This window comes from Variovorax palleresanus, assembly GCF_051144945.1.
In the GTDB taxonomy this organism is placed as follows: domain Bacteria; phylum Pseudomonadota; class Gammaproteobacteria; order Burkholderiales; family Burkholderiaceae_C; genus Variovorax; species Variovorax paradoxus_S.
This window is the reverse complement of the sequence record NZ_JBJNVP010000002.1, coordinates 1666070-2012500: the sequence shown is the minus strand read 5'-3', so window position 1 is coordinate 2012500 and position 346431 is coordinate 1666070. Positions and strand designations below refer to the sequence as shown.

Below are 346431 nucleotides of genomic sequence, written 5' to 3'. Positions count from 1 at the left end.
CTCGCCGTAAGCGCAAGGTTTTCTACGCAACGTTCATCGGCGTAGAGTGAGTCGGCCCCTAAGGCGAGGCAGAGATGCGTAGCTGATGGGAAACAGGTCAATATTCCTGTACCGATATATAGTGCGATGTGGGGACGGATCTTAATAGGTCATCCAGTTATTGGATTATTCTGGTTTAGTTGGATGTAGGCGTGCATTAGGCAAATCCGGTGCACATATACCGAGGCCAACGATCGAGCGGACTTGTCCGTGAAGTGACTGAACGAGGTTCCAGGAAAAGCCACTAAGCTTCAGCTATATACGACCGTACCGCAAACCGACACTGGTGCGCGAGATGAGTATTCTAAGGCGCTTGAGAGAACTCAGGAGAAGGAACTCGGCAAATTGACACCGTAACTTCGGAAGAAGGTGTGCCCTATTAGTGTGTAGTGAACAACGAAGCATGAATGGGTTGCAAAAAATCGGTGGCTGCGACTGTTTATTAAAAACACAGCACTCTGCAAACACGAAAGTGGACGTATAGGGTGTGACGCCTGCCCGGTGCTGGAAGATTAAATGATGGGGTGCAAGCTCTTGATTGAAGTCCCAGTAAACGGCGGCCGTAACTATAACGGTCCTAAGGTAGCGAAATTCCTTGTCGGGTAAGTTCCGACCTGCACGAATGGCGTAACGATGGCCACACTGTCTCCTCCTGAGACTCAGCGAAGTTGAAATGTTTGTGATGATGCAATCTCCCCGCGGAAAGACGGAAAGACCCCATGAACCTTTACTGTAGCTTTGTATTGGACTTTGAACAGATCTGTGTAGGATAGGTGGGAGGCTTTGAAGCAGGGTCGCTAGATCTTGTGGAGCCAACGTTGAAATACCACCCTGGTGTGTTTGAGGTTCTAACCTAGGTCCATTATCTGGATCGGGGACAGTGCATGGTAGGCAGTTTGACTGGGGCGGTCTCCTCCCAAAGCGTAACGGAGGAGTTCGAAGGTACGCTAGTTACGGTCGGACATCGTGACGATAGTGCAATGGCATAAGCGTGCTTAACTGCGAGACTGACAAGTCGAGCAGATGCGAAAGCAGGACATAGTGATCCGGTGGTTCTGTATGGAAGGGCCATCGCTCAACGGATAAAAGGTACTCTGGGGATAACAGGCTGATACCGCCCAAGAGTTCATATCGACGGCGGTGTTTGGCACCTCGATGTCGGCTCATCTCATCCTGGGGCTGTAGCCGGTCCCAAGGGTATGGCTGTTCGCCATTTAAAGAGGTACGTGAGCTGGGTTTAAAACGTCGTGAGACAGTTTGGTCCCTATCTTCCGTGGGCGCTGCAGATTTGAGGAAGCCTGCTCCTAGTACGAGAGGACCGGAGTGGACACACCTCTGGTGTATCGGTTGTCACGCCAGTGGCATTGCCGAGTAGCTAAGTGTGGAAGAGATAACCGCTGAAAGCATCTAAGCGGGAAACTCGTTTCAAGATGAGATCTGCCGGGGCCTTGAGCCCCCTAAAGAGTCGTTCAAGACCAGGACGTTGATAGGTCAGGTGTGGAAGCGCAGTAATGCGTTAAGCTAACTGATACTAATTGCTCGTGCGGCTTGACCCTATAACTTTGATCAATCCGATCAAGGTGTTATGCCAAGTTGACGCATTCAAAATACATTCAAACAGCGCAGATACTGCGTGCTGATTCCAAACTCTATGAATTCGTTTGATTGATCACGTGATCAGTCAGACAACAAGTTATGCCTGATGACCATAGCGACGTGGTACCACTCCTTCCCATCCCGAACAGGACAGTGAAACGCGTCAGCGCCGATGATAGTGCGGGTTCCCGTGTGAAAGTAGGTCATCGTCAGGCTCTTACAGCCTGGAAAAGCCCAACACAGCGTGTTGGGCTTTTTCTTTTGGTGCTTCAAAAAAGCGCGTCATCATCAGGTGACGCGCTTTTTTTATTGCCGCAGCAGAGCTAGATATTACGAACGCAAGACGCGTCCATTTCGGCGGCGCCCGCGTAGACCAATTCGACCAGAATGTCGTCGGTCAATTGACGCAACTCCATATCGGCAAAGAAGCGCGAGCGAATCACACCCAGATACGTTGCGCCGCGAAGCCAGGCTTCCCAATCGTCCAGAGCAATGGACTGCACTTCCAGCAGCTTGAACTTCATCAGCACCTTGATGGCATGCCGCGCATGCTTCACAGGGTCGCGCTGAAGGCCTTCGAGCCGGCGGCGAGCTGTGGCCAGGGCGTTGCCGACGTCGTCGAAGACGCGGCCGTGCCCAGGGATCACCTGTAGCGGCGCCAGCGTCTCGATCCGATCCAGCGTGGCCGCCACGTCGTCGAATGACGGTTCGCCAGCAAGCTCCGGAAAGGCAATGCCAAACCCGTTTTCCCACAAGGCGTCCGCCGAGATCAGCGTCTGCGAGACCGGATCGAACAGGATGATCGAATGAGGATCGTGGCCGGGCGCGCTATGCACCTGCCACGGCCTGTCGCCCAGGATGCATTCCTTTCCCGGCTGCAGCAAGCCGGAGAACTGAAACCGCGGGCAGATCTGCCCTGTCGCACGGAAGCTCAAGCGCTCTTCGTCCCACCGCTCCACCAATGTCGCCTCGCCTGGTGGAATGTCCGTTCGAAGCGACGGGTAGCGTTGCTGCAAGGCGGCATTGCCGCCGCAGTGGTCGCTGTGCAGGTGCGTATTCAGAATCCGGTCGAGCAGCCGTGTTCCCAAGGTCGATTCGACCAGCGCCAGCGTCTGCTCGGCATGCGTGGCATAGCCGGTGTCGACCAGCGCGGTCTCCTCGGCCCCGATGAACAGGATGTTGTTCGACGAAAGCCAGCCGCGCTCGAAGACGACAATGTTCGCCGGCAGCCCGGCCGCAGCCTGGTGGCTCATTCAGGCGCCCGCGCTGGGGCGCAACTCCCGCCGCAGGATCTTCCCGACATTGGTCTTCGGCAACGAATCCCGGAACTCGATGTGCTTGGGCCGCTTGTAACCGGTGAGTTGTCCATTGCAGTATTGCAGCACGGCGTCTTCGGTAAGTGTCGGGTCCCTGCGCACCACAAAAACCTTGATCGCCTCGCCCTGCTTTTCGTCCGGCACCCCGACGGCGGCGCATTCGACCACACCGGGGCACAGCGAGATCACGTTCTCCAGCTCGTTCGGAAAAACATTGAAGCCGCTGACCAGGATCATGTCTTTCTTGCGGTCGACGATCCGGCTGTAGCCGTCCTCTTGCATGACGGCGATGTCGCCGGTGCGCATGAATCCGTCGGCCGTGAAGGCGGCAGCCGTTTCGGCCGGCTGGTTGTAGTAGCCCCTCATCACATTGGGGCCCTTGATGCAGAGCTCGCCTGGCGATCCGACCGGCAGGGAGTTGCCTTCGTCGTCCTTGATGGCGATCTCGATGCTCGGCAGCGGCAAGCCGATGGTGCCCGTGAACTCGGTATTCGACACGGGATTGTTGGTGCCGATGGCGCAGGTCTCGCTCATGCCCCAGCCTTCGATCATCGGGCAGCCCGTGGCCTCGAACCACCGCCTGGCCGTGCCCTCGGAAGCGGCCATTCCGCCCGCCTGCGACACGAACAGCGTCGAGAAATCGATCGACTTGAATTCGGGATGCATCAACAGCGCATTGAACAGCGTGTTCACCGCGGGCAGCATGTGGAACGGGCGCTTCTTGAGCACCGCGATGAACTTGTTGAAATCGCGCGGATTCGGGATCAGCGTCATGTGCGATCCCTGGCGGATGACCAGGAGGCAGAGCGTGAGCGCGAAGATGTGATACAGCGGCAGCGCGGCAATGCTGTTGACCTTCGCCAGGTCACCCGCCTTCGAAAGCGCGGGCGTGAACCACGCCTCCGCCTGCAAGGTGGCCGCGACGATGTTGCGATGGGTCAGCACCGCGCCCTTGGACAAACCCGTGGTGCCGCCGGTGTATTGCAGGAAGGCGATCGAATCGAGCGTGCTCTGGTCCGCCGCCAGCGTGCGTCCGCGCCCCTCTTCGATGACCTTCGGAAACGGCGTCACGGTGCGGCCGTTGCCCAGGGGCAGCTTGTAGGGTGGAACCATCTTCGCCAGGTGGCGAACCGCGACCGTGATCCAGGCGCCATAAAGGCCGCCCAGCAGATCGCCCATCGCGGTGACGACCACGTGCTTGACCGGGGTGCGCTCGATCACCTGTTCGAGCGTCGCCGCGAAGTTCTCCAGGATGACGATGGCCGTGGCGCCCGAGTCCTTGAGCTGATGCTCGAGTTCGCGCGCCGTATAGAGCGGGTTGACGTTGACGCAGGTATAGCCGGCCCGGAGCACACCGCACATCGTGACGGCGAATTGCGGCACGTTGGGTAGCATGATGGCCACCCGCGCGCCCGGCTCGAGGCCGAGCGACTGGAGCCATGCGCCCAGCGCCTTCGACAACGTGTCGAGCTCGCCGTACGACATCCAACGTTCCATGCAGACCGAGAACGGCCGTTCGGCGTAGCGCCCGAAGGCTTCGTCGAACATGTGAGGCAGGGACCGGTACTGTTCCGGATGGATCTCGTGCGGCACGTCGGCCGGATAGTTTTGTCGCGCGGATGTCTGCATGCAAGCTCCTTTTGCGCGGATTGTGGGAGCCAGAGGCAGCCAGCCGCCAGCGGGCTTGTCCTAGGAGCGGGGCGGGCGCTGTCGCGCAGGCGATAGCTGCGCGGCACCGCACAGTGCGCGAGAGTGCCGCAATCGAACCGAGAAGCGCGTCTTCTTCAGGCCTTGCCGGTCTCGCCCGGCAGCAGCACCCCGGCGGGAATGTCGGACTCGACCTCGAGCGCGCGGTAGAGCGGCGTGAAGTCGGGCGCCGTGAGCTCGAACAGCTGCGCGAAGCTGTCGATCACGAAATAGTTGGCCTGGTACGTGTCGATCTTGTAGAGCGTGCGCATGGCGCGCAGCAGATCGAGCGGCAGCCGGTGCGGTTCGTCGCTGCGCACCGCATGCTGCAACTCGCCCACCGAACTCAGAATGCCGGCGCCGTATGCGCGCAGGCCGGCGGGCTGGCGGATGAGGCCGAACTCCACCGTGTACCAGTACAGCCGCGCCAGCTTCTCGCCGGCACCCAGTTCGTGCGCCTTGATGCCGCCCTCGCCATAGCGCTGCACGTAGTCGGCAAAGGTCGGGTCGAACAGCATCGGTACATGGCCGAACAGGTCGTGGAATACATCGGGCTCGACGATGTAGTTGAACTCCTCCGGCTTGCGGATCCAGTCGGTCACCGGAAACTTGCGGTTCGCCAGCAGGGTGAAAAACGGCAACTCGGGAATCAACCCCGGCACCGCGACGATCTCCCAGCCGGTGGCGCGATGCAGCCGCTCGTTGATTTCCTCGAAGCGGGGAATGCGGTCCTTCACGCCCAGCAATGGCAGCGCGTTGATGAACGCATCGCAGGCCAGGCCCGGCAGCTGCGCCGCCTGCCGTTCGTAGAGCCGCTTGTAGGTGTCGTGATCGGCCGGCGTATAGCTGGCCCAGTCCTGCGGACAGGTGTAGTCGGCCTGCACCACGCCGCCGCGCGAATAGTCGCCGCGCGGCGGGCGATCGGAAGCGCCGTAAACGACGGGCGTGACGGCGGCAGGGGCAGCGGCGGCGGGAGTGTCCATGGGAAAGCGTTGTTTGGTTGTTACTTGAGCCAGCGGTCCATCACGCGCTGGAAGTCGCCGCCGGCTTGCTGCAGGTGCAGCCATTGGTCGACATAGGCCTTGAACGCCACGTCGTCGCGCGGCAGCATCCACGCCATCTCGCCGTACTGCAGCGGCTTGTCGGGGTTGATGGCGCAGAGCCCGGGCTTGAGCTTCTGCTGCGTGATGGCTTCGGCGGATTCGGTCACGAACACGTCGGCGCGGTTCGCAAGGATTTCGTCGAAGATCGTCACGTTCTCGCCATGCATCGTGAGCTTGGCCTGCTTGAAGTTGGCGCGCGCAAAGCGCTCGTTGCTGCCGCCCGGATTGAAGATGACCCGCGTCGAAGGCTTGTCGATGTCGGCCACGGTCCGGTACTTGGCAACGTCGGCGCAGCGCGCGATCGGCGCCTTGCCGTTCACCATGTAGGGCGCGCTGAAGAAGGCGCGCTTCTGCCGGTCGGTCGTCACGGACACGCCGCCAACAGCCATGTCGCACTTGCCGGCGGTGAGGTCGGGCAGCAGGTTGGCCCAGGTGGTCTTCACCCACTCCGGCTTGGCGCCGAGGCTGGTGCTGAAGCCCGCCATCAGGTCCACGTCGATGCCTTCGAACGAACCGTCGGCCTTCTGGAAGCTGAACGGCTTGTAGTCGCCAGGCGTGCAGACGCGCAGCGCCGCGGCCTTCTGCACCACGTCCAGCCGCGAGGAGCCGGCCGCCGGCGTGGCCGGCGCCATGGCGCAACCCGAAAGAACGGCCGCGGCCGCGATGAGAGTCAAGCCGATCGAAAACGTGCTGCGCATGGAGGCTCCTGGCCAGTGAAAGAAATGATTATTTTGCGGCCGACAGCACGCCGCGGCGCATCTGGTCGAGCTCGATGCTCTCGAACAGCGCCTTGAAGTTGCCGTTGCCGAAGCCGTCGTCGCCCTTGCGCTGGATGAACTCGAAGAAGATCGGCCCGAGCTGGTTCTCGCTGAAGATCTGCAGCAGCAGTGCGTCTTTCTTGCCGTCGATCAGGATCTTGCGCTTCTGGAGCTCGGCGACGTTTTCGCCATGGCCTGGAATGCGGCTGTCGACCAGTTCGTAGTACGTGTCGATGGTGTCGAGCAGGGTGACGCCGTTGGCGCGCAGCGCGTCGACGGTTTCATACAGGTTGTCCGAGCCCATCGCAATGTGCTGGATGCCTTCGCCGCGGTACGTGTCCAGGTACTCCTGGATCTGGCCGGCCTGCTCCTTGCCTTCTTCGTTGATCGGGATGCGGATCTTGCCGCAGGGGCTGGTCATGGCCTTGCTCTTCACGCCCGTGAGCTGGCCTTCGATATCGAAGTACTTGATCTCGCGGAAGTTGAAGAGCTTCTCGTAGAAGGCGGCCCAGACGTTCATGCGGCCGCGGTACACGTTGTGCGTCAGGTGGTCGATGTAGGTCAGGCCGTTGCCCTTGGGCGCCAGCGCATCTTGCGAGGCCACGCCCGGCAGCGGTTCGAAGTCCACGTCGTAGAAGCCGATGTTGCCGATGTCTCCCGGCTTGGCGCCGTTCTTGCCGGGCCAGCGGTCGACCAGGTAGATCAGGCTGTCGCCGACGCCCTTGATGGCAGGGATGTTCAGCTCGCCGGGGCCTGCCTTGTCGGCAAAACCCCAGGCGCCCAGCGAGATGGCGCGCTCGTAAGCCTGCTTGGCGTCCTGCACCCGGAATGCGATGGCGCAGACGCTCGGGCCGTGTTCGCGCGCAAAGCGCTGGGCGAACGAGTCGGGCTCGGCATTCACGATGAAATTGATCGTGCCCTGGCGGTACAGCAGCACGTTCTTGTGGCGATGCTTGGCCACCGCCGTGAAGCCCATGCGCTCGAACACCTTGCCCATGGCCACCGGATCCGGCGCCGCGTACTCGATGAATTCGAAGCCATCGGTCCCCATCGGGTTCTCCCAGGGCGTGAAAGGGGGGGCGTCGGCGTGGCTCATGTGGGGTCTCCAGAAGTGGGTTCGAAGGAATGAAAACAGTCAGCGAAAGGGCGAGAACGACCAGTGATGCACTGTAGAGCGGATCCCCCTCACGTTTTCAGCGTTAATGGGCGTTGAAAATGGCCATGACGCAATAAAACTGCGAAAATGCGGATATGGAAGCACTAGACAAGATTGATAGGTTGATTCTGCGCACGCTGCAAGCAGACGGGCGGGCCACCTACGACCAGATCGCCGAACAGGTGAGCCTGTCGCCCAGCGCCGTGCTCCGGCGGGTCAAGCGGCTGGAAGAAAGCGGCGTCATCGACCGCTATGTTGCGCTCGTCCGCCCCGAGGTCATCGGCCTCGGCCTCACCGCCTATCTGAACGTCCGGCTCGAAAAGCACACCGAAAGCCACAAGCGCAACCCGATGGACCTGTTCCGGGCGAGCGTGCAGACCTGGCCCGAAGTCGTCGAGTGCGCGGCCCTCACGGGCGACATGGACTACCTGCTGCGCGTGGTGGTCGCCGACATGGGGCACTACAGCCGCTTCATCATGGACACCCTGCTCAAGCACCCCAGCGTCGAGGACTGCAAGACCAGCTTCGTGCTCGACCGTGTCAAGGCCACAACAGCTGTGCCGGTTTAGCCACGAAACGGTTGCGGGAACGACACGCGCTTTGGTACCTCGTCACCTATGAAGCTCGAAAGTACCCATGCAGGCTTGTTGATTAAGGGAAAACCCTTATATTTGAGCCATGCTTACCGCCAAGACCCTTCTGAAGGCGTCTCTCGGCCTCGGCTCTTTCCTGAAAGCGCCCATGGTTGAGGCGCAACCACGCGCGAGCTCCGCGCCCTCACCCGTCATGGTGCCGATCCGTTCGATCGGCCCGCGCGAACGCGAGCGCATCGCGCAACACCTGCTGGCGTTGAGCCCGCACGACCGCTACCTGCGCTTCGGCTATGCCGCGGCCGACGAGCAAGTGCAGCGCTACGTCGACGGGCTCGACTTCGACCGCGACGAGCTGTTTGGCATCTACAACCGCCGGCTCGACCTCATTGCCATGGCCCACCTGGCGTTCGCGCCGGACGACCAGCACAGCGACTGCGCCGAATTCGGCGTCTCGGTGTCCGCCCACGCGCGCGGCCGCGGCTACGGCGCCCGGCTGTTCGAGCGTGCTGTGGTCGTGGCGCGCAACGAAGGCGTGGGCATGCTCTTCATCCATGCGCTGAGCGAAAACGCCGCCATGCTGAAGATCGCCCGCAACGCCGGTGCCACCGTGGTGCGCAGCGGTTCCGAGTCCGAGGCGCATCTGCAGCTGCCGAGCGCCACCTTCGACAGCCGCATGAGCGAGATCGCGCTCGAGCACTACGCGGCGGTCGATTACCAGCTCAAGACCCGCGCCAAGCAGTTCTGGGCCTTTCTTGCCAGCCTGCAGGAAGTGCGCAGCGGCATGAGAGACGCGCGAAGCAAATCTGCCCCCTGAGCGTCCTCGAGAAAGGGCCATGAGGGCCGTGCGGTAGAGCCTGTCACGCGCATCCGGTATCCTTGCAGCTCTTCAACTACGCCTCCCGCAGTGGCCGAACCTCACTCTGAACGCGCTCCCGTCGAACGGGAAGACAAGCGCGGCTTTCTCCAGAAGCTGGCCGAATTCATCCACCCCGGTCCCGACTCGCGCGACGAGCTGATCGAAACCCTCGCCGACGCCGAGGACAACGAGGTGATCGGCGCGGAGTCGCGCGTGATGCTCGAGGGCGTACTGCGCATGGCCGACATGACGGCCGGCGACGTCATGGTTGCCGCCCCGCGCATGGACCTGGTGAACATCGACGCGCCGTTCGACGCGCTGCTGCATCTGATCATCGACACCGCGCACTCGCGTTTCCCGGTGTACGAAGGCGAAAAAGAAAACATCATCGGCATCCTGCTGGCGAAAGACCTGCTCAAGCTGCAGCGCGCGCCAGGGCTCAACATCCGGGCTCTGCTGCGCCCCGCCACCTTCGTTCCCGAGAGCAAGGGCCTGAACGACCTGCTGCGCGAGTTCCGTGGCAACCGAAACCACCTGGCCATCGTGATCGACGAGTTCGGCCGCGTGGCCGGCCTCATCACCATCGAGGACGTGCTCGAGCAGATCGTCGGCGAGATCGAAGACGAATTCGACATTGCCGAAGACGAAGGCGACATCTTCGGCTTGGCCGACCACACCTACCGCGTCTCGGGCGACACGCCCATCGACCGCGTGGCCGAAGCCTTCGGCATCACCTTCGACGAAGAACAGCTGAGCGAAGACTTCGACACCATCGGCGGCCTCATCGCGCACGAGATGGGCCACGTTCCCAAGCGCGGCGAGCATCACGCCATCGGCGGCTTCGACTTCGTGGTGCTGCACACCAAGGGCGGGGCCGTGCGCTGGTTCAAGGTGTCCCCGGCCCGCGGCAGCGACGCGGCCGACTGATGCCGCTGCCCGCAGCGGCAACGCTCCGCACCCAGCAGACCTTTTCCGCCGTGGGCCTGCTGCGCCTTCTCGGCTTCGCGCTGGCCGGGCTCGCGCAGGCCGCCGCCATCGCCTGGCCCGCGAACGGCCGCCCGCTGTGGTGGCTGCAGCTCGTTTCGCTGGCGGCCCTCGTCGGCCTGCTCGACTGGCTGCGCGCCGAAGGCGCGGGCTGGCGCCGCGCCGGCTTGCACGGCTGGCTTTTCTCGACCGCCTGGCTCACCGGCAGCTTCTGGTGGCTTTTCATCTCGATGCACACCTACGGCGGCCTTCCGGCGCCGCTCGCGGCCATTGCGGTGCTCTCGCTCGCGGCGGCGCTCGGGCTCTATTACGCCGCCGCCTGTGCCTGGTTCGTCGCCCGAGGCCCGCAGGGGCCGGTGAGCGGCGCGCTGGTCTTCGCAGCGCTCTGGACGCTGGCCGAGCTCGTGCGCGGCAGCTGGTTCACCGGCTTCCCCTGGGGTGCCGGCGGCTATGCGCACGTCGAGGGGCCTCTGGCCGCCTGGGCACCCTGGATCGGCGTGTACGGCATCGGCGCGGTCGCCGCGCTCGTGGCGGCACTCGTTGCACTGACACGGCCCGCCCGCACACTGGGGCTGGCACAGGCCGTGGTCCTCGTCATTGCTGCGTTTGCGGCGCCGCACCTGGTCAACCCGTTGCCCGCCAGCGCGCAGGGTGACAAGGGCTCGAGCGGCCACCTGCAGATGGCACTGCTGCAGGGCAACATCCCCCAAGACGAAAAATTCATTCCCGGCGGCGGCATCGACCTTGCGCTGCGCTGGTACGGCGAACAGCTGCGCGATGCCAAGGCCTCGCTGGTCGTCACGCCGGAAACCGCGCTGCCGCTGCTGCCGCAGCAACTGCCCGCCGGCTATCTGGAAGCCATCCAGGCGCGCTACAGCCATGGCACGCAGGCCGCCATCGTCGGCCTGCCGATGGGCGGCCAGGGGACCTACAGCAACGCGGTGCTCGGCTTCCAGCCCGGCGCCGCGCGGCCCTACAGCTATAGCAAGCACCACCTCGTTCCGTTCGGCGAATTCATTCCGCCGGGCTTTCGCTGGTTCATCCGGATGATGAACATTCCGCTCGGCGACTTCGCCCGCGGCGGCCTGGCGCAGGCGCCTTTCGCCTGGCAGGGCCAGCGCGTTGCGCCCAACATCTGCTACGAAGACCTGTTCGGCGACGAGATCGGCGCCAACTTCAAGAACGAGGCCACGGCCCCGACCATCCTGCTCAACGTGAGCAACATCGCCTGGTTCGGCAACTCCGTGGCCATCGACCAGCACCTCGCCATCTCGCGCATGCGCTCGCTCGAATTCGCGCGGCCGATGGTGCGGGCCACCAACACCGGCGCAACCGTGGTCATCGATGCCGCAGGCCGTGTCACGCACGAGCTGCCGCGGCTCACGCGCGGCGTGCTCGAGGCATCGGTCGAAGGCCGCACGGGGCTCACGCCCTTTGCGCGCTGGGTGGCGCCGTTCGGCCTGTGGCCGCTCTGGATCACGGCGTTCGCGATCGTGGCGGCCGCCTTCGGGCTGCGCCGTCGGCGGGCCTGAGCGCCCGCGCCCTGGTCAGCCGGCGGCCGGCGCCGTTTTCACCGGCCAGTCGCGCAGCTTGCCCGGATTCAGCAGGCCCATCGGATCGAAGCGCTTCTTCGTCTCGATGACCTCCGGCGGCAGCGGCCCGCCTGCCTTGCCGTCTTCCACGATGTTCACGTGTGGGTTGTTGATGTGCACGCCGTGCGCACGGTGAATGTCGATGATCTCCGCGAGCCGCTCCTCGGTGCTGAAACGCACCAGCTGCAATCCGCTGCAGGTCATGAGCCCCGCCACGTTGCGCAGGAACTCGACATGCATCAGCACCTCGCCACCGAGCAGTTGTTCCATCTCGATGATCTGCTCGACATGCCGGCCCGGCACGAAGCCGCTCTGCAGGTACGTGAGCGTCGGGTCCACCTTGAGCGCATGCAGCGTCGTGTGGTTCCAGGTGAACTCCATCAGCGTGCGGTTGCTCTTCTGCACCTCGGCTGCCGTCTTGCGGTAGCCCACCGTGCCGCCATGCGCTTCGGCCAGCTGCAGCAATGCGGCCTCGCATGATTCGGCCATCAGCGACAGCACCGTGTGGCAGCCCTTGGGCAGGTGCGCGGCAAGCTGCGCGAGGTGGTCCGCAATCGGCGCGCCGAAGAATGCGATCTCCCGCTTCACGATGCCCGGCGCGTTCGCCAGCTTGTCGGCGAAGTGCAGCGCGTCTGCAAAACCGTCGAAGGTCACCAGCGTCTCGAGCCAGGGGTGCGCCGGCGCCAATGCAATCTCGAGTTCCAGCACCAGTCCGTTGGTGCCCCAGAGGTGATGCATGCGCATGGCCTCCGGCCCGCGCAGCTCGATCATCTGCGGCTCCGCCTCGATGGTCATCGCGCGGATGCCGAGCACATTGCCCGGTGCGCCGAGCGGCCCATAGTTGATGGAGCCCACGCCGCCGAAGCCGCCGCCGAACAGTCCGCCCAGCGTGGCGCTGCGGTAAGTCGAGGGCAGGCAGCGCATCTCCTGTCCCGAAGGTTTGGTTTGCTTCTCGAGCTCACCCAGGCGAATGCCGGCCTGCGCGCGCGCCACGCCGGGCTTCACCCACAGAAAGGCGTTGTAGCCTGTCATGTCGAGCACCACGCCGCCCGCCAGCGGCGTGGTCTGGCCATAGTTGCCGGTGCCGCTGCCGCGAATGGTGATCGGCACGTTGTGCCGCGCGCAGGCGCCGACCACGGCGCGAATCTCTTCCTCGGTGCGCGGACGCACGACCACGTCGGCGCGCTTGTCTTTCAACTGGCGGTTCAGCACCGGGCTGAACCACGAGAAGTCTTGCGACAGCCGCGCGACACGGCTTTCGTCGGTGATCCAGTCGAGGTCGGGCAGGTCGAACAGCAGCTGTTCGATGATGGAAATGGAAGCGTTCATGGTCAAGGTTTTCAATCCTGGGAAAGTTCGCTCGCGTGCCATGAGCCCAGCGCCAGCTTGGTGAGCCAGGCCATCAGCACGAACAGCGCGACGCCGGTCAGCGAAATTAGCAGCAGCGCGGCGAACATGCGCGGAATGTTCAGTTGAAAGCCGGCCTGGAGAATCTGGTAGGCCAGCCCCGCGCCCGAGCCGCCGGTGCCGGCCACGAACTCGGCCACCACCGCGCCGATCAGCGCCAGGCCGCTCGAGATGCGCAGCCCGCCGAAGAAGTACGGCAGCGCGCTGGGAATGCGCAGCCGCACCAGTTGCTGCCAGCGCGTGGCGCGGTTGAGCTTGAAGTAGCTCTGCAGGTCGGGGTCGATGCTGCGCAGCCCGAGCGTGGTGTTGCTGATGATCGGAAACAGCGCCACCAGCGCGGCGCACACCGTCATCGCCGCCACCGGGTTCTTCACCCAGATGATGATGAGCGGCGCCACCGCGACGATGGGCGTGACCTGCAGCAGTACCGCATACGGAAAGAGCGCGGTCTCGATGCGCTTGCTCTGCACGAACAGGAACGAGATCAACACCCCCGCGACCGTGGCCAGCGCGAACGACAGCAGCGTGATCTTGAGCGTGACCAGGAGCGCATTGCCGAGCGGCACCCAGTCGGTGACGAGCGTCTGCACCATGAGGAAGGGCGAAGGCACCAGGTACGGCGGCAGCTCCATGGCAACCACCATCCACTGCCACAGCGCCACCAGCACCACGCCGATGAGCACGGGGTAGAGCACGCGCTGCACACGCGGTTGGCTCAGAAGGGGCGGGCTCTTCTTCATCGCGCGTGCTCCTCGTCGCCTTGGCTCGCGCGCAGCAGGCTGTCCTGCAGGCGCTTGGCATGGCGCGCGAATTCCGGCGTCACCATGAAGTCGGGTGTGCGCAGGTAGGGCTCGTCGATGTGGAATTGTTCCACCACGCGGCCCGGCCGCGCTGCCATCATCACCACGCGGGTCGAGAGGAACACCGCCTCATGGATCGAGTGCGTGACGAAGATCACCGTGAGCTTCTTCTTGCGCCACAGGTCGAGCAGGTCGGCATCGAGCTTGTGGCGCGTGATCTCGTCGAGGGCGCCAAAGGGCTCGTCCATCAGCAGCAGGTCGGGCTGGGTGACCAGCCCGCGCGCGATCGACACGCGCATCTGCATGCCCCCCGAGAGCGCGCGCGGCAGGGCGTCGGCAAACTTCTCCAGGCCGACCAGTGCAAGCGATTCCGTCACGCGCGCGTCGGCCTCCTTGCGCGGCACGCCGGCCAGGTCGAGCGGAAGCCGCACGTTGGTGCGCACGCTCGCCCACGGCATCAGCGTGGCCGACTGGAACACGAAGGACAGCTTGTGCGGGCAGCTGTGAATCTCGGCGACCGGCTTGCGCCACACCAGGAGCCGCCCGTCGCTGGGCTCGAGCATGCCCGCCACCATCTTCAGCAGCGTGCTCTTGCCGCAGCCCGAGGGCCCGAGCAGGGTGACGAACTCGCCCTCGGCGATCGACAGGTCCACCGGCAGCAGCGCCTGCGTGCCGTTGGGATAGGTCTTCTCGGCCGAGAGAACTTCCACCGCGGGCACGGCTGGCACCGCGGGCGGCGCGAGGGTGTGGGGCTCGATGCGATTCATGGCACAGGGCTCAAGGCAGAACCTTGGCGTCCTTCACGAACTCGGTGGTGTAGGTCTTGGCGAGTTCCACCTTCGCCGGGTCGAGCAGCTTGGCGGCGACGAGGAAGTCGTAGCTCGCCTTGGAGCGTGCATCGGTGATCACGCCGATGCCGAGCTTGGCCGCGTCGCCGCCGGTGATCATGCCCATTTCCTTCAGCTTGGCGACGCTGTAGGCCAGCTGGTCGTCGGTCATGTTGGGGTTGTCCTTCTTGATCAGCGCATTGGCGGGCGCCGGATCGGCGAGGTAGCTCTTCCAGCCCTCGGCCGAAGCCTTGACGAAGGCTTCCACCTGCTTGCTGCGCTCCTTCACCGTCTTTTCCATGCACGACACCGTGGTGGCATACGCCGGGAAGCCGTGGTCGCTGAACATCAGCACGGTGCTCTTTACGCCGGCCTTCTGGATGGCGTAGGGCTCCGAGGTCAGGTAGCCTTGCTGCGCCGTGTTCTTGTCGGCCACGAAGGGCTGGATGTTGAAGGTGTAGGGCCGCGTCTGTTCATCGGTAAGGCCGAACTTGGCCTTGAGCCACGGCCAGTAGCCGCGCTGCGCCTGCGCGCCGATCAGGAGCGTCTTGCCCTTCAGGTCTTCGAACTTCTTCACGTCGTCGTGCGCGATCAGAACCTGCGGATCCTTCTGGAAGAAGGCCGCCACGTTGACCACTGGCACGCCGCCTTCGCGCACCTGCATCATCTGAATGTCGCTCGAACCCATGATGCAGTCGGCCTGGCCCGCGGCCATCATCTGCGTGATGTTGACCTGGGGACCGCCCATCTTGATGGTCACGTCGAGCCCGTACTTCTTGTAGATGCCTTGCGCCACCGCCTGGTAGAAGCCGCCGTGCTCGGCCTGCGCATACCAGTTGGTCATGTAGGTGAACTTGTCCTGTGCCTGGGCCGGTGCGGCGGCGGTCAGCAGTGCGAGCGCGGCGGCGCCGGCCATGGAAAGAGCGAAAGAACGCATGGTGGGAACCTCTCGGGTCTGGTGGAAGAACAGTTGAAAAAACCGGTGGACCGATGCAAGTAGCGCGCCTCAGGCGGGCTCGAACGACTGCTGGATGAAGCCTTGCTGGTGGCCGCGCTCCCAGGTGGCTTCCTCGCGCACAACCCAGCGCAGCGCATGCAGCTCGGTCAGCGCCTGCACCCAGCTGTCGGAAAGCGTGTCCAGGATTTCTTCGCCCTGCTCGCGCGTGGCGCTGGTCGGGTCGCCGATCACGCCGCTGGGGCCGAAGTCGCGCGCGGTCCATGCGCAGGCCGGGCGGCCGTCGGCCGACAGCAGCTTGATCGGGAAGGGCGGCGGAAAGTTGGCGGCCGCGCGCTCCATGTGCACCGTGTCGGGCGCGAGCGCCAGCATCAACGCGGTCTCGGAATGGCCGGCGTGCATCGAGAGGCGCTTTTCCTGCTCGCTGATCTGCTTGCTCGATGCGTTCGGCAGGCGCGACACGCCATGCGGCACCACCACGAAGTCACCATGCCTGAGGCGCAGTTCGCGTGCCGCCATCTCCAGCACCTGCGGCTGGCCGCCGTGGCCATTGGCAAAGAGCAGCTTGCGAAAGCCCGCGCGGTAGACCGATTCGCCGATCTCTGTCACGGTCGACAAGAGCGTGGTGCCGGTCAGCGTCATGGTGCCGGGAAAGTGCAGGTGCTCTTCCGACTTGCCATAGGTGATGGTCGGCAGCGCGAAGGCGCGCACTTCGGCCGGCAGCTTCTCGAGCGCCTTGCCCATCACGCCCGATGAAATCACGCTGTCGACCGAGCAGGGCAGGTGCGGGCCGTGCTGCTCGATGGCGCCGCAGGGCAGCACGATGACGGTGTTCTCGCGGTCGGGCAGGGCGGCGATTTCGGTCCAGCTCAGGTAGGGCAGGAAGCGATGGGGCGGAATGTAGCCGTGGAGCATGGGGTGTCCTTGTGCGTTAGCGGGGAAGAAAGGGCGTCGCATCGCCGTGCGTGACGCGGCCTTCGCGCAGCACCGCGCGAGTGGCCGAGCGCGAGGGCCAGCCGTGGCGGTCGGCCTGCGTGAACAGCACCAGATCGGCCTTGGCACCGACCAGCGTGGGCGCCGTCGTGGCGGGCCCACGCTGCAGCCAGTCGCCGCGGCACAGCGCCTGCGACCAGTTGTCGAAGGGCTCCTCGAGCTGCGCCACCAGCGCGGCGGTACTCAGCGCCTCGACGGGATCGAAGCTGCCGAGCCGGCAGAACGGGTCTTGCACGTTGTCGCTCGCAAACAGCAGCGGAATGCCGCGCTCGCGCGCTTCCTTCACCAGCGTGATGCCGCGCAGGCGCGGGGTGCGGCCCGTCACCGCGTCCTGCAGCAGCAGGTTGGTGGCCGGCAGCGACACCACAGTGATCGGTGCGCGCGCCACCGCATCGAGCGTGGCAAAGGCCTGGGCCTCGGGCTGCGCGGCCAGCGCGCAGATGTGGCCACAGACCACGCGGCCTTCGAAGCCGATCTCGCGCAGGATGCGGGCGGTGGTCTGCAAGCCGACCGCCGCTGAATTCAGTTCTTCGTCCACGTGCAGGTCGACGTCCAGATCGCAGGCCTGCGCCGACACCAGCAGGTTGCGCAGCGCGTTCTCGCTCCAGTTGGTGGAGTGCACGAAGCCGCCGAGCAGCGCATGCGGCCCTGTGGCCTTCACCTGCCTTGCGAGCCGCATGGCCCGCGCCGCGTCTTCGAACAACGGCAGCTTGATGAGGCTGACCTGCTCCAGCCGCACCCGGCCCGCCCATTCCTCCGCCAACTCGGCCATCACGGGCCAGGCCAGCGGCACCGCATCGGGCTCCCACCAGTCGACGTGGGTGCGCACGTGCGTGGTGCCGCACTCCCAGGCCCACTGCAGCCCGCGCGAGGCGCGCTCGTGCACGTCGCCGGCGCTCCAGTGCACGCGGTCGTTCAGCATCGCGTCGATGGCGCCGAGCAGGCCCGGCTGCACCGCTTTCATGCGCGGCAGCGTGAAGGCCTTGTCGAGGTGCGTGTGGGCGTCGACGAAGCCCGGCAGCGCGAGCGTACCCGCGAGGTCCCAGCTTTCGGCGGAGCGCGCGGCGTCGTCAGTGGACGCGGGCCGCACCGACTGCACGCGGCCGGCTTCCAGCGCAAGGCGTGCCAGTACCGGCACGCCATCGCGCTGGGGCCAGTCCGAAGGCAGCAGCCAACGCGGGAGGCGCGCGTTGTCGAGCAGCGAAGGCGCGGCGTTCATGCGAAGCGCGCCATCGCGGTGCCCACCCGTGCCATGAAGCGCTTGAGTTGGGGCTCGGTCGCCACGTTCATGTGATAGTGGGCGTGGTAGTCCACCTTGGCGCGCCGGCCCGTGAGCCGCAGCATGTAGCGCGTGACGATCTTGCGCGGCGGGTCGCCCATGTACCAGGCCATCCAGCGCGGCCGGCCATAGGTGACCACGGCGCTGATGCGCTTGATGTGCGTGAGCATCGGCTTCACGTCGGCCGGGTCGCTGATGTCGAAGGCCACGCCCGGCATGAAGAGCCGGTCGAAGTACCCCTTCAGCATCGCGGGCAGGCCGAAGCACCAGGTCGGAAAACAGAACACGATGCCCTCGGCCCACTGCAGCCGTTCCACGTAAGGCTTGAGCGGCAACTGGTTGCCCGGCACGTCGTGGTATCCGAGACGCTCCTCGCGCGAGAGCACCGGATCGAAGCCCTCGGCGTACAGATCGCAATCGTCCACCTCGTGGCCGGCCGCGCGCAGGTTCTTCAGCACCTCCTGGTGGAGGGCCGCGTGGAAGCTGGTTTCGACCGGATGACAGTAGACGACGAGCACGCGCATGGTGTTTGACCGATTAATCAGAGCAAGTGGTCAGGTTATGCAAGCGACGTGCCAGTCCGGATGCACCGGACTGGGGATCGGCCAATGCGGAGCGGTTCCACGCGCCTTCCTGCTTAGAAGATTCGCGCATGTCGAAACGCAGACTCGTTCGTTGGGCGCAGCCACATGCACGCAGAGAATCGGCGGCCTCCGGCCTTGCCGGGTTTCCAGCTGCATGAACAGGAGATTCCCCAGATGAGCGATCACGCCCTCACTACGCCCTTCGATACGAGCTTCGGCGAGCTGCGCATCCGCCGCGTCGCGGGCCACATCGGCGGCGAGGTGCAGAACCTGAAGCTGTCCGCCGACCTGCCGCGGGAAGCGATCGAGCAGCTCGACGCAGCGCTGGTGAAGCACAAGGTGTTGTTCTTCCGCGGGCAGGATCATCTCGACGACGCCGCGCACCAGGCGTTCGGCGCGCGCTTTGGCCGCACGGTGGCGCATCCCACGGTGCCGTCGCCCACGGGCACCAAGCTGTTCGAGCTCGACGCCTCCAAGGGCGGCGGGCGCGCAGATTCGTGGCATACCGACGTGACCTTCGTCGATGCCTTTCCCAAGATATCCATCCTGCGCGGCGTCAAGATTCCTGCCTATGGCGGCGACACGGTGTGGGCCAACACCGCCCTGGCCTACGAGCGCCTTCCCGCGCAACTGAAGCAACTGGCCGATCAGCTCTGGGCCGTGCACAGCAACGACTACGACTACGGCGCCGACCGCGTGCAGGTGGAAGAAGAACGCCTGCGCCACCACCGCAACGTGTTCGTCTCGGCGGTGTACGAAGCCGAGCATCCGGTGGTGCACGTGCACCCGGTCTCGGGCGAGCGCGCGCTGCTGCTCGGGCATTTCGTGAAGAAGCTGGTGGGGTTGTCGAGCGGCGAGTCGGCGCGCATCTTCGAGCTGTTGCAGAACCGCGTGACCCGCCTGGAGAACACGGTGCGCTGGAGCTGGCAGCAGGACGACGTGGCGATCTGGGACAACCGCGCCACGCAGCACTTTGCGATCAACGACTACGGCAACCAGCCGCGCCTGGTGCGGCGCGTGACGGTGCATGGCGAAGCCGCCGTGGCCATCGACGGGCAGCGCAGCAGGACGCGCAGCCGGCCCGAAGCCACGAACGATGCGCGCATCGACGAAGTCATTTCCGCGACCGCCTGAAGCCGCACCGCCCCACGCCGTGCGGCGTTTTCAGCAGGCCCGCCGGGCCGCATGCGCGACCTCGGCAAACCACGACAGGAAGTGCAGTAGCCAGCTCATCGTTTCATCAAGGAAGCGAGGCGTGAGCCGCACCTGCGCGCGCCCCGCATCGTGAGCAAGATGGCCCGCCTCTATCGCCTCCTTCAACATGCCGCGCACGTGCGAGTGCGACAGTCCCAGCCCGTCGGCGAGTTCGTGGGCGCGCAGCGGAAACGCCAGCAAGGGCGACCGAGCCTCGGGGTTGGCCTTGAAATGATCGCGTAACAGCAGCATCGCGACGCGCCCGCCGCCGTCGCGGTCGTCGAACCAGCTCCAGCCGCCGAAGCGGCCGCGGTGCGACACGACCCGGTCCAGGATGCTGCCGGCCCGGCAGACAAAGGCATCGAAGAAGGCGGCATCGTCCGTGAGCCTCGCCGCGTGGCCGGCATCGAGCAGGCCCAGCGCCTCGCAGCAGCGCAGATGGTGGGCAATCCATGCGCGCAGCCCGCCGATGAGCCGCTCCTGTGGCACCAGGTACCGCACGCGACGGTCACGGGGGTCGGCCTCCGCCGCCACCATGCCCGTGAGCCGCAGGACGGTGACGAAGCTGGCCAGCGTGCGCGTACCGTGGCTCGCGTTTCGCTGCAGCAGCGCCAGCGTGGGGCGTTCGGCGCCTTCTTCTTTCCAGCGGTAGTGCTGCACGACCAGCCGCCCGGCGGCGTGCGACTGCATGACGCGGCCGAAGATCTTGTTGATGAGCCTCTCGCCCCAGTGCATGCGCACGATCGCGTCGCAATAGAGCGCGACCGCCTTGCAGCGGGCCTCATGAGAGATGGAAAGCGCCAGATCCGGCGGCGGCATCGAATCCATGCAATTTTTGGACTTTGTTATTTGCGATACAGAGCGTAACAATTCGCACGCCGGTGCGAAAGCCCCCCGGCCTTCCCTGCCGGGCAACCGGCGAGCTCACTATTCACCAAGAACGGAGTTCCTCATGTGTGATTGCCTTCCTTCCGCCACATTGCCGGCAACGTCGCGCCGCCGGTTGCTGAGTGGTGCCGCCGCTTTCGCTGCCTTGGCCTCCGGCGCCAATGCGTTCGCGGCAGATACGCCGCTGCCCGACAACCGCATCGGCGGCGAGGCCGCGCTCCGGCGACTGGTGCAAGGCAACTTGCGCTACGCACAGGGCAAGCCGACGCAGCGCGACTTCAGCGTCGGCCGCGTGGCGCGCACCACGGGCCAGAAGCCGTTCGCGGCGATTCTCAGTTGCGCGGATTCGCGCGTGGCGCCGGAACTGGCCTTCGACCAAGGCCCGGGCGATCTCTTCGTGGTGCGGCTGGCCGGCAACTTCGTCAATGACGACGCCATCGCCAGCATGGAATACGCGGCCAAGTTCCTCGACGTGCCTCTCATCATGGTGCTCGGCCACAGCAACTGCGGCGCCATTGCCGCGACCATCAAGGTGCTGCAGGAAAACGCCGTGCTGCCGGGGCACCTGCCCGGATTGGTCGCCTCGATCCGGCCGGCCGTGGAGGCCGCGACGCGGCGCAACCCGGCGTCCTTGCTGGAAGCCGCCACCGAGCAGAACGTGCGCCAGAGCGTGGCACGCCTGGCCACCTCGGCCCCCATCCTCGGCGGTATGGCCGAGAGCGGCGCGGTCCGGGTCGTCGGCGGCATCTACGATCTGGCAACCGGCCGCGTGAACCTCGTCTGACCTGCCTCGCGGCGGTCGGCTACGGCCTGTCGATCCCGCAGCCGCCCAGCACGAAAGCCACCAGCTCGCGTGCAATCGGCTCGCGGTCGATGGGTGCGTCGGGCGGCAGGCCGAGCATCACGCGCGTCTGTATCGCGTAGTCGGCGTAGCTCTGGGTCATGGCCCAGATGTGCATCAGGAGCAGGCGCGCGTCGAGCGGGCGCATTTGCCCGCGCGCGATCCAGCCGTTGATGACGTCGACCTTTTTCTGCGTCCAGGCCCTGGCATTGGGCCAGTAGCGGTCGAGATTGCGGCCGCCGTCGAGCACCTCGCGCGTGAAGATGCGCGAGATCTCCGGGTTGTCGAAGGCGTGGTCGAGCTTCTTGCGGATGTAGTCGCCCAGCACCGTGGCCGGGTCGCTGGCGTCCTCGAACGAGAACACCACCTTCCAGGCATGCAGCACCTGCATCAGCAGCTCCTCGTAGAGCTCTTCCTTGCCGGCGATGTAGTAGTGCAGCTGGGGCTTGGTGAGACCGGCGCGGGCGGCAATGGCCTGTGTCGAGGTGCCCTTCAGGCCGTGCAGGCTGAACTCGGTGACCGCCGCCGAGCGGATGGCCGCCATGATGCGCTCGCGCCCGGGGCGGGCGCGCGACAGCGGTCCGTCCGGGGCGGGCATTTCCTGGGCGGCGGTCGGGGGAAGGGCGGTGGGATCGGCGTTCATTGGCATGGATTTGCGGCGGTGCGCCCGGCGATGGTAATCCGCATGGCCGCATGCCATGCCGGCATGGAAGCGCGGGGCATGCGGGCATGGTTCATGTATCTTCTCGCCGCTTCCAGAAATTCGTTCAAGACAAAGGAGTTCCTTCATGTACCTTTCTCCCCGTTTCAGGGCCTTCGCGGCCGGCGCCGCACTGCTTGCGGCCAGCGCCCTGGCGCAAGCCCAGCAGGCGTTGCCCAATGTGGTGATCCTGGCCACCGGCGGCACCATTGCGGGCGCAGGCGCCTCGGCCGTCAACAGCGCCACCTACGTGGCCGCCAAGGTCGGCGTGGACAAGCTGATTGCCGGCCTGCCTGAACTCTCCAAGATCGCCAACGTGCGCGGCGAGCAGGTGTTCCAGGTCGCTTCCGAAAGCCTCACCAACGACAACCTGCTGACGCTGGCCAAGCGCGTTTCCGCGCTGTCCAAGCAGGCCGACGTGGACGGCATCGTCATCACCCACGGCACCGACACGCTGGAAGAAACAGCTTACTTCCTGACGCTCACCGTGCGCACCAGCAAGCCGATCGTCGTGGTCGGTTCGATGCGCCCGGGCACGGCCCTTTCGGCCGACGGCGCGCTCAACCTGTACGACGCGGTCAGCGTGGCCGGCAGCAAGGATGCGGCGGGCAAGGGCGTGCTCGTGACGATGAACGACAACATCGACAGCGGCCGCGACGTGAGCAAGAACGTCAATGTCAAGACCAGCGCCTTCTCGAGCCAGTGGGGCCCGCTCGGCATGGTGGTCGAAGGCAAGAACTACTGGTTCCGCGCGCCGGTCAAGCGCCACACCATGGCTTCGGAATTCGACATCGACGCCATCAACGCGCTGCCGCCGGTCGAGATCGCCATGGGCTACGAGGGCGTTTCGTCCATCGCCATCGACGCGTTCGCCAAGAGCGGCGTGAAAGCGATCATCCATGGCGGCACGGGCAACGGCTCGGTGGCCAACCGCATCGTGCCGAACCTGCAGAAGGCGCGCACCGACGGCGCGATCATCATCCGCAGCTCGCGCGTGGCCGACGGCTTCGTGATCCGCAATGCCGAGCAGCCCGACGACAAGTACGACTGGGTGGTGGCGCACGACCTGCGCCCGCAGAAGGCGCGCATCCTCGCGATGGTGGCCCTCACCAAGACCAGCGACACGAAAGAACTCCAGCGCATCTTCTGGGAGTATTGATCCCGCTCAGCGCGCGGCACGCCGCTTGCGGTGCCGCGCGTATTCGAGGCTGCTCACGCACACGAGCAGCCAGGCGAGGCCGGTCAGCAGGCCGGCCGCCACGTCGCTTGCGAAATGCACCTGCAGGAAGACGCGGCTGCACGCGATGGTGACGATGGCAGCCGCGGCCGCCATGGCCGCCGGCACATGCCAGCGCGCCGGCAACAGGCGCAGCGCCAAGTACGTCAGCATCCCGTAGCTCACGATGGCGCCCGCGCTGTGGCCGCTCGGAAAGCTGAAGCTCGTTTCCAGTGCCAGCCCATGGTCGTGCAGCGGCCGCGCCCGCGCGAAGATGCGCTTGAGGGCGGGGTTCAGCAGCACGATGCCCCCGAGCGCCATCACCCAGCCCAGCGCCAGGCCATGATGTGCCTTGCGCCACAGCAGCCAGGCCACTGCCAGGCACACCGGCGCGAGCAGTTCGGCGTCGCCCAGGTGCGTGAGCCAGCTGAAAGCGACGAGGGCGGCCCAGGGCACATGGTCGCCGATGGCATCGGCCAGCGCCTGGTCGGCCAGGCCGAGCAGGCGTCCGTCGCCGAGCTTCGACGCGATGTACGCCACCAGGCTCGCTGCCCCGAGGATCACCAGGAAGCCCGTCGCCAGCGCGGCCGCGAGCCGCGGTTCTTCCGGTTCCCCGGTCGGCAGGGTCCGGGCCCGGCGCTGCCGCCATGCCCGGCAGGCCACGGCGGCGCCGAACACCGAAAGGGCGAGAACGCATGCGAACCATGCAAGGGAATGCTCGCCGAGCTGGCGCGCAAGCAGAACGAGGGCAGGGGCTTCCGTCAACATGCCGCGCACCCTAAGCGGGTGCCGCGGCGCTGGCAAGCGGGAGCTGCAATACTTTGGCGCACACGAAGGCCTTGTCCGCGGCCGAATGGTCCCAGCGCTCCGCTTGGCAGGCGCGGCCGTCTTCCGCGTCGCCCAGCCGCAGCACGTTCACCGAATTGGGGTGCCCCGCACGCATGCGCGACGACACCGCCGTGCCGGCCTGCACCGCCCACGTCGTGCGCGGACAGCCGGCATAGGCGTCGTGCAGCGAACGCACGAACGGCAGGTGGATGTGCCCGCCGAGGATCAGGTCGGCGCCGGCCGCGCACCAGCGCGCCACGGCGGCTTCGCGCCCGTGCAGTCGGTTCCGCATGTCTTCCTGCCGCGTCACCATCACCGGCTGGTGCGTGACCACCACGCGCAGCTGCTCGGGCGAAGCGCCCGCCAGCCGGGCCGCCACCCGCTCGATCTGCGCGGATGAAACCTCGCCGTCCGCGTGCCGGTACCAGCGCGTGGTGTTGACCGAGACCACCAGCCATTCGGCGGATTCGAACACCGGCTCCAGGTCGGTGCCGAATGCGCCGGCGTACCTTTCATAAGGCGCGAACAGCCGTGCCCCCAACTGAAAAAGCGGAATGTCGTGGTTGCCCGGAATGGCAATCACGGCCGGCGCGGCCAGCCTGTCGACGAAGGCGCGCGCCGTCGCGAACTGGGCGCGCGTGGCACGCTGCGTGATGTCGCCCGAGAGCACCACCACCTGCGGCGACAAGGCATGCGCAAGCCGTTCGAGCGCTTCCATCACCTCGGGCCGTTCGGTGCCGAAATGCGTGTCGGAGATCTGAAGCAGGCAGCTCATTCCTTGGCGGCTTCCAGTTCGGGCGCGATGTCGGGCCGCAGCAGCCACAGCGGCTCGGGGGAGACGCGGAACAGCAGCGGCATCTCGGCCCATGCGACCTCGCCGTCGGTTGCCACCTTCACGCGGCGCGCGCCGTGCGAGCGGCCTGCTTTCACTGTCATCGATTCGAACGGAAAGCTCAATACCTCGTCGGCGCCGCCGAGCCGGCCCAGGGCGCCGCGCACCAGGAGGCCCGGCATCGCAAGAACCCCCATGGGTTTCAGCGCCACGGCAGCCAGCTGGCCGTTTTCAGGCGCATCGGCGTGTTCGATGCCGACCTGCAGCAACTGCAACGGGTTGTTGCCCACGAACAGCGTCGGCGTGCGCAGGTCGCGCTCCTGGCCGCGCCAGGCCATGCGCAGGTTCCAGTGCCGGTGGCCGCGCATCACGGTCAGGAGGCCGGCGAAGAACGCGATCCAGCGGCTGCGGCCGTAGCGCGCCTTGTAGCTTTCGCGGTCTTCCAGCAGCTCGGCGTACAGGCCCATGCTGGCATTCACCAGAAAGACGCGGTCGTTGACCAGCCCCACCTGCGCCGGTCGGGGCTGCCCGGTCAGCAGCACCTGCAGCGCCTCTGCCGTGTCGCGCGGAATGCCGTGGGTGCGGCTGAAGTAGTTGAAGGTGCCCTGCGGCAGCACGCCAAAGGCCAGCCCGCTGCCGAGCGTGGCCTGCGCCACCGCGTTGACGGTGCCGTCGCCGCCCGCGGCCACCACCACCCCACCCACGGCGCGGGCGCGTTCGACGGCCTCGCGCGCCAGCGCCTGCACCGTCGCGCGTTCGCCGACGACGAAGATGCGGTGCCGGCGGCCCGCCGCGGCGCAGCCCTCCTCGACGATCCGGCGGATTTGGGCGGCGTCCGCGCTGCCGGAGCCGGCATTGAGGACGATGAATAACGGGGAACTCGGACCGATGCAGGGCGCTGGCATGTCTGGATGAAACGGAAAAGGAGCGGGTCCCGCGGGCTCGTGCAAGACTGCGGGGCGAGGGCGGGAGACCGGGGTAGGGGCTCGGAGAAGCTCGGAAAGACTTGAAAAAGGCAATTGCGAGGCGATCGAGAGGAGATCGCGCGCAACCGGCTCGGAGTTATCGCACGGCCCGCGGCGCCGCGCCGGCGGCCGGCATCCCGGCCGGCTGTGGGAGAGTTGCCCTCCGACCGTAAAATCGTCTGCTTTCGCGGTGAACCGCCGCGCTACCGTCCAACGCCCGGTCACGCCGGCCCGCTTCATGTTGACCTTCCAGCAAATCATTCTCAAACTGCAGTCGTACTGGGCCGACAAGGGCTGTGCGCTGCTGCAACCGTACGACATGGAAGTGGGCGCGGGCACCTCGCACACCGCCACCTTCCTGCGCGCGCTCGGCCCCGAGCCCTGGAAGGCCGCCTACGTGCAGCCCAGCCGCCGCCCCAAGGACGGCCGCTATGGCGAGAACCCCAACCGCCTGCAGCACTACTACCAGTACCAGGTGGTGCTCAAGCCGGCGCCCAGCAACATCCTGGAGCTGTACCTCGGCAGCCTGGAGGCGCTGGGCTTCGACCTGAAGAAGAACGACATCCGCTTCGTCGAGGACGACTGGGAAAATCCGACGCTCGGCGCCTGGGGCCTGGGCTGGGAGGTCTGGCTCAACGGCATGGAGGTGACGCAGTTCACCTACTTCCAGCAGGTGGGCGGCATCGACTGCAAGCCCATCACCGGCGAGATCACCTACGGCCTCGAGCGCCTGGCGATGTACCTGCAGGGCGTGGACAACGTCTACAACCTCACGTGGACCGAAGGCCTGAGCTACGGCGACGTCTACAAGCAGAACGAGGTCGAGCAGTCGACCTACAACTTCGAGCACAGCGACGCCGAGTTCCTGTTCACCGCCTTTGCCGCGCACGAGAAGCAGGCCAAGCACCTCATGACCGAGCAGCTCGCGCTGCCGGCCTACGAGCAGGTGCTCAAGGCCGCACACAGCTTCAATTTGCTGGACGCGCGCGGCGCCATCAGCGTGACCGAGCGCGCGGCCTACATCGGCCGCATCCGCAACCTCGCGCGCAGCGTGGCGCAGAGCTACTACGAGAGCCGTGAGCGGCTGGGCTTCCCGATGGCGCCGCGCGAATGGGTCGCGCAGATGCCGCCGAAGAAGGCAGCCTGACCGGTCAGGCCATTGCCGAAACTGCCCCATGCCCACCGTCTTCACCCACGTCGCCGTTCCCGTCTGCGCAGCCATCGGGCTGGGCACGCGGCGCGTGCCGGTCGCGGCGCTGCTTGCGGGCATGCTCGCGTCCATCGTGCCCGACTTCGACGGCCTGGCCTTCAAGCTCGGCATCGCCTATGGCGGCATGGGCGGCCACCGCGGCTTCACGCACACCTTGCTGTTCGCGCTGGTGCTCGGCCTTGCCGGCTGGTGGCTCGCGCCGCGCTGGGGCATGCGCCGGGCGATCGGCTGGGCCTGGATTTCGCTGTGCACCGTGTCGCATCCGCTGTTGGACATGCTGACCAACGGCGGCATCGGCATCGCCTTCTTCTGGCCGTTCAGCGACGTGCGCTACTTCAGCCCGTGGCGGCCCATCGAGGTGTCGCCGATCGCGCTCAAGCGCTTCTTCTCGCCACGCGGCGCGCAGGTGCTGATCAACGAGGTGTTCACTGTCTGGGCACCGCTGCTGGTGGCCGCGGTGCTCGCGCTGATGGCGCGCCGCACGATGGAGCGCCGCCACAATGGTGCCGTTGCCGCATGAGCCGCGCCTGCTTCTTTTCCTTCCCTTCCACGGTGCCGCATCGCTGCGTGCCCGTGACCGGCGCCGCCCGCGGCGCAGTTTTCGTCCTATCCCTCTGAGCCATGTCGTCTGCCAGCCTTCTTGTCGAACTGTTTGTCGAGGAATTGCCACCCAAGGCTTTGAAGAAGCTCGGTGACGCCTTTGCCGGCGTGCTGCGCGACCAGCTCGTGGCGCAGGGGCTCGCCGAGGCGGGGGCCGTGCTCACTGCCTACGCATCGCCGCGCCGCCTGGCCGCGCACCTCACGCACGTGGCCGAGCGCGCCGCCGACAAGGCCGTGTCGCAAAAGCTCATGCCCGTGGCCGTGGGGCTCGATGCCTCGGGCCAGCCCACGCCCGCGCTGCTCAAGCGCCTGGCCGCGCTGGGCGCTGACGCCTCGGCCGTGCCAGGCCTCAAGCGCGCGCCGGACGGCAAGGCCGAAGCCCTGTTCCACGAAAGCACCGCCAAGGGCGCGACCCTGGCCGAAGGCCTCCAAAAGGCGCTGGCCGAAGCGATCGCCAAGCTGCCGATTCCCAAGGTGATGAGCTACCAGCTCGAAACCGGCTGCGAACTGCCGGGCTGGAGCAGCGTGAGCTTCGTGCGCCCCGCGCACGGCCTGGTCGCGCTGCACGGCGATGCCGTGGTGCCGGTCGAGGCGCTGGGTCTTCATGCGGGCCGCGAAACCCACGGCCACCGTTTTGAAGCGGCCGTCGACCCGGTGGTGCTGCGCGACGCCAACAGCTATGCGCTGCAGATGCAGGACGACGGTGCGGTCATCGCGAGCTTCCAGGCCCGCCGCACCGAGATCGCGCGCCAGCTCGCAGCCGCGGCCGTGCGGGTCGGCGGCGGCACCGTGCCGATTGACGACGACGCGCTGCTCGACGAAGTGACGGCGCTGGTCGAGCGGCCCAACGTGCTGGTCTGCAGCTTCGAGCGCGAGTTTCTCGAAGTGCCGCAGGAGTGCCTCATCCTCACGATGAAGGCCAACCAGAAATACTTTCCGCTGCTCGACGCATCGAACAAGCTCACCAACAAGTTCCTGGTCGTCAGCAACATCAGCCCCGAGGATGCGAGCGCGGTGGTCGGCGGCAACGAGCGCGTGGTGCGCCCGCGCCTGGCCGATGCCAAGTTCTTCTTCGACCAGGACCGCAAGAAGTCGCTGGCCTCGCGTGTCGAATCGCTGGGCAAGGTGGTCTATCACAACAAGCTCGGCACCCAGGGCGAGCGCGTCGAGCGCGTGATGCGCATTGCGCGCGCCATTGCGGCGCCGCTGGGGAACGCCACGCTCACCGCGCATGCGGTGCAGGCGGCGCAGCTGGCCAAGGCCGATCTGGTGACCGACATGGTCGGCGAGTTTCCGGAGCTGCAGGGCACCATGGGCCGCTACTACGCGCTGCACGACGGCTTGTCCGCCGAAGTGGCCGACGCGATCGAAGACCACTACAAACCGCGCTTTGCCGGCGATGAACTGCCGCGCAACAACGTGGGCCTGGTGGTCGCGCTGGCCGACAAGCTCGAAACCCTGGTCGGCATGTTCGGCATCGGCAACCTGCCGACCGGCGACCGCGACCCGTTCGCGCTGCGCCGCCACGCACTCGGCGTGATCCGCATGCTGATCGAGAAAAACCTGCCGCTGAAGCTCGATGCGCTGCTGCAGGACGCCGCCGCGCAGTTCAAGGACATCGACGGCTTCGACGCCGGCAAGGCCACGGCCCTGCTGCAGGACTTCATTCTCGACCGGCTGGCCGGCAGCCTGCGCGAGCAGGGCGCCAGCGCGCAAGAAGTCGACGCCGTGCTCGCGCCGCGACCGCAGCGCCTGGGCGAAGTGCCCAAGCTGCTGGCAGCCGTGCGGGCCTTTGCCGCGCTGCCCGCCGCGGCCGCGCTGGCCGCCGCCAACAAGCGCATCGGCAACATCCTCAAGAAAGCGCCCGAAGCCGATGCGCACGTGAGCGAACTGCTGCTGCACGAGCCAGCCGAGAAGGCGCTGCACGCCGCCATGGCCGAGGTCGTGCCCGCCGCCAATGCGCAGTTCGATGCCGGCGACTACACCGCTTCGCTGCAGACATTGGCTGCGCTGCGCGAACCGGTCGATGCCTTCTTCGACGGCGTGATGGTCAATGCCGAACAGGCCGACCTGCGCCTCAACCGGCTGGGGCTGCTGATGTCGCTGCACGTGGCGATGAACCGCGTGGCGCAGCTCGAGCGGCTGGCGGCCTGAGCTTTGAAACGAGGGCTTATTGCCAGCGCCATGAAACTCGTCATCCTCGACCGCAACGGCACGATCAACGTGCACCGTGAAGATTTCGTCAAGAGCGACATCGAGTGGACGCCCTTGCCCGGCGCGCTCGAGGCCGTGGCCAAGCTCAACCATGCGGGCTGGCACGTGGTGGTCGCGTCCAACCAGTCGGGCCTGGGACGCGGCCTGTTCGACATGGCGTCGCTCAACGCCATGCACGCCAAGATGCACAAGATGCTCGCAGCCGTGGGCGGGCGGGTCGATGCGGTCTTCTATTGCCCGCACAGCCCCGACGAAGGCTGCGATTGCCGCAAGCCCGCGCCGGGCCTGTTCCGCCAGATCGGCGACCGCTACGGCATCGACCTGAAAGACGTGCCCACCGCGGGCGACAGCCTGCGCGATCTGCAGGCCGGGGCGGCGGCCGGCTGCGAGCCGCACCTGCTGCTCACCGGCATGGGCGCGGTCTGCCGCGGCGTCAATCCGCTGCCCCCCGAATACCCGGCGAACACCATGGTTCACGAGAACCTGGCCGCCTTTGTCGATTTTTTGCTTGCGCGCGAAGCGCAGGCCGCACTGCAGGTGGCTGTCTGATGGCGTTTATCCGTTCCGTGCTCCATGCCCTTTGGATGCTCGTCACCGTGGTGCCCTGGGGCATCATCATGTGCGTCAGTTCGCTCTGGAAGCGCGGCATTCCGCTCTACTGGATGGCGGTGCAATGGCTCAGCTGGGCCATCGGCGGCGCGCGCGTGCTGCTGGGCATCCGCACCCGCGTGACCGGCATGGAAAACCTGCCCGCCGACAAGCTCGCCGGCGCGGTCCTGCTGGTCAAGCACCAGTCAACCTTCGAGACTTTCCTGATGCCCACGTTGATGCCGCATCCGCTGGCTTTCGTGTTCAAGAAGGAACTGATCTACGTGCCCTTCTTCGGCTGGGCCATGGCCCGGCTCGACATGATCCACATCGACCGCAGCCAGCGCGCGCAGGCCTTCAACAAGGTCGTGAACCAGGGCCGCAAGCTGCTTGCGCAGGGCATCTGGATCATCATGTTTCCCGAAGGCACCCGCATTCCGCGCGGCCAGAAGGGCACCTACAAGAGCGGCGGCACGCGGCTCGCGTGCGAAACCGGCGTGCCGGTGATTCCCGTTGCCGTCACGTCCGCCAAGGTCTGGCCGCGCAAGGCCTTCATCAAGCGTCCCGGCGTGGTCGACGTGTCGATCGGCCCGGCCATTCCCAGCATCGGCCGCAAGCCCGACGAGCTGATGCGCGAAGTCGAGGCCTGGATCGAATCCGAGATGCGCCGGCTCGACCCCGAGGCCTACCGCGACAGCCCGCCGCTGCAGGTGCCGCAAGAAGCGGGCTGAAGAGGAAAGAAAAGAGCCCGACATGCGGGGACTGCTTCAGTTCACGATGGACCTGTTCGAAGGGCTGGGCAACGAGATTGCGCCGGCCAAGCCGCCTCTGCCGCGGACCCGAAAGGTCAAGAAGAAGGCCGCGCCGCCCGTGGCGCCGCCTTCGGTCGACGACGCCGGCCCCGCGCTGCCCGCCATTCCGCTTCGCGACACGCTGGCGCTCGCGAGCTTCGTGCACCCGCAGGCCACGCGCGAAGCGGTGCTGGGCTCGGCGCGCGTGGCCTACGAGTTCAAGCGCGGCAAGCGCAAGACCATCGGATTCGTGGTCGGTGCCGAAGGGCTGTCGGTGCGCGCGCCGCGCTGGGTCACGCTGCGCGACGTGGATGCCGCCATCAAGGAAAAGTCCGACTGGATCCTGCGCAAGCTGCTCGAAACCCAGCAGCGCCACGCGCGCGTCGAGGCCACGCGCATCGATTGGAAAGACGGCGCGCAATTTCCGTTCATGGGCGAAACGGTCGTGATCCGCCTCGATCCGAAGCACGGCTTCGCAAGCGTCGGCGGCACGCTCGACGCGGGCGATGACGACGGCAAAGGTCCGCGCGTTCTGCGGCTGGCCGTGGCGCAGAACGCCGAGGCTTCGCAGATCCGCGACGCGGCCCAGGCCTGGCTCATGCGCCAGGCGCGGCGTCTTTTCATCGAACGGCTCGACCACTTCGCGCCACGGCTCGGCGTGCGCTGGCAGAAGCTGTCGCTGTCGAATGCCGCCACGCGGTGGGGCAGTGCGAGCGCCGATGGATCGATCCGGCTGAACTGGCGCCTGATCCACTTTCGCCTGCCGGTGATCGACTATGTGGTCGCGCACGAGCTCGCCCATCTGCGCGTGATGGACCACTCGCACCGGTTCTGGGAGACGGTGGAGAGCGTGGTGCCGGACTACGACCTGCTCCGGCAGCAGCTCAAGGACGAGGCTGTGCCTCGATGGTCTTGAGGTCCGAGGCCGGGGCGAGGCCCGGCCCCGGAATCAAACCCTAGGACACCGCCCGGATCGGGATATACATCTCCCCGCCAGCCGCCGCGAACTCCTGCGACTTCTCGGCCATGCCGGCCGCCATGGCCTCCGCCTCCGCCACGCCCTTCTTCGCCGCGTACTCCCGCACTTCCTGCGTGATCTTCATCGAGCAGAACTTGGGTCCGCACATCGAACAGAAGTGCGCCACCTTGCTCGAATCCTTCGGCAAGGTCTCGTCATGGAATTCGCGTGCGGTGTCCGGGTCGAGCCCGAGGTTGAACTGGTCCTGCCAGCGGAACTCGAAGCGCGCCTTGCTCAGCGCGTCGTCGCGCGAACGGGCCCCGGGGTGGCCCTTCGCCACGTCCGCCGCGTGCGCGGCGATCTTGTAGGCAATGATCCCCTGCTTCACGTCGTCGCGGTCGGGCAGGCCCAGGTGCTCCTTGGGCGTCACGTAGCAGAGCATGGCGGTGCCGGCCCAGCCGATCATCGCGGCGCCGATGGCGCTGGAGATGTGGTCGTAGCCCGGCGCGATGTCGATGGTCAGCGGCCCGAGCGTGTAGAACGGCGCCTCGTGGCAGTGCTTGAGCTGCTCGTCCATGTTGGCCTGGATCATGTGCATCGGCACGTGGCCGGGGCCTTCGATCATGGTCTGCACGTCGTGCTTCCACGCGATCTGCGTGAGTTCGCCAAGCGTGCGCAGTTCGGCAAACTGGGCTTCGTCGTTGGCATCGGCGCCCGAGCCCGGACGCAGGCCGTCGCCGAGCGAAAAGCTCACGTCGTACGCCTTCATGATGTCGCAGATGTCCTCGAAGCGCTCGTAGAGAAAGCTCTCCTTGTGGTGCGCGATGCACCACTTGGCCATGATCGAACCGCCGCGCGAGACGATGCCCGTCATGCGGTCCGCGGTCAGGTGGATGAACGGCAGGCGCACGCCCGCGTGGATGGTGAAGTAGTCGATGCCCTGCTCGGCCTGCTCGATCAGCGTGTCGCGGAAGATCTCCCAGGTGAGGTCTTCGGCCACGCCGCCCACCTTCTCCAGCGCCTGGTAGATCGGCACCGTGCCAATGGGCACCGGCGAGTTGCGCACGATCCAGTCGCGCGTGGTGTGGATGTTCTTGCCGGTCGACAGGTCCATCACGTTGTCGGCGCCCCATCGGATCGCCCACACCAGCTTTTCAACCTCTTCCTCGATGCTCGAGGTGACGGCCGAGTTGCCGATGTTGGCGTTGATCTTTACCTTGAAGTTGCGGCCGATGGCCATCGGCTCGACTTCGGGGTGGTTGATGTTGGCCGGAATGATCGCGCGGCCGCGCGCCACCTCGTCGCGCACGAACTCGGGCGTGATGATGCGCGGAATGCTTGCGCCCATCGGGTTGCCGGCCACGCGCTTCGCGCGCTCCTCGTTGGCGAGGTATTCGGCCATCCATTCGCGTTTGCCGTTCTCGCGCAGCGCCACGTATTCCATCTCGGGGGTGACGATGCCGCGGCGTGCGTAGTGCATCTGCGTGACGTTGGCGCCCGACTTCGCGCGGCGCGGCGTGCGCTGCAGCGCAGAGGCGCCCGCACGCAGTTCGGCCAGGCGCTGCGCGTCGTGGTCGTGGGCGTGCTTGAGGCCCTCGTCGAGCGCCTGGTGCGAGCGGCCTTCGTAGCTTTCGGTGTCGTTGCGCTCGACGATCCAGGCGCCGCGCACGTCGGGCAGGCCGCGGCGCACGTCGATGTCGATCTTGGCATCGGTGTAAGGCCCGGAAGTGTCGTAGAGCGACACGGTCTCGCCGTTGGTCAGCAGCACGTCGCGCACCGGCACGTTCAGGTCGGGCCGGCTGCCCGGAATCAGGCACTTGTGCGAAGCGGGAAACGGCTCGCGCGTGAGCGAAAGCAGGGAGGTGAACTTGTCGGGGGCATTCATGCGGGGCACTCCTTGTTGAGGGAAAGGGTGCTCCGCAATCGCTCGGTGGACTTTGGGCCGCCACGCGGGGTGGGTGGCGGGACCGGAGTCAGGGAGTGCAGCTCTTCTTACGCCGGTATGACCCGGATCAAGTTCGCGGGTCGGCACTTTGCCATCTCAGCACGCCACATGCGTGCACCCCGGAGCGGGGCCTATTGTGCGGGCCGAGGCCCGGCGCGTCAACCGGGGGTCTGCAGGTCGCCTTCGAGGTAGAACCAGCGGTCCCCCTCGCGCACGAAGCGGCTGCGCTCGTGCAGGCGCGTGGCGGTGCCGGTGCTGCTGCGCTGGCGGGCGACGAACTCGACCTCGGCATGGTCGGCGTCCAGCACCGAGCGCGAGCGGATGTCGAGTCCGAGCCATTTCACGCCGGGTTCGAACTCGATCGAGGCCGGGCGCTTCGACGGGTGCCAGGTGGCGAGCAGGTAGGGGCCGCGCTCCAGCACGAAGGCCGTATAGCGGGAACGCATCAGCGATTCGGCGTCGGGCGCGGGCGTGCCCTCGAAATCGTCGAGGTAGCGGCCGCAGCACAGGGCGAAGCCGATGGGCTTGTCTCGGCGGTCCGTGCGGCCGCAGGGGCAGGGTCCGGTGGTGGGATCGGTGGCACTCATGAAGCCCCTATTGGAACACCTCAAGGCCCTCCCTCCGATGGGGCAAGCCCTGCGGCCGCCTCCGGAGATACTCCCTTGGCGCAGTGCTTGCTAAACGCTAGCCTTCTTCGGGCATACCCACAGAGCGAGGCGGCGATGTACCTGACAGGCTCCGAACAGCAGGCGCTGCGCGGCGTTTTCACGCTGCTCGCGCAAGACCGAGGCGAAAGCGACATCCGCGAGCGCATGGGCTGGGCGCTGCTCGACCTGCTGCATGCGGACCAGTTCGCCTCCTTCGTGTGGCATGCTGAAACCGGCCGCTTCGAGGGCCGCGTGGCGCTGAACATGGACCCCGCCAACCTCGACCGCTACGGCGAATGGCACCAGCATCACGACCCGATCACCTTCGTGCTGCAGTCGCACCGCCACGCCACGCGGGTGACCGACGTGATGCCGCAGCGTGAACTGATGCGCACGGAGTTCTTCACCGACTTTCTCTCGCGCGACGGGCTGCACTGGGGCATGAACCTGCATGCGTTCGAAGGCAACCGGGCGCTGGGCGATCTGCGCATCTGGCGGCGCAAGGGCCGCGGTGATTTTGGCGATCACGAGAAGGCGCTGCTCGACCTGATCGAGCCGGCGTTCATCGGTGCGCTGCAGCGTGCGCAGCGCACGCCGGCTGCCATGCCGCTGCCTGCCGAAACCGCCTGGCGCGAATTGAGCGCGCGCGAACGGGAGGTCGCGCGGGCCGTGTGCGAAGGCCTCACCGACAAGGAGATCGCGCGCCGCATGGCCGTGAGCGTGCCGACGGTGCGCACCTACCTGCGTCGCACCTTCGACAAGCTCGGCATCGAACGCCGGTCGGCGCTGGCCGGCCTGGCGAAGCGCTGATCGGTCAAGAAGGCGCTATTTCGCCTTGGGCGCCGGCAGGCGGCCCAGCACGCCTTCCACCGCGAGCCCCACGGCCAGCAGCCTGCGGTCGCTACCGGCCGGTCCGTCGAGTTCAAGCCCCACCGGCAAGCCGCTGGCCGCACCCAGGCCCGAGGGCAGCTGCACGCCCGGAATGCCGGCGTTGCTGCCGGGGTCGGTGTTCTGGATCAGCGCGCCGAAGTTCTCGGGGCTGCTGGCCTCGGGCCCGGCCGCCAGGGCCACGCGCGGCACCGTGGGGAACACGAGCGCATCGAGCTTGTTCTTCGCGAAGGTGTCGCGGTAGAGCTTCTGCAACGCGGGGCGCGCGACGCGCATCGCGTTGTCGTAGGCCGGCTTCGCATCGACCGTGCCGTTCGGCGCGGGGAGCTTGCGCGGGATCACGAAAGCCTCGAAGGTGCCCTTGACGTCGGGGCTCGCGATACCGGCGGTGAGCTGCGCGATGTCGATGCCGGTGCGGTACTTCGCAAGGTAGGCCACCATGTCGTCGTGCGCCTCGTAGAGTGCGAGCGGAAAGCCGATGGCACCGTTGAGTTCCATGAGCCTGGGCATCTCCACGTCCACCAGCGTGACGCCGGCCGCACGCAACTTGGCAAGAGCGGCATCGGTGGCGGCGCGCGTGTCCGCGTCGAGGTTCGTGTAGAAGGCCGGCACCACGCCGAGCCGCACCCGCTTCAAGTCGGCCGGCCTGAGCGGCGTGCCGCCCGCGATCACACGGTCGAGCAGCGCGACGTCGGCCATCGACTGCGCCATCGGGCCCGCGGTGTCGCGCGTGTGCGAGATCGGCGCGATGCCTTGCTGCGAATAGCGCCCCATGGTCGGACGCAGCGATGCGCAGCCATTGAACGCGCACGGAATGCGCACCGAGCCGCCGGTGTCGGTGCCCAGCGCGGCCGGCGCCATGCGCGCGCCGAGCGCCGCGCCATTGCCCGACGACGACCCGCCCGCAATGCGGCTCGGGTCGTAGGCGTTGCGCACACCGACCTCGGGGCCGCTCTGGAATGCGGGGTTGTAGCCCGTGACGCCGAAGGCCAGCTCGTGCATGTTCGTCTTGCCGAGGATGACCGCGCCCGCCGCCCGAAGCCTGGCGACCACGGGGGCGTCCGCCTTGGGAACGAAGCCCTTCAGCGCAGGCGAGCCGGCCGTGGCAGGCAGGCCCCGCACCTGGATGTTGTCCTTGACGGTCACCGGCAGGCCGGCCAGCGGCTTGCAGGCGCCGCCGCGCTTGCGCTGTGCATCGGCGGCGCGCGCGGCCTTCAGCGCGCCGGCTTCGTCGAGCGTGACGAAGGCATTGAGGTTCGTTCTTGCATTGGCCTGCGCAACGTAGGCCGACACCAGCTGCTCGCTGCTCACCGTGCCTGCGCAGAGCTGCCGCACCGCGTCGCTAGCGGTCAGCGTGGCGAGGTCCGGGGCGGCAGGTTGGGCTTGCGCGGACGAGCCCATGGCACCGAGGCACAGAAGGGCCAGGGCGAGGGGAACGGGTTTGAAATTGGACATGGCAAAGACCTCCGACGAAGAGGCCGCCATGCTGCGCCGCCGGCGCGTTGCTGTCTGTCATCCAAACCGATGACACCGAAGCGCCCGCGGCGCATGCTCACGCCAGCGCGCGCTGGATCAGCAGTTTCTGGATGTCCGAAGTGCCTTCGTAGATCTGGCACACCCGCACGTCGCGGTAGATGCGCTCCAGCGGAAAGTCGTTCACGTAGCCGTAGCCGCCCAGCGTCTGGATGGCCGCGCTGCAGACGCGCTCGGCCATCTCGCTCGCGAACAGCTTGGCCATGGCGGCCTCCTTGAGGCACGGCCGGCCCGCATCGCGCAGACTCGCGGCATGCCAGATCAGCTGGCGCGCGGCCTCGAGCTGCGTGGCGCATTCGGCCAGGCGGAACCCGACGGCCTGCTGCTCGAAGATCGAACCGCCGAAGGCCTGGCGCTCCTTGGCGTAGGCCAGTGCCACGTCGAAGGCGCTGCGTGCCATGCCGACGCTCTGCGCGGCGATGCCAATGCGGCCGCCTTCGAGCGCGCCGAGCGCGATCTTGTAGCCCTCGCCTTCGGCGCCGATGAGGTTCTCCGCCGGGATGCGGCAACCGTCGAAATTGATCTGCGCGGTGTCGCTGCTGTGCTGGCCCAGCTTGTCCTCCAGCCGCGCCACGCTGTAGCCGGTCGCATCGGTGGGCACGATGAAGGCGCTCATGCCGCGCTTGCCCGCGCCCTTGTCGGTGACGGCGATGACGATGGCCACCTGCCCGTTTTTGCCGCTGGTGATGAACTGCTTCACGCCATCGATCACGTAGGCATCGCCGTCCTTGCGCGCCGTGGTGCGCAGGCTCGATGCATCGCTGCCGGCCTGCGGTTCGGTCAGGCAGAAGGCGCCGAGCATCTGCCCCTGCGCGAGGGGTTCGAGCCACTGCTTCTTCTGCTGCGCGTTGCCATAGCGCATGAGGATCGCGTTGACGGGGCAGTTGGTCACACTGATGGCCGTACTGGTGCCGCCGTCGCCGGCGGCGATTTCTTCCAGCACCAGCGCAAGCGTGAGGTAGTCCAGGCCCGCGCCGCCGTGTTCCTCGGGCACGCAGATGCCGTAGGCGCCGAGCGCCGCCAGGCCCTGGTGCGCTTCCTTCGGAAAGCTGTGCTCGCGGTCCCATCGGGGGGCGTTGGGCCAGAGTTCGGCCTGCGAGAAATCGCGTACCGCGTCGCGGATGGCTTCCTGGTCGGCACTGAGCAGCATGGGGTGTCTCCTGTCTTTCTTCTTTTGTTTGCGGCTTACTTGCCCGAGCCCAGATCCATGATCATGCGTGCGGCCATGTACAGCCGGCGCGGAATGGCGCTGATGTCGACGTACTCGGCCTTGTCGCTGTGATAACCGAAGCCCGGAAGGCCCAGGCTCTCGATCACCGGTTTGCCGGAAAGCGCCGCGTAGGCGGCGTCGGTGCCGCCGCCGGTGCGCTCTTCTACGCCCAGCGTGCCGCCGGCTTCCTTGTAGTAGGCCACGGCCTTTTCGACCAGCTTCTTGCCGCCTTCGCCGGCATTGAACGCCGGTCGGCCGCGCGTGACCACCACCTTCACGTCGGATTCGGGCAGCTTCTTCTGCTGCGCTTTTTCTTCGAGAGTCTTCATGGCGGCGTCGAAGTCTTCGTTGCGCGCGTAGCGCACGTCGGCGTTCAACGTCGCACTGGCGGGAATGATGTTCGACACGTTGCCCGCCTTGGCAATGGTCCAGTTGAAGCGCAGGTGCTTCGCCTTGTCGTCGATGCTCATGGTGCGCAGCACCAGGTCGGAAGCTTCGACCAGCGCGTTCACGCCCAGCTCGGGCGCCGCGCCCGCATGCGAAGCCTTGCCGGTGATGTTGACTTGCACATAGGCAATGCCCGAAGTGCCAAGCGAAAGCTTCTCGTCGCCCGCGCTCGTGGGTTCGAAAGACAGCACGTAATCGGCCTGCTTGGCTTCTTCCTGGATCAGGTCGCGCGAGCCGAAGGAGCCTTTTTCCTCATCGGTGTTGAAGAGCACGGTGATGGTGCCGTAGTCGCGCACGCCGTAGTCCTTGAGCAGCTTCAGCGTGTGCAGGATGACGGCGTTGCCACCCTTGTCATCGGCAATGCCCGGGCCGTAGGCCTTGGTGCCCTCGATGCGGAACGGCGCCTTCGCGAGTGTGCCTTTCGGGTACACGGTGTCCATGTGCGACATCAGCAGCAGGTTCTTGCCGCCGCGCCCCTTGAGCTTGCCGACGATGTTGTCGCCCACGACGAGACTGGTGGACTTGCTGCGCGTGACGGTGAAGCCCAGGTTCTTGAGCTCGCCTTCCAGGAAGTTGCCGGCGGCTGCAATGCCTTCGGCGTCTTCTGTGCCGGTTTCGATGTTGACCAGCTGCTCCAACGTCTTGAGCACCGCAGGCTGCGCGTCGGTGGCTGCCTGGAACAGCACGTTGTCGCGCTTTTGCGCCCAGCTGGGGGCGGGCGCCAGGAAAACCAAGGCAGCCAAAGCGGCGACGGTGTTGCGGAGATTGGCCGAATACATGAACGAGGTCCCCAGATGTGCACGAAGCTGGCATTCTAGGCATCGTCCTGGCCGCCAGGGATGACCTCAGACTCCGCTCAAGTCAACACATGCCTGCAAGGAAAACCGCGAGTTCTCGAGCTGGTTTGCGAGATGCACCAGCCCCTCGGAATCGATGCGTCGCGCCTCGGCACGCAGGAGTCTCAGCATGTTCTGTGGCCCATCAGTCACGCGTGACTGGGCATGGATCGACAGCCAGCAGTACAGTCTTGTGAGATCGGCAGAATCGGTTGACCATCGCTGTTGAAAATACGATACGAGCCCGTCGACGTCGTGAGCGTATCCATCTCGGCGAGCCGCAAGTTCCAGGGCCAGTCCGCGCTTCGCATCCTTGGTCATCCCGTCGATACCTAGGATCAGACGACGTCCTAGCTGCAACTGGCACTCCGCGTGCCCGCGTTCGGCACCCTGAATCAACCATTTCCTTGCCATTTCGGAGTGTTCGGCCGACAAACGTGAGCGCTTGACTTGGCTGACAAGCCCGGTCATCAGACACATTGCACCGGAGTCGCCTCGCTCTGCGAGGGCTAGCAACCGATTCATCGGCTTCTCGAGCGGGTAGACGAAGCCGCCGTCGGGCTGAAGCACCTGCAAGGCGAGGTGCGCCAGCTCGAGCCCTTCGCCAGCCAGCTGTCTCCATCGCTTTTCGCGTTGACCGATACCAGCCTCGCTCGGGTAGCGACGGCTGGGGCGATTCCATTGGGACAACTCGCTGAACAGTTCCCGCTCGTAAGCGGCCCGCCGTTCGGCGCTTAATAGTTCAGCATGTTGAGTGTCGAACGCGTGCAAATCTCTGCGAGGAAAGTATTCGCGCGTCGATTCGTACAGCAGCATGGCGCTCGCGGCAAAAAAAACGATTCCCGCAAGCAGCGCGGGCCACGGCAGCGAGCGACGCTCACGCGCTGCCATTCAACGGATTGCCACAGCGATTTCAACGTCGGCAGGACACGCCCGACTAGGTCCCCGCCATCCGATAACCGATCTCTCCGTGGAATCGCGCGCCAGCTCGTACCCATGATCGTAGAAGTCGGCTCCACCCGGCACGGCCAGTCGAGTTTGAACACGGCGGCCGATCAAGCGTTGTGTGCGCGCGGAATCCGTGTCACAGAATCGACGACCTGCGACTTGCAATTGGAGTCTGCACACAGTGCCCGTACTCGCTTGAAGTTTCCAATAACTTCCGAAAACGGATTGACTTGGTGTATTCACGGCAACAGGGGAGCTGTCGCCTTCCTTTTTATTTGGATTTTCTTTATCAATGCGAACGGCGAGGTATTTTTCGATGCCTTCAGGATTGCATAAGACGGCTGCACCTTCGCGGCCTAGCGCTGCCAGCCTCAAGAGCAACTCATCGGCGTCGGCGACTGCAAGATCAACGCGAGATCTCGGTAGCGCAGCAAGCAATATCAGAATTGCTGCCACAACCAAGGGAAGTATTTTCAAGACGCCGGGCAATCGACGCAAGAATTTTCCCGAAGCCGCCCAATAGGTCGACGCACGCTCCGCCCCTCTCTTCTTGTTCATTCTTTTCCCTGAATTCACGCTGCGCGCAGCCTCTGTCATTCTGTGGCAAAGGCTGCGCGCAGATGGTATCAGGGAATCAGGAGTAAAGAAATAACTTCGCGCTTCCGATAATTAACAATTGTCATTAATTAATCAAACGACAATGAATGTGAAAAATCAACAATAAATGTCAATTTAAATTAATTCGAGCGCCACGGCCGTGCCTTCGCCGCCGCCAATGCACAGCGTGGCCACGCCGCGCTTCTTGCCGCGTGCCTTCAGCGCATGGATCAGCGTGACCATGATGCGCGCGCCGCTGGCGCCGATCGGGTGGCCCAGCGCACAGGCGCCGCCGTTCACATTGACGATGTCGTGCGACACGTCGAGCTCGTGCATCAGCGCCATCGGCACCACCGCGAAAGCCTCGTTCACTTCCCAGAGATCGACGTCCTTGACGGTCCAGCCCGTCTTCTTGAACAGCTTGGCCACGGCGCCGACCGGGGCGGTGGAGAACCACTCGGGCTGCTGCGCATGCGTGGCATGGCCGACCAGGCGCGCGATGGGCTTGGCGCCGATCTTCTTCGCATGCGACTCGGTCATCATCACCAGCGCGGCGGCGCCGTCGTTGATCGACGAGCTCGATGCGGCGGTGATGGTGCCGTTCTCTTTCTTGAACGCGGGCTTGAGCGTGGCGATCTTGTCGAGCTTGACCTTGCCCGGGCCTTCGTCGATGGAAATGACTGTGTCGCCGCCGCGGCCCTTCACGGTGACGGGCGTGATCTCTTCCTTGAACGCGCCGGACTCGGTGGCCGCCTTGGCGCGCTGCACGCTGGCAATGGCGAAGGCGTCCTGCTGCTCGCGCGTGAACTTGTACTTGGCGGCGCAGTCTTCGCCGAAGGTGCCCATCGAGCGGCCCGGCTGGTAGGCGTCTTCCAGGCCGTCGAGCATCATGTGGTCGAAGATGCGGTCGTGGCCCATGCGGTAGCCGCCGCGGCCCTTGAGCATGAGGTAGGGCGCGTTGGTCATGCTTTCCATGCCGCCCGCGACGATCACGTCGTGCGTGCCGGCCAGCAGCAGGTCGTGCGCGAGCATGGCGGCCTTCATGGCCGAGCCGCACATCTTGCTGAGCGTGACCGCGCCCGCGCTGTCGGGCAGGCCGCCCTTGTAGGCCGCCTGGCGCGCCGGCGCCTGGCCCTGGCCGGCCATCAGGCAGTTGCCGAACAGCACTTCGCCCACGCTGTCGGGCGCAATGCCCGCGCGCTCGACGGCGGCCTTGATGGCGGCGCCGCCGAGGTCGTGCGCCGAGAGGGAAGAAAAGTCGCCCTGGAAGCCCCCCATGGGGGTGCGGGCGGCGCCGACGATGACGATGGATTCAGGCATGGTGGTCTCCTTCGGAAAGTTGAAAGTGGTCGTCGTGGACCGGGGACTCAATCAGAAATGGGTCGCATGGCCTTCATGCTGGAAGCGCTGCGATTCTTCGTACGGGAACACGTCGAGCATCTGGCCGGCCTCGATGCGTTCCTTGTGGTGCTGCCAGAAGGCAGCGTCGAGCAGGTCGGCATGGTGCGCCATGAAGGCCGCGCGCACGTCGCTGTTGCCGAGCAGGAAGGGTTCGAAGGTTTCTGGAAACACGTCTTTCGGACCGACCGAATACCAGACCTCGCCGCTCATCTCGTCTTCCTCGTTGCGCGGCGTAGGCACCTTGCGGAACTTGCAGTCGGTAACGTATTCGATCTCGTCGTAGTCGTAGAACACGACCTTGCCGCCGCGCGTGACGCCGAAGTTCTTCCACAGCATGTCGCCCGGGAAGATGTTGGCGGCGACCATGTCCTTGATCGCGTTGCCGTATTCGATCACCGCATGCTCCAGCTGCTCCTTCGCTCGCTTGGCATGGGCCGGGCTTTCGGGGTGGGCCAGCGTGTCGAAGGCTTCCTGCAGGAAGATGTTGAGCGGGATCATGCGGCGCTCGATGTAGACGTGCTTGAGCACCAGCTCCATCTCCCCGTTGCCGTCGCGGTCGCCGATCTCTAGCTGGCTGGGCGCGAACTTCCGGATCTCCTCGATCAGCTCGGGCTCGAAGCGGTCGAGCGGAAAACCCACGTCGCTGTACTCCAGCGTGTCGGCCATGCGGCCCACGCGGTCGTGCTGCTTCACGAGCATGTACTTGCTCTTGATCTGCTCGCGCGTGGTGTCCTTCTGCGGCGGATAGAAGTCCTTGATGACCTTGAACACGAACGGGAACGACGGCAGGTCGAACACGAGCATGACCATGCCCTTGATGCCGGGCGCGATGCGGAAGCGGTCGCTCGAGTAGTTCAGGTGCGAAAGAAAGTCGCGATAGAACAGCGTCTTGCCCTGCTTGGCCAGGCCCAGCGCGTTGTAGATTTCCGCGCGCGGCTTGCGCGGCATGAGCGAGCGCAGGAACTGCACGCAGGCCGACGGCACTTCCATGTCGACCATGAAATAGGCGCGTGCAAAACTGAAGAGCATCTGCAGGTCGTCTTCGCCGAAGAGCGCCGCATCCACGTAGAACTTGCCATGGCTGTCATGCAGGATGGGCAGCGAGAACGGGAGCTCGACAAAGCCGTTCATGATCTTGCCGACCACGTAGGCGCCCTTGTTGCGATAGAACAGGCCTGAGAGCACCTGCAGCTGGAAATTGGCGCGCAGCTTCACCTGGTGAAAGCGCCCCATGATGGCGTGCGCCACGCGCTCGGCATCGCGCCGCTTGTTGGCAAAGCCGCCCTGCAGGGCGTAGTCGTCGAGCATCTGCTCGATGGTGTCGGCCAGCGTGTCGTGCGAGGGGTAGTAGGGCCGGTAGGTGGGCGCGCCGCGCGGCTCGATGTACTCGGTGCTGATGGCCGGGCGAACGAAGATGAAGTCGTTCTGGAAGTAGGCGCGGTGCAGGATCTTCGTGGTCACCGAGTTGAAGAAGCTCTCGGCCAGTTCGGGCTGGTGGTGGTCCACCAGCAAGCCGATGAAGTGCAGCTTGACCTGGTGCCACACCTCCATCGGCTGGTCGCCAGCCTTGAACTCTTTTTCGAGGCGGGCCACGGCCTCGTTCACGCGCAGGTCATAGAACTCGATGCGTTCCCGCTGCGCGCGCTGCTGGCCGTGCCAGTCCGCCGTTTCGAATCGGTGCTTGGCGCGTGCCGATTCAGCGCGGAACAGGCTGTAATGGCGATTGAATCCATCGATCATCGCCTTGGCGATGTCGTAGGCCAGCGGTGAATCGAGACGCTGCGGGAACATGGCTTCAGCCGGGTTTCGCTTCGGTGCCTTCGCCGACGGGGGTGTTGGCCTCGCCAGCCGGAATGACTTCGATGACCTCGGTGCCGTCGGACCCGGCCTGCGCGGACGGCGAGATACCCAGCGGCTTGCTCCACTTGTAGCGGATGCGCTGCACCGCGGCCTTGTACACCGCGTCGAGCGGCTTGGCGCCGTCGACATTCAGCCCCAGGTCTTGCAGCAGCCCATCGTGCACGCCAAAGGTCCAGCCGTGGATCTTGACCTTCTGGCCGCGGCCCCAGGCATCGACCATGACGGTGCTGACGGCCACGTTGACCACCTGCTCGGCCACGTTGAGTTCGCACAGCGCGTCGACGCGCACGTCTTCGGGCAGGGTTTCGAGCATCACGGCGTGGCGGTCGCGCACGTCCTGGATGTGGCGGATCCAGTTGTCGGCCAGGCCGATGCGCTTGCCGCTGAGCGCCGCCTTGACGCCGGCGCAGCCATAGTGGCCCACCACCATGATGTGTTCGACCTTCAGGTGCTCGACCGCGAATTGAATGGCCGAGAGCGCGTTGAGGTCGGAGTGCACCACGATGTTGGCGACGTTGCGGTGCACGAACACCTCGCCCGGCTCCAGGCCGGTGATCTGGTTGGCGGGCACGCGGCTGTCGGAGCAGCCGATCCACATGTAGCGCGGCGTCTGCTGCTTCACCAGGCTGGTGAAGAAGCCAGGCCGGTCGCGTTCCATCTGTGCGGACCAGGCACGGTTGTGGGCAAACAGGTCATCAAGAGTGTCGGACATGGGCGTGATTGTCGATGAGTCGTGATTGGGTGCGGTATATCAGGCCGTCCTGGCCGCCTTCTGCGCCTTGGCCAGGGTCGCGCGGCCCTTCTTCTCGTGCTCGCGCACTTCCGCCAGGTTGGCCTGCAGCTCGGCCAGTTGGGCTTCGAGCTGGGCGCGGTGCGCGCCGAGCACGCCGAGAAACTTCTCGAGCTGCGGCACGGTGTCGCGCGGGCTGTCGTACATGTCGAGGATTTCCCTGGCCTCGGTCAGGCTCAGGCCCAGGCGCTTGGCACGCAGCGTGAGCGTGAGCCGCGCCCGGTCGCGCGCGCTGTAGATGCGCTGCATGCCGGAGCGCTCCGGCGTCAGCAGCCCCATGTCTTCATAGAAGCGGATGGCGCGCGTCGTGAGGTCGAACTCCTTCGCGAGCTGGCTGATGGTGAAAGTCTGCGCGGACATATGGCTGCGGTCTGTCTGGAAGCCGTCTGTGGGGGCGTTGCGGGCGCGACAGCAGGTTTGCCCCGCGCTCCCTACAATGGTGCCCTTAACACATGACGTTTACGTAAACGTCAATCTTACATGAACCTCCTCGAACGCGAACTCCACTACCCCCTGGGCGACACCCTGCCCGCCCCCGGCGAAGCACTGGAAGTCGCGCCGGGCGTGCGATGGATCCGCATGCGGCTGCCGTTTGCGCTCGACCACATCAACCTCTGGCTGCTGCGCGACAGCATCGACGGCGTCGAGGGCTGGACGGTGGTCGACTGCTGCATCGCGCATGACGAAGCCCGCGCGCAGTGGGAGCAGATCTTCGAGACCCAGCTGCAGGGCCTGCCGATCCTGCGCGTGATCGTCACCCACATGCACCCCGACCACATCGGCCTGGCCGAGTGGCTGTGCACGCGCTGGAATGCGCCGCTGTGGATCAGCTCGACCGACTACCACGTGGCCCGCGTGCTGAGCACCAACGGCGACACGCTGGCGGGCGGCGATGCCGCGGCGAGCTTCTTTGCCTCGCACGGCCTGACGGATCCCGCGGCCGTCGCCAAGATCCGCGCGCGCACCAACTACTACGCCAACATGGTGCCCTCGGTGCCCGACCGCTTCACGCGCATGCTGGACGGCGACACCGTGGCCATCAACGGCCACGCCTGGCGCTGCATCAGCGGCTATGGCCACGCGCCCGAGCACATCGCGTTGTACTGCGACGAGCTGAAGCTGCTGCTGGGCGGCGACATGATGCTGCCGCGCATCTCGACCAACGTGAGCGTGCACGCGGGCGAGCCCGAAGCCAACTCGCTGCGGCTCTTCCTGGACAGCATCGACAAGTTCAAGGCGCTGCCGGCCGATACGCTGGGCCTGCCATCGCACGGCAAGCCGTTCACGGGCATTCACCGCCGCGTCGACCAGCTGCAGGAGCACCACCGCGACCGCCTGGCCGAACTGCTCGAAGCCTGCACCGCACGTCCGCTGACCGCGGCCGAGGGCCTGCCCATCCTCTTCAAGCGCGAACTCGACCTGCACCAGATGACCTTTGCGATGGGCGAGACGGTGGCGCACCTGCACCTGCTGTGGTTCGCGGGGCAGGTCAGGCGCGAGCTGGGCGCCGACGGCATCTACCGCTTCGGTGCCGGAGCCGCCGCGGCGCAGGCACTTTAGACTCGGTGGATGGACACGCTTGCTGAGCTGCGCGCGGGCCGGCTGGCAGGCGCAAAACGAATCGATCTCTCGTGCGGACTCACCGAGTTTCCGCGCGAGATCTTCGACCTGGCCGATTCGCTCGAAATCCTGAACCTCTCGGGCAATGCGCTCGATTCGCTGCCCGATGATCTGCACCGGCTGCATCGCCTGCGCGTGCTGTTCTGCTCCGACAACCGCTTCACCCGGTTGCCCGACTCGATCGGCCAGTGCCAGACGCTGGAAATGGTCGGGTTCAAGGCCAACCACATCGGTGCCGTGCCCGCCGCGGCGCTGCGGCTGCCGTTGCTGCGCTGGCTGATCCTCACGGACAACTTGATCGAGAGCTTGCCCGAGGCGCTGGGTCAATGCGGCGCGATGCAGAAGCTCATGCTCGCCGGCAACCAACTGCGTGCGCTGCCGGATTCGCTGGCGGGCTGCAGCCAACTCGAACTGCTGCGCATTTCCGCCAACCGTTTCGAGGCGCTGCCTCCATGGCTGCTCTCGCTGCCGCGCCTCTCGTGGCTCGCGGGTGCGGGCAATCCTTTCGATGCACAAGCCGAAGATGCGGCCATCGCCGCGCTGTCGGTGCCGCACGTCGACTGGCGCGAACTGGCGCTGGGCCCGAAGCTCGGCGAGGGGGCTTCGGGGGTTATCCACCAGGCAACGCTGGGCTCGGCGATGCGGCCGGTGGCTGTCAAGCTCTTCAAGGGTGCGGTGACGAGCGACGGCTGGCCGCACAGTGAAATGGCCGCCAGCATCGCAGCCGGTGCACACCCGACCCTCGTTGCCGCGCAGAGCAGGATCGACGGGCATCCGGACGGTGCCGAAGGCCTGGTCATGGCACTGGTGGACCCATCGTTCCGCACGCTCGCCGGGCCGCCGAGCCTTGCCTCTTGCACGCGCGACGTCTATCCGGCCGACGCGCAATGGACCTCCGGCGTGGCGCTGCGCATCGCGCGCGACATCGCCTCCGCCATGCGGCACCTGCATGCGCGAGGCATCCTGCACGGCGACCTCTACGCGCACAACATCCTCTGGAGCGCGCAGGGCGGCGGGTTGCTCGGCGACTTTGGAGCGGCCTGGATGACCGGCGCGCTCGACCCGGCACAAGCCGAGGCGCTGCAACGGCTGGAGATGCGCGCCTTCGGCTGCCTGCTCGAAGAACTCCTCGCGCATTGCAGCGATGCGCCGCCGGAAGCCATGGCTGCCCTCAAAGACCGCTGCATGCAAGCCGACGTGGCGGCGCGGCCCTTGTTCAGCGAGGCGCTGTCGCTGCTGCAGAACGAGCTCTCGCAATGACGAGCCCTCGCTTGCCGCTGCCCACGCGCGACGGCGTCGGTCCGAGCTGCGTCGGCCTGCCGCAAGGCTCGTGGCCCACCATTGCCGAGTTCTTGATGGCGCGCTTTCCCGCGATCACGCGCGAAGCGTGGATGGCGCGCATCGAGGCCAACGACGTGATCGACGAACACGGCGTGCCCGTGACCGCGCAGCGCCGCTACCAGGCGCCGCTGCGCGTGTACTACTACCGCACGCTCGATGCCGAGGTGCGCATTCCCTTCGACGAGCAGGTGCTGTTCCAGGACGACCAACTGGTGGTGGTCGACAAGCCGCCGTTCCTGCCCGTGACGCCGACCGGCAAGTACTTGCAGGAAAGCCTGCTGGTGCGGCTCAAACGCAAGCTGAAGCTCGACGACCTGGTGCCGCTGCACCGCATCGACCGCAGCACGGCGGGGCTGGTGCTGTTCTCGGTGCGGCCCGAAACGCGCAGCGCCTACCAGGCCATGTTCCCGGAGCGCCGCATCGCCAAGCACTACGAAGCCGTGGTGCCATGGCCGCCGGGCGTGTCGTCGGTGCCTGGCACCTACCGCAGCCGGCTGGTGGACGACGAACATTTCATGCGCGTGAAGGAAGAGGAGGGCGAGCCCAACTCCGAAACGCGCATCGTGGTGAAACGGGCCGAGGGCGGCCATGCCCTGCTCGATCTTTCGCCGGTCACCGGCCGCAAGCACCAGCTGCGGGTGCACTGCATGGCGCTGGGCATGCCGATCGTGAACGATCCGATCTACCCGACGCTGCTGCCGCAGGGCAGCGACGACTTCGACAAGCCGCTGGAGCTGCTGGCCAAGTCGGTGGCGTTCCAGGACCCGGTGAGCGGCGAGCTGCGCAGCTTCACCAGCCCGCGAAGCCTGTCGCTGCCGCCAAGGTGACGCTGCGCCGGCGTGCGGCGCACTAAGCTCGTTTCCTGGAATTTTTCGTCAATTCATTCAGGAGACACCGGCACCATGGACACCACCCAACTCTTCTCGCTGAAGGGCCGCAGCGCCCTGATCACCGGCGGCTCGCGCGGCATCGGCCGCATGATCGCCGAAGGCTTCCTGGCGCAGGGCGCGCGCGTGTACATCTCGGCCCGCAAGGCCGCGGCCTGCGACCAGACCGCCAAGGAGCTTTCGGCCTTCGGCCACTGCGTGTCGCTGCCGGCCGATGTGTCCACGCTGGAAGGCGCGCAGGCGCTGGTCGACGCCTATGCGAAGCATGAAGACTCGCTCGACATCCTGGTCAACAACGCCGGCGCGGCCTGGGGCGCGCCGTACGACGAGTTTCCTGAGAGCGGCTGGGACAAGGTGGTGGACCTGAACCTGAAGACACCGTTCTTCTTGACCCAGGCGCTGACGCCGATGCTCAAGAAGGCGGCGACCGACCATCTGTCGAAGGTGATCAACATCGCATCGATCGACGGCATCTCGGTGAACCCGCAGGAGACCTACTCCTACGCCGCGAGCAAGGCCGGTTTGATCCAGCTCACGCGGCGCATGGCGCTGCGGCTTGCGCAAGACCGCATCGTGGTGAGCGCGATTGCGCCGGGTGCGTTTGCATCGGACATGAACAAGCTGGCGCGTGATCATGGCGATGAGGTGAAGGAACGGATTCCTGCGGGGCGCATCGGGACGCCTGAGGATATGGCTGGGGCGGCCATCTATCTGGCTTCGCGGGCGGGGGACTATGTGATGGGGTCTACGTTGGTGGTGGATGGAGGGGTGACGCACGCGCGTTGATCGGTGTTTTCTTTTGAGTTCCGAGGCCGGGACTCGCCCCGGCGGGCGACCTACTTTTCTTTGCTTCGCCAAAGAAACGTAGGCAAAAGAAAGGCGACCCCACTGTCTGCGACCCTTCGCTTCGCTGCGGGCAACCTGCGGTGCTCGGGTTTCGCGGGGTCTCGCAGAACTCGCTTCGCTCAAACAGCTGCGAGCCCTGATCCGCGAAACCCTGCGCTCCTCGGCGCATACAGAGGGGCTTGGAGACCGAACGGGCCTTTGCTTCGCTCGGCCACCAACCACCGCAGGCGCTGCGCGCCTGCGGTGGTTGGTATTGGCTGTTTGGTATTGGAGGTTGCTCCCGGCCGAGCGAAGCGAAGGCCTGTCTCGTCCCCACCCCTTCTGTATGCGCCGAGGAGCGCAGATGGAGGCGGGATCAGGGCCGCAGCTGTTTGAGCGAAGCGAGTTCTGCGGACCCCGCCGGAGTCGAGCACCGCAGGTTGCCCGCAGCGCAGCGGAGGGACGCAGACAGTAGGGGTCGCCTTTCTTTGCTTACTTTCTTTTGGCGAAGCAAAAGAAAGTGAGTCCGCCGCCGGGCGGATATCCCGGCCTCGGGAAGCAAACAAGCCCAATTGCTACCATCGTCCCCAAATCCGAACAAAGCCAAACAAAGATGCCCTCATTCCCCTTCGCCGCAGTCCTCTTCGACTGCGACGGCGTCCTAGTAGATTCCGAACCCATCACCAACCGCATCCTCGCCGAAATGCTAGGCGAACTCGGCTGGCACCTCACCACCGAAGAGTCGATGAACACCTTCACCGGCAAGGCCGTGAAGGACGAAACCGCGCTCATCGAATCCAAGACGGGCGTCCGGATCACCGAAGAGTGGCTTAAAGCATTCAGGGCCCGCCGCAACGATGCGCTCGAACGCGACCTGACGGCGATTCCCCATGCTCCCGCGGCCATCCGCGAAATACACGCGAAGCTCGATGGCCGCATTGCCTGCGCCTCGGGCGCCGATCGCCACAAGGTCGAGCTGCAACTGGCGAAGGTCGGCCTGCTCGATTGCTTCGAAGGCCGTATCTTCAGCGGGCACGAAATGCCGCGCTCCAAACCTCACCCCGATGTGTACCTGGCCGCGGCCGCCGCCCTTGGCGTCGATCCGAAACGCTGCGCGGTGGTCGAGGACACGGTCACCGGCGCGATGGCCGGTGTCGCCGCCGGCGCCACGGTGTTCGGCTACAGCACGGGCGAATCGGGCCACAGCGGCCCCGAGGCGCTGCGCAGCGTCGGCGCGCTGCAGGTGTTCAGCGACATGAAGGAACTGCCCGCGCTGTTGGCCGCGCACGGCTTGCAACCGGTCTGAAAATTACAGGCCGAAGAACCAAGCCCCTGTCGCAGGCAAGCCCGCCGGGTTTCTGCTGCAATGGCGGCAAAGTAAGTCCACAAGGAGCCAGATCGCATGACTTCCGAGTACAAGACCGAGCAGCCCGACCGCGCCGAGATCGATGCGCTCGCGGGCCCCGCCGTGGTCGAGTTCGGCACCAACTGGTGCGGCATCTGCAAGGCCGCGCAGCCGAACATCGCCGAGGCCTTTGCCAAGTACCCCCACATCAAGCGCATCAAGGTCGAGGACGGCAGCGGGCGTCCGCTGGGCCGTTCGTTCAACGTGCGGCTTTGGCCTACGCTGGTGTTCATGCGCGACGGACGGCAGGTCGCCAAGCTGGTGCGGCCGGAAGACAGCCAATCCATCGCCGACGCGCTCGCACTCATCGACGCGCCGGCGGCCTGAGCGCTACTTTCCCTGCTGCCGGAAATCGCGCGGCGCGTGTCCGGTCCATTGCAGGAAGGCGCGCGAAAAACTCTTTTCGTTCCTGAAGCCGACCGACAGCGCCACCTGCTTGATGGGGCGCGTGGTCCGGCGCAACAAGTCCACCGCCATCTCGTGGCGCACCTCGTTCTTCAGCATCTGCATCGACGTGCCTTCCTCATGCAGCTGGCGGTGCAGCGTGCGGCTCGACACGTTGAGCAGCGTGGCCAAGGCCTCCGCGGTGGTGGCCTCGCTCGCGCGTGAACGCAGCAGCTCGCGCACGCGCTGCCCCAGCAGCCGGTCGCGCCGGTACTGGAGCACCGTGAGCGGCAGCGCCCGCTTGAGCATGGTGCGCAGCGCGCGTTCGTCGCGCTGCAGCGGCAGCGCGAGGTACCGCTCGTCGAAGCTGAAGCTGGCCTCGGGCGCATCGAAGCGCACGTCGGCCGTGAACATCAGCGGGTAGGCGTCGCGGTGCTGCGGCGCCGCGAACGGAAACGCGGCGTCGCGCAGCGAAATGCGCGAGTCGATGGCCCAGCAGACGTATCCGTGCAGGAAGCGCAGGGTGGTCACCAGGCAGAACTCGCGAAACGCCTCGTCCAGGGGGCGGTTCTCGGTGATGCGCAGCGTAGCGATGCCGCCGGACACTTCCAGCGCCAGCGCGATGTCGTCGGTCAGCAGGCGGTGGTGGCGGCACCAGCGCTTGATGGCCACGCCCAGGTCGGGCGAGGTCAGCGAGGCGCGGCACAGCATGCCGTAGCTGCCCCAGGGCAGCCGCCGGGAGAACCAGCCCAGGGCCTCGTCGTCGAGTTCCTGCATCGCGTGGCCCGACAGCGCCTCGAACTGCGCGGCCGTCACCCGCGCATCCGGTCGGGCCAGTTCACGCGGCGTGATCTGTGCCGCCTGCAGGGCTCCCGCCGGATCGGCGCCGTAGTGCTCGTAGCCCTGGACGATGGCTCTCACGAAGGCCATCGGCGTGGCGGCGCGGGCAGATCGGAGGAAAGCGGGCGAAGTCATGGATCGGTGGATCAGGCGTGGCGCAATTTGCAACCATTGTGGCGCCAATTGCGGCGCGGCGAGGCGTAAGCTGCGTTTCTTCCAAGCGCCAATCCGCGTGGGACAGCCTGCGCGCCGACCCCCTCAGAGGAGACAAGACACATGCACGATCCCGGCCTGAACTTCGACCTGGGCGACACCATCGACTCGCTGCGCAGCGCCATCCAGGACTTTGCCGCGAACGAAATCGCTCCGCGCGCCGCGGACATCGACCGCGACAACCTGTTTCCGCACGACCTGTGGCAGAAGCTCGGCGAGCTCGGCCTGCACGGCATGACGGTGAAGGAAGAATTTGGCGGCACCGAGCTGGGCTATCTGGCGCACATCGTGGCCATGGAAGAAGTCTCGCGCGCTTCGGCGTCGGTGGGTCTCTCGTACGGCGCGCACTCCAACCTGTGCGTGAACCAGATCCATCGCAACGGCAGCGAGGCGCAAAGGAAAAAGTACCTGCCCAAGCTGGTGAGCGGCGAGCATGTGGGCGCGCTGGCGATGAGCGAGCCCAACGCCGGCTCTGACGTGGTGAGCATGAAACTCAAGGCCGAGAAGAAGAACGGCTACTACGTGCTCAACGGCGGCAAGATGTGGATCACCAACGGCGGCGATGCCGACACGCTGGTGATCTACGCCAAGACCGAACCCGAAATGGGCGCACGCGGCATGACGGCCTTCATCGTCGAGAAGAGCTTCAAGGGCTTCTCGGCCGGCACCAAGCTCGACAAGCTCGGCATGCGCGGCTCCAACACCTACCCACTGTTCTTCGACAACTGCGAAGTGCCCGAAGAAAACGTGCTTGGCGGCGAGGGCATGGGCGCCAAGGTGCTGATGAGCGGCCTCGACTACGAGCGCGCGGTGCTCTCGGGTGGCCCGCTGGGCATCATGGCCGCCTGCATGGACGCGGTGCTGCCCTTCATCCACGAGCGCAAGCAGTTCGGCCAGAGCATTGGCGAATTCCAGCTCATGCAGGGCAAGCTGGCGGACATGTATTCGACCTGGCAGGCCACGCGCGCCTACGTGTACGCCGTGGGCAAGGCCTGCGACCGCAACGACCATGCGCGCACCTTCCGCAAGGACGCGGCGGGCGCGATTCTCTATTCGGCCGAGAAGGCGACGTGGATGGCCGGCGAGGCGATCCAGGCGCTGGGCGGTGTGGGCTACACCAAGGACTTTCCGGTGGAGCGGCTGTGGCGTGATGCGAAGCTGTATGAGATTGGTGCGGGGACGAGCGAGATCCGGCGGATGCTGATCGGTCGCGAGCTGTTCTCGGAAACTGCCTAGGATGAATCGCGCTGTCCCCTCTTGCTCCCTCTCCCTCTGGGAGAGGGCTGGGGTGAGGGCAGCAGCGATCGAGTCGAGCGCCGCGCTTCATCGAGGGCCGGCGCCCTCACCCCAACCCTCTCCCCCAGGGGAGAGGGAGCAAGACCAGGAGACAAGACGATGCCACTGACACAGAGCATGGCCCGAGGCGCCACCAACGTCCCCCTCATCGAGCAAACCATCGGCGACTTCTTCGACGACATGGTCGAAAAGCACCCCGATCGTGAGGCCCTCATCAGCCGCCATGAAGGCAAGCGCTACACCTACCGCGAGCTGCAGGCCGAGTCCAACAAGCTCGCCAGCGCATTGCTGAACCTGGGCCTCGAGCCGGGTGACCGCGTGGGCATCTGGTCGCACAACAACGCACCCTGGGTGCTGATGCAGATCGCCACAGCCAAGGCCGGCCTGGTCCTCGTCAACATCAACCCGGCCTACCGCACCTCCGAGCTCGAATACGCGCTCAACAAGGTCGGCTGCAAGGTGCTGGTGACGATGGCGCAATTCAAGACCAGCGACTACCTCGGCATGCTGCGCGAACTGGGCCCGAAGCGCCTGCCGCAGCTGCAGCACACCTTCTGGATCGACGGCAAGGCCGCGGCAGATGTCGAAGAGCCCGGCATGCGCCGCTTCAGCCAATTGCTTGCGAGCGGGGATGCGGCCGACCCGCGCGTGGCGCAGGTGCAGAAGACGCTCAAGGCCACCGACCCGATCAACATCCAGTTCACCAGCGGCACCACGGGCTTTCCGAAGGGCGCAACGCTCACGCACCGCAACATCCTGAACAACGGCTTCTTCATCGGCGAGTGCATGAAGCTCTCGCCGGCCGACAAGCTGTGCATTCCGGTGCCGCTGTATCACTGCTTCGGCATGGTGCTCGGCAACCTGGCCTGCCTCACGCACGGCGCGGCCATCGTGTACCCGAACGATGGGTTCGACCCGCTCACCGTGCTGGAGACCGTGCAGGCCGAGAAGTGCACCGGGCTGCATGGCGTGCCCACGATGTTCATCGCCGAGCTCGACCATCCGCGCTTCAAGGAGTTCGACCTCTCCACGCTGCGCACCGGCATCATGGCCGGCTCGCCGTGCCCCATCGAGGTGATGAAGCGCGTGGTGAACGAGATGCACCTGAGCGAAATCACCATTGCGTACGGCATGACCGAGACCAGCCCTGTCAGCTGCCAGAGCAGCACCGACACGCCGCTGGACAAGCGCGTGTCCACGGTGGGCACGGTGCAGCCGCACCTCGAGGTGAAGATCATCGATCCCGAAACCGGCGCCATCGTGCCGCGCGGAACCTCCGGCGAGTTCTGCACGCGCGGCTACTCGGTGATGCACGGCTACTGGCAAGACGAAGAAAAAACCCGCGAAGCCATCGACGCCGAGCACTGGATGCACACCGGCGACCTCGCCACCATGGACGCCGAGGGCTACGTCAACATCGTCGGCCGCATCAAGGACCTGGTGATCCGCGGCGGCGAGAACATCTACCCGCGTGAGATCGAAGAGTTCCTGTATCGCCATCCCAAGGTGCAGGACGTGCAGGTGGTCGGCCTGCCCGACAAGAAGTACGGCGAAGAGCTGTGCGCCTGGATCATCGTGAAGCCGGGCCAGGCCGCGACCGAAGACGAGATCCGCGATTTCTGCAAGGGCCAGATCGCGCACTACAAGGTGCCGAAGTACATCCAGTTCGTCACCGCGTTTCCGATGACGGTGACCGGCAAGATCCAGAAATTCAAGATCCGCGAAGCGATGGCGGAACAACTCGGCCTCGAACAAGAAAAGACAGCATGAGCAAACTCGAAACCAAACTCAACGCGCGATCGGCGGACTTCCAGGCCAACGCCGCCGCAATGCGCGCGCTGGTCGACGACCTTTACCAGCAGTTCGCGAAAGTGGAGCAGGGCGGTGGCGAAGCCGCGCGTGCCAAGCACACGGCACGCGGCAAGCTGCTGCCGCGCGACCGCGTGGCCGAGCTGCTCGACCCCGGCACGCCGTTCCTGGAGATCGCGCCGCTGGCCGCGCATGCGATGTACCTCGACGCGAAGGGGGCTGAATCGGCACCTGGTGCAGGCCTCATCGCCGGCATCGGCCGCGTGAACGGCGTCGACTGCATGATCGTCTGCAACGACGCGACGGTGAAGGGCGGCACCTACTACCCGATGACCGTCAAGAAGCACCTGCGCGCGCAGGAGATCGCCGAGCAGAACCGCCTGCCCTGCATCTACCTGGTCGACTCGGGCGGCGCCAATCTGCCGAACCAGGACGAGGTGTTTCCCGACCGCGACCACTTCGGCCGCATCTTCTACAACCAGGCCAACATGAGCGCCCAGGGCATTCCGCAGATCGCGGTGGTCATGGGCTCGTGCACGGCAGGCGGCGCCTACGTGCCGGCGATGAGCGACGAGTCGATCATCGTGAAGAACCAGGGCACCATCTTCCTGGGCGGCCCGCCGCTCGTGAAGGCGGCCACCGGCGAGGTGGTCACGGCCGAAGACCTGGGCGGCGGAGACGTGCACACGCGGCTTTCGGGCGTGGTGGACCACCTGGCGCAGAACGACCTGCATGCGCTGGCGCTCGCGCGTTCGGCGGTGGCCAATCTCAATGCAGTGGCAGCCGCGCAAGCCACTGCGAAGACCGAGATGCGCGAGCCTGCATTCCCTCGCGAAGAACTCTACGGCGTGATCCCGACCGACACCCGCAAGCCCTTCGACGTGCGCGAGATCATCGCGCGCATCGTCGACGGCAGCGAGTTCCACGAGTTCAAGCAGCGCTTCGGCGCCACGCTGGTCTGCGGCTTTGCCGAGATCGAAGGCATGCCCGTGGGCATCATCGCCAACAACGGCATCCTGTTCAGCGAGTCGGCGCAGAAGGGCGCGCACTTCATCGAGCTGTGCTGCCAGCGCAAGATTCCGCTGGTGTTCCTGCAGAACATCACCGGCTTCATGGTGGGCCGCAAGTACGAGAACGAAGGCATCGCGCGCCACGGCGCCAAGATGGTGACGGCGGTGGCCACCGCCAACGTGCCCAAGTTCACCATCATCATCGGCGGCAGCTTCGGCGCCGGCAACTACGGCATGTGCGGTCGCGCCTACAGTCCGCGCTTTCTCTGGATGTGGCCCAACGCGCGCATCAGCGTGATGGGCGGCGAGCAGGCCGCGAGCGTGCTGGCCACGGTGAAGCGCGACGGCATCGAGCTCAAGGGCGGTAGCTGGAGCAAGGAAGAGGAAGAAGCCTTCAAGGCGCCGATCCGCCAGCAGTACGAAGACCAGGGCCATCCGTACTACGCGACGGCGCGGCTGTGGGACGACGGCATCATCGATCCGGCGGATACACGGCGTGTTCTGGCGCTGGGCCTGGCGGCTGCGCGCAACGCACCCATTCCAGAGCCGAAGTTCGGCATCTTCCGCATGTGACAGAAGGGACGCGGCATGAGCACTTTCACCAAGCTGAACCTCACGATCGAAGGCGCCATCGCACGCATCTGGCTCGACCAGCCCGATGCGCGCAATGCCTTCGACGACGTCGTGATCGCCGAGCTGACGCAGGCCTTCACCGAAGCCGGCGCCGCGCCGCAGGTGAAGGCCATCGTGCTCGGCGCCAACGGACCGGCCTTCTGCGCAGGAGCAAACCTCAACTGGATGCGCCGCATGGCCGACTACACGCGCGACGAGAACGTCGCCGACGCGGGCAAGCTGGCCGAGATGCTGCGCGCCATTGCCGAGTGCCCCAAGCCCACCATCGCGCGCGTGCAGGGCGATGTGTACGCGGGCGGCATGGGGCTGGTCGCGGCCTGCGACATGGCGGTGAGCGTGGACACGGCATGGTATTGCCTCAGCGAAGTCAAGATCGGCCTCGTGCCCGCGACCATCAGCCCGTATGTGCTGCGCGCCATGGGCACCCGCGCTTCGCAGCGCTACTTTCTCACGGCCGAGCGCTTCACCGCCGCCGAGGCGCACCGCATCGGATTCGTGCATGAAGTCGTCGCTGCCGACGCGCTCGACGCCAAGCTCGACGAGCTGGTGAAGGCGCTCACCGGTGCCAGTCCGGCCGCCGTGCGTGCCTGCAAGCAACTGATCGCCGACGTGGACGGCCGCGAGATCGATGACGCGCTGATCGCCAGGACCGTGGAGGGCATCGCGGACATACGCGTCAGCGATGAAGGCCGCGAAGGCGTCCAGGCTTTCCTGCAGAAACGCAAGCCGTCCTGGCTGGGCCACTGAGCGCATGCCATGAATGCGCTCGACATGACCCAACTGCTCGCCCTGGCCGCGGCCATCGGCTGGGCCAGCGGCGTGCGGTTGTACCTCGTCGTGCTGCTGACGGGGCTCGCCGGCTACTTCGGCTGGGTGCCGTTGCCGAGCGGCCTGCAGCTGCTCGCGCATCCGGTGGTCATCGCGGCCAGTGGGTTCATGGTGTTCATCGAGTTTTTCGCCGACAAGATCCCCGGCCTCGATTCGCTGTGGGACGTGGTGCACACCGCCATCCGCATTCCCGCCGGTGCGGCGCTCGCGGCCAGCGTGTTCGGCGCCGACCATGGCGTGATGGCCGTCGTGGCCGCACTGCTGGGCGGCGGCTTCGCGGCCACCGCGCATGCGGCCAAGGCCACGACGCGCGCAGCCATCAACACCTCGCCCGAGCCGTTTTCCAACGTGGGCGCATCGCTGGTCGAAGACAGCATGGTGCCCGCGGGCTTGTGGCTCGCGGTGGCGCATCCGCTGGTCTTCCTCGCGCTGTTCGTCCTCGTGCTGGCGCTCAGCGTGTGGCTCATCCGCAAGAGCTGGCGCTTTCTCAAGGCGCTGTTCACCCGCGTGGCACGCATCTTCAGCGGCCGACCCGATCCGGGCGTCACGCCTGCGTTTCAACTGAAAAAGAATCCTCCGGGAGACACTCCGAATGTTTAAAAAGATCCTGATTGCGAATCGCGGTGAAATCGCTTGCCGTGTTGCCGCAACCGCGAGACGCATGGCGATCCGCACCGTGGCTGTCTATTCCGATGCCGACGCGCATGCCAACCACGTGCGCGCCTGCGACGAGTCGGTGCACCTGGGCGGCAGCGCGCCGAAGGACAGCTACCTGCGCTGGGAAAAGATCCTCGAAGCCGCCAAGGCCACGGGCGCCGAGGCCGTGCATCCGGGCTACGGCTTCCTGAGCGAGAACGAAGAGTTCGCGCAGGCCTGCGCCGACGCGGGGCTGGTCTTCATCGGCCCGCCGCCGTCGGCCATCAAGGCCATGGGCCTCAAGGCCGAATCGAAGCAGCTGATGGAAAAAGCCGGCGTGCCGCTGGTGCCCGGCTACCACGGCCATGACCAGAACCCGGCGCTGCTGCAGCGCGAGGCCGACCGCATCGGCTACCCGGTGCTCATCAAGGCCAGCGCGGGCGGCGGCGGCAAGGGCATGCGCGCGGTCGACCGGGCGGAAGACTTCGCGGCCGCGCTGGCCTCATGCCAGCGCGAAGCGATCAACAGCTTCGGCGACGACGCCGTGCTGATCGAGAAGTACGTGCAGCGCCCGCGCCACATCGAGATCCAGGTGTTCGGCGACACGCACGGCAACTACGTCTACCTGTTCGAGCGCGACTGCTCGGTGCAGAGGCGCCACCAGAAGGTGCTGGAAGAAGCGCCCGCGCCCGGCATGACCGAGGCGATGCGCAAGCAGATGGGCGAAGCCGCCGTGGCTGCGGCGCGCGCCGTGAACTACGTGGGTGCGGGCACTGTCGAGTTCATCGTCGAGCAGCGCGAGCCGAGCGCCGCGCCGGGCCGCCCCAAGCAAGCGAGCGCCCCCCGGGGGGCAGCGAGGACACGTCAGTGCCGAGCGTGGGGGCAGGCCAACCCGAGATGAACTTCTTCTTCATGGAGATGAACACTCGGTTGCAGGTGGAGCACCCGGTGACTGAAGCCATCACTGGACTCGATCTCGTCGAATGGCAGCTGCGTGTGGCCTCGGGCGAGACGCTGCCCGCGAAGCAGCAGGAGCTGCAGATCCACGGCCACGCGATCGAGGCGCGCATCTGCGCCGAGAACCCCGACAACAACTTCTTGCCCGCCACCGGCACGCTGCGCGTGTACCGCAAGCCGCAAGCCACGGCCTTCCAGCGCAGCCGCGTGCGCATTGACGACGGCGTGCGCGAGGGTGGCGAGATCTCGCCGTTCTACGACTCCATGATCGCCAAGCTGATCGTGCATGGCACCACGCGCGCCGAGGCGCTGGCGCGGCTCGATGCGGCGCTGGCGCAGGTGCAGATCGTGGGCGTGTCGACCAATGTGCAGTTCCTGCGCGGCATTCTCGCGACCGAGTCGTTCTCCAAGGCCAACCTCGATACGGCGCTGATCGAGCGTGAGCGCGCCGTGCTGTTCGACCGCGAGGCGCTGGGCCTGCCGCTGGCCGCCGCCGCCGCCATCACGCGCACCCTGATCACCGAACGGCCGACCGGCGTGCCCGACCCGTTCGAGCGGCGCGACGGCTGGCGCTCCCATGGCGAATACCGGCGCCACTTCGACTTCGAGTTTCGTGGCGCCGAGCAGACGGCCTTGCTGACTTACAAGCGCGACGGCAGCCTGCGGCTCGAAGCCGGCGGCGTGGAAGGCCCGCTGGTCGTGGGCCAATTTCCGTCGGGCGAGTTCGAGGTCGAGTTTGCCGGCACGCGGCAGACCGTGGACGTGCATCTGGACGGCGCCACCGCGCATGTCTTCGCATCGAAAGGCGCCACCAAGATCACCGCCATCGACCGCCTGGCCCACGCGGGCGACACCCATGCCGAAGGCGGCCGGCTCACGGCGCCAATGCCCGGCAAGGTCGTGTCCTTTGCGGTCAAGGCCGGCGACAAGGTCAGCCGTGGCCAGCCGCTTGCCGTGATGGAGGCCATGAAGATGGAGCACACCATTGCCGCGCCGGCCGACGGCACGGTGGACGAGCTGATGTTCTCGCCCGGCGAGCAGGTGGCCGAAGGCGATGAATTGCTGCGGATGGCCGCGGCGGCCTGACCTCCGCCCTGGGTCAGCCCACCACCACTTCGCTGATCTGCATCACGGGTGCGATGTCGGTGTAGTTCTTGATGTCGCCCAGAATCTCCTTGGCATGCGGGCCGAACGCGCTTTGAAACGCCTCGGCCGAGTCGCAGAACACGTGGCACATGCCGACATAGGTCGGCGGGGTTCCGGGTGCGCCGCCGGCCAGCCCCTTGTCGATGGTGTACGACCTGCAGGCATCGCCCATGCGCGCCTTCAAAAGCGGCATGTGCTTGTCGCGGTAGTAGGCGTGGTCGAACCTTGCGCCGTCGGTGTAGGGGTACATCACGCTGACTTTGATCATGCTTCGGTCTCCTGGTGTGCCTGGTCTTGGATGCTGGCGCACGAGCATAGAAGAAGGAACACAGGGCGACAAGCCGCGGCCCTAATAAGATTCGATTCATGAAAATCATCGTCTCTCTCACCGACAACCGCCCCGAACCCTGGATCGAAGGCCTCAAGGCCGAGTTGCCCGGCGCGCAGATCGAGCCCTGGCAACCGGGGGCGGCCCAGGCCGACCACGCGGTCGTGTGGGTGCCGCCCCAGCAGTTGCTCGATGAGCAACCCGGACTGCGCGGGCTGTTCAACATCGGCGCGGGCGTCGATGCGCTGCTCAAGCTGCGCGTGCCGGCGCACACGCGCATCGTGCGGCTCGACGATGCGGGCATGTCGGTGCAGATGGCGGAGTACGTATGCCATGCGCTGATCCGCCACTTCCGCGAGTTCGATGCCTACGAGGCCGACGCGCGCGAAGGCCGCTGGAGCTACCGCAAGCCGAAGCTGCGGCGCGACTTCCCGGTCGGCATCATGGGGCTGGGCGTGCTCGGGGAGCGGGTCGCGAAAGCCGTGGCGCAGTTCGAGTTTCCGGTACTGGGCTGGAGCCGCTCGCCCAAAACCATCGACGGCGCGAAGGTATTCAGCGGCGAGGCGCAGTTCGACGAGTTCCTGTCGTCCACCCGCGTGCTGGTCAACCTGCTGCCGCTGACCGAGGCCACGCGCGGCATCCTCAACCGCAAGACGCTCGGCAAGCTGCTGCCGGGCGGCTATCTCATCAACATCGCGCGCGGCGCGCACCTGGTCGAAGACGACCTGATTCCGATGCTCGACGCCGGCCAGCTTGCCGGCGCCACGCTCGACGTGTTCCAGGTCGAGCCGCTGCCCGCCGACCACGCCTTCTGGCGCCACCCGAAGATCACCGTCACGCCGCACGGCTCGGCGCGCACGCTGCGCGAGGAATCCATCGCCCAGATTGCTGGAAAAATCCGCGCGATGGAAAAGGGCCTGCCGGTCAGCGGCGTGGTCGATCCCACGCGGGGCTACTGACGGCGCGCCCGGACTGCCCAGGTCGTACTGATGTTGCCAACGCCATGAATCCACCCGCCGTCACCCGCCATCTCGTCGTCCGCGGCCTCGTGCAGGGGGTGGGCTATCGCTGGTCGATGGTGCAGGCCGCACGGCGCCTGGGCGTGCGCGGCTGGGTGCGCAACCGACGCGACGGCAGCGTGGAGGCGCTGGCCTTCGGTCCGGCCGTGGCGGTCGAGGCGCTGATTGCGTGGGCCCGCAGCGGGCCGGACGGCGCGCAGGTGAGTGCACTGGAGGTGACTGAGGTCCCCGCGCCCGCCGAGCCGCCATCGGATTTCGTGCAGCGTGAAACGGCGTGAACCGCGCCGCCGAGCACGCCGCACGCAGACGGCCGACAATGGACGGACGGATTTTTTCTTTTCCCTGCGAACCCAGAGACATCCCATGAAGCTCCCCACCAAAGTCAAGATCGTCGACGTCGGCCCGCGCGACGGACTGCAGAATGAAAAGCAGCCGGTCTCGGCTGAAGTCAAGATCGGCCTCGTGCACCGCCTGCAGGACGCCGGCCTGAAGGAGATCGAGGTCACCAGCTTCGTGTCGCCCAAGTGGGTGCCGCAGATGGCCGACAACGCCGAGGTGATGCACGGCATCCGACGCAAGGCCGGCGTGCGCTACTCGGTGCTCACGCCCAACATGAAGGGCTTCGAGGCCGCCATTGCCGCGCCGCGCGAAGAATGGCCCGACGAGATCGTGGTGTTCGGCGCCGCGAGCGAGGCCTTCAGCCAGAAGAACATCAACTGCTCGATTACCGAGAGCATCGAGCGCTTCGCACCCGTGGTGGCCGCGGCGCGCGACAAGGGCATCGCGGTGCGCGGCGCCATGTCGTGCACGGTGGGGTGCCCGTATGAAGGCGAGATCGCACCCGAACGTGTGGGCATGCTGGCGAAGCTGATGAAGGACATCGGCGTGCAGCGCGTTGACGTGGCCGACACCATCGGCGTGGGCACGCCACGCAAGGTTCAGGCCGCCATCGAGGCAGCGCTGGCGCATTTCGACGTGGACCACATCTCGGGCCACTTCCACGACACCTACGGCCAGGCGCTGGTCAACACGCTGGCCTCGCTGGAGCTGGGGGTCTGGAACTTCCAGTCGTCCTCCGCCGGCCTTGGCGGCTGCCCGTATGCCAAGGGCGCGACGGGCAACGTGGCGACCGAGGACGTGGTCTACATGCTGCACGGCATGGGCATCGAGACCGGCATCGACCTGGACAAGCTGATCGACGCGGGCGTGTACATCAGCGAGGCGCTGGGGCGCGAGCCGAATTCGCGGGCGTCGAAGGCGATCCGCACGAAGAGGGCCGGCTGATGAGCACGCCGAAAACCGTGGGAGCCCTGTGATGTGCGGCGCTGAACTTCATTCGCTGCCCGAAGGCGTGCAACGTGTTTCTCGCGTGCTGCAGGACGCGGGCCATCCGCATTTGCCGCGCATGCTCGACGACGCCTGCCGCACCGCGCAGCAGGCGGCCGACGCGCTCGGCATCCTGGTCGGGCAGATCGCCAAGAGCATCATCTTCCGGCGCAAGAGCGACGAGGTGGCGGTGCTGGTCATCACCTCGGGCGACAAGCGGGTCGACGAGAAGAAAGTCGATGCGCTGGTCGGCAAGACCGGCCGCGCCGATGCCGAATTCGTGAAGGCGCGCACCGGCTTCACCATCGGCGGCGTGTCGCCGGTTGGACATGTGACGAAGCCCGTGGTGCTGATCGACCGCGAGCTGTTCCGCTTCGAGGAGATCTGGGCGGCCGCGGGCCATCCGCACGCGGTGTTCCAGCTGCGCCCGCAAGACCTCGAGAAACTCACCGGTGCGCCCGTGGCGGACGTGGTGTGAATTTCGATGCTGCGGAAACCCTGGCCGAACGGGCCGTTGCCGTGCAGCGCGCGGCCGACGACGCGCCATCGCCCTGTACCTCGGTCTGCCGCATGGACCGCCTGAGCGGCTTCTGCGAAGGGTGCCTGCGCACCATCCCCGAGATCGCGGGCTGGAGCAAGATGGAAGACGAGGCGCGGCGCGGCGTGTGGCGCGCGATAGAGTTGCGGGCACGCGCCGGCATCTGGCGCATCCCGGAAGAATCAGGAGACAAGCACGCATGAAGCACATCGACTTCTACCTGGACTTCATCTCGCCCTACGCGCACCTGGCGTTCGAGCATCTGCCGGAGGCCCTCGAAGGCCTGAGCTACAGCGTCGCCTACAAGCCGGTGCTGCTTGGCGCGATCCTCAAGCACCACGGGCAGCTCGGCCCGGCCGAGATCCCCGCCAAGCGCAGCTGGACCTACCGCCATGTGCTCTGGCTCGGCCGTGCGAACGGCATCCAAATCGAGATGCCGGCCTCGCACCCCTACAACCCGCTTCCGCACCTTCGGCTTGCGCTCTCGACCTCCGACGACGGCAGCATCAGCCGCCTTGCGGCCGAAACCATCTTCCGCAGCGTGTGGCACGGCGGCGAGGAGGCGGGCGATGCCACGCGCCTGGCTGCGCTGGCGGCGCAGCTGAAGCCGAAGCGCGACATGAACAGCGACGAGAACAAGGCGCTGCTCAAGCGCAACACCGACGAGGCGCTGCAGCTTGGCGTGTTCGGCACGCCGGCCTATGTGGTCGACGGCCGCCTGTTCTGGGGTTTCGACGGCCTTGCGATGCTGCGCGCCTACCTGGCCGACGATGCGTGGTTCGACGGCCCGGAATGGGCCGGCGCCGACCAGCGGCCGTCCTTGCTGCGCGGCAGCAAAAGCTGAGTAACCAGCCGATTTCTTACAGGCTGAAACGAGGCCCGCGGGTTTCACCTTAATTCGTAAGCGTCGGTTCAGTTTCGCGAAAGGCTCGGGTCAGTCGCGCCTCCAAGAATGCATCACGGTTCCGAATGCCGGGACCGAACGAACGCATACACAGGAGACGACGCAAATGGCAGCAACACTGGATTCGAGGGGGATGCCGCACCCGGCCCCCCGGCCCATGTCCGCGGAGGAGAAGAAGGTCATCTTCGCTTCCTCCCTTGGCACGGTGTTCGAGTGGTACGACTTCTACCTCTACGGTTCGCTGGCCGCGATCATCGCGAAGCAGTTCTTCAGCGGCCTGGATGCGGGCGCGGCCTTCATCTTTGCGCTGCTGGCGTTTGCCGCCGGTTTCCTGGTGCGGCCGTTCGGCGCCATCGTGTTCGGCCGGCTCGGCGACATGATCGGGCGCAAGTACACCTTCCTGGTCACGATCCTGATCATGGGCTTGTCGACCTTCATCGTCGGCCTGTTGCCCAGCTACGCGACCATCGGAGTTGCGGCGCCGGTGATCCTGATCGCGCTGCGCATGCTGCAGGGCCTCGCGCTCGGCGGCGAGTACGGCGGTGCCGCCACGTATGTGGCCGAGCACTCGCCGCACGGCAAGCGCGGTGCCTACACCTCGTGGATCCAGACCACCGCCACGCTCGGGCTGTTCCTGAGCCTGCTGGTGATCCTGGGCGTGCGCACCTGGCTCGGCGAACAGGCGTTCGGCGAGTGGGGCTGGCGCGTTCCGTTCCTGGTCTCCATCGCGCTGCTCGGCATCTCGGTGTGGATCCGCCTCTCGCTGAGCGAATCGCCCGCCTTCCAGAAGATGAAGGCCGAGGGCAAGACCTCGAAGGCACCGCTGTCCGAATCGTTCGGCCAGTGGAAGAACCTCAAGATCGTGATCCTGGCCCTGATCGGCCTGACCGCCGGCCAGGCCGTGGTCTGGTACACGGGCCAGTTCTACGCGCTGTTCTTCCTGACGCAGCAATTGAAGGTCGACGGCACCACCGCCAACCTGATGATCGCCGCCTCGCTGCTGCTGGGCACGCCGTTCTTCGTGGTGTTCGGCACGCTGTCGGACAAGATCGGCCGCAAGCCGATCATCATGGCCGGCTGCCTGCTGGCCGTGGTGACCTACTTCCCGGTCTTCAAGATGATCACGGAATATGCCAACCCCGACCTGGCGAAGGCGCAAGCCACCGCCGGCGTCACGGTGACGGCGGATCCCAAGTCGTGTTCGTTCCAGGGCAACCCGGTTGCGCGTGAAATCGACTTCCGGAGTTCGTGCGACATTGCCAAGCGCTACCTGGTGCAGAACTCGGTGAGCTACGACAACGTCGAAGGTGCGCCCGGCTCCAAAGCCATCATCAAGATCGGCAGCAAGACCATCGAGGCCCCGGTGGGCAACGTGGTCAACCTGAAGTTCGACGAAACCTCCGCCAAAGAGATCGCCGCCTTCAAGAAGGGCGTGACCGAGGAACTGAAGGTGGCGGGCTATCCGGCCAAGGCCGATCCCGCGAAGATGAACAAGGTGATGGTCGTCGCGCTGCTGTTCTGGCTGGTGCTGCTGGTCACGATGGTCTACGGCCCCATTGCCGCGATGCTGGTTGAACTGTTCCCGACGCGCATTCGCTATACCTCGATGAGCCTGCCGTACCACATCGGCAACGGCTGGTTCGGCGGCCTGCTGCCGACCACCGCCTTCGCGATCGTGGCGACCACCGGCAACATGTACAACGGCCTCTGGTATCCGATCATCATCGCGGCAATGACGCTGGTCATCGGCACGCTGTTCATCCGGGAAACCAAGGACGTCGACATCTACGCGAACGACTGAACGCAGGTTCAGAAGGAGGGCGGCGCAAGCCGGCCCTCCGTTCAACAAAGGGGCTTCATGCCGTCGGCATGAGGCCTTTTTCTTGAACCCTCACATCATCATCATCATCAGGAGACAAGATCCATGTGGAAACTCGTTGTCGGCTTCATCATCTTTGCCGCCATTGCTCTCTATGTCATCTCGAAGGGCGGCGACAAGATCGACATGTCGGGCGAGAAGCACGGCGGCGACGCAACGCACGAACCCGCGCCTGCTGCCGCCCCCAAGTAGAGAGAAAGTCGTTTCCAGGGCCGCGCCACCCCGCGCGGGCGGGGGGCCAGCGCTGCTGGCCTAGCGCTTGAACCGACCGTCGCTGATGATCGCCAGGTCGGCGAAATCGATGCCCGAATGGTCCTGCGGCGAATAGCTCACCTCCAGGCCGCCGAGGTCGTAGGCGCGAAGGCTTTCGAGCGCCGCAAGCACCTTGGCGCGCGTGGGCTTGGGGCCGGCGCGGCGCAGCGCCTCGACCAGCACCTTGGCCGCGGCAAAGCCCTCGAGGGCGGCCGGGGAGAGTTCGGCCTGGCCCTTGGCCTGCGACAGCACGAGCGCTTCCTTGACCATGGGGTAGCTGATGGACCGCTCGTTCGGGAAGACCTGGGTCACGATGACGCCCTTGCTCGCATCGCCCAGTTGCTTGATGAACCCCGACGAGGCGTTGTTCGACAAGGTGACCACCTGCGCGGCCGAACCGGAGGCGCGCAACGCCTTGATGCCCTCGACCACGGCGGTGCCGGAGCCGATCCACAGCACGGCCTGCGCGTTGGCATCCTTGATGGTCGGCACGATGGTCTTGTAGTCGGGCTTTTCGCGGTCGGCGGGCACGGTGACCACCGGTTTGGCCTGGGCTTTGGAGAAACCCGTCATGGCGCCCTCGAGCGCGTCCTGTCCGAAGGAGTCGGTCACGTGCACTACCGCGATGCGCGCGATGCCGGTGGTGAGCAGGTGCTGGATTGCCTTCTCGGCTTCGCGCTGGTAGGTGGCGCGCACGTTGAACACGTGCTTTTGAACCGGCTTGTGCAGCGCCATGGCCCCGGTGGAAGGGCCGACCAGCGCCACGTCGTGCTTGTCGAGCCAGGGGATGATGGCTTGCGAGTGCGGCGTGCCGCGGCTCATGAAGAGCGCTACGACCTTCTTCTCTTCGATCAGCACGCGCGCGTTCTCGCTCGCGCGCTTGACGTCGAAGCCGTCGTCCATGCGCAGGACTTCGATCTTTTCGCCGTGGAGGCCGCCTTGCGCGTTCACGGCATCGATCACCAGCTGGGAGCCGGTGATGGTTTCATTCACGCCCGCGGCCACCGAACCGGTCAGGCCCGCGGTCTGGCCGATCAGGATCTGGGCGGGCGCGGCCGTCGCGGCCAGTGCCAATACGGCGGCGCAAAGCACATGCAGCTTGTTCATGGATAACTTCCCAATGCAGATGGAAACGTAAACAAAGGTGCTATTTGTTACATAAAGTGTCTAAAACTGAATCGGTACAAACCCCTGCACGGGCGTGGATCATGTGACGGAGTGCACGAATCCGTCACTTACCACTCCCTAGAATGTTTGCCCCACCCCCCAAGGCACTCATGACACAGGGCTCCATCCGGATTCGCGGCGCGCGCCAGCACAACCTCCAGAACCTCGACCTCGACATCCGCACCGGCGAGATGACCGTGGTCACCGGGCCGAGCGGCTCGGGCAAATCGAGCCTCGTATTCGACACCCTTTACGCCGAAGGCCAGCGGCGCTATGTGGAGACCTTCTCCGCCTATGCGCGCCAGTTCCTGGACCGCATGGACAAGCCCGCGGTGGACAAGGTGGAGGGCGTGCCGCCCGCCATCGCCATCGACCAGACCAACCCGGTGCGCTCATCGCGCTCCACGGTCGGCACGATGACGGAGCTGAACGACCACCTGAAGCTGCTCTATGCGCGCGCGGCCCAGTTGTTCGACCGCGAGACCGCACTGCCGGTGCGCCACGATTCGCCGGACAGCATCTATGCGGAGATTGCAGAGCGGGCGGTTGCGGCGGGCGATCCGCGATTGGTGGTCACCTTTCCGGTGGAACTGCCAGCCGGCACGTCGGCCGAAGAAGTGACGCAATGGCTGTCGGCCAGCGGCTTCACGCGCGTGCAGGCGGAGCGCGAAGTGGCCACGCCGACGGGGCCGCGCAAGATGCTCGACGTGGTGGCCGACCGCTTCCGTATCTCGAGTGCCGAGCGTTCACGCGTGGTGGAGGCGATTGAAGTCGCGCTCAAGCGCGGCAGCGGGCGTGTCACCGTGCACGCCACGGGCGCTGAAGAGAATGCCCCCACCGACGTGTGGAAGTTCTCCACCGGCCTGCACTGCCCCGAAAGCGACATCCGCTACACCGACCCGATCCCGTCGATGTTCTCGTTCAACTCGGCCGTCGGCGCCTGCGACACCTGCCGCGGCTTCGGCCGCGTGATCGGGGTCGACCTGGGCCTCGTGATCCCGAACGACAAGCTCACCTTGCGCGCCGGCGCGATCAAGACCATCCAGACCCCCGCCTGGAAGGAGGCGCAGGACGACCTCATGCGCCATGCCGAGGCAGCGGGCATTCCGCGCGACACGCCCTGGAACAAGCTCACCGACGAGCAGAAGCACTGGGTGATCGAGGGCACGCCCAACTACAAGGAAGGCAACTGGAACAAGCAGTGGTATGGCGTGCGGCGCTTCTTCGGCTACCTGGAGAGCAAGGCCTACAAGATGCACATCCGCGTGCTCTTGTCCAAATACCGAAGCTACACGCCATGCCCCGTATGCAGCGGCGCGCGGCTCAAGCTGGACAGCCTGCTCTGGCGCATCGGCAGCAAGGAAGATGCGGATGCGGTGCTGGAGCCCGCCAAGCGATTCATGCCGACCGGTGCCAAGTGGACGCGGGCACAGCTCGAGGCGTTGCCGGGGCTTTGCCTGCATGATTTGATGCTGTTGCCGATCGAGCGGCTGCGGCGCTTCTTCGACAGGCAGCAGCCCTCACCCCAGCCCTCTCCCGCAGGCGGGAGAGGGGGCAAGACCGTTCAGCTGGCGGAGGGTTCCGATTCACTCCCTCTCCCGCTTGCGGGAGAGGGCCGGGGTGAGGGCGAAATCCAGGCCCTCAAGCTGCTCTTCGAAGAAATCACCACCCGCCTGCGCTACCTGCACGACGTCGGCATCGGCTACCTCACGCTCGACCGCCAGAGCCGCACGCTCTCGGGCGGCGAGGTGCAGCGCATCAATCTCACGACGGCGCTGGGCACCTCGCTGGTCAACACGCTGTTCGTGCTCGACGAGCCCAGCATCGGCCTGCATCCACGCGACATGAACCGCATCACCGAGGCCATGCTGCGCCTGCGCGACGCGGGCAATACGCTGGTGGTGGTCGAACACGACCCGGCCGTGATGCTCGCGGCCGATCGCGTGATCGACATGGGTCCCGGCCCCGGCATCCGCGGCGGGCAGATCGTGTTCGATGGCACCACCGACCAACTGCGCGATGCCGACACGCTCACCGGGCAGTACCTTGGCGGGCGCAAGAAGATCGGCATGGGCTTCAAGCGGCTCGTGAGCGAGAACACGCACCGGCTCATCCTGGAGGGCGTGCGCGAGCACAACCTCAAGAGCATCACGGTCGACTTTCCGCTCGCGCGCCTGGTGTGCGTGACGGGCGTCAGCGGCTCGGGCAAGTCGACGCTGATCCAGGACGTGCTGGCGCCCGCGCTCATGCGGCACTTCGGCAAAGCCACCGAAACGCCGGGCGCGCACGACCGCATGCTGGGCGCCGATCACCTCGGCGACGTGGTCTTCGTCGACCAGTCGCCCATCGGCAAGACGGCGCGCTCCAATCCCGCAAGCTACGTGGGTGCGTGGGACGCGATCCGCGAGATCTTTGCCACCGCGGCGCTGTCGCGCCAGCGCGGCTATACCGCGAGCAAGTTCAGCTTCAACTCCGGCGACGGCCGCTGCCCGACCTGCGGCGGCTCGGGCTTCGAGCACGTGGAGATGCAGTTTCTGTCGGACGTGTACCTGCGCTGCCCCGATTGCGACGGCAAGCGCTACCGCCCCGAGATTCTCGAAGTGAAGGTCGAGCGCAAGGGGCGCGCCTACAACGTGGCCGACGTGCTCGACCTCACCGTGGCGGAGGCGGCGGCGGTGTTCGAAGCCGATCGCGACGTGCTGCGCGTGCTGCAGCCGATCTCCGACGTGGGGCTCGACTACGTGAAGCTCGGCCAGCCGGTGCCCACGCTGAGCGGCGGCGAGGCGCAGCGCCTCAAGCTCGCGGGCTTTCTGGCGGAGGCCGCGAAGAGCGCGACGGCGAGCAAGCAGTCGGTGGCGCGCAGGGGCACGCTGTTCCTGTTCGACGAGCCGACCACCGGGCTGCATTTCGACGACATCGCGCGGCTGATGCGCGCGCTGCGCAAGCTGCTCGACGCGGGCCATTCGCTGATCGTCATCGAGCACAACCTCGACGTGATCCGGGCGAGCGACTGGTGCATCGACCTCGGCCCCGAAGGCGGCGAGGGCGGCGGCATGGTGGTGGCCGAGGGCACGCCCGAGCAGCTGCGCGAGAACCGCGCCTCGCTCACCGGCGCAGCCCTGGCCGACTACGAGCTGGCCATCGGCCCCGAGGCCTACAAGGTGGCCGAGCGCGCGGCGCGGCGCTACATTGCCAACGCCAAGACGGCGCCCGGCAGCAACGCCATCGAGATCGTCAATGCGCGCGAGCACAACCTGAAGAATCTCAGCGTGAACATTCCGCGCGGCAAGTTCAGCGTGGTGACGGGTGTCAGCGGTTCGGGCAAATCGACGCTGGCCTTCGACATCCTGTTCAACGAGGGCCAGCGGCGGTACCTCGAATCTCTGAATGCTTACGCCCGCAGCATCGTGCAGCCCGCGGGCCGGCCCGAGGTCGATGCGGTGTACGGCATTCCGCCCACGGTGGCTATCGAGCAGCGCTTGTCGCGCGGCGGCCGCAAGAGCACGGTCGGCACGACCACCGAGGTCTGGCACTTCCTGCGGCTCCTGTACGTGAAGCTGGGCATCCAGCATTGCACGCACGACGGCGCGGCCGTGCAGCCACAGACCCCCGACAGTATCGCGGCGCAGCTGATGCGCAACTTCAAGGGCCAGCACATCGGCCTGCTCGCGCCGCTGGTGAGCAACCGCAAGGGTGTGTACACCGAGCTGGCCGACTGGGCACGGCCACGCGGCTTCACGCATCTGCGCGTGGACGGCGACTTTCTTCCGACCACGGGCTTCCCGCGCATCGACCGCTTCAAGGAACACAGCATCGAGCTGCCGGTGGCCAGCCTCGACGTGCTGCCTTCGAAGGAAAACGAACTGCGCGAGGCGCTGACCAAAGCGCTCGAACACGGCAAGGGCGTGGTGCACGTGCTGAGCCAGCTCGATGGCCTCAAGGCCGCGATGATGGCCGGCGTGTCGGCTCACGGCATCGGCCGCGTCAACGTGTTCTCCACGCTGCGCGCCTGCCCGGTCTGCAGCACCAGCTACGCCGAACTCGATCCGCGCCTGTTCAGCTACAACAGCAAGCACGGCTGGTGCCCCGACTGCGTGGGCACCGGCGTCAAGCTCAGCAAGGACCAGCGCAAGGTCTTCGACGATTCCATCCGCGACGACGACAGCAAGGGCCGGGAGCAGACCTTTGCCGAGCCGGAGGTGGAAGACCTGGCCGACGTGGCATGCCCGACCTGCGAAGGCACGCGGCTCAATGCCACGGCGCGCGCGGTGAGCTTCGGCGCCTCGCCGGCCGACGGGATGAGCGGCATCGGCATTACCGAGCTCGCGCGCATGAGCGTGACCGAGGTAAGGCAGTGGTTCGAAGGCCTGGCGCTCACGGGACGCGAGGCCGAGATCGCGCGCGACCTGGTGCCCGAGATCAGGAGCCGGCTCGAGTTTCTCGAAGAGGTGGGCCTGGGCTACCTCACGCTCGACCGCGGGGCGCCCACGCTGAGCGGCGGCGAGGCCCAGCGCATCCGGCTCGCGGCGCAGCTCGGCAGCAACCTGCAGGGCGTTTGCTACGTGCTCGACGAGCCGACCATCGGCCTGCACGCGCGCGACAACCAGATCCTGCTCGACGCGCTGCACAAGCTGGGCGACAAGGGCAACACGCTGGTGGTGGTGGAGCATGACGAGGACACCATCCGCCGCGCCGACCACATCATCGACATCGGCCCCAGCGCCGGAAAGCGGGGCGGTCGCCTCGTGGCCGAAGGCTCGGTGGCCGACATCCAGGCGGCGGGCGACTCGCAGACCGGCCGATACCTGCGCGATGCCATCAAGCATCCGCTGCACGCACGGCGGCTTGTTCCCTCACCCGACCCGAAGGCGGAAGACGGTGGCCAATGGCTCACCGTGCATGGCGCCGACCTGCACAACCTGCAGGACGTGACCGCCACGCTGCCGCTGCACCGCCTGGTGGTGGTCACCGGCGTGAGCGGCTCGGGCAAGTCCACCCTCGCGCGCGACGTGCTGCTGGCCAGCGTGCATGCCATCGTCGTCCAGCGCATGACCAAGGCCGGCCGCGACGCGGACGCTGCGGGCAAGCGCCCGGCCTGGTCCGGCTGCGATCGCGTGGAGGGCTACGAGACCATCGACCGCGTGCTCGAGGTCGACCAGACGCCCATCGGCAAGACGCCGCGCAGCTGCCCGGCCACCTACATCGGCTTCTGGGACACCATCCGCAAGCTGTTTGCCGACACGCTGGAAGCCAAGGCGCGCGGCTACGGACCGGCGCGCTTCAGCTTCAACACCGGCGAAGGCCGTTGTCCCGGCTGCGACGGTGCCGGTGTGCGCACCATCGAGATGAGCTTTTTGCCCGACGTGAAGGTGCCCTGCGAGGTGTGCCACGGCGCGCGTTTCAACCCCGAGACGCTGGCCGTGAGCTGGCGCGGCAAGAGCATCGGCGAGGTGCTGCAGATGGAAGTGGACGAGGCGGTGGAGTTCTTTTCCGCCATGCCCAACATCAGCCATCCGCTGCAATTGCTGAAGGACGTGGGCCTGGGCTACCTCACGCTGGGCCAGCCGTCGCCCACGCTCTCGGGCGGCGAGGCGCAGCGCATCAAGCTGGTGACCGAACTCAGCAAGGTGCGCGACGACATCACGCGCCGCGGCCAGAAGGCGCCGCACACGCTCTACGTGCTCGACGAGCCGACCGTGGGCCTGCACATGGCCGACGTCGAAAAGCTGATCCACGTGCTGCACCGGCTGGTGAACGGCGGCCACAGCGTGGTGGTGATCGAGCACGACCTCGACCTGATCGCCGAAGCCGACTGGATCATCGACCTGGGCCCTGAAGGCGGCAACGCCGGCGGGCGCATCGTTGCGGCGGCGCCGCCGGAAGAGGTGGTGCGTTTGGCTACCCACACCGGCGTCGCTTTGGCGCCGGTACTGGCGCGGTGATGCAGGCAGGCGCAGAATGGCTTGAACCCTTGGCGCAGGCGCATCCTGAATCAGCCATGGTGGAGTAAACATGTGAGGGGATGAAGCGCCGTGCCCGGGCTACGCAAGGAGCCATGCCATGACCCGCTTCATCGATGTTCACAGCCTGGTTCGCCTGGTGGACGAAACCGGCGTTCCGGAATTCCTCAAGGCCCTGGCCGATGCGCTGCGCGACGACTTCATGCGCTGGCGCGAGTTCGACAAGAAGGCGCGCGTGGCCAGCCACTCGCACCTTGGCGTGATCGAGCTGATGCCGGTGGCCGACGATGGCGCCTACGCCTTCAAATACGTGAACGGGCACCCGCACAACACGGCGGTCGGGCTGCCCACGGTGATGGCCTTTGGCGTGCTGGCCGAGGTCGATACCGGCTATCCGGTGTTGTTGTCGGAGCTCACGCTCACCACCGCGCTGCGCACCGCGGCCACCTCGGCCATGGCGGCGCAGGCCCTTGCGCGGCCCGGCTCGCGCAGCCTGGCGTTGATCGGCAACGGTTCGCAAAGCGAGTTCCAGGCCCTGGCTTTCCATGCGCTGCTGGGCATCGAGGAAGTGCGCGTGTTCGACATCGACCCGCACGCCACCGAAAAACTGGTGCGCCATCTTTCCGCCTGCACGCCGCTCGAGGTGGTGCGCGCCCATTCGGTTGCCGAGGCCGTGCGCGGCGCGGACATCGTCACCACGGTCACGGCGCACCAGGGCCACGCGGTCGTGCTTGCGCCCGAGATGATCGAGCCGGGCATGCACATCAACGCGGTCGGCGGCGATTCGCCCGGCAAGACCGAACTGCACCCCGACGTGCTGCGCCTGGCGCGCGTGTTCGTCGAGTACGAACCGCAGACCCGCGTCGAGGGCGAAATCCAGCAGCTGCCGGCCGACTTTCCGGTGCACGAACTGTGGGAGGTGCTGCTCGGCAAGGTGCCGGGACGCGAGAACGCGGACCAGGTCACGGTGTTCGATTCGGTCGGCTTCGCGCTGGAGGACTACACCGCGCTGCGCTACATCCATCAGCTGGCCATCGAGCGCGGCATCGGCCAGCAGATTGCGCTGGTGCCCGAGCTCGACGACCCGAAGGATCTGTTCGGGCTGACGGCCTCCGGCCGGCGCCGTGCGGTGCTGCGGCGTGCGGCATGATGGCGGCATGCTCACCATCTACAACGACCAGCACGCACTGCATCAAGGCAAAGTCGAAATGTTCCGCGGCGAGCTGGTGCCGTGCTTCGAGGTGCCCGCCCGCGTCGACCATGTGAAGCATGAGCTGGAGCGCCGCGCCCTGGGCCCGCTGCAGCTGCCCGACGCCTTCGACGAGGCCCTGCTGGCCCGGGTGCATGCGCCGCGCTACCTGGACTTCATCGCCCATGCGTGGGACGAGTGGGTGGCGCTCGATCCGTCCAACGCGTCGCGCGATGCGCTGCCTTCGTACTGGCCCACGCGCGGCATGCGCACCGATGTGCTGCCCAAGAGCTTTCCTGCGCGCATGGGGCTGTTTGCGTTCGATGCGGGCACGCCGCTGATGGCCGGCAGCTGGGCTGCCGCGCGCCACGGTGCCGCCTGCGCCTGGACCGCGGCGCAGCGCGTCATCGGCGGCCAGCGCGCCGCCTTTGCGCTCACGCGGCCGCCGGGCCACCATGCGGGCGCCGATTTCTTCGGCGGCTACTGCTTCATCAACAACGCCGCGGTGGCTGCAGAGGCGCTGCGCGATGCGGGGGTGGAACGGGTTGCGGTGCTCGACGTGGACTACCACCATGGCAACGGCACGCAGGCCATCTTCTACGAGCGCAGCGACGTTCATTTTGCGAGCCTGCATGGCGACCCGATGACCGACTACCCGTACTACCTGGGCCACGCCGACGAGCGCGGCGCGGGCGCCGGGCTCGGCTTCAACCACAACCTGCCGCTGGCGCGCGGCACCGACTTTGCCACTTGGCGCGCGGCGCTGAAGACGGCGCTCGACGGCATTGCCGCGGTGCGCGCGGGTGCGCTGGTCGTGTCGCTCGGCGTCGACACGTTCGAGGGCGACCCGGTCGCGGGCTTTCGCCTCAAGAGCGACGACTACCTGCGCATGGGCGAAGACCTCGCCCGCGCCGGCTTGCCCACGGTGTTCGTTTTCGAAGGCGGCTATGCGGTGGCGGAAGTGGGTGTCAACGCCGTCAACGTGCTGGAGGGTTTCGAGCAGGCGGCGGGCTGAGCCGCCTACGTGACAGCAGTCGGGTGAGCACCGATTGCCGCGGCGGGAAGGGCAGGGCCCAATGCGCCCTTTTCCCCTGCTTCAGGAGCCAGCCATGTCCCGCCGATCCCTTCTCTGTGCCGCAACGCTTGCCGCGTGCGGGCTCCTTTCGCCGCTGGCGGCGTTCGCGCAGGCCTTTCCCGCCAAGCCCATCAAGCTGATCATTGCCTTCCCGGCGGGCGGCCCGACCGACATCACCATGCGCCAGCTTGCGGACAACGCAAGCAAGATCATCGGCCAGCCCGTCATCATCGAGAACAAGCCCGGCGCCGGCGGCACCTTGCCCGCCCAGGCGCTTCAGACCTCGCAGCCCGACGGCTACACCCTGGCGCAGATTCCGCTCGGCGTGTTCCGCCTCGGCTACACCACCAAGATCAACTGGGATCCGCTCAAGGACATCAGCTACGTGCTCAACGTCACGGGCTATGCCTTCGGCATCGTGGTGCCGGCCGACAGCCCGTTCAAGACCTGGGCCGACTTCGTCGCCTACGCCAAGGCCAACCCCGGCAAGCTCACCTACGGCTCGACCGGCAACCTGACCAGTCCGCACCTCACGACGGAAATCATTGCGCAGAAGGCCGGCATCGAGTTGCAGCACGTGCCCTACAAGGGCAGCGCCGACCTGATGCTCGCGGTGGTCAGCGGCCAGCTGATGGCCGCCGCCGACAGCACCGGCTTCGCGCCGCAGGTCGAGGCCGGCAAGCTGCGCGTGCTCAACACCTGGGGCGAGAAGCGCCTGGCCAAGTTCCCCGATGCGCCGACGCTGAAAGAGCTGGGCTACGACATCGTGCAGAACTCGCCCTTCGGCATCGGCGCGCCCAAAGGCACGCCGCCCGAGGTGGTGAAGAAGCTGCACGACGCGTTCAAGCAGGCGATGGAAGAGCCGAGCTATGTGGCTTCGCTGGGGCGCTACGACATGCTGCCGAACTACATGAGTTCGGCGACGTACACCAAGTTTGCGCAGGACACGGTGGTGAAAGAGAAGGTGGTTATCGAGAAGCTGGGGTTGGCGAAGGAACAACCGAAGACGAACTGATCGCAAACAACTCCCCCACCAGCCGCTCCGCCAACTCCGGCTTCACGGGATCGGCGCCGAACACGAGACGAAACACGATCGGCGCGATCAGGTGATCGATCACCTGCTGCGCTTCGGGCGCATGCTCGCCGCGGGCGTGCGCCTGTTCGACCAGCGTCAGCGCTTCCCTGCGGCGGTTGCGGAGGCAATCCGTCTCCGCGTCGCCGGTGGCCAGCGCGGCCGCGGCTTTCAACAAGGACTTGCTGCAGGGCTGCGCCAGGTGCGTGATGAGTTCCTGCGCCCACGCGGTCAGGTCTGCGCGCAGCGCGCCGGTGTTCGGCAGCGGCCGGTTCGGGTCGAGCCGGTGCGTGGCCGTCTCGGCCAGAAGACCCGACAGATCGCCCCATCGGCGGTAGATGCTGGAGGCGCTGACTCCCGCGCGCTCGGCCACGGCCGGCACGGTGACGCGCTCGCGCCCCTGTTCGGCCACCAGTTGTTCGAGGGCAGTGCGCACCAGCGCCTGCACCTGGGCGCTGCGGCCGCCGGGACGCTTGTTGGGAAGGACAACATGGTTCATGTGAGGACTTTAACGCAAAGATGTTTGCTTTAGTGAATCTACAGGTCTAGAATCGCAAAAGCTAAAAAAGTTGCGTTAAGGATCTCCAATGCCTTCCTCCTGCCCTGAACTCGCCGTCGCCACCGCCGACATCGCCGCCCGTCCCAAGCCCTGGCGCCTGCCGGCAGCGGTCGGTTTCCCGCTGCTGGCCGCCGTGCTCTTCGCCTTCTTCTTCGCGGCCGCCGCGCCCACACCGCTGTTCGTCGTGTTCCAGCACGCCTGGGGCTTCTCGGCGTCGATGCTCACGGTGGCGTTTGCGATCTACGCGATTGCGCTGTTGATCTCGCTGCTCGTGGCGGGCTCGCTGTCGGACCACATCGGCCGGCGGCCGGTGGTGCTGGCGGCGCTAGTGCTGCAGGCGGTGGCAATGGTGCTCTTCGTGGTGGCGCACGACATCGCCGGGCTGATCGTCGCGCGCGTCGTCCAGGGCGTGGCAACGGGCGTCGCGAGCGGCGCGCTGAGCGCGGCGGTGGTCGAGGCGGCGCCGGCATCGCGCAAGCGCCTGGGCGCGATGATCACCAGCGTGTCGCCGCTCGCGGGCCTTGCGGTGGGGGCGCTGCTGACCGGCATGGCTGTCAGGTTCACCGTCCAGCCGGTGATGCTGGTGTTCGGTGTGCTGGCCGTGGTGTTCGCGGTCGGCGCGGTCGTGGTGCTGTGGATGCCCGAGACCGTCACGCCGCGCGCCGGCGCGCTGGCCTCGCTGGTGCCGCGCGTGTCGATTCCCGTGCGGGCGCGGGCTGACTTCGTGCGCGGCCTGCCGGTGTTCATCGCGGTGTGGGCGCTGGGCGGGCTGTACCTGTCGCTCGCGCCGTCGCTGATGCTGCACGTGTTCCACATCGACAACGGCGTGGTCAACGGCCTCACGGTGGCGGTGCTCTCGGGCTTCGGCGCGCTCGCCCCCACGCTGCTCGGCCGTTTCCCCGCACCGCGGACCGTCGTCTTCGGCGCGGCCAGCATCGCGGTCGGTCTGGTCTTGCTGCTGGCGTCGCTCGCGACGAAGTCGCTCGCGCTGTTCTTCGTCGGCACCGCGATCGCGGGCCTGGGCTTCGGCGGCGCGTTCTCGGCGCTGGTGCAGACGCTGGCGCCGCTCGCCGATTCGCACGAGCGCGGCGAACTCTTCGCCGCCATCTTCGTGGTCTGCTACCTCGCGTTCAGCCTGCCCGCGATGCTGGCGGGCTTCCTGGTGAAGCCGCTCGGCCTGCTGAACACGGTGGAAGGTTATGCGGCGGTGCTGCTGCTGATCGCGGCCTTCGGCATCTGGCGCCAATGGGCAGTGCTGCGCCGCAACGCGCGCAGCCTGCCGGTCAGCGAGTAGCGCGGGCCGAGAGAATGGCGCGCGCCGCTTCGGCGAACCCCGCGCCGCGCTCGCCCTCGGTCACGTAGCGTGGCAGATGCTCCAGCTGCGGCACGAAGCGCGCCACGTTCGCCACGCCGATGCTGTGAGCGAAGGTGCGAAACATCAACTGGTCGTTGGTGGAGTCGCCCACATAGGCCCAGCGCCCGATCTCGTCGTCGAGCGTGCGGCCCCAGAGTTCGCGCACGATCCAGCGCGCGCCTTCGAGCTTGTCGTTGTCGCCGTACCAGCCGTTGATGTGGATGCTGCTGACCGTGGCGTGCATGCCTTCGCTGCGCATCAGGGCCACGACTTGGGCGATGGTCTCTTCGCTCAGCTGCACGAACTCGCTGTGGTCGATGGCGATGTCGGTCTCGCGGCCCGGCGAGTCGGTGGCGCGGCCGGCGCCAGGGATCTCGCGCTCGATGCGCGCCAGCACGGCCTGCATGCGATCGAAGTTGGCGGCGCGGGTTGCCGCGTCCTGCTGGTAGCGCTTTTGCAGCTTGCCGCCTGGCACGGGCAGCAGGGCGACGGCGCCGTTCTCCGCCACGATGGAGTCGACGGGCCATGCGGAAACGAAGGGCACGCTCCAGCCCACGGGGCGGCCGGTGATGGCCACGACGTGAAGGCCGGCCGCTTTCAGATCGCCCAGCGCCTTCAGCGCATCGGGCGTGATGGCGCCTTCGGTGGTGAGGGTGTCGTCGATGTCGGTGAACACGCCGATCAGATTGCTGCGCGCAGCTGCCGCCCACTGCGCCAGCGGCAGCAGATGATGGGGCGAGTGGGGCAGCGAGGTCGGCTGGCGCATGCCTGGCTCAGCCGGCACTCTGCAGCGCCAACCCCGCATGCTCCCGCAGCGGATGGAAGTGAATCTTCGGAAAGCGCTCCTGCGCCAATCGCACGTCATACGGCGAGGTGCACAGGAAAGCCAGCGTGTCGGCTGCGTCCTTCGCCATGCGCTGCGGATAGGCGTTGACGAACTCGCGCAGCTCGGCCGGCGTGTCGGCCGTGATCCAGCGCGCGCCGGTGTACTGGCAGCCTTCGAGCCGCACGTCGGCGTCGTACTCGGCCTTCAGGCGGTGCTGCACCACTTCGAACTGCAGCTGCCCGACGGCGCCCAGCAGCATCGGTCCGCCGATCTCGGGACGGAACACCTGGATGGCGCCTTCTTCGCCGAGCTGGGCCAGCCCCTGCTGCAGCTGCTTGGTGCGCAGCGGATTCTTCAGAATCACGGTCATGAACAGCTCTGGCGCGAAGAAGGGCAGGCCGGTGAACTGCAGGCTCGCGCCGTCGGTGATGGTGTCGCCCAGCTGCACGCCGCCGTGGGTGGTGAAGCCCACGATGTCGCCCGCATAAGCCTCTTCGACCGCTTCGCGGCGCTGGCTCATGAACGTGACCACGCTGGTGGGCCGCAGCTCCTTCGAGGTGCGCTGCACCTTGAGCTTCATGCCCGGCGTGTACTTGCCCGAGGCCATGCGCACGAAGGCGATGCGGTCGCGATGGTTGGCGTCCATGTTGGCCTGCACCTTGAACACCACGCCCGCGAAGTCCCTGTCCTCGGGCTGGATCTCCTTCACCACCGGTTGGCGGTTGACCATCGTGGTGCTGGTGCGCGACTGCGGCGAGGGCGCGAGGTCGACCAGCGCATCGAGCACTTCCATCACGCCGAAGTTGTTCACGCCGGAGCCGAAGAACACGGGCGTTTGCTTGCCGGCCAGGAAGGCCTCGCGGTCCCAGGTGGGCGAGGCGCCGGTGGCCAGCTCCATGCTGTCCATGGCGGATTCGAAATCGGCGCCGAAGCGCTTGGTCAGCGTGTCGCGCTCCGAGAGCGGAATGGTCTCGAAGTCGTGCGGCAGCCGCTCGCTGCCCGACTCGAACACCGTCATCGCCTGCGTGCGCAGGTTCATGATGCCGCGGAACGACTTGCCCTGGCCCACGGGCCAGGTCATGGGCACGCAGGGCATGCCGAGTTCGCGCTCCACCTCGTCCAGGATGTCGAGCGGCTCTCGCACCTCACGGTCCATCTTGTTGACGAAGGTGATGATGGGCGTGTCGCGCTGGCGGCAAACCTCGATCAGCCGGCGCGTCTGCGATTCCACGCCGTTGGCGGCGTCGATCACCATCAGCGCCGAGTCGACGGCCGTGAGCACGCGGTAGGTGTCTTCCGAAAAGTCCTTGTGGCCGGGCGTGTCGAGCAGGTTGATCACGTGGTCGCGGTACAGCATCTGCATGACCGACGAGGCCACCGAGATGCCGCGCTGCTTCTCGATTTCCATCCAGTCGGAGGTGGCATGGCGCGAGGCCTTGCGCGCCTTCACCGAGCCGGCGATCTGGATCGCGCCGGAGAAAAGCAGCAGCTTTTCGGTCAGCGTGGTCTTGCCGGCGTCAGGGTGGGAAATGATCGCAAAGGTGCGGCGGCGGCGGGTTTCGGCAAGAAAAGACAAGGTGGGCAATCTGCAGGGGAATGCCCGATTTTAGAAGGGCGGTCCCGGGCCGCCCGCCCGAGCCGCCGAAAACGCCTTACTTGCGCTTCAGCATCTTGGTCACTTCGTCCACATTGGCCTGGATGCGCTGGCGCACCAGTTCGAAGGCATCGGCCTGCGACTTGGCGGCGAGGTTGGCGAGTTCCTTGATGTCGTCGATGGCGCGCTGGAACGACTGGCGGCCGAGCTCGTCGAGCTTGGCGAGGTTGGCCTTGGGGTCCTTGCCGGGCATCTCCTTGGCGGCCGTCTGCCACTCGGCGATGGCGCTCTTGATCATCTCGGTCTGCCGCTGCACCACGGTCTGCAGGCCCTGGTAGGACTTTTCGTTGGCCTGCATCAGTGCCTGAAGGTCCTTCTGGCCGCTCTCGAGCAGCTTGCTCGCGCCGCCGGTCAGGTTGAGCTCCTGCAGCCGGTCGGTCATGGCCTTGAGATTCTTCATTGGATTGAGCATGTCGGCGGCACCAGGGGCCTCCGTCTTGGTGCTGCTGTTGTTGCTGCTGTCAGTGGTTTTCTTCGCGGCGGCTTTCTTGGCAGTGGCCATGGTGCGGTATCTCCTGGTGTCGTGTGAACGGTGAGGGATGCAAGGACCGGCCGGACGGCAAAGTCCGCTGCCACGATACGCCGGGCGGGCATTGCGGAGGTGCCCGGCCTGAAAATTTGCCTGCGGGATTTCCCTTGGTTGGCGAAACGCGCTTTCCGGGATATGGGATATCCCGGCGATTGGCTCGCCTTGCCCGCCCGTCTACAATCCGCGGTTCCGAGGAGCGTTGCAGCGCCGTCAGGCGTGAGGCTCGGACCACATCGCAACCACGCTCACCCGCTGTTCTCGCGGTGAGTCTTTTCCCCCGAACGCAGTGGCACCTTTCAAACTAGCTTTGTTGGAGTTCTCATGAGCGCTGTTCTCAAGCCCACCCCCGTTTCCACCGCCGACCAGGCGATTGCCGACCTGTCGCTGGCCGCCTGGGGCCGCAAGGAAATCCGCATTGCGGAAACCGAGATGCCCGGCCTGATGGCCATCCGCGAAGAGTTCTCGAAGGCGCAGCCGCTGAAGGGCGCGCGCATCACGGGCTCGCTGCACATGACGATCCAGACCGCCGTGCTGATCGAGACGCTGCAGGCGCTCGGCGCCACCGTGCGCTGGGCTTCGTGCAATATTTTCTCCACGCAGGACCATGCCGCCGCCGCCATCGCCGCCGCCGGCACGCCGGTGTTCGCGATCAAGGGCGAGTCGCTGAAGGACTACTGGGACTACACCCACGCCATCTTCGACTTCGGCCCCAAGGGTTCGACGGGCGAAGGCCCGAACATGATCCTGGACGACGGCGGCGACGCGACGCTGCTGATGCACCTGGGCCAGCGCGCCGAAAAAGACCTGGGCGTGCTCGCCAACCCGACCAGCGAGGAAGAACGCATCCTCTACGCGGCCATCAAGGCCAAGCTGGCGGTCGATGCGACCTGGTACACCCGCAAGTCGGCCGAGATCATCGGCGTGACCGAAGAAACGACGACCGGCGTGCACCGCCTGAACGAGATGAGCGCCAAGGGCACGCTGCTGTTCCGCGCCATCAACGTGAACGACTCGGTCACCAAGAGCAAGTTCGACAACCTGTACGGTTGCCGCGAATCGCTGGTGGACGGCATCAAGCGCGCCACCGACGTGATGATTGCCGGCAAGGTGGCCTGCGTGGCCGGCTACGGCGACGTGGGCAAGGGCTCGGCCCAGGCCCTGCGCGCACTGTCGGCACAAGTCTGGGTCACCGAAATCGACCCGATCAACGCCCTGCAGGCCGCGATGGAAGGCTACAAGGTCGTGACGATGGAATACGCTGCCGACAAGGCCGACATCTTCGTGACCACCACCGGCAACAAGGACGTCATCACGCATGACACCATGGTCAAGATGAAGGACCAGGCCATCGTCTGCAACATCGGCCACTTCGACAACGAGATCGACGTGGCGTCGATCGAAAAGTACGAGTGGGAAGAGATCAAGCCGCAGGTCGACCACATCAAGTTCCCCGACGGCAAGAAGATCATCCTGCTGGCCAAGGGCCGCCTCGTGAACCTGGGCTGCGGCACGGGCCACCCGAGCTTCGTGATGTCTTCGTCCTTCGCGAACCAGACCATCGCGCAGATCGAGCTCTTCACCAAGCCCGACGCCTACCAGGCCGGCAAGGTCTACGTGCTGCCCAAGCACCTCGACGAGAAGGTTGCGCGCCTGCACCTGAAGAAGGTCGGCGCCATGCTCACCGAGCTGACCGACGAGCAGGCCGCCTACATCGGCGTCGACAAAGCGGGTCCGTACAAGGCGGACACGTACCGGTACTGATGCGCGCCGATCAATTGCTGGTCGAACGCGGCCTTGCCGCGTCGCGCTCGCAGGCCGTGCGGCTGATTGCCGGCGGCATGCGGTGGCGCGATGCGGGCACCGCAGACGCGTGGCGCTCGGTCGTGAAGAATCGCGACGAGGTGCCCGAGTCCGCCGAGCTCGAGCTCGACGACGCGGCCGAGGCGCGGTACGTCTCGCGCGGCGGACTCAAGCTCGAAGGCGCGCTGGCGGCCAGCGGTGTGGATGCAGCGGGCAAGCTGTGCCTGGACGTCGGCCAGTCGACCGGCGGCTTCACCGACTGCCTGCTGCAAAGCGGCGCAGCGAAGGTGGTGGGCGTGGACGTGGGCCACGGGCAGCTGCATGCGCGGCTGCGCGAGGACGAACGCGTGGTTGCCATCGAGGGCGTCAATGCGCGAGCTTTGTCGCCGGACGACCTTCAGGAAGAAGGCGAAGAGCCTTCCGAGCTGCGCTTCGACCTCATCGTCGGCGATCTGTCGTTCATCTCGCAAACGTTGGTGCTGCCGGCCGTGGTGCCATTCCTGGCCGACGACGGCCACCTGCTGATGCTGGTCAAGCCGCAGTTCGAACTGCAGCCGGGGCAGGTCGGCAAGGGCGGCATCGTGCGCGACGCGTCGATGTATGCGGTGGTCGAAAAGCGCTTGCGCGATGCCTGCGAGGCGCTCGATCTGCGTGTGCTGCAATGGTTCGACAGCCCCATTGCCGGTGGCGACGGCAACCGTGAGTTTTTCATTCACGCCGTGCGCGCTGTTGGCGCGGATGGCTCTTGAGGAGACGCAGGTGCGCCTTCCACTCAGTTTCGAATTCTTTCCGACCAAGACGCCCGAAGGCGCGGTCAAGCTGCGCGCGGTGCGCCAGCAGCTGTATGCGCGCAAGCCCGAGTTCTGCTCGGTCACCTACGGCGCGGGCGGCTCCACGCACCAGGGCACTTTCGGTGCGGTGCGCGAGATCCTGTCCGAAGGCGTGGATGCCGCGAGCCACTTCTCGTGCATCGGCGCCACGCGGGCCACGGTGCGCGAGCAGCTGGCCGAGCTCAAGGCCATGGGCGTGAAGCGCCTTGTGGCGTTGCGCGGCGACCTGCCGAGCGGCTACGGCATCGGCGGCGAGTTCCTGTATGCGAGCGACCTCGTGGCCTTCATCCGCGAAGAGACCGGCCGCGATTTCCACATCGAGGTGGCGTGCTATCCCGAGGTGCATCCGCAAGCGCGCTCGCCCGAAGCCGACCTGCAAGCCTTTGCCGCCAAGATGAAGGCCGGCGCCGATTCGGCGATCACGCAGTACTTCTTCAGCCCTGAAGCCTACTTTCGCTTTGTCGACGAGGCCCGCAAGCTCGGCCTCGACACGCCCATCGTGCCTGGCATCATGCCGATCACCAGCTCGACGCAGCTCATGCGCTTCTCGGATGCCTGCGGCGCCGAGATCCCGCGCTGGATCCGCCTGCGGCTGCAGGGCTTTGGCGACGACACGGCATCCATCAAGGCCTTCGGCCTCGACGTGGTGACCGACCTTTGCGCGCGCCTCTGCGACGGCGGCGCACCGGCGCTGCACTTCTACACGATGAACCAGTCGACGGCGACGCTGGCGGTATTGGAGCGCCTCGGTTGAAGGGGGTGCGTGCAGGAGCAGGGTGTTCGCTGCGCGCGGCGTTTCGCGTCGCGCTCGTGGCGGCAGCTTGCGCGCTGGCCGGCTGTGCCATGCCTCCCGCCACCGAGGGCGGGCAGGCAGACAAGGACGCCAAGCTCCTGCCCCTGCCGCGCCAGTTGGCTGTTCCCCCGGGTGCGCCGGCCCGATCGAACGTGCCTTCGGTGCGCTACGACCTGACCGTGTCGGGTACCGGCGAGTTGGGGCCCGACGACGGCGTGCCGGGCGATGGCCCCCGCGAGATCTTCGAGCGCGGCGGGGCGTCCTGGTATGGCATTCCGTTCCACCAGCGCAAGACCGCGAGCGGCGAGCGTTTCGACATGACGGCCCTGACGGCGGCCCACAAGACCTTGCCGTTCAATACCCGTGTCTGCGTGCGCAGCCTGGTCAACGGCAGCGAGGTGCTGGTGCGCATCACGGACCGTGGGCCTTATGCGCAGGGCCGCATCATCGACCTGAGCCGCGCCGCGGCCGAGCGCATCGGGCTGATCGGGCTCGGCATCAAGCAAGTCGCGCTGACCATCATCGACCGCGAAGGCATGCGTTGCGGTGGCTCCGGGGTCGAAGCGGCCGATGCCCAAACGCCAGCGGCTGCTCCTGCACCGCGCAAGGCCAACGTGCCGCCGCGCCGCCGCCGATAAGCCGCGCAGGGAAGAAGGCGAAGAAGCCTAGCCGCCCGAATCGAGCGAAAAGGCGGCGTGCCTGTCTTGGGCCAACCGCTCCACCAGCTGGGGCAGGGCGGTGGCCAGCAGCGGCTTCAGCGTATAGGGTGGATTGATCAGGAACATGCCGCTGGCCGGCAGCCCCGGGCGCTGGGTTTCGCCCGTCTCCTTGGTGATCAGCTTGCTCGACTTGACCGTGAGCGTGGCGTGCAGCCAGGGCTTGCCGGCCTTGGTGGCCAGGGTCTTGAGCCGCCGTGGCAGGTCGTGTGCCTCGGGCCGCGGAATGATGGGGTACCAGATGGCGTAGGTACCGGTTGCAAAGCGCTTGAGCGCCTCGGCCGCGAAGTCGAGCACGCGGCCGTAGTCGCTCTTGATCTCGTAGCTCGGATCCATCAGCACCAGCGCGCGGCGCGAGGGCGGCGGCAGGAACTTGGTGGCGCTGCCGAAACCGTCTTCGCGCAGCACCGCGATCTGCCGGCCCGCCTCGAGCTGGGCGATGTTGGCGTCCAGCGTGCGGGCATCGGTCGGGTGCAGTTCGAACAGCTTGAGCTTGTCGTGGTCTCGCAGCAGGTGCTGCACGATGAAAGGCGAGCCGGGATAGATGCGGGCGCCGCCCTTGGGGTTGAAGTCGTGGATCACGCTGAGGTAGCGTGCAATCGCAGCGGCCAAGGGGGTTTCGGCTTCTGGCGCTGCTTTTTTGGCGGCTGACTTCGCGGCAGGGGCAGGGGCCGCAGGGGCTTTTTTCTCCGACAGCAGGCGCAGCACGCCTTCGGCCGCTTCGCCGCTTGTGCCGGCGTAGTCGCCGTCGAGCCGGTACAGGCCGGCGCCGGCGTGGGTGTCGACAACGGTCAGGGCGGCTTCTTTTTCAAGCAGGTGGTCGAGCGTGGCAATCAACACCGTGTGCTTGAGCACGTCGGCGTGGTTGCCGGCATGGAACGCGTGGCGGTAACTGAACATGGAATGAGGCCTGAAAGAGTGGAAAGGGGAGCGCTAGACTCGCGCGGCGCTACATTGATTTACAAACAAGCAACGAGGGGCAGCAATGCGAGGAGCCGGATGGCGATTTTGGGGCCTGTGCGTCGGCGCGGGCGTTTTGTCTATTTTGACGGGCTGCGCCTCCGTAACGCACGGGACCACGCAGAACGTGAAGATCGAGACCCTGTCGCCCGCCGGCAAGGTCGTCGACGGGGCCCGGTGCCGGGTCTCGAACGACCGCAATGATGTGGAGGTGCGCTCCGGCCTGACCCTGCCGGTGCGGCGCTCGGGCGAGAACCTGAGCATCGAATGCACCCAGGCTGGCCAGCCGCCCGCCCGCGGCCAGGCGATTTCGCGCGCCAATGTCGGCATGGTTGGCAACGTGATGATCGGCGGCGTGCTCGGCGCGGTGATCGACGCCAGCACCGGAGCGGGATTCAACTATCCGAGCTGGATCCAGCTGATCTTCGGCGAGGTGCGCAGCTTCGACCGCAGCGCACAGACCGGGGACCAGGCGACGGCCGGTATGAAGATCGGGACGACCGAGATGGCGACCGCGCCGGCGCCGAAGACCGCCGTCGCGGTTGTGCCGTTGCCCGCGCCTGCGCCGGCAGCGGTGCCTCCTCCCGTGGCGGTCGCGCCAGCGGCCCCGGCCATTCCGGCGCGACCGGCGCCTGCTGCGCCATCGCCGTCCGCTGCGCCCGACGCCCGGGTCTCGATGGACGACCTGCGCGGCTTGCTGCCTGCCAAGCCGTGAAGCCGACGTTGATGAACCCCGCGCGGTGGCTGCGCGCCGCGGTCGCCTTCCTGGCGATCGCCTCGGCCGCCGGCAGCGCCGCCGCGCTGGAGCCCGACGTCCTGTTCGCCAAGGTGTCGGACAGCGTCTGGGCGGTGCGCACCTTCGACGCGCAGGAGCGTCCGTTGCGCGCCGGCAGCGCCGTGGTGATTGCGCCCGGTCGCCTCGTCACCAACTGCCACGTGCTGGCCAAGGCCAGTAATTTCGTGGTCAAGCGAGACAACGTCACCTACGGTGCCACGCTCGAATACCCGGACCCGGGGCGCGATCTGTGCCAGATCAAGGTCGCCAACTTCACGGCGCCGCCGGTGACGCTGGCGCCCGCCGGCGGTGCGCGCGTCGGTCAGCGCGTGTACGCCATTGGCAATCCGCGCGGGCTGGAAAACACCCTGAGCGAAGGCCTCCTGTCCGGCCTTCGCGGCGGCGACGGCGAGGCGCGGCTGCTGCAGACCACGGCCGCCGTCGCCCCGGGGTCGAGCGGCGGCGGGCTGTTCGACAGCGACGGCCGCCTGCTGGGCATCACCACCTTCGCCGCCCGCGATGGCGGCAGCCTGAATTTCGCGATTCCGGCCGAGTTTCTGGCGGAGTTGCCGGCCCGCGCCCAGGCGCAGCTGGCGGCGCGTGCCCGTGAACCCGAAGGCGGCGCCCGCCGCAGCGCCGGCGCGGCGGGCATTCCGCTGACCGAGCCGCTGCGCGTCGGCGACGCGCTCGAATACGTGCGCACCGACCGGCTGACCGGCAACCGGTCGCCGGTGATCTATAGGGTGGACCGGGTCAACGGCGACGAGCTGTCGTTCAACGCCGGCAGCCGGATCGAGAAGGCCAACGGGCAGCTGGTGTCCATCACGTCGCCGGTCGGCGGCCTGTTCGACAGCGCGTCGCCGCCGGGCGGCTGGGCAGCGAAGGACGAGATCCGGCCTGGCATGCGCTGGCACCTCGACTATGTGACGACCACCGACGATCGGCTGCGGCATGAACTCAACGCCTCGGTGGGCGCTGAACACGCGACGCGCGTGGACGGCGTGGAGCTCAACGTGCTGCGCATCAGCTACGAAGGCTGGATCTACGCCTCCCATGGCACGGGCGCCTCGCCCGTTGGCACGCCGTTCAACGTTGCCGTTCTGTACAGCCCCGAACTGAGGCGGATCGTCAAGTTCGAGGCCACACACCGGCGCGCCAGTGCCAGCGTGACGAACGAGAGCCTGGAACTGGTCCGCATCCAGCGCTGAGGGCTCCCGAAGCCCGGAAATTGGCTGTTTGGCCATTTCTTCATATAATCGCGGGCTTCGCAGCGTTTTTGTAGCCCCGCGGCGGAGACTTTGAACCCACCTAAGAGATTCCCGTCAGAGGAACGCCGACCGTGGAAAAGGGCTCGCCAAACCCTCTTTTCAAGAGAAAACTCATGACCAAAACGTTCAGCGCCAAACCCGCTGACGTGACGCACGAGTGGTTTGTGATTGACGCGACCGACAAGGTCCTCGGACGAGTAGCCAGCGAAGTTGCTCTCCGTTTGCGCGGCAAACACAAGGCCATTTATACGCCTCACGTCGATACCGGTGACTTCATCGTCATCATCAACGCCGCGCAACTGCGCGTCACCGGCGCCAAGTCGATCGACAAGGTGTACTACCGTCACTCGGGCTATCCCGGCGGTATCACGGCGACCAACTTCCGCGACATGCAATCCAAGCACCCAGGCCGCGCCCTGGAAAAGGCTGTCAAGGGCATGCTGCCCAAGGGCCCGCTCGGCTACGCGATGATCAAGAAACTCAAGGTGTACGGTGGCGCTGAGCACCCGCATACCGCCCAACAGCCCAAAGTGCTGGAACTGTAAGGAGCCTTGAGAATGATTGGTGAATGGAACAATGGCACCGGCCGTCGCAAATCGAGCGTCGCCCGTGTGTTTCTGAAAAAGGGCTCGGGCAAGATCACGGTCAACGGCAAGGACATTCAAGAGTTCTTCGGCCGCGAAACCTCGATCATGATCGCGAAGCAACCCCTGGTGCTGACCAATAACACCGAAACCTTCGACGTCATGGTCAACGTGGCCGGCGGCGGTGAATCGGGCCAGGCCGGCGCAACGCGCCACGGCATCACCCGTGCGCTGATCGACTACGACGCAAGCCTCAAGCCGGTGCTGAGCCAGGCCGGCTACGTCACGCGCGATGCACGTGAAGTCGAACGTAAGAAGGTCGGTCTGCACTCTGCACGCCGCCGCAAGCAGTTCAGCAAGCGCTGATACTGTTCGCTACGGACAAAAGCCGCCTTCGGGCGGCTTTTTCATTGCCGCACCTTGGGGGGCGTATGTTCGACCCCACTTGCATTGGGTGCACGCTACGCTGGCCAGCCGAGAATGCGGCATTGCAGTAGCATTGGTTCATTGGCCGCATGTCCGGCCCTCAAGGAGTTACCCCACATGAGCGCTGTTGCCGAAAACGTCCAGACCCAGATGCCCGAACCGATTGTCTTCACCGACAGCGCAGCCGCCAAGGTGGCCGACCTGATCGCGGAAGAAGGCAATCCCGACCTCAAGCTGCGCGTGTTCGTGCAGGGCGGCGGGTGCTCGGGCTTCCAGTACGGATTCACCTTCGACGAAATCACGAACGAAGACGACACCACCATGACCAAGAACGGTGTCTCGCTGCTGATCGACGCCATGAGCTACCAGTACCTGGTCGGCGCCGAGATCGACTACAAGGAAGACCTGCAGGGCGCCCAGTTCGTGATCAAGAACCCGAACGCCACCAGCACCTGCGGCTGCGGATCCAGCTTCTCGGCTTGAGTCGCTCTTCGTCGCGTTTTTTGAAAGAGCCGCCTTCGGGCGGCTTTTTGTTTGGGGCATCGCCCCCCGCTCCGGTCACGCCGGATAGACCGCTCCGAGCACGCGAGCGCCGCGCGCTCCCGTGACGCTGGCAAGGTTGCCGGCCTCGCGCCGGACCGTGCTGCGCGCCAGCCAGGCAAAGGCCGCAGCCTCGACCTGCTGCGGCGGCAGGCCGTGCTTGGTGGAGGCGGCCACTTCAACGCCCGGCAGCAGCGCGCGCAGGCGGGCGAGCAGGTGGCCGTTCAAGGCGCCGCCGCCGCAAACAATCAGCAGCTTGCTATCGTTTCCGTAGCGCAAAAAATCGGCCGCACAGACGCTGGCAGTGAATTCGGCCAGGGTGGCCTGCACATCGGCGGGCGCGGCGGCCGTGGCCGTGCCTAGGCATGCGGAAAGCCAGGCGGGGTTGAACAGGTCGCGCCCCGTACTTTTGGGCGGCGGCTTCGCAAAATAGGCCTCGGCCCGCAGGCGCGCGAGCAGCTCGGGCAGCACCTGTCCGCTGGCCGCCCATTGGCCGGCGCGGTCGAAGGGCTGGCCGGTATGAAGCTGGCACCAGTGATCCATGAGGGCATTGCCGGGCCCGCAATCGAAGCCAAGCACCGTCGGATCTCCCGCCGCATCTGCCGCGGGCAGCAGGCTCAGGTTGGAAATACCGCCGATGTTCAGTACCGCCACGGATTCGCCGGCCCGCGCGAAGAGTGCGCGGTGAAAAGCCGGCACCAGCGGGGCGCCCTGGCCGCCAGCCGCCAGGTCGCGACTGCGGAAGTCCGCGACCACGTCGATGCCGGTCAGCTCGGCCAGCAGCGAGGGATTGTTGATCTGGAGCGTATAGCCGACCCCGTCGAACTCGATGGGCCGGTGCCGCACCGTCTGGCCGTGGGCGCCGAGAGCTGTTACATCGCCGGCGGGGGTGTTGCTGTCCGCCAGGAGCTGGCCGACCACGCCGGCATAGACCCGGGCCAGGCCGTTGCCAGCCAGGGCGGCACGATGCAGCTCGTTGTCGTCGGGCGTGTTCAGCGCCAGCAGTTCGGCGCGCAGTGCATCGGGGAACGGGGCCGTGGAATAGGCCCGCACAGCGATGCGGCCGTCCGAAAAGTCGGCCAGTACGCCGTCGACCCCGTCGAGCGACGTGCCGGACATCAGGCCGATGAAGAGTTCGGCGGCGGCCATCGCTGGATGGGAGAGCGAGCGGGCCGCGCTGTGCTGGCTGTTGCCGCTGCGCCGCCGGAACTCAGTCCGCGCTGGCCTGGATGACCGAGAACGCCGCAGCCAGTTCGGTGCGGGCACCCACGGCGATGCGTTCGAAAGCCGGTCGCATGGCCGCGGTGATCGGAGCGCCGCCCTCCTGGGCGATCGAGGCCGGATCCTGGTATTCGCCGTTCACGCGGAACTCGAAATGCAGGTGGGGGCCCGTGGCCCAGCCGGTGGAACCGACCGCGCCGATCGTCTGGCCTTGGCTGATGCTTTCGCCAGCCTTGACGTCGACCCGGCTCAGGTGGGCGTAAGCCGTCTGCTGGTTATTGCGGTGCTTGACGATGACGATGTTGCCGTAGCCGTTCTGCGTGCCGGCGAAATCGACCGTGCCGTCGCCGACGCTGCGCACTGCGGTGCCCGTGGGCGCCGCAAAGTCGATGCCGTTGTGCTGGCGCCAGCTGTTGAGAATCGGGTGCATGCGCATCGCGAAGCCGCTCGACACGCGCGAGAACTCGACCGGCGAGCTCAGGTAGGCCTTGCGCAGGCTGTCGCCGTTCGGCCGGTAGTAGCTGCCCTTCTGGCCGGCGGCGGGCTGGAACCACACGGCCTGGTGCACCTTGCCGCCGCTCTCGAACTCGGCGGAGAGCACGCGGCCGCTGCGCAGCGCCTGGCCGTCGGCTTCGAAAGTTTCGTACACCACGGCGAAGCGGTCGCCCTTGCGCAGCGAACGCACGTCGACGTCGCCCGCGAAGATGTCGGCCAGCTGGCTGGCGACGGCGTCGGGAATGCGTGCGTCGTCGGTGGCCGCGAACAGCGAAGTGCGGATGGTGCCGCTGGCCAGGCGCGAGCCCGGCGTCAGGGTGTCGCGCTCGGTAAGGGCGACAAAGCCGCCCGGCGTGCGTTCGACAACAAAGCGCTTGAAGCCGCCGTCACCGTCGGGAATCCAGCGGGCGCTCAGCTTCTTGAGCTGGTTTTCCTGCGTGGCTTCGGCCGTGATGGTGCGTCCGGCGCGCGCAAACAGCGCGTTGCGGGCTTCGCTGCTTCCGCGCACGAATGCGGTGGCGGCAGGGTCGGAAATGCCCAGGCGCTTCAGCAGGGCCTCGGCCGTGTCGCTGGAGCGCGTGATGTCGGTGCGAAACAGCGTGAAGCTGAAGTTCTCGAGCGATTGGCTCTGTTCTGCGAAAGACAGTGGAGCGGTCGCTTCCAGGACCTGTTGGACCGGGAGGTCGGATGCATCGGGGCCGAGAGAGGCCACTGCCAGGGTGCCGGCGCTCAGCAGTGCCGCCGCGATGACGGCGGTGATCTGCTTGGGATAGGTCCGGAATGTATAGGCCACGCGAGAAGCCAGTAGCTCCTCGGCGGCGAGAATGCCGTTGATCAAACTTTGAATTCCAGCTCAGGTTCTGCAAATCCGCGCTGCAAAGCCCGGGGCGGATGGGCGGCAGGACGGTGCGGAAAAAAGCGCCGCTTAGAATCCGGCGCTTGAAAGGTCGGGCTGAGTATAACTTCGGCAACCTGAAAATCAGCCAAAAAGCCTATGAACGCCGAATCTGTTACATCCGCTACTCTGTCAAATGGTGTAAGACGAGCGCTCGAAATATCCCTCCGGGGCACCGACGAACTGCTTCCCCAGGACGAGTGGGTGCGCAAGCTTCAGCGCTCGGAAGCCACCGGAACGCCGCTGCGCATCAAATTGGGGCTCGATCCGACGGCCCCGGATATCCACATCGGTCATACGGTTGTCCTCAACAAGATGCGGCAGCTGCAGGATCTCGGGCACCGGGTCATTTTCCTGATCGGCGACTTCACGACCACCATCGGCGACCCTTCGGGCCGCAACAGCACCCGCCCGCCGCTGAGCCGGGAGCAGATCGAAGCCAACGCCCAGACCTACTACCGGCAGGCCAGCCTGGTGCTGGACCCCGAAAAGACCGAAATTCGCTACAACTCCGAGTGGAGCGACCCGCTGGGCGCCCGCGGCATGATCCAGCTCGCCGCCAAGTACACGGTGGCCCGGATGATGGAGCGCGACGACTTCAACAAGCGCTTCAAGGCCGGCCAGTCGATCTCGGTGCACGAATTCCTCTACCCGCTGATGCAGGGCTACGACTCCGTGGCCTTGAAGAGCGACCTGGAACTGGGCGGAACCGACCAGAAGTTCAACCTGCTCGTCGGCCGCCATCTCCAGCAGGAATACGGCCAAGAGCCGCAGTGCATACTCACTATGCCTCTGCTGGAAGGGCTCGACGGCGTCGAGAAGATGTCCAAGAGCAAGAACAACTACATCGGCATCAGCGAAGACGCCAACACCATGTTCGCCAAGGTGCTGTCGATCTCCGACGAGCTGATGTGGCGCTGGTACACGCTGCTGAGCTTCCAGTCGATGGAACGGATCGAGGCGTTGAAGGCGGAGATCGCTGCCGGCCGCAATCCCAAGGACGCGAAGGTGGCGCTGGCCAAGGAAATCACCGCGCGCTTCCACAGTGCGGCGGCTGCCGAGACGGCCGAGCAGGATTTCATCAACCGCAGCAAGGGCGGTGTGCCCGACGATATTCCCGAGGTGTCGCTGCAGGGCGCGCCGCTGGGCATTGCGCAACTGCTCAAGCAAGCCGGCCTGGCACCCTCGACTTCCGAGGGCAACCGGCTGATCGACGGTGGCGGCGTGCGCGTCGACTCCGTGGTGATCGGCGACAAGGCGCTCAAGCTGCCCGCAGGCCGCTATGTGGTGCAGGTCGGCAAGCGCAAGTTTGCGCGCGTGACTCTCAGCTGACGGAAGGAGGCGCGGCAGGAGCCGCGAACCTCACCGGACTTCGATGGTGACGCGCCGGTTGCGCGGTTCGTCCACCTCGTCCGCGGTGGGAACGGCGAGTTCGCGTTCGCCGCGGCCGACGGCCTCGATGCGCTTGGAAGGAAACTGCCGCTCCACGAAGAGCTGCGCCACTTCTTGCGCACGGCGCTGCGAGAGCATGTCGTTCTGCTCGAGAGCGCCTTTGGTGTCGGTGTGCCCGGTCACCACGATGTCGCTGCCGCTGCGGGTCTGCGCCGCAACCAGCGCTTCGTTCATGACCTGCTGCGACGCCGGCGTGAGCCGGGTGCCGCCCACGTCGAAATACACCGTGTAGCGCTGCGGCGGAGGCGGCTGCATGTCGAACAGGAACTTGTGCTCGGCTTGTACCTTGGCCGGATCGGCCTGGTCGACCACCGGAGCGCCGGAAGCGCCGACCGAGGCCGTGGCACGCTGGTAGGGCTTGGAGAGAATTTCTTCGCCATCCTTCATGCGAACCGTCACGGCAGAAGGCTTGCCATCCGCCTGCGGCAGCAGCACCACGCGGGTGCCCGGCGTCGAGCAGGCGGCAAGTAGCGCCGTGATCGGCACGGCAAGGAAGGAGAGGGCGCGGGATTTCAACCGACTCATGGCTGGCCGTCGGCCTGCACGATGAAATCGGTGCCGCGGATGCCGATGGTGGCGGTTTGTGTTTCCACGCGAATCGCGTCGGGGTTCGTCTTGCCGATCAGGCCGGTGATCATGCGCATCGAGCCGCGCAACAACGAGACGAGCACGCCACCTTCATGCGTGGTGGAATTGAAATGGAATTCCTTCAAGTCCAGCCGCGAAGACGGCCCGACCACCAGGGTCGTGTCATCGCGAAGGACCACGGAGGCGGATGAATCGGGACCTGTCACGATGCGGTCGACGGCGGCCAGCGCGTCACCGGCAATGGCCGTTCGGCTCGTGCCGGCGGCGCTGAGCAATTGCACGTTGCCGCGCACCGATTTGACGAAGCCCGCCTGAGGCTCGGCGATTGGCTTGGTGGCAGTTGGCGCGCTCGCAGAGCTCTGTGCTTGGGCGAGCGTCGCTGCGCCACACAAGGCGAGCCCTCCCAGGACGCTCAAGAACTTTCTCATCACATCACCTCTCTGCGAATGTCTCGCGGTGAGACAAATATTAAAACGCGCCGGTACGCATAGAGCGTACCCCAGATAATCCAATGGCCAGATGCGGCCTTTTGCCTCACTTTGGCTGTCTTTATCGCTTGACGATTCTCGCCGCGCATGACCCTTACGCCCAAGACACTGCTTCGCGTTTCCGTTGCCGTTGCCCTCGTCACGATTCTGCTCAAGGGATTGGCGGGCTACGTGACCAATTCGATGGGATTGATCTCGGACGCCATGGAGTCGTTCGTCAATCTTGCCAGCGCCATGTTCGCGCTGGCCATGGTGACCATTGCCGCGCGGCCGGCCGACGAGGACCACCCCTACGGCCACCACAAGGCCGAATACTTCTCCTCGGGCTTCGAAGGCATCCTGATCGTAGGTGCCGCGGCGGCCATTCTCTGGGTGTCCGTGCAGCGGCTGCTTGCCCCCGAACCGCTCGAGCAACTGGGCTGGGGGCTGGGGCTTTCGGTGGTCAGTTCGGGCTTCAATGCGGCACTTGCCTTCGCGCTGTTCCGCGCGGCGCGAACGCATCGGTCGATTGCACTGGAAGCCGATGCGCGGCATCTCATGACCGACGTATGGACTTCGGCGGGGGTCGTGGTCGGCATCGTGGCCGTGTACTTCAGCGGATGGCTGTGGCTCGATCCGCTGCTGGCCATCGGTGTGGCGCTCAACATCGTGCGCGAAGGCATCAGGCTGGTATGGCGCTCCTCGCAAGGGCTGATGGACGAAGCCCTCGACCCCGAGACCATCGCCACGCTGCGCACCACGCTCGACCAGTTTGCCGCGCGCCTGCCCGAAGGCGCGCGCGTGCGCTTCGACGACATGGTGACGCGGCGCGCGGGCCAGCGTCGCTTTGCCGACCTGCACATGCATGTGCCCGGCGACTGGACGCTGCAGCACGCCGCGGCCCTGCGCGACGAACTCGAGCAGACGTTGATGGATGCCGTGCCCGGATTACGCGTGACCATCCAGTTGCTGCCGCTGGGCATGGAAGCCCGCGCTACCCAGATGGAGGAACAGGCATGAAGGCCGTGGTCCAGCGCGTGGCCAGCGCGCGTGTCGACATTGCCGGCCAGACCGTCGGAGCCATCGACGCCGGCCTGCTGGTCCTGCTCTGCGCCGAGCGCGGCGATGTGGATGCGCTGGCCGACCGCATGCTCGCAAAGCTGTTGAAGCTGCGCATCTTTTCAGACGATGCCGGCAAGATGAACCGCAGCGTGCAGGACATCGGCGGTGGGCTGCTCGTAGTGAGCCAGTTCACGCTGGCGGCGGACGTGAGCGGCGGCAACCGACCCAGCTTCACGCAGGCAGCGGCGCCCGACGAAGGGCGGCGGCTCTACGAGTACTTCGTGGCGCAGGCCCGTGGCGTGCACCCCGTGGTGGCCACGGGCGAGTTCGGTGCCGACATGCAGGTGCACCTGGTCAACGACGGACCCGTGACCATTCCGCTGCAGATGCTGGCGTAGCGCCGCCTTCAGCTGCGCTCGAGCACGGCTTCCCAGAGCACCTTCGGCTGCTCGTAGCGGTGCACCGTGAGTTCCTCCAGATGCAGCATGCGCCAGCCGTCGGCAAAGAGCCGTTCCACCGCGGCACGGTCGAAAAATCGCTTGGGCACGCCGTCCACCAGATAGAAGGAATCCTTTCCTTCCGGCGGCGGGCCGCTGGCGCCATGGTGGATGTCGTTCACCGAATTCAACCGGCACAGCAGCACGCCGCCCGGGCGCAGCACGCCGTGGATCCGCCGGGCCAGGGCAAGCGTTTCGTCCCACGCAAAGTAGTGCAGCGACAGGCTCGCGAGCACCACCCCCACGCTGCCCTCCGCGTCCCCCGCGGGCAGCGGAAAGGGCGCATCACGGAAATCGCCGCAGTGAAACTCCGCGCCATGCGGCACCCGCGCCCGCGCGGCCGCCACGGATTCGCTCGACAGCTCGATGCCGACCACGCGCAAACCCGCGCCGACCAGCACGGCACTGTCGGGGCCGGTGCCGCAGCCCAGTTCGAGCACCGGGTCCGGTCCCGCGCGCTCGGTGACCAGCGCAAGCCAGCGCTCCAGCCACGGATCGGTGCTCGTGCCGGGCGCCGCGGCCGAAGTCATTTACCGGCCGTACGGATTGCGGATGCCGAGCCCCGCCAGGATTTCGATCTCGCGCGCTTCCATTTCCTCGGCGTCGGCTTCGCCGGTCTCGTGGTCCCAGCCCTGCGCGTGCAGCGTGCCGTGAACCAGCAGGTGCGCGTAGTGCGCGGCCAGGGTCTTGCGCTGTTCCCTGGCCTCGCTCGCGACCACCGGCGCGCAGAGCACCAGGTCGGCCATCACCATCGGGCTTTGCGCATAGTCGAAGGTCAGCACGTTGGTGGCGTAGTCCTTGCCACGGAATTCACGATTCAGGCGCTGGCCTTCTTCGGCATCGACGATGCGCACCGTGATCTCGCCGTCCAATTCGAGCGCATGGCGGATCCAGCGCGCCACGCTGTGGCGCGGCAGCGCGGCGCGGTGCCGTTCGATGCCCTTGAAGCGCGGCGCGAACTGCAGCGAGAGCGAAAGCTGGGCCAGTGCCATGTCAGTGCGCCCCCGCACGTTTGCGCTGGCCGTCGTAGGCATCGACGATCTTGGCGACCAGCGGATGCCGCACCACGTCGGCGCTGGTGAAATGCGTGATCGCGATGCCGTTCACGCGCCGCAGCACGCGCTCGGCATCGATCAGCCCGCTCAACTGCTGCTTGGGCAGGTCGATCTGGCTCACGTCGCCCGTTACCACCGCCTTGGCGCCGAAGCCGATGCGGGTGAGAAACATCTTCATCTGCTCCACCGTGGTGTTCTGCGCCTCGTCCAGGATGACGAAGGCATTGTTCAGCGTGCGCCCGCGCATGAAGGCCAGCGGCGCAATTTCAAGCGCGTTGCGCTCGAAGGCCTTCTGCACTTTCTCGTAGCCCATCAGGTCGTAGAGCGCGTCGTACAGCGGGCGCAGGTAAGGGTCCACCTTCTGCGTCAGGTCGCCCGGCAGGAAGCCGAGCCGCTCGCCCGCTTCCACCGCCGGCCGCGTGAGCACGATGCGCTGCACCGAGGCGCGCTCCAGTGCGTCGACCGCGCAGGCCACGGCCAGATAGGTCTTGCCGGTGCCGGCCGGGCCGATGCCGAAAGTGATGTCGTGCTTGGCGATGTTGTCGAGATACAGCGCCTGCGTCGGCGTGCGCGCGCGCAGGTCGGCGCGGCGCGTGACGAGCATCGCCGCATCCTCGTCGCCGTCGATCATCGTGCCGTCGCCTGCGAGGGTGAGCTGCACCACGGCGGGGTCGATGGAGCGCTGGGCAATTTCGTACAGTGCCTGCAGCACGTCCATCGCGCGCTGCGCGGGGGCCTTGGGACCCTCGACCTTGAACTGCTCGTGGCGGTGCGCAATCTTCACGCCCAGCGCTTCCTCGATGCGGCGCAGGTGCGCGTCCAGAGGTCCGCACAGGTGGCCGAGGCGCGAATTGTTCAGTGGGGTAAAGGTGTGTCGCAGAATCACGCGGTATCCATTTCCATTTTTTTGGCAGCCCTATGCAAGACCAGCCATGCTCGAAAAAACGCAATCCAAAGCGGGGAACACCGCGGAACCGGCTTTGCCGGGCCGCCGGTGTTGCCCCCTTGAGGGGGGAGGCGGCTACACGAAGTGAGCAAGCAACGGGGGTGGGCCAATGATAGGCAAACTCACCGGCGTATTGGCCGAACGCAACCCGCCGCAGGTGGTGGTGGACTGCAACGGCGTCGGCTACGAGGTCGATGTGCCGATGAGCACGTTCTACAACCTGCCCGGCACCGGAGAGCGCGTTTCGCTGCTCACGCACTTCGTGGTGCGCGAGGACGCGCAGATTCTCTACGGTTTCGGCACCGCCGAGGAGCGTGCGGCTTTTCGCCAGCTCATCAAGATCACCGGCGTGGGCCCGCGCACCGCGCTCGGCCTGCTCTCGGGCATGAGCGTGGGCGAGCTGTCGCAGGCGATCACGACGCAGGAGCTCGGCCGGCTGGTGAAGATCCCGGGCATCGGCAAGAAGACCGCCGAGCGGCTGCTGCTCGAACTCAAGGGCAAGCTGGGCGCCGACATCGGCATGCCCGCCCATGCGGCTTCGGACGCGCAGGCCGACATCCTCCAGGCGCTGATCGCGCTGGGGTACAGCGACAAGGAAGCCGCGCTGGCGCTCAAGGCGCTGCCGAAGGATGCGACCGTGAGCGAAGGCATCAAGCTGGCGCTGAAGGCGCTGGCGAAGTAGGCCGTAACAGGCAAGGGACCGAGGGCATGCCCAACTGCGACTTCTACGCCACGAAGGAAGACCACGACAGCCTGCTCTCTTGGCTGTTCGCCGAAGAAAGCTGCGACGTCTACGAACTCGCGTCCGACTTCGGGCAACCGCTGAGATGTTTCCGCTCGGCGGCCGAAGTGCTGGCGCAGTTCGATCGCAGCTATCCCAACGGCAGGAGGTGGCATGCCGTGCATCTGCAGCTGTATGTGCGCGGCGCGGGCCCCGCCTTCGTACCGCGCCGCGTGACGCTGAACCCGCAGGCTTGCGGTGGTGCCACATTCCGCTACAACGCCGATGGCTGGGGCCTGGTGCAGCTGTACCTGGGCTCGGCCTCCGCGGGCGATGCGCGACTGGAAAACTCGCACACCAACCACAACTCGATGAAGCGCGCACAGGCGTGGTCGGACACTGTGGACGTTCTCGGCGGGGTCGAGGCCTGGGACTTCGGCAGGATCACGTCCTTCTCGTCCCGCCTCAACCGCGAAATCCGAAAACGCGGTGTTGCCAAGATTGGCAGCCAGGCCGTCTTGCCGGGCGCGCTGAAGCTGTGGGACGTCGGCGTGGCCATGGGGCCGTACAAGCCCGGCGAGTACACGCTCCAGAGAACGGATACGTAGCGCCTGCGGCGGTACTCAGGGATAGAGCTTCTCGCCCTTGGCGAGCATTTCCACGAACCGTGCGATGCGGAGCGCGCGCGTCTCGGGCTTCTTTGCGCCCTGCGTGCGGAAGAGCACCGCATAGCGGTTGCGCGAATCGAGCTTGGCGAAGAAGTCCTTCGCCTTGCGATTCGCATCGAGCGCGGCCTGCAGGTCGGGCGGCACGATGGCGGTGCTCTGGGCGTCGTAAGCGGCCTCCCAGCGGCCGTCGGCGCGTGCGCGTTCGACTTCGGCCAGGCCGGCGGGCTGCATGCGGCCTTCGTCGATCAGCTTCAGCGCCTTGTCGCGGTTGATCTTCGACCAGATGCTGCGTGCGGTGCGCGGAGTGAAGCGCCGCAGAAAGTGCTTGTCGTCCTCCGCCTTGAGCTGGCCGTCGATCCAGCCGTAGCACAGTGCGACTTCGAGCGCCTCCGCGTGGGTGACCGACGCAATGCCGCTGTCTTTCTTCGCGATGCGAATCCATACGCCGGCCGCGCTCGCATGCTGGTGCCTGAGCCAATGCTCCCATACGGCGGCAGTGCTGCATTCAATGGGCATCTGGTAGGCCACGCGCTGGGCAGCCTTGTCAGCCTTGGCGCGCGTGCTCATGGCACCCACCAGTAGCGCAGCGCATGAAAGTAGATCGGCGCTGCAAAGATCACCGAATCGAGCCGGTCGAGCATGCCGCCGTGGCCCTCGATCATCGAGCCCCAGTCTTTCACGCCGCGGTCGCGCTTGATCGCCGACATCACGAGCCCGCCGAAGAAACCCATGAGGCAGATGGTGAGTGCCATCAGCGCGGCCTGCCAGGGGTTGAACGGCGTCGCCCAATAGAGCGCCGCCCCCAGCGCGGTGGCGCTGGCCACGCCGCCGACCAGGCCTTCCCAGGTCTTGGAGGGCGAGAGTTCGGGCGCCACCTTGCGCTTGCCGAAAAGCTTGCCCCACACGTACTGCAGCACGTCGCTGCCCTGCACCACGATCACGAGGAAGGCGATCAGGAGCAGGTTGCGGCCCTCGAAGCCGGGAATCTGCAGCGTGAGAAGCGCGGGCACGTGGCTGATGCAGAACACGCAGATCATCAGGCCCCACTGGATCTTCGAGGTGCGTTCCAGAAAGCGCTGCGTGTCGCCGCCCACGGCGGCAAGAATCGGCAGCACGAGAAAGGCGTAGACCGGAATGAAGATCGAATAGAGCCCGTACCAGTCGATCCACACCAGGAAGTACTGCACCGGCAGCCCGATGTAGAACGCCGCCGCAATCGCATGATGGTCGCCGCGCCGCGTGTAGGCCAGGCTGATGAACTCGCGCAGCGCATAGAACGAGATCAGATAGAACAGCACGATCACGCCGCCCTTGCCGAACGCGAAGGCAATGCCGATCACCGCCACCATCACCCACCATGCATTCACGCGCGCGTTGAGGTTGTCGATCACCGAATTGGGCTGGCCTTGGGCCACGCGCCACTTGAGCAGCGCGCCAATGGTGGAGGCAAGAATCAGCACGCCGGCAACGCCGCCGAACAATTGCAGCGTGGTCTGGGTGGAGGGCGAGATGTTCATGGCGTCGTTGCTGCTTTTTCTTGTTCTGGCACGCGGTCGTATTCGGGGCGCAGGTCGAGCATGGCGGCGCGTGCGCGGGCAATGAAACCGGTCTTGTCCTCGCCTTCGGCCAGCTGGATGGGCGCGCCGAAGCGGACCGTGCAGGCGAGCGGAATCGGCACCAGCGTGCCCTTGGGCAGCACGCGCTTCAGGTTCTCGATCCACACCGGCACCAGCCGCACGTTGGGGCAGGCACGCGCCAGGTGATAGAGGCCGCTCTTGAGCGGCAGCAGGATCTCGTCGCCGGTGTTGCGCGTGCCCTCGGGAAACATGATGAGCGAGTCGCCGCCTTCCAGCGCCTCTTTCATCTGATCGACCGGGTTGCCGCCTTGGCCCGAGCCGTCGCGCCGGATCATGAGCGCGTTGAACACGTCGGCGCCGATGAACTGGCGCACCTTGGAGGCCATCCAGTAGTCCTGCCCGGCCACCGGCCGCGTCAACGCGCGCAGGTCGGGCGGCAGCGTCGCCCACAGCAGCACGAAGTCGCCGTGGCTCGTGTGGTTGGCAAAGTACAGCGTCTGCTCGGCCTTGGGCGTGGTGCCGCTCCAGATGGCGCGCACGCCCGTCAGCAAACCGGCCGCACCGATGATCAGCTTGCCCGCGACCACGGCAAACGCGCGGCGCAGCACGGTGCTTTCGGGCTTGTCGCCGTTCTTGTTGTTGTCTTCTTCGGTCAAGAGAGGTCCTGTGTCATCAAGGCGAGGAGAAACATGGCGCTCTGGCAGGCGACCACGATGGCATGGCGCTGCATGAGCTGGCGGGTGCCCTGCACGCGTTCGTCGAGGGGGCGGGTGGTTTTTTGCTCTGGCGGCGTCTCGCGCAGTCCAAGGGATGAAAGCGCGTGGTCGAGCGTGTCGAGCGATGCGATGGCGCGGCGCCCGAGATCGGCGAACAACGCCTCGTCCAGCCGCAGCCGGAAGGCGAAATAGCGTTCGAGCAGGCCGAGGACCACGACCGCGCCGAAGCCCATGGCGGCCGTGACCGAGAGCGAGCGCAGCGTCAGCGCGAGCACCAGTGCCGAGATGCACGTGAGCGCAAAGCCCCAGATGGCAAGCACCATGAAGGCACGCAGCAGTCCGGCCAGCGCCGCGCAGGTGGCGCGTTCGTTGTCAGTCATGGGGCGGTAGCTCCGGCACGGCGTTCAGGGGTTCCAGCGACGTCATCCATTCGCGTCGCAGCACGATCTGCGGACGCGCGAGGCGCACCGCGCTTTCGGCCTGCACCAGGCTGCCCGCCGAACCATAGCGGCCCAGCCAGGCGATCGTTGCAGCCGCACTGCGCGAAAAACCCAGCGCGCAGCACACCCATACCGGCGCGCCGTCGGCCTTGAGTCGCTGGCCTTCGATGACCGCCGCTGCGCGTTGCAGCCGCACGGTCGGCGGCACCGTCAGGTCGAGTATTGGCACGCAGTGCGCATGCGGCACACCGGCGGGCGTCTGCAACTCGGCGCACAGGCTCACGAGCCGCGGCCGGCCGGCGGCAACCCATTCGGCCTCCGTCGGCAAGCGTCCCAGACGCAGGCCCGGCACCACTTCGACCGAAGCCGGCAGCTTGCGCGTCCAGAGCCATGCGTTGACTGCCGCGCCGAGCCGATAGGGCGCAAGGAGCCAGCGCGCCGCCCAGCCCATGCGGCCGCGGCCATCCATCTGGAAGCCGCGGGCGCCGTAGCCGATGTAGTTGAGCGCCACCAGAGCCAACGAGGCCGCCGGCCACGCAAGCCACAGCAGCACGCCGCCACCGTAGAGCGCGACGGCAAGGAACAGGGCCGCACCGGTCGAATAGAAGCCCGCGAGCTTCCAGCGCTGCGCATCGCGCGTGCATTGCCAGGCGCTCGGCATCGACACCGTACGCGCGAGCGGCCACAGCCAGATACAGAACAGGCCGAGCAGTGCGCCAGTTGGAATGTCGATGAAGTGGTGCTGCCAGGTCGTGAGCACCGATGCGCAGATGGCAAAGGCCCACACGTGCAGTACCACCCTTGCCCATGTGGCGCGCAGGAACTGCCGGTACCAGTCCCACAGGATCACGGCCAGTGCAATGTGCAGCGAAGGCGCCTGGTTGTAAGGCTGGTCGAAGCCGCGCAAGGCATTGAAGAGGAACGCCGGCGCGCCTTCTACCGCCGGCTGCCCGAAGCTGAAATGCAGCGGCCAGAGGACGAAGCAGGTGCAGGCGATGAGCGTTGCGCTCACGAGGCGCAGCGCATGCCGGTCGAGCGTGTGCTTGCTGCGCGCAAGGAAGAGCGAGAGCGCGTAGAAGACGTTGATCGTCCAGTACGGAAAAATGGTCCAGGCCCAGAAGGGCAGCTGCCGCTCCCATTCGAAGGCCATCGATGGCACGTGCGCGCGCGTGGTGGCCCACCAATTGGCAAGGCCGTATGTTGCATAGAAGAGCGGCCCCAGGAACACCAGCCACGCGGCGGCCCGCTTCCAGGGGCGCTGCGCCAGCCACCGCCTCATTTCGCGCCCAGCCCCGAGGTCATGCCACCCGCACCGCGAGCGAGACGGTGAAGATGCCCCACTCGTCGACGCGCTGGTCGATCTTGCGGAAGCCCGCTTCCTCCACCAGCTGGTCCATCTCGGCCTGCGTGCGGCGGCGCATCACCCAGGCTTCGCCCTGGCGGTGGCTGGTGAGCGCGCGCGCAATCATCTCGAGCTGCGGGTGCCAGGGCTGCCCGGTGTAGACCAGATAGCCGCGGTCTTCCACCGCGTCGCCCACGCCCGCGAGCGAACGCCGCACCATCTCGTTGTCGGGGAACAGCTCGTAGAGGCCCGACACCACCGCCAGCGTGGGGCGCGGCGTCACGGTGGCCAGGCTGATGCGGTCGAAGGCGTCGGCCTGCACGAACTGCGCCACGTCTTCCAGGCCCTTTTCGGCAATCAGCGCGCGGCCGTCGCGCACGTTGATGTCGCTGTAGTCGCGCAGCAGGATCGAGCTGGCCTTGACGGGGCTCGCGAGCACCGCGTCGAGCACGTAGCGGCCATGGCCGGCCGCGATGTCCATCACGCGCACCTCGCGGTGCATCTCGGCCAGCCGTTCCATCGCGATGCGGATCAGCTCCTCGACGTGGATCTTGCGCTGCCGGATGCCGCGCCAGCCGATCGAGTTCAGGTAGGTGTTGTCGACGGAGCGGCCCAGCGGGCCCTTGCCTTTCGGGTGGTTGCGGTAGACATAGTCGAGCGTGCTGCCCGAATCGAAGCCGGTGGCATGGCCGAGCGCGATGCCGCTCGACAGCTTGCCGCCGATGCGCAGGCCGGCGCGCGTCATGGCCCAATAGGCGCCGCGCGCCGAGAGGGGCGCCAGCGGCTCCGCCAGCGCGCGGGATTCGTCGGCGGTGTTGCCGCCGAGGTGCGCCGCGCGCAGGTCGACCGGCGCCGGAGGCTGGTCGAACAGCTGAAGAATGAATTCGCGGATCGCTTGCACCGCCGGCGCGCGATCTTTCTCGCCCAGTGTGTCGTGGAAGAAGCCCGGCAGTTCCATCTTGGTCTTGACGGCGCTGCCCAGCCGCTCGAAGAACTGGTGTTGCGGCTTGTGGTGCACCACCCAGTCCGCGCCCGAGATCAGCAGCTGCACCGGCAAGGTGATGGCATTGGCATCGGCCACCACGCGGTCGGCCGCTTCGTAGAGGCCGAGCAGGATGTTGACGGCAATCGGGCGCGAGATCAGCGGGTCGCTCTCGTAGCTTGCGATGCGCTCCGGGTCGTGCGTGAGGAACTTCGCCTTCACATAGCTGTTGACGAAGAACAGGCCGCGCAGCTTGTGCATCAGGCCCAGCCCGGCGCGCGCAAAAGGCACGTAGAGCTTGACCTTGAAGGCCGGCGATGCCAGCGTGAGCCCGCGCACCTTGGGCGCGTAGTCGTGCGCCCAGGTGGAGACCAGCACGGCCCCCACGCTCTGCGCAATCACATGGATGTCGTGCTCCGCCACGCCGTGCGCGCTGCCGATGTGCTGGACGAAGGTCTGCACGTCGCGCACCGAGGTGGCAAAGCTCGGGCTGTAGCCGCGCTGGCCCGGCGAGCGGCCGTGGCCGCGCGCGTCCCAAGCGAAGAAGTCGAAGTCGGGCAGGTCGAGTTCGTCGACCAGGTGCGCCATGCGCGCGCCGTGCTCGTGGCCGCGGTGGAACAGCACGATGGCGCCGCGGCGCGCTTCGCCGGTGGCCGGCCAGTGCCGGTAGAAGAGCGATTCGCCGTCGTGCGTGCGGAACTGGCGCTCTTGCGGAATGCGTGGGTTGGTGTGTGTGTTGGTGTCGGTCATCGGATCCCTGTCGCTATTGTTTTGTTCGTTGTGTTCACGTCTATGCAGCTTCAGCCAGCGCGCGCCGGATGCGGTTGACCACTGTCCAGGCCACGAGCACGGCAAGAAGGGGCATCAGCCACGCAGCCCAGCCCGGCAGCGGCCAGCCCAGCGCCACATAGAGGCCGAGCGCGCCGAAAACGAAGGCGCGATCGCTCTTGCCGAGCGGCCCGTCGTAGCGGCGCGAGGCCCCCACCGTCGGGCCCAGCGCGCCCGCGAATTCGCTCAGGCCCGCGAGCACGATCACCGTGCCGACCCAGAACGGGCTGAACGGCTGCACCAGCGCAAACGGCAGGTACAGCGCGGCGTCGGAGACCACGTCGGTCAGTTCGTTGAGGAAGGCGCCGAGCTTGCTTTGCTGCCCATGCTCGCGTGCCAGCATGCCGTCGATGGCGTTGAAAGCCATGCGCACGAACATCCAGGCCGGGATGAGGCCGAAAGCGGCCAGCGAGGGGGCGGCGAAGAAGAGCCAGAGCCCGAGTGCGACCGACACCGCGCAAGCGGCCAAGGTGACCTGGTTGGCGGTGATGCCCATGGCATGCAGGCGGCCGACCAGCGGCCGCAGCAGCGCCTGGAACCGGGGCTTCAGTTCGTAGATCGACACCCTTGGCTTCCCCTCGTTTGTTATATGGCCGAAGCATTCTGCCAGTGAGCAGGCACTAAACTCACAAACGCAAAACCCTCTCCCATGACCATTCAGACTGACGACTTCGCGCCCGCGCCCCCACGCGTGGTGTCCGCCGCCCCCGCTTCGCCCCAGGAAGAAGCGATAGAGCGGGCGCTGCGCCCCAAGTTGCTCGACGAATACGTCGGGCAGGCCAAGGTGCGCGAGCAGCTCGAGATCTTCATTGGCGCGGCGCGCAAGCGCAAGGAAGCGCTCGACCACGTGCTGCTCTTCGGCCCGCCCGGCCTCGGCAAGACCACGCTGTCGCACATCATCGCGGCCGAGCTGGGCGTGAACCTGCGCCAGACCTCCGGGCCGGTGCTCGAGAAGCCCAAGGACCTGGCGGCGCTCTTGACCAACCTCGAGCCGAACGACGTGCTCTTCATCGACGAGATCCACCGCCTGAGCCCGGTGGTCGAGGAAATCCTCTATCCCGCGCTGGAGGATTACCAGATCGACATCATGATCGGCGAGGGCCCGGCGGCGCGCAGCATCAAGCTCGACCTGCAGCCCTTCACGCTGGTGGGCGCCACCACCCGCGCCGGCATGCTCACCAACCCGCTGCGCGACCGCTTCGGCATCGTGGCGCGGCTGGAGTTCTACACGCCGGAAGAACTGGCGCTCATCGTGCGGCGCAGCGCCGGCCTGCTCAAGGTGGAAACCGATACGGCCGGCGGCTTCGAGATTGCGCGCCGTTCGCGCGGCACGCCCCGCATCGCCAACCGCCTGCTGCGCCGTGTGCGCGACTATGCCGATGTGAAAGGCAACGGCCGCATCAACGAAGAGATCGCGCACAAGGCGCTCGCCATGCTCGACGTCGATCCGCAGGGCTTCGACCTGATGGACCGCAAGCTGCTCGAGGCCGTGATCCATCGCTTCGACGGCGGCCCCGTGGGGCTGGACAACGTGGCGGCCAGCATCGGCGAGGAGCCGGGCACCATCGAAGACGTGATCGAGCCCTACCTGATCCAGCAGGGCTACCTGCAGCGCACCCCGCGCGGACGCATCGCGACCCTGGCGGCCTACCGCCACCTCGGCGTGGCACCGCCCTCGAGCCGCTCGGACGGTCAAGACCTCTTTGGAGCCTGAAACCATGCACACCCATGACCTCCGTGCCTGGCAGCACGACCACCACTTTGGCGCAGGCAACGAATCGGCCGAGCGCAGCACCCGCCTCGTGATGTGGATCACCATCGCCGCGATGGTGGTCGAGATCGGCGCCGGCTGGTGGTTCAACTCGATGGCGCTCTTGGCCGACGGCTGGCACATGAGTTCGCACGCGCTGGCCATCGGCCTGAGCGCTTTCGCCTATGCGGCCGCGAGGCGCTACGCACGCGATCCGCGGTTCGCGTTCGGCACCTGGAAGATCGAGGTGCTGGGCGGCTTCGCGAGCGCGCTGATGCTGCTCGGCGTGGCGGCGCTGATGGTGGTGGGCTCCATCGAACGGCTTCTCTCGCCCTCGGCCATCCACTACCGCGAAGCCGTGGCGGTGGCCGTCCTTGGGCTGGTGGTCAACCTGGTCTGTGCGCGGCTGCTGGGGTCGGCGCACCATCACGGGCATGGGCACGACCATGGCCACGGCCATGCGCACCACGGCCACGATCATGCTCACGGCCACGACCTGAACCTGCGTTCCGCCTACCTGCACGTGGTGGCCGATGCCGCCACCTCGGTGCTCGCGATCGCGGCGCTTCTCGGCGGCTGGTTCTTCGGCTGGGCCTGGCTCGACCCGGCCATGGGCATCGTCGGCGCGGTGCTGGTGGCCGTGTGGGCCAAGGGCCTGCTCAAGGAAACCGGCCGCGTGCTGCTCGACCGCGAGATGGACCACCCCGTCACGGTCGAAATCCGCGAAGGCGTGGAGACCACGCTGGCCGATTCGGAAACCCGCGTGGCCGACCTGCACGTGTGGCGCGTGGGCCGCGAGGCCTATGCCTGCGCCCTCACGGTGGTGACGCATTCCCCCACGCTGTCGGCCGACGAGGTGCGCGCCTGTTTCTCCATGCACGAGGAAATTCGCCACTCGACCGTGGAAATCCAGCGCTGCGCCTCTTGAGTCAGTTGCAGCGCGTTGCCTCCGGGCCACGCGTCACCGGAATGTCACTGGAACGCCATCGCGCCGTCACGCATAGGTGGGAGCCTACCCGTCCATGCAACGCGACGATGCTTTCCTCCGCGCATGGCGCGACACCGCGACCCGGGCTCCCGAGCCGGAGGACGACGATCTTGCGCGCCCGCCGCTGCGCTATCGCACCCTCTGGATCTCCGACCTGCACCTGGGCACGCCCGGCTGCCAGGCCCGCGCGCTGCTCGATTTCCTGAAGCACACCGAGTGCGAGACGCTGTTCCTGGTCGGCGACATCATCGACGGCTGGCAGCTCAAGCGCCACTGGTACTGGCCGCAGGCGCACAACGACGTGATCCAGAAGCTGTTGCGCAAGGCGCGCAAGGGCACCCGCGTGATCTTCATCCCGGGCAACCACGATGAGTTCGCGCGCAAGTACCTGCATCACAATTTCGGCGGCATCGACGTGGCCGAGGAGTGGATCCACGAGACCGCCGACGGCCGCAAGCTCTGGATCATTCACGGCGACCTGTTCGACGGCGTGATCCAGTGCGCCAAGTGGCTCGCGCACGTGGGCGACTCGCTCTATGAATTCACGCTCAAGCTCAACCGCCATCTCAACTCGCTGCGCGCGCGCATGGGGCTGCCGTACTGGTCGCTCTCCAAGTACCTCAAGGGCAAGGTCAAGCGTGCCGTGAGCTACGTGGGCGATTTCGAGAACGCCGTGGCTCGCGAGGCCCGCAAGCGCGGCGTGCAGGGCGTGGTCTGCGGCCACATCCACCACGCCGAAATGCGCGACATCGACGGCATCCTCTATTGCAACGACGGCGACTGGGTCGAGAGCCTCACGGCGCTGGCCGAGCATGCCGACGGCACGCTGGAGATCATCGACTGGGCGCAGCACATGCCGGTGCCCGCGAAGGCCGGCGCGCAGCGCGAGCCCGTCGCAGCCTGAGCAGGCTGCGGGCGGCCTTCCCCGAGCCCCGTCGCACGACGGACCGGGGCACTTCCGCTAGGAGAGCCGCCGGATTTCCGCCCGTGCAATCTCGCGGTGGTGGTACGACGGCGAGATGCCGATGAAACGGGTGTACCGCTCCACGGCGGCGGCGGTATTGCCCACGTCTTCCAGTTCGAGCGCTTCGTGCATGAATTGGGAGAAAAGCTGGTTGGCGGCGGCTTCGCGGGACGAAGCGGCGAGCGACCTCGGTTCGAGTTCGGGCTGCAGCGCGAAGATCTTGTGCTGCACCCGAATCACTTCGAACAGCGCGCGGCCGATTCTCTCGATGTTCTCGGCGGCCGGATCCGGGCCGTTTTCGCGCACTTCGATGGCGGCCTGGTCCAGCAGGTGCGAGGCCACCCGCAGCATTTGATAAAGAGGCTTGAGAGATGGCCTGGCGATAGGCTCGGTGGCGTCCGGGCTGGCGGTACTTTGGGGCATTCTCGACGGGCTGGTTCGATCGGCACTGCTGCTGTGCGGCTCTCCGACGGGGGTCTGTACCACTCTGATGCTAGGGGCTGCCAGCGGACTGCGATATCACCGGAATCCGTAGTAGTCGCCGATCACCGCCGCATCGTATCGAGCAGCGCCACGGGTGGGCTGTCGTTGCCCCATGAGCCGCGAACGAAAGTGAGCACCGCGGCAACGTCGGCCGCGTCGAGCACCTGTCCGAAGGGAGGCATGCCGTAGGGGCGCGGGTTGCCCGAGGTGGACGGCAGGTAGCCGCCATGTGCAATCACCTGTGTCAGGTTCGCCGTCTGCGCCATGTTCACGGAGCGGTTGCCCGCCAGGGGTGGAAAGGCGCCCGGCACGCCCTGCCCCTGGTCGCCGTGGCAATAGGCGCAGCGCTGGTCGTAGATCTTCTGGCCGCGCACCATGGTGCCGGCATCGCGGCGGTTGGGCGCGGTGCCGGTGCGTGCCGCCGGTTGCGCCGCTGCGCCAGGCAGGTCTTTCAGGTAGCTGGCCATCGCGGCCAGGTCGGCGTCGTTCAAATGCTGCGTGCTGCGAAACACGACCTCGGCCATCGGCCCCATGACCGAGCCGCGCGGCGCGATGCCGGTCTTGAGCAGTGCAACCACCTCCGCGGAGGGCCAGTCGGCCACGCCGGCCTCGTGCGGATCGGTGAGCGATGGCGCGTACCAGTTCTGCACCGCGATCAAGCCGCCCGAGAGGCCCAGGTTCGCCTGCGTCGCGCCCAGCGAATCGCGGCTGCCGTGGCAGGCGATGCAGTGGCCCAGCCCGCCGACCAGGTAGGCGCCGCGGTTCCATTCGGCCGGCTTGCCCGCATTGGCCACGAAAGGCTCGGGCCTGAAAGAGAGGGCCCGCCACACCGCCAGCGCGGCCTGCGTGTCGTAGGGAAACCGCAGCCGGTGCGTCAGGTTGGGCGCTGGCGCGGGCGGCACGCTGCGCAGATAGGCGTAGATGGCATCCGAGTCTTCGCGCGTCACCTGCGTGAAGTTCGGATAGGGGAACGCGGGGTACAGCAGGCGGCCGTCCTTGCTGCGGCCGTTGTGCATTGCGCGCCAGAAATGCGCACTGCTCCAGCTGCCGATGCCGGCCTTCGCATCGGGCGTGAGGTTGCTCGAATAGACGGTGCCGAAAGGCGTTTCGATCGGCAGTCCACCCGCATAGGGCTGGCCGCCGCGCGTGGTGTGGCAACCGGCGCAGTTGCCGGCCAGCGCGAGGTAGCGCCCGCGCTCGACCTGCTGGGGCGTGGCGTTGAAGGCTTCGGCCTGCTCGGGCAGCGGGTCTTCGCCGCGCAGATTGAGCGCGACGATGCCGGCCGCCGCCGCGCCCAGCAGAAGTACCAGCGCAGGCAGCGTCCAGCCGAGGTATCGCATCTTCCTCATGGGCGCCTCATTTCGGCATGCCGCCGCAGGCCATCGGCAGCGGGGCGGGCAGGGAGGCGGCGGGCTTCGGATCGGCCGGCATCGGTTGCACCGCGAGCCAGCTGGCCACGGCGTTGATGTCGGCGGTGTTCATGCGGCGTCCGATGTCGGCCATGCAGTCGGGAGCGAGCGCATGCCGCTCGTTGGTGAGCCAGGCGCCGAGTTGCGAAGACACGTAGAGCCGGGGCAGGCCGAGCAGGCCCGGAATGGCCGGCCGCACGCCGGTGAGCGCGGCGCCGTGGCACTGCACGCAGGCCGGAATGCGTCGCGCGGCATCGCCTTCGAGCGCCAGCTGGCGGCCGCGTGCCAGCTGCGCGGGTGGCGCGTCGCTCGCGGGCGAGACAGGCGGGTAGGGCAGGTCCAGGCCCGCGAAGTACTCGGCCATTTCCATCAGGTAGGCATCGGAGAGGTGCTGCACCATGTAGGTCATGTCGGCGTTGAAACGCCGGCCATCGCGAAAGCTCCGCAGCTGGTTGAACAGGTAGCCCGCGGGCTTGCCGGACAGGCGCGGAAAGTAGCCGGCGTTGGTGGTGGCGCCTTCGCGGCCGTGGCAGGCGATGCAGGCGGCCACGCGCCGCTCGATGTCGTTGCCGGAGGGCGTGGCGGGCGTCGCCGCCAAGGCCGCGATGCCGTGGCCGAGCAGCAGTAGCATCAGCGCGATTCCGGCGAGCCGGTGGGCCGCCTTCCTCATGCGCCGGCCGCGAAATGCGCGAGTGCCAGCAGCCCCGCAATGAGCAGCAGCACCGTGGCCAGCGCGATGCCGATCAGCGGCAACAGGCCGACTTGCTCGGTGCGCCGGTCGGCGTCCGCGCGGCGGCCGCCAAGCCCGATGAAACTCCAGAGAACCGCGCGTACCGCGCGCATGAAATTGGACATGCACCGACTGTGCCGCAACCGGCCCCGAAAAAACAGATGCAGATCCGAACCAAAACACCGGAGCAGATAAAGTCGCCTCGAATGACCGCCGTCCTGACATGAAGCGCTACGAAGCCCTTGCCGCCGACATCGAGGCGTCGATCCGCCACGGCACGCTGAAGCCCGGCGACCGCCTGCCTTCGGTGCGGCATACCGGCGAGAGCCGCGGCGTGAGCCCGTCCACGGTGTTCCAGGCCTACTACCTGCTGGAAGCCCGCGGCCTGGTGCGCGCGCGGGACCGCTCGGGCTACTACGTCACCGGCGGTGCGCTGCGCGATGCGCCGCCCGAAGCCAACCTCACCTCGCGTCCGGCGGACGGGCCGAAGTCTCTCGACGTGAGCGACCACGTGTTCGACATCCTCGAGGCCAGCATGTCGCGCAAGGTGGTGCCCTTCGGCTCGGCGTTTCCGAGCCCGCTGCTGTTTCCGCTCGCGCGGCTGGGCCAGTTCATGGCCGCGAGCGCCAAGTCGCTCGACCCGTGGAGCACCGTGGACGACCTCACGCCCGGCAGCGCGGCACTGCGCCGGCAGATCGCGCTGCGCTACCTGGGCGACGGCATGCAGGTGCCGGCCGACGAAATTGTCATCACCAACGGCGCGATGGAGGCGCTCAACCTGTGCCTCGCGGCGGTCACGCGCCCGGGCGATTCGGTGATCGTCGAGTCGCCCACCTTCTACGCGGCCCTGCAGGCACTGGAGCGCATGGGCCTGCGCGCGATCGAAGTACCGACGCATCCCGGCGAAGGCATTGACCTGGCTGCGCTGGAGTTCGCCATCGCGGCCCATCGGCCCAAGGCCTGCTGGCTGATGACCACCTTCCAGAACCCGCTCGGCAGCCTCATGCCCGATGCGAAGAAGAAGGCCCTGGTGGAACTGCTCGCGCGGCATGCGCTGCCGCTGATCGAGGACGACGTGTATGCCGAGCTCTACTTCAGCGACCGGCGGCCGCCGCCGGCCAAGGCCTTCGACACGCAGGGGCTCGTGCTGCACTGTTCTTCATTTTCCAAGTGCCTGGCGCCGGGCTACCGTATCGGATGGGCATCGCCTGGGCGCTTCACGCGCGCCGTGGCGCGGCTGAAGCTGACGACCACGCTCAGCACCTCGGTGCCCGCGCAACTCGCGCTGGCAGGCTACCTGGAGAAGGGCGGGCTCGACAAGCACCTGCGCAAGCTGCGCCAGGCGCTGGCGGTGCAGCAGGCGAGCTTTGCGCAGGCGGTGGGGCACTACTTTCCGGCGGGCACGCGCGCCACGCGGCCGCTGGGCGGGTACTTCTTGTGGGTCGAGTTGCCGGCGCATGTGAATGCGCTCGACATCCACGCCCAAGCACTGGAGCTCGGCATCAGCGTGGCGCCGGGACCGATCTTTTCGGCCACGCGCGGTTTCTCCCATTGCCTGCGCCTGAACTATGGCCATGCTTGGGACGGGCACGCCGAAAAGGCGATGCAGACGTTGGGGCGTTTGGTGGCCGCGGCGGCCGCCGATGGCCCGGCGCGCGAGAAAATCGTTGCGTGACGCTCGATCTTTTTTCCGATGCCGAACTGCCGCGCGGTAACGAGGCGATCGGCCCTGGTGCCTTCGTGCTGCGCGGTTTCGCGCTGCCCTTCGTGAACGATCTTCTGCCCGCGTTGCATGAGGTCGAACAGCGCGCCGCTTTCCGGCACCTCGTGACCCCGGGCGGCCTCACCATGTCGGTGGCGATGACCAACTGCGGCCGCCTGGGTTGGATCTCGGACCGGCGCGGCTATCGCTACGCCGAGTTCGATCCCGAAACCGGCCGGCCGTGGCCCCCGATGCCCGCGGTGTTCGAGCGCCTGGCACAAGCATCAGCCGCCGAAGCGGGGTTCGAAGGCTTCGAGCCCGATGCCTGCCTTGTCAACCGCTACGAGCCCGGCACCCGCCTGTCGCTGCACCAGGACAAGGACGAGCGCGGCTACCACGCCCCTATCGTTTCGGTTTCGCTGGGCATGCCGGCCACTTTTCTGTTCGGCGGGCTCGCGCGCAGCGACAAGGCCGTTCGCATTCCGCTGGTGCACGGCGATGTCGTGGTGTGGGGCGGTCCGGACAGGTTGCGCTATCACGGCGTGCTGCCGCTCGAGGACAGGCCGCATGCGCTGCTGGGCCGGCGGCGCATCAACCTCACCTTCCGCAAGGCAGGTTGAGTCGGGCGGCCTACATTTCGCTCAAGTCAGGCGGATGACTTGTCCTGCTTTTCTGTGCACAACTCTGTGGGTTGTCTGAGGACGCGGGTCGCCAAAGCCAGCATCGGCGGGGGTTCGCACTACATTGCCTGCTGAACGGGCACCGTGTCCTTCGGCGGAAAAAAGCGGGTGGAAGGGACCCGAAAACGGCACGCCGGAAAAACAAAAAAGCCTTGCAAGTCGTTGACTTGCAAGGCTTTTTGATGATGTTGGTGGCTCTTCACGGACTCGAACCGCGGACCTGTGGATTATGATTCCATCGCTCTAACCGACTGAGCTAAAGAGCCGTTCGGGCAGTTTTGCACCGAGCCCAAGATTATAGCGCAGGCCGCGGGCACCGAATCAAGCCCGGCGTGTCGGATGCGGTGTCTTTTTTGCGACGCCCAACCCCGAAGCGGCCCGCCGACCGTACAAGCACGGGTGAAAATCCGCCGATGTCTGCGCTGCCCCGCGCCCCTTCCGCCAAAGCTGCCACCGAGCGCGACGCCATGCCCGACGAGCAGCTGATGCTGGCGTACGCGCAGGGCGACGGCGCGGCGTTCGACGTGCTTTACGCGCGCCACGAGGGCGGGCTGTTCCGCTTCGTCAAGCGGCTGCTGGGGGCCAGGCTGGCCGCACAGGCCGACGAGGTGTTCCAGGACACCTGGGTGCGCATCATCTCCGCGCGCGACAGCTTCTCGCCGCAGGGCGCCGCCTGGCGCACCTGGGCCTTCACCATTGCGCACAACCTGGCCATGGACCGATTGCGTGTGAGCGGGCGCGAAGTGGCGCTCGACGCGCATTCCGACGAGGGCGACGACGCGGTGGTCCCCACGCTCGACCGCGGCGTGCGCGGCGCGACCCTCGACGCCGCTGCGCATCCTTCGGCCGAAGAGCTTGCGTTCTGGCGCGCCGCCGGCCGGCGCCTGCTGGCCTGCCTCGACGAATTGCCGGCCGAGCAGCGCGCCGCCTTCCTGCTGCACCATGAAGACGGGTTGACCGTCGAGGCGCTTGCGGCCAGCCTGGGGATCGGCTTCGAGACCGTGCGCAGCCGCTTGCGCTACGGGCTGCAGAAATTGCGCGGCTGCATGGAACGTTATCTGTCGGTGCTGGAGCAGCGCGCATGAGCAACGGCGGCGGCAAAAACAACACCCCGGAGTTCGACGGCGACGGCGACGACGGCACGCTGCGCGACCCGATGTTGCGCCGCGCGCTGGATCATGCGCCGGACCACGATGCGCTGCCCGACCCGCGTACCCGTGACGCGATCCGGAAGATGGCGCACAACCTCGCGACCGTGCCTGCGACCCCGCCCGCGGTGGCTGCGCCGTGGTGGCGCCGGCTGTTCGGTGGCGGCGGCGAAACGCATGCCCGCATGCCGTGGAATGCTGCCTTTGCGACCGTGCTGGTGGCCACTTTCATCACCGTGCTCTGGCATCGTGAGCCGGTGCCCGATGCGCGGCTCGACGGAGAGGCCGGGGTCGCCTCCGCGCCTACTGCCGCGTCTGCTCCGGCGCCGGCCCCTGTTCCTCCTGCGCCAGCACCGGCGCCGGCGCCGGCGCAGCCTGCGACCGAAGCGGCGCGAGACGCGGTCAGCGGAGGGTCGCCCCAGCGAAGAGAAGACCCGGTGCGCCGAACGGCGCCGGCACCAGCGCCCTCCGACAAGCCGGCCGCACCTGCACCGGTCATTGCGGCTGCACCGCCACCTACGCCTCCGTCGGCTCCCGCGGTAGCGCCGCCATCGCCAGCACCGATGGCAGAGCAATCCGCACCCGCGCCACGGGCCTTCCCGCGCGCCGAGGAGCGACGCGAAGAAAACGAGCCGGAAAACCGTCAGCGAAGCCCCGTTGCCGCAGGCGCGCCGCCGGCTGCGGCCATGGCACCGGCCGCTCCGCCGTCGCCTCGCGAGTCGGCCGACAGCAGCGCTTCTCCGGCCCTGTCAGCCGCTCAGCGCAGCGCCAGCGCCAACTCCGGTACCGAGGCTTCCGGCGCCTTGCGCCAGGCTCCCGCTGCCCGCGCGCCCGCGTCCGCCGCGGCCAAGGCCAGCGCGGAAGACACATCGGCGTTTTCTGCGCTGGACCGGTGGACCTCCTTGAACCTGATGCGCGCAGGGCAGGGCGTGCGCCAGGCACGGGGCGATACGGAAGGGCTGGCCGCGCTGGTAAATGCGGCGGCACGTTCAGCCACCGCACCGGGCGCCGAACTGGCCGCGCCCGTCGAAGCGCGGCTGGAGCTGTACCGCGGCGCCACGCTGCTCGCGGTGCTCGAGGTCGCCGGCGACCAGGTGCGTTGGACACCACAGGCGGCGGGGACGGGTGGCGGCGCAACGGTCGGCACGCCGCCGGCATCGACCCTCGCAGCGTTGCGGGCGGTGCTCGCGCGCCAGTAGCGCCCGACGAGCCGGCGCGCTGCGCCGGCTCTCAGGCGATGCGGCTCAGGCGTTCTTGAAATCCGGCTGGCGCTTGTTGAGGAAGGCGTCCATGCCTTCCTTCTGGTCGGCCGTGGCAAACAGCGCATGGAACAGCCGGCGCTCGAACATCACGCCGTCGGAGAGGCCGCTCTCGAAGGCGCGGTTCACCGACTCCTTGGCCGCCATCACCGCAATCTGCGAGTAGCCCGCAATGACCAGCGCCGCGCCGAGCGCTTCGTCGGCCAGCTTTTCGAAGGGCACCACGCGGCTCACGAGGCCCGCGCGCTCGGCCTCGGCCGCATCCATCATGCGGGCGGTGAGCGCCATGTCCATGGCCTTGCTCTTGCCCACCGCGCGCGGCAGGCGCTGCGTGCCGCCGGCGCCGGGGATCACGCCGATCTTGATTTCGGGCTGGCCGAACTTGGCGTTGTCGGCCGCGATGATGAAGTCGCACATCATCGCGAGCTCGCAGCCGCCGCCCAGGGCGAAGCCGCTCACGGCCGCGATCACGGGCTTGCGGATCGAGCGGATGGTTTCCCAGTTGCGCGTGATGTAGTCGCCCTTGTAGGTGTCGATGAAGCTGTACTTGGCCATCGCGGCAATGTCGGCGCCGGCCGCAAAGGCGCGCTCGCTGCCCGTGACGATGATGCAGCCGATGGCGTCGTCGGCATCGAAGGCCTTGAGCGCGGTGCCCAGCTCGGTCATGAGCGCATCGTTCAGCGCATTGAGCGCCTTGGGGCGGTTGAGGGTGACGATGCCGACCTTGCCTGCTTCGGTCCGCACTTCGATGTTTTCGTAGCTCATGGGTGTCTCCGGGGGAAGGAAAAAAACGCGGTTCACTATACCCAGCCACGGCAAGCCGCGCTGCCGGAAGCGCGATCAGCGCCGCGCGCCGGGCATGAGCCAGCCCGCAACTTTCGCAGCGTCGTGCAGGAACAGCCGCCACGTGGTGGCGCCCTCCGGCCGCACCAGCGGCAGCCGGAGCAGCTTGCGGTCGCGCGCCACCAGCGCGGTGCAGCGCGTGGCGTCGCCGAGATACAGCGCCAGGTCGTCGAGCTTGGCGATGCGCCAGGCCTGCGCGGGCCGCTGCTGGCCTTTCTTGCCGACCGCCGGCAGCTCCACGCCGATCCATTCGTCGTGTGCCGAGAAGCCCGCCTTTTCGGCCGCTCCGCCGCGCAGCACCACCTTGACCTGGACGCTGCCGTTGGCCTCGGCCACGCGCAGCCCCAAAGCCTGCGCCGGTTGCGAAGGGTCTTCGAGCGCCGCAACGCCGTGGGCGCGCAGCAGTTCCGCCAGGGGCAACTCGTCGGTGGAATGCACCCACTGCGCCAGCTCTTCCGCATACGAGCGGCCGCCCACGGCTTCGAGTGCGGCTGCCACGTCGGCTTCGCTGATCGGGCCAGCGCCGCCCTGCGTCCAGAGGTGGCGCATCACGTCGTCGAGCGTGCCCTTGCCTTCGCGGCGCAGGGTGAGGTCGAAGCACAGCGCCACCAGCGCGCCCTTGGTGTAGTAGCTGACGGTGCTGTTGGGCGTTTGCTCGTCCTGCCGGTAGTACTTGACCCACGCGTCGAAGCTCGCGTCGGCCACCGACTGGACCAGCCGGCCCGGCGTCTGCAGCACCTGGTTGATGGTCTTGTTGAGCAGGCGGAGGTACGCCGCGTCGTCGATGCGTCCGGCACGGCGCAGCAGCAGGTCGTCGTAGTAGCTGGTGAAGCCCTCGAAGAACCACAGCATGTGCGTGTAGTTCTCGCGGCTGTAGTCGTAGTGCGCAAACTCCGAGGGCCGCATGCGCTTGACGTTCCAGGTGTGGAAGTACTCGTGGCTGATGAGGCCCATCAGCGTGGTGTAGCCCTCGGGCTGCTTCTTGGTGCCGTGCTGCGGCAGGTCGCGCCGGTTGCAGATGAGCGCGGTCGAGTGCCGGTGCTCGAGCCCGCCGTAGCCGTCGTCCACCGCGTTGAGCATGAATACGTAGCGGTCGATCGGCAGCTTGGGTCCGCCGCGCTTGCCCGCCTTGTCGCCGTGCCAGAAGCGGATCTCGGCTTCGCAGATGGCCTGCGTGTCGGCGATCAGGCGCTCGCCGTCGAACGAGGCCGCGGCCCCTGCGATGACGAAGCGGTGCGGCACGCCGCAGGCTTCGAATTCGGCGCTCCAGAAGGCGCCCATCTCGACCGGGCTGTCGGCCAGCTCGTCGTAGCCGGCGGCCAGGTAGCGGCCGAAGCCGTGCTTGTCGGTCTTCGAGGGGACGAGGGCGGTGGCGCACGACCAGCGCGTGCCATCGGCGGAAGGCGAAGGCGCGACGATCTCCAGCGCGTGCGGCGCTTCCGTCTGGCCTTCAACCCGGAGGCAAAGGCTCGTGCCGTTGAAGAAGCCGCGCTCGGCGTCGAGCCAGGCGGTGCGCACCGAGTTGTCGTAGGCGCAGACCTGGTAATGGAGCACCAGCGGCTGGCCCGGCACGCAATCGATCTGCCAGCTGCATTTGTCGAGTTGCGTCAGCACGGGCTTGCGGCGCCCCTGCGTGGCGCGCAGGCCCTGCAGGTTCTTGGCGAACTCGCGCACCAGGTAGCTGCCCGGAATCCACACCGGCAGCGCCACGCGCTGCTGCGCCGAAGGCGACTCGATGGTCAGGGTGACGGCGAACAGGTGCGCGTGCAGGTCCGCGCATTCGACGCGATAGCGCACTGCGGCGGCCGGCGCAGGCAGTGCGCGCCGCGAGACGGCTGGCGCAGCCATCAGTTCTTGGAAGCGGTGAGTTGCTTCTCGACCTGCTCCGCGGGAATGGCGCCCGGGGCGCGGGTGCCGTCGCTGAAGATCAGCGTAGGCGTGCCGGTGATGTTGTACTTGCGCCCGAACTCCACGTTGCGCTGCAGCGCGGCCACGTCGCAGCTGGCGGCCGCGGTGGCGGGCTTGGCGTTGGCCTCCATCCAGTCGCCCCAGGCCTTGCCCTTGTCCTTGCTGCACCAGATGTCGCGCGACTTCGCGGCCGAATCGGGCCCGAGCACGGGGTACAGGAACAGGTACACGGTCACGTTGTCGACCGTCTTCATGTCTTTTTCGAAGCGCTTGCAGTAGCCGCAGTTCGGGTCTTCGAACACCGCGAGCTTGCGCTTGCCGTTGCCGCGCACGATCTTGATGGCGTCGTTCACGGGCAGCTTGTCGAAGGAGACTTCACTGAGTTTTTCGACGCGTTCTTCGGTGAGGTTCTTGCGTGCCTTCACGTCGATGAGATTGCCCTGCAGCAGGTAGTTGCCCTGCTCGTCGGTGTAGTAGATCTGGAAGCCGTTCACGCGCACTTCATAGATGCCCGGCAGCGGCGACTTGGTGACCTCGTCGATGGCCGGGAACTGCGGAATGCGCGCGGGAAGGTTCTTGCGGATCTCGGCTTCGCCGGCAAGGGCCGCGACGGCCGCACCCAGCGTGCAGGCGGCGAGAAGAAGGTTGCGTACGAGTTTCATGGAAAGTCCGGTCGATGGATTCATGCCTTCAAGCCCATCGCCTGGTTGGCGATCCAATGCTTGAGGAGGCGCGTGCGGTCGAAGCCGCGCATGCCCCAGTTGCGCAGCACGGGCAGCGGACCCATGCTGTGCGAAAAAAGTTGCTGCAGGCCGTCGGTCGCAAGGCTCATCTGCAGCACGTCGGCGCGGCGGGCGCGCTCGTAGCGGCGCAGCAGTCGCGGGTCGCCCACGCTGCGCCAGTATTCGCGCTGCTTGATCACGTCGGCCAGCATGGCCGCATCGGCCAGACCGAGATTGAGGCCCTGGCCCGCGAGCGGGTGCACCGTGTGCGCGGCATCGCCGGCCAGCGCCCAGGTTTGCGCTTGAGCCTGTGATGCGCCGGTGGCCTGCGGCATGGTGCCCGTCCAGCGGTCGGCAATGGCGCGCGAAAGCGGCCAGGCCGCCCGCTCGCTCGTGAGCTGAAGCGGGCCCAGCACGCCGTGGCTGGCCTCGCTCACGGCGGCGTTGAATTCATCGGCACTCTGCGCCAGCAGCGCGGGCGCGCGAAGCTGGTCGACCGACCACACCAGCGCGACCGAATGGCTCTGCAGGCCGCCCATCGGCAGCAGCGCGAGCACCTCGCCGTGGTCGTTGAACCACTGGTGCGCAACGCCGTCGTGCGACTGGGCCGCTTCGAGCCGCGCCGCAATCGCGTGCTGGGGATAGCGGGTGACGGCGTAGCTCACGCCGAGTGCGTCGCGCGTGGCGCTGGCCTTGCCCTCGCACACCACCGTGAGCGGCGCGGCAACGGGTTCGGACACCACCTCGACCTGGGGCTGGAAGCGGACGGCATCGGCCAACTGCTGCTCGAGCGCCGGCACGTCGACGATCCAGGCCAGTGCATCGACCTTCTGGCGCACGGCGCTGAAATGCACGCGCCCGCCTTCGTCGCCGTTCACGAGCATTTCGCGCACGGGCGTGGCGTGGGCCGCATCGGGCCAGGCGCGCAGCGATTCCAGCAAGGTGCGGGAGGCGGTGTTGAGCGCATAGGCCCGGATGTCTTCCTTGGCGGCCGCGGCGGGCGGAACCACCAGCGCGACGCGCACGCGCTCGCGCGCCAGCAGCAGGGCCAGCGTGCGGCCGACGATGCCGGCGCCGCGTATGCAAACTTCAGGGGAAAGGGCCATCGGGCCATTGTAAGAACTATGCCCACCGCCAGGACGATGCGGGACAATCGCTGCCGAATTCCAAGGAACCCCACGTGTCACAGCCAGTTTTCGACCTCCAAGCGACCATTGCGCGCCTGTTCGTCTACCCCGTCAAATCGTGCGCGGGGGTGGAGCTTCCCGAGGCGCTGCTGACCGAAACCGGCCTCGAGTTCGACCGCGCCTGGATGGTGGTCGACGCGAAGGGCGAGTTCGTCACCCAGCGGCAGCTGCCGCGCATGGCGCTCATCCAGCCGCAGATGAAGCACACGGAAGTGGTGCTGCGCGCGCCGGGCATGCTGGCCCTGCACCTGGCCTTCGATCGCGTCGAAAAGCCGGTGCGCGTGCGCGTCTGGAAAGACGACGTGGCAGCCTACGACATGGGCGACATCGCCGCCCAGTGGTTCAGCGACTTCCTGTCCGAACCGGGCCAGCCGCAGGCGCTGCGCCTGGTGCGCTTCGATCCCGAGCACAAGCGCCTGTCGAGCCTGCAATGGACTGGCGGCGTGGAGGCGGAGAACCAGTTCTCCGACGGCTATCCCCTGCTGGTGGCCAGCGAGGGCTCGCTGGCCGAACTCAACGAGCGGCTGGCGGCCGCGGGCCACGACGCGGTCGACATCGAGCGCTTCCGGCCGAACATCGTGCTGGCCGGCATCGAGTCGCACGATGAAGACCGGGTCGACGCGCTGCACATCGCGACGAACGAAGGCGAGGCCGAGCTCAAGCCGGTCAAGCCCTGCACCCGCTGTCCGGTTCCGGACATCGATCCGGCCACCGCCATCAGCAGCCCAGAGGTCGGCGACATGCTGCGCACCTACCGCGCCGATGCGCGCGTCGACGGGCGCATCACCTTCGGCATGAACTGCATCGTGCTGCAGGGCGTGGAGCACATGCTCAAGGTGGGGCAGGCCGTGGGCGCGAACTACCGGTTCGAATAGGCGGGAAAGGCGCGGCGCCTCAGAAGCTCACACCGGCAATCAGCATGATGTTGGCGTAGGGGGTGCATTCGCCCGTGCGCACGATGGCGCGCGCCGTCGCGCTGCGCCGCTTGAACTCCTCGTGCGAGACAGTCTGTGGCGCGATGCCGAGCGACTGCGGGTACCAGGCGGGCAGAACCTTGGCGCCATTCAGCGCCTCGTCGGCCACCACCACGCCCTCTACCTGCATCTCGGACAGCACGGCCTGCAAGACGTCGGTGAGCAGCGGCACGCCGCGCGTCACGGCCAGGTCGATGCGCCGCGGGCCATCGGGAATCGGCAGGCCGGCATCGCCGATCACCAGCATGTCGCCATGGCCCATGGAGGCGATGACCTGGGAAAGTTCGGCGTTGAGCAGGGCGGTACGTTTCACAGCGCGATCCAGTCGGGAGGCATGGGGCTTTGCAGCACGGCATCGCGCTGCGGAATGGAGGGTTGGGCGCCGGGCTGCTGGATGCACAGCGCAGCCGCGCGGATGCCCAGACGCACCGCTTCGTCGAAAGGCTGGCCTTCGCCGAGTGCAACCGCCAGCGCGCCCAGGAAGGTGTCGCCGGCCGCAGTGGTATCGACCGCCTGCACCTTCGGCGCGGGATGGTGGCGAGCCCCATCGGCGTCGATGGCCACGGCGCCGCGCGCGCCCAGCGTGACGACCACGCGCGCAATGCCCTTGGCGCGCAGGGCCTGGCCTGCGAGCGCGGCCTCCTGCGGGCTGTCGGCCGCCTGGCCGCACAGCGCGTGGGCCTCGATCTCGTTGACGACCAGCGTGTCGATGCGCGGCCACAGGGGCTCGGCGATGGGCTGCACCGGCGACGGGTTGAGCAGCACCTTGCAGCCTGCGTCATGTGCCACCGAGATGGCGCGCGCCACCTGGTCCATCGGCGTCTCGAACTGCGTCACCAGGAAGGCCGCGGCCTGCAGCTGCTGCCGCAGCGCGGCCTCGTCGATCTCGACCTGCGCGTTGGCGCCGGGGACTATCACGATGCGGTTCTGGCCGCTGTCTTCCACCAGGATCAGCGCCGTGCCCGTGGGCTCGGCGCTGGCGGTGCGCAGCGCGGCGGTGTCGATGCCGTCCTGCGTGAGCGCTTCGCGCAGCGCCTGCCCATGCGCGTCGTTGCCGACGCAGCCGATCATGGCCACGCGGCCGCCTTCGCGTGCGCAGCTCACGGCCTGGTTGGCGCCCTTGCCGCCCGGAATGTGGCTGATCGAATGGCCCAGCAGGGTTTCGCCCGCGGCCGGCGCATGCGGCACGCGCAGCACGATGTCCATGTTCAGGCTGCCGAGCACCACGATGCGCGGCGGCTCGGCGGCGCTGGAAGAAGAAGGAGGAGGCGTTGAGCTCACGGGGCGCGGGACTTTCGGTTTTCCGGGGACGAAGACGCGGACGAAGAAGAGGGCGAAGAAGAGGGCGCAGAAGGGGCGGCGGCTTCGCGAAAGCTCGCATGCCGCGCGGTCGAGGCGCGCACGCGCAACTCGGGCTGCAGCACCACCTTGCGCGCGTCGCGCCGCTTGCCGCCCACGCGCTCCAGCAGCATGTCGACCGCCAGCGCGCCGATGCGTTCCTTGGGCTGCGCCACGGTGGTGAGCGGCGGGCTGGTGTAGGCCGAAAGTTCGATGTCGTCGAAGCCGACGATCGAAAGGTCGTCGGGCACGTGCACGCCGCTTTCATGCGCGGCGCGCAAGGCGCCGATGGCCATCAGGTCGTTGCAGACGAACACGGCCGAGGGCGCCTGCTCGGTGCGCAAGATGGCGTGCATCGCCTCGTAGCCGCCCTGGCTCGTGAAGCCGCCGCGCCACAGCAGCGCGTCGGCATTCGGTGCCGCGCCGCCTTCGGCCAGCGCCATGCGCCAGCCCTCGATGCGCTGCTCGCTCGGCATCACGCCCACCGGTCCGCCGATGCAGGCAATACGCTTGTGGCCGAGCGACAGCAGGTGCCGCACCGCGAGCAGGCCGCCCTGCATGTGGGCCGTTTCCACCAGGTCGCAGGCCGGGTCGGCAATCTCGCGGTCGACCAGCACGGTCGGAATGCGCAGGCCGTGCAGTTGCGTGACCAGCGAGTCGTCATCGCCGGCCCCGGTCGACACCACGATCAATCCGTCGATGCGGCGCTCGGCCAGCACCTGCAGGTACACGCTCTGGCGGTGGGGCTCGTCGTCGGTGTTGCACAGCACCAGCGTGTAGCCGGCGCCGAAGCAGCGGTCTTCCACGATGCGCACGATCTCGGCGAAGTAGGGGTTCGAGCTGTTCGGAATCAGCATGCCGAGCGTCGACGTGGTGTTGCTCTTGAGGCTGCGCGCCATCGCGTTGGGCACGTAGCCCAGTTCGCGGATGGCCTCTTCCACGCGCTCGCGGCCCTTGGCGCTCACGTGGCGCGTGTCGTTGACCACATGTGAGACGGTGGTAACCGAAACCCCCGCGCGCAGCGCGACGTCCTTGATGGTGGCCATGGCGTGTTCCCCTTGTTGGCAGCTTCAGGCCAGGCGGCGGTCGGCACGGCGCTGGCGCAAGGTGTCGATGATCACCGCAACCACGATGACCGCGCCGGTGATGATGCGTTTGCTCGGCTCGCTGGCACCCACCTGCGCGAGCCCGGCCTCGAGCACCGCGATGATCAGCACGCCGAAGAAGGTGTTGATCACCGAGCCGCGCCCGCCCATGAGGCTGGTGCCGCCGATGACCACGGCCGCGATCACCTGCAGCTCGATGCCGACGCCGGCATTGGGGTCGGCCGCTTCGAGCCGCGCCGACTGCATCAGCCCCGCCAGCCCGGCCAGGAGGCCCGTGGCCGCAAACACGATGATGCGGATCGGCCGCGGGTCGATGCCCGCGAGCCGCATGGCTTCCTCATTGGTGCCGATGCCCACCACGTGGCGGCCGAAGACCGTGCGCGTGAGTACCAGCTGGCCGATGGCCACCAGCACCACCGCGAGCACGAAGGCTGCGGAGATGCCGCCGACCCATGGAGCCGCCAGGCCCGAGATGGCGTCGCCCACGTACTGCGTGCGCGAATCGGTCACCAGGTAGGCGCCGCCGCGCACCGCTTCGAGCATGCCCAGCGAGACGATGAAGCTCGGCAGCCGCCACGCGACCGACACGGCACCCGTCACGGTGCCGCACACCAGCCCCGTGGCAAGGCCCAGCGCGGCAGCCATCGGCACCGAGAGCTTCCACTGAAGGATGGCGGCGGCCGTCACTGCTGCGCTGAGTGCCAACACCGAGCCCACCGAGAGATCGATGCCCGCGATGATCAGCACGAAGGTCATTCCGACAGCCATCACCGCGAGCGCGGGAATTTCGTTGGCAATGGAGATGAAGGTTTCGCGCGTGAAGAAGTATTCGCTCAGCGCGCCGAAGAGCGCGATCATGCCGACGAGCACCACTGTCAAGCCGAGATAGGTGCCCAGCTGGCCCTTGAGAGCGGAGGGCGGAGCGGATGTCGTGGCGGGTGTAGCAGCGGCTGCGTTCATGGTGTCTCGGCGGTGGCCGCTTGGGCCGGATTCGAATCGGAAATGGCGGATCCCGCCGTCGGGGTCGTCGCGGCGGCGTTGCGTCCTGCCGCGTCGGTGAATGCGGCGGCGAGCAGCGATTGCTCGCTCCATTGGCCGCGCTCGAACACCGCGACCAGCCGGCCGGCGCTCATCACGCCGATGCGGTCGCACATGGCCATCAGCTCACGCAGGTCGCTCGACACCATCAAGAGCGCCTTGCCGGCGTCGGTCATGCGGTCGAGTTCGGCATAAAGATCGGCACGCGCGCCCACGTCCACGCCGCGCGTGGGCTCGTCGAGCAGCAGCACCTTGCATTCGCGGTGCAGCCAGCGCGCGAACACCACCTTCTGCTGGTTGCCGCCGCTCAACGTGGCCACCGGTTGCTCGATGCTGCGTGAGCGGATGCGCAGCAGTTCCACCAGGCGCCGCGCAATGCCGCGCTCCCTGGCACGCTGCAGCCAGCCCGCGCGAGAGATCGCGCCCAGGTCGCTCAGCGTGGCGTTGACGCGGATCGATTGCGTGAGCAGCAGCCCTTGCGATTTGCGGTCTTCGGTCACCAGGCCGATGCCCGCGCGGATGGCCTGCATCGGCGAGCGCCAGCCCTTGCGGGCGCTCTGCACCGGCTGCGGGTTGGATGTGCCGTCGTAGAGAAGAATTTCACCGCGGTCGGCGCGGTCGGCACCGAACAGCAGCCGCACCAGTTCGGTCCGGCCGGAGCCGACCAGGCCCGCGAGGCCCATGACTTCGCCCGCGCGCAGGTCGATGTCGACATCGCGCACGACCTGTGCGCGGCCGATGCCGCGCGCGCTCAGCAGCACCGGTCCGGCCACGCGGCGGTCGCGCCCTTCGTGTTCGTGCACCGCGCGGCCCACCATGCGCTGCACCAGCTCGGATTCGCGCACGCCGGCCATGGCGCGCACGTCCACAAGGCGCCCATCGCGCAGCACCGCCACGCGGTCCGCGATGCGCTGCAGCTCTTCGAGACGATGCGACACGTAGACGATGGCCACGCCGCGCGCCTTCAGCAGTTCGATCTGCTCGAAGAGATGCGAGGTCTCGCGCGGCGTGAGCATGGCGGTGGGTTCGTCCAGCACCAGCACGCGCGTGTCGTCCTGCAAGTTGCGCGCAATCTCGACCATCTGCTGCTGGCCGATGCCCAGCCGCGCCACGGGCGTGGCCGGGTCGATGTTCTGCATGCCGATCTTGGCGAGCTGGCGCGCGGCCAGCTCATGCAACCTGCCGCGGCGGATCCAGCCGGTCTGGTTGGGCAGCCGGTCGAGCAGCAGGTTCTCGGCCACCGACAGCGTGGTGACCAGCCCTAGTTCCTGCATGACCATGCGCACGCCCAGGCGTTCGGCATCGCGGCGCGATGCGGGCTGGAACGGCACGCCGTCGAGCAGCATCTGGCCGCGTGTCGGTTGCACGAGGCCGCAGACGATTTTCGACAGCGTGCTCTTGCCGGCCCCGTTCTCGCCCGTGAGCGCGAGCACCTCGCCGGCATTCAGCACAAGAGAAACGTCGTCGAGCACCGGCGCCGCATAGTCCTTGCCGAGCGCGCCCAGCGAGAGCACCGGCGTACTGCGATGGGCGTCAGTCACGGTGACCACCTCATTCCAGAAACACCGAGGAACCGGCTTCGCCGGGCCTCAGGTGTTGCCCCCGGTAGGGGGTTGGCGAAGCGACACGAAGTGCGCGAAGACTGGGGGCGAGCAACATTTACTTCGACGACGACTTGGTGACCAGCACCACGTCGGTCTTCACTTCGGCGGGCATGCTCGACTGGGGCTTCTTTTCGGCCAGCGCCTTGAGCGCGGTCTCGATGCCGAACACCGCCTGCTTGGCTGCGAACTGGTCGGCCGTGGCAAGAACGCGGCCGTCATTCAGCATCGGCTTGATGGCGCCGATGTTGTCGTAGCCCACCACCAGCACCTTGCCGGTCTTGCCCGCGGCCTTGACCGCAGCGACTGCGCCGAGCGCCATGCTGTCGTTGCCCGCGAGCAGCGCCTTCAGGTCGGGATGCTCGCGCATCATGCCGGCGGCCACGGTGTTGCCCTTGTCGATTTCCCACTGGCCCGACTGCACGCCCACCACCGTCACGCCAGCGGCCTTCATTGCGTCCTGGTAGCCGAGGGTGCGCTGCTGCGCATTGAAGGTGGTCGAGACGCCTTCGATGATGCCGACCTTGTCGCCGGCCTTCAGGCTCTTGGCCAGCTCGTCGCCGACCAGCTTGGCGCCGGCACGGTTGTCGGGGCCGACGAAAGGCACCTGGATGGCCTTTTCCTTCAGCGCGGCGGTGTCGAACTGGTTGTCGATGTTGACCACCAGGATGCCGCGGTCGATGGCGGCCTTGACCACCGGCACCAGCGCCTTCGAATCGGCCGGCGCGATGACCAGCGCGTTGATCTTCTGCGCCATCATCTGCTCGACCATCTTGATCTGGGCCGCCGTGTCGGTCTCGTCCTTGATGCCGTTGGCCACCAGGGTGTACTGCGAGGCGTGCGCTTTCTGGTGCGCCTTGGCGCCGTCTTCCATGGTGCGGAAGAACTCGTTGGCCAGCGACTTCATGACCAGCGCGACCTTGGGCTTGTCCTGCGCGAGGGCGGGCGAGGCGGCAAGGGCGCCCAGCAGCGTCAGGGCGGCTGCGCTTTGCAGCGTACGGCGGGTGAACTTCATGGGTGTTGTCTCCTGAGGGGGGTTGAGCGGTGCGCCGGTCTCTTGCCGGGGACGCCGATATTAACCAACGAAAACGTTTGCGCAAACGTTTGCTAATCCGGTTTTACCCTGATGGTGTTCCTACTTCGAATGCCCCGCGGAACCAGGCGACCCGCGTCCCAGAACCGCGTCCCTTAAAATCGCCGGTTACCCAAGAGGACCCCCCATGAGTTTGCAATGCGGCATCGTCGGCCTGCCCAACGTCGGTAAATCCACCCTTTTCAATGCGTTGACCAAGGCCGGCATCGCGGCGGAGAACTATCCGTTCTGCACCATCGAGCCCAATGTGGGCGTGGTGGAAGTGCCCGATCCGCGGCTCGCGCAGCTGAGCGAGATCGTGAAGCCCGAGCGCGTGGTGCCCGCCATCGTCGAGTTCGTCGACATTGCCGGCCTGGTGGCCGGCGCCAGCACGGGCGAGGGCCTGGGCAACAAGTTTCTCGCGCACATCCGCGAAACCGACGCCACGGTGAACGTCGTGCGCTGCTTCGACGACGACAACGTGATCCACGTGGCCGGCAAGGTCGACCCGATCTCCGACATCGAAGTGATCCAGACCGAACTCTGCCTGGCCGACCTGGCCACGGTCGAGAAGGCATTGCATCGCCACACCAAGGTGGCGCGCTCGGGCGACAAGGACGCTCAGAAGCTCGTCGGCCTGCTCGAACGCTGCCAGGCCGCGCTGAACGAGAACACGCCGGTGCGCGCGCTCGAGTTCACGAAGGAAGAGCTGCCGCTGGTCAAGTCGTTCACGCTCATCACCGCCAAGCCCGCGATGTTCGTCGGCAACGTGGCGGAAGACGGCTTCGAGAACAACCCCTACCTGGACCGCCTGCGCGAATACGCCGCCAAGCAAGGCGCGCCCGTGGTCGCCATCTGCGCCAAGATCGAAGCCGACCTGGCCGAGATGGACGACGAGGACAAGAAGATGTTCCTCGCCGAAATCGGCCAGGACGAGCCGGGCCTCAACCGCCTGATCCGTGCGGCCTTCAAGCTCTTGGGCCTGCAGACCTACTTCACCGCCGGCGTGAAGGAAGTGCGCGCCTGGACCATCCACATCGGCGACACCGGCCCCCAGGCCGCCGGCGTGATCCACGGCGACTTCGAAAAAGGCTACATCCGCGCCCAGACCATCGCTTTCGAGGACTACATCGCCTACAAGGGCGAGCAGGGCGCGAAGGACGCGGGCAAGATGCGTTCGGAAGGCAAGGAATACGTCGTCAAGGATGGCGACGTGATGAACTTCCTCTTCAGTTCGTAACTGGCTCACCCCCAGTCTTCGCGCACTTCGTGTCGCTACGCCAACCCCCTCACCGGGGGCAACACCAGCGGCCCGGCGAAGCCGGTTCCGCGGTGTTTCGCGAAAAGGCACGCCCCTTCTTTCAAGCACCTGTCGCCGTATGCTCACCGTCCATCACCTCAACAACTCGCGCTCGCAGCGCGTGCTTTGGCTTCTCGAAGAACTCGGGCTGCCCTACGAAATCGTTCACTACCAGCGCGATCCGCAGACCATGTTGGCGCCCGCTTCGCTGCGGGCCGTTCATCCGCTTGGCAAGTCGCCGGTGGTGACGACGGACGACGGTCTTGTGCTGGCGGAATCGGGCGCCGTGATCGAGACGCTGATCGAGCGCCATGGCAATGGCCGGCTGGCGCCCGTGCCGGGCACGCCGGAGGCCGTGCGCTACCGCTACTGGCTGCATTTCGCTGAAGGCTCGGCCATGTCGCCGCTGCTGCTCAAGCTGGTGTTCGACAAGATCGAGAACGGCAAGATGCCTTTCTTCGCGAAGCCGATTGCCAAGATGATTGCGGGCAAGGCCAAGGCGGCCATCGTCACGCCGAATATCGAGAGCCACCTGAACTTCATGGAAGCCGAGCTCGGCAAGAGCGAGTGGTTTGCCGGCAACGAATTCACGGGTGCCGACATCCAGATGAGCTTCCCGGTCGAAGCCGCAGAGGCGCGCGGCGGCCTCGATGCGAAGCGGCCCAGGCTGATGGCATACCTGCAGCGCATCCATGCGCGCCCCGCCTACCAGCGGGCACTGGAACGCGGCGGCCCCTACGGCCTCCTGAGCTGAAGCCGCAGCGGCGGCATCACGACGGAAACACGTAGAGCAGCGCGACCGTCATGGTGACGTAGCGCAGGAATTTTCCAATCGCCATGTAGCCCAGGCACGGCCAGAAGGGCAGCTTGAGCCAGCCCGCCACCGCGCACAGCGGATCGCCCACGATCGGCAGCCAGCTCAAAAGGCACGCCTTCGGGCCGAGCCGTTCCAGCCAGCCCAATACGCGCACATGATGTTTCGAGTGCGAGTATTTGTCGGCCACCTTGTGCGCGCCATAGCCTATTCCCCAGTCGACCGCACCGCCCAGCGTGTTGCCCACCGTTGCCACCGCAACGGCGGACCAGAACATGTCGGGATTGAGCTTGAGCAGGCCGAAAAGAATCGGCTCCGAGCCCACCGGCAACAGCGTTGCCGAGACGAAAGCCGCAATGAACAGCGTGGAGAGTCCGTACTGCGGAAGCGCGAGTAGCGCGAGAAGAGCGTCGAGCCAGGCTTGCATAGGGTGAAATGAGTCGACGCAGTATAGGCAGTGCGTTTTCAGATCGCAGTCGGAAAAAGCGCCGTGCACAAGGGTGTTTGCGCCGGTACCCCGGGCGCAAATCGTTTCAGTCGACGAAACGGCGCGTGGCTACAATCGTGCCTCATTTTTCAGCAGCCGAACGCGCGACACTTTCCCTCTCATGACCTTGCAGATCGGCACCCACACGCTGGAAAACCGGCTGTTCGTCGCGCCCATGGCCGGCGTGACGGACCGGCCCTTCCGCATGCTGTGCCGCGCGCTCGGTGCGGGCTACGCGGTCAGTGAGATGGTCACCTCGCGCAAGGAACTCTGGAACACGCTCAAGACATCGCGCCGCGCCAACCACGACGGCGAGCCGGGCCCCATCGCGGTGCAGATCGCCGGCACCGATGCGGCCATGATGGCCGAGGCCACGGTCTACAACATCGAGCGCGGTGCGCAGATCATCGACATCAACATGGGTTGCCCGGCCAAGAAGGTCTGCAACAAGTGGGCCGGATCCGCGCTGATGCGCGACGAGCCCCTGGCACTCGAGATCGTGCGCGCCGTGGTCGATGCGGCCCGACCTTTCAACGTGCCGGTCACGCTCAAGATGCGCACCGGCTGGAGCGAAGAGCACCGCAACGCGGTGAAGCTCGCGCGCGATTTCGAATCGGCCGGCGTGCAGATGCTCACCGTGCACGGCCGCACGCGTGAGCAGGGCTACAAGGGCGACGCCGAGTACGACACCATTGCCGCCGTGAAGGCCGCGGTGCGCGTGCCGGTGGTGGCCAACGGCGACATCCGCTCGCCCGAGAAGGCGCGCGACGTGCTCGCCGCCACCGGTGCCGACGCGGTGATGATCGGCCGCGCGGCGCAAGGCCGGCCCTGGATCTTTCGCGAGATCTCTCATTTCCTGGAGACCGGCACGCACCTTGCACCGCCCTTGGTTGCCGAGGTTCGCCGCCTGCTGCTCGACCACCTGGTGGAGCACTACGCGCTGTACGGCGAGTTCAGCGGCGTGCGCACGGCGCGCAAGCACATCGGCTGGTATGTGCGTACGCTGCCGGACGGCGAAGCCTTTCGCGCACGGATGAACACCATCGAAGACTCGACGGCGCAACTGCGCGCGGTCGGCGATTATTTCGACGGGTTGGCGGACCGCATGGACCGCATGCCCGTGCACCAGGCGGCCGAAGAGCTGTCAGGTGAAGAGGAGGCGGCCTGCGCCGCTGATTGAGAGAGAAGAAGAGAAGAAAAAGCATGAGCAAGAAACACATCGAGGACTGCGTGCGCACCAGTCTGGACAGCTACTTTCGCGATTTGCGCGGCACCGAACCCGACGGCATGTACGAAATGCTCGTGCGGGTGGTCGAGAAGCCCCTGCTCGACGTCGTGATGACGCGCGCCGAGGGCAACCAGTCGAAGGCCGCGCAATGGTTGGGCCTGAATCGCAACACGCTTCGCAAGAAGCTGGTTGAACACAAACTTTTGAAATAACTCCACGGCATATTCCATGGCCCAGACCGCACTCATCTCCGTCTCCGACAAAACCGGCATCCTCGAATTCGCGCAAGCACTGCACGGCCTTGGCATCAAGCTGCTGTCCACCGGCGGCACCGCCAAGCTGCTGGCCGATGCCGGCCTGCCCGTGACCGAAGTGGCCGACCACACCGGTTTTCCTGAAATGCTCGACGGCCGCGTGAAGACGCTGCATCCCAAGATCCACGGCGGCCTGCTCGCGCGGCGCGATCTGCCGGCGCACGTGGCGGCCATCAAGGAACATGGCATCGACACCATCGACCTGCTCGTGGTCAATCTCTATCCGTTCGAAGCCACGGTGGCCAAGGCCGGCTGCACGCTGGAAGACGCCATCGAGAACATCGACATCGGCGGCCCGGCCATGGTGCGCAGCGCGGCCAAGAACTGGAAGGACGTGGGCGTGCTGACCGACGCCTCGCAATACCCCGTGGCGCTGGCCGAGCTCCAGGCCGCCGGCAAGCTCAGCGACAAGACCAAGTTCGCTTTCTCGGTGGCCGCGTTCAACCGCATCGCCGACTACGACGGCGCCATCAGCGACTACCTCTCGGCCATCGACTTCGACGCCAGCATCGGACAGCCCGCGCCCACGCGCTCGCTGTTCCCGGCGCAAAGCAACGGCCGCTTCGTGAAGGTGCAAGACCTTCGCTATGGCGAGAACCCGCACCAGCAGGCCGCGTTCTACCGCGACCTGTATCCGGCGCCCGGCTCGCTCGTCTCCGCCAGGCAGCTGCAGGGCAAGGAACTGAGCTACAACAACATCGCCGACGCCGACGCCGCATGGGAATGCGTGAAGAGCTTCGACGTGCCGGCCTGCGTGATCGTGAAGCATGCCAACCCCTGCGGCGTGGCCGTGGGCAAGGATGCGGCCGAAGCCTACGGCAAGGCCTTCAAGACCGACCCGACCTCGGCCTTCGGCGGCATCATCGCCTTCAATCGTCCGGTCGACGGCGAAACCGCGCAGGCCATTGCCAAGCAGTTCGTCGAAGTGCTGATGGCGCCGGGCTACACGCCCGAGGCGCTGGAAGTGTTCCAGGCGACCAAGGCCAAGCTCAACGTGCGCGTGCTCGAGATTGCCCTGCCCAAGGGTGGCGCCACCGATTGGGACAACGGCCGCAATGCGATCGACGTCAAGCGCGTCGGCTCGGGCCTCTTGATGCAGACTGCCGACAACCATGAGCTTTCGGCGAGCGACCTCAAGGTGGTATCGAAGAAGCAACCCACGCCCGAGCAGCTGCAAGACCTGCTGTTCGCATGGAAGGTCGCCAAGTACGTCAAGAGCAACGCCATCGTGTTCTGCGCCGGCGGCATGACCATGGGCGTGGGCGCGGGCCAGATGAGCCGCCTGGATTCGGCGCGCATCGCGAGCATCAAGGCCGAGCATGCGGGCCTGTCGCTCAAGGGCACCGCGGTGGCGAGCGATGCCTTCTTCCCGTTCCGCGACGGGCTCGACGTGGTGGTCGATGCCGGCGCGAGCTGCGTCATTCAGCCGGGTGGCTCGATGCGCGACCAGGAAGTGATCGATGCCGCCGACGAGCGCGGCGTGGTCATGGTGATCTCGGGCGTGCGCCACTTCCGCCACTGACCTCGCGCCCGCAGGCGATCACGATCAACGGGGCTGCGAGGCCTTGAAGATCTGCCGTGCGGCCTCGACGGTGGCAGCGATGTCTTCGTCGCTGTGCGCGGCGCTCACGAAGCCTGCTTCGTAGAGCGCCGGCGCGATGTACACGCCGCGGTCCAGGAGGCCGTGGAACAGCGCGTTGAACTTCGCGTTGTCGGTGGTCATTACCTTGGCGTAGTTCTGCGGCAACTCGTTCATCAGGAAGAAGCCGAACATGCCGCCCTCGCTGTCGGCGTTGAAGGGCTGCCCTTCAGCCGCGGCGGCGGCCTTCAGGCCGTCGACCAGCGAGCGCGTCTTCTTCGACAGCGCTTCGTAGAAACCGGGGCGCGCAATTTCCTTCAGCGTTGCAAGGCCGCAGGCCGTGGCCACCGGGTTGCCCGACAGCGTGCCGGCCTGGTAGACCGGCCCGAGCGGCGCGAGCTGTTCCATGATGGCGCGCGGGCCGCCGAAGGCCGCGAGCGGCATGCCGCCGCCGATGACCTTGCCGAGCACGGTGAGGTCGGGCGTGATGCCCAGCACGCCCTGTGCGCCGTGCAGGCCCACGCGAAAGCCGGTCATCACTTCATCGAACACCAAGAGCGCGCCATGCTGCGTGCAAAGCGCGCGGCAGCGGGCGGCGAATTCGGGCGTGGCGCGCACGAAGTTCATGTTGCCGGCAATCGCCTCGATCATGAGGCAGGCGATGTCGTTGCCGTGCAGCGCAAAGGCTTCCTCGAGCTGCGCGATGTTGTTGTACTCGAGCACCAGCGTGTGCTGAGTGACCTCGGGCGGCACGCCGGCCGAGGTGGGGTGGCCGAAGGTGGCGAGGCCGGAGCCGGCCTTTACCAGCAGCGCGTCGGCATGGCCGTGGTAGCAGCCCTCGAACTTGATGATGTGCTTGCGGCCGGTGGCGCCGCGCGCGAGGCGCAGCGCGCTCATGGCGGCCTCGGTGCCCGAACTCACGAGCCGCACCATCTCCATCGACGGGACCAGGGCGAGGATGGCCTCGGCCAGCTCGATCTCGCGCTCGGTGGGCGCACCGTAGGAGAAGCCCTCGAGCACGGCCTTCTGCACCGCCTCGACCACGGCCGGGTGGCCATGGCCCAGGATCATCGGACCCCAGGAGCCGATGTAATCGATGTAGCGCTTGTCGTTGGCGTCCCAGAAATAGGCGCCCTCGGCACGGCGGATGAAGCGCGGCGTGCCGCCCACGGCCTTGAAGGCGCGCACCGGCGAATTGACGCCGCCGGGAATGACGGCGCGGGCGCGCTCGAAAAGAATGTCGTTTTGGTCAGCGTTTGGCATCAATGTCTGGTGTCGTGAGGGGGCAGGGCGAAATCGGGGGCTGCGTCGGGGTCTTCGTCGTCATCGTCTTCATCTTCCGGCTCGGCCCAGAAGAGGCGGTCGGGAAGCACGTGGCCCATGCCGGGCCGGAATCCGGCGTCCAGGCAGCGGTCCATGTAGGCCAGGGCCTCGGTGGTGGCGGCCACCAGGTCGGTGCCGCTTGCGAGCAAGGCGGCCAACGCGGCCGACAGGGTGTCGCCGGCGCCGGCAAAGACGGCCTCCAGCCGCTCGTATTTTTCGTTGGCAAGCACTGACTGCGGCGAGGCCAGCACGTTGTCGATGAACTGGTCGGGCAGCACCATGCCGGTCACCAGCGTGTAGGGCACGCCGAACTCGCCGGCGGCCTTGGCAATGTCCCGCGCACCGGGCGGACGCTCGCCGCTCCAGTCGGGAAGCAGCCATCGCCAGAGGGTGCTGTGGTTTCCCACCAACACTGTGGTCTGCGGAAGAAGTAACTCTCGAAAAGCATCCAGATAGGGCTCGATCAGGTTCTCGTCCCACCACGAAAGGTTGGGCATGTAGGCCACCAGCGGCACCTCGGGATAGTCGGATGCGGTCTCGGCGATGGTGCTCAGCGCGTCGGGGCTGCCGACAAAGCCCACCTTGATGAGCTGGACTTCCACGTCCTCCAGGATGGCGCGCGCCTGCTCGGCAATGGCCTCTTCCTCGAAGGCGAAATGGTCGAATATCTCGGCCGTGTCGCGGGCGTAGGCGCCAGTGACCACCGGAAGCATGTGCGCACCCACCGAGGCCATGGCCAGGGCGTCGGCCCCCAGCCCGCCGGCGCCGCTCGGATCGCTGGCATTGAAGACCAGAACGCAGGGCGGATTCAGGTCCCGTTCGGCCGCTTCTTCAGCGTCCGGCGGAGGGTCGTTAAGATTGCCCGGTTTGCGGGTGTTGTCTGCGGAATGTAAGTAAATGGTCATACGCCGGCCGAAATCGCCTCAATGGTGGCATAGGCGCGACGTTTACCGCCCGCCAGTGAGATACGCATAGATACACTCGTTGCATTTAATGAACAAGGACTTTAAGCTCCGATGAATACGAAAACTTGGATGTGCCTGATTTGTGGGTGGATCTATGACGAAGCGGTGGGTGTACCGGAAGATGGGATCGCAGCAGGCACGGCCTGGGCTGATGTCCCGATGAACTGGACCTGTCCTGAGTGCGGTGCACGCAAGGAAGACTTCGAAATGGTTGAAATCTGAAGCATGGCATAGGGCTACGCGATCTGCGCCGATGTACGGTGCGGCGGGCATCCAAGTCTCATCTCAGCAGGAGTGTGTGCAATGGGGCCGAATGGATCAGGTTACAAGGTGCTGGTCATCGATGACAGCAATACGATCCGGCGCAGTGCCGAAATATTTCTGAAGCAGGGCGGACATGAAGTTCTCCTTGCGGAGGACGGCTTTGACGCGCTCTCGAAAGTCAACGACCACAAGCCGCATCTGATTTTCTGCGACATCCTCATGCCGCGCCTCGACGGCTACCAGACCTGCGCCATCATCAAGCGCAACGCTCAGTTCTCCAATGTTCCGGTGGTGATGCTTTCCTCGAAAGACGGCGTCTTCGACAAGGCCCGCGGCCGCATGGTCGGATCGCAAGACTACCTGACCAAACCTTTCACCAAAGACCAATTGCTGCAGGCCGTGCAGCAGTTTGGCATCGTTCAACAGGAAGCGCAGTAATGCCCATTCGAAAAATCCTCGTCGTCGACGACTCCAAGACGGAACTGCTGTTCCTGTCCGACCTGCTCCAGAAGAACGGCTTTGCCGTCAAGACCGCCGAAAACGCAGAAGACGCCATGCGCCGTCTCGAAGAGGACCAGCCCGACCTGATCCTCATGGACGTCGTCATGCCCGGCCAGAACGGCTTCCAGCTCACGCGCGCCATCGTCCGCGACCCGCAGTACGCCGCCATTCCGATCATCCTGTGCACCAGCAAGAACCAGGAAACCGACCGCGTCTGGGGCATGCGCCAGGGCGCCCGCGACTACATCGTGAAGCCGGTCAACGCGGCCGAGCTGATGTCCAAGATCAGCGCGCTGGCCTGAACGGAAGACTGCCGAGTCCATGGCAAATCGCGACGCTCTTCGAGCCTTCCAGTCCCGGCTTGCGAGCCGCCTGCAGGCTGCTCGCACCACCGGCGTGGCCGCCACGTGGCTCGCGGTCGAGGCCGGTGAGGGCAAGTACCTCTTTCCACTGGGCCACGCGGGTGAGATCTTCCCCTGGACGCCGCCCCAGCCCGTGCCCTACACGGAACCCTGGTTCCTCGGCGTTGCCAACCTGCGCGGCGGCCTCTATGGCGTGGTGCAGCTGTCGGCATTCGCCTCCGGCACGTCCGATGGCCTTGCGGCCACCGAGGCGGCCCGCATGCAATCGCGGCTCGTTGCCCTCAACGAGCTGCTCGAAGTCAACTGCGCTTTGCTGGTCGATCGACTGGCGGGGTTGCGGGGGGCCGAGGCCTTCACGGGCGCGGAACCCCCAGGCGCAGATGCACCCGCCTGGCTCGGGCATCTTTTCACCGATGCGGCGGGTGAGCGCTGGCAGGAAATCAACCTGCAGGCGCTCTCGCAGCAACCCCAGTTTTTGAGTATTGGCGCCTAGTGCATCCGCACAGCCAGAAGACAACCACCTGAAGGACCGACCGTGAGCTCGATCGCCGACAAGTTCAAGAAATTACTGCCCGCTCAAAGCGGCAACGACAAGGCCCGCGTCGACGGCTCCGGTTCCACCATATCGCTCGACGACGTCGACACGGTTCAGGTGCCGGACGAAAAGACCGTCCGCCTCGCCAGAAAACAAGGCCGCACCTCCAGCGAGCCGGTGCCCACCGGCTTTGCCGACGGTGCCACGCTGGTCGGCGAGGCCGCCAACGAGGCCGATGCCGCATCTGCCGAAGCCGCGCAGGCTGCCGCGGGACGAACGGGCTCCAACCCGGCGCGCCAGCAGCGGATCCTGGCGATCATGCTGGCGGTCGTGGTGCTGCTGCTGTTGCTGGTGGCCGGCTCCGCCATTCTTCGCGCCGAGCGCCTTGCGCAGCAGGTGGCCGCCACCGGCCAGTCGCTGATGCAGTCGCAGCGGCTTGCAAAGTCGATCTCGCAGGCACTCGTCGGCAGCGCGCCCGCTTTCGTCGAAGTGAAGGACAGCGCCGACGACCTCACGCGCCGCGTGCAGGGCCTGACCAACGGCGACGATGCCCTGCGCCTCGAACGCGTGGGCAACCAGTACGACGAGGACATGGGCAAGATCAACCCGCTGGTCGCCCGTGCCGACGCCAGCGCCAAGGCCGTGCTGGCCCAGCGCCAGATCCTGACGCAGGTGGGTGCCGCCTTGCGCGACATCAACCAGCAGTCGTCCGCGCTGCTCGAAATGACGGAAACCGTGGCATCGCTCAAGATGCAGCAGAACGCCACGTTGCCTGAAATCTCGGCCGCCGGCCAGCTCGTGATGCTGACCCAGCGCATCGGCAAGTCGACCAACGAATTCTTCACGGTCGAAGGCGTGAACCCCGACGCCGTGTTCCTGCTCGGCAAGGACTTGAACACCTTCCAGGAAACCACGCGCGGCCTGCTCGACGGCAATGCGCAGCAGCGTTTCCCCGGCTCGAAGGACCCGCAGACCCGCCAGCAGCTCGAAGCCATTCTCAAGACCTATGAGCAGATGCGCACGCAGGCGTCCGCCATTCTGGGCAACCTGCAGGGTCTGGTGGCCGCACGCGAAGCGCAGGCTTCCATCCTGACCGACAGCGAACCGCTGCGTAAATCGCTCGGCGAACTGCAGGACAAGCTCTCCGCCCGCACCGGCCTGGGCGCCGGAACGATCGTGATGCTGTTCGTGCTCTCGCTGGCCGCCCTGGCTCTGGCCGGCGCCATCGGTTTCGTGCAGGTGCGCGAAGGCCGCGAACGTGCCGCCGTCGCCGAACGCGAACGTCTTGCTGCCGAACAGGCCAGCGACGAGGCCGGCCGCATCAACAACGCCAACCAGGCTGCCATTCTTCGGCTGATGAACGAACTGCAGACAGTGGCCGAAGGCGACCTGACGCAGGAAGCCACCGTGACCGAGGACATCACCGGCGCCATTGCCGACTCGGTGAACTACACGGTGGAAGAACTGCGTTTGCTGGTGGGCAACGTGCAGAACACGGCCACCCGCGTGGCGCAAACCACGTCGCAGGTGGAAAGCACCTCGACCGAACTGCTGGCCGCTTCGACCGAACAGCTGCGCGAAATTCGCGAAACCGGCCAGTCGGTGCTGACCATGGCCGAGCGAATCAACGGCGTGTCCTCGCAAGCGCAAGAGTCCGCCACGGTGGCGCGCCAGTCGCTGCAAGCCGCATCGTCGGGTCTGCAGGCCGTGCAGAACGCCATCGGCGGTATGAACTCCATCCGCGACCAGATCCAGGAAACCTCCAAGCGGATCAAGCGCCTGGGCGAATCCTCGCAGGAGATCGGTGAAATCACCGAGCTGATCTCGGACATTACCGAACAGACGAACGTGCTGGCACTGAACGCCGCCATCCAGGCCGCATCGGCCGGTGAAGCCGGTCGCGGCTTCTCGGTGGTGGCGGAAGAAGTGCAGCGGCTGGCTGAACGCTCCGCAGACGCCACGCGCCAGATCTCGGCGCTGGTGAAGGCCATTCAGACCGACACGCAGGATGCCGTGGGCGCCATGGAGCGCTCCACGCAGGGTGTGGTCGAAGGGGCCAAGCTGTCCGACAATGCAGGTACCGCACTGACCGAGATCGACCGCGTGTCGCGCCGCCTTGCAGACCTCATCGAGCAGATTTCGCAATCCGCGTCCCGCGAAGCCGATTCCGCCAACGTGGTGGCTGCCAACATCCAGCACATTTTTGCGGTGACCGAGCAGACCGGAGAAGGTACCCGTACCACGGCCCAGCAGGTGCGCGAGCTTTCGCAGATGGCGGAAGAACTGCGCCGCTCGGTCGCCCGATTCAAGATTGCCTGACAAAAGATAAGAACGGCGAGCATCCAACGTGTCGATTCAAACCCCTGCCACGGCCCCCATTGCCGGCAACGTGCCGGCCACCGAAGACCTCGGGCCGCTGGCCTGGGTGCTGGGAGAAATTCAGAAATCCCTCGATGGTGTGGGCAAGTCGCTGCGGCGCTTCGTGCGCGACGTGGGCAGTGCCTCGGATCTCGAGAGCGGCCCGCTGCAAATGGCTCGCCAGCAACTGCACCAGTCCGTCGGTGCGCTTCAGATGGTGGGCAACAACGCCCCCGCGCTGGTGCTCGGCTCCATCGAATTCGCGGTGCAGGGCTTCATTGCCGAACCGCAGCGCTGCACCGACAGCGCGGTCCTGAAGATCGAGCGCGCCGGCTTTGCCGTCGTCGATTTTCTCCACGCGCTGCTGGCCGGCAAGGCCGTGTCGTCGGTCGCGCTGTTTCCGCAATACCGCGACGTGCTCGAACTGGTCGGCAACGAGCGCGTCCATCCGGCCGATCTCTGGAGCGTTGCGTGGCGCTGGGTCGAAGTGCGACCCGCGCTGACCCAGGCCGCGCTGGCCTATGACCCGGCCGTGCGCTCGCGGCTCGACCGCGAAGTGCTGCAGCTGGTCAAGACCGGCGACCCGCAGGCCGCGCGCCGGCTGCAGGCGCTGTGCCTGGGGCTCGGGCGCGGTGCGCTGCTGCCCCGCGTCGCAAGTTTCTGGACCCTCGCCGCGGGCTTTTTCGAAGCCCTGGCGCTGGAGCTGATCCCCGCCGATTCTTACGTCAAGCGCGCCGCCTCGCGCGTGCTGCTGCAATACGCCACGCTGGCGCGCGGCGACAGCGCGGTTTCCGACCGCCTCGGCCAGGACCTGCTGTTCTTCTGCGCGCAGGCCGTACCCGCCGCCGACTCCGACGAAGCCGCCACGCTGCGCACCGTGCGCGCCGCCTGGGGCGTCGCGGGCGAGCCGCGTGTCGACTACAGCGTCGAACAGTTCGGCCGCTTCGATCCGCTGGTGCTCGCCCAGGCCCGCAAGCGCATCGAAACTGCCAAGGAAATGTGGTCGGCGCTTTCGGGCGGCGACATCACCCGCACGCGCCAGGTGGCCGACACCTTCGCACAGCTCGGCGAGTCGCTGCAGAGGCTGCATCCGCCGATCCTGCCGATGGTGGACGCACTCACGCATGCGGTCGAAGCCTCCGTGCGTTCCGGCCAGCCGCCGGATACCGAGCTTGCGATGGAAGTCGCCACCTCGGTGCTCTACCTGGAAGCCGCGCTCGAAGACCTCGACCCGAGCGATCCGCAACTCACCTCCCGCACCCTTCAACTGGCGGGCCGCATCGAGCGCGTGCGCGAAGGCGGCCATTCGGAGCCGCTCGAGCCCTGGATGGAGGACCTGTATCGCCGCGTGAGCGATCGCCAGACCATGGGTACCGTGGTCGACGAACTCCGCAGCCACCTGAGCGAACTCGAAAAGTCGCTCGACCAGTATTTCCGCCGGCCGGCCGAGAAGGGCCTGCTGCGCACCGTTCCGACCCAGCTGCTGCAGATGCGCGGCGTGTTCTCGGTGCTCGGGCTCGAGCAGGCCGCCCACACCGTCCAGCGCATGCGCGACGATGTCGAGCAGATGCTGGTGGGCAATGCGTCGCCAGTGGAAGAGATGCAGAGCTTCGACGCGCTCGGCAACAACCTGGGCGCGCTGGGTTTCCTGATCGACATGCTGGGCTACCAGCCCACGCTCGCCAAGCGCCTGTTCGTGTTCGACCAGGAAGCCGGCGAACTCAAGCCGCTGATGGGCCGCCAGGCCACCGACAGCGCCACGGCGGATGCCGCGGCACCGGGTGCCGCCACCGGTGGCGATGCCGTGCTCAGCATCGAGGAAGTCGACGCCCAGATTGCGTCGAAGCTCGCCGCGCTCGCCACGCCCAACCGCAAGGCGAAGGTGTCGCCCATCGAGGAATTCAGCCGCAAGGCCGACAGCTGGACGAACAAGATCACCGGTCCTGCCGCGCTGCCTGACACCGAAGTCACCGAACTCGAAGAAGACGACCTGCAGAACATCTTCCTCGACGAGGCCCGCGAGGTGGTGCAAAACGGCCTGGCCGCCATCGACGAGCTCGGCAGTCACCCCGACGACACCGAGGAACTCACCATCCTGCGGCGTGCGTTCCACACGCTGAAGGGCAGTTCGCGCATGGTCGGCCTGACCGACTTCGGCGACGCCGCCTGGTCTTTCGAGCAGGTGCTCAACACCTGGCTGGCCGACCAGCGCGACGCCACGCCCGATCTGCTCGTCGGCACCCGCAAGGCGCTCGAAGAGTTCAGCCAATGGGTCGAAGCCATCGCTTCGGGCTCGCAGCATGGCTGGCAGTCGTCGCACTTCAGCCGCGTGGCGAATGCCCTGCTGGCGGGCGAGCCCGTGCCCACCATGCCGGCGCGTGTCGCCGATGCGGAGGCTCTGGCCGTGGCCGCGCGCCACATTGCCGCCGAGCCGCCGGCGGTTGCCCCGCTTCCGATGCCGGAACTCCCGGAACTGCCCGACCTGTCGTTCCCCACGGCGGCACCGCTCGAGCCGGCACCCGTTGCCGCGTTCGAACTGCCCGCAGAGGCACCGCAGGAGGCCGCAAAGCCCGAACCCGAAGACGACTTCACGTCGACCGACTTCCTCGACTTCGAATCCAAGCCGACCCCGGCCGACGAGCCTGTCTGGGCCGCCGGCGAGAAGTTCGACTTCCTGGAGCCGGCCAAGGCGGAACCGGAAACCGCCGCTTCGTTCCTGGCCGAAGCCGCTGCCGAACCGTCGCCTGAGCCCGTGCCCGAGCTGCCGGCGCTGGACGGCCTGCCTGACCTTGATTGGGCGCCCGAGCCGGCACCGGTCATCGCTCAAGAGCCCGTGCCCCTTGCCGTCGAAGTAACGCCGGCCGAAGAGATCGTGGAAGCGCCAGCTTTGCAGCTGGAGCCCGAAGAGCCTGCCGTGGTCGCGGCGGGCGAAGCACCGGCCTTGGCCGACGAGCCGGCTGTTGCCACGGCGGCCGAAGAAGTCCCGCAGCCCGAGGTCCCGGAAACCGCCGACACCACGGAAGCCACCGAAGTGGCCGCTGCCGTGTCGGGTGCCGAAGACCAGGTCAAGGTCATCGGGCCGCTGCGCATCGGCATCGCGCTCTACAACGTCTACCTCAACGAAGCCGACGAATGGTCCAGGCAACTGGCCACCGAAGTCGGCGAGTGGGCGCTCGAATCCCATGAGCGGCTGTCCGATTCGACCGTCGCGCTGGCCCATTCGCTGGCCGGCAGTTCGGCCACGGTCGGGTTCCACAGCCTCTCGGGCATGGCCCGCCTGCTCGAAGCCGCGCTGCAGCATCTGCAAATGCAGGGCAGCGGTTCGCGCGAACAGGGCGTGGTGCTGGTTGCCGCGGCCGACGAGCTGCGCCGCCTGCTGCACCAGTTTGCCGTGGGCTTCCTGCGCGAGCCTTCCGAAGGCACGCTCCAGGCGCTGCGCGACATCGCTGCCGCGCCCATGCCGGCCGAAGCTGCTGCGCGCATCGAGACCCGGCCGCACCAGCATATGGCGGCCTCCGACGGCATGGCCGACGTGGCGCTGGACGATTCCGAAGACGCCATCGACATGGCGGACGCGGTCGACGTCGACCTGTTCCCGATCTTCGAGGAAGAAGCGCAGGAACTGCTGCCCCAGCTGGGCCACGCGCTGCGCCAGTGGGCGCACCACCCCGACGACAACGCGCCGCGCGCCTCCGTGCTGCGCACGCTGCACACGCTCAAGGGCAGCGCCCGGCTGGCCGGCGCCATGCGCCTTGGCGAGCGCGCGCACCGCATGGAATCCGAGATCGAAGCCCTGGGCACCCAGGGCGGCGCCGACCGGGTCGAAATCGAAAAGCTGCTCACGCGCCTCGATGCGCTGCAGGCGACCTTCGACGCGCTGCGTGCCGCGGACGATGCCACCCAGGCCGAAGTGGCCCAGCTGGTGGCAACGGCAGCGGCCACCTCGCCGGGTGTCCAGCTGGTGCAGGTTCCCGCCGAATCCGGCGTCTCCGCCAATGACGAAAAAGCGGCCTCCGCCGACGACAGCGAAGACGCCGCCTCCGCAGCGGGAGCGGCCGCCCTGCCATCGCTCCTGCCGCGCCCCGCGCCCGCGCTGCTTGCGCCCCTGCGCGCGGTGTCGACCCAGGCCGTGCGCATCCGCACCCAACTGCTCGACCGCCTGGTGGCGCAGACCGGCGAGGTCATCATCACGCGCTCGCGCCTCGAAGCCGAACTCGGCCAGCTGCGCGGTTCGCTCTCCGACCTGACGGGCAACCTCGACCGCCTGCGCCAGCAATTGCGCGACATCGAGGTGCAGGCCGAAAGCCAGATGCAGTCCCGCCTCGCGCAGGCCAAGGATTCGCAGCAGAGCTTCGACCCGCTCGAGTTCGACCGCTTCACCCGCGTGCAGGAACTCACGCGCATGATGGCCGAGTCGGTGAACGACGTGGCCACCGTGCAGCGCACGCTGCAAAAGACGGTGCAGGCGACGGAAGACGACCTCAGCGTTCAGGCCCGCCAGACGCGCGAACTGCAGCGCGGCCTCCTGCGTACGCGCATGGTGGAGTTCGAGGGCATTTCCGATCGCCTCTACCGCGTGGTGCGCCAGGCGTCGAAAGACACCGGCAAGCAGGTGCGCCTGGACATCGTCGGCGGCTCCATCGAAATGGACCGCGGCGTGCTCGACCGGATGACGCCTGCCTTCGAACACCTGCTGCGCAATTGCGTGGCGCACGGCATCGAAGAGCCGGCCGCACGCGAAAAGGTCGGCAAGGACGCCAACGGCCTGATCGTGATCGACCTGCACCACGAAGGCAACGACGTCTCGGTGAGCTTCCGCGACGACGGCGCCGGCCTGGACCACAAGCGCATTGCCGAACGTGCCCGCACGCTCGGCCTGCTGGAAGCGGACCAGGAACTGTCGCCCGAGCAAGCCACCGAGCTGATCTTCAAGCCCGGCTTCTCCACCGCCGGGCAAGTGTCCGAGCTGGCAGGCCGCGGTATCGGCATGGACGTGGTGCGTGCGCAGATCGCGGCGCTCGGCGGCCGCATCGAAACGCACAGCACGGCCGGCCAGGGCACCACCTTCAAGCTGGTGCTGCCGCTCACCACCGCGGTGACGCACGTGGTGATGCTGCGCGCCGGCGAGGTGTCGATCGGCGTGCCGTCCAACCTGGTCGAGCTGGTGCAGCGCGTGAGCAGCACCGAGCTCGAAGCCGCCTACCTGCACAACAGCCATCCGTTCGGCAGCGAACAGGTGCCGTTCTACTGGGCCGGTGCACTGCTGCAGGCCTCTGCACGCAGCGAACACTCCACGAGCAAGAACAACACCGTCGTGATCGTGCGAAGCGCAGCGCAGCGTGTGGGCCTGCACGTGGACGAAGTGCTGGGCAACCAGGAAGTCGTGGTCAAGAACCTCGGGCCGCAGCTTGCGCGCCTGCCGGGCCTGGCTGGCATCTCGGTGCTGGCTTCGGGCGCGGTGGCGCTCATCTACAACCCGGTGGCGCTGGCCGCGGTGCATGGCGAACAGGCTCGCCTGCGCCAGGCTGCCGCGCTGGTGGCACCCGCGCATGGCGGCTCGGCCGAAGAGGGTGCTGCGCCGCACGAACCGTTGCCGGTGCTGGCTCCGCCGGTGCCGCAGGTTCCGCTGGTGCTGGTGGTGGACGACTCCATCACGGTGCGCCGCGTGACGCAGCGCCTGCTGCAGCGCGAAGGCTATCGCGTGTCGCTCGCGGCCGATGGCCTGCAGGCGCTCGAACGGCTCCAGCAGGAGCGCCCGGCCGTGGTGCTGTCCGACATCGAAATGCCGCGCATGGACGGCTTCGACCTGGCACGCAACATCCGCGCGGACGACGCCATGGCGGGCCTGCCGATCATCATGATCACCTCGCGCATCGCCGAAAAGCACCGCGACTACGCCCGCACGCTGGGTGTGAACCACTACCTTGGCAAGCCCTACTCGGAAGAGGAACTGCTGCGCCTGGTGCGTGCGTACACGAGCGAACCGGCGCTGGCCGCGGCTGCATGACGCCCTCCGGCGTTCATCAAGAAAGCAAAGGGGCCCTCGGGCCCCTTTGTTATTTCTGCAGCGCCTTGGCCCGCGCCACGCCGTAGCGCTGCAGCGTTTTTTCGCGCGCCTCGGCATGGTCCACCACGGGGTGGGGATAGGTCTCGCCGAGCTTGATGCCTGCCGCCTCCAATTCCACCGGCGAGGCTGTCCAGGGCGCGTGGATGGCCGCGTTCGACAGCCCCGCAAGCTGCGGCAGGTAGCGCCGGATGAACTTGCCTTCGGGGTCGAAGCGCTCGCTCTGCGTCACCGGGTTGAAGATGCGGAAGTACGGCTGCGCGTCGCAGCCGCTGGAGCTGGCCCACTGCCAGCCGCCGTTGTTCGACGCCAGCTCGAAATCGTTCAGGTGCAGCGCAAAGTAGCGCTCGCCGCGCCGCCAGTCCAGCCCCAGGTCCTTGCAGAGAAAGCTCGCCACCACCATGCGCAGGCGATTGTGCATGTAGCCGCTCTGGTTGATCTGCAGCATGGCGGCGTCCACCAGGGGGTAGCCGGTGCGGCCCTGGCACCAGGCCTCGAACAGCTGGTCGGCATGCTTGCCGTGGTGCCACTGGATCTTGTCGTACTCGGGCCGGAAGCTCTTCGATTCGCCGCCCGAATGCACGTGCGGAAAGTGCGCCAGGATCTGGAAGTAGAACTCCCGCCAGACCAGCTCGCTGAGCCAGGTCGCAGCGCCCGCGTCGCCCTGCAGCGCGAGCTGGTGCGCCACTCCCGCCAGTTGCCGGATCGACACCGTGCCGAAGCGCAGGTGCACGCCCAGGTAGCTCGGTCCCCGCACCGCCGGAAAGTTGCGCGCCGCGTCGTAGCGGTCGATGCGCTGGAAGAAGTCTTCGAACAGCGCCGCCGCGCCGCTGGTGCCGGTCGGAATCTCCAGCTCGGAAAGATTGCTCTTCCGGAAACCGATCTCCTCCAGCGACGGCACCGGCGCCCGGTAGGCCTCGGGCGGCGGCGCCAGCGCCTCGGCGTGGGTGCGAACCGGGTAGGACTTCAGGAAGAAGGAGTCCACCTTGGCCAGCCAGGCCCGCTTGTAGGGCGTGAACACCGTGTAGGGCTGGCCCGTCTTGGTCAGCAGCTCGTCGCGGTCGAAAACGGTGGAATCCTTGTAGGTGTGAAAGGCCACCCCCGCATTGGCCAGGGCGCCGAGCACCTGGGCATCGCGCGACAGGGCGTCGGGCTCGTCGTCGCGGTTGGCAAAGACGGCCTGCACGTCCAGTTCGTGCGCCAGCGCCGGAATTTCGTCGACCGCTGCGGCGTGGCGCACGATCAGGCCGCCGCTGAGCGCCTGCAGCTCGGCGTCGAGCTCCGCCAGCGATTCCCGGATGAATTCCACCCGTCGGTCGACGCGGGGGAGGGGGTCCAGAATTGCCCGGTCGAGCACGAAAACGCACACCACCTGCCGGCAGGCCCGCAGGGCCTGGTAGAGCGCCGCGTTGTCGTCCACGCGAAGGTCGCGGCGAAACCACATGAGTCCTTTGGGATAGGTCTTGTCGACGGCCAGTAAAATCGGCGGCATATGGCTGCCGATTCTGCCCCGATGAACCTCACGCATCACTTTCTGATCGCGATGCCGGGGATGGAAGATAAAACTTTCAACCGCAGCGTCGTCTACCTCTGCGAGCACAGCGAGCGCGGCGCGCTGGGCCTCGTCATCAACAAGCCCAGCGACATCAACCTCAAGGAGCTGTTCGAGAAGATCGAACTTCACCTCGTGCGGCCCGAGCTCGGCGATTCGCCCGTCTTCCAGGGCGGACCGGTGCAGACCGAACGCGGCTTCGTCCTGCACGAGCCGGTGTTCTCCCATGCCGAAAAGCCCGAGGAATCGGTCTATGCCTCGACCATGACCATTCCCGGCGGGCTCGAAATGACCACCTCCAAGGACGTGCTGGAGGCGCTGGCCACCGGCGCCGGACCGCGCAAGGTGCTGGTTTCGCTGGGTTATTCGGCCTGGGGCGAGGGCCAGCTCGAGTCCGAACTGGCTGAAAACAGCTGGCTCACCGTGAGTGCCGACCCGGCCGTCATCTTCGACACCCCGGTCGAGCAGCGCTACGACAGGGCGCTGCTGCTGCTGGGCCTGGAAGCGTGGACGCTGTCGCCGGAAGCGGGACACGCGTGATGGCCGCTGCCATGCCTGACGCGCCCCAACCCTCCGCTTCTTCTACCGTTCCCGTTCCTGTTGCCGTTCCCTCGCACTTCCAGAGCTTCCTGGCCTTCGACTTCGGCCTGAAGCGCACCGGCGTCGCGAGCGGCAACCGCCTGCTGGGCACCGCCACCCCCCAGGCCACCATCAAGGCCGAGGGCGATGCCCGCTTCGCGCTGGTCGAGGCCCGCATCAAGGAATGGCAGCCCGACGCGCTGGTGGTCGGCGTGCCCTACCACCCCGACGGCGCCCCGCACGAGAACACCCGCCGCGCACTGAAGTTCGCGCGCCAGCTGCGCGGGCGCTTCAATCTGCAGGTGTTCGAGGTCGACGAGCGCTACAGCACCACCGAGGCGCTGGCCTCGGGTGCCCGAGATGCCGATGCCGCCTCCGCCTGCATCATCCTGGAACAATTTTTGAGGAGCCTCCAACAATGAAGCTCTCCCCCAGGCTTCGCGCACTTCGTGTCGCTTCTCCCTCCCCCTCACCGGGGGCAACACCAGTGGCCCGGCAAAGCCGGTTCCACGGTGTTCCCCGCATCTGCCTTCCCCCTTGCCTTGTCCTGGAGCCATCATCGTGAGCCCTGTCGTTCCTGACGCCGAATTGCTATATCTCGATCTGTTGGCAGGCGTGAAAGCGCTGATGCGCCCCCAAACCAGACTGGTCGGCATCACCTCCGGCGGCGCCTGGCTGGTCGAGCGCCTGCAGAAAGACCTGGGCCTGAGTGGCGCCCCCGGCGTCATTTCATCGGCTATGCACCGCGACGACTTCGCGCGCCGCGGCCTCTCGGCCAGTGCGCAGACCGCGCTGCCCTTCGACGTGAACGGCGCCGACGTGCTGCTGCTCGACGACGTGCTCTACACCGGCCGCACCATCCGCGCGGTGCTCAACGAGCTGTTCGACTTCGGCCGCCCAGCCTGCGTGCGCCTCGCGGTGCTGGTGGACCGCGGTGGCCGCGAACTGCCCGTGGCGGCCGATTTCGCCGCCACCACGCTCACGCTGCCGGCCACGCAACTGCTTGCCCTTGCACGCGCCAACGACGGTGCCTTCAGCCTCAAGGTCGAGGAGAACCGCTGATGCTCTACAAGCGAAATCCGCAGCTCAACAAGAACGGCGAACTGATCCATCTGCTGTCGATCGAGGGCCTGCCCAAGGACATCGTCACGCACATTCTCGACACCGCCGCCAACTTCACCAGCGTGAGCGACCGCGAGGTCAAGAAGGTGCCGCTGCTGCGCGGCAAGAGCGTGTTCAACCTGTTCTTCGAGAACAGCACGCGCACCCGCACCACCTTCGAGATCGCGGCCAAGCGCCTGTCGGCCGACGTCATCAATCTGGACATCGCGCGCTCCTCGGCCACCAAGGGCGAGTCGCTGCTCGACACCATCGCCAACCTGAGCGCGATGGCAGCCGACCTGTTCGTGGTGCGCCACAGCGAGTCGGGCGCGCCCTACCTCATCGCGCAGCACGTCGCGCCGCACGTGCACGTGGTGAACGCCGGGGACGGCCGCCATGCGCACCCGACGCAGGGGCTGCTCGACATGTACACGATCCGCCACTACAAGAAGGATTTTTCGAACCTCACGGTGGCAATCGTCGGCGACGTTCTGCACTCGCGCGTGGCGCGCTCCGACATTCACGCGCTCACCACGCTCGGCTGCGCCGAAGTGCGCGTGGTCGGCCCGAAGACTCTCGTGCCCAGCGACATGGCCGGCATGGGCGTGCGCGTGTGCCACACGCTCGAAGAAGGCATCAAGGACTGCGACGTCATCATCATGCTGCGCCTGCAGAACGAACGCATGAGCGGCGCGCTGCTGCCTTCGTCGCAAGAGTTCTTCAAGACCTACGGCCTCACGCCGGAGAAGCTGCAGCTGGCCAAGAGCGACGCCATCGTCATGCACCCGGGCCCCATCAATCGCGGCGTGGAAATCGACTCCGCCGTGGTGGACGGCAAGCAGAGCGTGATCCTCCCGCAGGTCACCTTCGGCATCGCGGTCCGCATGGCCGTGATGAGCATCGTCGCAGGTAACGAAGCATGAACACACTGATCACCAACGGCCGCGTCATCGACCCCGCCTCGGGCACCGACAAGAAAGCCGACATCGCCATTGCCGACGGCAAGATCGCCGGTATCGGCAACGTGCCTGCCGGCTTCAAGGCCGACCGCACCATCGACGCCGCAGGCTGCATCGTCGCGCCTGGCCTCGTGGATCTGGCGGCGCGCCTGCGCGAGCCGGGCTACGAACACGAAGGCATGCTCGAAAGCGAAATGGCCGCGGCCATTGCGGGCGGCGTGACCAGCCTCGTGTGCCCGCCCGACACCGACCCCGTGCTCGACGAGCCCGGCCTGGTCGAGATGCTCAAGTTCCGCGCCGAGAAGCTGCAATGCGCGCGCCTCTTTCCGCTCGGCGCGCTCACGCGCAGCCTTGCCGGCGGCGTGCTCACCGAGATGGCTGAGCTCACCGAGGCCGGCTGCATCGGCTTCAGCCAGGCCGACGTGCCGCTCGCCGACACCCAGGTGCTGCAGCGCGCGCTGCTCTACGCGAGCACCTTCGGCTACACCGTGTGGCTGCGCCCGCAAGACCGCGACCTTGGCAAGGGCGTGGCCGCCAGCGGCCCGCTGGCCACGCGCCTCGGCCTCTCGGGCGTGCCCGTGTCGGCGGAAACCATCGCCATCTTCACCATCGTCGAGCTCATGAAGAGCACCGGCGCGCGCGTGCACCTGTGCCGCATCTCCAGCGCCGCGGGCGTGGCGCTGGTGCGCGCGGCCAAGGCCCAGGGCCTGCCGCTCACCTGCGACGTCAGCATCAACTCGCTGCATCTGGTCGACACCGACATCGGCTTTTTCGACAGCCGCGCGCGCCTCAATCCGCCGCTGCGCCAGCAGGGTGACCGCGACGCGCTCTCGGTCGCGCTGGCCGACGGCACCATCGACGCGCTGGTGTCCGACCACACCCCGGTCGAGGCCGATGCCAAGACGCTGCCCTTTGCCGAAGCCGAACCCGGCGCCACCGGGCTCGAATTGCTGCTGCCGCTCGCGCTGCAATGGGGCGAGCGCAGCGGTGCCGGCATGTCGCGCGCGCTGGAGGTCATCAGCTCCGCACCCGCGCGATTGCTCACCGCCGCCGACGCGGCCACCGGCATCGGCCGGCTCGCCGTGGGCGGCGTGGCCGACCTGTGCGTCTTCGACCCGGCCATCGAGTGGCAGGTGCAGCCCGAGGCGCTCAAGAGCCAGGGCAAGCACACGCCGTTCGCGGGCTACCCGCTGCAGGGGCGGGCGCGCCACACCCTCGTCGCAGGCCGCGTGGTCCATGGTTGAATAATAAAAAGAGGGCTCACATCTCGATGGTTCATTCGCTGAAGGCCTGCTGGCGCCTGCTGCATGCGGTGGGACACGCGCTTGGCGGCTGGTGGACCATCCGCTTCACCTTTCCGGGCCTGTCGCAGCAAGAGCGCAACCTGCGCGTGCAGCAGTGGTCGCTGCGCCTGCTCGAGATCATGGGCGTCGCGCTCAAAGTGCAGGGCACGCCGCCCGCGGAGGGACCGGTGCTGCTCATCTGCAATCACCTCTCGTGGCTCGACATCACTGCCATCCACGCCGCGTGCCACGTGCGCTTTGTCTCCAAGTCGGGCGTGAAGCACTGGCCGCTGATCGGCACGCTCTCCACCGGCGCGGGCTCGCTCTACATCGAGCGCGAGCGCCGGCGCGACGCAATGCGCGTGGTGCACCACATGACCGAGGCGCTGCAGAGCGGCGACCGCATCGGCGTGTTCCCCGAAGGCACCACCAGCGACGGTCACGGGCTGCTGCCCTTTCATGCCAACCTCTTGCAGGCCGCCATTTCTTCCGGCGCACCGGTGCTGCCCGCCGCGCTGCGCTTTGCCGATGCGGCCACAGGAGAAACCAGCCAGGCGCCACGCTACATCGACGACGACAACCTGCTGACATCGCTCTGGAACACGCTGCGCGCACCGGCGCTCCTGGCCATCGTGCGCTTTGGAGAGCCGCAGCAATCGCTCGGCCGCGAACGTCGCGAGTGGGCCCGGTCTCTGCATGAAGACGTGCAGCAACTGCGCCGCGAAACCCACTGACCCCGCCCACCGCGTGAGCGAGGCTGCAAAAAAAAGCGCTCACTAGGGAGCGCTTAACGACGCAGTATTGCGCCGTGAGGAGGAACCGGGATTCGTCGTTCTTTACTTACTTCTTCATTCAGAGAATGCCGAAGACCTTCAGGCCGATGATCACGACCAGCGGCACTCCGCACAGCCAGAGGATGATGCTTTTCATGATCGGCGTCTCCGTTTAGTAGATAGGGCTCTACATTGGCGGCGCTCGCGGCCCACGCTTGCGGGAGAAACCAGCCCGTGCGCGTGGGCGGGTGCCTACAGCTTCGGCTGAAGGGTCTGGCCGGTACACGCCTGGCCTGGAACGCCAGGGCGAGCGTAGCGAACAGTAGTAAAAAGTAAGTAAATTACGAGAAGAGCACCTATCGGTAAGCCCTAAGCGTTCCAGCAACACTACTTGCCAAGGGGCTGTGCCACCGCATCGAAATCCGACGCCCATAATCCGCCTGCGGCACGCCAGAGCCGCGTCAAACCCAAGGCTCCGGGTCTACTGGAAGCGAGCCAGCCATCTTGCATTTCTGGCATTTACGGGACGACACCATGAGCGTGATGCACATGTTTCTACCGGCATCCGAACCCGCGCGCAGTGAAGCTCTGGCGCAGTTTCTGAGAACACACCACATACCGCGCCGCCTCGTGAGAGGCCTTGGGCGCAAAGACCTGGGCGAGCAGACCGGACCCGCCGCACTGGTCGGTCCACCGCAACGCCAGCAACAGGCGTCGCAGGACGTGCAGACGCCGTTTGGGCCGAAGAGTTAACGGCCTCGCGGGGCTTCGACAGGAATCGCAAACAGGGGCCTGGCCCCAGAGGAGAGGGCGCTATCGTTGGTGCCTGGCGAGGCGAGGCATGCAGCGCAACCTGACTTTCGTCACTTACCTTTCCGCCCAGAACCGCCTAGATTCAGTTGCTTGAGTACCGTCGAGTCGAATCAATCTCCCCCGCATGGCGTTCCCGCGCCTGCGCGGCGGCCGCGCGCCATTCTGGTGGTGGACGATCACGATCTCGTACGCCTGGGGGTGCGCGCACTGCTGCAGGCACAGTCCTCTCCATCCGGCGAAACGGTTGAAGTCCTGGAGGCCGGCAACCTCGCCGAGGCCTTGGCGTTGTATGAAAGAGCCCAGGATGGCATCGCCCTGGTGCTACTGGATCTTGCCTTGCCCGATACACAGGGCCTGAGCGGCCTGGCGGATTTTCACGCCCGCTATCCTGCCGCTCGCATCGTTGCCATTTCGGGGTCCGGCACCACCTCCATTGCGCAGTCCACGATCGCCCAGGGCGCGCTGGCTCTGGGCGCCAGCGCTTTCATTTCCAAGTCGGCGAACCTCAAGGAGGTGGTGAGTTTCATCCGGGCCTGTGGGCTGCTCGGGAGCGACGCGGTAGACGGCTTGCCTTGCCCTTCGTCGACCGCAATCCGGCCCGCGAAACCCTCCCATGGCCGCGCCTGGCAGGCGCTTGCGCCACGGCAAATACAGGTGCTTCAGTGGGTGCTGGAAGGCAAGACCAACAAGGAGATCGCCGAGGCAGCGAGTCTTACCGAAGGCACCGTGAAGAACTACGTGTCGACCATCTTCTTGCTGTTTGGTGTGCGCTCGCGCGCGCAGTTGATCAGTAGCTTGCGGTAAGCCCAGCCCGCGCGGGCAACATACAAATACATGCGGGAGACAACTCCTGCGGGGAGGCAATTCGATGAGCGCCATCGTGTCGAAGCATCTGGCCGTCGATGCCAAGCTGAGGCTGCGCATATTGCGCGAGCACGTGGCTTCGGTCTACGCCGGTCACAGCACAGCGGTTCTGGCCCATTTCGGTTTTGCGGCCGCGCTGGCCATCTTCAGCTACTCGCGTCTCGCCCATCCATGGTTGTTGTACTGGCTGCTCGTTCTTGCCGCCGTGGACCTGTACGCGTTGCTGGCACCGCGCTGGACCCCTGCCACGCCGATGTCCGACAGCCCCTATTGGGCGCGCAAGTACGCCCGCCTGGTCACCATGGTCAGCATCGCGACGGCTCCAGCGCCCTTGTTCCTTGTGTCGACGACGGATCTGGTCATGACCACCGTGTTCACGGTCGTCATCATCGGCAGTTGGACACGGGCCGTGCAGGCACGATGGCCTCTGAAGCCGGCCATGTTCGGGTATGGCATTCCCATGATGACGGGTCTTATCGCGGCCCTGGTCTGGCATGGCAGCGCCCTGAACTGGTTCCTCGCCGGATTCGGAATTGTCAACCTGATACTCACCCTTCGCGCCGGCTTGCAGGAGAACAGGCGGTTGACCGAATCGCTGATCCTGCGCTTCGAGAACGAGGCCCTGGCCGCTCGCTTGAGCGAGCAAATCGCTGCAACCGAACGAGCCAGCGCCGAAAAGACCCGCTTCCTGGCCACCGCCAGCCACGATCTGCGTCAGCCAATGCACGCCATCGCATTGTTCGGCGCCGCCCTGGAAAACGCCCTGCACGACCGCCCCGAAGGGGAAAACGCCGAGCGCCTGATGCGGGCAGTCGATACCCTGGGTGCGTCGCTGAACACCATGCTCGACGTTTCCCGTCTCGATGCGGGAGTGGTGGTGCCCGAGCCATGTGCTCTGGAACTCGACGCGCTGTTTCGCCCGCTCAATCACACCTTCTCGGCGCAAGCAGACCATAAGAATTTGCAGTTGCGCATTCGCGCCAGCGGGCTGTGGGTGCGCAGCGACCCGCAACTTCTGTATCGCATGCTTTCGAACCTTGTCGACAACGCGTTGAAGTACACACGACACGGCGGCGTGACCGTAACGGCACTTGTGCGTGGTGATTCGGTGTGGATCGAAGTGCGAGACACCGGCATCGGTGTTGCACCCGGACAGCTGGAACGCATCTTCGAGGAGTTCTATCAAATCGGCAACCCGGGACGTGACCGCTCCCGAGGTCTGGGCATCGGGTTGTCGATCGTGCAGCGCCTGTCCCAGTTGCTTGCTCATCCGGTGCAAGTGCGTTCGCGCCCAGGCCGCGGTACACGCTTTCGCCTGCTGGTGCCGAGGGCCGAGGCAACATCGGAATCGCCCACGGATCTCTTGCTCCAGGATCTCGAATCGCCCGTGCGCCATCGCTTCGCCGTACCGGATCTGCGCGGACGCATCCTGTTGATCGACGACGAGTTGGAAATCAGGCAAGCCATGACGGCGCTGCTGGGCGCCTACTCCCTCGATGTGGTGGCCGTGGCCGACGAAGCCGCGGCAGCCGAGGTGCTGACGCATTCTGATGCACAGGCGAAGCCGTTCGCACTGCTGCTGTGCGACTTCCGGCTGGCTGACGGAGCGGACGGACTCGATGTCGGCCTGCGCCTGCGGGAACGCTTTCGGCTCGATGCACCGCTGCTTCTGATCACGGGCGAAACTGCGCCCGAGCGGCTGCAGCGTGTGCGCGCCTCGGGCGTACCTGTGCTGTTCAAGCCCGTGAGCGCCGCGACGCTCCTGCAAGCCATGGCTGAACTCGCGCCCGCAGGCCGTCGGCGTTTGCCCTGAGCGCAACAAGTGACTTTAGACACTGCAGGTTGATCTCTGCCTTCTCCTAGATTTGCATCGGGCCGGATGTCGGCCTTTTTTGACAAGCAACAGGGAGATCGTATGAACAGAAATCCATGGGCAATTGGAGCGGGGATCGCGTCCATCGCGGCGGTAATGGCGGCATGCGGAGGCGGAGGAGGAGGAGGCAATGGTGGCGGCGGTTTTCCAATCCTGCCCGCCGCGCCTGCTCCGGAGCCCGCACCCTCCTCTTCACCACCCCCGCCGCCACCGGCGCCAGCCCCTGCACCGGCATCGGCAACGAGCTCGGCCCCTTGTACGAACGAAGCGGATTTCCATGCCGGAACTGCGCGGGACTACGAAGAACGAACGACGATTTCCGGGCAATCCCCCACGGTGGGCCGCACCGTCGAAACAGTTGGCGAACGCAAGTCGTTTGCCGGTGTCACGCCTGTGACCGTCAAGGTCCAACCCCACGATACCGCCGGCAATCCATCGCCTGCCGCCGAGAACTACCACGACCTGGTCAATGGCAACGTGGTCTCCTACGGGTCGATTGCGCAAGTCGCGACCCAAGTCATCACAGTGACGTTCGATCCACCAGTGGGCGGCCCGGTGGACATGCAGCCCGGACAAGTGGCAAGTGGCAGCACCAAGATCAAGACTGTTGCCGTCAGTACGGCGGATGGGTCAAAGATCGAGACCGAGTACCCCGTGTCGCGAGACCTGACCTATGTGGGCCGCGAAACTTTGCAAACGGAGATGGGCGCCTTCAACGCTTGCAAGTTCACGAACAGGCAAACCACAGGTACGGGTGACACGTCCTCCGTCACGACCTTCACCACATGGGTCGCTGCCGAAGGAGCATATCGGGGTCAGTTGCTCAAGATCCATACGCGTCCAGAAGGAGGCCCCCGGCCCGAGATCACAACAGAGCGGATCAAGATGACCTACACGCCGAAGTAGCGTTCGCCCGCGCCCGGCAGGCCATGGCGGGGACGACCTTGCATCACGCAGCAAGTGACTTTAGCCACTTACAGGGCGTCTTGCTTTCCGCCTAAATTCGCACGGGGCCGGATCTCGGCCCTTTGCCAACCAACAGGGAGGAACGCATGAAAAAATCAACGGGTGCGGCATACCAGCGCCCACTTTCAAACTCGGCCATGGAACGGTCATACATGAGATTTCCGACAGTCGCGGCGGTGACCGGGCTCTTGGCTCTTGCGGGTTGTCAGAACATGCCCGCTCTCGACATGCAAATGGGCAGCCAGTCGTCCAAGACCATGGCCACGGGCAGCGCGGCAGGTTCGGCCACCGCCGGCGAAAGCAGCCAGCTGGAGCGCTGCGAGTCGCCGCTCGGCACCGTCTCGCTGATCGAGAACGTGAACTCCGGCTGGTACACCATCCTCACCGGCGAATACCGCCTGCCGCCCACGGCCAACCTGCTGCGCCTCCTGGTGCAGCAGTCGAACTGCTTCGTGGTGGTCGAGCGTGGCGCGGCCGGCATGAACGCCATGACGCGCGAGCGCGCGCTGCAGCAGTCGGGTGAAATGCGCGGCGGTAGCAACTTCGGCCGCGGCCAGATGGTGGCCTCCGACTACGGCCTCTCGCCCGAGATCGTGTTCAGCAACAGCGATGCCGGCGGCATCGGCGGTGCGCTGGGTGGCCTGGTGGGCGGGGGACGGGGCCTCGCGATTGCCAAGCTGGGCGCAAGCATGCAGACCAAGGAAGCCAGTGCGCTGCTCACGCTCATCGACAACCGCTCGGGCGTGCAGGTCGCGGCTTCGGAAGGCAGCGCCTCCAAGACCGACTTCGGCGCCTTCGGCTCGGTGTTCGGCGCCCGCGCCGGCGGCAATCTCGGCGGCTATACCAACACGGCGCAAGGCAAGGTGATTGCCGCGGCGTTCATGGACGGCTTCAACCAGATGGTTCGCTCGCTGCGCAACTACAAGGCGCAGACCGTGCGCGGCCAGGGCCTCGGCGGCGGTGGCCGGCTGGGCGTGGACGGCGGAATGGCGCCTTCGCCGACTTCGGCGCCGTCCGCATCCAATCGCAGCAGGAAGTAGTCTCGACGGACCGTCGGCCGCTCACGTTCAGATGACGAACCACAAAGCGAGCAACACAAGCAAATACGAAGACACCAAGAGCTGAGCGAACTGTTTGGCCATGTGCGTTCTCCAGTGAGATGGACAACTGGCGCCGCATTGTTTGCCTGGTTGGAACAAAGCGTTCGCCGTGAAGTCACTGTAGAAATTGCGCCGCACGCGCGCATGAGCGGTACGCACCTTTTTCCGGGGAGACAAATGCCCTCTCCGCTGCTGCCCACGACAAAGAGCCTGCCAGAGGCCGGAATGAACGGAGCTGGAAGATCGGCCTTTCCACCAAACAAAAAAGCCGTTGAAATTCAACGGCTTGCTGGTGCTTCGACAGGAATCGAAAACTCGGCTGCAACCCGCATGAATGCTCAGTAATTGCAAAAGTCAAAAGCAAAGAACCAACGCAAGTACCATCAAATCATGATGCTAGGTGATATGTTGCCAATGCAACACACGGCGACCCGAATCCTGCCCTAGCTGCATGTGGACAACACCACGCTACGCCGTCCTCGCCTTCTTGTCCCACGTTTCCATGACGAAGGCTCCAACGGTGTGCGCGGCGTTGACCGCAAGGCGGGCATGTCGGGGCTCCAGCTTGTAGCCCTTTCGACCTTCACTATGGGCGCTGCTGGCGTGTGTGCGTAGGGCGCCGATGCCGTCCACCACGGAGAACAAGCCGCTGATGATTGTCCGGAGGTCATTGTCCTCAATACTGCCCGGGTCAAGTCCGAGGTCTGCCCGAACCACCTTGAAGACCGGTTGCAAATCCTGCTTGTCGGGCATCGTGAGACCGTTGTCCTCGATGTAGGTTTTGAAGACTGATTCGAGGATGTTGGCAGCAGCAGAAACCGCATCACGCGGCTTCGACTCGACAGACTCCATGGCACGCTCGAACTCACGATGGATGGCGGGTAAGTCTCGGCCGCGAATGATTTCCCCTAGAGCCTTGCTTGGTGCGAGTCCTCCGGTCGTGATAACTCCGCCGGAGTGGTAATTGAGCCCGCACCGCCCGAGCACCGCTTCAACCTTTCGGACCAGCGCCCGCTTTTTAACTACAAACTCGGGTTCGTCGCCAAATCCTGCATACGAGTATTCGGCGTCCATGTCCGGGTCTTCCATGTAACCGCAGATGATTCCGCCCGCTACAGCTAGAGGCTCCGGATGTCGCTTGTTCGTATTCCGGAGCCAGTCTTGAGCTTTGGCGAGCTTGTTGCCGTCAGGCGCGTCGCCGGAGGCTTCCGCATGCATAAACAAGCCGTGAAGCGTCGCATGGGTCTCTGCGTGCGCGACGAGTTCAGCGATTACGGCGACGAGTGGCTGGGGGATCAGCTGAGCCATGGCCTAACCCTTCAGCGCGTAAAAGATGTGCCACCACCAACCGGTGCGCGTCTCGGCTTTCTTGAGGCAATCGAACAGCGCCAGTGGATCAGTTGGGTTGAAGGTGCACAGGCCAACCTGAAGGGCGTACCGCTCGTTCTCCACTGTGGCCAATGCGGCGGCGAACCACACAAGGAGCACGAGCAGGACCACGATCAAGACGGAGGGGGCTGAGGGCTTCATAGCTAGGATTTTGCCTCGCGCGAGGCCTATGGTGCAGCCCATGGATCGTTGCTGTGCAGTGCCACACGGGCAACACTTTCGCCCGTCGAATTTTGCCTGCGGTAGCAAGCATTTCCTTTGCGCCCTATAAGCAGTCTCGCTAAACCCCCGGAAAAAACTTCACGAGGGGCTTCGAGGCCATGAGCTGCCCCGCAGGGGTGTCAAGGTCTGCGGGCTGCGGCAGACGGTCGCGCCGGTCGCTGCTGCCCGAGAGCCCCGAGCCCCGAGAAAAGCGCGATGTTTTTTCGATGGGGATGGGGTCGGTATGGTGCGGTTTGCTTATAGGTAGGAGCGGCGCTTACACGCCGCTGCTGGCCTTGCTGGCGCACGAATCTAGCGGGATAAGGGGTTGCGCTGAAGCCGGCGAGCGCAACCCCTTGAGATGAAGCCGAGCGCAACCCCTAAACGTGGCGTCAGTGCTAGCGATTCAGTGGTTGCGTGCATACCCCCCATTTCGTAGAAATGGGGAGGCACATAGGAACAGTCGAAAATGATCAACTATGCTCACTTACGACGATGTCGGTGATTGTCTCAATCAGTTTGGAGACGGCCTGCCGGGACAGCTGACCCCCAGTAAGTAGTCGCCAGTTCTCAGCGGTGGCAGTCGGGCTACGGTGAGACAGCACGAACGTTCGCAGAAGCGCTGCACGCCTAGCAGCGACGTTCTCAGGGGTGTGGCGCCCGGAGCGGTCACGATGTCTCATTGCATGGCTCAGCAAGCGCTCTGATGCAATCGTCCACTGCTGGGGAGCAAGTCGTCTGCGCTCGGCTCGCATCCCGCTTGTCGGCAATGTCATCAGGTCTCGCCTCTGTGAGTCGGATAGCCCGAGCCCCGTCGTGCACCAGTGCGCCACGCTATAGCGAGCACTGACAAATGCAAACTGCCGGGCTGCTGTCGCGTGCCACTTAGCAGAGCACGGGGGGGTGTCGAATAGCCCTTTCCAGCCCCGGAATCGGGGCGTGTGCCTCGGGTTGCGCTTGGTGAACCAGAGCATGTCTGCAAGCCATGTGACGAACTCGTGCTGCGGGGTGCTGTCGTTCGTCGGCCAGCGCAGGCACGGTGGCACGTTTCTGCGGTCAAGCTCTAGATGGATTGCCCACATGAGCAGCGTATCCGTGCCCATAGAAAGCCGCAGGATGAGCGTTTGAGTGCTGGCGCTGGTCAGCCCCCGGACGGCCTCGCAGAAGCGCTCCGAGCCTTCGTGCTGGCGCTTCTCGGCCGCCAGCATCGTTATGGACTTGAACAGCGCCGCGTGCGGCTCTGGCCGCAGCAATGCTGCGGGAACGCTATCGAGGGAGGCTAGTGCACGTTCGCTCTCAACCTTCGCGCTGGGAGCGAGCGTGGTCATGGATCGATCCGCCGCTTTCAGCGTCGAAGCTGCTGCACGGGTAGATGACCGTCGCGCCGCCGTTGAGGGTGTCCACGGCTAGGATGTCCTGCCCGGTGTACTCCAGCACATAGGTGCGCTGGCCCTCGTGTTCGATGGTGTCCAAGACGACGGCCTCGGTGAGGAGATCTGCCAGTTGCTCCGCGTTTATGTGGTTAGTCTGCATCTGGCGCTCCTTCAATCACGATGTAGTTGCCGTTCTTGTCCCGCGCAATATGTGCCTCTTTGCGAAAAACAGCTCGCATTTGCTCGTCGGAAACTTCCCCGGAAAAGAAGAACCATCCATTCAATTGATCCTGCTCTTCGGCCCAGCGCTGACGGTCTTCGCGAGCTTGACGGGAAACCGGCCACTTGCCCCAGCCTTGCGCGGCGGCTATCTGTGCCAGGCTCAGCATGCTTGCCCCTTCCCTTCAACGGCGTTGCGCCGACGTTGCTCGATCCATGCATCAACTTCTGACTTGAGGAAGCCGACAGAATGGGCGGACAACTCGATGGAATTGGGGAAGCCGCTGCTAGGACTGGCGATCAACCGATAGATGGTTGAGCGGCTCAGGCGGAGCTGAGTTACGAGATCCTTGAAACGGAGAATGGTGTGTTGCTGCATGGCGCTCCAGGTTGGTTTAGGTCAATGCACAAGGTGTGCGATCTATTTATAGGGAGGAGCGAGCGGCCGTAATCGACGCAGCACATGCTTCAGCTGCAGGGTTCCTGTAAAAATCTAATGAAATCAACAGCTTAGGTCGAGAGAAAATATTTTCTCTCGGCCCAATTGGATGCTTAAATTTTGAGCAGTAGCTTGCCTCAGGCGGCTTGAGCAAGCACGATGACCTCAGCACCAATTCGCAACTTGTCCAAGTAGTTGGCCCATCGTTGCATCATTTCCCGGCGCGCTGGAAGATGGGCCGTACGGTTGTAGGCGCGGCCGTTGGTATCGTTCACCGTGTGTGCGAGCTGATGTTCGATGAAGTCAACTCGCTCGCCCAATACTTCATCTAGGATCGTCCGCGCGGTTGCCCGGAAGCCGTGGGCCGTATGGATGTCGCTGCTGTATCCCAGCGCTCGGAGCGCAGCATTCACCGTGTTCTCGCTCATGGGCCGCTCACCGGTGCGGATGCTGGGGAACACATAGCGGCCGTGGCCCGTGATGGGACGTAGCGAGCGCAGGATCTCCAAGGCTTGGGTGGACAGTGGAACGATGTGGTCAATGCCCATCTTCATCTTCGAGCCGGGGATGCGCCATTCGGCGGCCTCTAAGTTGAATTCCGACCATTCAGCGGTCCGCAGCTCACCCGGGCGAACAAACACCAGCGGGGACAACTTGAGCGCTGCCACGGTGGTCGCATGCCCGGTGTAAGTATGAATGGCGCGCATCAATCCCCCCACGGCCGCCGGCTCAGTGATGGCAGCATGATGCTTAATGACCTTCGTGGCCAGCGCTTCCCTCAGGTCTGCAGTCACGTCCCGTTCTGCCAGCCCAGATACAACGGCAAACCGGAATACCTGCCCGCAGAGTTGTTTGACGCGATGGGCGGTGTCGACAGCACCTCGCGCTTCCAACTTGCGGATGACCTTGTCCAAAACATCGCGGGGCCCGATAGCTGAAATAGGCATGCGGCCAATGAAGGGGAACACATCCTTTTCCAACCATGTCCGCACTTTTTGTTGGGTGTCTGGCTGGCGTTTAGCCGTGGTCTTCTCCAACCAGTCCCGCCCGACCGCCTCAAATGTGTTTGCGACTGCATCGCGCAGAGCATTCTTTTGCTCCCTTTTTGCGGTGCTGGGATCGATGCCGTCTGCTAGCTGTTCGCGAGCTTCGTCCCGGCGCTTGCGAGCCTTGGCGAGCGAAACGTCGGCGTAGACGCCGAGCGCTAACGTCTTTTGCTTGCCGGCGAACCGGTAGTTCATGCGCCAGTATTTGCCTGTCGCCGTGACGTGCAGGTACATCCCGCCACCATCGCCGTACTTCTCGCCGTTGTCGGCGCCCTTGTGTTTAACCTGCCGGACGAAAGTATCGGTGAGCGCCATGATGCGTTGTTGGTATCGAGTTTGTCGGTGCCGGTGTCTACCAGCAAAAATGATGGTATTCCGCTGCGATGGAATGCTACCGGCTGAGACAGGCCGAGGCAAAGAAAAACCCGCTACGCCTTGGAGCGTGCGGGTTTCTGATGTGGGATGAGACGCCGTGAAACGGGTCCTTGGTGCCTTCGACAGGAATCGAACCTGTATCTGAGTCTTAGGAGGACCCCGTTCTATCCATTGAACTACGAAGACGGAGGGCGGCCCGGACTTTACCAGTTCGGGGCGGCTCCGGCGCGTCGGCTGCCTGAGCCGCCGCGTGGCCTGTTGCTGCTGCTCAGCGCAGGCCGATGCGCGAGGCGTGCCAGCGCAGCACGTCGGCGCGCAATGGGTCGGAGGCCTCGATGCGGTTGGCGCGCACGTGCAGCGCGCGCATCTGCTCGACTTCCTCGATGACCTTGCCGGGGCTCAGCAAGGCCTGAACGAGCACGCAGGCCTCTTCGGCAAATGCCTTGAGCGCGCCAGCCAAGCCACCAAATGCGCTCGCGCCGGACGTTCGGTCAAGGGTAGGCATAAAGGAACTCCTGGAATTCGTGGATGGGTTGAATTGCCCTCCATTGTAGGGTTTACCCGGATTCCCCTCGGCACGGCGAAAAAAGGCCGCGCAATGCGTGCCGCTCCGCGTGGCGCCGCCCCGCTGCGCAGGCTCATCGGGTCGCCTTGGCCCGCTTGCTCGCGTATCACGCGGCGCGGGCTAACCCCAAGACAAAATCTCGCAAAAGTTGACCATGGTCAAGCAAGCGAAGTTCTATCAGCGCGCACCATCTGCCCTGTTCGCATCTCGGCTCAGATCCACCAAAAAAGAGCGCACCTTACACAGGAGACAACATGATGAAGAACTTCTTTTCGCGCACTCGCGCTTGTCGGGCCAAAGTCTTCACCGCGGCCATGTTGGCACTCGCGGTGGCCACGCCAGCCTTCGCATGGGAGCCCACCAAGCCGGTGGAGTTCGTGATCCCCGCGGGCACCGGCGGAGGCGCCGACCAGATGGGCCGGCTGCTGCAGGGCATCGTCATCAAGTACAAGCTCATGAAGGAGCCGCTGATCGTCGTCAACAAGTCCGGCGGCGCGGGCGCCGAGGGCTTCCTGGCGGTGAAGGAAGCCAAGGGCGATCCGCACAAGATCGTCATCTCGCTGTCCAACCTGTTCACCACGCCCATGGCCACCGGCGTGCCCTTCAACTGGAAGGACATGACACCGGTCGCGATGTTGGCGCTCGACCAGTTCGTGCTGTGGACCAATGCCGAGCAGCCGTACAAGAATGCCTCGGAGTACATCGCGGCGGCCAAGGCGGCGGGCCCGAGCAAGTTCAAGATGGCCGGCACCGGCTCCAAGCAGGAAGACCAGATCATCACGGTGGCGCTCGAGAAAGCCACCGGCACCAAGTTCATCTACGTGCCGTTCAAGGGCGGCGGCGAGGTGGCGGTGCAGCTGGTGGGCGGCCACGTGCAGTCCACCGTCAACAACCCGATCGAGGCCGTGGCCCAGTGGCGCGCGGGCAAGCTGCGCGCCCTGTGCGTGTTCGACGACGAGCGCATGCCGTTCAAGGCCAAGGTGACCGACACGCAGTCGTGGAACGACATTCCCACCTGCAAGGAAGCCGGCGTTCCGACCAAGTACACGATGCTGCGCGGCATCTTCATGCCCCCCGGCGTGACGCCCGAACAGCGCGCGTTCTACGTCGACCTGCTGACCAAGATCGCCGCCACGCCGGACTGGAAGGAATACATGGAGAAGGGTGCCTTCAACCCGACCTTCATGACGGGCGACGCGTTCACCAAGTGGCTCACCGAAGCGGAGGCCACGCACCGCACGTTGATGACCGAAGCCGGCTTCCTGGCCAGCAACAAGTAGCAGCAGCAGCAATCGAGCGCCCTGCAGCACTCGCTTCCTGCCTGAAGAGACTGCCGCCGGCCGGGCGGCGGGCGGGGCGCTGCACTCTCGTTTTTTTCACGGCACATACATACGAACGATGGGGACTCCATGGAACACGACGAGATTTCCGATGGCACGCCGCGCAGGGGCGTGGCGACCAACCTGGTAGAGGCGGTGGTTGCGCTGGTCCTGGTGGCGATAGGCCTGGTGGTGATCTACGAGAGCCAGAGGCTGGGCTCGGGCTGGACCAGCGATGGCCCCGGCGCGGGGTACTTCCCGTTCTACATCGGCGTGATCATCACCATCTCGGGTGCCGGCATCCTGTACCAGGCGCTGCTCGGCAAGAACAAGAAGACCGAGGTCTTCGTCGACACGGTACAGCTCAAGCGCGTGCTCTCGGTGCTGGTGCCGGCCACGGTCTATGTGGCGGCCATTTCACTGCTCGGCCTGTACGTGGCTTCGGCGATCTACATCGCGCTGTTCATGGTGTTCCTGGGCAAGTACTCGTGGGTGAAGAGCGTCATTGCGGCCTTGGTGGTCAACACGGTGTTCTTCTTCATGTTCGAGGTGTGGTTCAAGGTGCCGCTGTTCAAGGGCGCACTCGATCCCCTCCGTTTTCTCGGCTACTGAATCTCACGGAGCAAATGCGAAATGGATGAAATCAGTGCCCTGATGCAGGGCTTCTCGGTGATCCTCACACCCATGAACATCGGCCTGATGTTCGTCGGCATCATCCTGGGGGTGCTGATCGGCGTGCTCCCCGGGCTGGGTGGCGCCAACGGGGTGGCGATTCTGCTGCCGCTCACGTTCACGATGTCGCCCACCTCGGCGATCATCATGCTGTCGTGCATCTACTGGGGCGCGTTGTTCGGTGGAGCCATCACCTCCATCCTGTTCAACATTCCGGGCGAACCATGGTCGGTGGCCACCACCTTCGACGGCTATCCGATGGCGCAGCAGGGCAACGCCGGCGCCGCGCTGACCACGGCGTTCACGTCGTCCTTCGTCGGTGCGCTGCTGGCGGTGATCATGATCACCTTCCTGGCGCCGCTGGTGGCCAAGTTCGCGCTCAAATTCGGGTCACCCGAATTCTTTGCGGTGTACCTCCTGACCTTCTGCAGCTTCGTAGGCATGGGCAAGGGGTCGCCGTTCAAGATCCTGGCGTCGATGGCGCTGGGCTTTGCGCTGGCCAGCGTGGGCATGGACACGGTCACGGGCCAGCTGCGGCTCACGTTCGGCCAGTCGGAGCTGATGCGCGGCTTCGACTTCCTGATCGCGGTCATCGGCCTGTTCGGCATCGGCGAAATCCTGCTGTCGATGGAAGAGGGCCTCAAGTTCTCGGGCAAGACCGCGAAGATCGATCCGAAGGTGGTGCTGCAAACGTGGAAGCAGCTGCCGCAATACTGGGTGACGTCGCTGCGCAGCTCGCTCATCGGCATCTGGATGGGCATCACGCCGGGCGGCGCCACGCCGGCTTCGTTCATGGCCTACGGCCTGGCCAAGAAGATGTCGAAGCGCGGTTCCAAGTTCGGCACCGGCCAGATGGAAGGCGTCGTGGCGCCCGAGACCGCGGCCCACGCCGCCGGCACCAGTGCGCTGCTGCCGATGCTGGCGCTTGGCATTCCGGGTTCGCCCACCGCCGCGGTGCTGCTGGGTGGCCTGTTGATCTGGGGCCTGCAGCCCGGACCGCTGCTGTTCGTCGAGCAGAAGGACTTCGTCTGGGGGCTGATCGCCAGCATGTACCTGGGCAACATCGTCGGCCTCATCGTGGTGCTGAGCACGGTGCCGCTGTTCGCTTCGATCCTGCGCATTCCGTTCTCGATCATTGCGCCGGTGATCATCGTGATCTGCGCCATTGGTGCCTACACCGTGCACAACGCGATGCTCGACATCTGGTTCATGCTCGGCTTCGGCGTGGTGGGGTATTTGTTCAAGAAGCTCGACTTTCCTCTGGCGCCGCTGGTCCTGGCGCTGGTGCTCGGCGACAAGGCGGAAGACTCGTTCCGCCAGGCCATGCTGGTCTCGCAGGGCGACGTGATGATCATGTTCTCGAACCCGCTGGTCGGCGGCATCACCACGCTGGCGCTCGTGCTGCTGCTCTGGCCACTGATCTCCAAGGCGCTGGCGCTGGTCAAGCCCAAGAAGCACGACGAATTTGCCGTCGAACGGCCCGTGGACTGAGCGGAGAACAACAACATGCCAGTGATTGCACTCACTCAGGAGATGGGTTCCCTCGCCAAGGACGTGTCGCAGCGCCTCGCCGAGCAGCTCGGCCTCGAGATCATGCGCCACGAGACGATCGAGCGCGTGGCCGACCGCATGCAGGTGCCGACCAGCTTCATTGGCCGCTTGCGCGACGGCAAGGCAGGTTTTGTCGAACGGCTCACCGCCGACAAGCGCAGCCTTGCGCTCTATACGGCCGAAGAACTCTTTGCACTGGCAGACCGCGGCAACGTGGTGTTGCGCGGCTGGGGCGCAACCTGCCTGCTGCGGCCGGTGCCGCACGTGGTGTGCGTGCGCATCACGCGCTCGATGAAGAAGCGGGTCGAATGGCTAATGGCGCACCTGGAGACCGACGATGCCGAGTTTGCCGAGGCCGAGATCCGGCGCAGCGACGACGCGCATGCGGCCCGCATGCATGCGCAGTTCGGCGTGACATGGGGCGACCCGGTGCTCTACGACCTGGTGCTCAACACGGACCGACTCTCGGTGGACAGCTGCGTGGCGCAGATCCGCGCGCTGGTGGAACGGCCGGAGTTTGCCGAGACGCCGGCCTCGCGCGCGCTTTTGGCCAACATGGCGCTCGCGGCGCGGGTGAAGTCGGCGCTGAAGGGCAACGAGGCGACCGGCGACATCCGCGTGACCGTCGAGGCCGACCAGGGCAAGGTCACGCTGAGCGGCATCGTGCTCAATGCACAGGAGCGCGCGCTCACGCAGGACGTGGCTTCCAAGGTCGACGGCGTGAGCGGCGTCGACAACGCGCTGCGCCTGATGACCGTTCCGCGCCGCTTCGCGTCGGCGAAGCAGACCTGAGTAACGCGCCTGCCTAGATTTTTCCGCGTTTGCGGAGGCGGCTCAGGGTTTCTGCTGAGAGATTGAGATACGACGCAAGCTCCTTGCTCGGAATGCGGTCTTCGAGCTCCGGGTGCTTGCGCATGAACCGGTGCACGCGGCCGGGCGCGTCGAGCAGATGAAGCGTGATGGTGTGCGCCATGATTTCGCTCATGCCGCGCATCACGCAGTATTCGAACAGCTCCTTGGTCTCGGGGTGGCGGTCGAGGAACGCGATCCACTCCTTCAGCGGCAGGCTGGCCACGCGCGCCTTGGTGACGCACACGATGCCGTAGGGCGTGGGCGTGCCCAGGCGGAGCGCCGCATAGCTGGTTTCCATGTCGTGCGCATCGGCAAAGCGCAGGATCATTTCCTTGCCCTCGGGGTTGCTCACCACCCGCTTGAGGATGCCGTCGAGGATGAAGTACTGCTCCATCTCGCGCACGCCCTGGTGCAGCAGAAAGTCGCCCTTGTTGCCGTCCACGATGACGAGATGGGTTTCCAGTTCGGCGCGCTCGCTCTCGCTCAGGTCCTTGAGAAGGATGTTCTGCCGGAGCTGCGCGCGAATGATGTTTTTCTCCGGGTGGTTTTCCAACAGCGTCATGGGTCCCGTCTTGCTCGAATTCGCAACAACAACATCTGGTTCATCTGGCCGGTGCCGTTTTCCGGAAAGTTGACCGAGGTCAACGCCCGAAAGCATGCCTCCGAATCATAGTCCCGGCTCGGGCCTCGGCCATTCACCCAAGCAAGAAGGAGAGACATGTCTTCAGTAAGAACGGACAAAGAGGCATCCACGACCCTGGACGACGCCCTCAAGCCCAAGAACCGGGCCGCAGAAGGCGACGCGGTCGTGGTCGCCCTCAAACACCCCACAGAGGAGGCATCGCCGGCGCACGACGCGACGATCGACGGCTTCCACCTGGTCATCGATGCGCTGAAGCTGAACGACATCGACACCATCTTCGGCCTGCCGGGGATCCCGATCACCGACCTCACGCGCATGGCACAGGCCGAAGGCCTGCGGGTCATCTCGTTCCGCCACGAGCAGCATGCGGGCAACGCCGCCGCGGCGGCCGGCTTTCTCACGCAGAAGCCCGGCATCTGCCTGACGGTGTCGGCGCCCGGTTTCCTGAACGGGCTCACGGCGCTGGCCAATGCCACCACCAATTGCTTCCCGATGATTCTCATCAGCGGATCGAGCGAGCGCGAAATCGTCGACCTGCAGCAGGGCGACTACGAAGAGATGGACCAGCTCGCCATCGCCAAGCCGCTGTGCAAGGCCGCTTTCCGCGTGCTGCACGCCGAGGACATCGGCGTGGGCATTGCACGGGCGATCCGCTCGGCGCTGTCGGGCCGTCCGGGCGGCGTGTACCTCGACCTGCCGGCCAAGCTGTTCGCGCAGACCATGGATGCCGAAGCCGGCCGCCGGTCGCTCATCAAGGTGATCGACCCGGCACCGCGTCAGATTCCGGCGCCCGATGCCGTGAATCGCGCACTCGACCTCCTCAAGGGCGCGAAGAAGCCGCTCATCCTGCTGGGCAAGGGCGCCGCCTACGCACAGGCCGACGCCGACATCCGCGCGCTGATCGAGAAGACCGGCATTCCCTACCTGCCGATGTCGATGGCCAAGGGCCTCTTGCCCGACACGCATGCGCAGTCGGCCGCGGCCGCGCGCTCCTACGTGCTGCAGGAAGCCGACGTGGTGATGCTGGTCGGCGCGCGCCTCAACTGGCTGCTGTCGCACGGCAAGGGCAAGACCTGGGGCCAGGAGAAGGGCGCCAAGCAGTTCATCCAGATCGACATTGCACCCACCGAGATCGACAGCAACGTGGCCATTGCCGCGCCGGTGATCGGCGACATCGGCTCCTGCGTGGCGGCGTTGCTCGCGGGCGTCGATGCCAAGTGGGCCAAGCCTCCGGCCGAATGGACCGGTGCCATTGCCGAGCGCAAGGACAAGAACCTGTCGAAGATGGCCGTGACGCTGGCCGCGCGGCCTTCGCCGATGAATTTCCACAGCGCGCTGAGCGTGATCCGCGACCAGGTGAAGGCACGGCCCGACGCCATCGTGGTGAACGAAGGCGCCAACACGCTCGACTTTGCGCGCAGCATCGTCGATATGTACGAGCCGCGCAAGCGCCTCGACGTGGGCACCTGGGGAATCATGGGCATCGGCATGGGCTTTGCCGTGGCGGCCGCGGTGGTGACCGACAAGCCGGTGATCGCCATCGAGGGCGACAGCGCCTTCGGCTTCAGCGGCATGGAGGTGGAGACTATCTGCCGCTACAACCTGCCGATCTGCATCGTCGTGTTCAACAACAACGGCGTCTACCGCGGCACCGACGTGAACGCGAGCGGCACGCCCGACGTGGCGCCCACCGTGTTCGTGAAGAACGCACGCTACGACAAGCTGATGGAAGCGTTCGGCGGCGTGGGCGTCAACGCCACCACCGCGGATGAATTGCAGAAGGCGCTGGCCGAAGCCGTCGCCTCGCGCCGTCCGACGCTGATCAACGCCGTCATCGACGAGACGGCCGGAACGGAAAGCGGCCGGATCACCAGCCTGAATCCGAGCACGGCAAAGAAAAAGCAGCAGCAGTAATCCAAGGCAACCCAGGAGTTAATTTCCATGAGCAACAAACCCCTCAACGGCATCAAGATCATCGACTTCACGCACGTGCAAGCCGGTCCGGCGTGCACCCAGATGCTGGCCTGGTTCGGCGCCGACGTGATCAAGGTCGAGCGCCCGGGCGCCGGCGACGTCACCCGCAGCCAGCTGCGCGACATCCCCAACGTCGACGCGCTGTACTTCACCATGCTGAACAGCAACAAGCGCTCGATCACGCTGGACACGAAGAAGCCCGAAGGCAAGGCCGTGCTGGAAAAGATGATCCGCGAATCCGACGTGCTGGTCGAAAACTTCGGCCCCGGTGCGCTGGACCGCATGGGCTTTACCTGGGAACGCATCCAGGAGCTGAACCCCAAGATGATCGTCGCGTCGGTCAAGGGCTTCAGCGACGGCCACCACTATGAAGACCTGAAGGTATACGAGAACGTTGCGCAATGCGCCGGCGGCGCCGCCTCCACCACCGGCTGGTGGAAGGGCGAAAACTCGGCCCCGACGATCTCGGCGGCCGCCCTGGGCGACTCGAACACCGGCATGCACCTGGCCATCGGCATCCTGACGGCCATCATCGGCCGCCAGCAGACCGGCAAGGGCCAGAAGGTGGCCTGCTCGATGCAGGACGCCGTGCTGAACCTGTGCCGCGTGAAGATGCGCGACCAGCAGCGCCTGGACAGCGTGGGCTACCTAGAGGAGTACCCACAGTACCCGCACGAGATGGACGCGTTCAAGGACAAGGTGGTGCCGCGCGGCGGCAACGCCGGCGGCGGTGGCCAGCCGGGCTGGATTCTCAAGTGCAAGGGCTGGCAGACCGACCCCAATGCGTACATCTACTTCACCGTGCAGGGCCACGCCTGGGACCCGATCTGCGACGCACTCGGCAAGCCCGAGTGGAAGACCGATCCGGACTACATGACCCCCAGGGCCCGCCAGCCGCACATCGACCAGATCTTCGCGACCATCGAGGACTTCATCAAGGACAAGACCAAGTTCGAGGCGGTCGACATCTTCCGCAAGCACGACATCCCTTGCGCCCCGGTGCTGTCGATGAAAGAACTGCTGCACGACGAGTCGCTGCGCAAGAGCGGCTCCATCGTCGAAGTGCCGCACAAGGAGCGCGGCAGCTACTGGACCATCGGCAGCCCGATCAAGTTCTCTGACCTCAAGCCCGAGGTCACGGCCTCGCCGCTCTTGGGCGAGCACACCGAAGAGGTGCTGGCCGAACTGGGCTACACGAAGGCGCAGATCGACAACCTGAAAGAATCGAAGGCCGTCTAGCGGACCCACCCCAGCTCGCCCGCTCGACGACAGGCGGGCGAGCTGCGAAACGACATGAAGCGCCAGAGGTAAACATGCAAGCGAACGTTGATTTCAAGCAGATCGTCGAAGGCGCCGGCGACGCGATCATGGTGTGCAATGCGGAAGGAGCGATCACGCTCTGGAATCGCGCGGCCGAGCGCATCTTCGGTTTCACCGAGGCGGAGGCCCTGGGCCAGTCGCTCGACATGATCATTCCCCAGCGGCAGCGCCAGCGGCACTGGGACGGCTATCACAAGACGATGGACACCGGCATCACCAAGTACGGTGCCGATCTGCTGCGCGTGCCGGCGCTGCACAAGGACGGCCACACGCTGTCGATCGCCTTCACGGTGTCGATGCTGTTCTCGGAAAATCGTGAAGTCACGGGCATCGTTGCCTTCGTGCGAGACGAAACAGCCCGCTTTGCGGAGGAGCGTAAATTGCGCGCTCGTCTGCAAGAAGCAGAGACCACGATCAAAGGAGACAGCTGATGAGCAAGGCACTTGAGGGCGTTCGCATCCTCGATTTCACCCATGTCCAGTCCGGTCCCACGTGCACGCAATTGCTGGCGTGGTTCGGTGCCGACGTGATCAAGGTGGAGCGCGCCGGTGAGGGCGACGCCACGCGCGGCCAGCTGCGCGACATTCCCGGCGTGGACAGCCTCTACTTCACGATGCTGAACCACAACAAGCGCTCGATCACGCTCGACACCAAGAAGCCCAAGGGCAAGAAGGTGCTCGACACGCTGATCAAGACCTGCGACGTGCTGGTCGAGAACTTCGCGCCCGGCGCGCTCGACCGCATGGGCATCACCTGGGCCCACATCCAGGAGCTCAACCCACGCATGATCGTGGCCTCGGTCAAGGGCTTCGGCCCTGGCAAGTACGAGCATTGCAAGGTGTACGAGAACGTGGCCCAGTGCGCGGGCGGCGCGGCCTCGACCACAGGCTTCGACGACGGCCCACCGGTCGTCACGGGCGCGCAGATCGGCGACAGCGGCACCGGCCTGCACCTGGCGCTGGGCATCGTGGCGGCGCTCTACCAGCGCAACAGCACGGGCCGCGGCCAGCAGGTGCTCGCGCCCATGCAGGACGCAGTGCTCAACCTCTGCCGCGTGAAGATGCGCGACCAGCAGCGGCTGGAGCGCACCGGCACCATGCACGAGTACCCGCAGTACCCGGACGGCAAGTTCGGCGACGCGGTGCCGCGCGCCGGCAACGCCTCGGGCGGCGGCCAGCCGGGCTCGATTCTCAAGTGCAAGGGCTGGGAGACCGATCCCAACGCCTACATCTACTTCATCACGCAAGGGGCCGTGTGGCCCGCGGTGTGCAAGGTCATCGGCGAAGAAGGCTGGATCACCGATGAGGCCTACGCCACGCCCGCGGCGCGCCTGTTGCACCTGAAGCCGATCTTCGCGCGCATCGAGCAATGGACCATGACCAAGGACAAGTTCGAGGCCATGGACATCCTCAACCAGTACGACATTCCCTGCGGGCCGATTCTTTCGATGAAGGAAATCGCCGCCGACCCGTCCCTGCGCGAGACCGGCACCATCGTCGAGGTGGACCACCCGACGCGGGGCAAATACCTGACGGTGGGCAACCCCATCAAGATGTCCGACAGCCCGACCGAGGTCACGCGCTCGCCGCTGCTGGGCGAGCACACCGAAGAAGTGCTGATGCAGCTGGGCTACACCGCGGGCGATGTGCAGGCGCTGCGCGCCGAGGGCGTGATCTGAGCCGCGGCGCGGCTTTTTTAATAGCGCAATAAAGACGCGGGCGGCGGATGCGCTGGCGATGGAAATTATTCGCCTCGAATGTATAACTTATTGCGAATACATTCAATAAAATAGTTTAACTATTATTTATCGATCATCGAACCTACATTTTGATCATGCCGATCCACGAATCATTTGTCGCCCGGCGTTCAATTTCTAGGAGAAATTTCATGATCGATGAATTGCCAATTCAATACTGGAGCAGCGAAACCGAGCGCAACGCCTACAACGCCGCGTTCTACGAGCTGGGGTTCCGCTGGCACTGGGACCGCGAAACCTATTGCCAACTGCTGCGCCAGAGCCAGGACGGCATCGAGCGGGTCAGCCACTACCTGAATGCCTATCAGCCGCATCTGCTGCGCGCCTATGACGCCAAATTCCTGGCCGAAGTGATCGAGCAGAAGAAGCAAGAGCATCAAAAGCGCGAGCCGGATACGGGCGCCATGAAAAAGCGCTATTTCAACTGGGCCGAAAGCCGCGGCGCAGAACTCGGGGCCTGAATTGCCATGAAGATCCACGAATACCAGGGCAAGGACGTATTGCGCAAATACGGCGTGCCCACGCCGCGTGGATATGCGTGCTTTTCGCCCGACGAAGCGGCCGATGCCGCCACGCGGATCGGCGGCAGGGCCTGGGTGGTGAAGGCGCAGATCCATGCCGGCGGCCGCGGCAAGGGCGGCGGTGTCCGGCTTGCCTGGTCGGCGGCCGAAGTGCGGCGCCACGCCGACGAGCTGCTGGGCATGACGCTTCGAACGCACCAGACGGGCCCCGAAGGCCGGCTGGTAAAGCGGCTGCTGGTCGAAGAGAGCGTCGAGATCGAAAAAGAGTTCTACCTCGGCATGACGGTCGACCGCGATTCGCGGCGCGTGGCCTTGATGGCTTCGAGCGAAGGCGGAATGGACATCGAGGACGTTGCGGCCCGCACGCCGGAAAGAATCCGCAAGCTGTTCATCGACCCGGCCACCGGCGTGAAGGCGGCCGAGGCCGATGGCATTGCGCGCGACATCGGCTTTTCGGGCAAGGCGCTGCTGCAGGTGCGCACGCTGGTGCAGAACCTCTATCAGGCCTTCGACGCCTGCGATGCCTCGCTGGCCGAGATCAACCCGCTGGCGCTGACGCGCGACGGCCGCGTCATCGCGTTGGACGCGAAGTTCAACTTCGATCCGAACGCGCTGTTCCGCCAGCCCGAGATCGCGGCGATGCGCGACCTCGACGAGGAAGACCCGGCGGAGGTCCAGGCCTCGAAGTTCGATCTTTCGTACATCCCGCTCGACGGCAACATCGGCTGCCTGGTGAACGGCGCGGGCCTGGCCATGGCGACGATGGACGCGATCAAGCTCTATGGCGGATCGCCGGCCAACTTTCTCGACGTGGGCGGCGGTGCCACGGCCGAGAAGGTGACCGAAGCCTTCAAGCTGATGCTGCGCAACCCGAATCTGCGCGCCATCCTGGTCAACATCTTCGGCGGCATCATGAAATGCGACGTGATCGCGCGCGGCATCGTCGCGGCGGCGCGCGAGGTCGAACTGTCGGTTCCGTTGGTGGTGCGCATGAAGGGCACCAACGAGAGCCTGGGAAAAACCATCCTCGGACAGTCGGGCCTTCCGATCATCTCCGCCAACGACATGGCCGATGCGGCCCAGACGGTCGTGGCTGCGGCTCGGCGGGGGGGCTAGGACTATGAAGTCTTGCGTTTCTTTGCGTCGTGTTGTCCGTCATTCAGGGCGCGCTCCCGCCGACGGGGTACCTTGCTCCGCGAATGTCCCCCGCCCTTCGGGTTCCTCCTTTATTTCGCTGCGCAAGGCACCCCATCGACGGGATCGTTATTCAGAGCGGTTGTTGATCGAGCCGAACAACGACAGCGCCCTGTGTGCGCAGGGCGCCGGGTGCTCCCCGCAGCGAAATAAAGGAGGAGCCGAAGGCGGGGGACATTCGCGGAGGGGAGTACCCGGTGGCCTGTGCACGCGCCCTGAACAAGAGCGCTCACAACACAACCGCTCTGAACACAAGCGCCCCGAACAAGAGGTGGAGAGCTGACATGTCGATCCTCATCAACAAGCACACCCGCGTCATCACCCAGGGCATCACCGGCAAGACCGGCCAGTTCCACACCGCCATGTGCCGCGACTACGGCAATGGCCAGAAGTGCTTCGTCGCTGGCGTGAACCCGAAGAAGGCAGGCAAGTCGTTCGACGGCATTCCCGTGTTCGGCAGCGTCAAGGACGCCAAGGCAGAAACAGGCGCCACCGTCTCGGTCATCTACGTGCCGCCACCCTTCGCGGCCGCGGCCATCGACGAAGCCGTGGATGCCGGGCTCGATCTTGTCGTGTGCATCACCGAAGGCATTCCGGTGCGCGACATGATCCGCACCCGCCATCGCATGGAAGGCAGCAAGACTTTGCTGCTCGGTCCCAATTGCCCCGGCCTCATCACGCCCGACGAAATCAAGATCGGGATCATGCCGGGCCACATCCACCAGAAGGGCCGCATCGGCGTGGTGTCGCGCTCGGGCACGTTGACCTACGAGGCCGCGAGCCAGCTTGCCAACTATGGCATCGGGCAATCGACCGTCGTCGGCATTGGCGGCGACCCAGTGGGCGGGTTGCGGCACGTCGACGTGCTGAAGATGTTCAACGACGACCCGCGCACCGACGCCGTGATCATGGTCGGCGAAATCGGCGGCAACGACGAAGAAATTTGCGCGCGCTGGATTCGCGACCACATGCAAAAACCCGTGGTCGGCTTCATTGCCGGCGCCAGCGCGCCGCCCGGCAAGCGCATGGGCCACGCAGGCGCCATCGTCTCCGGCGGCAAGGGAACGGCGCGCGAAAAGCTGGCGGTCATGAGGGAGTGCGGCATCCACGTGACCGACAACCCCGCCGAGATGGGAAAGCTTCTCGCGTCGCTGGTCATCCCCGACTACCTGCCCTTCGACTGAGCCCTGAGAAAAAACCACTCCAACAGAACCAAGGAAGGCGAGACATGCAACAGCAGCAATCACAGCAATGGGTCCGTTTCGAACACGGCGGCGAAACCGGATTCGGCACGCTCGAAGGCGATGCCGTGCACGAGCACCGCGGCAACATGTTCGACCGCCCCGAGCCGACCGGCCGCGTGTTCGTGCTGGCCGGCGTGCGGCTGCTAACGCCCACCGAGCCCACCAAGGTCATTGCGCTGTGGAACAACTTCCATGCGCTCGGCGAGAAGCTGAAACTGGCAGTGCCGGCAGAACCGCTGTACCTGCTGAAGGCGCCCAACTCCTACCTCGCGCCCGGCGCGGACATCCGCAAGCCCTTGTGCGAGGGCAAGGTGGTGTTCGAAGGCGAGCTCGGCATCGTCATCGGCAAGACCTGCACCGCCGTGCCCGAGGCCGAGGCGCTGGCCCACGTGTTCGGCTACACCTGCGCCAACGACGTGACCGTGGCCGACATACTGAACCGCGACGCGTCGTTCACCCAGTGGGTGCGGGCCAAGGGCTTCGACACCTTCTGCCCGATGGGCCCGGTGGTGGCCACCGGCCTCGACCCCGCAACGCTGACCGTGACCACGCTGCTCAACGGCGAGGTGCGGCAGAACTATCCGATCAGCGACATGCGCTTTTCGGTCCAGCAACTCGTGAGCCTGATTTCCCTCGACATGACGCTGAACCCCGGCGACGTGATCCTGTGCGGCACTTCCATCGGCGTCGGTTCGATGAAGCCCGGCAGCCTTGTCGAGGTCGAGATCGGCGGCATCGGCAGGCTCGGCAACCGTTTCGGCTGAGCCCTGCCCGCGCGAAAAGAATCTACAACCTTGGGGATCGACATGAAGATAGCAGTCATCGGCGCGGGCGCGATCGGCGGACTGGTGGGCGCAAAGCTCGCCCTGGCCGGCGAGGACGTGACGTTCATCGTGCGTGGAAAGAATCTCGACGCCATTGCCACCAACGGCTTCAAGCTCATCGGGGCCGACGGCGTGGAGCAGGTGGCGCGTAACGTCAAGGCCACCGACCGCTACGACCAGGCGGGGCCGCAGGACATCGTCATCCTTGCGATGAAGGCGCACCAGGTCGAAGCCGTGGCGAACGACGTTCCCAAGCTGTTCGGGCCCGAGACCGTGGTGGTCACGATGCAGAACGGCATCCCGTTCTGGTACTTCCACGACCACGGCGGCGCGCTGGCGGGCACGCCGGTGCGCAGCGTCGATCCCACCGGACTGGTGGCCGCGAAGATTCCCGCCGAGCGGGTCATCGGCTGCGTGGTGTACCCCGCATCGGAGCTGACAGCGCCGGGCGTGGTGAAGCACATCGAGGGCGATCGCTTCCCGGTCGGCGAGCTCGACGGTTCGTCGAGCGAGCGCGTGAACCGAGTGTCGGCCTGCCTGGGCGCTGCCGGCTTCAAGGCGCCAGTGCTCGACAACATCCGCGCCGAGATCTGGCTCAAGCTCTGGGGCAACCTGACCTTCAACCCGATCAGCAGCCTCTCGCACTCGACGCTGGTCGACATCTGCCAGTACCCGCCTTCGCGCGAGCTGGCCGCGGCGATGATGCGCGAGGCGCAGGCGGTGGCGCACAAGCTGGGCATCGAGTTTCGCGTGACGCTCGACAAACGGATTGCCGGCGCCGAGAAGGTCGGCAAGCACAAGACATCGATGCTGCAGGACGTCGAAGCCGGCCGCGCGCCGGAGATCGATGCATTGGTGGGCGCCGTGGTCGAGTTGGCCCGGCTCACCGAAACCCCGACGCCGCACATCGACACCGTGTATTCGCTCGTCAAGCTGCTGGCGCGTACGATGGAAGAACAGCGCGGCCGGGTCTGCCTGCACGAGATGGCGAGCTAGCCTTGTTCAGGCTGCGCATACTGCGCCGTGTGCGCGTTGTGATCGATCGATGAAATGGAACGGATGATGCGACGTACACGCAGCGCGAAGATCGTGGCCACCCTCGGCCCCGCCACCACCGACGAGCCGGCCATTCGCGCCCTGTTCGAGCGCGGGGTGGACGTGTTCCGGCTCAACTTCAGCCACGGCACGCAGCACGACCATGCACGCCGCCTCGACACGATCCGGCGGCTCGAGACAGAGTTCGGCCGGCCCATCGGCGTGCTGCTCGACCTGCAGGGACCGAAGCTGCGGCTCGGCACTTTCGAGGGCGGGCGCGCGCAACTCGATGCGGGGTCGCACTTCCGCCTCGACATGGACAAGACGAGCGGCAATGCACGCCGCGCGCCGCTGCTGCATCCCGAGATTTTTGCGGCGCTGGAGGTCGGCACCGAGCTGCTGCTCGACGACGGCAAGCTGCGGCTGCGCGTGGACAGCTACAGCGCCGACTTTGCCGAGACCACCGTGCTGGTCGGTGGCCCGATCTCCGACCGCAAGGGCGTCAACGTGCCGAGCGTGCTGCTGCCGATCTCGCCGCTCACGCCCAAGGACCTCGACGACCTGGCCTGCGGCCTGGCCATGGGCGTGGACTGGGTGGCGCTCTCTTTCGTGCAGCGCCCTGAAGATATCGAAGAAGCGCGCGCCATCATCGGTACGCGTGCGTGGATCATGGCCAAGCTCGAGAAGCCCGCGGCCATCGACCACCTCGATGCGATCGTCGATCTGTGCGACGGCGTCATGGTGGCGCGCGGCGACCTCGGCGTGGAATTGCCGCCCGAGCGCGTGCCCGAACTGCAGCGCCTCATCGTGCGCGCCTGCCGCAAGCGCGGCAAGCCGGTGGTTGTGGCCACGCAGATGCTCGAATCGATGATTGCCGCGCCCGTGCCCACGCGCGCCGAGGTGTCCGACGTCGCAACCGCCATCTACGACGGCGTGGACGCGGTCATGCTGTCCGCCGAATCGGCCTCGGGAAAGTATCCGCTCGAAGCGGTGGCCATGATGGACCGCATCATCTCGCGCGTGGAAGCCGATGCGTCGTACCGGATCGGCATCGACGCCACGCACGAGGCATCTCTGTCCACAACCGCCGATGCCGTGTGCGCTTCGATGCGCCAGGTGGCCGCGCTGCTGGCGCCCGCCGCCACCGTCACCTACACCTCTTCGGGCTTCACCAGCCTGCGCGCCGCGCGGGAGCGGCCGGCCGTGCCCATCCTGAGCCTCACGCCCGACGTGGCCACCGCGCGCCGCATGGCGATGGTGTGGGGCGTGCATGCGGTGCTGGTCGACGACGTGCACGACGTGGCCGAGATGATCGAGTGCGCCTGCCGCGTCGCCTGTACCGAAGGTTTCGCCAGCGCGGGCAACGACGTGGTGGTGGTGGCCGGCCTTCCGTTCGGGCTTTCGGGGACGACGAACCTGCTGCACGTCGCGCGCATACCCTAGGCTGCGCTTGGGCGGGGCCTGGTGCGCAGTACGATGCCCGCTCGATTGCAGCAACCTTTTTCCGAATGAAGCACGCGACCCTGCGCCAGTTGAAAGTCTTCGAAGCGGTGGCGCGCTTGCTGAGCTTCTCGCGCGCGGCGGAAGAGCTTCACCTCACGCAGCCGGCCGTGTCCACGCAGGTGCGCAAGCTCGAAGAGCACGCGGGCAACGCGCTGTTCGAGCAGTTCGGCAAGAAGATCTACCTCACCCCCGCGGGCACCGAGCTGCTGCAGATCAGCCGCGCCATCATCCAGCAGTTCGAGGCGGCCGAGAACGCGATGCTGCAGTTCAACGGCGTCTCGGGCGGCAAGCTCAACGTGGGCGTGATCAGCGCGGGCGATTATTTCTTTCCGCGCCTCCTGGTGGAGTTTGCAAGCCGGCACCGCGGCGTGACGCTGAACTTCACGGTGCACAACCGCGAAGGGCTCATGACGCACATCGCGGAGAACCTCACCGACCTGGCGATCATGGTGCGTCCGCCAACCGACCTGGACACCATCAACCAGCCCTTTGCGCCGCATCCCTACGTGATCGTCGCGGCGCCCAACCATCCGCTGGTGGGCGTGCCGAGAATTCCGTTGAAGCGGCTGATGCGCGAGCCCTTCGTGGTGCGCGAGAAGGCCTCGGACACCTGGCATTCGATGGAGGAGGGCTTTGGCGGCGACCTGCGCGGCATCAACATCGCCATGGAGATCCGCAGCACCGAAACCATCAAGCAGGCGGTGATCGCGGGCATGGGCGTGAGCTTCGTATCGGCGCACACCATCAGCCAGGAAACCCGCGCCGGCAGCCTGCGCGTGCTCGACGTGGAAGGTTTTCCGCTGATGCTCAACTGGTACGTGGTGCACCGCCGCAACAAGCGGCTGCCGCCGGTGGCGCAGGCCTTCAAGGACTTTCTGCTCGCCGACGGTCCGGCGCTCATTTCGCAGATCGTGCCCTTCGACTCTCCGGCTTGAAAAACTCGGCAGGGAAATGTGCGAACCCTGCGCCGCTTGCGGCCCGCCGCGCTTCAGCGCAGGCCGATGCGCGAGGCGCGCGAGCGCAGCACCTCGGCACGCCGTGGATCGGTGGCTTCGATGTTGTCCGCCGCCACTTGCAGCGCACGCATCTGCTCCACCTCGCCGATGATCTTGTTCGGGCTCAGCAGCGCCTCGGCGAGCATCAGGGTTTCGTCGACGAGCGCCTTGAACGCATCCACAAAGCTCGCGGATGGGCTGGCATGGAATGGCTGGCGAAGGGTGGGCATCGATCAACTCCTGGTTGCTATGGAATGCCTTCATCTTCGACCCGCGTTCGCAGCAAGTAAAACGATATTAATTGCCAGTTGAGTGCAAAAATATTGCATTCAAAAACGGATGCAGCATGGACATCAACCTGGCTCGAACCTTTCTAGAGATCGTCGACACGCGCAGCTTCCAGCGTGCCGCAGAGCGGCTGCACGTCACGCAGACCTCGGTGAGCGCGCGCGTGCGAACGCTCGAAGAACTGCTGGGCCGGCCGCTTTTCGTTCGCAACAAGGCGGGCGCGGTGCTGACTGCCGCCGGGGAGCAATTTCTGCCGCACGCCACCACGCTGGTGCAGGTATGGGAGCGGGCCCGCCACCAGGTGGCGGTGCCGAGCGGCAGCCGCGCAGTGCTTTCCATCGGATGCGAGATCAGCCTGTGGGACCCGCTGTTGCTGCAATGGCTGCTCTGGATGCGCACCGCCGCGCCGCAGCTGGCCATTCGTACCGAGGTGGGCTTTCCGCACGACCTGCTCGACAAGGTGGCTGCGGGCGTGCTCGACATCGCCATTGCCTATGCGCCGCAGCAGCGGCCCGGCCTGCGCGTGGAACTGCTCATCGAGGAGAAGCTCGTCATGGTCACCACCGCGCAGCGCCCGCGCGTGCCGCGGCCGGCGGACTACGTGTATGTGGATTGGGGCCCGGAGTTCGCGGCGCAGCATGGCCTTGCGTATCCGGAGCTCTCGAACGCCGCGGTGAGTGCCGGGCTGGGGCCGCTCGGCCGCGAGTACCTGCTGGCGGCGGGCGGCACCGGCTACTTTCGGCACGACGTGGTGCGCAGCCATCTCGAGTCGGGCCGGCTGCGCCGTGTGCCCAACACGCCGGAGTTTCTCTACCCGGCCTACGCGGTGTATGCGGTGGGCGCGGACACAGCCATCGTCGACCCTGCGCTCGAGGGTTTGAGGCAGGTCGTCAAGGCCAAGCCGGCCGGCTAGGTTGTCAGGTGTTGGCCGTCAGTCAGGCGGCCAGCATGTGCCTTGCGCGCTCCACGCGCTCTTCATGCGACTGGAGCAGCGACTCGTAGTAGAGGCACAGCGGCATGGCGATGAACACCATGCCGGCGACGTAGATGATCAGGCTCATCAGCGGAAAGTCATCGCCTCCCCAGTAGGGAACGGAGGCCGCCGCCGCGCCGGCTGCGATGACTGCAATGACGCACTGCAGTGCGTTGCGCAAGAACGTGGTTCGCGAGTACCCCGGAGGGTCGTACTTCTGACGGTCCAGTGGGGAACACTCGCCCTTGTCTCCATCATCGTGCATCGTCGTTCCTTGTTAGAAGGGCGTCGACGATTCTTATCCCGTGAATTTCCGCGGTCAAGGCGGCAGACCCGGACCTCAGTCGTACTTCAATGTGTAGATGAGGTCGAGCCCGCTGGTCTGTCCGGCCTGCCCGCGCAGCGTGAGCCGTTGCGTCAGATCGTAGAAGATGAAGATCGTGCCGAAGGTGCCGCCCACGCTGCGTTCGTAGGTGAGGTAGAAATCCTTCGACAGCCGCTTGCCGAGTGTCACGGCCGACTCGCGCAGATCGCCGCCATTGCCGGGGCCCTTGAAGCCGAGCTCGTCGAGCCCGAAGCGGCTCGCCAGGCTGCCGCCGCTCCCGGCCTTGCTGACATGGCCGATCAGCGCGAGCGCCGCCTGCTGCAGCAGCGCCGATTCGCCGCCGCTGGTGGCCGAGGCACGGCCCAGCACCACCCACGAGAGCGTCTCCGCATCGGACAGCGCGGGCTCCGAGTAAAGCTTGACGCGCGGCGACTGCGCGGTGCCTGTGATCTGCACACCGGCACGCTGCGAGATGTTGGGCCGTATCGCGAGGATGTCGAGTGCGGGATTGTCGAACGGTCCGTTGAAGCGGGCCAGGCCGGTTTCCACGTCGAGCTGCTGGCCATAGGCGCGGTACTGGCCCTTCACGGTCTTGACTTCGCCGGTGATGCGCGGCGGCGCATTGAGCTTGGTGCTCCGGATCTCGAGGTCGCCCTCGAGCCGCGTGGTGATGCCGCGCCCCTGCACCGCGAAGTCGTCGCCGAGGTTGAAGTTCACCACGATGTCGGGCGGCTTCGCGGTTTCCGGCCGGGCGGCCCGCGCTTCGTGGCTCGCGGCGTCGCGCTGTGCCTGCTCGGCCGCCTCGCGGTCCTTGGCGGCCGAGCGCACGACCACGTCGGTGCCCAGGCTCGGCGCGGTTTCGTCGGGCAGGATGATCACAGCGCGGTCGGTCTTGAGCTTGCCGCGCACGTTGAACTGGCCGCCGTCGAGCCGGGCTTGCAGGTTGCCCGAGAGCGTGACCTGGCGGTCGGTGCGCACCAGCACGCGCAGCGCGCGCAGATCGGCCTGCAGCGCCATTCGAATGCCCGATCCCGACGCGCCGGCCGCGCCCCAGCCGATGTCGCCGCGCGCCGAGAGCGAGCCGCCATCGATGCCGGCCTGGCTGGCCGCGGTGCTGCGGTTGCCGCTCTGGCCCGCGATGCGCACGTTGCTGCCGGCGCCGCCCTTGAGCGTGAAATCGGTGATGTCGATGCGCGTGCCGGTGAGCGTGGCGCGCAGGCGGCCATCGCGCAGGTCCAGCCCTTCGACGGGCGCGCGCAGCGCGAGCTTGTCGGCGCCCAGCGTGCCGTTCCAGCGCGGCGTGGTGCGGTTGCCCGAGAGCGCGGCATCGGCATCCAGCGTGCCTGCAATGCGCCAGCCGGGCGGCGCGAGCATCGACCACACGCCGAGGTTCGGCAGCGTGGCCTTGATGTTGCCGGCCAGCGGCGCGTCGGCCGCCCACTGCCAGCCCTCCGCGCGCTGCTGCATGCGCGTGTTGAGCTCTGCGTCGATCTTGCCCGCGCGTTCGCTGTCCCAGGCCAGCGTGGCGCGCACCGCGTCGCCTTGCGCATCGAGCCGCAGTTCGGCCTGGCGCAAGCCGGCTGGCGTGTTGGGCGCGACCGCCCCGACCGCGGTGGCGGAGTTCATCGTGCGCTCGCTGGCCGTGCCGGTGCCGCGGCTCGTGATGCGCGTGACCAGCGCGGCCTCGCCGGCCTGCACGCGGATGTCGCCACTCTGGCGCGCGAGCCGCGCATGGGCGCGCAGCGTGTCGCCGGCATCGATGTCCCAGTCGCCGTCGAACATCAGGTCGCCGCTCACGCCCAGTTCATTGAAGGTGGTGCTGGCGCCGAAAGCCTCGGCCCATGCCATCGGAAGGCCCTGCAGCTTGCCTTTCGACTGCACGCGAAACGCCTGGTTGGGCGCCACGCCGCTGCGGGCGAAGCGCAGCGGCTGCCATTCGATGCGAACGGTACCGGGCGCCGGTCCGCGCAGCGTGGCGGTGGCCGCGGAGGCTTCGAGATCGAGGCGGCTCGCGGCGCCGCTTCCGCTGGTCTTGATGGTGGCGGTGACTTCGCGGCCGAGCTCCAGTGTCCAGGGCGCGGCAGCCGCGGCGGCCCGCGCGCTGTCCTGGGCCTGCAGGCGCAAGCTGGCGAGCGCGGCGCGCCAATGGTTGGCGCCCGCGAGGCCGCCGCTCGCGCGTGCATCGACCGTGAGCTTCTGCGTGCCGGTGGTGGCTTCGCCTCGCAGCGCGAGCGTGGCCTGGGCCAGGCTGCCGGCGAGTTCCGCGTGCAGCTCTTTCAAATGCACCGTGGTGGCGGCCGCTGCATTGCCGTTTCCATTGGTGGGCGGCATGCGCAGCTCCAGCTGCGGTACGCCGAGCGATGCCTTCAGGCTGGGCTCCGTGATGCCGCGCTGGGCCGGTGCAGTGGGGTTCTCGAGCCGGCGCTGAATGGTCTGCCAGCCGCCCTGCCAAGTGGCGTCGAGCCGCGCGGAACCCTTGGCGCTCTTGCCCGCGAACACCTTCGACAGCTCGGGCAGGCCCTCGATCCAGCGCTGCACGGCGTCGGCATCGTCGATGCGCGCCTTGATGTCGCCGCCCCCTTGCGCTGGTGCGATGCGGCCTTCGAGTTGCGCGCTGCCGCCCGGCAGCGCCAGGTCGAGCTTGCCGCTCGCGGCCTGCTCGGCCACGCGCACCTGCAGCCTGCCCTGAATGGCGGCGCCTTCGGCCTCCAGGCGCAGGGTGCGCAGGTCCAGCACCTGGTTTTTCCACTGGCCCTGGGCCAGCACGCGGTCGAGGCCGAAGCCGGGCACGGCCCTGCTGCCGGCACCGCCTCCGGCGCGCAGCGCCAGTTCGAAGCCGATGGTGTCTTCGCGCTGCTGCGCGGTGGCCGTGCCGCTGATCGGCGCGCCCGAAAGCTCGCTGTGCAGCAGGCCGGCCCGCACGCCGCGCACGTTGGCGCGCACCTGCCAGGGTGCGGGCGCGGGGCTCCAGCGGCCCTGGGCTTCGATGCGGCCGCCGCCTGCGCGCAGCATGGCTTCGGGAATCGTCCAGTTCGTGCCGTCGAAGCCCACGCGCGCCTCGACCTCTTCGAGCGGCAGTGCGCCCTTGTCCCACGGCCCGGGCACCGCGTTGCGGATGCTGGCCGAGGCCTGCCAGGAGGCGGGGCCGGTAGCCGCATCAGGCTGCAGTTCGACCGTGCCGGTCAGGCGCGTCTTCGGAGCGCCGGGCCAGAGCGTGGCCGCATCGACGTTGCGAAGGTCGGCCTTCGCATCGATGACGGGCTGCGGCAGCCAGGGCGCGACATTGGCTTGCAGCTTGGCTTCCATGGGCGCTTCGGCGTCGGGCTCGACCGGCTTCAGCTCGGCGGCTATCTGCAGCCGCGCATCGGTGCCTGCGAGCTTGCCCTTGATCGCGGCTTCGGCCAGCACGTCGATGCTGCGGCCTTCGGCCAGCGGTGCCTTCACGCGGCCGTTCAGCGTGGCGTCCAGCGCCATCGGCGCGGGGCCTTGCAAGTTCACACGCGCGCTGTAGTGGCCTTCGGCAATGTCGACGCCCTTGACCTCCAGCCGATGGTGCGCGGCGGTGTAGCGGTAGCTGCCCGCGAGCTGATTCGCCTGCAGCGCCGGCGGTCCGGCCCAGCGCACTTCGTCGATGCGGAACGGCAGATCGACCTCGATGGGCAGCGCGAGTTGTTCGAGCGGCTCGGTGGGCGTGTCGCTCGGCGGGCCGCGGCGCTCGATGAGCAGTTGCGCCGCATGCACCTCGCCGAGTTGCAGCTTGCGCTGGAACAACGGCGCAAGCTGCCAGCCGATGTCGGCGTTGTGCACCTCGACGGCCAGTTTCTCGCTTTGCCAGCGCAGCCAGCCGATGCGCCCGCCCGTGCGCAGCGAGCCCGTGACTTCGCGGCTTTCGAGCGAATGGCCGGCGGGCAGGTAGAGCGCGACCCTGGCCAGCGCAAAGGCCAGAGACTGGTTGGAGCCGAGCCACCACCATGCGCCCGCGCCCAAAACCAGCACCAGGGCCAGCAGGCCCCCGACCGTCCAGCCCAGCGCACGCAGCGCGCGGCGCGTGCGCGAACGCCGTGCGCGCGGAGCGGCTTTGTGGGACTGGAGTTGGGCGTCTGTCTGCATCGATGGAGTCAGAAGGTGAAGCCGAGGCGGAAGTGAAGGCGGAACTTCTTCGTGTCCACGCCATAGGCAAGATCGGCCTGTACCGGCCCCACCGGGCTGCGCCAGCGCGCACCCACGCCGACACCGACCTTGGGCTTGAGTTCGCCGGGCTTGTCGGCCACGGCGCCGGCGTCGACGAACACCACGCTCTCCCACTCGGTGAGCTTGTCTTTGTAGACGAAGGGCCGCTGCCATTCGACGCTCACGACGCCGAGGTAGCGGCCCGCCACGATCTGGCCGTCGTCGCGCACGGTGCCGATCTGGCGGTAGCTGTAGCCGCGCACCGTCGTGTCCCCGCCGGTCAGGAACATCAGCGTGGAGGGGATCTGCGCGCTGTCCTTGGCGGACACCGCGCCGGCTTCGGCCCGCAGCTGGAGGCGGCTGCGGCGCGCCAGCGTGGCGGCGTCCCGGTCCTGTGCGAAGCCCACCGGCAGCACGCCGAGCCAGCGTGCATAGGTGCGCGTGAAGGGCAACTGCTCGCCGGTCAGCGTATAGCCCGCGGCCAGCTCGAGCGCGAGGCCGAAGCCGCGCGTGGGCACCGCGTTGTCGTCGAAATAGCGGCCGGTCCAGCCCCAGTTGGCCGTGACCGCGGAAGCCGAGGGCGGGGCGTTGGTGCCGCGGTTCTGCGCGTAGTCGTATTGCAGGAAGTAGCTGCGGTCGATGTGACCGCTCGACTTGCTGCGGCCGCTGCGCACGCGGCCGCTGTCGACCACGTAGCTGCCCGAGGTTTCGCTCTTGAGCCCGGCGCCCGCGAACCAGCGCCATCCCCGATCGTCGGGAATGGCATTCCATTCGGTCGAGAGCGACTTGACGTCGCTGTCGACCGACAGGCGCGAGACGGCGCGCCAGCCGAGCAGCGGCAGCCGGTTGTGAATGTGGTCGACGGACAGGCGCGGCCCGCTGTCGGTGGTGAAGCCGGCGCCCAGCACCACCTTCTGCATCGGGGCTTCGCGCAGCTGGGCGATCACGGGCGCCGCCAGCGGCGTGCCGCTCTCGGTGTCGAGCGTGAGAAACACCGAGTCGTAGTAGCCGCTGCTGGCCAGGCGCTGCTGGGCATCGAGCAGCTTCTGCTGGTCGTAGTCGGTGCCGGTGGGGAGCTGCGCGATGCGGCGCGCGCCGTCGGCGTCGTAGCGATCGGTGCCGCGCAGTACCAGCGGACCGAAGCGGTAGGCGGGGCCCGACTGATAGGTGGCGCTGAGCCGGGCCTCCTGCCGGTCGGCATCGACCTCGGCGCGGCTCACCTCGATGCTGCCGGTGGGAAAGCGCTTGGCCGTGAGGCTGCGCAAGGCGGTGGTCTTGGCGTTGTCCCAGCCCTGCTGCGTGAAGGGCAGGCCGGGCCGCAGCGCCCAGGCGGTGCGGATCGAATCGCGCTGGGCCTCGGCAGTGGGGTCGTCTGCAATTGCGCCGCCGAAGCTGAGCTGCACGTTGCTCACGCGGGTGAGCTCGCCGGGTTCCACCGTGATGACGATCTCGCGCGGGGCCTTGGTGCTGGCCGGTGTTTCGTTGAGTTCGAGTGTCAGCGTGGGCGTGAAGTAGCCCAGCGTGCCGAGCAGCTCGCGGGCGTTGGTTTCCGCCGCCACCATGAGCCGCGAGATCTCGGTGGCGCCCAGGTCGTCGAGCTCGCGGTAGCGCTGGATGTCCAGATGCAGCGCGAGGTATTCGCGCACGTTGTCGGGCCCGCGCACGTCGACGGTGAATGCAGCGCGCCGTGGGCCCCTGTCGCCGTCCTTGCCGGTTTCATCGGCGGCGGTGTCGCCGCTGCGCACCAGGGCCGGGGCGGTGGTGTCCGTGGCGGCTTCTTTTTTCGGCAGCAGGCTGCATCCTTGCAGAAGCAGGACGCCGAAAAAAAGCAAAGCCGGCAACCACGCCGGCGCAAAGACTGGGACCACCCTGAACATGGGCGGATTTTGACAGCAAGGCGCGCCGGCTCCGGAAGCATCCGGAAACAGAGAGGCGCATGCCGCACGCCGCCTTACTTCGAAAGCATTCGCATCGCGTCTTCGAGGCCCCGCAGCGTGAGCGGGTACATGCGGTTGGACATGAGTTGCTGCATCACGGCAATGCTCTGGCGGTATTGCCACACGCCCTGCGGCTCGGGATTGATCCAGGCGAACTTGGGAAAGGCGTGCGTGAGGCGCTGGACCCACTCGGCGCCGGCTTCCTCATTGTTGTATTCCACGCTGCCGCCGGGCTGCAGGATCTCGTAGGGGCTCATGGTCGCGTCGCCGACGAAGATGAGCTTGTAGTCCTTGTTGTACTTGCGCAGGATGTCCCAGGTCGCGAACTTCTCGGAGAAGCGGCGCTTGTTGTTCTTCCACATGAAGTCGTACACGCAGTTGTGGAAGTAATAGAACTCCAGGTGCTTGAACTCGGTCTTCACGGCCGAGAACAGTTCTTCCACGCGCTGGATGTGCTCGTCCATGGTGCCGCCCACGTCCATCAGCAGCAGCACCTTGACGTTGTTGTGGCGCTCGGGCCGCATCTTGATGTCGAGGTAGCCGGCATTGGCCGCGGTCGAGTGGATGGTGTCGTCCAGGTCCAGCTCTTCTTCGTGGCCTTCGCGCGCAAACTTGCGCAGCCGCCGCAGCGCCACCTTGATGTTGCGCGTGCCCAGCTCCTGGCTGTCGTCGTAGTCCTTGTAGGCGCGCTGGTCCCACACCTTCACGGCGCTCTTGTTCTTGCCAGCGCCGCCGATGCGCACGCCCTGCGGGTTGTAGCCGCCGTGGCCGAAGGGCGAGGTGCCGCCGGTGCCGATCCACTTGCTGCCGCCCTCGTGGCGTTCCTTCTGTTCCTCGAAGCGCTTCTTGAGCGTTTCCATGAGCTCGTCCCAGCCCATCTTCTCGATCTTGGCTTTTTCTTCGGCCGTGAACTCGCGCTCCAGCGTCTTGCGCAGCCAGTCGAGCGGCACTTCCTTGGTGAAGTCGGCCAGCATCTCCACGCCCTTGAAGTAGGCGGCAAAGGCGCGGTCGAACTTGTCGTAGTGCTTCTCGTCCTTGACCAGCGCGGTGCGCGAGAGATAGTAGAAGTCGTCCAGGCCGAAGGCGCCGTCGGAGTTGGGCCCCACCACGTCGGCCTGCAGCGCCTCGAGCAGCGTGAGGTATTCCTTGACCGAGACCGGCAGCTTGGCCGAGCGCAGCGTGTAGAAGAAATCGATCAGCATGGTCGGGCTTTCCTAGGGCTTCTCTTCAGCTTCGCGGCTTGTCGAGCAGGTAGAGCAACTGGGCCTTGACCTCGGGCCACTCGCCCGAGCGCAGGCTGTACATCACGGTGTCGCGGATGGTGCCGTCGCGGCGCATGGCATGGCCGCGAATGACGCCGTCTTTTCTTGCGCCGAGCCGCTCGATGGCTTGCTGCGAAGCGAAGTTGAAATTGTCGGTGCGCCAGCCCACCACGTTGCAGCCGAGGGTATCGAAGGCGTGCGTCAGCATGAGCAGCTTGCAGGTGGTGTTGACGTGCGTGCGCTGGCACCGTTTGGCATACCAGGTGTAGCCGACCTCCACGCGCCCGACCGCCGGCAGGATGTCGTGAAAGCTGGTGCTGCCGAGCACGGTGCCGCTTTCGGCCTCGGTCACGGCAAACGCAAAGCGGTGGCCGGCTTCGCGGCCCTGCAGGGCGGTTTCGATGTAGGCGCGGGTTTCGTGCGGCTCCGGCACCGAGGTGATGCGCAGCTTCCAGAGTTCGCCGTCGGCCGCGGCAGCGCGAAGGCCCTCTTCATGATCGAGCGAAAGCGGCACCAGCGCCAGGTCGCGGGCCTTCAGCGTGACAGGTTCGACGAACGCCATCTTTTCAACACCTCTCGCGATTGTTTTTCAGTCTCTTGGCTTGCCGTACTTGCGGTCGTACCAGGCCCGGGCCAATTGCACGCCGCCGCCACCGCCCACGCCGATCAGCAGGATGCCGAAGATCTCGCGGTTGCCGTAACCGTTGGGCCCGAAGGCATCCAGCCCCAGCTGGAGCCCGATCCAGCGGCCAAGCAGCGCACCGGCCACGAACAGCACGGCCTGCGCCACGCCCAGTTTGAGCAGTTGGCCGACCGGATGCGGCGCTTGTGGCTGGCTCACAAGGAAACCTCCGTGCTTCGCACTGCGGTGCGAGTCCCCTTCGGAGCGGCCGGGCGGGGACTCATCGGTTGTTCCGCTGCATGAAGACGAGCTTCTCGAACAGCGTCACGTCTTGTTCGTTCTTGAGCAGCGCGCCCACCAGCGGCGGCACGGCAACCTTGTCGTCCTTGCTCTGCAGGGCCTCAATGGGAATGTCTTCGGCCACCAGCAGCTTGAGCCAGTCGAGCAGCTCGGAGGTGGAAGGCTTCTTCTTCAGGCCGGGCAGGTTGCGCACGTCGTAGAAGGTCTTCATTGCGGACGTGAGCAGCTCCTGCTTCAGGCCGGGGAAGTGCACTGCCACGATGTTCTTCATCGTCTCGGCATCGGGAAACTTGATGTAGTGGAAGAAGCAGCGGCGCAGGAAGGCGTCGGGCAGTTCCTTCTCGTTGTTGGAGGTGATGAACACCACCGGCCGGTGCTTGGCGCGGATAAGCTCACGCGTCTCGTAGCAATAGAACTCCATGCGGTCGATTTCGCGCAGCAGGTCGTTCGGAAACTCGATGTCGGCCTTGTCGATCTCGTCGATGAGCAGCGCCACCGGCTGGTCGGCCGTGAAGGCCTGCCAGAGCACGCCCTTGACGATGTAGTTCTGGATGTCCCTGACGCGCTCGCCGCCGTCCACGTCCTTGAGCTGCGAGTCGCGCAGGCGGCTCACGGCGTCGTATTCATACAGGCCCTGCTGCGCCTTGGTGGTCGACTTGATGTGCCACTGCAGGAGCGGCAGGCCGAGCGACCCGGCCACTTCTTCCGCCAGCATGGTCTTGCCCGTGCCAGGTTCGCCCTTGACGAGCAGCGGGCGTTTGAGCGTGATGGCGGCATTGACCGCCAGCATCAGGTCCTGAGTGGCGACGTAGTTGTCTGAGCCCTTGAATTTCATGAGTGGAACGCAAGCAGGTGGAGGAGGCCGGGTGGAGAAAAGAACACACTCGATTCGCTTTGCGCGGCCTTTGGGCGGCCGGCGGGGGTTCCCGGAGGACCCTTGCATATAATCGAATGTTGATTCGAAAAACTGTATCTCCACGAGATTGTGCGCGCAAAATGAACAAGTTGTTGACCACGATGTTTGCCTTCGCTGTCGCTTGCGTGACGGTCTCGGCGCAAGCCCAGCAAGCCAAGGGCGATGCCCAGAAGGGCGCCAAGCAGGTCGCGATGTGCGTGGGCTGCCACGGCATCATCGGCTACCAGGCCAGCTTTCCGGAAATCCACAAGGTGCCGATGATTGCCGGCCAGAGCGCCAGCTACATCGCTGCCGCACTCACCGCCTACAAGAACGGCGACCGCAAGCACCCCACCATGCGCGCCATTGCCGACACCCTCAAGGAAGAGGACATCGCCAACCTGGCCGCCTATTACAGCCAACTGGGCCAGAAGGAAGGCGAGGCGCCGCCGGCCGCGCTGGCCAAGCCCATGCCTGAGAACGTGCAGGCCCTGGTGGCGCGCGACAAGGACAACAGCTGCACCAAGTGCCACGGCGCCAACTTCAACACGCCGAACGACGGCACGGTGCCCAAGCTGGCCGGCCAGCATGCCGACTACCTCTTCGTGGCGCTCAAGTCGTACCGTGTCAAGAACAACCCGCACCTGGGCCGTTCCAATGCGGTCATGGCGCAGCAGGTCGAGCCCAAGAAGTTCACCACCGCCGAACTCAAGACGCTCGCCAGCTACATCAGCTCGCTGCCCGGCGAACTCAAGACGGTGCCGGACTCGCGCCTCCACCACGGCGCGCAGTAACAAACACAAACGGCGGTAGGCGCAGCCCGCGCAGCGCCATTCCCCGCTCCCATGAAAAAGCCCGCGTGAAGCGGGCTTTTTTGCGTCCGGGCGATGCCGGTCAGACGTCGAAGAACACCGTTTCGTCCGTGCCCTGCATGCGGATGTCGAAGCGGTAGCTCACCGCGCCGCCTTGTTCCACGCGCTCGGCAACCAGCGTGTGGCGGCGCTCGGCCGGCACGCTGGCCAGCACGGCGTCCTTGGCGTTGGCTTCGGCCTCGTCGCTGAAATACACGCGCGTGAACGCATGCAGCAAGAGCCCGCGCATCAGCACGATCACGTTGATATGCGGGGCTTCGCCCGGCGTTTCTGCGCCCGGCTTCACGGTGTGGAAGACGAAGCGGTTCTGCGGATCGGTGCCCGTGCCCGCGCGTCCGAAGGCGCGAAAGCCGATCTCGCGGGCCTCGGCCGGCGTCTGCGGATAGCGGCTTTCGCCGTCGGCCTGGCTGATTTCGACCAGCGCATCGCCGATGGGATTGCCATCGCCGTCGATCACGCGGCCCTCGAGCCGGATGCGCTCGCCCGCGGCGGCGTCCAGCGCCACGACCGCGTCGAAAGGCTGGTTGAAGTCGTAGCCGTATTGCGTGGCCGTAAGGCCGTAGGCGAAGTAGGGGCCCACCGTCTGGGAGGGGGTCTGGCCGAAGTCGGCTTCCTGTGCGGTCATCAGTGACATGGGAGTTCCTTTAAGTTTTCCGGCAAGCGACCGCGCCGCGCGCGACGCCCGCACCAACGCAGCCAAGGCCAGGAACACCGCGGAACCGGCTTTGCCGGGCCGCTGGTGTTGCCCCCGGCGAGGGGGTTGGCGAAGCGACACGAAGTGCGCGGAGCTTGGGGGAGAGTTTCATTTTTTCAACGGTTCTCGAACGGCGTTTCGTCGGCGCCGCGCAGCACGATGTCGAACTGGTAGCCCAGTGCGTAGCCTTCCTCGGTGATGTCGAGGCTGAAATCGGCGATCAGCCGGTTGCGGTAGCGCTCGGGCGTGCCGGTGATCATGGGGTCGTACTGCATCAGCGGATCGCCGGGGAAATACATCTGCGTGACCAGGCGGCTCGCAAAGCTCTGGCCGAAAAGCGACAGGTGAATGTGCTGCGGACGCCAGGCGTTCGGGTGGTTGCCCCACGGGTAGGCGCCGGGCTTGATGGTGAGGAAGCGGTAGCGGCCCTCGCTGTCGGTCAGGCAGCGGCCTGCGCCCAGAAAGTTGGGGTCGAGCGGCGCGTCGTGCTGGTCGACCTTGTGCACGTAGCGGCCTGCAGCGTTGGCCTGCCAGAGCTCCACCAGCGTGTTGGCCACCGGGCGGCGGCGCTCGTCGAGCACCTGGCCGGTGAGGATCATGCGTTCGCCCAGCGGCTCGCCGTTCTTGCGTGCGTTGCGCGTCAAGTCGTGGTCTAGCGCGCCGATGCTGTCGTGGCCGTAGACCGGCTGCTGCAATTCACCCAGCGAGGCCTTCAGCGGAACCAGGGGCTTCTGCGGCCCGCGCTTCACGGTCGACTTGTAGCCGGGATAGACGTAAGAAGGGTGGGCTTGCCAGTCGCGCGGGGTGAGGACGGCGGGGGGTGCCTTGATCTTGTCCAACATGCGTTGTCTCCTGTCGTGGAACGAATCGAGTTTTGGAAGCTGAACTTTAGAAGTCCGGTCCGATGATGTAAATTGAAGATTGATCTGTTTTGAATAACCAAAGGTAATTGAAAACCTCCGCCGATATTCGCCAGGACTTCGTGCGCAGCGTGCAGCTACGGCACCTGCGCTGCCTGGTCGCGGTGGCGCAGGAGCGCCATCTGGCGCGCGCCGCCGAGCGGCTTTCGCTGAGCCAGCCGGCGGTCTCCAAGACCCTCTCCGAGCTCGAGGCCATCGTCGGCGCGCGCTTGGTCGAACGCAGCAAGGCCGGGCGGCGCGGCGTGCAGGGGCTCGCGCCGGCCGGCGAGCAACTGCTGGCCCATGCCCTGCGCGTGCTCGAGGCGCTCGACGCCAGCGCAGAGGCGGTGGCGCCGGCCTCGGGCCAGCGCATCGAGCGGCTGCGCATCGGCGCGCTGCCGAGCGTGGGGCCGGCCCTGCTCCCCATGGCGCTCGCGCGCTTTCGCGAGCATTGGCCTTCGGTGCAGGTGGTGGTGAAGAGCGCGGCCAACCCGGTGCTGCTCGATGAGCTGCGCGCCGGAGAGCTCGACATGGTGGTCGGCCGCATCAGCGATCCGCGGCTCATGGGCGGCCTGAGCTTCGAGTTGCTCTACACCGAGCCGCTGGTGTTTGCCGTGCGCGCCGGCCATCCGCTGGTGGCCCGGTCCACCCGAACGGTGTCGGTGCAGGCGGTGCTCGACTATCCGCTGGTGGTGTACGGCGAGGGCACCATCCCGCGCCACAACACGGAAAGCTTTTTGTCGGCGCGCGGCCTGGTGCTTCCGGCCAACGCGCTGCAGACGCTCGACGTGGCGGTGGCGCGCGGCCTGCTCGCGGTGTCCGACGCGGTCTGGATCACGCCGCTTGGCGCCGCCCGCGGCGAACTGGCGGACGAACGCCTGGTCCGGCTGCGCATCGAAACCGCCGGCACCGACGAACCCGTAGGCCTGCTGCTGCGCAGCGATGCAGAGCCCTCGGCCTTGCGTGTGGCCATGGCCGCGCTGCTCCGCGAAGGTGCCAAGCAGCAGGGCGCGCCGCCTTCGCAGCCCAGGAGAAAGCCGCAGGAGTAGCGATCCAGCCCTGCGGATGCGCCTAGTCTTTTGTTGCCCGTCGCTGCACGCAGGCCACGTAGCCGTTGCCGTCGGGCGGCCGGCCGGCGCGCTGGCTCTCCCACATCATCTGGCCCAGGCACTCCATGGCCTCGTGATGCGCGTCGAGCAGCGAACCGCGGCGGGCCGCCAGCAGCTCCACGGCCTGGCGGATGCCGCGCGGCTGGTCGATCGAGCATTGCTCGCTGATCGACAGATGCATGGACAGGTGGAGAAACGGATTCTCCCGGCCGTTCGAGCCGTCGTACACGCGTGCCACCGCCGCATCGGCATCGGCCAGGTCGTCGTGGTATTCGGGGTGCTCGTCGATCCATCCCGCGGCAATTGTCTCGAGCGCTTCCATCGGCAAGCCCTGGCGGTGCTTGGCGTACACATCGCAAAAGAAGCGGCGCACGTCTTCCTGGGAGGGGTTGAACATATCTGTATGAAGAAGAGAGAAATGGAGGCCGATGTTCCGGTAGCGAGACGTTACATCGTTACGTAACGAAGTGCCAAAAGACTCGTTCCGGAGGCTTTTTCAGCGCCGGCAAGCACGCCCCGTTTTAAATAAATATCTATATGAATCAATAGCTTGCGTCATTGGCTGGGCCGATATCGAAGCGCGGTAACGAATCGGCACGCTAGTTGCCCCTGTACATGCATCTTTTGTCACAGAGGCTGTCATGAACGCACCACAAGCACCGACCCCATCGACCGAAGGATTTGCCGCCAGTGGCGTCGCTCCTGTGGTCATCGCTCAAGCCACCAGCACACCGCTGGGGGCGCCCACCATGCTCGGCTCGCCGGCACCTGCTGCCGCGGTTGCCACGACGGCGCCCGCCGGCGTAGGCACATTGTCCAATGCTACGCCGGGCGTGGCGGTGATGCGGGACGGTGTCCGCATTCCTGTGGACGGCAACCAGACATTGATGGCGGGCGACCGCGTGATCGTTCCCGAAGGCGGACAGGCCAACGTTCTCTTTCCCGGCTCGGCCAGCAACAAGGCGCCGCTGGCCGGCGTCTTCACCGGCGGCACCGATGCCACCATCGGTTCGACCAAGCTGCCCGGCGGCCTTGAACAAGTCAACGTCGACGTCGCCTCGGGCGACCTGCAAGTGACCCCACTGGACAGCGATGCCGAGGCAGCCGCACTGGCCGTCACCAAGAAGGTCGCGGCCGGCAGCGGCCTCGGCCTGGGCGAATTCGCGCTCGGCGCACTGGGTGCCGCCGGGCTTGGCGCTGCCCTGGGCGGCGGCGGTGGTGGCGACGGTGGAACGGTGCCGTTCCTTCTTGGCAGTGGTGATGACGGGGATGCCGATGCTGACGCTGACGCTGACGCTGACGCTGACGCCGATGCTGACGCTGACGCTGACGCTGACGCCGATGCTGACGCTGACGCTGACGCTGACGCCGATGCTGACGCTGACGCTGACGCCGATGCTGACGCTGATGCTGATGCCGATGCCGATGCCGATGCCGATGCCGATGCTGACGCTGATGCCGATGCCGATGCTGACGCTGATGCCGATGCCGATGCCGATGCCGATGCCGATGCCGATGCCGATGCTGACGCTGACGCTGATGCCGATGCTGACGCTGACGCTGACGCTGATGCTGACGCTGACGCTGATGCCGACGCCGACGCCGACGCCGACGCCGACGCTGACGCTGACGCTGACGCTGACGCTGACGCTGATGCTGATGCTGATGCTGATGCCGATGCAGACGCAGACGCAGACGGCGATCACCTGCTCGATCCGGGCGATGTCCTCACGGGCGGCGTGGTGGGCTCGACCGACGACAACCTGGGCCTCGGCGGTTCGCTCACCCCGGTGCCGGGCGTCGTCGACAGCACCACCGACCTGGTCGATGACCTGGTCTCCCCGGTCCTCGGCGAACATTTCACGCGGGACGATCCGAACCAGTTCGATCCGGTGGACGATGCTGCCGAAACCATCGTCGACAGCGTGGGCGGCGCCGCGAGCCCGATCGTCGACGCCCTCCTGGGCGACGGTGCTACCGGCGCGCTGGTCGGCCAGGTCGACCACCTCACGGACGCGCTTCAGAACGGCATCGACAACCTCGTAGGCGACGACGGCATCCTGAGCGGCGTGACCACTGCGCTCGGTGTGGACGGCGTTGTTGACGGCCTCGTCGGCGATGGCGGCGTGGTCGGCGACCTGGTCGAAGGCGTGCTCGGCGAGGACAGCCTTGTGAGTACCCTGATGAGCGAAGACGGCCTGGTGGGCGGGCTCCTCGCCGACGACGGCGCCGTGGGCAACCTCATCGGCGAAGACAGCGCCATCGGCGGCCTGCTTGGCAACGTGCTGAGCGACGAAGGCCTCGTCGGCGGCCTGCTGGGCGATGGCGGCGCCCTGGGCGGCCTGCTCGGCGGCCCGTTGGGTGAAGACGGCCTGCTGGGCGGCTTGCTCAGCGGCGACAGCCCGGTGGGCGGCCTGCTCGTCGGCGACGGCCTGGTCGGTGGCCTGCTTGGCGGAGAAGGCACGGCCGCCGGCCTGCTGGGCAGCGAAGGCCTCACGGGCAGCTTGCTGGGCCAGGACGGCGTGGTGGACAACCTGCTCGGCGCGAATGGCGTGGTGGGCGGCCTGATTGAAGACGGCCCGCTGGGTGGCCTGCTCGGCGGCGAAGACGGCCTGCTCGGTGGTCTGACCGGCGGTGTGCTGGGCGACGAAGGCTTGCTGGGCGGTGTGCTCGGCGACGAAGGCCTCGCCGGCGGCCTGCTCGGCGCAGACGGCTTGCTTGGCAGCGACGGCGCGGTCGGCAGCCTCCTTGCCAGCGACGGCCTCCTCGGCGGTGTTCTCGGCGACGACGGTCTGGTCGACAACCTGCTGGGTGACGGCGGCGTGTTGGGCGGGGTGCTCGGCGGCGACGGGTTGCTTGGTGGCCTGGTGGGCGAAGACGGCGTTGTCGGTGGCCTGCTCGGCGGCGATCTCCTGGGTGGCGACTTGCTTGGCGGTGACCTGCTGGGCGGCGTGCTTGGTGAGGATGGCCTCGTTGGCAATCTGCTCGGTGGCGATCTCCTGGGCGGTGACTTGCTTGGCGGTGACCTGCTGGGCGGCGTGCTTGGTGAGGATGGCCTCGTTGGCAATCTGCTCGGTGGCGATCTCCTGGGTGGCGACCTGCTTGGCGGCGTGCTTGGCGAAGATGGCCTCGTCGGCAACCTGCTCGGCGGCGATCTCCTGGGTGGCGACTTGCTTGGCGGTGACCTGCTGGGCGGCGTGCTTGGTGAAGACGGCCTCGTTGGCAACCTGCTCGGTGGCGATCTCCTGGGTGGTGACCTGCTTGGCGGTGACCTGCTGGGTGGCGTGCTCGGCGAGGATGGCCTCGTTGGCAACCTGCTCGGCGGCGATCTCCTGGGTGGCGACCTGCTTGGCGGTGACCTCCTCGGCGGTGACCTTCTCGGTGACGACGGCCTGGTCGGCAGCCTGCTTGGCAGCGACGGCTTGCTCGGCGGCGCCCTGGGGGGCAGCAACCCGGTGGCCAACATCCTGGATCCGGTGCTCGACACCGCAGGCACTGTCGGCGAGGTTCTGGAACCCGTGGTCTCCGCCGTGTCCGAGGTGGCCGAACCGGTGACCGACATCCTGGCTGGCGCAACCCCGACGCTCACTCCGGCGATTGAAACGGTTCACGGCGTGCTCGACACCGTGGCGGAAGCGGCGCCGATCGTGACCGACGTGGTGACCCCGATCACGAGCCTGGTCGATCAGGCCGCAGGGACCGGCAACGTTCTCACCCCCGTGACGAACATCCTGCACGGCCTGCTGGGCTAAGCAACAAAAAGGGCAGCAGAGGAGAAGAAGAACGGCAGCACCAGGGACAGGCCGGTGTCGGCCTGTCCCCTGAAAGGATTTGGATATGAACAACAGCAGCAGCTATCGGATATTGACCGTCGTCGCGCTCGCGGCAAGCCTTGCCGCCTGCGGAACGGCGATCAAGAGCGGGCGCGAAGACGCGACCTACTACTACTCGAACAAGGGCACTCCGGTCGCGAAGGTGGAGCCGCGTCCGCCCGCGCCGCCGGCCGACAACGTCGACGCGCCGAAGATCGTGTACTTCAATTTCGACAAGTACGACATCAGGCCGCAGGACCGCAACGTGGTGGAAGCGCACGCGAACATTCTCCGGAACCGTCCCGCGAGCAAGGTGATGATCGAAGGCCACACCGACTCGCGCGGTGGCCGCGAATACAACCTCGCGCTGGCCCAACGCCGTGCCGAATCGGTGCAGCGTGCGCTCACGCAGCTTGGCGTGCCGGGCGAGCGCATCGAGGCCGTCAGCTGGGGCATGGAAAAACCCGCATCCCCCCAACCCACCGAGGAGGGCTATCAGCTCAATCGCAGAGCCGAATTCAGCTACCGCTGATCCGGAGAACCGCGATGCCTTCGAGGGGAGCTTCCGGTCCGCGACGTCAAAGCGAGAGCAGATGACGGCCGCGGCCGGGCTCCCGTATTCGATCGGGGCCGAATGATGTCCTTCTCCGACCAGCTCCAGGCCTGCCACGAGCGCCTGGTCTCGGTGTGTGCGGCGCTTCCTGCGCCATATCCGGCCTTCACGCTTTTCTTCTCGGTGAGCGATGGATCGCAGCGCGCGCACGTGGTGCACGCGCGTGCGGCCGAATTCGAAACGGCCTGGCGCGAAGGCGCCGAGGCCGTGGAGCGCCGGGTGCGCGAATACGGCCTGGTCTCGCCATGGCTGCGCATCGACTGGGTCGAGGGCGCAAGCCCGATGGATTGGGCGCAGTTCAAGGCGCAGCTTGCCGCCGTCAAGCGCAACTACTTTCGCCTTGGCCTGGCTTTCGACAAGAGCTTCGAGACCGCGTTCACCGAGCAGGAACTCAACGCCAACGCGATGCTGTGCGGCGACTCGACCATTGCGCACGCCGTGGTCAACGCGCGCAACTTCGAGGTCTACGGCCAGGCGCGCTTCGCACGTGCGCCCCGGCTCGACTTGCCGGCGGACCAGCCGGTCTACCTGCTTGCGACCGCAGGTGTCTTCTGCCAATCGGACGGCGTCGTGCACAAGCTCGTCGGCACGGGGCTCGATGCGGGCCGGCGCCAGGCGCCGGCGCTCAATTCGCAGTCGGTGCTCGAACTCGTGCGCAGCGGCTCGGCTTATCTTGCGCGCCAGGTGCAGGGCGACGGGTTGTTTGCGTACGGCTACTTTCCGTGCTTCGACCGCCGCATTCCCACCTATGACGCGTCGCGCCACGCGGGCGCGCTCCACACCATGATCGAGGCGTGGGAGCTCACGCGGGACGACAAGCTGCGTGCGGCCATCGACCACGCGCTCGACCACCTCGCGAATTCGTTCATACGCCACTACAGGCTCGCGGACGGCACCCAGCTCGCCTTCCTCATCGATACCGGCGAAGAGATCAAGCTGGGCGGCAATGCCGCCTGCGTGCTCGCGCTGGTGAAGTATTGCGAGGCGATGGGCACACGCGACTGGTTGCCGTTGCTGGAAAACCTGGCGCTGGGCATCGCATGGCTGCAGGACACGGCCACGGGCCGTTTCAACCACGTGCTTCATGCCGCCGACCTGCAGCTGAAGCAGGCCGCCTCGCACGCTGTCTGCCACGACGGCCAGGCGGCCTACGGCCTCATGCGCCTGTACGACCTCACGCGCGATGCCAGATGGCTGGCGCTGGTCGAGAAGGCCTTCGACCATTTCATTGCGAGCCAGCACTGGCAGGTGCACGACCATTGGCTGAGCTGCTGCGTCAACGAACTCACGCGCTGGAGCCCGCAGGAAAAGTACTTTCGCTTCGGCCTGCAGAACGTTGCCGGGTACCTGGACTTCGTGCTCGACCGCAAGACCACCTTTCCGACGCTGCTCGAACTCATGCTGGCGGCACAGCAGATGCTCCAGCGGCTCGAGGCCATGCCCGCGATGCGGCACCTGCTCGACGAGCTCGACACCGAGAAGTTCTACCGCGCGCTCGAATACCGCGCCCACTACCTGCAGAACGGCTTCTTCTGGCCCGAGATGGCGATGTACTTCAGGCGGCCATCCACCATCGCCGGCGCGTTCTTCATCCGGCATCACGCGTTCCGCGTGCGCATCGACGACGTGGCCCAGTATGTGTCCGGCTTCGTGGCCTACCACCGCTATCTGCTGGAGCGGCGGGCCTTGCCCGGTGCCGGCAGCGTGAAAGACGACGGCGCTGTCTGGACCGCGAGCGAAATGGCGCGCGTGACCGGCGGCGAATGGGTGGTCAGGCCCGACGACGGCTGGCGCGCCGGCGGCGTCGCGCAACGCTCCTTCCTGCGCAAAGGGCGGGTGGTGTTCGAGCACCAGACGCGGCCCGCCAAGGCGCCGCTGGCCGCCGTGGCGCTCAAGGGCGTGTTGCAGCCCGCGGCCGCCGTGCTGTGCGCCGATGCCGCACCGCATCTGGACAAGCGGGTGCCCGTGCTCCAGGTTGCCAACGTGCAGCAGGCCGTGCTGGCACTGGGCGCGCATGCGCGCACCGAGTTTGGCGGGCGTGTCTGCGGCGTGCTGGGCAGTGGCGCCGGCAGCAGCACCGTGGCCGCGATGCTGGCCGAGACCCTGGCCGTGTGGGGCGAAGTCGGACGGCCCGAGGGCAACGTCAGCCTTCCCTCGGGCCTTGCCTGGAACCTGACCTGCATGCCGCGGCACGCGGCCTACTGGGTGTTGGAGATGGGCTCGCCGCACATCCTCGCGTCGACGCAACTGGTGCGGCCGATGGTGATGGTGGTGACGGGGCTTTCATCCGCTTCGCAGAAACATCGCGGCCCCTCGGAGGCCGCCGCGCGCCAGGACAGCCGCATCTTCGAGGACATGGCGCCGGGCGACAGCGCCGTTCTGAACCGCGACCTTCCCGAGTTTGCGGCCTTTGCCGAGGCCGCCATGGCGCAGCAGCTCCAGATCCTGACCTATGGCGAGCACAGGGACGCCGATGTGCGGCTGCTCGCGTTCGATCATGGCGAAGTGCAGGCCCTGGTGCTCGGCGAGCCATTCCAGCTTCGCCTCAATGCGCCGGGGCGGCACATGGGCGCCAGCGCCGTGGCCGCGCTGGCCGCGTTGCAGGCAATGCGCCTGAAGCTGTCTGCCGCGGTGGAGCCCTTCGCGCGCTTCGAGCCGCCGGGCGGGCGTGGCGCGCTGCACACCATCCACATCGGCGGCGGCAGCTTCAAGCTGATCGACGAGACCTACGACGCCAACCCGAGCTCGATGCGTGCCGCGCTTGAACTGTTGTCGCAGGCGCCCTGCGAGCCGGCGCGGCGCGTGGCGATTCTTGGCGACATGCAGGAGCTCGGTCCGGCCGCGCAGCGGCACCACCTCGACCTTGAGCCGGAACTGCTCGCATCGCAGCCCGACCGCGTGCTGCTGTGCGGCCCGCTCATGCGTGCGCTGCACGCGCGCATCCGCACCAAGGTCCGGTCGCACTGGTTCGTCGATGTATCCGACCTGTCGACCGCGCTCGGAGGGCTGCTGCAGCCGGGCGACTGGGTGCTGGCCAAGAGTTCCGCCGGCGTCGGCCTGTCCCGGCTGGCCCGTGTATTGAAAGCATTGCCATGAAATTGAACGCGCCCCTGTCCTTGTCCTTCGAACCCAAGGCCGTGCCGGCGGGCCGCTGGTGGCTGGGCTGGCTGCAACTGCTTTGCGCATGGCTGCTTTGCATGCTGCTGTGCGCCAACGTCGCCCTGGTGTTGACCAAGGGCTGGCCGCAGGACGAGGCCGCCGCGCCGCACGCGAGAACTGCGTCCGGTTGCGCACCTGCGGAAGCCACCGCGCGACCCGGCGCGCGCGAGGGCCAGACAGTCCCGCAGAAGCCGGGGCGAACACCGCGATGCGGAGGTGCGTAACGTGACATTTTGCCTAGTAACAGTTGGGTAACAGTTGATAATGACGCAGGCGTCATTGCCGAACGGATCGGCCTCTTCCCATGATCAAGTTTCTCTTGCCCAGTCAGCTGGTGGCCGAACTGCCCGAGGAGCCAGGTGCCAGTCCGTACGCGGGTGCGCTGCACACCGCGTTCCGGGCTGCCTACCCGCTGGTGAAGAGCGCGGCATGGCGTTCGCTGCCCATCAGCCTGTTCGGCCTGCTGCCTTCGATCTTTCTGCTGCAGGTGTACGACCGCGTGCTGTCGCGCAGCGGCGTCTCGACGCTGGCCGCGCTGGTGAGCGGCATCCTGTTTTTTCTGTGCATCGAGTTCTGGATGCGCACGCGGCGCTCGCGCCTGCTGCGCAACGCGGGCGCCATCATCGACCACGGTGTTTCGGGGGCGCTGCTCCATTCGATGCTGAACCGCCCGCTGCGCGCGCTCGAAGCGCGTCCGGCCTCGATCTGGCACCAGTACTTTCGCGACGTGGCCTCGGTGCGCGGCACCGTCACAGGCGGCCTCGCGCAATCGATCTTCGACCTGCCGATGGCGATCTTCGCGCTGGTGGTGATCGGCATCGTGGCCTTGCCCGTGCTGCCGGTGGTGGCGCTGTTCCTTGCCATCATGGCTTTTTTGGCCTGGTGGTGGGCCGACGAGGTGCGCACCGGCCGCGTCGAGGAAGTGCAGCGCGGCCGCGGGCTCGACCGCATGACCTCGGAAATCTGCAACGCGCGCGAGACGCTCAAGACGCAGGCAAACGACGGCCCGACCATCGAGATGTGGCGCCAGACCTATAACGACTGGCTGGGCGAAAGCTTCAGCAAGAACGGCCAGATCGAATCCGCGCGCGACGGCACCACGGTGCTGCTGACGGTGTTCTCGGTCATCGTGGTGACCGTGGGCGCGGTGTCTGTCATGGAGCAATGGATGACGGTCGGCGGCCTGGTCGCCTCGAACATGCTGGCGCTCAAGGCACTGCAGCCGGTGGCCGGGCTGGTGTCGAGCTGGCGCTCGCTGGCCGCCGCGAAGGAAGCGGCAAAGCGGCTCGAAAAAGTGCTCTCCGAGCCGGTCGAAAAGCCGCCCTCGGGCATGACGCTGCCGCAACCGCTCGGTCGCGTCATGCTGAAAGACGTGAGCTTCAGCTTCACGGAAGGCGCGCAGAAGCCGGTGCTCGAGAACGTCGATCTCGACATCGGGCCGGGCGGCCTTCACGTGATCGTCGGGCGCAACGGCGCCGGCAAGTCGACGCTGGTCAAGCTGATCTCGGGCCTGTACGCGCCCACGCGCGGCGTCATCAGCATCGGCGAATACGACCTTTCGCAATTCGGGCGCGAAGAGCTCTCGCGCTGGATCAGCTATCTGTCGCAGGAGGTCTACTGGTTTGGCGGGCCGCTGATCGACACCATGCGCCGCACGGCGCCGGGCCAGAGCGACGAGCAGGTGGTGGCGGCCTGCAGGCTTTCGGGCGCGCACGACTTCATCTCGCGCCTGCCCGACGGCTACCGCACGGTGGTCGGAGAAGGCGGCACCGGTTTCTCGGTGGGCGAGCGGCGCAAGCTCGCGCTGGCCATGAGCTTCCTGCGCAAGCCCTCGGTGCTGGTGCTCGACGAGCCTAGCAACGACCTCGACTTTCAGAGCGAACGCACGCTCCTTGCCACGCTGCTTGCGGTGGCCAAGGTGCGCACCGTGGTGGTGGTCACGCACTCGCTGCGCATCGTCTCGGCCGCCACCGTGGTCTATCACGTGACGGGGCAGGGCAACGTCGAACAGGGAACGGCGGCGGTCATGGTGCCGAAGCTGTTCGGGGTCAAGAAGGCCTTGGTGGCGCTGGGCGATTCCGCTGCCGGCGGCGACGACGCCGAGGCGCTGCCGCAGGGCAACGCCGCGAACCGTTCCATGGCTTGAGTGAGCCCATCGATTGAAGACAAGAGCAATGGGGACCGCGACTTGAAATCAGATCTTCCGCAGATACTGCAGGACGAAGACCAGAAGCGCGCGGCGCATGCATCGCCCGAGGGCCGGCGCCGCCAATGGGTGATCGGCGGCGTGGTCGCGGTGCTGGCCGTGGTCGGCCTGGGCTTTCCCATGGAGACCGTGGTGGTGGCGCCGGGCCGCGTGATTCCGTCGGACCGCGTCAAGTCGATCCAGCATCTGGAAGGCGGCATTGTCAGCAACGTGCTGGTGAAGGAAGGCGACCGCGTGAAGCAGGGCCAGTCGCTGGTCGAGATCGACCTTGGCGGCAGCGGCCTCAACCTCGAAGAACTCAGCGCACGCCATGCCTCGACGCTGGCCACCCGCGTCCGGCTCATGGCCGAGAGCCGCGGCCAGGCGCTCAAGCGCGAGAGCTTTGCCACCGACATCGACGCGAGCGTGCTCGAAGGCGAAGCCGGCGCGTATGAAGCGCGCGCGCTCGAGCAGCGCGGCGTGATGGCCGGCGCGGTGTCGGGCCTGGAGCAGGCCCGCAGCAAGCAGCTTGAGCAGCAGGCCAAGGTGAAAGGTCTGAACGACCGGCTGGCGCTGATGCAGAAGGAACTCGAAATCTCTGAACAGCTGCTGAGCGAAAAACTGGTCGGGCAGGTCGAGGTGCTCGAGAAGCGCAGGCAGGTCGAGGGCGTGCGAAGCGAGCTGGCCGTGGCGCGCCAGGGTGCCATCTCGGCCAGCGCGGCCATCGCTGAGGCGCAGGCCAAGATGGCCGAAGCCGAAGGCCGGTTCCGGCGCCGCGCATCGGATGAACTCGCGACCGTCGAGCGCCAGTTCGCAAGCCTGAGCGAAGACCTGGCGCGCGCACGCACCCAGCGCTCGCGCACGATCGTGAAGGCGCCCGCCGACGGCATCGTCAAGGGGCTGCGCAGCGGCAGCCCGGGCTGGGTCATCAAGCCTGGTGAGGCGATCATGGAAGTGGTGCCCGACAAGGACGAGGTCATGATCGAGGCGCGCCTGAACCCGAACGACCGCGGCTTTGTCGAGGTGGGCCAGGCGGCGCGCGTGAAGGTCACGGCCTACGACTACCTGCGCTACGGCGCGGTCGAAGGCAAGGTCACGCTGGTGGCCGCCGATGCCGACCGCGATCCGGCCATTGCCAATGCGGCGCCCTACTACCGCATCCTCATCAGCACCGGGCAGGCCTACGTGGGACAGCCGGAGAACCGCATCACTGCCGGCATGGAGTCCGAGGTCGACCTGAAGGTGGGGACCGATCCGTTCATCTGGTACATCCTTCGTCCTGTGCTCAAGCTGCGGCGCGAAGCCTTCCGCGAACCATGAGGGCGAGCATCTTGACGGGCCGGCGCCGAGTGGGCCGCGGCATCCTGTGCACGGCACTGTGCGCGAGCTTCGCCGTTCCTCCGGGCGCAATCGCGCAGGAGCTGCAGGAAGTGCCGGCGCAGCTGACGGCCGCACGACGCCTCTCCGCGCCCTCGATCGGTGCCGCGAGCTATGCCCAGCGCGTGAAGCAGGCACTCGTCACGCTCTCGCAGGACTACCCTGAAGTGCAAACCGCGCAGGCCGCCGCCAACACCAGCAGCTTTGGCGTGGATGCCGCAAAGAAGGCCCGCTACCCACGCTTCAAGATGGGCACTGCGTCCGGCACCTACAACAGCGGCGCGGCCAATGCCAGGAGCGAGAACTACACCGTGCTGACCGCCGAGGCGCGCGTGAGCCTAGTCGACGGCGGCGCCATGAGCGCCGCGGTGCGCGCCGCCGAAGCGGGAAACCAGGCCGACGACGAGGCCGTGGTGACCACTTCGCAGAAGGTGGTGCTCGACGCGCTGACCGCTTACCTGCAAGTGCAGCGCTTCGACCTGAAGAAGCAGATCGCGCGCAAGTCCACCGAGGTGGTGGCCGAGCTTTCGAAAGCCGAAGCACGCCGCGTTGCGCTTGGCGCGGCCGGCGAGAACGACCTGAACATGGCGGCCGCGCGCCGTGCCAGCGTGGCCGCCCGCGAGTCCGACTTTCAGGCCCAGCGCGACGAGGCGCTGGCCAAGTTCAATACGTATTTCAAGTTCACGCCCAACACCGATTCGCTGCCCGTGCTCGCTGCGCCCGCGTTCTGGCGCATCGCCTCGCAGGACGAAGCCCTGCGGCGCGCGGAAGAACGCAGCACCGAGATCGCCGAGGCCAAGGGCCGCGTGGCGCGGGCCCAGGCCCTGGTCGACCAGCAGGAAGCCAGCATCTACCCGACGGTGGATGCGGTGGTCGTCAAGAGCAAGGACCCGCGCGGCGTGTCGCCGCAGGACCCGACGCGCGCCGCCTTCGAGCTCAACTGGAACTTTGGCAACGGTTTCGACCGGCAACTGCGGTTGAAGTCCGCGCTGGCCGAAGTCGCCAACCAGGAGGCCAAGCTCGAAGGCGTGAAGCTCAACCTGCTGGAACTCACGTCGGCCTCATGGTCGCGCACGGTGTCCGGACGCGAACGCGAACGGCAGCTGATGGAAGCCGTCAGCACCTCGGGTCAGGCTTTCCGCGGCCGGCGCCGCCTGATGGAGTTCGGTCGCGAGACGCTGCCGGCCGTGCTCGACGCGCAGCTCGACTACTACAACCTGCTGTTCGACTATGTCGATGCCGTGTTCGACCTTCGCATCAGCGAGCTGCGCCTTGCACGCACCACGGGTGAGCTGCGGATCGATCCCGATGCGAGCAATGCCTGGATCGACCGCATCTTCGGACCGCCGGGCCGCCCCGCGCTGAGCGAAGACGGCCTGCTCACCGCGCTGTGCATCTCGAGCAACACAAGCTGTGCCAGCGAACCCGTGACCGACCGCGGCGCCACCGCGACCGCATCGAACCCGCCGCTGCGCCGAGCCGATCGCCTGGCGATCCGTCAGTAAGCCGGGGTGGGCTCAGGCGTCCTCGGGGATGCCCGGTTCGCCGTCCAGGATCTGATACTTGCGCATCTTTTCCCACAGCACCTTGCGGCTGATGCCCAGATGCTGCGCGGTGTCCTGACGCTTCCAGTCGTTGATCTCCAGCGCCGCGATGATGCGGTTACGCTCGCTGCCGTTCCAACCCTTGCGGTCGCCGTTGCCATCGAGCCCGATGCCGTTGCCGCCACCGTTGTGCCCATTTCTGTCGGCCGAGCCTGCAGTGGGCATCGGCGTGCCGCGCGTGAGCGCAATGGCCCGCTGGATGAGGTTCTGGTCCCATGCGTGCAATTGCCGCGCGATCACGCCCACGCGCTCGGCCAGGTTGCGCAGCTGCCGCACGTTGCCCGGAAAGTAGGTCTCCGCGACCGCGTCGCTGAGCCAGTGCGGCGTTTCGCCCAACGCCTCCAGTTCGTCGCCCAGCACATTGGCCAGCAGCGCCTTGAAGATTGCGATCTTGTCGATCTCGCCGCGATCTTCGAGGCTGGGCACATGCAGCTCGATCACCGCGAGCCGATAGAACAGATCGGCGCGAAACTCGCCGCTCGCCACCATCTCGCGCAGGTTGCGGTTGGTGGCGGCCACCAGCCGAAAGTCGACGCGAACCGGCGCCGTGGCGCCCAGCCGCGTGACCGCGTTGTCCTCGAGCACGCGCAGCAGCTTGACCTGCTGGTACTTCGGCAGATCGCCGATCTCGTCGAGGAACAGAGTGCCGCCCGTCGCCTGCTCGAAGTAGCCGCGGTGCGCATGCACGGCGCCGGTGAACGAGCCCTTCGTGTGGCCGAAGAAGAGCGACTCGAACAGCCCGTCGGGAATCGCGCCGCAGTTCACCGCCACGAACGCGCCCTTGCTGTAGTGCTGATGGCCGAGATGGAGCTGCTGCGCGATGCGTTCCTTGCCCACCCCCGTTTCGCCGCGCACCAGCACACTGTGGTTGCAGTCGGCAAAGGCGCCCACTTCGGCGAGCAGCGATTTCATCGCCTCCGAGTGCGCCACCAGCACATCGGGCGCCTGCGGCGCCACGTCGCGCGCCCGCAGCTGCCGCACCAGCTTGGCGACCATCGTGCGCAGCTCGGCACAGGTGAAGTCGTAGGGAAGAACGTGCAGGTACTCGGGCGGGTACGTGCGTGAATCGCGGTCGCGAGAAGCCGCGGCCACCCAGATCACCGGCATGCCTTGCAGCAGTTCGGTCGCGTGTGCCAGGCCCCCGCCGTCAATGACCGTGACGCTGATGATCGCGACCGAAGGCCGAAGCGCCGTGCCGCGCTCCTGCTGAGGAGGCGGCATGCCGTCGGCCCGGATCACCTCGACGTCGAAGCTCGCCATGCACCGAGCAATGCGGTCGAGGATGTCGGCCTTGCCTTCCCAGACAAAGAGGTCGAGTTCGTCGAAGTTGGGGGGAGCGCTCATGACAGGGGAATACGTATATCAATAGACAAGCTCGGCACCCCGGTTGCAGGAAAGTCGAGCCCCGACCTCTGCTTTCGCGAGGTCGATGCCGAGCGAGTCCAGAAGCAGGTTGACTGCGGGGTCGAGCAAAGGGGAGAGCGCATTCGTGATGATGGTCTGCACGGTGTTGAGCAGGCCACTCACGAGGTTCAAGATACCGCTGACAAGGGGACCGAGCATGCCGCTGGCATCGCCCGGGTAATGTTGAATCTGTATCCCGGCCAGCGCGGGACTCAAACCCTGGACAAGTGATTGCGCGCTGACCGGCTGGAACGAAGGATCGGACCCGGTGCCGTCATAAGGTGCCGCATCGATCTCTGGCAAGTTAACAGCCAAAGGCGCCGAGTACGTCAGTGCGTTGCTTGCGCTGCCTCCGACTCCCGAGTTAATAACGAGCCTAAATTCAGAGATGACATTCTTCTTGGCGTTTTGCTTGTCGCTGATGAAGGTGCCACTGGCAGTCTTCCATTTCGGACCGGAGCAAATCGAGAGGATGCAGGAGTCAAACCTGGCTTCGCGGTAGCCGATTCCCAAGATTCCCACCGCCTCTGCCGTGGCGGGTAGTGAGGAGGAGAGTGCATTCGACACTTTCCCAATGTTGAGCTGGGCAATGTTGGTCGAGGCCTGGACGTTCAGCGTCTTGCTCTCGTCTGTGCCGCACGTATGGCCTGTGACAAGAGCTTCTCCATTGCCGGAACTGATGCTGATTTCAATGGGTTCGGGCAATGGCTCCACATAGACGACCTGTGTTATCGGACAAGATGAGCCTGCGCAGGCGATCACGCCGATGAGGTTGGACAAGATATTTCCAATGTCCAGCGTCGCTACGCTTGCCAGGGAACTGATGAGCGGCGACAGCACCGTCGTTACGGAAGAAATTACGTCGGAAACCGCCGTTCCCAACCCGCTCAAGTTCAGCGACAGCAACAAGCGAATCTGCGCCGTCCGCACATAAATCTTGTTGGGATCGTTCACACCCAGATTCGAATCGATCAGCAAAGGATTGCCGATCGCCGAAACCTGCGGCGCCTCGATCGCTCGGACCTTGGCGGTGATGCCGGCAATCCCCGGAACATCGACCGGTATGTCGGCTGCAAGTGCGTTCTTGCCATTCGCGAGCTGCACCACACCCTGAACGAGTTGAAAGAGCTGCAGGTCGGTCTGCAACCCGGCGGCATCCGTGCCTGCGGCGATGTTCAGGAGTTCGCCGACGGTAAGCGGCTCGGGCGACCCGGCCGACGCTGCCAGAAGTTGCTGCAGCGTTTGCACCGCAATACTGGCGCTGCTGCCCCCGCGTTCCATGACCGTGATCATGCTTTGCAAAAGGATGCCGGCGTTCACATTGGTGCCAAGCACTTCGTCGTAGTTGGCTGCACTGATGTTGAGATCCAGCTTGAGCTGATCGAGAAAATCGAGCAGCTTGATGTTGGTGTCGAGCAGACCTTGCCAGCCGGCGACCGACACGTCGAGAGAACCGCCGAGCATGCCGCCGAAGAGCGCGTTCAAAATGACCGAACGCTGGGTGTCAATAGCTGCGATCGTGCTGCGGATACTCAGTGAAGCGAGTGGCTGCTTCTTGGCCGCGAGTGCTTCGACGCTGATGGCGGAAGACTGATTGCCCGGCAGATTCGGCAGCAACGGTGGCGCGGTCCTGGTGAGTGTTACCCGCACGGCATTGAGGATCTGCCCGCTCTCGGGTGTGCCAAAGTGAAGGGGCGCTGGACGCAGGGTCGGGTCCCAGTTGCCGCATTGGACTTCTGCTGCTGTGATCGGCGTCATCAGTTGCGGCATGTTCTGCCCGCCGTTCGCAACTGCTGCGGTTGTTGCCTCGCCGCAGCTTGCGGGTAGCAAGGCCTGCGCTCCCGCCAGCGCAGCAAGATCGGCTGTCTTCTGAAGCTCGCGTTTCAGAAAGAACATATAGCCCAGTTCAACACCGACAAGCACGATGACCAGAAGGCTCAACGCGATGATCGCGGTGATGACCACCGACCCGCCTTGCCGCCGTGCTGTTCTTCGATTGAATGCCCGCATCGTTCGCATCTGTCTATGAAGAGGATCTGGCGGCCGTGGCCTTGCCAAGCAGGTGCTCGGGCATCCAGCTTCCGGTGAGCGGAACGGCCGGCAGCAGCGGATTGGCGCGGTAGGGATAAGTCACTTTCACCGCGATTTCTCCCGACGAAACAGTCACTTCGGGAGGGGTGCCCGCCATCTTGTCCCGGAGCCAGTCTTCTTTTGACGAAGGGGCGGCGCCCTCGGACGCTGGCGTAATCATCGAGAGTGCCAGCGACCGGTACACCGCCGTTCGAACATTCGTCCGCAGGTCGGCGATCGGCGTGTCGCTGCGAAAGGACTGAGCGGCTCTTGCGCCGTCTTCGGCCGCGCGAGAGATAACCTGCTGGACGTACAGAACCCCGCAGAACGTCACGAGGCCATAGATACCGAGGAACAGAACACCGAAGACGAGCGCAAACTCGATGGCAGCGACGCCTCGCTGGCGGCGAGCCACAGGCCGTTCGAGTTTCAGCTGGACGGACTTCACAACGACCTCCCGTCGAGCAGCATGCTGGCCTGGCCCGCAATTCGGTCGGGGACCGCAAAACTCGGGAACGCGGGAAACAACGTATCGATCCCGCTGACAGCGACGGTCACGACCACCTGGCACCGGTTGTTCCATTCCGGGCCGCAAGGGGGCGACGCCTGCGAGCAGTCGTCCGTTCCAGCCAGGCAAATTCTTGCCTCGATATTCCGGTTCGCTTTCAGGCCCGCGGGCAACCAGTTGCTGCGCTCTACGGCAATGTCGTTGGCTTTGGTTTTTCTGGCTTCCAGGCTGCTTTGATAGCGCAGTCCTGCACGGGCACCGTCTTCCGCCGCGTTCTGCAGGCTCATGCGCATCGTCAACAAGAAACCGTAGCAAATCACCGCGTACAGCAGCGCAAAGGCGATCAGGAACACGAACGCAAACTCGATCGCGTACACGCCGTGTTGGACATGTCCGGGCTTTGCGTGGCTGCGTGTTTCCATCGTGGTTTTCTTTGCGCGGCGAGAGTCGGCTCTTTGACTACCGTCCTCCGGAAGAGGCGCCGCCGCCGCCCTTCGACTTCGTCACCGTGGAGCCCAGCTGCTCCGGGATCGGATGCTCGAAGCTCTTGATGTAGCGCTCATAGCTGCGGCTGGCCACGTTGCCGGCGATGGGCCGGGGCGTGCGCGAAGCGATTTCTCCGCTGCGTTGCCAGGCGAGCAGGCTCTGCGTTGCATCGCCCATGAGCAGCGGTGGCGGTGATTCGAACTCTTCGGCCTCGGCCTCCTGCGCTTCCGTAGGCTGCGGTGCCGGCGGCACGGCTTGCGCCAAGGCGGTGGTCGCCACGAAGAAGAGTGCGGCCGTCAACGCGATCCGCTCGGCAAGCTGGTGGTTCATGGGGTACCTCGCGAGGTCGAGTTCAGTGAAAGCGGCGCTTCAGATACCGAGGCCGAAGGGTTCGTCTGGCTCGCGGTTCTCATGCCGCCCGCGCCGCTCCATCGGGACGGTTTGAGCGCAAGGGGCGTCAGAACAGGTTCGACGCGAGCTCCCGCCGCTGCGGCAGCAACAACGGGTGCGGGCAGCTTGCCCGATGCGCGCATCTGCAGTGCCGCTTCGCGCACGGCCAGGCGTGTCGGCTGGGGCATGCGGTGGGCATCCATCAGCGCTGCCGCCCGGTCGGGCTGGTTGGTCACTTCCAGATAGAGTGCGAGATTGGCTTGCGCCTGGGCGCTGTCGGGGCGCAACTGCAGAGCCTGCATCAGCGGCAGCCGCGCTTCTTCGATCTGGCCGGCGCCCAGGTGCGCGTAGCCGAGATCGCTCAGCAGCAGCGCATCGGTCGGGGTGCGGCGCTGCGCTTGCGCAAGCAGCTGGACCGCCTCGGCATAGTTGCCGCGCATACCTGCCAGGAGGCCCAGTCCGCGGTAGCCCGCGCTCGCCAGCGGCGTGGCCAGCAGGCGCTTGTAGGCGGCTTCGGCGGGCGCAGCCTGCCCGGTCTGGCGCAGCGCTTCAGCGCGCGTGCGTGTGGATTCGGGCGACACGCCCCAACGCTGTTCCAGAGCGTCGATGTGCGCGAGCGATGCAAACCACAGGTCTTCCTTCTGCATCTGCTCGACGAGCTTGAGATAGGTTGCCTGCGTGTCCACGGCCGCCCCGGCCTTCGTGTCCGCCGCGGCTTCGGCGGCCATGCGCTGCTGCGCATCGGTGCTGGCGGCGTACTGGTCCTTGAGGCCGGCGCAGCCGGTGAGGGCGAGCGTCGTGGCCGCCGCGCAGGCCAAAGCCAGCAAGCGGTAAGCAGGGCGCGGGCTGGTGCGAAGGTGGGTGGTTTTCATTTTGCGGCGGCGGCTCCAAGTGAGCGGAAGATGGCAAGAAAGGCCGGCCCCGCCGTGACGATGACCAGCGCCGGCAGCAGCGTGGTCACCATCACAGCGGTCATCTTCACGGTGATTTTTCCGATGCGTTCCTTCATTTCGGAACGCCGGTGTTCGCGCAGCCGGTCGCTGAAGATGCGCAGTGGTTCCTGCACGGCGCCGCCGTGTTTGTCGACCTGCACCAGCAAGGAAACGAGCCCGCGGAGGTTCTCGTTCTTGTGCAAGGTTGCAAGGCGCTGCAACGAATGCTCGCGGCTGCGGCCGCGGCTGTACTGGTTGTTGGCAAAGGTCAGCTCGTAGCCGAGCACGCGTAGCACGTGCGAGAAGTCGCTGGCCATGATCTGCAGGCTCTGGTCCAGGCTCAGCCCGACGCCTTGCAGAAGGCGGAGCAGGTCGATGAACAGCGGCAGCTCCTGGTTCACCCGCTCGCGGCGCTTGGCGGCGATGCGGCCGAGCACCCACTTGGGTGCCATGAAGCCGATGACGAACGCGACCGCCAGCACGATGGTGACGGTGCGCTGCGGCCGGCCCGCGCTCCACAGCACGTAGACGGCAAAGGGAAGCAGGAAGGTGAAGAGGATGCGGGTCACCAGGAAAACCAGCTGGGCCCGCTTCGAGGAAAAGCCGCATTGATCGATGAGGTTCCGGTCCTCGTTGGCCACAAGTGCGCGGCCGATCCGCGAATCGAGCCAGTGAAACGGCAACTCGATGTCCGGCTTTGCCGAGGCGTTGAACCCGTCGGCCGCATCGACGGACGCCGCGGATCCGCCCGGCGCCGTGGTGACCTGCTGGATGGCGCGGCCGATGACCTTGCCGCTGCGCGTGCGGCGCAACTCCGCGGCAATCAGCGCGCCGGCACCGGCCATCAGGCCCAGGGCCAGCAGCGCCAGGCTGATGATCGCCAGCTGGTTGGTGGTGAAGGTCATGTGAGTTTCGCCAGCCGGTAGAGAAGTGCCGCACCGAACAGCTGAAAGCCCGCGGCGGAAAGGACCATGACGCGTCCGGTCCCGTCGTTCCACATTCCCATGAAGTAGCCGGGATTGGTGAGGATGAAGAAGGCGCCCACGCTCACAGGCAGCAACCCGAGAATCCAGGCGGAAAGCCGGGTTTCGGACGACAGGGCGAGCAGCTCATGCTCGGCTTGCTCGCGATCGCGCATGAAGTTGCCCACGCGCTCCAGCAGCAGGTCGGAGCGCCCGCCGTAGCGCACACCCAGGCCGAGGATGGACGCCAGCAGGAACATTTCCTCGATGCGCACATTGCTGGCCGTCTGGTGCAGGGCGCGATCCAGGTCCATGCCCGCGCGCACCAGCGATGCAGAGCGCTCCAGTTGGCCGCGCAGCGGCGCCTCGGTGGTGGCAATCGCAAGCTGGAACGCCGCCTGCGTGGAGTTGCCGATGGTGATCAGCCGCACCATCGCGTCGATGTACGCGGGCAGCTGGCTCACGAGCTTGCGGCGGAACTTCTGCAGCCGCAGCCAGACCGCGAAGGCCGAAAGAACAGCCAGCAGCGCGAGTGCACTCAGGCCCGACACCCAGCCGGCAAGCAGGCCGGCGAGTGCGGCCGCCGCCACGATGACGGCCAGTCCCAGTGCGGCCGTGCGCGGAGCGATCACGCCTATCAGCCATTCGGGCAGGGCCTTTTCGAGCAACCCGGCGGGTGCGGCGGCCGTGTTGCCTGCGTCGGTGTTGAGCCAAGGGTCCGAGGTCACGCCCGCCATGAGGTTGTCGTTGGCGGGGTCCCGCAAAGGCATCGGCATCGGCGCCGGTGCGCCGGCGGCCGTGCTTGCCTGGATCTGCTGGTTCAGGTGCCGTGCGGCCGCCTGGCGTGCCTGGCGGCCCTTGGCCCATTGCCACAGCAGCAGCCCCGCGGCTGCGAGCAGCAGCGCGAGGCAGGCCACCGCGAGCAGCATTTCACGCACGGTTGTTGTCTCCCTGCTGCGCGCGTGTCAGCGACTGCCTGAAGCGGGTGATCTTGGGCGAATGCGGCGCAATGCCCAGCGATATCCAGCGGTCGCGCTCCTCGCCGTCGGGCGACGTGATGGGCTCGTAGCGGTAGAGCTCCTGCATGGCCACCACGTTGTCGTTGACGCCCGTGACTTCGCTCAGCGAGAGGATGCGGCGCTGGCCGTTCGAAAGGCGGCCGATCTGCACGATGAAATCGATGGCATTGGCAATCTGCCGGCGCAGGCTCACTTCGCTGCCCTGATAGCCCGCAAAGCCTGCGAGCATTTCAAGGCGGTACAGGCATTCGCGCGGCGAGCTGGCGTGGATGGTGCCCATCGAGCCTTCGTGGCCCGTGTTCATCGCCTGCATCATCTCGATGACTTCGGCGCCGCGCACTTCACCCACGATGATGCGGTCCGGCCGCATGCGCAAGCTGTTGCGCAGCAGGTCGCGGATCGACACCACGCCCGTGCCGTCGAAGCCGCCGGGGCGGCTTTCGAGCCGAACGACGTGGCTGGTGCCGAGCGACAGCTCCGCCGTGTCTTCGATGGTGATGACGCGCTCGCGCGCGGGAATGAAGGTTGCGAGCGCATTGAGCAGCGAGGTTTTTCCCGAGCTGGTGCCGCCGCTGACGAGGATATTGCAGCGCGCGCGCACGGCAATTTCCAGCAACTGCGCCATGCCAGCGTCGAAGGTGCCGAGCTTCACCAGATCGGCCGGCGTGAGCGGCTCCTTGCGGAACTTTCGAATCGAAACCGAGAGCCCGTCGATCGCCAGTGGCTCGATGATCACGTTGATACGGCCGCCATCCGGCAGGCGCGCGTCGACCATCGGGTTGGATTCGTCGAGCCGGCGCCCGAGCGGCGCGAGGATGCGGCGCACGATGCGCATCACGTGCTCCGCATCTGCAAAGCGCACCGTCTCTCGCTCCAGCATGCCGTGACGCGAGACGTATACGTTCTGGTAGCCGTTGATCAGAATATCTTCGACGGCAGGATCGTTGAGCAAGTCTTCCAGCGGCCCGAAGCCTGCAAGCTCCTTGGTCAGTGCATCGGAGATGAGCTGCATCTCGCGGTCATTGATCGGAACGCGGCGCAGCCGGACGAAGCTGTCGACCTCCAGTTCGACGAACTGCTGGATCGAGGCGCGCGACCAGCGGCCGAACTCCGCACCGAGCTCTTCGATGCGGCTCAGCAGATGGTCATGCGTCCAGCTCTTGATGTCCTGGAAATGTTGGGAATTGATGAACGCCTGGTCGTCGTCGGCGAATTCGAGATCGTTGGACATAGGGGCGATTCAACCTTGGCTAGAGCTTTTCCAGAATCCGGCAATTTGCGACATTCGCGTCGCCCAAGGCGATTGCTTGGCCGGCGGCTGGCCTGCATCGGACATGTATTCCTGGTTCAGTCCGCGTGCGAGGCTTGCTATGGCTTGCGAATACGCGTCATTGCGCGCGGTACGCACCAGCATTTCGCCGCGGCTCGCGGCCGCCAGCAGTTGCGTAGCGCGCGCCGGCACAACATGGTGGAGCGGCAGTTCGAGCCGTTCCGCAATGTCCTTGGCCGGCAGCCCGACTTGGCTGTCGAACTTGTTGACCACGAGCGACAGCCGATCGGTGTCGACGCCGCGGGTGCGCAGCTCCTTGAGCATGTTTGCAGTGGAGACGATCGCACCGATGCTCTGGTCGCACACAACCCAGTTGCGCTGGGCTGCCTTCGCGGTCTGGGCGACGAAATCGAGGGTTGAAAAACCGCCGAGGTCGGCGATCTGGAAATCGAAAAAATCGCCGAGCCGCTTGATCAGTGCCACCGAGTCCGCATGCGAGATCTCGCGCACCTGCGCGAGACTCGCTGGCAGCGGGAGCACAGCGACGCCGCTCGTGTGGTGGGCCACCGCGGTGTGCAGCAGGGTCTGGTCGAGGCGGCGCAGGTTGCGTACGCCATCGACAAAGCTGAAGCCGCTTTGGGTGTCGAGATACAGAAGACCGTCGCGGGCGGGCAGCCCAAGATCGAGCAACGCAACTCCGCGGCGCGTGTTGCGAGCATGAGAAGGCGCGGCCGTTTGGGACGGCTGGTCGTTGAGCATCAGTGCCAGACTTGCCGCGAGGGTTGTCACGCCAATCCCCGGGCGAGCGCCAAGCAGTGCAAGCGTGCATCCGCGGGTGCGGCTTTGCAGGCTGCTTTGACGATCGAGCAGCTTGCGCAGCGTACTGATCGCATCGGTCGGCGGTGCGCTCATGTCGACAAAATCGTCCACCCCTGCGCGCAGGGCAGCGAGCATGGAAGCCGGCTCGGCCGAAACGCCCGTTGCCAGTACCGGCAGCGTCGGCCATTCACGCTTGAGGCGCTGATGAAGTTCGCTTGCCGCAGTGGCGTGGTCGCCCGAAAAATCGAGAAAGACCGCCGCGGGACCGAGCATGGCGATCCGCTCGTCGATCGACTTGGCTTCGGATGGAAGGACCACCACCGCGCCCAGCCGGCCAAGTGCATCGGTCAGCCATGTGATGTGGCTGCTGTTCGGCGATGCGAAGAGATAGCTCTCCGCACCGGTCTCGGGGAGGCTGTCGCGTGGAGCGTTCATGGCATCGGCCGCAGGCTTTGCGTAGCTCGTTTCTGTCAACGCGAGAACCCCGGCACAGTCGTGCCTGAAGCTGGCCCCAGCAGATGCGCGCGCCACACGGGGCCATCGCGTTGCTCGGCACCACCCGGCAGGTACGGACCAAGATCCGTGCCGCGTGCAATGGGCTTCACCAGATGCGGCGTGACAAGGATCACCAGTTCCTTCTCGCTCATCTGGTACTTGTTCTGCTTGAAGAAGGTTCCGAGCACCGGGATGTCGCCGAGCAATGGAACCTTGTCGGCGTTCGAAGTCGTGGTGCGGCTCACCAGCCCGCCGATGATGAAGCTCTCGCCGTCGCCGAGTTCGACCGTGGTGTCGGCCCGGCGCGTGCTGATGGCGGGCACAGCGACACCGCCAATGCTGAGCGAGTTGGTGTAGTCCAGGTCGCTGGCTTCGGGTGCCACCTTGAGCACGATGCGGTCGTTCGACAGCACGGTGGGCGTGAGCGTGAGGCCGATGCCGAACGGCTTGTATTCGATGCTCGTGGTGCCCAGGCCCTGGGGCGCGGGCACGGGCAGTTCGCCGCCGGCCAGGAAGCTCGCGCTCTGGCCCGACAGCGCCACCAGCGTCGGTTCCGCAAGCACGCGGGCCATGCCGTTGCCTTCGAGGAAGCCAACGTTCAGGCCGATACCGGCCTTGCCAAAATTGAACAGGAGGCTGAAGGCCTGGGCGAGCGGATTGTTGTGTTCACTGCTGACTGCCCCGTTGGGAGCGAACGACACCGAGCGCAGCGATGAGGGCGCGAAGACCCCGAAGCTGAAACCGTTGGAGTTGGCGCGCGTGCTGAAGATGTTGAGGCCGGCCTGCTTGAGCACGCTGCGGTTGAACTCGACGATCTTGACTTCGACCTGCACGGTGTTGCTCCGTACGTTGACGACGGAGCGATCGATCAGTGCCGACTTTTCTCCGCCGGCGGCCATCGCCGCATCGCGCGCTTCCTGGTGCGCAGTCATGCTGTTGAGCGAGCCGGAGAGCGTGGAGGCGCGGCGCCGCACTTCGAGCGCGTAGACCGTGGCGGTCGACTGGCCTTTTTCCCAGACCATGAGCGTGGTCCGCCCCGCAGCCTTGCCGGTGACGATGAGGCGCGCGGCCGGCGAGTTGGGCGATTGGCGGGTGAGCGCGACGCCGGCCACCGTCTCGTCGGCGATGGCCATGCGCTCGATACCCTTGCCGATCAGCAGTTCCTTTTGCGTGCCCGCGTCGATCCGCAGTTGAAGTGCGGGGCGAAGAGACGTCGCCTCTGCCGGATCTGCGGCTGCGGAGACCCCAGGCCAGACGCCCGAGGCCAGCAGGCACAGCACCGCGAGTGCTGGACCCAGTGGACGGGCTGGACCGGTTGTTTTCGCGAGAAGGGCGATCGTCATGGAGTTCGTTTCCTGGGTGGCGCTTGTTGCTGATCAGTAGTTGATGGTTTCGCTACGGTCGCCACGAATGACTTCGACCTTGAGTCCACCGCGGGAGTCGTCAGTGCGAGCCGTTGGAATCCGCGCAGCAGCAATAGCCGGCACGCGTGAGGCGCTGCCCGGCTTGCCGCCGGTCACGAAATCCGCCGTGGTGATGCCAGCCTGTGCGCGGTCCAAGCCTTCGAGTTGCGGGCGGCGCGGTTCGCCGGTTTTCGGTGGAGGCGGTTGCAGGGCGGGGGGCAACTCGGCGAAGAGCTTCGGATCGGGTTCCGACATATCGGTGGGATTGCGCAGCGCCAGGATCAAGCGGCCGCTGTTCTCGGCAAGCGTGAGCCGGTTGACGTCGTCCACCGGCACTGCGAGCACGGCAGTCCGGGCCGCCTCGGCGCGCTGGGCCTGCTGTGCGGTACCGTTCTTGTCCATCTTGGAAGGCAGACCATCGACGGAGGCGCTGCCGTACGCCAGCACGCGCTTGCGCGACAGGAAGAGGCGCGCCTGGCTTCGGTCGATGTCCTTGCCGTCGGACTTGAGCATCAGGAACACGTCGACGAAGTCACCGGGTTGAACCTTGTTGCCCACACCCATGATCTCGTCGGCCTTGATGGCGACCGCACGTTCGCCTTCTGCGACGCGCAGGGCAAGACCCGAAACGAGCTGGCCTTGGAGAAGCGGCGAGCCTTCGCCCAGATCGATCACGGGCACGCGCCCCGCGAGCGGCGCGGTGTCCTGGAACGCGCCCACCGGATTGATCGTCAGGCGTTCAATGCGAAGTGCATCGGCCGGGATCGGCTGGCCCGCCGGCAGCGGCTTGGCCGCCACGACCACGGGGAAGGTTTGCGCCTGGGCGGCCTTGCCGGGAGCGGCGGCAGAGGGGGCGACGGCGACGGGCGGTGGGGGCTTGCGGCTGAGCATCCATGCATAGCCGCCGAGCGCGAAGGCCAGGAGCACGAGGACGGCGGCGATGATTTTGGTGAGATTGATCATGAGCGGCGTGTCAAGGAGGAGCAATTCGAGAGCTATCGATGAACAGCTCGTGGTGGCGGAGCGACTAGGCGCTCTGTCGACCCCAAACCATCCACACCGCGGCGGCCAGCGCGAGATAGGCCGCATAAGGAATAAAGCGAACCCGGGGCGGTGATGGGTTGCCATCTGCCGGCGACGAGGGCCCGAAAAGCACGAGCGAAAACCGGGGGAAGACTGGCCAGCGCCGAAGAATCAGCCAAAGCGCGGCATGAAGGCTGGCGAGGAGGCTGCCGATGAGCCAGACGGGGAGCAGCGCCGAAAAGCCTACCCAGAGTCCGAGCGCTCCAGCGAATTTCACGTCGCCGGCTCCCATGACTCCAAGAGCGTAGAAAAGCAGCAGAAAGCCAAAAGCCACGCCTGCACCGAGCAGGGCGGCAGCCCAGTCGTGCGTAACGGGCGCCATCCCCAATGTCAGTGCTGCAAGAGCCAGGAGGGCGCCTGCGAGCACAAGCCAATTGGGGACGCGACGTTGCCTGAAGTCATACACCGCAATGAAAAGCAACCACATCAAATACGCCGATGTCATTGCTTGCATTGCACTTCAAGCGGCGGCGAGCTTGGTTTTGATGTCAGTCCAGATGGCTGACAGGCTCTCGCCTATCCCGCCAGTGCCAGTAATGGCTGTAATCATCACAACCGAAATCAACCCCGCAATAATTCCATATTCAATTGCGGTAGCACCTTCTTCATCGCGCAGAAAACGAGCAATAGAGCGAAGCATGATTTCCCCTTTAAGGAATTGTTAACAACAGTGACGACAGGTGAATGTTATACGGCGTAACTCTGTGTATCAACAAGGGGTACCCATGAGATGGGAGGGTTCCTGTGTTAATCGAAGGGTCTAAGCAGGAACGCGGCCAACCCCGCGCCGTCCCCAAGACGCGTTTGAATTTCAGAGGGTAGTTCACAGTCTGGTGACCATTCTTCCCTCTGAGAACAGAGGTACCCATCCCCTGAACAGGGGACGTCGTTACGGTGCGGACGGAACGCGCACAGGGCCGGCGTTACGGGAACAAATGCGTTACGTGTTACGTAGCACGGGTGCCGTGAGCCGAAATGTAACGGCCAAGTTCGGGCCGGCATTTGCGCAAAAAATCACGGATTTTGAGTATGACCCCCCTGGCAGGAGGGCCGAAAGCCGGGTTCAGCCCAGGATTTCTTCGTGAAAGAGCTTCCACTCGCTGCCTTGGCGCAGCCAGTATTGGCGCCGGGTGCGCCCGCTCTTTTCGCCTTCGAAGACTTCTCCGAAGGTGGCGACCATGGTTTCGTCGCCGTCGCGCCAGTGCAGATACGACATGTCCTTGAACTGGACACGTTTGCCTTGGGCATATTCCACTTCGTCGTGGAGCACGGAAAATCCTTCGATGGATTTTTTATTGTTGTTGCGCTGGAATTCAGGCAAATAGAATTTCTTCAATTGCGCTTCATTGCCATTGGCCCGTGCATCTTTCCAGGCTGCGATGGCGCTGGTGAATGACTGGGCCTCTTTCTGGGCCTGCGGCGGCGAGATCCATTGCAGGCTGCGGGCCGTGACCACGGGGGTGGCGCCGATCTGAACCTTGCGCAGGAGCTGCTTCAGGTCGGGGTTGGCCATGACGACGCACCCGTCGCTTGCCAACGGCGCGCGCGCAAACTGCTGGGGCGGGGTGCCGTGCAGCCAGATGCCTCCACCGGTCTTGCCGCGCCGCACGTCATACGGGTTGGGGTAATTGATGGGAAGCGCACCGGCGCCGTAGAAGTCGCGCAGCGACTTCGGATCGAGGCTGCTGGTGATGTAGTACACCCCCAGCGGCGTACGCGCGTCGCCTTCCGCGACCTTGCCGATGCCCGACTTGCCGACCGACACGTAGTAATCGGCCACCAGCTGCAGCCCCTTGTCGGAGTTCTCGAGCAGGTAGAGCCGCGAACGCGAAGCGTCGACCGCAATGGCATAGCGGCTGCGCGTGGACAGCGCCAGGAACTGCGAAGGCACGGTGCCGGCAGGCGGCCTGTCGCGCAGGGCCTGCAGGCGCCGCTGCGATTCTTCGCGCAGTTCGGCCATGGCCGGATCGCTGCGCAGGCGTGCGATGCCCGAGGCGTCGGAGAAGGCGTGCGCCGGTGGTACCTGGGTTGCGAGCAGGTCGGCGTAGACCAGCTGGGCCAGCTGAAAGTTGGGGTAATCGCGCACCAGGTCGCGGGCCTTGGCGAGCGCGGGCCGCGGCTGGCCGCGGCCGAACAGTTCGTAGACCGCAATCAGGCGGGCCTCGGCGCCGTTGGCTTGCTGAAGGGCGGCTGAAGATGCAGCCGCCTTGCGCGGCGTGGATCTGCTTGCCGCGCTTGCGGTTTGTGCGGCGGAGGTCTTCTTTGCCCGGGGTTTCGCTTCCCTGGCGGCCTGGTTTGTGGGTCGGCTGCCGTTGGCCTTCGACTTGGTGGTGGTGCCGCTGGGCTTGGTGGAGGCATCGGCCGAGCCGGGCGCCGTCAGCAACAGGACCGACGCCGCCACGAGCGCCGCAAGCATGTTCCCGCTGCGCCGGAACGGAGCGTTCTTCGGGAGCCGGCCGCGCCGGACGATGTCCGCCACTACCCCCCGACGCTTTCCTTGCGAATTTGCCATTGGTTGCCGGAGCGATGCAGCTCCAGTGTCTTGCGGCTCGAGATGTTGAGGTTGTCGGCGCGATAGATCTGGCGGAACTTGGCGGTTGCGGTTTGTCCGTTGACGTTGATCGCCAGGTTCTCGAGATTCACGCTGATGCTGGACTTGCCGACGATTCGCGCGCGGCGTTCTTCTTCCCAGCTCTTGCGGCTTTGTCCGCCGCCGGGATTGAACTCGGGGCCGTAGGCGCCAAGGTAGCGGTCCATGTCCTGCGACGCCCAAGCGGCGGCCCATCCGCGCACGGCCGATTCCACCTCGGCCGTCGAGCCGGGCGTTGCTGTTGCCGCGGCCGCAGCCGGCGTGGATGCAGATGCGGATGGCGTCGACGAAGCCTCGGGCGCCTTCGCCACCACCACCGGCGGCGGTGCCGGTGGCACGGGCGTCGGCGCTGCCACGGGTGCGGGTGCTGCCGCTGCCTTGACGGGCGCAGGTGCGGGTGCAGGCACGGGAGCTGGCGGGGGCGTTGGGGCAGCGGCTGCCTTCGCGACGGGCGCAGGCGCAGAAGCGGGCGCGGGCGCGGCCGTCTTTGCGGCAGGCGCAGCCGCCACCGCCGTGGCTGCGGATTTGCCGCCCACCGGTGCCGGCGTGAACAAGGTGCGGATCACCGCCAGCTTGGGTTGCACCGCCGTGTTGTTCTGGTCGAGTTGCAATGCCTTGCTGTAGGCCTGGCTGGCCAGCCGCGCATACACGTCGCCCAGGTTCTCTTGCGCCGTGGCATAGCTCGGGTTGGTGCGAATCGCGCTTTCGAGCGCGCTGCGTGCCTTGTCGAACTGGTTCTGGCTCGCGTAGATCACCGCAAGGTTGTTGTACGGCTCGGGCAGTTCGGGCGCGTCCTGCGTCAGCTGCGTGAAGGCGGCGATGGCTTCGGTGCGCTTGCCGGTATCCAGCTGGATCACGCCCTTCAGGAAGCGCATCTGCGGATCCTTCGGCTTGTCCTTCAGGAAAGCGTCGGCGCGCGACATGGCCTCGTCGAGCTTGCCAGCCTGCATGAGCCGATCGACCTCGTCGTGCTCCACCGCGGCAAGCGCGGGCAGTGCCAAGCCGCAGGCAGTGGCCACGAGCAGGGCACGCACGGTGGGGGAAAAGCTGAAACGGGCGCGCGGCAGGGGGCTCTTGGGCATTGCGGACGAGACCTCGTATGGGGGAAGGGTGATGCGGCAGGGATTGTAAGTGGGCAGTTAACCTTCGGACACAACGTTCACTCGGGGCTGTCGCATCCCGACGCGTTGCGCTGCCAACGGCCGCATGACCACATCCATGAATACGCATCGACTTGCGCAATCGAGCCCGATCATGTAACGTGATGTAAGTACAACAAAAACAACGTCCTCCTCTTTCCTCTCTGGAGTCATCTTGAAGATCACCAAACGCCGCCTGCTCGAAGGCGGCGCTGCGGCAATTGCCGCATCGCTTTTTGCACCGGGCTCATGGGCACAGCGCACCGGCGCCGGTGCTGCCGGCGGCGACGCCGCATGGCCGACCAAGCCCGTTCGCATCCTGGTGGGCTTTCCCGCCGGGGCCTCGCCCGACCTCGCAGCCCGTGCCATCGCGGAGCCGCTGTCGAAGATCCTGCGCCAGCCGGTCACGGTCGAGAACAAACCCGGCGCCAGCGGCAATCTGGTGGCCGACCAGGTGGCCAAGGCCAACGACGACCACACCATCGGCGCACTGATCAACGGCAACCTCACCATTGCGAAGCTGCTCAACCCCAAGCTCAGCTTCGACCCGGAAAAAGACTTTGCACCGGTTGGCCTGATCGGCACTGCGCCGCTTGTGCTGGTGGTCTCGGGCAATGCCACGGGCAAGACCGCGGCCGACCTGCTGCTGTGGACGCGCAACCTCGGCAGCAACGGCAAGTACGGCACGCCCGGCGTGGGAACCGTGGGCCACCTGGGCATGGAACTCATCAAGAGCCGCGCCGCCATCACGGCCCAGCACAAGCCGTACACGGGCAATCCTCAGGTGATCGCCGGCCTGCTGGCGGGCGAGATTCAATTGGCGCTGCTGCCGCCCGGCCTGGCCATGCCGCATGTGAAGTCCGGCAAGGTCAAGGCCATTGGCGTGACGTCGCCCGAGCGCAGCCCGCTGGCCAACGAACTGCCCACGATCCGCGACGCCGACGTGCGCGGCGCCGACCTGGAGATCTGGACCGCGCTGGCGGCCCCCGCGGCCATGAAGCCGGCCGCCATTGCCAAGCTCAATGCCGCGCTGGTCGAGGCGATGGGCTCGCCCGAAGTGAGCGAGGCGCTGCTGAAGACCGGCTGGCAGGCCCAGCCGGGCACGCCCGACGCGCTGGCCAAGCGCATGCGCGCCGACACCGCGCGGCTGGGTGGCGTGATCATCATGAAGGGCATCCACTCCAGCACTTGACGCCCCCCGAAGCGCCTTCGGCGCCCGGTGTCCATGCCGGAGGCACGGACCCTTCGGCCCGTCCAAGCCCGCACAGGCGGGCCTGGAGCCGCGGGCGCTCAGCCCCCACTGGGGGGCGCACCCGGCGGCCCGGCAAAGTCGGTTCCGCGGGTGCGCTGGATTGGGCCGTTGGTTCGTTAGAGCAGCTGTGAGATCTTCTTTGCGGCCTCCATCAGCGCCGGCAGCATCGTCTCCTGCATCACCTTGGCGTTGGTGCGGTTGGCCTGCCCGGTGATGTTGAGCGCGGCCACCATGCGGCCCTGGCGGTTCACGATGGGCGCGGCCACCGAAATCAGGCCTTCTTCCAGCTCCTGGTTCACCAGGCACCACTGCTGTTTGCGCGCCTGCGCCACCTTGGCCATCAGCGCGTCGACGTCGGTCACCGTGTGCTTGGTGAGCGCTGTGCGCTCCGAGGCTTCGAGCCGCGCGCGCACCTCGTCGTCGTCCAGGTCGGCCAGCAGCAGGCGGCCAAGCGACGTGCAGTAGGCCGGCAGCCGCGAGCCCACGCCCAGGCTGATGCGCATGATCTTCTGCGTCGGCACGCGCATCACATAGACGATGTCGGTCGCATCCAGCACGGCGGCCGAGCAAGACTCCTGCACCTGCTGCACCAGCGCTTCCATCACCGGCTCGGCGCGGTTCCATATCGGCATCGACGAGAGATAGGCAAAGCCCAGGTCGAGGATGCGCGGCGTGAGCGTGAAGAGCTTGCCGTCGGTCACCACGTAGCCCAGCGTCTGCAGCGTGAGCAGGATGCGCCGCGCGCCGGCCCGCGTGAGCCCGCTGGCGGCCGCCACCTCGCTCAGCGTCTGCCGCGGCGCGCTTGCGCTGAAAGAACGGATCACCTGGAGTCCGCGTGCAAACGACTGCACGTAGCTGTCGCCGGGGGCTGGTGTGTCGGGTTGTGTCGTGTGGGTTGCCATATCGAGCATTCGTCTTTAGAATTCATTATACGAACAAATGTTCTTTAGACGAACAATTTTGCGGTTCGCAGAATCGGGCGATTGTTTGGCGGTTTGTTCGCAGGGTTCGATTTCTTTTTCAACTCCCGGAGACAGGCTTCATGATCAACAAGATCGCGCGCTCGGTCGCCGATGCCCTTGCGGGCATCCAAGACGGCGCCACGGTTCTCATCGGCGGCTTTGGCACCGCCGGCATTCCCGGCGAACTCATCGACGGTCTCGTCGAGCAGGGCGCCAGGGACCTCACCGTGGTCAACAACAACGCCGGCAACGGCGAAACCGGCCTTGCCGCGCTGCTCAAGGCCGGGCGTGTGCGCAAGATCATCTGCAGCTTTCCGCGCCAGGCCGACAGCCAGGTGTTCGACGGGCTCTACCGCAGCGGCAAGATCGAACTCGAACTCGTGCCCCAGGGCAACCTGGCCGAGCGCATTCGCGCCGCAGGCGCGGGCATCGGCGCCTTCTACTGCCCCACGGGCTACGGCACGCAGCTCGCGGGCAACCGCGAAACCCGCGAGATCGATGGCGTGCAGTACGTGCTCGAGTACCCCATCAATGGCGACGTGGCGCTCATCAAGGCCGAGCGCGGCGACCGCTGGGGCAACCTGGTCTACCGCAAGGCCGCACGCAACTTCGGCCCGGTGATGGCCATGGCCTCCAAGAAGACCATTGCCACCGTGCACGATATTGCCGAGCTCGGCACCCTCGACCCCGAGACCATCGTGACTCCGGGCATCTTCGTGCACCAGGTGGTGCGCGTCGAACGCGTCGCCACCCAGGCCGGCGGTTTCAAGAAGGCAGCATGACCATGAGCAGCACCAACTACACACGTCGCACCAAGGACCAGCTCGCCGCCCGCGTGGCACAGGACATCTTCGACGGCGCCGTCGTCAACCTCGGCATCGGCCAGCCCACGCTGGTGGCCAACCACCTGCCGAAGGGCCGCGAAGTCATCCTGCAGAGCGAGAACGGCATTCTCGGCATGGGCCCCGCGCCCGAGGCAGGCGAAGAAGACTACGACCTCATCAACGCCGGCAAGCAGCCCGTCACGCTGCTGCCGGGCGGCTCGTTCTTTCACCACTCCGACAGCTTTGCGATGATGCGCGGCGGGCACCTCGACATCTGCGTGCTCGGCGCGTTCCAGGTGTCGGCCACGGGCGACCTTGCCAACTGGCACACCGGCGAGAAAGACGCCATTCCCGCCGTCGGCGGTGCCATGGACCTTGCCATCGGTGCCAAGCAGACCTGGGTGATGATGGACTTGCTCACCAAGCAGGGCGCGAGCAAACTGGTGAAGGAATGCACCTATCCGCTCACCGGCATCCGCTGCGTCAAGCGCGTGTACTCCGACCTCGCCACGCTCGAATGCACGGCCGAAGGCTTGAAGCTCGTCGATCTGGTCGAAGGGCTCAGCCGCGAGGAGCTCGAGAAGCTCGTGGGCTTGCCGATCGCCGCATAAAAGCGGGCTTCAGAGTTCGATTCACTTCCAACGAGACACACCATGACCAACCAAGCCTTCATCTGCGACGCAGTCCGCACCCCCTTCGGCCGCTACGGCGGTTCGCTCAGCAGCGTGCGCGCCGACGACCTCGGCGCCGTGCCGCTCAGGGCGCTGATGGAACGCAACAAGAACGTCGACTGGCAGGCCGTGGGCGACGTGCTCTACGGCTGCGCCAACCAGGCCGGCGAAGACAACCGCAACGTGGCGCGCATGTCGGCGCTGCTGGCGGGCCTGCCGCTCGAACTGGGCGGTGCCACCATCAACCGCCTGTGCGGCTCCGGCCTCGATGCGGTGGGCACGGCCGCCCGTGCCATCCGCGCCGGTGAAGCCGGCCTCATGATCGCCGGTGGCGTCGAAAGCATGAGCCGCGCGCCCTTCGTCATGCCCAAGGCCGAGAGCGCCTTCAGCCGCAACAACGCGGTGTACGACACCACCATCGGCTGGCGCTTCGTCAACAAGCTCATGAAGGCGCAGTACGGCGTCGACTCCATGCCCGAGACGGCCGAGAACGTGGCCACGGACCACAAGATCGAGCGCGAAGCGCAAGACCTGATGGCGCTCAACTCGCAGTTGCGCGCCGTGGCCTCGCAGAAGTCCGGCTTCTTCGACGCGGAGATCGTGCCCGTGAGCGTGCCGCAGAAAAAGGGCGACGCCATCATCGTCAACAAGGACGAGCATCCGCGTGAAACCAGCATGGAGTCGCTCGCCAAGCTGAAGGGCGTGGTGCGCCCCGATGGCACCGTGACGGCCGGCAACGCCAGCGGCGTGAACGACGGCGCCTGCGCGCTGATTCTGGCCGACGAAGCCAGCGCGGCCAAGCATGGCTTGACGCCGCGCGCCCGCGTGGTCGGCATGGCCACTGCCGGCGTGGCGCCGCGCGTGATGGGCATCGGCCCCGCGCCCGCCACGCAGAAGGTGCTGGCGCTCACCGGCCTCACCATCGACCAGATCGACGTGATCGAACTCAACGAAGCCTTCGCGGCGCAAGGCCTCGCCGTGCTGCGCCTGCTGGGCCTCCAGGACGACGACGCGCGCGTCAACATCAACGGCGGCGCCATTGCGCTCGGCCATCCGCTGGGCGCCAGCGGTGCGCGCCTTGCAACCACCGCGGTGAACCAGCTGCACAAGGGCGGCGGCCGCTATGCGCTGTGCACCATGTGCATCGGCGTGGGTCAGGGCATTGCGGTGATCCTGGAACGGGTCTGAGAGCCGCGCCGGGCGCAGCCTGCTGCCCGGCCGATTGGCTCGATGGAGACGGGGCGCGCACACCCGCCTCGTGCAACGTAGTGTGTCGATTTCCAGCCTCGACACAGAGGCATACGCAATGTGTGCCAGGGGCTCGACGGGCGGAAAACAATCCGCCCGTCATTCACCAGCGCGCGTTGCGCATCGCACCGAGGAAATCACCATGAAGCTCTCCCGCATTGCCATTGGCGCGGCCATTGCCGCGTCGGTGGCTGCATTGACTTTTGCCGCGCCGCCGATGGGCGGTGACGCGCCCGCGGGCGTGGCGCGCGCTGCGCCGGAGTTCCAGGCCATCGACACCTGGCTCAACTCGCCGCCGCTCAAGCTCGAAGCGCTGCGCGGCCAGGTGGTGCTGGTCGACTTCTGGACCTACACCTGCATCAACTGCCTGAATCACCTGCCGCACGTGAAGGAATGGCACGAGAAATACAAGGACAAGGGCCTGACCGTGGTGGGCGTGCACACGCCGGAGTTCGCGTTCGAGAAATCGACCAAGAACGTGAAGGACGCCATCCAGCGCCTGCAGATCAAGCATGCGGTGGCGCAAGACAACAGCTACGGAACCTGGAAGGCCTTCAACAACCAGTACTGGCCCGCCGTGTACCTGATCGACAAACAGGGACGCATCGCCTATTCGCACTTTGGCGAAGGCAGCTACGGCACCACCGAGAAGAAGATCCAGGCGCTGCTTGCGGAGCCTTCGAATGCAACCGCTGCCAATGCGCCGAGCGGCCCGAAATGAAGAAGCTCTGGTTCGCCCTGCTGTTCTTTGCAGGCGGCGTGGCGCACGAGGTGCGCAACCCGACCCACTGCCAGTGCGTCGCGTCGGTCAGTCTCTCGCCTCGACCGCCGAAGCGAAGACGTAGCCTTCGCTGCGCACAGTCTTGATGTAGCGGGGCTCGCGCGCATCGTCGCGCAGGCGCTGGCGCAGCCGGCTCACGAGCAGGTCGATGGAGCGCTCGAAGAGCTCGGCTTCGCGGCCTTGGGTGAGGCTCAGCAGCTGGTCGCGGCTCAGCACCTTTTGCGGGTGGTCGAGAAACACGCGCAGCAGCCGGTACTCGGCGCCGCTCAGCGCCACCATCACGCCGCTGTCGTCGATCAGGTGGCGCGCCACCGTGTCGACCTGCCATTCGCCGAACCCCAGTTTCTGTGCGGACTCGATGGCGCCCATGTTCGGCGGCAGCATGCGCGTGCGGCGCATCACGGCGCGAATGCGCGCGAGCAGCTCGCGCGCTGAAAACGGCTTGGCCAGGTAATCGTCGGCGCCCATTTCAAGGCCCAGGATGCGGTCGGCCTCTTCGCTGCGCGCGGTCAGCATGAGGATGGGCGTCGCCTTGTATTTGCCGGTGCGCAGGTCGCGGCAGAGCGTGAGTCCGTCTTCGCCGGGCAGCATCAGGTCGAGAATGATCAGGTCGAACGGGCCCGACTCCTCCAGCGCCGCGCGCATGTGCCGGCCGGTGGGCACCGCGACCACGCGCAAGCCGTTCTTCACCAGGTAGGTCGTGAGCAGCTCGCGAATTTCCCGGTCGTCGTCGACGATGAGGATGTGGTCCGAAGTCTTTGGCGTCATGGCATCGAGCGGAAAAGATGGGGGGCGCGCGACATTATGTTGCGCGCACGCCCGGTATGGTTGGAGCTCAGTGCCGCGCGGATGCCAGCTTCCACACCGCATCGGCAAACGCCTCGGGTGCTTCCTGCGGCACGTTGTGGCCGGCGTTCACGATCAGGTGCGAGCGCGGGCCGGTGAACTTGGCGGCATAGGCCTTGCCATCGGTTGCGGGCACCACGCCGTCGGAATCGCCGTCCATGGTGATGGTGGGCACGCCGATGGTCGGCAAGGTGGCAAGACGCTTCTCCAGTTCGGCGTACTTGGGAAAGCCGTCCGCGAGGCTCAGGCGCCAGCGGTAGTTGTGAATCACGATCTGCACGTAGTCCGGATTGTCGAACGATGCGGCGGTGCGCTCGAAGGTGGCCTCGTCATAGGCCCACTTGGGTGAATTGGTAGTCCACAGGATGCGTGCGATGTCGCGCCGGTTGGCCTCCAGGCCGAGGCGGCCGCGCTCGGTTGCAAAGTAGTACTGGTACCACCAGCCGTGTTCCGCCTTGGCGGGCAGCGGCAGCTTGTTGCCCGGCAGGTTGGTCATGATGTAGCCGTTCACCGAGAGCAGGCCCAGGCAGCGCTCCGGCTAGAGCGCCGCAATGATGCAGGCGGTGCGCGCGCCCCAGTCGTAGCCGACCATCACGGCGCGGTCGATGTTCAATGCGTCGAGCAACGCAATCTGGTCCAGCGCCACCGCCGATTGCTGGGCCGAGCGCGGGTTGCCGCTGTCCAGAAAGCGCGTGCTGCCGTGGCCGCGCAGGTGCGGCACGATCACGCGGCAGCCGCGCGCGGCAAGCAGCGGCGCCACCTCGGCGTAGCTGTGGATGTCATAGGGGTAGCCATGCATCAGCAGCACCGGAATGCCGTCTGCGGGACCGGCCTCGTAGTAGCCGACGTCGAGTTCGCCGGCCTTGACCTGCTTGATGGGGCCGAGCTTCTGCGGCTTGCCCGCCGGCGTTGGGGCCGCGTGGGCCGCGCCCATGAATGCCAGCTCCGCGGCGGCGACGCCGGCAACGGCGCCTCCGAGGAGAAATCGGCGTTGGCGGTTGACTGCTTCATTCGACATGTGCGTTTCCTTGGCGTTAGTTGGTTGCTCGGATGAATCGATGCGCCATTGGATTCGCGGCATGTATTTGCCATGTGTCGAGAAAAGGGTGTTCTTGTATGCCCGTGTACTTCTGCGGCCGCAGATACACAGGCATACAAAGCGGACGCATGAAAGCCTTGCAGACCGCGATGCTCGGGGGCGTCACGATGCCGCCAATGTGCCGCAGCCGTGCCGCGGTGAAACGTAGTGTGTGGATTTATCGCGCGGATACACAGGCATACGCAATGTGCGTTGGCAGGGGAGAGGCGGCCCAACAATCCGTCCGTTCCCAACCAACCACTCCCAAGGAATCACCATGTCCCGCATCGAAAAAGTTCTCTACACCGGCAAGACCCACACCTCTTCGGGCGGCCGCGACGGCGAAGCGCGCAGCTCCGACGGCCGGCTCGACATCAAGCTTTCGTCACCCGGCAGTGCGGGCAGCGGCACCAATCCCGAGCAGCTGTTTGCCGCCGGCTGGTCGGCCTGCTTCATCGGCGCGATGGGCAAGGCGGCCGGCAAGATGAAGGTCACGCTGCCGCCCGACCTGGCCGTCGATGCCGAAGTCGACCTCGGCGCGGCGGGCACCGAGTACTTTTTGCAGGCGCGCCTCAACGTGAGCCTGCCGGGCCTCGACCGCGAAGTGGCAAAAGCACTGACGGACGCGGCGCATCAGACCTGCCCATACTCCAAGGCCACCCGGGGCAACATCGACGTTGCCATCCACCTGGTGTGAGCCAGCGGTATTCATAAACAAGAGGTGCGCATGTCCACTCCCGCGAATCCTTCCGCGAACCCGTCTGGTGCCGCAAGTGCCGCCGGTGGGGGCATGGCCGCCCGGGGCTGGCGCCGGATGCTGCCCGGTTCGCTGTTCTATCGCGTGACGCTGATCATCGTGGTGGGCCTGGCCGTCGCGCAGCTTCTTACCTTCGCGGCCATCCGCTACGAGCGGAACCTGGCGCTTCGCGAGCTGATGATGATCGGCATCGAGCGCGACATCGCAAGCTCGGTCGCCATCCTCGACCGCCTGCCCGCGGCGGAACGCGCCGGCTGGCTCGACCGGCTGGAGCGGCGCAACTACCGCTTCGTGCTGGGCGGCAGCGCAGAGGGCACCGAGCCTGGCTCGCAGCCTTCGCGGCAGTTTGCCGCGGCCATCGCCGATGCGATGCGCCCGTTCGAAATCGTCAAGGTCGGCGAGGTGGCCTGGCCGCCCGAGGGCCTGCAGATCCAGGTGCGCCTGAGCGACGGGTCTTCGGTGGTGGTTCATGCCATGCGCGTGGGCATGCCGGTGTCGGGCTGGGTCATGTGGGTGCTGGTCGTTCAGCTGCTGGTGCTGGCCGTTTGCGCCTGGTATGCGGTTCGGCTGGTCACGCGTCCGCTCGCGCAGCTGTCCGCGGCGGCCGACGACCTGGGGCCCGACCTGAAGGCCCAGGCGCTCGCGGAAGAAGGCCCGACCGAAGTGGCGCATGCGGCGCGCGCCTTCAACGCCATGCAGCAGCGCATTGCGGGCTACATGGCCGAGCGGGTCGAGATTCTGGCGGCCATTTCGCACGACCTGCAGACGCCCATCACGCGCATGCGGCTGCGCACCGACCTGATGGACAACGAACACGACCGCGAGAAGTTCCGCCAGGACCTCGACGCCATGCACTCGCTGGTGCGCGAAGGCGTGACCTATGCGCGCACGCTCCACGGCGCGACCGAGCCGCCGCTGCGTATCGATGCCGATGCGCTGCTCGAAAGCATGGTGGCCGACTACGAAGACGTGGGCCAGCCGGTTCGGCTCGAAGGCAAGGCCGGCGCGCCCATCGTGAGCCGACCCAACGCGCTGCGCAGGATCTTGATGAACCTGATCGACAACGCGCTGAAGTTCGGCAGCGACGTGCGCCTCCGCGTACATGCCGAAGGCGGCCAGTTGGTGCTGAGCGTGCTCGACAACGGGCCGGGCATTCCCCCCGATGAGCTGGAGGCGGTGCTCAAGCCCTTCTACCGCGTCGAGAGTTCGCGCAACCGCAGCACCGGCGGTACCGGGCTGGGCCTGGCCATTGCCCACCAGCTGGCCATGGCCATGGGCGCCGAGCTCACGCTGCACAACCGACCCGAAGGTGGACTGGAGGCACGGCTCGCGCTGGCCACCGCGCCCGCTCGCTGAATCCACCCGTCCCGGACGACCGACATCATGCTCATTCTCCTCGTTGCCTACCTGGGCGGGGTGCTCACCATCCTGAGCCCCTGCATCCTGCCGGTGCTGCCTTTCGTGTTTGCGCGCGCCGACCGCCCGTTTCGCTCGCACGGCCTGCCCATGCTGCTGGGCATGGCGTTGGCCTTTGCCGCCGTGGCCACGCTGGCCGCGGTGGGCGGCGGCTGGATCGTCACGCTCAACGAGTACGGGCGCCACGCCGCCCTGGCAATGCTCGCGCTGTTCGGCGCGACGCTGCTGTTCCCGGCCGTCGCCGATCGCATGACCCGGCCGCTGGTGGCGCTGGGGCTGCGCATGTCCGAGCCGCACGGCCATGCGGGCGCGGGCACCGCCTCGGCGTTCTCGCCGCTGTTGCTGGGCGTGGGCACGGGCCTGCTGTGGGCGCCATGCGCGGGCCCGATCCTCGGCCTGATCCTGACCGGCGCGGCGCTCAATGGCGCGAGCGTCGGTACCTCGCTGCTGCTGCTCGCCTACGCCGCCGGTGCCTGCACGTCGCTCGCCGCCGCGCTGCTCTTCGGCGGGCGGTTGCTCACGGCCATGAAGCGTTCGCTGCATACCGGCGAATGGGTGCGGCGCGTGGCGGGCGCTGCCGTGCTGGTGGGCGTGGGTGCCATTGCGCTGGGGCTGGATACCGGGCTGCTCGCACGCCTGTCGGTGGGCACCACGTCGGCGCTGGAGCAGGCGCTGGTGGAAAAAATCAAGAAAGACCCGCCGCAGCCTTCGCGCGAGCCGTTGGCTGAACCGGTCGCGCTGCGCGAAGACACGGGCCTCGTGCGCGTGTCGGAAAAGGAAGACCGCCCGGCCACGGTGCCCATGCGCGCGCTCAAGGTCGAAGGCAACTTTCCTTCGCTTGCCGGCGCCACCGAATGGATCAACACCGCGCCCCTGACGCCCGAGGCGTTGCGCGGCAAGGTGGTGCTGGTCGACTTCTGGACTTATTCGTGCATCAACTGCCTGCGCACGCTGCCTTACGTTCGCGCATGGGCCGAAAAATACAGGGACGCCGGCCTGGTGGTCATCGGCGTGCACACGCCGGAGTTCGCGTTCGAGAAGCGCTCGGCCAACGTGCGCAAGGCAACCAAAGACCTGGGCATCGACTTTCCGGTGGCCATGGACAACGACTTCGCCATCTGGCGCGGCTTCGACAACCGCGCCTGGCCCGCGTTCTACTTCGTCGATGCAAAGGGGCGCATCCGCCATCACCAGTTCGGCGAGAACCGGTACGACAAGGCCGAGCTGGTCATCCAGCAGCTGCTGGCCGAGGCGGGGCAGAAGACCCGCATCGCCACCGGGTTGGTGGCGCCGCTGGGGCAGGGCACCCAGGCCGCGCCCGGCACGGAGCCAGCCCTGTCCGGCGAGACCTACCTGGGCCACGAGCGTGCGCACGGCTTTGCATCGCCCGGCGGCATCGCGCGGGACCATGCGAAGGTCTACCAGCCTGCTTCGTCCTCACTGCGCACCAACCAGTGGGCACTGGCCGGCGACTGGACGGTGGAGGCCGAGCGCGCCGTGCTGAACGGTGCCGGCGGACGGATCGCCTATCGCTTCCAGGCGCGCGACTTGCATCTGGTGCTCGGGCCCGCGGCCAATGGCAAGCCGGTGCGCTTCAGGGTGCGGGTCGATGGAAAGCCGCCGCTTGCGGACCACGGCTCGGACACCGATGCGCAGGGCCACGGGGTGGTCGAGGCACAGAAGCTGTATCAGCTGGTACGCCAGGCGGCTGGCGCGAAGGAGCGCCTGTTCGAGATCGAGTTTCTGGACGCCGGCGCCCAGGCCTATGCGTTCACCTTCGGCTGAGCCCGAAGGGGTTCGGCTGGGGTCAGGCGGCCCCGGCGTTCAGCGAAAGCCGGCGCAGCATGTCGGTCTGGCGGGACTCTTCGGCATCTCGCAGGCTCTTGGCCGCACGGGCTGCGACGTAGGTCACATACATGGTTTCGATGGCTTTGCCCCACTCCTGCATCTTCTGGGAAACGGCGCTGGTCGGCGATGTCGACGTGTCTACGGCCGGGCAGGCGGGCACTTCGAAACCAGCTTTGCTGAGGATGGTGGCTTTCTGAAAAATGGTGAGCATGCGGCTGGCCTCTGAATCTCTTGGTATGAGCATCAGGTTAGCTTCAGCGCAAAAGCCGTGCCATCAGCTGCATGACGTATGCGCGTGTCAGCCAAAGGCTATCTCCCCGGACGGCCGGCGACCGCTTTCTAGTCCTTAAGCCTTAGGCAGAGGGCGATCCGGCGTGCTGCCAGACCAGCGTGGCGGCCGTCAGGTCTTCGAGCGCGCTGCCCACCGCCTTGAACACGGTGCGCTCATCGCTGCCCGTGCGGCCGTTTCGTTCGCCCCGGCAGAGTGCGGCCAGCGTGCCTTGCACCGCATCGGCGCGCAGCGTGCCGGCTGCGATGGCATCGAGCAGTTCGCCGGCCTTCTGCAGCGCCTCGGCGGTGTCGATGAAGGTGCGCGCACCCTCGAAGCAGCGCGCATCGGCCTCGCGCATGGCGGGTGTGAAGCTGCCGATCAGGTCCAGGTGCGAGCCCGGCGCGAGCCATTCACCGCGCACCAGCGGCGCGGTCGCCAGCGTGGCGCAGCTCACGATGTCGGCCTCGCGCACCGCAGCTTCGAGCTGGGTGGCGGCTTGGGCATTGATCCCTTCCGCGCGCCATTGCGCCGCCAGGGCCTCGGCGCTTTCGGGCCGATGGTTCCACACGTGCACCTCGTCGATGGGGCGCACGCTGGCATGCGCGGCGGGCAGCAGCCGTGCGATGCGGCCGGTGCCCAGCACCAGCAAGCGGCGCGCATCGCCCCGTGCCAGGAACGAGGCGCCCAGCGCCGACGCGGCGGCCGTGCGGCGTGCCGTGAGTTCGTTGCCGTCCATCATCGCCAGCGGAACGCCGGTGCGCGCGTCGTACAGCACATAGGTGGCATGCAGGCCGGGCAGGCCGCGCGCGCTGTTGCCCGGGAAGACGTTGATGGTCTTGATGCCCAGAAACCCCGCGTCGCTCCACGCCGGCATGATGAGCACGGTGCCCTTGTCGCCGCCGGCCGTCTCGATGCTGTGCACATGGCGCGGCGGCACATGCGCCTCGGCCGCGAAGGCGGCGCGCAGCGCGGGCACGAGCCGTGCAAAGGCCAGCGGCTCGCGCGTGGCGGTTTCGTCGAAGTGCTTCATGGTTGCCGTGGACGCAGCGAGGCGTCGAAAAATTCGACCAGCGCGCGCTGGTACGTGGTGCCGAAGCGCTCGGTCATCGGCTCCAGGTGCCCCGCGCCAGCCACTTCGAGCAGGCGCTTGGGCTCGCCTGCGGCGTCCAGCAGGCGCCGCGAATGCGAATGCGGAATCACCGGATCGTCGGTGCCGTGGATCAGAAGCAGCGGGATGGGCGAAATGGCGCCGATGAATTTCGACGCCGCGTATTCGTCGCTCACCAGCAGCCCGGCACCCGGGAGCTTCTCGTTGGCAATCGACGAATACGAATAGAAGGTCGACTCGATGGCCGCCGCCTTCACGCCGGCCCGGTTGCCCGAGCCCACCACCGCGACGGCGTTGGTGCCCCCCAGGCTCTGGCCGAAGATGAAGAGGCGCTCGGGGTCGACGTCGGCACGGGATCGCACATGGTTCAGTGCGGCGCTGGAATCTTCGTACACACCCTTGGGCTCAGGCTTGCCTTCGGACTGGCCGTAGCCTCGGTAGTCGAACACGAACACGTTGAAGTCCTGCGTCGGCAGCCACGCCACGAAGCGCCAGTGCGACGACATGTTCTGCGCGTTGCCATGGAAATGCACCACCGTGCCCTTGGCTTCCTTCGGGCTCTGGCGATTCTTCGCTGGAATGAACCAGCCGCTGAGGCGCGTGCCGTCGGTGCTCCGGAACTCCACCGCCTCGTAGCGCAACCCGAGCGCGCCGGGCGTCTCGTAGCGCACGCGGTCGGGGTAATAGAACATCGACTGGACGCAGCCGGTGAGGAACAGGGGCAGGGCGAACAGCGCCGGCTTCCAGTTCATCATCGATTGTTTTCCCTGAAGAAGAAGCGCAGCTGCGTGGGGCGCATTCCAGATCGACCGCTCAGGCCTGTTGCTGGAAAGCGAGGTGATAGCCGTTGCAATCGACAACTCCGAATTCGCTGGAGCCGTATGGCATGTTCTGCAGCGGCCACGCGATGGGCACTTTGTCCTTGATGGCCGCGTAGTAGCCGGCCGCATCCGCCACGGTGAAATACAAAGTGCCGGAGCAGATGGGCGGGGTCTTCCAGAGATCCTGCTGCGTGAAGACGAGCTTGCTGCCCTGTTTCTCGACCGTCAGGGTCTTTTCCGCCGATGGGGTGGCCGCGAAGCCGAGGGCATCGGCGTAGAAGGTTCGGGTCGCGGCCAGATCGTGGCATCGCAGGAGCACCGTCAGCGACATGAGTTTTCTCCTAGAGTGCGGCCGAATGCGCAGATGGCCATCCGGGCGGAGGATAGCTCAGTCAGTCCGCGGCGATGCGGCTCCATTCGAGCCCGTGTTTCGCCAGGTACTTTCGCAGCCGGTCGGCATCGTTCACCACGCTGCGCTGCGCGCGGGAGGCCTGGAAGAGCTGGCGGCCCGCGTCCGACAGGCTGCGCGATTCGCGGCACACGTGCACCACCGCTTCGAGTTGCAGCCGGTCGAACAGGTCGAGCGCGGCAGCGCGTTCGGTGCCGAGCAGGGCGTCGAGGTCGACATCGGCGGCGTCTTTGCCACGCTTCGCCGGGCCTTCGCGGTTCCACAGCCAGCGCAGCCGCGCAATCTCGGCCTCGACCAGCGCCACCGGAATGCGGCCGCCGTCCGCCAGCGTGGCCAGCCGCGTCACGCTGGCCGAGAGGTCGCGAAAATTGCCGCACCACAGCGCCTCGCCGCTCTGCGCAAAGCGCAGGTAGGCCGCGCGCGCTTCGGCATTGAAGCGCACGACGCGATGGCTTTCGCTCGCGTGGATGGCCAGCAGGTGGTCGATGTTCGGTTCGATGTCTTCGGGCCGCTGCGCGAGGCCGGGCAGGTCGTAGGTCCAGAGGTTGATGCGCGCGAACAGGTCTTCGCGAAAACGCCCGCCCGCCACGTCGCTGCGCAGATCGCGGTTGGTGCCGGCAATGAGCTGGAAGTCGCTTTCCACTTCCTTGTCGGCGCCGACCGGGAAGAAGCGCTTTTCCTCGATGGCCTTGAGCAGCATGGCCTGTTCGTCCAGGCCGAGTTCGCCGATCTCGTCGAGAAAGAGCGCGCCCTGGTGCGCCGTGCGCAGCAGGCCCGCGCGCTCGCCCGCCGCGCCGGTGAACGCGCCCTTCTTGTGGCCGAACAGCGTGGATGCGGCACCGTCGCCGCGCAGCGTGGCGCAGTTCACTTCCACGAACGGCCCGGTCATCTGGTGGCGCGCCTGCTTGAGCTCGAACATGCGCCGCGCCAGGAACGACTTGCCCGCGCCGGTCGGACCCACCAGCAATATCGGCGCGCGCGAACGCACGGCCACGCGCTCGATCTCGTCGATGAGCGCATTGAAGCGCGCATTGCGCGTGGCGATGCCGCTCTTCAGGAAGGCGACCGCATCGCGCTGCTCGGCATCGAAGCGCCGCGCGATGGCGTCGTAGCGCGACAGGTCGAGATCGATCAGCGCGATCTCGCCCGGATTGCCCGCGCGCTGCCGCTTGGGCGGCGAGGTCTGCGCAAGCACGCCCGGAACCACGCGCGATTCGGCCAGCAGGAACATGCAGATCTGCGCCACGTGCGTGCCGGTGGTGATGTGCGCCCAGTACTGCTCGCGCTCGGTGTCGAAAGGATAGGCGCGCGCCCAGTCGTAGAGGCGGGTGTAGACCTCGCCGAAATCCCAGGGGTCCTCCAGATCGACGGGAACGAGGTTGACCTGCGTCTCGGGTGACACGGTGGCGATGTCGGCCCTGACCACCTCGGCAAGCGCCTTGTGCTTCAGCGTGTAGAGCAGCTCCATGCGCGAGACGACCATGTCGTCGTGCTGGGCCAGCGAGACGGTGGGGCGCCACTTCTCCCAGCGGCCGGTGCCTTGTCCGGCATCGAGCTGCGTGCCGAGGAAGCCGATGACGACGGTGGGTTTCTTCATTGGTTTGGATAAAAGACTATCCGAAATTATAAGAACTATGGATAAAAACTGCACGTAGAGCTCGATGAAATCCGCTCTCAATCAAAAAATCTCTTTTGAAATCAATGAGTTGAGTGCCCGCTGCGTCCGGTGGCCGGTACTTGGCACACCCGTTGCAATAAGGAGTGCATACCCAGATACGAAATCGAAAAAAAGAGAACCCCGAGGAGAAGTCACCATGGCAAACCTTCAGCTTTTCAAGACCCGCCGCGGCGCACAACTACCTGCGGCCGACGCGCTCAACGAAGCGGGCGGCGTGGCCTATTCGCTGTCGCCCAAGCACCAGCTGGCGCAGCTCGCGGCCACCGGTTGCCTGAGCAACACCTTCTACGCACAAGCGCAGGACCAGCTCGATGCCGTGCTGGCCCTGGCCCGCGAAGTCGATCCGGTGTTCGTGGCCAAGACGGCTGTGTACGCCCGCCGCGCCGGCCACATGAAGGACATGCCGGCGCTGCTGGCCGCCACGCTGGCGGTGCGCGACGTGGCGCTGCTCGCCAAGGTTTTCCCCCGCGTGGTGGACAACGGCAAGATGCTGCGCAACTTCGTGCAGATGCTGCGTTCCGGCGCCGTCGGCCGCAAGTCGCTCGGTACGCGTCCGAAGAAGCTCGTGCAGCAATGGCTGCTCGAAGCGACCGAAGCGCAGCTGCTGAATGCGTCCGTGGGCAACACGCCGTCGCTGGCCGACGTGGTGAAGATGGTTCACCCCAAGCCCGCCGAAGCCTGGCGCGCCGCGTGGTTCGCATGGCTGATCGATCGTCCGTATACGCTGGAGGCGCTGCCTCCTGTGACGCAGGCTTTCGAACGCTACAAGCGCTACCGTTCGCTCGAAGTAGCCGACGTGCCGTTTCAGATGCTGACTGCGCTGGAGCTGGACGCACGGGCTTGGGCGCAGATCGCGCAGCGCGGATCGTGGCAGATGGTGCGTCAGAACCTGAACACCTTTGCGCGCCATGGCGTGTTCGAGCTGCCGGGCCTCGCGGAGGCGGTGGCAGCCAAGCTGCGTGACCCGCAGGCGGTGGCCAAGGCGCGCGTGCTGCCGTACCAGCTGATGGCGGCCTTCACCGCAACCGGCGCCGAGGTGCCGCACGTGGTGAAGGAAGCGCTGCAGGACGCGATGGAACTCGCGCTGGCCAACGTGCCGGCATTCGAGGGCCGCGTGGTGGTGTGCCCCGACGTGTCGGGCTCCATGAGCTCGCCGGTGACGGGCCACCGCGGTTCGGCAACGTCGGCGGTGCGCTGCATCGACGTGGCCGCGCTGGTGGCTGCCGCCGTGCTGCGCCGCAATGCGGATGCGCGTGTGCTGCCCTTCGAGACGAAGGTGGTGTCGCTGAAGCTGAATCCGCGTGATTCGGTGATGACCAACGCGGCCAAGCTGGCGGCGGTCGGTGGTGGCGGAACCTCGTGCAGCGCGCCCTTGGCGCTGCTGAACAAGGAGAAGGCGCAGGCCGATCTGGTGGTGCTGGTGTCGGACAACGAATCGTGGGCCGACCCTGCACGTGGCCGCGGAACCGCGACCATGCAGGAGTGGGCTGCGTTCAAGCAACGCAACCCGAAGGCGCGGATGGTGTGCATCGACATCCAGCCCTATGCGACCACCCAGGCGCAGGAGCGTGACGATGTGCTGAACATCGGCGGCTTCAGCGACGAAGTGTTCAAGCTGCTGGCGGTGTATGCCGCGGGTGGCCTGGGCGCCGAGCACTGGGTGGGAGTGATCGAAGAGACTTCGATCTGAGAGAAAAGTGAGAGGGCGCCGTGGGCCTTGCCCGCGGTGCCCGATCCGAAGAAATTGAACGTCGTCGTTCGGCGAATGCAGATGCGAGTACATCCAACCATGTTCTTCCTCGCATCGAATGTTTGTCGCCGAACGGGGATGAGGTTTTTGTGCGAATGCAGGCAGGACTACATCTGGACGCCCGGGGGTCGAACCCCAACACCGGCTCGCTGGTGGGCATGTCTTGCCATCCTTGTCGCACTGTTTTTTTGCAGCGAATGCTGGCGGAACTACAGCCTACAACGCTCGGGGTCGCGGGTTCGAATCCCGCCGGTCGCAAGACCGTAGCTCAGTGGTAGAGCACGACTGTTTCGCCGATTTTCGTCGCTGCTTTTTTTGTTTTCGGGCGCGCAGGCACAGAAGGGAGCGCCACTGCCAAAAATGTTGTTATTGCCGGCAGTCCGGGTAGCACCGGATGCGGCGGGAAAGCCGGTTGACGAGCAAGGTTGAGGATGCAGGTGCTGGCTCCGATGACGGGTCTGTCACTGGCGCGCGTTTCCAATCGTCGACTGGGCCATCGGACTCAAACACCATGGTCGCCGTATTGATGCGGGTTCGAATCCCGCCGTGTCCACCATCAGTCGTAAAGAATAGATAGATAGAACGGAAAGGGAAAGAAAAATGGAACAGAACTACAAACTGCACGAAGTCGCCAACGGCGTCCCCGTCAAGATGTGGACGAACGGCGTGCCCGTGGAAGACGAAGCGCAAAAGCAGCTCGAGAACGCCGCCCGCCTGCCCATCGTGTTCAAGCACATCGCGGCCATGCCCGATGTGCACTACGGCATCGGCGCGACCGTGGGCTCGGTGATCCCGACCTTCAAGGCCATCATCCCGGCCGCGGTGGGCGTGGACATCGGCTGCGGAATGATGGCGTGCAAGACCACGCTCAATGCGCGCGACCTGCCCGATAACCTGGGCCCGCTGCGCTCGGCCATCGAAAAGGCCGTGCCGCACGGAAGCAATCCCAAGCGCATGGGCCGCGACAAGGGCTCGTGGGAAACGCCGCCCGATGAGACCGATGCCGCCTGGGCCAAGCTCGTGGACGAATTCGACGCGATCTGCGAGGACTACCCGCGCATCAAGAACACGAACAACCACAAGCACCTGGGAACGCTGGGTACCGGCAACCACTTCATCGAGGTGTGCCTGGACGAAGCGGGCGCCGTGTGGTTCATGCTGCACTCGGGTTCGCGTGGCGTGGGGAATGCCATCGGCACGCACTTCATCGAACTCGCGAAGAAGGATGCCGAACTGCACCAGCGCAACCTGCCCGATCAGGACCTGGCGTACTTCGAGGAGGGCGCCAAGTACTTCGGCGACTACGTGCGCGCAGTGGGCTGGGCCCAGAAGTTCGCGCGTGCCAACCGCGAAGTGATGATGCAGCGCGTGGTCGCGGCCGCGCGCAAGGTCATCACCAAACCCTTCGAGGCGCATGTGGAAGCGGTGAACTGCCATCACAACTACGTGAGCCGCGAAACGCATTTCGGCGAAGACGTGCTCGTCACGCGCAAGGGCGCGGTGAGCGCCAAGGCCGGCGAGCTCGGGATCATTCCCGGCAGCATGGGTGCCAAGAGCTACATCGTGCGTGGAAAGGGCAACCCCGAGAGCTTCATGAGCTGCAGCCACGGCGCGGGCCGAGTCATGAGCCGCACCAAGGCGAAGAAGCTCTTCACCATTGCCGACCAGATCGCCGCCACCGAAGGCGTGGAATGCCGCAAGGACGCCGACGTGATCGACGAGATTCCGATGGCCTACAAGGACATCGACGCGGTGATGGAGGCGCAGAAAGACCTGGTGGAGGTGGTCTACACGCTCAAGCAGGTGGTGTGCGTGAAGGGATAGAACCCGGGGCGAAGCTCATCGCCCTGGCAAATGGAGGCAGCGCAATTCGTAGGCGCTGAAGAAAGGGAAGAGCGATGAAATGGTGGAAAACAAGAACCGAAGCGCTGCCGGCACTGGAGATGCGCGCGCTCGATGCGGGTGCCTTGATGGGGCTCGCCCGCTCCTGCGACGGCTATCAGCGGGAAGCGGCCGTTGTCGAACTGGTCCGCCGGGCCGATCCGCAAGCCATCCCGGTGTTGCTGGTGGGTGTCGGCGACTGGGTTCTGGAGGTGCGCCGTGCGGCGATGCAAGGTCTTGCCGGGCTCATGCGCGATGAGTTCATCGCGCAATGGGCGCATGCCTTGCCAGAGCTGGCTTTTGTCTATCGCGTGCGAAGAACCGATCTGCGCGACCTGAGGAGTGCCATCGAGGATTTCCTGGCGCGCAACATCGACCTGCTGGAGCAGCACGCGCCGGCGCTGGACGATGAAATGCGGCGCTGGCTCTTCACGCTGCGCCTTCAAAGAACGCACGACCAGCCGGCGCTGCAGGACCTGCTGTGCCGGGCTGTGCGTTCGAACGATCTGCTGACCGCGTTGCTTTGCCTGAATGCGGCCGACCGGCTGCAGGCGCTCGCAAGCCGCCGTGCGGTATTCGAATCGGCCAGCCGTTCGCGGCTGCCCCGTGTGCGCATGATGGCGTTGCGTGAGCTGCTGAGCCTGCAGGCGCATGACGCGAGGCCACTTCTTCGCGGCATGTGCTTCGACACGAGCGCTGCGGTGCGTTCGCTGGCGGTGGGCGCATTGGCCGCGGAGCGTGACGAGATATCCGCGCGCGCCAAGGAGATCCTGGACAGGCCCGGGTGCGAAGCGCGGTGGACCGTGTCCGCGCTTCATGTGCTGCACCTGCTCGAGGATCCGCAGGCGATTGTTCTTGCCCGTTCGATGGCGCAGTCGCCCGCAGTGCCGTTGCGGCGCCTGGCGCGGTGGCTGATGCTCGCCGCGGCGCAAGGCGATGAGCTCGATGAGCAACTGATGGCACTGGCGGCCGAGCCTTCGCCAAAGATGCGGCGCCTCGCAATCGATCACATCCGGCGCGGCGCGCCTTTGCCGAGCCCGGATGCGCTGATGCGCATGGGACTCGAACGCCGGGAGCTTGCGATGGATGTCATTGCCATGCTCGGCAGCGGGTCGCCATGGGATCGCCTGCTCTTCGTCATGAAGCTGCTGGATGGCGAACCGCCTTCGGGCAAGCTTCGCAATGCGATCAATATCGAGCTCGATGCATGGGGGAAGGCCATGGCCAACAGCTATGTCCAGCCGCGACAAGACCGGGCCGCCAGCCTGGCTGCACTGTGGAGCCGCAGGTTCGAATTGCTGCCTGCAAACAGGCCGTCCGGCCTTTTGCCGTACGGCTTCCCGAAAGAGGTCGAGTACCACCTGCGCGCCTTTCGCGTGATCTGAACAACACGACACTGCCATCATGAAAAGCAACAAACAGCGGCGCACCGAAATCAAGGCCCGTCGCCTCGAACGCGCCGTCGACCTCAAGGCGAAGCTGCGAACGCAGGACGCCCGGCAGCTGTCGGCAGGCGGACTCGTGCCGGGCATGGCCATGGCCGACAAGTCACGCCTCGCGCACTACAACACCACCTTCGGCGAAGTGCCGGACTTCTATCTCGATCAGGCCTACACCTGCCGCGATTGCGGCTCACAAGAGGTGTGGACGGCCAAGCAGCAGAAGTGGTGGCACGAGGTTGCGCAAGGCTCGGTGTACAGCCAGGCCGTTCGGTGCCGTGCGTGCCGGCAGGCCCGCCGCGCGCTGCGCGATGCGGCGCTTCGAAACGAAGGTGCCAACCTGCTGGGCGACGAGGTGGCCCGGCTGCGCGCATTGGCAACGGAGAAGCCGACCGCCGGCTCGCTGGCGCAGGTGGAGGCCGCCTTGCAGAGCAAGTGGCGCAGCCTGCGCGTGGTTGCCATCGAAGTCATGGGCCGGTGGGGCGGCCCCGAGCAGATCGAACGGCTGCAGGCGTTCGCGGCAGATCGTGGAAGCAGTTACGGAAGCTGGGAATATGAAGCGGCCAACGCCGCGGCAAAAGCCCTGGCACGCCATGCGGAGGCGAATCGAGAATGCTGAAGCTCACTTTCCTGGGAACGTCCTCGGGCACGCCAACGCGCCAGCGCAACGTGTCCGGCCTTGCGGTGCAAACCGTGCTCGGCGCCGACTGGTTTCTCATCGATTGCGGCGAAGGCACGCAGCACCGGCTGCAGCAAACGTCGCTCTCGCTGCACGACATGGCGGCCGTCTGCATCACGCATGTGCACGGCGACCATTGCTATGGCCTGCCGGGCCTGCTTGCAAGCGCCGGCATGGGCAAGCGCAGCAAGCCTCTGAAGCTGATCGCGCCGCTGCCGGTGTGGGAGTGGTTCGAGGCCACGCGCCGCTTGACCGACCTGCATCTGCCTTACGAGGTCGAGCATGTGGATATCGAATCCCAGGCGCTCGTGTACGAAGCACCGGGCGTCAGCATCGAGCGCCACGTGCTGCGGCACCGCGTGCCGAGCCATGCCTACCGTGTGCAGGTGGAAACCCTGCGCGCGCGGCTGAAGGCCGACGCCCTGCGTGCGGCCGGCCTGCCGGCGGGACCCGCATGGCGCGCGCTGCAGAACGGCGAGGACGTGCCTTTCAACGCAGGGGTGCTGCGCAGCGCCGATTTTGTGGAGACGCAGATCGACACGGCCAGCGCCGTGCTGGGGGGCGACAACGCCGAGCCCGCGTTGCTGCACGCCGCCTGCCAGGGCGCGCAGCTGCTGGTGCACGAGGCCACCTACACGCAAGAAGTGCTCGACAAGGTCGGGCCCGGGCCCATGCACAGTTCGGCGCGCCTGCTGGCCGAGTTTGCGCAATCGGCCCAGGTGCCCAACCTGGTGCTCACGCACCTGAGCCCACGCCACCAGAAAGCAGAGGGCATGGCGGCACTGATGGCGGAGACCCAGGCCCACTACCGCGGCAACGCATTCCTGGCCAACGACCTGGATGTGTTCGAACTCGACAGCACTGGCAAAGTGACTGTGACCCGCGCCTGAAGAAATGAACAATCAGGCGCCAAGACTATTTTCATGACGACTCAAGAATTCCTCCGCTCCGCCCATCCCATCGACCCCGCCATGCGCGTGCAGGTCATGGAGAACCTGCGCGACATCGAAGCCCGCCACGACGTGACCGTGCTCTTCGCCTGCGAATCCGGCAGCCGCGGCTGGGGTTTCGCCTCGCCCGACAGCGACTACGACGTGCGCTTCATCTACGTCAACCGCCTGCCGTGGTATCTCACGGTGACGGAGCGCCGCGACGTGATCGAGGTGCCGATCAGCGGCGATCTCGACGTCAACGGCTGGGACCTGCGCAAGGCGCTGGGCCTGATGCGCGAGTCGAACCCCACGCTGCTCGAATGGCTGCGCTCGCCCATCGTGTACCGCGAGGATGCGGTCGCGATGCCGCGCTTCCGCGCGCTGTCGGAAGCGGTGTTTTCCAACGCGCGCGGCTGGCATCACTACAGCTCGATGGCGAAGAAGAACTTCCGCGAGCATCTTCAAGCCGACGAGGTGCGCTACAAGAAATACCTCTACGTGCTGCGCCCGCTGCTGGCCGCGCGCTGGATCCGCACGCAGCCCGGCGTGCCGCCGATGCGCTTCGCCGACCTGGCGCAGAAGACGCTCGACGCGGTTCGCGATGCCGCGCTGATCGACGAGATCAACGCGCTGCTCGAGGTGAAGATGCGCGCCGGCGAAGCCGCGACCAGCCCGCGCTGGCCCGGCATCCATGCGTTCATCGAGACCGAGCTGGCGGCCAATGCGGCCGAGCCGGTGACGCCGCTGCCGCAGGCCGAGCAAGCGGGGCTCGATGCGTTCCTTTGCGAGACGGTGCTGCGCTTCGACGCTGCAGTGTCTGCCGCAAACGAAGGAGGCCGCCCATGATCGAACTCGACGGCTCCCAAGGCGAAGGCGGCGGCCAGATCCTGCGCACCAGCCTGGCCCTGTCGGTGGCAACGGGCCAGCCCATCGCCATCGACAACATTCGCGCGGGCCGCGCCAAGCCGGGCTTGATGCGTCAGCACCTCGCGTGCGTCAACGCCGCTGCCGAAATCAGCAATGCGCAGTTCGAAGGCGCTGAGCTCGGGTCGCAATCGCTGCGCTTCGTGCCCCGGCCGGTGCGCGCGGGCGAGTACCGCTTCACGATTGCCAGCGCGGGCAGCTGCATGCTGGTTCTGCAAACGGTGCTGCCGCCGCTGCTGCTGGCCGGCGCACCGAGCCAGTTGCACCTGCGCGGCGGTACGCACAACCCGATGGCGCCGCCTTTCCATTTTCTGGAGCGCGCCTTCGCGCCGCTGGTGCGCCGCCTGGGCGCGGACCTGCAACTGACGCTGCGCCGCTGCGGTTTCTACCCCGCCGGCGGCGGCGAAGTGGAAGCGACCATCGTGCCCGCGGCGGACGGGCTGCGGCCCTTCGATCTCGTTGCGCGCGGCGCGCTGCTGTCGGGCCACGCGGAGTGCCTGGCGCCGGGGCTTGCGCGGCACGTGGCAACGCGCGAACTCGAAACGCTGGGCCAGGCCATGGGATGGTCGGGCGATCAGCTGCGCACAGGAGCGGCGCGGCAGAACGAGGGGCCGGGCAATGCGCTGCTCGCCACGCTGGCCTACGAACACGTCACCGAGGTCTTCACGGCCTTCGGCGAAAAGACGCTGAGCGCCGAGCAGGTGGCGCATGCGCTGGTGAAAGAGCTGCGCGAGTTCCAGAAGGGCCAGGCGGCCGTGGGGCCGCACCTGGCCGATCAGTTGGCGCTGCTGCTGGGCCTGGCCGCATGGCAAAGCGGCCGCGCCGGCACCTTCACGTGCAGCGAAGTGACCGAGCACACGCGCACCAACTGCGCGGTGATCGAGCGCTTTCTGCCCGTGCGCTACGACATCTCGAAAGCGCCAGGCGCGGCCACCATCACGGCCCGGCCCGCCGGCTGAACGCAGCCCCCGTCTTGCTCACGAAAGAGGGCGCGGGGGCGATCCAGGCTGCGAACAGATCACCGCCAGGGGTTCCGAGCGGCCACGCACGGTCAGCATGTCGACCTGTTCCATCGTGTGCGCAAGGCCGGCCTGCTGCGCTGCGAACAGTGAGACCACCAGTCGCGATGCGGCCGTCTTGGCGTGGTCCTGGAGCCGGCTCGCGGTGTTGACCACTTCGCCGATGGCGGTGAAGGTGGTGGTGTCGAGATAACCCACTTCGCCCACCGCGGCGCGACCGGCATGCAGGCCCATGCCGAAGTCCAGCCGTTGCCCGAACTGGGCTTCGAAGCTTTCGCTCCACGCATCCATGCGCTGGCTGATGAGTTCGGTGGCGCGCAGCGCCTGGCGGCATGCGGTGGGCAGGTCGGTTTCGAGCCCGAAGATCGCCATCACGCTATCGCCGATGAACTGGTTCGGCACGCCGCCGCTTTCGCGCACGGCCGCACCCACGGTGGCGAAGTAGCGGTCGAGCACATAGGCCAGGTCGAACGGCCATTGCCGCTCCGACAATCCCGACCAGCGCCGCAGGTCCACGAACAGAATGGCCACGTCGCGTTCGCGGCCGAAGCTGCTGACCGGCGCCGGGCGCCCCCCGTGGGGTGGCGGCGCAAACAGCGGCGTGACCTCGATGTCGCCTCGCGGGCGCAGCTGGCAGGCGAGCCGCACGTCGCCCGGCGCGCGCACGCGTTCGAGCGTTCGCTGCTCGTCGCGGCCCGGCGCGTCCGTGTGTTCCGACGGGCCGAGCACGCGCACCCGGCAGGTCGAACATCGCGCCCGCCCGCCACAGACCGACAGGTGCGCAATGCCATGCGAGCGGCTCGCTTCCAGCACGCTCCAGCCGCGTGGCACATGCACCGTCCGGCCGGGGTAGCGCAGGGCGATGGACGGCTGGCGAGACCAGCGCGCGAACCCGTTGCGTCCCCAGCGGGCCACCAGCAAGGCGAGCAGCGCCAGGCCGTAGAACCACTTGATGCAGCCCTCGGCCGCCTTGAGTGCCTTGCCTTGTTCGGGCGTCGGCAACACGGCGGGGGGCACGCCGGTCCACTGGAACTCGCGCCCCATCGAGACGAAGCCCATCGCCGCCGTGAGCGGCAACATCACCGCAAAAGCAAGCAGCAGATAGGAGAAGCGGCGGTAGCCGGGCCGCGCCCGCAACGCGAAGTGCACCCCCAGGCAGCCGTGGCTCCAGGCCGCGAGCATCAAGGCGAACTGCGCGCTGGCGCCCGGCAGGTTCCACAGCCCCCAGACGACACGAACGTAGGAGCCCTCGATACCGTAGGCGAGATAGGCGCCGCGCATGGCCGTCAGGTGCGTGGCCAGCAGCAGCGGCAGCGCAAAACCCAGCAGCACGCGCAGGCCCTCGAGCGGCGGCATGCGCAGGGTCCGCCGTTCCCACAGGGCGACGACGGCCAGCGCGAGGTGCGTGAGAGCCGCGCCGTACAGCAGCAGCGTCCCCGGCAGGCTGTGCCAGAACTGCTGCACGCCGCGCAGCACGGTTTCAGCCGCCGCAAAGGAGAAGATCCCCAGCGAATGGTTCAGCAGGTGCGCCGTGACATAGCCCATCAGCACCAGCCCGCTCACCCAGCGGAGATTGCGCCGTGTCGGCGGTCTCAGCGAAAAAGGGGCGTGGGGGGAGCGTCTGTCCATGAACGGGTTCGAAGCGGCACCCGAGCATAATGCGCGCGCCCTTACCGACCCGCATGGCCCCATCTCCCACTACCCTTCGCTCCAGCCTCGCGCTGCGCCGCATCGCGCTGCTCGAAGGCCTCTCCGACCAGCGCCTGGACCTGCTGGCGCAGCAGTGCCTGTGGCACAGCGTGGAGGCCGGCACGCCGCTGCTGCTGCGCGCCGAGCAGCAGGGCGACGTGTTCCTGCTGGTGTCGGGCCGGGTGCGGGTGACCACCTATTCGGCCAACGGGCGGCAGGTCACTTTCAGGGATTCGGAGGCCGGCGAACACTTTGGCGACATTGCCGCCATCGACGGCGGGCCGCGTTCGGCCGACGTGGTCACGCTGGAACCCAGCGTGCTCGCCAGCCTGGACAGGACCGCCTTCATGGCCCTGCTGCGCGAGGAGCCCGTGGTGGCCGAGCGCGTGATGCGGCGGCTGGCTTCACTGGTGCGGCAGCTTTCCGAACGCGTGATCGACCTGAGCACGCTCGGCGTACAGAACCGGCTGCATGCCGAACTGCTGCGCCTTGCGCGCGCGACCGGCGTGGAGGGCAATCAGGCGCGGCTGGAGCCGGCGCCGAAGCACGCGGCCCTTGCCAGCCAGATCAGCACCAACCGCGAGCAGGTGACCCGCGAACTGAACGTGCTGGTGCGCAGCGGTGTGTTGCAGAAGGACGGCAAGGCCCTGCTGGTGGCCGACGCCGCCCGCCTCGAGCGCATGGTCTCGCAGGTCAGAGGCGACGCCGGCTGAGCCGGATCAGTTCCAGCGGCCGCGAAGACCGCCGAGGCTGAAGCGGCCCGCGCCCAGCAGCACCACGGTGAGCGCGCCGAACAGGTACAGGCCCTGCAGTTCGAGCGCCCAGCCGCCTTGCTTGGTCATTGCGAACAGGTCGGCCATGTGCACCAGGCCAAAGGCCGCGAGCATGTTGATGACGACCACGCCGGCGGCGGCGCGGGTCCAGAAGCCGGCGATCATGAGCAGCGGCGCGACGATTTCGCCCACGTACACCAGGTAGGCGAGCCCGCCCGGCAGGCCGGCCTTGACCAGCATGGCGCTCACGAAGCCGACGCCGGCCGAGATCTTGAAGATGCCGTGCAGCAGCACGAGCACGCCAATGACCACGCGCAGCAGCAGCTTGCCGGAGTCGTCCAGCGTAGCTGGGGAGAGGGAGGAAGCCTGTGCCGGTGCGATCGGCGCACGCGCGGAGTGGGCGGCTACGGCCTGGTTGTTCATGGCGGATCCTTGGAAAGTGGAGGGGTCGCCGCGGGAGTGCGACGGTTGCGGTTCCAGTGTGCGGAGACCCCGGCGGCCGGTATGTGCGTTTACGCACAGTTTTGGAGAACGCGGCCTGTCGGGCGGGACCGCCAGCAGAGCCCGCGCCATCCTGCTACGCTCGGGCGGCCCGCCACGGACACGGTGGGCTTTTTTCTGCCTGCGCCGCCTCTTTCTCCATGGTCTTTCCCCTCATCACCGATCCGCATTTCTATGCGGTCGCCATTCCCGCTGTGCTGCTGCTCGGCATCAGCAAGAGCGGTTTCGGCGCCGGCTTCGGTTCGCTCGCGGTGCCGCTGATGGCGCTGGCGGTCACGGTGCCGCAGGCGGCGGCCATCCTGATGCCGCTGCTGCTGTTGATGGACCTGCTCGGCCTGGCGGCTTTCCGGAACGACTTCGACCGCGCGCTGCTCAAGTTCCTGATTCCGTTCGGGCTGCTCGGCACCGTGATCGGCACGCTGCTGTTCCGCACGCTCTCGGCCCACACCGTGGCGGGCATCGTCGGCGTGTTCACCTTGCTGTTTCTGGCCCAGCGGCTGGTGTTTCCGCCCAAGCCCGACGACCCGCTGCCTTCGCGCGCAGTGGGCGCGGCGCTCACGGCGGTGTCGGGCTTCACGAGCTTCATCGCCCACGCCGGCGGTCCGCCGGTCAACGCCTACGTGATTCCGCTGCGGCTCAAGCCGGTGGTGTTCACCGCCACGATGGCGTATTTCTTCTTCGTGGTGAACCTGAGCAAATGGATTCCCTACGCCTGGCTTGGCCTGATCGACTTTCGCACCATGGCCACCTCGCTGGTGCTGATGCCGCTGGCGCCGCTGGGCGTATGGGTGGGCATTCGCATTGCCCGGCGCATCAATGCGACGTGGTTCTATCGCTTCGTGTACCTGGGCATGCTGCTCACGGGCCTCAAGCTCGTCTATGACGGCTTCCTGGCCTGAGGCCGGCGAGCTCAGAACTCGACAATGGATTTGAAGCCGCCGAAGATCATCCGCTTCGCATCGAAGGGCATGGTCTTCGGATCCATCGCGGCAATGCGCGGATCGGCCATGACCTTGGCGTTGACCGCGTCGCGGTGCTTGCGCGACTTGTAGACGATCCACGAGAACGCTACCGTTTCGTCGGCCTTCTGCTTCACGGCTTGCGGAAACGAGGTGAGCTTGCCGGGCTTCACATCGTCGCCAATGCACTCCACGTATTCGAGCGCGCCGTATTCCATCCAGATCTTGCCGGCCTTGCGTGCCAGCTTGCGGTAGGCCTCGACGTTGTTCGCGGGAATGGGAACGAGGAAGCCATCGACATAACGAGCCATTGGAAGTCTCCTTGAAAGAAACGGAAAGAAAAACAAGAAAAGCGGCTGCCGGCCAGGCAAACCTTCAGGATGCCGCCGCACGGTTTTCCGTGCCAGCGGATGACGCGGCCCCTTTGTTGCCTGCAGTGCGAAGCAGCACGGCCCCGAGCAATCCCGCCACGGCCGCGAACACGGCACCGATGAGAAACGCGAGGTTGTAGCCACCGGCGAGCGCGAGCGCCAGCTGCGCACCGGCCGCCTCCATCGAGGCGGTGCGTGCGGCGGCGGCGCTGGCCAGCACCGCCAGGCCCAGCGCGCCGCCCATCATGAAGGCCGTGTTGACAACGCCGGAGGCCAGGCCCGATTCGGTGGGGCTCACCTCGCTCATGGCCGCGAGCAGCAGCGGGTTCAGCGCCATGCCGGCGCCCAGGCCGAGCAGCAGCATGCCGGGCAGCACGTCGATCGCGAAGCTGCCGTTCACCGGGGCCCGCGCGAACAGCGCGAGCCCGATGGCCGCGAGCCAGAGCCCGATGGACAACGGCTTGCGGATGCCGAAGCGCATCACCAGCCTGGCCGACACGCCCAGCGAGAACACCGCCATGATCAGGTTGGCCGGCAGGAACGCCAGGCCGATCTGCATCGGCGTGTAGCCCAGCACCAGTTGCATGTAGAGCGCGGAAATGAAGAACCACGCGAACATGGCCGCGGCCCAGAGCACGCCCACCACGTTGGAGACGGAAACGCTGCGCAGCCGGAACAAGCCCAGTGGCATCAGCGGATGCGCCACCCTGGCCTCGATCACGATGAAGAGCACCATCAGCACCGCCGCAGCGCCCAGCAGCCCGAGCGTCTGCGTGGACTGCCAGCCGGCTTCGTTGCCGTTGACGATGGCATACACCGCGAGCATCAGCGACAGCGTGACGGCCACCGCGCCGGCCACGTCGAGCTTCTCGCCATGGGCATGGCCGCGCGCCGACGGCAGCAGCGCGATGCACAGCGCATACACCGCCACGCCGATTGGCAGGTTGACCAGAAAGATCCAGTGCCAGCTCAGCGTGCTCGTGAGCAGCCCGCCCAGCAGCACGCCGATGCTGCCACCGCCCGCGCAGACGAAGCCGTAGACGCCCATCGCCTTGGCACGGTCGGCCGGCTCGGTGAAGATGTTCATGATCAGCGAGAGCGCCACCGCCGAGACCACTGCGCCGCCCAGCCCCTGCACAGCGCGTGCCGCGACCAGCAGGGCCTGCGAGTTGGCAACGCCGCAGGCCAGCGAGGCGAGCGTGAACAGCACGAGGCCGATCAAGAAGATCTTGCGGTGGCCGTACAGGTCGCCCAGCCGCCCGCCCAGCAGCAGGAAGCCGCCGAAGGTCAGCATGTAGGCATTCACCACCCAGACCAGCGAGGTCTCGGTGAAGCCCAGGTCGGTTCGGATCGAGGGCAGCGCGACGTTCACGATCGTGGTGTCGAGCACGATCATCAGCACGCCGAGGCACAGCACCATCAATGCGAGCCAGCGCTTCCGGTTGTTGTCGAGTGTGTCGGTCATGAAGAGCGATTCCTGCAGGTTGCGAATCAGACGGGCGGGGTCAGACCAGCGGCTTGCCCCCGTTGATGAGCCAGGGCGTGCCGAAGCGGTCGGTCACCATGCCGAAGCCTTCGACCCAGAAGGTCTTGTCGAAGGGCATCGTGACCTTGCCGCCGTCGGCGAAAGCGTCGAACACGCGCTTCGCTTCCGCTACGGTCTCGATCGTCAGCGCCACGCCGAAGCCCTTCATGCCTTCGTAGGGTTGGCCGGGCATGGTGTCCGAGGCCATCAGCATGCCGTCGCCGTAAGCCAGTGCCGCATGCATGATGCGCTTTTCGGCGCCAGGCGGAAACTGCTCGGCGCCAGGGGCTTCGCCCATGGTCATCATCATCTGCATGGTGCCACCGAGCGTTTTTTCATAGAAGCGCATGGCCTCTGCAGCGTTGCCGTCGAACGTGAGGTAAGCGTTGATGGGAGACATGATGTTTCCTTTCGGGGGTTACTTTTCGGTGGCCGTCTTGAGATTGGCGAGACCTGCTTCGAAGTCCTTGCCGATCATCTGGTCCATGTTGAAGAAGATGCCCATGAGCTTCGCGACGTAGGGGCTCGGGCCGTGCATGGCCCAGGTGACCTGCGTGGCGTCGCCCTGCGGCTGCAGCGTGAACTCGGCCACGTTGTGGCCTTCGAAGGGCTTGATGAAGTCGAGCTTGATCGCGATCTTCGAGGAGGGCGTCGAATCGGTGATTTCCATGCGGCCCGCACCGGCCTTGTCGTTGCCTTCCCAGGCGTAGGTCGCGCCCTTGCCCGCGGGCGCGCCGCCGAAGGCGCGCTTCATGCCGGGGTCCAGCTTCTCGTAGGGCGACCAGGCGCCCCAGCGGTGGAAATCGTCGATCAGCGGAAAGATCTTCGCAGCCGGCGCCTGGATGCGCATCGTGCGTTCCACGCGGAAGGTGTCGGGCCGTGTCGCGCCGTAGATGAGCAGCACGGCGATCAGGGCGAGGATGACGAGGGCAATTTTCTTGAGCATGAAGGAGGTACTCCGGAGGCAAGGGTGTCGGGCGGTCGGTTGAAGGTCAGTTGGCGGGCGCCACCACCAGCAGCCAGCCCACGCCGAAACGGTCGCCGAGCATGCCGAAGCTGGAGGTGAAGAAGGTCGGGATCAGCGGCTGCATCACCTGGCCGCCCTCGGCCAGGGCGTCGAACCACTTGCGGGCATCGGCGTCGGTGCTGGCGGTGAGCGCGAGCATGATCCCCTTGAACTCCGGCTGGCCCGAGCACCGGCCGTCGGAGGCCATCAGCTCGGTTTCGCCGATGCGGAGCACGGCGTGCATCACTTTGTCGGGGCTGGGCGTGGCGCCGCCGCAGCTGGCATCCGCGTTGTCCGAAGGGGCTTCCGCCGGCGCTTCGCTGTAGCGCATGAGTTGGACGACTTCGGCACCGAGCGCCTTCTTGTAGAACGCGAGCGCTTCGTCGCAGCGGCCTTCGAACGAGAGATAGGACTGGACTTTCATGGTGTTTCCTTTGGACTGAGGATGAAAGGATGCGCAGAGACCTGCGCGCATACGGAATTACTAGTTTGTGTACACCGTCCACAAAGAATAGCAGACATAATGGACACTGTCCACATGGAGATACCTGATGAGCCCCCGCATCGTTCCGCCAGACCCCAGCGCGCCCGCCGCCCGCAGCACGTATCGCCACGGCGACCTGCGCCGCGCGCTGCTCGACGCGGGCATCGAACTGGCTCGCGACGGCGGCCCCGATGCGGTGGCGCTGCGCGAAGTGACGCGGCGTGCGGGCGTGGTGCCCAACGCGGCGTACCGGCATTTCGCAAGCCGGCGCGAGCTGCTGCTGGCGGTGCGCGCCGCGGCGTTGTCGGCGGCCGCCACGGCCATGGAAAAAGAACTGGCGGTGCTGCCCTGCGACCAGCCGCCCGCCGACTTCGCGCGGGCGCGGGTGCGGGCCATCGGCACCGCCTACCTGCGTTTTGCGCAGGCCGAGCCGGGGTTGTTCAAAACGGCTTTTCTCGTGTCGTCGGAAGACGCCCAAGGCGAGGTGGGGCCGGGGCGCGCGGGGTCGAGTGGCATGGACCCGTTCGAGTTGCTTGGCAGCGCGATCGACCGGCTCGTGGATGCGGGTGCGCTCGACCCTTCGCGGCGACCGAACGCTGAATACTTGGCCTGGTCGGCCGTGCATGGGCTGGCGCTGCTGATCATCGAAGGGCCGCTGAGAGACATGGATGCAGAAGCCACCCATGCGCTGGGGCAGCGCCTGATCGACATGGTGGAGCGCGGCCTCTAACCAGGAGGGCCGAGGCTAGAGATAGATCTTCTGCAGCAGCCGGATCAGGGTTTCGCGCTCGCGCGACGTGAGCCGCGCGCTGGCATCGGCCTCGAGCTGCGTGACCGTCTGCTCGGCCTCCCCGATCAGCTTTTCGCCCGCCTCGGTGAGATGCAGTCCCACCGCGCGGCCATCATGCGGGTGTGGCCGGCGCTCGATGAGCCCGCGGCTGTCGAGCGTGGCGACCAGGCTCACCAGGTTGGGCGGCAGGATGTCGAGCGTGTTGCAGAGCTGGCGCGAGGTGGCGCCCGGGTTGTGCGCCAGCAGCGAGAGCACCGAGAAATCGATCTGCTTGAGACCGTACGGCGCCATGCGTTCGGCAAACACCCCCGTGATGATCAGCCAGGCGCGGCGCGCGTTGTAGCCGACCAGGGCTTCCAGCACACGGGCATCGAGCCGATCGGACTTGTTGCTGGCAGCCGCTGGCGGCGCTGCTTTGGCAGAACTGTTCTTGGATGGGCGAGGCATGGTCCCAAGCGTAACCGCGCCGGGCCGCGCGGGTGTATCGGTTAACTGCCGGCAACCGGTGATTTTGCGGCGTCGTGCGACATGGCAACACCTTCGCAGGCGCGCTTGACGATGCCCAGCCGCATGTCGAATTCGGGCAGCACCCAGCGCCGGAAGGCCGCCGCCGGGCCTGCCCGGGCGGCACGCTCGGCCTCCGAGGCTTGCGCCGCGTCGATGCGCGCCCAAGCCCAGGCCATCATCGTGAGCATCACCACGCGCAGGTAGTCGTCGGCCACTTCATATGGCAGCACCGGGTTGGCATGCGCGGCCATCGCGATGGTGGTGCCCAGGTAGCGCAGCTGCGCGAGCCGGCGCTGCACGTCGGCGTCGGCCTCGCGCGAGGCATCGAGCGTGTCGCGCAGTTCGAGCAGCACCGCTGACATGCCGGCGCCGTTGTCGGGCAGTACCTTTCGCACCAGCAGGTCGATGGCCTGGATCTCGTTGGTGCCCTCGTAGATCATCGTCACGCGTGCGTCGCGCACGATCTGCTCGATGCCCCATTCGCGCACGTAGCCGTGGCCGCCGAACACCTGGAGGCATTCGCTCGCGCCATGAAAGGCCTGGTGCGTGCAGGCGGCCTTCAGAACCGGAGTGACCAGCGAGCACCAGCGCTGCGCGCGTTCGCGCGCCTTGGGATCGGCGTCGTGCGCGGCCACGTCGAGCATCAGCGCGCTGCGGTAGGCGAGCGTGCGCGCGCCCTCGACCCAGGCGCGCTGGGTATCGAGAATGCGGCGGATCGCGGGGTGTTCGGCGATGAGGTCCGCCGCCTCGCCGCCGCGGCTGGCCGGCACGGCGCCGGGCGCCCGCATCTGGCGGCGCTCCATCGCGTAGGCGTCGGCCTTCTGCCAGGCAGCGTCGAGCAGGCCGATGCCCTGCAACGCCACGTGCAGGCGCGCCGCATTCATCATCACGAACATCGCGGCCAGGCCGCGGCCCGGCTCGCCGACCAGCCAGCCGGTGGCTTCGTCGAAGCGCATGACGCAGGTCGGGCTGCCATGCAGGCCCATTTTTTCCTCGATGCGCTCGCAGTGCACCGCGTTGCGCGCGTCATCGGGCAGCAGCTTGGGAACCAACACCAGCGACAGGCCCTTGGGCCCCGCGGGCGCATCGGGCAGCCGGCAAAGCACCAGGTGCACGATGTTCGGCGTCAGGTCGTGTTCGCCGCCGGAGATGAAGATCTTGCCGCCGCTCACGCGCAGGCTGCCGTCGGCCTGCGGCACGGCGCGCGTGCGCACCTGGCCCAGGTCGCTGCCCGCGTGGGCTTCGGTGAGGCACATGGTGGCGAGCCATTCGCCTGATGCGATCTTCGGTAGATAGCGCGCGCGCAACTCGTCGCTGCCGTGGTGCTTGAGGCAGGCATAGGCGCCGTGCAACAGCCCCGGCGCCATGGTGAGACCGTGGTTGGCCGCGCTCAGCCATTCGTAGAGGATGGCTTCGAGCACGGTCGGCAGGCCCTGGCCGCCGTCTTCCGGTGCGGCCGACAAGCCGGGCCAGCCGCCATCGACAAAAGCCTGGTAGGCCTCGCGGAAGCCCGGCGGCGTGGTGACCTCGCCCTGGCTGAAACGGCAGCCGATCTCGTCCCCGTCGCGGTTCGACGGCGCCACCGCCTCGGCCACGAAGCGGGCCGCTTCATCGAGCACCTGGCCCTGCAGCGCCTCGTCGACCTCCGCGAAGGGCGCGAGCGTGCGCAGCGTCGACGGTGCGTCGAGCACCGCGTTCAGGATGAATCGGTGGTCTTCGGGGCGGGGCCGGTAATCCATCGGTGTATCAGGACTCGGCGGTGAAGCCGATCTTCTTGACCAGCGGACCCCAGCGCTCGTATTCGGCCTGGAGCGATTTCTTCATGTCCTCGGGCGAGGAGCCGTGGGCGATCAGCCCGACCGAGAGCAGGCCCTCGGCCACGGTCTTGTCCTTGAGCGCGGCCTGGATCGCTGTGCTCGCCGCCGCAATCACATTGGCAGGCGTCTTGGCTGGCGCGAAGAAGCCGAACCATTCGTCGGCCACGATTTCCGGGAAGCCCTGCTCGGTGAAGGTGGGCACGTCGGGCATGTAGGCGGTGCGTTGCGCGCCCGAGGTGGCGAGCACGCGCAGCTTGCCGGCCTTGGCAAAGGGCAGGTAGTCGCCCACCGGCGTCATGCTGGAGGCGATCTGCCCGCCCACCACGTCGTTGATGGCCGGCAGCGAGCCGCGGTAGGGAACATGGCGCAGGTCGGTGCCGCTGTTCAGGCCCAGCAGCGCACCCAGGAAGTGCGGCGTGGAGCCCGCGCCCGGCGAGCCGTAGCTGGCCTGGCCGGGGTTGGCCTTGGCCCAGGCGATGTAGTCTTTCAGCGTCTTCACGCTGGCCGGCACCATCGGCCCGACCGCGAGGCCGTGCGTCATCACGGCGCCGATCGAAATGGGCGCGAAATCGGCGATGCCGTAGCTGAGCTTGCTGTAGATGTGCGGGTAGGTCGACAGCGCGGAGGCCTGCGCGAGACACAGCACCGAGCCGTCAGCCGGCGAGGTCTTGAGCGTGTCGAGCGCAATGCGCCCGCCCGCGCCGGGCTTGTTCTCGACCACTGCGTTGATCTTCGAATACGGCGTGTCGCCGAGCTTTTCGGCCACGCGGCGCGCCACGCTGTCGCCTGCGCTGCCGGCCGGAAAGCCGTAGTAGATCTTGGCCTGCTGCACGGCTTGGGCGAGTGCGCCGAGCGGATACAGGGCGCCGAGTGCGGCTGCGCCGCCGAGGGCCTTCACGAATTCACGTCTGTTGGTCATGGTCTTGTCTCCTGGTTGTTGGGGCTGAAACTGAATCAGCGCGGCGCCATGCGCAGGGCGCCGTCGAGTCGGATCACCTCGCCGTTCAAATGCCCGTTGGTCACGATGTGGCAGGCCAGCTCGGCAAACTCCGAAGGCTTGCCCAGGCGCGGCGGAAACGGAATCGACGCGGCCAGCGATTGCTGCACGGCTTCGGGCAGTTCCATCAAAAGCGGCGTGGCAAAGAGGCCGGGCGCCACGGTGCACACGCGAATCGCGTGCTGCGCCAGATCGCGCGCCATCGGCAGCGTCATGCCGACCAGGCCGCCCTTGGAGGCGCTGTAGGCCTGCTGGCCCACCTGGCCGTCGAAGGCCGCGACCGAGGCGGTGAAGAGCATCACGCCCTTCTCGCCGTTGTCGAGCGCGTCGAGCTTGGCACAGCGCGCCGCGAACAGGCGCGCCATGTTGTAGCCGCCGATCAGGTTGATGTTGACCACGCGCACGAAGTCTTCGAGCGGCGCCGGGTTGCCATCCTTGCCGACGATGCGCTTCGCGCTGCCGATGCCCGCCACGTTCATCAGGATGCGCGCGGGGCCGTGGGCTGCAGCGGCCTTGTCGAGCGCGGCATTGACGCTCTCGGTGTCGGTGATGTCGCAGGCGCAAGCGACGCCGCCGATCTCGGCGGCGACTTTCTCGGCGAGCGCCGCGTTGCGGTCGAGCACCGCCACCTTGGCGCCCAGGCGCGCGAGTTCGCGCGCGGTGGCTTCGCCGAGGCCCGATGCGCCGCCGGTGACGAGTGCGGCTTGTCCTTCGATCTTCATGGTGTGTGGTTTCCTGGATGAATCAGCGGGGCTTCAGGGTGAAGGGCAGGGTGTCGGCGTGCAGCGCCTCGACGATCTCGGCGCGGTGCTTGAGCACGGCGCGCTGGTTGATGGAGCCCTTGTCGGTCACTTCGCCCTTGTCGATCGAAGGCGGCTCGGCCATCAGGTGCAGCCGCGCGATGCGATTGGCGCTGCCGGTGCCCATGGCCGCCAGTTCGTTGGCCACCTGCTGGAAGTGCGCCTGTACCGGTGCACTTTCGAGCACCTGCTGCATCGTTGCATCGGCCGGCAGGCCGGCCAGCTGTCGCACCTTCTGCGTCGGGAAGACCAGCGCGCCGACTTCCTTCAGGTTGATGCCGGTCAGCACCGCGTCCTGCACGTAGGGTGCGCCGGCCGTGATGATCTTGGCGCGCAGCGGACCCACGCTCACGAAGGTGCCGGTGGCGAGCTTGAAGTCTTCGGCAATGCGGCCGTCGAAGCGCAGGCCGCGGTGGATGTTGTTGTCGTCGATCCACTTCACCGCATCGCCGGTGGAGAAGAAGCCCTCTTCGTCGAAGGCTTCGGCCGTGGCCTCGGGTGCGCGCCAGTAGCCGGGCGTGATGTTGGGGCCGCGGTAGCGCACCTCGGTCTTGCCGTCGACCTCGATCAGCTTGAGCTCGATGCCGGCCGCGGGCAGGCCCACGTCGCCCGACTTCACCTCGGGCCCGGTGACATAGAGAGCGAAGGGGCCGGACTCGGTCATGCCCAGGCCGGTGCCCATGACGATGCGTTCGCCGATCTCGGCCTCCTGCGTCTTGTGCAGGCTGTCCCACACGGGCTGCGACAGCGCGGCACCTGAATAGAAGAACATCTTCACGCGCGACAGCAGGTTGCGGCGCAGCACCGCGTCGGTCTCCATGGCGTGCGCGATGGCCTCGAAGCCGGTCGGCACGTTGAAGTAGATGGTGGGAGCAATCTCGCGCAGGTTGCGGAGGGTCTCGGCCATGCCCGAGGGCGTCGGCTTGCCGTCGTCGATGTAAAGCGTGCCGCCGTTGTCCAGCACGATGCCCACGTTGTGGTTGCCGCCGAAGGTGTGGTTCCAGGGCAGCCAGTCGACCAGCACCGGCGGCTCCTCGCCCAAAGCGGGAATCGACTGGCGCAGCTGCTGCTGGTTGGCGCACCACATGCGGTGCGTGTTGATCACCGCCTTGGGCATCTTGGTGGAGCCCGAGGTGAAGAGAAACTTGGTGATGGTGTCGGGGCCGCTGGCGCGCATCGCGGCATCGATGGCGGGTGTTGCGGGCGTGGCGGCCAGCGTGTCGAACGGCGTGGCGGCGCGGCCTTCGATGGTGCCTTCGGCGATGACGACTTCGGTTTCCGCAGGCACCGCCGCGGCAATGGCGCGGCCGAAGCGCGCGGCGTCGGCGGCAAACACCAGGCCGGGCGTGAGCGTGTCCAGCACGTGGCGCAGTTTCTCGAAGTCCTGGCTCACCACCGAGTAGGGCGGCGACACCGGGCAGTACGGTACGCCGGCATACAGGCAGCCGAGCGCCATCAGCGCGTGTTCGATACCGTTTTCGCTGAGGATCGCGACCGGGCGCTCCGCATCCAGGCCGCGGTCGAGCAGCGCCTGGCCGATGCTGCGCGCCTTCTGCAGTGCCTCGGCGTAGCTCACGCGCTGCCAGTCGCCGGTGCTGCCGTCGGCCAGCCGTTCACGGCGGGCGATGAAGGTGCGGTCGGGTGCCGCTTCGGCCCAGTGCGCCAGGCGGTCGGTCATGCGGTCGCGGTAGGGCGCGAGCGGTGTTTCGGCCCGCAGGTACTGCGTGCCCGGCGCGCCGTCGCGCAGCACGGCGCGCGTGACGCCGAACGCCAGCGGACGGTATCGGATCGTGGTCATCCCTTGCTCACCTTCGCGCCGCGGCCTTCGAGGAAATCGCGCACGCGCTCCTTGGCCTCGGGCGCGTTCTGCACGATGCCGGACATCAGCGCCTCGGTGAAGAAGCCGTGGTCGGCCGACTGCTCGGCAATGCGCGGCAGCGCGTGCATCAGTGCATAGTTGGTCAGCGGCGCGTTGGTGGCCACGCGCTTGGCCAGCTCGAAGGCCTTGTCGAAGGCCGTGCCCTCGTCGACCAGGTACTGCGCGAAGTTGGCGCGCTCGCCGTCTTCGGCGTTGTAGACACGGCCGGTCATCATCATGTCGGTCATGCGGGCCACGCCGATCAGCTTGGGAATGCGCACCGAGCCGCCACCGCCCACGAAGATGCCGCGCGAGCCTTCGGGCAGCGCATAGAAGGTGCTGCGGTCGGCCACGCGGATGTGGCAGGCGCTTGCCAGTTCGAGGCCGCCGCCGACCACCGCGCCGTGCAGCGCCGCGATCACCGGCACCGGGCCGTGCTGGATCAGGTCGAGGGCGCTGTGCCACAGCCGCGAATGCTGCATGCCCTGGCCCGCGTCGCGCTCTTTCAGCTCGCTCAGGTCGAGGCCGGCGCAGAAGTGCGGGCCTTCGCCGTCGAGCACCGCGGCGCGCACCGTGGACGGCAGGGTCTCGAAGGTGTTGCGCAGCGCGAGGACCAGGCTGTCCGAAAGCGCGTTGCGCTTGGCGCCGCGCGTCAGGCGAACGATGGCAACTTCGTCGCGGATGTCGAGATGGAGATCGGGATTGGTCATGATTGCATTCGTGTGTGAGTTGGATTATGGTTATGATAAATAATCAATTCAAGGCACTTGAGCGCCCCAATTCCTAGGGACTTACCCGTACTGGAGACAACGACATGGACCACCAGAACCTGATCGCCATCGACATCCACACCCACGCCGAAGTGAGCTGCTGGAACCCGTTCGACAACTACGGCGAGGAATACGACCGCGCCGCGGACAAATACTTCGGCTCTAGCGGGCGGCCGACCATTGCCGAGAGCGTGGCCTACTACCGCGAGCGCAAAATCGGCCTGGTGATGTTCATGGTCGACGCCGAATCGAACATGGGCCGCCGGCGCATTCCGAACGAGGAAATCGCCGAGGCCGCCAAGCAGAACAGCGACATGATGATCGCCTTCGCGAGCATCGATCCGCACAAGGGAAAGATGGGCGCACGCGAGGCGCGCCGGCTCATCGAGGAGCACGGCGTGAAGGGCTTCAAGTTCCACCCGACGGTGCAGGCTTTCCACCCCTACGACAAGATGGCCTGGCCGATCTACGAGGTGATTGCCGAGCACAAGCTGCCGGCCATCTTCCACACCGGCCACAGCGGCATCGGCTCGGGCATGCGCTGCGGCGGCGGCCTCAGGCTGGAATACAGCAACCCGATGCATCTGGACGACGTGGCCATCGACTTCCCGGACATGCAGATCGTGATGGCGCACCCCAGCTTCCCCTGGCAGGACGAGGCGCTGAGCGTGGCCACGCACAAGCCCAACGTGTGGATCGACCTGTCGGGCTGGAGCCCCAAGTATTTTCCGAAGCAGCTGGTGCAGTACGCCAACACGCTGCTGAAGGACCGCATCCTGTTCGGCAGCGACTACCCGCTGATCACGCCCGACCGCTGGATGAAGGACTTCGAGGCGGCCGGGTTCAAGCCCGAGGTGATGCCGGGCATCCTGAAAGGCAACGCGGTCAGGCTGCTGAAGCTGGAAGGCTGACGAAGAGGGCGGGCTGCTACGCGTCCGCCTCTTCCTTTTCGTCGAGCCGGTCCCAATCGCGGCCCGAGCGCCGCTGCCGCTCTTCGCGTTCGCGCGCCATCTGCTCCTCGAATTGCTGGCGGCCCGCCTTGTTGGCGGCGATCAGCTTGGCGCGGTCCTTGTAGTGCGGATAGATCTCGTCGCTCAGCTTGAGGTTCCGGCGGCGGAACCGCAGCGCCGTTTCGCGCGCTTCGTGCGCCGGCCAGCCCAGCGCTTCGAGCGTCGAGCGGGCGCTGCGCAGCGACGATTCGAACACCTCGCGTTCGACATCCGTCACGCCGCGGTCGCGCAGCTGGAAGAGGTGGGTCACGTTGCGGGCCCGCGCGATGATGCGGGCCTGCGGAAAGTGCTCCTTCACGAGATCGACGATCTCGAGCGACTGCTCGATGTCGTCCACCGCCACCACGATGGCCTTGGCCGTGCCGGCGCCGGCGGTGCGCAGCAAATCGAGCCGGGTCGCGTCGCCATAGAACACCCGAAAACCGAACTGACGCAGGCCTTCGACGGTGTCGGCGTCGTGGTCGAGCACCGTGACGCGCAGGCCTTGCGACATCAGCATGCGGCCGACGATCTGGCCGTAGCGGCCGAAGCCGCAGATCAGCACCTTGGCGTCCTGCTGCTCCGAAATTTCGTCCATCTGCGTGCCGTTGCTGCGGCTGTAGCGCGGCAGCACGAACTTGTCGAGCAGCACCAGGACGAGCGGCGACAGCAGCATCGACAGTGCCACCGCGCCGATCAGGAGCGAGGTGATCTCGGGCGGCAGCACATCGGGCCCCGCGGCCTGGAACACCACGAACGCGAACTCGCCGCCCTGGGCCAGCAGCAGCGTGAACACCGGCCGCTCCTGGTAGGCGAGGCCCATGGCCTTGGCCAGGGCGTAGATCACCGCCAGCTTGATGGCCATGAAGCCGACCACCAGCATCGCCATGAGCCAGGGGCTCGCGATCAGCACGCCAAAGTTGATCGACATGCCCACGGCGATGAAGAACAGGCCGAGCAGCAGGCCCTTGAAGGGCTCGATGTCGGTCTCGAGCTCGCGCCGGTATTCGCTTTCCGCCAGCAGAACGCCGGCCAGAAAGGCGCCCAGCGCCATCGACAGGCCCACGAACTGCATCAGCGCGGCGATGGCGACCACCAGCAGCAGCGACGCGGCGGTGAAGATCTCGGGCGTGTCGCTGCGTGCGATCCAGCGCAGCAGCGGGCGCAAGGCCAACCGGCCGCCGAGGATGATGCCGGCGATCACGCCGACGATCTTCAGCCCTTCCAGTGTCCGGTCGAGCCCGCTGAGCGACTGTTCGGCCGCCGTGGCGCCCGCCAGCAGCGGCAGCAGCGCGAGGATGGGGATGGCCGCCACGTCCTGGAACAGCAGGATCGAAAAGCCCGCCTGGCCGCTCGGCGTCCTGAGCAGGTTGCGCTCGCCGAACACTTGCAGTGCGATGGCCGTGGACGAAAGTGCGAGGCCGAGCGCCGCCACCAGCGCCACGCGCCATTCGGCACCCGCGGCCCAGCCCACGGCAAACAGCACCGCGGCGCAGCTCAGCACCTGCGCCGCGCCCCAGCCGAAGATGGGCCGGCGCAGGTTCCACAGGCGCTTGGGTTCGAGTTCGAGCCCCACGAGGAACAGCATCAGCACCACGCCGAACTCGGCAAAGTGCAGCACGTCTTCCACGCTGGAAACGAGGCCAAGACCCCACGGTCCGATGGCGATGCCGGCGACGAGGTAGCCGATGATGGAGCCGAGGCCCAGGGCCTTGGACAGCGGCACCACCAGGACGGCGGCGCTCAGGTAGATCAGGCTGCTTGTCAGCCAGGCGGGTGCGTGCTCCATGCTCAGGCCGTGCCTTTTTCGTTGTTGTCGTTTTCTTCGTTGGCGGCAGACATGGAGGCGAGGCCCCGGGCCGTCGCGGAGTGGAAGGCGGCGGACGCCGCCTTGTCCGCGTCGTCGGGCTCTGCCGGGCGATCGGTTTCGGGAACGGGGCAGGCCACGCAGGCGTCGAGCTCCTCGAGTTCCGGCCACTGGGGATAGCTGCCGAGCCGCTGGGCAAAAACCTCGACGTGCGCCGCCACCTCGGCGTCGCTCGCGCGGCGCGCGCCGTGAAACACCAGCGGCGGGAGAAAGCGCATGCCGCAGAGCGCGGCGGTCTGCTCGTAGGGCGGCAGGAAGGCGTCGAAGAAGTAGCGGTTGTAGCTTTGCGGGTGGTAGCTGGCATCGGGGCCGCCGGTGGTGGCGACCAGCCAGCAGTCCTTGCCCTGGAGCGCGGTGCCTCCGTGGCCATAGGCCCAGCCGTAGCTGAGCACGTCGTCGAACCAGAGCTTTTGCAGCGGCGGTGCCGAGTACCACTGGATCGGGTGCAGCAGCACCACGAGGCTGGCCCTTGCGAGCCGGGCTTGTTCGGCCTCGACGTCGATCGAGAAGTCGGGGTAGCTGCCGTACAGGTCGTTCACCTGGACGCCTGGCACCGTGCGCGCGGCCGCCAGCAGCTGCCGGTTGACGCGGGAATCGCGCCAATGCGGATGGGCCGCGAGCACATAGATGCCGTCTGCGCCGGCGGCGGATGTCGTTGTCGTCATGCCGCGAACATAGCGCAAGATCGGCTCTTGCCCGGACAGGCAGGCACTACCATCCGGCTGTTCCAGTTCTGGAGGAGAACTTCATGCCGGTGGTTCTGGTCGCCAATCCCAAGGGTGGCGTGGGCAAGTCGACACTCGCGACGAACATTGCGGGCTATTTTGCGAGCCGCGGCCATGCCGTGATGCTGGGCGACGTGGACCGCCAGCAGTCGTCGCGCCTCTGGCTCGGCCTGCGCCCGCCGCAGGCGCGGCCCATCGCCACCTGGGAAGCCACCGGCGACAGTGCCGTGGTGCGGCCGCCGCGCGGTACCACGCACGCCGTGCTCGACACGCCGGCCGGCCTGCACGGACGGCGCTTCAAGGAGGTGCTGGCGCTGGCCGACCGGGTGATCGTGCCGCTGCAGCCGAGCATCTTCGACATCTACGCCACGCGCGATTTCCTCGACCGGCTGATGGAGCATCGCCGCGCCGAAAAAACCAGGATCAGCCTCGTGGGCATGCGCGTGAACGCCCGCACCCTGGCGGCCGACCGGCTGAACGAGTTCATCGCTAGCCTCGGCGTGCCGGTGCTGGGCGAACTGCGCGACACGCAGAACTACGTGCAGCTGGCGGCGCGCGGGCTCACGCTGTTCGACATCGCGCCGGGCCGCGTCCAGCGCGACCTGGCGCAGTGGCAGCCGATCTGCGAATGGCTGGAAAGCTGATGGGCCCCCGGCATGTCGCAAGCCCGACAGCCGCGCCGGCGCCCTTGGCACCAGAATGCCCCGCATGACCAAAAAGACATTCCAGACTCTTCAGGATCTTGCCGCCTGCGTCGGCCAGGAAGTTGCCGTGAGCGACTGGATCACCGTCACGCAGGAGCAGGTGAACCAGTTCGCCGAGGCCACGGGCGACCACCAGTGGATCCACGTCGACGTCGAGCGCGCCAAGGCCGGCCCTTTCGGCGGGCCGATCGCCCACGGCTTCCTGACGCTGTCGCTGCTGCCGCGCTTCTACGAAACCGCTTTCGACGTGGCCGAGTCGCGCATGGGCGTGAACTACGGTCTGAACCGGGTGCGCTTCATGTCGCCCGTGCCGGTGGGCAAGCGCCTGCGCGCACGCATGAAGCTGCTCTCGGCGGAGCCGATCGCGGACGACGGCCTGCAGATGACCTGGGAAGCCACGATCGAACTCGAAGGCGCGGCCAAGCCGGCCTGCGTGGCCGAGTCGGTGGTGCGCCGCTACCGCTGATATTTGCAGCCAACCGCGGCGCTGGAACGCGTTCGCTCAGCCGAACCCGTTCTGCCGCCAGGCCTCGAAGACGGTCACTGCCACGGCGTTCGAAAGATTCAGGCTGCGCTGCCCCTCGCGCATCGGCAGCCGCAGGCGTTGCGGCTCGGCGAAGGCCTCGCGCACGGCAGGCGGCAGCCCGCTGGTCTCCGAACCGAACACCAGCCAGTCGCTGGGCTGGAAGCGCACGTCGTGCACGGCGCGCGTGCCGCGCGTGGTGAGTGCGAACATGCGCTCGGCGGCAGGCTGTTCGGTGTCGAGCAGGGCCTGCCAGCTCGCATGGCGCTTGACCTCGGCGTATTCGTGATAGTCGAGGCCGGCGCGGCGCAGCAGGCGGTCGTCCATCGAGAAGCCCAGCGGCTCGACCAAGTGCAGCGCGCAGCCGGTGTTGGCCGCGAGACGGATCACGTTGCCCGTGTTCGGCGGGATTTCGGGGTGGACCAAGACTATATGGAACATGCGCCGATTGTCGCGGCGGCGCGCACCGCTCAACGCGGCGGATCGGTGCGCGCGAACACGACGGCCGTGACGTGGGCCGCGCCGGCCAGCCGCAGCGCCGCGGCCGCCGAGAACAGCGAGGCGCCCGTGGTCATCACGTCGTCGACCAGCACCACGCGGCAGCCCTGCAGCTGGCCCGCGCGCAGCGGATCCACCGCGAAGGCGCCGCGCAGGTTGCGAAGGCGCTCGGCGCGCGCGAGGCCGATCTGCGCCGGTGTGTCGCGGGTGCGCAGCAGCAGCGTCGCGTCGGTCTTGGCGGGCGCCAGCCGGCGCGCCAGTTCGGCCGCCTGGTTGAAGCCGCGCTCGCGCAGCCGGGCGGGTGCCATCGGCATCGGCAGCACGGTGTCGCACTGCTCCAGGGCCGGTTCCACCCAGGGCACGCTGCGCATCAGCGTGGCCAGGGGGCCGGCCCAGCCGGCCTCGCCGCGGAATTTGAACTGGGCGATGCAGTCGGGCCACGGCCACGCATAGCTGCATGCCGCAAGGCAGGCGTCCAGCGGTGGCGGCTCGCCCACGCATTCGCCGCACCGGACAACGCCGTCCGGAACGGGCAGGGCGCAGCTTCCGCAGCGTGCGGCCGGCGGTGCGAAGCGGGCCACGCAGGCGTCGCAAACCCGCCGCGACGGCCAGGCGCGGCACACCTCGCACTGGCTGGGCAGCCGTGCAAGAAGAGAGGTCAAAGGCCGGGCGGCCCAACGGCTGAACATGGGCTCAATATACTCACGGCCCCATGGCCACCGACCCCGCAAGAAGACCGCCGACCATCGATCCCACGGCGGCCGACCGCTGGAGCCGGCTCGCGCCGACCGCCGGCTCGCCCTGGCTGCACGAGGAAATCGGCCGCCGCATGGAAGACCGGCTCCAATGGATCAAGGCGCAGCCCCGCACCTGGGCCGACTGGGCGCCCCTGCGCGGCGGCCTCGAGGCGCACGAGCTCGTGGCCAGGCGCTATCGCGAGGCCGGCTGCTTCGTGGTCGAACCCGAGCCGGCGCTTGCCGCCGCAGCCAGCGAGGCACTGGCGACGCCCTGGTGGAGCGCGCGCCGCTGGCAGGGCGGCAAGGCGCGCTTCGATGCGCCGCCGGAAGACGGCGTGGACCTGCTCTGGGCCAACATGTCGCTGCACATGGCCGCCGACCCCGAGGCGCTCATCGCCCGCTGGCACCGGTTGGTCGCGACGGACGGCTTCCTGATGTTCTCGTGCCTCGGCCCCGACACGGTCCGCGAGCTTCGGGCGCTGCACACCCGCCTGGGCTGGCCGGCCGCGGGCCACGAGTACACCGACATGCACGACTGGGGCGACATGCTGGTGCATGCCGGCTTCGCCGAGCCCGTGATGGACATGGAACGCATCGTGCTTACCTGGGCAACGCCCGAGGCGGCACTGGCCGAACTGCGCACGCTGGGCCGCAACCTGCATCCGGCGCGCTTTCCGGCGCTTCGCGGCAAGGCTTGGCACCAGGCGCTGAAGCATGCGCTGCCCGAACTGGCGCCGGCCGAAGAGGGCGGCGGGCGCATCGCGCTGACCTTCGAAGTCATCTACGGGCATGCCTTCAAGCCGGCGCCGCGCGTGGCGCTTTCGGCCGAGAGCGCGGTGTCGTTGCGCGAGATGCGCTCGATGCTCCAGCGCGGCCGGCCCGGCGCCTGAACGCCGGGCTGCGCAAGCTGCGCATCCGGTGGGCGGCCGCCTGTGGCCTGTGTCTACCCGCTACAATCCGCCGTTGCGTGAAACTCGCGGGTGTTGTTCCGCGAACGAGGTCTGTCCGATCCTGTGGGGACAAGGGGTTGGATGGTCGTCGACGCACCGATTTGCTGAACTCGCCCGTGTCGAATTCCGTGTTTCGTTTTGCCACCGTTTCAGGCCAGAGCATCCAATGGTTCCTGAAGCGGAACTGCTCGGTGACGCCGAGCCAGCTGGGCTGGCTCTACGCCTCGCTGTGCGTGGTATCGCTCGGTATCGGTACGGTCTTCTGGCTGCACGGTGCGCCGCTGGTGCTGCCATTTGCCTGGCTCGAGCTGGCTGCGGTGGGTTTCGCGTTCATGCTGTACGCACGGCACGCGACCGATGGAGAGAGGATCGCGCTGCAGGGCGGACGGCTGGTGGTAGAGCTCGAGAACGGTGGAGACTACGAGCGCACGGAATTTTTACCGCACCAGGTGCGGATCGAACCGCAGGCCGGCGATCGTTCGCTGATCGAGGTCTCGGGTCAGGGTCGATCGGTCAGGGTGGGGCGCTATGTACGCCCGGAGTTGCGAGCCGCACTGGCGCGCGAGATTCGCATGGCGTTGCGTGGCGCCTGAGGGCTCACGCGGCGCTGCACGGTTGGGTTTGTTGAAAAAATTGAGAAACGTGAACACGATGAAGAGCATTTGGCGCAATAAGTACAGGCCGGCGAATCTGTTGCTGGCGGCCGGCGCGGCTTTCAGCGGCGCGGCGCACGCAGTCAACGATCTGCCCGGCGGGCCCTCGGTGCGCCAGCTGAACCTTCCGCTTGGTGTCACCAAGATTGCGCAGGAACAGCACTTCCTGCACACGGTGATGATGATCCTGTGCACGGTCATCTTCGTCGCCGTGTTCGCGGTCATGTTCTATTCGATCTGGAAGCACCGCAAGTCGGTCGGCCACAAGGCGGCCAACTTCCATGAATCGGTGGTGGTCGAGGTCATCTGGACCATCGTGCCCTTCCTCATCGTGATCGTGATGGCGCTGCCCGCCACCAAGGTGCTGGTGGCCCAGAAGGACACCACCAACGCCGACCTCACCATCAAGACCACCGGCTACCAGTGGAAGTGGGGCTACGACTACCTGAACGGCGAAGGCGAGGGCCTGGCCTTCATCTCCACGCTCGACAGCTCGCAGCGCGCCATGTCCGACGCCGGCGCCAAGGGCGCGATGCCCGACGACTACCTCTTCAAGGTCGACAACCCGCTGGTGGTGCCGGTCCAGAAGAAGGTCCGCATCATCACCACCGCCAACGACGTGATCCACGCGTTTGCGGTGCCGCAGCTCGGCATCAAGCAGGACGCGGTTCCCGGCTTCGTGCGCGACACCTGGTTCCGCGCCGAAACCGTGGGCGACTACTACGGCCAGTGCCAGGAGCTCTGCGGCAAGGAACACGCCTACATGCCCATCCACGTGAAGGTGGTCTCGGCCGCCGACTACACGGCCTGGGTCGATGGCAAGCGCAAGGAAGCCGCGGCCAAGCTCGACGATCCGGGCAAGGTCTGGGCCCTGCCCGACATGATGACGCGCGGCGAGAAGGTCTATGCCGCCAACTGCGCGGCCTGCCACCAGGCCAACGGCAAGGGTGCAGGCCCGATCAAGGCGCTCGATGCGAATCCCAAGGTGGTCGATCCAGACCACAAGATTCAGCTGCTGGTGCTGCTCAACGGCCAGAACAATGGCGCGATGCCCTCCTGGAAGCAACTGAGCGACACCGACCTCGCGGCAGTCGCCACCTATACCAAGAACAGCTGGTCGAACAAGACGGGCCAGCTGGTGCAGCCGGCCGAAGTTCTGGCCTTGCGCGGCAAGTGATCGTGAAGATCCAGCCCAAGCGCCCCGCGACGAAGAAATTGCAAGGAACAACGAAATGAGTGCAGTCCTCGACCCCCACGGTCACGCCCACGACGGCCACGCACACGACGAGCACCACGCAGCGCCTACCGGCTGGCGCCGCTGGGTGTTCGCCACCAACCACAAGGACATCGGCACGCTCTACCTGCTGTTCAGCTTCACGATGCTGATGGTGGGCGGCGTGCTCGCGCTGATGATCCGCGCCGAGCTGTTCCAACCCGGCCTGCAACTGGTGAATCCCGAGCTGTTCAACCAGTTCACCACCATGCACGGCCTGATCATGGTGTTCGGCGCCATCATGCCGGCGTTCGTGGGCTTCGCGAACTGGATGATCCCGCTGCAGATCGGCGCATCCGACATGGCGTTCGCGCGCATGAACAACTTCAGCTTCTGGCTGCTGATCCCGGCGGCGCTGATGCTCGTCGGTTCGTTCTTCATGCCCGGCGGCGCACCGGCGGCCGGCTGGACGCTCTACGCGCCGCTCACGCTGCAGATGGGCCCCTCGATGGACGCCGGCATCTTCGCGATGCACATCATGGGCGCCTCGTCGATCATGGGCTCGATCAACATCATCGTCACCATCCTGAACATGCGCGCCCCCGGCATGACGCTGATGAAGATGCCGATGTTCTGCTGGACCTGGCTCATCACCGCCTACCTGCTGATCGCCGTGATGCCCGTGCTCGCAGGCGCCATCACCATGACGCTGACCGACCGCCACTTCGGCACCAGCTTCTTCAACCCCGCCGGCGGCGGCGACCCGGTGATGTACCAGCACATCTTCTGGTTCTTCGGCCACCCCGAGGTCTACATCATGATCTTGCCGGCCTTCGGCATCATCAGCCAGATCGTGCCGGCGTTCTCGCGCAAGCGGCTCTTCGGCTACGCCTCGATGGTGTACGCCACCTCGTCGATCGCGATCCTGTCGTTCATCGTCTGGGCGCACCACATGTTCACGACCGGCATGCCGGTCACGGGCCAGCTGTTCTTCATGTACGCGACCATGCTGATCGCCGTGCCCACGGCCGTGAAGATCTTCAACTGGATCGCCACCATGTGGCAGGGCTCGATGACCTTCGAGACCCCGATGCTGTTTGCGGTCGGCTTCATCTTCGTGTTCACGATGGGCGGCTTCACCGGCCTCATCCTGGCCATTGCCCCGATCGACATCCAGCTGCAGGACACCTACTATGTGGTGGCCCACTTCCACTACGTGCTGGTGGCCGGCTCGCTCTATGCCATGTTCGCGGGCTACTACTACTGGGCGCCCAAGTGGACGGGTGTGATGTACGACGAAACGCGCGGCAAGATCCACTTCTGGTGGTCGCTGATCTCGTTCAACGTGACCTTCTTCCCGATGCACTTTCTGGGCCTGGCCGGCATGCCGCGCCGCTACGCCGACTACCCGATGCAGTTTGCCGACTTCAACGCCGTGGCGTCGATCGGCGCCTTCGCATTCGGTCTTGCCCAGGTCTATTTCTTCTTCTTCATCGTGCTGCCGAACATGCTCGGCAAGGGCGAGAAGGCACCGCAAAAGCCTTGGGAAGCCGCTGAAGGCCTCGAGTGGGAAGTGCCGTCGCCGGCGCCTTTCCACACCTTCGAGAACCCGCCCAAGCTCGACGCGACCGCCACCAAGGTGATCGGCTGAGCGTTTGCTGCCCTCCGGCCCGCATGACCACAATGACCACGCCCGAACAAAGAAGGAACAACCGACGCATGGGGCTCACGCTGGCCTCCATCGCCGTGCTGTTCCTCCTCGGATTCCTGGTCCGCATGATCTGGTTCAGCGGACGCTGAAGCAGCCGCGAACGGAGCCGCCCGCATGAGCCTCGGTCAACGCATCAAGCGCGCCAATGTCCGCATGGTCGGCAAGCTGGCCGTGGTCACCTGCGGCATGTTCGCGTTCGGCTACGCCCTGGTGCCGCTCTATCGCGCCATCTGCGAAATGACCGGCATCAACATCCTCGCGCTCAACGAGCTCGAGGTGCCGGGCGGTGCGAGCGGCGGCAAGAACGTGCGCGTGCCCGACAACACGCAGGTCGACACCACGCGCACCATCACGGTCGAGTTCGACTCCAACGTGCGCGGCGGGCTCTGGGACTTCAAGCCCGCCGAACGGACGATCCAGGTGCACCCCGGGCAGCTCAACACCGTGATTTACGAGTTCCAGAACGTGCAGAACCGCCGCATGGCGGCGCAGGCCATTCCAAGCTATGCGCCCCAGCAGGCCGCGCCGTACTTCAACAAGCTCGAGTGCTTCTGCTTCAACCAGTACACGCTCGATCCGGGCGAGAAGAAGCAGTGGCCCGTGGCCTTCGTGATCGACCCCAAGATATCCAAGGACGTGAAGACGATCACGCTGTCGTACACCTTCTTCGAGGTGGGCGGCAAGACGCCCGCGGCCCCGGTGGCCGCCGTTTCGAATGCTGCCCATGAGCCCCGTTCGTGACCGCCCCGAACACGCCGCCCAAGGCCACGCTGTGGGACACGGTGAAGGCCGTCTGCTGGTCGTTCTTCGGGGTGCGCAAGAAAAGCGCCTACCAGGACGACCTGGCCAAGCTGAATCCGCTGCATATCATCGCGGTGGCTTTTGCGGCGGTCATCGTTTTCATCGTCGGCCTGGTGCTGCTGGTGCGCTACGTGGTTGCGCACGGCGCGTGAACCACGCGGCGCTAGACATCCAGAACCCATCGAATCGAGAGAAGAAAGAAAGCCAGGAGCTGATATGAGTTCAACCACCCACGGCACCACGCCCTACTACTTCGTGCCGGGGCCATCGGCCTACCCGGTCATGGCCGCGACCGGCCTGTTCTTCGTGATTCTGGGCGCGGGCCAATGGATCAACGGCCACCAGTGGGGCGCATGGTCCCTGCTGGCCGGCATGATCGCATGGCTCGCCACGCTGTTCGTGTGGTTCCGCACCGCCATCGGCGAGAGCGAGAGCGGCCAGTACGGCCACAAGATCGACCTCTCGTTCCGTTGGAGCATGAGCTGGTTCATCTTCTCCGAAGTGATGTTCTTCGGCGCTTTCTTCACCGCGCTGTGGTGGACCCGCACCCATTCGCTGCCGGCGCTCGGCAGCCTCGAAAACGCGCTGCTCTGGCCCGACTTCAAGGCCGTCTGGCCCAGCGTTGCCGCCGGCGTCACCGGCTCGCCGGCCGACATCGTCGAGCCGTTCCAGACCGTCGGCCCGTTCTGGCTGCCCACGATCAACACCGCGCTGCTGCTGAGCTCGGGCGTCACGCTCACCATTGCCCACCACGCGCTGCGTGCCGGCCACCGTGCCCAGACCATCCGCTTCATGTGGCTCACCGTGCTGCTCGGCGTGCTGTTCCTGGGCGTGCAGGGCTACGAATACCACCACCTGTACACCGACCTGAACCTCAAGCTCAGCTCCGGCGCCTACGGCTCCACCTTCTTCATGCTGACCGGCTTCCACGGCCTGCACGTGTTCATCGGCATGCTGATGCTGCTGTTCATCACGCTGCGCCTGCAGAAGGGCCACTTCACGCCGGAACGCCATTTCGGCTTCGAAGGCGCGGCCTGGTACTGGCACTTCGTCGACGTGGTGTGGCTCGGCCTTTACATGCTGGTTTACTGGCTTTGAGCGAACCCCGCGGCATGCAAACAAAAAGGCGCCGAAAGGCGCCTTTTTCATGGTTCTCGTGGAACGAGCACCATCTACTTGCCGACCGGGAGCCCGGTGGGCTGGATGTAGCCGAACTTCCAGGCGAGCAGCATGCAGAGGAACAAAAACACGGAGATGCCGATCCGAAAGGTGAGCGCGCGCGCCATGCCGCCGCTCTTGGCGCGTCCATTGCGCCCGTCTTTCAGCATGTAGAAGAGCGCGAAGGCAAGGCTCGCGAAGATGCCCACGAAAGCCAGGGCGACGAAATATTTCATGACTCCGATTATCGGCCGCACGCCTCGTCCGCTCCAGTGACGCCAGAGCCTCTTCACCCCGCCAGGGCGAGGCCGAAGCGAGGCCGTTTCCTGCTGGTCACGCTGGCCGCCGTGCTGACCGTGTCCGCCACGGTGTCGCTGGGCCGCTGGCAGCTCTCGCGCGCGGCGCAGAAGGAGGCGCTGCAGGCCGAGATCGAATCGCAGAAGCAGAAGCCGCCGCTGGCCCAGGCCGATTTCCTGGCGCTCGAAGCGCCGGCTGGCGAACTGCATCGGCCGGTGCGGCTGCGCGGCCTCTGGCTGAGCCCGCAAACCGTTTACCTGGACAACCGGCAGATGCATGGCGTGCCGGGCTTCTACGTGCTGACGCCCTTTGCCCTGGAAGGCAGCGACCAGGCCGTGATGGTGCAGCGCGGCTGGGTGCAGCGCAATTTCAATGACCGCACGCAGCTGGGCGCGGTCGACACCCCGCCGGGCATCGTCGAAGTCACGGGCCTGATCGAACCGCCGCCCGGCCATTTGTTCGAACTCGGCAAGCCGGCGCCGGCCGTCTCGGCACCGGAATCCGCGGGGTCTTCGCCCATCCGGCAGAATCTCGACCTGGAAGCGTTCCGCGCCGAAACCAAGCTGCCGCTGCGAACCGATGTGTCGCTGCAGCAGATCGGCTCCGCTTCCGAGGGGTTGCAGCGCGACTGGCCGGCCCCCGCTCTGGGTCTGGAGAAGCACTACGGCTATGCATTCCAGTGGTTCGGGCTCTCGGCCCTCGTGGTAATCCTCTATGTCTGGTTTCAATTCATTGCCCCCTTCCGCCGCTCGAGGCGCCGCGCACGCGATGCAAGCAGCCTCTGACGAACCGCTGGGCCTGACGGTGCATTCGATGCCGTCGCCCAACCAGGCGCTCGACGGTGCCGAAGGCCGCCGTACGGTCGTCGGTCGCTGGAAGATGATTGCCGTGATGCTGATGTGCGCCGCGCCCGTCATCGCCTCGTACTTCACCTACTACGTGATCCGGCCCGAGGGGCGCAGCGCCTACGGCGAACTCATCGATCCGCAACGCACGCTGCCCGTGCTTGCCGCGACCGACCGCAATGGCGCGCCGGTCGACTTTTCCACGCTCAAGGGACAGTGGCTGCTGGTTGCGGTGGCTGATGCGGCCTGCGACGCGCTCTGCGAACAGCAGCTGTATCTGCAGCGCCAGTTGCGCGAAAGCCTGGGCCGGGAGAAAGACCGGCTCGACCGCGTCTGGCTCGTGAGCGACGCGGCGCCCATTCCGCCGCGGCTGGACAACGGCCTGCATGGTGCCACCGTGCTGCGCGTGCCTGCCGAGCAACTCGCCAAGTGGCTCGCGCCTGTAGCAGGCCATGGACTGGCTGAGCACCTGTTCGTGGTCGACCCCATGGGCAACTGGATGATGCGTTTTCCGGCCCGCATGGACGCCAAGGGCGCCAGCCGTGCCAAGCGCGACCTCGACCGCCTGCTGCGCGCCTCCGCCTCCTGGGACGAGCCTGGCCGCTGAGACCGCATGATGGACACCGGCTCGCTCTACGACCTCACCCCCATCGCCTGGCTGATGGCGGCCGGCGTGCTGATCGCGCTCGGCCCGCTGGTGTGGGTGTGGCGCCGCAATGCGGGTGGCGGGCCGGCGCGCCGGCTGCACGCGCTCACCGTGCTGACGCTGTTCCTCACCTTCGACCTCACGCTGTTCGGCGCTTTCACGCGGCTCACCGATTCGGGCCTGGGCTGCCCCGACTGGCCGGGCTGCTACGGCAACGCGAGCCCGGTCGGCGCCAGCCACGAGATCGCCATGGCGCAGTCGGCCCAGCCGACCGGTCCGGTCACGCACAGCAAGGCCTGGGTCGAAATGGTCCACCGCTATTTGGCCACCGGCGTCGGCGTGCTCATCCTCGCGCTCGCGGGCGCCACCTGGATCGTGCGCTGGCGCCAGCGCCGCCTGCCCGTGCCGGCGGAGGGCGAGCACGCCACGCTCAGCGCCTGGTGGCCGGCGTTCACGCTGGTCTGGGTTTGCCTGCAAGGCGCGTTCGGTGCGCTGACGGTGACCTGGAAGCTGTTTCCCGCCATCGTCACGCTGCACCTCCTGGGCGCCGTGGTGCTGCTGGCGCTGTTGTGCATCCAGGCGGTGCGCTACCGGCAGGCCGCCGCGGACCGTCTGCCCACGGCCGTGTCGCCGGCGCTGCGCAATGGACTGCTCGCGACGTCGGCCCTGCTCCTGCTGCAGATCGCGCTCGGCGGCTGGGTCAGCACCAACTATGCCGTGCTGGCCTGCACCCAGTTCCCGACCTGCCAGGGCAGCTGGTGGCCGCCGATGAGTTTTGCGCAAGGCTTCGAAATCTGGCGCCATCTGGGCCTGACCGGTGACGGTGCGCCGCTCGACTTTTCGGCGCTCACCGCCATTCACTACGCTCATCGGCTGATGGCTTACGCCGTGTTCGCCGCGCTGGGCGTGCTCGCCTGGCAGCTGCGCCGCATCGAACCGCTGCGGCCGCAGGCGCGCTGGCTCGCAGGACTGGCGCTGCTGCAGCTCGCCACCGGCCTGGGCAACGTGCTGCTCGGCTGGCCGCTCGTGGCCGCGGTGCTGCACACCGGCGGCGCCGCCGCGCTGGCCGTGGTGCTGACCTGGGCGCTGTGCGAGAGCCGCCGCGGGGCGGCCGCCACGGTCGCGCGCGACAGAGACAAGGCGCCCGGCGCCCCACATAACAACCAGAGGGAGGCCGCCGCGTGAGCACGCCGATTTCCGTGCAGCAGACAAGCACCGCCAACGTGCTGCGCCAGTTCTACGCGCTGACCAAGCCGCGCGTGGTGCAGCTGATCGTTTTCTGCGCCCTCATCGGCATGGTGCTGGCCGTGCCGGGCCTGCCCTCGTGGGCCGACGTGCAGCGCGCCGTGCTGGCCTGCATCGGCATCTGGCTGGTGGCGGGGGCGGCGGCGGCGTTCAACTGCCTGGTCGAGAAGGGCATCGACGCCAAGATGAAGCGCACCGCCTGGCGCCCCACGGCGCGCGGGCAGCTCAGCGACCTGCAGGCGCTGGTGTTTTCGGCCCTGCTGTGCGTGGCCGGCTCGACGCTGCTGTGGTTCCAGGTCAACCCGCTCACCATGTGGCTCACTTTTGCCACCTTCGTCGGTTATGCGGTGATCTACACCGTCATTCTCAAGCCGCTGACACCGCAGAACATCGTGATTGGCGGCGCTTCGGGCGCGATGCCGCCGGTGCTGGGCTGGGCCGCGATGACGGGCGACGTGGGGCCGGAAGCGCTGATTTTGTTCCTCATCATCTTCCTGTGGACGCCGCCGCATTTCTGGGCGCTGGCGCTCTACCGCGTCGAGGACTACCGCAAGGCCGGCCTGCCGATGCTGCCCGTCACGCACGGCAACGAGTTCACGCGACTGCAGGTGCTGCTCTATACCTTCATCCTGTTTGCCGCCTGCCTGATGCCTTTCATCTACGGCATGAGCGGCTGGCTCTACCTGGCGGTGGCGGTGGGCGTGAGCATCGGTTTCACGGGCTATGCCTTTGCGCTCTGGCGCAACTACTCCGACACGCTGGCGCGCAAGACCTTCCGGTTTTCGCTGATTCACTTGAGCGTGCTGTTCGCGGCATTGCTCGTCGACCATTACCTGCGCTGAATTGACCGAATGCCTGCTTCCATGAACAAGCGAAACGCCCTTCAATTACTGGCCGGCGGTGCGGCATGGGCGAGCATTGCCGCCACGCTGGGGCTTGTTGCGGCCTGCAGCGAGCCCAGGCCCAGCTTCAATGCGGTCGACATCACGGGCGCCGACTACGCCAAGGACTTCTCGCTGAAGGACGCCGACGGCAAGGTCCGCACCCTGGCCGACTTCAAGGGCAAGGTGGTGGTGCTGTTCTTCGGCTACGCCCAGTGTCCCGACGTGTGCCCGACCACCATGACCGAAATGGCGCAGGTCAAGCAGCAGCTCGGCAGCGACGGCGACAAGCTGCAGGTGCTGTTCGTCACGGTCGATCCGGCGCGCGACACGCCCGAAGTGCTCAAGGCCTACATGGGCGCGTTCGACCCGAGCTTCGTCGCGCTGATTCCCTCAGCCGACCAACTCGTCACCACCGCCAAGGACTTCAAGGTCTATTTCAAGAAGGTCGAGGGCAAGACCCCGACCAGCTATTCGATGGACCATTCGGCCGCGAGCTTCGTGTACGACGCCCAGGGCCGGCTGCGGCTCTACGCCCGCTATGGCGCCGGCGTGGCGCCCATGGTGTCGGACGTGAAGGCGCTGCTCAAGACCTGACCCGGGTGGCCGCAGCCCGCTCGCCCATGGACGCCGTCGTCGCCCTGGCTTCCGTCGATCACCTGAAGGCGCGCAAAGGCGCCTTCCGCATCGCGCTCATTCCGCCCGAGGTGCTGCGCGCGCTCAACGACGGCTTGCTGGAGACCGTCAACCTCAACGAATTCCTGGCGCTCGAACTGCCGCAGCTCGCGCGCAGCGTGGCGGGCCACATCGGCCTCGATCCGGCCAGCGAACGCCTGGCCGACACCCTCGCCATGCTGGGCGCGTTCAAGCCGATGCAGCGGCACGGCCACGTTGCACGCGCGCTTTACGACCTGGCGGCGCAGCATGCCGAGCGCGATGCCGTTGCCCACCGGCTTGCCACGCACGCGAGCGACGCCGCGCGTTGCTGGGCCGCGCAATGGGTCACGCTGTCGGGCCTGCCGCTGGCGGCGCAGCTGGAGGCGGTGCGGCGTTTTGCCGCCGATCCGCACTTCGGCGTGCGCGAAATCGCCTGGATGGCGGTGCGCGATGCGGTCGTCGCCTCACTCGACGAGTCGCTGGCGCTGCTGCAGCCGTGGACGGCCGATGCCGACCCGAACATCCGCCGATTTGCCAGCGAACTCACGCGCCCGCGCGGCGTGTGGTGCGCGCAGATCGATGCGCTCAAGGCCGAACCCTGGCGCGCCTTGCCGCTGATCGAGGCCTTGCGGGCCGACGGCAACCGCTACGTGCAGAACTCGGTGGCGAACTGGCTCAATGACGCGAGCAAGACCCAGCCGGAGTGGGTCGACCGGCTCTGTACGCGCTGGCTCGATGAATCCGACACGGCGGCCACGCGGTACATCGCCAAACGGGCCCTGCGAACGCTTTCGAAACAGGCATGAAAAAGCCCGGTTGACCGGGCTTTTTGAGGGATGAAGAGCGGCAGGGCTCAGGCGTAATCGGCCAGCGCCTTCTTCATCTTCTTCATGGCCGCGACTTCGATCTGGCGAATGCGCTCGGCGCTCACGCCGTACACCGCGGCCAGGTCGTGCAGCGTCATGCCGCCCGAGCCGTCGTCGTTGACCTTGAGCCAGCGCTCTTCCACTATGCGGCGGCTGCGGTCGTCCAGCGCTTCGAGCGCGGTGGCGATGCCGTCGCTCGAGAGCCGGTCGCGCTGCTGCGATTCGAGCAGGGCGGTCGGTTCCTGCGTGGCGTCGGCCAGGTAGGCGATCGGGCCGAAGGCTTCATCGCCGTCGTCCGACGGGCCCGGATCGAGCAGCACGTCGCCGCCCGACAGGCGGGTTTCCATCTCCAGCACTTCTTCGGGCTTGACGTTCAGCCGGGTCGCCATTTGCGACACCTCTTCGGGGCTCAGCGTTTCGCGATGCGTGCCGTTGTCGGCCGCGGCCGAATCGGCCTTGAAGCCCTGCTTCATCGAGCGCAGGTTGAAGAACAGCTTGCGCTGGGCCTTGGTCGTCGCGACCTTGACCATGCGCCAGTTCTTCAGGATGTACTCGTGGATCTCGGCCTTGATCCAGTGCATGGCGTAGCTCACGAGCCGCACGCCCTGGTCGGGGTCGAAACGCTTCACGGCCTTCATGAGGCCGACATTGCCCTCCTGGATCAGGTCGCCGTGCGGCAGCCCGTAGCCCAGGTACTGGCGGGAAATGGAAACCACGAGGCGCAGGTGCGAGAGGATCAGCGCACCGGCCGCTTCGAGGTCGTTCTGGTCGCGCAAACGGCGTGCGAAGCCCTGCTCTTCTTCGAGCGTGAGCATCGGCAGGCGGTTGGCGGCCGAAATATAAGCATCCAGGTTGCCCAGCGGCGGCACCATCGACCATGGATTGGCGACGGCGAGCTGGTTGGCAGAGGCTCCAGACAGCATGGTCATCAGGGGAAACTCCTTTGTATTGGGCATATTAGCACTCGATTAGAGGGAGTGCTAAGGTAAGGGTTCCCCCTAAGTTTCTATCGCACCGATAGGCAAAGCTGTCAGCCGGAAGGGAGGCGGGCCGGCGGAATCGTCCGACCCCAGCCCTACCAGCGTATACCCAGACGCAAAAACAGCCTCGAAAGTACAAAGAGGGGCCCCACCCAGAGATATTGGATGTCTTCGAAGAAGGAAGGTTTCTTGCCTTCGATCCTGTGGCCGATGAACTGGAAGATCCATGCCACGACAAAGATGGCGGCGGAGACCGGCAGTACAAGGCCTCCCATGGCATGAACCAGCGCCAGTACCAGCGCCGTCCCGGCGAGCATGGTGGCCAGGAACACGGGGGAGCGCAAGGTGGCGTAGTACACCAGGCTAGCGGCCACGAAGCCGTAGGCCACCCAGGGGTGCAGCGCGAACAGCAGCCCGACGATGCTCAGCATGATGGCCGGGATCGCGACGAAGTGGATCAGCTCGTTGGTCGGGTGGCGGTGGCTTTCGCCATAGTGGGCCAGCAGCCGGTCGACCTTTCGGTCGCCCGCTGCCAGCGGGGCGTCGGCGGTGTGCAGCATGTTGTCTCCAAGCGCCGTTCGGTGCGGCGGTCCTGCATGGTGCCTCTGCCGGCAGGCGATGGCAAGTGCTATGAAAAATGTAGCAAAACTTTCTTCGCGGACATGAACGCGCCATGACTTAGGGCACTGTCGCGCGTTCGGGGCATCGCTAAGATCGACTGCGTGGCCCCTCCGCTCGAATCTTCATCGCACCCGTCGCCTTCGAGCGTGGAACCCGCGCTGCTCCGCCCGCCCACCGCAATTCTGGTGGTGGACGACCACGATCTGCTGCGGCTCGGCGTCCGCGCGCTGGTGCAGGCACAGGCCGCTTCGTCCGGCACGGGCATCGAGGTGTTCGAAGCTGGCAATGTGGCCGATGCGCTGGTGCTCCATGAAGCGCATGGGGAGTCCATCGGCCTGGTGCTGCTGGATCTGGCACTGCCCGATACGCATGGCTTGAGCGGCCTGACCGAGTTTCGATTGCGTTTTCCGTCCGCCCGCATCGTGGTGCTTTCGGGCACCGGCAACGCCTCGCTGGCCCAAGGGGCGCTGGCCCTGGGCGCCAGTGCTTTTCTTCCCAAGTCGGCGGACTTGAAGGAGGTGGTGGGCTTCATCCGTGCCTGCGGCCTGCTCGATGCGGAGTCGACCGAAATTTCGTCTCCGGCGATGCCGAAGGCGCTCGGCGGCTACGCTGAATCGGCCCACGCCAGCGCCTGGCAGGAACTCACGCCGCGCCAGACGCAGGTGCTGCAGTGGGTGCTCGAAGGCAAGGCGAACAAGGAGATCGCCCAGCTCGCGAACCTGAGCGAGGGCACGGTGAAGAACCATGTATCGACCATCCTGCTGCTGTTCGGTGTGCGTTCGCGTGCGCAATTGATCAGCAGCCTGCGTTGAGCCCGCCGCGCACGGCCGAAACCCCGCTGAGCCAGCGGGTGCTGCGCGAGCACGTGGCCTCGATCTATTTCAACTACAGCGCGACGTTCCTGGCCCGCGTCGTTTTCGTCCTGGTGCTTGGTGGGTTCATGTACCTGCAGTTGGGCGATCCCATGGTGCTGCCGTTTGTCGTGCTGCATCTGGCGTTGTACCTGGGCATGTACTTCACGCCGCGCTGGAGCCCGGCGGAACCTGCGGCGGAAAGTGCCCGGTGGGCCCGCAAGATCACCCGCATCGTGACCCTGCTCGGGTTTGCCGATGCGCTGGCGCCGTGGATCTTCGTGCCCGCCGGCAACTTGCCTGTGACGGCCGCGCTGATGGTGGTGATGATGGGCAATTGCGCTCGGGCCGTGCAATCGCTGCGGCCCCTGAAGGAGGCCCTGTTCGGCCACGTGCTGCCGATGATGGGCGGGCTGATCGTCGCGCTGGCGTGGCAGGGCGACGCCATCCATCTCTTCCTCGCGGCCTTTTCGACGATCTATCTCGTCCTCATGCTGCGCGTGGGCGTGCAGGAGCACAAGCTGCTGGCGGATTCGCTGCTTCTGCGCTTCGAAAAGGAAGCCTTGGCCGTCCGGCTGGCGGAACAGATCGCCGCCACCGAGCGTGCCAGCGAAGAAAAAACCCGTTTCCTGGCCAGCGCCAGCCATGACCTGCGGCAGCCGCTGCATGCCATTGCGCTGTTCGGCGCCGCGCTGGAGAACGAACTGCGCGGCCGCCCCGAAGGCGCCAACGCGGAGCGCCTGATGCGCGCGGTGAACGCACTGGGAACGTCGCTCGACACCATGCTCGACGTTTCGCGGCTGGACGCGGGCGTGGTCACGCCGGAGCTTCGGGAGGTGCAGCTCGACGCGTTGTTCCTGCCGCTCAACCACATGTTCTCGCCGCAGGCCGAGCAGAAAGAATTGCAATTGCGAGTGCGCGCGAGCGGGTTGTGGGTGCGCAGCGATCCGCAGCTGTTGCACCGCCTGCTCGCCAACCTGATCGACAACGCGCTCAAGTACACGGTGAGCGGCGGTGTGACCGTGAGGGCCCGTGCACGCGGCAATGCGGTGTGGATCGAGGTGCGCGACACCGGCGTCGGCATCGCGCCCGAGCAGATCGGCCGCATCTTCGAGGAGTTCTACCAGGTCGGCAACCCGGGCCGGGACCGCTCGCAGGGCCTGGGTATCGGCCTGTCGATCGTGCAGCGTCTGTCGCGCCTGCTGGACCATCCGTTGCAGGTGCATTCGCGTCCGGGACGGGGCACCCATTTTCGCGTGGTGCTGCCCGCCGCCGCGCCGCTGGGGGGCGCTGGCCTGCAAGGCGCCGAGATGCATCGGCACCGTGCTGCAGGGGCACAGGCACTGCCCGGGCGCGTGCTGCTGGTTGACGACGAGGTGGAAATCCGCGAGGCCATGAGCGAGCTGCTGCGCTCCTGGGCCATCGAGGTGCACGCCGTGGCCGACGAAGCGGACGCGGAGAAAGCCCTTGCGCAGGCGGAGGGCCAGGGACGGCCCTTCGATCTGCTGGTGTGCGACTACCGCCTGGCTGAGGGCAACGACGGGCTCGACGCCGGTCTGCGCCTGCGCCAGCGCGCCGGCACCGGCATGCCCTTGTTGCTGGTCACTGGCGAAACCGCGCCCGAACGCCTGCAGCGCGTCCGCGCGTCCGGCGTCGCCGTGCTGTTCAAGCCGGTCGATGCCGGCAAGCTGTTTCGAACCCTGAGTGAACTCGCGCCTGCCGGCGCCTCATGACTTTTGGCACTGGTGTGCCTATCGGCCGGCCTTTACCGTTGCGCGGTCTCACACACGTCAACGTCTCAGGGAGAGATTTCATGCAAGCAAAAATTTGGATATCGGCGCTCGCCGCGACTTTGGCGGCCTGCGGTGGAGGAGGCAGTAGTGGTGGCGGTGGTTTCGCCGGCTTGCCGGTGGTACCGGCTCCTGCGCCAGCACCCGCGCCCGCCCCTGCACCATCGCCCGCTCCGGCCCCAGCTCCAGCCCCGGCTCCGGCCCCGGCCCCGGCTACGCGTACCTTCATATACGAGGCCTTGCAGCCCGCCGCAGATGCTCCGGCGTTTCTCGATCGGCTCAATGCGCAGGGCGCAAGGGCCTTCCGCTTCTTCAGCGGCCTTGCCTTCACCACCGGCCCCACCAGCGTGGAGGTCGTCGAAGCCTATGTGAAGGACGCCGAGACCACCTATTCCTTCGAGCTGCTGCCCGTGGCCAGTTCCGTGGCTGACCTCGAGGCGCAGCTCAACGCGCAGGGCGCCAGAGGCTTCAAGTGGGGCGGGCCGTACGTGGTCGGCGGCCAGAGCCGCACGTTCTATCGCAAGGACAACGGCTCCGCATCGACCTACACCTATGCCGTGCTGGCGGCACCTGCCGACAGCACCGGCTATCTGTCGCAGACCAACGCCCAGGGCGGCAACGGCTACTACAGTGTCGGCGGCGCCTACATGGTCGGCGGGACCACGGTGCTGGTCTACCAGAAGGACACGCAAGGCAGCGCGACCTACGGCTATGAAGCGCTGGGCCAGCCCGGCAGCGACGCTGATTTTCTGGCCCAGTTCGAGGCCCAGGGCGCCCGGGGCTTCCGGTTCAAGACGGGCTACGTCTTCTCGGACGGCACGAAGCTGCTCTACGAGAAAGACCTGTCGCAATCGGCCACGTTCAGCTACCAGAACCTGCAGTCCGCGGCCAACAGCGCGGACTACATCGCCCAAGCGAATGCCGAGGGCGCCAAGGGCAATGCGCTGGTGGGCGACTACATGCTGCCGAGCGGCCAGATCAGGACGCTCTACGTCCGGCCGGCCAACTGCAGCGGTTTTCTCTGCGATACCCGCTCGCTGTTTGGGTTCTAAGCGGCTTCTAAGCGGCGGTGGGCGCTGCTGGCTGCACTTCAGCCCAGCAGCGCCTGCGCAAATTCGCGTGCGTTGAAGGTCTCGAGGTCTTCCAGCTTCTCGCCCACGCCGATGAAGTAGACCGGAACCGGCCGCTCGCGCGCAATGGCGCAGAGCACGCCGCCCTTGGCCGTGCCGTCGAGCTTGGTCACAACCAGGCCGGTGAGGCCCAGCGTCTCGTCGAAGGCCCTGACTTGCGTCAGGGCGTTCTGCCCGGTGTTGCCGTCGATCACCAGCAGCACTTCGTGCGGGGCCGTGGCGTCGGCCTTGGTGACGACGCGCTTGATCTTCTTGAGCTCGTCCATCAGGTGCAGCTGCGTGGGCAGCCTGCCCGCGGTGTCGACCAGCACCACGTCCTTGCCGCGCGCCTTGCCGGCCGTCACGGCGTCGAAGCTCACGGCGGAGGGGTCGCCGCCTTCCTGGCTCACGATCTCGACCGTGTTGCGGTCGGCCCAGACCAGCAGCTGCTCGCGCGCCGCCGCCCGGAAGGTGTCGGCCGCCGCCAGCAGCACCGAGGCGCCCTCGTTGGCCAGGTGCTTGGTGAGCTTGCCGATGGAGGTGGTCTTGCCCGCGCCGTTGACGCCGGCCACCATGATCACCGTCGGCGTGAACTGGCCGATCACCAGCGGCTTCTCGAGCGGCTTGAGCAGGTCGGTGATCGCGTCGGCCAGCAGCCGCTTCACTTGCGCCGCGTCGGTCGCCATCTGGCGCTTGACGCGGCCGCGCAGGTCGTCAAGCAGGTATTCGGTGGCCTTGACGCCGGCGTCGGCCATCAGCAGGGCGGATTCGAGCTCCTCGTACAGCGCGTCGTCGATCTGCGCGTTGACGAACACCGCCTGGATGCCGGTGCCGGTCTTGCGCAGGCCCGTCTTGAGCTTGTCGAACCAGCCCTTGCGCTCGGCCGCCATGGCTGCCTCGGTGATGAGGGCGGGGAGGGGCTCGTCCGGTTCGGCGAGTGCAGGTGCAGGCGCAGGCGCTGGCGTGGGCGTGGGCGTGGGCGTGGGCGTGGGCGTGGGCGTGGGCGCGAGGATCGGCGCAGCGGGAGCGGCTACGGGGGGTGGTGGCGGCGGAGGCGCCACTGGAGGTGGTGGTGCCGGCGCGGCGGGCGGAGGCGGCGCTTCCTCCACGGCGGGTTTCGAGCCGAACCAACTCGACGGCGAGAACACCGAGCGCGCGGGCGCGGCCGCAGGCTCGGGGGCTGGTGCCGGCTCGGCGGCCGGGGAGGGCGCCGGCGCGGCCGGTGATGCGGCAGGCGGTTTTTTCTTGAAGAAACTGAACATCGGGAGCTTTTTACAATCCGACCCATTCTATGAAACACCCCTCGCCACGCCGTGCTGCGTTCGGTGCGGTGCTGGCGATGGCGTTTTCGGCGCCGTGGACCATGCCTGCGCAGGCCCAGCCCACACCGGCTCCCGCCGCTTCATCCCTCGCCGCCACGGCACCCGCTCCCCAGCAGTTCACCCTCGCCAACGGCATGACGCTGCTGGTGCTGCCCGACAGGCGCGCCCCCACGGCGGTGCAGATGTTGTGGGTTCGCGTGGGCTCGGTCGACGAGGTCGATGGCACCTCGGGCGTGGCGCATGTGCTCGAGCACATGATGTTCAAGGGCACCAAGGACATCAAGCCTGGCGAGTTCTCGCGTCGCGTGGCGGCCCTGGGCGGGCAGGAAAACGCCTTCACCACGCGCGACTACACCGGCTACTACCAGCAGATTCCGGTCGCCAGCCTCGAGCAGGTCATGAAGCTCGAATCGGACCGCTTCGCCAACAACCAGTGGTCCGACGACGAGTTCAAGCGCGAGATCGAAGTGGTCAAGGAAGAACGCCGCTTGCGCACCGAAGACCAGCCGCGCGCATTGCTCGGCGAACAGCAGAATGCGGCCGTCTTCACGGCCTCGCCCTACCACCGCCCCGTGGTCGGCTGGATGAGCGATCTGGACGCCATGACGCCGGACGACGCCCGCGCCTTCTTCCGCCGCTGGTACGTGCCCGCCAATGCCGCCGTGGTGGTGGTGGGTGACGTCGACGTGGCCAGGGTGCGTGCGCTGGCCGAGAAGTATTACGGCGGCATTCCCGCGCGCGCCGTGCCCGCGCGCAAGCCGCGCACCGAGCCCGCACAGCGCGGCATCCGCCGCATCGAGTTCAAGGCGCCGGCCGAGCAGGCCTACGTGTCGCTCGCGTTCCGCATTCCGCAGCTGGAGAGCATCGACGCCGCCGACAGCGACGTGTGGGCGCTCGAAGTGCTCTCCGCCGTGCTCGACGGCTACACCGGCGCGCGGCTCGATCGCGCGCTGACCCAGGGCCCCGACCGCGTGGCCGACTCCGTCAGCGCCTATTCGGGCCTGGCCGGCCGCGGGCCGCAGCTGTTCACGCTCGTGGGCGTGCCGGCGAACGGCAAGAGCGCCGAAGCGGTCGAGGCCGCGCTGCGGGCCCAGGTGGCGCGCGTTGCCAAGGAAGGCGTGGGCGAAGCCGAACTCGCGCGCGTCAAGACGCAATGGGTGGCGAGCGAAACCTACAAGCGCGATTCGGTGATGGCGCAGGCCCGCGAACTCGGCAGCAATTGGGTGCAGGGGCTGCCGCTGGACACCAGCGCGCGCATCATCGCGAAGCTGCAGGCCGTGACACCATCCCAGGTGCAGGCCGTGGCCGCCAAGTACTTTGGAGACGACCAGCTCACCGTGGCCACCCTGCGCCCCCTGCCGCTCGAATCCAAACCCCGCGGCCGCGGTTTTGCAGCGCCCCAGGGCGAACTGCGCTGAAGGGCGCCGGATTCCAATGACCCCAATGAAAAAAATCCTGCGTTCCGCGCTGTTCGCTGCCGTTGCCGCCGTGGCGGGTTCCAACGCCGCGCAAGCCGCGCTGCCCATCGAGCACTGGACGCTTGCGAGCGGCGCCAAGATCTACCTGGTGTCGACCCAGGCGCTGCCCATCGTCGACGTGCAGATCGATTTCGACGCCGGCAGCAGGCGCGATCCGGCGGCGCAAGCGGGCCTTGCCAGCGCGACCGCGACCATGGTCGAGAAGGGCGTGCGCGCCGGCAAGAACGGCGAGCCGGCACTCGACGAGAACGCGCTGGGCGAAGCCTGGGCCGACCTGGGCGCGGAGTTCAATGCCAGCGCCGGCACCGATCGCGCGAGCTACTCGCTGCGCACGCTGTCCGACCCCGCGCTGCGGGCCAAGGTGGTAGCGCTGGCTTCGCGCGAGATCGGCGAGCCGGCCTTCCCCGACGACATCTGGCAGCGCGAGCGCGAGCGCATCAATGCCTCGCTGAAGGAAGCCAACACCAAGCCGGCGACCATCGCGGGCCGCGCCTTCGCGCAGGGCGTCTACGGCATCCACCCCTACGGGCAGCAAGTCACCGAAGCCACGCTCGCGCGGATCGACACCGCGGCCATGCGGCAGCGCTACCAGCAGCTCATCGTGCCGTGCCGCGCCAAGCTCAGCATCGTGGGCGCCGTGACCCGCGCCGAGGCGGAAGCCATGGCCACCGCGCTGCTCTCGCGGCTGCCCGGACCCGAGGCCTGCACGCCGCTGCCTGCCATCGCACCGGTCACCGCACTCGCTGCCCCGAAGGACGAGCGCATTCCGTTCGCCTCGGCCCAGGCCCATGTCTTCATCGGCCAGCCGGGCTACCCGCGCAAGGACCCGGATCACTTCGCGCTCACGCTCGGCAACTACGTGCTGGGCGGCGGTGGCTTCGTCTCGCGGTTGACCAATGAAGTGAGAGAGAAGCGCGGCCTGGCCTACAGCGTCTACAGCGGCTTTGCGCCGGGGCTGGATGCCGGTGCGTTCCGCGTCGGTTTCCAGACGCGGCCCGACCAGGCCGAGGAGGCCGTCAAGGTTTCGCGCGACGTGGTCGCGAAGTTCGTGGCCGAAGGTCCGACCACCGAAGAGCTCAAGGCCGCGAAGGACAACCTGATTGGCGGCTTTCCGCTCTTGCTGGACAGCAACCGCAAGCTCATCGGCAACGTGGCCAATATTGCGTGGTACGACCTGCCGCTGGACTATCTCGACACCTGGACCGCGCGCATGAACGCGGTTACGGCGGCCGAAGTTCGCGCCGCTTTTGCGCGCAAGCTGCAGCCCGACCGCATGGTGACGGTGGTGGTGGGCGGCAAGCAATAGGCAGCAGGCGGCGTGTTCAGCGCAGCGCGTGCGCTCCGCTCGAGGCGGCTGCGCGCACCGCCGCCTTGAGCCGTTCGAGCAGCCGCGGCGCTGCGCGTGCCTGCTGCCAGTAGAGCGGCACCTGCAGCCCCGAACCGGACACCAGTTCCACCAGCGCGCCCGTGCGCAGCGCATCGGCCGCCAGGCTCACGGGGAGCATGCCCCAGCCCATGCCGGCGCGCGCCGCTTCGACGAAGCCATGCGCCGATGGCAGCCAGTGCCGCGGCGTCTCGATGCTGCGATGGCAGATGCGCCGCACCCAGCGCGCCTGCAGCCGGTCCTTGCGGTCGAACACCAGGCTGGGCGCGCCGGCCAGGGTGCGCGCACCCACGCCCTTGTCGAAATGGCGGTGAACGAACTCCGGGCTTGCGGCGGCCACGTAGGGCATGGTGCCCAGCGCTTCGCTGTTGCAGCCCGCCACCGGCTGCGCCAGCGCGGTGACGGCGGCCAGCACCGCGCCGCTTCGCAGGCGCTCGGCGGTGTGGTCCTGGTCGTCCACGGTCAGGTCGAGCAGGGCCGATTCTTCCTGCTGTGCAAAGGCCGCAGCGGCCGCCATGAACCAGGTGGCGAGGCTGTCGGCGTTCACCGCCACGCGCACCGTGACCCGCTCGCCCGCGCTGCCGCTCCCGCCGCCCATGCCAAGAGAGGGCAGGGCGTCGCGCAACTCGTGCTCCAGCATGCCCACGCGCTCGATGTGGCGGCACAGCTGCTGCCCGGCTTCGGTGGCCACGCAGGGCTGGCCGCGCACCAGCAGCGCGCCGCCGGTGCGCTCTTCGAGCAGCTTCACGCGTTGCGAGACGGCCGACGGCGTGACGTTCAGCGCGCGGGCCGCGCGCTCGAAGCTGCCTTCGCGCACCACGGCGGCCAATGCGTTCAGGGCGGCGTAGTCGAGCATGGCTCCTCGCTAGATTAGAAAAACTGAATATGGCTTAGGAAGTTTAGTTTGAATTAACCGGCTCGCGGCGGCAAGCTTGCGCCATGGCTTACGAACAGATCACCACCGCATTCATCAACGGGCTCTTCATGAGCCTGGTTCTCATCGTCGCCATCGGCGCGCAAAACGCCTACGTGCTGCGCCAGGGCCTGCGGCGCGAGCATGTGAGCGCGGTGGTGCTGTTCTGCGCCGCCAGCGATGCGGTGCTGATTGCGGCGGGCGTGGCCGGGATGGCGCAGGCGCTGAACGGGCGGCCGGTATTCGCCACCGCACTGGCCGGCCTCGGCGCGTTGTTCCTGGGCGCGTACGGCCTGCGCGCGCTGTGGCGTTCGCGGCAGCCCGGCGCATTGCAGGCCGCGGCCCAGGGCGCATCGCTCTCGCGAACCGCCGTGCTGGCGCAGGCGGCGGGCTTCACCTTGCTGAACCCGCATGTCTACCTGGACACCGTGCTGCTCGTGGGCAGCACCGGCGCCCAGTACGGCGGCTCGCTCAAGGCCTGGTTCGTCGCGGGCTCGGCAGTGGCAAGCGCGCTGTGGTTCTCGGCGCTGGGCTTTGGGGCGCGATGGCTGGCGCCGGTGTTCGCGCGTCCGCGCGCCTGGCAGATGCTCGATGCGTTGATCGGCGGCACGATGCTGGTGCTGGCCGCGCTGCTGGCGCGGCGCGCTTTTCTGGGCGCATAGGGGCCCGTGCGGCGGCGTTAAGCTCGCCCCATGCCTCAGAAGAAAGCCGCAGCCACCCAGCGCTCCACCCCGACTCCATCGCCCTCGCCAGCGCGTTCGAAAACGCTGCCGCGCGAGGTGCGCATCATCGGCGGCCAATGGAAGCGCAGCCGCCTGCCCGTGGCCGACAAGCCGGGCCTGCGCCCGACGCCCGATCGCGTGCGGGAAACGCTGTTCAACTGGCTCGCGAGCATGGCTGGCGCAGGGGGCGGCGAGCTGCCGGGCTGGCAATGCGTCGATGCCTTCGCCGGGACGGGGGCGCTCGGGCTGGAGGCGGCTTCGCGCGGCGCCGCGAGCGTGCTGCTGTGCGAGCAGGATGCCGCGCTGGTGGCGCAGCTCCAGGCCGCCAAGACCAAGCTCTCGGCCGAAGCCGTTCGCATCGAGCGGGGCAACGGGCTCACCGCGCTTGAACGCACAGCCGCCGGCAGCCTGGATGCCGTGTTTCTCGACCCGCCTTTCGACAATGTCGCCCTCTACGAACCTGCTCTGAGGGCGGCGGCACGGGCCGTGAAAGCCGGGGGCGCCGTTTACCTGGAAGCACCGCGCCGCTGGAACGACGAAGAGCTTGCCGCCGCCGGCCTTGTTGGTTTTCGTTACTTAAAGGCGGGGGCGGTACATGCGCACCTGCTGCGGCAGGCTGCAAACGGGACTGCATAATCCGCCGGACAAGCCGCACCGGCTGCATGAGGAAGAAGCAACCATGGCCAGCAACGTGATCGCGGTTTATCCCGGCACTTTCGATCCCATCACCCTCGGCCACGAGGACGTGGTGCGGCGTGCAACCCAGCTTTTCTCGAAGGTCATCGTCGCGGTTGCGGCGGGCCATCACAAGAAGGCGCTGTTCTCCCTGCAGGAGCGCATGGAGATGGCGCGCGAGGCCGTGAAGCCGTACAGCGACCAGGTCACGGTCGAGAGCTTTTCGGGCTTGCTGCGCGATTTCGTCGTGGTGCGCGGCGGCAAGGCGATGGTGCGCGGCCTGCGCGCGGTGACCGACTTCGACTACGAGTTTCAGCTCGCGGGCATGAACCGCTCGCTGATGCCCGACGTGGAGACCGTGTTCCTGACGCCCAGCGACAAGTACCAGTTCATCTCGAGCACCTTCGTGCGCGAAATCGCCATGCTCGGCGGTGAGGTCCACAAGTTCGTTTCGCCCGATGTGGAGAAGCAGCTAGCAGCCAAGGTGCGCAGCCTCGGTCGTGAATAGCCGACCTCCTTTGCCTCGCCTGCATCCGCTGGGCGACGCGGCGCTGCTGTGCGAGCTGCCGCCGCCGGCCACGCTGCCGCAACAGCAACGGATCTGGGCGCTGGGCGCGGAGGTGCAGCGGTGGCCTGGCGTGGGCGAGGTGCTGCCGGGCATGAACAATCTCACGCTGACTTTCGATCCGACCGCGATCGATATCGATGCGCTGATGGCGCGCGTGAACGAGGCCTGGCCGCGGCTGTCGGCCACCGCCATCGAGGGCCGGAGGGTGGAGATTCCGGTGGCGTACGGCGGCGAGCATGGTCCCGATCTTGCCGACGTCGCGGCTCACACCGGGCTCACGCAGGCCGAAGTGGTGCGGCGCCACAGCGAGGCCGACTACGTGGTCTACCTGCTCGGGTTCCTGCCCGGCTTCGCTTTCATGGGCGGACTGCCGCCCGAGCTGGCCACGCCGCGCCGGTCCGAGCCGCGCACCGCGGTGCCGGCACGCTCGGTCGGCATCGGCGGCGAGCAGACCGGCATCTATCCGCTGGTGTCGCCGGGCGGCTGGCAGCTGATCGGCCGCACTTCGCTCGAACTCTTCAATCCCTCGGCCGAGCCGCCCACCCTGCTGCGCCCGGGCGACCGCGTGCGCTTCGTCGTCGAAAGCGTCCAGACCACATGATGCTGGTCCAGAAGCCCGGCATGCTGGCCTCGGTGCAAGACCTGGGGCGGCACGGACATCGCCAGTTGGGCATCTGTCCGGGCGGCGCGCTCGACGTGCTGGCGCTCACGCTGGCGAACCGGCTGGTCGGCAACGCCGACGCGGCGGCGGGTCTCGAGATCACCATGGGCGGTTGCGAGATCCGCTTCGAAACCGCCACCCGCATCGCGCTGGTGGGAGACGGCTTCGGCGCCCGGCTGGACGGCGCGCCGCTCTGGCCCTGCTGGAGCGTGCCGGTGGCGGCAGGCCAGACGCTGAAGCTCGCGGGCGCCAATGCGGCCGACGTGAAGAAAGCCGGGTTGCGCAGCTGGCTCGCGGTGGCGGGCGGCATCGACGTGCCGCCGGTGCTCGGCTCGCGCAGCACCGACCTGAAGGCGGGCTTCGGCGGCCACCAGGGGCGCGCGCTGCGCAAGGGCGACCGGCTGGCGCTGGGCGCCACGGCGCTCGATGCGGCCCGGCTCGGCCGGCGTCCGTTCGGCCTGCGCGGACCGGACTGGGGTCCCGACGAAAGCGATGGGGCCATCGCCCTGCGCGTGCTGCCGGGCCCTGAGTTCGATCAGTTCGCCGCAGCCTCGCACACGCAACTCTGGAGCGAACGCTGGCGCATCACCGCGCAGAGCAACCGCATGGGAAGCCGGCTCGCGGGCGCCGAACTCAAGCGCAAGCGCAGTGCCGACATGCTCTCGTCGGGCGTCATCCCCGGCACCATCCAGGTACCCCCTTCGGGGCAGCCGATCATCCTCATGGGCGACGCGCAGACCACCGGCGGCTATCCGCGCATCGGCGTGGTGATTCGCGCCGACCTGTGGAAGCTCGCGCAGGCGCCGCTCGACGGCCGGTTGCGGCTGGTGCAGGTCGACATGGCCGCGGCGCTGGAGGCGTGGGCCGAGCAGCAGCGCTATCTCGCGCAAGTGGCGCAAGGGCTCGCGGCTGCGGGCTGGAGCGGACCGGCATAGACTGTGCGCGTGGAGGCGCGGGCCCGCCTCGAAGAAGGAAAAAAGCTTTATGCAAATCGACCTGAATGCCGATCTCGGCGAAGGCGCCGGCAGCGACGAAGCGCTGCTCGGCCTCGTGAGCTCGGCCAACATTGCGTGCGGCTGGCATGCGGGCGACGCCAAGACCATGCGGCAATGCGTGCGCTGGGCCATCGAGCACGGCGTGGCCATCGGCGCCCACCCGAGCTTTCCCGACCGCGAAAACTTTGGCCGCAGCACCATGCACCTGCCGCCCGACGAGATCGTCGCCAACGTGCTCTACCAGGTCGGCGCACTGGCCGCGATCGTCAAGGCCGAGGGCGGCAAGCTCACGCACGTGAAGGCGCACGGCCAGCTCTACAACCAGGCCGTGAAGGAGCCTGAACTCGCCGACGCGCTGTGCGAGGCGGTGCGGCGCTTCGATCCCTCGCTCAAGTTTTTCGGCCTCGCGGGCAGCGGCATGATCGACGCCGCGCGCCGCGCCGGCCTCACGCCTGTCGAAGAGGTGTTTGCCGACCGTGGCTACATGCCCGACGGCAGCCTGGTGCCGCGCAGCCAGCCCGGCGCGCTGATCGAAGACGAAGAACAGTCGCTCGCCCAGACGCTCTCGATGGTGCGCGACCGCAAGGTCACGGCCATCGACGGCAGCACCGTACCCCTCAATGCCCAGACCGTGTGCCTGCATGGCGACGGCGCGCATGCGCTGGCTTTTGCGCGCCGCATCCGCGACCGCCTGCAGCAAGAAGGCATCGCGGTTCGCGCGGTGGCCTGAGCGCGCCGTTCCACCGTGGCGCAGCGAACCAAGGTCCTGCTGACCGGATTCGATCCGTTCGACGGCGAAGCCCTCAATCCTTCATGGGAAACCGTGCGCGCCCTCGACGGCTGGAAGTGCGGCCGCGCCACCGTGCATGCGCGCCAGATGCCCTGCGCCTTCGGCCAGTCGATCGAGGCGCTGGCGAGCGCGATGGATGAGCTGCGGCCCGAGCTGGTGCTGTGCATCGGCCAAGCTGGCGGCCGCGCCGAGATCACGCCGGAGCGGGTGGCCATCAACATCGACGACGGCCGCATTGCCGACAACGCGGGCCGGCAGCCCATCGACGTGCCCGTGATGCCCGGTGCGCCGGCGGCGTATTTCTCGACACTGCCGATCAAGGCCATGGTTCGCGATCTGCGCGCGGCCGGTGTGCCCGCGTCCGTGTCGAACACCGCGGGCACCTTCGTCTGCAACCACATCTTCTACGGACTCATGCACCGCATGGCAACGCACCCCGTAGCGGGGCAGCGCGGCGGCTTCATCCATATTCCCTACCTGCCCGAGCAGGCGGCGCGTTTTCCGGGTGTGCCGAGCATGCCGCTGGCCGCCATGGTCGAGGCGCTGCGCGTTGCGGTCGCCACCGCGCTGGCCGTTGAAAAAGACATTGCCGAAACCGGCGGTCAGTTCCACTGAGCCAGCCAGGAGAGCAGCGCCGCGTTGACGAACGCGGGCTTCTCCATGGTCAGCATGTGGCCGCATTGGGCCACCCACACCACTTCGGCGTGCGGCACCAGCGCCGCGATTTCGCGCGTGCAGTCGGGCGGCGCCAGCCGGTCGGTATCGCCGCAGACCAGCAGCACCGGCGCGCGCAGCGAGCGCAGGTGGGCGCGCGCATCGGGGCGCCGCATCACCGCGCGGTTCTGCCGGATCAGCTGCTGTGCGCCGGCTTCCAGCACGATGTCGAGATAGCGCTGCACCAGCACCTCGTCGGCGGCCTGCGCGGGATGAAAAGCGAAGACGATGTTCGGTTCGATCACCTCGCGCAGATCGCCTTGCTCGAACAATTCGATCGCGCCTTCGCGCAGTTCGTACATTTCGGGCGCCTCGGGCCGCGGATTGGTGCCCAGCAGCGCGAGCCCGGCGATGCGCTCGGGCGCTTGCCGCGCGGCTTCCATCGCGATCATGCCGCCCATCGACGCGCCGCAGAGCACGAGCGGACCGGGGTGTTCGCGCAGCACGGCCGCGGCCATGGCCTCGATGGTGTCGTGCCGCGTGTGGGCATCGCTCACACGGGCTTCGAACGCGGGGGGGAGGACGGGAAGCTGCGCTTCCCACAGGCGCTCGTCGCAGGCGAGGCCGGGCAGCAGGACAAGGTTCGGCATGGGCCCATTCTGCGTGATCGAGCGATCTGGCGCAGCGGCATGGGTCTCTCGGCGAGGGGTTTTTGGGGCGCCCGGCAGACATGCTTTCCCCACCGCCCCCGCTGCAGGTGGCGGCCATGCAACAGATGGGGCCATCGAGGGCCTGTGCGTCACGCACGCAGTAGAGAATGGGCGTTCCATGCCCACGCCCAACCCCGATTCCACGACCGAGCTCATCCTGATCCGCCACGGCGAAACCGCCTGGAACCGCGAACTGCGCTTCCAGGGGCATGCGGACGTGCCGCTCAACGACATGGGGCATGAGCAGGCGCGCCGCCTCGGCCTGCGGCTGGCGAGCGAAACGGCGCAACACATCATCAGCAGCGACCTCATGCGGGCGCAGCAGACCGCCGCGCCCGCAGCGTTGCAGCTGTCGCTGCCGGTGGTCACCTCGGCGGGTTTGCGCGAGCAATATTTCGGCATTGTCGAAGGCATGCGGGCCGACGAGATCCAGGCGCTGCATCCGCGCGCCTGGGAGCAATGGCTGGAGTTTCGCGAGGACCACGCCATGCCCGAGGGCGAATCGGCGCGCGAGTTCCATGCGCGCATCGTCGCCGCGCTTGGAACCCTGGCCGCCACGCATCGCGGGCAGCACTTGATCGTGGTCACCCATGGCGGCGTGCTCGACATGGTGTGGCGCACCGCGCGCGGGCTCAGCCTCAGCGGGCCGCGCCAGAGCGACATTCCCAATGCGGGCTTCAACCGCATCCGCATCGCCGACCCGGCCATGCCCGATGCGATCGAGATCGTCGACTGGGCCGACACGCGGCATCTTGCCGACCTGCCGCCGCAGCCGACCTACGACCAGCGGCGGCATCTCGAGAAGAACTGAGCCGCTGAAGCCGAAAAAGTGCGCGCCTCCTCAGGTGCAGCTGCCGGCCTTCGGCGTGCGCAGCAGCGCTTGCCCCGCGCCAATGCCGGTGGGCTTGCCGCCATCCACTGCGAGCCGGCCGTTCACCAGCACCGTGACCACGCCCTCGGACAGCAGCGCAGGCTGCGTGTACGTGGCCCGGGCGGCATAGCGCGCGGGGTCGAACACGACCACATCGGCGTAGTAGCCCGGCCGCAGGTGCCCGCGCTGCTTCAGCCCCAGCGTGTCGGCCGTCAGCGATGAACTGCTGCGGATGAATTGCCCCAGCGAGATGGCGTGTTCCTTCACCACGTACTGGTCGTACTTGCGCGCGAAGGTGCCGTAGGCGCGCGGATGGCCCAGCGAAGAGTCGGACGAGGTCATGACCCATGGCCGCTTCATGAACGCGCGCACGTCGTCGTCGCTCTGGTTGAACGAGGCGATCATCAGGTCGCCGTCGCGCAGCACGGCAATGGCGGCATCCACCGGATCGGCGTTCGAGGCCTTGGCCACGTCGGTCAGCGTCTTGCCGACATACTTGGTGCTGCCGGCCGAAAACAGGATCGTCTCGGGACCGCCGCGCAGGCGCAGGTTCTCCCGCATGCCGGTTCGCAGGCGCTCCTGCACCGCCGCATCGTCGAAGCGCTTGAGCATGGCCTCTCGGCCGCCGTCGACGGCCCATGGCGGCACCAGCGCGGCCGAGAAGCGCGTGCTCGAAGCCGTCCACGGATAGTGGTCGGCCGTGATGTCGAGCCCGGCGGCACGCTCCTTCTCGATGCGGCGGATGATGTCGCCGCTCTGGCCCTGCACGTCCACACCCAGCGCCTTGATGTGCGCCACGTGCACCGGCAGGCGGGCTTCGCGGCCGATGCGGATCACTTCCTCGATGGCGCCTTTCAGTCCGATGTTGTACATCGACTCGTCGCGGATGTGGCTGTCGTAGAGCCCGCCGTGCCGGGCCGCGACCTTCGCGAGCTCGATGACCTCCTCGGTCTTCGAGAAATTCTGCGGCGGATAGAAAAGACCGGTCGATAGGCCCAGCGCACCGTCGCACATGGCCCGGCTCACATGCTGGCGCATCGCGTCGAGCTGCTCGGGCGTGGGCGCGCGATTGGCTTCGCCGAGCTGGCTGATGCGCACCGGGCCGAAGCCCACGTACATGGCCACGTTGGTGCCCACCGGCGCCGAACGCAACCGCTTCGTCTGCGCCGCGATGTCGAAGCCGCCAAAGCCGTCGTTGCCGATGACGGCGGTGGTCACGCCCTGGGTGAGAAAGGGAATGTTCAGGCGCTTCTGCGGATCGGTGGAATGCAGGTCGGCATCGGCGTGGGTGTGCGCGTCGACGAAGCCCGGCGCCACGACCATGCCCGCGGCATCGATGGTCCGCCGTGCGCTGAATTGCGCCGGCGCCTTCGGACCCGCGAAGACGATTCGGTCACCCAGGATGCCGACGTCGCCCACGATGGGTTCGTTGGAGTCGCCCGTGTAGACGGTGCCGCCGCGCAGCAGCAGGTCGAGTTCGACCGGGGCATCGGCGGCGGATGAAAGACCCGCCAGGGCCGCGAGCGCGGCGAGCACGACAACTGATTTCTGCATGGGGCGAGCGATCCGGAGCGATGTGAGTCGGGCAGTTTAGGAGCCACTCCCGCGCACCGTTAATTCCTTTTGCGATACGCCCCATGACCGGAAGGCATGGCCTCCACCCGGCCCCTCAGAGCCGCGATGCCAGTTGTTCGAGCCCGAGCCGCGCATAGACGGCACTGGCCTGCCGGCGCAGGCGCAACGACTCGGGCTGGCCGTTGCGCTGCTGCTGCAGGATGCCTTGTGCACCCGTGAGCGTGGCCTGGCTGCCGGCGCGCACGAGGGCGTCCAGGTACACCTGCTCGAACAGGTCGCGCTGCGCGTGGCTGCCGCCAATCTCGAGCAGCCGCGGCAAGGCCATGCCCAGCCCTTCGATGGCGGAAGCGAAATCGCCGCGCGCATGCGCAACGAGACCGCGCGCGGCCGGCACGCACACGTGCTCCCAGGCGGCGCGCGCGGAGAGCGGCGCGCGTGGCGCATGGGCTTGGATGTTGCGCAGCAGCGCATCGGCCTCGGGGCGGCCCGCGCGGGCTAGGCCGTACAGGTACTGCAGGTCGAGAAAGGGCAGCACGTGGTCGGCGGTGCGCTGCACAAGGTAGCCGCTGACGTCGTCCCATCGCGCACCGACGTCGATGCCCGCGAGTTCGAAGCGCGCGAGCAGCGAGACGGCGCCGATCTGGTCCTGCGAGTAGTCCTTCACCACGCCCCACACCTCGCGGTCGTACACCGCGAGGGCTTCGGCATCGCGACCCAGCTCGATGAGGAACAGCGCCACGTGCCACCAGTTGTGCGTGACCATGAACGAATTGAGCCCGGTCCAGCTGTCGCTCACGCCCTGCATGAACGCCAGCCCTTCGGAGAGCCGGCCTTCGGTGAGCATCACATGCGCCAGCGCGTGATGCGCCCAGGGTTCCTTGCGGCACATGCCGATGGCGCGGCGGGCGCTGGCCTCGGCGTCGCGCATCAGGTGGCACTGCTCGTAGCCGAAGGCGGCCATCCCGTGCACGTAGGGCACGTCGGACGCGGCCGGTAGCGCAGCGAGCGCCAGGCGCAGCATGCCGGGGCAGTCGCCGGCATTGAAGCAGTGGTACTGCCCGAGCTTCACCGAGACGAGGTCGCGCGGATGCTCCCGCGCCTGCTCCGCGTGCAGGGCGATGGCCTTGGCGATGTCGCCCTGAGCCCAGGCCTCGATGGCCGCAACGTAGCGCTGCTCGCGCTGCGTGGCGCGCGCCATTCCTGCGCGCGCCTTGTCGAGGAAGGGCCGTGCGTTGGCCGCGGCCTCGCGCGATTCGGCAAAAAGGTGCAGCGTTGCGCAATAGGCCTGCACGATGGGGCTCGCGTCGCGGTCGGCCAGTGCAAGCAGGTTGACCGCACGCGCTTCGGTCGAGACGAAGCCCATGACGAAGTCGTCGACGAGCGGCAGGCTGGCGGCGTCGTCGAGCGTGAGGGGGTTGCCGAAGCTGTCGGCATGCAGGGTTGCGGGGGGCATGGCGCCATGGTGCCACGCCCCGCCGCGGGCTTCAAACGCCTGCTTGCTGGTGGCGGTATTCCTGCGTCTTGCCGCCATAGCCGTAGGCCGCGCCGCGCGCATCGATCACGTGGATGTACGACACCTCGTGCAGGTTGGGCCGCAGCCGCGCCATGGCGGCATTCACTTCGCGCAGGTAGCGCGCCTTTTCCGCCTTGGTGTTGGTCTCGTCCGTGACGCTGATGTCGAGGTGGAACGCCGACTTGCCGAGCGAGGCCAGCGACCGCCCGCCGATGAACCATGCGTCGGCGGCGATGTACTGCACCGTGATGGCGATCACCGGCAACTGCTTGCCGAGTGCACTCTGGGTCAGCTCGGCGACCACGTCGACGGTCTTGCGCGTGAGCTGGGCATCGGGCTCGCCCGAGAGGTGGACAACGATATGCGGCATCTGGAACTCCATGAATGAGTGAACGATGGGGGTATTGTGGAGACGCCATATCCATCGGAAAAGCGGGAATATATGATGTTGAACATCGGAAAAACAGATGGATAGGCATGCAGACCTTCGACCTGGAACAGCTCCGCACCCTGGCCGCGGTGATCGATGCCGGCAGCCTCACGGCGGCCGCGCCGCGCGTGTTTCTTTCGCAGTCGTCGGTCAGCGAGCAGATACGCAAGCTAGAGGAACGGGCAGGGCAGTCCCTGCTCACCCGCAGCAAGGCCGGCGTGGCGCCGACCGAGGCGGGCACGCGGCTCCTGGCCTATGCGCGCCGCATCCTCGCGCTCAGCGACGAGGCGTTTCGCGATCTGCATGGCGAGACCTTGCAGGGCGAGCTTCGGCTTGCGGTGACCGACTACTTTCGTCCCGGCGATCTCACGCGGCTGCTGGGGCGCCTCGGCGAAAGCTATCCGCAGGTGCGGTTGAACGTGAGCATCCTGAAGAGCGACGCGCTCCGGGCTGCGTACGCACGCGGAGACTTCGACGTGGGGCTGGCAATGAATATCGCCGGGGCTTCTTCTTCGGCGTCGGAGCAGGGCGCGAAGGCCTCGTCGGTGATCCGGCGCGAATCGCTGGTGTGGCTCGGCGCGACGGGCATGCGGCTGGCGCGGGGCGAGCCGGTTCGGCTGCTGGCCTTGCCGGACACATGCTCGCTGCATCAGTTCACGGTGGCGCTGTTGCGGCGGAGGCGGGTGCCGTATGTGCTGGCACACGTGGCTTCGGGGGTGGCAGGCTTGCAATCTGCATTGGGTGCGGGGCTGGGGGTCGCCTGCCTGAACGAATCGGCAACATGCGACGGCGTGGCGCGGCTGGCGGTGCCGCATGGGCTGCCGGCGTTGCCCCGGGTCGCGTTCCAGTTGCTGCCCGGCCGCAGGGGCGAGACGGAATTCGTGACGCGGGCTCGGGAGATGCTGGCGACCCATCTGGTGTGACGTTTCGGGGTGGCGCGGGATTTGCGTCAAGCTCGCCATGGACGCGCCACAACCCACAACCCCACCGGATCTGCTGCGCCACTCCGGTTTCGACGACGCACAGGCCATTTTTTCGGGCACGTTGTTCGTCGCCATCGCCATGATGCTGTTCGGCCAGGCAGGTTTGCTCACGGGCGGCACGGCCGGCGTCGCATTCCTCTTGCACTACGCCACCGGCGTGAGCTTCGGAAAGCTGTTCTTCCTGGTGAACCTGCCGTTCTACTGGTTCGCATGGCGCCACATGGGCCGGGCCTTCACGGTCAAGACCTTCTCGGCCATCGCGCTGCTGTCGGTGATGACCGATTGGGCGCCGCGCTACATCTCGATCGAATCGCTGCACCCGGCCTTCGCGGCCGTGCTCGGCGGCCTGTTGCTGGGCACCGGCTGCCTGTTTCTTGCCCGCCATCGCGCGAGCCTGGGCGGCGCGACGGTGCTGACGCTGTACCTGCAAGAGAAACGCGGCTGGCCTGCCGGCAAGGTGCAGATCGGCATCGACTGCACGGTGGTGTTGCTCGCGCTGTTCGTGATTCCGCCGCAGCGCGTGGGCTGGTCGGTGCTGGCCGCGGTGGTGATGGGGCTTTTTCTGTGGATCAACCACAAGCCGGGGCGCTACGCTGCGACTTGAGTGATTTTGTTTGGGGCTGTTGTTCGGGGCGTGTGCAAAGGCCACCGGGTACTCCCCTCCGCGAATGTCCCCCGCCTTCGGCTCCTCCTTTATTTCGCTGCGGGGAGCACCCGGCGCCCTGTGCACTGGGGCACGCTGCCAGTGAACCGCCGATCAACCACCGCTCTGAACAACGAGCACGTCGATGGGGTGCCTTGCGCAGCGAAATAAAGGAGGAGGCCGTAGGCCGGGGGACATTCGCGGAGAAAGGTACCCCGTCGGCGGGATCGCGACCTGGATGAATCTCAGCCTCGAGGCACTACCGGCCAGGGCCGCTGCGGCTCCCGGATCTGCTCGAACGCACGCGACACGCGCAGCACGCCGAGGTCGTCGAAACGGTGGCCCGCAATCTGCAGCCCGATCGGCAATCCGTCCGCCGAGTACCCGCAGTTCACCGACGAAGCCGGTTGCTCCGACATGTTGAACGGCACCGTGAAACCGATGTGCTCCAGCGGCCGCAATGGGTCATTCGTCGGCGAAGGCGCTTCGGCGGCCGCGGGCATGTTGGGCGAGACCGGCGAGATCACGTAGTCGAAGCGCGCACACGCCTGCACCGCCGCCACGCGCGTTGCGTGGAACTGGCTGAAGCTGCGGAACACGTGCTCGCCGCTGAACTCGGCCGCGCTCTCGGCCCATTCGCGGATGTAGGGCAGCACCTTGGCGCGCTGGTCGGCGCGCAGCGCCTTCATGTCCACCAGCGAGCGCATGCGCCACAGGTGGTCCATGCCGTCGAGCATGGCTTGCGACATGAACGGCTGCATGGTTTCGACGATTGCGCCGGCTTTTTCGAAAAGACGGGCCGCATGCTCGACTGCGGCCTGGATTTCGGGCTCGACCGCGAGGCCGCATCCTGCATCCAGCAGCAGGCCGATGCGCAGCCCCCGCAAATGGTCGGGCGACACATCGAAGCCGGCCCAATCGATGTCTTGCGGCGGCAGGCTCATGCTGTCGCGTGCGTCCGGCTTGGAGAGCACCTGCATCATCAGCGCGGCATCGCCGACGCTGCGGGTCATTGGCCCTGCGGCGCGGCCCATGTAAGGCGGATCGATCGGGATGCGCCCCAGGCTCGGCTTGAGCGTGAAGATGCCGCACCAGCTCGCGGGCAGGCGCAGCGAACCGCCGATGTCGGTGCCGATGTGCAGCGGGCCATAGCCCGCGGCAGCCGCCGCACCGGCTCCGGCGCTCGAGCCGCCCGGCGTCTTGCGGAGATCCCACGGATTGCGCGCCAGCTTGTGAAAACTCGAGAGCCCCGAAGACAGCATGCCGTAGTCAGGCATGGTGGTCTTGCTAACGATCACCGCGCCGGCTTCCTTCAGGCGCGCGGCAGGCGGCGCGTCGGCGGCTGCCGGCTTCAAATCGACGGCCGCAGTGCCAGCCGGCATTGGGTCGCCACGGGTGGCAATGTTTTCCTTGATGGTGGCCGGCACGCCGTCGAGCGGGCCGAGCGCTTCGCCGCGTTGCCAGCGCGCTTCCGAGGCGCGCGCCTGCTCGAGCGCGGCTTCGGGCCTGAAGAGCCAGGTGGCCTGCAGCTGCGGCTCCCAGCGCTCGATGTGAGCGATGACGGCCTGCGTGACTTCGACCGGCGACAGGCGCTTGTCGCGATAGGCGGTGGAGAGTTCCTGGGCGGAGAGGTCGATGAGCGAAGAAGACACTTCGGCGCTCATCCCCACGACAGGGCCGAGAGGTCGTTCACGAAGATCGGGTTCTCCTTCCAGATGCCCTTCACGTTCTTCTTCGCGATGGTCGGGAACTGCGGCTGGTAGAGGAAGCCGTTGGCCGCGTCGGTGGCCAGCATCTTCTGCGCCTCGCCGAGCAGCTTGTTGCGCTCGGCGGCGTTGCCCGTGGCCTTGATCTTGTCGAACAGCGTGTTGAAGGCCTTCGACTGGTAGCCCCAGTAGTAGTCGGGCTTGGCGTAGTTGCCCAGGTCGAAGGGCTCGACGTGCGAAATGATCGACAGGTCGTAGTCCTTGTTGCCGTAGGTGCCGCTGAGCCACTGCGCCCATTCGACGTTCTGCACCTTCACCGTGATGCCGATCTTGGCCAGCTGGGCCACGATCACCTCGCCGCCCTGGCGCGCATAGGGTGGCGGCGGCAGGGTCATGGTGAGTTCGAGCGGCGTCTTCACGCCGGCTTCGGCGAGCAGCTTCTTGGCTTTCTCGATGTCGAAGGGGTTGATGCCCGTGGTGTCGACATAGCCGGCGGCGCCCGGCACGTAGTGGCTGCCGATGGGCACGCCGAAGCCGTCGGCCGCGCCTTCGATCACCGCCTTGCGGTCGACGGCCGCGAGGATGGCGCGGCGCACGCGCACGTCGTCCAGCGGCTTCTTCTTGTTGTTGATCGACAGGATGGTCTTGGCGCGCGAGCCGGCCAGGATGGTCTGGAACTGCGGGTTGTTCTTGAACTGCGGCACCACGCGCGTGCCGATGCGCGTGAACACGTCGACGTCGCCGGCAAGCAGCGACGCGGCCTGCGCGGCGGCGTCGGCAATGAAGCGGAACGTGACCTTGTTGATCTTCGCAGTGCCGGGGCTGCGGAAGCCGTCCCACTTGCTCAGCGTGAGCGAAGAGCCCTTGGCCCAGCTGTCGAACTTGTAGGGGCCGGTGCCGGTCGGCTTGGTGGCGTTGGTGTCGGCGCTCTTGGGCTCGACGATGACCGCGGTGGCCTGGCCCAGCACAAAGGGCAGGTCGGGGTCGATCTCCTTGTTGATGATCACCACGGTGTAGTCGTCGACCACCTGCGTGCTCAGGTTCGCGAAAGTGCGCTTGTCCTTGTTGGTGCTCTTCTCGCTGCCGGCGCGGTCGAACGCGAATTTCACGGTGTTGGCGTTGAACGGTTCGCCGTTCTGGAACTTGACGCCGCGCTTGAGCTTGAAGGTGTAGGTCTTCAGGTCGGGCGAGACTTCCCAGCTCTCGGCCAGGAGCGGCGTCACGTTGCCGTCGGCGTTGATCTTGGTGAGCGTTTCGAGGATGTTGTAGTGCACGACCTCGGCAATGGCGGCCGCGGCACCGGCGGTCGGATCGAGCCCCGGCGGCTCGAGCGCCATGCCGATCACGATGGCGTCCTTCCGTCCCTGCGCCATGCCGGCAATGGGAGAGGCCAGCGCAACAGTGGCGCCGGCGGTGGTAAGGAGGGTGCGACGGTTCAACATACGTTGTGATCTCCGGAAAGTCGGTGAGTGCGAGATGACTGCTTCCATGTGCACCGCGCCCCGAATGGAGGCGCCGCGGCACGAAGGAAGGACACGCAGCACGAAAGATGCCACGCGCGCAGCAAAGTCATTCTCTCGCAGCGGGCGCCTTGGCGCTGGGCCGCGGAGGCGGTTTTTCCTCGGGACGTTCCCGGATGCCGTCTCAGCTCCAGGAGAGGGCGGCAATGTCGTTGACGAAGATCGGGGTGTCTTTCCAGAGCCCGCGCAGGTTGCGTGCCGCCACCGTGATGAACTGCGGCTGGAACAGGAAGACATTGGCCGCATCTTCGGCCAGGAGCCGCTGCGCATCGCCGAGGTAGCGCAGCCGATCAGCGGTGCGTGCGCTGTTGCGCGCCTTGTCGAACAGCTCGTTGAACCTGGCCGACTGGTAGCCCCAGTAGTACTCGGGCTTGGTGTAGTTCACGAGGTCGAAAGGTTCGACGTGCAGGATCAGCGAGAGATCGTAGTTCTTGTTGCCGTATGTGCCGCTGATCCATTGCGCCCACTCGACGTTCTGGATCTTGGCGACGATGCCCACCTTGGCCAGCTGAGCGGCAATGAGCTCGCCGCCTTGCCGCGCATAGGGCGGCGGCGGCAGCACGAAGTCGAGTTCGAGCGGCGTCTTCACGCCCGCCTCGGCCAGCAACTGCTTCGCCCTCTCGACGTTGTAGGGGTTGATGCCCGTGGTGTCGACGTAGCCCGGCGCGCCCGGCACGTAGTGGCTCCCGATGGCTACGCCGCGGCCGTCCACCGCGGCCTCGATCACGGCCTTGCGGTCGATCGCGGCGGCAATGGCGCGGCGCACGCGCACGTCGTCGAGCGGCTTGCGCCTGTTGTTGATGGCAAGGATGGTCTTGCCGCGCGAGGCGTTGAACACCACCTGAAAGCGCTTGTCGTTCTGGAACTGCGGCAGGCTGCGCGAGACCGAGGCGTGCGGAAACAGGTCGACGTCGCCCGAGAGCAGCGCCGTGGTCTGCGCAGCGGGTTCGGATATGAAGCGGAAGCTCGCCTTGCGGATGCGCACTGCGTCGGCGTTGCGCCAGCCGTCCCACTTGGCGAGCACGATGGCCGAGCCCTTGGCCCAGTTGTCGAGCTTGTAGGGGCCGGTGCCGACCGGCTTGGTGGCGTTGGTGTCGACGCTCCTGGGCTCGACCATGATGGCCGAGGCCTGGCCCAGCAGGAAGAGCAGCTCGGGTTCGATTTCCTTGTTGATCAGCACCACGGTGTGCTCGTCGACCACTTGCGCGCCGATGTTGGTGAAAGTGCGCTTGTCCTTGTTGGTGCTGTTGGCCGCGGCGGCGCGGTCGAACGAGAACTTCACGGTGTTGGCATTGAAGGGCTCGCCGTTCTGGAACCTGATGCCGCGCCTGAGCTTGAAGGTGTAGGTTTTCAGGTCGGGCGAGATTTCCCAGCTCTCGGCAAGGAGCGGCGCCACGTTGCCGTCGGAGTCGATCTTGGTGAGCGTTTCGAAGACGTTGTAGAGCACCACTTCCGCGATCTCGGCACCGGCCTTGGCCGTGGGGTCGAGGCCTGTGGGCTCCAGCGTGAGCGCCAGCACCAGCGCGTCCTTTTTTCTCTCTGCGAATGCGGCCGTCGGCAGCGCGAGGGGAGCCAGGGCTGCGGCGCCGGTGGCGAGCAGGGTGCGTCGTTTGAGCATGAAGCAATGTCCTCGGAACAGGGGGCAGGCATCTTCCGCGAGACAAGGGCGGCCGCGCAACCAGATGCTTATGACCCACTCATCCTAGAGCCGCCTCGCGAAGCTTCGATGTCAGGTCAGGCCATGGGCCTGCCGGGAGGACTCAGGCCGCCAGCAGCGTGCCGCCGGTGGGTGTGCGCGGCACCGCGTCGAGCAGCGTGCGCGTGTACGGATGCTGCGCATTGCGGAACAGCTCGCCGGGCGGGCCCTGTTCGACGATCTTGCCCTTCCACACCACGCACACTTCGTCGCACAGGTGGTTCACCACCGCGAGGTCATGGCTGATGAGCAGGTAGCTGATGCCGAACTGCTGCTGCAGGTCCTGCATGAGGTTGAGCACCTGCGCTTGCACGGACACGTCGAGCGCGCTGACGGGTTCGTCGGCCACGATGAGCTTGGGGCGCGTGATGAGCGCGCGCGCAATTGCAATCCGTTGGCGCTGCCCGCCGGAGAACTCGTGCGGGTATTTGTCCATGTCGGTGGTGCGCAGGCCCACCGCGGCCAGGGCTTCCGAGGCGCGCTCGCGCTGCACGGCGCGGCTGGTTTCGGCCAGCGCCTCGAGCGGCTCGGCCACGATGCGCGCCACGGTCTGGCGCGGATCGAGCGAGCCGTAAGGGTCCTGGAACACCATCTGGAAATCGCGCCGCGCCACCCGGAGTTCGCTGCGGGGCAGCTGGTGCAGGTCGCGGCCCAGCATGCGCACGCTGCCCGACGTGGGGGTGTCGAGCGCCATCACCAGGCGAGCGATGGTCGACTTGCCCGAGCCCGATTCGCCGACGATGCCCAGGCTGCGGCCGGCCGCAACCTTGAAGCTGACGCCGTTGAGCGCCTTCACGGTCGGCGGCGGGCCGAAGAGTTTTTCGCGCGGCAGTGCGTAGTGGCGAACGAGGTCCGTCACCTCGAGCAGGGGTTGGTTGCCGGTGGGCTGGGTCATTGAGTAACCTCTGTGCTTCGCACTGCGGTGCGAGCCCCCTTCGGAGCGGCCGAGCGGGGGCTCATGTTGCGAGGGCGCCTTCCGCGGCAATTTCCTCGAGCCGGATGCAGCGCACGGCGTGGTCGTGCCGCAATATCGTGGGCGGTGGCCGGGTCGTGTGACAGGCATCGACCGTGTACTTGCAGCGGCCGGCAAAAGGGCAGCCCGGAGGCAGATCGACCAGCTCGGGCACGCTGCCGCGGATGGTGGCCAGGCGAACTCCGCGCGGCGCACCGAGCGCCGGCCGCGCTGCGAACAGGCCCTGCGTGTAGGGATGCGCGCGCTCGGCAAACACGGTTTCGGTCGGGCCGCTCTCGACCACGCTGCCGCCGTACATCACCAGCATTTTCGAGACGGTCTGGGCAATGACGCCGAGGTCGTGCGAGATCAGGATCAGCGCCATGCCGCGCTCGGCCACGAGGCCCTGGATGAGCTCGAGGATCTGCTTCTGGATGGTGACGTCGAGCGCGGTGGTGGGTTCGTCGGCAATCAGCAGGTCGGGGCCGCAGGCCAGGGCCATCGCAATGCCGATGCGCTGGCGCTGGCCGCCCGAAAACTGGTGCGGGTAGGCATCGAGCCGCGACGCCGCATCGGGAAGGCCCACGCGCTCAAGCAGCGCCAGCACTTCCTTGCGCGCTTCGGCGCCGGTGAGTCCGCGGTGCAGCCGCAGCGGCTCGCCGACCTGGCGTGCGATGGTGTGAACCGGGTTCAGCGCCGTCATCGGCTCCTGGAAGATCATGCCGATGCGGTTGCCGCGGATCTGGCACATGGCTTTTTCGTCCCGGCCGACGAGTTCGGTGTCGTCGAAGCGGATGCTGCCGGTGACCTTGGCGGTGGAAGGCAGCAGGCCCATCAGCGACTGCACTGTGATCGACTTGCCGCAGCCCGATTCGCCGACGATGCCCAGCGTTTCGCCGCGCTCGAGCGTGAAGCCGATGCCGCGCACGGCCTCGGCGGGGCCGCGCTGCGTTTGCAGTTCGACGTGCAGGTCCTTGACTTCGAGAAGAGGCATATCGCTTAGCGGGCGCGCGCAAGGCGCGGGTCGAGCAGATCGCGCAGCCCGTCGCCGAGCAGGTTGAGGCCCAGCACCGCCATGGCGATCGCCATGCCGGGGAACACCGCGAGCAGGGGCGACTGGAACATCATGGTCTGCGCCTCGCTGAGCATGCGGCCCCACGAGGGCTGCGGCGGCTGCGTGCCCAGGCCGAGGTAGGAGAGGGCGGCCTCGGCGAGGATGGCAATCGCGAAGCGGATCGTGATCTGCACGATCAGCACGGCCGAGATGTTGGGCAGCACGTGCTGCATCGTGATGGCGAACGAACCCTTGCCGCAGGCGCGCGCGGCCGCCACGTATTCGCGCGACCAGATGGCATTGGCCGAGGCCCGTGTGATGCGCGCAAAAGTCGGGATGTTGTAGATGCCGATGGCGATGATCGCGTTGACGATGCCGGCGCCGAACACGGCCGTCATCATGATGGCCGACAGGATGGCCGGGAAGGCGAGCGAGAAATCGGTGAGCCGCATGATCGCTTCCTCGACCCAGCCGCGCCGCGCCGCGGCGAGCAGGCCCAGCGCCGTGCCCACGACGAGGCCGATGCCGACCGCGATCACGCCCACCAGGATGGAAGCCCGCGCGCCCACCAGCAGCAGCGAAGCCACGTCGCGCCCGTAGGTGTCGGTGCCCAGCCAGTGCGAGCCCGACGGCGGCTTCAGCTTGCTGGCCATGTCCATCTCATAGGGCGACCAGGGCGTCCACGCCAGCGAGACGGTGGCAGCCAGCAAAAGGAGCAGCGTCAGCACGCCGCCGAGCACGAAGCTGCGGTGCCGGAGCGCGCGCCGCCAGAAGCCCGGCACCGTGAGCGCCGCTGCGCTGGGAACGGGTACGGCGCTCATTGATGCACCCTTGGCGCTGCGCGCCTTCCCGCCAGGCGGGAGCGAGCTTGCTTGGGGCGGCCCGGCACGGCGCTCATATATCGCTCGCCTTGATGCGCGGATCGATCACGGCATAAAGCACGTCGACCACGAAGTTCACGATAACCACCATTGCCGCGAGCAGCATCACGCAGTTGCGCACCACGATCAGGTCGCGGTTGCTGATGGCCTGGAAGATCAGCCGGCCCAGGCCCGGCAGGTAGAACACGTTCTCCACCACGATGGTGCCGGCCAGCAGTTCGGAAAACTGCATGCCCATGACCGTGATGACGGGGATCATCGCGTTGCGCAGCACGTGGGTCCAGAGCACGGCGCGCTGCGAAACGCCCTTGGCGCGCGCGGTGCGCACGAAGTCTTCGCGCATCACCTCGAGCACCGCCGAGCGCGTGATGCGCGCGAGGATCGCGGCCTGCACCACCGCCAGCGACAGGGCCGGCAGCAGCAGCGACTTGATGCCCGAGAAGATGCCCTCGCTCCAACCCTCGAAGCCGCCGGCCGAGAACCATTGCAGCTGAACCGAGAACACCAGGATCAGCAGGATGGCGAACCAGAAATTGGGAATGGCGATGCCGACCTGGGCCATGCTCATCAGGCCGACGTCGCCGAGCTTGTTGTGGCGCGCGGCGGCGGTCACGCCCACCAGCAGCGCAATCACGACGGTGAGGGCCATCGCCAGCATGGCCAGAGGAACGGTAAGCGCGAGGCGTTCCAGGATCAGGTCGAGCACCGGCGAGCTGTAGGCGTAGCTGTCGCCCAGGTTGCCCGTCAGGAGCCCGGCAATCCAGTGCCAGTAGCGCGTCCAGGCGGGCTGGTCGAGGCCGAGCTTGGTGGCGAGGGCGGCCACGGCCTCGGGTGCGGCATCGGGGCCCATCAGCATCTGCGCGGCGTTCCCCGGCAGGATCTCCAGGACGAGGAAGACTATGACCGAGGCGCCGATCAGCGTACCGATCAGCGTGGCGAGGCGCTTGAGGATGAACAGGCTCATGGGGCGGGGCGCAGCATAACCCGACTCGTGCAACAAGCGTGCCTTGTTCGCGATAATCGGGTATGGCCCTCATGATCACCGACGAATGCATCAATTGCGATGTCTGCGAGCCCGAGTGCCCGAACGATGCAATCTACATGGGCGCGGAGTTCTACGAGATCGACCCGCACAAGTGCACCGAATGCGTCGGCCACTTCGACGAGCCGCAGTGCGTGCAGGTGTGCCCGGTCGCGTGCATTCCGATCCATCCCGAGCACGTGGAAAGCCGCGAGACGCTGTGGCAGAAGTTCGAGCGGCTCGCCGCGGCCAAGGCCGCCGCTGCCGTTGCATCGGAGCCGCAGCCGCGGACCGAGGCGCCCTCAACCGGCGCTTGAGTCGGACGAGGGCTTTCGCTTTTTCTTCTTGCTGCCCTCGCCAGGGGCAGATGCCTGCGTGCCGCCCGCCGAGCCGCTGAAGCGCGCGCTCGACTTGTGCGGTTCGGCGCTGAGTTTCTGCGCCCGTGCCCGCGCCAGCTGCTCGGAAGACGCGAGCCGGCGTTCGTTGATGGCGGCTTGCCGTGCCTCGTGGGCCGACCTTCGGCTGCGCTCGTAGGCTTCTTTTTCCTCCGACAGTCTGATGCGCTCCAACTGGTCGGCGCGCGCCTCCGCCCTTTGCGTGCCAGCCTCCGAGGCACGGCGGTCCGCATCGGTACGCACGTCGTCGACTTTTACGGGCCTTCCGCCCTCGCAGGGGCGGTCGGTGTAGGTGTTGCCGCAGCGGTAGGCTTCGGCCCTTCCTTGCGCCGTGGCGGACAGGCAGAAAGCACCGGAAGCTACCAAAAAGATAGCAATGGCCGTTTTTCCGGCGATCGATTTTCTTTTCATTTCTTTTTCTCTCCCTTTTTCTCTCGCTCTCCCGCGCTCTGGGCCGGCTGACTAGGGGGCGGCGGGCGCGCCTCCATCGCCGGGCTCTCGCCGCGGCGGTTTGGGCCGGGGCGGTTTGCTCGTGTGAATGATCAGGGTGGCTTTTTCCATCTCGCCCGCCACCAGTGCGGGTGCCGCGTGCAGGGTGCGCGCGATGGCGTCTTCGATGGCGTCGCGCTGCTCCTTCAGCGGCTTCTTGAGCACCCAGTTGATGACCTCCGACTTCACGCCGGGATGGCCGATGCCCAGGCGCAGGCGCCAGTAGTCGCCAGTGCCCAGCTGCGCGTGGATGTCGCGCAGTCCGTTGTGGCCGGCATGGCTGCCGCCGAACTTGAGCTTGGCCTGGCCGGGCACCACGTCGAGCTCGTCGTGCACCACGAGGATTTCTTCGGGCGCAATCTTGAAGAATCGCGCGAGCGCGCCCACCGATTTGCCCGACAGGTTCATGAAGGTCTGCGGCTCCAGGAGCCAGACGCTTTGCCCATTGATGTTCGCGCGCGCCGCGAGGCCGTGATAGCTGCGCTCAGGCGCGAGGTTGAGTTTCCAGTCGCGCGCCAGGGCGTCGATCCACCAGAAGCCGGCGTTGTGCCGGGTGGCTTCGTATTCAGGACCCGGGTTACCGAGGCCGACAAACAGCTTGATCATGAGGGGAATTATCTCGCCGGCCCCAAAGCAAAAGGCCCGCACGAGGCGGGCCTTTTGCAGGGACGCGAAGGAAATTACTTCTTCGCGGCGGGCTTTGCCGTCTTGGCGGCAGGCTTGCCGTTGGCAGCCGGTGCGGCGCCTTCGGGAGCTGCAGCGCCTTCAGCGGCAGCTGCCGGCTCTTCGGCGACCAGCGGCGGCACGGCCGACACGACGACCGGGTTCAGCTTGCCGTGGCTCACGAACTTCACGCCCTTGGGCAGCTTGATGTCGTTGACGTGCAGCGTGGCGTTCTTCTTGAGGCCGGAGAGATCGATCTCGATGAACTCGGGCAGGTCGGCCGGCAGGCAGCTGATCTCGAGCTCGGTCATCACGTGGTTCACGAGGTTGTGGTCGAGCTTGACGGCATCGGACTCTTCTTCACCCTTGAAGTGGAGCGGCACCTTCATGTGCAGGCGGGTCTTGGCATCGACGCGCTGGAAGTCGATGTGTTGCACCAGCTGGCGGAACGGGTGGTACTGCACGTCGCGCAGCAGCACTTTGCTGGTGGCGCTGCCGAGTTCCATTTCGAGGATCGACGAGTGGAAGGCTTCCTTCTTGAGGGCGTGCCACAGCGCGTTGTGATCGAGCTCGATCAGCTGGGGCTGGCCTTCACCACCGTAGACGATACCGGGCGTCTTGCCCGAGATGCGGAGACGGCGGCTCGCACCCGTGCCCTGCTTTGCGCGCTCAAAAGCGACGAATTTCATAACAACTCCTGTGAGAGTCCACCGCGACCAGTGCGACTCCGGTTCAACAAGGACGCCGTTCCTGAAAAAGGAAGGTGGCGCCCGCTTTTTGCTCGGTCAGAACAGGTTGTCCTGGTCCGAGAACAAACTCATCACCGACTCGCCCTTGGCAATGCGCTGGATCGTTTCGGCGATCAGCGGTGCCACGGAGAGCTGGCGGACCTTTCCGCACGCCAGGGCGCCGTCGGAAAGGGGAATGGTGTTGGTCACGACCACTTCGTCGAGCGCGGAGTGGGTGATGCGCTCGATGGCAGGGCCCGAGAAGATCGGGTGCGTGCAATAGGCGTAGACGCTCTTGGCGCCGCGCTCCTTGAGCACCTCGGCCGCTTTGACCAGCGTGCCGGCGGTGTCGATCATGTCGTCCATGATCACGCAGTTGCGGCCGTCGATCTCGCCGATCACGTTCATGACCTCGCTCACGTTGGCCTTCGGACGGCGCTTGTCGATGATGGCGAGGTCGCAGTTCAGCTGCTTGGCCAGTGCGCGCGCGCGCACCACGCCGCCCACGTCGGGCGAGACCACGATCAGGTCTTCGTAGTTCTTCTGGCGCAGGTCGCCCAGCAGAACCGGCGACGCATAGATGTTGTCGACCGGAATGTCGAAGAAGCCCTGGATCTGGTCGGCGTGAAGGTCCATGGTGAGCACGCGCTCGACGCCCACGGTTTCAAGCAGGTTGGCCACCACCTTGGCCGAGATCGGCACGCGGCTCGAGCGCGGGCGGCGGTCCTGGCGGGCGTAGCCGTAATAGGGAATCACTGCGCTGATCCGCTCGGCCGAAGCGCGCTTGAGCGCGTCGACCATGATCAGCAGTTCCATCAGGTTCTCGTTGGTCGGTGCGCAGGTCGACTGCACCACGAACACATCGCGCGCCCGGACGTTCTGGTTGATCTCGACGGTGACTTCGCCGTCGGAGAAGCGACCCACGCGTGCGGCGCCCAGCGAGGTGCCGAGGTTGTGCGCGATTTCCGCGGCCAGGCCAGGATTGGCGTTACCGGTGAAAACCATGAAATCAGGGTGATTAGCCTGCATGAGCGCGTCCCGGCAGTGCGAATTGGCTTTTAGGAAGCCGCCAAAGAGTTTGAGTCGTGGCGACCCAGGGGCCGCCAATTATTGCAGCGGGTGGGCTGCAAAAGAAGCACTGCGGCCGGTGGGCCGCAGTTTGAAGCGCTGCGGCGGTTAAACCGCAGCCTGAAGAAATTTGGCAGGGGAGAAAGGATTCGAACCTTTGCATGCTGGAATCAAAATCCAGTGCCTTAACCAGCTTGGCGACTCCCCTACACGGGTCGATGGTTTTCACCACAAACCGATATATGTCGCATCGGACCTTAACAGTCCGATCATCTTCAGGTCGCCCATCCCCAAAGTGGATGAACGGCCAAATTGCTGCATTGACGAACCTGCCAGCCCGTTGGGGCTTCGGCCAGTTCCGCTTTTTGCGGCCCTTGCGGCATTTTCGCGAATACCGAACTTCCGGAGCCGGTCATCCGGGCTTTCAGTCCTTGGGCGCCGAGCCATTCGATGGCGTCGGAGACCGCGGGGCAAAGCCGCTGGGCAACCGGCTGCAGGTCGTTGTGGCCGAAGTCGAAAACCTTGAAAGCGCTGCTTTCGGGGTCTTGGGCTTCAAGCTGTTCGCTATCTGCAGCAAAGCCCGAGATTATAGCAACAGGAGTGGCGCGTTGAAGGTCCGGCGCAGAAAAAATTAGCCGGGTGTCGAGTCCCTCGGGTGGCTTGACCACCACGAACCGTGCCGGAGGGACGTTCACGGGGCTGATTTTTTCGCCGATTCCCTCGACCCACGCGTTGCGCCCGCCGAGGAAAAACGGCACGTCGGCGCCCAGTTTCACGCCGATTTCGGCCAGGCGGGTCAGCGGCAGGTTCAGCTTCCACAGCCGGTTCAGGGCCAGCAGGCAGGTTGCGGCGTCCGAAGAACCCCCGCCCATGCCGGCCTGCGCCGGCACCTGCTTGGCAATGCCGATGTGGGCGCCCTGGCCGGGCGCGGCATGCGCCTGGAGCGCGCGCGCCGCGCGAAGGACAAGGTCGTCGGGCGGCAGTTCGGTCGTCAGGTCTTCGCGGCTCAACTGGCCGTCGTGGCGCAACTCGACGTGGAGCGTGTCGCACCAGTCGATCAGCATGAAGACCGACTGCAGCAGGTGGTAGCCGTCTTCGCGCCGGCCGGTGATGTGCAGGAAGAGGTTGAGCTTGGCCGGTGCGGGAAGGTCGTAGATCGCCTTCATGACCGTTCGAACACGATGCGCAGGTCTGCCGTGGGGCTGGGGGCTTCGCGCGTAGCCTGCAAGCGGCCGTTGGCGATCTGCCCCAGGTCCGGGCGCCAACCGGGCACGCGGTCGTCGCGGCCCGCAAGCCAGCCGAAAAGCGCACCCACGGGGATCGCGGCGCCGGTGGCCGCTTCGATCAGTGCATCGACCGATTCGTAGCGCCGGATCTCGCTGCCATTCTTGAGCAGGGCTTCGCCCGGCGACCAGTGCAACTGGGCCAGCGTGCTGCCGATCGGGCTCGTGAGCGAGAGTTCGCCCGACTCGGGCGACCCACGCAGCTCGAACAGGGCGGAAAAGGTTTGCACAGGCTGGCTGTCGATGCGCAGCGACATGCGGCCGCTCCATGCGTCCGTGCCCTGGGGCCGCGTGGCGCTCGGGAGCTGCGCGCAGCCGGCCGCGAGCAGCATTGCCGCAACGCCCGCCGCGAGCACGCTCCGGCGGCCACCATCAAGCCCGGGAGAAAGCATGGCCGTCACGGCTTGACCCGCAAGCGCTTGAGCGTCTCCTGCAGCGTCTCGTTTTCGGCGTCGCTCAGCAGGGCTTCCTTCCAGATGACGACCGCGCGGTCCTTCTGGCCGGTGGCCCAGAGCACTTCGCCAAAATGCGCGCCGATTTCCGGATCGGGCCGGGACTTGTAGGCCGCTTCGAGGATGCGAATGGCTTCGGTCGTGTTGCCCAGCCGGAATTCCACCCAGCCCAGGCTGTCGGCAATGAAGGGGTCTTCAGGTGCCAGCTGCACGGCTTTCTGGATCAGCGTGCGCGCTTCGTCGAGCCGGATCTTGCGATCGGCGAAGGAGTAGCCGAGCGCGTTGTAGGCGTTCTGGTTCTCGGGCTTGAGCTCGATCAGCCGGCGCAGCAGCCGCTCCATTTCGTCCAGGCGATTCAGCTTTTCGGCCACCATGGCCTGGTCGTACACCAGGTCGCTGTCGTTGGGAGCAGCGGCGGACGCCTGGGCCAGCATGTCGTAGGCGGCCTGGTATTGCTTGGCGTCGCGCAGCAGCTGCACTTCGGCGAGGAATTTCTGCTTCTTGTCTTCTGCCGTGCGCTCGGGCAGGCCGCGCACGAGTTCGCGTGCCTGAGGCAGCTTGCCCTGGCGCGCCAGCAGGCCCGCGCGGCGCGTCTGCGCAACAACCAGTTCGTCGGTGCTGTCGACGCGTGCAAGCCATCGTTCCGCGGCCGTGAAGTCCTTGCGGCGTTCCGCCAGCTGCGACAGAACGAGGTAGGCCTGCGTGGTGCCGCGCTGGCGATCTTCCGCATCTTTCTGGCTGGCCGCCAGATCGACATAGCGCTTGAGCGACGTTTCGGCCGCCGCGTCCTGCCGGGCCTGGGCCTGGAGGCTGCCGAGCAGCAGCCAGGGCTCGGCCAATTCGGGCCGGGCCGTGGTGAGCGCCTGCAATTGCGCGGCGGAATCGGTGTAGCGGCGGTTTTCGACCAGCACGCGGGCGTAGGCAATGCGCAGGTCGGGCGCCGCCTTGGGGTTGCTGGCCAGATAGCGCGTGACGATCGGTTCTGCGAGCGGCTGGCCGGGGTCGATCATCTCGAGCGCCAGTGCGGCCGGGGCGTCGGAGGCGGGGTCGAGCTGCTGGCCCTTGAACGCGGCGTCCAGTGCGCCGGAGGTGTCGCCGGCATTCAGGCGCAGGCGGCCGACCGTTGCCCAGGCAAGGCCACCGGTGGTGGGGCTCTTGAGCTCGTCGACCAGTGCCTGCTCGACCACCGACGCGGCCAGCTTCTTGTCAGAGGCGCGCGAGTAATTGCGGGCGATTACCGCCATCAGCATCGGCCGCTCGATCTGCGGCGTGGCCGCGATCTCGGCGCGCAGCGGCGCGACGGTTTCACTGATGCGGTTGAGCGCAATCAGGATCTGCAGTTCGATGCGGCGTGCATCGCGCGAATTGGGCAGCGTTTCCTGCCATGCGCGGGAGGCCGCCAGCGCTGCGTCACCGGAGCGCGATTGCAGGGCGATTTCGACCGCGCGCTGGAACAGCTTGCCGTCGCGCAGCCGCCGGGCCGCGTCGAGCACCAGCGCATAGCCCGATCCGGGATCTCCGGAGCGCGTGGTCAGCTCGCCCATCAGGATCTCGTAGAACAGTTGCGCAGTCAGGGCCGAGGGTTGTGCGGCGGCTTCGCTGCTGGTGGACTTCACGTCGGCTGGCTTTGCCGCGGGTGCCGGGGCAGGCCTTGCTCCCGGCCGAGATGGCGTCGGCCGCTCGATGATGGGGGCCGGACTCTTGGGCGCGGCGGGGTCGGAGGTTTGCGCTTGAACGGCGCAAGCCAGCAAGACGAGTGACGCGGCCGCCGCAAGGCGGTGTCGGCGGAGCGATGGAATCATCGAACCATAATAATCCAAGCTTTTGAGCGAGCATCGCGTGGGGCCTCGTCGCAGCCCGGAGATTTCAATTTCATGCCTGAGCTTCCCGAAGTCGAAGTGACGCGGCGCGGTTTTGCCGAACGCATCGCCGGTGCACGCATCGATGCAGCCCGCATCGGCAAGCCCCTGCGGTGGGCGCTGATGGTCGCACCCGAAGCGCTGGCCGGACGCCGGGTGCTGCAAGTGCGCCGGCGCGGCAAGTACCTGCTGATCGACCTGGACCGCGGGCTGCTGCTGCTGCACCTGGGCATGTCGGGCAGCCTGCGCTTCGATGCGGCGCTTCCCGCGCCTGGCGCTCACGACCACTTCGACCTGGTCACCGACCGCGGCACGCTGCGGCTCAACGATCCGCGCCGCTTTGGCGCCGTGGTCTACGTGGAGGACGAGGCGGCGCCCTGGGCCATCAAGCTGCTCGGCGGCCTCGGCATGGAGCCGCTGGGCGACGAGTTCGACCTGGATGCGTTCCATGCCGGCCTTCGCAAGCGCCGGACCGCGGTGAAGCAGGTGCTGCTCGCGGGCGACGTGGTGGTGGGCGTCGGCAACATCTACGCCTCCGAGGCGCTGTTCCAGGCGGGCATCCGGCCGACGCTTTCGGCCGCGCGCATCAGCCGGCCGCGGGCGGCCAAGCTCCATGCGGCGGTGCGCGAAATCCTCGCCAGGGCGGTGGAGAAGGGCGGCAGCACGCTGCGCGACTTCTCCAATGTGGACGGGCAGAACGGCTACTTTCAGCTCGAAGCGACGGTCTACGGCCGCGCGGGCGAGCCTTGTCGGGTCTGCGCAACGCCGATTCGGCAACTGCGCCAAGGCCAGCGTTCGACTTACTATTGCCCAAATTGTCAAAAATAGTGTTTCGGCGCCCGCGTTCGAATATCCTGCAAACGGTTGCTCCACAGCTTGCAATGCTATATTTGTAAGTTGTTTCTTACATATTCCCTTTGAGCCGCTCTTTCAATCAACAACTCGATCAGCACGGTGCCTGGCGAAGCAATTTTGCGCATCGCCTGCAGTGGCTGACCCGCTGGCTGACCGAAAACGAGCTGCTCGACCAGGCCGTGGCCGAGCGCTTGCGCGGCCTGGAGCTGCAGATCCGCAACAGCAAGGTCATGGTCGCCTTCGTGGCCGAGTTCTCGCGCGGCAAGTCGGAGCTGATCAACGCGATCTTCTTCGCGGGCTATGGGCGGCGCATCATGCCGGCCAGCGCGGGGCGCACGACGATGTGCCCGACCGAACTGGGCTATGACGCCGCGCAGGCCCCCAAGCTGCGGCTGCTGCCGATCGAAACGCGCCTGGAGCCTCATTCGCTCACGCACTGGCGCGAAAAGCCCACGCGCTGGACCGAAATCGCGATCGACGTGGAGAACGCCGAGCAACTGGCCCTGGCCATGGGCAAGGTGGCCGAGGTGCGCTGGGTCAGCAAGGACGAGGCGCACGCGCTGGGCTTCTGGAACGAAGAGACGCCGGACGACAACCCGGTGCAGGACGCCGAAGGCCGGGTCGAGATTCCGCGCTGGCGCCATGCCATTCTGAACATGCCGCATCCCTTGCTGGAGCAGGGGCTGGTGATCCTCGACACCCCGGGCCTGAACGCGATCGGCGCCGAACCCGAACTCACGGTGAGCCTGATCCCGCAGGCCCATGCGGTCGTCTTCATCCTGGGCGCGGAAACCGGGGTGACCCGCTCCGACCTGTCCATCTGGCGCGAGCACCTGGTCACCGAAAGCGAAGGCAGCGACACGCGCTTCGTGGTGCTCAACAAGATCGACACCATGTGGGACTCGCTCAGCACGCCCGCGCAGATCGAGATGCAGATCGAGCGGCAGCGTGAAGTGGCGGCCAAGTTTCTCGAGGTTCCGCTCGTGCAGGTGCTGCCGGTGTCGGCGCAAAAGGGCTTGCAGGCAAAGATCCAGCGCGACCCGCGGCTGCTCGATGCCAGCCGCCTGCCTGCACTCGAAATGCTGCTCGCCGAAGGCGTGCTGGGCAAGCGCGAAACCATGCTGCGGCTTGCCGTGGATGCAGGCATGGTGGCGCTGCGGGTCGAGGCCGAGCGCATCCTCAAGGTGCGCCAGCGCGATCTGTCGGAGCAGGCGCTGGAACTGCAGGGCCTGCGCGGCAAGAATATCTCGGTCATCCGCCACATGCGTGGGCGCATCGACCAGGAGCAGACGGAGTTCGAGGGCAGCAACACGCGCATCCTGGCCCTGCGCTCGGTGCAGGGCAAGCTGCTGCGCGAGGTGTACGCCGTGCTCGGCCGCACCGCGCTCAAGGCCGACATGGTGCGGCTTTCGAGCGCGCTCAAGCGCCCGGGCATCAAGTTCAACGTGCGCAAGGTGTACGGCGAAACCTTCGACTCGCTGCGCAACAACCTGCGCGAAGTGCAGGCGACCACGGCCGAGATCCAGTCGATGCTGCACGCCACCTTCCGCCAGCTCAACGCGGAGCAAGGCTTCAACTTGCAGGCGCCCGCCGAGCCGGACCTGACCAGCTTCGAGCAGGAGCTGAGCCAGATCGAGCGCAGCCACATTCACTACCTGGGCGTCGGCAATCTGCTGAAGCTGGCGCAGGCGGATTTTTGCGACAAGCTGGTGCGTGCGCTCGCAAGCCGGCTGCGGCTGGTCAACGAAGCCGCAATGACCGAGGTCGAGCGCTGGAGCAAAGGCGCCAGCGCGCAGATCGACGCACAGCTGAAGGAGCGCCGCCGCAACTTCACCAAGCGCATCGAGGCGATCGAGCGCATCCAGAGTGCGGCCGGCAACCTCGACGAGCGCCTGCTCGAGCTGTCCACGCAGGAGAGCAGCCTGGCCGAGTTGCATGTCCGGCTGCAGGAATTCACTTCGATGATCACGCAACAGGGAAGGCCGGCCGCCGCGGCCGCCGCCATCGGCGAACTGCGTGCGGCCTGATCGTCCGGTGTCCACCGCGGCCACGGAACTGCAGGTGCCCACGGCTTTCGCCCAGCGCATCGTCGACTGGCAACGCAGCCACGGCCGCAGCGAGTTGCCGTGGCAGAACACGCGGGATCCCTACCGGGTCTGGCTGTCGGAGGTCATGCTCCAGCAGACCCAGGTATCGACTGTGCTGGGATACTTCGCGCGCTTTCTCGAACGCTTTCCGACCGTGTCGGCCCTGGCCGAGGGCACCGAGGACGAAGTGTTCGGCCTCTGGAGCGGGCTGGGCTATTACAGCCGCGCGCGCAACATGCACCGCTGCGCGCAAGAGGTGGTGGCCCGCTTCGGCGGCGAATTTCCGCGCACGGCCGCCGAGCTCACGACTTTGCCCGGCATCGGCCGCTCCACCGCCGCAGCCATCGCGGCCTTCTGCTTTGGCGAGCGGGTCGCGATTCTCGACGGCAACGTGAAACGCGTGCTGACGCGCGTGCTCGGCTTTGGCGGCGACATGTCTTCGTCGGCGCAGGAACGCGCGCTGTGGGACCAGGCTACGCAACTGCTTCCGCCGGCCGAACAGAAAGAGGCCATCGCAAGCTATACGCAAGGGGTGATGGACCTGGGCGCGACGGTCTGCCTGCCGCGCAAGCCGAGCTGCATGATCTGCCCGTTGACCAATACCTGCGTGGGGTTGCGAGAAGGGCAGCCGGAGCGCTATCCCGTCAAGACCCGCAAATTGAAGCGCAGCGCCCAGTCACTCTGGGCCTTGTTGGCGCGCGATGCAGAAGGCCGTGTATGGCTGGAGAAGCGCCCCGCAAAGGGCATCTGGGCGGGGCTCTATTGCCTGCCGGTGTTCGACACCCGCGAAGAGCTGTTGGCCGCGCTGCCGCCCGCCGAGCAGCGCCACACGCAAGACCTGTCGCCCTTCGTGCACGTGCTGACCCACAAGGACCTGCACCTTCACCCGGTGCTGCTTCGCAGCAGCGGCCAGCCGCAGGGCGATGCCGCGCGCTGGGTGGGTGCGCAAGAGTGGGCCCGCCTGGGATTGCCGGCGCCCGTGCGCAAGCTGCTTCTAGAGAGCAGCGCAAGCTAGCGTCCTGGCTCCTTCGTGGAACACTGAGGAACCGGCTTTGCCGGGCCTCTGGTGTTGCGCCCGGTAGGGGGTAGGCGTAGCGACACGAAGTGCGCGAAGACTGGGGGCGAGCTTAAGTCGCGTCGAGTTCGCGGTGCCGCTTGAGGGCACCCCAACGGGTTCCGAAAGCACGCGCCAATTGCTCGACCAGGAACACCGAGCGGTGCTGGCCGCCCGTGCAGCCGATGGCCACCGTCACGTAGCTGCGATGGTCTCGCGCCAGCGCATCGAGCCAGCGCGAAAGAAATTGCTCGATGTCGTCGTACATGCGCGCCACGTCCTCGTGCTCGCGCAGCCATTCGACCACCGGCGCATCGCGGCCCGTGAGCGGGCGCAATGCGGGCACGTAGTGCGGGTTGGGCAGCATGCGCACGTCGAATACGAAGTCGGCGTCCAGCGGCACGCCGCGCTTGAAGGCGAACGACTCGAACACCAGCGTCAATGCGCTCGGCGGTGCCGAGATCAGGGCCTTGATGTAGCTCTGCAGTTGGGCCGGTCGGATGAGGCTGGTGTCGATCACGTCGGCGCCGTCGCGCAAATCGGCCAGCAGCTCGCGCTCGAGCTCGATGGCCTGAACCAGCGCGCGCTCCTGCTCGGGAGCGTCGGTGCGTCCCTCGAGGCGCGACAGCGGATGGCGCCGGCGGGTCTCCGAATAGCGCCGCAGCAACGCGTCGGTGGTCGCGTCCAGAAAAAGCGATCGCAGCGAGACGCCGTCGTTCCGCAAGGCGTCGAGCTGCTGCGGCACGATCGGCAGCGACACGCCGCTGCGCACGTCCATCGCAATGGCGACGCGCGTGGCCTGCTGTTCGTGCTGCAGCGCGATGAAAGGCGTCAGCAACTCGGGCGGCAGGTTGTCGACGCAGTAGTAGCCGGCGTCTTCCAGCGCATGCAGCGCCACCGACTTGCCCGAGCCGGACATGCCCGTGATGAGCACCAGGTCGAGGTCCATCACATCGCCGCCGAAGTCTTGTGGCCCAGCATTTCGCGGGCATGCGCCAGCGAAGTCTGCGAAAGCTTCTCGCCGCCGAGCATGCGGGCGATCTCGCGGGCGCGGTTGTCGTCGTCGAGCCGCGAAACGCCGCTTTCGGTGCGCGGGCCGTCCTGGCCCGCCGCAGCCGTCTGGCGCTTGGCCACCACCAGGTGGTGATCGGCGCAGGCGGCCACTTGCGGCAGATGGGTCACGGCCAAGACCTGGCGGTCGCGGCCGAGCTGTTTCATGAGGCGCCCCACGGTCTCGGCCACGGCCCCGCCGACGCCGGCATCGACCTCGTCGAAGATCAGCGTCTGCGCGGCGCCAAGCTGGCTCGTGGTCACCGCAATGGCCAGGGCAATGCGGGAGAGCTCGCCGCCTGAAGCCACCTTGCCGATGGGGCGGGGCGTGCTGCCGGGATGGCCGCTCACGAGAAAGGCGACGTCTTCGAGCCCAGCGCGGCCCGGCTGTGCCAGCGGCTGCAGTTCGACTTCGAAACGGCCGCCTTGCATGCCAAGCCCCTGCATGGCCCGCGTGACCGCCTCGGCCAGGCGCGGTGCCGCTTGCTTGCGCGATTTGGCGAGCGCCTTGGCTTCCTTCATGTAGGCCTGCCCGGCGCTTTGCTCGGCGCGCTCCAGGCCTTCGAGGTCGCTTTGCGCATCGAGCGCCTTCAGCTCGGCCTGCCAGCCGGCCAGCAGCGCCGGCAGGTCGCCCGGCGTGCGCTTGTAGCGGCGCGCCAGCGACATCCAGAGCCCCATGCGCTCGTCCAGTTCCGCCAGGCGCTGCGGATCGGCTTCGGCGTCGCGCAGGTACCCGTGCAGCGAATGCGCGGCGTCGGAGGCCTGCGCCACGCTGGAGGCCAGCACCTCGCCAAGGGCGCGGAATTCAGGCTCGATGTGCTCGCAGTTCTGCAGCAGGGTGACGGCGCGCGACAGCGCTGCGAGGGCACCGTTGTCGTCGTCTTCCAGCGCCTGGCTGGCGCCCTGTGCCGCGTCGATCAGCGCCTGCGCGTTGGAGACGCGCGCATGGTTGGTCGAGAGTTCTTCCCACTCGCCCTCGGCGGGGGCCAGCTTCATCACCTCGGCAATCTGCCATTGCAGCCGTTCGCGCTCGCGTTGCAGCGAATCTTGCGCCGAGCGTGCGTGGTCGAGCGCGGAGAGGGCTTGTCGCCATGCCTGCCAAGCCGCGTCCAGCGCATCGCTGCGCACCCCGGCATAGGCGTCGAGCAGGCCGCGCACGGCCTCGGGACGCGTGAGGCTCTGCCAGGCATGCTGGCCGTGGATGTCGAGCAGGCGGTCGCCAAGTTCCCGCAGCTGCGTGGCCGTGGCCGGGCTCCCGTTGATCCAGCCGCGGCTGCGTCCTTGCAGGTCGACGGTGCGGCGCAGCAGCAGGGCGTCGCCGGATTCGAATCCGCCTTCGTCGAGCCAGGCTGCAAAGGCCGGATCGGCGTCGAACTCGGCGCTGACATCGAGCCGCTCGGCGCCCTCGCGCACTGCGCCCGCGTCGGCGCGGTTGCCGAGCGCCAGTTGAAGCGCATCGATCAGTATGGATTTGCCCGCGCCGGTTTCGCCGGTCAGCACCGTGAAGCCAGAGGATAGATCGAGTTCGAGTGATCGCACGATCACGAAGTCGCGCAGTGCGATGCGTCGCAGCGCCATCTCAGGAGCCCCCTTCGTTCCAATGAAGTTTCTTGCGCAGCGTGTCGAAATAGCTCCATCCGCGCGGATGCAGAAAGCGCACCCGGAAGTCGGAGCGGCGCACCACCACGCGGTCGCCGATGGCGAGCGACGCCAGCGACTGCATGTCGAAATTGGCGCTGGCGTCGCGCCCGGCCACCAGTTCGATCACGATCTCGTCGGCATCGGGCAGCAGCACCGGGCGGTTCGAGAGCGTGTGCGGTGCAATGGGCACCAGCACCCAGCCCGGCACCGCGGGGTGCAGCAGCGGCCCGCCGGCCGACAGCGCATAGGCTGTCGAGCCCGTCGGCGTCGCGATGATCAGGCCGTCGGCGCGCTGGTTGGCCACGAAATGCCGGCCGACCGAAACCCGCAGCTCGACCATGCCCGAGGTGGCGCCGCGGTTGACCACCACGTCGTTCATTGCCAGCGCATCGAAAACCGAGGCGCCGTCGCGCATGACCTGCGCATGCATGAGGCTGCGGTGGTCTTCCTCGTACTCGCCGGCCAGCATCGGGATCAGCGTGGCCTGGTAGTTGTCGAGCGGAATGTCGGTGATGAAACCGAGCCGCCCGCGGTTGATGCCGATCAGCGGAATGCCGTAGCACGCCAGCTGCCGGCCGATGCCCAGCATGGTGCCGTCGCCCCCCACCACCAGGCCCAGATCGCAGCGCTGGCCGATTTCCTCGACGCTCAGCGGTTCGTAGCGGCCGCCGACGTTCGCGTCCGCATCGGCTTCGTCGGCCGCGGACTTTTCTACGAACACCTCGCACCCTTGCGATTCCAGGAACGTGCCGATGTCTTCCATGACGCCGTCGCGCGCGTCTGCCTGCGCCCGGGCGCCTGAAGCCTGGTATTTGCCGATCAGCGCGACGTGACGAAAGCGGGAAGTCATCTACAAATTACAACACTAAAATCTTGCAATGCTGGACGACCGTGCCAAGTTGCTCCTCAAGACGCTGGTCGAGCGTTACATCGCCGAAGGCCAGCCGGTCGGGTCGCGGACTTTGTCGCGCGCGCCCGGGTTGGACCTGTCCCCCGCGACCATCCGCAACGTGATGTCGGACCTCGAGTCGCTGGGGCTGATTGCCAGCCCGCACACCTCGGCCGGACGTATTCCCACTGCTCGCGGCTATCGGCTTTTCGTCGACACCATGCTCACGGCGCAGCGCGAGCAGATGAGCGCGCCGAGCCTTGCGCCCGACCAGCCGCAGAAGGTGATTGCCAACGCGGCCAACCTGCTGTCCAACCTGTCGCAGTTCGTCGGCGTCGTCATGGCGCCGCGGCGCGCCTCGGTGTTCAAGCAGATCGAATTCCTGAAACTTTCGGACCGGCGGCTGCTGGTGATCATCGTCTCGCCCGACGGCGACGTGCAGAACCGGGTGATCTTTCCGGAGGCCGATTATTCGCAGTCGCAGTTGGTGGAGGCATCGAACTACATCAATGCCCACTACGCGGGCTTGACCATCGAGCAGGTGCGCGACCGGCTCCAGTCCGAAGTCGAAAAACTGCGTGGCGAGATTGCAGCGCTCATGCAGGCGGCAGTGAATGTCAGCTCCGAGGTGCTCACCGAGGCGCAAGAAGACGACGTCGTGATTTCCGGCGAGCGCAACCTGCTCTCCGTGACCGATTTTTCTAGCGACATGAGTCATTTGCGCCGTGCGTTCGAGCTGTTCGAGCAAAAGGCGCAACTGATGCGGCTGCTCGACGTGTCGAGCAAGGCCGAAGGCGTGCGAATTTTCATCGGCGGCGAGAGCCAGGTGGTGCCGTTCGAGGAGCTTTCCATCGTCAGCGCCAACTATGAAGTCGACGGACAGGTGGTGGGCACCCTGGGCGTCATCGGGCCGACGCGAATGCCCTACGAGCGCATGATCCAGATCGTCGACATCACCTCCCGGCTGGTCAGCAATGCGCTGAGCCACCGCAAGTAGGCAGCGCCGCGAATAGAATCGTGGCCTCTCGTGGGCCGTTAGCTCAGTTGGTTAGAGCAGCGGACTCATAATCCGTTGGTCGATGGTTCAAGCCCATCACGGCCTACCACTTGGCATTCATTTTCTGACCTGGCTCGCCGGGGGCAAAAATGGATGCTATAATCGATAGCTGTGCGGCTGTAGCTCAGTTGGATAGAGTACTTGGCTACGAACCAAGGGGTCGTGGGTTCAATTCCTGCCAGCCGCACCACTCTCTTGAATGGCCTGGAAGATTTAGATCTTCCAGGCCATTTTCTTTTGGGCGATCGCAGCCAGTGCAGCCGTGGTCACGGCGCGAAGAGAAAGCACGCTCATGCGCCTGGGGCTAAAGTTCAGCCCAGTCATACAACGCGCAACGCATCATGAGCATTTCGGCAAAGCGGCTTGCACTCCAATTTCTCATGCTGTCTTCAGCAGCAGGCGCGGCATCGGCAGGAACCATCACCTGCGTCCCCGGCGCAAGCAATGGGCCCGCATCGCCTTTCAACTGGGTGCGCCGGATTTCAATCGACGAGCACTCCCGCACCGTCAACCTCGACGTCGTGCGTTCCCGAACGAAAGACACGGAAACCATGGGCAAGATGAGGGCCGATCTTGTGAGCATGGATGAGAGCCAGTCCGGGGAGCCCGTCTATGTTTTCAACTCCATTCCCACGGTCGGGACCGAGGTCACGCATCTTTTCAAGCTGTTCAAGGCGAACGAGTGGCGCCTTGTCAGCGCGGGCGTCGCTTTTGCGAACAAGGTGCCTGTCCTGCGAGCGGTCGAGCAAAGCGTGGTCTTCGACTGCAAGCGCTCGGACCTGGGTTGAGGAAAATGGATTTGGAGCTTCTATCGTGAGCAAAGCGTTCACCAAGGAAACCGACGCTGGCGGCGACGACGATGATGGCGACAGCACCGCCCCCGCACTGCCCAGCGGCAGTAAGAACTACATGACGCCGGCCGGCTATGCCCGGCTGCGCGACGAACTGCTCCAGTTGATGGACGAAGAGCGCCCCAAGGTGGTGGAAGCCGTGCATTGGGCCGCCAAGAACGGCGACCGCTCGGAGAACGGCGACTATCTCTACGGCAAGAAGCGCCTCAGGGAAATCGACAGGCGCATTCGCTTTCTCACCAAGCGGCTCGAGATCGCGGAGGTCACCGATCCCTCGGTGCACCACGGCAGCGACCAAGTCTTCTTTGGCGCCACGGTGCGCTATGTCGACGAGACCGGCGACGAACGCAGCGTGACGATCCTGGGCATCGATGAAGCCGACAGCGCCAAGGCGCAGGTCAGCTGGATTTCCCCGATCGCACGGGCGTTGCTCAAGTCACGCGAGGGCGACGTGGTGAAGCTCGTTACGCCCGGCGGCGCGCACGAGGTCGAATTGCTGTCGGTCAGCTACCCGGCTCCCGGTCCGGCGTAGCGTTGCCATTCAACGCTGCGGTTTTTTCAGGCCGCAGGAACCGTGCGCGCGGCGGTCAGCACCGAGGCGGTCCGCCGCGCCGCGCGCAAGACGGCGTCCAGGTGAGTCCGGTCGCGCACGGCAATCACGAAGCGCAGATCGGTCGAATCCTGCGGGGTTTCGTCCGCCATCTCGACGTGCGTGATGTCGGCTTCGGCGTCCGCCAGGGTGGCGGCCACGCGGGCCAGCACGCCCTTGTCGTTGCGCACGGTGATGACCACGCCGGTCTCGAAGGCGCGGGTGGGCTCGTCCGCCCATTCGACCGCGAAGAAGCGCTCGCTGTCCTTGTGGCGCAGGCGCTGGCCGACGCCGCAGCTTTCGGTGTGCACCACAAGGCCTTCGCCATGCCCGAGATAGCCGACGATCTCGTCGCCCGGAATGGGCCGGCAGCACAGCGCAAAGCGGACCGACGAGTTCTCGCTGCCGTCCAGCGTGACGGCCCCCTGCGAGATGGTTTCGTGCGAAATGAAGCGTTCGCGGCTCAGCAGCAGCGCATCCGGCCGCTCGCCCAGTTCTGAGAGCATGGCCACCAGGCGCTTTGCCACGATGCTGGCAATCCGCTTGCCCAGGCCGATGTCGGTCAGCAGTTCGGCGCGGGTACGGTTGCCCGTGAAGCGCAGCAGCTTTTCCCATAGTGCCTGGTGTTCGGCGTCGTCGGCCGGCAGCTTGCTGAGGCCTTCGGCGCGCAGCGCCTGCGCCAGCAGCTTTTCGCCGAGGCCTTCGGATTCCGCATGGGCCAGGGTCTTCAGGTAGTGGCGGATCTTGGAGCGCGCGCGGCCGGTTCGCACGAAGCCGAGCCAGGCCGGATTGGGCGTCGATACGGGGGCGGTAATCACCTCGACCACGTCGCCGTTCTTGAGCTCGGTACGCAGCGGCACCTGGTCGCCGTTGATGCGGGCGGCCGAGGTGTGGTCGCCGATGTTGCTGTGGATGGCGTAGGCAAAGTCGACCACCGTGGCGCCGCGCGGCAGGGCCAGGATCTGGCTCTTGGGCGTGAACACGTACACCGCATCCGGAAAGAGGTCGACCTTGACGTGGTCCCAGAACTCGGCGGCATCGCGCGTTTCGTCCTGGATGTCGAGCAACGACTGCAGCCACTTGGTGCCGAGCCTGTCGTTGCTGGCCGCATTCGGCTCCGCGGCCTTGTAGAGCCAGTGCGCCGCAACGCCGGATTCGGCCACCACGTGCATGGCCTCGGTGCGCAGCTGAAACTCCACGTTCACGCCGGCCGGGCCCACCAGCGTGGTGTGCAGCGACTGGTAGCCGTTGAGCTTGGCGATGGCGATGTGGTCCTTGAACTTGCCCGGCAGCGGCTTGTACATCTGGTGCAGGATGCCAAGGCCGGTGTAGCAGGCGATCACGTTCGGCACGATCAGGCGAAAGCCGTAGATGTCGGTCACCTGGGCAAAGCTCAGGTGCTTTTCTTCCATCTTGCGGTAGATCGAATAGAGCGTTTTTTCGCGTCCCGCGATGCGCAGCGTCATGTTGGCGTTGGCAAAGGCGGTTTCGACTTCGCGCTGCACCTTATGGATCAGATCGCGGCGGCGCCCCCGCGCCCTGGCCACGGCCTTGGACAGGGTGGCATAGCGCCAGGGCTTCAGGTGGCGGAACGACAGCTCCTGCAGCTCGCGATACGTCTGGTTCAGGCCCAGCCGATGCGCGATGGGCGCATAGATTTCGAGCGTTTCGCGCGAAATGCGGGCCCATTTTTCGCGCGGCGCATCGTCGAGCGTGCGCATGTTGTGCGTGCGGTCGGCCAGCTTGACCAGAATGACGCGCACGTCGCGCGCCATGGCCAGCAGCATCTTGCGGAACGATTCGGCCTGGTTTTCTTCGCGGGTATTGAACTGCAGCTTGTCCAGCTTGGTGAGCCCGTCGACCAGCTCGGCCACCGGGGCCCCAAAGCGCTCGATCAGTTCCGGCTTGGTAACCCCGCAGTCCTCGATGGCATCGTGCAGCAGGGCGGCCATCAGCGCCTGGGCGTCGAGCTTCCATTCGGCGCATTGCGCCGCCACCGCGATGGGGTGGGTGATGTACGGTTCGCCGCTGTTGCGCAGCTGGCCCAGGTGCGCCTCGTCGGCAAAGCGGTAGGCGCGGCGGACCAGCTCGGTGTCTTCGGGGCTCAGGTAGTCGAGCCGGGCCGTCAGTGCGGCAAAGCTTGCGGCAGCCGCATTCAGCGCCGCCGGGCTCGGCTTTGGCGTGCCCGAAGGGGCATGGGACTGATGTTTGGCAACCGCACTCATGGCTACCACTTTAGCGTGACCGCTGTATGGACGCGTCCAGACGTAAAAAAAGCACCGCTTTGCGGTGCCTTTTCGTTGCAGGGGTGCGTCAGATCAGCCCGGCACCTTCTTGAGCATTTCGATGCCGATCTTGCCTTCGGCGATTTCGCGCAGGGCGGTCACGGCCGGCTTGTTCTTGCTCTCGATCTTGGGCGCGTGGCCTTGGCTCAGCATGCGCGCACGGTACGTGGCGGCCAGAACCAGCTGGAAGCGGTTGGGGATCTGAAGCAGACAATCTTCGACGGTGATGCGGGCCATGATGAGAATCTTTCGGTCGGGGTGAGCAGGAAATCAGGGGATGTTCAGGGCGGCGAATGTGTCGGCACGTGCGCGGCGCTGTGCAGAATACCGAAGCCGCTGAGCGTGGACGATCGCCTTGAGATCGAAAAGCGCGCGCTCAAATAACTCGTTGATTATAACGAAGTCGAATTCCCCCGCCCGGGCCATTTCTTCCGCGGCATTCTTGAGGCGCAGTTCGATGACGGCGGCGCTGTCTTCGCCGCGCCGTTCCAGCCGCGAGCGCAATTCTTCCCAGCTGGGCGGCAGGATGAAGATCATGACCGCGTTGGCAAAGGTCTTGCGGATCTGGATGGCGCCCTGGAAGTCGATCTCCAGGATGACGTCGGCCCCCTGGGCGATCCGCTCCTCGATGGCCTTCTTGGAGGTGCCGTACCGGTGGCCGTGCACGTGGGCCCACTCCACGAAGCCGTCGGCGGCGATCATGGCGTCGAATTCGGATGGCGAGGTAAAAAAGTACTCCCGGCCGTGCTTTTCCTGCCCGCGCGGTGGCCGCGTGGTGTGGGAAACCGAGGGCTGGACGGCCGTGTCCAGCTCCATGAGCGCCTTGACCAGGCTCGATTTGCCGGCACCGCTTGGTGCCGCGACGACAAAAATGTTGCCTGGATAGTCCATTCGCTCGCTCATTCGATGTTCTGTACCTGTTCGCGCATCTGCTCGATCAGGACCTTCATGTCCACGCCAATGCGGGTGAGCTCCAGCGCGGCCGACTTGGAGCCCAGTGTATTGGCCTCGCGGTGCAGTTCCTGGATCAGGAAGTCCAGCCGCTTGCCGATTTCGCCGCCCTTTTTGAGCAGCCGCTCGATTTCGTCGAGGTGCGAATTGAGGCGCGTGAGCTCTTCCGCCACGTCGATACGAATGGCAAAGGCGGTGGCCTCGTTCAGTGCCCGGTCCTGGGCTGCCTCGGGCAGGGTGCCGCCGGTCAGGCCCATGGCTTCCTGCCAGCGCTCCAGGAAACGTGCGCGCTGCTGCTCGACCAGTTGGGGAATCAGCGGGCCGGCCTGTTCGACCAGCGTGCGCAATTGGGCCAGATGGGCCTCCAGCATCTTGGCGAGCCGTGCGCCTTCGCGCTGGCGGGCGGACATCAGGGCGTCCAGCGCCTTGCCGCTCACCTCGAGCAGGTCGCTGCCCCAGTCGCCACGGGCGGCGCTGTCGCCGCCGGCAAGGCGCAGCACGTCGGCCACGCTCAATTCGCGGGCGCCGGGCAGCCAGGCCCTGATGCCGTCCTGCACGCCGTTCAGCCGCTGCAGCAGCTTGACGGAGGGCTCGACGACGCCGGCCTGGGCGGTGTTCTCGATGGCGGCCCGCACTTCGACCTTGCCGCGCTTGAGTTTGCCCGTGAGCAGCTCGCGCAGCGCGGGTTCATGCTGGCGCAGTTCCTCCGGCAATTTGAAGGTGAGATCGAGGAAGCGGCTGTTGACCGAGCGTATCTCGACCCCGAGTCGTCCCGCGGCGGTAGGCCGTGCTTCGGCTTCGGAGTGGCTGCCAACGGGGCCGTTCTGGCCACTGGCATAGCCGGTCATGCTGTAAACTGGCATTGCGCCTCACTGTGGTTTTTGCTTGCATGCACCGAGGCGTCGGCATGGCGTTCGCTTGCCGCACCATCGCCTTCGGGCGAAACTCCCGGATTATGTCAAAGGTCAAGCCTTCGCCCCTGCTGCCCGATACGGTCATTGGCGGTTACCGCATCGTTCGTCGCCTTTCCGCAGGCGGTTTTGGCGTTGTCTATCTCGCCATAGACCCCAGCGGACAGCAGGTTGCCGTCAAGGAATACCTGCCGTCTTCGCTCGCCACGCGCGGGCCGGGCGAGCTCACGCCCGAGGTTCCGCCCGAAAAGCTCTCCCTCTACAGGCTCGGCCTGAAGAGCTTTTTCGAGGAAGGCCGCTCGCTCGCGCAGATCTCGCATGCCTCGGTGGTCAGCGTTCTCAACTTTTTCAGGGAGAACGAGACCGTCTACATGGTCATGAACTACCTGGAGGGCGCGACCCTGCAGGACTTCGTGGTGACCGCGCGCGACCTGAAAAAGCCCAAGGTTTTCCGGGAATCGACCATCCGGTCGCTTTTCGACGAAATTCTGCGGGGCCTGCGCATCGTGCACCAGTACAAGATGCTGCACCTGGACATCAAGCCCGCCAACATCTTCGTCACCGACGAAGACCGCGCGGTGCTGATCGACTTTGGCGCCGCCCGCGAGGTGCTCAGCAAAGAGGGCATCTTCATCCGGCCGATGTACACCCCCGGCTTTGCCGCCCCCGAGATGTACCGGCGCGACTCGTCGATGGGCCCCTGGACCGACATCTACGCCATTGGCGCCTGCATTTACGCCTGCATGCAGGGCTACCCGCCCAACGACGCCCCGCGCCGCATCGAGAAAGACCGGCTCAGCCTGTCGCTGTCGCGGCTGCGTGGCGTGTACTCCGACAACCTTATCGAAGTGGTCGAGTGGTGCATGTCGCTCGACCCGCTCTCGCGGCCGCAATCGGTCTTTGCGCTGCAAAAAGAACTGAGCCGCGAAGGCGAGCGGCGCTACACCAAGCTCACCGTTGGCGAAAAGGTGCGGCTTTCATTCGACAACATCCGCTCCTTCGACAAGAAGGCCCTGCCCAGGGCGGCGGCACCTACGACGCGTCCGGCATGAAATTCTCGGTATTCCAGGTCAGCCGAAAGGGCGGCCGTCTCAAGAACGAAGACCGCATGGGCTACTGCTACACGCGGGAGTCGGGCCTTTTCGTGCTGGCCGACGGCATGGGCGGCCACCCCGAGGGCGAGGTTGCGGCCCAGCTGGCATTGCAGACCATTGCGGCGCTCTACCAGCGCGAAGCGCGCCCCACCGTCAAGGACGCCAAGGCCTTCCTGGCCGAATCGGCCATGGCCGCGCACCAGCAGATCATGCGGTACGCAAGCCACAAGGCCATGCTCGACACGCCGCGCACCACCGTCGTTGCGGCCCTGCTGCAGGGCACCACGGCCACCTGGATGCATTGCGGCGACTCGCGCCTTTACGTGGTGCGCGACGGCCGCCTGCTGACCCGCACGCGCGACCATTCGCACGCCGAGCGCCCGCGCCCGCAAGGTTCGGACATGCCGGTCAACCGCAATCTGCTGCTCACCTGCCTGGGTTCGCCGACCACGCCGCTGTTCGATATTTCGGCCCCGCTGCAATTGCAGCGCGGCGACCGCATCATGCTGTGCTCGGACGGCGTGTGGGGCGTGCTCGACGATGCCGTCATCGTGCACACCCTGTCTTCCGACAAGCCGGTGTCCGATGCGGCGCCCGACCTTGCCGAAATGGCGCTTCGCAAGGGCGGCGCCCACAGCGACAACGTGACGCTCATCGCGCTCGAATGGGAAATGCCCGATTCGACGCGCGAAGACCGCGGCGTTTCCACCGAGACCATCGACGACGGCGTTTTTGCGTCCACCATCCAGGCCGGCATGCCCTCCGACGGCGAGATCGAGGACATGGACGAAGACGCCATCGAGCGCTCGATTGCCGAAATCAACGAGGCCATTCGCCGCTCTGCGGCAAAGAAGATTTGATACCCGGGCGTGCCGCGCATTGCGCAGCCGCCCACCCCTTTTTATGGCGGCTGTTCCCACGCTGCCGGCAACGCCGGCGCCGCGGCACGGCTGGCCGATGAGTTCCGTTTTATTCCCACGCACCCCCTCACAAAAATGACTGCTTTCACACGAAGCGCCGGCCGCGCCGCCGACCAGCTGCGCCCGGTGCGCATTACCCGCGGTTTCACCATCCACGCCGAAGGTTCGGTGCTCATCGAATTCGGCCAGACACGCGTGCTGTGCACCGCCTCGGTCGAGGAGCGCGTGCCACCGCACAAGCGCGGCAGCGGTGAAGGCTGGGTCACGGCCGAATACGGCATGCTGCCGCGCGCCACCCACACGCGCAGCGACCGCGAGGCCGCACGCGGCAAGCAAAGCGGCCGCACGCAGGAAATCCAGCGCCTCATCGGCCGCTCGATGCGCGCCGTGTTCGACCTGGCCGCGCTGGGCGAACGCACCATCCACCTCGACTGCGACGTGCTGCAGGCCGATGGCGGCACCCGCACCGCGGCCATTACCGGCGCATTCGTCGCCGCGCAAGACGCTGTCAACAAGCTGCTGGCCGCCGGCACGATCCCCGCATCGCCCATCAGGGGCCACGTGGCCGCCATTTCGGTCGGCATCGTCGGCGGCACGCCGCTGCTCGACCTGGAATACACCGAAGACTCGGCCTGCGACACCGACATGAACGTCGTCATGACCGGTGCCGGCCATTTCGTCGAAGTGCAGGGCACCGCCGAAGGCGCGGCGTTCTCGCGCGACGAGATGAACATCCTGCTCGGCCTGGCCGAGAAAGGCATCGGCGAACTGATCGTGCTGCAGCAGCAGTCCCTCGAGTCGAAATGAGTAAGTAGTGGCGATGAAACTGGTTCTGGCCTCCAACAACGCCGGCAAGCTTGCCGAACTCCAGCAGCTGTTTGCGGAGTTGGCCGTGACGCTCGTGCCCCAATCGGCATTGGGCGTGGGCGAGGCCGAGGAGCCGTTTCGCACCTTCGTCGAAAACGCGCTGGCCAAGGCGCGCCATGCCAGCGCCGCAACCGGCCTGCCCGCCATTGCAGATGACGCCGGGCTTTGCGTCGACGCCTTTGGCGGCTTGCCGGGTGTCGACACCGCCTTCTATGCCACGCAGTTCGGCTACGCCAAGGGCGATGGCAACAACGTCAAGGCCCTGCTCGAGCAGCTCGACGGCGTGGTCAACCGGCGCGCCGCACTCGTCAGCACGCTGGTCGCGCTGCGCGGGCACGACGACCCCGAGCCCCTCATCGCCGTTGGCCGCGTGGTCGGCGAGATCACGAAGGCGCCCATCGGTGACAACGGCTTTGGCTTCGATCCCGTCATGTATTTGCCCGGCTTCGGCAAGACCTTCGCGCAGCTGCCGCCCGAGGTAAAAAACGCCAACAGCCACCGGGGCCAGGCGGCAAAGGCCATGCTGGCCCTGATGCGCGAACGCTGGTTCTGACCCATGGCCACCGTCGTTCCCATTCAGCCCGCGCAGCCTACCGGCGCGCCGCAGGCCAACGACGTGCTGCACTGGATGCGGCCCGGCCCGCTGCAGCTTGCGGCGTTGCCGCCGTTGTCGCTCTACATTCACCTGCCCTGGTGCCTGCGCAAGTGCCCTTATTGCGACTTCAACTCGCACGAGTGGCGCGCCACCAACGAGGCCGAGGCCGAAGGCATTCCCGAGGCAGCCTACCTCGACGCGCTCATTGCAGACCTGGATGCCGCGCTGCCGCTCATCTGGGGCCGCACCGTCCACACCATTTTTATTGGCGGCGGAACGCCCAGCCTCTTTTCGCCCCAGGCCATCGACCGCCTGCTGGGCGACGTGCGCGCCCGCCTCAAGCTGGCGCCCGACTGCGAGATCTCGCTCGAAGCCAACCCCGGCACCTTCGAGCGCAACCGCTTTCGCGCCTACCGCAGTGCGGGCGTTACGCGCCTGTCGGTCGGTGTGCAGAGCTTCAATGATGAGCACCTGAAGGCATTGGGCCGCGTGCACGATCGCGCACAGGCCATTGCCGCCGTCGAAGAAGCCGCGAGCGCATTCGACACCTTCAACCTCGACCTGATGTACGCCCTGCCGGGCCAGACGATCGAGGGCCTGGACGCCGACCTGACCCAGGCGCTGGCGCTCGCGCCGCCGCACATCTCGGTGTACCACCTCACCATCGAGCCCAACACCTGGTTCGCCAAGTTTCCGCCGACGCTGCCCGAAGACGACGTGGCCTACGCCATGCTCGACCGCATCACCGAGCGCACCGCCGCCAGCGGCATGTCGCGCTACGAGGTGTCGGCCTACGCGCGCGCCGGCCACACCTGCGCGCACAACCTCAACTACTGGCAGTTTGGCGACTACCTTGGCATTGGCGCCGGCGCCCACAGCAAGCTGAGCTTTGCCCATCGCATCGTGCGCCAGGTGCGCTTTCGCGAACCGCGCCTGTACATGGACAACGCCCGCGCAGGCGCCGCAGTAACTCAGAGCGAAGAAGTCGCGCTGGCCGACCTGCCGTTCGAGTTCATGCTCAACGCGCTGCGCCTGAAAGAAGGCTTCACGCTGCCCCAGTTCAGCGAGCGAACAGGGCTGGCCATGACCAGCATCCAAAAAGGGATGGAAGAAGCCGAGCGCAAGGGCCTCATCGCCCGTGACCTGCACCGCGTGTGGCCCACCGAACGCGGGCTGGATTTTCTGAGCGACCTGCAGACGCTTTTCCTGCCCGAGGCTTGAGGGCGCACGGTCAGCATAAAATCGACGGTTCCGGAGAGTTGGGTGAGTGGTTTAAACCAGCAGTCTTGAAAACTGCCGACGAGAAATCGTCCGTGAGTTCGAATCTCACACTCTCCGCCACTGAGCGAGAAAACTAGCGGCCTTGGGCCGTTTTTATGCTTCTACCCCCACACAAAACCCAACATCCCGAAAACAGGGTGCGAGGCTAAGCACTTCGCTTGCAAGCTTTCTATAAGGGATTCGGTGGAGGGGGCCAAAAAACTCCGCGCAGGGCTTCCCCCTTTCGGGTGCGCACATAGGGGTATCGGTCTCGACACTTGGATGGACGAGTTCATCGCTAGGCGTTTGCCGACGCCTCAGCGCTGCCTTGAGGTGGCTGGCATCAATATCCTGTTAACTCGCGCCTGCTTGACCCCAAGAAGGTAGGTGCGAAATGCGGGATGGATTTCCCAGGTGGCCCCTTGCATATCATTCCAATTCGACGTCCTTACGAAAGAGGGGTCGTCGTGAAAATTGATATGTCGAAAATCGCGGTCTTTCGTACGGTCAGGGACGCGGGGGTTAATAACTCCTGCCTCGTGCATCAGTTCAAGAAGAATGATGGCGTCATCATCGACTTCAGGTCTCATTTGCGTGCCGCGGACGCTCAGAGAGGTAATGCTTGGAACAGTTCTCATATGGCGGCGAATCGACTCGAAATTTGAGTCGAAATCACAATCTGCAAGCGAATCAATAATTTCACGAATGTTCTTGCAGTCAATTGAAAATTCGTTCACAACGTCATCGACTCGTTCGCTGGAGTACAAGGCCATTGCCTTATTTGCGTCAGCACTTCCAATCTTTACATGAGATTCGCTGTTTGCAGCATCGATCATGTTCTTAATAAGCTGAATGGCATCACGTGGTCTCTCTCTAGCTGATTTCGTGATGAAAGACTGCCATGATCGACGCGCGTCACTCGTCGGAAGCGTCATTTCGTTGCCTTCAAAAAAAACTGGATATGGGTCAGTTCTTGCAAACCCGGCGTCGACAGCAGCACGTTCCAGGCGTCGCCTAATGATCGCCTGCATAAGTTTATCGTCCGCCAAGAGAGGAATCACTAAACCGCGCATGTGATCGGTCTGGTCCCTCTGGCCTAGGCTTTCGGTGGTTAGCCGTGTCCAGACGCTTGCACGTAAGCTCACGATCGGACGCACTGCCATGCATTCGCCTGCTAGCCTGCGAACAGCCAGAATTAAACCCCAGATCCGATTTAGGTGAGTAGCTTGATCCGGGGCAGCTAGTTGATCGGTATCATCAATTAGTAAATAGAAGACAGACCCGGAAGAGAGCAGCTGGCGATTAATCGCCGATGTAAGATTCTGCGCGGAGTTCGACGCTGCCAGATCCTTGGCTAGTTGCACTCCATTGACCTTGCTGACTGGCAATGAGATTGCCGAAATCAGTTCCAATGTAGTTTGAATGATGTCTCCCTGAGCAATGCCGCGCTGCTTTGCCTCATTATAAAGACGTGCGGCATCGCCCTTTAAAAACCCCTTAAGGTTGGAGCCAATTTTGCTCGCAATTGTGCGAAGCAGCACATCATAGTAATAGGACTTTAATGAGCCGATATCAAACGAAGTCGGCTGTGGTGTCGTGATAATATTGTCTGGCCGGATCAAGAGGCACGGAATTTTTTTCTTGTCTGAGACCTTTGCGATCCATTCGACTACCGCGCTCTTGCCTATGCCTTTATTGCCGATGAGAAGGCGCATGCTTCCAGGCTCAATGGCACAAAGCTGGTCGAACTGCGTCGGTGACACGAAGGTCTCGCCAAGAAATGGTCGGTCTCCTTCTGCGGTTCCGCTTCTAACGTACTTGAGAAGGTTGTCGAGGAGTGCCATTGCTCTGGGCCCTTTTGCGCTGAACAGGCCTGATTGTGCAGCCTTACGAGACTGGCGGCGAAGCCTTTTGGGCTTTATCACCGTTGCCGCTTGCGCGACGACCATAAGGCGGTTTATTCAGTATCTTCTACCCGCCCGGCCAGGCGGCAGCAAAATTGGTGCGCGTCAGCGGGTCTCGTGGAGCCCTACCGGAGCGATCTAGTTCAATCCCGTAGAACGACTGCGCCCAGTCGAGACGTAAGTTTGGGGAGTGCCAGCCTGCGCACGCCAAGGCTATGCTTGGAGAGATGACGACAGAGAGCTACCGACGAGACGCGCTGAAACATCAGCAAGAGATTGCTCGACTGCAAACAGAAAAGGCTCGAGAAGCATCCAAGGTGGCTGACGAGAAGAAGCGCGCAAATACTGCTGCCGATTTAGTGCGGCGAGCGACTAGTCCCTCCTCGGCCCAATCGCGAGTTCGTGATGTGAAAAAGCATGAGGAGGCTGCGGCGCGATCTCAGAAAAAGGTGGCTGATATCGAGACGAGGATTGCCCGCGAGCAGACTCGGTTGAATGATGCGCACAAACGACTCGCCTCCGCGGAGATTCAGGAAACTCGTCGGAAAGGCCAAGAGCAGCAGCGCGCTGCGCAGGAGAATGCGCGTCGTATGGCATCGCTGGCAGGAGCGGTAAGTCAGCACCATCAACTTACGATGGATGTGCTGAAAAAGCTGGAACAGTTACCGCGCCGGATCACCGTGCTTTTTCTTGCTGCTAACCCGATTGATCAGCAGCAGCTGAGGCTTGACGAAGAGGTTCGTGGCATTGAGGAGATGATCAGAAAGTCGCAGCATAGGGACGCGGTCGAATTGAAGTCACGATGGGCGGTTCGGCCCATGGACGTGCTGCAGGCGATAAACGAGATACGTCCGACCGTTGTTCACTTCAGTGGGCATGGATCGGATCAAGACGAGATCGTCTTTCAGGACAACGCTGGAAATGCGAAGTTGGTATCGAAGGAGGCGATTGTGCAGACCATGGCGGCCGGGTCTGACGATATCCAGTTGGTGTTCTTCAACACGTGTTACTCCCGCGGTCAGGCAGAGGCTGTCGTTGAGCATGTTCCTGCTGCGATCGGAATGAACACCTCAATTGGAGACGATGCTGCTCGTGTCTTCTCGTCGCAGTTCTACTCAGCGCTGGGGTTCGGCTTGTCTGTTCGGCGAGCCTTTCAACAAGCAAGAGCGGCGCTTATGCTGGAAGGAATTCCAGAGGAGGCTACTCCAGAACTGTTCACGGCAGAAGGACTCGAGGCTGACGACCTGATACTCGTGCAATCGGTCGGCGCAGCTTAGTTCGAAGCGCTGAGTGCAGGCAGGAGTGGTGCGCGGCGGCGGTGGCGTGGCAGAGGAAGGCCGATTCGCCGTAGACTGACCCATGCACCGGCTGAGTTGCCAAGCGCCCCTCAAAGACAGACCAACGATGACAGAACGTACTTTCGCCGAAGAGAAAATTCAGAACCTGATGGATCGAGTTTTTCTCCTCAGGCGAGTGCCGGCAGGCAGCGTCGTGCCGATATAGGCCGCGTAATGGGGCAGGCACGGACTAAAGAGGCCAGCGCCCGTGAGGTCGCATTCTCGAAGACGAATCAGTGCATTTTTTGTGGCGGCTGCACCGCGGCTACTACGGTTGACCATTGCCCGCCGCGCGCGATCTTTTCTCGCCGACAATGGCCGGAGGGATACGTCTTTCCAGCCTGTATGACGTGCAACGCAGGCAGCAAGACAGCCGAATCCTGGGTTGCGCTTATGTCTCGCCTACACCCCGGCGCAGACGCCGAGTCTGCGTCATCGCAACCGGAATTGGAGCGTCTTGCACGCCCGCTATTGAAGCCCGGCATGCTGAGGTCAATGCAACTCACTGCGAATCGAAAGCGTGAGCTCGCGCGGCGTGTGGGACTCAAGCCGGATCCTGGCCAGACCTATAGCGACTTGCCGCTAATGAGCGTCCCGGAGCCTGCGCGCCTGGCAGTGCCAGTATTTGCGGAGAAGCTTGCCAAGGCCCTGCACTTCAAGCATTCTGAGCGCATTGTGCCAACCGAGGCAGCAATTCGGCATCGTTGGTTCACCAACTTCAATCAGATCGAGGGGACGATCCCCGAAGACATCTTCACAGTGCCCACAGGTTTTGCCAACCTGCGTCGAGCCACCGTCGACCTGAGCGACCAGTTTAACTATCGCTTTGCAATGGCTAACACGGGAGACCTCAGCCTCTTCACGATCTGGTTTCGATTCTCGTTCTGCATCAACATCGCTTTGGCCTTCGATCCCGGTGTGATGCAGAGGCTTATGGCCGAAGTTGCTGCGAGGTCTCAGGCAGGTTGAGGCTTGCAGCCATGTGAGGATGACCGCTTGCCGGTCGCATCGTCGACTGAGTTCTCTCTTCTGCCCGAGGCTGACTGGGAGAACTGGCTGGCAAAACCTCGCCTATCCCAGGCCCAACCACTCGACCTCGCACTACTACTCAAACCGTATCTCAGCCACCGTAGGTGCATTCGGCTCCCTGGTATCGGCATTCGCAAGGGCGCCGTCCTTCTCGTTCCTGAACCAGTAGCGGCACCCGGTCCGAGAAATCATCGTCACGCACATTGAGCCATCGGGGTTGAGAAACCACTTCCCCGACGCCTTGCCGGGCCCGCTTTGGTTGGCAAAGTCGACGCGGCCGTCCGAATAGAACTGCCAGCGCGAGACCATGCCGGTCGAAAGATTGCTTGAAACGATGGGCTTGCCGATCAAGGTGGTCTCGATCTCGGTTTTGCTCAGAAACACGCGGTCATGGATTGGTGCGGCGGGCTCTTCGGAGATGGCGGGCACGGCGGCAACGCAAAGCAGCGTGCGAATGGCGTAGCGTGTGAACATGACATGCCCCTCTGACGTCGCGTAGTCGGCGGGCATTCCGCCGCGCGCGTGCGTCCAAGCGCCCGGTTGGCCTGTCGGTAACGCCGGATGGCGTTACATGGCATTAACTAAAAAACGCTACATCTCTGCGCGCTAGATCCGGCCGGTGCACGCGAACGAGGCCTGCTTCTTCCTGCGCTCCACAGCCACGCCCGGAGGCTGTGGCCCGAGATCGACCCGAGGAAGGCG

At 66.3% G+C, this 346431-nt stretch carries 331 protein-coding genes, 6 tRNA genes, 2 rRNA genes, 2 pseudogenes and 2 riboswitches (1 of these 343 running past the window's edge); of the genes and pseudogenes, 177 read left to right on the top strand and 164 right to left on the bottom strand.

Annotated features, from left to right (window positions below):
* Together ACJ7Z0_RS13315 and rrf are read left to right on the top strand one after the other, a co-directional pair.
* Positions 1–1595 (top strand): 23S ribosomal RNA (locus tag ACJ7Z0_RS13315) (it extends 1279 nt beyond the left edge of the window).
* A gap of 142 nt (positions 1596–1737) precedes the next feature.
* A 5S ribosomal RNA gene (rrf, locus tag ACJ7Z0_RS13310) occupies positions 1738–1850 on the top strand.
* 108 nt (positions 1851–1958) lie between these two features.
* On the opposite strand, the gene ACJ7Z0_RS13305 is transcribed toward rrf, so the two are convergent.
* From ACJ7Z0_RS13305 to hppD, 5 genes are all read right to left on the bottom strand, one after another.
* Positions 1959–2888: an MBL fold metallo-hydrolase gene (locus ACJ7Z0_RS13305; protein WP_434790225.1), complete on the bottom strand. Its 930-nt coding sequence runs from the start codon at positions 2886–2888 to the stop codon at positions 1959–1961.
* Positions 2889–4580, bottom strand: a complete 1692-nt coding sequence (locus ACJ7Z0_RS13300; RefSeq protein ID WP_434790224.1) for an AMP-binding protein — start codon at positions 4578–4580, stop codon at positions 2889–2891.
* Between the two features lie 155 nt (positions 4581–4735).
* Positions 4736–5620: a phenylalanine 4-monooxygenase gene (phhA, locus tag ACJ7Z0_RS13295; RefSeq protein WP_434790223.1), complete on the bottom strand. Its 885-nt coding sequence runs from the start codon at positions 5618–5620 to the stop codon at positions 4736–4738.
* A 20-nt stretch (positions 5621–5640) separates the two neighbouring features.
* Positions 5641–6438 (bottom strand): transporter substrate-binding domain-containing protein, encoded by a 798-nt coding sequence (locus tag ACJ7Z0_RS13290; protein ID WP_431127140.1) that lies wholly within the window; start codon positions 6436–6438, stop codon positions 5641–5643.
* Positions 6439–6466: 28 nt separating this feature from the next.
* Positions 6467–7594, bottom strand: a complete 1128-nt coding sequence (gene hppD / locus ACJ7Z0_RS13285; RefSeq protein WP_434790222.1) for a 4-hydroxyphenylpyruvate dioxygenase — start codon at positions 7592–7594, stop codon at positions 6467–6469.
* Positions 7595–7749: 155 nt separating this feature from the next.
* On the opposite strand from hppD, the gene ACJ7Z0_RS13280 reads away from it, so the two are divergent.
* From ACJ7Z0_RS13280 to lnt, 4 genes are all read left to right on the top strand, one after another.
* Positions 7750–8223, top strand: coding sequence for an Lrp/AsnC family transcriptional regulator (locus tag ACJ7Z0_RS13280; RefSeq protein WP_021012636.1), 474 nt, complete (start codon positions 7750–7752; stop codon positions 8221–8223).
* A gap of 109 nt (positions 8224–8332) precedes the next feature.
* Complete coding sequence (locus ACJ7Z0_RS13275) at positions 8333–9061, top strand: GNAT family N-acetyltransferase (RefSeq protein ID WP_431127145.1); 729 nt, start codon at positions 8333–8335, stop codon at positions 9059–9061.
* Between the two features lie 90 nt (positions 9062–9151).
* Positions 9152–10030, top strand: coding sequence for a CorC family transporter (locus ACJ7Z0_RS13270; RefSeq protein WP_431127148.1), 879 nt, complete (start codon positions 9152–9154; stop codon positions 10028–10030).
* Positions 10030–11619, top strand: a complete 1590-nt coding sequence (lnt, locus tag ACJ7Z0_RS13265) for an apolipoprotein N-acyltransferase (protein ID WP_434790221.1) — start codon at positions 10030–10032, stop codon at positions 11617–11619. The genes ACJ7Z0_RS13270 and lnt overlap by 1 nt, the downstream gene beginning before the upstream one ends.
* 15 nt (positions 11620–11634) lie before the next feature.
* Here lnt and ACJ7Z0_RS13260 read toward each other — a convergent pair whose 3' ends face one another.
* From ACJ7Z0_RS13260 to ACJ7Z0_RS13230, 7 genes are all read right to left on the bottom strand, one after another.
* Positions 11635–13008 carry an FAD-binding oxidoreductase gene (locus ACJ7Z0_RS13260; RefSeq protein ID WP_434790220.1) on the bottom strand — a complete coding sequence of 458 codons (1374 nt, stop codon included), beginning with the start codon at positions 13006–13008 and terminating at the stop codon, positions 11635–11637.
* A gap of 11 nt (positions 13009–13019) precedes the next feature.
* On the bottom strand, positions 13020–13826 hold the full coding sequence (locus tag ACJ7Z0_RS13255) for an ABC transporter permease (protein WP_431127157.1): 807 nt from the start codon (positions 13824–13826) through the stop codon (positions 13020–13022).
* Positions 13823–14653, bottom strand: coding sequence for an ABC transporter ATP-binding protein (locus ACJ7Z0_RS13250; RefSeq protein ID WP_434790219.1), 831 nt, complete (start codon positions 14651–14653; stop codon positions 13823–13825). The genes ACJ7Z0_RS13255 and ACJ7Z0_RS13250 overlap by 4 nt, the downstream gene beginning before the upstream one ends.
* A 10-nt stretch (positions 14654–14663) precedes the next feature.
* The gene (locus ACJ7Z0_RS13245) at positions 14664–15650 is read right to left on the bottom strand and encodes an ABC transporter substrate-binding protein (RefSeq protein WP_434790218.1); all 987 of its coding nucleotides are present in this window, start codon (positions 15648–15650) and stop codon (positions 14664–14666) included.
* Positions 15651–15719: 69 nt separating this feature from the next.
* The gene (locus tag ACJ7Z0_RS13240; protein ID WP_434790217.1) at positions 15720–16583 is read right to left on the bottom strand and encodes a creatininase family protein; all 864 of its coding nucleotides are present in this window, start codon (positions 16581–16583) and stop codon (positions 15720–15722) included.
* Positions 16584–16599: 16 nt separating this feature from the next.
* Positions 16600–17880, bottom strand: coding sequence for an amidohydrolase family protein (locus tag ACJ7Z0_RS13235; RefSeq protein ID WP_434790216.1), 1281 nt, complete (start codon positions 17878–17880; stop codon positions 16600–16602).
* Positions 17877–18464: an NAD(P)H-dependent oxidoreductase gene (locus ACJ7Z0_RS13230; protein ID WP_434790215.1), complete on the bottom strand. Its 588-nt coding sequence runs from the start codon at positions 18462–18464 to the stop codon at positions 17877–17879. The genes ACJ7Z0_RS13235 and ACJ7Z0_RS13230 overlap by 4 nt, the downstream gene beginning before the upstream one ends.
* Positions 18465–18698: 234 nt before the next feature.
* On the opposite strand from ACJ7Z0_RS13230, the gene ACJ7Z0_RS13225 reads away from it, so the two are divergent.
* The gene (locus ACJ7Z0_RS13225; RefSeq protein ID WP_434790214.1) at positions 18699–19658 is read left to right on the top strand and encodes a TauD/TfdA dioxygenase family protein; all 960 of its coding nucleotides are present in this window, start codon (positions 18699–18701) and stop codon (positions 19656–19658) included.
* 30 nt (positions 19659–19688) lie between these two features.
* Here the strand turns inward: ACJ7Z0_RS13225 and ACJ7Z0_RS13220 are convergent, their stop codons facing one another.
* The gene (locus ACJ7Z0_RS13220) at positions 19689–20546 is read right to left on the bottom strand and encodes a hypothetical protein (protein WP_434790213.1); all 858 of its coding nucleotides are present in this window, start codon (positions 20544–20546) and stop codon (positions 19689–19691) included.
* Positions 20547–20670: 124 nt separating this feature from the next.
* Between ACJ7Z0_RS13220 and ACJ7Z0_RS13215 the strand changes: the two genes are divergently transcribed.
* Positions 20671–21390, top strand: a complete 720-nt coding sequence (locus ACJ7Z0_RS13215; protein ID WP_434790212.1) for a carbonic anhydrase — start codon at positions 20671–20673, stop codon at positions 21388–21390.
* Positions 21391–21409: 19 nt separating this feature from the next.
* On the opposite strand, the gene ACJ7Z0_RS13210 is transcribed toward ACJ7Z0_RS13215, so the two are convergent.
* Positions 21410–22090, bottom strand: a complete 681-nt coding sequence (locus ACJ7Z0_RS13210; RefSeq protein WP_434790211.1) for a TetR family transcriptional regulator C-terminal domain-containing protein — start codon at positions 22088–22090, stop codon at positions 21410–21412.
* A gap of 145 nt (positions 22091–22235) precedes the next feature.
* Here ACJ7Z0_RS13210 and ACJ7Z0_RS13205 point away from each other — a divergent pair, with 145 nt between their 5' ends.
* A complete protein-coding gene (locus tag ACJ7Z0_RS13205) occupies positions 22236–23306 on the top strand; it encodes an asparaginase (RefSeq protein WP_434790210.1) in 1071 nt (356 codons plus the stop codon).
* A gap of 6 nt (positions 23307–23312) precedes the next feature.
* On the opposite strand, the gene ACJ7Z0_RS13200 is transcribed toward ACJ7Z0_RS13205, so the two are convergent.
* The 3 genes from ACJ7Z0_RS13200 to ACJ7Z0_RS13190 are packed head-to-tail and all read right to left on the bottom strand — an operon-like array spanning position 23313 to position 25928.
* Positions 23313–24131, bottom strand: a complete 819-nt coding sequence (locus ACJ7Z0_RS13200; protein ID WP_434790209.1) for a phosphatase PAP2 family protein — start codon at positions 24129–24131, stop codon at positions 23313–23315.
* A gap of 10 nt (positions 24132–24141) precedes the next feature.
* Positions 24142–24966, bottom strand: a complete 825-nt coding sequence (locus tag ACJ7Z0_RS13195) for a metallophosphoesterase family protein (protein WP_434790208.1) — start codon at positions 24964–24966, stop codon at positions 24142–24144.
* Positions 24963–25928, bottom strand: coding sequence for a diacylglycerol/lipid kinase family protein (locus tag ACJ7Z0_RS13190; protein ID WP_434790207.1), 966 nt, complete (start codon positions 25926–25928; stop codon positions 24963–24965). The genes ACJ7Z0_RS13195 and ACJ7Z0_RS13190 overlap by 4 nt, the downstream gene beginning before the upstream one ends.
* Before the next feature lie 298 nt (positions 25929–26226).
* On the opposite strand from ACJ7Z0_RS13190, the gene glyQ reads away from it, so the two are divergent.
* The 6 genes from glyQ to ACJ7Z0_RS13160 all read left to right on the top strand — a co-directional run bounded on the left by glyQ (position 26227) and on the right by ACJ7Z0_RS13160 (position 32307).
* The gene (gene glyQ, locus ACJ7Z0_RS13185; RefSeq protein WP_093017376.1) at positions 26227–27135 is read left to right on the top strand and encodes a glycine--tRNA ligase subunit alpha; all 909 of its coding nucleotides are present in this window, start codon (positions 26227–26229) and stop codon (positions 27133–27135) included.
* A gap of 28 nt (positions 27136–27163) precedes the next feature.
* Positions 27164–27718, top strand: coding sequence for a metal-dependent hydrolase (locus ACJ7Z0_RS13180; RefSeq protein WP_434790206.1), 555 nt, complete (start codon positions 27164–27166; stop codon positions 27716–27718).
* Positions 27719–27819: 101 nt separating this feature from the next.
* The gene (gene glyS, locus ACJ7Z0_RS13175) at positions 27820–29952 is read left to right on the top strand and encodes a glycine--tRNA ligase subunit beta (RefSeq protein ID WP_431127199.1); all 2133 of its coding nucleotides are present in this window, start codon (positions 27820–27822) and stop codon (positions 29950–29952) included.
* A 30-nt stretch (positions 29953–29982) separates the two neighbouring features.
* Positions 29983–30561: a D-glycero-beta-D-manno-heptose 1,7-bisphosphate 7-phosphatase gene (gene gmhB / locus ACJ7Z0_RS13170; RefSeq protein ID WP_434790205.1), complete on the top strand. Its 579-nt coding sequence runs from the start codon at positions 29983–29985 to the stop codon at positions 30559–30561.
* Positions 30561–31331 carry a lysophospholipid acyltransferase family protein gene (locus ACJ7Z0_RS13165; RefSeq protein WP_431127205.1) on the top strand — a complete coding sequence of 257 codons (771 nt, stop codon included), beginning with the start codon at positions 30561–30563 and terminating at the stop codon, positions 31329–31331. Before gmhB ends, ACJ7Z0_RS13165 begins: the two co-directional genes overlap by 1 nt.
* Before the next feature lie 46 nt (positions 31332–31377).
* Entirely contained in the window at positions 31378–32307 is a 930-nt protein-coding gene (locus ACJ7Z0_RS13160; RefSeq protein WP_431132128.1) for a M48 family metallopeptidase, read from the top strand.
* A gap of 40 nt (positions 32308–32347) precedes the next feature.
* Here the strand turns inward: ACJ7Z0_RS13160 and thiC are convergent, their stop codons facing one another.
* A complete protein-coding gene (gene thiC / locus ACJ7Z0_RS13155) occupies positions 32348–34234 on the bottom strand; it encodes a phosphomethylpyrimidine synthase ThiC (RefSeq protein WP_434790204.1) in 1887 nt (628 codons plus the stop codon).
* Between the two features lie 87 nt (positions 34235–34321).
* A riboswitch (TPP riboswitch) is annotated at positions 34322–34426 on the bottom strand.
* Between the two features lie 26 nt (positions 34427–34452).
* Positions 34453–34881 (bottom strand): YchJ family protein, encoded by a 429-nt coding sequence (locus ACJ7Z0_RS13150; RefSeq protein ID WP_093017019.1) that lies wholly within the window; start codon positions 34879–34881, stop codon positions 34453–34455.
* Positions 34882–35016: 135 nt separating this feature from the next.
* Here ACJ7Z0_RS13150 and ACJ7Z0_RS13145 point away from each other — a divergent pair, with 135 nt between their 5' ends.
* The gene (locus ACJ7Z0_RS13145) at positions 35017–35751 is read left to right on the top strand and encodes a helix-turn-helix transcriptional regulator (RefSeq protein ID WP_434790203.1); all 735 of its coding nucleotides are present in this window, start codon (positions 35017–35019) and stop codon (positions 35749–35751) included.
* A gap of 15 nt (positions 35752–35766) precedes the next feature.
* Here ACJ7Z0_RS13145 and iaaH read toward each other — a convergent pair whose 3' ends face one another.
* The 9 genes from iaaH to ACJ7Z0_RS13100 form a co-directional block, all read right to left on the bottom strand.
* Entirely contained in the window at positions 35767–37284 is a 1518-nt protein-coding gene (gene iaaH, locus ACJ7Z0_RS13140; RefSeq protein WP_434790202.1) for an indoleacetamide hydrolase, read from the bottom strand.
* Between the two features lie 97 nt (positions 37285–37381).
* The gene (locus ACJ7Z0_RS13135; RefSeq protein ID WP_434790201.1) at positions 37382–38512 is read right to left on the bottom strand and encodes an acyl-CoA dehydrogenase family protein; all 1131 of its coding nucleotides are present in this window, start codon (positions 38510–38512) and stop codon (positions 37382–37384) included.
* Between the two features lie 35 nt (positions 38513–38547).
* Positions 38548–39798, bottom strand: a complete 1251-nt coding sequence (locus tag ACJ7Z0_RS13130; RefSeq protein ID WP_434790200.1) for a glutamate carboxypeptidase — start codon at positions 39796–39798, stop codon at positions 38548–38550.
* A 66-nt stretch (positions 39799–39864) separates the two neighbouring features.
* A complete protein-coding gene (locus ACJ7Z0_RS13125; protein WP_434790199.1) occupies positions 39865–40746 on the bottom strand; it encodes an SEL1-like repeat protein in 882 nt (293 codons plus the stop codon).
* Entirely contained in the window at positions 40747–41361 is a 615-nt protein-coding gene (locus ACJ7Z0_RS13120; protein WP_434790198.1) for a hypothetical protein, read from the bottom strand. It lies immediately after the preceding gene.
* A gap of 174 nt (positions 41362–41535) precedes the next feature.
* Positions 41536–42720: an acetyl-CoA C-acyltransferase gene (locus ACJ7Z0_RS13115; RefSeq protein WP_434790197.1), complete on the bottom strand. Its 1185-nt coding sequence runs from the start codon at positions 42718–42720 to the stop codon at positions 41536–41538.
* Positions 42721–42771: 51 nt separating this feature from the next.
* Positions 42772–44592 carry a bifunctional isocitrate dehydrogenase kinase/phosphatase gene (gene aceK, locus ACJ7Z0_RS13110; RefSeq protein WP_434790196.1) on the bottom strand — a complete coding sequence of 607 codons (1821 nt, stop codon included), beginning with the start codon at positions 44590–44592 and terminating at the stop codon, positions 42772–42774.
* A 4-nt stretch (positions 44593–44596) separates the two neighbouring features.
* Complete coding sequence (can, locus tag ACJ7Z0_RS13105; protein ID WP_431127227.1) at positions 44597–45373, bottom strand: carbonate dehydratase; 777 nt, start codon at positions 45371–45373, stop codon at positions 44597–44599.
* 39 nt (positions 45374–45412) lie between these two features.
* Positions 45413–45811, bottom strand: a complete 399-nt coding sequence (locus tag ACJ7Z0_RS13100) for a MerR family transcriptional regulator (protein WP_369654496.1) — start codon at positions 45809–45811, stop codon at positions 45413–45415.
* A gap of 120 nt (positions 45812–45931) precedes the next feature.
* On the opposite strand from ACJ7Z0_RS13100, the gene ACJ7Z0_RS13095 reads away from it, so the two are divergent.
* The 6 genes from ACJ7Z0_RS13095 to ACJ7Z0_RS13070 all read left to right on the top strand — a co-directional run bounded on the left by ACJ7Z0_RS13095 (position 45932) and on the right by ACJ7Z0_RS13070 (position 51856).
* The gene (locus tag ACJ7Z0_RS13095; protein ID WP_434790195.1) at positions 45932–47011 is read left to right on the top strand and encodes an MBL fold metallo-hydrolase; all 1080 of its coding nucleotides are present in this window, start codon (positions 45932–45934) and stop codon (positions 47009–47011) included.
* Between the two features lie 9 nt (positions 47012–47020).
* Positions 47021–48331 carry a leucine-rich repeat-containing protein kinase family protein gene (locus ACJ7Z0_RS13090; protein WP_434790194.1) on the top strand — a complete coding sequence of 437 codons (1311 nt, stop codon included), beginning with the start codon at positions 47021–47023 and terminating at the stop codon, positions 48329–48331.
* Positions 48328–49239: a pseudouridine synthase gene (locus ACJ7Z0_RS13085; RefSeq protein WP_434790193.1), complete on the top strand. Its 912-nt coding sequence runs from the start codon at positions 48328–48330 to the stop codon at positions 49237–49239. The genes ACJ7Z0_RS13090 and ACJ7Z0_RS13085 overlap by 4 nt, the downstream gene beginning before the upstream one ends.
* Before the next feature lie 75 nt (positions 49240–49314).
* Positions 49315–50085, top strand: a complete 771-nt coding sequence (locus tag ACJ7Z0_RS13080) for an SDR family oxidoreductase (RefSeq protein WP_434790192.1) — start codon at positions 49315–49317, stop codon at positions 50083–50085.
* Between the two features lie 652 nt (positions 50086–50737).
* Positions 50738–51430, top strand: a complete 693-nt coding sequence (locus tag ACJ7Z0_RS13075) for an HAD family hydrolase (protein ID WP_434790191.1) — start codon at positions 50738–50740, stop codon at positions 51428–51430.
* A 96-nt stretch (positions 51431–51526) separates the two neighbouring features.
* On the top strand, positions 51527–51856 hold the full coding sequence (locus tag ACJ7Z0_RS13070) for a thioredoxin family protein (protein WP_434790190.1): 330 nt from the start codon (positions 51527–51529) through the stop codon (positions 51854–51856).
* Between the two features lie 3 nt (positions 51857–51859).
* On the opposite strand, the gene ACJ7Z0_RS13065 is transcribed toward ACJ7Z0_RS13070, so the two are convergent.
* Entirely contained in the window at positions 51860–52888 is a 1029-nt protein-coding gene (locus ACJ7Z0_RS13065; RefSeq protein ID WP_434790189.1) for an AraC family transcriptional regulator, read from the bottom strand.
* 141 nt (positions 52889–53029) lie between these two features.
* Between ACJ7Z0_RS13065 and ACJ7Z0_RS13060 the strand changes: the two genes are divergently transcribed.
* The 6 genes and pseudogenes from ACJ7Z0_RS13060 to ACJ7Z0_RS13035 all read left to right on the top strand — a co-directional run bounded on the left by ACJ7Z0_RS13060 (position 53030) and on the right by ACJ7Z0_RS13035 (position 61221).
* Positions 53030–54202, top strand: coding sequence for an isovaleryl-CoA dehydrogenase (locus tag ACJ7Z0_RS13060; protein ID WP_431127247.1), 1173 nt, complete (start codon positions 53030–53032; stop codon positions 54200–54202).
* A 159-nt stretch (positions 54203–54361) separates the two neighbouring features.
* Positions 54362–56032, top strand: coding sequence for an AMP-binding protein (locus ACJ7Z0_RS13055; protein ID WP_434790188.1), 1671 nt, complete (start codon positions 54362–54364; stop codon positions 56030–56032).
* Positions 56029–57654 (top strand): carboxyl transferase domain-containing protein, encoded by a 1626-nt coding sequence (locus tag ACJ7Z0_RS13050; protein WP_434790187.1) that lies wholly within the window; start codon positions 56029–56031, stop codon positions 57652–57654. The genes ACJ7Z0_RS13055 and ACJ7Z0_RS13050 overlap by 4 nt, the downstream gene beginning before the upstream one ends.
* A 15-nt stretch (positions 57655–57669) precedes the next feature.
* Positions 57670–58461 carry an enoyl-CoA hydratase/isomerase family protein gene (locus ACJ7Z0_RS13045; protein ID WP_434790186.1) on the top strand — a complete coding sequence of 264 codons (792 nt, stop codon included), beginning with the start codon at positions 57670–57672 and terminating at the stop codon, positions 58459–58461.
* A gap of 9 nt (positions 58462–58470) precedes the next feature.
* Complete coding sequence (locus ACJ7Z0_RS13040) at positions 58471–59142, top strand: DUF4126 domain-containing protein (protein ID WP_434790185.1); 672 nt, start codon at positions 58471–58473, stop codon at positions 59140–59142.
* A pseudogene (locus ACJ7Z0_RS13035) lies at positions 59135–61221 on the top strand (acetyl/propionyl/methylcrotonyl-CoA carboxylase subunit alpha). Before ACJ7Z0_RS13040 ends, ACJ7Z0_RS13035 begins: the two are co-directional and overlap by 8 nt.
* 13 nt (positions 61222–61234) lie before the next feature.
* On the opposite strand, the gene ACJ7Z0_RS13030 reads toward ACJ7Z0_RS13035, so the two are convergent.
* The gene (locus ACJ7Z0_RS13030) at positions 61235–61549 is read right to left on the bottom strand and encodes an EthD family reductase (RefSeq protein WP_434790184.1); all 315 of its coding nucleotides are present in this window, start codon (positions 61547–61549) and stop codon (positions 61235–61237) included.
* A 98-nt stretch (positions 61550–61647) separates the two neighbouring features.
* Between ACJ7Z0_RS13030 and ACJ7Z0_RS13025 the strand changes: the two genes are divergently transcribed.
* The 8 genes from ACJ7Z0_RS13025 (at position 61648) to ACJ7Z0_RS12990 (ending at position 67467) form a co-directional block, all read left to right on the top strand.
* A complete protein-coding gene (locus tag ACJ7Z0_RS13025) occupies positions 61648–62568 on the top strand; it encodes a 2-hydroxyacid dehydrogenase (RefSeq protein WP_434790183.1) in 921 nt (306 codons plus the stop codon).
* A gap of 44 nt (positions 62569–62612) precedes the next feature.
* On the top strand, positions 62613–62906 hold the full coding sequence (locus ACJ7Z0_RS13020) for an acylphosphatase (protein ID WP_434790182.1): 294 nt from the start codon (positions 62613–62615) through the stop codon (positions 62904–62906).
* An 85-nt stretch (positions 62907–62991) separates the two neighbouring features.
* Entirely contained in the window at positions 62992–63912 is a 921-nt protein-coding gene (locus ACJ7Z0_RS13015) for a hydroxymethylglutaryl-CoA lyase (RefSeq protein WP_434790181.1), read from the top strand.
* A gap of 31 nt (positions 63913–63943) precedes the next feature.
* Positions 63944–64432, top strand: coding sequence for a YbaK/EbsC family protein (locus tag ACJ7Z0_RS13010; protein ID WP_093016971.1), 489 nt, complete (start codon positions 63944–63946; stop codon positions 64430–64432).
* Complete coding sequence (locus ACJ7Z0_RS13005; protein ID WP_431127276.1) at positions 64429–64695, top strand: DUF1289 domain-containing protein; 267 nt, start codon at positions 64429–64431, stop codon at positions 64693–64695. The genes ACJ7Z0_RS13010 and ACJ7Z0_RS13005 overlap by 4 nt, the downstream gene beginning before the upstream one ends.
* Entirely contained in the window at positions 64692–65336 is a 645-nt protein-coding gene (locus ACJ7Z0_RS13000) for a 2-hydroxychromene-2-carboxylate isomerase (RefSeq protein WP_434790180.1), read from the top strand. The genes ACJ7Z0_RS13005 and ACJ7Z0_RS13000 overlap by 4 nt, the downstream gene beginning before the upstream one ends.
* A gap of 166 nt (positions 65337–65502) precedes the next feature.
* Positions 65503–67197 (top strand): MFS transporter, encoded by a 1695-nt coding sequence (locus ACJ7Z0_RS12995; protein WP_434790179.1) that lies wholly within the window; start codon positions 65503–65505, stop codon positions 67195–67197.
* A gap of 123 nt (positions 67198–67320) precedes the next feature.
* Entirely contained in the window at positions 67321–67467 is a 147-nt protein-coding gene (locus ACJ7Z0_RS12990) for a hypothetical protein (protein WP_175543254.1), read from the top strand.
* A gap of 60 nt (positions 67468–67527) precedes the next feature.
* Here ACJ7Z0_RS12990 and ACJ7Z0_RS12985 read toward each other — a convergent pair whose 3' ends face one another.
* Positions 67528–68634: an ABC transporter substrate-binding protein gene (locus tag ACJ7Z0_RS12985; RefSeq protein ID WP_434790178.1), complete on the bottom strand. Its 1107-nt coding sequence runs from the start codon at positions 68632–68634 to the stop codon at positions 67528–67530.
* A 170-nt stretch (positions 68635–68804) separates the two neighbouring features.
* On the opposite strand from ACJ7Z0_RS12985, the gene uvrA reads away from it, so the two are divergent.
* The 4 genes from uvrA to ACJ7Z0_RS12965 all read left to right on the top strand — a co-directional run bounded on the left by uvrA (position 68805) and on the right by ACJ7Z0_RS12965 (position 77933).
* Positions 68805–74636, top strand: coding sequence for an excinuclease ABC subunit UvrA (uvrA, locus tag ACJ7Z0_RS12980; RefSeq protein WP_434790177.1), 5832 nt, complete (start codon positions 68805–68807; stop codon positions 74634–74636).
* A 118-nt stretch (positions 74637–74754) separates the two neighbouring features.
* A complete protein-coding gene (ocd, locus tag ACJ7Z0_RS12975) occupies positions 74755–75804 on the top strand; it encodes an ornithine cyclodeaminase (RefSeq protein WP_434790176.1) in 1050 nt (349 codons plus the stop codon).
* Between the two features lie 7 nt (positions 75805–75811).
* The gene (locus tag ACJ7Z0_RS12970) at positions 75812–76858 is read left to right on the top strand and encodes a histone deacetylase family protein (RefSeq protein ID WP_434790175.1); all 1047 of its coding nucleotides are present in this window, start codon (positions 75812–75814) and stop codon (positions 76856–76858) included.
* 94 nt (positions 76859–76952) lie between these two features.
* Entirely contained in the window at positions 76953–77933 is a 981-nt protein-coding gene (locus ACJ7Z0_RS12965) for a Bug family tripartite tricarboxylate transporter substrate binding protein (protein WP_431127297.1), read from the top strand.
* Here ACJ7Z0_RS12965 and ACJ7Z0_RS12960 read toward each other — a convergent pair.
* A complete protein-coding gene (locus ACJ7Z0_RS12960; protein WP_434790174.1) occupies positions 77887–78489 on the bottom strand; it encodes a TetR/AcrR family transcriptional regulator in 603 nt (200 codons plus the stop codon). The two genes, ACJ7Z0_RS12965 and ACJ7Z0_RS12960, sit on opposite strands and share 47 nt — an antisense overlap.
* Positions 78490–78577: 88 nt before the next feature.
* Between ACJ7Z0_RS12960 and ACJ7Z0_RS12955 the strand changes: the two genes are divergently transcribed.
* Complete coding sequence (locus ACJ7Z0_RS12955; RefSeq protein ID WP_434790173.1) at positions 78578–79843, top strand: MFS transporter; 1266 nt, start codon at positions 78578–78580, stop codon at positions 79841–79843.
* Here the strand turns inward: ACJ7Z0_RS12955 and ACJ7Z0_RS12950 are convergent.
* The 3 genes from ACJ7Z0_RS12950 to phaP all read right to left on the bottom strand — a co-directional run bounded on the left by ACJ7Z0_RS12950 (position 79833) and on the right by phaP (position 82885).
* Positions 79833–80669 carry an HAD-IIB family hydrolase gene (locus tag ACJ7Z0_RS12950; RefSeq protein ID WP_434790172.1) on the bottom strand — a complete coding sequence of 279 codons (837 nt, stop codon included), beginning with the start codon at positions 80667–80669 and terminating at the stop codon, positions 79833–79835. The genes ACJ7Z0_RS12955 and ACJ7Z0_RS12950 overlap by 11 nt on opposite strands.
* Positions 80670–80676: 7 nt before the next feature.
* Complete coding sequence (locus ACJ7Z0_RS12945) at positions 80677–82305, bottom strand: peptide chain release factor 3 (protein ID WP_434790171.1); 1629 nt, start codon at positions 82303–82305, stop codon at positions 80677–80679.
* A gap of 76 nt (positions 82306–82381) precedes the next feature.
* Positions 82382–82885, bottom strand: coding sequence for a TIGR01841 family phasin (phaP, locus tag ACJ7Z0_RS12940; protein WP_434790170.1), 504 nt, complete (start codon positions 82883–82885; stop codon positions 82382–82384).
* A 212-nt stretch (positions 82886–83097) separates the two neighbouring features.
* Positions 83098–83166: riboswitch (S-adenosyl-L-homocysteine riboswitch) on the top strand.
* Between the two features lie 67 nt (positions 83167–83233).
* Here phaP and ahcY point away from each other — a divergent pair.
* The 4 genes from ahcY (at position 83234) to ACJ7Z0_RS12920 (ending at position 86973) form a co-directional block, all read left to right on the top strand.
* Positions 83234–84673, top strand: a complete 1440-nt coding sequence (gene ahcY / locus ACJ7Z0_RS12935; RefSeq protein WP_434790169.1) for an adenosylhomocysteinase — start codon at positions 83234–83236, stop codon at positions 84671–84673.
* Positions 84673–85461: a TlyA family RNA methyltransferase gene (locus ACJ7Z0_RS12930; RefSeq protein WP_434790168.1), complete on the top strand. Its 789-nt coding sequence runs from the start codon at positions 84673–84675 to the stop codon at positions 85459–85461. Before ahcY ends, ACJ7Z0_RS12930 begins: the two co-directional genes overlap by 1 nt.
* Before the next feature lie 10 nt (positions 85462–85471).
* Positions 85472–86296: a methylenetetrahydrofolate reductase [NAD(P)H] gene (gene metF / locus ACJ7Z0_RS12925; protein ID WP_434790167.1), complete on the top strand. Its 825-nt coding sequence runs from the start codon at positions 85472–85474 to the stop codon at positions 86294–86296.
* Between the two features lie 89 nt (positions 86297–86385).
* Positions 86386–86973, top strand: a complete 588-nt coding sequence (locus ACJ7Z0_RS12920) for a septal ring lytic transglycosylase RlpA family protein (protein WP_434790166.1) — start codon at positions 86386–86388, stop codon at positions 86971–86973.
* A gap of 27 nt (positions 86974–87000) precedes the next feature.
* Here the strand turns inward: ACJ7Z0_RS12920 and ACJ7Z0_RS12915 are convergent, their stop codons facing one another.
* Positions 87001–87951 (bottom strand): 23S rRNA (adenine(2030)-N(6))-methyltransferase RlmJ, encoded by a 951-nt coding sequence (locus ACJ7Z0_RS12915; protein WP_434790165.1) that lies wholly within the window; start codon positions 87949–87951, stop codon positions 87001–87003.
* Between the two features lie 187 nt (positions 87952–88138).
* Here ACJ7Z0_RS12915 and ACJ7Z0_RS12910 point away from each other — a divergent pair, with 187 nt between their 5' ends.
* The 5 genes from ACJ7Z0_RS12910 to erpA all read left to right on the top strand — a co-directional run bounded on the left by ACJ7Z0_RS12910 (position 88139) and on the right by erpA (position 91547).
* A complete protein-coding gene (locus tag ACJ7Z0_RS12910; protein ID WP_434790164.1) occupies positions 88139–88726 on the top strand; it encodes a hypothetical protein in 588 nt (195 codons plus the stop codon).
* Positions 88723–89994, top strand: coding sequence for a S1C family serine protease (locus ACJ7Z0_RS12905; RefSeq protein WP_434790163.1), 1272 nt, complete (start codon positions 88723–88725; stop codon positions 89992–89994). The genes ACJ7Z0_RS12910 and ACJ7Z0_RS12905 overlap by 4 nt, the downstream gene beginning before the upstream one ends.
* A 173-nt stretch (positions 89995–90167) precedes the next feature.
* Positions 90168–90599, top strand: a complete 432-nt coding sequence (gene rplM, locus ACJ7Z0_RS12900) for a 50S ribosomal protein L13 (protein WP_028259766.1) — start codon at positions 90168–90170, stop codon at positions 90597–90599.
* 12 nt (positions 90600–90611) lie between these two features.
* Positions 90612–91004 carry a 30S ribosomal protein S9 gene (gene rpsI, locus ACJ7Z0_RS12895; protein ID WP_093016926.1) on the top strand — a complete coding sequence of 131 codons (393 nt, stop codon included), beginning with the start codon at positions 90612–90614 and terminating at the stop codon, positions 91002–91004.
* Between the two features lie 177 nt (positions 91005–91181).
* The gene (erpA, locus tag ACJ7Z0_RS12890; RefSeq protein WP_159857417.1) at positions 91182–91547 is read left to right on the top strand and encodes an iron-sulfur cluster insertion protein ErpA; all 366 of its coding nucleotides are present in this window, start codon (positions 91182–91184) and stop codon (positions 91545–91547) included.
* A 75-nt stretch (positions 91548–91622) separates the two neighbouring features.
* On the opposite strand, the gene ACJ7Z0_RS12885 is transcribed toward erpA, so the two are convergent.
* Positions 91623–92753, bottom strand: coding sequence for an anhydro-N-acetylmuramic acid kinase (locus ACJ7Z0_RS12885; RefSeq protein ID WP_434790162.1), 1131 nt, complete (start codon positions 92751–92753; stop codon positions 91623–91625).
* A gap of 61 nt (positions 92754–92814) precedes the next feature.
* Positions 92815–94158, bottom strand: a complete 1344-nt coding sequence (locus tag ACJ7Z0_RS12880; RefSeq protein ID WP_434790161.1) for a peptidoglycan DD-metalloendopeptidase family protein — start codon at positions 94156–94158, stop codon at positions 92815–92817.
* 156 nt (positions 94159–94314) lie between these two features.
* On the opposite strand from ACJ7Z0_RS12880, the gene tyrS reads away from it, so the two are divergent.
* Positions 94315–95547: a tyrosine--tRNA ligase gene (gene tyrS, locus ACJ7Z0_RS12875; RefSeq protein WP_434790160.1), complete on the top strand. Its 1233-nt coding sequence runs from the start codon at positions 94315–94317 to the stop codon at positions 95545–95547.
* Between the two features lie 30 nt (positions 95548–95577).
* On the opposite strand, the gene ACJ7Z0_RS12870 is transcribed toward tyrS, so the two are convergent.
* Together ACJ7Z0_RS12870 and ACJ7Z0_RS12865 are read right to left on the bottom strand one after the other, a co-directional pair.
* Positions 95578–96192 (bottom strand): OmpA family protein, encoded by a 615-nt coding sequence (locus tag ACJ7Z0_RS12870; RefSeq protein ID WP_434790159.1) that lies wholly within the window; start codon positions 96190–96192, stop codon positions 95578–95580.
* Positions 96189–96683, bottom strand: coding sequence for a FecR family protein (locus ACJ7Z0_RS12865; protein ID WP_434790158.1), 495 nt, complete (start codon positions 96681–96683; stop codon positions 96189–96191). The genes ACJ7Z0_RS12870 and ACJ7Z0_RS12865 overlap by 4 nt, the downstream gene beginning before the upstream one ends.
* 147 nt (positions 96684–96830) lie before the next feature.
* Here ACJ7Z0_RS12865 and ACJ7Z0_RS12860 point away from each other — a divergent pair, with 147 nt between their 5' ends.
* Both ACJ7Z0_RS12860 and dtd read left to right on the top strand, forming a co-directional pair.
* On the top strand, positions 96831–97742 hold the full coding sequence (locus tag ACJ7Z0_RS12860; protein WP_431127345.1) for a cation diffusion facilitator family transporter: 912 nt from the start codon (positions 96831–96833) through the stop codon (positions 97740–97742).
* On the top strand, positions 97739–98182 hold the full coding sequence (dtd, locus tag ACJ7Z0_RS12855) for a D-aminoacyl-tRNA deacylase (protein WP_434790157.1): 444 nt from the start codon (positions 97739–97741) through the stop codon (positions 98180–98182). The genes ACJ7Z0_RS12860 and dtd overlap by 4 nt, the downstream gene beginning before the upstream one ends.
* A gap of 8 nt (positions 98183–98190) precedes the next feature.
* On the opposite strand, the gene ACJ7Z0_RS12850 is transcribed toward dtd, so the two are convergent.
* From ACJ7Z0_RS12850 to ACJ7Z0_RS12840, 3 genes are read right to left on the bottom strand one after another with little or no spacing between them, the layout of a single operon-like run.
* Positions 98191–98811 (bottom strand): class I SAM-dependent methyltransferase, encoded by a 621-nt coding sequence (locus tag ACJ7Z0_RS12850; protein WP_434790156.1) that lies wholly within the window; start codon positions 98809–98811, stop codon positions 98191–98193.
* On the bottom strand, positions 98812–99273 hold the full coding sequence (gene ybeY / locus ACJ7Z0_RS12845) for an rRNA maturation RNase YbeY (protein ID WP_434790155.1): 462 nt from the start codon (positions 99271–99273) through the stop codon (positions 98812–98814).
* 1 nt (position 99274) lies between these two features.
* Positions 99275–100222, bottom strand: coding sequence for a PhoH family protein (locus ACJ7Z0_RS12840; protein ID WP_434790154.1), 948 nt, complete (start codon positions 100220–100222; stop codon positions 99275–99277).
* Positions 100223–100391: 169 nt separating this feature from the next.
* Between ACJ7Z0_RS12840 and ruvA the strand changes: the two genes are divergently transcribed.
* Together ruvA and ACJ7Z0_RS12830 are read left to right on the top strand one after the other, a co-directional pair.
* Positions 100392–100964: a Holliday junction branch migration protein RuvA gene (gene ruvA, locus ACJ7Z0_RS12835; RefSeq protein ID WP_093016908.1), complete on the top strand. Its 573-nt coding sequence runs from the start codon at positions 100392–100394 to the stop codon at positions 100962–100964.
* A gap of 26 nt (positions 100965–100990) precedes the next feature.
* Positions 100991–101611 carry a hypothetical protein gene (locus tag ACJ7Z0_RS12830; RefSeq protein ID WP_434790153.1) on the top strand — a complete coding sequence of 207 codons (621 nt, stop codon included), beginning with the start codon at positions 100991–100993 and terminating at the stop codon, positions 101609–101611.
* A 15-nt stretch (positions 101612–101626) separates the two neighbouring features.
* On the opposite strand, the gene ACJ7Z0_RS12825 is transcribed toward ACJ7Z0_RS12830, so the two are convergent.
* The 7 genes from ACJ7Z0_RS12825 to ACJ7Z0_RS12795 are packed head-to-tail and all read right to left on the bottom strand — an operon-like array spanning position 101627 to position 108121.
* Entirely contained in the window at positions 101627–102187 is a 561-nt protein-coding gene (locus ACJ7Z0_RS12825) for a YdeI/OmpD-associated family protein (protein ID WP_434792658.1), read from the bottom strand.
* 47 nt (positions 102188–102234) lie between these two features.
* Positions 102235–103188, bottom strand: a complete 954-nt coding sequence (locus tag ACJ7Z0_RS12820; RefSeq protein ID WP_434790152.1) for a phosphatidate cytidylyltransferase — start codon at positions 103186–103188, stop codon at positions 102235–102237.
* Entirely contained in the window at positions 103185–103904 is a 720-nt protein-coding gene (locus tag ACJ7Z0_RS12815; protein WP_434790151.1) for a lysophospholipid acyltransferase family protein, read from the bottom strand. The genes ACJ7Z0_RS12820 and ACJ7Z0_RS12815 overlap by 4 nt, the downstream gene beginning before the upstream one ends.
* Complete coding sequence (locus tag ACJ7Z0_RS12810; RefSeq protein ID WP_434790150.1) at positions 103901–104344, bottom strand: hypothetical protein; 444 nt, start codon at positions 104342–104344, stop codon at positions 103901–103903. Before ACJ7Z0_RS12810 ends, ACJ7Z0_RS12815 begins: the two co-directional genes overlap by 4 nt.
* A complete protein-coding gene (locus ACJ7Z0_RS12805) occupies positions 104337–105683 on the bottom strand; it encodes a phosphatase PAP2/dual specificity phosphatase family protein (RefSeq protein WP_434790149.1) in 1347 nt (448 codons plus the stop codon). Before ACJ7Z0_RS12805 ends, ACJ7Z0_RS12810 begins: the two co-directional genes overlap by 8 nt.
* 19 nt (positions 105684–105702) lie before the next feature.
* Positions 105703–107478, bottom strand: coding sequence for a bifunctional alpha/beta hydrolase/class I SAM-dependent methyltransferase (locus ACJ7Z0_RS12800; protein WP_434790148.1), 1776 nt, complete (start codon positions 107476–107478; stop codon positions 105703–105705).
* A gap of 40 nt (positions 107479–107518) precedes the next feature.
* Positions 107519–108121, bottom strand: a complete 603-nt coding sequence (locus ACJ7Z0_RS12795) for a CDP-alcohol phosphatidyltransferase family protein (protein ID WP_431127379.1) — start codon at positions 108119–108121, stop codon at positions 107519–107521.
* A gap of 84 nt (positions 108122–108205) precedes the next feature.
* Here ACJ7Z0_RS12795 and ruvB point away from each other — a divergent pair, with 84 nt between their 5' ends.
* The 3 genes from ruvB (at position 108206) to ACJ7Z0_RS12780 (ending at position 111198) form a co-directional block, all read left to right on the top strand.
* Positions 108206–109270: a Holliday junction branch migration DNA helicase RuvB gene (gene ruvB / locus ACJ7Z0_RS12790; protein ID WP_434790147.1), complete on the top strand. Its 1065-nt coding sequence runs from the start codon at positions 108206–108208 to the stop codon at positions 109268–109270.
* Positions 109271–109274: 4 nt separating this feature from the next.
* Positions 109275–110234: a CDF family Co(II)/Ni(II) efflux transporter DmeF gene (gene dmeF / locus ACJ7Z0_RS12785; RefSeq protein WP_434790146.1), complete on the top strand. Its 960-nt coding sequence runs from the start codon at positions 109275–109277 to the stop codon at positions 110232–110234.
* A gap of 94 nt (positions 110235–110328) precedes the next feature.
* Positions 110329–111198 (top strand): UDP-2,3-diacylglucosamine diphosphatase, encoded by an 870-nt coding sequence (locus ACJ7Z0_RS12780; protein WP_126749414.1) that lies wholly within the window; start codon positions 110329–110331, stop codon positions 111196–111198.
* A 57-nt stretch (positions 111199–111255) separates the two neighbouring features.
* Here the strand turns inward: ACJ7Z0_RS12780 and ACJ7Z0_RS12775 are convergent, their stop codons facing one another.
* The 4 genes from ACJ7Z0_RS12775 to ACJ7Z0_RS12760 all read right to left on the bottom strand — a co-directional run bounded on the left by ACJ7Z0_RS12775 (position 111256) and on the right by ACJ7Z0_RS12760 (position 114005).
* Complete coding sequence (locus ACJ7Z0_RS12775) at positions 111256–111681, bottom strand: hypothetical protein (RefSeq protein ID WP_434790145.1); 426 nt, start codon at positions 111679–111681, stop codon at positions 111256–111258.
* Between the two features lie 122 nt (positions 111682–111803).
* Positions 111804–113081, bottom strand: coding sequence for a c-type cytochrome (locus ACJ7Z0_RS12770; protein ID WP_434792657.1), 1278 nt, complete (start codon positions 113079–113081; stop codon positions 111804–111806).
* Between the two features lie 16 nt (positions 113082–113097).
* Positions 113098–113820 carry a c-type cytochrome gene (locus ACJ7Z0_RS12765; protein ID WP_434790144.1) on the bottom strand — a complete coding sequence of 241 codons (723 nt, stop codon included), beginning with the start codon at positions 113818–113820 and terminating at the stop codon, positions 113098–113100.
* A complete protein-coding gene (locus tag ACJ7Z0_RS12760) occupies positions 113817–114005 on the bottom strand; it encodes a DUF2970 domain-containing protein (protein ID WP_434790143.1) in 189 nt (62 codons plus the stop codon). Before ACJ7Z0_RS12760 ends, ACJ7Z0_RS12765 begins: the two co-directional genes overlap by 4 nt.
* Positions 114006–114103: 98 nt before the next feature.
* Between ACJ7Z0_RS12760 and ACJ7Z0_RS12755 the strand changes: the two genes are divergently transcribed.
* A complete protein-coding gene (locus tag ACJ7Z0_RS12755) occupies positions 114104–115555 on the top strand; it encodes an aminotransferase-like domain-containing protein (protein ID WP_434790142.1) in 1452 nt (483 codons plus the stop codon).
* Positions 115552–116202, top strand: a complete 651-nt coding sequence (gene alkB, locus ACJ7Z0_RS12750; RefSeq protein WP_434790141.1) for a DNA oxidative demethylase AlkB — start codon at positions 115552–115554, stop codon at positions 116200–116202. Before ACJ7Z0_RS12755 ends, alkB begins: the two co-directional genes overlap by 4 nt.
* Before the next feature lie 249 nt (positions 116203–116451).
* On the opposite strand, the gene ACJ7Z0_RS12745 is transcribed toward alkB, so the two are convergent.
* Positions 116452–116528: transfer RNA gene (locus ACJ7Z0_RS12745), tRNA-Met, on the bottom strand.
* Positions 116529–116675: 147 nt separating this feature from the next.
* On the opposite strand from ACJ7Z0_RS12745, the gene ACJ7Z0_RS12740 reads away from it, so the two are divergent.
* Together ACJ7Z0_RS12740 and ACJ7Z0_RS12735 are read left to right on the top strand one after the other, a co-directional pair.
* Complete coding sequence (locus tag ACJ7Z0_RS12740) at positions 116676–117347, top strand: sigma-70 family RNA polymerase sigma factor (RefSeq protein WP_434790140.1); 672 nt, start codon at positions 116676–116678, stop codon at positions 117345–117347.
* Positions 117344–118609 (top strand): hypothetical protein, encoded by a 1266-nt coding sequence (locus tag ACJ7Z0_RS12735; RefSeq protein WP_434790139.1) that lies wholly within the window; start codon positions 117344–117346, stop codon positions 118607–118609. The genes ACJ7Z0_RS12740 and ACJ7Z0_RS12735 overlap by 4 nt, the downstream gene beginning before the upstream one ends.
* 45 nt (positions 118610–118654) lie before the next feature.
* Here ACJ7Z0_RS12735 and ACJ7Z0_RS12730 read toward each other — a convergent pair whose 3' ends face one another.
* The 4 genes from ACJ7Z0_RS12730 to ACJ7Z0_RS12715 all read right to left on the bottom strand — a co-directional run bounded on the left by ACJ7Z0_RS12730 (position 118655) and on the right by ACJ7Z0_RS12715 (position 123248).
* Complete coding sequence (locus ACJ7Z0_RS12730; RefSeq protein ID WP_434790138.1) at positions 118655–119434, bottom strand: enoyl-CoA hydratase; 780 nt, start codon at positions 119432–119434, stop codon at positions 118655–118657.
* Positions 119435–119509: 75 nt separating this feature from the next.
* On the bottom strand, positions 119510–121360 hold the full coding sequence (locus tag ACJ7Z0_RS12725) for a M61 family metallopeptidase (protein ID WP_434790137.1): 1851 nt from the start codon (positions 121358–121360) through the stop codon (positions 119510–119512).
* On the bottom strand, positions 121360–122082 hold the full coding sequence (locus ACJ7Z0_RS12720; RefSeq protein WP_431127435.1) for a DsbC family protein: 723 nt from the start codon (positions 122080–122082) through the stop codon (positions 121360–121362). Before ACJ7Z0_RS12720 ends, ACJ7Z0_RS12725 begins: the two co-directional genes overlap by 1 nt.
* 20 nt (positions 122083–122102) lie before the next feature.
* A complete protein-coding gene (locus ACJ7Z0_RS12715) occupies positions 122103–123248 on the bottom strand; it encodes an FAD-dependent monooxygenase (protein ID WP_434790136.1) in 1146 nt (381 codons plus the stop codon).
* A 74-nt stretch (positions 123249–123322) separates the two neighbouring features.
* Between ACJ7Z0_RS12715 and ACJ7Z0_RS12710 the strand changes: the two genes are divergently transcribed.
* A complete protein-coding gene (locus ACJ7Z0_RS12710) occupies positions 123323–124204 on the top strand; it encodes an MOSC domain-containing protein (RefSeq protein WP_434790135.1) in 882 nt (293 codons plus the stop codon).
* A 19-nt stretch (positions 124205–124223) separates the two neighbouring features.
* Here ACJ7Z0_RS12710 and rbsD read toward each other — a convergent pair whose 3' ends face one another.
* The 6 genes from rbsD to ACJ7Z0_RS12680 all read right to left on the bottom strand — a co-directional run bounded on the left by rbsD (position 124224) and on the right by ACJ7Z0_RS12680 (position 130401).
* Positions 124224–124616, bottom strand: coding sequence for a D-ribose pyranase (rbsD, locus tag ACJ7Z0_RS12705; RefSeq protein WP_434790134.1), 393 nt, complete (start codon positions 124614–124616; stop codon positions 124224–124226).
* On the bottom strand, positions 124613–125584 hold the full coding sequence (gene rbsK, locus ACJ7Z0_RS12700; RefSeq protein ID WP_434790133.1) for a ribokinase: 972 nt from the start codon (positions 125582–125584) through the stop codon (positions 124613–124615). The genes rbsD and rbsK overlap by 4 nt, the downstream gene beginning before the upstream one ends.
* On the bottom strand, positions 125581–126687 hold the full coding sequence (locus ACJ7Z0_RS12695) for a LacI family DNA-binding transcriptional regulator (protein WP_434790132.1): 1107 nt from the start codon (positions 126685–126687) through the stop codon (positions 125581–125583). The genes rbsK and ACJ7Z0_RS12695 overlap by 4 nt, the downstream gene beginning before the upstream one ends.
* A gap of 24 nt (positions 126688–126711) precedes the next feature.
* Complete coding sequence (locus ACJ7Z0_RS12690; protein WP_434790131.1) at positions 126712–127707, bottom strand: ABC transporter permease; 996 nt, start codon at positions 127705–127707, stop codon at positions 126712–126714.
* Complete coding sequence (locus ACJ7Z0_RS12685; protein ID WP_434790130.1) at positions 127704–129326, bottom strand: sugar ABC transporter ATP-binding protein; 1623 nt, start codon at positions 129324–129326, stop codon at positions 127704–127706. The genes ACJ7Z0_RS12690 and ACJ7Z0_RS12685 overlap by 4 nt, the downstream gene beginning before the upstream one ends.
* A gap of 118 nt (positions 129327–129444) precedes the next feature.
* Positions 129445–130401, bottom strand: a complete 957-nt coding sequence (locus ACJ7Z0_RS12680) for a sugar ABC transporter substrate-binding protein (RefSeq protein WP_434790129.1) — start codon at positions 130399–130401, stop codon at positions 129445–129447.
* Positions 130402–130606: 205 nt separating this feature from the next.
* Here ACJ7Z0_RS12680 and ychF point away from each other — a divergent pair, with 205 nt between their 5' ends.
* Together ychF and ACJ7Z0_RS12670 are read left to right on the top strand one after the other, a co-directional pair.
* Positions 130607–131698, top strand: coding sequence for a redox-regulated ATPase YchF (gene ychF, locus ACJ7Z0_RS12675; RefSeq protein ID WP_431127462.1), 1092 nt, complete (start codon positions 130607–130609; stop codon positions 131696–131698).
* Positions 131699–131837: 139 nt separating this feature from the next.
* Positions 131838–132512 carry a glutathione S-transferase gene (locus tag ACJ7Z0_RS12670; RefSeq protein WP_434790128.1) on the top strand — a complete coding sequence of 225 codons (675 nt, stop codon included), beginning with the start codon at positions 131838–131840 and terminating at the stop codon, positions 132510–132512.
* Positions 132513–132528: 16 nt separating this feature from the next.
* Here ACJ7Z0_RS12670 and ACJ7Z0_RS12665 read toward each other — a convergent pair whose 3' ends face one another.
* Positions 132529–132999, bottom strand: coding sequence for a YqaA family protein (locus ACJ7Z0_RS12665; RefSeq protein ID WP_431127467.1), 471 nt, complete (start codon positions 132997–132999; stop codon positions 132529–132531).
* A 181-nt stretch (positions 133000–133180) separates the two neighbouring features.
* On the opposite strand from ACJ7Z0_RS12665, the gene dusB reads away from it, so the two are divergent.
* The 3 genes from dusB to purH are packed head-to-tail and all read left to right on the top strand — an operon-like array spanning position 133181 to position 136123.
* A complete protein-coding gene (gene dusB / locus ACJ7Z0_RS12660) occupies positions 133181–134239 on the top strand; it encodes a tRNA dihydrouridine synthase DusB (protein WP_431127470.1) in 1059 nt (352 codons plus the stop codon).
* A gap of 23 nt (positions 134240–134262) precedes the next feature.
* A complete protein-coding gene (locus ACJ7Z0_RS12655; RefSeq protein WP_007838304.1) occupies positions 134263–134499 on the top strand; it encodes a Fis family transcriptional regulator in 237 nt (78 codons plus the stop codon).
* Positions 134500–134515: 16 nt separating this feature from the next.
* Entirely contained in the window at positions 134516–136123 is a 1608-nt protein-coding gene (gene purH, locus ACJ7Z0_RS12650; RefSeq protein ID WP_434790127.1) for a bifunctional phosphoribosylaminoimidazolecarboxamide formyltransferase/IMP cyclohydrolase, read from the top strand.
* A 24-nt stretch (positions 136124–136147) separates the two neighbouring features.
* Here the strand turns inward: purH and hemL are convergent, their stop codons facing one another.
* Positions 136148–137443, bottom strand: coding sequence for a glutamate-1-semialdehyde 2,1-aminomutase (hemL, locus tag ACJ7Z0_RS12645; RefSeq protein WP_434790126.1), 1296 nt, complete (start codon positions 137441–137443; stop codon positions 136148–136150).
* A complete protein-coding gene (gene thiD / locus ACJ7Z0_RS12640; RefSeq protein WP_431127478.1) occupies positions 137443–138408 on the bottom strand; it encodes a bifunctional hydroxymethylpyrimidine kinase/phosphomethylpyrimidine kinase in 966 nt (321 codons plus the stop codon). Before thiD ends, hemL begins: the two co-directional genes overlap by 1 nt.
* A 111-nt stretch (positions 138409–138519) precedes the next feature.
* Between thiD and ACJ7Z0_RS12635 the strand changes: the two genes are divergently transcribed.
* The 6 genes from ACJ7Z0_RS12635 to ACJ7Z0_RS12610 all read left to right on the top strand — a co-directional run bounded on the left by ACJ7Z0_RS12635 (position 138520) and on the right by ACJ7Z0_RS12610 (position 148495).
* Positions 138520–138690 carry a rubredoxin gene (locus ACJ7Z0_RS12635; RefSeq protein WP_007838397.1) on the top strand — a complete coding sequence of 57 codons (171 nt, stop codon included), beginning with the start codon at positions 138520–138522 and terminating at the stop codon, positions 138688–138690.
* 81 nt (positions 138691–138771) lie between these two features.
* A complete protein-coding gene (locus ACJ7Z0_RS12630; RefSeq protein ID WP_028259709.1) occupies positions 138772–139170 on the top strand; it encodes a response regulator in 399 nt (132 codons plus the stop codon).
* Positions 139170–139535: a response regulator gene (locus ACJ7Z0_RS12625; RefSeq protein WP_431127482.1), complete on the top strand. Its 366-nt coding sequence runs from the start codon at positions 139170–139172 to the stop codon at positions 139533–139535. The genes ACJ7Z0_RS12630 and ACJ7Z0_RS12625 overlap by 1 nt, the downstream gene beginning before the upstream one ends.
* 19 nt (positions 139536–139554) lie before the next feature.
* Positions 139555–140088, top strand: a complete 534-nt coding sequence (locus ACJ7Z0_RS12620) for a chemotaxis protein CheW (protein ID WP_431127485.1) — start codon at positions 139555–139557, stop codon at positions 140086–140088.
* A gap of 42 nt (positions 140089–140130) precedes the next feature.
* The gene (locus ACJ7Z0_RS12615) at positions 140131–142449 is read left to right on the top strand and encodes a methyl-accepting chemotaxis protein (RefSeq protein ID WP_434790125.1); all 2319 of its coding nucleotides are present in this window, start codon (positions 140131–140133) and stop codon (positions 142447–142449) included.
* A 28-nt stretch (positions 142450–142477) separates the two neighbouring features.
* On the top strand, positions 142478–148495 hold the full coding sequence (locus ACJ7Z0_RS12610; protein WP_434790124.1) for a hybrid sensor histidine kinase/response regulator: 6018 nt from the start codon (positions 142478–142480) through the stop codon (positions 148493–148495).
* 49 nt (positions 148496–148544) lie between these two features.
* Here ACJ7Z0_RS12610 and ACJ7Z0_RS12605 read toward each other — a convergent pair whose 3' ends face one another.
* Entirely contained in the window at positions 148545–150044 is a 1500-nt protein-coding gene (locus ACJ7Z0_RS12605; RefSeq protein ID WP_434790123.1) for a cryptochrome/photolyase family protein, read from the bottom strand.
* Between ACJ7Z0_RS12605 and ACJ7Z0_RS12600 the strand changes: the two genes are divergently transcribed.
* The 11 genes from ACJ7Z0_RS12600 to ACJ7Z0_RS12550 all read left to right on the top strand — a co-directional run bounded on the left by ACJ7Z0_RS12600 (position 150045) and on the right by ACJ7Z0_RS12550 (position 160355).
* Positions 150045–150644: a YqgE/AlgH family protein gene (locus ACJ7Z0_RS12600; protein ID WP_434790122.1), complete on the top strand. Its 600-nt coding sequence runs from the start codon at positions 150045–150047 to the stop codon at positions 150642–150644.
* A gap of 11 nt (positions 150645–150655) precedes the next feature.
* Complete coding sequence (gene ruvX, locus ACJ7Z0_RS12595; RefSeq protein ID WP_434790121.1) at positions 150656–151105, top strand: Holliday junction resolvase RuvX; 450 nt, start codon at positions 150656–150658, stop codon at positions 151103–151105.
* Between the two features lie 139 nt (positions 151106–151244).
* Complete coding sequence (gene pyrR, locus ACJ7Z0_RS12590; RefSeq protein ID WP_434790120.1) at positions 151245–151745, top strand: bifunctional pyr operon transcriptional regulator/uracil phosphoribosyltransferase PyrR; 501 nt, start codon at positions 151245–151247, stop codon at positions 151743–151745.
* A complete protein-coding gene (locus tag ACJ7Z0_RS12585; RefSeq protein ID WP_434790119.1) occupies positions 151745–152707 on the top strand; it encodes an aspartate carbamoyltransferase catalytic subunit in 963 nt (320 codons plus the stop codon). The genes pyrR and ACJ7Z0_RS12585 overlap by 1 nt, the downstream gene beginning before the upstream one ends.
* Complete coding sequence (locus ACJ7Z0_RS12580) at positions 152704–153987, top strand: dihydroorotase (RefSeq protein WP_434790118.1); 1284 nt, start codon at positions 152704–152706, stop codon at positions 153985–153987. Before ACJ7Z0_RS12585 ends, ACJ7Z0_RS12580 begins: the two co-directional genes overlap by 4 nt.
* Positions 153988–154013: 26 nt before the next feature.
* Complete coding sequence (locus ACJ7Z0_RS12575) at positions 154014–154760, top strand: lysophospholipid acyltransferase family protein (protein WP_434790117.1); 747 nt, start codon at positions 154014–154016, stop codon at positions 154758–154760.
* Between the two features lie 573 nt (positions 154761–155333).
* On the top strand, positions 155334–155552 hold the full coding sequence (locus tag ACJ7Z0_RS12570; protein WP_434790116.1) for a hypothetical protein: 219 nt from the start codon (positions 155334–155336) through the stop codon (positions 155550–155552).
* Positions 155553–155702: 150 nt separating this feature from the next.
* Positions 155703–156416: a LuxR C-terminal-related transcriptional regulator gene (locus ACJ7Z0_RS12565; protein WP_434790115.1), complete on the top strand. Its 714-nt coding sequence runs from the start codon at positions 155703–155705 to the stop codon at positions 156414–156416.
* A gap of 64 nt (positions 156417–156480) precedes the next feature.
* On the top strand, positions 156481–158289 hold the full coding sequence (locus tag ACJ7Z0_RS12560) for a sensor histidine kinase (RefSeq protein WP_434790114.1): 1809 nt from the start codon (positions 156481–156483) through the stop codon (positions 158287–158289).
* 396 nt (positions 158290–158685) lie between these two features.
* A complete protein-coding gene (locus tag ACJ7Z0_RS12555; RefSeq protein WP_431127517.1) occupies positions 158686–159255 on the top strand; it encodes a hypothetical protein in 570 nt (189 codons plus the stop codon).
* A gap of 197 nt (positions 159256–159452) precedes the next feature.
* On the top strand, positions 159453–160355 hold the full coding sequence (locus ACJ7Z0_RS12550; RefSeq protein WP_434790113.1) for a CsgG/HfaB family protein: 903 nt from the start codon (positions 159453–159455) through the stop codon (positions 160353–160355).
* A gap of 528 nt (positions 160356–160883) precedes the next feature.
* Here ACJ7Z0_RS12550 and ACJ7Z0_RS12545 read toward each other — a convergent pair.
* The 9 genes from ACJ7Z0_RS12545 to ACJ7Z0_RS12505 form a co-directional block, all read right to left on the bottom strand.
* The gene (locus ACJ7Z0_RS12545; protein ID WP_434790112.1) at positions 160884–161723 is read right to left on the bottom strand and encodes an abortive infection family protein; all 840 of its coding nucleotides are present in this window, start codon (positions 161721–161723) and stop codon (positions 160884–160886) included.
* Positions 161724–161726: 3 nt separating this feature from the next.
* Positions 161727–161921, bottom strand: a complete 195-nt coding sequence (locus ACJ7Z0_RS12540) for a hypothetical protein (RefSeq protein WP_434790111.1) — start codon at positions 161919–161921, stop codon at positions 161727–161729.
* Positions 161922–162478: 557 nt separating this feature from the next.
* Positions 162479–163333: a hypothetical protein gene (locus tag ACJ7Z0_RS12535; RefSeq protein ID WP_434790110.1), complete on the bottom strand. Its 855-nt coding sequence runs from the start codon at positions 163331–163333 to the stop codon at positions 162479–162481.
* Positions 163302–163538 carry a hypothetical protein gene (locus tag ACJ7Z0_RS12530; RefSeq protein ID WP_434790109.1) on the bottom strand — a complete coding sequence of 79 codons (237 nt, stop codon included), beginning with the start codon at positions 163536–163538 and terminating at the stop codon, positions 163302–163304. The genes ACJ7Z0_RS12535 and ACJ7Z0_RS12530 overlap by 32 nt, the downstream gene beginning before the upstream one ends.
* Positions 163528–163767 carry a hypothetical protein gene (locus ACJ7Z0_RS12525; protein ID WP_434790108.1) on the bottom strand — a complete coding sequence of 80 codons (240 nt, stop codon included), beginning with the start codon at positions 163765–163767 and terminating at the stop codon, positions 163528–163530. Before ACJ7Z0_RS12525 ends, ACJ7Z0_RS12530 begins: the two co-directional genes overlap by 11 nt.
* A complete protein-coding gene (locus ACJ7Z0_RS12520; protein WP_434790107.1) occupies positions 163761–163976 on the bottom strand; it encodes a helix-turn-helix transcriptional regulator in 216 nt (71 codons plus the stop codon). Before ACJ7Z0_RS12520 ends, ACJ7Z0_RS12525 begins: the two co-directional genes overlap by 7 nt.
* Positions 163977–164173: 197 nt before the next feature.
* Positions 164174–165397, bottom strand: a complete 1224-nt coding sequence (locus tag ACJ7Z0_RS12515; RefSeq protein ID WP_434790106.1) for a tyrosine-type recombinase/integrase — start codon at positions 165395–165397, stop codon at positions 164174–164176.
* Positions 165398–165568: 171 nt separating this feature from the next.
* Positions 165569–165643, bottom strand: a tRNA-Arg gene (locus ACJ7Z0_RS12510).
* Between the two features lie 82 nt (positions 165644–165725).
* Positions 165726–165962 (bottom strand): hypothetical protein, encoded by a 237-nt coding sequence (locus ACJ7Z0_RS12505; protein ID WP_434790105.1) that lies wholly within the window; start codon positions 165960–165962, stop codon positions 165726–165728.
* Between the two features lie 314 nt (positions 165963–166276).
* On the opposite strand from ACJ7Z0_RS12505, the gene ACJ7Z0_RS12500 reads away from it, so the two are divergent.
* The 4 genes from ACJ7Z0_RS12500 to ACJ7Z0_RS12485 all read left to right on the top strand — a co-directional run bounded on the left by ACJ7Z0_RS12500 (position 166277) and on the right by ACJ7Z0_RS12485 (position 170356).
* Complete coding sequence (locus ACJ7Z0_RS12500; RefSeq protein WP_434790104.1) at positions 166277–167302, top strand: Bug family tripartite tricarboxylate transporter substrate binding protein; 1026 nt, start codon at positions 166277–166279, stop codon at positions 167300–167302.
* Between the two features lie 129 nt (positions 167303–167431).
* The gene (locus ACJ7Z0_RS12495; RefSeq protein WP_434790103.1) at positions 167432–167953 is read left to right on the top strand and encodes a tripartite tricarboxylate transporter TctB family protein; all 522 of its coding nucleotides are present in this window, start codon (positions 167432–167434) and stop codon (positions 167951–167953) included.
* A 21-nt stretch (positions 167954–167974) separates the two neighbouring features.
* Complete coding sequence (locus ACJ7Z0_RS12490; protein WP_431127603.1) at positions 167975–169504, top strand: tripartite tricarboxylate transporter permease; 1530 nt, start codon at positions 167975–167977, stop codon at positions 169502–169504.
* A 15-nt stretch (positions 169505–169519) separates the two neighbouring features.
* Positions 169520–170356: a cytidylate kinase family protein gene (locus ACJ7Z0_RS12485; RefSeq protein WP_434790102.1), complete on the top strand. Its 837-nt coding sequence runs from the start codon at positions 169520–169522 to the stop codon at positions 170354–170356.
* 13 nt (positions 170357–170369) lie between these two features.
* Here ACJ7Z0_RS12485 and ACJ7Z0_RS12480 read toward each other — a convergent pair whose 3' ends face one another.
* Positions 170370–170978 carry a Crp/Fnr family transcriptional regulator gene (locus ACJ7Z0_RS12480; RefSeq protein ID WP_015867259.1) on the bottom strand — a complete coding sequence of 203 codons (609 nt, stop codon included), beginning with the start codon at positions 170976–170978 and terminating at the stop codon, positions 170370–170372.
* Between the two features lie 156 nt (positions 170979–171134).
* Between ACJ7Z0_RS12480 and oxc the strand changes: the two genes are divergently transcribed.
* The 11 genes from oxc to ACJ7Z0_RS12425 all read left to right on the top strand — a co-directional run bounded on the left by oxc (position 171135) and on the right by ACJ7Z0_RS12425 (position 183365).
* Positions 171135–172973, top strand: coding sequence for an oxalyl-CoA decarboxylase (oxc, locus tag ACJ7Z0_RS12475; RefSeq protein WP_434790101.1), 1839 nt, complete (start codon positions 171135–171137; stop codon positions 172971–172973).
* A gap of 27 nt (positions 172974–173000) precedes the next feature.
* On the top strand, positions 173001–174272 hold the full coding sequence (frc, locus tag ACJ7Z0_RS12470) for a formyl-CoA transferase (protein ID WP_434790100.1): 1272 nt from the start codon (positions 173001–173003) through the stop codon (positions 174270–174272).
* A gap of 74 nt (positions 174273–174346) precedes the next feature.
* Complete coding sequence (locus ACJ7Z0_RS12465; RefSeq protein WP_431127617.1) at positions 174347–174784, top strand: PAS domain-containing protein; 438 nt, start codon at positions 174347–174349, stop codon at positions 174782–174784.
* Entirely contained in the window at positions 174784–176031 is a 1248-nt protein-coding gene (gene frc, locus ACJ7Z0_RS12460) for a formyl-CoA transferase (RefSeq protein ID WP_431127620.1), read from the top strand. Before ACJ7Z0_RS12465 ends, frc (ACJ7Z0_RS12460) begins: the two co-directional genes overlap by 1 nt.
* 155 nt (positions 176032–176186) lie before the next feature.
* The gene (locus ACJ7Z0_RS12455) at positions 176187–176570 is read left to right on the top strand and encodes an HAD family hydrolase (protein WP_434790099.1); all 384 of its coding nucleotides are present in this window, start codon (positions 176187–176189) and stop codon (positions 176568–176570) included.
* Positions 176571–176576: 6 nt separating this feature from the next.
* Complete coding sequence (gene sucC / locus ACJ7Z0_RS12450; RefSeq protein WP_434790098.1) at positions 176577–177746, top strand: ADP-forming succinate--CoA ligase subunit beta; 1170 nt, start codon at positions 176577–176579, stop codon at positions 177744–177746.
* A 362-nt stretch (positions 177747–178108) separates the two neighbouring features.
* Positions 178109–179008 carry a succinate--CoA ligase subunit alpha gene (sucD, locus tag ACJ7Z0_RS12445; RefSeq protein WP_434790097.1) on the top strand — a complete coding sequence of 300 codons (900 nt, stop codon included), beginning with the start codon at positions 178109–178111 and terminating at the stop codon, positions 179006–179008.
* A 44-nt stretch (positions 179009–179052) separates the two neighbouring features.
* Entirely contained in the window at positions 179053–179832 is a 780-nt protein-coding gene (locus ACJ7Z0_RS12440) for a fumarylacetoacetate hydrolase family protein (protein ID WP_434790096.1), read from the top strand.
* Between the two features lie 42 nt (positions 179833–179874).
* On the top strand, positions 179875–180888 hold the full coding sequence (locus ACJ7Z0_RS12435; protein ID WP_434790095.1) for a 2-dehydropantoate 2-reductase: 1014 nt from the start codon (positions 179875–179877) through the stop codon (positions 180886–180888).
* 66 nt (positions 180889–180954) lie between these two features.
* Positions 180955–182370 (top strand): pyruvate kinase, encoded by a 1416-nt coding sequence (gene pyk, locus ACJ7Z0_RS12430; protein WP_434790094.1) that lies wholly within the window; start codon positions 180955–180957, stop codon positions 182368–182370.
* Between the two features lie 65 nt (positions 182371–182435).
* Complete coding sequence (locus ACJ7Z0_RS12425) at positions 182436–183365, top strand: LysR family transcriptional regulator (protein WP_434790093.1); 930 nt, start codon at positions 182436–182438, stop codon at positions 183363–183365.
* Between the two features lie 53 nt (positions 183366–183418).
* Here ACJ7Z0_RS12425 and ACJ7Z0_RS12420 read toward each other — a convergent pair whose 3' ends face one another.
* Positions 183419–183655 carry a hypothetical protein gene (locus ACJ7Z0_RS12420; protein WP_434790092.1) on the bottom strand — a complete coding sequence of 79 codons (237 nt, stop codon included), beginning with the start codon at positions 183653–183655 and terminating at the stop codon, positions 183419–183421.
* 116 nt (positions 183656–183771) lie between these two features.
* On the opposite strand from ACJ7Z0_RS12420, the gene ACJ7Z0_RS12415 reads away from it, so the two are divergent.
* Entirely contained in the window at positions 183772–184626 is an 855-nt protein-coding gene (locus ACJ7Z0_RS12415) for a LysR family transcriptional regulator (RefSeq protein WP_434790091.1), read from the top strand.
* Between the two features lie 22 nt (positions 184627–184648).
* On the opposite strand, the gene ACJ7Z0_RS12410 is transcribed toward ACJ7Z0_RS12415, so the two are convergent.
* The 7 genes from ACJ7Z0_RS12410 to ACJ7Z0_RS12380 all read right to left on the bottom strand — a co-directional run bounded on the left by ACJ7Z0_RS12410 (position 184649) and on the right by ACJ7Z0_RS12380 (position 194137).
* Positions 184649–184951, bottom strand: coding sequence for a hypothetical protein (locus ACJ7Z0_RS12410; RefSeq protein ID WP_434790090.1), 303 nt, complete (start codon positions 184949–184951; stop codon positions 184649–184651).
* 75 nt (positions 184952–185026) lie between these two features.
* Entirely contained in the window at positions 185027–189121 is a 4095-nt protein-coding gene (locus ACJ7Z0_RS12405; RefSeq protein WP_434790089.1) for a translocation/assembly module TamB domain-containing protein, read from the bottom strand.
* An 8-nt stretch (positions 189122–189129) separates the two neighbouring features.
* Positions 189130–191058, bottom strand: coding sequence for an autotransporter assembly complex protein TamA (locus tag ACJ7Z0_RS12400; protein ID WP_434790088.1), 1929 nt, complete (start codon positions 191056–191058; stop codon positions 189130–189132).
* A gap of 74 nt (positions 191059–191132) precedes the next feature.
* Positions 191133–192320 (bottom strand): vWA domain-containing protein, encoded by a 1188-nt coding sequence (locus tag ACJ7Z0_RS12395; protein ID WP_093016778.1) that lies wholly within the window; start codon positions 192318–192320, stop codon positions 191133–191135.
* Positions 192321–192345: 25 nt separating this feature from the next.
* Positions 192346–192942, bottom strand: a complete 597-nt coding sequence (locus ACJ7Z0_RS12390; RefSeq protein WP_434790087.1) for a GNAT family N-acetyltransferase — start codon at positions 192940–192942, stop codon at positions 192346–192348.
* A gap of 27 nt (positions 192943–192969) precedes the next feature.
* A complete protein-coding gene (locus ACJ7Z0_RS12385; RefSeq protein WP_434790086.1) occupies positions 192970–193221 on the bottom strand; it encodes a hypothetical protein in 252 nt (83 codons plus the stop codon).
* 61 nt (positions 193222–193282) lie between these two features.
* Complete coding sequence (locus tag ACJ7Z0_RS12380; protein WP_431127659.1) at positions 193283–194137, bottom strand: AAA family ATPase; 855 nt, start codon at positions 194135–194137, stop codon at positions 193283–193285.
* Positions 194138–194298: 161 nt separating this feature from the next.
* Between ACJ7Z0_RS12380 and ACJ7Z0_RS12375 the strand changes: the two genes are divergently transcribed.
* Positions 194299–194991: a c-type cytochrome gene (locus ACJ7Z0_RS12375; RefSeq protein WP_431127662.1), complete on the top strand. Its 693-nt coding sequence runs from the start codon at positions 194299–194301 to the stop codon at positions 194989–194991.
* A gap of 100 nt (positions 194992–195091) precedes the next feature.
* Here the strand turns inward: ACJ7Z0_RS12375 and pcaG are convergent, their stop codons facing one another.
* Complete coding sequence (pcaG, locus tag ACJ7Z0_RS12370) at positions 195092–195703, bottom strand: protocatechuate 3,4-dioxygenase subunit alpha (RefSeq protein WP_434790085.1); 612 nt, start codon at positions 195701–195703, stop codon at positions 195092–195094.
* Positions 195704–195879: 176 nt separating this feature from the next.
* On the bottom strand, positions 195880–196605 hold the full coding sequence (gene pcaH, locus ACJ7Z0_RS12365; protein ID WP_434790084.1) for a protocatechuate 3,4-dioxygenase subunit beta: 726 nt from the start codon (positions 196603–196605) through the stop codon (positions 195880–195882).
* A 107-nt stretch (positions 196606–196712) separates the two neighbouring features.
* Between pcaH and ACJ7Z0_RS12360 the strand changes: the two genes are divergently transcribed.
* The gene (locus ACJ7Z0_RS12360) at positions 196713–197711 is read left to right on the top strand and encodes a LysR substrate-binding domain-containing protein (RefSeq protein WP_434790083.1); all 999 of its coding nucleotides are present in this window, start codon (positions 196713–196715) and stop codon (positions 197709–197711) included.
* A 22-nt stretch (positions 197712–197733) separates the two neighbouring features.
* On the opposite strand, the gene ACJ7Z0_RS12355 is transcribed toward ACJ7Z0_RS12360, so the two are convergent.
* On the bottom strand, positions 197734–198168 hold the full coding sequence (locus ACJ7Z0_RS12355; protein ID WP_434790082.1) for a DUF1841 family protein: 435 nt from the start codon (positions 198166–198168) through the stop codon (positions 197734–197736).
* Between the two features lie 244 nt (positions 198169–198412).
* Here ACJ7Z0_RS12355 and ACJ7Z0_RS12350 point away from each other — a divergent pair, with 244 nt between their 5' ends.
* The 7 genes from ACJ7Z0_RS12350 (at position 198413) to ACJ7Z0_RS12320 (ending at position 210422) form a co-directional block, all read left to right on the top strand.
* Entirely contained in the window at positions 198413–201523 is a 3111-nt protein-coding gene (locus ACJ7Z0_RS12350) for a hypothetical protein (protein ID WP_434790081.1), read from the top strand.
* A gap of 85 nt (positions 201524–201608) precedes the next feature.
* A complete protein-coding gene (locus ACJ7Z0_RS12345) occupies positions 201609–202115 on the top strand; it encodes an OmpA family protein (protein ID WP_431127678.1) in 507 nt (168 codons plus the stop codon).
* Between the two features lie 102 nt (positions 202116–202217).
* Positions 202218–205292 carry a glutamate ligase domain-containing protein gene (locus ACJ7Z0_RS12340; protein ID WP_434790080.1) on the top strand — a complete coding sequence of 1025 codons (3075 nt, stop codon included), beginning with the start codon at positions 202218–202220 and terminating at the stop codon, positions 205290–205292.
* Positions 205289–205579 carry a hypothetical protein gene (locus ACJ7Z0_RS12335; protein ID WP_434790079.1) on the top strand — a complete coding sequence of 97 codons (291 nt, stop codon included), beginning with the start codon at positions 205289–205291 and terminating at the stop codon, positions 205577–205579. The genes ACJ7Z0_RS12340 and ACJ7Z0_RS12335 overlap by 4 nt, the downstream gene beginning before the upstream one ends.
* A gap of 80 nt (positions 205580–205659) precedes the next feature.
* Positions 205660–207501, top strand: coding sequence for a peptidase domain-containing ABC transporter (locus ACJ7Z0_RS12330; protein ID WP_431127687.1), 1842 nt, complete (start codon positions 205660–205662; stop codon positions 207499–207501).
* 42 nt (positions 207502–207543) lie between these two features.
* Positions 207544–208860 (top strand): HlyD family type I secretion periplasmic adaptor subunit, encoded by a 1317-nt coding sequence (locus ACJ7Z0_RS12325; RefSeq protein WP_434790078.1) that lies wholly within the window; start codon positions 207544–207546, stop codon positions 208858–208860.
* Positions 208857–210422, top strand: a complete 1566-nt coding sequence (locus ACJ7Z0_RS12320) for a TolC family protein (RefSeq protein ID WP_434790077.1) — start codon at positions 208857–208859, stop codon at positions 210420–210422. Before ACJ7Z0_RS12325 ends, ACJ7Z0_RS12320 begins: the two co-directional genes overlap by 4 nt.
* Before the next feature lie 12 nt (positions 210423–210434).
* Here the strand turns inward: ACJ7Z0_RS12320 and ACJ7Z0_RS12315 are convergent, their stop codons facing one another.
* From ACJ7Z0_RS12315 to ACJ7Z0_RS12240, 16 genes are all read right to left on the bottom strand, one after another.
* The gene (locus ACJ7Z0_RS12315) at positions 210435–211865 is read right to left on the bottom strand and encodes a sigma 54-interacting transcriptional regulator (RefSeq protein ID WP_434790076.1); all 1431 of its coding nucleotides are present in this window, start codon (positions 211863–211865) and stop codon (positions 210435–210437) included.
* An 18-nt stretch (positions 211866–211883) separates the two neighbouring features.
* Entirely contained in the window at positions 211884–213890 is a 2007-nt protein-coding gene (locus ACJ7Z0_RS12310) for a TadG family pilus assembly protein (RefSeq protein ID WP_434790075.1), read from the bottom strand.
* Positions 213891–213948: 58 nt separating this feature from the next.
* Positions 213949–214443, bottom strand: coding sequence for a TadE/TadG family type IV pilus assembly protein (locus tag ACJ7Z0_RS12305; RefSeq protein ID WP_434790074.1), 495 nt, complete (start codon positions 214441–214443; stop codon positions 213949–213951).
* Complete coding sequence (locus tag ACJ7Z0_RS12300; RefSeq protein ID WP_434790073.1) at positions 214440–214925, bottom strand: TadE/TadG family type IV pilus assembly protein; 486 nt, start codon at positions 214923–214925, stop codon at positions 214440–214442. The genes ACJ7Z0_RS12305 and ACJ7Z0_RS12300 overlap by 4 nt, the downstream gene beginning before the upstream one ends.
* Positions 214926–214962: 37 nt before the next feature.
* Positions 214963–215319: a DUF3613 domain-containing protein gene (locus ACJ7Z0_RS12295; protein WP_434790072.1), complete on the bottom strand. Its 357-nt coding sequence runs from the start codon at positions 215317–215319 to the stop codon at positions 214963–214965.
* A complete protein-coding gene (locus ACJ7Z0_RS12290) occupies positions 215316–216251 on the bottom strand; it encodes a tetratricopeptide repeat protein (RefSeq protein ID WP_434790071.1) in 936 nt (311 codons plus the stop codon). The genes ACJ7Z0_RS12295 and ACJ7Z0_RS12290 overlap by 4 nt, the downstream gene beginning before the upstream one ends.
* Positions 216248–217216 carry a type II secretion system F family protein gene (locus tag ACJ7Z0_RS12285; protein ID WP_434790070.1) on the bottom strand — a complete coding sequence of 323 codons (969 nt, stop codon included), beginning with the start codon at positions 217214–217216 and terminating at the stop codon, positions 216248–216250. Before ACJ7Z0_RS12285 ends, ACJ7Z0_RS12290 begins: the two co-directional genes overlap by 4 nt.
* The gene (locus ACJ7Z0_RS12280; RefSeq protein WP_434792656.1) at positions 217213–218202 is read right to left on the bottom strand and encodes a type II secretion system F family protein; all 990 of its coding nucleotides are present in this window, start codon (positions 218200–218202) and stop codon (positions 217213–217215) included. The genes ACJ7Z0_RS12285 and ACJ7Z0_RS12280 overlap by 4 nt, the downstream gene beginning before the upstream one ends.
* Before the next feature lies 1 nt (position 218203).
* Positions 218204–219523: a TadA family conjugal transfer-associated ATPase gene (locus tag ACJ7Z0_RS12275; RefSeq protein WP_434790069.1), complete on the bottom strand. Its 1320-nt coding sequence runs from the start codon at positions 219521–219523 to the stop codon at positions 218204–218206.
* Between the two features lie 9 nt (positions 219524–219532).
* Positions 219533–220816, bottom strand: coding sequence for a CpaE/TadZ family protein (locus tag ACJ7Z0_RS12270; protein WP_434790068.1), 1284 nt, complete (start codon positions 220814–220816; stop codon positions 219533–219535).
* Between the two features lie 35 nt (positions 220817–220851).
* On the bottom strand, positions 220852–222219 hold the full coding sequence (locus tag ACJ7Z0_RS12265; RefSeq protein WP_434790067.1) for a type II and III secretion system protein family protein: 1368 nt from the start codon (positions 222217–222219) through the stop codon (positions 220852–220854).
* A gap of 33 nt (positions 222220–222252) precedes the next feature.
* On the bottom strand, positions 222253–223242 hold the full coding sequence (cpaB, locus tag ACJ7Z0_RS12260; protein ID WP_434790066.1) for a Flp pilus assembly protein CpaB: 990 nt from the start codon (positions 223240–223242) through the stop codon (positions 222253–222255).
* Between the two features lie 64 nt (positions 223243–223306).
* Positions 223307–223816: an A24 family peptidase gene (locus ACJ7Z0_RS12255; protein WP_434790065.1), complete on the bottom strand. Its 510-nt coding sequence runs from the start codon at positions 223814–223816 to the stop codon at positions 223307–223309.
* 6 nt (positions 223817–223822) lie between these two features.
* Complete coding sequence (locus ACJ7Z0_RS12250) at positions 223823–224002, bottom strand: Flp family type IVb pilin (RefSeq protein ID WP_434790064.1); 180 nt, start codon at positions 224000–224002, stop codon at positions 223823–223825.
* Positions 224003–224425: 423 nt separating this feature from the next.
* Positions 224426–225874, bottom strand: coding sequence for a L,D-transpeptidase family protein (locus tag ACJ7Z0_RS12245; protein WP_434790063.1), 1449 nt, complete (start codon positions 225872–225874; stop codon positions 224426–224428).
* Positions 225841–227034: a nuclear transport factor 2 family protein gene (locus ACJ7Z0_RS12240; protein ID WP_434790062.1), complete on the bottom strand. Its 1194-nt coding sequence runs from the start codon at positions 227032–227034 to the stop codon at positions 225841–225843. The genes ACJ7Z0_RS12245 and ACJ7Z0_RS12240 overlap by 34 nt, the downstream gene beginning before the upstream one ends.
* 232 nt (positions 227035–227266) lie before the next feature.
* On the opposite strand from ACJ7Z0_RS12240, the gene ACJ7Z0_RS12235 reads away from it, so the two are divergent.
* Positions 227267–228283: a Bug family tripartite tricarboxylate transporter substrate binding protein gene (locus ACJ7Z0_RS12235; protein ID WP_434790061.1), complete on the top strand. Its 1017-nt coding sequence runs from the start codon at positions 227267–227269 to the stop codon at positions 228281–228283.
* Positions 228284–228459: 176 nt separating this feature from the next.
* Here ACJ7Z0_RS12235 and ACJ7Z0_RS12230 read toward each other — a convergent pair whose 3' ends face one another.
* On the bottom strand, positions 228460–229245 hold the full coding sequence (locus ACJ7Z0_RS12230; RefSeq protein WP_434792655.1) for an IclR family transcriptional regulator domain-containing protein: 786 nt from the start codon (positions 229243–229245) through the stop codon (positions 228460–228462).
* Between the two features lie 140 nt (positions 229246–229385).
* Between ACJ7Z0_RS12230 and ACJ7Z0_RS12225 the strand changes: the two genes are divergently transcribed.
* The 4 genes from ACJ7Z0_RS12225 to ACJ7Z0_RS12210 all read left to right on the top strand — a co-directional run bounded on the left by ACJ7Z0_RS12225 (position 229386) and on the right by ACJ7Z0_RS12210 (position 232769).
* The gene (locus ACJ7Z0_RS12225) at positions 229386–230087 is read left to right on the top strand and encodes a 3-oxoacid CoA-transferase subunit A (protein WP_431127748.1); all 702 of its coding nucleotides are present in this window, start codon (positions 229386–229388) and stop codon (positions 230085–230087) included.
* A complete protein-coding gene (locus tag ACJ7Z0_RS12220; RefSeq protein WP_434790060.1) occupies positions 230084–230740 on the top strand; it encodes a 3-oxoacid CoA-transferase subunit B in 657 nt (218 codons plus the stop codon). The genes ACJ7Z0_RS12225 and ACJ7Z0_RS12220 overlap by 4 nt, the downstream gene beginning before the upstream one ends.
* Before the next feature lie 42 nt (positions 230741–230782).
* On the top strand, positions 230783–231988 hold the full coding sequence (gene pcaF / locus ACJ7Z0_RS12215; RefSeq protein ID WP_434790059.1) for a 3-oxoadipyl-CoA thiolase: 1206 nt from the start codon (positions 230783–230785) through the stop codon (positions 231986–231988).
* A gap of 202 nt (positions 231989–232190) precedes the next feature.
* Positions 232191–232769, top strand: a complete 579-nt coding sequence (locus ACJ7Z0_RS12210) for a thioredoxin family protein (RefSeq protein WP_434790058.1) — start codon at positions 232191–232193, stop codon at positions 232767–232769.
* Positions 232770–232856: 87 nt separating this feature from the next.
* Here the strand turns inward: ACJ7Z0_RS12210 and ACJ7Z0_RS12205 are convergent, their stop codons facing one another.
* Both ACJ7Z0_RS12205 and ACJ7Z0_RS12200 read right to left on the bottom strand, forming a co-directional pair.
* Positions 232857–233597, bottom strand: coding sequence for a response regulator (locus ACJ7Z0_RS12205; RefSeq protein WP_434790057.1), 741 nt, complete (start codon positions 233595–233597; stop codon positions 232857–232859).
* Positions 233598–233664: 67 nt separating this feature from the next.
* Positions 233665–234693, bottom strand: a pseudogene (locus tag ACJ7Z0_RS12200) (alpha/beta fold hydrolase).
* Between the two features lie 337 nt (positions 234694–235030).
* Between ACJ7Z0_RS12200 and ACJ7Z0_RS12195 the strand changes: the two are divergent.
* The 3 genes from ACJ7Z0_RS12195 to ACJ7Z0_RS12185 are packed head-to-tail and all read left to right on the top strand — an operon-like array spanning position 235031 to position 238711.
* Entirely contained in the window at positions 235031–235450 is a 420-nt protein-coding gene (locus ACJ7Z0_RS12195; protein WP_431127765.1) for an organic hydroperoxide resistance protein, read from the top strand.
* Between the two features lie 30 nt (positions 235451–235480).
* The gene (locus ACJ7Z0_RS12190; protein WP_434790056.1) at positions 235481–236866 is read left to right on the top strand and encodes a sensor histidine kinase; all 1386 of its coding nucleotides are present in this window, start codon (positions 235481–235483) and stop codon (positions 236864–236866) included.
* Between the two features lie 27 nt (positions 236867–236893).
* Positions 236894–238711, top strand: coding sequence for a cytochrome c biogenesis protein DipZ (locus tag ACJ7Z0_RS12185; protein WP_434790055.1), 1818 nt, complete (start codon positions 236894–236896; stop codon positions 238709–238711).
* A gap of 22 nt (positions 238712–238733) precedes the next feature.
* Here ACJ7Z0_RS12185 and ACJ7Z0_RS12180 read toward each other — a convergent pair whose 3' ends face one another.
* The 5 genes from ACJ7Z0_RS12180 to rtcR all read right to left on the bottom strand — a co-directional run bounded on the left by ACJ7Z0_RS12180 (position 238734) and on the right by rtcR (position 242980).
* Positions 238734–238985, bottom strand: coding sequence for a hypothetical protein (locus tag ACJ7Z0_RS12180; RefSeq protein ID WP_431127774.1), 252 nt, complete (start codon positions 238983–238985; stop codon positions 238734–238736).
* 142 nt (positions 238986–239127) lie between these two features.
* The gene (lhpI, locus tag ACJ7Z0_RS12175; RefSeq protein ID WP_434790054.1) at positions 239128–240075 is read right to left on the bottom strand and encodes a bifunctional Delta(1)-pyrroline-2-carboxylate/Delta(1)-piperideine-2-carboxylate reductase; all 948 of its coding nucleotides are present in this window, start codon (positions 240073–240075) and stop codon (positions 239128–239130) included.
* Positions 240072–240908, bottom strand: coding sequence for an alpha/beta hydrolase (locus tag ACJ7Z0_RS12170; RefSeq protein WP_434790053.1), 837 nt, complete (start codon positions 240906–240908; stop codon positions 240072–240074). The genes lhpI and ACJ7Z0_RS12170 overlap by 4 nt, the downstream gene beginning before the upstream one ends.
* 58 nt (positions 240909–240966) lie before the next feature.
* Positions 240967–241305, bottom strand: coding sequence for a VOC family protein (locus tag ACJ7Z0_RS12165; protein WP_434790052.1), 339 nt, complete (start codon positions 241303–241305; stop codon positions 240967–240969).
* Positions 241306–241366: 61 nt separating this feature from the next.
* The gene (rtcR, locus tag ACJ7Z0_RS12160; protein ID WP_434790051.1) at positions 241367–242980 is read right to left on the bottom strand and encodes an RNA repair transcriptional activator RtcR; all 1614 of its coding nucleotides are present in this window, start codon (positions 242978–242980) and stop codon (positions 241367–241369) included.
* Between the two features lie 217 nt (positions 242981–243197).
* Between rtcR and ACJ7Z0_RS12155 the strand changes: the two genes are divergently transcribed.
* The 7 genes from ACJ7Z0_RS12155 (at position 243198) to rtcA (ending at position 251625) form a co-directional block, all read left to right on the top strand.
* Complete coding sequence (locus tag ACJ7Z0_RS12155; protein ID WP_434790050.1) at positions 243198–244751, top strand: vWA domain-containing protein; 1554 nt, start codon at positions 243198–243200, stop codon at positions 244749–244751.
* A 660-nt stretch (positions 244752–245411) separates the two neighbouring features.
* Positions 245412–246635 carry an RtcB family protein gene (locus ACJ7Z0_RS12150; protein WP_307640665.1) on the top strand — a complete coding sequence of 408 codons (1224 nt, stop codon included), beginning with the start codon at positions 245412–245414 and terminating at the stop codon, positions 246633–246635.
* Between the two features lie 74 nt (positions 246636–246709).
* On the top strand, positions 246710–248077 hold the full coding sequence (locus ACJ7Z0_RS12145) for a hypothetical protein (RefSeq protein ID WP_434790049.1): 1368 nt from the start codon (positions 246710–246712) through the stop codon (positions 248075–248077).
* Positions 248078–248096: 19 nt separating this feature from the next.
* Complete coding sequence (locus ACJ7Z0_RS12140) at positions 248097–248750, top strand: zinc-ribbon domain containing protein (protein ID WP_434790048.1); 654 nt, start codon at positions 248097–248099, stop codon at positions 248748–248750.
* Positions 248744–249700 (top strand): ribonuclease Z, encoded by a 957-nt coding sequence (locus tag ACJ7Z0_RS12135; RefSeq protein WP_434790047.1) that lies wholly within the window; start codon positions 248744–248746, stop codon positions 249698–249700. Before ACJ7Z0_RS12140 ends, ACJ7Z0_RS12135 begins: the two co-directional genes overlap by 7 nt.
* A gap of 33 nt (positions 249701–249733) precedes the next feature.
* Positions 249734–250588: a nucleotidyltransferase domain-containing protein gene (locus ACJ7Z0_RS12130; protein ID WP_434790046.1), complete on the top strand. Its 855-nt coding sequence runs from the start codon at positions 249734–249736 to the stop codon at positions 250586–250588.
* On the top strand, positions 250585–251625 hold the full coding sequence (gene rtcA / locus ACJ7Z0_RS12125; RefSeq protein ID WP_434790045.1) for an RNA 3'-terminal phosphate cyclase: 1041 nt from the start codon (positions 250585–250587) through the stop codon (positions 251623–251625). Before ACJ7Z0_RS12130 ends, rtcA begins: the two co-directional genes overlap by 4 nt.
* Before the next feature lie 18 nt (positions 251626–251643).
* Here the strand turns inward: rtcA and ACJ7Z0_RS12120 are convergent, their stop codons facing one another.
* Complete coding sequence (locus tag ACJ7Z0_RS12120; RefSeq protein ID WP_434790044.1) at positions 251644–253314, bottom strand: adenylate/guanylate cyclase domain-containing protein; 1671 nt, start codon at positions 253312–253314, stop codon at positions 251644–251646.
* Between the two features lie 29 nt (positions 253315–253343).
* On the opposite strand from ACJ7Z0_RS12120, the gene ACJ7Z0_RS12115 reads away from it, so the two are divergent.
* Positions 253344–254087: a Crp/Fnr family transcriptional regulator gene (locus ACJ7Z0_RS12115; RefSeq protein WP_434790043.1), complete on the top strand. Its 744-nt coding sequence runs from the start codon at positions 253344–253346 to the stop codon at positions 254085–254087.
* Between the two features lie 6 nt (positions 254088–254093).
* On the opposite strand, the gene ACJ7Z0_RS12110 is transcribed toward ACJ7Z0_RS12115, so the two are convergent.
* Positions 254094–254570, bottom strand: a complete 477-nt coding sequence (locus ACJ7Z0_RS12110; RefSeq protein WP_431127815.1) for a DoxX family protein — start codon at positions 254568–254570, stop codon at positions 254094–254096.
* Positions 254571–254788: 218 nt separating this feature from the next.
* On the opposite strand from ACJ7Z0_RS12110, the gene ACJ7Z0_RS12105 reads away from it, so the two are divergent.
* Entirely contained in the window at positions 254789–255547 is a 759-nt protein-coding gene (locus ACJ7Z0_RS12105; protein WP_434790042.1) for a sulfite exporter TauE/SafE family protein, read from the top strand.
* 11 nt (positions 255548–255558) lie between these two features.
* Here ACJ7Z0_RS12105 and ACJ7Z0_RS12100 read toward each other — a convergent pair whose 3' ends face one another.
* From ACJ7Z0_RS12100 to ACJ7Z0_RS12080, 5 genes are all read right to left on the bottom strand, one after another.
* Positions 255559–255918: a DUF1428 domain-containing protein gene (locus ACJ7Z0_RS12100; RefSeq protein ID WP_434790041.1), complete on the bottom strand. Its 360-nt coding sequence runs from the start codon at positions 255916–255918 to the stop codon at positions 255559–255561.
* A 64-nt stretch (positions 255919–255982) separates the two neighbouring features.
* Positions 255983–257443 (bottom strand): DHA2 family efflux MFS transporter permease subunit, encoded by a 1461-nt coding sequence (locus ACJ7Z0_RS12095; RefSeq protein WP_434790040.1) that lies wholly within the window; start codon positions 257441–257443, stop codon positions 255983–255985.
* A 40-nt stretch (positions 257444–257483) separates the two neighbouring features.
* The gene (locus tag ACJ7Z0_RS12090) at positions 257484–257903 is read right to left on the bottom strand and encodes a VOC family protein (RefSeq protein WP_434790039.1); all 420 of its coding nucleotides are present in this window, start codon (positions 257901–257903) and stop codon (positions 257484–257486) included.
* Positions 257904–257921: 18 nt separating this feature from the next.
* Positions 257922–258449 carry an SRPBCC family protein gene (locus tag ACJ7Z0_RS12085; protein ID WP_434790038.1) on the bottom strand — a complete coding sequence of 176 codons (528 nt, stop codon included), beginning with the start codon at positions 258447–258449 and terminating at the stop codon, positions 257922–257924.
* 46 nt (positions 258450–258495) lie between these two features.
* Positions 258496–258933 (bottom strand): VOC family protein, encoded by a 438-nt coding sequence (locus ACJ7Z0_RS12080; protein ID WP_434790037.1) that lies wholly within the window; start codon positions 258931–258933, stop codon positions 258496–258498.
* Between the two features lie 127 nt (positions 258934–259060).
* Here ACJ7Z0_RS12080 and ACJ7Z0_RS12075 point away from each other — a divergent pair, with 127 nt between their 5' ends.
* Entirely contained in the window at positions 259061–259723 is a 663-nt protein-coding gene (locus ACJ7Z0_RS12075) for a TetR/AcrR family transcriptional regulator (protein WP_434790036.1), read from the top strand.
* A gap of 15 nt (positions 259724–259738) precedes the next feature.
* On the opposite strand, the gene ACJ7Z0_RS12070 is transcribed toward ACJ7Z0_RS12075, so the two are convergent.
* Genes ACJ7Z0_RS12070 through ACJ7Z0_RS12045 form a run of 6 tightly spaced genes read right to left on the bottom strand, consistent with a single transcriptional unit; the run spans position 259739 to position 266472 of the window.
* Complete coding sequence (locus ACJ7Z0_RS12070) at positions 259739–260230, bottom strand: MarR family winged helix-turn-helix transcriptional regulator (protein ID WP_431127833.1); 492 nt, start codon at positions 260228–260230, stop codon at positions 259739–259741.
* A gap of 41 nt (positions 260231–260271) precedes the next feature.
* Positions 260272–262029, bottom strand: a complete 1758-nt coding sequence (locus ACJ7Z0_RS12065) for an acyl-CoA dehydrogenase family protein (protein ID WP_434790035.1) — start codon at positions 262027–262029, stop codon at positions 260272–260274.
* 7 nt (positions 262030–262036) lie between these two features.
* Entirely contained in the window at positions 262037–263026 is a 990-nt protein-coding gene (locus tag ACJ7Z0_RS12060; RefSeq protein ID WP_434790034.1) for a Bug family tripartite tricarboxylate transporter substrate binding protein, read from the bottom strand.
* A gap of 35 nt (positions 263027–263061) precedes the next feature.
* A complete protein-coding gene (locus tag ACJ7Z0_RS12055) occupies positions 263062–263826 on the bottom strand; it encodes an SDR family NAD(P)-dependent oxidoreductase (protein ID WP_431127841.1) in 765 nt (254 codons plus the stop codon).
* A gap of 22 nt (positions 263827–263848) precedes the next feature.
* A complete protein-coding gene (locus ACJ7Z0_RS12050; protein WP_434790033.1) occupies positions 263849–265702 on the bottom strand; it encodes a feruloyl-CoA synthase in 1854 nt (617 codons plus the stop codon).
* Positions 265699–266472, bottom strand: coding sequence for a crotonase/enoyl-CoA hydratase family protein (locus tag ACJ7Z0_RS12045; RefSeq protein WP_434790032.1), 774 nt, complete (start codon positions 266470–266472; stop codon positions 265699–265701). The genes ACJ7Z0_RS12050 and ACJ7Z0_RS12045 overlap by 4 nt, the downstream gene beginning before the upstream one ends.
* 104 nt (positions 266473–266576) lie before the next feature.
* Between ACJ7Z0_RS12045 and ACJ7Z0_RS12040 the strand changes: the two genes are divergently transcribed.
* Positions 266577–267443: an amidohydrolase family protein gene (locus ACJ7Z0_RS12040; RefSeq protein ID WP_434790031.1), complete on the top strand. Its 867-nt coding sequence runs from the start codon at positions 266577–266579 to the stop codon at positions 267441–267443.
* Between the two features lie 16 nt (positions 267444–267459).
* On the opposite strand, the gene kefC is transcribed toward ACJ7Z0_RS12040, so the two are convergent.
* Together kefC and kefF are read right to left on the bottom strand one after the other, a co-directional pair.
* Positions 267460–269310 carry a glutathione-regulated potassium-efflux system protein KefC gene (kefC, locus tag ACJ7Z0_RS12035; RefSeq protein WP_434790030.1) on the bottom strand — a complete coding sequence of 617 codons (1851 nt, stop codon included), beginning with the start codon at positions 269308–269310 and terminating at the stop codon, positions 267460–267462.
* Positions 269311–269312: 2 nt separating this feature from the next.
* Entirely contained in the window at positions 269313–270053 is a 741-nt protein-coding gene (kefF, locus tag ACJ7Z0_RS12030; RefSeq protein ID WP_434790029.1) for a glutathione-regulated potassium-efflux system oxidoreductase KefF, read from the bottom strand.
* A gap of 83 nt (positions 270054–270136) precedes the next feature.
* Between kefF and ACJ7Z0_RS12025 the strand changes: the two genes are divergently transcribed.
* Positions 270137–270757: a ParA family protein gene (locus ACJ7Z0_RS12025; protein ID WP_431127865.1), complete on the top strand. Its 621-nt coding sequence runs from the start codon at positions 270137–270139 to the stop codon at positions 270755–270757.
* 55 nt (positions 270758–270812) lie between these two features.
* Positions 270813–271283 carry a MaoC family dehydratase gene (locus ACJ7Z0_RS12020; protein ID WP_431127868.1) on the top strand — a complete coding sequence of 157 codons (471 nt, stop codon included), beginning with the start codon at positions 270813–270815 and terminating at the stop codon, positions 271281–271283.
* Between the two features lie 36 nt (positions 271284–271319).
* Here ACJ7Z0_RS12020 and trmL read toward each other — a convergent pair whose 3' ends face one another.
* Together trmL and ACJ7Z0_RS12010 are read right to left on the bottom strand one after the other, a co-directional pair.
* Positions 271320–271781, bottom strand: a complete 462-nt coding sequence (gene trmL / locus ACJ7Z0_RS12015) for a tRNA (uridine(34)/cytosine(34)/5-carboxymethylaminomethyluridine(34)-2'-O)-methyltransferase TrmL (RefSeq protein WP_434790028.1) — start codon at positions 271779–271781, stop codon at positions 271320–271322.
* A gap of 29 nt (positions 271782–271810) precedes the next feature.
* On the bottom strand, positions 271811–272527 hold the full coding sequence (locus ACJ7Z0_RS12010; protein ID WP_434790027.1) for a ComF family protein: 717 nt from the start codon (positions 272525–272527) through the stop codon (positions 271811–271813).
* A 23-nt stretch (positions 272528–272550) separates the two neighbouring features.
* Here ACJ7Z0_RS12010 and ACJ7Z0_RS12005 point away from each other — a divergent pair, with 23 nt between their 5' ends.
* From ACJ7Z0_RS12005 to ACJ7Z0_RS11970, 8 genes are all read left to right on the top strand, one after another.
* Positions 272551–273465, top strand: coding sequence for a class I SAM-dependent methyltransferase (locus ACJ7Z0_RS12005; protein WP_434790026.1), 915 nt, complete (start codon positions 272551–272553; stop codon positions 273463–273465).
* Positions 273466–273641: 176 nt separating this feature from the next.
* Positions 273642–274118 (top strand): DUF2244 domain-containing protein, encoded by a 477-nt coding sequence (locus tag ACJ7Z0_RS12000; RefSeq protein ID WP_431127878.1) that lies wholly within the window; start codon positions 273642–273644, stop codon positions 274116–274118.
* A gap of 58 nt (positions 274119–274176) precedes the next feature.
* Positions 274177–275355 (top strand): cytochrome c oxidase subunit II, encoded by a 1179-nt coding sequence (gene coxB, locus ACJ7Z0_RS11995; protein WP_434790025.1) that lies wholly within the window; start codon positions 274177–274179, stop codon positions 275353–275355.
* A 55-nt stretch (positions 275356–275410) separates the two neighbouring features.
* A complete protein-coding gene (gene ctaD, locus ACJ7Z0_RS11990; protein ID WP_434790024.1) occupies positions 275411–277042 on the top strand; it encodes a cytochrome c oxidase subunit I in 1632 nt (543 codons plus the stop codon).
* A 23-nt stretch (positions 277043–277065) separates the two neighbouring features.
* Positions 277066–277191: a cytochrome oxidase small assembly protein gene (locus ACJ7Z0_RS11985; RefSeq protein ID WP_434790023.1), complete on the top strand. Its 126-nt coding sequence runs from the start codon at positions 277066–277068 to the stop codon at positions 277189–277191.
* A 25-nt stretch (positions 277192–277216) separates the two neighbouring features.
* Entirely contained in the window at positions 277217–277843 is a 627-nt protein-coding gene (locus ACJ7Z0_RS11980; RefSeq protein ID WP_431127888.1) for a cytochrome c oxidase assembly protein, read from the top strand.
* Positions 277840–278055 carry a DUF2970 domain-containing protein gene (locus ACJ7Z0_RS11975; protein WP_093016627.1) on the top strand — a complete coding sequence of 72 codons (216 nt, stop codon included), beginning with the start codon at positions 277840–277842 and terminating at the stop codon, positions 278053–278055. Before ACJ7Z0_RS11980 ends, ACJ7Z0_RS11975 begins: the two co-directional genes overlap by 4 nt.
* 64 nt (positions 278056–278119) lie before the next feature.
* On the top strand, positions 278120–279001 hold the full coding sequence (locus ACJ7Z0_RS11970; protein WP_431127892.1) for a cytochrome c oxidase subunit 3: 882 nt from the start codon (positions 278120–278122) through the stop codon (positions 278999–279001).
* Between the two features lie 74 nt (positions 279002–279075).
* Here ACJ7Z0_RS11970 and ACJ7Z0_RS11965 read toward each other — a convergent pair whose 3' ends face one another.
* On the bottom strand, positions 279076–279297 hold the full coding sequence (locus ACJ7Z0_RS11965) for a twin transmembrane helix small protein (protein WP_175543248.1): 222 nt from the start codon (positions 279295–279297) through the stop codon (positions 279076–279078).
* A 36-nt stretch (positions 279298–279333) separates the two neighbouring features.
* Here ACJ7Z0_RS11965 and ACJ7Z0_RS11960 point away from each other — a divergent pair, with 36 nt between their 5' ends.
* From ACJ7Z0_RS11960 to ACJ7Z0_RS11935, 6 genes are read left to right on the top strand one after another with little or no spacing between them, the layout of a single operon-like run.
* A complete protein-coding gene (locus tag ACJ7Z0_RS11960; RefSeq protein WP_434790022.1) occupies positions 279334–280143 on the top strand; it encodes an SURF1 family protein in 810 nt (269 codons plus the stop codon).
* On the top strand, positions 280127–280810 hold the full coding sequence (locus ACJ7Z0_RS11955) for a redox-active disulfide-containing membrane protein (protein ID WP_434790021.1): 684 nt from the start codon (positions 280127–280129) through the stop codon (positions 280808–280810). Before ACJ7Z0_RS11960 ends, ACJ7Z0_RS11955 begins: the two co-directional genes overlap by 17 nt.
* Before the next feature lie 6 nt (positions 280811–280816).
* Positions 280817–282034 carry a COX15/CtaA family protein gene (locus ACJ7Z0_RS11950; RefSeq protein ID WP_434790020.1) on the top strand — a complete coding sequence of 406 codons (1218 nt, stop codon included), beginning with the start codon at positions 280817–280819 and terminating at the stop codon, positions 282032–282034.
* Positions 282031–282936 carry a heme o synthase gene (cyoE, locus tag ACJ7Z0_RS11945; protein WP_434790019.1) on the top strand — a complete coding sequence of 302 codons (906 nt, stop codon included), beginning with the start codon at positions 282031–282033 and terminating at the stop codon, positions 282934–282936. The genes ACJ7Z0_RS11950 and cyoE overlap by 4 nt, the downstream gene beginning before the upstream one ends.
* A gap of 21 nt (positions 282937–282957) precedes the next feature.
* Positions 282958–283572: an SCO family protein gene (locus ACJ7Z0_RS11940; RefSeq protein WP_434790018.1), complete on the top strand. Its 615-nt coding sequence runs from the start codon at positions 282958–282960 to the stop codon at positions 283570–283572.
* 26 nt (positions 283573–283598) lie between these two features.
* A complete protein-coding gene (locus tag ACJ7Z0_RS11935) occupies positions 283599–284438 on the top strand; it encodes a DNA alkylation repair protein (RefSeq protein WP_434790017.1) in 840 nt (279 codons plus the stop codon).
* A 47-nt stretch (positions 284439–284485) separates the two neighbouring features.
* Here the strand turns inward: ACJ7Z0_RS11935 and rpoH are convergent, their stop codons facing one another.
* Together rpoH and ACJ7Z0_RS11925 are read right to left on the bottom strand one after the other, a co-directional pair.
* Positions 284486–285427 (bottom strand): RNA polymerase sigma factor RpoH, encoded by a 942-nt coding sequence (gene rpoH, locus ACJ7Z0_RS11930; protein WP_434790016.1) that lies wholly within the window; start codon positions 285425–285427, stop codon positions 284486–284488.
* A 146-nt stretch (positions 285428–285573) separates the two neighbouring features.
* Positions 285574–286038 carry an Mpo1 family 2-hydroxy fatty acid dioxygenase gene (locus ACJ7Z0_RS11925; protein WP_434790015.1) on the bottom strand — a complete coding sequence of 155 codons (465 nt, stop codon included), beginning with the start codon at positions 286036–286038 and terminating at the stop codon, positions 285574–285576.
* A gap of 162 nt (positions 286039–286200) precedes the next feature.
* Between ACJ7Z0_RS11925 and ACJ7Z0_RS11920 the strand changes: the two genes are divergently transcribed.
* The 3 genes from ACJ7Z0_RS11920 to ACJ7Z0_RS11910 all read left to right on the top strand — a co-directional run bounded on the left by ACJ7Z0_RS11920 (position 286201) and on the right by ACJ7Z0_RS11910 (position 289792).
* Positions 286201–286911: a LuxR C-terminal-related transcriptional regulator gene (locus tag ACJ7Z0_RS11920; RefSeq protein ID WP_434790014.1), complete on the top strand. Its 711-nt coding sequence runs from the start codon at positions 286201–286203 to the stop codon at positions 286909–286911.
* On the top strand, positions 286908–288683 hold the full coding sequence (locus ACJ7Z0_RS11915; protein ID WP_434790013.1) for an ATP-binding response regulator: 1776 nt from the start codon (positions 286908–286910) through the stop codon (positions 288681–288683). Before ACJ7Z0_RS11920 ends, ACJ7Z0_RS11915 begins: the two co-directional genes overlap by 4 nt.
* A gap of 296 nt (positions 288684–288979) precedes the next feature.
* Positions 288980–289792 carry a hypothetical protein gene (locus ACJ7Z0_RS11910; RefSeq protein WP_434790012.1) on the top strand — a complete coding sequence of 271 codons (813 nt, stop codon included), beginning with the start codon at positions 288980–288982 and terminating at the stop codon, positions 289790–289792.
* 38 nt (positions 289793–289830) lie between these two features.
* Here the strand turns inward: ACJ7Z0_RS11910 and ftsY are convergent, their stop codons facing one another.
* Positions 289831–291111: a signal recognition particle-docking protein FtsY gene (ftsY, locus tag ACJ7Z0_RS11905; RefSeq protein ID WP_434790011.1), complete on the bottom strand. Its 1281-nt coding sequence runs from the start codon at positions 291109–291111 to the stop codon at positions 289831–289833.
* 29 nt (positions 291112–291140) lie between these two features.
* Between ftsY and ACJ7Z0_RS11900 the strand changes: the two genes are divergently transcribed.
* A complete protein-coding gene (locus tag ACJ7Z0_RS11900; protein ID WP_434790010.1) occupies positions 291141–292589 on the top strand; it encodes a M16 family metallopeptidase in 1449 nt (482 codons plus the stop codon).
* Positions 292590–292605: 16 nt separating this feature from the next.
* On the top strand, positions 292606–293955 hold the full coding sequence (locus ACJ7Z0_RS11895; RefSeq protein ID WP_434790009.1) for a M16 family metallopeptidase: 1350 nt from the start codon (positions 292606–292608) through the stop codon (positions 293953–293955).
* A gap of 16 nt (positions 293956–293971) precedes the next feature.
* Here ACJ7Z0_RS11895 and ACJ7Z0_RS11890 read toward each other — a convergent pair whose 3' ends face one another.
* The gene (locus ACJ7Z0_RS11890) at positions 293972–294889 is read right to left on the bottom strand and encodes a LysR family transcriptional regulator ArgP (protein WP_434790008.1); all 918 of its coding nucleotides are present in this window, start codon (positions 294887–294889) and stop codon (positions 293972–293974) included.
* 83 nt (positions 294890–294972) lie between these two features.
* Between ACJ7Z0_RS11890 and ACJ7Z0_RS11885 the strand changes: the two genes are divergently transcribed.
* Genes ACJ7Z0_RS11885 through pcp form a run of 7 tightly spaced genes read left to right on the top strand, consistent with a single transcriptional unit; the run spans position 294973 to position 299972 of the window.
* Positions 294973–295608 carry a LysE/ArgO family amino acid transporter gene (locus tag ACJ7Z0_RS11885; RefSeq protein ID WP_431127934.1) on the top strand — a complete coding sequence of 212 codons (636 nt, stop codon included), beginning with the start codon at positions 294973–294975 and terminating at the stop codon, positions 295606–295608.
* A gap of 30 nt (positions 295609–295638) precedes the next feature.
* Positions 295639–296304 carry an RsmD family RNA methyltransferase gene (locus ACJ7Z0_RS11880; protein WP_434790007.1) on the top strand — a complete coding sequence of 222 codons (666 nt, stop codon included), beginning with the start codon at positions 295639–295641 and terminating at the stop codon, positions 296302–296304.
* A 43-nt stretch (positions 296305–296347) separates the two neighbouring features.
* The gene (coaD, locus tag ACJ7Z0_RS11875; protein WP_431127940.1) at positions 296348–296851 is read left to right on the top strand and encodes a pantetheine-phosphate adenylyltransferase; all 504 of its coding nucleotides are present in this window, start codon (positions 296348–296350) and stop codon (positions 296849–296851) included.
* Between the two features lie 10 nt (positions 296852–296861).
* A complete protein-coding gene (pxpB, locus tag ACJ7Z0_RS11870) occupies positions 296862–297512 on the top strand; it encodes a 5-oxoprolinase subunit PxpB (protein WP_434792654.1) in 651 nt (216 codons plus the stop codon).
* Positions 297509–298507, top strand: a complete 999-nt coding sequence (locus ACJ7Z0_RS11865) for a 5-oxoprolinase subunit C family protein (RefSeq protein ID WP_434790006.1) — start codon at positions 297509–297511, stop codon at positions 298505–298507. Before pxpB ends, ACJ7Z0_RS11865 begins: the two co-directional genes overlap by 4 nt.
* Positions 298508–298556: 49 nt before the next feature.
* Complete coding sequence (gene pxpA, locus ACJ7Z0_RS11860; protein ID WP_431127947.1) at positions 298557–299297, top strand: 5-oxoprolinase subunit PxpA; 741 nt, start codon at positions 298557–298559, stop codon at positions 299295–299297.
* Positions 299298–299312: 15 nt separating this feature from the next.
* Positions 299313–299972, top strand: coding sequence for a pyroglutamyl-peptidase I (pcp, locus tag ACJ7Z0_RS11855; RefSeq protein WP_434790005.1), 660 nt, complete (start codon positions 299313–299315; stop codon positions 299970–299972).
* Here the strand turns inward: pcp and ACJ7Z0_RS11850 are convergent.
* Positions 299960–300661: an alpha/beta fold hydrolase gene (locus ACJ7Z0_RS11850; protein ID WP_434790004.1), complete on the bottom strand. Its 702-nt coding sequence runs from the start codon at positions 300659–300661 to the stop codon at positions 299960–299962. The two genes, pcp and ACJ7Z0_RS11850, sit on opposite strands and share 13 nt — an antisense overlap.
* Positions 300662–300839: 178 nt before the next feature.
* Between ACJ7Z0_RS11850 and ACJ7Z0_RS11845 the strand changes: the two genes are divergently transcribed.
* Positions 300840–301532 (top strand): histidine phosphatase family protein, encoded by a 693-nt coding sequence (locus ACJ7Z0_RS11845; protein ID WP_434790003.1) that lies wholly within the window; start codon positions 300840–300842, stop codon positions 301530–301532.
* A 30-nt stretch (positions 301533–301562) separates the two neighbouring features.
* On the opposite strand, the gene ACJ7Z0_RS11840 is transcribed toward ACJ7Z0_RS11845, so the two are convergent.
* The 3 genes from ACJ7Z0_RS11840 to ACJ7Z0_RS11830 form a co-directional block, all read right to left on the bottom strand.
* Complete coding sequence (locus ACJ7Z0_RS11840; protein ID WP_434790002.1) at positions 301563–303146, bottom strand: N-acyl-D-amino-acid deacylase family protein; 1584 nt, start codon at positions 303144–303146, stop codon at positions 301563–301565.
* Between the two features lie 115 nt (positions 303147–303261).
* On the bottom strand, positions 303262–304620 hold the full coding sequence (locus ACJ7Z0_RS11835; protein WP_434790001.1) for a tetratricopeptide repeat protein: 1359 nt from the start codon (positions 304618–304620) through the stop codon (positions 303262–303264).
* A 31-nt stretch (positions 304621–304651) separates the two neighbouring features.
* Positions 304652–305050, bottom strand: a complete 399-nt coding sequence (locus tag ACJ7Z0_RS11830) for a tautomerase family protein (protein WP_434790000.1) — start codon at positions 305048–305050, stop codon at positions 304652–304654.
* Between the two features lie 107 nt (positions 305051–305157).
* Here ACJ7Z0_RS11830 and ACJ7Z0_RS11825 point away from each other — a divergent pair, with 107 nt between their 5' ends.
* A complete protein-coding gene (locus ACJ7Z0_RS11825) occupies positions 305158–306033 on the top strand; it encodes a LysR family transcriptional regulator (protein WP_434789999.1) in 876 nt (291 codons plus the stop codon).
* A 37-nt stretch (positions 306034–306070) separates the two neighbouring features.
* Positions 306071–306697 (top strand): YitT family protein, encoded by a 627-nt coding sequence (locus ACJ7Z0_RS11820; RefSeq protein ID WP_434789998.1) that lies wholly within the window; start codon positions 306071–306073, stop codon positions 306695–306697.
* A gap of 284 nt (positions 306698–306981) precedes the next feature.
* Here the strand turns inward: ACJ7Z0_RS11820 and ACJ7Z0_RS11815 are convergent, their stop codons facing one another.
* The 7 genes from ACJ7Z0_RS11815 to ACJ7Z0_RS11785 form a co-directional block, all read right to left on the bottom strand.
* Positions 306982–308400: an amidase gene (locus ACJ7Z0_RS11815; protein WP_434789997.1), complete on the bottom strand. Its 1419-nt coding sequence runs from the start codon at positions 308398–308400 to the stop codon at positions 306982–306984.
* A complete protein-coding gene (locus ACJ7Z0_RS11810; RefSeq protein WP_434789996.1) occupies positions 308397–309884 on the bottom strand; it encodes an ABC transporter substrate-binding protein in 1488 nt (495 codons plus the stop codon). The genes ACJ7Z0_RS11815 and ACJ7Z0_RS11810 overlap by 4 nt, the downstream gene beginning before the upstream one ends.
* A 202-nt stretch (positions 309885–310086) precedes the next feature.
* A complete protein-coding gene (locus ACJ7Z0_RS11805; RefSeq protein WP_434789995.1) occupies positions 310087–311580 on the bottom strand; it encodes an ABC transporter substrate-binding protein in 1494 nt (497 codons plus the stop codon).
* A gap of 142 nt (positions 311581–311722) precedes the next feature.
* Positions 311723–312553 (bottom strand): ATP-binding cassette domain-containing protein, encoded by an 831-nt coding sequence (locus ACJ7Z0_RS11800; protein WP_434789994.1) that lies wholly within the window; start codon positions 312551–312553, stop codon positions 311723–311725.
* A gap of 61 nt (positions 312554–312614) precedes the next feature.
* Complete coding sequence (locus ACJ7Z0_RS11795) at positions 312615–313604, bottom strand: ABC transporter ATP-binding protein (RefSeq protein WP_434789993.1); 990 nt, start codon at positions 313602–313604, stop codon at positions 312615–312617.
* Between the two features lie 5 nt (positions 313605–313609).
* Positions 313610–314485 carry an ABC transporter permease gene (locus ACJ7Z0_RS11790; protein WP_434789992.1) on the bottom strand — a complete coding sequence of 292 codons (876 nt, stop codon included), beginning with the start codon at positions 314483–314485 and terminating at the stop codon, positions 313610–313612.
* A 73-nt stretch (positions 314486–314558) separates the two neighbouring features.
* Positions 314559–315509, bottom strand: a complete 951-nt coding sequence (locus ACJ7Z0_RS11785; RefSeq protein WP_434789991.1) for an ABC transporter permease — start codon at positions 315507–315509, stop codon at positions 314559–314561.
* A 62-nt stretch (positions 315510–315571) separates the two neighbouring features.
* Between ACJ7Z0_RS11785 and ACJ7Z0_RS11780 the strand changes: the two genes are divergently transcribed.
* Positions 315572–315883: a YfhL family 4Fe-4S dicluster ferredoxin gene (locus ACJ7Z0_RS11780; protein WP_434789990.1), complete on the top strand. Its 312-nt coding sequence runs from the start codon at positions 315572–315574 to the stop codon at positions 315881–315883.
* Here ACJ7Z0_RS11780 and ACJ7Z0_RS11775 read toward each other — a convergent pair.
* The 8 genes from ACJ7Z0_RS11775 to ACJ7Z0_RS11740 all read right to left on the bottom strand — a co-directional run bounded on the left by ACJ7Z0_RS11775 (position 315869) and on the right by ACJ7Z0_RS11740 (position 322446).
* Entirely contained in the window at positions 315869–316372 is a 504-nt protein-coding gene (locus tag ACJ7Z0_RS11775) for a hypothetical protein (RefSeq protein WP_434789989.1), read from the bottom strand. The genes ACJ7Z0_RS11780 and ACJ7Z0_RS11775 overlap by 15 nt on opposite strands.
* Positions 316373–316423: 51 nt before the next feature.
* Complete coding sequence (gene pth, locus ACJ7Z0_RS11770) at positions 316424–317056, bottom strand: aminoacyl-tRNA hydrolase (protein WP_434789988.1); 633 nt, start codon at positions 317054–317056, stop codon at positions 316424–316426.
* Between the two features lie 74 nt (positions 317057–317130).
* A complete protein-coding gene (locus tag ACJ7Z0_RS11765; RefSeq protein ID WP_434789987.1) occupies positions 317131–317802 on the bottom strand; it encodes a 50S ribosomal protein L25/general stress protein Ctc in 672 nt (223 codons plus the stop codon).
* Between the two features lie 96 nt (positions 317803–317898).
* Complete coding sequence (locus ACJ7Z0_RS11760) at positions 317899–318870, bottom strand: ribose-phosphate pyrophosphokinase (protein ID WP_093016557.1); 972 nt, start codon at positions 318868–318870, stop codon at positions 317899–317901.
* Positions 318871–319040: 170 nt separating this feature from the next.
* Positions 319041–319117: transfer RNA gene (locus ACJ7Z0_RS11755), tRNA-Gln, on the bottom strand.
* 67 nt (positions 319118–319184) lie between these two features.
* Complete coding sequence (gene ispE / locus ACJ7Z0_RS11750) at positions 319185–320075, bottom strand: 4-(cytidine 5'-diphospho)-2-C-methyl-D-erythritol kinase (protein WP_434789986.1); 891 nt, start codon at positions 320073–320075, stop codon at positions 319185–319187.
* Positions 320072–320584, bottom strand: coding sequence for a lipoprotein insertase outer membrane protein LolB (locus ACJ7Z0_RS11745; RefSeq protein WP_434789985.1), 513 nt, complete (start codon positions 320582–320584; stop codon positions 320072–320074). Before ACJ7Z0_RS11745 ends, ispE begins: the two co-directional genes overlap by 4 nt.
* Positions 320585–320589: 5 nt before the next feature.
* Positions 320590–322446 (bottom strand): tetratricopeptide repeat protein, encoded by a 1857-nt coding sequence (locus ACJ7Z0_RS11740; protein WP_434789984.1) that lies wholly within the window; start codon positions 322444–322446, stop codon positions 320590–320592.
* Positions 322447–322518: 72 nt separating this feature from the next.
* On the opposite strand from ACJ7Z0_RS11740, the gene mutM reads away from it, so the two are divergent.
* From mutM to mutY, 3 genes are all read left to right on the top strand, one after another.
* A complete protein-coding gene (gene mutM, locus ACJ7Z0_RS11735) occupies positions 322519–323331 on the top strand; it encodes a bifunctional DNA-formamidopyrimidine glycosylase/DNA-(apurinic or apyrimidinic site) lyase (RefSeq protein WP_431128011.1) in 813 nt (270 codons plus the stop codon).
* An 89-nt stretch (positions 323332–323420) separates the two neighbouring features.
* On the top strand, positions 323421–325385 hold the full coding sequence (locus tag ACJ7Z0_RS11730; RefSeq protein ID WP_434789983.1) for a dynamin family protein: 1965 nt from the start codon (positions 323421–323423) through the stop codon (positions 325383–325385).
* A gap of 7 nt (positions 325386–325392) precedes the next feature.
* A complete protein-coding gene (gene mutY, locus ACJ7Z0_RS11725; RefSeq protein WP_434789982.1) occupies positions 325393–326460 on the top strand; it encodes an A/G-specific adenine glycosylase in 1068 nt (355 codons plus the stop codon).
* A gap of 112 nt (positions 326461–326572) precedes the next feature.
* Here the strand turns inward: mutY and rapZ are convergent, their stop codons facing one another.
* From rapZ to ACJ7Z0_RS11710, 3 genes are read right to left on the bottom strand one after another with little or no spacing between them, the layout of a single operon-like run.
* Positions 326573–327448 (bottom strand): RNase adapter RapZ, encoded by an 876-nt coding sequence (gene rapZ / locus ACJ7Z0_RS11720; protein ID WP_369654808.1) that lies wholly within the window; start codon positions 327446–327448, stop codon positions 326573–326575.
* Entirely contained in the window at positions 327448–329127 is a 1680-nt protein-coding gene (gene recN / locus ACJ7Z0_RS11715; RefSeq protein WP_434789981.1) for a DNA repair protein RecN, read from the bottom strand. Before recN ends, rapZ begins: the two co-directional genes overlap by 1 nt.
* Before the next feature lies 1 nt (position 329128).
* Positions 329129–330040, bottom strand: a complete 912-nt coding sequence (locus ACJ7Z0_RS11710; RefSeq protein ID WP_434789980.1) for an NAD kinase — start codon at positions 330038–330040, stop codon at positions 329129–329131.
* A gap of 28 nt (positions 330041–330068) precedes the next feature.
* Between ACJ7Z0_RS11710 and hrcA the strand changes: the two genes are divergently transcribed.
* The 5 genes from hrcA to greB all read left to right on the top strand — a co-directional run bounded on the left by hrcA (position 330069) and on the right by greB (position 332519).
* Entirely contained in the window at positions 330069–331076 is a 1008-nt protein-coding gene (hrcA, locus tag ACJ7Z0_RS11705; protein WP_434789979.1) for a heat-inducible transcriptional repressor HrcA, read from the top strand.
* Positions 331077–331108: 32 nt separating this feature from the next.
* A tRNA-Ile gene (locus tag ACJ7Z0_RS11700) sits at positions 331109–331185 on the top strand.
* A gap of 64 nt (positions 331186–331249) precedes the next feature.
* Positions 331250–331326 (top strand) — tRNA-Arg (locus ACJ7Z0_RS11695).
* A gap of 151 nt (positions 331327–331477) precedes the next feature.
* Positions 331478–331924: a hypothetical protein gene (locus tag ACJ7Z0_RS11690; protein ID WP_434789978.1), complete on the top strand. Its 447-nt coding sequence runs from the start codon at positions 331478–331480 to the stop codon at positions 331922–331924.
* A gap of 25 nt (positions 331925–331949) precedes the next feature.
* Positions 331950–332519, top strand: a complete 570-nt coding sequence (greB, locus tag ACJ7Z0_RS11685) for a transcription elongation factor GreB (RefSeq protein ID WP_434789977.1) — start codon at positions 331950–331952, stop codon at positions 332517–332519.
* Positions 332520–332545: 26 nt separating this feature from the next.
* On the opposite strand, the gene ACJ7Z0_RS11680 is transcribed toward greB, so the two are convergent.
* From ACJ7Z0_RS11680 to ACJ7Z0_RS11665, 4 genes are all read right to left on the bottom strand, one after another.
* Entirely contained in the window at positions 332546–334801 is a 2256-nt protein-coding gene (locus ACJ7Z0_RS11680; RefSeq protein ID WP_431128035.1) for a RelA/SpoT family protein, read from the bottom strand.
* 93 nt (positions 334802–334894) lie between these two features.
* Positions 334895–335098, bottom strand: coding sequence for a DNA-directed RNA polymerase subunit omega (gene rpoZ, locus ACJ7Z0_RS11675; RefSeq protein ID WP_021009011.1), 204 nt, complete (start codon positions 335096–335098; stop codon positions 334895–334897).
* A gap of 33 nt (positions 335099–335131) precedes the next feature.
* Positions 335132–335752 (bottom strand): guanylate kinase, encoded by a 621-nt coding sequence (gene gmk, locus ACJ7Z0_RS11670; RefSeq protein WP_015867099.1) that lies wholly within the window; start codon positions 335750–335752, stop codon positions 335132–335134.
* Between the two features lie 8 nt (positions 335753–335760).
* Entirely contained in the window at positions 335761–336675 is a 915-nt protein-coding gene (locus tag ACJ7Z0_RS11665; RefSeq protein WP_434789976.1) for a YicC/YloC family endoribonuclease, read from the bottom strand.
* A gap of 92 nt (positions 336676–336767) precedes the next feature.
* Between ACJ7Z0_RS11665 and ACJ7Z0_RS11660 the strand changes: the two genes are divergently transcribed.
* The 6 genes from ACJ7Z0_RS11660 (at position 336768) to ACJ7Z0_RS11635 (ending at position 341540) form a co-directional block, all read left to right on the top strand.
* On the top strand, positions 336768–337775 hold the full coding sequence (locus tag ACJ7Z0_RS11660; protein ID WP_055802752.1) for a serine/threonine protein kinase: 1008 nt from the start codon (positions 336768–336770) through the stop codon (positions 337773–337775).
* The gene (locus ACJ7Z0_RS11655; protein ID WP_431128041.1) at positions 337772–338677 is read left to right on the top strand and encodes a PP2C family protein-serine/threonine phosphatase; all 906 of its coding nucleotides are present in this window, start codon (positions 337772–337774) and stop codon (positions 338675–338677) included. Before ACJ7Z0_RS11660 ends, ACJ7Z0_RS11655 begins: the two co-directional genes overlap by 4 nt.
* Before the next feature lie 135 nt (positions 338678–338812).
* Positions 338813–339544 (top strand): ribonuclease PH, encoded by a 732-nt coding sequence (gene rph / locus ACJ7Z0_RS11650; protein WP_434789975.1) that lies wholly within the window; start codon positions 338813–338815, stop codon positions 339542–339544.
* Positions 339545–339557: 13 nt separating this feature from the next.
* A complete protein-coding gene (locus tag ACJ7Z0_RS11645) occupies positions 339558–340157 on the top strand; it encodes a non-canonical purine NTP pyrophosphatase (protein WP_431128047.1) in 600 nt (199 codons plus the stop codon).
* Positions 340158–340160: 3 nt separating this feature from the next.
* Positions 340161–341420 (top strand): radical SAM family heme chaperone HemW, encoded by a 1260-nt coding sequence (gene hemW, locus ACJ7Z0_RS11640; RefSeq protein WP_434789974.1) that lies wholly within the window; start codon positions 340161–340163, stop codon positions 341418–341420.
* 32 nt (positions 341421–341452) lie between these two features.
* Positions 341453–341540, top strand: a tRNA-Ser gene (locus ACJ7Z0_RS11635).
* A 236-nt stretch (positions 341541–341776) separates the two neighbouring features.
* Here the strand turns inward: ACJ7Z0_RS11635 and ACJ7Z0_RS11630 are convergent.
* The gene (locus ACJ7Z0_RS11630; RefSeq protein WP_434789973.1) at positions 341777–343303 is read right to left on the bottom strand and encodes a P-loop ATPase, Sll1717 family; all 1527 of its coding nucleotides are present in this window, start codon (positions 343301–343303) and stop codon (positions 341777–341779) included.
* 287 nt (positions 343304–343590) lie between these two features.
* Here ACJ7Z0_RS11630 and ACJ7Z0_RS11625 point away from each other — a divergent pair, with 287 nt between their 5' ends.
* Positions 343591–344640 (top strand): CHAT domain-containing protein, encoded by a 1050-nt coding sequence (locus ACJ7Z0_RS11625; RefSeq protein ID WP_434789972.1) that lies wholly within the window; start codon positions 343591–343593, stop codon positions 344638–344640.
* A 555-nt stretch (positions 344641–345195) separates the two neighbouring features.
* Positions 345196–345669: a hypothetical protein gene (locus ACJ7Z0_RS11620; protein WP_434789971.1), complete on the top strand. Its 474-nt coding sequence runs from the start codon at positions 345196–345198 to the stop codon at positions 345667–345669.
* 135 nt (positions 345670–345804) lie between these two features.
* Here ACJ7Z0_RS11620 and ACJ7Z0_RS11615 read toward each other — a convergent pair whose 3' ends face one another.
* Complete coding sequence (locus ACJ7Z0_RS11615; protein WP_434789970.1) at positions 345805–346239, bottom strand: hypothetical protein; 435 nt, start codon at positions 346237–346239, stop codon at positions 345805–345807.
* Between the last annotated feature and the right edge of the window lie 192 nt (positions 346240–346431).

Bases quoted from the DNA above. Each gene is read 5' to 3' on its own strand.
- ACJ7Z0_RS13045 (WP_434790186.1), top strand. From the start codon at position 57,670: ATGAGCACTTTCACCAAGCTGAACCTCACGATCGAAGGCGCCATCGCA.
- ACJ7Z0_RS13240 (WP_434790217.1), bottom strand. From the start codon at position 16,583: ATGCTCCACGGCTACATTCCGCCCCATCGCTTCCTGCCCTACCTGAGC.
- ACJ7Z0_RS12205 (WP_434790057.1), bottom strand. From the start codon at position 233,597: ATGACGCCAAAGACTTCGGACCACATCCTCATCGTCGACGACGACCGG.
- ACJ7Z0_RS12285 (WP_434790070.1), bottom strand. From the start codon at position 217,216: ATGACCTTCACCACCAACCAGCTGGCGATCATCAGCCTGGCGCTGCTG.
- ACJ7Z0_RS12225 (WP_431127748.1), top strand. From the start codon at position 229,386: ATGATCAACAAGATCGCGCGCTCGGTCGCCGATGCCCTTGCGGGCATC.
- ACJ7Z0_RS12720 (WP_431127435.1), bottom strand. From the start codon at position 122,082: ATGAAACTCGTACGCAACCTTCTTCTCGCCGCCTGCACGCTGGGTGCG.
- ACJ7Z0_RS12045 (WP_434790032.1), bottom strand. From the start codon at position 266,472: ATGACCAATCCCGATCTCCATCTCGACATCCGCGACGAAGTTGCCATC.
- ACJ7Z0_RS12070 (WP_431127833.1), bottom strand. From the start codon at position 260,230: ATGCCTCGCCCATCCAAGAACAGTTCTGCCAAAGCAGCGCCGCCAGCG.
- ispE (WP_434789986.1), bottom strand. From the start codon at position 320,075: ATGAAGGCGATCTACGACCTTCCCGCACCGGCCAAGCTCAACCTCTTC.
- ACJ7Z0_RS12420 (WP_434790092.1), bottom strand. From the start codon at position 183,655: ATGCCCACCCTTCGCCAGCCATTCCATGCCAGCCCATCCGCGAGCTTT.
- ACJ7Z0_RS12800 (WP_434790148.1), bottom strand. From the start codon at position 107,478: ATGACCGACACCAACACACACACCAACCCACGCATTCCGCAAGAGCGC.
- ACJ7Z0_RS11775 (WP_434789989.1), bottom strand. From the start codon at position 316,372: ATGAAAAGAAAATCGATCGCCGGAAAAACGGCCATTGCTATCTTTTTG.
- ACJ7Z0_RS12520 (WP_434790107.1), bottom strand. From the start codon at position 163,976: ATGCAGCAACACACCATTCTCCGTTTCAAGGATCTCGTAACTCAGCTC.
- ACJ7Z0_RS11845 (WP_434790003.1), top strand. From the start codon at position 300,840: ATGCCCACGCCCAACCCCGATTCCACGACCGAGCTCATCCTGATCCGC.
- ACJ7Z0_RS13040 (WP_434790185.1), top strand. From the start codon at position 58,471: ATGAATGCGCTCGACATGACCCAACTGCTCGCCCTGGCCGCGGCCATC.
- ACJ7Z0_RS12770 (WP_434792657.1), bottom strand. From the start codon at position 113,081: ATGCGATACCTCGGCTGGACGCTGCCTGCGCTGGTACTTCTGCTGGGC.
- ACJ7Z0_RS13165 (WP_431127205.1), top strand. From the start codon at position 30,561: ATGGCGTTTATCCGTTCCGTGCTCCATGCCCTTTGGATGCTCGTCACC.
- rph (WP_434789975.1), top strand. From the start codon at position 338,813: ATGACTGCTTTCACACGAAGCGCCGGCCGCGCCGCCGACCAGCTGCGC.
- ACJ7Z0_RS13015 (WP_434790181.1), top strand. From the start codon at position 62,992: ATGAAGCTCCCCACCAAAGTCAAGATCGTCGACGTCGGCCCGCGCGAC.
- ACJ7Z0_RS13075 (WP_434790191.1), top strand. From the start codon at position 50,738: ATGCCCTCATTCCCCTTCGCCGCAGTCCTCTTCGACTGCGACGGCGTC.
- ACJ7Z0_RS11660 (WP_055802752.1), top strand. From the start codon at position 336,768: ATGTCAAAGGTCAAGCCTTCGCCCCTGCTGCCCGATACGGTCATTGGC.
- ACJ7Z0_RS12715 (WP_434790136.1), bottom strand. From the start codon at position 123,248: ATGGCCCTTTCCCCTGAAGTTTGCATACGCGGCGCCGGCATCGTCGGC.
- ACJ7Z0_RS12530 (WP_434790109.1), bottom strand. From the start codon at position 163,538: ATGCAGACTAACCACATAAACGCGGAGCAACTGGCAGATCTCCTCACC.
- ACJ7Z0_RS11850 (WP_434790004.1), bottom strand. From the start codon at position 300,661: ATGCCGAACCTTGTCCTGCTGCCCGGCCTCGCCTGCGACGAGCGCCTG.
- ACJ7Z0_RS12245 (WP_434790063.1), bottom strand. From the start codon at position 225,874: ATGGCAAATTCGCAAGGAAAGCGTCGGGGGGTAGTGGCGGACATCGTC.
- ACJ7Z0_RS12250 (WP_434790064.1), bottom strand. From the start codon at position 224,002: ATGCTTCGCTCTATTGCTCGTTTTCTGCGCGATGAAGAAGGTGCTACC.
- ACJ7Z0_RS12550 (WP_434790113.1), top strand. From the start codon at position 159,453: ATGGAACGGTCATACATGAGATTTCCGACAGTCGCGGCGGTGACCGGG.
- ACJ7Z0_RS12630 (WP_028259709.1), top strand. From the start codon at position 138,772: ATGGGGCCGAATGGATCAGGTTACAAGGTGCTGGTCATCGATGACAGC.
- ACJ7Z0_RS12050 (WP_434790033.1), bottom strand. From the start codon at position 265,702: ATGACCACGATCCGATACCGTCCGCTGGCGTTCGGCGTCACGCGCGCC.
- ACJ7Z0_RS11925 (WP_434790015.1), bottom strand. From the start codon at position 286,038: ATGCTGCACACCGCCGACGCCCCGCTGGCAGCGGGCGACCGAAAGGTC.
- pxpA (WP_431127947.1), top strand. From the start codon at position 298,557: ATGCAAATCGACCTGAATGCCGATCTCGGCGAAGGCGCCGGCAGCGAC.
- ACJ7Z0_RS12655 (WP_007838304.1), top strand. From the start codon at position 134,263: ATGAGCAAGAAACACATCGAGGACTGCGTGCGCACCAGTCTGGACAGC.
- ACJ7Z0_RS11655 (WP_431128041.1), top strand. From the start codon at position 337,772: ATGAAATTCTCGGTATTCCAGGTCAGCCGAAAGGGCGGCCGTCTCAAG.
- ACJ7Z0_RS11940 (WP_434790018.1), top strand. From the start codon at position 282,958: ATGAACAAGCGAAACGCCCTTCAATTACTGGCCGGCGGTGCGGCATGG.
- ACJ7Z0_RS13020 (WP_434790182.1), top strand. From the start codon at position 62,613: ATGAATCCACCCGCCGTCACCCGCCATCTCGTCGTCCGCGGCCTCGTG.
- ACJ7Z0_RS13000 (WP_434790180.1), top strand. From the start codon at position 64,692: ATGAAGCACATCGACTTCTACCTGGACTTCATCTCGCCCTACGCGCAC.
- purH (WP_434790127.1), top strand. From the start codon at position 134,516: ATGGCCCAGACCGCACTCATCTCCGTCTCCGACAAAACCGGCATCCTC.
- ACJ7Z0_RS12995 (WP_434790179.1), top strand. From the start codon at position 65,503: ATGGCAGCAACACTGGATTCGAGGGGGATGCCGCACCCGGCCCCCCGG.
- tyrS (WP_434790160.1), top strand. From the start codon at position 94,315: ATGAACGCCGAATCTGTTACATCCGCTACTCTGTCAAATGGTGTAAGA.
- ACJ7Z0_RS12335 (WP_434790079.1), top strand. From the start codon at position 205,289: ATGAAATTGAACGCGCCCCTGTCCTTGTCCTTCGAACCCAAGGCCGTG.
- ACJ7Z0_RS12765 (WP_434790144.1), bottom strand. From the start codon at position 113,820: ATGAGGAAGGCGGCCCACCGGCTCGCCGGAATCGCGCTGATGCTACTG.
- rtcR (WP_434790051.1), bottom strand. From the start codon at position 242,980: ATGAAGAAACCCACCGTCGTCATCGGCTTCCTCGGCACGCAGCTCGAT.
- ACJ7Z0_RS11795 (WP_434789993.1), bottom strand. From the start codon at position 313,604: ATGCCTCTTCTCGAAGTCAAGGACCTGCACGTCGAACTGCAAACGCAG.
- ACJ7Z0_RS13180 (WP_434790206.1), top strand. From the start codon at position 27,164: ATGCCCACCGTCTTCACCCACGTCGCCGTTCCCGTCTGCGCAGCCATC.
- ACJ7Z0_RS11890 (WP_434790008.1), bottom strand. From the start codon at position 294,889: ATGCTCGACTACGCCGCCCTGAACGCATTGGCCGCCGTGGTGCGCGAA.
- ACJ7Z0_RS12455 (WP_434790099.1), top strand. From the start codon at position 176,187: ATGCCGATCCACGAATCATTTGTCGCCCGGCGTTCAATTTCTAGGAGA.
- ACJ7Z0_RS13290 (WP_431127140.1), bottom strand. From the start codon at position 6,438: ATGCGCAGCACGTTTTCGATCGGCTTGACTCTCATCGCGGCCGCGGCC.
- hppD (WP_434790222.1), bottom strand. From the start codon at position 7,594: ATGAGCCACGCCGACGCCCCCCCTTTCACGCCCTGGGAGAACCCGATG.
- ACJ7Z0_RS12760 (WP_434790143.1), bottom strand. From the start codon at position 114,005: ATGTCCAATTTCATGCGCGCGGTACGCGCGGTTCTCTGGAGTTTCATC.
- ACJ7Z0_RS12775 (WP_434790145.1), bottom strand. From the start codon at position 111,681: ATGCCCCAAAGTACCGCCAGCCCGGACGCCACCGAGCCTATCGCCAGG.
- ACJ7Z0_RS12690 (WP_434790131.1), bottom strand. From the start codon at position 127,707: ATGAACGCAGCCGCTGCTACACCCGCCACGACATCCGCTCCGCCCTCC.
- ACJ7Z0_RS13210 (WP_434790211.1), bottom strand. From the start codon at position 22,090: ATGAACGCCGATCCCACCGCCCTTCCCCCGACCGCCGCCCAGGAAATG.
- ACJ7Z0_RS12170 (WP_434790053.1), bottom strand. From the start codon at position 240,908: ATGATGAACTGGAAGCCGGCGCTGTTCGCCCTGCCCCTGTTCCTCACC.
- ACJ7Z0_RS13190 (WP_434790207.1), bottom strand. From the start codon at position 25,928: ATGCCAGCGCCCTGCATCGGTCCGAGTTCCCCGTTATTCATCGTCCTC.
- ACJ7Z0_RS12580 (WP_434790118.1), top strand. From the start codon at position 152,704: ATGAACACACTGATCACCAACGGCCGCGTCATCGACCCCGCCTCGGGC.
- ACJ7Z0_RS12920 (WP_434790166.1), top strand. From the start codon at position 86,386: ATGCCTCCCGCCACCGAGGGCGGGCAGGCAGACAAGGACGCCAAGCTC.
- ACJ7Z0_RS13205 (WP_434790210.1), top strand. From the start codon at position 22,236: ATGTACCTTTCTCCCCGTTTCAGGGCCTTCGCGGCCGGCGCCGCACTG.
- aceK (WP_434790196.1), bottom strand. From the start codon at position 44,592: ATGTTCCCGCAGCGTCTCGATTCACCGCTGGCCTACGACATCGCCAAG.
- rapZ (WP_369654808.1), bottom strand. From the start codon at position 327,448: ATGGACCTCGACCTGGTGCTCATCACGGGCATGTCCGGCTCGGGCAAG.
- ACJ7Z0_RS12065 (WP_434790035.1), bottom strand. From the start codon at position 262,029: ATGGATTACCGGCCCCGCCCCGAAGACCACCGATTCATCCTGAACGCG.
- ACJ7Z0_RS12635 (WP_007838397.1), top strand. From the start codon at position 138,520: ATGAATACGAAAACTTGGATGTGCCTGATTTGTGGGTGGATCTATGAC.
- ACJ7Z0_RS11895 (WP_434790009.1), top strand. From the start codon at position 292,606: ATGACCCCAATGAAAAAAATCCTGCGTTCCGCGCTGTTCGCTGCCGTT.
- ACJ7Z0_RS13070 (WP_434790190.1), top strand. From the start codon at position 51,527: ATGACTTCCGAGTACAAGACCGAGCAGCCCGACCGCGCCGAGATCGAT.
- ACJ7Z0_RS12150 (WP_307640665.1), top strand. From the start codon at position 245,412: ATGGAACAGAACTACAAACTGCACGAAGTCGCCAACGGCGTCCCCGTC.
- ACJ7Z0_RS11690 (WP_434789978.1), top strand. From the start codon at position 331,478: ATGAGCATTTCGGCAAAGCGGCTTGCACTCCAATTTCTCATGCTGTCT.
- ACJ7Z0_RS12180 (WP_431127774.1), bottom strand. From the start codon at position 238,985: ATGCTCACCATTTTTCAGAAAGCCACCATCCTCAGCAAAGCTGGTTTC.
- ACJ7Z0_RS12140 (WP_434790048.1), top strand. From the start codon at position 248,097: ATGAAAAGCAACAAACAGCGGCGCACCGAAATCAAGGCCCGTCGCCTC.
- oxc (WP_434790101.1), top strand. From the start codon at position 171,135: ATGTCTTCAGTAAGAACGGACAAAGAGGCATCCACGACCCTGGACGAC.
- ACJ7Z0_RS12295 (WP_434790072.1), bottom strand. From the start codon at position 215,319: ATGAACCACCAGCTTGCCGAGCGGATCGCGTTGACGGCCGCACTCTTC.
- ACJ7Z0_RS12535 (WP_434790110.1), bottom strand. From the start codon at position 163,333: ATGACCACGCTCGCTCCCAGCGCGAAGGTTGAGAGCGAACGTGCACTA.
- ACJ7Z0_RS12265 (WP_434790067.1), bottom strand. From the start codon at position 222,219: ATGACGATCGCCCTTCTCGCGAAAACAACCGGTCCAGCCCGTCCACTG.
- ACJ7Z0_RS12965 (WP_431127297.1), top strand. From the start codon at position 76,953: ATGTCCCGCCGATCCCTTCTCTGTGCCGCAACGCTTGCCGCGTGCGGG.
- ACJ7Z0_RS12865 (WP_434790158.1), bottom strand. From the start codon at position 96,683: ATGAGAAAGTTCTTGAGCGTCCTGGGAGGGCTCGCCTTGTGTGGCGCA.
- lhpI (WP_434790054.1), bottom strand. From the start codon at position 240,075: ATGAAGCACTTCGACGAAACCGCCACGCGCGAGCCGCTGGCCTTTGCA.
- ACJ7Z0_RS12410 (WP_434790090.1), bottom strand. From the start codon at position 184,951: ATGCACGATGATGGAGACAAGGGCGAGTGTTCCCCACTGGACCGTCAG.
- ACJ7Z0_RS12415 (WP_434790091.1), top strand. From the start codon at position 183,772: ATGGACATCAACCTGGCTCGAACCTTTCTAGAGATCGTCGACACGCGC.
- ACJ7Z0_RS12735 (WP_434790139.1), top strand. From the start codon at position 117,344: ATGAGCAACGGCGGCGGCAAAAACAACACCCCGGAGTTCGACGGCGAC.
- ocd (WP_434790176.1), top strand. From the start codon at position 74,755: ATGACCCGCTTCATCGATGTTCACAGCCTGGTTCGCCTGGTGGACGAA.
- ACJ7Z0_RS12885 (WP_434790162.1), bottom strand. From the start codon at position 92,753: ATGGCCGCCGCCGAACTCTTCATCGGCCTGATGTCCGGCACGTCGCTC.
- ACJ7Z0_RS12695 (WP_434790132.1), bottom strand. From the start codon at position 126,687: ATGGCCACCATCAAGGACGTCGCGCTGCGCGCGGGGGTTTCGGTTACC.
- ACJ7Z0_RS11950 (WP_434790020.1), top strand. From the start codon at position 280,817: ATGATGGACACCGGCTCGCTCTACGACCTCACCCCCATCGCCTGGCTG.
- ACJ7Z0_RS11900 (WP_434790010.1), top strand. From the start codon at position 291,141: ATGAAACACCCCTCGCCACGCCGTGCTGCGTTCGGTGCGGTGCTGGCG.
- ACJ7Z0_RS11820 (WP_434789998.1), top strand. From the start codon at position 306,071: ATGGACGCGCCACAACCCACAACCCCACCGGATCTGCTGCGCCACTCC.
- ACJ7Z0_RS12270 (WP_434790068.1), bottom strand. From the start codon at position 220,816: ATGAACGCTCCACGCGACAGCCTCCCCGAGACCGGTGCGGAGAGCTAT.
- ACJ7Z0_RS13150 (WP_093017019.1), bottom strand. From the start codon at position 34,881: ATGAGTGCCACCGATCCCACCACCGGACCCTGCCCCTGCGGCCGCACG.
- ACJ7Z0_RS12075 (WP_434790036.1), top strand. From the start codon at position 259,061: ATGAGCCCCCGCATCGTTCCGCCAGACCCCAGCGCGCCCGCCGCCCGC.
- kefF (WP_434790029.1), bottom strand. From the start codon at position 270,053: ATGACGACAACGACATCCGCCGCCGGCGCAGACGGCATCTATGTGCTC.
- ACJ7Z0_RS12930 (WP_434790168.1), top strand. From the start codon at position 84,673: ATGCGCGCCGATCAATTGCTGGTCGAACGCGGCCTTGCCGCGTCGCGC.
- ACJ7Z0_RS12165 (WP_434790052.1), bottom strand. From the start codon at position 241,305: ATGTCGCTGACGGTGCTCCTGCGATGCCACGATCTGGCCGCGACCCGA.
- dusB (WP_431127470.1), top strand. From the start codon at position 133,181: ATGACCTTGCAGATCGGCACCCACACGCTGGAAAACCGGCTGTTCGTC.
- ACJ7Z0_RS11615 (WP_434789970.1), bottom strand. From the start codon at position 346,239: ATGCCCGCCGACTACGCGACGTCAGAGGGGCATGTCATGTTCACACGC.
- recN (WP_434789981.1), bottom strand. From the start codon at position 329,127: ATGGCGCTGCGACGCATCGCACTGCGCGACTTCGTGATCGTGCGATCA.
- ACJ7Z0_RS13275 (WP_431127145.1), top strand. From the start codon at position 8,333: ATGCTTACCGCCAAGACCCTTCTGAAGGCGTCTCTCGGCCTCGGCTCT.
- ACJ7Z0_RS11760 (WP_093016557.1), bottom strand. From the start codon at position 318,870: ATGCAGGCTAATCACCCTGATTTCATGGTTTTCACCGGTAACGCCAAT.
- ACJ7Z0_RS12025 (WP_431127865.1), top strand. From the start codon at position 270,137: ATGCCGGTGGTTCTGGTCGCCAATCCCAAGGGTGGCGTGGGCAAGTCG.
- ACJ7Z0_RS12330 (WP_431127687.1), top strand. From the start codon at position 205,660: ATGATCAAGTTTCTCTTGCCCAGTCAGCTGGTGGCCGAACTGCCCGAG.
- ACJ7Z0_RS11765 (WP_434789987.1), bottom strand. From the start codon at position 317,802: ATGAAATTCGTCGCTTTTGAGCGCGCAAAGCAGGGCACGGGTGCGAGC.
- pcaH (WP_434790084.1), bottom strand. From the start codon at position 196,605: ATGTTGGACAAGATCAAGGCACCCCCCGCCGTCCTCACCCCGCGCGAC.
- mutM (WP_431128011.1), top strand. From the start codon at position 322,519: ATGCCTGAGCTTCCCGAAGTCGAAGTGACGCGGCGCGGTTTTGCCGAA.
- ACJ7Z0_RS12740 (WP_434790140.1), top strand. From the start codon at position 116,676: ATGTCTGCGCTGCCCCGCGCCCCTTCCGCCAAAGCTGCCACCGAGCGC.
- ACJ7Z0_RS11970 (WP_431127892.1), top strand. From the start codon at position 278,120: ATGAGTTCAACCACCCACGGCACCACGCCCTACTACTTCGTGCCGGGG.
- ACJ7Z0_RS12490 (WP_431127603.1), top strand. From the start codon at position 167,975: ATGGATGAAATCAGTGCCCTGATGCAGGGCTTCTCGGTGATCCTCACA.
- ACJ7Z0_RS12605 (WP_434790123.1), bottom strand. From the start codon at position 150,044: ATGCCGCCGATTTTACTGGCCGTCGACAAGACCTATCCCAAAGGACTC.
- ACJ7Z0_RS12380 (WP_431127659.1), bottom strand. From the start codon at position 194,137: ATGAAATTCAAGGGCTCAGACAACTACGTCGCCACTCAGGACCTGATG.
- ACJ7Z0_RS12915 (WP_434790165.1), bottom strand. From the start codon at position 87,951: ATGTTCAGTTACCGCCACGCGTTCCATGCCGGCAACCACGCCGACGTG.
- ACJ7Z0_RS11825 (WP_434789999.1), top strand. From the start codon at position 305,158: ATGCAGACCTTCGACCTGGAACAGCTCCGCACCCTGGCCGCGGTGATC.
- ACJ7Z0_RS12780 (WP_126749414.1), top strand. From the start codon at position 110,329: ATGCAACGCGACGATGCTTTCCTCCGCGCATGGCGCGACACCGCGACC.
- ACJ7Z0_RS13305 (WP_434790225.1), bottom strand. From the start codon at position 2,888: ATGAGCCACCAGGCTGCGGCCGGGCTGCCGGCGAACATTGTCGTCTTC.
- ACJ7Z0_RS12120 (WP_434790044.1), bottom strand. From the start codon at position 253,314: ATGGACAGACGCTCCCCCCACGCCCCTTTTTCGCTGAGACCGCCGACA.
- ACJ7Z0_RS12830 (WP_434790153.1), top strand. From the start codon at position 100,991: ATGCCCAACTGCGACTTCTACGCCACGAAGGAAGACCACGACAGCCTG.
- ACJ7Z0_RS12105 (WP_434790042.1), top strand. From the start codon at position 254,789: ATGGTCTTTCCCCTCATCACCGATCCGCATTTCTATGCGGTCGCCATT.
- phaP (WP_434790170.1), bottom strand. From the start codon at position 82,885: ATGGCCACTGCCAAGAAAGCCGCCGCGAAGAAAACCACTGACAGCAGC.
- ACJ7Z0_RS12670 (WP_434790128.1), top strand. From the start codon at position 131,838: ATGCTCACCGTCCATCACCTCAACAACTCGCGCTCGCAGCGCGTGCTT.
- ruvB (WP_434790147.1), top strand. From the start codon at position 108,206: ATGACCATTCAGACTGACGACTTCGCGCCCGCGCCCCCACGCGTGGTG.
- ACJ7Z0_RS11745 (WP_434789985.1), bottom strand. From the start codon at position 320,584: ATGCTTTCTCCCGGGCTTGATGGTGGCCGCCGGAGCGTGCTCGCGGCG.
- ACJ7Z0_RS13080 (WP_434790192.1), top strand. From the start codon at position 49,315: ATGGACACCACCCAACTCTTCTCGCTGAAGGGCCGCAGCGCCCTGATC.
- rpoZ (WP_021009011.1), bottom strand. From the start codon at position 335,098: ATGGCCCGCATCACCGTCGAAGATTGTCTGCTTCAGATCCCCAACCGC.
- sucC (WP_434790098.1), top strand. From the start codon at position 176,577: ATGAAGATCCACGAATACCAGGGCAAGGACGTATTGCGCAAATACGGC.
- can (WP_431127227.1), bottom strand. From the start codon at position 45,373: ATGTCCGACACTCTTGATGACCTGTTTGCCCACAACCGTGCCTGGTCC.
- ACJ7Z0_RS12240 (WP_434790062.1), bottom strand. From the start codon at position 227,034: ATGCCCAAGAGCCCCCTGCCGCGCGCCCGTTTCAGCTTTTCCCCCACC.
- ACJ7Z0_RS12730 (WP_434790138.1), bottom strand. From the start codon at position 119,434: ATGAGCTACGAAAACATCGAAGTGCGGACCGAAGCAGGCAAGGTCGGC.
- lnt (WP_434790221.1), top strand. From the start codon at position 10,030: ATGCCGCTGCCCGCAGCGGCAACGCTCCGCACCCAGCAGACCTTTTCC.
- ACJ7Z0_RS12110 (WP_431127815.1), bottom strand. From the start codon at position 254,570: ATGAACAACCAGGCCGTAGCCGCCCACTCCGCGCGTGCGCCGATCGCA.
- coaD (WP_431127940.1), top strand. From the start codon at position 296,348: ATGGCCAGCAACGTGATCGCGGTTTATCCCGGCACTTTCGATCCCATC.
- frc (WP_431127620.1), top strand. From the start codon at position 174,784: ATGAGCAAGGCACTTGAGGGCGTTCGCATCCTCGATTTCACCCATGTC.
- ACJ7Z0_RS12480 (WP_015867259.1), bottom strand. From the start codon at position 170,978: ATGACGCTGTTGGAAAACCACCCGGAGAAAAACATCATTCGCGCGCAG.
- ACJ7Z0_RS12755 (WP_434790142.1), top strand. From the start codon at position 114,104: ATGAAGCGCTACGAAGCCCTTGCCGCCGACATCGAGGCGTCGATCCGC.
- glyS (WP_431127199.1), top strand. From the start codon at position 27,820: ATGTCGTCTGCCAGCCTTCTTGTCGAACTGTTTGTCGAGGAATTGCCA.
- ACJ7Z0_RS11885 (WP_431127934.1), top strand. From the start codon at position 294,973: ATGGCTTACGAACAGATCACCACCGCATTCATCAACGGGCTCTTCATG.
- erpA (WP_159857417.1), top strand. From the start codon at position 91,182: ATGAGCGCTGTTGCCGAAAACGTCCAGACCCAGATGCCCGAACCGATT.
- ruvX (WP_434790121.1), top strand. From the start codon at position 150,656: ATGCCTGACGCGCCCCAACCCTCCGCTTCTTCTACCGTTCCCGTTCCT.
- ACJ7Z0_RS12805 (WP_434790149.1), bottom strand. From the start codon at position 105,683: ATGAGGCGGTGGCTGGCGCAGCGCCCCTGGAAGCGGGCCGCCGCGTGG.
- ACJ7Z0_RS12570 (WP_434790116.1), top strand. From the start codon at position 155,334: ATGAGCGTGATGCACATGTTTCTACCGGCATCCGAACCCGCGCGCAGT.
- gmhB (WP_434790205.1), top strand. From the start codon at position 29,983: ATGAAACTCGTCATCCTCGACCGCAACGGCACGATCAACGTGCACCGT.
- pyk (WP_434790094.1), top strand. From the start codon at position 180,955: ATGCGACGTACACGCAGCGCGAAGATCGTGGCCACCCTCGGCCCCGCC.
- ACJ7Z0_RS12525 (WP_434790108.1), bottom strand. From the start codon at position 163,767: ATGCTGAGCCTGGCACAGATAGCCGCCGCGCAAGGCTGGGGCAAGTGG.
- glyQ (WP_093017376.1), top strand. From the start codon at position 26,227: ATGTTGACCTTCCAGCAAATCATTCTCAAACTGCAGTCGTACTGGGCC.
- dmeF (WP_434790146.1), top strand. From the start codon at position 109,275: ATGCACACCCATGACCTCCGTGCCTGGCAGCACGACCACCACTTTGGC.
- ACJ7Z0_RS11840 (WP_434790002.1), bottom strand. From the start codon at position 303,146: ATGCAGAAATCAGTTGTCGTGCTCGCCGCGCTCGCGGCCCTGGCGGGT.
- ACJ7Z0_RS12355 (WP_434790082.1), bottom strand. From the start codon at position 198,168: ATGTTCAACCCCTCCCAGGAAGACGTGCGCCGCTTCTTTTGCGATGTG.
- ACJ7Z0_RS12435 (WP_434790095.1), top strand. From the start codon at position 179,875: ATGAAGATAGCAGTCATCGGCGCGGGCGCGATCGGCGGACTGGTGGGC.
- ACJ7Z0_RS11625 (WP_434789972.1), top strand. From the start codon at position 343,591: ATGACGACAGAGAGCTACCGACGAGACGCGCTGAAACATCAGCAAGAG.
- ACJ7Z0_RS11645 (WP_431128047.1), top strand. From the start codon at position 339,558: ATGAAACTGGTTCTGGCCTCCAACAACGCCGGCAAGCTTGCCGAACTC.
- ACJ7Z0_RS12545 (WP_434790112.1), bottom strand. From the start codon at position 161,723: ATGGCTCAGCTGATCCCCCAGCCACTCGTCGCCGTAATCGCTGAACTC.
- ACJ7Z0_RS12725 (WP_434790137.1), bottom strand. From the start codon at position 121,360: ATGGCTGCGCCAGCCGTCTCGCGGCGCGCACTGCCTGCGCCGGCCGCC.
- hrcA (WP_434789979.1), top strand. From the start codon at position 330,069: ATGCTGGACGACCGTGCCAAGTTGCTCCTCAAGACGCTGGTCGAGCGT.
- ACJ7Z0_RS12440 (WP_434790096.1), top strand. From the start codon at position 179,053: ATGCAACAGCAGCAATCACAGCAATGGGTCCGTTTCGAACACGGCGGC.
- pcaG (WP_434790085.1), bottom strand. From the start codon at position 195,703: ATGTCACTGATGACCGCACAGGAAGCCGACTTCGGCCAGACCCCCTCC.
- rpoH (WP_434790016.1), bottom strand. From the start codon at position 285,427: ATGACCATGCTGTCTGGAGCCTCTGCCAACCAGCTCGCCGTCGCCAAT.
- ACJ7Z0_RS12230 (WP_434792655.1), bottom strand. From the start codon at position 229,245: ATGGCAACCCACACGACACAACCCGACACACCAGCCCCCGGCGACAGC.
- ACJ7Z0_RS13010 (WP_093016971.1), top strand. From the start codon at position 63,944: ATGTGCGGCGCTGAACTTCATTCGCTGCCCGAAGGCGTGCAACGTGTT.
- ACJ7Z0_RS12515 (WP_434790106.1), bottom strand. From the start codon at position 165,397: ATGGCGCTCACCGATACTTTCGTCCGGCAGGTTAAACACAAGGGCGCC.
- ACJ7Z0_RS13225 (WP_434790214.1), top strand. From the start codon at position 18,699: ATGAGCGATCACGCCCTCACTACGCCCTTCGATACGAGCTTCGGCGAG.
- ACJ7Z0_RS12375 (WP_431127662.1), top strand. From the start codon at position 194,299: ATGAACAAGTTGTTGACCACGATGTTTGCCTTCGCTGTCGCTTGCGTG.
- ACJ7Z0_RS12345 (WP_431127678.1), top strand. From the start codon at position 201,609: ATGAACAACAGCAGCAGCTATCGGATATTGACCGTCGTCGCGCTCGCG.
- ACJ7Z0_RS13055 (WP_434790188.1), top strand. From the start codon at position 54,362: ATGCCACTGACACAGAGCATGGCCCGAGGCGCCACCAACGTCCCCCTC.
- ACJ7Z0_RS12465 (WP_431127617.1), top strand. From the start codon at position 174,347: ATGCAAGCGAACGTTGATTTCAAGCAGATCGTCGAAGGCGCCGGCGAC.
- ACJ7Z0_RS12315 (WP_434790076.1), bottom strand. From the start codon at position 211,865: ATGAGCGCTCCCCCCAACTTCGACGAACTCGACCTCTTTGTCTGGGAA.
- ACJ7Z0_RS13300 (WP_434790224.1), bottom strand. From the start codon at position 4,580: ATGCAGACATCCGCGCGACAAAACTATCCGGCCGACGTGCCGCACGAG.
- ACJ7Z0_RS12290 (WP_434790071.1), bottom strand. From the start codon at position 216,251: ATGAAAACCACCCACCTTCGCACCAGCCCGCGCCCTGCTTACCGCTTG.
- cpaB (WP_434790066.1), bottom strand. From the start codon at position 223,242: ATGATCAATCTCACCAAAATCATCGCCGCCGTCCTCGTGCTCCTGGCC.
- ACJ7Z0_RS12115 (WP_434790043.1), top strand. From the start codon at position 253,344: ATGCGCGCGCCCTTACCGACCCGCATGGCCCCATCTCCCACTACCCTT.
- ACJ7Z0_RS12820 (WP_434790152.1), bottom strand. From the start codon at position 103,188: ATGAACATCTCGCCCTCCACCCAGACCACGCTGCAATTGTTCGGCGGC.
- ACJ7Z0_RS11780 (WP_434789990.1), top strand. From the start codon at position 315,572: ATGGCCCTCATGATCACCGACGAATGCATCAATTGCGATGTCTGCGAG.
- ACJ7Z0_RS12195 (WP_431127765.1), top strand. From the start codon at position 235,031: ATGTCCCGCATCGAAAAAGTTCTCTACACCGGCAAGACCCACACCTCT.
- ACJ7Z0_RS13120 (WP_434790198.1), bottom strand. From the start codon at position 41,361: ATGAACAAGAAGAGAGGGGCGGAGCGTGCGTCGACCTATTGGGCGGCT.
- ACJ7Z0_RS12485 (WP_434790102.1), top strand. From the start codon at position 169,520: ATGCCAGTGATTGCACTCACTCAGGAGATGGGTTCCCTCGCCAAGGAC.
- ACJ7Z0_RS12085 (WP_434790038.1), bottom strand. From the start codon at position 258,449: ATGCTCAAGAAAATTGCCCTCGTCATCCTCGCCCTGATCGCCGTGCTG.
- uvrA (WP_434790177.1), top strand. From the start codon at position 68,805: ATGACACAGGGCTCCATCCGGATTCGCGGCGCGCGCCAGCACAACCTC.
- ACJ7Z0_RS13130 (WP_434790200.1), bottom strand. From the start codon at position 39,798: ATGTATTCGGCCAATCTCCGCAACACCGTCGCCGCTTTGGCTGCCTTG.
- ACJ7Z0_RS13090 (WP_434790194.1), top strand. From the start codon at position 47,021: ATGGACACGCTTGCTGAGCTGCGCGCGGGCCGGCTGGCAGGCGCAAAA.
- ACJ7Z0_RS13195 (WP_434790208.1), bottom strand. From the start codon at position 24,966: ATGAGCTGCCTGCTTCAGATCTCCGACACGCATTTCGGCACCGAACGG.
- ACJ7Z0_RS13135 (WP_434790201.1), bottom strand. From the start codon at position 38,512: ATGCTGCTCAGTGCCGACCAGGAAGCCATCCGCGACGCGGTACGCGAT.
- rplM (WP_028259766.1), top strand. From the start codon at position 90,168: ATGACCAAAACGTTCAGCGCCAAACCCGCTGACGTGACGCACGAGTGG.
- ACJ7Z0_RS13115 (WP_434790197.1), bottom strand. From the start codon at position 42,720: ATGCCTGAATCCATCGTCATCGTCGGCGCCGCCCGCACCCCCATGGGG.
- ACJ7Z0_RS12870 (WP_434790159.1), bottom strand. From the start codon at position 96,192: ATGAGTCGGTTGAAATCCCGCGCCCTCTCCTTCCTTGCCGTGCCGATC.
- ACJ7Z0_RS12100 (WP_434790041.1), bottom strand. From the start codon at position 255,918: ATGGCTCGTTATGTCGATGGCTTCCTCGTTCCCATTCCCGCGAACAAC.
- ACJ7Z0_RS13145 (WP_434790203.1), top strand. From the start codon at position 35,017: ATGTACCTGACAGGCTCCGAACAGCAGGCGCTGCGCGGCGTTTTCACG.
- ACJ7Z0_RS11710 (WP_434789980.1), bottom strand. From the start codon at position 330,040: ATGACTTCCCGCTTTCGTCACGTCGCGCTGATCGGCAAATACCAGGCT.
- ACJ7Z0_RS13025 (WP_434790183.1), top strand. From the start codon at position 61,648: ATGAAAATCATCGTCTCTCTCACCGACAACCGCCCCGAACCCTGGATC.
- ACJ7Z0_RS12680 (WP_434790129.1), bottom strand. From the start codon at position 130,401: ATGAAGTTCACCCGCCGTACGCTGCAAAGCGCAGCCGCCCTGACGCTG.
- ACJ7Z0_RS13220 (WP_434790213.1), bottom strand. From the start codon at position 20,546: ATGGATTCGATGCCGCCGCCGGATCTGGCGCTTTCCATCTCTCATGAG.
- ACJ7Z0_RS11985 (WP_434790023.1), top strand. From the start codon at position 277,066: ATGACCACAATGACCACGCCCGAACAAAGAAGGAACAACCGACGCATG.
- ACJ7Z0_RS11955 (WP_434790021.1), top strand. From the start codon at position 280,127: ATGCAAGCAGCCTCTGACGAACCGCTGGGCCTGACGGTGCATTCGATG.
- ACJ7Z0_RS12300 (WP_434790073.1), bottom strand. From the start codon at position 214,925: ATGGAAACACGCAGCCACGCAAAGCCCGGACATGTCCAACACGGCGTG.
- ACJ7Z0_RS12130 (WP_434790046.1), top strand. From the start codon at position 249,734: ATGACGACTCAAGAATTCCTCCGCTCCGCCCATCCCATCGACCCCGCC.
- ACJ7Z0_RS11880 (WP_434790007.1), top strand. From the start codon at position 295,639: ATGCCTCAGAAGAAAGCCGCAGCCACCCAGCGCTCCACCCCGACTCCA.
- ychF (WP_431127462.1), top strand. From the start codon at position 130,607: ATGAGTTTGCAATGCGGCATCGTCGGCCTGCCCAACGTCGGTAAATCC.
- ACJ7Z0_RS13250 (WP_434790219.1), bottom strand. From the start codon at position 14,653: ATGAATCGCATCGAGCCCCACACCCTCGCGCCGCCCGCGGTGCCAGCC.
- ACJ7Z0_RS11630 (WP_434789973.1), bottom strand. From the start codon at position 343,303: ATGGCACTCCTCGACAACCTTCTCAAGTACGTTAGAAGCGGAACCGCA.
- ACJ7Z0_RS11965 (WP_175543248.1), bottom strand. From the start codon at position 279,297: ATGAAATATTTCGTCGCCCTGGCTTTCGTGGGCATCTTCGCGAGCCTT.
- coxB (WP_434790025.1), top strand. From the start codon at position 274,177: ATGAAGAGCATTTGGCGCAATAAGTACAGGCCGGCGAATCTGTTGCTG.
- ACJ7Z0_RS13125 (WP_434790199.1), bottom strand. From the start codon at position 40,746: ATGGCAGCGCGTGAGCGTCGCTCGCTGCCGTGGCCCGCGCTGCTTGCG.
- ACJ7Z0_RS11835 (WP_434790001.1), bottom strand. From the start codon at position 304,620: ATGCCCCCCGCAACCCTGCATGCCGACAGCTTCGGCAACCCCCTCACG.
- ACJ7Z0_RS13200 (WP_434790209.1), bottom strand. From the start codon at position 24,131: ATGTTGACGGAAGCCCCTGCCCTCGTTCTGCTTGCGCGCCAGCTCGGC.
- ACJ7Z0_RS13095 (WP_434790195.1), top strand. From the start codon at position 45,932: ATGAACCTCCTCGAACGCGAACTCCACTACCCCCTGGGCGACACCCTG.
- ACJ7Z0_RS12155 (WP_434790050.1), top strand. From the start codon at position 243,198: ATGGCAAACCTTCAGCTTTTCAAGACCCGCCGCGGCGCACAACTACCT.
- ACJ7Z0_RS11935 (WP_434790017.1), top strand. From the start codon at position 283,599: ATGGACGCCGTCGTCGCCCTGGCTTCCGTCGATCACCTGAAGGCGCGC.
- kefC (WP_434790030.1), bottom strand. From the start codon at position 269,310: ATGGAGCACGCACCCGCCTGGCTGACAAGCAGCCTGATCTACCTGAGC.
- ACJ7Z0_RS12060 (WP_434790034.1), bottom strand. From the start codon at position 263,026: ATGACCAACAGACGTGAATTCGTGAAGGCCCTCGGCGGCGCAGCCGCA.
- ACJ7Z0_RS13245 (WP_434790218.1), bottom strand. From the start codon at position 15,650: ATGCGTTCTTTCGCTCTTTCCATGGCCGGCGCCGCCGCGCTCGCACTG.
- thiD (WP_431127478.1), bottom strand. From the start codon at position 138,408: ATGACCATTTACTTACATTCCGCAGACAACACCCGCAAACCGGGCAAT.
- ACJ7Z0_RS12620 (WP_431127485.1), top strand. From the start codon at position 139,555: ATGGCAAATCGCGACGCTCTTCGAGCCTTCCAGTCCCGGCTTGCGAGC.
- ACJ7Z0_RS11800 (WP_434789994.1), bottom strand. From the start codon at position 312,553: ATGACCCAGCCCACCGGCAACCAACCCCTGCTCGAGGTGACGGACCTC.
- ftsY (WP_434790011.1), bottom strand. From the start codon at position 291,111: ATGTTCAGTTTCTTCAAGAAAAAACCGCCTGCCGCATCACCGGCCGCG.
- hemL (WP_434790126.1), bottom strand. From the start codon at position 137,443: ATGCCAAACGCTGACCAAAACGACATTCTTTTCGAGCGCGCCCGCGCC.
- frc (WP_434790100.1), top strand. From the start codon at position 173,001: ATGAGCAACAAACCCCTCAACGGCATCAAGATCATCGACTTCACGCAC.
- ACJ7Z0_RS12860 (WP_431127345.1), top strand. From the start codon at position 96,831: ATGACCCTTACGCCCAAGACACTGCTTCGCGTTTCCGTTGCCGTTGCC.
- ACJ7Z0_RS13230 (WP_434790215.1), bottom strand. From the start codon at position 18,464: ATGCGCGTGCTCGTCGTCTACTGTCATCCGGTCGAAACCAGCTTCCAC.
- ACJ7Z0_RS12575 (WP_434790117.1), top strand. From the start codon at position 154,014: ATGGTTCATTCGCTGAAGGCCTGCTGGCGCCTGCTGCATGCGGTGGGA.
- ACJ7Z0_RS13260 (WP_434790220.1), bottom strand. From the start codon at position 13,008: ATGAACGCTTCCATTTCCATCATCGAACAGCTGCTGTTCGACCTGCCC.
- ACJ7Z0_RS12340 (WP_434790080.1), top strand. From the start codon at position 202,218: ATGATGTCCTTCTCCGACCAGCTCCAGGCCTGCCACGAGCGCCTGGTC.
- ACJ7Z0_RS12145 (WP_434790049.1), top strand. From the start codon at position 246,710: ATGAAATGGTGGAAAACAAGAACCGAAGCGCTGCCGGCACTGGAGATG.
- ACJ7Z0_RS11785 (WP_434789991.1), bottom strand. From the start codon at position 315,509: ATGAGCCTGTTCATCCTCAAGCGCCTCGCCACGCTGATCGGTACGCTG.
- ruvA (WP_093016908.1), top strand. From the start codon at position 100,392: ATGATAGGCAAACTCACCGGCGTATTGGCCGAACGCAACCCGCCGCAG.
- ACJ7Z0_RS11830 (WP_434790000.1), bottom strand. From the start codon at position 305,050: ATGCCGCATATCGTTGTCCACCTCTCGGGCGAGCCCGATGCCCAGCTC.
- trmL (WP_434790028.1), bottom strand. From the start codon at position 271,781: ATGTTCCATATAGTCTTGGTCCACCCCGAAATCCCGCCGAACACGGGC.
- ACJ7Z0_RS12350 (WP_434790081.1), top strand. From the start codon at position 198,413: ATGAACGCACCACAAGCACCGACCCCATCGACCGAAGGATTTGCCGCC.
- ACJ7Z0_RS12600 (WP_434790122.1), top strand. From the start codon at position 150,045: ATGGCTGCCGATTCTGCCCCGATGAACCTCACGCATCACTTTCTGATC.
- ACJ7Z0_RS12850 (WP_434790156.1), bottom strand. From the start codon at position 98,811: ATGACTTCGGCCGCGGCGCCCGGCACGAGCACCGATCCGTGGCTGGAG.
- ACJ7Z0_RS12560 (WP_434790114.1), top strand. From the start codon at position 156,481: ATGAGCGCCATCGTGTCGAAGCATCTGGCCGTCGATGCCAAGCTGAGG.
- ACJ7Z0_RS12185 (WP_434790055.1), top strand. From the start codon at position 236,894: ATGCTCATTCTCCTCGTTGCCTACCTGGGCGGGGTGCTCACCATCCTG.
- sucD (WP_434790097.1), top strand. From the start codon at position 178,109: ATGTCGATCCTCATCAACAAGCACACCCGCGTCATCACCCAGGGCATC.
- ACJ7Z0_RS12255 (WP_434790065.1), bottom strand. From the start codon at position 223,816: ATGCAAGCAATGACATCGGCGTATTTGATGTGGTTGCTTTTCATTGCG.
- pth (WP_434789988.1), bottom strand. From the start codon at position 317,056: ATGATCAAGCTGTTTGTCGGCCTCGGTAACCCGGGTCCTGAATACGAA.
- ACJ7Z0_RS12280 (WP_434792656.1), bottom strand. From the start codon at position 218,202: ATGCTGCTCGCGGTGGCCTGCCTCGCGCTGCTGCTCGCAGCCGCGGGG.
- ACJ7Z0_RS11620 (WP_434789971.1), top strand. From the start codon at position 345,196: ATGCAACTCACTGCGAATCGAAAGCGTGAGCTCGCGCGGCGTGTGGGA.
- ACJ7Z0_RS13160 (WP_431132128.1), top strand. From the start codon at position 31,378: ATGGACCTGTTCGAAGGGCTGGGCAACGAGATTGCGCCGGCCAAGCCG.
- ACJ7Z0_RS12950 (WP_434790172.1), bottom strand. From the start codon at position 80,669: ATGCGCCAGCCGACCTCGCTGCCCCACTCGCCCCATCATCTGCTGCCG.
- ACJ7Z0_RS13255 (WP_431127157.1), bottom strand. From the start codon at position 13,826: ATGAAGAAGAGCCCGCCCCTTCTGAGCCAACCGCGTGTGCAGCGCGTG.
- iaaH (WP_434790202.1), bottom strand. From the start codon at position 37,284: ATGTCCAATTTCAAACCCGTTCCCCTCGCCCTGGCCCTTCTGTGCCTC.
- ACJ7Z0_RS13215 (WP_434790212.1), top strand. From the start codon at position 20,671: ATGTGTGATTGCCTTCCTTCCGCCACATTGCCGGCAACGTCGCGCCGC.
- ACJ7Z0_RS12825 (WP_434792658.1), bottom strand. From the start codon at position 102,187: ATGCCCATTGAATGCAGCACTGCCGCCGTATGGGAGCATTGGCTCAGG.
- ACJ7Z0_RS11790 (WP_434789992.1), bottom strand. From the start codon at position 314,485: ATGAGCGCCGTACCCGTTCCCAGCGCAGCGGCGCTCACGGTGCCGGGC.
- ACJ7Z0_RS11665 (WP_434789976.1), bottom strand. From the start codon at position 336,675: ATGCCAGTTTACAGCATGACCGGCTATGCCAGTGGCCAGAACGGCCCC.
- ACJ7Z0_RS11865 (WP_434790006.1), top strand. From the start codon at position 297,509: ATGATGCTGGTCCAGAAGCCCGGCATGCTGGCCTCGGTGCAAGACCTG.
- ybeY (WP_434790155.1), bottom strand. From the start codon at position 99,273: ATGGCACTGGCCCAGCTTTCGCTCTCGCTGCAGTTCGCGCCGCGCTTC.
- gmk (WP_015867099.1), bottom strand. From the start codon at position 335,752: ATGGACTATCCAGGCAACATTTTTGTCGTCGCGGCACCAAGCGGTGCC.
- ACJ7Z0_RS11980 (WP_431127888.1), top strand. From the start codon at position 277,217: ATGAGCCTCGGTCAACGCATCAAGCGCGCCAATGTCCGCATGGTCGGC.
- thiC (WP_434790204.1), bottom strand. From the start codon at position 34,234: ATGAATGCCCCCGACAAGTTCACCTCCCTGCTTTCGCTCACGCGCGAG.
- ACJ7Z0_RS13060 (WP_431127247.1), top strand. From the start codon at position 53,030: ATGCACGATCCCGGCCTGAACTTCGACCTGGGCGACACCATCGACTCG.
- ACJ7Z0_RS12320 (WP_434790077.1), top strand. From the start codon at position 208,857: ATGAGGGCGAGCATCTTGACGGGCCGGCGCCGAGTGGGCCGCGGCATC.
- ACJ7Z0_RS12625 (WP_431127482.1), top strand. From the start codon at position 139,170: ATGCCCATTCGAAAAATCCTCGTCGTCGACGACTCCAAGACGGAACTG.
- ACJ7Z0_RS12055 (WP_431127841.1), bottom strand. From the start codon at position 263,826: ATGAAGATCGAAGGACAAGCCGCACTCGTCACCGGCGGCGCATCGGGC.
- ACJ7Z0_RS11815 (WP_434789997.1), bottom strand. From the start codon at position 308,400: ATGAGCGCCGAAGTGTCTTCTTCGCTCATCGACCTCTCCGCCCAGGAA.
- ACJ7Z0_RS12990 (WP_175543254.1), top strand. From the start codon at position 67,321: ATGTGGAAACTCGTTGTCGGCTTCATCATCTTTGCCGCCATTGCTCTC.
- ACJ7Z0_RS13085 (WP_434790193.1), top strand. From the start codon at position 48,328: ATGACGAGCCCTCGCTTGCCGCTGCCCACGCGCGACGGCGTCGGTCCG.
- ACJ7Z0_RS12500 (WP_434790104.1), top strand. From the start codon at position 166,277: ATGATGAAGAACTTCTTTTCGCGCACTCGCGCTTGTCGGGCCAAAGTC.
- ACJ7Z0_RS12190 (WP_434790056.1), top strand. From the start codon at position 235,481: ATGTCCACTCCCGCGAATCCTTCCGCGAACCCGTCTGGTGCCGCAAGT.
- ACJ7Z0_RS13100 (WP_369654496.1), bottom strand. From the start codon at position 45,811: ATGTCCGCGCAGACTTTCACCATCAGCCAGCTCGCGAAGGAGTTCGAC.
- ACJ7Z0_RS12005 (WP_434790026.1), top strand. From the start codon at position 272,551: ATGGCCACCGACCCCGCAAGAAGACCGCCGACCATCGATCCCACGGCG.
- ACJ7Z0_RS12955 (WP_434790173.1), top strand. From the start codon at position 78,578: ATGCCTTCCTCCTGCCCTGAACTCGCCGTCGCCACCGCCGACATCGCC.
- phhA (WP_434790223.1), bottom strand. From the start codon at position 5,620: ATGGACACTCCCGCCGCCGCTGCCCCTGCCGCCGTCACGCCCGTCGTT.
- ACJ7Z0_RS13235 (WP_434790216.1), bottom strand. From the start codon at position 17,880: ATGAACGCCGCGCCTTCGCTGCTCGACAACGCGCGCCTCCCGCGTTGG.
- ACJ7Z0_RS12095 (WP_434790040.1), bottom strand. From the start codon at position 257,443: ATGACCGACACACTCGACAACAACCGGAAGCGCTGGCTCGCATTGATG.
- ahcY (WP_434790169.1), top strand. From the start codon at position 83,234: ATGAGCGCTGTTCTCAAGCCCACCCCCGTTTCCACCGCCGACCAGGCG.
- ACJ7Z0_RS13280 (WP_021012636.1), top strand. From the start codon at position 7,750: ATGGAAGCACTAGACAAGATTGATAGGTTGATTCTGCGCACGCTGCAA.
- ACJ7Z0_RS12090 (WP_434790039.1), bottom strand. From the start codon at position 257,903: ATGTCTCCCATCAACGCTTACCTCACGTTCGACGGCAACGCTGCAGAG.
- ACJ7Z0_RS12585 (WP_434790119.1), top strand. From the start codon at position 151,745: ATGCTCTACAAGCGAAATCCGCAGCTCAACAAGAACGGCGAACTGATC.
- ACJ7Z0_RS12970 (WP_434790175.1), top strand. From the start codon at position 75,812: ATGCTCACCATCTACAACGACCAGCACGCACTGCATCAAGGCAAAGTC.
- ACJ7Z0_RS12010 (WP_434790027.1), bottom strand. From the start codon at position 272,527: ATGTTCAGCCGTTGGGCCGCCCGGCCTTTGACCTCTCTTCTTGCACGG.
- ACJ7Z0_RS12425 (WP_434790093.1), top strand. From the start codon at position 182,436: ATGAAGCACGCGACCCTGCGCCAGTTGAAAGTCTTCGAAGCGGTGGCG.
- rtcA (WP_434790045.1), top strand. From the start codon at position 250,585: ATGATCGAACTCGACGGCTCCCAAGGCGAAGGCGGCGGCCAGATCCTG.
- ACJ7Z0_RS13065 (WP_434790189.1), bottom strand. From the start codon at position 52,888: ATGACTTCGCCCGCTTTCCTCCGATCTGCCCGCGCCGCCACGCCGATG.
- ctaD (WP_434790024.1), top strand. From the start codon at position 275,411: ATGAGTGCAGTCCTCGACCCCCACGGTCACGCCCACGACGGCCACGCA.
- ACJ7Z0_RS13050 (WP_434790187.1), top strand. From the start codon at position 56,029: ATGAGCAAACTCGAAACCAAACTCAACGCGCGATCGGCGGACTTCCAG.
- ACJ7Z0_RS12040 (WP_434790031.1), top strand. From the start codon at position 266,577: ATGGACCACCAGAACCTGATCGCCATCGACATCCACACCCACGCCGAA.
- ACJ7Z0_RS12080 (WP_434790037.1), bottom strand. From the start codon at position 258,933: ATGAAAGTCCAGTCCTATCTCTCGTTCGAAGGCCGCTGCGACGAAGCG.
- ACJ7Z0_RS12505 (WP_434790105.1), bottom strand. From the start codon at position 165,962: ATGCCTACCCTTGACCGAACGTCCGGCGCGAGCGCATTTGGTGGCTTG.
- ACJ7Z0_RS12210 (WP_434790058.1), top strand. From the start codon at position 232,191: ATGAAGCTCTCCCGCATTGCCATTGGCGCGGCCATTGCCGCGTCGGTG.
- hemW (WP_434789974.1), top strand. From the start codon at position 340,161: ATGGCCACCGTCGTTCCCATTCAGCCCGCGCAGCCTACCGGCGCGCCG.
- ACJ7Z0_RS11810 (WP_434789996.1), bottom strand. From the start codon at position 309,884: ATGTTGAACCGTCGCACCCTCCTTACCACCGCCGGCGCCACTGTTGCG.
- dtd (WP_434790157.1), top strand. From the start codon at position 97,739: ATGAAGGCCGTGGTCCAGCGCGTGGCCAGCGCGCGTGTCGACATTGCC.
- ACJ7Z0_RS12810 (WP_434790150.1), bottom strand. From the start codon at position 104,344: ATGACTGACAACGAACGCGCCACCTGCGCGGCGCTGGCCGGACTGCTG.
- pcaF (WP_434790059.1), top strand. From the start codon at position 230,783: ATGACCAACCAAGCCTTCATCTGCGACGCAGTCCGCACCCCCTTCGGC.
- ACJ7Z0_RS12220 (WP_434790060.1), top strand. From the start codon at position 230,084: ATGACCATGAGCAGCACCAACTACACACGTCGCACCAAGGACCAGCTC.
- ACJ7Z0_RS12985 (WP_434790178.1), bottom strand. From the start codon at position 68,634: ATGAACAAGCTGCATGTGCTTTGCGCCGCCGTATTGGCACTGGCCGCG.
- ACJ7Z0_RS12390 (WP_434790087.1), bottom strand. From the start codon at position 192,942: ATGGCGTTCGTCGAACCTGTCACGCTGAAGGCCCGCGACCTGGCGCTG.
- rpsI (WP_093016926.1), top strand. From the start codon at position 90,612: ATGATTGGTGAATGGAACAATGGCACCGGCCGTCGCAAATCGAGCGTC.
- ACJ7Z0_RS11805 (WP_434789995.1), bottom strand. From the start codon at position 311,580: ATGCTCAAACGACGCACCCTGCTCGCCACCGGCGCCGCAGCCCTGGCT.
- ACJ7Z0_RS12135 (WP_434790047.1), top strand. From the start codon at position 248,744: ATGCTGAAGCTCACTTTCCTGGGAACGTCCTCGGGCACGCCAACGCGC.
- ACJ7Z0_RS11740 (WP_434789984.1), bottom strand. From the start codon at position 322,446: ATGATTCCATCGCTCCGCCGACACCGCCTTGCGGCGGCCGCGTCACTC.
- ACJ7Z0_RS11680 (WP_431128035.1), bottom strand. From the start codon at position 334,801: ATGAGTGCGGTTGCCAAACATCAGTCCCATGCCCCTTCGGGCACGCCA.
- ACJ7Z0_RS12495 (WP_434790103.1), top strand. From the start codon at position 167,432: ATGGAACACGACGAGATTTCCGATGGCACGCCGCGCAGGGGCGTGGCG.
- ACJ7Z0_RS12020 (WP_431127868.1), top strand. From the start codon at position 270,813: ATGCCCCGCATGACCAAAAAGACATTCCAGACTCTTCAGGATCTTGCC.
- ACJ7Z0_RS12405 (WP_434790089.1), bottom strand. From the start codon at position 189,121: ATGCAGACAGACGCCCAACTCCAGTCCCACAAAGCCGCTCCGCGCGCA.
- ACJ7Z0_RS12665 (WP_431127467.1), bottom strand. From the start codon at position 132,999: ATGCAAGCCTGGCTCGACGCTCTTCTCGCGCTACTCGCGCTTCCGCAG.
- ACJ7Z0_RS12395 (WP_093016778.1), bottom strand. From the start codon at position 192,320: ATGCTGATCGATTTCTTCTACACGCTGCGCTCGGCCAAGCTGCCGGTC.
- ACJ7Z0_RS12275 (WP_434790069.1), bottom strand. From the start codon at position 219,523: ATGTCCAACGATCTCGAATTCGCCGACGACGACCAGGCGTTCATCAAT.
- ACJ7Z0_RS13030 (WP_434790184.1), bottom strand. From the start codon at position 61,549: ATGATCAAAGTCAGCGTGATGTACCCCTACACCGACGGCGCAAGGTTC.
- ACJ7Z0_RS12960 (WP_434790174.1), bottom strand. From the start codon at position 78,489: ATGAACCATGTTGTCCTTCCCAACAAGCGTCCCGGCGGCCGCAGCGCC.
- ACJ7Z0_RS12400 (WP_434790088.1), bottom strand. From the start codon at position 191,058: ATGTTCAGGGTGGTCCCAGTCTTTGCGCCGGCGTGGTTGCCGGCTTTG.